Annotated in this window: 304 protein-coding genes, 6 tRNA genes, 5 rRNA genes, 1 other RNA gene and 15 pseudogenes (2 of these 331 only partly in view); 189 read left to right on the top strand and 142 right to left on the bottom strand. The window is 58.7% G+C overall.

What is annotated here, in order from left to right:
* The 8 genes from AB4O41_RS13265 to AB4O41_RS13230 form a co-directional block, all read left to right on the top strand.
* Window positions 1-491, top strand: a 23S ribosomal RNA gene (locus AB4O41_RS13265) (it extends 2,401 nt beyond the left edge of the window).
* 157 nt (window positions 492-648) lie between these two features.
* Window positions 649-764 (top strand): 5S ribosomal RNA (gene rrf, locus AB4O41_RS13260).
* 156 nt (window positions 765-920) lie between these two features.
* Window positions 921-4,373, top strand: a complete 3,453-nt coding sequence (gene recC / locus AB4O41_RS13255) for an exodeoxyribonuclease V subunit gamma (RefSeq protein WP_460148021.1) — start codon at window positions 921-923, stop codon at window positions 4,371-4,373.
* Window positions 4,370-8,059 (top strand): exodeoxyribonuclease V subunit beta, encoded by a 3,690-nt coding sequence (gene recB, locus AB4O41_RS13250; protein ID WP_460148020.1) that lies wholly within the window; start codon window positions 4,370-4,372, stop codon window positions 8,057-8,059. The genes recC and recB overlap by 4 nt, the downstream gene beginning before the upstream one ends.
* The gene (gene recD / locus AB4O41_RS13245; RefSeq protein ID WP_460148019.1) at window positions 8,056-10,164 is read left to right on the top strand and encodes an exodeoxyribonuclease V subunit alpha; all 2,109 of its coding nucleotides are present in this window, start codon (window positions 8,056-8,058) and stop codon (window positions 10,162-10,164) included. The genes recB and recD overlap by 4 nt, the downstream gene beginning before the upstream one ends.
* 116 nt (window positions 10,165-10,280) lie before the next feature.
* Window positions 10,281-10,856, top strand: a complete 576-nt coding sequence (locus AB4O41_RS13240; protein WP_460148018.1) for a YfiR family protein — start codon at window positions 10,281-10,283, stop codon at window positions 10,854-10,856.
* Window positions 10,853-12,121: a diguanylate cyclase domain-containing protein gene (locus AB4O41_RS13235; protein ID WP_460148017.1), complete on the top strand. Its 1,269-nt coding sequence runs from the start codon at window positions 10,853-10,855 to the stop codon at window positions 12,119-12,121. Before AB4O41_RS13240 ends, AB4O41_RS13235 begins: the two co-directional genes overlap by 4 nt.
* Window positions 12,122-12,126: 5 nt before the next feature.
* On the top strand, window positions 12,127-12,630 hold the full coding sequence (locus tag AB4O41_RS13230) for an OmpA family protein (RefSeq protein ID WP_460148016.1): 504 nt from the start codon (window positions 12,127-12,129) through the stop codon (window positions 12,628-12,630).
* Here AB4O41_RS13230 and AB4O41_RS13225 read toward each other — a convergent pair.
* Window positions 12,627-13,574 carry a LysR family transcriptional regulator gene (locus tag AB4O41_RS13225; protein WP_460148015.1) on the bottom strand — a complete coding sequence of 316 codons (948 nt, stop codon included), beginning with the start codon at window positions 13,572-13,574 and terminating at the stop codon, window positions 12,627-12,629. The two genes, AB4O41_RS13230 and AB4O41_RS13225, sit on opposite strands and share 4 nt — an antisense overlap.
* 161 nt (window positions 13,575-13,735) lie before the next feature.
* Here AB4O41_RS13225 and AB4O41_RS13220 point away from each other — a divergent pair, with 161 nt between their 5' ends.
* Together AB4O41_RS13220 and mmsB are read left to right on the top strand one after the other, a co-directional pair.
* A complete protein-coding gene (locus tag AB4O41_RS13220) occupies window positions 13,736-15,253 on the top strand; it encodes a CoA-acylating methylmalonate-semialdehyde dehydrogenase (protein WP_367374079.1) in 1,518 nt (505 codons plus the stop codon).
* Window positions 15,254-15,263: 10 nt separating this feature from the next.
* Window positions 15,264-16,151, top strand: a complete 888-nt coding sequence (gene mmsB, locus AB4O41_RS13215; RefSeq protein WP_460148014.1) for a 3-hydroxyisobutyrate dehydrogenase — start codon at window positions 15,264-15,266, stop codon at window positions 16,149-16,151.
* Between the two features lie 231 nt (window positions 16,152-16,382).
* On the opposite strand, the gene AB4O41_RS13210 is transcribed toward mmsB, so the two are convergent.
* From AB4O41_RS13210 to AB4O41_RS13195, 4 genes are all read right to left on the bottom strand, one after another.
* Window positions 16,383-16,727, bottom strand: a complete 345-nt coding sequence (locus AB4O41_RS13210; RefSeq protein ID WP_007900627.1) for a cupin domain-containing protein — start codon at window positions 16,725-16,727, stop codon at window positions 16,383-16,385.
* Window positions 16,728-16,834: 107 nt separating this feature from the next.
* Entirely contained in the window at window positions 16,835-17,206 is a 372-nt protein-coding gene (locus AB4O41_RS13205; protein WP_460148013.1) for a MerR family transcriptional regulator, read from the bottom strand.
* 48 nt (window positions 17,207-17,254) lie between these two features.
* Window positions 17,255-17,830, bottom strand: a complete 576-nt coding sequence (locus tag AB4O41_RS13200) for an NAD(P)H-dependent oxidoreductase (RefSeq protein ID WP_460148012.1) — start codon at window positions 17,828-17,830, stop codon at window positions 17,255-17,257.
* Window positions 17,831-17,875: 45 nt separating this feature from the next.
* A complete protein-coding gene (locus tag AB4O41_RS13195) occupies window positions 17,876-18,760 on the bottom strand; it encodes a LysR substrate-binding domain-containing protein (protein WP_460148011.1) in 885 nt (294 codons plus the stop codon).
* 201 nt (window positions 18,761-18,961) lie between these two features.
* Between AB4O41_RS13195 and AB4O41_RS13190 the strand changes: the two genes are divergently transcribed.
* The gene (locus tag AB4O41_RS13190; RefSeq protein WP_460148010.1) at window positions 18,962-19,726 is read left to right on the top strand and encodes a sulfite exporter TauE/SafE family protein; all 765 of its coding nucleotides are present in this window, start codon (window positions 18,962-18,964) and stop codon (window positions 19,724-19,726) included.
* On the opposite strand, the gene AB4O41_RS13185 is transcribed toward AB4O41_RS13190, so the two are convergent.
* Entirely contained in the window at window positions 19,716-20,030 is a 315-nt protein-coding gene (locus AB4O41_RS13185; protein WP_460148009.1) for a putative quinol monooxygenase, read from the bottom strand. The two genes, AB4O41_RS13190 and AB4O41_RS13185, sit on opposite strands and share 11 nt — an antisense overlap.
* Window positions 20,031-20,190: 160 nt before the next feature.
* Between AB4O41_RS13185 and AB4O41_RS13180 the strand changes: the two genes are divergently transcribed.
* The 9 genes and pseudogenes from AB4O41_RS13180 to AB4O41_RS13140 all read left to right on the top strand — a co-directional run bounded on the left by AB4O41_RS13180 (window position 20,191) and on the right by AB4O41_RS13140 (window position 28,874).
* Entirely contained in the window at window positions 20,191-20,781 is a 591-nt protein-coding gene (locus tag AB4O41_RS13180) for an NAD(P)H-dependent oxidoreductase (protein ID WP_460148008.1), read from the top strand.
* Window positions 20,782-21,024: 243 nt separating this feature from the next.
* Window positions 21,025-21,935, top strand: a pseudogene (locus AB4O41_RS13175) (LysR substrate-binding domain-containing protein).
* Between the two features lie 205 nt (window positions 21,936-22,140).
* Window positions 22,141-23,586, top strand: coding sequence for a SulP family inorganic anion transporter (locus AB4O41_RS13170; protein ID WP_460148007.1), 1,446 nt, complete (start codon window positions 22,141-22,143; stop codon window positions 23,584-23,586).
* A gap of 307 nt (window positions 23,587-23,893) precedes the next feature.
* Window positions 23,894-25,243 carry a GntT/GntP/DsdX family permease gene (locus AB4O41_RS13165; RefSeq protein ID WP_460148006.1) on the top strand — a complete coding sequence of 450 codons (1,350 nt, stop codon included), beginning with the start codon at window positions 23,894-23,896 and terminating at the stop codon, window positions 25,241-25,243.
* Between the two features lie 15 nt (window positions 25,244-25,258).
* Window positions 25,259-26,119: a MurR/RpiR family transcriptional regulator gene (locus tag AB4O41_RS13160; RefSeq protein WP_460148005.1), complete on the top strand. Its 861-nt coding sequence runs from the start codon at window positions 25,259-25,261 to the stop codon at window positions 26,117-26,119.
* Window position 26,120: 1 nt separating this feature from the next.
* Window positions 26,121-27,578, top strand: a complete 1,458-nt coding sequence (locus AB4O41_RS13155) for an N-acyl-D-amino-acid deacylase family protein (protein ID WP_460148004.1) — start codon at window positions 26,121-26,123, stop codon at window positions 27,576-27,578.
* Between the two features lie 182 nt (window positions 27,579-27,760).
* Window positions 27,761-28,129, top strand: a complete 369-nt coding sequence (locus AB4O41_RS13150) for a glyoxalase superfamily protein (protein WP_460148003.1) — start codon at window positions 27,761-27,763, stop codon at window positions 28,127-28,129.
* Window positions 28,130-28,211: 82 nt separating this feature from the next.
* Window positions 28,212-28,457 (top strand): FitA-like ribbon-helix-helix domain-containing protein, encoded by a 246-nt coding sequence (locus AB4O41_RS13145; protein WP_095055567.1) that lies wholly within the window; start codon window positions 28,212-28,214, stop codon window positions 28,455-28,457.
* Window positions 28,454-28,874, top strand: a pseudogene (locus AB4O41_RS13140) (PIN domain-containing protein). The gene AB4O41_RS13145 and the pseudogene AB4O41_RS13140 overlap by 4 nt, the downstream one beginning before the upstream one ends.
* 121 nt (window positions 28,875-28,995) lie before the next feature.
* On the opposite strand, the gene AB4O41_RS13135 reads toward AB4O41_RS13140, so the two are convergent.
* Both AB4O41_RS13135 and AB4O41_RS13130 read right to left on the bottom strand, forming a co-directional pair.
* Window positions 28,996-29,700: a methyl-accepting chemotaxis protein gene (locus AB4O41_RS13135; protein ID WP_460148340.1), complete on the bottom strand. Its 705-nt coding sequence runs from the start codon at window positions 29,698-29,700 to the stop codon at window positions 28,996-28,998.
* A 201-nt stretch (window positions 29,701-29,901) separates the two neighbouring features.
* Window positions 29,902-30,780: pseudogene (locus AB4O41_RS13130) on the bottom strand (methyl-accepting chemotaxis protein); the annotation flags it as partial.
* Between the two features lie 396 nt (window positions 30,781-31,176).
* Here AB4O41_RS13130 and pmrG point away from each other — a divergent pair.
* Entirely contained in the window at window positions 31,177-31,848 is a 672-nt protein-coding gene (gene pmrG, locus AB4O41_RS13125) for a lipopolysaccharide core heptose(II)-phosphate phosphatase PmrG (protein ID WP_460148002.1), read from the top strand.
* 34 nt (window positions 31,849-31,882) lie between these two features.
* On the top strand, window positions 31,883-32,746 hold the full coding sequence (locus AB4O41_RS13120) for a phosphatase PAP2 family protein (RefSeq protein WP_460148001.1): 864 nt from the start codon (window positions 31,883-31,885) through the stop codon (window positions 32,744-32,746).
* Here AB4O41_RS13120 and AB4O41_RS13115 read toward each other — a convergent pair.
* The 5 genes from AB4O41_RS13115 to AB4O41_RS13095 all read right to left on the bottom strand — a co-directional run bounded on the left by AB4O41_RS13115 (window position 32,697) and on the right by AB4O41_RS13095 (window position 36,976).
* Window positions 32,697-34,136 (bottom strand): ArnT family glycosyltransferase, encoded by a 1,440-nt coding sequence (locus AB4O41_RS13115; RefSeq protein WP_460148000.1) that lies wholly within the window; start codon window positions 34,134-34,136, stop codon window positions 32,697-32,699. The genes AB4O41_RS13120 and AB4O41_RS13115 overlap by 50 nt on opposite strands.
* 517 nt (window positions 34,137-34,653) lie before the next feature.
* Window positions 34,654-35,022, bottom strand: coding sequence for a DUF6124 family protein (locus AB4O41_RS13110; protein ID WP_460147999.1), 369 nt, complete (start codon window positions 35,020-35,022; stop codon window positions 34,654-34,656).
* Between the two features lie 249 nt (window positions 35,023-35,271).
* Window positions 35,272-35,835, bottom strand: a complete 564-nt coding sequence (locus AB4O41_RS13105) for a histidine phosphatase family protein (RefSeq protein WP_460147998.1) — start codon at window positions 35,833-35,835, stop codon at window positions 35,272-35,274.
* A gap of 137 nt (window positions 35,836-35,972) precedes the next feature.
* On the bottom strand, window positions 35,973-36,371 hold the full coding sequence (locus AB4O41_RS13100) for a DUF3224 domain-containing protein (protein WP_460147997.1): 399 nt from the start codon (window positions 36,369-36,371) through the stop codon (window positions 35,973-35,975).
* A 149-nt stretch (window positions 36,372-36,520) separates the two neighbouring features.
* Entirely contained in the window at window positions 36,521-36,976 is a 456-nt protein-coding gene (locus tag AB4O41_RS13095; protein WP_460148339.1) for a tautomerase family protein, read from the bottom strand.
* A 96-nt stretch (window positions 36,977-37,072) separates the two neighbouring features.
* Between AB4O41_RS13095 and AB4O41_RS13090 the strand changes: the two genes are divergently transcribed.
* Window positions 37,073-38,032 carry a GlxA family transcriptional regulator gene (locus AB4O41_RS13090; RefSeq protein WP_460147996.1) on the top strand — a complete coding sequence of 320 codons (960 nt, stop codon included), beginning with the start codon at window positions 37,073-37,075 and terminating at the stop codon, window positions 38,030-38,032.
* A 63-nt stretch (window positions 38,033-38,095) separates the two neighbouring features.
* Here AB4O41_RS13090 and AB4O41_RS13085 read toward each other — a convergent pair whose 3' ends face one another.
* The 13 genes from AB4O41_RS13085 to AB4O41_RS13025 all read right to left on the bottom strand — a co-directional run bounded on the left by AB4O41_RS13085 (window position 38,096) and on the right by AB4O41_RS13025 (window position 50,715).
* Window positions 38,096-39,136 (bottom strand): DMT family transporter, encoded by a 1,041-nt coding sequence (locus tag AB4O41_RS13085; RefSeq protein WP_460148338.1) that lies wholly within the window; start codon window positions 39,134-39,136, stop codon window positions 38,096-38,098.
* 239 nt (window positions 39,137-39,375) lie between these two features.
* Window positions 39,376-39,633, bottom strand: coding sequence for a hypothetical protein (locus AB4O41_RS13080; RefSeq protein ID WP_367374104.1), 258 nt, complete (start codon window positions 39,631-39,633; stop codon window positions 39,376-39,378).
* 35 nt (window positions 39,634-39,668) lie between these two features.
* On the bottom strand, window positions 39,669-40,037 hold the full coding sequence (locus tag AB4O41_RS13075; protein WP_460147995.1) for a DUF6124 family protein: 369 nt from the start codon (window positions 40,035-40,037) through the stop codon (window positions 39,669-39,671).
* 463 nt (window positions 40,038-40,500) lie between these two features.
* Complete coding sequence (locus AB4O41_RS13070) at window positions 40,501-40,668, bottom strand: hypothetical protein (RefSeq protein WP_181150620.1); 168 nt, start codon at window positions 40,666-40,668, stop codon at window positions 40,501-40,503.
* Window positions 40,665-41,390: a zeta toxin family protein gene (locus AB4O41_RS13065; protein WP_460148337.1), complete on the bottom strand. Its 726-nt coding sequence runs from the start codon at window positions 41,388-41,390 to the stop codon at window positions 40,665-40,667. The genes AB4O41_RS13070 and AB4O41_RS13065 overlap by 4 nt, the downstream gene beginning before the upstream one ends.
* Window positions 41,391-41,616: 226 nt before the next feature.
* Window positions 41,617-42,010: a transfer-messenger RNA gene (ssrA, locus tag AB4O41_RS13060) on the bottom strand.
* Window positions 42,011-42,126: 116 nt separating this feature from the next.
* Entirely contained in the window at window positions 42,127-42,402 is a 276-nt protein-coding gene (locus AB4O41_RS13055) for a hypothetical protein (protein ID WP_460147994.1), read from the bottom strand.
* 306 nt (window positions 42,403-42,708) lie between these two features.
* On the bottom strand, window positions 42,709-42,990 hold the full coding sequence (locus AB4O41_RS13050; protein WP_460147993.1) for a hypothetical protein: 282 nt from the start codon (window positions 42,988-42,990) through the stop codon (window positions 42,709-42,711).
* A gap of 128 nt (window positions 42,991-43,118) precedes the next feature.
* A complete protein-coding gene (locus tag AB4O41_RS13045; RefSeq protein ID WP_460147992.1) occupies window positions 43,119-45,929 on the bottom strand; it encodes an FAD-binding and (Fe-S)-binding domain-containing protein in 2,811 nt (936 codons plus the stop codon).
* Window positions 45,926-46,597 (bottom strand): LutC/YkgG family protein, encoded by a 672-nt coding sequence (locus AB4O41_RS13040; RefSeq protein WP_460147991.1) that lies wholly within the window; start codon window positions 46,595-46,597, stop codon window positions 45,926-45,928. Before AB4O41_RS13040 ends, AB4O41_RS13045 begins: the two co-directional genes overlap by 4 nt.
* Window positions 46,597-48,051 carry a LutB/LldF family L-lactate oxidation iron-sulfur protein gene (locus tag AB4O41_RS13035; protein ID WP_460147990.1) on the bottom strand — a complete coding sequence of 485 codons (1,455 nt, stop codon included), beginning with the start codon at window positions 48,049-48,051 and terminating at the stop codon, window positions 46,597-46,599. Before AB4O41_RS13035 ends, AB4O41_RS13040 begins: the two co-directional genes overlap by 1 nt.
* The gene (locus AB4O41_RS13030; RefSeq protein ID WP_460147989.1) at window positions 48,048-48,872 is read right to left on the bottom strand and encodes a (Fe-S)-binding protein; all 825 of its coding nucleotides are present in this window, start codon (window positions 48,870-48,872) and stop codon (window positions 48,048-48,050) included. The genes AB4O41_RS13035 and AB4O41_RS13030 overlap by 4 nt, the downstream gene beginning before the upstream one ends.
* 151 nt (window positions 48,873-49,023) lie before the next feature.
* Complete coding sequence (locus AB4O41_RS13025) at window positions 49,024-50,715, bottom strand: lactate permease LctP family transporter (RefSeq protein ID WP_367374121.1); 1,692 nt, start codon at window positions 50,713-50,715, stop codon at window positions 49,024-49,026.
* A gap of 262 nt (window positions 50,716-50,977) precedes the next feature.
* Here AB4O41_RS13025 and AB4O41_RS13020 point away from each other — a divergent pair, with 262 nt between their 5' ends.
* Complete coding sequence (locus AB4O41_RS13020; protein ID WP_460147988.1) at window positions 50,978-51,745, top strand: GntR family transcriptional regulator; 768 nt, start codon at window positions 50,978-50,980, stop codon at window positions 51,743-51,745.
* A 142-nt stretch (window positions 51,746-51,887) separates the two neighbouring features.
* On the opposite strand, the gene smpB is transcribed toward AB4O41_RS13020, so the two are convergent.
* Window positions 51,888-52,370 carry an SsrA-binding protein SmpB gene (smpB, locus tag AB4O41_RS13015; protein WP_007900551.1) on the bottom strand — a complete coding sequence of 161 codons (483 nt, stop codon included), beginning with the start codon at window positions 52,368-52,370 and terminating at the stop codon, window positions 51,888-51,890.
* Between the two features lie 118 nt (window positions 52,371-52,488).
* On the opposite strand from smpB, the gene AB4O41_RS13010 reads away from it, so the two are divergent.
* Genes AB4O41_RS13010 through AB4O41_RS13000 form a run of 3 tightly spaced genes read left to right on the top strand, consistent with a single transcriptional unit; the run spans window position 52,489 to window position 54,641 of the window.
* Window positions 52,489-53,892, top strand: a complete 1,404-nt coding sequence (locus tag AB4O41_RS13010; protein WP_460147987.1) for a sodium-dependent transporter — start codon at window positions 52,489-52,491, stop codon at window positions 53,890-53,892.
* Window positions 53,893-53,899: 7 nt separating this feature from the next.
* Entirely contained in the window at window positions 53,900-54,334 is a 435-nt protein-coding gene (locus AB4O41_RS13005; protein WP_052965683.1) for a type II toxin-antitoxin system RatA family toxin, read from the top strand.
* Window positions 54,327-54,641, top strand: coding sequence for an RnfH family protein (locus AB4O41_RS13000; RefSeq protein ID WP_460147986.1), 315 nt, complete (start codon window positions 54,327-54,329; stop codon window positions 54,639-54,641). The genes AB4O41_RS13005 and AB4O41_RS13000 overlap by 8 nt, the downstream gene beginning before the upstream one ends.
* A gap of 61 nt (window positions 54,642-54,702) precedes the next feature.
* On the opposite strand, the gene AB4O41_RS12995 is transcribed toward AB4O41_RS13000, so the two are convergent.
* Window positions 54,703-55,230, bottom strand: coding sequence for an outer membrane protein assembly factor BamE (locus tag AB4O41_RS12995; protein ID WP_305483410.1), 528 nt, complete (start codon window positions 55,228-55,230; stop codon window positions 54,703-54,705).
* Window positions 55,231-55,327: 97 nt separating this feature from the next.
* On the opposite strand from AB4O41_RS12995, the gene fur reads away from it, so the two are divergent.
* Window positions 55,328-55,732 (top strand): ferric iron uptake transcriptional regulator, encoded by a 405-nt coding sequence (gene fur / locus AB4O41_RS12990; protein ID WP_003197684.1) that lies wholly within the window; start codon window positions 55,328-55,330, stop codon window positions 55,730-55,732.
* Window positions 55,733-55,807: 75 nt separating this feature from the next.
* Here fur and recN read toward each other — a convergent pair whose 3' ends face one another.
* Window positions 55,808-57,481, bottom strand: coding sequence for a DNA repair protein RecN (recN, locus tag AB4O41_RS12985; protein WP_460147985.1), 1,674 nt, complete (start codon window positions 57,479-57,481; stop codon window positions 55,808-55,810).
* Window positions 57,482-57,722: 241 nt separating this feature from the next.
* On the opposite strand from recN, the gene grpE reads away from it, so the two are divergent.
* From grpE to AB4O41_RS12945, 8 genes are all read left to right on the top strand, one after another.
* Entirely contained in the window at window positions 57,723-58,289 is a 567-nt protein-coding gene (gene grpE / locus AB4O41_RS12980) for a nucleotide exchange factor GrpE (RefSeq protein ID WP_095631217.1), read from the top strand.
* 102 nt (window positions 58,290-58,391) lie between these two features.
* Window positions 58,392-60,308, top strand: a complete 1,917-nt coding sequence (gene dnaK / locus AB4O41_RS12975) for a molecular chaperone DnaK (RefSeq protein ID WP_030128089.1) — start codon at window positions 58,392-58,394, stop codon at window positions 60,306-60,308.
* A 297-nt stretch (window positions 60,309-60,605) separates the two neighbouring features.
* The gene (dnaJ, locus tag AB4O41_RS12970) at window positions 60,606-61,730 is read left to right on the top strand and encodes a molecular chaperone DnaJ (protein ID WP_367374125.1); all 1,125 of its coding nucleotides are present in this window, start codon (window positions 60,606-60,608) and stop codon (window positions 61,728-61,730) included.
* A 9-nt stretch (window positions 61,731-61,739) separates the two neighbouring features.
* Window positions 61,740-62,546, top strand: a complete 807-nt coding sequence (gene dapB / locus AB4O41_RS12965) for a 4-hydroxy-tetrahydrodipicolinate reductase (RefSeq protein ID WP_460147984.1) — start codon at window positions 61,740-61,742, stop codon at window positions 62,544-62,546.
* Between the two features lie 259 nt (window positions 62,547-62,805).
* Entirely contained in the window at window positions 62,806-63,942 is a 1,137-nt protein-coding gene (carA, locus tag AB4O41_RS12960; RefSeq protein ID WP_008005476.1) for a glutamine-hydrolyzing carbamoyl-phosphate synthase small subunit, read from the top strand.
* A 117-nt stretch (window positions 63,943-64,059) separates the two neighbouring features.
* On the top strand, window positions 64,060-67,281 hold the full coding sequence (carB, locus tag AB4O41_RS12955; RefSeq protein WP_038978902.1) for a carbamoyl-phosphate synthase large subunit: 3,222 nt from the start codon (window positions 64,060-64,062) through the stop codon (window positions 67,279-67,281).
* Window positions 67,278-67,754 carry a transcription elongation factor GreA gene (greA, locus tag AB4O41_RS12950; protein ID WP_007942892.1) on the top strand — a complete coding sequence of 159 codons (477 nt, stop codon included), beginning with the start codon at window positions 67,278-67,280 and terminating at the stop codon, window positions 67,752-67,754. Before carB ends, greA begins: the two co-directional genes overlap by 4 nt.
* 28 nt (window positions 67,755-67,782) lie before the next feature.
* On the top strand, window positions 67,783-68,187 hold the full coding sequence (locus tag AB4O41_RS12945) for an MFS transporter (protein ID WP_460147983.1): 405 nt from the start codon (window positions 67,783-67,785) through the stop codon (window positions 68,185-68,187).
* 9 nt (window positions 68,188-68,196) lie between these two features.
* Here AB4O41_RS12945 and AB4O41_RS12940 read toward each other — a convergent pair whose 3' ends face one another.
* Entirely contained in the window at window positions 68,197-68,505 is a 309-nt protein-coding gene (locus tag AB4O41_RS12940; RefSeq protein ID WP_008005472.1) for a YhbY family RNA-binding protein, read from the bottom strand.
* A 101-nt stretch (window positions 68,506-68,606) separates the two neighbouring features.
* Here AB4O41_RS12940 and rlmE point away from each other — a divergent pair, with 101 nt between their 5' ends.
* The 16 genes from rlmE (at window position 68,607) to AB4O41_RS12860 (ending at window position 84,193) form a co-directional block, all read left to right on the top strand.
* Window positions 68,607-69,236 (top strand): 23S rRNA (uridine(2552)-2'-O)-methyltransferase RlmE, encoded by a 630-nt coding sequence (rlmE, locus tag AB4O41_RS12935; RefSeq protein WP_007900501.1) that lies wholly within the window; start codon window positions 68,607-68,609, stop codon window positions 69,234-69,236.
* 202 nt (window positions 69,237-69,438) lie between these two features.
* On the top strand, window positions 69,439-71,349 hold the full coding sequence (ftsH, locus tag AB4O41_RS12930) for an ATP-dependent zinc metalloprotease FtsH (protein ID WP_030128083.1): 1,911 nt from the start codon (window positions 69,439-69,441) through the stop codon (window positions 71,347-71,349).
* 8 nt (window positions 71,350-71,357) lie between these two features.
* Window positions 71,358-72,209, top strand: coding sequence for a dihydropteroate synthase (gene folP, locus AB4O41_RS12925; RefSeq protein ID WP_460147982.1), 852 nt, complete (start codon window positions 71,358-71,360; stop codon window positions 72,207-72,209).
* Between the two features lie 16 nt (window positions 72,210-72,225).
* The gene (gene glmM / locus AB4O41_RS12920; protein ID WP_460147981.1) at window positions 72,226-73,563 is read left to right on the top strand and encodes a phosphoglucosamine mutase; all 1,338 of its coding nucleotides are present in this window, start codon (window positions 72,226-72,228) and stop codon (window positions 73,561-73,563) included.
* Between the two features lie 66 nt (window positions 73,564-73,629).
* A complete protein-coding gene (tpiA, locus tag AB4O41_RS12915) occupies window positions 73,630-74,385 on the top strand; it encodes a triose-phosphate isomerase (RefSeq protein WP_460147980.1) in 756 nt (251 codons plus the stop codon).
* Window positions 74,386-74,389: 4 nt separating this feature from the next.
* Window positions 74,390-74,773: a preprotein translocase subunit SecG gene (secG, locus tag AB4O41_RS12910; RefSeq protein WP_017336473.1), complete on the top strand. Its 384-nt coding sequence runs from the start codon at window positions 74,390-74,392 to the stop codon at window positions 74,771-74,773.
* A gap of 21 nt (window positions 74,774-74,794) precedes the next feature.
* A tRNA-Leu gene (locus AB4O41_RS12905) sits at window positions 74,795-74,880 on the top strand.
* 96 nt (window positions 74,881-74,976) lie between these two features.
* Window positions 74,977-75,053, top strand: a tRNA-Met gene (locus tag AB4O41_RS12900).
* Window positions 75,054-75,191: 138 nt separating this feature from the next.
* Window positions 75,192-75,650 (top strand): ribosome maturation factor RimP, encoded by a 459-nt coding sequence (gene rimP / locus AB4O41_RS12895; protein WP_010463487.1) that lies wholly within the window; start codon window positions 75,192-75,194, stop codon window positions 75,648-75,650.
* Window positions 75,651-75,697: 47 nt separating this feature from the next.
* The gene (gene nusA, locus AB4O41_RS12890) at window positions 75,698-77,179 is read left to right on the top strand and encodes a transcription termination factor NusA (protein ID WP_003212187.1); all 1,482 of its coding nucleotides are present in this window, start codon (window positions 75,698-75,700) and stop codon (window positions 77,177-77,179) included.
* A 27-nt stretch (window positions 77,180-77,206) separates the two neighbouring features.
* Window positions 77,207-79,735: a translation initiation factor IF-2 gene (gene infB / locus AB4O41_RS12885; RefSeq protein WP_460147979.1), complete on the top strand. Its 2,529-nt coding sequence runs from the start codon at window positions 77,207-77,209 to the stop codon at window positions 79,733-79,735.
* A gap of 159 nt (window positions 79,736-79,894) precedes the next feature.
* A complete protein-coding gene (gene rbfA, locus AB4O41_RS12880; protein WP_123355979.1) occupies window positions 79,895-80,296 on the top strand; it encodes a 30S ribosome-binding factor RbfA in 402 nt (133 codons plus the stop codon).
* Between the two features lie 3 nt (window positions 80,297-80,299).
* A complete protein-coding gene (truB, locus tag AB4O41_RS12875) occupies window positions 80,300-81,217 on the top strand; it encodes a tRNA pseudouridine(55) synthase TruB (protein ID WP_008067213.1) in 918 nt (305 codons plus the stop codon).
* Window positions 81,218-81,334: 117 nt separating this feature from the next.
* Complete coding sequence (gene rpsO / locus AB4O41_RS12870) at window positions 81,335-81,604, top strand: 30S ribosomal protein S15 (protein ID WP_003176135.1); 270 nt, start codon at window positions 81,335-81,337, stop codon at window positions 81,602-81,604.
* Window positions 81,605-81,799: 195 nt separating this feature from the next.
* A complete protein-coding gene (gene pnp, locus AB4O41_RS12865; RefSeq protein ID WP_460147978.1) occupies window positions 81,800-83,905 on the top strand; it encodes a polyribonucleotide nucleotidyltransferase in 2,106 nt (701 codons plus the stop codon).
* 212 nt (window positions 83,906-84,117) lie between these two features.
* Window positions 84,118-84,193, top strand: a tRNA-Thr gene (locus tag AB4O41_RS12860).
* Window positions 84,194-84,202: 9 nt separating this feature from the next.
* On the opposite strand, the gene AB4O41_RS12855 is transcribed toward AB4O41_RS12860, so the two are convergent.
* Window positions 84,203-84,748, bottom strand: a complete 546-nt coding sequence (locus AB4O41_RS12855; protein WP_460147977.1) for a hypothetical protein — start codon at window positions 84,746-84,748, stop codon at window positions 84,203-84,205.
* A 302-nt stretch (window positions 84,749-85,050) separates the two neighbouring features.
* Here AB4O41_RS12855 and AB4O41_RS12850 point away from each other — a divergent pair, with 302 nt between their 5' ends.
* Window positions 85,051-85,356 (top strand): DUF6388 family protein, encoded by a 306-nt coding sequence (locus tag AB4O41_RS12850; protein WP_460147976.1) that lies wholly within the window; start codon window positions 85,051-85,053, stop codon window positions 85,354-85,356.
* Window positions 85,357-85,405: 49 nt separating this feature from the next.
* On the opposite strand, the gene nadC is transcribed toward AB4O41_RS12850, so the two are convergent.
* A complete protein-coding gene (gene nadC, locus AB4O41_RS12845) occupies window positions 85,406-86,254 on the bottom strand; it encodes a carboxylating nicotinate-nucleotide diphosphorylase (RefSeq protein ID WP_460147975.1) in 849 nt (282 codons plus the stop codon).
* A gap of 361 nt (window positions 86,255-86,615) precedes the next feature.
* Between nadC and AB4O41_RS12840 the strand changes: the two genes are divergently transcribed.
* The 4 genes and pseudogenes from AB4O41_RS12840 (at window position 86,616) to AB4O41_RS12825 (ending at window position 92,612) form a co-directional block, all read left to right on the top strand.
* Complete coding sequence (locus AB4O41_RS12840; protein WP_460147974.1) at window positions 86,616-88,823, top strand: DUF1631 domain-containing protein; 2,208 nt, start codon at window positions 86,616-86,618, stop codon at window positions 88,821-88,823.
* 64 nt (window positions 88,824-88,887) lie between these two features.
* Window positions 88,888-89,433, top strand: a pseudogene (gene ampD, locus AB4O41_RS12835) (1,6-anhydro-N-acetylmuramyl-L-alanine amidase AmpD); the annotation flags it as partial.
* 25 nt (window positions 89,434-89,458) lie between these two features.
* Window positions 89,459-90,295, top strand: coding sequence for a regulatory signaling modulator protein AmpE (ampE, locus tag AB4O41_RS12830; RefSeq protein WP_460147973.1), 837 nt, complete (start codon window positions 89,459-89,461; stop codon window positions 90,293-90,295).
* 286 nt (window positions 90,296-90,581) lie between these two features.
* Window positions 90,582-92,612, top strand: coding sequence for a methyl-accepting chemotaxis protein (locus tag AB4O41_RS12825; protein WP_460147972.1), 2,031 nt, complete (start codon window positions 90,582-90,584; stop codon window positions 92,610-92,612).
* Between the two features lie 130 nt (window positions 92,613-92,742).
* Here AB4O41_RS12825 and AB4O41_RS12820 read toward each other — a convergent pair whose 3' ends face one another.
* Complete coding sequence (locus AB4O41_RS12820; RefSeq protein WP_460147971.1) at window positions 92,743-93,519, bottom strand: TatD family hydrolase; 777 nt, start codon at window positions 93,517-93,519, stop codon at window positions 92,743-92,745.
* Between the two features lie 3 nt (window positions 93,520-93,522).
* Complete coding sequence (cra, locus tag AB4O41_RS12815; RefSeq protein WP_460147970.1) at window positions 93,523-94,518, bottom strand: catabolite repressor/activator; 996 nt, start codon at window positions 94,516-94,518, stop codon at window positions 93,523-93,525.
* Window positions 94,519-94,818: 300 nt separating this feature from the next.
* Here cra and ptsP point away from each other — a divergent pair, with 300 nt between their 5' ends.
* The 4 genes from ptsP to AB4O41_RS12795 all read left to right on the top strand — a co-directional run bounded on the left by ptsP (window position 94,819) and on the right by AB4O41_RS12795 (window position 102,084).
* Complete coding sequence (ptsP, locus tag AB4O41_RS12810; RefSeq protein WP_460147969.1) at window positions 94,819-97,680, top strand: phosphoenolpyruvate--protein phosphotransferase; 2,862 nt, start codon at window positions 94,819-94,821, stop codon at window positions 97,678-97,680.
* Window positions 97,680-98,621, top strand: a complete 942-nt coding sequence (gene pfkB / locus AB4O41_RS12805) for a 1-phosphofructokinase (RefSeq protein ID WP_460147968.1) — start codon at window positions 97,680-97,682, stop codon at window positions 98,619-98,621. Before ptsP ends, pfkB begins: the two co-directional genes overlap by 1 nt.
* Before the next feature lie 11 nt (window positions 98,622-98,632).
* Window positions 98,633-100,372, top strand: coding sequence for a PTS fructose-like transporter subunit IIB (locus AB4O41_RS12800; protein WP_460147967.1), 1,740 nt, complete (start codon window positions 98,633-98,635; stop codon window positions 100,370-100,372).
* A 170-nt stretch (window positions 100,373-100,542) separates the two neighbouring features.
* Entirely contained in the window at window positions 100,543-102,084 is a 1,542-nt protein-coding gene (locus AB4O41_RS12795; RefSeq protein ID WP_460147966.1) for an alkaline phosphatase D family protein, read from the top strand.
* Window positions 102,085-102,249: 165 nt separating this feature from the next.
* On the opposite strand, the gene AB4O41_RS12790 is transcribed toward AB4O41_RS12795, so the two are convergent.
* Both AB4O41_RS12790 and AB4O41_RS12785 read right to left on the bottom strand, forming a co-directional pair.
* On the bottom strand, window positions 102,250-104,778 hold the full coding sequence (locus tag AB4O41_RS12790; RefSeq protein WP_460147965.1) for a PepSY domain-containing protein: 2,529 nt from the start codon (window positions 104,776-104,778) through the stop codon (window positions 102,250-102,252).
* Between the two features lie 229 nt (window positions 104,779-105,007).
* Entirely contained in the window at window positions 105,008-107,266 is a 2,259-nt protein-coding gene (locus AB4O41_RS12785) for a TonB-dependent receptor (protein ID WP_460147964.1), read from the bottom strand.
* A 206-nt stretch (window positions 107,267-107,472) separates the two neighbouring features.
* Here AB4O41_RS12785 and AB4O41_RS12780 point away from each other — a divergent pair, with 206 nt between their 5' ends.
* The 4 genes from AB4O41_RS12780 to AB4O41_RS12765 all read left to right on the top strand — a co-directional run bounded on the left by AB4O41_RS12780 (window position 107,473) and on the right by AB4O41_RS12765 (window position 112,443).
* Window positions 107,473-108,153, top strand: a complete 681-nt coding sequence (locus tag AB4O41_RS12780) for a Fe2+-dependent dioxygenase (protein WP_460147963.1) — start codon at window positions 107,473-107,475, stop codon at window positions 108,151-108,153.
* Window positions 108,154-108,912, top strand: a complete 759-nt coding sequence (locus AB4O41_RS12775) for a tetratricopeptide repeat protein (RefSeq protein ID WP_460147962.1) — start codon at window positions 108,154-108,156, stop codon at window positions 108,910-108,912.
* A gap of 384 nt (window positions 108,913-109,296) precedes the next feature.
* Window positions 109,297-111,513, top strand: a complete 2,217-nt coding sequence (locus AB4O41_RS12770; protein ID WP_460147961.1) for an alpha-xenorhabdolysin family binary toxin subunit A — start codon at window positions 109,297-109,299, stop codon at window positions 111,511-111,513.
* Between the two features lie 216 nt (window positions 111,514-111,729).
* Window positions 111,730-112,443, top strand: a complete 714-nt coding sequence (locus AB4O41_RS12765; protein ID WP_460147960.1) for a hypothetical protein — start codon at window positions 111,730-111,732, stop codon at window positions 112,441-112,443.
* A 43-nt stretch (window positions 112,444-112,486) separates the two neighbouring features.
* Here AB4O41_RS12765 and AB4O41_RS12760 read toward each other — a convergent pair whose 3' ends face one another.
* The 5 genes from AB4O41_RS12760 to AB4O41_RS12740 all read right to left on the bottom strand — a co-directional run bounded on the left by AB4O41_RS12760 (window position 112,487) and on the right by AB4O41_RS12740 (window position 117,841).
* Window positions 112,487-113,650, bottom strand: coding sequence for a type III PLP-dependent enzyme (locus AB4O41_RS12760; protein ID WP_123355945.1), 1,164 nt, complete (start codon window positions 113,648-113,650; stop codon window positions 112,487-112,489).
* A 740-nt stretch (window positions 113,651-114,390) separates the two neighbouring features.
* Window positions 114,391-115,548 (bottom strand): osmoprotectant ABC transporter ATP-binding protein OsmV, encoded by a 1,158-nt coding sequence (locus AB4O41_RS12755; protein WP_460147959.1) that lies wholly within the window; start codon window positions 115,546-115,548, stop codon window positions 114,391-114,393.
* Window positions 115,545-116,198, bottom strand: coding sequence for an ABC transporter permease (locus AB4O41_RS12750; RefSeq protein ID WP_007900392.1), 654 nt, complete (start codon window positions 116,196-116,198; stop codon window positions 115,545-115,547). The genes AB4O41_RS12755 and AB4O41_RS12750 overlap by 4 nt, the downstream gene beginning before the upstream one ends.
* A gap of 12 nt (window positions 116,199-116,210) precedes the next feature.
* Window positions 116,211-117,104, bottom strand: a complete 894-nt coding sequence (locus AB4O41_RS12745) for a glycine betaine ABC transporter substrate-binding protein (protein WP_460147958.1) — start codon at window positions 117,102-117,104, stop codon at window positions 116,211-116,213.
* A gap of 20 nt (window positions 117,105-117,124) precedes the next feature.
* Entirely contained in the window at window positions 117,125-117,841 is a 717-nt protein-coding gene (locus tag AB4O41_RS12740; protein ID WP_007900385.1) for an ABC transporter permease, read from the bottom strand.
* 486 nt (window positions 117,842-118,327) lie between these two features.
* On the opposite strand from AB4O41_RS12740, the gene AB4O41_RS12735 reads away from it, so the two are divergent.
* Together AB4O41_RS12735 and AB4O41_RS12730 are read left to right on the top strand one after the other, a co-directional pair.
* The gene (locus AB4O41_RS12735) at window positions 118,328-119,911 is read left to right on the top strand and encodes a peptide chain release factor 3 (RefSeq protein WP_007942808.1); all 1,584 of its coding nucleotides are present in this window, start codon (window positions 118,328-118,330) and stop codon (window positions 119,909-119,911) included.
* A gap of 229 nt (window positions 119,912-120,140) precedes the next feature.
* Window positions 120,141-120,356, top strand: coding sequence for a hypothetical protein (locus tag AB4O41_RS12730; protein WP_460147957.1), 216 nt, complete (start codon window positions 120,141-120,143; stop codon window positions 120,354-120,356).
* A 175-nt stretch (window positions 120,357-120,531) separates the two neighbouring features.
* Here AB4O41_RS12730 and AB4O41_RS12725 read toward each other — a convergent pair whose 3' ends face one another.
* The 9 genes from AB4O41_RS12725 to AB4O41_RS12685 form a co-directional block, all read right to left on the bottom strand.
* Entirely contained in the window at window positions 120,532-121,512 is a 981-nt protein-coding gene (locus AB4O41_RS12725) for a peptide ABC transporter ATP-binding protein (protein WP_427623390.1), read from the bottom strand.
* Window positions 121,512-122,480, bottom strand: coding sequence for an ABC transporter ATP-binding protein (locus tag AB4O41_RS12720; protein ID WP_460147956.1), 969 nt, complete (start codon window positions 122,478-122,480; stop codon window positions 121,512-121,514). Before AB4O41_RS12720 ends, AB4O41_RS12725 begins: the two co-directional genes overlap by 1 nt.
* Window positions 122,481-122,490: 10 nt before the next feature.
* On the bottom strand, window positions 122,491-123,402 hold the full coding sequence (locus tag AB4O41_RS12715; protein ID WP_460147955.1) for an ABC transporter permease subunit: 912 nt from the start codon (window positions 123,400-123,402) through the stop codon (window positions 122,491-122,493).
* Between the two features lie 10 nt (window positions 123,403-123,412).
* Window positions 123,413-124,423 carry an ABC transporter permease subunit gene (locus AB4O41_RS12710; RefSeq protein WP_054049982.1) on the bottom strand — a complete coding sequence of 337 codons (1,011 nt, stop codon included), beginning with the start codon at window positions 124,421-124,423 and terminating at the stop codon, window positions 123,413-123,415.
* Window positions 124,424-124,496: 73 nt separating this feature from the next.
* Complete coding sequence (locus tag AB4O41_RS12705; protein ID WP_460147954.1) at window positions 124,497-126,092, bottom strand: ABC transporter substrate-binding protein; 1,596 nt, start codon at window positions 126,090-126,092, stop codon at window positions 124,497-124,499.
* Window positions 126,093-126,167: 75 nt separating this feature from the next.
* Window positions 126,168-127,583, bottom strand: a complete 1,416-nt coding sequence (locus tag AB4O41_RS12700) for an OprD family porin (RefSeq protein WP_460147953.1) — start codon at window positions 127,581-127,583, stop codon at window positions 126,168-126,170.
* 170 nt (window positions 127,584-127,753) lie between these two features.
* Window positions 127,754-129,355 (bottom strand): ABC transporter substrate-binding protein, encoded by a 1,602-nt coding sequence (locus AB4O41_RS12695; protein ID WP_460147952.1) that lies wholly within the window; start codon window positions 129,353-129,355, stop codon window positions 127,754-127,756.
* 301 nt (window positions 129,356-129,656) lie between these two features.
* Window positions 129,657-131,282: an ABC transporter substrate-binding protein gene (locus AB4O41_RS12690; protein ID WP_460147951.1), complete on the bottom strand. Its 1,626-nt coding sequence runs from the start codon at window positions 131,280-131,282 to the stop codon at window positions 129,657-129,659.
* A gap of 258 nt (window positions 131,283-131,540) precedes the next feature.
* On the bottom strand, window positions 131,541-133,160 hold the full coding sequence (locus tag AB4O41_RS12685; RefSeq protein WP_460147950.1) for an ABC transporter substrate-binding protein: 1,620 nt from the start codon (window positions 133,158-133,160) through the stop codon (window positions 131,541-131,543).
* A gap of 562 nt (window positions 133,161-133,722) precedes the next feature.
* Between AB4O41_RS12685 and AB4O41_RS12680 the strand changes: the two genes are divergently transcribed.
* Entirely contained in the window at window positions 133,723-134,094 is a 372-nt protein-coding gene (locus AB4O41_RS12680) for a DUF6124 family protein (protein WP_367374158.1), read from the top strand.
* 210 nt (window positions 134,095-134,304) lie between these two features.
* On the opposite strand, the gene AB4O41_RS12675 is transcribed toward AB4O41_RS12680, so the two are convergent.
* Complete coding sequence (locus tag AB4O41_RS12675) at window positions 134,305-135,021, bottom strand: SIMPL domain-containing protein (protein WP_038978941.1); 717 nt, start codon at window positions 135,019-135,021, stop codon at window positions 134,305-134,307.
* Window positions 135,022-135,344: 323 nt separating this feature from the next.
* On the opposite strand from AB4O41_RS12675, the gene AB4O41_RS12670 reads away from it, so the two are divergent.
* The 4 genes and pseudogenes from AB4O41_RS12670 to AB4O41_RS12655 all read left to right on the top strand — a co-directional run bounded on the left by AB4O41_RS12670 (window position 135,345) and on the right by AB4O41_RS12655 (window position 139,908).
* Window positions 135,345-136,607 (top strand): ATP-binding protein, encoded by a 1,263-nt coding sequence (locus AB4O41_RS12670; protein ID WP_460147949.1) that lies wholly within the window; start codon window positions 135,345-135,347, stop codon window positions 136,605-136,607.
* Window positions 136,600-137,159 (top strand): annotated as a pseudogene (locus AB4O41_RS12665) (response regulator transcription factor). The gene AB4O41_RS12670 and the pseudogene AB4O41_RS12665 overlap by 8 nt, the downstream one beginning before the upstream one ends.
* Before the next feature lie 96 nt (window positions 137,160-137,255).
* On the top strand, window positions 137,256-138,983 hold the full coding sequence (locus AB4O41_RS12660; RefSeq protein ID WP_460147948.1) for an ABC transporter ATP-binding protein/permease: 1,728 nt from the start codon (window positions 137,256-137,258) through the stop codon (window positions 138,981-138,983).
* A 178-nt stretch (window positions 138,984-139,161) separates the two neighbouring features.
* On the top strand, window positions 139,162-139,908 hold the full coding sequence (locus AB4O41_RS12655) for a FadR/GntR family transcriptional regulator (RefSeq protein WP_460147947.1): 747 nt from the start codon (window positions 139,162-139,164) through the stop codon (window positions 139,906-139,908).
* A gap of 70 nt (window positions 139,909-139,978) precedes the next feature.
* Here the strand turns inward: AB4O41_RS12655 and AB4O41_RS12650 are convergent, their stop codons facing one another.
* Window positions 139,979-140,353 (bottom strand): hypothetical protein, encoded by a 375-nt coding sequence (locus AB4O41_RS12650; protein WP_460147946.1) that lies wholly within the window; start codon window positions 140,351-140,353, stop codon window positions 139,979-139,981.
* A gap of 314 nt (window positions 140,354-140,667) precedes the next feature.
* Between AB4O41_RS12650 and kdgD the strand changes: the two genes are divergently transcribed.
* The 5 genes from kdgD (at window position 140,668) to AB4O41_RS12625 (ending at window position 147,326) form a co-directional block, all read left to right on the top strand.
* Window positions 140,668-141,579 carry a 5-dehydro-4-deoxyglucarate dehydratase gene (kdgD, locus tag AB4O41_RS12645; RefSeq protein WP_460147945.1) on the top strand — a complete coding sequence of 304 codons (912 nt, stop codon included), beginning with the start codon at window positions 140,668-140,670 and terminating at the stop codon, window positions 141,577-141,579.
* A 73-nt stretch (window positions 141,580-141,652) separates the two neighbouring features.
* Window positions 141,653-143,098 carry an aldehyde dehydrogenase family protein gene (locus tag AB4O41_RS12640; protein WP_460147944.1) on the top strand — a complete coding sequence of 482 codons (1,446 nt, stop codon included), beginning with the start codon at window positions 141,653-141,655 and terminating at the stop codon, window positions 143,096-143,098.
* A gap of 168 nt (window positions 143,099-143,266) precedes the next feature.
* Window positions 143,267-144,634, top strand: a complete 1,368-nt coding sequence (locus tag AB4O41_RS12635; RefSeq protein ID WP_123355908.1) for an MFS transporter — start codon at window positions 143,267-143,269, stop codon at window positions 144,632-144,634.
* Between the two features lie 11 nt (window positions 144,635-144,645).
* A complete protein-coding gene (gene garD, locus AB4O41_RS12630) occupies window positions 144,646-146,199 on the top strand; it encodes a galactarate dehydratase (RefSeq protein WP_460147943.1) in 1,554 nt (517 codons plus the stop codon).
* 185 nt (window positions 146,200-146,384) lie between these two features.
* Window positions 146,385-147,326 (top strand): AEC family transporter, encoded by a 942-nt coding sequence (locus tag AB4O41_RS12625; RefSeq protein WP_460147942.1) that lies wholly within the window; start codon window positions 146,385-146,387, stop codon window positions 147,324-147,326.
* 129 nt (window positions 147,327-147,455) lie between these two features.
* Here AB4O41_RS12625 and AB4O41_RS12620 read toward each other — a convergent pair whose 3' ends face one another.
* The 6 genes from AB4O41_RS12620 to gatC all read right to left on the bottom strand — a co-directional run bounded on the left by AB4O41_RS12620 (window position 147,456) and on the right by gatC (window position 152,658).
* On the bottom strand, window positions 147,456-147,836 hold the full coding sequence (locus AB4O41_RS12620; protein WP_460147941.1) for a carboxymuconolactone decarboxylase family protein: 381 nt from the start codon (window positions 147,834-147,836) through the stop codon (window positions 147,456-147,458).
* On the bottom strand, window positions 147,833-148,894 hold the full coding sequence (locus tag AB4O41_RS12615) for a calcium/sodium antiporter (protein ID WP_460147940.1): 1,062 nt from the start codon (window positions 148,892-148,894) through the stop codon (window positions 147,833-147,835). Before AB4O41_RS12615 ends, AB4O41_RS12620 begins: the two co-directional genes overlap by 4 nt.
* A gap of 50 nt (window positions 148,895-148,944) precedes the next feature.
* Window positions 148,945-149,319 carry a septal ring lytic transglycosylase RlpA family protein gene (locus AB4O41_RS12610; RefSeq protein WP_123355900.1) on the bottom strand — a complete coding sequence of 125 codons (375 nt, stop codon included), beginning with the start codon at window positions 149,317-149,319 and terminating at the stop codon, window positions 148,945-148,947.
* 127 nt (window positions 149,320-149,446) lie between these two features.
* On the bottom strand, window positions 149,447-150,892 hold the full coding sequence (gatB, locus tag AB4O41_RS12605; protein WP_460147939.1) for an Asp-tRNA(Asn)/Glu-tRNA(Gln) amidotransferase subunit GatB: 1,446 nt from the start codon (window positions 150,890-150,892) through the stop codon (window positions 149,447-149,449).
* A 10-nt stretch (window positions 150,893-150,902) separates the two neighbouring features.
* Complete coding sequence (gene gatA / locus AB4O41_RS12600; protein ID WP_460147938.1) at window positions 150,903-152,354, bottom strand: Asp-tRNA(Asn)/Glu-tRNA(Gln) amidotransferase subunit GatA; 1,452 nt, start codon at window positions 152,352-152,354, stop codon at window positions 150,903-150,905.
* A 16-nt stretch (window positions 152,355-152,370) separates the two neighbouring features.
* The gene (gene gatC, locus AB4O41_RS12595) at window positions 152,371-152,658 is read right to left on the bottom strand and encodes an Asp-tRNA(Asn)/Glu-tRNA(Gln) amidotransferase subunit GatC (RefSeq protein WP_007901429.1); all 288 of its coding nucleotides are present in this window, start codon (window positions 152,656-152,658) and stop codon (window positions 152,371-152,373) included.
* A gap of 210 nt (window positions 152,659-152,868) precedes the next feature.
* On the opposite strand from gatC, the gene mreB reads away from it, so the two are divergent.
* The 8 genes from mreB to tldD all read left to right on the top strand — a co-directional run bounded on the left by mreB (window position 152,869) and on the right by tldD (window position 164,213).
* Entirely contained in the window at window positions 152,869-153,906 is a 1,038-nt protein-coding gene (gene mreB, locus AB4O41_RS12590; protein WP_002555108.1) for a rod shape-determining protein MreB, read from the top strand.
* A 178-nt stretch (window positions 153,907-154,084) separates the two neighbouring features.
* Window positions 154,085-155,194: a rod shape-determining protein MreC gene (mreC, locus tag AB4O41_RS12585; RefSeq protein ID WP_460147937.1), complete on the top strand. Its 1,110-nt coding sequence runs from the start codon at window positions 154,085-154,087 to the stop codon at window positions 155,192-155,194.
* Window positions 155,194-155,685 carry a rod shape-determining protein MreD gene (gene mreD, locus AB4O41_RS12580; RefSeq protein ID WP_460147936.1) on the top strand — a complete coding sequence of 164 codons (492 nt, stop codon included), beginning with the start codon at window positions 155,194-155,196 and terminating at the stop codon, window positions 155,683-155,685. Before mreC ends, mreD begins: the two co-directional genes overlap by 1 nt.
* Window positions 155,686-155,727: 42 nt before the next feature.
* The gene (locus AB4O41_RS12575; protein ID WP_460147935.1) at window positions 155,728-156,324 is read left to right on the top strand and encodes a Maf family protein; all 597 of its coding nucleotides are present in this window, start codon (window positions 155,728-155,730) and stop codon (window positions 156,322-156,324) included.
* Window positions 156,325-156,381: 57 nt separating this feature from the next.
* Window positions 156,382-157,839 (top strand): ribonuclease G, encoded by a 1,458-nt coding sequence (gene rng, locus AB4O41_RS12570; protein WP_460147934.1) that lies wholly within the window; start codon window positions 156,382-156,384, stop codon window positions 157,837-157,839.
* Between the two features lie 75 nt (window positions 157,840-157,914).
* Window positions 157,915-161,718, top strand: coding sequence for a YhdP family protein (locus tag AB4O41_RS12565; protein WP_460147933.1), 3,804 nt, complete (start codon window positions 157,915-157,917; stop codon window positions 161,716-161,718).
* A gap of 185 nt (window positions 161,719-161,903) precedes the next feature.
* Window positions 161,904-162,758, top strand: a complete 855-nt coding sequence (locus tag AB4O41_RS12560; protein ID WP_367374172.1) for a carbon-nitrogen hydrolase family protein — start codon at window positions 161,904-161,906, stop codon at window positions 162,756-162,758.
* Between the two features lie 12 nt (window positions 162,759-162,770).
* Window positions 162,771-164,213, top strand: a complete 1,443-nt coding sequence (gene tldD, locus AB4O41_RS12555; RefSeq protein WP_123498976.1) for a metalloprotease TldD — start codon at window positions 162,771-162,773, stop codon at window positions 164,211-164,213.
* A gap of 101 nt (window positions 164,214-164,314) precedes the next feature.
* Here tldD and yjgA read toward each other — a convergent pair.
* Window positions 164,315-164,838: pseudogene (gene yjgA, locus AB4O41_RS12550) on the bottom strand (ribosome biogenesis factor YjgA).
* Window positions 164,839-164,946: 108 nt separating this feature from the next.
* Here yjgA and pmbA point away from each other — a divergent pair.
* From pmbA to AB4O41_RS12520, 6 genes are all read left to right on the top strand, one after another.
* The gene (gene pmbA, locus AB4O41_RS12545) at window positions 164,947-166,293 is read left to right on the top strand and encodes a metalloprotease PmbA (protein ID WP_460147932.1); all 1,347 of its coding nucleotides are present in this window, start codon (window positions 164,947-164,949) and stop codon (window positions 166,291-166,293) included.
* Between the two features lie 247 nt (window positions 166,294-166,540).
* Window positions 166,541-166,936, top strand: coding sequence for a FagA protein (locus AB4O41_RS12540; RefSeq protein ID WP_460147931.1), 396 nt, complete (start codon window positions 166,541-166,543; stop codon window positions 166,934-166,936).
* Window positions 166,929-168,305, top strand: coding sequence for a class II fumarate hydratase (locus AB4O41_RS12535; protein ID WP_460147930.1), 1,377 nt, complete (start codon window positions 166,929-166,931; stop codon window positions 168,303-168,305). The genes AB4O41_RS12540 and AB4O41_RS12535 overlap by 8 nt, the downstream gene beginning before the upstream one ends.
* 27 nt (window positions 168,306-168,332) lie before the next feature.
* Window positions 168,333-168,773, top strand: coding sequence for a hypothetical protein (locus AB4O41_RS12530; protein WP_460147929.1), 441 nt, complete (start codon window positions 168,333-168,335; stop codon window positions 168,771-168,773).
* Window position 168,774: 1 nt separating this feature from the next.
* Window positions 168,775-169,386, top strand: coding sequence for a superoxide dismutase (locus tag AB4O41_RS12525; protein ID WP_460147928.1), 612 nt, complete (start codon window positions 168,775-168,777; stop codon window positions 169,384-169,386).
* A gap of 10 nt (window positions 169,387-169,396) precedes the next feature.
* Complete coding sequence (locus AB4O41_RS12520; protein ID WP_460147927.1) at window positions 169,397-170,290, top strand: ZIP family metal transporter; 894 nt, start codon at window positions 169,397-169,399, stop codon at window positions 170,288-170,290.
* 103 nt (window positions 170,291-170,393) lie between these two features.
* On the opposite strand, the gene AB4O41_RS12515 is transcribed toward AB4O41_RS12520, so the two are convergent.
* The 10 genes from AB4O41_RS12515 to AB4O41_RS12470 all read right to left on the bottom strand — a co-directional run bounded on the left by AB4O41_RS12515 (window position 170,394) and on the right by AB4O41_RS12470 (window position 177,423).
* Window positions 170,394-170,666, bottom strand: a complete 273-nt coding sequence (locus AB4O41_RS12515) for an HPr family phosphocarrier protein (protein ID WP_452624954.1) — start codon at window positions 170,664-170,666, stop codon at window positions 170,394-170,396.
* A gap of 15 nt (window positions 170,667-170,681) precedes the next feature.
* Window positions 170,682-171,539 (bottom strand): RNase adapter RapZ, encoded by an 858-nt coding sequence (rapZ, locus tag AB4O41_RS12510; RefSeq protein WP_223486249.1) that lies wholly within the window; start codon window positions 171,537-171,539, stop codon window positions 170,682-170,684.
* Window positions 171,540-171,541: 2 nt separating this feature from the next.
* On the bottom strand, window positions 171,542-172,006 hold the full coding sequence (gene ptsN, locus AB4O41_RS12505) for a PTS IIA-like nitrogen regulatory protein PtsN (protein WP_460147926.1): 465 nt from the start codon (window positions 172,004-172,006) through the stop codon (window positions 171,542-171,544).
* Between the two features lie 12 nt (window positions 172,007-172,018).
* The gene (hpf, locus tag AB4O41_RS12500; protein WP_003178005.1) at window positions 172,019-172,327 is read right to left on the bottom strand and encodes a ribosome hibernation-promoting factor, HPF/YfiA family; all 309 of its coding nucleotides are present in this window, start codon (window positions 172,325-172,327) and stop codon (window positions 172,019-172,021) included.
* A 79-nt stretch (window positions 172,328-172,406) separates the two neighbouring features.
* On the bottom strand, window positions 172,407-173,900 hold the full coding sequence (locus AB4O41_RS12495) for an RNA polymerase factor sigma-54 (protein WP_460147925.1): 1,494 nt from the start codon (window positions 173,898-173,900) through the stop codon (window positions 172,407-172,409).
* Between the two features lie 184 nt (window positions 173,901-174,084).
* On the bottom strand, window positions 174,085-174,810 hold the full coding sequence (gene lptB, locus AB4O41_RS12490; RefSeq protein ID WP_030128011.1) for an LPS export ABC transporter ATP-binding protein: 726 nt from the start codon (window positions 174,808-174,810) through the stop codon (window positions 174,085-174,087).
* On the bottom strand, window positions 174,810-175,358 hold the full coding sequence (gene lptA / locus AB4O41_RS12485; RefSeq protein WP_460147924.1) for a lipopolysaccharide transport periplasmic protein LptA: 549 nt from the start codon (window positions 175,356-175,358) through the stop codon (window positions 174,810-174,812). The genes lptB and lptA overlap by 1 nt, the downstream gene beginning before the upstream one ends.
* On the bottom strand, window positions 175,345-175,917 hold the full coding sequence (gene lptC / locus AB4O41_RS12480; RefSeq protein ID WP_460147923.1) for an LPS export ABC transporter periplasmic protein LptC: 573 nt from the start codon (window positions 175,915-175,917) through the stop codon (window positions 175,345-175,347). The genes lptA and lptC overlap by 14 nt, the downstream gene beginning before the upstream one ends.
* A 7-nt stretch (window positions 175,918-175,924) precedes the next feature.
* Window positions 175,925-176,449 carry a KdsC family phosphatase gene (locus AB4O41_RS12475; protein ID WP_008008625.1) on the bottom strand — a complete coding sequence of 175 codons (525 nt, stop codon included), beginning with the start codon at window positions 176,447-176,449 and terminating at the stop codon, window positions 175,925-175,927.
* Window positions 176,449-177,423, bottom strand: coding sequence for a KpsF/GutQ family sugar-phosphate isomerase (locus tag AB4O41_RS12470; protein ID WP_460147922.1), 975 nt, complete (start codon window positions 177,421-177,423; stop codon window positions 176,449-176,451). The genes AB4O41_RS12475 and AB4O41_RS12470 overlap by 1 nt, the downstream gene beginning before the upstream one ends.
* 276 nt (window positions 177,424-177,699) lie before the next feature.
* Here AB4O41_RS12470 and AB4O41_RS12465 point away from each other — a divergent pair.
* From AB4O41_RS12465 to hisC, 10 genes and pseudogenes are all read left to right on the top strand, one after another.
* Window positions 177,700-178,500: pseudogene (locus tag AB4O41_RS12465) on the top strand (ATP-binding cassette domain-containing protein); the annotation flags it as partial.
* Window positions 178,501-178,507: 7 nt separating this feature from the next.
* Window positions 178,508-179,305, top strand: coding sequence for a lipid asymmetry maintenance ABC transporter permease subunit MlaE (gene mlaE, locus AB4O41_RS12460; RefSeq protein ID WP_460147921.1), 798 nt, complete (start codon window positions 178,508-178,510; stop codon window positions 179,303-179,305).
* Window positions 179,305-179,772 carry an outer membrane lipid asymmetry maintenance protein MlaD gene (gene mlaD, locus AB4O41_RS12455; protein ID WP_460147920.1) on the top strand — a complete coding sequence of 156 codons (468 nt, stop codon included), beginning with the start codon at window positions 179,305-179,307 and terminating at the stop codon, window positions 179,770-179,772. Before mlaE ends, mlaD begins: the two co-directional genes overlap by 1 nt.
* Before the next feature lie 11 nt (window positions 179,773-179,783).
* Complete coding sequence (locus AB4O41_RS12450) at window positions 179,784-180,455, top strand: MlaC/ttg2D family ABC transporter substrate-binding protein (protein WP_460147919.1); 672 nt, start codon at window positions 179,784-179,786, stop codon at window positions 180,453-180,455.
* Window positions 180,452-180,757, top strand: a complete 306-nt coding sequence (locus AB4O41_RS12445; protein ID WP_460147918.1) for an STAS domain-containing protein — start codon at window positions 180,452-180,454, stop codon at window positions 180,755-180,757. Before AB4O41_RS12450 ends, AB4O41_RS12445 begins: the two co-directional genes overlap by 4 nt.
* A 114-nt stretch (window positions 180,758-180,871) precedes the next feature.
* Window positions 180,872-181,123, top strand: coding sequence for a BolA family protein (locus AB4O41_RS12440; RefSeq protein ID WP_038978976.1), 252 nt, complete (start codon window positions 180,872-180,874; stop codon window positions 181,121-181,123).
* A gap of 22 nt (window positions 181,124-181,145) precedes the next feature.
* Window positions 181,146-182,411, top strand: a complete 1,266-nt coding sequence (murA, locus tag AB4O41_RS12435; RefSeq protein WP_007901567.1) for a UDP-N-acetylglucosamine 1-carboxyvinyltransferase — start codon at window positions 181,146-181,148, stop codon at window positions 182,409-182,411.
* A gap of 129 nt (window positions 182,412-182,540) precedes the next feature.
* Entirely contained in the window at window positions 182,541-183,176 is a 636-nt protein-coding gene (gene hisG / locus AB4O41_RS12430; protein WP_007901570.1) for an ATP phosphoribosyltransferase, read from the top strand.
* A gap of 123 nt (window positions 183,177-183,299) precedes the next feature.
* Window positions 183,300-184,643, top strand: coding sequence for a histidinol dehydrogenase (gene hisD, locus AB4O41_RS12425; protein ID WP_460147917.1), 1,344 nt, complete (start codon window positions 183,300-183,302; stop codon window positions 184,641-184,643).
* Window positions 184,640-185,692, top strand: coding sequence for a histidinol-phosphate transaminase (gene hisC / locus AB4O41_RS12420; RefSeq protein WP_460147916.1), 1,053 nt, complete (start codon window positions 184,640-184,642; stop codon window positions 185,690-185,692). The genes hisD and hisC overlap by 4 nt, the downstream gene beginning before the upstream one ends.
* A gap of 123 nt (window positions 185,693-185,815) precedes the next feature.
* Here the strand turns inward: hisC and AB4O41_RS12415 are convergent, their stop codons facing one another.
* From AB4O41_RS12415 to algW, 3 genes and pseudogenes are all read right to left on the bottom strand, one after another.
* Window positions 185,816-186,535, bottom strand: a complete 720-nt coding sequence (locus AB4O41_RS12415) for a DUF4198 domain-containing protein (RefSeq protein ID WP_460147915.1) — start codon at window positions 186,533-186,535, stop codon at window positions 185,816-185,818.
* Window positions 186,536-186,648: 113 nt separating this feature from the next.
* Window positions 186,649-186,921, bottom strand: a pseudogene (locus AB4O41_RS12410) (TonB-dependent siderophore receptor); the annotation flags it as partial.
* 110 nt (window positions 186,922-187,031) lie between these two features.
* Complete coding sequence (algW, locus tag AB4O41_RS12405; RefSeq protein WP_192346210.1) at window positions 187,032-188,192, bottom strand: Do family serine endopeptidase AlgW; 1,161 nt, start codon at window positions 188,190-188,192, stop codon at window positions 187,032-187,034.
* A gap of 103 nt (window positions 188,193-188,295) precedes the next feature.
* Here algW and AB4O41_RS12400 point away from each other — a divergent pair, with 103 nt between their 5' ends.
* From AB4O41_RS12400 to cysN, 3 genes are all read left to right on the top strand, one after another.
* Window positions 188,296-189,054, top strand: a complete 759-nt coding sequence (locus tag AB4O41_RS12400; RefSeq protein WP_007901591.1) for a Nif3-like dinuclear metal center hexameric protein — start codon at window positions 188,296-188,298, stop codon at window positions 189,052-189,054.
* Between the two features lie 256 nt (window positions 189,055-189,310).
* On the top strand, window positions 189,311-190,228 hold the full coding sequence (gene cysD / locus AB4O41_RS12395) for a sulfate adenylyltransferase subunit CysD (protein WP_008008639.1): 918 nt from the start codon (window positions 189,311-189,313) through the stop codon (window positions 190,226-190,228).
* Window positions 190,229-190,237: 9 nt separating this feature from the next.
* A complete protein-coding gene (cysN, locus tag AB4O41_RS12390) occupies window positions 190,238-192,136 on the top strand; it encodes a sulfate adenylyltransferase subunit CysN (RefSeq protein WP_460147914.1) in 1,899 nt (632 codons plus the stop codon).
* A gap of 180 nt (window positions 192,137-192,316) precedes the next feature.
* On the opposite strand, the gene AB4O41_RS12385 is transcribed toward cysN, so the two are convergent.
* The 3 genes from AB4O41_RS12385 to AB4O41_RS12375 all read right to left on the bottom strand — a co-directional run bounded on the left by AB4O41_RS12385 (window position 192,317) and on the right by AB4O41_RS12375 (window position 195,738).
* Complete coding sequence (locus AB4O41_RS12385; RefSeq protein WP_460147913.1) at window positions 192,317-193,225, bottom strand: acyltransferase; 909 nt, start codon at window positions 193,223-193,225, stop codon at window positions 192,317-192,319.
* Entirely contained in the window at window positions 193,226-195,325 is a 2,100-nt protein-coding gene (pta, locus tag AB4O41_RS12380) for a phosphate acetyltransferase (RefSeq protein WP_460147912.1), read from the bottom strand.
* A 74-nt stretch (window positions 195,326-195,399) separates the two neighbouring features.
* Entirely contained in the window at window positions 195,400-195,738 is a 339-nt protein-coding gene (locus tag AB4O41_RS12375) for a DUF3565 domain-containing protein (RefSeq protein WP_367374194.1), read from the bottom strand.
* Here AB4O41_RS12375 and AB4O41_RS12370 point away from each other — a divergent pair.
* The 3 genes from AB4O41_RS12370 to AB4O41_RS12360 all read left to right on the top strand — a co-directional run bounded on the left by AB4O41_RS12370 (window position 195,707) and on the right by AB4O41_RS12360 (window position 198,111).
* Window positions 195,707-196,192, top strand: coding sequence for an FKBP-type peptidyl-prolyl cis-trans isomerase (locus AB4O41_RS12370; protein WP_007901600.1), 486 nt, complete (start codon window positions 195,707-195,709; stop codon window positions 196,190-196,192). The genes AB4O41_RS12375 and AB4O41_RS12370 overlap by 32 nt on opposite strands.
* A gap of 123 nt (window positions 196,193-196,315) precedes the next feature.
* On the top strand, window positions 196,316-196,798 hold the full coding sequence (locus AB4O41_RS12365; protein WP_052965554.1) for a glutathione peroxidase: 483 nt from the start codon (window positions 196,316-196,318) through the stop codon (window positions 196,796-196,798).
* Window positions 196,799-197,007: 209 nt separating this feature from the next.
* Window positions 197,008-198,111 (top strand): NADH:flavin oxidoreductase, encoded by a 1,104-nt coding sequence (locus tag AB4O41_RS12360; protein WP_460147911.1) that lies wholly within the window; start codon window positions 197,008-197,010, stop codon window positions 198,109-198,111.
* Window positions 198,112-198,227: 116 nt separating this feature from the next.
* Here AB4O41_RS12360 and AB4O41_RS12355 read toward each other — a convergent pair whose 3' ends face one another.
* Both AB4O41_RS12355 and cysZ read right to left on the bottom strand, forming a co-directional pair.
* Complete coding sequence (locus AB4O41_RS12355; RefSeq protein WP_460147910.1) at window positions 198,228-199,427, bottom strand: glycosyltransferase family 4 protein; 1,200 nt, start codon at window positions 199,425-199,427, stop codon at window positions 198,228-198,230.
* A gap of 40 nt (window positions 199,428-199,467) precedes the next feature.
* Window positions 199,468-200,223 (bottom strand): sulfate transporter CysZ, encoded by a 756-nt coding sequence (gene cysZ / locus AB4O41_RS12350; RefSeq protein ID WP_460147909.1) that lies wholly within the window; start codon window positions 200,221-200,223, stop codon window positions 199,468-199,470.
* 315 nt (window positions 200,224-200,538) lie between these two features.
* Between cysZ and trxB the strand changes: the two genes are divergently transcribed.
* Window positions 200,539-201,495, top strand: coding sequence for a thioredoxin-disulfide reductase (gene trxB / locus AB4O41_RS12345; protein ID WP_008008648.1), 957 nt, complete (start codon window positions 200,539-200,541; stop codon window positions 201,493-201,495).
* Between the two features lie 191 nt (window positions 201,496-201,686).
* Here trxB and AB4O41_RS12340 read toward each other — a convergent pair whose 3' ends face one another.
* The 7 genes from AB4O41_RS12340 to AB4O41_RS12310 form a co-directional block, all read right to left on the bottom strand.
* The gene (locus tag AB4O41_RS12340) at window positions 201,687-202,937 is read right to left on the bottom strand and encodes a 2-aminoadipate transaminase (RefSeq protein WP_460147908.1); all 1,251 of its coding nucleotides are present in this window, start codon (window positions 202,935-202,937) and stop codon (window positions 201,687-201,689) included.
* Between the two features lie 226 nt (window positions 202,938-203,163).
* Window positions 203,164-203,502, bottom strand: coding sequence for a HopJ type III effector protein (locus AB4O41_RS12335; RefSeq protein WP_460147907.1), 339 nt, complete (start codon window positions 203,500-203,502; stop codon window positions 203,164-203,166).
* Complete coding sequence (locus tag AB4O41_RS12330; protein WP_460147906.1) at window positions 203,495-203,791, bottom strand: DUF1244 domain-containing protein; 297 nt, start codon at window positions 203,789-203,791, stop codon at window positions 203,495-203,497. Before AB4O41_RS12330 ends, AB4O41_RS12335 begins: the two co-directional genes overlap by 8 nt.
* 69 nt (window positions 203,792-203,860) lie before the next feature.
* Entirely contained in the window at window positions 203,861-204,232 is a 372-nt protein-coding gene (folX, locus tag AB4O41_RS12325) for a dihydroneopterin triphosphate 2'-epimerase (protein ID WP_030128633.1), read from the bottom strand.
* A gap of 2 nt (window positions 204,233-204,234) precedes the next feature.
* Window positions 204,235-204,810: a GTP cyclohydrolase I FolE gene (gene folE / locus AB4O41_RS12320; protein ID WP_095055672.1), complete on the bottom strand. Its 576-nt coding sequence runs from the start codon at window positions 204,808-204,810 to the stop codon at window positions 204,235-204,237.
* A 22-nt stretch (window positions 204,811-204,832) separates the two neighbouring features.
* Window positions 204,833-205,543, bottom strand: a complete 711-nt coding sequence (folM, locus tag AB4O41_RS12315) for a dihydromonapterin reductase (RefSeq protein ID WP_460147905.1) — start codon at window positions 205,541-205,543, stop codon at window positions 204,833-204,835.
* A 92-nt stretch (window positions 205,544-205,635) separates the two neighbouring features.
* Entirely contained in the window at window positions 205,636-206,205 is a 570-nt protein-coding gene (locus AB4O41_RS12310; RefSeq protein WP_460147904.1) for an antibiotic biosynthesis monooxygenase, read from the bottom strand.
* 206 nt (window positions 206,206-206,411) lie between these two features.
* Here AB4O41_RS12310 and AB4O41_RS12305 point away from each other — a divergent pair, with 206 nt between their 5' ends.
* Complete coding sequence (locus tag AB4O41_RS12305; RefSeq protein ID WP_460147903.1) at window positions 206,412-207,371, top strand: MerR family transcriptional regulator; 960 nt, start codon at window positions 206,412-206,414, stop codon at window positions 207,369-207,371.
* A gap of 17 nt (window positions 207,372-207,388) precedes the next feature.
* Here the strand turns inward: AB4O41_RS12305 and AB4O41_RS12300 are convergent, their stop codons facing one another.
* Complete coding sequence (locus tag AB4O41_RS12300) at window positions 207,389-207,994, bottom strand: hypothetical protein (RefSeq protein ID WP_038978999.1); 606 nt, start codon at window positions 207,992-207,994, stop codon at window positions 207,389-207,391.
* Window positions 207,995-208,048: 54 nt separating this feature from the next.
* The gene (locus tag AB4O41_RS12295) at window positions 208,049-208,525 is read right to left on the bottom strand and encodes a PAS domain-containing protein (RefSeq protein ID WP_460147902.1); all 477 of its coding nucleotides are present in this window, start codon (window positions 208,523-208,525) and stop codon (window positions 208,049-208,051) included.
* 103 nt (window positions 208,526-208,628) lie between these two features.
* Here AB4O41_RS12295 and AB4O41_RS12290 point away from each other — a divergent pair, with 103 nt between their 5' ends.
* The 4 genes from AB4O41_RS12290 to AB4O41_RS12275 all read left to right on the top strand — a co-directional run bounded on the left by AB4O41_RS12290 (window position 208,629) and on the right by AB4O41_RS12275 (window position 212,071).
* Window positions 208,629-209,084 carry a flavodoxin gene (locus AB4O41_RS12290; RefSeq protein WP_460147901.1) on the top strand — a complete coding sequence of 152 codons (456 nt, stop codon included), beginning with the start codon at window positions 208,629-208,631 and terminating at the stop codon, window positions 209,082-209,084.
* 279 nt (window positions 209,085-209,363) lie between these two features.
* Entirely contained in the window at window positions 209,364-210,146 is a 783-nt protein-coding gene (locus AB4O41_RS12285) for a class II aldolase/adducin family protein (protein ID WP_460147900.1), read from the top strand.
* Window positions 210,147-211,049, top strand: coding sequence for an alpha/beta fold hydrolase (locus tag AB4O41_RS12280; RefSeq protein ID WP_460147899.1), 903 nt, complete (start codon window positions 210,147-210,149; stop codon window positions 211,047-211,049).
* Between the two features lie 110 nt (window positions 211,050-211,159).
* Entirely contained in the window at window positions 211,160-212,071 is a 912-nt protein-coding gene (locus AB4O41_RS12275; RefSeq protein WP_460147898.1) for an SDR family oxidoreductase, read from the top strand.
* 48 nt (window positions 212,072-212,119) lie between these two features.
* Here the strand turns inward: AB4O41_RS12275 and AB4O41_RS12270 are convergent, their stop codons facing one another.
* From AB4O41_RS12270 to AB4O41_RS12260, 3 genes are all read right to left on the bottom strand, one after another.
* Window positions 212,120-212,713 carry a hypothetical protein gene (locus tag AB4O41_RS12270; protein ID WP_460147897.1) on the bottom strand — a complete coding sequence of 198 codons (594 nt, stop codon included), beginning with the start codon at window positions 212,711-212,713 and terminating at the stop codon, window positions 212,120-212,122.
* Between the two features lie 348 nt (window positions 212,714-213,061).
* Window positions 213,062-213,319, bottom strand: coding sequence for a bacteriocin immunity protein (locus tag AB4O41_RS12265; RefSeq protein ID WP_460147896.1), 258 nt, complete (start codon window positions 213,317-213,319; stop codon window positions 213,062-213,064).
* Window positions 213,306-215,309, bottom strand: a complete 2,004-nt coding sequence (locus AB4O41_RS12260) for an S-type pyocin domain-containing protein (protein ID WP_460147895.1) — start codon at window positions 215,307-215,309, stop codon at window positions 213,306-213,308. Before AB4O41_RS12260 ends, AB4O41_RS12265 begins: the two co-directional genes overlap by 14 nt.
* 649 nt (window positions 215,310-215,958) lie before the next feature.
* On the opposite strand from AB4O41_RS12260, the gene AB4O41_RS12255 reads away from it, so the two are divergent.
* From AB4O41_RS12255 to AB4O41_RS12240, 4 genes are all read left to right on the top strand, one after another.
* On the top strand, window positions 215,959-217,752 hold the full coding sequence (locus AB4O41_RS12255) for a DUF1302 domain-containing protein (protein WP_460147894.1): 1,794 nt from the start codon (window positions 215,959-215,961) through the stop codon (window positions 217,750-217,752).
* 23 nt (window positions 217,753-217,775) lie between these two features.
* Complete coding sequence (locus AB4O41_RS12250; protein ID WP_460147893.1) at window positions 217,776-219,143, top strand: DUF1329 domain-containing protein; 1,368 nt, start codon at window positions 217,776-217,778, stop codon at window positions 219,141-219,143.
* A gap of 140 nt (window positions 219,144-219,283) precedes the next feature.
* Window positions 219,284-221,836, top strand: coding sequence for a LuxR C-terminal-related transcriptional regulator (locus AB4O41_RS12245; protein WP_460147892.1), 2,553 nt, complete (start codon window positions 219,284-219,286; stop codon window positions 221,834-221,836).
* Window positions 221,837-221,965: 129 nt separating this feature from the next.
* Complete coding sequence (locus AB4O41_RS12240) at window positions 221,966-222,289, top strand: hypothetical protein (protein WP_460147891.1); 324 nt, start codon at window positions 221,966-221,968, stop codon at window positions 222,287-222,289.
* Between the two features lie 45 nt (window positions 222,290-222,334).
* Here the strand turns inward: AB4O41_RS12240 and AB4O41_RS12235 are convergent, their stop codons facing one another.
* Entirely contained in the window at window positions 222,335-223,123 is a 789-nt protein-coding gene (locus AB4O41_RS12235) for an IclR family transcriptional regulator (RefSeq protein ID WP_460147890.1), read from the bottom strand.
* Window positions 223,124-223,286: 163 nt separating this feature from the next.
* On the opposite strand from AB4O41_RS12235, the gene hmgA reads away from it, so the two are divergent.
* Genes hmgA through maiA form a run of 3 tightly spaced genes read left to right on the top strand, consistent with a single transcriptional unit; the run spans window position 223,287 to window position 226,547 of the window.
* Window positions 223,287-224,591: a homogentisate 1,2-dioxygenase gene (hmgA, locus tag AB4O41_RS12230; RefSeq protein WP_460147889.1), complete on the top strand. Its 1,305-nt coding sequence runs from the start codon at window positions 223,287-223,289 to the stop codon at window positions 224,589-224,591.
* Between the two features lie 3 nt (window positions 224,592-224,594).
* Window positions 224,595-225,899 carry a fumarylacetoacetase gene (gene fahA, locus AB4O41_RS12225; RefSeq protein WP_460147888.1) on the top strand — a complete coding sequence of 435 codons (1,305 nt, stop codon included), beginning with the start codon at window positions 224,595-224,597 and terminating at the stop codon, window positions 225,897-225,899.
* A 12-nt stretch (window positions 225,900-225,911) separates the two neighbouring features.
* A complete protein-coding gene (gene maiA, locus AB4O41_RS12220; protein WP_460147887.1) occupies window positions 225,912-226,547 on the top strand; it encodes a maleylacetoacetate isomerase in 636 nt (211 codons plus the stop codon).
* Between the two features lie 48 nt (window positions 226,548-226,595).
* Here maiA and AB4O41_RS12215 read toward each other — a convergent pair.
* A pseudogene (locus AB4O41_RS12215) lies at window positions 226,596-227,395 on the bottom strand (SirB1 family protein).
* Between the two features lie 183 nt (window positions 227,396-227,578).
* Here AB4O41_RS12215 and AB4O41_RS12210 point away from each other — a divergent pair.
* From AB4O41_RS12210 to AB4O41_RS12195, 4 genes are all read left to right on the top strand, one after another.
* The gene (locus tag AB4O41_RS12210) at window positions 227,579-228,598 is read left to right on the top strand and encodes a Glu/Leu/Phe/Val dehydrogenase family protein (protein ID WP_460147886.1); all 1,020 of its coding nucleotides are present in this window, start codon (window positions 227,579-227,581) and stop codon (window positions 228,596-228,598) included.
* A gap of 124 nt (window positions 228,599-228,722) precedes the next feature.
* Window positions 228,723-229,817, top strand: a complete 1,095-nt coding sequence (gene pdhA, locus AB4O41_RS12205; protein WP_460147885.1) for a pyruvate dehydrogenase (acetyl-transferring) E1 component subunit alpha — start codon at window positions 228,723-228,725, stop codon at window positions 229,815-229,817.
* Window positions 229,810-230,796, top strand: coding sequence for an alpha-ketoacid dehydrogenase subunit beta (locus tag AB4O41_RS12200; protein WP_460147884.1), 987 nt, complete (start codon window positions 229,810-229,812; stop codon window positions 230,794-230,796). Before pdhA ends, AB4O41_RS12200 begins: the two co-directional genes overlap by 8 nt.
* Window positions 230,797-230,810: 14 nt before the next feature.
* Window positions 230,811-231,914 (top strand): dihydrolipoamide acetyltransferase family protein, encoded by a 1,104-nt coding sequence (locus tag AB4O41_RS12195; protein WP_460147883.1) that lies wholly within the window; start codon window positions 230,811-230,813, stop codon window positions 231,912-231,914.
* Window positions 231,915-232,088: 174 nt separating this feature from the next.
* Here AB4O41_RS12195 and AB4O41_RS12190 read toward each other — a convergent pair.
* Window positions 232,089-232,328 (bottom strand): annotated as a pseudogene (locus AB4O41_RS12190) (YebG family protein); the annotation flags it as partial.
* Window positions 232,329-232,695: 367 nt separating this feature from the next.
* Between AB4O41_RS12190 and AB4O41_RS12185 the strand changes: the two are divergent.
* Window positions 232,696-233,196, top strand: a complete 501-nt coding sequence (locus AB4O41_RS12185; RefSeq protein ID WP_460147882.1) for a phosphate-starvation-inducible protein PsiE — start codon at window positions 232,696-232,698, stop codon at window positions 233,194-233,196.
* On the opposite strand, the gene AB4O41_RS12180 is transcribed toward AB4O41_RS12185, so the two are convergent.
* The 3 genes from AB4O41_RS12180 to AB4O41_RS12170 form a co-directional block, all read right to left on the bottom strand.
* Window positions 233,193-233,510, bottom strand: coding sequence for a DUF3509 domain-containing protein (locus AB4O41_RS12180; protein WP_460147881.1), 318 nt, complete (start codon window positions 233,508-233,510; stop codon window positions 233,193-233,195). The genes AB4O41_RS12185 and AB4O41_RS12180 overlap by 4 nt on opposite strands.
* 213 nt (window positions 233,511-233,723) lie before the next feature.
* A complete protein-coding gene (locus AB4O41_RS12175; protein ID WP_460147880.1) occupies window positions 233,724-235,025 on the bottom strand; it encodes a serine/threonine transporter in 1,302 nt (433 codons plus the stop codon).
* Between the two features lie 63 nt (window positions 235,026-235,088).
* Entirely contained in the window at window positions 235,089-236,465 is a 1,377-nt protein-coding gene (locus AB4O41_RS12170; protein WP_367374230.1) for an L-serine ammonia-lyase, read from the bottom strand.
* A 135-nt stretch (window positions 236,466-236,600) separates the two neighbouring features.
* Here AB4O41_RS12170 and AB4O41_RS12165 point away from each other — a divergent pair, with 135 nt between their 5' ends.
* Window positions 236,601-237,548: a LysR substrate-binding domain-containing protein gene (locus AB4O41_RS12165; RefSeq protein ID WP_007903267.1), complete on the top strand. Its 948-nt coding sequence runs from the start codon at window positions 236,601-236,603 to the stop codon at window positions 237,546-237,548.
* Window positions 237,549-237,762: 214 nt separating this feature from the next.
* Window positions 237,763-238,170 (top strand): HPF/RaiA family ribosome-associated protein, encoded by a 408-nt coding sequence (locus tag AB4O41_RS12160; RefSeq protein WP_008070486.1) that lies wholly within the window; start codon window positions 237,763-237,765, stop codon window positions 238,168-238,170.
* 189 nt (window positions 238,171-238,359) lie between these two features.
* Here the strand turns inward: AB4O41_RS12160 and AB4O41_RS12155 are convergent, their stop codons facing one another.
* Window positions 238,360-239,244, bottom strand: coding sequence for a helix-turn-helix domain-containing protein (locus tag AB4O41_RS12155; RefSeq protein ID WP_460147879.1), 885 nt, complete (start codon window positions 239,242-239,244; stop codon window positions 238,360-238,362).
* Between the two features lie 138 nt (window positions 239,245-239,382).
* On the opposite strand from AB4O41_RS12155, the gene AB4O41_RS12150 reads away from it, so the two are divergent.
* Window positions 239,383-240,285 carry a DMT family transporter gene (locus AB4O41_RS12150; protein ID WP_460147878.1) on the top strand — a complete coding sequence of 301 codons (903 nt, stop codon included), beginning with the start codon at window positions 239,383-239,385 and terminating at the stop codon, window positions 240,283-240,285.
* A gap of 25 nt (window positions 240,286-240,310) precedes the next feature.
* On the opposite strand, the gene AB4O41_RS12145 is transcribed toward AB4O41_RS12150, so the two are convergent.
* From AB4O41_RS12145 to AB4O41_RS12135, 3 genes and pseudogenes are all read right to left on the bottom strand, one after another.
* Window positions 240,311-240,820, bottom strand: a complete 510-nt coding sequence (locus AB4O41_RS12145; protein ID WP_460147877.1) for a DUF2165 family protein — start codon at window positions 240,818-240,820, stop codon at window positions 240,311-240,313.
* Window positions 240,821-240,960: 140 nt separating this feature from the next.
* Entirely contained in the window at window positions 240,961-241,935 is a 975-nt protein-coding gene (locus AB4O41_RS12140; RefSeq protein ID WP_063341505.1) for a 2-hydroxyacid dehydrogenase, read from the bottom strand.
* A 196-nt stretch (window positions 241,936-242,131) separates the two neighbouring features.
* A pseudogene (locus AB4O41_RS12135) lies at window positions 242,132-242,507 on the bottom strand (DUF6124 family protein).
* A 475-nt stretch (window positions 242,508-242,982) separates the two neighbouring features.
* Between AB4O41_RS12135 and AB4O41_RS12130 the strand changes: the two are divergent.
* Both AB4O41_RS12130 and AB4O41_RS12125 read left to right on the top strand, forming a co-directional pair.
* A complete protein-coding gene (locus AB4O41_RS12130; RefSeq protein ID WP_460147876.1) occupies window positions 242,983-244,323 on the top strand; it encodes a hypothetical protein in 1,341 nt (446 codons plus the stop codon).
* A complete protein-coding gene (locus tag AB4O41_RS12125; RefSeq protein WP_460147875.1) occupies window positions 244,320-245,108 on the top strand; it encodes a hypothetical protein in 789 nt (262 codons plus the stop codon). The genes AB4O41_RS12130 and AB4O41_RS12125 overlap by 4 nt, the downstream gene beginning before the upstream one ends.
* 17 nt (window positions 245,109-245,125) lie before the next feature.
* On the opposite strand, the gene AB4O41_RS12120 is transcribed toward AB4O41_RS12125, so the two are convergent.
* Window positions 245,126-246,094, bottom strand: coding sequence for a LysR family transcriptional regulator (locus AB4O41_RS12120; protein WP_038979032.1), 969 nt, complete (start codon window positions 246,092-246,094; stop codon window positions 245,126-245,128).
* 286 nt (window positions 246,095-246,380) lie between these two features.
* Between AB4O41_RS12120 and AB4O41_RS12115 the strand changes: the two are divergent.
* The 4 genes and pseudogenes from AB4O41_RS12115 to AB4O41_RS12100 all read left to right on the top strand — a co-directional run.
* A pseudogene (locus AB4O41_RS12115) lies at window positions 246,381-247,865 on the top strand (efflux transporter outer membrane subunit); the annotation flags it as partial.
* Window positions 247,866-248,034: 169 nt separating this feature from the next.
* Window positions 248,035-250,239, top strand: a complete 2,205-nt coding sequence (locus AB4O41_RS12110; RefSeq protein WP_460147874.1) for an FUSC family protein — start codon at window positions 248,035-248,037, stop codon at window positions 250,237-250,239.
* The gene (locus AB4O41_RS12105) at window positions 250,229-250,429 is read left to right on the top strand and encodes a DUF1656 domain-containing protein (protein ID WP_347803141.1); all 201 of its coding nucleotides are present in this window, start codon (window positions 250,229-250,231) and stop codon (window positions 250,427-250,429) included. Before AB4O41_RS12110 ends, AB4O41_RS12105 begins: the two co-directional genes overlap by 11 nt.
* A gap of 10 nt (window positions 250,430-250,439) precedes the next feature.
* The gene (locus AB4O41_RS12100) at window positions 250,440-251,288 is read left to right on the top strand and encodes an efflux RND transporter periplasmic adaptor subunit (RefSeq protein ID WP_460147873.1); all 849 of its coding nucleotides are present in this window, start codon (window positions 250,440-250,442) and stop codon (window positions 251,286-251,288) included.
* A 128-nt stretch (window positions 251,289-251,416) separates the two neighbouring features.
* On the opposite strand, the gene AB4O41_RS12095 is transcribed toward AB4O41_RS12100, so the two are convergent.
* From AB4O41_RS12095 to AB4O41_RS12085, 3 genes are all read right to left on the bottom strand, one after another.
* Complete coding sequence (locus AB4O41_RS12095) at window positions 251,417-251,815, bottom strand: DUF4440 domain-containing protein (protein WP_460147872.1); 399 nt, start codon at window positions 251,813-251,815, stop codon at window positions 251,417-251,419.
* Window positions 251,816-251,975: 160 nt separating this feature from the next.
* Window positions 251,976-252,800: an SDR family oxidoreductase gene (locus AB4O41_RS12090; RefSeq protein ID WP_201061884.1), complete on the bottom strand. Its 825-nt coding sequence runs from the start codon at window positions 252,798-252,800 to the stop codon at window positions 251,976-251,978.
* A gap of 29 nt (window positions 252,801-252,829) precedes the next feature.
* On the bottom strand, window positions 252,830-253,294 hold the full coding sequence (locus AB4O41_RS12085; RefSeq protein ID WP_460147871.1) for a multidrug transporter: 465 nt from the start codon (window positions 253,292-253,294) through the stop codon (window positions 252,830-252,832).
* 178 nt (window positions 253,295-253,472) lie between these two features.
* Between AB4O41_RS12085 and AB4O41_RS12080 the strand changes: the two are divergent.
* Window positions 253,473-256,179: pseudogene (locus AB4O41_RS12080) on the top strand (RHS repeat domain-containing protein).
* 75 nt (window positions 256,180-256,254) lie between these two features.
* On the opposite strand, the gene AB4O41_RS12075 reads toward AB4O41_RS12080, so the two are convergent.
* The 14 genes from AB4O41_RS12075 to yaaA all read right to left on the bottom strand — a co-directional run bounded on the left by AB4O41_RS12075 (window position 256,255) and on the right by yaaA (window position 275,784).
* Window positions 256,255-257,706: a mannose-1-phosphate guanylyltransferase/mannose-6-phosphate isomerase gene (locus AB4O41_RS12075; RefSeq protein ID WP_460147870.1), complete on the bottom strand. Its 1,452-nt coding sequence runs from the start codon at window positions 257,704-257,706 to the stop codon at window positions 256,255-256,257.
* Between the two features lie 209 nt (window positions 257,707-257,915).
* A complete protein-coding gene (locus AB4O41_RS12070; protein ID WP_367374248.1) occupies window positions 257,916-258,569 on the bottom strand; it encodes an alginate O-acetyltransferase AlgF in 654 nt (217 codons plus the stop codon).
* A gap of 14 nt (window positions 258,570-258,583) precedes the next feature.
* Complete coding sequence (locus AB4O41_RS12065; protein WP_460147869.1) at window positions 258,584-259,759, bottom strand: alginate O-acetyltransferase; 1,176 nt, start codon at window positions 259,757-259,759, stop codon at window positions 258,584-258,586.
* A gap of 11 nt (window positions 259,760-259,770) precedes the next feature.
* A complete protein-coding gene (locus AB4O41_RS12060; RefSeq protein ID WP_460147868.1) occupies window positions 259,771-261,336 on the bottom strand; it encodes an MBOAT family O-acyltransferase in 1,566 nt (521 codons plus the stop codon).
* 192 nt (window positions 261,337-261,528) lie between these two features.
* Window positions 261,529-262,662: a mannuronate-specific alginate lyase gene (locus tag AB4O41_RS12055; RefSeq protein ID WP_460147867.1), complete on the bottom strand. Its 1,134-nt coding sequence runs from the start codon at window positions 262,660-262,662 to the stop codon at window positions 261,529-261,531.
* Between the two features lie 11 nt (window positions 262,663-262,673).
* Complete coding sequence (locus AB4O41_RS12050; RefSeq protein WP_460147866.1) at window positions 262,674-264,125, bottom strand: alginate O-acetyltransferase; 1,452 nt, start codon at window positions 264,123-264,125, stop codon at window positions 262,674-262,676.
* Window positions 264,126-264,135: 10 nt separating this feature from the next.
* The gene (gene algG, locus AB4O41_RS12045; RefSeq protein WP_460147865.1) at window positions 264,136-265,725 is read right to left on the bottom strand and encodes a mannuronan 5-epimerase AlgG; all 1,590 of its coding nucleotides are present in this window, start codon (window positions 265,723-265,725) and stop codon (window positions 264,136-264,138) included.
* 26 nt (window positions 265,726-265,751) lie between these two features.
* Entirely contained in the window at window positions 265,752-267,239 is a 1,488-nt protein-coding gene (locus tag AB4O41_RS12040; RefSeq protein WP_460147864.1) for an alginate export family protein, read from the bottom strand.
* On the bottom strand, window positions 267,236-268,744 hold the full coding sequence (algK, locus tag AB4O41_RS12035; RefSeq protein ID WP_460147863.1) for an alginate biosynthesis TPR repeat lipoprotein AlgK: 1,509 nt from the start codon (window positions 268,742-268,744) through the stop codon (window positions 267,236-267,238). The genes AB4O41_RS12040 and algK overlap by 4 nt, the downstream gene beginning before the upstream one ends.
* A gap of 9 nt (window positions 268,745-268,753) precedes the next feature.
* Window positions 268,754-269,923 carry a PilZ domain-containing protein gene (locus AB4O41_RS12030; protein ID WP_460147862.1) on the bottom strand — a complete coding sequence of 390 codons (1,170 nt, stop codon included), beginning with the start codon at window positions 269,921-269,923 and terminating at the stop codon, window positions 268,754-268,756.
* Window positions 269,924-269,958: 35 nt separating this feature from the next.
* A complete protein-coding gene (alg8, locus tag AB4O41_RS12025) occupies window positions 269,959-271,449 on the bottom strand; it encodes a mannuronan synthase (protein ID WP_460147861.1) in 1,491 nt (496 codons plus the stop codon).
* A 118-nt stretch (window positions 271,450-271,567) separates the two neighbouring features.
* On the bottom strand, window positions 271,568-272,539 hold the full coding sequence (locus AB4O41_RS12020; RefSeq protein WP_460144197.1) for an IS110 family RNA-guided transposase: 972 nt from the start codon (window positions 272,537-272,539) through the stop codon (window positions 271,568-271,570).
* A gap of 329 nt (window positions 272,540-272,868) precedes the next feature.
* Window positions 272,869-274,185 (bottom strand): nucleotide sugar dehydrogenase, encoded by a 1,317-nt coding sequence (locus tag AB4O41_RS12015; protein ID WP_123358540.1) that lies wholly within the window; start codon window positions 274,183-274,185, stop codon window positions 272,869-272,871.
* Between the two features lie 819 nt (window positions 274,186-275,004).
* Window positions 275,005-275,784: a peroxide stress protein YaaA gene (gene yaaA / locus AB4O41_RS12010; RefSeq protein ID WP_460147860.1), complete on the bottom strand. Its 780-nt coding sequence runs from the start codon at window positions 275,782-275,784 to the stop codon at window positions 275,005-275,007.
* 262 nt (window positions 275,785-276,046) lie between these two features.
* Between yaaA and AB4O41_RS12005 the strand changes: the two genes are divergently transcribed.
* The 12 genes and pseudogenes from AB4O41_RS12005 to cyoE all read left to right on the top strand — a co-directional run bounded on the left by AB4O41_RS12005 (window position 276,047) and on the right by cyoE (window position 286,785).
* Window positions 276,047-277,171 carry a polysaccharide deacetylase family protein gene (locus AB4O41_RS12005; protein ID WP_460147859.1) on the top strand — a complete coding sequence of 375 codons (1,125 nt, stop codon included), beginning with the start codon at window positions 276,047-276,049 and terminating at the stop codon, window positions 277,169-277,171.
* Between the two features lie 337 nt (window positions 277,172-277,508).
* Window positions 277,509-278,903 (top strand): PhoH family protein, encoded by a 1,395-nt coding sequence (locus AB4O41_RS12000; RefSeq protein ID WP_007896403.1) that lies wholly within the window; start codon window positions 277,509-277,511, stop codon window positions 278,901-278,903.
* 238 nt (window positions 278,904-279,141) lie between these two features.
* On the top strand, window positions 279,142-279,615 hold the full coding sequence (gene moaC, locus AB4O41_RS11995; RefSeq protein WP_460147858.1) for a cyclic pyranopterin monophosphate synthase MoaC: 474 nt from the start codon (window positions 279,142-279,144) through the stop codon (window positions 279,613-279,615).
* Window positions 279,612-279,854, top strand: coding sequence for a molybdopterin converting factor subunit 1 (gene moaD, locus AB4O41_RS11990; RefSeq protein WP_460147857.1), 243 nt, complete (start codon window positions 279,612-279,614; stop codon window positions 279,852-279,854). The genes moaC and moaD overlap by 4 nt, the downstream gene beginning before the upstream one ends.
* 3 nt (window positions 279,855-279,857) lie before the next feature.
* Window positions 279,858-280,310 (top strand): molybdopterin synthase catalytic subunit MoaE, encoded by a 453-nt coding sequence (gene moaE / locus AB4O41_RS11985; RefSeq protein ID WP_460147856.1) that lies wholly within the window; start codon window positions 279,858-279,860, stop codon window positions 280,308-280,310.
* 134 nt (window positions 280,311-280,444) lie between these two features.
* A pseudogene (locus tag AB4O41_RS11980) lies at window positions 280,445-280,581 on the top strand (ester cyclase); the annotation flags it as partial.
* A 24-nt stretch (window positions 280,582-280,605) separates the two neighbouring features.
* The gene (locus tag AB4O41_RS11975; RefSeq protein WP_460147855.1) at window positions 280,606-281,115 is read left to right on the top strand and encodes a disulfide bond formation protein B; all 510 of its coding nucleotides are present in this window, start codon (window positions 280,606-280,608) and stop codon (window positions 281,113-281,115) included.
* An 826-nt stretch (window positions 281,116-281,941) separates the two neighbouring features.
* A complete protein-coding gene (gene cyoA / locus AB4O41_RS11970; protein WP_367374262.1) occupies window positions 281,942-282,886 on the top strand; it encodes a ubiquinol oxidase subunit II in 945 nt (314 codons plus the stop codon).
* 3 nt (window positions 282,887-282,889) lie between these two features.
* Complete coding sequence (gene cyoB / locus AB4O41_RS11965; protein WP_460147854.1) at window positions 282,890-284,920, top strand: cytochrome o ubiquinol oxidase subunit I; 2,031 nt, start codon at window positions 282,890-282,892, stop codon at window positions 284,918-284,920.
* 3 nt (window positions 284,921-284,923) lie between these two features.
* A complete protein-coding gene (locus AB4O41_RS11960; RefSeq protein ID WP_192346092.1) occupies window positions 284,924-285,550 on the top strand; it encodes a cytochrome o ubiquinol oxidase subunit III in 627 nt (208 codons plus the stop codon).
* Window positions 285,551-285,886: a cytochrome o ubiquinol oxidase subunit IV gene (cyoD, locus tag AB4O41_RS11955; RefSeq protein ID WP_008025399.1), complete on the top strand. Its 336-nt coding sequence runs from the start codon at window positions 285,551-285,553 to the stop codon at window positions 285,884-285,886.
* An 11-nt stretch (window positions 285,887-285,897) separates the two neighbouring features.
* Complete coding sequence (cyoE, locus tag AB4O41_RS11950) at window positions 285,898-286,785, top strand: heme o synthase (RefSeq protein ID WP_095055612.1); 888 nt, start codon at window positions 285,898-285,900, stop codon at window positions 286,783-286,785.
* Between the two features lie 70 nt (window positions 286,786-286,855).
* On the opposite strand, the gene AB4O41_RS11945 is transcribed toward cyoE, so the two are convergent.
* From AB4O41_RS11945 to AB4O41_RS11935, 3 genes are all read right to left on the bottom strand, one after another.
* On the bottom strand, window positions 286,856-287,560 hold the full coding sequence (locus tag AB4O41_RS11945; RefSeq protein ID WP_460147853.1) for a hypothetical protein: 705 nt from the start codon (window positions 287,558-287,560) through the stop codon (window positions 286,856-286,858).
* 137 nt (window positions 287,561-287,697) lie between these two features.
* Window positions 287,698-289,224, bottom strand: coding sequence for a sensor histidine kinase (locus AB4O41_RS11940; protein ID WP_460147852.1), 1,527 nt, complete (start codon window positions 289,222-289,224; stop codon window positions 287,698-287,700).
* On the bottom strand, window positions 289,221-289,937 hold the full coding sequence (locus tag AB4O41_RS11935; protein ID WP_367374266.1) for a response regulator transcription factor: 717 nt from the start codon (window positions 289,935-289,937) through the stop codon (window positions 289,221-289,223). Before AB4O41_RS11935 ends, AB4O41_RS11940 begins: the two co-directional genes overlap by 4 nt.
* Window positions 289,938-290,090: 153 nt before the next feature.
* On the opposite strand from AB4O41_RS11935, the gene msrB reads away from it, so the two are divergent.
* Genes msrB through msrA form a run of 3 tightly spaced genes read left to right on the top strand, consistent with a single transcriptional unit; the run spans window position 290,091 to window position 293,172 of the window.
* A complete protein-coding gene (gene msrB, locus AB4O41_RS11930) occupies window positions 290,091-290,606 on the top strand; it encodes a peptide-methionine (R)-S-oxide reductase MsrB (protein ID WP_460147851.1) in 516 nt (171 codons plus the stop codon).
* A 43-nt stretch (window positions 290,607-290,649) separates the two neighbouring features.
* On the top strand, window positions 290,650-292,437 hold the full coding sequence (locus AB4O41_RS11925; protein WP_460147850.1) for a cytochrome c biogenesis protein DipZ: 1,788 nt from the start codon (window positions 290,650-290,652) through the stop codon (window positions 292,435-292,437).
* A 27-nt stretch (window positions 292,438-292,464) separates the two neighbouring features.
* Window positions 292,465-293,172 (top strand): peptide-methionine (S)-S-oxide reductase MsrA, encoded by a 708-nt coding sequence (gene msrA, locus AB4O41_RS11920; protein ID WP_460147849.1) that lies wholly within the window; start codon window positions 292,465-292,467, stop codon window positions 293,170-293,172.
* 8 nt (window positions 293,173-293,180) lie between these two features.
* Here msrA and AB4O41_RS11915 read toward each other — a convergent pair whose 3' ends face one another.
* The 3 genes from AB4O41_RS11915 to AB4O41_RS11905 all read right to left on the bottom strand — a co-directional run bounded on the left by AB4O41_RS11915 (window position 293,181) and on the right by AB4O41_RS11905 (window position 295,576).
* Window positions 293,181-293,585 (bottom strand): GNAT family N-acetyltransferase, encoded by a 405-nt coding sequence (locus AB4O41_RS11915; RefSeq protein ID WP_460148336.1) that lies wholly within the window; start codon window positions 293,583-293,585, stop codon window positions 293,181-293,183.
* Window positions 293,585-294,595, bottom strand: coding sequence for a sensor domain-containing diguanylate cyclase (locus AB4O41_RS11910; protein WP_367374271.1), 1,011 nt, complete (start codon window positions 294,593-294,595; stop codon window positions 293,585-293,587). The genes AB4O41_RS11915 and AB4O41_RS11910 overlap by 1 nt, the downstream gene beginning before the upstream one ends.
* Before the next feature lie 75 nt (window positions 294,596-294,670).
* On the bottom strand, window positions 294,671-295,576 hold the full coding sequence (locus tag AB4O41_RS11905; protein WP_460147848.1) for a LysR family transcriptional regulator: 906 nt from the start codon (window positions 295,574-295,576) through the stop codon (window positions 294,671-294,673).
* A 102-nt stretch (window positions 295,577-295,678) separates the two neighbouring features.
* On the opposite strand from AB4O41_RS11905, the gene AB4O41_RS11900 reads away from it, so the two are divergent.
* Both AB4O41_RS11900 and AB4O41_RS11895 read left to right on the top strand, forming a co-directional pair.
* Window positions 295,679-296,854, top strand: coding sequence for an acetylornithine/succinylornithine family transaminase (locus tag AB4O41_RS11900; RefSeq protein WP_460147847.1), 1,176 nt, complete (start codon window positions 295,679-295,681; stop codon window positions 296,852-296,854).
* 287 nt (window positions 296,855-297,141) lie between these two features.
* The gene (locus AB4O41_RS11895; protein WP_460144197.1) at window positions 297,142-298,113 is read left to right on the top strand and encodes an IS110 family RNA-guided transposase; all 972 of its coding nucleotides are present in this window, start codon (window positions 297,142-297,144) and stop codon (window positions 298,111-298,113) included.
* Between the two features lie 44 nt (window positions 298,114-298,157).
* Here the strand turns inward: AB4O41_RS11895 and AB4O41_RS11890 are convergent, their stop codons facing one another.
* Both AB4O41_RS11890 and AB4O41_RS11885 read right to left on the bottom strand, forming a co-directional pair.
* Window positions 298,158-298,694, bottom strand: coding sequence for a P-loop NTPase family protein (locus AB4O41_RS11890; protein WP_460147846.1), 537 nt, complete (start codon window positions 298,692-298,694; stop codon window positions 298,158-298,160).
* Between the two features lie 16 nt (window positions 298,695-298,710).
* On the bottom strand, window positions 298,711-300,648 hold the full coding sequence (locus AB4O41_RS11885) for an alkaline phosphatase D family protein (RefSeq protein ID WP_460147845.1): 1,938 nt from the start codon (window positions 300,646-300,648) through the stop codon (window positions 298,711-298,713).
* Between the two features lie 697 nt (window positions 300,649-301,345).
* On the opposite strand from AB4O41_RS11885, the gene AB4O41_RS11880 reads away from it, so the two are divergent.
* The 5 genes from AB4O41_RS11880 (at window position 301,346) to rrf (AB4O41_RS11860) (ending at window position 306,646) form a co-directional block, all read left to right on the top strand.
* Window positions 301,346-302,884 (top strand): 16S ribosomal RNA (locus AB4O41_RS11880).
* Between the two features lie 164 nt (window positions 302,885-303,048).
* Window positions 303,049-303,125 (top strand) — tRNA-Ile (locus tag AB4O41_RS11875).
* Window positions 303,126-303,155: 30 nt separating this feature from the next.
* Window positions 303,156-303,231 (top strand) — tRNA-Ala (locus AB4O41_RS11870).
* Between the two features lie 249 nt (window positions 303,232-303,480).
* Window positions 303,481-306,372 (top strand): 23S ribosomal RNA (locus AB4O41_RS11865).
* A 158-nt stretch (window positions 306,373-306,530) separates the two neighbouring features.
* Window positions 306,531-306,646: ribosomal RNA gene (gene rrf, locus AB4O41_RS11860) — 5S ribosomal RNA — on the top strand.
* The 16S, 23S and 5S rRNA genes sit together here with 2 tRNA genes alongside, the layout of an rRNA operon.
* Before the next feature lie 279 nt (window positions 306,647-306,925).
* Here the strand turns inward: rrf (AB4O41_RS11860) and AB4O41_RS11855 are convergent.
* On the bottom strand, window positions 306,926-307,195 hold the full coding sequence (locus AB4O41_RS11855; protein ID WP_460147844.1) for a hypothetical protein: 270 nt from the start codon (window positions 307,193-307,195) through the stop codon (window positions 306,926-306,928).
* Window positions 307,185-307,976 (bottom strand): MlaA family lipoprotein, encoded by a 792-nt coding sequence (locus AB4O41_RS11850; protein ID WP_460147843.1) that lies wholly within the window; start codon window positions 307,974-307,976, stop codon window positions 307,185-307,187. The genes AB4O41_RS11855 and AB4O41_RS11850 overlap by 11 nt, the downstream gene beginning before the upstream one ends.
* Window positions 307,977-308,142: 166 nt before the next feature.
* On the opposite strand from AB4O41_RS11850, the gene AB4O41_RS11845 reads away from it, so the two are divergent.
* Window positions 308,143-308,853 carry a response regulator gene (locus AB4O41_RS11845; RefSeq protein WP_460147842.1) on the top strand — a complete coding sequence of 237 codons (711 nt, stop codon included), beginning with the start codon at window positions 308,143-308,145 and terminating at the stop codon, window positions 308,851-308,853.
* Window positions 308,850-310,202 carry an ATP-binding protein gene (locus AB4O41_RS11840; protein WP_460147841.1) on the top strand — a complete coding sequence of 451 codons (1,353 nt, stop codon included), beginning with the start codon at window positions 308,850-308,852 and terminating at the stop codon, window positions 310,200-310,202. The genes AB4O41_RS11845 and AB4O41_RS11840 overlap by 4 nt, the downstream gene beginning before the upstream one ends.
* Before the next feature lie 178 nt (window positions 310,203-310,380).
* On the opposite strand, the gene AB4O41_RS11835 is transcribed toward AB4O41_RS11840, so the two are convergent.
* The 7 genes from AB4O41_RS11835 to AB4O41_RS11805 form a co-directional block, all read right to left on the bottom strand.
* Window positions 310,381-310,602 (bottom strand): formate dehydrogenase subunit delta, encoded by a 222-nt coding sequence (locus AB4O41_RS11835; RefSeq protein WP_063342580.1) that lies wholly within the window; start codon window positions 310,600-310,602, stop codon window positions 310,381-310,383.
* Window positions 310,599-313,487 carry a formate dehydrogenase subunit alpha gene (fdhF, locus tag AB4O41_RS11830; RefSeq protein ID WP_460147840.1) on the bottom strand — a complete coding sequence of 963 codons (2,889 nt, stop codon included), beginning with the start codon at window positions 313,485-313,487 and terminating at the stop codon, window positions 310,599-310,601. The genes AB4O41_RS11835 and fdhF overlap by 4 nt, the downstream gene beginning before the upstream one ends.
* Window positions 313,484-315,046 (bottom strand): formate dehydrogenase beta subunit, encoded by a 1,563-nt coding sequence (locus AB4O41_RS11825; protein WP_460147839.1) that lies wholly within the window; start codon window positions 315,044-315,046, stop codon window positions 313,484-313,486. Before AB4O41_RS11825 ends, fdhF begins: the two co-directional genes overlap by 4 nt.
* Complete coding sequence (locus AB4O41_RS11820) at window positions 315,043-315,519, bottom strand: formate dehydrogenase subunit gamma (protein ID WP_095634322.1); 477 nt, start codon at window positions 315,517-315,519, stop codon at window positions 315,043-315,045. The genes AB4O41_RS11825 and AB4O41_RS11820 overlap by 4 nt, the downstream gene beginning before the upstream one ends.
* A gap of 336 nt (window positions 315,520-315,855) precedes the next feature.
* Entirely contained in the window at window positions 315,856-316,155 is a 300-nt protein-coding gene (locus tag AB4O41_RS11815; protein ID WP_460147838.1) for a hypothetical protein, read from the bottom strand.
* Window positions 316,156-316,370: 215 nt separating this feature from the next.
* Entirely contained in the window at window positions 316,371-316,700 is a 330-nt protein-coding gene (locus tag AB4O41_RS11810) for a hypothetical protein (RefSeq protein ID WP_460147837.1), read from the bottom strand.
* 161 nt (window positions 316,701-316,861) lie between these two features.
* Window positions 316,862-316,946, bottom strand: a tRNA-Leu gene (locus AB4O41_RS11805).
* Between the two features lie 107 nt (window positions 316,947-317,053).
* On the opposite strand from AB4O41_RS11805, the gene queA reads away from it, so the two are divergent.
* The 12 genes from queA to AB4O41_RS11745 all read left to right on the top strand — a co-directional run bounded on the left by queA (window position 317,054) and on the right by AB4O41_RS11745 (window position 330,176).
* Window positions 317,054-318,118: a tRNA preQ1(34) S-adenosylmethionine ribosyltransferase-isomerase QueA gene (gene queA, locus AB4O41_RS11800; RefSeq protein ID WP_367374286.1), complete on the top strand. Its 1,065-nt coding sequence runs from the start codon at window positions 317,054-317,056 to the stop codon at window positions 318,116-318,118.
* 14 nt (window positions 318,119-318,132) lie between these two features.
* Complete coding sequence (gene tgt, locus AB4O41_RS11795; protein ID WP_460148335.1) at window positions 318,133-319,248, top strand: tRNA guanosine(34) transglycosylase Tgt; 1,116 nt, start codon at window positions 318,133-318,135, stop codon at window positions 319,246-319,248.
* Window positions 319,249-319,291: 43 nt separating this feature from the next.
* On the top strand, window positions 319,292-319,627 hold the full coding sequence (gene yajC, locus AB4O41_RS11790; protein WP_008014002.1) for a preprotein translocase subunit YajC: 336 nt from the start codon (window positions 319,292-319,294) through the stop codon (window positions 319,625-319,627).
* A 63-nt stretch (window positions 319,628-319,690) separates the two neighbouring features.
* The gene (secD, locus tag AB4O41_RS11785; protein WP_460147836.1) at window positions 319,691-321,559 is read left to right on the top strand and encodes a protein translocase subunit SecD; all 1,869 of its coding nucleotides are present in this window, start codon (window positions 319,691-319,693) and stop codon (window positions 321,557-321,559) included.
* A 9-nt stretch (window positions 321,560-321,568) separates the two neighbouring features.
* On the top strand, window positions 321,569-322,483 hold the full coding sequence (secF, locus tag AB4O41_RS11780) for a protein translocase subunit SecF (protein ID WP_460147835.1): 915 nt from the start codon (window positions 321,569-321,571) through the stop codon (window positions 322,481-322,483).
* A 121-nt stretch (window positions 322,484-322,604) separates the two neighbouring features.
* Entirely contained in the window at window positions 322,605-323,159 is a 555-nt protein-coding gene (locus AB4O41_RS11775) for a glycine zipper 2TM domain-containing protein (RefSeq protein ID WP_038979087.1), read from the top strand.
* Between the two features lie 135 nt (window positions 323,160-323,294).
* The gene (xerD, locus tag AB4O41_RS11770) at window positions 323,295-324,191 is read left to right on the top strand and encodes a site-specific tyrosine recombinase XerD (protein ID WP_019651849.1); all 897 of its coding nucleotides are present in this window, start codon (window positions 323,295-323,297) and stop codon (window positions 324,189-324,191) included.
* A gap of 283 nt (window positions 324,192-324,474) precedes the next feature.
* Window positions 324,475-325,206, top strand: a complete 732-nt coding sequence (gene dsbC / locus AB4O41_RS11765) for a bifunctional protein-disulfide isomerase/oxidoreductase DsbC (protein ID WP_123719896.1) — start codon at window positions 324,475-324,477, stop codon at window positions 325,204-325,206.
* Window positions 325,207-325,339: 133 nt separating this feature from the next.
* Window positions 325,340-326,644 (top strand): homoserine dehydrogenase, encoded by a 1,305-nt coding sequence (locus AB4O41_RS11760; protein ID WP_052964768.1) that lies wholly within the window; start codon window positions 325,340-325,342, stop codon window positions 326,642-326,644.
* A gap of 108 nt (window positions 326,645-326,752) precedes the next feature.
* Complete coding sequence (thrC, locus tag AB4O41_RS11755; RefSeq protein WP_367374289.1) at window positions 326,753-328,177, top strand: threonine synthase; 1,425 nt, start codon at window positions 326,753-326,755, stop codon at window positions 328,175-328,177.
* A gap of 133 nt (window positions 328,178-328,310) precedes the next feature.
* On the top strand, window positions 328,311-329,666 hold the full coding sequence (locus AB4O41_RS11750; RefSeq protein ID WP_460147834.1) for a transporter substrate-binding domain-containing protein: 1,356 nt from the start codon (window positions 328,311-328,313) through the stop codon (window positions 329,664-329,666).
* A gap of 222 nt (window positions 329,667-329,888) precedes the next feature.
* Window positions 329,889-330,176 carry a DUF3509 domain-containing protein gene (locus AB4O41_RS11745; protein ID WP_460147833.1) on the top strand — a complete coding sequence of 96 codons (288 nt, stop codon included), beginning with the start codon at window positions 329,889-329,891 and terminating at the stop codon, window positions 330,174-330,176.
* 170 nt (window positions 330,177-330,346) lie between these two features.
* On the opposite strand, the gene AB4O41_RS11740 is transcribed toward AB4O41_RS11745, so the two are convergent.
* Window positions 330,347-331,273, bottom strand: a complete 927-nt coding sequence (locus AB4O41_RS11740; RefSeq protein WP_460147832.1) for a TIGR02285 family protein — start codon at window positions 331,271-331,273, stop codon at window positions 330,347-330,349.
* On the bottom strand, window positions 331,254-332,453 hold the full coding sequence (locus AB4O41_RS11735; protein ID WP_460147831.1) for a CaiB/BaiF CoA transferase family protein: 1,200 nt from the start codon (window positions 332,451-332,453) through the stop codon (window positions 331,254-331,256). Before AB4O41_RS11735 ends, AB4O41_RS11740 begins: the two co-directional genes overlap by 20 nt.
* A gap of 147 nt (window positions 332,454-332,600) precedes the next feature.
* On the opposite strand from AB4O41_RS11735, the gene AB4O41_RS11730 reads away from it, so the two are divergent.
* From AB4O41_RS11730 to AB4O41_RS11720, 3 genes are all read left to right on the top strand, one after another.
* Window positions 332,601-333,143, top strand: coding sequence for a YaeQ family protein (locus AB4O41_RS11730; RefSeq protein WP_007897614.1), 543 nt, complete (start codon window positions 332,601-332,603; stop codon window positions 333,141-333,143).
* 66 nt (window positions 333,144-333,209) lie between these two features.
* Window positions 333,210-334,919: a single-stranded-DNA-specific exonuclease RecJ gene (recJ, locus tag AB4O41_RS11725; RefSeq protein ID WP_460147830.1), complete on the top strand. Its 1,710-nt coding sequence runs from the start codon at window positions 333,210-333,212 to the stop codon at window positions 334,917-334,919.
* Window positions 334,920-335,274: 355 nt separating this feature from the next.
* Window positions 335,275-336,381, top strand: a complete 1,107-nt coding sequence (locus AB4O41_RS11720) for an NADH:flavin oxidoreductase/NADH oxidase (protein ID WP_460147829.1) — start codon at window positions 335,275-335,277, stop codon at window positions 336,379-336,381.
* A 208-nt stretch (window positions 336,382-336,589) separates the two neighbouring features.
* On the opposite strand, the gene AB4O41_RS11715 is transcribed toward AB4O41_RS11720, so the two are convergent.
* A complete protein-coding gene (locus AB4O41_RS11715; protein ID WP_460147828.1) occupies window positions 336,590-338,215 on the bottom strand; it encodes a glucan biosynthesis protein D in 1,626 nt (541 codons plus the stop codon).
* A gap of 676 nt (window positions 338,216-338,891) precedes the next feature.
* Between AB4O41_RS11715 and AB4O41_RS11710 the strand changes: the two genes are divergently transcribed.
* The 3 genes from AB4O41_RS11710 (at window position 338,892) to AB4O41_RS11700 (ending at window position 339,866) form a co-directional block, all read left to right on the top strand.
* On the top strand, window positions 338,892-339,077 hold the full coding sequence (locus AB4O41_RS11710) for a hypothetical protein (RefSeq protein WP_123360676.1): 186 nt from the start codon (window positions 338,892-338,894) through the stop codon (window positions 339,075-339,077).
* 142 nt (window positions 339,078-339,219) lie between these two features.
* Entirely contained in the window at window positions 339,220-339,465 is a 246-nt protein-coding gene (locus AB4O41_RS11705; RefSeq protein ID WP_460147827.1) for an AbrB/MazE/SpoVT family DNA-binding domain-containing protein, read from the top strand.
* Entirely contained in the window at window positions 339,465-339,866 is a 402-nt protein-coding gene (locus AB4O41_RS11700; protein ID WP_460147826.1) for a type II toxin-antitoxin system VapC family toxin, read from the top strand. Before AB4O41_RS11705 ends, AB4O41_RS11700 begins: the two co-directional genes overlap by 1 nt.
* 119 nt (window positions 339,867-339,985) lie before the next feature.
* Here the strand turns inward: AB4O41_RS11700 and AB4O41_RS11695 are convergent, their stop codons facing one another.
* The 5 genes from AB4O41_RS11695 to ydcS all read right to left on the bottom strand — a co-directional run bounded on the left by AB4O41_RS11695 (window position 339,986) and on the right by ydcS (window position 345,781).
* Window positions 339,986-341,410 (bottom strand): gamma-aminobutyraldehyde dehydrogenase, encoded by a 1,425-nt coding sequence (locus AB4O41_RS11695; protein WP_460147825.1) that lies wholly within the window; start codon window positions 341,408-341,410, stop codon window positions 339,986-339,988.
* 180 nt (window positions 341,411-341,590) lie between these two features.
* Window positions 341,591-342,415 (bottom strand): ABC transporter permease, encoded by an 825-nt coding sequence (locus AB4O41_RS11690; protein WP_007897624.1) that lies wholly within the window; start codon window positions 342,413-342,415, stop codon window positions 341,591-341,593.
* Window positions 342,405-343,352 (bottom strand): ABC transporter permease, encoded by a 948-nt coding sequence (locus tag AB4O41_RS11685; RefSeq protein WP_460147824.1) that lies wholly within the window; start codon window positions 343,350-343,352, stop codon window positions 342,405-342,407. Before AB4O41_RS11685 ends, AB4O41_RS11690 begins: the two co-directional genes overlap by 11 nt.
* 1 nt (window position 343,353) lies before the next feature.
* Window positions 343,354-344,391, bottom strand: a complete 1,038-nt coding sequence (locus AB4O41_RS11680; RefSeq protein WP_460147823.1) for an ABC transporter ATP-binding protein — start codon at window positions 344,389-344,391, stop codon at window positions 343,354-343,356.
* Window positions 344,392-344,629: 238 nt separating this feature from the next.
* Window positions 344,630-345,781, bottom strand: coding sequence for a putative ABC transporter substrate-binding protein YdcS (ydcS, locus tag AB4O41_RS11675; protein WP_460147822.1), 1,152 nt, complete (start codon window positions 345,779-345,781; stop codon window positions 344,630-344,632).
* Window positions 345,782-346,106: 325 nt separating this feature from the next.
* Here ydcS and AB4O41_RS11670 point away from each other — a divergent pair, with 325 nt between their 5' ends.
* The 12 genes and pseudogenes from AB4O41_RS11670 to AB4O41_RS11615 form a co-directional block, all read left to right on the top strand.
* On the top strand, window positions 346,107-346,829 hold the full coding sequence (locus tag AB4O41_RS11670) for a tellurite resistance TerB family protein (RefSeq protein WP_460147821.1): 723 nt from the start codon (window positions 346,107-346,109) through the stop codon (window positions 346,827-346,829).
* Window positions 346,830-347,091: 262 nt separating this feature from the next.
* Window positions 347,092-348,714, top strand: coding sequence for a methyl-accepting chemotaxis protein (locus tag AB4O41_RS11665; protein ID WP_460147820.1), 1,623 nt, complete (start codon window positions 347,092-347,094; stop codon window positions 348,712-348,714).
* On the top strand, window positions 348,714-349,250 hold the full coding sequence (locus tag AB4O41_RS11660; protein ID WP_460147819.1) for a chemotaxis protein CheW: 537 nt from the start codon (window positions 348,714-348,716) through the stop codon (window positions 349,248-349,250). The genes AB4O41_RS11665 and AB4O41_RS11660 overlap by 1 nt, the downstream gene beginning before the upstream one ends.
* Window positions 349,247-350,524, top strand: a complete 1,278-nt coding sequence (locus AB4O41_RS11655) for a CheR family methyltransferase (protein WP_460147818.1) — start codon at window positions 349,247-349,249, stop codon at window positions 350,522-350,524. The genes AB4O41_RS11660 and AB4O41_RS11655 overlap by 4 nt, the downstream gene beginning before the upstream one ends.
* Window positions 350,521-351,204 (top strand): chemotaxis protein CheW, encoded by a 684-nt coding sequence (locus AB4O41_RS11650; protein ID WP_460147817.1) that lies wholly within the window; start codon window positions 350,521-350,523, stop codon window positions 351,202-351,204. The genes AB4O41_RS11655 and AB4O41_RS11650 overlap by 4 nt, the downstream gene beginning before the upstream one ends.
* Window positions 351,201-353,488 (top strand): annotated as a pseudogene (locus AB4O41_RS11645) (response regulator). Before AB4O41_RS11650 ends, AB4O41_RS11645 begins: the two are co-directional and overlap by 4 nt.
* Window positions 353,485-354,495 (top strand): chemotaxis-specific protein-glutamate methyltransferase CheB, encoded by a 1,011-nt coding sequence (gene cheB / locus AB4O41_RS11640; protein ID WP_460147816.1) that lies wholly within the window; start codon window positions 353,485-353,487, stop codon window positions 354,493-354,495. The pseudogene AB4O41_RS11645 and the gene cheB overlap by 4 nt, the downstream one beginning before the upstream one ends.
* A 48-nt stretch (window positions 354,496-354,543) precedes the next feature.
* On the top strand, window positions 354,544-355,545 hold the full coding sequence (locus AB4O41_RS11635) for a diguanylate cyclase domain-containing protein (RefSeq protein WP_460147815.1): 1,002 nt from the start codon (window positions 354,544-354,546) through the stop codon (window positions 355,543-355,545).
* A gap of 107 nt (window positions 355,546-355,652) precedes the next feature.
* Window positions 355,653-356,748 (top strand): peptide chain release factor 2 gene (gene prfB / locus AB4O41_RS11630; RefSeq protein WP_095920368.1). Its coding sequence is split into 2 segments (ribosomal slippage): window positions 355,653-355,724 and window positions 355,726-356,748, totalling 1,095 coding nucleotides; the frame shifts between segments, so codons are not numbered across the junction.
* Window positions 356,749-356,858: 110 nt separating this feature from the next.
* Window positions 356,859-358,361, top strand: a complete 1,503-nt coding sequence (gene lysS, locus AB4O41_RS11625; RefSeq protein ID WP_460147814.1) for a lysine--tRNA ligase — start codon at window positions 356,859-356,861, stop codon at window positions 358,359-358,361.
* A gap of 103 nt (window positions 358,362-358,464) precedes the next feature.
* Window positions 358,465-359,181, top strand: a complete 717-nt coding sequence (locus AB4O41_RS11620; RefSeq protein WP_367374312.1) for a TetR/AcrR family transcriptional regulator — start codon at window positions 358,465-358,467, stop codon at window positions 359,179-359,181.
* A gap of 160 nt (window positions 359,182-359,341) precedes the next feature.
* On the top strand, window positions 359,342-359,689 hold the 5' portion of the coding sequence (locus AB4O41_RS11615; RefSeq protein ID WP_460147813.1) for a hypothetical protein. Its footprint extends 207 nt past the window's final position; 348 of the gene's 555 nt are visible here — the first part of the coding sequence; it begins with the start codon at window positions 359,342-359,344; the stop codon falls past the right edge of the window.

Raw genomic sequence — 359,689 nt, 5'->3', positions numbered from 1 at the left:
GGCCATCGCTCAACGGATAAAAGGTACTCCGGGGATAACAGGCTGATACCGCCCAAGAGTTCATATCGACGGCGGTGTTTGGCACCTCGATGTCGGCTCATCACATCCTGGGGCTGAAGCCGGTCCCAAGGGTATGGCTGTTCGCCATTTAAAGTGGTACGCGAGCTGGGTTTAGAACGTCGTGAGACAGTTCGGTCCCTATCTGCCGTGGACGTTTGAGATTTGAGAGGGGCTGCTCCTAGTACGAGAGGACCGGAGTGGACGAACCTCTGGTGTTCCGGTTGTCACGCCAGTGGCATTGCCGGGTAGCTATGTTCGGAATAGATAACCGCTGAAAGCATCTAAGCGGGAAACTAGCCTCAAGATGAGATCTCACTGGGACCTTGAGTCCCCTGAAGGGCCGTCGAAGACTACGACGTTGATAGGTTGGGTGTGTAAGCGCTGTGAGGCGTTGAGCTAACCAATACTAATTGCCCGTGAGGCTTGACCATATAACACCCAAGCAATTTGACTACTCGAAAGAGCATCAGATTGCGGTGTGTGAAGACGAAATGAACCGAAAGTTCGAAATGCTCACAAAACACCAAGCTGTCACATACCCAATTTGCTGAAGCGAGGCCACCTGGTCACGACTCAGTACCCGAATTTCTTGACGACCATAGAGCATTGGAACCACCTGATCCCATCCCGAACTCAGCAGTGAAACGATGCATCGCCGATGGTAGTGTGGGGTTTCCCCATGTGAGAGTAGGTCATCGTCAAGATTAAATTCCGAAACCCCTATCTGCGTATGCAGGTAGGGGTTTTGTTTTGTCCGCAGGAAAGTTCGTACAGCATCATCGGACCGCTTTCGGCTGTCACAGTCTGACGACAGTGCTAAGGTTCGGCCCTAGCTTTTGTATTTTCCCAAGGAAGCCTTTATGCCGGACGCTACGTCCCTCAATGCTGGTTTTATGGTGGTTCACGGCAACCGCCTGGACGAGTTGCGCAGCTTGGTGGTCAGCTGGATGCGGCGCTACCCGTTGGCTCCCTTGGAAAATGAAATCGCTCTGGTACAGAGTAACGGCATCGCCCAATGGCTGAAGCTGGCACTGGCCGAAGACCCCGAAGATGACGACATGGGCGGCTGCGGAATCGCTGCCGCCATCGACGTGCAGTTACCGGGCAGCTTCATGTGGCAGCTCTATCGTATGGTGCTGGGACGTGATGAAATTCCGGCCAAATCCCTGCTCGATAAGGCCCCGCTGACCTGGCGTCTGATGCGTCTGCTACCACAGTTGATCAACCAACCGCACTTCGAACCCCTGCAACGCTTCCTTACCAATGACACCGACTTACGTAAACGCTATCAATTGGCGGAGCGACTGGCAGACCTGTTTGACCAATATCAGGTCTACCGTGCCGACTGGCTCGAAGACTGGGCAGAAGGTCGTCATCAGTTACGAAATGGCAGAGGCGAAGCCAAAGCCCTGACCCCGGCCAACTGCTGGCAAGCGGAGCTGTGGCGTGCATTGTTGCTGGATGTCGGTGAACAAGGCATGGCGCAAAGCCGTGCAGGCGTTCACCAACGCTTTATCGAGCGCATCAATAGCCTCGACGTAGCGCCCAATGGTTTGCCGTCACGGGTGATTGTTTTCGGGATTTCTTCACTGCCTGCTCAAGCCCTGGAAGCGCTTGCCGGGCTTGCTCGATTCAGCCAGGTCTTGCTGTGCGTACACAACCCATGTCGTCACCATTGGGCGGATATCGTCGCCGATAAAGATCTGTTGCGACATCAGTACAAGCGTCAGGCTCGCAAGAGCGGCATGCCAGTTGTGCTTGACTCGCAAACACTCCATCAGCATGCCCACCCGCTACTGGCCGCGTGGGGTAAGCAGGGGCGGGACTACATTAATCTGCTCGACAGCTACGACGATCCTAATAGCTATCGCTCGGCATTTCGTGACGGGCGTATCGACCTTTTCAGCGAAAACCAGCCACAGAAGATGCTCAATCAGTTGCAGGACGACATCCTGGAATTGCGTCCCCTGAACGAGACTCGCGAGCGTTGGCCTGCTGTCGATCTGAAAAAGGACGAATCGATCCGTTTTCACATCGCCCATAGCGCTCAGCGTGAAGTGGAGATACTCCACGATCAGTTGCTTGCACGATTCAGTGCTGACCCAGACCTGAAGCCTCGTGATGTCATCGTGATGGTCCCGGACATCGACAGTTATGCCCCGCACATCCGTGCTGTCTTTGGTCAGCTTGATCGCTTTGATCCGCGCTTCATTCCTTTCACGCTTGCGGATCAAGGTCAGCGCGGCCGGGATCCGCTATTGATCGCTGTCGAGCATCTGCTCAAACTGCCCGACAGTCGCTTCCCCGTCAGCGAAATCCTCGATCTGTTGGACGTTCCGGCATTACGCGCTCGGTTTGGCGTAGAGGAACGTGACCTGCCGACCTTGCATCGCTGGATTGAAGGCGCAGGTATCCGCTGGGGGATGAACGCCGAGCAGCGCGCGGGGCTGGGCCTGCCTGAAGAGCTGGAGCAAAACAGTTGGCGTTTCGGTCTGCGACGGATGCTGCTGGGTTATGCCGTGGGTAGTGGCAGTGCCTGCGAGGGGATCGAACCCTACGACGAGATTGGTGGTCTGGATGCTGCGCTCATAGGTCCTTTGGTCGCCCTGCTGGATGCGCTGGAAATTGCCCATCAGGAACTCACTCAACCGGCAGCGCCCAAACAATGGGGCTCGCGGTTGCAAGCTTTGGTGCAGTTATTCTTCCTGGCCAGTAACGAGCATGATGACTACTTGCTGGCCCAACTCGAAGAGCTTCGAGAGACCTGGCTTGAAACCTGCGAATCCGTAGGTTTGCAAGACGAGTTGCCTCTTACTGTAGTCCGGGAAGCTTGGCTGGCGGGTCTCGACCAAGGTCGTCTGTCTCAGCGTTTCCTCGCCGGGGCCGTCAACTTCTGTACCTTGATGCCCATGCGAGCGATCCCCTTCAAGCTGGTCTGCCTGCTTGGCATGAATGACGGCGATTACCCTCGTGCGCAACCGCCGCTGGATTTCGACCTGATGGGCAGTGACTACCGCCCCGGCGATCGGTCCCGACGCGAAGATGATCGCTATCTGTTGCTGGAAGCATTGTTGTCAGCACGCGACCAGCTCTATATCAGCTGGGTCGGCCGCAGTATTCGGGACAACAGCGAGCGCCCTGCTTCGGTGTTGATAGGGCAGTTGCGTGACCATCTCGGTAGCGGCTGGCGACTGTGCGATGACAATGATGACCTGCTTGAGTCCATGACCCAGGAACACCCGTTGCAACCTTTCAGCGCTCGCTACTTTCATGAGGGCGATGATCTATTCAGCTACGCCAGCGAGTGGCAGGTTCTTCATCAAGCCAGTGATCTGGCGAATGATATCGAAGTACTTGAACCCTACGTCCAGGACGAGCCGCTGAGTCTGGGTCAGTTGCAGGATTTTCTACGCAATCCTGTACGACATTTCTTCAGTCAGCGGCTCAAAGTGTTCTTCGAGGCTGCCGAAGTGCCTTTGGCAGATGAAGAGCCATTTGTACTCGACGCGCTGCAACGCTATAGCCTCAGCGACAGCTTGCTCGAAGCGGCGCTGGGGCAATTGGAGCAAACCGATCAGGTACTGGAGGCGCAGGCGAAACGCCTGCAAAACAGCGGGCTCTTGCCCATGGCCGGTTTTGGCGAATGTCTTCAGCGAGAGTTGATCGAGCCGTTGCCGGATTTGCTGCTGCGCTATCAGCAACTTCTGGCGTTATGGCCGACCCCGCTCACCAGCGCGTTGCCGGTGAGTCTGGAACTACAAGGATTGCGTCTGGAGGGTTGGCTCAGTGGCCTGCATCAACGCGCAGATGGCGGGTTGTTGTCGGTGACTACGATTCCCAACAGCATCGGTTCGATCAAGGCCCGCAAATGGCATCGCCTGACGCGACCTTGGGTCAATCACCTGGTTGCCTGTGCCAGCGGCATGCCGATGACCACCGCGTTGGTGGCCAGCGACGACAGTTTGCTGCTCGGTCCGATAGAGGAGGCGGCAGCATCCAGGGTTCTGGGCGATCTGTTGTTGGCCTGGCAATCGGGCATGCGCCAGCCGCTGCCGATTGCAGTAAAAACAGCGTTCGCCTGGCTCGCTCAAACCGACCCGGCCAAAGCTGACGCCGCTGCCCGCAAGGCCTATGAAGGCGATGGCCAGACCACTGACGGCGAGCGCCGCGAAAGCCCGGCACTCACTCGGCAATACGCCGATTACGATGCACTGATTGCCGACGAGACCTTCCCCGATTGGTGCAGCGCTTTGTATCGGCCGCTGTTTGAGGCCTCCTGGCGTTCATTGAGCAGCGAGGAGGCACGCTCATGAGCACGAAAACACCGCTGGCCCTGGCATTCCCTCTGCGTGGTAGCCAACTGATCGAAGCCAGCGCCGGCACCGGCAAGACCTTCACCATTTCTGCGCTGTACTTGCGCCTGGTCCTTGGCCACGGCGGTGAGTCGAGTGGTTTTGGCCGTGAGTTGCTGCCGCCGCAAATCCTCGTGGTGACCTTCACCGATGCCGCAACCAAAGAACTGCGCGAACGTATTCGCACACGGCTGGCTGAGGCCGCACGGTTTTTCCGCGATGAGACACCGGCACCGGATGGCCTTATTGCCGAATTGCGCGAGCAGTACCTCCCCGAACAGTGGTCCGGCTGTGCAAACCGCCTGGACATCGCCGCCCAGTGGATGGATGAAGCGGCGGTATCGACCATCCACAGTTGGTGCCAGCGCATGTTGCGCGAACATGCGTTCGACAGTGGCAGCCTGTTCACCCAGACCCTGGAAACTGATCACAGCGATTTGCTCGGCGAAGTCCTGCGCGACTACTGGCGACTGTTCTGCTATCCAATGCAAGGCGATGCACTGAACTGGGTTCGCGGCAATTGGGGCGGCCCGGCGGCGTTGTTGCCGCGAGTGCGTGGGTTGTTCGCCAGCGAGCGTGACAGCGTTGCAGGTAAAGAGCCTGCCGAGTTGATTGCCGAGTGCCTGCAGGAGCGACGGGCCGCTTTGCTCGAACTCAAGATGCCCTGGCGCCAATGGGCGGATGAGTTGCTTGCCATCTGTCACCAAGGCGTCGCGAGCAAAAGCGTCGATGGCCGCAAGATGCAGCCGCGCTACTTCGAACCCTGGTTCGAAAAGCTCCGGGCCTGGGCCGAAGACGAATCTCTCGAGCAGTTGGACATTGGCACCGGCTTCACTCGCCTGACCCCCGATGGTATGGCTGAGGCCTGGAAGGGTGAAGCTCCCCGTCATCCCGGTCTCGATGCAATGGCCGGTCTCAAGACCGGTCTCGATGGTTTGCCGACCCCCGATGCCGCTGTGCTGCAACACGCCGCTCACTGGGTCGGTGCACGGTTCGAGGAAGAAAAGCGTCGCCGCGCGGAAATGGGCTTCGATGACATGCTGCTGCGCCTCGATGCGGCTTTGCAGTCCGAAGGCGGTGAGCGCCTGGCGACACTGATCCGAGAGCAGTTCCCGGTCGCGTTGATCGACGAATTCCAGGACACCGACCCGGTGCAGTATCGAATCTTTGAGAGCATTTATCGCATCGAAGACAACAATCCTGAAACCGGTCTATTTCTGATCGGTGACCCGAAGCAGGCGATCTATGCCTTCCGCGGGGCCGACATTTATACTTACCTGCGTGCCCGGCAGGCCACCACTGGCCGCCTGCATACCCTTGGCACCAACTTCCGTTCCAGTCATGGCATGGTCAATGCGGTGAACCATGTGTTCGAGCGCGCCGAATCTCGTGAGCAGGGGCGCGGAGCATTCCTGTTTCGTGAGAAGAATGGCGAGAACCCGGTACCGTTCCTGCCCGTCGAATCCCAAGGGCGCAAAGAAGTCCTGCAGATTGATGGTCAGGTTGTGCCGGCCCTGAGCATCTGGCACTTGTCCGCCGATCAGCCACTGTCTGGCGCGGTGTATCGACAACAGTTGGCCGCCGCCTGCGCCAGTGAAATCACCGCGCTGCTCAATGGCGGTCAGCAAGGTCGTGCTGGCTTCATCCAGGACGCTAAGGACTTCAGAGGTTTGCTGCCGGCGGATATCGCGATTCTGGTGCGCGACGGCAAAGAGGCCCAGGTCGTGCGTGGCGAACTTTCGGCCCGCGGTGTGCGCAGTGTTTACCTGTCAGACAAGGATTCCGTGTTCGCTGCGCAGGAAGCTCATGACCTGCTGACCTGGCTCAAGGCGTGTGCCGAGCCGGATGTCGAGCGTCCCCTTCGCGCCGCGCTGGCGTGCATCACGCTGAACCTTTCGCTGGCTGAACTGGAGCGGCTGAATCAGGACGAACTGGCCTGGGAAGCGCGGGTCATGCAGTTTCGCGGTTATCGCGAGCTCTGGCGCAAGCAGGGTGTGCTGCCAATGCTGCGACGTTTGCTGCACGACTTCCAACTGCCCCAGGCGTTGATCGCGCGTAACGATGGCGAGCGAGTATTGACCAACCTGCTGCACCTGTCCGAGCTGCTACAGCAGGCCGCCGCCGAGCTTGATGGCGAGCAAGCCCTGATCCGTCATTTGTCCGAGCATCTTGCGTTGTCCGGTCAGGCTGGCGAAGAACAGATCCTGCGCCTGGAAAGTGACGAGCAACTGGTCAAGGTTGTGACCATCCACAAATCCAAAGGGCTTGAATATCCATTGGTGTTTCTGCCGTTCATTTGCTCGGCAAAACCAGTGGATGGCAGCCGTTTGCCGTTGTATTACCACGATGCGACGGGCAAGGCTCAGGTGAGCTTGAAGCCCACGCCGGAGTTGGTCGCCCAGTCCGATGATGAGCGCTTGGCCGAAGATCTTCGGCTGCTCTATGTCGCCCTGACCCGGGCACAACATGCCTGCTGGCTCGGTGTGACGGACCTCAAGCGCGGCAATAACAACGGCTCGACGTTGCACCTTTCAGCGTTGGGTTATCTGTTGGGCGGTGGTGCGCCATTGGCCGAGTCGGCAGGGTTGCGGCGTTGGCTGGAAGATTTGCAGCAGGACTGCCCGGCGCTGAACTACGGTGAAATGCCTGAAGCGAGCGCCGAGCTTTACCTTCCGCCGCGCAATGAAGCGACCTTGCTTGCGCCGCTGATACCCAAGCGCAAGGCTAGCGAAAACTGGTGGATCGCCTCCTACAGCGCCTTGCGCATTGGCGACAGTCTGAGTGTGGGCAGTGACGAAGCCCCGGAGAGCCCGCAAGCGCAAAAGCTTTTTGACGACGAACGTCTCGATCCGCAAGCGCCGCGAGAAGTGATTGCTGGCGGCGCGGATATCCATCGATTCCCTCGCGGGCCAAACCCCGGCACTTTTCTCCATGGATTGCTCGAGTGGGCCGGTGACGAAGGTTTTGCCGCTGCACCACAAACTGTGGAAGACGCCATCGCCCGCCGCTGCAATCGCCGTGGCTGGGAAGGCTGGATCACAACGTTGAGTGATTGGCTACAGCATTTTCTCAAATCCCCGCTGCACATCGGCGGCGGGCAGGCACCGGTGGTGTTCGAGCAACTGACCCAATACCGGGTCGAGATGGAGTTCTGGTTCGCCAGTCATAAAGTCGATGTGCTCAAACTTGATGAACTGGTGCGCCAATACACCCACAACGGCGTGGCCAGGGTGGCCGCCGAACCGGTGCTGCTCAATGGCATGTTCAAAGGCTTCATCGACCTGACGTTCGAGCACGACGGTCGTTATTACGTCGCTGACTACAAATCCAACTGGCTGGGCGTCGATGACGCGGCCTATACCGGGCAGGCCATGGAGCAGTCGATTCTCGATAACCGTTACGACCTGCAATATGTGTTGTACCTGCTCGCCTTGCATCGCCAGCTCAAGGCACGGCTGGTCGATTACGATTACGACCGGCATGTCGGTGGGGCGTTGTACCTGTTCCTTCGCGGTACTCGCGCGACCAGTCAGGGTGTGTATTTCGCCCGTCCGCCACGGGAGCTGATCGAGCGTCTGGACCGGTTGTTCCAGGGCAAGCCAGAGCCCAAGGCCGAACCCGCCTGGGAACAGGGAGTACTGCTATGAGTCGCACCTTCGCCGATTTGTTGCCCACGCCATTGGCGGCCGAAAGTCTGGCGGATCTGGCCCCCCTGAGTCGCGCAGATGACTTGTTGCTGCTGCTCACCCGCTGGGTCGAACGCGGTTGGCTGCGGGCGCTGGATAAGGCCTTCGTGGCCTTTCTCCACGAACTCGCCCCCGACGACGATCCATTGGTGTTGCTGGCTGCGGCGTTGACCAGTCACCAGTTGGGCCACGGCCATGTTTGCCTGGATCTGTTCGAAACGCTGAAAGAGCCGGACTTCGCCCTGTCGCTGCCGCCGGAAGGTGATCTGCAAAGTGGCGCGATGTTGCTGCCGTCGCAACTGCTTGAGGCGTTGGCGGGTGCTCATTGGTGCAAGGTCCTGGCGTCCAGCACCCTGGTGGCTCTGGCCGTCGACGGGCGTGAAGCCGCGCAGCACCGGCCGTTGGTGCTGTCGGGTAAACGCCTGTACCTGCGCCGCTACTGGGCTTACGAACGGCGGATCGATAACGCCCTGCGTCAGCGCCTGGCTGCACGCGAAACAACACCGAGTGATTTGCCCCAACGCCTGACCGGCCTGTTCGGCCCAGCCAGGCCTGATGAAGTGATCGACTGGCAGAAGCTCGCTTGCGCCCTGGCTACCCGTAGCGCATTCAGCATCGTCACCGGCGGCCCGGGAACCGGTAAAACCACCACGGTCGTGCGCTTGCTCGCATTGCTCCAGGCTCCCGCGATTGAGGCCGGAAAACCGCTGCGCATTCGTCTCGCGGCACCCACTGGCAAAGCTGCCGCACGATTGACCGAGTCCATCAGCCAACAGGTTCAAACCCTGGAAGTTGCTGAAACGGTGCGGGAGAAGATCCCGTCGGATGTGACCACCGTGCACCGTTTGCTCGGCAGTCGTCCAGGTACCCGGCATTTCCGGCACCACGCCGGCAATCGCTTGCCGCTGGATGTATTGGTGGTGGACGAAGCCTCGATGATCGACCTGGAAATGATGGCCAATCTGCTCGACGCATTGCCGGCCCATGCCCGTCTGGTGCTGCTCGGTGATAAGGATCAACTGGCGTCGGTAGAGGCCGGTGCCGTCCTGGGCGATCTGTGCCGCGATGCCGAAGCCGGTTGGTACAGCCCGCAGACACGCCAGTGGCTGGAGGCAGTCAGCGGTGAAAACCTCCGAAGCAGCGGTTTGCACGAAGATATCAACGGAGCGCATCCCCTGGCTCAGCAAGTCGTGATGCTGCGTCACTCACGGCGCTTCGGCGAGGGCAGCGGCATTGGCCAGTTGGCCCGTTGGGTCAACCAGCAGCAACCCGAGGAAGCCCGCAAGTTATTGGCGGCTGGAAGCCATGGCGACGTATTTTCGCTGCCTCTCAAGGGTGAGCAGGACCGGGCGCTGGAGCGGTTGTTGCTCGAAGGTCATGGCGTGGGGCCGCAAGGTTATCGGCATTACCTGAGTCTTTTGCGCGGTCAGCGGCCGCCGCTCGATAGCCCGCTCGACGATCCATGCTGGGTCGATTGGGCTCGACTGGTGCTGCAAGCTTTCGATGCCTTCCAGCTATTGTGCGCGGTACGCAAAGGGCCTTGGGGGGTGGAAGGTTTGAATCAGCGAGTGACCGACGCGCTGCTCAAGGCTCGGCTGATCGACAGCGACCACCAGTGGTACGAAGGTCGACCCGTGCTGATGACTCGCAACGACTATGGCCTGGGGTTGATGAACGGCGATATTGGCATTGCCCTCAAGCTGCCGGAACGTGAGGGTCCCGACGCTGGACGGCAAGTACTGCGTGTGGCCTTCCCGCGCAACGATGGGCAAGGCGGTGTGCGCTTCGTCCTGCCAAGTCGGCTCAACGATGTCGACACCGTGTACGCCATGACCGTACACAAATCCCAAGGCTCGGAATTTGCCCATACGGCGCTGATTCTGCCGGACGCCCTGAACCCTGTGCTCACCAAGGAACTGATCTATACCGGAATAACCCGGGCCAAACACTGGTTCACCCTGATTGAGCCTCGCGCCGGCGTATTCGAAGAGGCCGTGCGGCGTAAGGTCAAGCGTTTGAGCGGGTTGATGCTGGAGCTGGAAGAGGGGATCGAGCCGGGTCACTGAAAAGGGGCGCAGACGACGGAATCTGTCAGAAGTGCCGTGGTGCGTGGCCTCGCTGGTGTTTCGGTGCTGTGCTATCGTTGCGGCATCATTTCGTTGCGATCGAAGAGAATCCCTGCATGAAGGTGGCTGTCTGGGCGACAGAGCGCGTTGTTGGCTGCAAGCAAGTGCTGCTTGCCGGCCTTCTCTGTTTGTTGACGGGCGTTGCCTTCGCTCAGCCGGAAATCGCCCTGAGCAAGGCCGACCAGCGTGCCAGATCGGTCACTCAGGTGGTGCTCGGGATCCTCAGTTATGCCCGGTGGCCTGTTGAGCCTCAACAGTTGCGTCTGTGCATAGTCGGCCCTACCGAGTACACCGACGACCTGGTCAAGGGCACAACCCAGGCCACTGGTCGGCCTGTGACCGTGCGACGGCTTTTGGCCGACAACCCGGCGATTGCCGGTGAGTGTGACGCGGTATACATCGGCAAGCTGACCAGCGACGAACGCAGTCGATTATTCGCCTCGCTGACAGGACGCCCGGTGGTGAGCATCAGTGAAGACGGCGATCAATGCACCGTCGGCAGTCTGTTCTGTTTGCGGGTCGGCGATGAACAAGTGTCCTTCGAGGTGAACCTCGACTCGGTCGCCCGCAGCGGTGTGCGCATTCATCCCAGTGTGCTGCAACTGTCACGCCGCAAACCGGCGGCACCATGAGTCTATTCAAATCTCGTATACGTCCGACCTTAGGGTCGGTTATCGGCCGTGGGCATTTGATCGTCGCCCTGGTGGGCGTGGCCATGGCCAGTGTTTCGTTGACCCTGCTGGGTGTTCTGGCCTTGCGGGTTTATGCCGATAACAACCTGCACCTGATCGCCCGTTCGATCAATTACACCGTGGAAGCCGCGGTGGTGTTCAACGATAAGGTCGCCGCCACTGAGGCGCTGGCGTTGATCGCATCCACTGAAGAAGTGGCCGACGCACAGGTGATGGACGAGCAAGGCGAGTTGCTCGCACGTTGGCAACGAGCGGAAACGGGATTGTTGTCGGATCTTGAAATGCAGATCGCCCGGGTGATTCTGGAAAAGCCCATCAGCATGCCAATCGTCCATCAAGGTCAGGAAATCGGCAGTATCCTGCTGGTCGGGCACGGTGGCAGCCTGATGAGTTTTTTGCTCAGCGGACTGGTGGGAATCGTCTTGTGTACCGCCATCAGTGCCTGGGTTGCGCTCTATCTGGCGCGGCGGCAATTGCGGGGGATCACCGGCCCTTTGCGCAGCCTGGCTGCCGTGGCTCACGCTGCCCGCAGCGAGCGAGCCTTCGACCAGCGCGTGCCGCCCGCCGACATTGCCGAACTCGACAACCTGGGCAACGACTTCAATGCCTTGCTCGATGAGCTCGAGTCCTGGCAGACCCACCTGCAAAGCGAAAACGAAACCCTGGCCCACCAAGCCAGCCATGACAGTCTGACCGGACTGCCCAATCGAGCATTTTTCGAAGGCCGCCTGATGCGTGCCTTGCGCAATGCCGGCAAATTGGACGAGCAAGTGGCCGTGCTGTTTCTCGACAGCGACCGGTTCAAGGAAATCAACGATAACTTCGGCCACGCTGCCGGCGATGCGGTGCTGGTCGCCGTGGCAACCCGGGTTCGTGCACAACTGCGTGAAGAGGACCTGGTCGCGCGTCTGGGCGGCGACGAGTTTGCAATCCTGCTCACACCGCTGCACAAGGCCGAAGACGCCGAACGGATTGCCAACCAAATCATTGCCAGCATGGAAGCGCCAATCCCCTTGCCGGGCAGTATCCAGGTGTTCACTTCACTCAGTATCGGCATCGCCGTGTACCCCGATCATGGGGTCACCCCGGGTGAGTTGCTCCATGCTGCCGACGCCGCGATGTACCAGGCCAAACGCCTTTCCCGAGGCGCGCAGCAAACGGCAGGGGCGGAGCTCCCTGTCGTCCATGTTCAAACCAGGAGCTAATTTCTGTGTTCACCTTCAATCAGCGTTCTCTGCGACTTTTTACGATCACCCTGTTCCTGGCCTTGCTGGCATTGACCGGTTGCCAGATGGCACCGCAAAAAGGCCTGACCCCGGCGCAGATCGCCGTACTCAAGCAGCAAGGTTTCGAAATGACTGACGATGGTTGGGCCTACGGCCTGTCAGGCAAAGTTTTGTTCGGCAGCGATGTCGAGAGTCTCAATCCCGCCAGTACCGAGATCGTCGAGCGCATTGGCAAGGCGTTATTAAGTGTGGAAATCGAGCGCGTGAGAATCGACGGCCACACCGATGCTTCGGGCCAAGAGTCCTATAACGAACAGCTTTCCCTACGTCGCGCAAAAAGCGTCGGCAAGGTTTTGGCCGCAGTCGGCATAAAAGAACAAAACATCCAACTGCGCGGCCTGGGCAGTAGCAAGCCCGTCGCTTCCAACGACACCGTGGTCGGACGCACCGAGAACCGTCGGGTGTCGATCGTGGTGAGCGCGGATTAATCGGCGAACAACATCTCCCGACTTTCCCCCATCAACAGCCCTTGATTCTGCTCGGTGACGGCACGGATGTAATCCCACAACAACGTGATCCGCTTGAGCTTGCGCAGGTCTTCCCGGCAGTACATCCAGAACTGCCGGGTAATGGTGATCTCTTGCGGCAACACCGGCAGCAATCGCGGGTCCTGAGCCGCCAGGAAGCACGGCAGAATCGCCAGTGACCGTCCCTGCTGCGCCGCCACGAACTGTGCGATCACACTGGTGCTGCGCAGATTGGCACTGGCACCGGGCAACACATTCGCCAGGTACAGCAGCTCCGAGCTGAACGCCAAATCGTCCACATAACTGATGAATTGATGCTTGCCCAAGTCTACCGGGCGGCGGATCGGTGGATGCTTGTCCAGATAGTCCTGAGTCGCATACAGCTGCAATTTGTAATCGCAGAGTTTGCAGCACACATACGGGCCGTGTTCCGGCCGCTCCAGCGCGATGACGATGTCTGCCTCGCGCTTGGACAGGCTGATGAAGTGCGGCAGCGGCAGGATGTCCACTGAGATCGCCGGGTAGGCGTCGACGAAATGGCTCAGCTGCGGAGTGATGAAAAAGCTGCCGAACCCTTCGGTGCAGCCCATGCGCACATGGCCGGACAACGCCACGCCTGAGCCCGAAACCTGCTCGCAGGCCATGTGCAGTGTGCTTTCGATCGACTCGGCGTAACCCAGCAGCCGCTGGCCTTCGGCAGTCAGGACGAAACCGCTGGTCCGGGACTTTTCGAACAGCAACGTGCCCAACGAAGCTTCCAGCGAACTGATGCGTCGCGACACGGTGGTGTAATCCACCGCCAGGCGCTTGGCTGCGGTGCTGGCCTTGCGAGTGCGGGCAACCTCGAGGAAAAACTTGAGGTCATCCCAGTTCAAAGAACCTAAAGATGTGATGTTTTTTTGCATGATGGACCGGCTTTTATGTGCGTTCTTATTAGAAGTTTGCACATCTATACTCCAAAAACAGTCCGACAACCAATTCGCGACACACGCCTCATCTCAAGGCGACTTTCTCGCCTTGGCTCCAAAGATCGCTCTCTAAATAAGAACAACGTCCGGAGACCAAAATGAACGCATCGTTAGAAACCACCGTGCAAAAGGTCAAATTGTTGATCGATGGCGAGTGGATCGAATCCCAGACCACCGAATGGCACGACATCGTCAACCCGGCGACCCAACAAGTGTTGGCTAAAGTCCCATTCGCCACAGCCGCCGAAGTGGATGCCGCCATTAGCGCCGCCCATCGCGCCTTCCAGACCTGGAAGCTGACGCCGATCGGCGCGCGGATGCGCATCATGCTCAAGCTTCAGGCGCTGATTCGCGAACACTCCAAGCGTATTGCCGTGGTGCTGAGCAATGAGCAGGGCAAAACCATTGCCGATGCTGAAGGCGATATCTTCCGTGGCCTGGAAGTGGTCGAACACGCTTGCTCCATTGGCAGTCTGCAAATGGGCGAGTTCGCCGAGAACGTCGCTGGCGGTGTCGACACCTACACCCTGCGTCAGCCAATCGGCGTCTGTGCCGGCATTACCCCGTTCAACTTCCCGGCGATGATTCCGCTGTGGATGTTCCCGATGGCCATCGCCTGCGGCAACACCTTCGTGCTCAAGCCGTCCGAACAGGACCCGATGTCGACCATGCTGTTGGTGGAACTGGCTATCGAGGCCGGCATTCCGCCGGGTGTGCTCAACGTCGTTCATGGTGGCAAGGATGTGGTGGATGCACTTTGCACCCACAAGGACATCAAGGCTGTTTCGTTCGTCGGTTCGACCGCGGTCGGTACTCACGTCTACGACCTGGCCGGCAAACACGGCAAGCGCGTGCAATCGATGATGGGTGCCAAGAACCATGCGGTCGTACTGCCCGATGCCAATCGCGAGCAAGCTCTCAATGCTCTGGTCGGCGCCGGTTTTGGCGCGGCTGGGCAACGTTGCATGGCCACCTCGGTGGTGGTGCTGGTGGGCGCGGCCAAGCAATGGCTGCCAGACCTGAAAGCACTGGCGCAGAAACTCAAGGTCAATGCCGGCAGCGAGCCGGGCACTGATGTTGGCCCGGTGATTTCCAAACGAGCCAAGGCGCGGATTCTCGATCTGATCGAAAGCGGCATCAAGGAAGGCGCCAAGCTCGAACTGGACGGTCGCGACATCAGCGTTCCGGGCTACGAGAAGGGTAACTTTGTCGGCCCGACCCTGTTCTCTGGCGTCACTCCCGAGATGCAGATCTACACCCAGGAAATCTTCGGCCCGGTGCTGGTGGTATTGGAAGTCGATACTCTCGATCAGGCCATCGCACTGGTCAACGCTAACCCGTTCGGCAACGGCACTGGCTTGTTCACCCAGAGCGGTGCGGCGGCGCGTAAATTCCAGACGGAAATCGACGTTGGCCAAGTCGGCATCAACATCCCGATTCCGGTGCCGGTGCCGTTCTTCAGCTTCACTGGTTCCCGTGGTTCCAAACTCGGCGACCTCGGTCCTTATGGCAAGCAAGTGGTGCAGTTCTACACTCAAACCAAGACCGTTACCGCGCGCTGGTTCGACGACGACAGCGTCAACGACGGTGTGAACACCACCATTCACTTGCGTTAAGGAGCCGGACATGAAAATCGCTTTTATCGGTCTCGGCAACATGGGTGCGCCGATGGCGCGCAACCTGATCAAGGCCGGCCATTCGCTGCGCCTGGTCGACCTGAACAAAGCTGTGCTGGCAGAGCTCGAGCAACTGGGCGGCAGCATCAGCGCTTCGGCACGTGAAGCGGCTCAAGGTGCAGAGCTGGTGATCACCATGCTGCCAGCCGCTGTGCATGTGCGCAGCGTCTGGCTGGGCGAAGACGGTGTGCTGGCGGGGATCGCCAAGGGCGTGCCCGCAGTGGATTGCAGCACCATCGATCCGCAGACGGCGCGCGATGTTGCCGCAGCGGCTGCCAAACAAGGCGTGGCGATGGCCGATGCACCGGTCTCCGGCGGTACTGGCGGTGCAGCGGCCGGGACGCTGACTTTCATGGTCGGCGCCACGCCTGAACTGTTTGCGACCCTGCAACCGGTGCTGGCGCAGATGGGCCGTAACATCGTCCACTGTGGCGAAGTCGGCACCGGGCAAATCGCCAAGATTTGCAACAACCTGCTGCTGGCGATTTCCATGGTCGGCGTCAGCGAGGCCATGGCCTTGGGCGATGCGCTGGGGATCGACACGACGGTGCTGGCGGGGATCATCAACAGTTCCACCGGGCGTTGCTGGAGTTCGGAGATGTACAACCCGTGGCCCGGCATCGTCGAAACGGCGCCGGCCTCGCGCGGGTATACCGGCGGTTTCGGTGCCGAACTGATGCTCAAGGATCTGGGACTGGCGACTGAAGCGGCACGTCAGGCGCACCAACCGGTGGTGCTCGGCGCGGTGGCGCAACAGTTGTATCAGGCGATGAGCCAGCGTGGGGAAGGGGGTAAGGACTTCTCGGCGATCATCAATAGCTATCGCAAACCCCAATAACGGGGCGTCCCGGGACTGTGGTGAGGGGGCTTTTGTGGCGAGGGAGCTTGCTCCCGTCCGGCTGCGAAGCAGTCGTAAGTCCTGAGCATGCGGTGTATCTGAAACACCGCATCAGCTTGTTGGGTTCGCTTCGCGAACCAGCGGGAGCAAGCTCCCTCGCCACAAGGGATGTGCATTCCAATCAGTTTTTTTGCCGAGAGACCACGTCGGGTGGTCTCTCGGTTTTTTGCATCAGGCAAACACGAAATACTTACGCACGGTCTCAACCACTTCCCACGTGCCTTTCATGCCTGGCTCGATGACGAAAATGTCACCAGCGCGCAGATGGATTGGCGCCATGCCTTCCGGGGTGATGATGCAGTAGCCTTCCTGGAAATGGCAGTATTCCCACTTCACGTATTCCACGTACCACTTGCCCGGCGTGCAGATCCAGGTGCCCATGATCTTGCTGCCATCTTCGCTGGTGTACGCGTTGAGGTTGACGGTGTGCGGGTCGCCTTCGAGTTTTTCCCATTTGCAGGCGTCGAGTACTGGCAGCGGATGGGTGTCGCGAAGGACGGTAATCGGTGCGGTCATGATGACTCCGGGCAGTGGGTTCAAGAACTGAAGTCGCACCCTATAGCGCCCATACACCGTTCAGTTGTCTGTATTCGACATTGAGCTGTCCAGAAACGCGCAGACTCTCAAAGACTTTCCAACGGGCAATCGGCTCTGGCCTGTGTGAGGCTTGCTTCAAACTCGACCAATTGCTCGTGTTGATGCGTGAGTGCGGCAATCCTCTCGCTGATTTCGCACTTCTTGGCATCGATGGCTTGCTGCGCCAATGACCCTGGCGTCGCCAGGCCTTGATGCCCGGCAAAGATCGCCTGCAATTCCTTGAGCCTGAAACCTAAGTGTTGAGCGCACTTGATGAAGATCAGCAGGTCGACACTGTGCTGATCATAGACACGGTATTTTCCTTGTCGCCGAGCGGCAGGCAGCAAGCCGATCGACTCATAATGGCGAATACTCTTGATCGTGGTGCCCGAGCGATGCGCTGCTTGGCCGATGTACATGAAAAGTCCTTTTTTGCCGAGGGTAAGCCAGCCCCATTATCGGCAGACTCATCGGCTGGCGATAGCCTGGGCTTGCAACAGCCAGGTTTCGCGCTGACCGGCGCTGGACCCCAGAACCGGCCCGAAGGTGAGCGTGCGCTGAGGTTCGATGCCGCAAAACGCCAGGGTGGTTTTGCGCATTTGATGCAGGCCGGGCATGCGGTAGATCCAGCGGTAGTACCAGGGTGGCGTGTCCATGGTCACGAGTAGATGCGCGCTGCGGCCATGCAGCAATTTGTCGGGAAAGGCTTTGCCTTCGCGATATTTGAAGGCGAAGCCCGGAAGCAACACCCGATCAAGAAAACCCTTGAGCAAGGCCGGTACGCCACCCCACCAGATCGGATAGACCAGGGTCAGGTGTTCGGCCCACAGAATGTCCGCCTGAGCACGGCGCAAGTCGGCTTCCAGCGGCTGCACCTGCTGATAGCCTTCGCGCAGCACCGGGTCGAAATTCATTTTTCCTAGAAACAACTGGCGCACCTCATGCCCGGCACGCAACGACGATTGTGCGTAGCGTTCGGCAAGTGCGCCGCAGAAACTGTTGCTCGAAGGATGACCGAGGATCACCAGAATTCGTTTGCTCATCGTAGCTGTCCCTGAAGATGAAACTTCAAGGGTAAAGTCTGCCCCTCAGGGGAGAGTCAAGGCGTTCAGCAAGGCCTGGGCATAACCGGGCAGCACGGCGAAGTCCCGGGCGCACAGCAACAGTTTGCGTCGGGCCCACGGTTCTTTCAGTGCGATGCTTTTGAACGGTGTCTCTGCCGACCAGCGTTCGACCGCCGCCAAGGGCACGATCGCCAGCCCGGCACCTCGGGCGACCATGCGTATCACACCATCGAAACCATCGGCACGGATGCGGATTTGCATCCGTAAGCCGCTGTGCAGGGCTTGTTCTTCCAGGTACACGGCCAGGGCGCTGTTGGCGTTCAGGCCGACGTAATCATGATGCAAGGTGGTGCTGAAATTTAACGGTCCGGTGTCGGCCAAGGGGTGATCACACGGCAGGATCAACACCAGAGGGTCGTCACGGAAATAGCGGGTCTGAAGGCCCTCGGTATCCACGGCGTCGGACACAATGCCCAGGTCCGCCGCACCCTGACGCAAGGCGTGGGTGATGCGCGCGCTGGGCAGCTCTTGCAGGTCGATGTCGAGGTTCGGATGGTCGCGCAGAAAGTCTGCCAGCAACTCCGGCAGGTACTCGGTGATCGCTGTGGTGTTGCACAACAACCGCACCTGGCCTTTGACCCCTTTGGCGTATTCGGCCAGGTCCTGCTGCATGCGCTCGACCTGTTGTAGTAGGAGTCGAGCGTGTTGCGCCAACGCTTTGCCGGCCGGCGTCGGCGTTACGCCGCGACGGCCGCGTTGCAGAAAATCAGTGCCGAGTGAAGATTCCATCGCACGGATTCGTGCGCTCGCCGCTGCCAGGGACAAATGACTACGGGCGGCGCCGGCGGTGATGTTACCGGTGTCGAGAATGTTCAGGTAGAGGTGCAGGTCGGTCAGGTCGAAGTGCATACAGTATCCCGAAGATCGTTCCCATGCTCTGCGTGGGAATGCCTCACTGGACGTTCTGCGTCCGCTTCGGCATATGACGCGGAGCGTCACGGGCTGCATTCCCACGCAGAGCATGGGAACGATAGTGCCTCTTGCTGAGCAAGAGGCAGCCTCAGTATATGGCAGATTTTCAAGGCAACCTTCAGGGCTCACCATAGCCCCATGAATACACTCGCCGCGTTCTACCAAAATCTTGGTTTTTCCCTGTCCTTATTGGTTGTCGCCACCTTCCTGCTGGCCGGGATGATCAAAGGCGTGATCGGCCTCGGCCTGCCAACCATCGCCATGGGCTTGCTCGGTCTGGCTATGGCTCCATCGCAGGCTGCGGCGTTGTTGATCATTCCCGCGACCCTGACCAACGTCTGGCAACTGGCATTCGGCGGTCATTTGCGTGGGCTGCTAAACCGGTTGTGGCCGATGCTGCTGGCGATTTTCATCGGCACGGGCGCCGGCACGCTCTGGATCGGCATGGCCGGTGGACACTGGGTGGTGCGAGGGCTGGGGGCGGCGTTGTTGATTTACGCCTTGAGCGGGTTGTTCCTGCCGATCTTGCGTGTTGGCGGTCGCACCGAGCGTTGGCTCGGTCCGCTGTGCGGTGTGCTGACGGGCATCATCACCTCGGCCACCGGCGTCTTCGTGATTCCGGCGGTGCCTTATCTGCAAGCGTTGGGCTTGAGCAAGGATGAACTGGTGCAGGCGCTGGGCCTGTCATTCACCGTCTCGACCCTCGCGTTGGCCGCCGGCCTGTCATGGCGCGGCGCCCTCGGCGGTGGCGAGTTGAGTGCGTCACTGCTGGCGCTGATTCCGGCGGTGCTCGGCATGCTGCTGGGGCAATGGCTACGCCAGCGGATCAGCGCTGTGTTGTTCAAGCGTGTGTTCTTCATCGGCCTCGGCGTGCTCGGCGGCCACCTACTGATCAGCGGCTAGCGGACGAAGTGCTGAGCATCTCGATCGGGCGGATATCGAAATCCCGTTCCAGATATTCCATGCGCATGTCGAGGAACTGCTTCATGTGCGGCAGGTTCGAGTGCACGTCCAGATGGGCCTGGGACTGCCAGATCTCGTAGAAGATAAACAGCGTCGGGTCCTGTTTGTCTCGCAGCATGTGGTACTCGATGCAGCCGGGTTCGGCGCGACTCGGTTCGACATAGGCACGGAAGAACGCTTCGAAGGCCTGGGCTTTTTCCGGGCGGGTCTTGGCGTGCAGGATGAAGCCTTGCAGTTCGCTCATCAGGTTGTCCTTGAAAGTCAGAGTCGGTGCAAATTTACGGCAACAATCCACTATCGATTCGTGCGTATTGGTCAAATGATTTTTGCTGATTGAGCGCTTATTCCACGCGAGTCGACTCGCTACTCTGCCGCCATCGAATTTCAACCTTGCGAGACTTCTCATGAAAAAAGTCCTGTTGCTCAATGGCGGCAAAAAGTTTGCCCACTCCGATGGTCGCTACAACACGACGTTGCACGAAGCGGCGCTGAGCGTGCTGGATCGCGGCGGTGTGGACGTAAAAGCCACGTTCATCGACGAGGGATATGACGTCGCGGAGGAAGTCGCCAAGTTCCTCTGGGCCGATGTGATCATTTATCAGATGCCCGGCTGGTGGATGGGCGCGCCGTGGACAGTCAAGAAGTACGTCGATGAAGTCTTCACCGAAGGCCATGGCAGCCTCTACGCCAGCGATGGCCGCACGCGTTCCGATGCGTCGCAGAAGTACGGCAGCGGCGGTTTGCTGCACGGTAAAAAATACATGCTGTCGCTGACCTGGAACGCGCCGCAGCAAGCCTTCGACGACCCAACCGACTTCTTCGAAGCCAAAGGCGTGGACGCGGTGTACTTCCCGTTTCACAAAGCCAACACCTTCCTTGGTATGACCGGTTTGCCGACCTTCTTGTGCGTGGATGTGATGAAACGCCCGAACGTCGAGGCTGATGTGGAGCGTTATGAGCAGCACTTGAGCGAGGTGTTTGGCCTTAAGGCATAACGCTCAGCTACTATCGAAAGTCTGAGCCTGTGGCGAGTTGGCTTGCCCCAATGCCAGTTAGTCATGCGCAATCCATGTGGGAGCGGGCTTGCTCGCGAAGGCGATTTATCATTCAACATTAATATCGACTGATGCACCGCTTTCGCGAGCAAGCCCGCTCCCACAGGTTCCGCACTTTGGCTGGCATTAGGGTAAGCCCCTCGCCACAGTAGAACGGCGCAGGACAATCGATAAGGGACACCCGTGAAAGCCAGATCCGATGAGTTGCAGATTTTCGTCTGCGTAATTGAATGCGGGTCGATTTCAGCTGCCGCCGAACAGGTCGGGCAAACGCCGTCGGCGGTCAGTCGCACGTTGTCGCGACTGGAGGCCAAGCTCGACACCACGCTGATCAACCGCACCACGCGGCGCATGGACCTGACCGAAGAGGGCAAATACTTTTTCGAACACGCCAAGCTGATTCTCGATCAGATGGACGAGCTCGAAGAACGCCTGTCCTCACGCCAGCAAACCCCTCCGGGCGTCTGCGAATCAATGCCGCGTCGCCGTTCATGCTGCACGCCATCGTGCCCTACATCGATGAGTTCCGCCGTCTCTACCCGGACATCCAGCTCGAACTCAACAGCAATGACCTGATCATCGACCTGCTCGAACAGAGTACCGACATCGCCATCCGCATCGGCACGCTGGCCGACTCGACCCTGCACGCTCGCTCGCTGGGTTGCAGCCCGCTGCACATCGTCGCCAGCCCGGCGTATCTGGAGCAACACGGCGTTCCGGCCGAGGTTGCCGATCTGGCCGAACATACGCTGTTGGGTTTCACCCAGAACGAAGGCCTCAACCAATGGCCGTTGCGCTATGTCCATGGTGATCGCTGGCCAATCCAGGCGTCGATCAGTGCGTCCAGCGGCGAGACGATCAGGCACCTGGCGCTGGCAGGGCAGGGCATCGCCTGCCTGTCGCACTTCATGACCATCGACGACATCCGCGCCGGTCGCTTGCAGGTGCTGCTGGCGGAGTTCAACAGCGGATATCGCCAACCGATCAACGCGGTGTACTACCGCAACTCGCAACTTGCCTTACGGATTCAGTGCTTCCTGGACTTCATCCAGGGCAAATTGGCGGCTTATGCGATTGCGGATTTCAAGGGCTGATTCGTAGACCGCGTCATCGTTCTTCGCGAGCAAGCCCGCTCCCACACTGGACTTGCGTCGATTCACGATGATGGGGACGACACAGGACCAATGTGGGAGCGGGCTTGCTCGCGAAAGCGTTTTTGGCGGCCCATTCACTGGCCGGCTTGCCCTCAATTCCGTAACATCCGCCCTCTCTTCTCCCGCCTGTATTTTTAGGTAAGCCATGAAACCCAAACGTCTGCGTGCCGATGTCCTGGCCGGACTCACGACCTCTTTCGCCCTGTTGCCCGAATGCATCGCCTTCGCGCTGGTGGCCCACCTCAATCCGTTGATGGGGCTTTACGGCGCTTTCATCATCTGCACCCTGACTGCGCTGTTTGGTGGGCGGCCGGGGATGGTGTCTGGCGCCGCCGGATCGATGGCCGTGGTGATTGTCGCGCTGGTGGTGCAGCACGGCGTGCAGTACTTGCTGGCGACTGTGTTGCTGGGCGGGTTGATCATGCTGGCGTTCGGTCTGTTGAGGCTGGGCAAACTGGTGCGCATGGTGCCGCACCCGGTGATGCTCGGCTTTGTCAACGGCCTGGCGATCGTCATCGCCCTGTCCCAGCTCGAGCACTTCAAAAGTGGTGAAGCGTGGTTGAGTGGCTCGGCGCTGTACCTGATGATCGGGCTGGTGGCGCTGACGATGGCCATCGTCTACCTGATGCCGCGCCTGACACGTGCCGTGCCGCCAGCACTGGTGGCGATTCTGGGCGTTGGGCTGGCGGTGTATCTGCTCGGTCTGCCGACCCGAACCCTGGGCGACATGGCGCACATTGCCGGTGGCTTGCCGGTTCTTGCGCTGCCAGACATCCCCTGGAGCCTGGACACCCTGTCCATCATCGGCCCTTACGCGATATTGATGGCGATGGTCGGTTTGCTGGAAACCCTGTTGACCCTGAGCCTGACCGACGAAGTCACCGAGAGCCGTGGCTACCCGGATCGCGAGTGCGTGGCATTGGGTGCTGCCAATATAGTGTCTGGTGTATTCGGCGGGATGGGCGGCTGCGCCATGATCGGACAAACCGTGATCAACCTCAGCTCCGGTGGTCGTGGTCGACTATCCGGTGCAGTGGCCGGAATGATGATTCTGCTGTTCATCCTGTTTCTGTCGCCGCTGATCGAGCGTATCCCGCTGGCCGCACTGGTCGGGGTGATGTTCGTGGTGTCGCAGCAGACCTTCGCCTGGGCCTCGTTGCGGGTGCTGAACAAGGTGCCGTTCAACGATGTCCTGGTGATCATCGCGGTGACGGTCATTACGGTGTTCACCGATCTGGCCATCGCCGTGTTGTGCGGGATCATCATTGCGGCGCTCAACTTTGCCTGGCAACAGGCTCGCGAGCTGTATGCCGACATTCATCAGGAAAGCGACGGCAGCAAACTCTACCGCCTGCATGGCACCCTGTTTTTCGCTTCTACCACGCCATTTCTCAACCAGTTCGATCCCGCCAATGACCCGGCCCAGGTGACCCTTGATTGTCGCCATCTGAGCTTCGTCGATTACTCGGCCATCGCCGCGCTGAAGACCTTGCGCGAGCGCTACGCCAAGGCTGGCAAGCAGCTACGTGTTCTGCATTTGTCCGAACGCTGCAAGAAACTGCTCAAGCGCGCCAGCGAGCATCACGACTGAAATCGGGCTGCAAGTGATCGTTCCCTCGCTCTGCGTGGGAATGCCTCACCGGACGCTCTGCGTCCGCTTCGGCATGTGACGCAGAGCGTCACGGGCTGCATTCCCACGCAGAGCGTGGGAACGATCAACGATGGTAGGCGGATGAAAGTTCCACTATCGAATTTTCATAACTCACGACCTTCCATACCTCTGTACGACATCCCTTATCCCTCCACGAAAATTACTTTCACTTCGTTTGAAAGTAGCTCGTCGAAATGATTTATGAGTTTCACAACCCATTCGACGTGACCCTTTCGAGGAGTACCGCATGACACTTTCCTTCGGCTATTGGCTGCTGGTTTATGCCGCCATCGCCATCATTGCGCTGATCGTTCTGATCGCCCGTTACCGGCTTAATCCCTTCATCGTCATCACGCTGGTATCTATCGGTTTGGCACTGTTGGCCGGGATGCCGCCGTCGGGTGTGGTGGGGGCGTATGAGGCCGGGGTTGGCAAGACGCTGGGGCACATTGCGCTGGTGGTGGCGCTGGGCACGATGCTCGGCAAGATGATGGCCGAGTCTGGCGGCGCCGAGCAGGTGGCGCGCACGTTGATCGACCGTTTCGGTGAGAAAAACGCGCATTGGGCGATGGTGTGTATCGCCTTTCTTGTAGGACTGCCGTTGTTCTTCGAGGTCGGTTTTGTCTTGCTGGTGCCCATCGCGTTCACCGTGGCGCGGCGGGTAGGTGTGTCGATTCTGATGGTCGGCTTGCCGATGGTCGCGGGGCTCTCGGTGGTCCATGCGCTGGTACCGCCGCACCCGGCGGCGATGCTGGCGGTGCAGGTCTATCAGGCGTCGGTGGGGCAGACCTTGCTTTACGCGATTCTAATCGGCATTCCGACCGCGATCATCGCCGGTCCGCTCTATGCCAAACTCATCGTGCCGCGCATTCAACTGCCGGCGGATAACCCTTTGGAGCGCCAGTTCCTGGAGCGTGAACCGCGCGATAGCCTGCCCGGTTTCGGCATCACCATGGCAACCATTCTGTTGCCGGTGGTGCTGATGTTGATCGGTGGTTGGGCCAATCTGATTTCCACCCCAGGCAGCGGCTTCAACCAGTTTCTGTTGTTCATCGGCAACTCGGTGATTGCCTTGCTGTTGGCGACGTTGCTGAGTTTCTGGACCCTCGGCCTGGCCCAGGGCTTCAACCGCGAATCGATCCTCAAGTTCACCAATGAATGTCTGGCGCCGACCGCCAGCATCACCTTGCTGGTAGGCGCCGGCGGTGGCTTGAACCGGATTCTGGTGGACGCTGGTGTCACCAATCAGATCGTCAGCCTGGCCGCTGAATTCCAGCTGTCGCCGCTGTTGATGGGCTGGCTGTTCGCCGCGTTGATGCGCATCGCCACCGGTTCCGCCACGGTAGCCATGACCACCGCTTCAGGGATTGTTGCGCCGGTAGCCGTTGGTCTGGGTTATCCCCACCCGGAGTTGTTGGTGCTGGCGACGGGGGCGGGGTCGGTTATCTTTTCCCACGTCAACGACGGCGGCTTCTGGTTGATCAAGGAATACTTCAACATGACGGTCACCCAGACCTTCAAGACCTGGACGGTGCTCGAGACCATCATCTCGGTGGTCGCCTTTGGTTTGACCGTAGGTCTTTCTTACCTGCTTTAGTCGGAGTCATCCGCCATGGACATCCTCTATCAGATCCGCGCCCGTCAGGATTCCTTCAGCGCTGGTGAAGGACGCATCGCTCGGCTGATGCTCGACGACGTAGGATTTGCCGCCTCCGCCAGCCTCGACGAGCTGGCGCAGCGGGCGGAAGTCAGCACCGCCACGTTGTCGCGTTTTGCCCGTACCGTCGGCTGCCGCGACCTGCGGGATTTACGCCTGCAACTGGCCCAGGCCAGCGGTGTCGGCAGTCGCTTTCTCGACCCGGCGGGCACGCCTGAACAGTCGGCGTTCTACGGACAGATCGTCGGCGATATCGAGTCGATCTTGCGTCAGCACCTGTCGGCGTTCGATGAGTCGCGCTTCGCCGATGCGGTGAAACTGCTGGGCAAGCCGCGGATGATTCACGCCTTCGGCATGGGCGGCTGCTCGACCTTGTGCAGTGAAGAGCTGCAAGTGCGGCTGGTGCGCCTCGGCTACCCGATTGCGGTGTGCCACGATCCGGTGATGATGCGCATCACCGCCGCCAGCCTCGGTGCCGAACACGCAGTCATCGCCTGTTCGCTGACTGGCATTACCCCCGAGCTGCTCGAAACAGTGGAACTGGCTCGCAGCTACGGCGCCCGAATTCTCGCGATCACCCGGGCTGACTCGCCGCTGGCGCAACTGGCCGATGTGCTGTTACCGCTGCAAAGCGCCGAGACTTCTTTCATCTACAAACCCACGGCGGCGCGCTACGGCATGCTGCTGGCCATCGACGTGCTCGCTACCGAGCTGGCGCTGGCCAGTCCTGAAGACAATCAAGAACGTCTGCGGCGGATCAAACTGGCCCTGGACGACTACCGCGGCGGCGACGATCACTTGCCGCTGGGAGACTGACATGACGTACGACACGCTGATCCGCAACGCGCTGATTATCGATGGCAGCAACACCCCCGGTTACCTCGCTGATGTGGCGATTCTGAACGGTCGCATCGAGCGTATCGGCGACTTGCACGACGCTCGCGCCATCGAAGAAATCGACGCGGCCGGAAGGGTGTTGGCCCCAGGTTTCATCGACGTGCACACCCACGATGACACGGTGGTGATCCGTCAGCCGCAGATGCTGCCCAAGCTCAGCCAAGGCGTGACCACGGTGATCGTCGGCAACTGCGGGATCAGCGCATCGCCAGTGAGTTTGCGTGGCGAGCCGCCGGACCCGATGAACCTGCTCGGCACCGCAGCGGCGTTCGTTTATCCGCGCTTCAGCGACTATCGCGCGGCTGTTGAAGCGGCGAATACCACGCTGAACGTGGCCGCATTAGTGGGGCACACCGCATTGCGTAGCAATCACTTGGACGACCTGTTTCGCACCGCCACCGCCGATGAAATCAGCGCGATGCGCGGGCAATTGCGCGACAGTCTTGAGGCCGGTGCCTTGGGTTTATCCACAGGCCTGGCGTATGCCAACGCCTTCTGCGCTTCCACCGACGAAGTGATGCAATTGACCGAAGAGCTGACGGCATTCGGCGCGGTTTACACCACCCATTTGCGCAGTGAATTCGAACCGGTGCTGGAGGCCATGGACGAAGCGTTCCAGATCGGTCGCCACGCGAAAGCGCCGGTGATTATTTCCCACCTCAAATGTGCAGGCGCCGGTAACTGGGGGCGTAGCCCGCAACTGTTGGCGTCCCTCGAACACGCCGCGGAAACCCATCCGGTGGGCTGCGATTGTTATCCCTATGCGGCGAGCTCTTCGACCCTGGACCTAAAGCAAGTCACCGACGCCCATCGCATCACCATCACCTGGTCCACGCCACATCCACAAATGGGTGGCCGGGATTTGATCGACATCGCCGCCGAGTGGGACGTGCCGTTACTTGAGGCCGCGCGCCGACTGCAACCGGCTGGGGCGGTGTATTACGGCATGGACGAAACCGACGTACGAAGAATCCTTGCGCACCCGCTTTCGATGGTCGGCTCCGACGGCTTGCCGGAAGACCCGTTTCCTCATCCACGGTTGTGGGGCGCATTCCCACGAGTGCTCGGACATTTCAGTCGCGACGTCGGGCTTTTTCCGCTGCACACCGCTGTACACAAAATGACCGGGCTGTCGGCAGCGCGGTTTGGCTTGAAGGAACGCGGCGAGATTCGCGAAGGGTATTGGGCGGATCTGGTGCTGTTCGATCCAGCGACGATTCGCGATGTGGCGGACTTCAACGATCCGCAACGGGCGGCGGAAGGGATTGATGGGGTGTGGGTCAATGGTGTCTTGAGTTACAGCGAAGGTCAGGCGAACGGAAGAAGAGAAGGACGGTTTCTGGCGCGGGAAGGGGATTTGCGTGAAGGGTTTCGGTGATCGGTGAAGCCGAAAAAATCGCAGTCCCTGCAGGAGCTGGCGAAGGCTCGGACCGCGTTCGGACGATCTTTTGATTTACGTCCGGTGATGGCACTGCGGCATTAAAGAATCCCGCAACCAAGCCGAAGCGCTGACATCCAGCCCAGCTACACTCTGGGCCTTTTCAGTCTGGGAGCAACTTCATGAGCTTCGGCAAAACCACCCCGATCCTGCGGATTTTCGATGAAACCAAGGCATTGGAGTTCTACGTCGACTTCCTGGGGTTCAAGATCGACTGGCAGCATCGCTTCGAAACAAACTTTCCGCTGTACCTGCAAATCTCTCGCGGCGAATGTGTACTGCACCTGTCCGAACACCACGGCGACAGCACACCGGGCTCGGCGTTGCGCATCGAGACCGATGAACTGGAGGCGTTCCAACAGCAATTGCTGGCCAAGGAATATTCTTTCGCTCGCCCACAGATTCAGGCGATGCCGTGGGGCAGCCAGGATATGACGGTGACCGATCCGTTCGGGAATCGGTTGGTGTTTAGCAATGCGATTAGTGTCTGAGGCCGTTCGGTAGCTCTGCGGGTTTTGATTAGGCAAGGTGTGGTAGCCGCAATCAATGATTTCATTGATTGCAGGAGGCATCATGGCCAGCATCACGATTCGAAACCTGGACGATCAGATCAAGGAACAGCTGCGTATCGCCGCAGCTCACAATGGGCATTCGATGGAAGAGGAGGCTCGCCTGATTCTTGGTCGAGCTCTGGCTACCGTTGATCGCGCGGGAGGGTTGGGTAGCCGAATCCGCAACAGGTTCAAAGCCAGCGGTGGGGTTGAGCTCGATCTTCCCTCGCGTCACGAGAAAGCGACAGCGGTGGATTTCTCCGAATGATAGTGCTCGATACCAATGTTCTTTCAGAGTTCATGCGGGTCGAGCCTGACGCTCAACTGCTTGCCTGGGTTGATGCACAACCGGCGATGGAACTGGCAATCAGTGCTGTCACCGTGGCAGAAATTCTCCATGGCATTGCCCGACTTCCATTCGGTAAGCGCAAACAGAAACTTGAAGCTCATGCAATGGTGATGTTCGAAGAGGACTTTGCCGGAAGGATTTTGCCTTTTGATGCCCATGCCGCGGTGGAGTACGCGATGCTGGTAGCGGGCTCTGAAGCAAATTGTCGAGCGGCGTCGATGGCTGATGCGCAAATAGCGGCAATCTGCCGAAGTCACGGAGCACCCATTGCCACTCGCAATGTTCGGGACTTCGAATTTTCCCGGGATTGAGGTGATCAATCCGTGGGAAGCCTGAATAACTCTGGTGATCGGTAGATCGCCTTCGCGGGCAAGCCTCGCTCCTACAGGTTGAGTGAGTAACCTGTAGGAGCGAGGCTTGCCCGCGAATGGATCTGTCATTCAGCGTCGACTTAACGTCAAACCCGGAAGTGACTCACCATCATCTGCAACTGATTGCCCAACCGCGCCAGCTCAACGCTGGACGCAGCGGTTTCGTCGCTGGCGGCAGCGGTCTGTTCGGACACGTCGCGTACGTTGATGATGCTGCGGCTGATCTCTTCGGCCACGGCACTTTGTTGCTCGGCGGCGGCAGCGATCTGCTGGTTCATCGACTGGATGTTCGACACCGTGCGGGTGATGTTTTCCAGTGACACGCCGGCCTTGCGGGTCAGCGCGACACTGCTGTCGGTCAGGGCGCGGCTGTTGTTCATCACGGCCGACACTTGTTGGGTGCCGTTCTGCAGACCAGCTACCAGGCCTTCGATTTCTTCGGTGGATTTCTGCGTGCGCTGGGCCAGGCCGCGAACTTCGTCGGCCACCACGGCAAAACCACGACCGGCTTCACCGGCACGGGCTGCTTCGATGGCGGCGTTGAGGGCCAGCAAGTTGGTCTGCTCGGCCACGGCTTTGATCACATCCATGACGCTGCCGATCTTGTCGCTTTCCTTCTGCAACACGCTCATGGCCTCGGTGGAGCGCGCCACTTCGCTGGCCAGGCGCTCGATCTGGGCGATGGCTTCGTTGACCACTTTATCGCCTTCGCGTGCTTCGCCGTCAGCGGCGGCTGCGGCCTGGGACGCTTCTTCAGCGTTGCGCGCGACTTCCTGCACCGTGGCAGTCATCTCGTGCATGGCAGTGGCCACCTGATCGGTCTCGATCTTCTGGCTGTTGACCCCGGCGCTGGTTTGCTCGGTCACCGCCGACAGTTCTTCGGCGGCGCTGGCGATCTGGGTGACGCCATCACGGATACCGCTGATCAAATCGCGCAGGGTCACACCCATGCGCGCGATGCCTTGTTGCAACACGCCGAGTTCGTCGCGGCGGGTCACTTTGACGTCCTGGGACAAGTCGCCACTGGCGATGCGCTCGACCACGGCCAGGGTGTCGCGTAACGGGCCGGTGATCTGACGGGTGATAATCACGGCGGCGATGATGCCCACCAGCAACGCCAGCAACGTGCTGATCAGTTGCAGTGTGCGGGCCTGGGCGCTTTCGACGTCACGACGGTCAAGTTGGATCTGATACAGCTGATCGCTCAGGGTCACGATGGTCGCGCCTTGTTCGGTCATTTCCTTGCGCGCCTGCACCGCATCGGTATTGGCGGCTTTATACGCTTGCAAGGCGCTGCGGTAGTTGCTCAGCGCGGTTTCCAGCTGACGCAGAGCATCTTGCTGAGTTTCTGCAAAAAGCACGTTGAGCTGTTTCAGGCTGTCGATGGCCGTGTCCAGTTGGCCGACGGCTTTTTGCTCGGTCTCGGCGTTGGTGCTGGCGGTGTAGCCACGCACTTCGTAGCGAGCCAGGATGAACGCTTCCTTGGCCGCGGTGATGGCCTGGAACTGTTCGAAGCGTTGGTCGCTCAGGGGCATTTGCTGCACGCGGGTGCTGATCGCGTCGATCAACTTGCTGGCGGTTTCAGCATTGGCGCCCATGGCGTCGCGGGCGCTGTTACCGGTGCGGTAGGCGCTGCGCATTTTGTTCAGGGATATCTGGTAAGCGCTGATGGTTGCGCTCTGCTCTTTGAGCAGCTTGAGGTTTTCCGGGCTCTTGAAACTCGACAGCAACGCTTGTTGCTGAGCGACGAAACTGTCGAGGGTGGTCTGCACATTCTGTGCGGCAGTTTCATCGCCGTTGGTCAGCATGTATTGCAGGCGAACCACGCGCAGCTTGGTCAGGCCAGCGTTTAGCTGAGTGATATCGCTCATCCAGTTGCTGCGGTCAATCAACCCGCCCAGGCTTGTCCAGCCGGTCAGAGCGAGGACGCAGGTCAGTGCCAGGACCAGGCCGAATCCCAGGCCCAGTTTCAGGTTCACGCTGATATTACCGAACCAGTTATTCATCAATATTCCTCCAGGAACGTTGTGTTTCTTGATCGTCGGTTGGCTGGAAGATTGTTGTTTTAAGAGCCAGCAAGGGGTAGCAGGTCTGTATCGGCAGTAATGCCGAGAGCTGAAAGGATTTTGCTGGACGGATTCTGTAACAAGATTTTTTTGGCGGGTCTTAAGCTTTTTTTCACATGGGTTTCACCAGCTGCCGACGCGCGCCTCTTTACCCTCGCGGCATCGAATGACAATGGGTGCATGCCGGCGAGGAGGCTTGATGTGGAATTGAGACTGAGTCTGTTCGGGATAAAACGCTCGATTGATGTGAGCCGTTTGGCCCGGTATCGAAACGCCGCAGTCGTGCTAGTGTCTGCCTTGTTGGTTATTCCGTTGACGGTTTGGCTGTTGCGGCCCGCTGCTGTGCCGGACTTGGCCCATGGCAATGTAATGGGGGCCCGAGCGTTGACGGCCGGTTGGGCCAAGGGCGACATGATCGTGCTGGTCCGTCACGTCGAGCGCTGCGATCACTCCACCGCGGCCTGTCTGATCGGCAACGATGGCATTACGGATCGCTCGCGTAGCGTGGCAGTGCGTGTCGGCGCGCAGTTCGAGCATTTGGGCCTGGATCGGGCCGACATCTACAACAGCCCGGTGATGCGCACGGCGCAAACGGCCGGTTACATGTTCAACAAGGTCAGCGTCGGCGAAGACTGGTTGGTCCACTGCAGAGGCAGCATGCTGAGAGATGCCTTGGCGCACAAGGTGGCCGGACGCAACCTGATCCTGGTGACCCATAGCGAATGCATGTCGCAACTGGAACAAGACCTCAAGTTACCGACCGCCACCCTCGGCTACGGCGCCTCTCTGTTTATCTCCGCTGAAAAGCCTGGGGCACCGCGCATGCTCGGTTTCATCGAAGCCTCTGATTGGCACTCGGTGACTACCGAATGAGTTTCTTCATCACTCCTCTGGATCAGAACGTACGATGCTGACTGCTTCCCGTTACCGCTTTTATTGGGCGAACTTCGGTATTCCGCTGGCCTGCGCGGTCGTGGTTTTCCTACTGTTTGACATGACCCAAATCGACATCGCCTTCAGCGATCTTTTTTATGATCCGGCCGCCCGGGTATTTCCGTTGGACCATGTCCATCTGTTCGAGAAGATCACCCATAAATGGGCGCGGATTATCCCGGACTGGACCGGCGAGGTTGCCATGATCGGCGCTTTGCTGTCGTTTCTCTGGCCGCGACTGAAGGCTGAAAAACATTCGAAGATCATCGCGTTCCTGGAAAGAATCAAAATCGCGCCGGTACTTCGATTCGCCAGTAAACACCGTCGAGACTTCCTCTACGTGGTGTTCGCCTTTTCCATCAGCACTGGCGTTATCCACTACCTCAAGGGCCACACCAGTGTGTATTGCCCGGTCGAGACGACTCAGTACGCCGGGAAAATCGAACACAAGGAGTGGTACCAGAATTTCGATCTGCTGAAAGTTGCTGGCGACGGTCGCTGCTGGCCGGGTGGACATGCGTCGGGCGGCTTCACCATGCTCGCGCTGTACTTCGTGGCGCGCCGCTATCGCTGGCGGTATGCCAAAGCGCTGATGTATGGCTCGCTGCTGCTCGGTTTCGTCTATGGCACAACGCGGGTTCTACAGGGGTGGCACTACATGTCCCACACCTTCTGGGCCGGAATCTTCGTGTGGCTGGCATGTTTGCTGACGGCGTTGGCGTTCTATGGACGGGCGCGGCTGGAGCTACCCGTGCTGCAAAAGACCGCGCTACCAGTCGTTGAGCCGTTTACAGGTTTACAAAGTAGTAAGCCTGACGTCCCACCTTCATGGTCTTGAGCACCTTCAAGGGTGCGGCGGGCTCATGTGCCCCGGCCATGAGCGCGACATTGGAAGGTGAAGCACGCAGAAACTCATGGAGTTGCGCCTCGGTGTCCAGTCCTTTGAGCACGCGCCGGGTGTAGAACACGCTGGCGCCGCCCACCCGTTCGTTGGCCTGAAACAAGGCGACCTGTTGCCCGCGGGCCTGCAACATCTGAATCTGTTCCGTCAGTGGCAGGAAGGACAATTTGCGATCAGCCTTAGGCAATACCCATTGAGCTGCGGCGAGGTAACCGCAGATCACTACGAAAAGTACGCCTACGGCAACACCATGACGGTGTCGGGCAATGAGCCCCAGCCAAGTCGGGGCTTCGATATGGGCTTTGAATCGTTCGAACAGCACACTCGCATATTCAGCAGCCATCACCGCCGCAGCAGGCGTCATGGACATCAGGTACACCATGCGCTTGCTCGACGCCAGGGTCAGCATGACGAACTGCGCCAGCAGCCACACCGTGAAGAACAACACGTAACGATTGGCCATCAAACTTTTGCGAAAATGCCACAGCCCCAGATACACCAGAATATTCCAGGGCAGGAAGGCCTCCGGCAGCTTGGCCAGGTAGTAGTAGACCGGTTCGTAATGCCCGGCCTCGACGAAGGAACCGCTGAAGCGCCCGACGCTGTTGGTCAGCAACACTTCCTCCACGGCATTCGCCCCTCCGCGCTGATACAGCATCGCGAGCCAGATCATCAGCGGCACCAATCCCAACAGAGTCAACACGCCGGGGCGCAGCCAGTCCGAGGGCTTCAGGCGCTTGTCGATCAAGGTTTCAGCCAGTAAATACGCGAAGATCACCACTCCCGGCATCGCCAGCCCCAATATGCCTTTGCTCAAGGTCGCGATGGCGATTCCTGAAGCAAACAGTAACGCGTTGCCGTTGCTTGAATGTCGCTGACCCTGAAAAAAACCTAGCAACACCATGGTCACACCAAGCGCCAGCAACGCATCTTCACCAACGCCGCGCACGTTACTCCAGTAACTGGCCATGGTCGCCAGCAGCATTCCCGCCATCCAGGCAACTGCCTCGGGCCGGCCGAACCGCCGCAGCATCGCGTACAACAGCATCACGCTGACCAGCCCGGCAAACGCCGACGCCAGCCGCACCGCCCATGGCGTACCGCCAAATGCGCGAATCGCCCCGGTATCGAGCCACAAACTCAAGGGCGGCTTTTCAAGAAACGGTTCGCCGAACAAACGAGGTGTCACCCAGTCGTTATCCAGGTGCATCTGCATGGCAATCCCGGCAACCCGGGCCTCCGTGGAACCTTGTAACTGGTGATTGCCCAACGCGAAGAAAAACAACAGAGCGGCAAGCAGAAACAGTGAAGAGGCGGGACGTGACATGAGCTTCTGGCTACTGAGCAGGGACCGGGAAGCGTGAGCATATCGAGGGGATGCTTAACGAAGGGTGAACAGCCTCGCGTTGTTATCGGGCGTGGTGTTCGGAGCAGCGTGGGGGGCAGAATTCATATTTGTACCGCTGAAGTACCTGTGCCCGTGCGCCGGTCACTTGAAATGACCGCTAACAAAACGACAGACAAAAAAAAGCCCGCGGGAGGCGGGCAAACCGTAGTTTCTTGAATGAGCGAGAGGAATGTACAGGTTAGAGAGAGGCGGTGGGGTGAAGAAAAATTCATGTGGATGGAAGGCTTCTCCGTGTTGCTCACTGCCGAAGAGGCGCTGAAAAAATCATTGCTTTGCGAGGTAAGTGTGAAACCGAAGTACACGCGGTAGCAGTCGTAATAATGGGCAACCTCAATGAGGCCGCCCATTTTGCTTTTCTACGCCGAAACCTGTGTCTGTGACCGTCGCATGCATCGATCCGTGACAAAACCTCCCTTCGATCAACGAGCGCGATCACTTAGTGAAAGACGGGAGGTTTGGCTGTGGTCACCGACCCGTTCGGATCAAGGTTATCCTTCGCTCGGTTGACCAAAAGTTCGGTCAATACCGTCAACTGATGAAGAGCCAGCGCCACATTGTGCTGCGAGCCTTCGAGTTGATTGGCAAAGTCCAAAGTCATGACGTTGAGCGACGCCAGGGTTTCGCTGGCATGAGCGAGCAGGGTGGTCGTATCGACGTCGGGGCGGACGCTGAAGATGTTTCTGTTCAGGTTGCGCCGGCGGGCGCTGACGGCGCGTTCAGTGGCTTGGGGAAGTTGGGTTGGGTCGAGGGTTTCAGGCTCTGAAGTGGCCGGCTTTTCAACTAGATGCAGGATGATTTTTTTCATAAGGGCGTTCCATGGGGTTAGGGATCCTTACGCTGTTTCGGCTTGTGAAAACCGTCCGCAGGGTTTGCAGCGAAGCGTGAAGACTATCGTCCGGAAACCTTGTTCGCCAGTTCATGGGAGTCGCTACGGGTTGCGGGAAATTTCCCAGGATGACGTGGCTCTAATCTGTCAGAGAAACTCTTTTTAGCTACGTAAGCCCGCATGACCCGGAGCGACCATCACCCTTCGAGGCAGGGCTATCGCCGTGCCTTAACCCTGATTCATCCGATAGGCCGTCGCGCTCCAATACCGGTTGCCATTGCTTTTATGGCGAGTCCATCCGGCAGCCTCCAACCGCTTGGCGATCATTCGATTCATGAATCCATGACCGAGCAGGAGCACTGGCCCTTCGCTGGCAAGCGATTGAAGTTGTTGAGCGGCCGTATTGGCCCGCATTTTAGCCTTGCGGGCAGACTCGACCGTTCCTGAGAAGCCGCACAACCATAGGATTCGAAGAATAAATGCCCACGTAAACGGTGAAAGGCGCGGCCGTGTCCATCGCCCATAGGGCAACTGCGCCTCGCAGAAGATCTCGTCTACAAGGCTGGGCTGAAGGCCCAGCGCCCGAACGGATGTCAACGCCCGAGGCGCAGTACTCGACACGATCACTTTGGCGGTAGCGGCCACCTCCACACTCGCTTCAGGGGCGAGCTGGTTGATGATTTCGGACAGGTCGTATTGTTCGATCCAGTGTTTCATATCGAGTGATGAAATCTTGTCGATCATAGCCAGATTCGGCTGGCCATGACGCATTAAGATAATTTCCCTTTCCATTGTAATTACGTCCTTGTCTGCGGCCCCGCGAGTGCAAGGGATGCACGCTTGCGGGTATTTGAAGAGGCCTGAATAAAAAACCTTCGCACAATGAGGTCAACCAATACAGTAAGCGTTCGCCCAACACACCTTGGCTGTCAGTCAAACGAGTATTCAAATGACACTTGTGCCGGCTCGCCATGGCCAGCAACGTAACTACCATTCCCGCTAAGATTTACCAGCTCACCCGTGCCGGCACCCTCCACGACATTCCAGGTGCTGCGCGCCTTACCCTCCGAAAATGATCCCGAATGCTGGACAACAAATGTTCCGCTCTTACCTGCCACCACACCACAAATCCGCTCAAACCCAACAAAACAAGCTGTGCCGTCAGCGCAATAAGACATCAGGTATTCGACGCTACTTGTTCCCTCGATGGCGCCGGCATATGACTGCGTGACTTTGGCGTGTGAGAGTTTTGGAGCGTCTTCAAGTACTTGAGATGGCGTCTCGTCCCAGCCAGTTATCTGAAATGTGCAACTGACAGTCGTTTTCATAGGGTTTTAGCTCTTTTGTCGTAGTAATGGAATGTGGTGGTTTGATGCGGCGGGCATCTTGTCTTGCCTAACAATACCAGTTGCCACCTATGTGGCAGTAGCTCGCTAATATCAATCGCCCGCTGCGTCGCAGGCACGTCGACCTTTCCTTACTGCTCCGCCTGCCCTTGCAGGTGTCGGTACCCAGCCGCTTGAATGAAATCGGCCAAATGCCAAATCGCTCCGTTGGCTGCCCAGAAGCCGTCTTTGACTTCCTCAAGGATGATCGAAGTCATGATGATCCGCTGGTCGTCCGCTGCTCGCGACCGGCTTACCGCTTGATGCAAACGCTGTACATAGTCGCCTCGCATGGCCTCATTCAGCACACCGCCGGGAACCTTAACCTGCACGATGCAGGGGATGGCTTGAGCGCTGATATCCACTGCGCCGCATGTCCAGGAGCCAGGAGCCACTTCGTCAATGAGAGTCCAGCACACGCCCCGTTGACGTGGATCGTCGCCGATTTGCTCGACCTCAATGGCCACTTTCGTAATCTCTTCGCAAAGCAGTGCCTGTTGTTCGGAAGTAAAAGAACCTTGAGGCACCTTGATCAGGATATTTGGCATAAAGGTTAACGCTCGATGAAATGGAAGCGTTATTAAGCCAGCCCTGGAATACTGCGACCAGCGACCGATTCGACATCTTTCGTGCACAATCAGCCAATGAATGACTTCACGATTCTGGTAACTCATGACGCCTTTGCCTCCAGTGTCGCACTGACTCTGGATATCCTTTCGACGGCGGCCGTACTTGCCCGGCGACTGGGTACTGCTGTACCTCGCTGGCAAGTCTGCGGGGTGAACACGGATTGCGTGACGCTCGGCCACGGGATGCAAATTGCAGTTCAGCCCTTGGCTATCAGGCCCGATGATCGCTCTTGCTGGATCATCCCCGGCATGGGCGTGGCTGACGCCCTTATGATCGAGCACCGATTACAACAGGCGGATATTGCTCTGCTGGTTCCGGCATTACGCGCGCATGTGCTGGCCGGGGGTAACGTAGCCGCATCATGTTCTGCAGTATTCGTGCTGCAGGCTGCGAACCTGCTCGCTGGGCGCTGTGTAACCACTTCTTGGTGGTTGGCACCCTTACTCCAGAAGTGGGCGCCCGAGTGCCAGGTAGATGCCGACCGCATGGTAATCCTCGACCAGCCGTTGATTACCGCGGGTGCAGCGCTAGGTCATAGCGATCTGATGTTGCATCTTCTGCGAAGCCGTTTCTCCCCAGCTTTGGCTGATGCCGTTGCACGGGCGTTACTGATAGATGGTCGGCAAATGCAATCGCCCTTTATGGTTCCGGCAATGATGGCTCAGGGGAACGAATTGATCGCACAATTGACGGCTCATATTGAGGCCTCGCTACCGGCGACTATCAGCGTCAGCACACTCGCATCCGACTTTGGCCTGTCAGAGCGGACCTTGTCTCGACACATCCACAAGGCCATCGGTTATAGCCCGTTGGGGCTGATCCAGCGAGTCCAGGTCAATAAAGCCCGGGAGCTGCTGGCTAACAGTAAATACTCCATCGACACCATTGCCGAACACGTTGGATACAGAGATGCCACATCCCTGCGGCGACTGATGAAAAAAATGCTGAACACAACACCACGGCAATTACGTTAACTGCTGCGACGATGTTTTTTTCAATTCAATTATCCGCGGCACACTGCCGTCCATCTCAGTCGCTCAGTGTGAGTGCCTGTGATGGATATCGGGAAAGTGCGGATGACTGTGTTGGATGGGAGCGTGGTCGTGTAAATGGCTATGAGGTTGAGTGCCGTCCCACTCAAACGCATGTTCATGTTGATGGTGCTCATCGTGAATATGCGGATGATCATGTGTTTGCGGATCGTGTTTGTGTTCGTGAGAATGGCTCTCGGTAAGGTGTATCCAGACGCCAAGCCCCATCAGGCCTGCAGCAATCCAAAACACCCACGTCACTGCTTCGCCTAAAAACAGGATTGAAATGGCGGCCCCCAAGAACGGTGCAGTAGAGAAGTATGCACCTGTGCGTGCTGTTCCAAGCCCCCGCAAAGCCAAAACGAATAGCACCAGGCTAACGCCGTAGCCTAAAAAGCCTACGAGTAGCGTTGGCCCTAGCAGAGACAATTCAGGGAGATGCATTCCAAGAGCAATCCCTAAAACACAGTTGACGACCCCGGCGACCAATCCTTTGATGCCTGCGATGAACAATGCATCCGATGCGGAAACCTTCCGGGTCAGGTTGTTATCGATGGCCCAACAAAAACATGCAATCGCCACTGCGACCGGGCCAACCCAACCATGAATCTGTGCGGAAGTTTGAGGCCAACCCAAGAGCATGCCCCCCGCCACTATTGCGATCATTCCCACGACGATCCGCCGGTCGGCGTTCTCCTTGAAAACCATCCAGGCAAGCAGGGCAGTCAACACCGCTTCAAGATTTAGCAACAGCGAAGCAGTGGTACCCGATGTAAGGGTAAGGCCGAACATTAAAGACACCGGCCCCAGCACTCCGCCGAACGCGATAGCGCCGATGAGCCATGGCCATTCGGATATTGTTAAACCGACAGGCTGCCAACCGCGATCACGAATCAGCCTGGTGATTGTGAGACCCAAGCCGCTTCCCAGGTAAAGCAAACCGGCGAGCAAGACTGGGGAGACGTTCAGCCCCAGGACCTTGGCAAGCGGTGTGCTGGCACCAAAGAGGGCTGCAGCACCCAAGGCGTATAAAACGCTTTTGTTCATCATCTGTTCCGTAGCAAGGGCATTGTTGAGAAACACGATACCCGTCACGCATGGATAGTGCATCGAATCGTAGCGGGTGCGCTGAAAAACTGGCGGGGTCCCTGAAGAATACCTGAGCGCGCGGGGGGCATTCGCAGCCTCTCTACCCGCTCCGAATCCACAAAAAAGGCACCTGCGATAGGCTCGTCAGGTGCCTTTTTTGCGTTGAGGCGCGGCAACGATTTTCTATGCCGGATTCGTTAAGACGCTGAAACCTGCATCTGCAATCGCCGCCCAACTACATCCAGCAAATCGCAACCATCACGCAAAGAAGTCACCAGCACCCGCGCCAGCTCACTGTGAACACCTTCGCTTACGGCAAAGCTCTCCAGCAATTGAGTCGCGGTGCGGATGCGGTAAGCCGCCGTTTCATGCAGCACATCCAGCGGTGCTTCGGTGTCGATCAGCAGCGACGCAATGGTGCAGTCGATACCGGTGACCGGCATGTATCGATCCATGACAAAACCTCCATTCGATCAACGAGCGTGATCACTCAGTGGCAGACGGGCGTGACCATCGGTGTGGGCGAATCGAGGTTATCCAGCGCTCGATTGATCAACATCTCGGCCAGCACGGCCAGTTGCTGAATCGCCAATGCCACGTTGCGATGCGAGCCTTCGAGCTGGTCGGCCAGGTCGGTGGTCATGACGTTCATGGAGGCCAGGGTTTCACTGGCGTGAGCGAGCAGGGTGGGCGTGTCGACTTCGGGGAGGATGGTGAACACATGGCTCACGGGATCGGGCTGTTTCGGGTCGCGCAAGCGGGCGCTGACGGCGCGTTGGGTGGCTTGGGAGAGTTGGGTCAGGTCGAGGTCTTCCGACTCTGAAAGGGTTGGGTCTTCAGGTGGGTTGGTCTTTTTCATGGAGGAACTCCGAAAGGTTAGGGATTCCTACGCTTTTCGGTCTGTCAAAACCGTCCGCCGGGTTGCAGCGAAGATGGAAGGTTATCTTCTTGGATTGTTACTTGCCAGTTCATGGAGTTCGCCACAACTTGAGGGAAATTTCCTAGGACGTAAATCTGCATTAAGGTCTAGGTTGGGAAGGCAAATCGAGAGAGGCGGACGCAGGCGTTATTGAGCGATACCGAAGTGAGTACCGTGCTTTACCGTCCGGCCGTCCCTTCGCTATGCGGCCACCATGGTGAAGCCACCAACATGGGCCTTGAAGACCAAGCCGACGCTGGAGCTTGGGCACCCCCGTCTTTTTCAAGGATGTGCCGTGAGTCCCGCCGCAATGAAGATGGCCCTGAAAGGGGATGTCGAGCGTATACGGTAACTAAAAAGCCCGGCATCTGGCCGGGCTTCTCTTTGATTCTATACAGGTCTATCAGGCTTGCTTCGCCTCGGCCTGCATCATCACGAGGTTTTGTTGCTTGGTCGCCTCGGTCAGAACCTCACTGTAAACGCGCTTTTTTTGCTCCGACTTCGCGTTACGAATAAAGTCGGCAAATGGGCTTTTAGCGCCCTTGGTTAAGCCTAGCTTAATCGAAATCATGAATGCGCTCCTGATGGTAACCTGAGCTCGGCCTCTAGATCGGCCCGCGTGTGGCGCTCAGGTATATGGTAGTCAATTTTATCGACACCAGCTTTGTAAAGTCGTCCCGAGTTGTCGATATGCTTGAGCAGTAGATCCACGTGGACATCGCCGCCGTACTCTAGCTTAAGTGCATTCACAACGTCACGCGCCGCGAAATACTGATCGATGAAATGCTCCTTGCGAATCCTTCTACCCTCTGCCTCCTCTCGAGCTTTGACAAAGCCCCATGCAAGATGAGGGTTCTGATAGACGTACAAGATTTGTACAAATCTGCCTTTTTTCAAGGACCGTTCGACATTTCTTCTGGCTACATCGATGTTGGAGAATGTCCCGTCGAGAAGAAAAGACTGTCTCTGATCGATAGCAAAGTCGAGAATTTTTTCAACCAGGATCGAAACACCACCCTGAAAAAGCCAAGAGTTTCTACCCGAGTATTCAGAAAATTCGTTTCGAAGCTCGTCTGGATCAATCCTTAGATTCTTCGTGTCAGCGAAAAGGTTCACAAGCGCGATTGAGGCTTCAGTTTTACCTGCCCCTGGGGAGCCGGCCATAAACACTGACACGGGAGCTTCCTCTGGCGGATAAATGGTTTTGTCAGTCCGGCGCTTGGCGATTGCTTTCTTGTGTGCGCGAGCGAAGCTGACTGCTTTAGCCGAAGTCTCTAGCTCTTCGGGTGTCATTACTTGCCTTGCTGGGGTTACCTCATTCGCCACAAGTAAACTCCTTTGTCGGTTTCGTACCGGCCCCGGAGTCGACCCAGGGACCTACTGATTACAAAGCATCATTTCAAGAACCGTTCAGCACATTCAAAAGCAAAGGAGCCCGCAAAGGGGAATGTGTGAGCCATCGATTACCAAACCCCAGATGCAACAAAGCCCGCACTTGGCGGGCTTTGTTAGCTTCGATTGGTGGAGCCGGGGGGATTTGAACCCCCGTCCGCCAGTACTCCGCTGTCGGTACTACATGCGTAGCCGTGTCTATTAAGTTAACCCTCAGCGACCCGACGGGCAGGGTGCTTTGGGCGAGTTGTGTAAGTTTTAGCCGCTTCGTCCACAACGTACTGCACGGCGATTCTGTTCTATATGACAATCACTTTGGGTTTACAGACATCCCCTGATGATTGCTGGACCCGAAGGTACCAGGAGGGAAGGGCTAAGGCTGCTTACGCAGCGAGAGCGTATTCCCCGTAGGTTTCGTCATTGGCAACTATAGAAAGTTGCAACAGTGGATTTACGAGTTCTGTTACCAACTCGGCATGCACCTAAAGTTTCGCAACCGGCGTCGAATCCTAAACGGCCCCGAACCTACTGTGTGTAACCAGCAGGCAAGCGCAGTGTACGCCAATGCGCGCGGTGAGTCGACCTCCTGTCCGTGTCGGCGTATCAGAGCCAACGCCGGATGGGTTCTGGCCCCACCTTATTGGCCGTTCATATGGCTTTGAATGTCTTGAAGCGCCTGCTGCGTCAGGGAGACACACTCTTTGTCGTTGTTGGCAGCGTGGGCGGCCTTGGCTTGTTCGGCTTTGGTGATGACGACACCTTTGGTGGCGGCGTCCAGCGTAGCGGCGCTGGACAGCTTGCTGTTGACTTCATTGAGCTTCATTACGCATTGATCGCTATCGTTTGAGGCGTATGCGGAGGAGGCCAGCATTGTTGCAGCGATGAGCAGTCCAGCCAGGGCGGAACGCTTCATGGGTATCTCCTGGAACGGGGGGGATTGGGCCACGCTGATTGGGGCTTAACAAATGGACTGTGATGGCGTGCAAGGGTTCTGTTTTTACGGGCGTTAGGGTGAAAGATTTTTCCGGGAGGCGGGTGCGAAAAAGCGACAAGAAACGCCTGATACCAGTCAGTTAAGACGAAATGCAATCTATTGCAGCTGCCGAGCTCGCGAGGCTGCGTTCGGCCCGCGAAGCAGTCGTGAGTCTGCCTGATACTCCGCAAGCTTAGGTTTTACATGGCTCAGAAGGCCAACCCGAAGGTTGGCCTTCTGTAGTTATCAGGTTTTATCGCCTTTGCCCGCGTTCTGGATCTCCTGCAGGGTTTGAGTGGTTTCGGAGATGCATTTTTTGGTGCCTTCTTCGGTGTTTTGCGCCTGGTAGGCCTTGGCTTGCTGGACGCTGGCCTCGATGCGAGTTCTCATTTCCGGCGCCAGGGTCTGGGTCTTGGCATTGGCGATGGCTTGCAGGTTGGTTGCACAGAGATCATCGCCAGCGGCAAATGAGGGAGACGCCAGCATTGAGGCAGTAACGAACAGACCTAACAGCACAGAGCGGTTCATGGGTATCTCCTTGAACTGAGAGGCCAGCCATTGCTGGCCACCAGAACGGGCTGTCAACTTTGGGGAAGGTCCCGCGCTGCGGGACTTGATCAGTGGACTGCGGCAGTACATCAGGGTTCTATTTTTCTTTAGATCGCCCTGGCCTGGGTCACCCGATCCACCAGATAGACCAGCCCGTGGTAGTCAATTCCGCCATGTTGCGTCAGACCGATCTCACAGGTGCGGCTGGTGGAAATCCCCTCACTGCATTGCTGTACCGCGCCCTTGAGCGTGCGTAACGAGTGAGCATTCAATTCTGGGGTGGTGAAGCCCTTGTCACCGGCAAAACCGCAGCAGTGAATGCCTTCCGGAATGACCACGTTTTTGCTGCATTTGCGCGCCAGATCGATCAACGCCTGGCTCTCGCCGAGATGCTGAGTGCTGCACGTGACATGCACCGCGATCGGCGCTTCCTGAGGGGTGAAATCGAGACGATCCATCAAGTGAGTGCGGATGAAACGCACCGGGTCGTACAGGTCCAGTCGCACATCGCCCAAGTCCTGAACCAGCCGCAAGGTGCAGGGGCTGGTGTCACAGTAGATTGGATCGAGGCCGCCACGGCTGGCGTGCAGCAGCGCGCCGATCAGTTCCTGACGCTTGTGTTCGGCCTGTTCGGCGTAGCCTTTGGAGGCGAATGGCTGACCGCAGCAGAGGTTGTCCTGATTGTCGGGAAAGACTACCTGGTAACCGGCTTTTTCCAGCAGACCACGGGTTTTTTCGTACAGCGACATTTGCTCTTTATCACCCGCCGCCGGGCCCATCACCCGCGACACGCAGGCCGCCAGGTACACCACCCGAGGCCGCTCGTCCGACACGGTCGGGCTGAAGCGAATAGCCCTTTCCGGCTGTGGCATGGCGTTGGTCCATTGCGGAACCTGCCCCTTGGACAACCGCGTCAGCGATGCCGACAGCTTCGCCAGACGCGGCGCTCCCAACAGCATCCGCGCACCATTGGCGACATGCAGGGTGAGGCGCGCGCATTGCAACGCGGAGGCGAAATTTCCTTCAATCCAGTTGGCGGTTTTCGTATGCGTTGCTTGCCGGCCGCGGAGTTTTTTCACCAGCTCACCGGTGTTGATTCCTACAGGGCAACGTTGTGCACACAGGCCGGTGGCGGCGCACGTTTCGATGCCCTGGTACTCGTAGGCTTTTTCCAGTTCGGCGGTGTCTGTCCCAGCGCGTTTCTTCGCTTGAATGTCACGCCAGATCACGATGCGTTGGCGTGGGCTCAGCGTCAGGCCTTTCGATGGGCATACCGGTTCGCAGAAGCCGCACTCGATGCACTTATCCACAATCTCATCGGCGGCGGGCAACGGTTTCAGGTGCTTGAGGTGGATCTGCGGATCGTCGCTGAGTACCACGTCCGGGTTGAGAATGCCGTTAGGGTCGAGCAGGCGTTTGAGCTGCCACATCAACTGGTAGGCATCGCTGCCCCATTCCAGTTCGACGAAGGGCGCCATGTTGCGACCGGTGCCGTGTTCGGCCTTCAGCGAACCGCCGAATTCAACGGCCACCAACTGCGCCACGTCGTCCATGAACGCCTGGTAGCGTGCGACTTCTTCCGCACTGTTGAAGCCTTGGGTGAAGACGAAGTGCAGATTGCCTTCGAGGGCGTGTCCGAAAAGGATCGCTTCGTCGTAGTGATGTTTGTCGAACAGCTCGATCAAGCGGTTGACCCCGCTGGCCAGTTGTTCCACCGGGAAAGTTACGTCTTCAATGATCACCGTGGTGCCGGTTTTGCGCACCGCGCCGACAGCGGGGAAGGTGTCCTTGCGGATCGCCCAGAGCCGGGCGTTTTCCACCGGGTCCTCGGTGAAGTCGACTTGCTTCTCCACCGGGAACCCAGTCAGCGACGCCATGATTTGCGCCAGTTGTTCCTGCAGCAAAGTGGAAGAAGCTGCGCGGGATTCGATCAGCAGGGCGCAGGCATTGGTCGACAGTTGTTGTACGAAAGCCGGCATGCCGGGCTTGTCCTGCACCGAGCGCAGGCTGCGACGGTCCAGCAATTCCACCGCCGACACCGGTTGGCTTTTCAGCACGGTGACGGCGTTGCAGCAGGTTTCTACATCCGGGAACACGATCAGCGCCGACGCCTTGTTCGGGTGGTCGATCACCGTGTCGTAGGTCACCGCGCTGATGAACCCGAGCGTGCCTTCGGATCCCACCAGCAAGTGGCTCAAGATATCCACAGGCTCGTCGAAATCCACCAGCGCATTGAGTGACAGCCCGGTGGTATTTTTCAGACGATATTTGTGGCGAATTTTCGCAGCCAGTTCGGCATTGGCGCGGGTCTCGCGGCCCAATGTCGCCAGACGTTCCAGCAGCTCGGCGTGGCTCTCACGGAAGGTTGCGACACTGGCGGCGTCTTCGGTATCGAGACGGCTGCCATCGGCCAGCACCAGACGAATCCCTGCGAGTGTGTGATAGGTGTTCTGCGCCGTGCCGCAGCACATGCCGCTGGCGTTGTTGGCGACAATGCCGCCGATTTTGCAGGCGTTGATCGACGCTGGGTCTGGGCCGATCTTGCGTCCGAACGGTGCCAGCCAGGCGTTTGCCTGGGCGCCGATCACGCCCGGTTGCAGGCGGATCTGTGTTCCTTGCCCGCGAATCTCGCGACCGTTCCAGTTATCCCCCAGCACGATCAGCACTGAATCGCTGATGGCCTGGCCAGACAGGCTGGTGCCGGCGGCGCGGAAGGTCACCGGGACTTTATCCCGTTGTGCCAGTTTGAGCAGCGCCACCACTTCGTCTTCGGACTCGACGCGGATCACCAGTTTCGGAATCAATCGGTAGAAACTGGCGTCGGTGCCGAAGGCCAAGGTCGACAGCGGATCGTCGAAACGTCGTGCCTGAGGAATCAGTTGCTGCGCATCTCGCAGGAAAGCCGCCGGTAGACTCATTGGTCCTCCAGAATCAGAACAACCAGATCTTTGGGGCCATGGGCGCCGTAGGCCAGTACTTGCTCGATGTCGGCCGTCTTCGACGGGCCGGACACCAGCAAGGCGTTGGTCGGCATGCCTTGGGCCCATTCGAATTCCTGTTGCACCTGATAGAAGTTGTCGCGAATTTCGCTGGCTTTGAGCAGGGCGAAATGCACTGGCGGCACGAGGCTCATCAGGCGCGGTTCTTCCCGCGTCGGCCAGAGAATCAGGCTACCTGTCGCGGCGATTGCGCCGAGTGTGGTGGTCAGGCTGGCCGGGGTGTCATTGAACAGCTCGGCTTTCCATTCCTCAACCGGACGGTTGTAGGCTTTGAGCGCGGGCAGGCCAGGATTTTTCGCCCAATGCTGAGTGATGCGTAGACCGTGAGGTGTCGTCGGCGCGATCAACAGGCTCGGCAGCTGGCGATCCTGCAGCAGTTGCGCCAGCAATTCGGGCCAGCCATCTCCGGATGTCAGATGAATTTCGGTGTGCACTGCTTCCATCAATTTGCGCAGTTGCGGGATGCGTTGCTCTGGCGTGTAGGTGTAGGGCTCTGTCACCAATTCGACATCGAAGTTGTCAGGCACCGGCGTGGTACCCGTCAGACTGTTGCGCAATTTGGCGAGGATATTTTGCTTGGCGCTCATCAGCGGTCTCCCTGTTTGGCCAGATGCTCGCGGGCCATGTCATGCAGTGAGCGAGCCGCAGGTTTCGGTGCGCTGTGGTTCTGGGTCCACGGGCCGACGTTGCTCGGTGTCAGCGCGCGCAGGCGGGTGGCGAAGAAACCGAACAGGCGATAGAGCGTTGGCGAACTGTTGAGCTTCGCCCAGGCGTTCCAGATAAACCGTTCTTTGCGCGAGTATTTGCTGCCCTGACCGCGCATCACTTGATGCGGGCTGTCCGGGGCTTTGACGTTCTCTTCCCGTAGGCGACGCAGCAAGGCGGGGATCGGAATTTTTACCGGGCAGACTTCACCGCAAGCGCCGCATAACGAAGATGCGCTTGGGTGGTCGGGGACTTTCGCCAGGCCGACCATGTGCGGGGTGATGATTTTTCCGATAGGCCCAGGGTAAACCTCGCCATAGGCATGGCCGCCGATTCGGGTGTAGACCGGGCAATGATTCATGCAGGCGCCGCAGCGGATGCAGTTCAGAGTCTGGCGCAATTCGCTGTCGGCAAACGCCTGGCTGCGACCGTTATCGAGCAATACCAGGTGCACTTCCTGCGGGCCGTCGAGTTCATGTTCCTTGCGCGGCCCGGAGATCATGTTGACGTAGGTGGTGATCGGTTGGCCGAGGGCCGAACGGGTCAGCAGCGACAACAGCGGTACAACGTCCCGCAGGTTCTCGACGACTTTCTCGATGCCGGTGACGGCAATGTGTACGGGCGGCACGGTGGTCGACATGCGCCCGTTGCCTTCGTTTTCCACCAGCAGCAAGGTGCCGGTTTCGGCCACGGCGAAGTTGACGCCGGAGACGCCGATGTCTGCTTCGAAGAATTTCTGTCGCAAGACTTTGCGACCGATCTGAATGAGTTGGTCAACGTCCTTGGTGTACTCCACGCCAAGTTTGTCGTGGAACAAGGACGCGACCTGACCGGCATTCTTGTGGATCGCCGGCATAATGATGTGTGAAGGCTTCTCGTGGTCGAGCTGGACGATGAATTCGCCCATGTCCGACTCCAGGCATTCAATGCCTTGAGCCGCGAGGACATGGTTCATCTCCATCTCTTCGCTGACCATCGATTTGCCCTTGATCACTTGCCGCGCCTCGTGAGCGCGGATGATCGATAAGACGATGCCATTGGCCTCGTCCACCGTTTCCGCCCAGTGCACTGTCACACCGTTGCGGGTCAGGTTCTGTTCAAGCTGCTCGAGCAGGTCGGGCAACTTGGATAAAGCACGGGCGCGGACAGCATTGCCCAGTGCTCGCAAATGTTCTCTTTCGTGGGCATCGCTGAAGGACGCTGCCCGTTTGCTCATCAGTGAATCCATCGCGCTGCGAAAGTTGTTTCGCAGTTGCGTGTCAGCCAAAGCCTTGTGAGCCCTGGCGCGAAAATCTTCTTCTACGGCAACCGTAGGAATAAGCGTGGAAGTGCTCATCGGGCACCTCCGGTACGCTGCCACAGGAAACTGGCCAGATGCTGACCGCGTAACGCTTCCTGCTGTTTCTCCAATGAGCCATTGATGTTCATCAGGCAGCCGCAGTCGGCACTGAGTACTTTGTGCGCGCCGGATTCCTTCAACGCCCGGGTCTTGTCCGCTACCATCGCGCCGGAAATATCTGGCATACGGACGCTGAAAGTCCCACCAAAGCCACAGCATTCACTTTCGTGGCTGTGGTCGACTCGCTCCACATTGCTTAGCTGCGCCAACAACTCACGGCCGTGCAGGTGGGTGTTCATTTCTCGACGTGCCGAGCACGACGTGTGCAACGCCACTTTTACCGGTTCGCCACTGTCCTTGAGTTGCACCTTGCAGACAAACAGCAGAAATTCGGCCAACTCATAAGTCCGTGCCGCGAGGGCCTGGACCTGTTTCAGCGTTTGCGGCTCGTCCTTGAACAAGTCGGCGTAGTGTTCGCGCAACATGCCCGCGCAAGACCCCGACGGCACCACCACCGGATAATCACCGGCAAACAGCGTCAGTTGCGAGCGCGCCACGGTCCGGGCTTGTTCGGTGTAACCCGAGGTGTAGGCCGGTTGCCCGCAGCAGCTTTGTCCTTGCGGGTATTCGACACGAATGCCTTCGCGTTCCAGCAGATGAATCGCGTCCATCCCGGCTTCCGGGTAAAACAGATCCACCACGCAAGTCCCGAACAGATAGACCCGTGACGGTTTTTCGCTGGGGTATTGCCGAGGCTCGGGCAGTGGCGGGGCGACGCGGGTCGCGTTTGGCACAGCGTTGTAAAAAAGCTCGCTCATCAGGCGTGTCTCCGGGTGGTCCCGGTTATCCGTCCGCTGAGGCTGCTGAATATAGAGAGGGAAGCTTTCAGCAGCCTTGCAGACCCGGTTGTGAATAGCTGACGCCTGGGGCGTAACCCGGCGTCGGTTTTTTCCGTGTCGCGTGTAGTTCTTAGTGCACCAGCATGCCGGTGAACCAGTAGGCCTGAGCCAACGTGATCAGGCCGACGATCGTTGCAAAGAATAGGCTGTGCTTGAGGGTGAAGCGGAACAGATCCGATTCCTTGCCCACCAGCCCGGTCGCGGCGCAGGCCACGGCGATCGATTGCGGCGAAATCATCTTGCCGGTCACGCCGCCGCTGGTATTTGCCGCCACCAGCAAGGTGTCGTTGACGCCGATCTGGTGCGCAGTGGTTGCTTGCAGCGAACTGAACAGTGCGTTGGACGAAGTATCGGAACCGGTCAGGAACACGCCGAGCCAGCCGAGGAACGGCGAGAAGAACGGGAATGCCGCCCCCGTGCCTGCCAGGACCAGAGCCATGGTCGACGACATGCCCGAATAGTTAGTGACGAAGGCGAACGCCAGCACCATGCCGATGGACAAGATCGGCCAGCGCAGTTCGTAAAAGGTTTCTTTTAAAGTGGTCAGACCAGTTTTCAGGTTGATCTTCAGCACCAGCATCGAGATCAGCGCGGAGAAGAAAATCGCCGTGCCGGTCGCGGAAACCGGATCGAGTTTGAACACCGCCGGCATCGCCGTCGGTGCGGTCACGATCGGTGCGATCTTGATCACCATTTGATCCAGGTGCGGGATAGCGAAGTTGAACACCCAGCTATACATCGAGCCACCTGCAGCGAACATGGCCTTGAACGGTTTCAGTGTCCAGATCGTGACCAGCACGGTGAGGATTAGAAACGGCGACCAGGCTTTGAAAATTTCTCCCAGGCTGTAAGGCGAAGCCACGGTGGTGCGTTTCTGGCCGAAACCACCGGCGCTGGACACCACGGAAGCCGAGACGGCACCGACGATGTGTGCACCTGCAGCGCGTTTTGGCTGCCAGACTTTCAGGAACAGGGTTAGAGAAATCAGGCTGACCAGCGCCGAGGTGATGTCCGGCAGCTCCGGGCCAATGAAGTTCGAAGTGAAGTATTGGGTGACGGCAAAGCTCAAACCGGCCACCAGTGCGGCAGGCCAGGTTTCCCGAACGCCGCGCAGGCCATCCATCATGAACACCAGCCAGAACGGCACGAACACCGACAACAATGGCAGTTGCCGACCGGCCATGGCGCCAATCTTGAACGCGTCTATACCGGTGACTTGCCCGGCGACGATGATCGGAATCCCCAATGCGCCAAAGGCCACCGGCGCAGTGTTGGCGATCAAACACAGGCCAGCGGCATACAGCGGGTTGAAGCCCAGCCCTACCAGCAGCGCGGCGGTAATCGCTACCGGTGCGCCGAAACCGGCGGCACCTTCAAGGAAGGCGCCGAAGCAAAAACCGATCAGCAGCACTTGCAGGCGTTGGTCGTCGGTGATCGACAGCACCGAGCTGCGGATCACTTCGAACTGGCCGCTCTTGACCGTCAGTTTGTACAGGAACACCGCTGCCACGATGATCCACGCAATCGGCCATAGGCCGTAGGCGAAGCCATAGCCGGCTGCCGCGAAGGCCATATCGACCGGCATCTGGAACGCGAAGATTGCCACGGCAATCGACAGCGCGAGGGTAATGCTGCCGGCCACGTGGCCTTTGAGGCGGAACACGGCCAAAGCCAGGAAGAAAAATACGATGGGGATGACGGCCGCGAGTGCGGACACGCCGAGACTGCCGAGCGGGCTGTAGAGCTGTTGCCAGGTTTGCATATGGGGTGGCCCCTAATTGTTGTTGGTCAGGCACTGGTCAGCGTTCTTGGATAATTGGTAATACCAATTTACAATCGCTGTTGGCTAGGGTAAAAGCCTTGTATGCGGTGTGTCAATTTGCCGCCCTAAAACTTTTGTCGAATAAGCGGTGCAGAACGCATCTGATTCGTTCGATCAAGCGTCGTCTGGTAGGTGCTGGTGCAGCGCCGATAGGCCAGAATAGAGAGCCCGGCGAGCCGCCGGGATCGTGGAGAATTGAGTGATGGGGTTTGATCAGATTCGGCAGCGCCGTTTGTCTGACGATATTGTCGAGCAACTCGAAGGAATGATTCTCGAGGGTACGTTGAAGGCCGGCGAGCGCCTGCCGGCGGAGCGTGCGTTGGCCGAGCAGTTCGGCGTGTCACGCCCTTCGTTGCGCGAAGCGATTCAGAAACTGGCGGCCAAAGGTCTGCTGGTCAGCCGTCAGGGCGGTGGTAACTATGTGGTGGAATCCCTGGGCTCGACGTTCAGCGATCCGCTGCTGCATCTGCTGGAAAGCAACCCCGATGCCCAGCGCGATTTGCTGGAGTTTCGTCATACGCTGGAAGCATCTTGTGCTTACTACGCGGCATTGCGCGCCACGGACGTGGATCGCGAGCGGCTGACGGCGGCGTTCGACGAGTTGCAAGACTGCTATTCGCGCCATGACGAAGTGGGGCGGATGGAAGAGGGTGCGGCAGATGCAAAATTCCATTTGGCGATCGCCGAGGCCAGTCATAACGCGGTGTTGCTGCACACCATTCGTGGCCTGTTCGACCTGCTCAAACGCAACGTGGTGACCAACATCGGCGGCATGTACAAGCAGCGTGCTGAAACCCGCGACATGCTGATTGCGCAGCACAGAGAATTGTATCTGGCGATTATCGAAGGTCGGGCGGAGCAGGCGCGGGAAGTTTCCAGTCGACACATTTTGTATGTGCAGGAAGTACTGGAAGAAGTGCGTCAGGAAGTGCAGCGCGTGGCTCGGGCGGAGCGGCGCAAGGGGATGTAGTCAGTTAGTTCTGTGGTGATTGGACGATTGCATTCGCGAGCAAGCCCGCTCCCACAGGTTCCGGGTCTGCCACATAAATGTCGGCATCCACGGATAATGTGGGAGCGGGCTTGCTCGCGAAAGCGATCTGAAGGCGAAAGAACTAGTCTTCCTTACCCTTGTTTCGCACCGCGCGCTGCAACTCACGACCGGCGTCGCGTTCGCGTTCGGTATCGCGCTTGTCGTATTCCTTCTTGCCCTTGCCCAGAGCGATCTCGCACTTGACCATGTGCTTGCTCCAGTACCAGGAAAGGCATACGCAGGCGTAACCTTTTTGCTGCACGGCAGCGGCCAGCTTTTCCAGCTCGCGCCGGTTGAGCAGCAATTTTCGGGTGCGGGTCGGATCAGCGATGACGTGCGTACTGGCAGTCATCAGCGGCGTAATGTGACTGCCGAGCAGCCAAGCTTCGCCATCTTTGAGCAATACGTAACTGTCAACCAGTTGTAGCTTGCTTGCCCGCAAACTTTTTACTTCCCAGCCGGCCAGGACCAGACCAGCCTCGAACTTATGCTCGATGAAGTAATCGTGTCGCGCCTTTTTATTCTGCGCGATGGTCCCTGTTGGGTGTTTCTTCTGTTTAGCCATAGGGGCGGCATTATAGGGAGTTGCAAGCAAGTCGGCTACGGTGACGCTACGTGCTTGAGCAGGTTGATTGAATCCCGGACAATGCGGCCTCTTTTTTGATCGCTTGGGCGTGATAACGATGTCGACAGACAAGGTTTCTGTCCACGGCAGTTGGGCTAGCCGCTGGGTCTTCATACTCGCCGCGACCGGTTCGGCCGTGGGGTTGGGTAGTATCTGGAAATTCCCTTACATGGTCGGCGTCTACGGTGGCGGGGCCTTCGTGCTGATGTTCCTGGCCTGTATCGCGCTGATCGGTATGCCCGTGATGCTGGCCGAAACCCTGATCGGCCGCCGCGCACGGCAGAGCCCGGCCAATGCCTTGAAAGTCCTGGCGCTGGAAGCGGGGCATTCGGCGAAGTGGTCCTGGGGCGCATTTGCCGGGATGATCACGGCGTTGCTGATCCTGTCTTTCTATAGCGTGGTCGGCGGCTGGTCGCTGGACTACATCATCGACATGGGGCGTGGCGACTTCCAGGGTGTAACGCCTGATCAGGTCGGCGCGTACTTCGGCAATGTGATCGCTGACCCATGGCGTCTGACACTTTGGCATACGGTTTTTATGCTCCTCTCCGCCGTGGTGATCGCCAAAGGTGTGGTCGCCGGCCTGGAGCGCAGTCTGCGGATCATGATGCCGCTGCTGTTCGTAATGATCCTGGTGCTGCTGGGTTACAGCATGACCACCGGCCACTTCATGGAAGGCGTGCATTTCATGTTCGACTTTCATCCGGAAAAAGTGCTCGACGGTTTGCTGCCGGCGATGGGGCACGCTTTCTTCTCCCTGAGTGTGGGCGTCGGCTCGATCATGATCTACGGCGCTTACATGCCGAAGAGTTCGTCGATTTCCGGGACTGTGGTCGGCGTGGCGCTGCTCGATACCTTCGTTTCCCTGGTGGCCGGTCTGGCATTGTTTCCGATTGTGTTTGCTGCGGGCCTGAACCCGAGCGAAGGTCCAGGCCTGATGTTCGTCAGCCTGCCATTTGCATTTGGCAACGTAGCGTTCGGCCAGTTGATGGGCGTAGTGTTCTTCGTGCTGGTAGCGATTGCGGCCTGGAGTTCGGCGATTTCCCTGCTCGAACCGATGGTGGCTTACCTGGTTGAACGCACGAAGATCAGCCGCGCCTGGGTCACCTTCTGGCTGGCATTCACCTGCTGGTTTGTCGGTCTGGGCACTGTGTTCTCCTTCAATATCTGGAAGGAAGCCAAGTTTTTCGTGAACGAAGGCGGGTTGTTCCACCTCTATCAATGGGGAGCAGCCGGTGGTCTGGACTTCTTCGGTGTGATCGATTTCTTCACCTCGCGGATCATGTTGCCACTCGGTGGTTTGTGTTTCGTGATGTTTGCGGGCTGGGTGATGGGGCGTGAAGCGGTGCGCGATGAGTTGTCGATCCGCCGTCCGGTGCTGTTCGCCCTGTCCCTGTTCTTGATGCGCTATGTGGCGCCCATCGGCATTCTCGTAGTATTTGCCGCCCAGCTGTGGAAGTAACGCTGACATGACGACACACATTCAACGTTCGGCCCTGCTGCCGTATCCTGCACAAGCGCTTTATGACTTGGTCAACGACGTGGCCCGCTATCCCGAATTCCTGCCGTGGTGTTCGTCGGCGGAAGTCCTGGAAAGCACGCCTGAGCTTATGCGTGCCCGCGTCGGCGTGGCCAAGGGTGGCCTGAGTCAGCATTTCGTGACACGTAACACCCTGGTGCCAGGGCGTTCGATCGAGATGAACCTCGAGGAAGGTCCATTCAGCCAGTTGCACGGCGTCTGGGTGTTCAAGCCGTTAGGCGAGAAGGCCTGCAAGATCAGTCTGGACTTGTCGTTCGACTACTCGGGACCGCTGGTGCGTGCGACGTTGGGGCCTTTGTTCAATCAGGCGGCGAACACACTGATGGACGCGTTTTGCCAGCGTGCGAAACAGATGCATGGTTGAGGCAATGATCAAGGTCGAAGTGGTGTACGCCGCTGTTGATCGTCAGGTACTGCTGACCGTAACGGTGCCGGTGGGCGCAACGGTGCGAGATGCGTTGCTCGAATCCGGCCTGAATAGCGAATTCCCTGAGTTGGATCTGGCCGGTTGTCCGGTTGGGATCTTTGGCAAAGTGATTTCTGAGCCGGCCAACCGTCCGGTTCAGGCAGGGGATCGTCTCGAGATTTACCGGCCCTTACTTGCCGATCCAAAAGAAGTTCGCCGGTTACGCGCCGCCAAAGCGGCCGAGGCCAAAGCCCGGAATCAGTGATCCGATTAAACGCCAGACGATAAAAAACCCGGACATGCCGGGTTTTTTATTGCGTCGTAAATTATTGCGGCGAAGTTTCCAGCGGTTCTGGCGTCGGGACTGGAACGGTTTCTACGTTGTCCACGTCCTTCTGGATCTGGTCCAGCAACGAACCTGGCTTGACCGGTTTTTCTGGCTTCGGCTTCTCGGCGTTTTCTGCAGGGGTGGTCACGGTAGTGCCACTGTCCTTGCCGAGAATGGCTTCGTCGCGGCTCACGCCCGGCATGAAATCGCCAGAGAGGCTGACAAGTTGGTCATTTGGGTTGAAGATAACGCTAATGCGTTCCTGTTGGCGTTCACCGCCACCCGGTTGCAGGCTGTAGAGATAATCCCAGCGATCGGCATGGAACGTGTCGGTCAGCAGAGGGTTACCCATGATAAACCGTACTTGCCGGCGGGTCATTCCCGGGCGTAACTGGTCTATCATGTCCTGCGTGACGACATTGCCCTGCTGGATGTCGATTTTGTAAACCCCGGGGAATGAACAACCGGCGAGTGCGAGCAGTCCCACAAAGGTGAAACTGGTTAGCAAGAGCTTGGTGTTTTGCATCGGTGGGCGACTTCCACTATCTTGGCTGGGACAACGTAAACGCCGATCATACCCGCATTAAGAGAAGCTGCGAAGCAGCATCGCGAGAAAGCTGACCATGGTTGAAAATAGCGAACTACGCAAAGCCGGCCTCAAAGTGACCCTTCCACGGGTCAAAATTCTGCAAATGCTCGATTCCGCCGAGCAACGCCACATGAGTGCCGAGGATGTCTACAAGGCGCTGATGGAGGCTGGTGAGGACGTCGGTCTGGCCACGGTTTACCGTGTTCTGACCCAGTTCGAGGCAGCTGGCCTTGTGGTGCGGCACAACTTCGACGGAGGCCATGCGGTCTTCGAGCTGGACGACGGCAAGCATCACGACCATATGGTCAACGTCGAAACCAGTGAAGTGATCGAATTCTTCGACGAAGAAATCGAGCGGCTGCAGAAAGCAATCGTCGACAAGTATGGCTTCGAGATGGTTGATCACAATCTTGTACTGTACGTGCGCAAGAAAAAGTAAGCATGTCGCGCGAACTTCAGGTTCGCGAAACGAACGAAGGCGACCCCAGGGTCGCCTTCGTGCTTTCTGTCATTCTTAAATTTTCGCGGTAACGACCATCTTTTTCGCGTGAGCCAGTGATTCCTTGGTGAGGTCGATGCCGCCCAGCATTCGTGCCACTTCTTCGACACGATCGGTCTTGCTCAGTTTGGATACGGCCGTATGCGTGGCGTCTTCACCGCGCACCTTGTGTACAAATAGATGTTGATGCCCTTGCGCCGCTACTTGAGGCAAGTGAGTCACGGTCAGAACCTGCCCGCGCTCCCCGAGGCGCCGCAGCAACTGGCCGACAATCTCGGCGGTCGGGCCGCCGATACCCACGTCCACTTCGTCGAACACCAGGGTCGGTACGCGCGAGGTCTGTGCAGTGATCACCTGAATCGCCAGGCTGATACGCGACAGTTCGCCACCCGATGCCACTTTCGCCAGGGCTTTCAACGGTTGCCCCGGGTTGGCGCTCACCAGCAGTTCTACCTGTTCGAGCCCGTTAGGCAGCAGTTCGTCGCTGCTGTTGGGGCGAAGTTCGATGGTGAAGCGGCCGCCGGGCATGCCCAGGCGCTGGATTTCCTGTTCCACGGCACTGGCCAGGCTGCTTGAGGCTTGATGCCGCAAGTCGCTCAGCTCCCGAGCCTTCTCCTGATAATGGCGGGCGTAGGAGGCCAGTTCATCGCTCAATCGTTCGATGGATTCGTCGTTGGCGTTCAGCGTTTCGATTTCATCTAGTAGCCTCTGCTGCATCTCGGCGACTTCAGTCGGCTGGATGCGGTGTTTGCGCGCCAGGGTGTAGATGGCATCGAGGCGCTCTTCCAGGTATTGAAGGCGGGCCGGGTCGGCGTCGAAATTGTCGAGAAAGCGGTTCAGCTCGCCCACGGCTTCTTCAACCTGAATCTGTGCGCTGGTCAGCAGGCTGCTGGCTTCGCCCAGGGCGCCGATTGAATTGTTTACGCTCGATAGGCGGTTAAGGCTGGCAGTGAGTGCATTCAATACGTTGCCGGAATCACTTTCGCTGCATTGTTCGACCACTTGCCGGCAAATGCCCAGCAGGGTTTCGGCGTTGGTCAGGTTCTTGTGTTCCTGTTCCAGCTGCTCCAGCTCGTTTTCGCCGAGGCCGAGGTTTTCCAGTTCTTCGAGTTGGTAGCTGAGCAACTGATGACGAGCGCGCTGTTCGTCGCCGGAGTTGGAGAGGCGTTCCAGTTCCTGGCGGGTCTGGCGCCAGCGTTGGGCGGCCAGTTGCACCTGGCGAGCCAGGTCCGTGGCACCGGCGTATTCGTCGAGCAGGCGGCGGTGAGTATCGGTTTTGAGCAGGGATTGGTGTTCGTGCTGGCTGTGGATATCAATCAGCAACTCGCCCAAGGCCTTCAGGTCGCCGAGAGGGCAGGGGGTGCCATTGATGTAGCCGCGCGAGCGCCCTTCGGCGGTGATTACTCGACGCAGAATGCACGGGCCGTCGTTCTCGAGGTCGCGCTCGGCCAGCCAGGCGCTGGCTTCCGGGATGTCGATCAGGTCGAAGGTGGCCAGGATATCGGCCTTGTCGGCACCCGGGCGGACCACGCCGTTGTCGGCACGATCGCCCAGGGTCAGGCCCAGGGCGTCGAGCATGATCGACTTGCCGGCGCCGGTTTCCCCTGTGATCACGCTCATCCCGCGATCGAGTTCGAGATCGAGATGTTCAACGATGGCGTAGTTGTGTACGGACAGGTGCACCAGCATAAAGGCCGCTCCCAAGCTTTAGGTCTGGTTATTTATACAGTGTTTTGTTTCGGGCTGACAATGCCCTCTCTTAGGTCGATTTGCTTGATCGAAGGAAATCCTTAGTGCGGTGAGGAATGACAATGCAGCTGTTTTTTGTAGGGGTAATCATCAAATAGCCCTTGAAGCTGAATTTTGCGGCCCCATATACCGGGGCAGAAGCGCGAGTTGAGCTCGCGGACGATATTGGAAGGAGAAATCTATGGCTGACGAACAGACAGTGGATACGCAAAATCTAGACGCCAACCAGGGCCCCGAGGCTTCGGGTGAAGACCTGGCGGCTCGTGTACAAGTGCTCGAAGAGCAATTGGCTGGTGCGCAGGATCAGGCTTTGCGTGTAGCCGCCGATCTGCAGAACGTCCGCCGCCGTGCCGAGCAGGACGTTGAAAAGGCTCACAAATTCGCCCTGGAAAAGTTCGCTGGCGACCTGCTGCCGATCATCGACAGCCTGGAGCGCGGTCTGGAGCTATCCAACCCTGACGACGAAAACATTCGTCCGATGCGCGAAGGGATCGAGCTGACCCTGAAAATGTTCCAGGACACCCTGAAACGCTATCACCTGGAAGCGATCGATCCTGAAGGCGAACCCTTCAATGCCTTGCATCATCAGGCGATGGCCATGCAGGAAAGCGCCGATGTCGAGCCAAACAGCGTGCTCAAGGTGTTTCAGAAGGGCTACCAGCTTCACGGTCGCCTGCTGCGCCCGGCCATGGTCGTGGTCAGCAAGGCACCTGCACCGGTTTCGCCTTCGATTGACGAGCAGGCTTGAAATTAGCCGCAAGGCCCCCATTTAGAAGTCAAGCGTTTAAGTGCTACCGCAGTCAGCCACCACTACTGCGGCATCCAAATCCAAAGTTTCGGGAGAGTGAACATGGGCAAAATTATCGGTATCGACCTGGGGACTACCAACTCCTGCGTCTCCGTGCTGGAAAACGGCAAAGCCAAAGTTATTGAAAACGCTGAAGGCGCGCGTACCACGCCGTCGATCATCGCTTATGCCAACGACGGTGAAATCCTGGTTGGCCAGTCGGCCAAGCGTCAAGCCGTGACCAATCCGCATAACACCCTATACGCGGTGAAGCGTCTGATCGGTCGTCGTTTCGACGAAGAAGTCGTACAGAAAGACATCCAGATGGTCCCTTACAAGATCGTCAAGGCTGACAACAACGACGCCTGGGTTGAAGTGAACGGCCAGAAAATGGCACCGCCACAAATTTCGGCTGAAATTCTGAAGAAAATGAAGAAGACCGCCGAAGACTACCTCGGCGAGCCAGTGACCGAGGCGGTGATCACCGTTCCGGCCTACTTCAACGACAGCCAGCGTCAAGCCACCAAAGACGCCGGCCGCATCGCGGGTCTGGACGTTAAACGTATCATCAACGAACCAACCGCAGCCGCACTGGCCTACGGTATGGACAAGGCGAAAGGCGATCACACCGTGATCGTTTACGACTTGGGCGGCGGTACTTTCGACGTTTCCGTGATCGAAATCGCTGAAGTCGATGGCGAGCACCAGTTCGAAGTGTTGGCCACCAACGGTGACACTTTCCTGGGCGGTGAAGACTTTGACATTCGTCTGATCGACTACCTCGTCGACGAATTCAAGAAAGAAAGCGGCATGAACCTCAAGGGTGACCCGCTGGCGATGCAGCGCCTGAAAGAAGCCGCTGAGAAAGCCAAGATCGAACTGTCCTCGAGCCAGTCGACCGACGTGAACCTGCCGTACATCACTGCAGACGCTACCGGTCCTAAGCACTTGAACGTGAAAATCTCCCGCGCCAAGCTCGAAGCGCTGGTTGAAGACCTGGTTCAGCGCACCATCGAACCTTGCCGCATCGCCATGAAAGATGCCGGTATCGAGATTGGTGCGATCAACGACGTGATCCTGGTCGGCGGTCAGACCCGTATGCCACTGGTTCAGAAACTGGTGACCGATTTCTTCGGTAAAGAAGCACGTAAAGACGTCAACCCTGACGAAGCTGTTGCCATGGGTGCTGCTATCCAGGGCGCAGTATTGGCTGGTGACGTGAAAGACGTTTTGCTGCTCGACGTCAGCCCGCTGACCCTGGGTATCGAAACCATGGGCGGCGTGATGACTGCGCTGATCGAGAAAAACACCACGATTCCTACCAAGAAATCGCAAGTGTTCTCGACTGCCGACGACAACCAGGGCGCAGTGACCATTCACGTGCTGCAAGGTGAGCGTAAGCAAGCCGCACAGAACAAGTCCCTGGGCAAGTTCGACCTGGCCGAGATTCCACCAGCACCACGTGGCGTGCCGCAAATCGAAGTGACCTTCGACATCGACGCCAACGGCATCCTGCACGTCGGCGCGAAAGACAAGGCTACCGGCAAGACTCAGTCGATCGTGATCAAGGCCAACTCCGGTCTGTCCGAGGAAGAAATTCAGCAGATGGTTCGCGATGCTGAAGTGAACGCTGAAGAAGACCGCAAGTTCGAAGAGCTGGCCAGCGCCCGCAACCAAGGCGATGCCCTGGTTCACTCGACGCGCAAAATGGTCGCTGATGCTGGCGACAAAGTGAGCGCTGAAGAGAAGACTGCAATCGAAGCCGCTGTAGTTGCCCTGGAAACCGCCATCAAAGGCGACGACAAGGCCGCTATCGAAGCCAAGGTTGAAGAGCTGTCCAAGGTCTCCGCGCCAGTGGCTCAGAAAATGTACGCTGATCAGGCTCAGCCAGCTGAAGGCGCGGCGCCGAAAGACGAATCGGCTGAAAAGGCTGACGATGTTGTCGATGCCGAGTTCGAAGAAGTCAAAGACCACAAGTAAGTTGTTGGTCACCCGGTTGACTGCCTTCAGGCGGTGACTGGTAGGATGTCGCCGCGCGGGAGCTTGCTCCCGCGTTGGCGTGTCTGGAGTAAGCGAATTTTTACAGCATGCGACAACGTTCGGATGTTGGTGGTATGGCCGGAAATGCTCCTGCTTTTCGAGCTGAAAGTACCGCAATGAATCAAAGACCAGGATCGTTGAATTGACGTGAGTTGGGTCCGGGCCTGTATTGGGGCTCAACGAGTTTGGCGAGGCTCAGGAGAGGTTTGCCGAACGTCCTTAAGAGTGCAAAGACTTATGGCAAAGCGTGACTATTACGAAGTATTGGGTGTTGAGCGTGGTTCAAGCGAAGCGGACCTGAAAAAGGCCTACCGTCGCCTGGCGATGAAGCACCACCCGGACCGTAATCCCGATGACAAAGCGTCGGAAGATATGTTCAAGGAGGCCAACGAGGCCTACGAAGTGCTGTCCGATTCCAGCAAGCGCGCGGCCTATGACCAATACGGTCATGCCGGTGTCGATCCGAGCATGGGTGGCGGCGGTGCCGGGTTTGGCGGTCAGAACTTCTCCGATATCTTTGGCGATGTCTTCAGTGACTTCTTCGGTGGCGGTCGCGGCGGTGCTCGTGGCGGCGCTCAGCGCGGCAGCGATCTGCGTTACACCCTGGAGCTGAACCTGGAAGAAGCGGTGCGCGGCACGACCGTGAATATCCGCGTTCCGACACTGGTCAACTGCAAGCCGTGCGACGGCTCGGGCGCCAAGAAAGGCTCCTCTCCGGTCACTTGCCCGACGTGCGGCGGTATCGGTCAGGTACGCATGCAGCAGGGCTTCTTCTCGGTGCAGCAGACCTGCCCACGTTGCCATGGCCAGGGCAAGATCATTTCCGATCCGTGCGATTCTTGCCGCGGTGAAGGTCGTGTCGAAGAGTACAAGACCCTATCGGTGAAAGTGCCAGCCGGTGTCGATACGGGTGATCGTATTCGCCTGTCCGGTGAAGGCGAGGCAGGCGCCCAGGGTGGTCCGACCGGCGATCTGTACGTGGTGATCAATGTGCGCGAGCACGCGATTTTTCAGCGTGACGGCAAGCATTTGTTCTGCGAAGTGCCCATCAGCTTCGTCGACGCGGCGCTGGGTGGCGAGCTGGAGATTCCGACCCTTGATGGTCGGGTCAAGCTGAAGATCCCTGAAGGAACTCAGACCGGCAAGCAGTTCCGTGTTCGCGGCAAAGGCGTTGCGCCGGTTCGCGGTGGCGGTGCTGGCGACTTGATGTGCCGTGTAGCGGTCGAAACCCCGGTCAACCTGGGTCGTCGTCAGCGCGAATTGCTGGAAGAGTTCAGAAGCTCTCTGGCGGACGACAACAGTCATTCGCCGAAAACCACCGGTTGGTTCGAAGGCGTGAAGCGCTTCTTCGGCGATTTGTAAGGAGTCGGCATGCGACGTATAGCTGTGATGGGCGCTGCCGGGCGCATGGGCAAGATTCTGGTTGAGGCGGTGCAGCAGCGCGCGCCGCTGACTGGCCTGACGGCAGCCATTGTGCGCCCCGGCAGCACGCTGATTGGCGTGGATGCCGGTGAGTTGGCATCGTTGGGCCGAATCGGTGTGCCGCTGTCCGGTAAGCTGGATGCGGTGGCCGATGAGTTCGATGTGTTGATCGACTTCACGCTCCCGGAAGTCATGCTGAGCAATCTGGCGTTCTGTCGCAAGGCGGGCAAGGCCATGGTAATCGGCACCACGGGATTGGACGCCGCGCAGAAGCAGTTGCTGGTCGAGGCGAGCGAAGATATTGCGATTGTGTTCGCGGCCAATTTCAGTGTCGGTGTAAACCTGTCGCTGAAGCTGCTCGACATGGCGGCTCGTGTGCTGGGCGATGACGCTGATATCGAAATTATCGAAGCCCATCATCGGCACAAGATCGATGCGCCTTCAGGCACGGCTCTGCGCATGGGCGAAGTGATCGCCAATGCACTGGATCGTGATCTGCAGAAGGTTGCGGTTTATGGTCGTGAAGGTCACACCGGTGTGCGCGAGCGTGAAACGATCGGCTTCGCGACTGTTCGCGGTGGTGATGTTGTCGGTGATCATACGGTGCTGTTCGCCTGTGAGGGCGAGCGACTTGAGATTACTCACAAGGCATCCAGTCGCATGACCTTCGCCAAGGGCGCGGTACGTGCAGCTTTGTGGCTGGATGGTCGTGAGCCAGGCCTTTACGACATGCAAGACGTGCTCGACCTGCGGTAAGATATGCCCGAAATCGGGTTCAAACTCAGCGTTTGGACCCGGTTTTATTCCGCCCGGCGACGTCCTGTCGCATTCTCCGGCCTTTAAGGCTCATTGGCGGTAGACCAAAAATGCCTTTTTCTGTAAGCTACAGCTTTAGTGTGTCCACTAAAAGCGCGCAGAATAATTCGGTGAAGAAGCGGGGTGACGTGTCCATACGTCACTCCGCTTTTTTACAACCTGCGATCGCCCTTTCAGGCTTTATTTACGGGAGGTCTTCTTGACTAAGCCAGCCATACTCGCCCTTGCTGATGGCAGCATTTTTCGCGGCGAAGCCATTGGAGCCGACGGTCAAACCGTTGGTGAGGTGGTGTTCAACACCGCAATGACCGGCTATCAGGAAATCCTTACCGATCCTTCCTACGCCCAACAGATCGTTACCCTGACGTACCCGCACATCGGCAATACCGGCACTACGCCGGAAGACGCCGAGTCCGACCGCGTCTGGTCCGCTGGCCTGGTCATTCGTGACCTGCCACTGGTTGCGAGCAACTGGCGCAACACGATGTCACTGTCCGACTACCTGAAAGCCAACAATGTGGTGGCAATCGCCGGTATCGACACTCGCCGCCTGACACGCATCCTGCGTGAGAAAGGCGCGCAGAACGGCTGCATCATGGCCGGTGACAACATTTCCGAAGAAGCCGCCATCGCCGCCGCTCAGGGTTTCCCTGGCCTCAAAGGCATGGACCTGGCAAAAGTCGTCAGCACCAAAGAGAAGTACGAGTGGCGCTCGACGGTCTGGGATCTGAAAACCGACAGCCACGCGACTCTGGAAGCCTCCGAGCTGCCATACCACGTGGTGGCCTACGACTACGGCGTCAAGCTGAACATCCTGCGCATGCTGGTCGAGCGCGGTTGCCGCGTGACCGTGGTGCCTGCACAGACGCCGGCCGCCGAAGCGCTGGCACTGAAACCTGACGGCGTGTTCCTGTCCAACGGCCCGGGCGACCCTGAGCCATGCGACTACGCGATCCAGGCAATCAAGGATGTGCTTGAAACCGAAATTCCGGTGTTCGGCATCTGCCTCGGTCACCAGCTGTTGGCTCTGGCCTCCGGCGCCAAGACCCTGAAAATGGGTCACGGCCACCACGGTGCCAACCACCCGGTCCAGGATCTGGACAGCGGTGTGGTGATGATCACCAGCCAGAACCACGGTTTTGCGGTAGACGAAGCGACCCTGCCAGGTAACGTTCGGGCGATCCACAAATCGCTGTTCGACGGCACCCTGCAAGGCATCGAGCGTACCGACAAGAGCGCCTTCAGCTTCCAGGGTCACCCTGAAGCCAGCCCTGGCCCGAACGACGTAGCGCCACTGTTTGATCGCTTCATCAACGAAATGGCCAAGCGACGCTAATCGCTCGCCCTGATGTAGCGAAGCCTGAGGGCGGTCCCGAAACCGGTGGCCCCCTCAAGGCTTCAGAGATTGAACAAGACGGCTTGCCGACTGACCTGCGGATTTGAGTGACAACCCATGCCAAAACGTACAGACATTAAAAGCATCCTGATTCTCGGCGCTGGCCCGATCGTGATCGGCCAGGCCTGCGAATTCGACTACTCCGGCGCCCAGGCCTGTAAAGCCCTGCGCGAGGAGGGTTACCGCGTCATCCTGGTGAACTCCAACCCGGCGACGATCATGACCGATCCGGACATGGCCGACGCCACGTACATCGAGCCGATCAAATGGCAGACCGTTGCCAAGATCATCGAGAAAGAGCGTCCGGACGCACTGCTGCCGACCATGGGCGGCCAGACTGCTCTGAACTGCGCCCTGGACCTGGAGCGCGAAGGCGTTCTGGAGAAGTTCGGCGTAGAAATGATCGGCGCCAACGCTGACACCATCGACAAGGCCGAAGACCGTTCGCGCTTCGACAAGGCGATGAAATCCATCGGCCTGGACTGCCCGCGTTCGGGTATCGCCCACAGCATGGAAGAAGCCAACGCGGTTCTTGAGCGCCTGGGCTTCCCGTGTATCATTCGTCCGTCCTTCACCATGGGCGGCACCGGTGGCGGTATCGCTTACAACCGTGAAGAGTTCGAAGAAATCTGCGCCCGCGGTCTGGACCTGTCGCCGACCAAAGAGCTGCTGATCGACGAATCGCTGATCGGCTGGAAAGAGTACGAGATGGAGGTTGTTCGCGATAAGAAGGACAACTGCATCATCGTCTGCTCCATCGAAAACTTCGATCCGATGGGCGTGCACACCGGTGACTCGATCACTGTTGCTCCGGCACAAACCCTGACGGACAAGGAATACCAGATCATGCGTAACGCCTCGTTGGCGGTACTGCGTGAGATCGGTGTGGAAACCGGCGGCTCCAACGTTCAGTTTGGTATCTGCCCGGACACCGGCCGTATGGTCGTGATCGAGATGAACCCGCGTGTATCCCGCTCTTCGGCACTGGCCTCGAAAGCCACTGGTTTCCCGATTGCGCGTATCGCTGCCAAACTGGCGATCGGCTACACCCTGGACGAGCTGCAGAACGAAATCACCGGCGGCGCTACTCCTGCATCCTTCGAGCCGTCCATCGACTACGTCGTCACCAAGCTGCCACGCTTCGCCTTCGAGAAATTCCCGAAAGCCGACGCACGCCTGACCACTCAAATGAAGTCGGTCGGTGAAGTCATGGCCATCGGCCGGACCTTCCAGGAGTCCCTGCAGAAAGCCCTGCGCGGTCTGGAAGTGGGCGTTTGCGGCCTGGACGAGAAGCTCGACCTGAGCAACCCGGAAAGCATGAGCATCCTCAAGCGCGAGCTGACCGTGCCGGGCGCCGAGCGTATCTGGTACGTCGCTGACGCGTTCCGCGCCGGCCTGTCGGTCGAAGATATCTTCGGCATGAACATGATCGATCCGTGGTTCCTGGTGCAGATCGAAGATCTGATCAAGGAAGAAGAGAAGGTCAAGACCCTGGGTCTGGCCAGCATCGACCACGACTTGATGTTCCGCCTCAAGCGCAAAGGCTTCTCCGACATGCGTCTGGCCAAGCTGCTGGGCGTGACCGAGAAGGCTCTGCGTCGCCACCGTCACAAGCTGGAAATCTTCCCGGTCTACAAGCGCGTTGACACCTGCGCGGCCGAGTTCGCCACCGACACCGCTTACCTCTACTCGACGTACGAGGAAGAGTGCGAAGCCGCTCCGTCGGGCCGCGACAAGATCATGATCCTCGGCGGCGGTCCAAACCGTATCGGCCAGGGCATCGAGTTCGACTATTGCTGCGTACACGCGGCACTGGCCCTGCGCGAAGACGGTTACGAGACCATCATGGTCAACTGCAACCCGGAAACCGTTTCCACCGACTACGACACCTCCGATCGTCTGTACTTCGAACCAGTGACCCTGGAAGACGTACTGGAAATCGTCCGTGTCGAGAAGCCGAAAGGCGTCATCGTCCAGTACGGCGGCCAGACTCCGTTGAAACTGGCGCGTGCCCTGGAAGAAGCCGGCGTGCCAATCATTGGCACCAGCCCTGACGCCATCGACCGTGCCGAAGACCGTGAGCGCTTCCAGCAAATGGTTGAGCGTCTGAACCTGCGTCAGCCGCCAAACGCCACCGTGCGCAGCGAAGACGAAGCAATTCGTGCCGCCGCCAAGATCGGTTACCCGCTGGTGGTTCGCCCGTCCTATGTGCTGGGCGGCCGCGCGATGGAAATCGTCTACGAAGAAGAAGAACTCAAGCGCTATCTGCGTGATGCAGTGAAAGTGTCCAACGACAGCCCGGTGCTGCTGGACCACTTCCTCAATTGCGCGATCGAAATGGACGTGGATGCGGTCTGCGACGGCACCGACGTGGTGATCGGCGCGATCATGCAGCACATCGAGCAGGCCGGCGTTCACTCCGGTGACTCCGCGTGCTCCCTGCCGCCGTACTCGCTGCCTGCTCACATCCAGGACGAGATGCGCGAACAGGTCAAGAAAATGGCCCTGGAACTGGGCGTTGTCGGCCTGATGAACGTTCAGTTGGCGCTGCAAGGCGAAGACATCTACGTCATCGAAGTCAACCCGCGCGCTTCCCGTACTGTTCCGTTCGTGTCCAAGTGCATCGGTGTTTCCCTGGCAATGATCGCGGCTCGCGTGATGGCCGGTAAAACCCTGAAGGAAATCGGCTTCACCAAAGAAATCATTCCGAACTTCTACAGCGTGAAAGAGGCGGTGTTCCCATTCGCCAAATTCCCTGGCGTGGACCCGATCCTGGGCCCAGAGATGAAGTCCACCGGTGAAGTGATGGGCGTGGGCGACACCTTCGGCGAAGCCTTTGCCAAAGCCCAGATGGGCGCCAGCGAAGTGCTGCCGACTGGCGGTACCGCGTTCATCAGCGTGCGCGACGATGACAAGCCACTGGTTGCAGGCGTGGCCCGTGATCTGATCAACTTGGGCTTCGAAGTGGTCGCCACTGCCGGTACTGCCAAGCTGATCGAAGCCGCAGGCCTGAAAGTGCGTCGTGTGAACAAGGTGACCGAGGGTCGTCCGCACGTGGTCGACATGATCAAGAACGACGAAGTCACCCTGATCATCAACACCACCGAAGGTCGCCAGTCGATCGCCGATTCCTACTCCATTCGTCGTAATGCCTTGCAGCACAAGATCTACTGCACCACTACCATTGCTGCTGGCGAAGCTATCTGCGAAGCACTGAAGTTCGGTCCCGAGAAGACCGTGCGCCGCTTGCAGGATCTACACGCAGGATTGAAGGCATGATCAAATACCCAATGACCGTCCAGGGCGCGAAAGCCCTGGAAGAAGAGCACGCTCACCTGACCAAGGTCGTCCGTCCGAAGCTCAGCCAGGACATCGGTACGGCCCGCGAGTTGGGTGATTTGAAGGAAAACGCCGAATACCACGCTGCTCGCGAGCAGCAGGGTATGGTCGAGGCGCGGATTCGTGACATTGAAGGCCGGATTCAGAATCAGGTCATCATCGATGTCACGACCATTCCTCATACCGGCAAAGTGATTTTCGGCACCACCGTTGAAATTGCCAACGTCGAGACTGATGAACGCGTCACTTACCACATCGTGGGTGAGGATGAGGCTGACTTCAAACTCGGCAAGATTTCGGTGGGTTCGCCACTGGCCCGCGCCTTGATTGCAAAGGAAGAGGGTGATGTGGTCGCCGTGAAAACGCCGGGTGGCGTTATCGAGTATGAGATTGTCGAAGTTCGCCACCTCTGAAAGAAGGCGCCCGCTACGTGCGGGCGCCATGCTTTGGCAGCTGACCCAAATGTTGTGGGTTGGCGGTCTGTGGCTGTTGCACATCGGTCTGCTGCCGGTGCTGGGTCGAATAGGCCTGGCGCCGCTGCTGATTGACGAAATTGCAGGCATGCTGAATACGCTGATGGTGGGATTTGCCACGGCGTGTGTGGGTTTTCAGGCTTTGGTGCTGGTTCAGGCCAAGGGCCTTGCCAGTCTATGGCGCGATATTCGTGGGCAACTGCTGATGATGGCGCTGTATGGGGGTGCGATGTATTTCGCGGTCCACGTCGGCTGGCCGCACGCGGCGCATTGGCAGTTGTTCAGTTATCTTGTTCTGGGATTTTCCGGGCTGGTGCTGGTGATGCAGCCGGTGCCTGGGTGGAGTGGCGGGGTGCGCGAAGCACACCCTTGACCCTTGTCATCACTTGAAGCGATGGACGTTCGACAGCTGCTTGTTGACGCTGAAGTTCTTGCGGTAAATCAATGCCATCTTGCCGATGACCTGAACCAGGTCCGCTTTGCCTACCTTGCACAGTTCTGCAATGTTCGCCAGGCGCGACTCGCGATCGAGGATGTTGAGCTTGATTTTAATCAGCTCGTGATCCGCCAAAGCGCGTTCAAGTTCGGCTAACACACCTTCAGTCAAACCGTTGTCAGCCACAGTCAAAACTGGTTTCAGATGGTGGCCAATGGATTTGTACTGTTTCTTCTGCTCTTGAGTGAGCGGCATAATCTGACCCTTTAGTCTGGATTCTGTAAAATGGCGGCCATTTTACCCGAGGGTTCGTGGATCCGCCCAATTAATCACGACCCTTATCATCGAGGTGCCCAATGGCGCGTTCCAAGACAAGCCTTGGTTGGCTGAAAAGACATGTCAATGATCCATATGTGAAGCAGGCGCAGAAGGATGGTTACCGCTCGCGTGCGAGTTACAAGCTTCTGGAGGTCCAGGAGAAATACAAGCTGATCCGTCCGGGTATGAGCGTTGTCGACCTGGGTGCGGCGCCCGGCGGCTGGTCGCAGGTCACTAGTCGGCTGATCGGTGGTCAGGGGCGTCTGATCGCCTCGGACATCCTGGAAATGGACAGCATTCCGGACGTGACTTTCATCCAGGGTGACTTCACCCAGGACGAAGTGCTCGCTCAGATCCTTGAAGCCGTGGGTAATTCGCAGGTGGACCTTGTGATTTCCGATATGGCCCCCAATATGAGTGGTACGCCTGAGGTGGACATGCCAAAAGCCATGTTTCTATGTGAGCTGGCTCTTGATCTGGCGGCTCGAATACTCAAGCCGGGTGGTAATTTCGTGATCAAGGTGTTTCAGGGCGAAGGGTTTGATGCTTACGTGAAGGACGCTCGTCAGAAATTCGACAAGGTCCAGATGATCAAGCCGGACTCTTCCCGTGGCAGTTCCCGCGAGCAATACATGCTGGCTTGGGGCTACCGCGGCCGTAGTGAGTAAATCGAGGTTTTTTTGCGGGTCGATAGGATTTTCGTATTTCGCCCCGTGAGCATTAGCGAATATTGTGTAGAAAGTGTTTCACAAAGGGTTACAGACGGCGCCTGCCAGAGCCGTAGGTAATGTAGTAAGTTAGGCCGGTGAATATCATGCGAAGCACGCGCCATTAGCGGAGCTTGCTTCAGAGGGTAGTTAATTGAACGATATGGCAAAGAATCTGATCCTGTGGTTGATCATCGCGGCTGTCTTGGTGACGGTGATGAACAACTTCTCCAGCCCTAACGAGCCGCAGACCCTCAACTATTCCGACTTCATCCAGCAGGTCAAGGATGGCAAGGTCGAGCGCGTAGCGGTTGATGGCTACGTGATTACCGGCAAGCGCAACGATGGCGACAGCTTCAAGACCATTCGTCCGGCAATCCAGGACAATGGCCTGATCGGCGACCTCGTGGATAACCACGTGGTAGTTGAAGGCAAACAGCCTGAGCAGCAAAGCATCTGGACTCAACTCCTGGTCGCAAGCTTCCCGATCCTGGTAATCATCGCTGTCTTCATGTTCTTCATGCGGCAGATGCAGGGCGGTGCCGGCGGCAAGGGCGGGCCGATGAGCTTTGGCAAGAGCAAGGCGCGCCTGCTCTCCGAAGATCAGGTAAAAACCACTTTGGCTGACGTTGCCGGTTGCGACGAAGCCAAGGAAGAAGTTGGCGAGCTGGTCGAATTCCTGCGTGATCCGGGCAAGTTCCAGCGTTTGGGCGGTCGCATTCCTCGTGGCGTGCTGATGGTCGGTCCTCCTGGTACTGGTAAAACCTTGATCGCCAAGGCGATTGCCGGCGAAGCCAAAGTGCCGTTCTTCACTATTTCCGGTTCCGATTTCGTCGAAATGTTCGTCGGTGTCGGTGCCAGTCGTGTTCGTGACATGTTTGAGCAGGCGAAGAAACACGCGCCATGCATCATCTTCATCGATGAAATCGACGCCGTCGGTCGCCACCGTGGTGCCGGCATGGGCGGCGGTCATGACGAGCGCGAACAGACTCTCAACCAGTTGCTGGTAGAGATGGACGGCTTCGAAATGAATGACGGCATCATCGTCATTGCAGCGACCAACCGTCCCGACGTGCTCGACCCTGCATTGCTGCGTCCGGGCCGTTTCGACCGTCAGGTCGTGGTCGGTCTGCCGGATATCCGTGGTCGCGAGCAGATTCTCAAAGTCCACATGCGCAAAGTGCCAATGGGTGACGACGTCGCTCCGGCCGTGATCGCGCGTGGTACTCCTGGTTTCTCCGGTGCCGACCTGGCTAACCTGGTGAACGAGGCGTCGTTGTTCGCAGCCCGTGCCGGCAAGCGCATCGTCGAGATGAAAGAGTTCGAACTGGCCAAAGACAAGATCATGATGGGTGCCGAGCGCAAATCCATGGTCATGTCCGAGAAAGAGAAGCAGAACACTGCTTATCACGAAGCTGGCCACGCTATCGTCGGTCGCGTCGTCCCTGAGCATGATCCGGTCTACAAGGTGTCGATCATCCCGCGCGGTCGTGCGCTCGGTGTGACCATGTTCCTGCCGGAAGAAGATCGCTACAGCCTGTCCAAGCGTGCGCTGATCAGTCAGATCTGCTCGCTGTACGGCGGTCGTATCGCTGAAGAAATGACCCTGGGTTTCGACGGCGTCACCACCGGAGCATCCAACGACATCATGCGTGCCAGCCAGATCGCACGGAACATGGTGACCAAGTGGGGTTTGTCGGAAAAACTCGGCCCATTGATGTACGCCGAAGAAGAGGGCGAAGTGTTCCTCGGTCGTGGCGGCGGTGGTCAACATGCCAGCTTCTCCGGCGAGACAGCCAAGCTGATCGACTCCGAAGTACGCAGCATCATTGACCAGTGCTACGGCACGGCCAAACAGATCCTTACGGATAACCGTGACAAGCTTGATGCCATGGCGGATGCCTTGATGAAGTACGAGACGATCGATGCTGATCAGATCGATGACATCATGGCGGGTCGTGCGCCTCGCGAGCCTCGCGACTGGTCTGGCGGCAGTGATACTTCCGGCACGCCTCCGGCGGTGCAGGATGGGCGTCCGGAAACACCAATCGGTGGCCCGGCTGCTGACGTATAAGGTTTGAAATGACTTCTGTTCAGTCCTCAATCCGGTTGCCTTGCGGCAACCGGGTTCTTGATTTGACCCAGACGCATGTCATGGGCATTCTCAATGTCACTCCCGACTCCTTTTCCGATGGCGGCCAATACAGCCAGCTGGATGCGGCGCTGCGCCACGCCGAGGCGATGGTGGCGGCTGGCGCGACGCTGATCGACGTTGGTGGCGAATCGACCCGACCGGGTGCCAGGGCGGTTTCACCGCTTGAAGAGCTCGAGCGTGTAGCGCCTATCGTTGAGCGTATCAGTCGTGAACTCGATGTGATTATCTCGGTCGATACATCCACGCCAGCGGTCATGCGTGAAACCGCAAGGCTGGGGGCGGGCTTGATCAATGACGTGCGTTCGTTGCGCCGAGACGGAGCCCTGGATGCAGCAGCGGCCACCGGTTTGCCGGTGTGTCTGATGCATATGCTCGGTGAGCCGGGCGACATGCAGGACAATCCGCAGTACCAGGATGTAACGAAAGAGGTCGGCGAGTTTCTCGCAGAACGCATGGTTCAGTGTACATCGGTAGGCATCCCTGTCGAGCGGATCATCCTCGATCCGGGGTTCGGCTTCGCGAAAACTTTGCAGCACAACTTGAGCTTGTTTAAGCACATGGAGGCCTTGCATGCCTTGGGGCGGCCCCTGTTGGTCGGGGTTTCGCGAAAGAGCATGATTGGGCAAGCGTTGAATCGGCCGGTGGGAGAGCGCCTGCATGGCGGTTTGGCGCTCGCGGCACTGGCTTCAATCAAGGGGGCGCGTATATTGCGCGTCCATGATGTGGCTGAAACGGTCGACGTAGTGCGAATGATTGCTGCAGTAGAATCAGCCGAATAAGAATGATGGAGTACTTATGAGCAAAAAATATTTTGGCACCGACGGCATTCGTGGTCGGGTCGGTCAATACCCGATAACTCCTGATTTCATGCTCAAGCTTGGCTGGGCGGCAGGCATGGCATTTCGCAGCATGGGTGCCTGCAAGGTGCTCGTGGGCAAGGACACCCGGATATCCGGTTACATGTTCGAATCGGCGCTTGAGGCCGGGCTGACCTCGGCAGGTGCTGATGTGATGCTCCTGGGGCCGATGCCGACGCCGGCCATCGCCTATCTGACACGTACTTTTCATGCCGAAGCCGGCATCGTGATCAGCGCTTCGCACAATCCTCATGACGATAACGGCATCAAATTTTTCTCCGGGAAGGGCACCAAGCTTCCGGATGAAGTCGAGTTGATGATTGAAGAGTTGCTCGATACCCCGATGACCGTGGTTGAGTCGAGCAAAATCGGCAAAGTGTCGCGAATCAACGATGCCTCGGGTCGTTATATCGAATTCTGCAAGAGCAGCGTTCCGACCGGCACCAGTTTCGCTGGGTTGAAGATCGTGATCGACTGTGCCCACGGTGCGACCTATAAAGTAGCGCCTAGCGTGTTCCGTGAGCTGGGAGCTGATGTCGTTGTGCTTTCTGCTCATCCTAATGGCCTGAACATCAATGAAAATTGCGGTTCGACCCATATGGAACCGCTGCAAGCTGCCGTATTGGCCGAGCACGCCGATTTGGGTATTGCCTTTGACGGTGACGGTGACCGGGTCCAGATGGTCGATCACACCGGCACTGTCGTCGACGGCGACGAGTTGTTGTTTATCATTGCTCGCGATCTGCAAGAGCGCGGCAAGTTGCAGGGCGGTGTGGTCGGTACGCTAATGAGTAACCTGGGGCTGGAGTTGGCCCTGGCGGATCTGGCGATTCCTTTTGTGCGCGCCAACGTTGGCGACCGTTACGTGATCTCCGAGTTGCTGGAGCGCGATTGGCTGGTGGGTGGGGAAAACTCGGGGCACATTGTGTGCTTCAGTCACACCACCACTGGTGATGCGATCATTGCTGCGCTGCAGGTGTTGATGGCCCTGAAGAGGCGCGTAGAAAGCCTGGCTCAGTCCCGTCAGGCGCTGCGTAAATGCCCTCAGGTGCTGATCAATGTCCGGTTTGGTGGTGGTGCGAATCCGATCGAACATCCGACAGTCAAAGAGGCCAGTGATCGTGTGACCCAGGCGATGGCCGGTCGTGGGCGTGTACTCTTACGCAAGTCCGGGACAGAGCCGCTGGTGCGGGTCATGGTCGAAGGCGAGGACGAAACGCAGGTTCGCGGTTACGCCGAAGAGCTGGCAAAACTGGTAACTGAAGTTTCTGTCTGATTTCGGCTTGCCAGCCATGATTGTGTTGGGTAACATCTGCGCCCACTTTGACCGACGAGGTACAGCATGCGTCGCCCTATGGTAGCTGGTAACTGGAAGATGCACGGTACCCGCGCCAGCGTCGCTGAGCTGATCAATGGCCTTAGTCATCTGGCCTTGCCGAGCGGTGTTGATGTTGCGGTATTCCCGCCTTGCTTGCATATCAATCAAGTGATTGATGGCTTGAAAGGCAAGTCGATTTCGGTCGGCGCGCAGAACTCTGCAGTGGAATCCATGCAAGGTGCATTGACCGGTGAAATTGCGCCGAGTCAGTTGGTGGATGCAGGTTGTTCCCTGGTGCTTGTCGGGCACTCCGAACGCCGCCAGGTAATGGGCGAGCAGGATGGAATGCTGATTCGCAAGTTCGCAGCGGCGCAGGCATGTGGCTTGATCCCGGTGTTGTGCGTAGGGGAGACCCTCGAAGAGCGCGAAGCCGGGAAAACTCTTGAGGTTGTCGGGCGTCAGCTGGGCAGTATCATTGAGGGGCTGGGTGTTGGTGTCTTTGCAAAGGCAGTAATCGCTTACGAGCCGGTCTGGGCCATTGGCACCGGGCTGACTGCTTCGCCGCAACAAGCGCAGGATGTGCACGCAGCCATTCGCGCTCAGTTGGCGGCAGAGAATTCTGAGGTCGCGCAAGGTGTGCGGCTTCTATACGGCGGCAGCGTGAAGGCGGCCAATGCGGTCGAACTGTTCGGCATGCCGGATATCGATGGGGGGCTCATTGGTGGAGCTTCCCTGAATGCAGATGAGTTCGGTGCGATTTGTCGCGCCGCGGGAAACTGAAAAAATGCTGGAAACAGTCGTAGTCGTTTTTCATCTGCTGGGTGCATTGGGCGTAGTTGCTCTGGTTTTGCTGCAGCAGGGTAAAGGTGCGGATGCTGGCGCGTCTTTCGGAGCAGGTGCTTCAAATACTGTGTTCGGAAGCCAAGGTTCCTCTACCTTTCTTAGTAAGTTTACTGCTATACTTGCCGCCGGTTTCTTCATAACCAGCTTAGGGTTAGGTTACTTTGCTAAAGAGAAGGCTCATCAGCTGACTCAAGTAGGTTTGCCAAATCCAGCAGTGTTGGAAGTTCCAAAGCAACAACCGGCTTCTGATGATGTCCCGGTGCTTCAAGAGCAAAAGTCGGCTACTCCAGCGACTGACGTGCCTCCAGCTCAAGAGCAGAAGTAAGAAGGTTTCAAACGTAGTATTGCCGAGGTGGTGGAATTGGTAGACACGCAACCTTGAGGTGGTTGTGCCCATAGGGTGTAGGGGTTCGAGTCCCCTTCTCGGTACCAATTATCAGGAGAGCCCGCTGTTGCGGGCTTTCTTGTAGGTGGAAGGTTACATTGACCCTGTTAGGGATCGGTCGTATACTTCCGCCCCAGCTTTGTCGCGGGGTGGAGCAGTCTGGTAGCTCGTCGGGCTCATAACCCGAAGGTCGTCGGTTCAAATCCGGCCCCCGCAACCAGTTTAAGGAGCCCCTTTTCAGGGGCTTTTTGTTAGCTGGACACTTTCAACGCCGCTGTTCAACGGCGTTTCAAGGATGGGCGTTTCGCCCATTTTTTTATTTTGCACAGCATGCACATACATGCACGAGGGGGTTCAGGTGTCGAGCAAGCTAGAAGAGTTGCAGGCCTTGCTGGCCCCGGTGGTCGTGGCCCTAGGCTATGAATGCTGGGGTATTGAGTTTTCGGCTCAAGGTCGCCACTCAATGTTGCGCGTTTATATTGATAAAGAGGGCGGCGTGCTGGTGGACGATTGTGCCATCGTCAGTCGTCAGATCAGCGGTGTACTGGATGTTGAAGATCCGATCGCCGTTGAATACACCCTTGAAGTTTCCTCGCCTGGCATGGAACGCCCACTGTTCACTATTGAGCAGTTTGCAAAATTTGCCGGTGAACAAGTGAAGATCAAGCTGCGCTCGCCTTTTGAAGGTCGGCGCAACTTTCAGGGCCTTCTGCGCGGTGTAGAAGAACAGGATGTCGTGGTGCAGGTTGAAGACCATGAGTTCCTGTTGCCGATCGATATGATCGACAAGGCCAACATTATTCCCAGTTTTGACTGAGACGCGGATCCCGCGGATCCAATGGCTTGCGAAAGGCGAGGCGTACGATGAGCAAAGAAGTACTGCTGGTTGTTGAGTCGGTATCCAATGAAAAGGGCGTACCGGCAAACGTAATTTTTGAAGCGCTGGAGCTGGCTCTGGCCACTGCTACCAAAAAGCGTTTCGAGGACGAAGTCGATCTGCGTGTGGAAATCAATCGCCACACCGGCGCTTACGAGACATTCCGTCGCTGGACGGTTGTCGAAGAAGCAGACCTGGACGATCCGGCCATCGAAACCTGGCCGAGCAAGGTTGCAGAAACGCATCCTGGTGCTCAGGTTGGCGATGTAGTCGAAGAAAAGATCGAATCCATCGAGTTCGGCCGCATCGCTGCACAGACTGCCAAGCAAGTCATCGTGCAGAAAGTTCGCGAAGCCGAGCGTGCTCAAGTCGTTGACGCCTATCGCGAGCGCCTGGGAGAAATCATCTCCGGCACCGTGAAGAAAGTCACCCGCGACAACGTGATCGTCGATCTGGGCAACAACGCTGAAGCGTTGCTGGCCCGTGAAGACATCATTTCTCGCGAAACCTTCCGGGTTGGCGTGCGTCTGCGTGCGCTGCTCAAGGAAATCCGCACCGAGAACCGCGGCCCTCAGTTGATCCTGTCGCGTACCGCGCCGGAAATGCTGATCGAGTTGTTCCGCATCGAAGTGCCGGAAATCGCTGAAGGCCTGATCGAAGTAATGGCTGCGTCCCGCGACCCGGGTTCGCGCGCCAAGATCGCGGTCCGCTCCAAGGACAAACGCATTGATCCGCAAGGCGCTTGCATCGGTATGCGCGGTTCGCGCGTCCAGGCAGTGTCGGGCGAATTGGGCGGTGAGCGTGTGGACATCGTCCTGTGGGACGATAACCCTGCGCAGTTCGTGATCAATGCAATGTCGCCGGCTGAAGTGGCGGCAATTATCGTTGACGAGGATGCCCATGCAATGGACATCGCCGTTGGCGCAGACAATCTTGCTCAGGCCATCGGTCGCGGTGGTCAGAACGTGCGTCTGGCTAGCCAGTTGACTGGCTGGACCCTGAACGTGATGACCGAATCGGACATCCAGGCTAAGCAGCAAGCAGAAACCGGCGACATCCTGCGCAACTTCATCGACGAGCTGGAAGTCGACGAAGACCTGGCACAGGTGCTGGTAGATGAAGGCTTCACCAGCCTGGAAGAGATTGCCTACGTACCGTTGGAAGAAATGCTCAACATCGATGGCTTTGACGAAGACACCGTCAACGAGCTTCGCGCTCGGGCCAAGGATCGTTTGTTGACTAAAGCCATCGCTACTGAGGAAAAGCTGGCAGACGCCCATCCGGCCGAAGACCTGCTCTCGCTTGAGGGTATGGACAAGGATTTGGCGATGGAACTGGCGGTGCGCGGCGTAATTACCCGCGAAGACCTGGCCGAGCAGTCTATTGACGACCTGCTCGACATCGACGGCATTGACGATGATCGTGCCGGCAAGTTGATCATGGCCGCCCGAGCCCATTGGTTCGAGTAATTAGGCGCGGCCTGAGGAGAGAAGTGCATGACGCAAGTCACGGTGAAACAACTGGCCGATGAGGTCAAAACACCGGTAGAGCGCCTGTTGCAGCAGATGCGTGAGGCAGGTCTGCCGCACACCGCCGCCGATGAAGGTGTGAGCGATAGTGAGAAGCAGTCTTTGCTGACTCACTTGAAGAGCAGCCACAAGGCGAAAGTGGAAGAACCGCGCAAGATTACATTGCAGCGCAAAACCACCAGCACCCTGCGTGTTGCTGGTAGCAAGAGCATCAGCGTTGAAGTACGCAAGAAGAAAGTCTTCGTACAGCGCAGCCCGGAAGAAATCGAAGCCGAGCGCAAACGCGAACTGGAAGAACGCCGCGCAGTAGAAAATGCTGCACGTCAAAAGGCTGAAGAAGAAGCCAAGCGTCGCGCCGAAGAAGAAGCGCGTCGCCAGCCTGCTGCTGCGCAAAACGCTACTAACGACGCCGTTGCAGCGCCTGCTGCCGTTGCCGAGCCAGTGCGTGAAAGCGCGCCGGTTGTTGCAGCTGCACCAGCACCGTCTGCTGACGTTCGCAACAAGCAGAACGAACAGCGCCGTCCGGACAAACCACGTGCCGACGATAGCAATCGTCGTGGCAGTGGCGATGGCGAGCGCAAAAACGCTCCGCATCGTGCTTCGGTCAAGGAAAAAGCGCCTGCTCCACGTGTTGCGCCACGTACTACCGACGAAGAAAGCGATGGCTTCCGTCGTGGTGGTCGCGGCAAGGCCAAGCTGAAGAAACGCAACGCCCACGGTTTCCAGAGCCCAACCGGCCCTGTTGTGCGCGAAGTGAAGATCGGCGAGACCATCACTGTTGGCGATCTCGCCCAGCAGATGTCGGTCAAGGCTGCTGAAATCATCAAGTTCATGTTCAAACTGGGTACTCCAGCGACCATCAACCAGGTACTGGATCAGGAAACTGCCCAACTGGTTGCCGAAGAGCTGGGCCACAAAGTGACCCTGGTCAGCGACACCGCCCTGGAAGATTCCCTGGCCGAGTCCCTGAAGTTTGAAGGTGAAGCGTTCTCCCGTGCACCGGTTGTGACCGTAATGGGCCACGTTGACCACGGTAAGACCTCGCTGCTCGACTATATCCGTCGTGCCAAGGTAGCTGCTGGCGAAGCCGGCGGTATCACCCAGCACATCGGTGCGTACCACGTTGAAACTGATCGCGGTATGGTCACTTTCCTCGATACCCCGGGTCACGCCGCGTTTACCGCAATGCGTGCTCGTGGTGCCAAGGCTACCGACATCGTGATCCTGGTGGTTGCAGCGGACGACGGCGTAATGCCGCAGACCGTTGAAGCCGTTCAGCACGCCAAGGCTGCCGGTGTTCCGCTGGTTGTTGCAGTGAACAAGATCGACAAGCCGGGCGCTGATCTCGATCGCATCCGTAGCGAACTGTCGGTTCACGGCGTGACTTCGGAAGAGTGGGGCGGCGACACCCCGTTCGTATCGGTTTCGGCGAAAGTCGGTACTGGCGTGGACGAGTTGCTCGAAGCTGTTCTGCTGCAAGCTGAAGTTCTTGAACTGAAAGCGACCCCTTCGGCTCCTGGCCGTGGCGTCGTGGTTGAATCGCGTCTCGACAAAGGTCGTGGCCCGGTTGCAACCGTTCTGGTTCAAGACGGTACCCTGCGCCAAGGCGACATGGTGCTGGTCGGTTCGAACTATGGCCGCGTTCGCGCCATGCTCGACGAGAACGGCAAGCCAATCAAGGAAGCCGGTCCTTCCATCCCTGTCGAGATTCTCGGCCTGGACGGTACCCCGGACGCTGGCGACGAGATGAGCGTTGTTGCCGACGAGAAGAAAGCCCGTGAAGTGGCTCTGTTCCGTCAAGGCAAGTTCCGCGAAGTCAAACTGGCCCGTGCTCACGCCGGCAAGCTTGAAAACATCTTCGAGAACATGGGTCAGGAAGAGAAGAAGACGCTCAACATCGTCCTCAAATCCGACGTCCGTGGTTCGCTGGAAGCGTTGAACGGTGCCTTGAACGGCCTGGGTAACGACGAAGTGCAAGTGCGTGTGGTCGGTGGCGGTGTTGGTGGTATCACCGAGTCCGACGCCAACCTGGCACTGGCCTCCAATGCTGTACTGTTCGGCTTCAACGTGCGTGCCGATGCCGGCGCTCGCAAGATCGTCGAGCAGGAAGGTCTGGATATGCGTTACTACAACGTGATCTACGACATCATCGAAGACGTCAAGAAAGCCCTCACCGGTATGCTGGGCAGCGATGTTCGCGAGAACATCCTGGGTACCGCTGAAGTGCGTGACGTGTTCCGTTCGCCGAAGTTTGGCGCGATCGCCGGTTGCATGGTTATCGAAGGTGTTGTTCACCGTAACCGTCCAATCCGTGTACTGCGTGAAGACATCGTTATCTTCGAAGGCGAGCTGGAATCCCTGCGCCGCTTCAAGGATGACGCTTCCGAAGTACGTGCCGGCATGGAATGCGGTATCGGCGTGAAGAGCTACAACGACGTCAAAGTCGGTGACAAGATCGAAGTCTTCGAGAAGGTTCAGGTTGCTCGCAGCCTCTAACTCGCGCACTTCAAGGGCCACGATGAGCCGCCGCATGCAGATGCGCGGCGCAACGTCCGGACTCTAAACGCAACGCCCGGTCTGGCTTTTGTCAGGCCGGGCGTTTGCCGCTTTCAGACCCCTCGGGTTTCACCGTGGGGCAGTAACAGGTAACAAGACATGGCAAAAGAATACAGCCGTACCCAACGTATCGGCGATCAGATGCAGCGTGAGCTGGCACAGCTGATCCGTCGTGAAGTCAAAGACCCGCGCGTCGGCCTGGTCACCATTACCGCTGTTGAAGTCAGCCGTGACGTCGGTCACGCCAAGATCTTCATCACCGTGATGGGCCAGGACAGCGCCGAAGACATCGCGCAAAGCATCAAGGTGCTCAACGCAGCCGCCGGTTTCCTGCGTATGCAGTTGGCTCGCGAAATGAAGTTGCGCAGCGTTCCGCAGTTGCACTTCCATTACGACGAAAGCGTCGTGCGTGGCGCGCACCTGTCGGCCCTGATCGAGCGTGCGGTGGCTGAAGACAATCAGCACCCGGTAGCGGCTGAACCCGAAGACGCCAAGGAGTAGTCGGTGGCTCAGGTCAAACGTATCCGTCGTAACGTCAGCGGCATCATCCTGCTCGACAAGCCGTTGGGGTTCACTTCCAACGCGGCGTTGCAGAAGGTCCGCTGGTTGCTCAATGCCGAGAAGGCCGGGCACACCGGCAGTCTTGATCCGCTGGCCACCGGCGTGCTGCCGTTGTGCTTCGGCGAGGCCACCAAGTTCTCGCAATACCTGCTTGATTCCGACAAGGCTTATGAAACCCTGGCGCAACTGGGCAAGACCACCACCACGGCCGATGCCGAAGGTGAAGTTTTGCTGGAGCGCCCGGTGACCGTTGGTCGCGCCGATATCGAAGCTGTGCTGCCGAAATTTCGTGGGCAAATCAGTCAGATACCGCCGATGTACTCGGCGCTCAAGCGTGATGGCCAGCCGCTGTACAAGCTGGCCCGTGCAGGCGAAGTAGTGGAGCGCGAACCGCGTTCTGTTACTATTGCGCGCTTGGAATTACTGGCCTTTGAGGGTGATACTGCGCGGCTTGCGGTGGATTGCAGCAAAGGCACCTATATCCGCACCCTGGTGGAGGATATCGGTGAGCAACTCGGTTGTGGCGCTTACGTGGCTGAATTGCGACGTACCCAAGCCGGGCCTTTCACGCTTGCACAGACCGTCACTCTGGAAGAGCTTGAAGCGGTACATGCCGAAGGCGGCAACGAGGCAGTCGACCGCTTCCTGATGCCATCGGACAGCGGCCTGCTGGACTGGCCACTATTGCATTTCTCGGAGCACAGCGCGTTCTACTGGCTTAACGGCCAACCGGTACGCGCCCCGGATGCACCGAAGTTCGGCATGGTACGGGTACAGGATCACAACGGTCGCTTCATCGGTATCGGTGAAGTGAGCGAAGACGGGCGCATCGCGCCGCGTCGACTGATTCGGTCAGAATGACCGGACGAGTGTGGCTGTTAACAGGCACGGTCACTACTCATTTATAGATACAGGGATTTGTCCCTGGCCTGTTGAAGCTGTTTCTTTGAAACAGTTTCCTGATAAAAGGATTGCCTCATGGCTCTCGACGTTCAAGAAAAAGCTCAAATCGTAGCTGACTACCAGCAAGCTGTTGGTGACACTGGTTCGCCAGAAGTGCAAGTTGCACTGCTGACCCACAACATCAACAAACTGCAGGGTCACTTCAAGGCCAACGGTAAAGATCACCACTCCCGTCGTGGTCTGATCCGCATGGTAAACCAGCGTCGTAAGCTGCTGGACTACCTGAAAGGCAAGGATCTGGGTCGTTATCAGGCTCTGATCGGTCGCCTGGGTCTGCGTCGCTAATAAGCGATTGCGCTAGAGGTTGGTTGTCTGTCGTGCGTCAGTGGGTTTCCCGCTGGCGCATGGCAGGCTCCCAGCCTCAAGTTTTATCTGGATATACGTTTTACCCTGGACAGGCGTTGGGCCGATTCCCGACATTGCCCAAGAATTTCGCAAGAAGACAAGTTCCCCAAGAGCCACAAAAGAAGGTAGGACACCGTGAACCCGGTAATCAAAAAATTCCAGTTCGGTCAGTCGACCGTTACCCTCGAGACTGGCCGTATCGCCCGTCAGGCCTCCGGCGCAGTATTGGTCACCGTTGACGACGATGTCAGCGTATTGGTGACTGTTGTCGGTGCCAAACAAGCCGATCCAGGCAAGGGCTTCTTCCCTCTGTCCGTTCACTACCAGGAAAAAACTTACGCTGCCGGTAAGATCCCTGGCGGTTTCTTCAAGCGTGAAGGCCGTCCTTCCGAGAAAGAAACCCTGACTTCCCGACTGATCGACCGTCCGATCCGTCCGCTGTTCCCAGAAGGCTTCATGAACGAAGTGCAGGTTGTCTGCACCGTCGTCTCCACCAGCAAAAAAACCGATCCGGACATCGCTGCGATGATCGGTACCTCGGCTGCCCTGGCCATCTCCGGTATTCCTTTCGATGGTCCGATCGGCGCTGCCCGCGTTGCGTTCCATGAAAGCACCGGCTACCTGCTGAACCCGACTTACGAACAACTGAAAGCTTCGAGCCTGGACATGGTCGTTGCCGGTACTTCGGAAGCCGTGTTGATGGTTGAATCGGAAGCCAAAGAGCTGACCGAAGACCAGATGCTGGGCGCTGTACTGTTTGCTCACGACGAGTTCCAGGTGGTGATCAACGCCGTCAAGGAACTGGCCGCTGAAGCTGCCAAGCCAACCTGGACCTGGGCTCCTCAGCCAGAAGCCACCGCTCTGTTGGCTGCTATCCGCGCCGAGTTCGGCGAAGCGATCTCCCAGGCTTACACCATCACCGTCAAAGCCGACCGTTATGCACGTCTGGGCGAGCTGAAAGACCAGGTTGTTGCCAACCTGTCCGGTGAAGAAGGTCAGCCGACTTCCGCTGAAGTCAAAGCGGCTTTCGGTGAAATCGAATACCGCACCGTTCGCGAAAACATCGTTAACGGTAAGCCACGTATCGACGGTCGCGACACCAAGACCGTACGTCCGCTGAACATCGAAGTCGGCGTTCTGCCAAAGACCCACGGTTCGGCACTGTTCACCCGTGGCGAAACTCAGGCCCTGGTAGTCGCGACTCTGGGTACTGCCCGTGACGCACAGCTGCTGGATACCCTGGAAGGCGAGAAAAAAGACCCGTTCATGCTGCACTACAACTTCCCTCCGTTCTCGGTAGGTGAGTGTGGTCGCATGGGTGGCGCTGGTCGTCGCGAAATCGGTCACGGCCGTCTGGCCCGTCGTTCGGTTCAGGCCATGCTGCCTGCTGCCGACGTGTTCCCGTACACCATTCGTGTGGTGTCGGAAATCACCGAGTCCAACGGTTCGAGCTCCATGGCTTCGGTATGCGGTGCTTCCCTGGCTCTGATGGATGCCGGCGTTCCGATGAAGGCACCGGTTGCCGGTATCGCCATGGGTCTGGTTAAAGAAGGCGAGAAGTTCGCCGTCCTGACCGACATCCTGGGCGACGAAGATCACCTCGGCGACATGGACTTCAAAGTAGCGGGTACCGCCAAAGGTGTTACCGCGCTGCAGATGGACATCAAGATCAAGGGCATCACCGAAGAAATCATGGAAATCGCTCTGGGCCAAGCCCTGGAAGCGCGCCTGAATATCCTCGGTCAGATGAACCAGATCATTGGCCAGTCGCGTACCGAGCTGTCGGAAAACGCTCCGACCATGATCGCGATGAAAATCGACACCGACAAAATCCGTGATGTCATCGGTAAAGGCGGCGCGACCATTCGTGCGATCTGTGAAGAAACCAAGGCTTCGATCGATATCGAAGACGACGGTTCGATCAAGATCTTCGGCGAAACCAAGGAAGCAGCTGAAGCGGCACGTCAGCGCGTTCTGGGCATCACCGCAGAAGCCGAGATCGGCAAGATCTACGTCGGTAAGGTTGAGCGCATCGTCGACTTCGGCGCATTCGTCAACATCCTGCCGGGCAAGGACGGTCTGGTTCACATCTCGATGCTGAGCGATGCTCGCGTTGAAAAAGTGACCGATATCCTGAAAGAAGGCCAGGAAGTGGAAGTATTGGTACTGGACGTGGACAACCGCGGCCGTATCAAACTGTCCATCAAAGACGTAGCAGCAGCCAAGGCTTCGGGCGTTTAATCACCCCCTTCGCCTGACCGCTTCAACGTTATAAAAATGCCCCGCCGTGAAAACGGCGGGGCATTTTTTTTGTGTACAGGATGATCAAAAGATCGCAGCCTTCGGCAGCTCCTACAGAAGCCCAATGTAGGAGCTGCCGAAGGCTGCGATCTTTTGATTTTACGGTGCGCCAAGTTGCCGGACCCCGAAGCCAGTGCTAGGTTTAGCCCACAGCCCGTGTAGCTCAGCCGGTAGAGCAGCGCACTCGTAACGCGAAGGTCGCAGGTTCGATTCCTGTCTCGGGCACCATTCTCTTCTTCACTTCACCTTTCTGCTCAGGTCCTCGACGGTGCGTTTAAGCTGATCCATCGCGCGATCCTGATCGCTGATCTCCCGTTTGAGACTGGAGATTTCGCTGTTGTTCGAGCTTGAGCTAGAGCCGCTGTTGCGCTTTAGCTCTTCCACTTGCTTGCCAAGGTTGTTCAGGTCGCGTTCCTGTTCATTGACTGTGCGCTTGAGATCGTCAATCTCCTTGCTGCTGGAGTTTGAGCTGGAACCGCTGTTGCGTTTGAGTTCTTCGATTTGACGGGCCTGCTCACTGAGGGTGCGCTTCTGGCTTTCCAGTTCGGTGGCATTGGCCTTCATGGTTTTTTGCAGGCTTTCCAGATCATCGATGCTGACGCTGGTTCTGACGAGCGTGTCCTTACCGAATGAATTATGGAGGGCGGAGATTTTGTCGGAGTACAGCGAAGGGTCAGAGGTGACTTCGACTGCCGCTTGAGCGGCACTGGCCAATGTCAGGCTTCCGAGCAGCAGGGTAGCGGTGGCAAGCTGGGCAGACAAAAGCTTCGAAAAACTGCGCATCACTGGAGTTCCTTGTGAAGTGCTGATATGGCACATCGCTATGACTTGGGATTTCGACTTATGTTCCCAAGGCCTCCTGCACCTTATGCTCGTGGCTTTTTGTGGAATAGATGTAAAGACCCGTGTGAATCCTCGACAAAACGTCCTATATTCGTTGTCTGCATGAGCATCGCCCAGCAGTTTTCAGATGATCCCGAATGGTTCTGAAGGCCAGACAAACCGGGCTTCTAACGGTTTTTTGCGTCAGAGAGATCCTTGATGATCCAGATCCATCTTCCATTCCCCAGATCAGCGAGAACGCCATGACCGTTAAAGAATTGAGCCAAGAAGCCAGAAACGAAGAAGCGCTTAAAAAGTACCTGCTTGAGTCGCCCCAGCTAGCCGAAGAGATCAAGGACTTGCCAGCCGACGATCAGAAAGACCAGATCCAGTGGGCGTTCGAGGATGAGGCAGAGGCTCAGGGCTTGCAGCCGTGGGAGCTGACGCTCAAATACACCACAACCCCGGAAGAGTTCGAGGCCGCGCGCCTGGCGCTGCACAAGGAGGCGGCCGAGGTATTGGGCGTCGAGTGGGAAGAGTACTGCGAGATGAATAATCTGGTGGTCTAAAAAAATGCCAGCCTTCATCAGGCTGGCATTTTTTATATCAAAGGCGTGATCAGAGACTCAGTCGCATCGACAGGTCCACAGCCTTCACATCCTTGGTCATCGCACCAATCGAAATATAATCCACCCCGGTTTCGGCGATTGGCAGCAACGTGCTTTCGTTGATGCCGCCGCTGGCTTCCAGTTTTGCCTTGCCGGCGTTCAAGCGCACGGCTTCGCGCATGTCATCCAGGCTCAGTTCATCGAGCATGATGATGTCGGCACCCGCCGCCAGTGCTTCCTTCAGTTCCGCCAGGCTTTCCACTTCGATCTCCACCGGTTTGCCCGGGGCGATCTTGTGCGCGGCTGCGATAGCCTCAGGAATGCCACCGCAGGCGGCGATATGGTTTTCCTTGATCAGGAAGGCGTCATACAGGCCGATGCGGTGATTGTGGCAACCGCCGCAGGTCACGGCGTATTTCTGGGCCAGGCGCAGCCCCGGCAGGGTTTTGCGGGTGTCGAGCAGCTTCACCTGGGTCTCGGCGACGAAATCGGCAAGGTACTGTGCGCGAGTGGCCACGCCGGAAAGCATTTGCAGAAAATTCAGTGCACTGCGTTCACCCGTCAGCAGCGAGCGCGCCGGGCCTTCGAGATGGAATAGCACCTGATTGGGTTTCACCCGTTCGCCGTCGCGCACCTGCCAATGAACGGCAACCCGCGGGTCCAATTGCCGGAAAACCGCGTCGACCCACGCGGTGCCAGCAATGACAGCCTCATCGCGGGTGATGATGGTGGCTTTGGCCAGGCGTTCGGCCGGGATCAGTTGCGCGGTGATGTCGCCGCTGCCGATGTCCTCGAGCAACGCACGGCGCACGTTGGCTTCGATTTCGGCGGTCAAATCGGCGAGACGTAGATTCGGCATAACGGGCTCCACAAACAAAGTGGCCCGATTATAGGGCCATGGTGCGAGGCAACCCAAGGCATCAACGGCCATTCAATTGTTCGCAAACCTGCATTTGGTCGATTCGCGCAAGCAATCGGTGTTAAGCAAGGGGGCTCTCTCATAACGTCTATTTCTTGGGGAAGCGCAGAGTCTGCTGGCACAAGGGGAGTCTTTTGCAGATAATTCGCCTTGCATTTGACGTCATAGCTTTGACGTAGCTCTGGATTCCTGATGATTGAATGACAGCGGGTGGTGACTGTCCCCGTTGAGCGTCGGCTGTATGGTCTGCGTACTCGATCTTTCTTACCGAACCGAAGAATCACCGTTTCAGGAGGCTTGGATGCACAACGACGGGAATGTAGTGCCTTTGCACAAGGCCGCTACCGACCAGGCGACTCACTCGCCGCTCGCCCGCCTGCCCGTGATTCTGCTTCAGGTTCGCGACAAGGCCGCTCAACAGCTCAAGCGAGGTTTGCAGGAGCTGTTCGATAACGCCGACGACACCCTGTTCGAAATGGCCGATCGGGCCCGAAATAATGTCGAGCAAAACATCTTCTTCGAAGCCATGCGCGATTTGCGCCTCAAGCGCAAAAGCATCGAACGCGGATTTCTCGAGCAATTCTTCGAGGCCTTCGTCAGCCTTGCGCAGTACGACATTTCTCACGCTGTCTTGCCTCGGGCATTGGCTTTCGATGCCTCGGTGTCGATGCCCAATGACGACATGGAGCGCAACGTGGCGATGGAGGCCATGGTCGGCAAAGTGCTGAATCGCGACGGTTTCGCCCTCGACCAGCTCACCGCCCGACTCAGCACACTGTTGAGCAAGACGCTGATCGAACAGCACAACCCCTTGGGGCCGACGCTGCTCTGCGAGTATTTCTTGCAGGCCGGGCGCAACCTGGGCATGGAGATCAAGGTCAAGCTGATCATCCTCAAGTTGTTCGAACGCTATGTGCTCAGCAATGCTGATCAGCTTTACGCCGAAGCCAACCAACTGCTGATCGCCACCGGCGTGCTGCCGGACCTCAAGCCCGCCCCAGCGCGGCGTGCCACTGATCGGGCGGCTGCAAGTGTTCGTGCTGACCCCGCCGAGACAGGCGTGCGGACTGGCAATACACAGATCGACGAGGGCGTGCAGGAAGTCTTCGCCGCATTGCAGGAATTGCTGTTCCATGTGCGTGGCAGCGTTGCGCCGACCCTGGAAGTCAGTGCCCAGACCCAGCCTATTTCCACCCGCGACCTGCTACGCCTGCTCTCGCATTTGCAGCAATACGTGCCGCCGCTGGCGGCTCAGGACGACTTCGATCTGCGTAACCAGCTCGAACAACTGCTGACCCGGGGCAGCGTCAAAAGTGGCAAGTCGCGCGTGGTCGGGGTGGCCGACGAAGACGTGATCAACCTGATCGCCATGCTCTTCGAATGCATCCTCGATGACCGCAACCTGCCGGACTCTCTCAAGGCGCTGATCGGCCGTTTGCAGATTCCGATGCTGAAAGTCGCGGTGCTCGACAAGAGCTTTTTCAGCCGCAGCAGCCATCCCGCCCGGCGTTTGCTCAACGAAATCGCCGCTGCGGCCATGGGCTGGGGCGAGTGCGATGACCATGAGCGCGACAGCCTGTACCTGCGCATCGAGCAAGTGGTGCAGCGCTTGTTGAATGACTTTGTCGATGACCCGGCGATCTTTTCCGAGTTGCTGGCGGATTTTCTCGCCTTCACCAGTGACGAACGCCGTCGCAGCGAATTACTCGAGCAGCGCACCCGTGACGCCGAAGAAGGCCGAGCCAGGACCGAACTGGCGCGTCAGCGCGTCGAGCAGGCGCTGAACCAGGCGTTGGTGGGCAAGGTGCTACCGCACAGCGTGGTTGCGTTTGTCCAGGAGGCCTGGAGCAAAGTGCTGTTGCTGACCTGCCTCAAGCAGGGTGATCAGTCCGCCGAATGGCATGCCGATGTGCAGACCATGGCGCAATTGATCTGGAGTGTGCAACGCCATGACGAATCCGACGCGAGCCTGCGCTTGTTGTCGCTAGTGCCAGGGTTGCTCAAGTCGTTGCGCGATGGCTTGAACCGCTCGGCATTCGACTCGTTCGCCACTGGCGAGTTTTTCAGCGAGCTGGAAGTTTTGCACCTTCAGTTGTTCGAACGCCCAGACCCGAAAAGCACGGCTGTTGACGCACCGATGATGGTCGAAGTGCAGCAGGAAATCGTGCTTCGCACCGCTGACGAAGGCCCGGTCGAAATGGCATCGATGCGTTTGCCGGAGGACGATGTCGCTCTGCATCAGGTCGATCAGCTGCATTTGGGTTGCTGGGTCGAGTTTCAGGAGGACGAGGAAAACACGCTGCGCTGCAAGCTGGTGGCGATCATTGAAGCCACCGGCAAGTACATCTTCGTCAACCGTACAGGGATGAAAGTGCTGGAGCACAGCCGTACCGGCCTGGCCCTGGAATTCCGGCGTGGCGCGGTGCGAACGCTGGACGACACCTTGCTGTTCGATCGGGCGCTGGAGTCGGTGCTGGGCAGCCTGCGGCGTCTCAATCGCGGCAAGTGATCGCGCGCCGAGGGTCTATCGCGGCATACTGGGCACCAACACAGTCGTCGTTGAAGGAACCTGTATGCAGTTGGACCCCGCGAGCGGTTGGTGTCAGGGCGTGCGCATATGCCCCTCGCCCAACTTCAATGCACGCCCCGAGGGCGAAATTTCCCTGCTGGTGATCCACAACATCAGTCTGCCGCCCGCGCAGTTTCTGACCGGCAAGGTGCAGGAATTTTTCCAGAATCGCCTGGATGTCACGGAACATCCCTACTTTGCAGGGATCGCCGACCTGCGGGTGTCTGCGCACTTTCTGATTGAACGTGACGGCACCGTCACTCAGTTTGTCTCTTGTCTTGAGCGCGCCTGGCACGCCGGCGTCTCGTGTTTCGAAGGACGGGAAACCTGTAACGATTTTTCCGTGGGCATCGAGCTCGAAGGCACGGATGATCTGCCGTTCACCGACGCCCAATATCAAGCGTTGACCGCCCTGACGCAACAGCTGCAAAGCGCCTTTACGGGTATCACCGCACAACGCATCTGCGGGCATAGCGATATTGCACCCGGGCGCAAGACTGACCCGGGACCGGCGTTTGACTGGGCACGCTATCGCGCGGCTCTGGCAAAAGCCGCTCTGGAAAAAAGGAGCAACAATGAGTTTTCTGGTGCTGTTGTTGGCGGTGTGGATCGAGAAGTTCTCGGCCTTGCGCCATCGGGTTCAACGTGATGGCGGTTGGGTGCGCGAGCTGCACAAGCTTGAAGCCAACCCACGCATGACAAACCGTCCGTGGCTGATACTGGTGGTGCTGGTGTTGTTGCCGGTGGCGCTGTTGGGCTTGCTGTTGGTGGTGCTGGAGCCGGTAGCCTACGGCTTGCTGGCGTTACCGGTGCACCTGCTGGTGGTGATTTACAGTCTGGGCCGAGGTGATCTGCTGGCCGGCCTCGGGCCGTTCCGCGATGCCTGGCGCCGGGAAGACCTGCAAGCCGCCGCGCATGTGGCCAAACGCGATTTGAACATTTGCGCTGACAGCGGCGAGCAACTGCTGGAGCGAGTTGAAGGACATCTGCTGTGGCAGGCCTATCAGAGCTTTTTTGCGGTGATCTTCTGGTACTTCCTGCTGGGCCCGGTTGCTGCGTTGAGCTATCGATTGCTGGCGCTGGCCGAGGAGCACGGGCAGAACCCGGCCGTGGTCGAGCGAGCGGCACAGCTGCGTCACGCGTTCGATTGGGTACCGGTGCGACTGCTGGCGGTGAGTTTTGCGCTGGTCGGCAACTTTGTCGCGGTTGGCCGGGTGATGCTGCACGAGCTGCTGAACTGGAACATCAGCGCCGCCCAACTGATCGAGAAGGTCGGCTTGGTGGCCGGTGAAATTCCGGCGCCGATGGTCGGGCCGGACGGCATCAACAGCCTCGACCGGATCTGGGAATTGCTGCTGCGCGCGGCAGTGCTTTGGTATGCCGGGTTTGCGTTGTGGACTGTTTTGTCCTAATCCACAACACATGTGGCGAGGGAGCTTGCTCCCGTTGGGTCGCGAAGCGGCCCCGGCACCCGTCCAGACAGACTAAATTATCCGGAATTACGACTGCTTCGCAGCCGAGCGGGAGCAAGCTCCCTCGCCACAGGGGCTCATCCGCTCCAATAACGGCACCCTGTCGTTAACCTTAAGTTACAAAACCTCCCGCCAATTTAGGCTATACAGAGACAGCGCCAATAGTGGCTATCTGCTGTCTCTGCGCGCCTGCCATAAAAATAAGAATTCAAAGGGAGACTTCACAGTGAAGAGCTTGCTCTATCCCGCCGTCGCGCTGATGAATCGCCTGAGCTTCGGCATGAAGTTCAGCCTGATCAGCGTGCTATTCCTCGTGCCGATGCTGGTGACCAACTTCTATCTGGTGCGCGATTCCTATCGCGAATTCCAGGGCACACGGGTCGAGCTGCAGAGCCTCGACCTGCTGGGCAGCGGCCTGAGCCTGCGCCGGGATCTGGAAACCCTGAACAACCTGGTGCAGATCAACGTCATCCTTGGCCAGTCCGGCAAGGCCGGTCATGTCGAATCGACTATCAGTGCTCTGGAACAAAGTGTTCTGACCCGCTTGCAAGGGTTGGCGGCGATGACCACTGACCCGGAGCAAATCACCTTTTTCGATGGCAAGCGCGATGAAATGATCGCCGCGTTCAAGGCCCAGCAAACGGAAACCTCCCTGCAAAGCAAAAGTGCGCTGATCGGCAAGTTGCTCGGCAATGCGCAGATTTTCAGCCAGATCATTGCCAGTCAGGCCGGCCTGAGCCGCGACAGCCAGAGCGACATGCGTCAGCTGAGCGAGCTGATTACCAACGTCACGCCAGCCGTCACCCAGACACTCGGCGAAGGCCGGGCGATGGGTTCTTACTCGTTGGGGCAGGGCTTTCTCAATTCGGCGTCGAGCACCCGTTTTGATGAGTTGCTGGCGCAGATCGAAAAGCTTCAGGCCGAATACAGTCTGAAATTGCAGGATGCTCTGGGCTCCAGCAAAGTGGCGCACGAAACCCTGGCCGCTCAAGCTGAAAGCAGCAAGGCCTCTCTGAAAAAGGCCAGTGAACTGTTCGAAGAACAGGTGGTGATGGCTGACACCCTCGATGCACCGTGGCAGGGCTTTTACGATCAGGTTACGGGCCTGATCGACCAGACCTACCAACTCAATGAAGCCACCCTGAAGTTTCTCGGTACCCAGTTGCAGCAGCGGCTGGAGCAGCACCGCACTCACATGATTTTGCAGGCGGTGGCGCTGGCGGTGGTGTTTGTGTTGATTTTTTACCTCTATGGCGGTTTCTACGCCTCGACCCGCACCACCCTCAAGCGTCTTGGCGCGGTGATGGACAAGGTAGCGGCCGGCGACATGACCGTGACCTTCAGCGCCAACAGCCGCGATGAGTTGGGCGAGTTGGGCGAGGTATTCACCAGCACCGTGAAGAAGATCCATGACCTGATCGAGCGCGTGGGCCAGACTGTCAGTGAGGTCGAGCGCCAGGCCGGCCAGGTTGAAAACGTGTCCGCGCAGAGCAATCAGGCGGTAGCGGGGCAGCGTACGCAGATCGAACAGGTCGCCACCGCAATGAACCAGATGTCAGCCACGTCTCTGGAGGTGGCGCGCAGTGCTGCGGCGGCCGTCAGCAGCGCCCACAGCGTCAACGATGAGACCATTAGCGGGCGCGGGCTGGTGGAGTCCCAGCAGGGCAGCATCGCTGCACTGGCCAGTGAAATCGATCAGTCGGTGCGGGTGATCAACCAACTGGCCAGCGACAGCCAATCCATCAGTCGTGTGCTGGAGGTGATCAAAAGCATTGCCGAACAGACCAACCTGCTGGCCCTCAACGCGGCCATCGAAGCCGCGCGCGCTGGTGAGCAGGGCCGTGGTTTTGCGGTGGTGGCGGACGAGGTCCGGACCCTGGCCAAACGCACCCAGCAATCGACCGAAGAAATCGAGCAGATGATTACCAAGCTGCACAGCGGTGTCGGGGCGGCGGTCAAGGCGATGGGCACCAGCCATCAGATGGCCAGCGGCACGGTCGGGCAGTCGGAAAAGGTCCAGCAGGCGCTGGAAAACATCCTCGGCGCCGTCGGCATGATCGTCGACCAGAACCAGCAGATCGCCGCCGCCGTAGAGCAGCAAACTGCCGTGGCTCACGACATCGACCTGAACATTGTCGAGATCAACCGTGCCGGTGAGCGCACCGCCGACGGCGCGCACCAGACTGAAAATGCCAGCCGAGCGTTGTCGGCGCAGGTGGTTGAACTCAAACAATTGATCAGCGCGTTCCGGGTTTGATGCCACGCAGCAGATCCAATGTGGGAGCGGGCTTGCTCGCGAAAGCGGTATGTCAGTCGACATCACCGTTGGCTGACACGCCGCCTTCGCGAGCAAGCCCGCTCCCACAGATATTGCGTGAATCAGCGGGCTACCAGTTAAACAACTCACACGCATTGGCCGTGCTGGCGGTAGCCAGTTGTTCGGGGCTGATCGCCATGAGGGCGGCCAGTGCCTCGCAGATCGCCGGCAAATGGGCCGGGCTGTTGCGTTGACCGGGGAACATGGCGGGGGCCATGTCCGGTGAGTCGGTTTCCAGCACCACCGATTCAACGGGCAAACCGGCGAGTACGCGGTGCATGCGCAGGGCCTGCGGCCAGGTCGCGGCGCCGCCGAGGCCGAGTTTGAAACCCAGCTTGATATATTCGCGGGCCTCTTCCTGACTACCGGCGAAGGCATGAATAATCCCCGCGCGTTTCAAGCGAAACCGTTTGAGCGTGGCAATCACCGCCGCATGGCTGCGTCGTACATGAATCAGCGCCGGCAGATTGAAGTCCGCCGCCAGTTGCAGTTGGGCGTCGAACAACGCTTGCTGGCGTTCACGATCCAGGGTCTCGATGAAGTAATCCAGACCGATCTCGCCCACCGCGCATAGCTGCCGATGGCCCGCCAGACGTGTCAGCCAGTCACCGAGTTCGGTCAAATCCTCAGGGCGATGGTCATCCAGATACACGGGATGCAAACCGAACGCCGCGTGCAGATCGGGATCGCTTTGCACCAGATCCCAGACCCGCTGCCAATTGGCCTGATAAACCCCCAGCACCACCATCCGCCGCACGCCGAGGGCGCGACTCTCGGCCAGCAGCGCCTGACGATCCACGTCGAACTCCGGGAAATCCAGATGAGTGTGGGTGTCGATCAGTTCCACGGCTCAGTCCTGATGAATACGCTGCTTGAAGGTCCGCGCGATGGCCTGCACGCCGGGTTGGTAATCGGCCTGTTCGATGGCCGCCAACGCCAGTTGCAAAGCTTTGTCGGCGATCAGTTGATGCTGCTGGGACATGGCGTTGACCGGTAGTGGCAGGAAGTCCAGCAACTGCGTATCACCGAAGGTGCCCAGGCGTAGCGGGCGGGTTTTCAGCGGGAAGTCGTGCAAGGCATCGAACACGCCCTGAAGCAGCACGTAGGAGGTGGTCACCAGCGCATCCGGCAAATGGCCCAGGCGCTGAAGCAATTCTTCCATCAATTGTTTACCGCACTCACGACTGAACGACTCGCCGTGTTCGATCAGCGCCTCGCCTTTGAAGCCGTTCAGCGCTTCCTTGAAACCTGCCGCACGTTCCTGGCTGATACTCAGTTCAGGACGGGCACCGATCAGCGCGATCTGCTTGGGCAACGGGTTCAGCAGGCTGCGGGTAAGCTGCAGGCTGGCTTCGCGGTCGTCGCTGATCACCGAGCAAAAGTGCTCAGGCTCCATCACCCGGTCGATGGCGATGATCGGAATGCCTTTGGCCTGCAACTGCCGATAACTGTCATCACCGGCCGGCAGGCAACTGGCGACGATCAGCGCATCGCAGCGCCGGGCGCGGAACAGTTGCAGCAATTGCCGTTCACTGTCCGGCGCATCGTCGGAACTGGCGATCAACAACTGATAGCCGCGAGCCCGGGCACCTTGTTCCAGCAGTTTGGCGATGCGTGCGTAACTGGGGTTTTCCAGGTCCGGCAGAATAAACCCCAGGGTGCGGGTGTGCCGACTGCGCAACCCGGCGGCCTGAGGATTGGGTGTGAAGCCATGTTGTTCGACCACCGCGCGCACGCGCTCGACGGTAGCGCTGCTGATACGTTGCTGTTCAGCCTTGCCATTGATGACATAACTGGCGGTGGTCACGGAGACGCCGGCCAACTGTGCAATATCACTGAGTTTCAACCCGGGTTTTCCTTTTTGTTCGAGCTCGCCCGACGTTTTCGCCAATCCTACCCGATTCAGGCAGGCGACCATTGTCGCAGCAGATCCGACAATTGGACTTCAAGGATGAGACATTATCGAGTAACGTGCCTAACATTCTAGATTAAACGTTTCAGCAGGCGTATTTTCTACGCTAAAGGTCGCTTTGGTCGGTTCTGCCGCGAAACCGCCAAAACTGCCCCTGAAAAGGCGCTCCCAAAGGCTTAAGCTGAATCAATCAAAACAATACCTGGCGTCACACGGCGCCAAAAAGGAGAAAGCATGCTCGAGCTCACCATAGAGCAGATATCCATGGGCCAGTCGGCTATGGATAAAGCCACCGCCCTGCAATTACTCGCTGACCGACTCGTGACCGATGGCCTGGTGGCGGATGGTTACCTTGCGGGCTTGCAGGCCCGGGAAGTCCAGGGCTCGACCTTTCTCGGCCAAGGTATTGCCATCCCCCACGGCACCCCGGAGACCCGTGATCAGGTGTTCGCCACTGGCGTGCGACTGATGCAGTTTCCTGACGGCGTGGACTGGGGCGATGGCCAGATCGTTTATCTGGCGATTGGTATCGCCGCCAAATCCGATGAACACCTGCGCCTGCTGCAACTGCTGACCCGCGCCCTCGGTGAAACCGATCTGGGCCAGGCCCTGCGTCGCGCCAGTTCCGCTGAAGCCTTGCTGAAACTGCTGCAAGGCGCGCCACAGGAGTTGGCGCTGGACGCACAGATGATCGGCCTCAGTGTTTCTGCCGATGACTTTGAAGAATTGGTCTGGCGCGGCGCCCGTTTGCTGCGTCAGGCCGATTGCGTGAGCAACGGTTTTGCCGGCATCTTGCAACAGGTCGACGCGCTGCCGCTGGGCGATGGCCTGTGGTGGCTGCACAGTGAACAAACGGTGAAGCGTCCAGGCCTGGCGTTCGTTACCCCGGACAAACCCATGCGCTACCTCGGTCAGCCGTTGAGCGGGTTGTTCTGTCTGGCCAGCCTCGGTGAAGCCCATCAGGCGCTGCTCGAACGCCTTTGCGCGTTGCTGATCGAAGGCCGTGGGCATGAATTGGGCCGTGCCACCAGCAGCCGCGCGGTGCTGGAAGTCCTCGGCGGTGAAGTGCCGGCGGATTGGCCGAGCGCACGCATTGCCTTGGCCAACGCCCACGGTTTGCATGCGCGCCCGGCGAAGATTCTCGCGCAACTGGCGAAAAGTTTTGAAGGCGAAATCCGCGTGCGCATCGTCGATGGCCATGACAGCGCGGTGTTGGTGAAGAGTTTGAGCAAACTGCTCAGCCTCGGCGCCCGTCGCGGCCAGGTGCTGGAATTCATCGCCGAGCCAACCATCGCCGCCGATGCCTTGCCTGCCTTGCTGGCGGCCATCGAAGAAGGCCTCGGTGAAGAAGTCGAGCCGCTGCCGGTCGTGAGCCAACAGCGCGAAGTGATTGCCGACGTCGCCGAAGTGCTACTTGCACCCGCGTCCGGCAGCCTGATTCAGGCGATTGCCGCCGCGCCGGGGATCGCCATCGGCCCGGCGCATATTCAAGTGCTGCAAGTCATCGATTACCCGCTGCGCGGTGAGTCCGCCGCCATCGAGCGCGAACGTCTCAAGCAAGCGTTGGCGGATGTGCGTCGCGACATCGAAGGCCTGATCGAGCGCAGCAAGGCCAAAGCGATTCGCGAGATTTTCATCACCCATCAGGAAATGCTCGACGACCCGGAACTGACCGACGAAGTCGACACCCGCCTCAAGCAGGGCGAAAGCGCCGAAGCGGCGTGGATGACAGTGATTGAAGGCGCCGCCAAACAGCAGGAATCATTGCAGGACGCCTTGCTCGCCGAACGTGCCGCCGACTTGCGCGACATTGGCCGTCGGGTGCTGGGGCAATTGAGTGGCGTCGAAACGCCAGCCGAGCCAGAGCAGCCATACATTCTGGTGATGGACGAAGTCGGCCCGTCCGACGTGGCACGTCTCGATCCGACGCGCGTCGCTGGCATTCTCACCGCTCGCGGTGGCGCTACGGCCCACAGCGCCATTGTCGCGCGTGCTCTCGGTATTCCAGCGCTGGTGGGCGCCGGTGCCGCCGTGTTATTGCTGAAGCCGGGCACGCCGCTGTTGATCGATGGCCAACGCGGGCGCCTGCACGTGGACGCCGATGCCGCGACCTTGCAGCGCGCCACCGAAGAACGCGACACCCGCGAACTGCGCTTGAAAGCCGCCGCCGAACAACGCCATCAACCGGCGTTGACCACCGATGGCCACGCAGTGGAAGTGTTCGCCAATATCGGCGAAAGCGCCGGCGTCACCAGTGCGGTGGAGCAGGGCGCCGAAGGCATTGGCCTGCTGCGCACCGAACTGATTTTCATGGCCCACTCGCAAGCGCCGGACGAGGCGACTCAGGAAGTCGAGTACCGTCGCGTGCTCGATGGCCTGGCCGGTCGACCGCTGGTGGTGCGCACCCTTGACGTCGGTGGTGACAAACCGCTGCCGTACTGGCCGATCGCGAAAGAAGAAAACCCGTTCCTCGGCGTGCGTGGCATTCGCCTGACCCTGCAACGTCCGCAAGTCATGGAAGCGCAGTTGCGTGCCTTGCTGCGTGCGGCTGATAACCGTCCATTGCGAATCATGTTCCCGATGGTCGGCAGCGTCGATGAGTGGCGTCAGGCCCGGGACATGACCGAACGTCTGCGCCTGGAAATCCCGGTTGCGGACCTGCAACTGGGGATCATGATCGAAGTGCCGTCGGCCGCTTTACTGGCGCCGGTGCTGGCCAAGGAAGTGGATTTCTTCAGCGTCGGCACCAACGACCTGACGCAATACACCTTGGCCATCGACCGTGGTCATCCGACCTTGTCGGCCCAGGCAGACGGTTTGCATCCTGCGGTGCTGCAACTGATCGACATCACCGTGCGTGCGGCTCATGCTCATGGCAAGTGGGTCGGCGTGTGCGGTGAACTGGCGGCCGATCCGCTGGCGGTACCGGTGCTGGTGGGCCTGGGTGTGGATGAGTTGAGCGTGTCGGGCCGCAGCATTGCCGAGGTCAAGGCGCGCATTCGTGAACTCAGCCTGACCCAGACTCAAACCCTTGCCCAACAGGCCCTGGCCGTGGGCAGTGCGAACGAAGTTCGTGCATTAGTGGAGGCCCTGTAATGGCCAAGATCTTAACCCTGACTCTTAACCCGGCGCTGGACCTCACCGTCCAATTGCCGCTACTTACCCCCGGTCAGGTCAATCGCAGCGACGAAATGCACACCCACGCCGCCGGCAAAGGCGTGAACGTGGCGCAGGTGTTGGCCGACCTTGGGCATCAGCTGACTGTCAGCGGTTTTCTCGGGGAAGACAACCTTCAAGCGTTCGAAACCCTGTTTGCCAAGCGCGGTTTTACCGACGCGTTTGTCCGTGTCCCCGGCGAGACCCGCAGCAACATCAAACTGGCGGAAAGCGATGGGCGCATCACCGACATCAATGGCCCAGGGCCGAGGGTCAGTGAAGCGGCGCAGCAGGCTTTGCTCGATCGTCTCGACCAGATTGCTCCAGGGCATGACGCGGTGGTGGTGGCCGGCAGTTTGCCCCGTGGCGTGAATCCTCAGTGGTTGCGGGAGTTGATCCAGCGCTTGAAAAAACGCGGTTTGAAAGTGGCGCTCGACACCAGCGGTGAAGCCTTGCGCGCAGGTCTGGCGGCCGGTCCATGGCTGATCAAACCCAACACCGAAGAACTGGCGCAAGCGCTGGGTTGCGAAGTGGTTTCCGTGGGCGCCCAAGCCGAGGCAGCGAGCCGCTTGCATGCGCATGGCATCGAACACGTGGTGATTTCCGACGGTGCCGACGGGGTGAACTGGTTCAGTGTCGGCTCGGCCATGCACGCCACGCCGCCCAAGGTCAGTGTGGTCAGCACCGTCGGTGCGGGGGATTCGTTGCTGGCGGGCATGCTGCACGGTTTGCTCAGTGCCGATACACCCGAACAAACCTTGCGCACCGCCACCGCGATTGCCGCCATGGCCGTTACCCAGATCGGTTTTGGTATCGGCGACACCGCGCAACTGGCGCACCTCGAACAGGGCGTGCGCCTGCGCCCCCTGACAGAACAATAAGAGGGTTTGCAATGAAGTTAGCCATTGTTACGGCCTGCCCGAACGGCATGGTCACCAGTGTGCTGTGCGCTCGTCTGCTCGATGCAGCGGCCCAGCGTCAGGGCTGGAGCACCAGTGTCGAAGTCGTTGATGCGGCCCATCCGGAACGCCAGCTGTCGGCCGCGACCATCGAAGCCGCCGAGTGGGTGTTGCTGGTCACCAGCGCGCCGGTGGATATGTCGCGGTTCGTCGGTAAACGTGTGTTCCAGAGCACTCCGGCCCAAGCCCTGCAAGATGTCGAAGCGGTGCTGCGTCGCGGGGTGGAGGAGGCCGAGGTTTACGTCGCGCCCGAAGCCGCCGCCGAGCCTGCTGCCATCGTTAAAAATGCACCGCGCCTGGTGGCCGTCACCGCGTGCCCGACCGGCGTCGCCCATACCTTCATGGCCGCCGAAGCCTTGCAGCAAGCGGCCAAGCGCTTGGGCTACGACCTGCAAGTGGAAACCCAGGGCTCGGTCGGCGCGCGTAATCCACTCAGCGCAGCGGCGATTGCCGATGCCGACGTGGTACTGCTGGCGGCAGACATCGACGTCGCCACCGAGCGTTTCGCTGGCAAGAAAATCTACCGTTGCGGCACCGGTATTGCGCTGAAACAGGCCGAAGCGACGCTGAACAAAGCCCTGGCCGAAGGCAAGCAGGAAAGCGCTTCGACCGGCGCCAAAGGCCCGGCCAAGCAAGAAAAGACCGGCATCTACAAACACCTGCTGACCGGTGTGTCGTACATGTTACCGATGGTGGTGGCGGGCGGTCTGATGATCGCCTTGTCCTTCGTGTTCGGTATTACCGCGTTCAAGGAGGAAGGCACGCTCGCGGCGGCGCTGATGCAGATCGGCGGCGAAACTGCGTTCAAACTGATGGTGCCGCTGCTGGCGGGGTACATCGCCTACTCGATCGCTGACCGCCCGGGCCTGGCGCCGGGGATGATCGGTGGTTTGCTGGCGAGCACCCTGGGCGCCGGTTTCATCGGCGGGATTATTGCTGGTTTCATCGCCGGCTATGCGGCCCAGGCGATCAATCGCTATGCGCGCTTGCCGCAAAGTCTTGAGGCGCTGAAACCGATCCTGATCATCCCGTTGCTGGCGAGCCTATTCACCGGTCTGGTGATGATCTACGTAGTCGGCAAACCGGTGGCCGGGATGCTCGCGGGGCTCACGCACTTCCTCGACAGCATGGGCACCACCAACGCCATTCTGCTCGGTGTGCTGCTGGGCGGCATGATGTGCGTCGACCTCGGCGGGCCGATCAACAAAGCGGCTTACGCGTTTTCGGTGGGGCTGCTGGCGTCGCAAAGTTATGCACCGATGGCCGCGACCATGGCCGCCGGCATGGTGCCACCGATAGGCCTGGGCATCGCCACGTTCATTGCCCGACGCAAGTTCGCCCAGACTGAACGCGAGGCCGGTAAAGCGGCGCTGGTGTTGGGGTTGTGCTTCATCTCCGAGGGCGCGATTCCGTTTGCGGCGAAAGACCCGTTGCGGGTGATTCCGGCAAGCATTGCCGGCGGTGCGCTGACCGGTGCGTTGTCGATGTACTTCGGCTGCAAGCTGATGGCGCCGCACGGGGGGTTGTTCGTGATGCTGATTCCGAATGCGATCAACCACGCGCTGTTGTATCTGCTGGCGATCGTGGCCGGGAGTTTGCTGACGGCGGTGACGTATTCGGTGCTCAAACGGCCTGAGACGGTGGAGCTGGCGCTGGAGCCGGCCAAGGCCTGACACACCACAAAACCTGTGGGAGCGGGCTTGCCCGCGATGACGGCTTAACATTCAACCCATTCGGTGACTGTTGCACCGCTATCGCGGGCAAGCCCGCTCCCACAGGGATCGCGTTTTCACACGGGCGTCATTTGCACGTGCTTAAGTTTTCCTTTTTCAGGGAGAACACCATGAGCGAATTCGACCTCAGCCGTCGTCGTGTCATACAGGTCGTTGGCGCTGGTCTGTTGATGCCCGGCCTGGCGCCGGCGGTGATTGCTTCGGTCAAGGATCGGCCTCAACTCACCGATGGCGTGCAGTCTGGTGACCTGTTGGGCGACCGGGCGATGATCTGGAGCCGTAGCGACCGTGCGGCGCGGATGGTGGTGGAATGGGACACCCGCAGCCTGTTCAGTAACCCTCGTCGATTCGTCTCGCCCTTGGCCGATGCCCGCACCGACTTCACCGCCCGGGTCGAACTCACTGGCCTGCCCGCCGATCAGGCGATTTTCTACCGCGTTACGTTCGAAGACGCCCAGAGCGGTGTTGCCAGTGAACCCTGGTTCGGTCATCTGCGCAGTGTGCCAACCGCCAGGCGGGATATTCGGTTCGTCTGGAGTGGCGACACGGTCGGCCAGGGCTTCGGCATCAACCCGGACATCGGTGGCATGCGCATCTACGAAGCCATGCGTCTGCGCCTGCCGGATTTTTTTATCCACAGCGGCGACACCATCTACGCCGACGGCCCGGTGCCAGCGCAACTGACCACCGAAAGTGGTCGGGTGTGGCGCAACCTCACCAACGAAGCCAAGAGCAAAGTCGCCGAAACCCTCGACGACTATCGTGGCAATTACCGCTACAACCTGATGGACGAAAACATCCGCCGCTTCAACGCCGAGGTCCCGCAAGTCTGGCAGTGGGACGACCACGAAGTGGTGAACAACTGGTCGCCGGGCAAGCAACTGGATGAGCGTTACAAGAGCAAAGATATCCACAGCCTGGTGGGCCGTGCGCGCCAAGCCTGGCTGGAATACGCGCCGATGCGCTTGCAGAGTGCCGATGACGGCGGGCGGATTTATCGCAAGCTGAGTTATGGGCCGATGCTTGATGTGTTCGTGCTCGACATGCGCAGTTATCGCGAAGCCAATGACGACAACCTTGGTGCCGCCAAACCGTTTCTCGGCAGAGAACAATTGGACTGGCTCAAACGTGAATTGAAAGGCTCCCGGGCCCAATGGAAAGTCATCGCCGCCGACATGCCCATCGGCCTCGGCGTACCCGACGGTGAAGTCAGCCCCGGTGTGGCGCGTTGGGAAGCGGTGGCCAATGGTGATCCAGGCCCGGCTCAGGGTCGTGAAGTGGAAATTGCTGAGTTGCTCGGTTTTCTGCGGGCGCAGCAGGTGCGCAATTTCGTATTCCTCACGGCGGATGTGCATTACTGCGCGGCGCACCATTACCACCCGGACCGTGCGGCGTTCCAGGACTTCGAACCGTTCTGGGAGTTTGTCGCCGGGCCGCTGAATGCGGGGAGCTTCGGGCCGAATGCGCTGGATAAAACCTTCGGCCCCGAAGTAGTGTTCCAGAAGGCACCGGCGGCGCAGAACACCTCGCCGTTTGCCGGATTTCAGTTTTTTGGCGAAGTGAACATCGATGGGCAGACGGGGGAGATGAGTGTGGTATTGCGGGATCTGGATGGGGTGGGGGTGTTTGAGCGCAAGTTGCAGCCGGTGTGAAGGCAGCATGATCGTTCCCACGCTCTGCGTGGGAATGCCTCAACGGACGCTCCGCGTTCGGCTTGAAAGGGACGCGGAGCGTCCCGGGCTGCATTCCTTTGCTGCGCGTGGGAACGATCAAACCGTCATCGCGGGCAAGCCCACTCCCACAGGGGATCAAGGGTGTCAGTAGACGTCGCGGCGGTAGCGGCCTTGTTCGATCAGGCGGTCGACCTCTTCAATACCCAGCAATTCGTTGAGCGCGTGATCCACCCCTGACGCCATCCCCTGCAAACTGCCGCAGATGTAAATCACGGCGCCATCGGCCAGCCATTTCTTCAACTCATCGGCCGACTCGCGCAGGCGATCCTGCACATAGATTTTCTCGGCCTGATCCCTGGAGAACGCCAGATCCAGCTGTGCCAGATCACCGTTGATCAACCATTCCTCCAGCTCTGCGCGGCACAGGTAGTCATGCTCGCGATTACGCTCGCCGAACAGGAGCCAGTGACGCTGCTGCCCGTCGGCAATCCGTGCCTTGAGCAAACTGCGCAACCCGGCCAGCCCGGTGCCGTTGCCCAGCAGGATCATCGGCACCGGTTCGTTCGGTAGATGAAAACCGCTGTTGCGGCGTACTCGCAGGCTGATGCTGCTACCCACGGGAGCGTGTTCGGTCAACCAGCCGGAACCGACGCCCAGGCTGCCGTCGGCATGCGACTCCTGACGCACGATCAACTCCAGCACGCCGTCGGCGGCGATCGAGGCGATGGAGTATTCGCGCATGGCCAACGGCACCAGGGCATCCGCCAGCGCTTGTGCGTGCAGGCCGACCAGATGGGCGCGGTTCTCGGGCAGTTGGCGGCTGGCGAGGGCTTGTTCCAGCGTTTGCGACAGGCCATCGAATTCAACCGTGGCCCGACCGTCAATCCCCAGGCCGTCGAGGAAATGCTCGATGGCCCACGGACAATTGCGCGGCAGCACTTCCACCAGATCTCCGGCCAGCCAGCTGCTGGTGGTGGGGGCGCTGAGGCCCAGCAAATACACAGGCGAACCGCTGCTGTCCGGGTTCATCAATTCGCGGTGGGTCAGGGTCCAGTTGTCGTAGCTTGGCGCTTGCCAGGTGTCCACCGGCGCCTGTCCGGTCAGCAGGCCGAGTTGCTGTTGCCAGTGGCGCAGGGCGTAGGGGTCACCGCTGTCGACTTCCACCGGGGCGAACAGGGTCTTGCCGCCGTGCTCGCCCAGCCAGGTGTGCAAGCGGCGGGCGAAGCCGCAGAAGTGTTGATACTGGCGGTCACCGAGGCCGAGCACGGCATAGTTAAGGCTGTCGAAGCTCAGCGCCCGGCCCAACACTTTGCGTTCGAATCCTCGGGCGCTGTCCGGCGCTTCGCCATCGCCGAAGGTGCTGACCACAAACAGCGCGTTGCTGGAATCCTGCAGGTCCTGTTCGCTGACATTGGCCAACGGTTGAACCTTCACCGGCAACCCGGCGGCCTGCAATTGCCCGGCGGTCTGCCAGGCCAGTTGTTCGGCGAATCCGCTCTGACTGGCGAAGCCGATCAGCCATGCCGGCGCGTCGCTGCCCGGTTGCGCGAGGCCTTTGCGGGCGTCCTTGATCTGACGTTTCTTGCGTCGACGGTCCAGGTACAGCAACCAGCCAGTGATGAAAAACAGTGGCATGGCCAGCGCGGCGATCGTCAGGATAATCCGCCCGATAATCCCGAAATAGCTGCCGACGTGCAGCGCGTAGATACTGGTCAGCAGCTGCGCCTTGAGGCTCTTGTCGCTGTAGCGGTCATGACGGCTGACGATGCCGGTCGCCGGATCGAGGGTGATCTGGTTCCGCGCCTGGTCGTGGGGTGAATTCTTCAGCAGATAGAACACCGTTGCCGGTTGCCCGGCCACGGGCGGCATCCGCACGTTGTAGGACGAAAGCCCAGGACCGGCGGCGCTGTAAATGCTGCTCCATATGGCGGCGTAATCGGCAGTGGGCGCCGGACCGCTTGGCGCAGGGCCGCGACCACTGCGCACTCGTTCGTTCTGCGGCGAATCGGAAAGCAGTCGGGTCAAGCCTTTGTTGTACCACTCGTACGACCAGGACAACCCGGTCAGCGCCGCCAGAAGGTAAAACACCAGGCACCAGGTACCGGCCACCGAATGCAGGTCCCAGTTGAAGCTGCGACCCTTTTTGTTCCAGTCCAGGGTCAGCCACGCGCGCCAGTTTTTCCACTGGCGCGGCCAGCGCAGGTACAGGCCTGACAGGCAGAAGAACAGCAGAATCAGCGTACAGGCGCCGGTGATCTGCCGGCCGGTATCGCCCATGGCCAGGACCCGGTGCAATTGCAGCATCAAGCCAAAGAAATCCTGGCCCGTGACGTCACCCATGAACTCGCCGGTGTACGGGTCGAAGTAGCGCATCGGCCCACGACGTTCACCGGGTGGCGCGGTGAAGATCACCCGCGCGGCGTTGCCGCTGTCGGTCTCGACCCAGAGCATCGAGACTGTTTTGCCCGAAGCACCTTCGATTTTCTCTACCAGCTCGGCAGGCGGCAGTACGCCTGCAACCTGCTTCTCGACGTGCAGTACAGAGGGGTTCAACGCTCGCAGGATTTCATCCTGGAACGATACCGTCGCCCCGGTGATGCCCATCAGGGCCAGGACCAGTCCGGCGCTGATGCCGAAAAACCAGTGCAACTGGAACAGGGATTTCTTCAACACGTCGCTCGCCTTGTTCGTTCAAAGTCATCATCACGGCGCGCATTATGCCGTGAGTTGTCGAGAAGGATTCTTTTTTACACACAAAAGCCCCGTTCACTTCGATGAACGGGGCCAGGGCGTTTCGCCCACCACTCTAGTGTGGGAGCGAGCCTGCTCGCGAAGGCTATGTCAGCCACAACAAATAAAGTGCGACAGACACCGTTTCGCGAGCAGGCTCGCTCCCACAGGATCAGAAGTGGAAGTTGGCACTCAGCAGGGCGGTACGGCCCGCCGCCACGTGTGCGTAGTGGTTCTGGAGTATCTGATCGAAGTAACGCTTGTCGGTCAGGTTCTGCACGTTGAGTTGCAGGTCGACGTTCTTGGTCAGGCGGTAGCTGGCCATCGCGTCGTAACGCCAGTAGGACGGGATCTCCACCGAATTGGCGACGTTGCCGAACTGGGAATCGACGTAGGTCGCACCGGCACCGACGGTCAACTTGTCCGGCACCAGATCGTAAGTCGACCAGAACGTGAAGTTGTTCTGGGGGGTGCTTGGCATGTGGTTGCCTTCATCGGCGGCGAGGGTGGTTTTGACCACTTCGCTGTCCATGTAGGTGTAACCGCCGAAGACTCTCCAGTTGCGGGTCAGCTTGCCGGCGTAGCTCAGTTCCAGGCCATTGACCTGCTGTTCGCCGTCCAGCACTTGCGTGGTGCCGCCGTCCGGATCGTTGATCCGCGCGTTGGTTTTCTCGGTGCGGAACAGCGCGGCGGTCAGCGACAGATCGTCACCGAAGAAGTCCCACTTGGTGCCGATTTCGTAGTTGCGGTTCTTTTCCGGATCCAGACTGGCGTTGTTCGCTGCCAGTTCCAGGCCACCGTTGCCGCTGGTTTCGCCGGCCGGGTTGCTGGAGGTCGAATAGGCCGCGTAGATGCTGCCGTTAGGCAACGGGTTGTAGACCACGCCGATCTGATAGTTCACCAGGTCACTGGTGTTCGCCCGGGAGAAATCGTTCGCTGGCGCTGTGCTGCTGGCGTTGGCGTGGCCGCTGGATTCAACCTGGTAGTTGTCATAACGCAGGCCCAGGTTCAGGGACCATTGCTCGTTGAACTTCAGGGTATCGAACACGTAGGCCGCGGCGGTTTTGGTGTCGGTGTCTGTGAACGCGGTGCTGTCGGTGATCGTGCCGTTCCAGTTATCCCCAGGTGTCGGGTTGTACAGGCTGGTGCAGTCGCCGGAGGTAAACAGGGCGCGGTTGCATCGGGTGCCGCTGGCAGTGGAAGTCAGGGTGTACGGACGGTTGTGGGTGTCCTGATAGGAAAACTCCAGACCGGTCACCAGGCTGTGCTCGATGGAGCCGGTGTTGAACTTGGCGCTCAGGTCGGTCTGGTTGATCCAGCCGCTGGACGTCGAGTTACGGCTCTTCGCGCCACGATAAACGCTGCCATTGACGACGTTGCCCTTGCTGTCGTCCGGGTTGCTGACGATGTAGTCCAGGGTCGAACGGGACATACGGAAGCTGTTCGATACGGTCAGGTCTTCATTCAGATCGTGTTCGATCTTGAGGGTGCCGCTGTCATTGGTGGTCTGGCGAAAGTCGCGACTGGTGAGGCCGTAGAAGTTGTCGCGGTCAACGTTGGCCGGCTTGTCGACGTTGTACTTGCTGCGGTTGGGGCTCAAGGTCAACGGAATGCCGTAGTCGGGCATGTCGTCCGTCTCGACGTGGTAGTAGCCGACGGTCAAGCGGGTGTCGGTGCCCAGGCCAAAGGCGAAGGACGGCGCCACACCCCAGCGACTGACGTCCACGGTATCCCGGCCGGCGACGTTGGCTTCGTGCTTCATCAGGTTCAGACGCAAGGCTGAGGTGTCGGTCATCTGCTGGTTCAGATCAAGGGTGGTGCGCTTGGTCTGGTCCGAGCCCCAAGTGAAGCCGCCGTTGTAGGCATTGCCCAGCTTGGGAGTCTTGCTCACCAGGTTCAGGCTGCCACCGGTGGAACCGGCGCCGGTGAAGGCCGAACCTGGGCCTTTGCTGACTTCGATCGATTCAACGTTGAAGATCTCGCGGCTCTGGGACGCAGGGTCGCGCATGCCATCGACGAACGTGTCGCTTTCGGCGTTGAAGCCGCGAATGATCGGACGATCGCCCGCCGGGTTGCCGCCCTCGCCGGCACCGAAGGTGATGCCCGGGGTAGTGCGCAGGGCGTCGACCAGGCTGGTGGCGCCGGTGTCGCGAATCACTTGTTGCGGGATCACAGTGACGCTTTTCGGCGTCTCGCGCAGTGGCGCGGTGTACTTTTTGGAGGCCGAAGTATCGGTCTTGTAGGAGGTGTCATTCTGCTCGGCCACAACGCTGGTCGCGTCCAGGGAAATGGCATTGTTCGGTGTTTTTTCGTCGGTCTTCTCGGCCGCGAAAACCATGTGGCCCGCAGAGCCGGCAGTGATCGCCACGCCAATTGCAGACGCGAGCAAACGCGGTGAACTGACCGTTAATTGTAGTTGTTGGCGTGACATGTGAATTCCCCTCCCCAAGGATTTGAGGCCGCGGAATATAGGGTAAACACGTATCTGTATCAATTGCGAAACGTTATTATTCGCGGCAAATTTACATTCTTTACAATTTACCTTTACGGTTTTTGTCGTTTCATTCGTCGCACGGGTTTTACACGGGCAATAAGAATCAATACCATTGGCGCCCCTTTGCCTTCAGGTGCCTTTCCATGTTGCTGCACATTCCCGGCGTGTTCGCGAAAGAAGAAGTGCAGCGCATTCGCGAGGCCCTGACGCAGGCGGATTGGGCCGATGGAAAAATCACTGCCGGTTATCAGTCGGCCAAGGCCAAGCACAATCTGCAACTGCCTGAAGGGCATCCGCTGGCCAAGGAAATCGGTGCGGCGATGCTCGAACGGTTGTGGAAAAATCCGCAGTTCATGTCAGCGGCATTACCGCACAAGGTCTTCCCTCCGTTACTGAACTGCTACACGGCTGGCGGCAGTTTCGACTTTCACATCGACAACGCCGTGCGTCAGCCCAAGGGTAGCATCGAACGGGTGCGCACCGACCTGTCGGCGACGTTGTTCTTCAGTGAACCGGAGGACTACGACGGCGGCGAACTGGAAATCCAGGACACCTTCGGCACCCAGCGCGTGAAATTACCGGCCGGCGACATGGTCCTGTATCCGGGCACCAGCCTGCACAAGGTCAACGCCGTCACTCGCGGCACCCGTTACGCCTCGTTTTTCTGGACGCAAAGCCTGGTGCGTGAAGACAGCCAGCGCGCTCTACTGTTCGAGATGGACGGGGCGATTCAACAGTTGACTCAGGACATGCCCGACCATCCTTCATTGATCCGCCTGACCGGCGCCTATCACAACCTGTTGCGTCGCTGGGTCGAGGTGTAAGTGACGGATTTTCGGTTACGCCGCGAGGAAATTCTCGACGGCGACCGCCTCAAATCGATGCTCGAAGAAAGCCCGGCGCGAGCGGCTCAGGCGATTCTGATCGCTGCCGGTGAAGGCATTCTTGATGCTCAGGCGTTGCTCGGGCAGATTCTGCTGGACGGGCGAGGGATTGGGCAGGATCAATCGCTGGCCGTGCGCTGGTTCGAGATTGCCGCTCAGGGTGGACACTTGATGGCGCGCAACATGCTCGGCCGTTGTCATGAGCATGGCTGGGGTTGCAACACCGACGCCTCGATTGCCGCGCGGCATTATCGAATCGCGGCAGACGCCGGCCTGGATTGGGCGATGTACAACTACGCCAATCTGCTGGCCACCGGGCGCGGGATAGCAGAAAGTCAGGCGCAAGCCCTGGCTTTGTATCGCCGCGCCGCCGAGTTGGGCCACGCCAAATCCATGAACCTGTTGGGCCGCTATCTGGAAGACGGACGCCGCTGCCCGCAGGATTTGTTTGCGGCTCGGGAATGGTATCGACGCTCGGCCGAAGGCGGGGATTTTCGCGGGCAGTTCAGTTATGCGGCGATATTGGCCGATGAGGGGCGTGTTGATGATGCGCTGGGCTGGTTGCGCAAGGCGCTGGCCGGTGGGAACGTGAACTTCTTGAGGGTCGGCAGTGAGTCATTGTTGAGCGCACGTAATCCACACATCCGCGGAATGGCTGAGGCTTATCGGTTGCGACTAGCTCAGTTGGCCTCGTTGTAACGGATTGTTGTTTCCGTTAACTTCTCGATAATGAAGTTTCATTCAGATTGTTGCGCGATAAAATGCATTGCCTGAACAGGTTTGATGCGTTAGTTGGTGTGCGCATTATGGGTAGATAAAGCCGTCGCTTGGGTAGCCAGTTTAAATTCAGGATAAATCGATTCACTCTCTGAGTGGCTCGTACTTTGTTTTAAAAGCTGCACCCGTCAGGTGTGCAGTGGCCATTGTCTGGGTTGTCGCGATTCTTAACACTTAATGGTTTGCGCGTGGTGTCCATGGTGTTCTAAGTTTTGTTTGCACGATATCTGTAGTGGGCTTGGGTAAGACGGCTCGTCAATATCGGCGAGAACTTAACGTGTACTAATGTCCGCAAAGGACAGGGAAATGGAATTCAAAATGGATAATAAAGTACTTGAGGCTGCTGTAAAAGCGCCCAAACTATTTGTGGATGCCTCGCTCGGCGAGGGGGATGAGTATAATCGGGGAGCCGGCATACAACTGACTAAAGAGCAGATTATCAGTCTGAGTAAGTATGAAACATTAGGGCTGTCTCTTCCCAAACTGTTTGACGATGTGGTCGCGTATTTAAATTATGGCGCGGGTGATAAAGGCGGCGTGGGGCTTACTGCCAAGGATTTTCTACGCACATTTACCTGCACGTATGACCATGCCAAGCGCTGGAGGCCATTACGTCAGAACATTATGCTGACAGGTACTCACCTTAAGATTTTTGGTGGCGATATCATCCGGATTGGCAAGGGAATTGTAGAAGTCTATGACAATCTCAAAGCGTCGGAATACCTGGAAAAACACAATATCAATACGCCAGAGGAGTATCTGAAACTGAAACTCCAGATTCCGAACCTTCCTGATCTTGGCTTGCCTGCGGGAGATGTTCCTGATATCAAGGGCTACCTCAATGACATGCTTAATAAGGTTAGAGGCTGTCATGCGAAGGCCGAGGAGGTAAGATCGGAGCTGGATAGCTTTGGCACCGATATGCGCGAGCAAGTGCTGCCGGAAATAAAGTTGCGATTGGAATTTGTTTCGAGAAATACTTATCAGGCAGATATTCAGGTTCTGCAAAATGAAATTGACCAGCGCTCGAAAAATATTGATGACCTCAATACGCAGTACGGTCAGCTGGTCCAGGACGCGATCAAGTCGGCGGCGACCCTAAATATTGGCGGTTTGATTCTCGGCATTTATCAGGGTGTCAAAGCTGAAAATATACGAAAAGAGCGAAACAGGCTGAAAGAAGAGCAACAAGTAGCCAATAAAAAAATGGCCAGTAAAAGCCAGACGCTGAGTTCCTTGAATAAAATCCGTGATGATCTTCAGAACCTTAGCTACGTTGCGATTGAAGCAGAGGTCGCGACTCAGAATCTTATGCTGGTGTGGAATGCACTGAGTACCTATATCACTGCCTCTGTAAAAGATGTCGATGCAATGGAGGAGGTAACTTCTTTGAGGCGATTTAAAAATCAAATACTCAGTATTATCGAGCCTTGGGAGCAAATAAAAGGAAGTTCGGATCAATTGCTGGGTGTGTTCGAAGAAGCTGATAAGGAATATGCAAATAGTAGCTTGGTTTTTCAGGGTGGGATAGTTATGCATTCGCTGTTTAATGATTTGGCTTCTCCAGGTTTCAGTATGATTAATTTGCGTGGCCATGACGCCGCGGTGCAACGAAAGAATACCACTGCTCAAATGCTTGTCGCGCAATACGATTACATGCCTGGCACCGTTGGAACAATGAACAATCTGGCGTTTGCTATCAACAAGATAACGTACGATCTGCGTGAGCAGGCCCAGTCAAACATTATCAATTTGGGCCGAGCGGAGAAAAAACTGAAAGGCTATCAGGACGAGATGGTGAAGAATCCGGGCGATGCGGACGAGATTCGAGAGGACATGGAGGTAGAGCTCAAAAAAGTATTTGATCAAATCTCCACACACGCTGAAGATCTAAAAAGTATTCAGAAGAGTATTAAGGCCCCGTATGACAGGAATGCTTCGGAAGAATGGGTTGTTACGCTGCAGCAGGATCGGGCATCCACAGAAGCATTAAAAATTAAATCCGAAGAGAAACTGGCTGAATTGCAAGAGCAGATGAAGTCCGTATCGTCAACCATTGACGCGATCGGTAAAGCCGGCATCGAAAAAATCGGTGATGAGGCAAAGTTATCGCTGGATAATTTGAACGCGTTGGGTTTGGCGCCGCCGCAGATTCAAATCGCCTTGTTAGCTATTGATACGCTGAAAAAGTTGATCTCAGGTATTGGGGAGGCCATTTCTTATCTCAACATGCTGGCGGCGTATAACAGTCTCAAGGAAAAAGCGGGTGATCTGCGTGGCCAGTTGCAAAAACACACCAAAGAAATCGCCCGGATTGATGGGAAGATTGAACTGGTAAACACGTTGGACGAGTTGGACGATGGGCGCTGGGAATATGTGACTGAATTTTCCAACCTGATTGCGGTCTTTGAAATTTTGTCCCGCGATTTTGCGCAGGATAAGTCGCTGCCTGTCGAGGAACGAGTTGATACCGCGATTACCCGGATCGCAGACGTTATTAAATACTTGACGCCTATCCAGTAATATTGAGGAGACGAGGAGGTGGGTTGCACACCCACCTCCTCAAAAATGGAATATGAATGCACTTGCCTATGAATTTACGCCTGCGCAGCGGCACGTATTAGATCGCTATACATATTTTCTCGGCTCCCTGCACCCGACATTCAACAATATACCGGTTGTGTTTGAGCGTCGAAAAAAAGCGGTCATCAACTTGCGGTTCTGGCCCGGGATTCGCGCTTGAACAATGCCTCGTTTAATGAGCGATATCTGCAAGCGTTTTGGGGGGTGACTGAAGACGTCAGACGTCTATGCAATGCTTATGCTGAAGACCTTGAAATATTTACCCGTGAATCTCTGGATATAACCAGGCAGACCTCCAGGAACGAACTCATTAGTCAAGTGGATTTCAGACTGTACAGTTTGTCCAGATCCCTGACCTGGGAGTTATTTCCGCCAGAGAAGGTACTGGATCTGGTTCACGAACTGGCGCTTCGTTTTTTTAATCTAAGGTCTGCGTTGAGGCAACTCAAATATACCGTTGTGGAAGTGTATAACGAGTCGTTTGGACTGAAATCGGTATTCATGCGGGCTATGGATCATCGATCCTGCTATTGCCATCCACAACCGAGTGTCGCGGAAGAGTTGTTTCGCGAGACGGGAACGACCCCTGTCTGGGACATTACTTACTCTTCCCGGGATGCTTCGGTCAGGGCAACAGAATATAAAGCCGATATTGCAGCGTTGTTTAATGGGTTCGCAGCTGTGAACTCCCGGATAAGCTTGTTTGTCGAGGAAATATATCAGCGTATCGATAACGCTATCAACGAACTCTTGAGAGCAAAAAGTGTGTCAAAGCTTGGAGAGTTGAATTTCGCGTTGGGCGCGGCTGTGGCGGGGGTCAGGGAGTTTTTATTAATGATGAATCACATTGAGGCATGGCTGCGCAAATAAAAAAGGTCCATGTTTTCATGGACCTTTTATTTCATGAGATCGCTTACACGTAGAACGATTTCAACGGCGGAAAGCCATTGAACTCAACCGCGCTGTAACTGGTGGTGTAAGCACCCGTCGACAACCAGTACAAACGATCACCAATCGCCAGGTTCAACGGCAAACCGTACTTGTAGTTCTCATACATGATGTCGGCGCTGTCGCAGGTTGGGCCGGCGATGACCACTTCTTCCATCTCGCCTTTCTTCTCGGTCCAGATCGGGAACTTGATGGCTTCGTCCATGGTTTCGATCAGGCCGGAGAACTTGCCCACATCCGTGTACACCCATCGCTCTACGGCGGTACGGGATTTACGCGCGACCAGCACCACTTCACTGACCAGAATGCCGGCGTTGGCGATCAGCGAACGGCCTGGTTCCAGGATGATTTCCGGCAGGTCGTCGCCGAAGTCTTCCTTGAGGAAGCGGATGATTTCTTCAGCGTAGGTTTCCAGGCTGTTGGTGCGGGTGATGTAGTTGGCCGGGAAGCCGCCGCCCATGTTGATCAGCTTCAGGTGAATGCCGTCTTCTTCTTTCAGGCGTTCGAAGATCACTTTGACCTTGGCGATCGCCGCGTCCCAGACGCTGATGTCGCGCTGCTGCGAACCGACGTGGAACGAGATGCCGTAAGGCACCAGACCCAGGTCGCGGGCGAGGATCAGCAGGTCCATGGCCATATCGGTCTGGCAGCCGAATTTACGCGACAGTGGCCAGTCGGCGGTGGTCGAGCCTTCGGTCAGGATGCGTACGTAGACTTTCGAGCCCGGAGCTGCCTTGGCGATGTTGCGCAGGTCGGCTTCGGAGTCGGTGGCGTACAGGCGCACGCCCTTGTCGTAGAAGTAGCGGATGTCTTTGGATTTCTTGATGGTGTTGCCGTAGCTGATGCGATCCGGGCCGACGCCCTGGTTCATCACTTTGTCGAGCTCGTAGATCGAGGCGATGTCGAAGTTCGAGCCTTTTTCTTTGAGCAGGTCGATGATTTCAACGGCCGGGTTGGCCTTGACTGCGTAGTAGACCTTGGCGAATTCGAAACCGGCGCGCAGGTCGTCGTAGGCCTGGCTGATCATCGCGGTGTCGATCACCACGAACGGGGTTTCTTGTTTGTCGGCGAAGGCCTTCATTTTCTGGAAGGTATCGCGCGCGAAATAGTCTTCGACGTTGATCGACATGCTGGGAACTCCTACTGGCAAACTGAAATTAACAATGGGTGCGAGGGTGTGTCATCAATGAGTTCGCGAGTGCGTTGTCGCCTGAGCGCGTGCCAGGCAAGGCGCAGGCCGCCGCTAATGGTCATTCCCTTCGCAAGGCCTGCAACGCAGCATGGCGCGCGCTCAGGCACAACCCGAAGGGCCGGGCCTGCTTTTGCGCAGGGCTGCGTTACTCGTCCCTTATTTGGAACAACCAAACTTCGGTCCTCGCGCCTTGCCCTGCGCAAAAGCAGGCCCGGGCGCACTCGTGAACTCATTGATGACACACCCTCCTGAACGTCCTCCGTATCCCCACTTTGGTTCGCCTACTTCCCAAGGCATGTCGCCGAAAGCAAAAAGGCCATGGGAAGCGGTGCTTTCCCTTGGCCTTGCTGTCTCGTCGTCAGTACTTGAGCCGGATGGATCGTTTCCAGCATGGACGTTCGGCGCGAACTTTAGGGCGTGAGGAGCTCGAGATCAACAAAAAATGTCGCGTTTTTGCACGCTTCCGTCGTGCGGTCCCGGACAGCTACTGATGTAACCGACCTGCATGACAGTGTGATGTTCCCCGAATGAGGGATTTTGGAGGGATTTGCAAGGCTGATCGTTCCCACGCTCTGCGTGGGAATGCCGCCCAGGACGCTCCGCGTCCAGCCGTTGAGACGCAGAGCGTCTCTGGATGCATTCCCACGCGGAGCGTGGGAACGATCAATAGAAAGGGATCAGGCCAACGCGGCTTCCGCTGGCGAAACAATACTGGTCTTGCCCCCACGAGACTTACCAGAGCTCAAATACTCGGCAATCGACTCCTGTGTCACTTCCCCCAGGAACACGCGCTCGGCATCCATCACCGGCAGCCACGAACGGTTGAACTCGTACATGCGCGAGAGCAGGATGCGCAAATGCTCGTCGTAGGCCGCGGTGGCGTTGAACTCGCGCAGGTATTGCGTGCAGGTGCCGGTCTGGCGGTGCAGGTCACGACGGCGCACATAGCCCAAGGCCTTGTTCTCGGCGCAGGTAACCACCACGTAGCGACGGTCGTGTTCGTCCATCAATTCCAGCGCATCGGCCACCGGCGTTTCCGGGCTCACCGACGGAGCGTTGTCCGCCGCGTCTTCGGCTTTCACCAGCAACAGACGCTTGAGGGTGCTGTCCTGGCCGACGAAGTTGCTGACAAAATCGTCCGCCGGGTGCGCGAGCAGGGTGTCCGGGTGGTCGATCTGCAGCAGTTTGCCCGCGCGGAAAATCGCGATCTTGTCGCCCAACTTGATCGCTTCGTCGATGTCGTGGCTGACCATGATCACGGTCTTGTTCAGTGCCCGTTGCATCTCGAAGAATTCGTTCTGAATCATCTCGCGGTTGATCGGGTCGACCGCGCCGAACGGTTCGTCCATCAACAACAGCGGTGCATCCGCCGCCAGCGCGCGAATCACGCCGATCCGTTGCTGTTGGCCACCGGACAATTCACGCGGATAGCGAGTCAGGTACTGCTTGGGTTCGAGCTTGATCATGCTCATCAACTCGCGGGCACGGTCGTGGCATTTCTGTTTGTCCCAGCCGAGCAGGCGCGGAACGATGGTGATGTTTTCTTCGATGGTTATGTTCGGGAACAGACCGATCTGCTGGATCACATAACCAATGTTGCGACGCAGGGTCACGGCGTCGAGGTCAGTGGTGTCTTCGCCGTTGATCAGGATCTTGCCCGAGGTTGGCTTGATCAGGCGGTTGATCATCTTCAGCGTGGTGCTTTTGCCGCAGCCCGATGGCCCCAGGAACACGCAGATCTCGCCTTCATTGACGGTCAGGCTTACCGAGTCCACGGCTTTCACATCTTTGCCGTTGCTTTGGAAGGTCTTACTGAGGTTTTGAAGTTCGATCATTTGAGCAATCCTTTTGGAGTCAGCGTGCGTTGCAGCCATTGCAGAAGCAGGTCGGCGAAGATGGCCAGGAGACTGACCAGCACGGCGCCGACGATCAGCATCGACATGTCGCTGCGGCTGATGGAAGCGAGAATGAGTACACCGAGGCCACCGGCGCCGATGGTTGCGGCGATGGTCATCACGCCGATATTCATCACCACGGCGGTGCGCACACCGGCGAGGATCACCGGCACGGCAATCGGCAGTTCGACCATGCGCAGGCGCTGGCCGAAGGTCATGCCAATACCGCGCGCTGCTTCGCGAATGCCCGGTTCGACGCCGGTCAGCGCCAAATAGGTGTTACGCATGATCGGCAGCAATGAGTACAGAAACACTGCGGTGATCGCCGGCATCGGGCCGAGGCCCTGGCCGAATTTCGAGTAGAACGGCAGCAGCAGGCCGAACAGCGCAATCGATGGCACAGTCAGCAACACCGTGGCGCTGGCTTGCAACGGGCCGGCCAGTGTCGGGAAACGGGTCATCAGGATACCCAGCGGCACGCCGACCAGAATCGCCAGGGTCACGGCGATGCCGACCAGGGTGATGTGCTGCCAGGTCAGGTGCAAAACCTGCGGCCAATCGAGATGGGAAAAGGCGTTCAAAAATTCCATGGCTTTTCCTCCTCAGTTGATGGGGTGCTGGCGCAGGAAATCTGCAGCAACGGATGAAGGGCTTTCATGATCGACATCGACCCGTGCGTTGAGCTGACGCATGGTGGCGTCGTCGAACAGTTCGGCCAGCGGCTTGAGCTCTTCGGCGAGTTTCGGATGGGCGTCGAGGTAAACCTGACGCACCACCGGCGCGGCGGTGTAGTCCGGGAAGTAATGTTTGTCGTCTTCGAGCAACTTGAGCTTGAAGGCGTTCAAACGACCGTCGGTGGTGTAGACCAGACCGGCAAACACCTGGCCATTGCGCAGGGCGGTGTAGACCAGCCCGGCGTCCATCTGACGGATGTTTTTACGCGTCAGGTTCATGCCGTAGAGATCAACCATGCCATCGAGACCGTCGGAACGGTTGGCAAACTCAGTGTCCAACGCGACGAGGTGATTGGTCTTCGCCTCAGCCTGCAGCACTGTGTTCAGCTCGCTCATGGTATTGATCTGCGGATAAGCCTTCGCGGTGTTTTCCGGCAGGGCCAGGGCGTAGGTATTGCTGAACTTCGACGGGGTGAGCCAGGCCAGGCCTTTTTTTGCGTCGAGTTCTTTCACTCGGGCGTAGGACTGAGCGCTGTCGAGCTTGTCGGTGACGTGGTTGTAAGCCACCAGCGACACGCCGGTGTATTCCCACATCAAATCCAGCTGGCCACTTTCGTGGGCGCTACGAGCCAGATTGCTGCCCAAACCGCCGGTCACTTGGGTGTCGTAACCCTTGGTTCGCAGGTATTGGGAAGTGATTTCTGCCAGCAGGGTTTGTTCGGTGAACACCCGGGCGCCGATGCGGATCACGGGTTTTTCAGCGGCTTGGGCAAATCCTGCGAACAACAGAACGCAGCCCAGTAATAGGCTTAGCTTTTTCATAAATATTCCTTTGCCGAGGCTTAAGACGGGCGCAAGCCGCGTTCGAGCCAGAGGCGGCTGGCGAGTGTCACCAGTCCGTCGAGCAGCAAGGCCAGCAGGGCGGTGCAGGCCGCGCCGAGCAGCAGTTGCGGCTGATTGTTCAGGGCGATGCCGGGGAAAATCAGGCTGCCCAGACTGTTGGCGCCGATCAGGAACGCCAGCGGTGCGGTACCGACGTTGATCGCCAGCGCCACGCGCACACCACCGATGATGATCGGCACGGCGTTCGGCAGTTCGACCCGCCATAGCACCTGAGTCGGTGTCATGCCGATGCCGACGGCTGCTTCCTTGAGTGAGCCCTGGACGTTTTTCAGCCCTTCATAGGTGTTGCGCACAATCGGCAACAGTGAGGCGAGGAACAAGGCGAAGATCGCAGGGCCGCTGCCGATGCCGAGGATACCCAGGGCGATGGCCAGTACGGCGAGTGGCGGCACGGTGTTGCCGATATTGAAGATCTGCATGAAACGTTCGGCACGTCCAACCATGGTCGGGCGGCTGAGGAAGATACCGGCGGGTATGCCCACTACAAGGGCGGCCAGCATGGAAACGAGGACGAGAATCAGATGAGCTTGCAGGTAAAACAACAAATCGTCGCGGTACTGTTCGATCGTGTTGATGCCAATCCAGTGGACCAGCAGGGCCAGAAGGGCGACGACAACCGCACCTCCTATCAGCCCTTTGCCATAGCGAATAGCCACAGGCGGACTCCTTTTTTCAGTCGGCGGACACCGCTTCGTGTTACGTGGCCGGGGTGGTCAGTTCTGTTTGCCCAACTTCGGCGCCAGAAGCTCATATCCTGCGTTGCTGTTCCTCGCCATAGCGAGCTATGACTCGTCACAGCGCCTGGGCTATGAACTTCCGGCATCCGAATTTGAGCAACAGAACTGACCACCCCGGCCACCAGCCATTCCTGGCTGCCGAAGACAGTGTTCGCGAAAAGCAGCTCTATCAGTGCCGGTAAAACGGCATGAAATCGAGCCATAAGCGCAGCCTCGTCAGGCTAACTTGCTGATTTTTCAACCCTGACGAATGGCCGTAACAGGGGAGTGGACGCCTCCACGCTCCGAAAGGTTCCCATCTGAAGCACCATTTGGCCACCCCTAATGTGCTCAACGGTTCGGTTCTTCGATGAAGTTGGGCTATAATCGCGGCCCTTTTTTGAATCACCTGCCAGGCGATTTCCCATGACCAAACAGGCCGCCGAAGTCGCGAAACGCCGCACTTTCGCCATTATTTCCCACCCCGATGCCGGTAAAACCACCATCACCGAGAAGCTCTTGCTGATGGGCAAGGCGATTGCGATTGCGGGCACGGTGAAATCTCGAAAATCCGACCGCCATGCCACCTCCGACTGGATGGAAATGGAAAAACAACGGGGTATTTCCATTACCACGTCGGTCATGCAGTTCCCGTATCGCGATCACATGATCAACCTGCTCGACACCCCGGGCCACGAAGACTTCTCCGAAGATACCTACCGCACCCTGACAGCGGTGGACTCGGCATTGATGGTCCTCGACGGCGGTAAGGGTGTAGAGCCGCGGACCATCGCGCTGATGGATGTCTGCCGTCTGCGTGACACGCCGATCGTCAGCTTCATCAACAAACTCGACCGTGACATTCGCGACCCGATCGAACTGCTCGACGAAATCGAAGCGGTCCTGAAGATCAAGGCTGCGCCGATCACCTGGCCGATCGGTTGCTACCGCGATTTCAAGGGTGTTTATCACCTCGCCGACGACTACATCATTGTCTACACCGCTGGCCACGGCCACGAGCGCACCGATGTGAAAATCATCGAGAAACTCGACTCCGATGAAGCCCGCGCGCACTTGGGCGACGAGTACGATCGCTTTGTCGATCAGTTGGAACTGGTGCAGGGCGCCTGCCACGAATTCAACCAGCAGGAATTCCTCGACGGCCAACTGACGCCGGTATTCTTCGGTACCGCTCTGGGCAACTTCGGTGTCGATCACGTGCTCGACGCCGTGGTCAACTGGGCGCCAAAACCGCTGGCCCGTGTCGCCAACGAACGTACCGTGGAACCGGTTGAAGAGAAATTCGCCGGCTTCGTGTTCAAGATTCAAGCGAACATGGACCCGAAACACCGCGACCGCATCGCCTTCATGCGGATCTGCTCCGGCAAGTACGAAAAAGGCATGAAGATGCGCCACGTGCGCACCGGCAAAGATGTACGGATCGGCGATGCGCTGACGTTCTTCTCCTCCGAGCGTGAGCAACTGGAAGAAGCGTTTGCCGGCGACATTATCGGCTTGCACAACCACGGCACTATCCAGATCGGCGACACCTTCACCGAAGGCGAAGTCCTGGGCTTCACCGGCATTCCGCACTTCGCCCCGGAACTGTTCCGTCGCGTGCGTCTGCGTGATCCGCTGAAATCCAAGCAACTGCGTCAGGGCCTGCAGCAATTGGCCGAAGAAGGCGCCACTCAGGTGTTCTTCCCCGAGCGCAGCAACGACATCATCCTCGGTGCCGTCGGTGTGCTGCAGTTCGATGTGGTCGCCAGCCGTTTGAAAGAGGAATACAAGGTCGAGTGCTCGTATGAGCCGATCACTGTTTATTCCGCGCGCTGGATTGATTGCGACGATAAGAAGAAGCTCGAGGAATTCCGGGTCAAGGCTGTGGAAAACCTTGCGGTCGATGGTGGTGGTCACCTGACCTACCTGGCTCCGACTCGGGTCAACCTGGCGCTGATGGAAGAGCGCTGGCCGGACGTGAAGTTCCGCGCGACGCGTGAGCATCATTAATCGGTAAAGATGCTTTAGGGGACATAAAAGGCGAAGCTTTCGAGCTTCGCCTTTTTATTTGGTGTTTGATCTTTTCGGCATAACACCTATTCCAAACCAATCTCTTCTCCAACGACATTTTCTGCTACCCGGTAGCGTGCTGTCTGGAGAACCCGGTCAATCGGAACTAAATTTCATTCAGTACCCTTTCAGGCATCCACGCGTCACCCAAGAAAGGATGGAATCGGCTATGAGTATTTTTCAACGCATTGTGTTGTTGCTTAAGGTTTTGGTGATGCTGTCCCTCGGCACGTCGGCGCTGGCGTGGGCAGAATGTCAGGACCATGAAAAACAGGCTTTTAATGGGCAAGGTGTGCACAGCGAGCTGATGATCGCTGCGACCGAATCAGACGAAGACGACCCAGACGCCGATGAGGATGAGGATGAGGAAGACAAGCAAACGTAGATGACGGACCAAAGAAAACCCCTTTTCCCCCGATTGATGCGCAATCGGAATAAAAGGGGTTGGTGAACAGGTCAAGTATCACTGTGGGAGCGGGCTTGCTCGCGAAGGCGTCATACCAGTCAATATCAATGTCGACTGACAGACCGCTTTCGCGAGCAAGCTCGCTCCCACATTTTTATGCCGCGCCGTCGAGGAATTGCTCGGCGTAGTGGCAAGCCACCTGGCGGGTGTCGACCAGGCGCAGCAGCGGTTCTTCGGTGGTGCAGCGCTCGGTCGCGTACGGGCAGCGCTTGTGGAAGGCGCAGCCGGATGGCGGGTTCAGCGGGTTGGGCAGTTCGCCGACGATCTTGATTTTCGGCTTGTCCGGATCCGGGTGGATGGTCGGAGTGGCCGACAACAGCGCCTGGGTGTACGGGTGCAGAGGGCGAGTGTAAATGTCCTCTTTCGGACCCATTTCCACCGGGCGACCGAGGTACATCACCATCACGTGATCGGCGACGTGACGCACCACGGCCAGGTTGTGGGAGATGAACACGTAGGCGGTGTTGAACTCTTGCTGCAAATCCATGAACAGGTTGAGTACCTGCGCCTGAATCGATACGTCCAGCGCCGAGGTCGGTTCGTCCGCGACCAGGACTTTCGGTTGCAGCATCATCGCGCGGGCCAGGGCAATCCGCTGGCGCTGACCGCCGGAGAACATGTGCGGATAGCGCTGGTAGTGCTCAGGCCGCAAGCCCACCTGTTTCATCATCGCCTGGACTTTCTCGCGACGTTCCGAGGCGCTCAGGTTGGTGTTGATCAGCAGCGGCTCGGCGAGTTGGTCGCCGACTTTCTGCCGTGGGTTCAGCGACGCGTACGGGCTCTGGAAAACCATCTGCACGTCTTTACGCAGCTGCTTGCGCTGAGCCTTGTCGGCGCCGGCGACTTCCTGCCCGGCGATTTTCAAGGAACCGGAGGACGGCTCTTCGATCAGCGTCAGGGCACGGGCCAGGGTGGATTTGCCGCAACCCGATTCGCCCACAACGGCGAGGGTTTTGCCGGCTTCCAGTTCGAACGACACACCGTTGAGGGCGCGCACGGTCGCATGACCCTTGAACAGGCCACGGGACACTTCGTAGTGACGGGTCAGGTTGCGGGCGGTAAGTACGACGGCCATTACGCCACCTCCTGATTCAACGGGTAGAAGCAGCGGGCGAGGCTGTTGCTTTTCGGGTCAAGGGCCGGACGCTGGGTGCGGCAGTTGTCCTGCACGTAGGGGCAGCGCGGTGACAACAGGCAGCCTTGCGGGCGGTCGTAGCGACCGGGAACGATGCCCGGCAGCGTCGACAGGCGCGCGGCACCCAGGCTGTGTTCCGGAATCGCCTTGAGCAACGCTTCGCTGTACGGGTGCGCCGGAATGTCGAACAGTTGTGGCACCTGACCGACTTCAACCGCTTGGCCGGCGTACATCACGCACACGCGCTGGGCGGTTTCGGCCACGACCGCGAGGTCGTGGGTGATCAGCACCAGGCCCATGTCGTGCTCTTTTTGCAGAGCCAGCAGCAGGTCCATGATCTGCGCCTGAATCGTTACGTCCAGCGCGGTGGTCGGTTCGTCGGCGATCAGCAGTTTCGGTTCGCCGGCAATCGCCATGGCGATTGCAACACGCTGGCTCATACCGCCGGAGAGTTGATGCGGGTAGGCGTCCATACGGCTGGCGGCACCCGGGATTTCCACTTTTTCCAGCAGTTCGATGGCGCGCTTGCGGGCGTCCTTTCTGGACATTTTCAGGTGCAGGCGCAGCACTTCTTCGATCTGGAAACCGACGGTGTAGCTCGGGTTCAGCGCGGTCATCGGGTCCTGAAACACCATGGCCAGGTCTTTGCCGACGATTTGCCGACGCTGACGGTTGCTGAGCTTGAGCATGTTCTTGCCGTCGAAATTCAGGGCGTCGGCAGTGACGATCCCCGGATGCTCGATCAGGCCCATCAGCGCCATCATGGTCACGGATTTACCCGAACCCGATTCGCCAACGATCGCCAGCACTTCGCCCTTGTCCACGGTAATGTCGAGACCGTCGACCACCGGAACGGCGTTGGCGTCGCCGAAGCGAACGTTGAGATTCTTGATTTCTAACAGGGACATTTGAATCTCCTCAGGCGGCGTTCTTGAGTTTCGGGTCCAGCGCATCGCGCAGGCCGTCGCCCATCAAGTTGATTGCCAGCACGCTGAGCAAAATGGTCAAACCAGGCAAGCTCACCACCCACCAGGCGCGTTCGATGTAGTCGCGAGCCGAAGCCAGCATGGTGCCCCATTCAGGCGTTGGCGGTTGTACGCCAAGGCCGAGGAAGCCCAGTGCCGCGGCATCGAGAATCGCTGAGGAGAAGCTCAAAGTGGCCTGGACGATCAGCGGCGCCATGCAGTTGGGCAGCACGGTGACGAACATCAGGCGTGGCAGACCGGCACCGGCCAGGCGCGCGGCGGTCACGTAGTCGCGGTTCAGCTCGCCCATCACCGCGGCGCGGGTCAGACGAACATAGGACGGCAACGAAACCACGGCGATGGCAATAATGGTGTTGATCAGGCCAGGGCCGAGGATGGCGACAATCGCCACGGCCAGCAGCAGGGACGGCAGGGCCAGCATGATGTCCATCAGACGCATGATGGTCGGGCCGAGCACGCGCGGAAAGAACCCGGCGAACAGACCCAAAAGGATGCCCGGAATCAGCGACATCACCACCGACGACAAGCCGATCAGCAGGGACAGGCGCGAACCGTTGATCAGCCGCGACAGCAGGTCGCGACCCAGTTCATCGGTGCCGAGCAGGAACTGGATTTGCCCACCTTCCAGCCAGGATGGCGGGGTCAGCAGAAAGTCGCGGAATTGCTCGCTTGGGTTATGTGGTGCGACCCATGGGGCGAAGATCGCGCAGAAGATTACCAGCAGCATGAACATCAGGCCGGCGACGGCGCCTTTGTTCCTGGAGAACGCGTGCCAGAATTCTTTATACGGGGACGGATATAGCAGGCTTTGATCGACTGCTACCGGTGTAGTGAGAGTGGTCATGGTCTTGATCTCAGCGCTGATGACGGATGCGTGGGTTGGCAAAGCCGTAGAGGATGTCCACCACGAAGTTGACCAGAATCACCAGGCAGGCGATTAACAGGATGCCGTTCTGCACCACGGGATAATCCCGTGCGCCAATGGCTTCGATCAGCCATTTGCCGATGCCGGGCCAGGAGAAAATGGTTTCGGTCAGGACTGCACCGGCCAGCAACGTGCCGACTTGCAGGCCGACCACGGTCAGGACCGGAATCAATGCGTTACGCAGGCCGTGAACGAACACCACGCGCGCCGGCGACAGGCCTTTGGCGCGGGCGGTACGGATGTAGTCTTCACGCAGCACTTCGAGCATCGACGAACGGGTCATCCGCGCGATCACCGCCAGCGGGATGGTGCCGAGCACGATGGCCGGCAGGATCAGGTGATGCAGGGCATCGAAGAACGCCCCGACGTCATCGGCCAGCAGCGTATCGATCAGCATGAAACCGGTGCGCGGCTCGATGTCGTAGAGCAGGTCGATCCGCCCGGACACCGGGGTCCAGCCCAGGCTCACCGAGAAGAACATGATCAGGATCAGGCCCCACCAGAAGATCGGCATCGAGTATCCCGCCAGGGAGATGCCCATCACCCCATGATCGAACAGGGATCCTCGCTTCAGTGCCGCAATCACCCCGGCCAGAAGGCCCAGGATGCCGGCGAACAACAGGGCGGCCATGGACAGCTCCAGGGTCGCGGGGAATAGAGAGCTGAACTCGGTCCAGACGCTTTCACGGGTACGCAGGGATTCGCCGAGATCGCCGTGGGCCAACTTGCCGATGTAATCCAGGTATTGGGCATACAGGGGTTTGTTCAGACCTAGGCGTTCCATTGCCTGAGCATGCATTTCGGGGTCGACTCTGCGTTCGCCCATCATTACTTCCACGGGGTCGCCTGGAATCATGCGAATCAACGCGAAAGTCAGCAAGGTGATGCCGAAGAACGTGGGGATCAGTAACCCCAATCGGCGGGCAATAAAACTAAACATCTTGTGTGGTACCTCATCAGCCGGTTAGGCGTGCCCGGCAGCGCTGGGATCAGCGATGCCGGGCGTTTCTTATCTACTTCACCTGGGTGGTGGCGAAGTTATTAGTGGTGAGGGGGCTAATGTGATAGCCCTCTACGTTGGTGCGCATTGCAGTGAACATACGGGTGTGCGCCATGCTGATCCACGGCTGGTCCTGATTGAAAATGGCCTGGGCCTGTTCGTAGAGCGCTGTGCGTTCGTCCGGGTTCACTTTCGCCCGTGCTTCGTCGATCAACGCCTGGAACTTTTCATTGCACCAGCGTGCATAGTTTTCGCCGTTTTTGGCGGCCTCACAACTGAGCATAGGCGTCAGGAAGTTATCCGGGTCGCCGTTATCGCCGGCCCATCCAGCAGACACCATATCGTGCTCGCCGTTTTTCGCGCGCTTGAGCATTTCGCCCCATTCCATGACACGAATATCGACCTTGATCCCGACTTTGGCCAGGTCGGCCTGCATCATCTGCGCGCCGAGCATCGGGTTCGGGTTGGTCGGGCCACCACCGTTACGGGTGAACAGGGTAAACGTGGTGCCTTCCGGTACGCCGGCTTCCTTGAGCAGGGCGCGAGCCTTGTCCAGATCCCGCGGCGGGTTGGTCAGTTTGTGGTTGTAGCCCAACAGGGTGTCCGGGTACGGGTTGACCGCCACGGTCGCATTGCCTTTGCCGAACAGCGCGTTGACGTACGCAGCCTTGTCGAAGGCGATGTCGATGGCTTTACGCACGCGCACGTCGCTCATGTACTTGTGAGTGGTGTTCATGGCGATATAGGAGACGGTCATTGCGTTCAGTTCATCGACCTTCAGCTTGTCGTCTTTCTTGATGCTCGGGATGTCATCCGGTTTCGGATACAGCGCGATCTGGCACTCGTTGGCCTTGAGCTTTTGCAGACGCACGTTGTTGTCGGTGGCAATCGCCAGAATCAGCGAATCAGCCGGTGGTTTGCCGCGGAAGTAGTCCGGGTTGGCCTTGAAGCGGACCTGAGCGTCCTTGGCGTAACGCTGGAAGACGAACGGGCCGGTGCCGATTGGCTTGTTGTTCAGGTCGCCGGCCTTATTGGCCTTGAGCAGCTGATCGGCGTATTCGGCGGAGTAGATCGAGGAGAAGGCCATGGCGATGTCGGCCAGGAACGGCGCTTCACGGCGGGTCAGAGTGAATTTGACCGTGTTGTCGTCGACTCTCTCGACGCTTTTGAGCAGCTCTTTGAAGCCCATGCTTTCAAAGTACGGGAAGCCCACGCTCGACAGTTTATGCCATGGGTGTTTCGGGTCCAGTTGACGCTGGAAGCTCCAGACCACGTCGTCGGCGTTCATGTCGCGGGTCGGCTTGAAGTAATCGGTGGTGTGAAACTTGACGCCTTTGCGCAGGTAGAAAGTGTAGGTCAGACCGTCGTCGCTGATGTCCCACGATTCGGCGAGTGCCGGAATCACTTCAGTGGTGCCGGGCTTGAAGTCCGCCAGACGATTGAAGATGGTTTCGGCCACCGCATCGGCTGTGACTGCAGTCGTGTACTGGACCATATCGAAGCCTTCCGGACTGGCTTCGGTACAGACCACCAAGGGTTTGGCCGAGACGCCGACGGCGACACTCAGCAACGCGGCAGCAATGGCCGCTCGTAGGGGAAGCATTTTCATCTAGAGCCCTCTGCAATCGGTTGAACAAAAAAACCAGGCGGCCGACTCGTCATGAGTCAGCCGCAGGCATGCGTTTTACAAAATGTTGAACGGAATGGTGGTCACGAGACGGAACTCGTTGAGGCTGCCATCCGCCTGGTTTTCGCTGGCGCGGTGAGCGGTGTAAGTCGCGCGGATTGCGGTGGCTTTGAGCGGGCCACTTTGTACGGCGTACGAAGCGCCGATGCCGTATTCATAGTGGGTTTCGCCGTCCATCGCCTTCACATCGGTGTAGCCGGTGCTGTTGTAGTGAGTACCGTCGATACCCCAGCCGCGAGCCTGGTAGATGTTGAACTTCAGGCCCGGCACGCCGTATTCGGCCATGTTCAGACCATAGGCGATCTGGAAGGACTTCTCGTTCGGACCGTTGAAGTCCGACAGCAGGGAGTTAGCCAGGTAGATGCCGTTGGTTTCGTGCAGGTAGTCGAAGTACTCGTTACCGTTCACTTCCTGGTACGAGAAGGTCAGGCTGTGAGCCAGGTGGGTCAGGCCGAACGACAGGGAGTAGGTGTCGTTGTCGATCTGGCCGAGCTTGGCTTTGCCTTCGTCCACGGTTTTGTAGTAGTTCAGGCCAGTGGTCAGGCTCAGGACGGAGCTATCACCCAGAACGTGGGTGGCGCCGAAGTAGTACTGGTTCCACAGGTCTTCAGCCTGGGTGCCCCAGAGGCTGGTGGTCAGGCTGGCGAATGGCTGGTACGTGATACCAGCGGTGTTCACGTGATCCGCTTCGGCATTGGTGTCACCGTATTCGGAACGGAACTTGCGCTGGCTCTCTTCGGTGCGCGGAGAGTTGCGGTCGAAGGTGGCCAGGTCGAAGGACAGATTTTCCAGTTCATCGCTGTGGATGGCCACACCTTCGAAGCTCGAAGGCAGCGCACGGTTGCCGATCACGTCGACTTGCGGGCTGCTGAAGTTCATGCGACCGGCCGTCAGGGTGGTGTTGGAGACACGAGCCTTGACGTTGGCCAGGCCCAGTTTGCTCCACTGCCCTTGAGCGTCGCCGCCTTCTTTGGTCAGGGTGCGGTTGTTACCGGCGCCAGGACGGGTGGTCGGTGCGCCACCGTTGTTGGACGCCAGGTCCTTGCGATCACGATCCAGAGCGATGGCATTGTAGGCCGCCACTTCGGTACTGAAGCCTACGGTGCCTTCAGTGAAGCCGGAGTTGTACTTGAGGATGGTGCCCTGAACCCAGTTGATACGACGGTCAGTCTGGCGAGTTTCACCACCCTGGCGGTAGTTGAGTTTGGCGCCCCGCTTGAACTGTTCGTTGGCATACCAGTTACGCGTGGTGCCGGTGATCGATTGCCCTTCGACAAAGCCTGTGGCTTCACTCTGAGCACTTTTCTCTTTTACGGTAACCGGGGTGAAAGCCTGACTCTGGGATTCAGCGTAAGCCGTGGCTGTCACGCTGCTGATGGCCAAGGCCAATAACACGGTGCTGCTCAGTTTCATGGGTGAAGCTCCTTACTTTCTTTTTTTAATGCCGGTCTTTTTTGGTGATCCGGCTATTTGGTTTAGAACTCACGCAGGCATCGCAAACGTTTGCTACAGGCCGGATTGGCGAATTACGGCAATACGCTTGCGTGAGGGCGGAATCCACCCCCAGCGTTCTGGCTAATTGGTTATTGGTCGATACTGACGCCCGAGAACACGTTACGACCGAAAGGACTCACCTTGAATCCTTCGACTTTGGCGCTCAACGGCTGGTTGACCGTCGAGTGGGCGACCGGCGTGATCGGTACCTGCTGCTTGAGGTACTGCTGCGCCTGTTTGTAGAGCACGGTGCGCTGGTCGCGATCGGTCACGACCTTGGCCTGCTTGATCAGCTTGTCGTAAGCCGGATCACACCACATGGAGTAGTTGTTGCCGCCAATGGCATCGCAGCTGTAAAGCGTGCCGAGCCAGTTGTCCGGATCACCATTGTCACCGGTCCAGCCGATCAGGCTGATGTCGTGCTCGCCGTTCTTGGTGCGCTTGATGTACTCGCCCCATTCGTAGCTGACGATCTTGACCTTGAGGCCGATCTTCGCCCAATCCGCCTGGAGCATTTCGGCCATCAGCTTGGCGTTGGGGTTATACGGACGCTGAACCGGCATGGCCCAGAGAGTGATTTCAGTGCCTTCCTTCACGCCGGCAGCCTTGAGTAGTTCCTTGGCTTTTTCCGGGTTATAGGCGGCGTCTTTAATCGTTTCGTCGTAGGACCATTGGGTCGGTGGCATGGCGTTGACCGCCAGTTGGCCGGCGCCTTGATAGACGGCGTTGAGAATGCCTCGCTTGTTCACCGCCATGTCCAGCGCCTGGCGCACTTCGAGCTGATCGAATGGTTTGTGCCGCACGTTATAGGCGATGTAACCGAGGTTGAAGCCGGGCTTCTCGATCAGTTGCAGTTTCGGATCGTTTTTCAACGCGGTTACGTCGGCCGGGCGCGGGTGCAGGGTGATCTGGCATTCGTTGGCCTTGAGTTTCTGCACGCGCACCGAAGCATCGGTGTTGATGGCGAAAATCAGGTTGTCGAGCTTGACCCGGCTCGGGTCCCAGTACTGTTTGTTGCCGCTGTAACGGATGTTGGAATCTTTCTGGTAGCTCTTGAACACGAACGGGCCAGTGCCGATCGGCTTCTGGTTGATGTCGCTCGGCTTGCCGGAGGTCAGCAACTGGTCGGCGTATTCGGCGGAAAGGATCGCGGCAAAGCTCATGGCGATGTTCTGGATGAACGCGGCGTCGACGCTGTTGAGCGTCATCACCACGGTCAGTGGCCCGGTCTTCTCGACCTTGGCGATGTTCTTGTTCAGGCTCATCCCGTTGAAATACGGGAACTCGGTCGGATAAGCCTTACGGAAGGGTTGCTGCGGATCGAGCATGCGATTGAAGGTGAACAGCACATCATCGGCGTTGAAATCGCGGGTCGGTGTGAAGTATTTGGTCGTGTGAAACTTCACCCCTTCGCGCAGGTGAAAGGTGTACTTGAGGCCGTCCTCGGAAATATCCCAGCTCGTTGCCAGACCTGGTACGACGTTGGTGGCGCCTTTTTCAAACTCTGCCAATCGGTTGTACAGCGGCTCGGCGGCGTCGTTATCGGTCGCAGTGGTGTACTGCGCCGTGTCGAAACCGGCGGGGCTGCCTTCGGAGCAGAACACCAGGCTGTTATTGGCGGCCTGGCTCATGGAAGTGACGGCCAGCAGGCCGGTGCTCAGCAATGCGGATAAAACCAAGGTATGGCGCATGACGCTCCCTCTTTTTGTAGTGTTATTCAATGCGCCGCGATCCCGTCCGGGGACGTTGTGGCTGCATTGAGTTCAAACCAATACGGGCAGCAAACCGATAGCCCACACAGTCACTGGTCAGAGCCCGACGGTAGGGGCCGTGGGTCTGGCAGTAAATGCGCTGAGTCCTAAAGACTCGTAGGAAAAGGCAACGCGTCCTAAGTCCTGCTGTACGAGACAGCGGATTTGGATGTAGGCAAATTCCTAGATTCTCGGCAGAAAAAAGCAGCGGCGACGCTGAAAACGTCGCCGCTGCCTTTTCTTATTTGCTGACGCTGACGCCGTAGAAGGAGTTCAAGCCAAACGGGCTGATCTTGAAGTCCTGCACGTTGTCGCGCATGGGTTGGAACACCGTCGAGTGAGCGATAGGTGTCATTGGAACGGCGTCTTTGAGGACGTGTTGCGCCTGCTTGTACAGTTCGGTGCGCTTGGCCTGATCGGTAGTGCGCTTGGCTTCCTTGACGATGCCGTCGAATTTCTTGTCGCACCACTTGGAGAAGTTGTTGCCGCTCAGCGAGTCGCAACCGAACAGCACGTTCAGCCAGTTGTCCGGGTCACCATTGTCGCCGCTCCAGCCGATGATCATCGCCTGGTTCTCGCCGCCTTTGGAGCGTTTGATGTACTCGCCCCATTCGTAGCTGGTGATCTTGACGTTCAGGCCGATCTTCTTCCAGTCGGACTGCAGCATTTCAGCCATCAGCTTGGCGTTCGGGTTGTACGGACGCTGTACCGGCATCGCCCACAGAACGATTTCGGTGCCTTCCTTGACGCCAGCTTCCTTGAGCAGCGCTTTGGCTTTCTCAGGGTTGTATGGCGCATCCTTGATGGTGGTGTCGTAGGACCATTGGGTCGGCGGCATGGCGTTGACGGCCAGTTGGCCTGCACCCTGATAAACCGAGTCGATGATCTGCGGCTTGTTGACTGCCATGTCCAGCGCCTGACGAACTCGCAGGTCGGCCAGCGGGTTCGGCTCGTTGCTGCCCTTGACCTTGTCCATCACGTTGTAGGCGATGTAACCCAGGTTGAAACCAGCCTGGTTAGGCACCTTCAACGTCTTGTCTTCTTGCAGCGCCTTCAGGTCGGCCGGACGTGGGAACAGCGTGATCTGGCACTCGTTCTTCTTCAGCTTCTGAATACGCACCGACGGGTCGGTGGTGATGGCGAAGATCAAGTTGTCGATCTTCACGTCGTCAGGCTTCCAGTAGTCCTTGTTCCCGGTGTAGCGGATGTTGGAGTCTTTCTGGTAGCTCTTGAATACGAACGGGCCAGTACCGACCGGCTTCTGGTTGATGTCGGCGGCTTTGCCTTCCTTGAGCAGCTGGGCAGCGTACTCGGCGGACTGGACTGAGGCGAAACTCATGGCCATGTTCTGAATGAACGCGGCATCAACTTCTTTGAGGGTGAACTTGACGGTTTTGTCGTCGACTTTATCGATCTTGGTGATGTTGGTATCCATCCCCATGTCGGTGAAGTACGGGAATTCAGTCGGGTACGCTTTGCGGAACGGGTCATCCTTGTTAATCATGCGATTAAAGGTGAACAGCACGTCGTCGGCGTTGAACTCACGAGTTGGCTTGAAGTACGGGGTGGTGTGGAACTTGACGCCTTCACGCAGGTGGAAGGTGTAAGTCAGGCCGTCATCGGAAATGTCCCACTTGGTTGCCAGGCCAGGAATAACGGCGGTACCGCCGCGCTCGAACTGAGTCAGGCGGTTGAACATGGTTTCTGCAGAGGCGTCGAAGTCGGTTCCGGTGGTGTACTGACCAGGATCAAAACCGGCCGGGCTCCCTTCGGAGCAAAACACCAGGTTAGTCGCAGCGACGGCGAAAGGTGCGCTGGCTAATAAGCTTGCGCCGACTAAAAACGGAATGACCGCGTGTTTAAGCATGGTGGCCTCATGATTGTTGTCATTTTTGGAATTAGAGGACGACCTCGTGAGTCGACCTGCGGATACTTATGCAGGGGCCATACCCAATGCAAGATCCTGAATGGCCACAAACCTTAAACAGTGGAACGAACGTACCTTAATGTCGCATATGTATAAATACTGAAGTATTTGACCATTTGCGCAGGTTTTTTACGGTGCAAATCGCGCACCGATAAGGGGCAACCGGGGGCGTCTCGCGCACCCGGTTGGAGCCTGGTGTTACTTATTTATACCCACTCCATAGAAGGGTGTGAGGCCGAACGGGCTGATCTTGAAGTCGGTCACTTCCTTGCGCAGTGGCTGGAACACCGTCGAATTCGCAATCGGTGTAATTGGCACCTGTTGCTTAAGGATTTGCTGTGCCTGTTGGTACAGATTGACCCGCTGCTGTTTGTCCGTGGACACCTTGGCTTGCTGCACCAGTTTGTCGTAGACCGGGTCGCACCACTTGGCGTAGTTGCTGCCTTTCACGGCGGCGCAGCTATAGAGCACGCCGAGCCAGTTGTCCGGGTCACCGTTGTCGCCGGTCCAACCGTAGATCATGGCGTCGTGTTCGCCATTCTTGGCGCGCTTGATGTACTCGCCCCATTCATAGCTGACGATGTTGGCCTTGATGCCGACTTTCTCCCAATCCTGCTGGATCATCTGCGCCGACATTCGCGCGTTGGGGTTGGAGGCGCGCTGCACGGTCATGGCCCACAAATCGATGGTGGTACCGGGCGCAACCCCTGCTTCTTTCAGCAGCGCGCGGGCTTTGGTCGGGTCGTGCGGTGCGTCTTTGATACTCGGGTCATAGGACCATTGCGCTGGCGGCAAAGCGTTCTGCGCCAGTTGCCCGGCACTCTGGTAGACGGCCTTGATGATCGCCGGTTTGTCGATTGCCATGTCCAGGGCCTGACGGACCTTGAGTTGATCCAGCGGTGGATGGGTTACGTTGTAGGCGAGGAAGCCAAGGTTGAAACCGGCCTGCTTGAGCACGATCAGATTCGGGTCTTTCTCCATCACTTCAATGTCTGCCGGGCGCGGGTAGCCGCTGACCTGGCACTCGCCGGCCTTGAGCTTCTGTAAGCGCACTGCGGCGTCCGGGGTGATCGAGAAAATCAGGTTATCGAGTTTCACGTCCTCGGGTTTCCAGTAGGCCTTGTTGGCCGCGTAGCGGATCTGCGAGTCCTTTTGATAGCGCTTGAACACGAAGGGGCCGGTGCCGACCGGTTTCTGGTTGAGGTCGGCGGCTTTGCCTTCTTTCAACAATTGCGCGGCGTATTCGGCGGATTGCACCGAGGCGAAACTCATGGCGAGGTTTTGCACGAACGCGGCGTCGATGTTGTTCAGGCTGAAGCGCACGGTGTGGTCGTCGAGTTTGTCGATGCTTTTGATCGTGGTGTTCAGGCCCATGTCGGTGAAGTACGGCGACTCGGCGGGGTAGGCTTTACGGAACGCATTCTGCGGGTCGAGCAGGCGCTGGAAGGTGAACAACACGTCATCGGCGTTGAAGTCGCGGGTCGGGGTGAAGTAATCGGTGGTGTGGAACTTCACGCCGTCGCGCAGGTGGAAGGTGTAGGTGAGACCGTCCTTGCTCACATCCCAACTTGTCGCTAATCCGGGCTCGACTTCGGTGCCGCCGCGTGTGAATTGAGTGAGGCGGTTGAAGACGGTTTCGGCGGAGGCGTCGAAGTCGGTGCCGCTGGTGTATTGGCTGGGGTCGAAGCCGGCGGGGCTGGCTTCGGAGCAGTAGACCAGGGTGGTGGCGGCTTGGGCGGCTTGGGCGGCTTGTGCAAGTGGTGCGGTTGTGGCTAGGGCGAGAGCGAGCAGAAGTGGTTTGACGGTGGTTCTTTCCATGGAGTCCCCGAGGGCTTGGCGGCGGTGTTTTCCTGAGGGTAGCGTTGTTGGTGGGGAGGGCGGAAATATCGTTTTTTGAGGGGGGACCCCTCTGTTGTGGCATACACCCTGGATCATTCGGAATCTCGGCGATCTTTTGATCTTGGCGGCCTGACAGCCGACCAATTCATTGCAGACATACACCGCTCCACTGTGGGAGCGGGCTTGCCCGCGATGGCGGCCTTACAGGCAACGATGTTTATTGGTTGGTAAAAACATCAGAACCTTCCCACATGTTTTTCAGGTTGTGCGTCGGAAGCGGGCTCCCTAGTCTTTGACTGTCGCTGCAAAACCAGCGAGCAGGTGTGGAAACCTGAACCTTAAGTAGTTGCATTGCATCACCACCGTAATCGTTGCCGATGTCTTCTTTCGTCTGCAAACTGCGTTATGGCGGCTGTGCGTGGGCAGACTTCGGTCTGGCCGGGTGCCTACTTACCGGTTTTCCACCCCGCGTACAGCTGCCACCTCTTTGTCGTGTGGAAACGACAAGCGGATGGCTCCCACTCAATAAGTAGGAGTTTTTATGGATAAGTTAATCCCCGACCCACCCTTCAACACCACCACACCCAACGCCGAAGCTTCGCGCACCGAAGAACTACTCAAAGACCGCGAAGCCATAAAACGTGCGCTCGACTACTACCTCGATCCGCCCAAACCTTACGCCGCAAAACCACGTCGCCCCAGCACGATGTTCCTGGTTTCCCCGGACAGCGACACTGAAAGTCTTCTGGTTCAAGCTTGCGAGTCATTGGCCTCGGCCAGTGTCCTGGCCAGTGATTTCGCCACAAACCTGATCGGCCCGCAGCGCAATACAGTATTGGCGATTCAACAGATCATCATGCTGGCGGAATTGGCGGTGAATCGGGCGCTGGATAATGTCGACCCGCAGTCTTAATCCTGAATCACCGCGTCATCGTTCATCGCAGGCAAGCCAGCTCCCACAGGCTCTGCATAGATCTTGAAATGTCGCATGACCTTGTGGGAGCTGGCTTGCCTGCGATGGCGGTCGTGTTTTCACCACAGGACTGACTAACCAGATTCTTCCGGCACAAAAAAACGGCGATCACTTCGGTGATCGCCGTTTTTTCATGTCCGGCTTATCGAATCACTGCATCAACACTTCAATCGCCCCATCCGCCGTCATGCTGACCTGGCTGGTACCGGCTTCAACTTCCGGAGTCACCGGCGCGGAATCCATGCCGGCAGCTTTCATCATCATCGGCCCGCGCATGTACGGTTGTGGATAACCGTTGCTGTTGAGGTTCAGGTTGACGATTTTGTAGCTCTTGCCGCCCAGGGCGTCGGTGGCCAGTTGGGCGCGGGACTTGAAGGCGGTCACGGCTTCTTTGAGCAGGGCGTCTTCGCTGGCCTTGCGGGTTGGGGTGGCGATGGCGAAGTCCATGCCGCCCATTTTCAGGTCGGTGAGCAGTTCGCCGGTGAGTTTGGACAGGGCGGCGAAGTCCGAGCTTTCCAGGCGCAGTTCGGCGCGTTCACGCCAGCCGGTGATTTTCTGGCCTTTGGTGTCGTAGATCGGGTAGCTGTTGCGGCTGCCCTGACGCAGGGTGATGTCTTTGACTTCTTTAGCCTGGGCCAGTGCTTTGTTCATGGTGGTGCTGACGTCGGCGGCGAGTTTGGCCGGGTCGGTGTTTTGCTCTTCGGTGTAGAGGGTCACGATCATCAGGTCGCGGGCCACTTCCTGGCTGACTTCGGCGCGCAGGGAGATCTGGTTGTAATGCAGTTCGTCGACGGCCAGGGCCGGGAGGCTGACGACGGTGCCAACGCTTAAGGCAAGAAGGGCGGCGCTGCGGCGCAATGTGTGCATGAAAAGCTCCTTGGACGATGCGCAGGGGTTAAGGTCCGAACCTGCATGAAACCATCAGACTCTAGCTTCAATGGTCCGGTTCGCACAGTTACAACTTCTATACAGATAGATCGTAGGTGACCGCTGCGCGGTCAATCGCGGGCAAGCCACGCTCCCACAGGGGAATGCATTCCATTGTGGGAGCGTGGCTTGCCCGCGATGGCGGCGTCATAGACGCCGCAATTCGTTCCTGCCATGTGGCCGTTTGCCGCACTTTTGCCTGCCAGACCCCGTGCTTGGTTATACTCCGTGCGATCCGCCTGGAGCGCTCATCAGGAGAGCTCATGCTCGCCCCCGTTCAAATCACTTCCGCCACTCGCCAGAACCTCTGGCGACTCACGTTCATCCGCACGTTGGTGTTGGCCGCTCAGGCCGGTTCCGTAGGCCTGGCCTACTGGTTCGACCTGCTGCCGTTACCCTGGCTGCAATTGGCGATCACCCTCGGTTTTTCCATGGTGCTCTGCGCGCTGACCGCGATTCGTCTACGCACGTCGTGGCCGGTGACCGAACTCGAATACGCCGTGCAGCTGGCCTGCGACCTGTTTATCCACAGTGCCTTGCTGTACTTCTCCGGCGGTTCGACCAATCCGTTCGTCTCTTATTACCTGGTGCCGCTGACCATTGCCGCCGTGACGCTGCCGTGGCGATATTCGGTGATTCTGTCGGGTATCGCGTTGGCGCTTTATACGTTGCTGTTGGCGCGGTTCTATCCGCTGGAAACGTTCCCGATCGCCCGGGAGAACTTGCAGATTTACGGCATGTGGCTGAGCTTCGCCCTGGCCGCAGCGGTCATCACGTTCTTCGCCGCCCGGATGGCCGAAGAGCTGCGTCGTCAGGAGGAACTGCGCGCCATTCGTCGCGAAGAAGGCCTGCGCGATCAGCAATTGCTGGCCGTCGCGACCCAGGCTGCCGGCGCCGCCCATGAATTGGGCACACCGCTGGCGACCATGAGCGTGTTGCTCAAGGAAATGCGTCAGGACCATCCCGACCCGCTGTTACAGGACGATTTGAGCGTGCTGCAGGATCAGGTCAAACTCTGCAAAGAAACCTTGCAGCAGTTGGTTCGGGCGGCGGAAGCCAATCGTCGTCTGGCGGTGGAGATGCAGGACGTCACTGACTGGCTCGACGAAGCCCTGAACCGCTGGCACCTGATGCGCCCGGAAGCCAGTTATCGCTTCCAGCGCCTGGGCCAGGGGGCCGTGCCGCGCATGGCGCCGCCGCCGGACCTGACCCAAGCCCTGCTGAATTTGCTGAACAACGCCGCCGATGCGTGCCCCGAAGGCTTACAAGTGACCCTGGACTGGAATGCCGAGGATTTGACCATCAGCATTCGCGACCATGGCGCCGGCGTGCCATTGGCCATTGCCGAGCAGATTGGCAAACCGTTTTTTACCACCAAGGGCAAAGGTTTCGGCCTGGGCCTGTTTTTGAGCAAGGCCAGCGTGACACGCGCCGGCGGCTCAGTGAAACTCTACAGTCATGAGGAAGGTGGCACGCTTACCGAGCTGCGCCTGCCCCGTGTCGCCCGAGGAGACGAACATGAGTGACGAGATCCAAGTCGAAGGCGAAGAACTGCCGCATTTGCTGCTGGTAGACGACGACGCAACCTTTACCCGCGTGATGGCCCGCGCCATGGCCCGCCGTGGTTTTCGCGTCAGCACAGCAGGTTCCGCCGAAGAAGGCCTGACTATCGCCCAGGCCGACATCCCGGATTACGCCGCCCTTGATCTGAAAATGGACGGCGACTCGGGTCTGGTGTTGCTGCCCAAACTGCTCGAACTCGACCCGGAAATGCGCGTGGTGATCCTAACCGGTTACTCGAGCATTGCCACCGCCGTCGAGGCGATCAAGCGCGGTGCCTGCAATTACCTGTGCAAACCGGCGGACGCCGATGACGTGCTGGCCGCGTTGCTCTCCGAGCACGCCGACCTCGACACGCTGGTGCCGGAAAACCCGATGTCCGTGGACCGTCTCCAGTGGGAGCACATCCAGCGCGTACTGACCGAGCACGAAGGCAACATCTCCGCGACTGCCCGCGCCTTGGGCATGCACCGCCGCACGCTGCAGCGCAAACTGCAAAGCGTCCGGTCCGTCGCTGAACCGGCGCTGAACAATTGTTGTCACACCTCGTTACAAGCCGGGTCGATCATTTATGATCGGCCCGTGTGTGTTCTTTTCTTTATCGAGCCTTATCCATGAATCAGAACGCTGAATATTCCGCGGTCAACGATGCTGTGCGCGGGCAGTTTTTTCGCAAAGTCTGGGCGATGACCACGCCTTACTGGCGCAGCGAAGAGAAGGGCAAGGCCTGGACGTTGCTGATCGCAGTGATCGCGCTGTCATTGTTCAGCGTGGCGATTTCAGTGTGGCTCAACAGTTGGTACAAGGACTTTTACAACGCCTTGCAGAAGAAGGACGAAGCGGCGTTCTGGCAGTTGATTCTGTACTTCTGCGGCATCGCGGCGGTGGCGATCCTTGGCGCAGTGTATCGTCTGTACCTGACCCAGATGCTGACCATCCGCTGGCGGGCGTGGCTTACCGAAAAACACTTCGCCCGTTGGCTCGGCAACAAGAACTACTACCAGCTGGAGCAGGGCGGTTACACCGATAACCCGGACCAGCGGATTTCCGAAGACCTCAACACGTTTACCACTACGACCCTGAGCCTCAGTATCGGGCTGATCCGCACCGTGGTGAGCCTGGTGTCGTTCTCGATCATTTTGTGGGGCGTCTCGGGCAGCATCGAGGTGCTTGGTTTCACCATTCCCGGTTACATGTTCTGGTGCGCGCTGGTGTATGCGATGGTCGGCAGTTGGCTGACGCACTTGATCGGCAAACGGTTGATCGGCCTGAACAATAACCAGCAGCGCTTTGAGGCCGACCTGCGTTTCTCCATGGTGCGGGTGCGCGAAAACGCCGAAAGCATCGCCTTGTACAACGGCGAGCCGAACGAAAACCGGCGCTTGAGCAACCGCTTCGGGCTGGTCTGGCACAACTTCTGGGACATCATGCGCGTGTCCAAACGCCTGACTTTCTTCACCTCGGGGTATGGCCAGATCGCGATCATTTTCCCGTTCATCGTTGCGGCGCCGCGTTACTTCACCGGCAAGATCGAACTCGGTGAGCTGATGCAAATCAACTCGGCCTTTGGCAACGTGCAGGAGAACTTCAGCTGGTTCATCAACGCGTATACGGATCTGGCGGCATGGCGCGCCACGAGTGATCGTCTGCTGAGTTTCCGCCAGGCCATGACCGACAATGAAGAACGCGCACCGGCCATCGACGTGCAGAATCAGGGCTCGGCATTGAGGGTGCATAACCTCGGCCTCGATCTCGCTGATGGTCGTCACTTGCTGACCAACGCCGACATGACCGTGGAGGAGGGCGAGCGCGTCATGCTCAGCGGTCGTTCCGGCAGCGGCAAATCGACGTTGCTGCGGGCGATGGGGCACCTTTGGCCGGCCGGCCACGGCAGCATCCGTCTGCCGATGGGGCGTTATCTGTTCCTGCCGCAAAAACCCTATCTGCCGATTGGCACCCTGCGCGAGGTCCTGAGTTATCCACAGCCGGGCGACACCTACCCGCACGAGCGTTACGTCCATGTGCTGGAAACCTGTCGCTTGCCGCATCTGGTATCGCGTCTGGATGAAGCCAATCACTGGCAGCGCATGCTCTCGCCGGGCGAGCAGCAACGTCTGGCCTTTGCCCGTGCGCTGCTGTATGCGCCGCAATGGCTGTACATGGACGAAGCCACCTCGGCGATGGACGAAGAGGATGAAGCGTCGCTGTATCAGGCATTGATCGATGAATTGCCGGGGCTGAGCATCGTCAGCGTCGGGCATCGCAGCAGCCTGAAGCGTTTCCATCCACGGCATGTGCGCATCGAAAATGGGCATCTGGTGGACCAAACCGTGACCGCATAAACACCACTTGACCTGTGGGAGCGTGGCTTGCCCGCGATGGCCTCGACGCGGTTCACCTGCAGAACCGCGTTATCGTTCATCGCGGGCAAGCCACGCTCCCACAGGGAGTGGTGGTGATCGTACAACCGCGTTGAGCTATGATGCGGATTCAGCCGAATTTTCGAGACAGACGTTCACCATGGAAAACCCGATCGACGCACCTCGCCTCCCTCGCAAGCGCCGCAGCCTCGCTCAGGAGCTGGTGACGGTGCTGTCTGAGCAGATCCGCGACGGTCATCTCAAACGTGGCGACAAGTTGCCCACCGAGTCGGCGATCATGGATGCCCATGGCGTCAGCCGCACTGTGGTGCGCGAAGCGATTTCCCGTTTGCAGGCCGCCGGGCAGGTTGAAACCCGTCACGGCATCGGCACCTTCGTGCTCGACACGCCAAGCCCGAGCGGTTTCCGTATCGATCCGGCCACCGTGGTGACCTTGCGCGACGTGTTGGCGATTCTGGAATTGCGCATCAGCCTGGAAGTGGAATCCGCCGGCCTTGCCGCGCAACGCCGCAGTCCTGAGCAGTTGGCGTTGATGCGAGCGTCGCTGGACGCGCTGAATGAAAGCGCCTCCCACGCCAGCGATGCGGTGGCTTCGGACTTCCAGTTCCACCTGCAAATTGCCCTTGCCACCGGCAACCGCTACTTCACCGACATCATGACCCACCTGGGTACCAGCATCATTCCGCGCACGCGCCTGAATTCTGCGCGTCTGGCCCATGATGATCAGCAGCACTATATGAGTCGACTGAGTCGCGAGCATGAAGAGATTTATGACGCAATTGCCCGCCAGGATTCCGATGCGGCGCGGGCGGCGATGCGGTTGCATTTGACGAATAGCCGCGAGCGGTTGCGCCAGGCGCATGAAGAAGCGCAGGCGCAGCGCTGATTACGTCTTATCGATGAACGATCAACACTAAAATGCGCCTGACCGGTAAACGGTCAGACGCGAAAAGGGGTCAGGCTTCGACGTACAGTCTCAGGGACTCCGAACACGGCTCCAGACTAGACTCATCCGCAAATTTGTAACGCAATTCAATTTCTGTGTTCCGGTACTTTTCCAGTTCCGCTTTCGGAATTCGCAGCTCAATTCCCTTCCGTTTTACCACATCGTCACTGGCCTCATCCCAGACGCCGGTAGGCTCTGCGAGGCCCTCCCAATCTGGTGCTTCCGTATCTGCCCCGAGGATTGGATAGACATCCCAGTTCGGCGGAATATCGTTCGGATCCGGGACGCGGACGATCAAGGAATCATTCAAGTTTGACAGTTTGACGGTTGCTTTGTCGGGGGCATGAGACGGGAACCGGGGAAGAACCGGGATGGCAAAAGTCATGAAATCGCTCTCCTTGCGAAATCTGCCACGATCCATTCATGGCAGTGGTCACACTGTACGTGGCGCATTCGCAGCGTGCCGAGAACGATTTTGACCAGGCATGTCAGCGCAAGGCTCCAGGCCCGCCCCGCGTTTATCCACAACTGTCCGGGCATCTATCGTTGGCCGGTTTCCAGTCCCTTTTCCGACGTAAATTTCGCGGCTCGCGATGAAATGCAGTTGACGGTTGTATTTTAAGTTGTACGATGACCTACAACTTCGGCGAAGGCTGAACGGTTTTCTCACACAACGTTGCTACCCAGGGTGTTCGAATAATGAATCCACAAGAACTGAAGTCCATCCTCTCCTCCGGCCTGCTGTCATTCCCGGTCACCGACTTCAATGCTCAGGGCGATTTCCATCGCGCGGGCTATATCAAACGTCTCGAATGGCTGGCCCCATACGGCGCCTCGGCATTGTTCGCCGCGGGCGGCACCGGTGAGTTCTTCTCTCTGGCGGCCAGCGAATATTCGGAAATCATCAAGACTGCCGTCGACACTTGCGCCACCAGCGTGCCGATTCTTGCAGGTGTCGGTGGCGCAACTCGTCAAGCCATCGAATACGCTCAAGAAGCCGAGCGCTTGGGCGCCAAAGGCCTGTTGCTGCTGCCGCACTACCTGACCGAAGCCAGCCAGGACGGTGTTGCCGACCACGTTGAAGCGGTATGCAAATCGGTAAAAATCGGCGTGGTGGTTTACAACCGTAATGTCTGCCGCTTGACCGCTCCTTTGCTGGAACGTCTGGCCGAGCGCTGCCCGAACCTGATCGGTTACAAGGATGGCCTGGGCGATATCGAGCTGATGGTGTCGATCCGTCGCCGCCTCGGTGATCGCTTCAGCTACCTGGGTGGTTTGCCGACCGCTGAAGTCTACGCCGCGGCTTACAAGGCGCTGGGCGTGCCGGTTTACTCCTCGGCGGTGTTCAACTTCATCCCGAAAACCGCGATGGATTTCTACCACGCCATCGCCCGCGACGATCACGCCACCGTCGGCAAGATCATCGACGACTTCTTCCTGCCGTACCTGGACATCCGTAACCGCAAGGCCGGTTACGCTGTGAGCATCGTCAAGGCCGGGGCGAAAATCGCCGGTTATGACGCAGGTCCTGTGCGTGCGCCGCTGACCGATCTGACGGGCGAAGAGTACGAAATGCTCGCCGCGCTGATCGACAAGCAAGGTGCGCAATAACACCCCACAAAACCAGGGCCGCTGAGCAATCAGCGGCTTTTTGCGTGAGGACTTCTTTTTAAAGGAGCAGCCCGTGGCTGATTCAATGCGTTTCGATAACTACATCAACGGCGAATGGGTGGCGGGCAGTGATTACTGCGCCAACATCAACCCGTCCGAGCTGACCGATACCATCGGCGATTACGCCAAGGCTGATCTGGCTCAGGTCCACGCCGCCATCGACGCCGCTCGCGCCGCGTTCCCGGCCTGGTCCACTTCGGGCATTCAGGCACGTCACGATTCACTGGATAAAGTCGGTACTGAAATCCTCGCCCGTCGCGAAGAGCTGGGCACTTTGCTGGCCCGGGAAGAGGGAAAGACTCTGCCCGAAGCCATCGGCGAGGTGACTCGCGCCGGCAACATCTTCAAGTTCTTCGCCGGTGAATGCCTGCGCCTGTCCGGCGACTATTTGCCGTCGGTGCGTCCGGGTGTCAACGTTGAAGTGACCCGTGAAGCGTTGGGTGTGGTCGGCCTGATCACCCCGTGGAACTTCCCGATCGCGATCCCTGCATGGAAAATCGCTCCGGCCCTGGCTTACGGCAACTGCGTCGTGCTGAAACCTGCTGATCTGGTTCCGGGCTGTGCCTGGGCGCTGGCGGAAATCATCTCCCGCGCAGGCTTCCCGGCCGGCGTGTTCAACCTGGTGATGGGCAGCGGTCGCGTGGTTGGCGATGCGCTGGTGCAGAGCCCGAAAGTCGATGGCATCAGCTTCACCGGTTCCGTGGGCGTGGGTCGCCAGATCGCTGTCAGCTGCGTGTCGCGTCAGGCCAAGGTTCAGCTGGAAATGGGCGGCAAGAACCCGCAGATCATTCTCGATGACGCCGACCTCAAGCAAGCGGTCGAGCTGTCGGTACAGAGCGCGTTCTATTCCACCGGCCAGCGTTGCACCGCGTCGAGCCGCTTCATCGTCACCGCCGGGATTCACGACAAATTCGTCGAAGCCATGGCCGAGCGCATGAAGTCGATCAAGGTTGGCCACGCGCTGAAAACCGGCACTGATATCGGTCCGGTCGTCTCGCAGGCTCAGCTTGAACAAGACATGAAGTACATCGACATCGGCCAGTCCGAAGGTGCGCGTCTGGTCAGTGGCGGTGGTCTGGTGACGTGCGACACCGAAGGCTACTTCCTCGCGCCGACGCTGTTTGCCGACAGCACAGCGGCGATGCGTATTAGCCGCGAAGAGATCTTCGGCCCGGTGGCCAATATCGTTCGCGTCGTCGATTACGAGGCGGCGCTGGCCATGGCCAATGACACCGAGTTCGGCCTGTCGGCGGGCATCGCTACCACGTCGCTGAAGTATGCCAACCACTTCAAGCGCCACTCCCAGGCCGGGATGGTGATGGTCAACCTGCCGACCGCCGGCGTGGATTACCACGTTCCGTTCGGTGGGCGTAAAGGTTCATCCTATGGATCACGTGAGCAAGGTCGCTATGCGCAAGAGTTCTACACGGTCGTGAAGACTGCCTACATCGGTTCCTGATACACCGCAGTACCTGTGGGAGCTGGCTTGCCTGCGATAGCATCACCGCGTTGAGACTGACTCTGCGCGGTGCCTGCATCGCGGGCAAGCCCGGCTCCCACAAAAGCCAGATACGACAAAGAAATTGTTATTACCCGCATAAAAATAATCAGTGGGAGTACATCTACAATGCAATCGACCAAGCCGACTCACGTCCGCTATTTGATCCTGCTCATGCTGTTTCTGGTGACTACGATCAACTACGCCGACCGGGCCACCATCGCAATCGCCGGCTCCAGCCTGCAAAAAGACCTCGGTATCGACGCGGTCACCCTCGGTTATATCTTCTCCGCATTCGGTTGGGCCTATGTGGCCGGGCAAATTCCCGGTGGCTGGCTGCTGGACCGTTTCGGTTCGAAAAAAGTCTATGCGCTAAGTATCTTCACCTGGTCGCTGTTCACCGTGCTGCAGGGCTATGTCGGTGAGTTCGGCATGTCCACGGCGGTGGTTGCGCTGTTCATGCTGCGCTTTTTGGTGGGCTTGGCCGAAGCGCCATCCTTCCCCGGCAACGCACGCATCGTGGCGGCCTGGTTCCCGACCGCTGAACGCGGGACAGCGTCTGCAATCTTCAACTCGGCGCAATATTTCGCCACCGTGTTGTTCGCTCCGCTGATGGGCTGGATCGTGTATTCCTTCGGCTGGCAGCATGTGTTCATCGTCATGGGCGTAATCGGCATCATCTTCTCGGGGATCTGGCTGAAGGTTATCCACAGCCCGCGCCAACACCCGATGATCAACGACGCCGAGTTCAAGCACATCGCCGACAACGGCGGCATGGTCGACATGGACTCGGACAAAGGCAAAGGCAAAAAGGGCGACGGTCCGAAGTGGGATTACATCCGCCAACTGCTGACCAACCGCATGATGCTCGGCGTGTATCTGGGCCAGTATTGCATCAACGGCATCACTTATTTCTTCCTGACCTGGTTCCCGGTGTACCTGGTGCAGGAGCGCGGCATGACCATCCTCAAGGCCGGTTTCATTGCCTCGCTGCCGGCGATCTGCGGGTTTATCGGTGGTGTGCTCGGCGGGGTGATTTCCGATTACCTGCTGCGTAAAGGCCATTCGCTGACCTTCGCCCGCAAGGCGCCGATCATCGCTGGCCTGCTGGTTTCCAGCAGCATCGTGGCTTGCAACTATGTGGACGTTGAATGGATGGTCGTCGGCTTCATGGCCCTGGCGTTTTTCGGCAAAGGCGTGGGTGCGTTGGGCTGGGCGGTGGTGTCCGATACTTCGCCGAAACAGATCGCCGGTCTCAGCGGTGGCCTGTTCAACACCTTCGGCAACATCGCGTCGATCACCACGCCGATCGTTATCGGTTACATCATCAGCTCCACCGGCTCGTTCAAGTGGGCGCTAGTGTTCGTCGGTTGCAACGCGCTGGTAGCCGTTTTCAGCTATCTGGTGATCGTTGGCCCGATCAAACGTGTGGTGCTCAAAGAGCCGCCAGTCAGCGGTCCTGAAACCAACAATAAGTTATCTGAAGCGCATTCCTGAGGAGCGGCGTCATGCAGTTGATTGAACATTCCGACTCGCCGCGCTACATCCGCCTGCACGAGCGGGACAATGTGGTGATCGTGGTCAACGATCAGGGCGTGCCGGCCGGCACTGAATTCCCCGATGGCCTGGTCACCGTGGATTTCGTGCCGCAGAGCCACAAGGTCACGCTCGAGGACATTCCCGAGGGTGGCCAGGTGATTCGTTACGGCCAGACCATTGGCTACGCGTTGCAGCCGATTCCTCGCGGCAGCTGGGTCAAGGAAGATCAACTGCGCATGCCGACCGCGCCGCCGCTGGACAGCCTGCCGCTGTCCACCGAAGTGCCGGTCGCGCAGGCACCGCTGGAAGGCTTCACCTTCGAGGGTTATCGCAACGCCGACGGCACCGTCGGCACGCGCAACATTCTCGGCATCACCACCACCGTGCAATGCGTCACCGGCGTGCTGGATCACGCGGTGAAGCGCATCAAGGACGAGTTGCTGCCCAAGTACCCGAACGTCGATGACGTGGTGGCGCTGACCCACAGTTACGGCTGTGGTGTGGCGATCACCGCCACCGATGCGTACATCCCGATTCGTACCGTGCGCAACCTGGCGCGCAACCCGAACCTGGGTGGCGAAGCGCTGGTGATCAGCCTGGGCTGCGAGAAATTGCAGGCCGGGCAGGTGATGCACGAGAACGACAGTTCGGTGGATTTAAGCGAGCCGTGGTTATACCGCTTGCAGGATTCCAGCCACGGTTTTACCGAGATGATCGAGCAGATCATGGCGCTGGCCGAGACTCGTTTGAAGAAGCTCGATCTGCGTCGCCGGGAAACCGTGCCAGCGTCCGAGCTGATCCTCGGCATGCAGTGCGGCGGCAGCGATGCGTTCTCTGGTATCACTGCCAACCCGGCACTCGGTTATGCCTCGGACCTGTTGTTGCGGGCGGGGGCGACGGTGATGTTTTCCGAAGTCACCGAAGTCCGGGACGCGATTTACCTGCTGACGTCCCGGGCAGAAACCGAGGAAGTGGCTCAGGAACTGGTGCGGGAAATGGACTGGTACGACCGTTACCTGGCCAAGGGCGAAGCGGATCGCAGCGCCAATACCACGCCGGGAAACAAGAAGGGCGGTTTGTCGAACATTGTCGAGAAGTCCCTGGGCTCGATCGTCAAATCCGGTAGCAGCGCGATCAACGGGGTGCTTGGCCCTGGCGAGCGCTTCAAACGCAAAGGGCTGATTTTCTGCGCGACCCCGGCCAGTGATTTTGTCTGCGGGACGTTGCAGTTGGCGGCGGGGATGAACCTGCATGTGTTCACCACCGGGCGGGGTACGCCTTATGGGTTGGCGATGGCACCGGTGGTGAAGGTGTCGACCCGCACAGAACTGGCGCAACGCTGGCCGGACCTGATCGACATCGATGCCGGGCGGATTGCCACCGGGCGGGCGTCGATTGAAGACCTTGGCTGGGAGTTGTTCCACTACTACCTGGACGTGGCCAGCGGCAAGAAACAGACGTGGGCGGAGCAGCATAAGCTGCATAACGACATTACCTTGTTCAACCCGGCGCCGATTACCTGAGACCGAGTGATCGTTCATCGCGGGCAAGCCCGCTCCCACAGGGATCTTCGGTGTTCACTAAATTTGATTAACAACACTGAAACCTGTGGGAGCGGGCTTGCCCGCGATGGCGATCTACCAGACGGCAGGGGACTTGGTGGCTTATCATTAGCCCCCTAACGACGCCCACCCAAGGTTCTCCCGGCATGCTGGCTATTTTCCTCGAAACCCTGAACATCACAGCGCCGGTGTTTGCCATGCTGTTTCTGGGGGCGCTGCTCAAGCGCATCGACTGGATCAACGACAATTTCATTCATACCGCGTCGGCCCTGGTGTTCAACGTCACCATGCCGGCGTTGCTGTTTCTGGGCATCTTGCATGCCGACCTGCACGCGGCGCTGCAACCGGTGCTGCTGATCTACTTCTCGGTCGCTACGCTGCTGTGCTTTGCGATTGCCTGGGGCTGGGCGATCTGGAAATGCCCGCGGGAAGACCGGGGCATCTACACCCAAGGCGCGTTTCGCGGCAACAACGGCGTTATCGGTCTGGCCCTGGCGGCGAGCATGTACGGCGACTACGGGATTTCCCTCGGGGCCATTCTCGCGGCGTTGGTGATCCTGTTCTACAACACGCTTTCGACCATCGTACTGGCGGTCTACAGCCCGGTGATCAAGTCTGATCCGTGGAGCATCTGCAAAAGTGTGATGGTCAATCCGTTAATTATCAGTGTGTTTGCGGCGGCGCCATTTGCCTATTTCGAAATCGGTTTGCCAGGGTGGCTGGAAAAGTCCGGCCAGTACCTGGCACAAACTACTTTGCCGTTGGCGTTGATCTGTATCGGCGGCACGTTGTCGCTGGCGGCGATGCGCAAAAGCGGCACGCTGGCGCTGAGTTCAAGCCTGGTGAAGATGATCGGCCTGCCGGTGCTGGCGACACTCGGTGCCTGGCTCTGGGGTTTTCGCGGGGCGGAGTTGGGGATTCTGTTTCTGTACTTCGGCAGCCCGACCGCCGCGGCCAGTTTCGTCATGGCTCGGCAGGCCAATGGCAATCATGAACTGGCGGCGGCGATCATCGTGATTACCACGCTGATGGCGGCGGTCACCACCAACGTCGGAATCTTTTTGTTGCAGTGGGGTGGGTGGATTTAGCTTCAAGATGTGCGCTGTTTTTAGGGCCTCATCGCGAGCAGGCTCGCTCCCACAGGGGAAATGCATTCCAAATGTGGGAGCGAGCCTGCTCGCGATAGCAATCTATCTAACATTTCAAACGCCAGGCTGTTACTCCGGTTTCTGGTAGCTATCAATCACTTCCTGCGCCGCCCGGAACGCATCGATCGCCGCCGGCACGCCGGCATACACCGCGCAATGCAGCAGCGCCTCGCGAATTTCGTCCACGGTGCAGCCGTTGTTCAGCGCACCGCGCACGTGACCTTTCAATTCTTGCGGGCACTTCAACGCAGTCAGCGCGGCGAGGGTGATCAGGCTGCGGGTTTTCAGCGGCAAACCTTCGCGATTCCACACACCGCCCCAGGCGTGTTCGTTGACGAAATCCTGCAACGGCTGGGTGAATTCGGTGGCATTGCCCAAGGCGCGGTCGACGAAAGCGTCGCCCATCACTTGGCGACGGACTTCAACCCCAGGCTTTTTATCAGTGCTCATGGCAATTCCCTCTTGTGGTGTTGGCGACGCCAGGCGCGCAGCGACGTGAACAGCAAAAACGCCCCCAGCGCCGGCAGGACGAAAAACAGCATCAGGTGTTCAAGCTTGCCGGCCAGCGGCATGCCCGTGGTGAACGACACCACGTGCAGCCCATAGGCCAGGTACAAACCCAGAAACAGCAGGCCTTCGGCGCGAGTCACCCGGTAGCCGGAATAGAACACCGGCAGGCACAGCACCGCGACACCGAGCATCACCGGTAGGTCGAAATCCAGGGCGTTGGGCGAGACCGACAACGGCGATGGCGCGATCAATGCGGTAAGCCCGAGCACGCCCAAGAGGTTGAACAGGTTGCTGCCGATCACGTTGCCCACCGCGATGTCCCGCTGACCGCGCAACGCGGCGATCAACGAAGTGGCCAGCTCCGGCAGGGAGGTGCTGACGGCGACGATGGTCAGACCGATAATCCGCTCCGACAACCCCAGGTCGGTCGCGACCGCCACCGCGGCACCGAGCAGCAAGTGCCCGGCGAACACCAGCATCACCAGTCCGGCGACGATCATCAGCAGGCTGCTGAACCACGGTGCCTGTGGCGCTTCATGCGCCCCCGATGGCGGACGGGTCGAGTGCCGCGACTGGCGCAGCAGCAAGCCCAGGTACAGCACCAACGCACCCAGCAGAATAATGCCGTCTGTGCGGTTTAGTTCTTCGTTCCATGCCAGTACGAATACCAGCAGGCTGGCGCCGATCATCAGCGGGATGTCCAGGCGCACCAATTGCCGCGAAACCCGCAGCGGAATAATCAGCGCCGAGAGCCCGAGGGTGACGAGGATGTTGAAGATGCTGCTGCCGATCACACTGCCGACGGCGATGTCGGCGTTTTGCGCCAGGGTGGCTTGCAAACTGACCGCCATCTGCGGTGCGCTGCTGCCGAGGGCCACGATGGTCAGGCCGATGATCAGCGGCCGCACATGCAGTCGCGCGGCCAGGCGCACGGCGGCACGCACCATCAGTTCGGCGCCGGCGATCAGTAAAAACAGACCGCTGAACAATTCAATCACGCTGATCAGGGGTAAATCGGCCAGTCCGAAAATAGTCAGCGCTCCGTCTTTCAGTCGTCGAGGGCTTGCACGCGAACTTTCGCGGTGCCACTGCGCAGCATGCCCAACTGTTCGGCCGCTTCACGTGACACGTCGATCAGGCGCCCACGAGAGTATGGCCCGCGGTCGTTGACGCGCACCACGCAGGACCTGTCGTTATTCAGGTTGGTAATCTTCACTCGGGTGCCGAACGGCAACTGGCGATGGGCGGCGGTCAGGCCGTGCTGATTGAAACGCTCGCCGCTGGCGGTGCGTTTGCCATGGTGTTTGGCGCCGTAATACGAAGCTACGCCGGTCTTGTCGTAGCCGTGTGGATCGATGGTATCCGTACTGGCACAACCGGCCAGCAGAGAGAGCAGGGCGCAGGCACTGAGCAGACGCTTCATTAGGTGACCCCATGATCGTTCCCACGCTCTGCGTGGGAATGCAGCCCGTGACGCTCTGCGTCACAAAAGCGGACGCAGGGCGTCCAGTGATCGTTCCCACGCGGGAGCGTGGGAACGATCACTGTGGTTAGCCTTCGAGCTTGCTTTTAAGCAGTTCGTTGACCTGTTGCGGGTTGGCCTTGCCTTTGGAGGCTTTCATGGCCTGGCCGACGAAGAAGCCGAACATTTTGCCGCGTTTGGCTTCGTCTGCCGCGCGGTATTGTTCGACCTGCTCGGCGTTGGCCGCGAGCATTTCGTCCAGCACCGCCGAGATTGCGCCGGTGTCGGTGACTTGCTTGAGGCCGCGCTTGTCGATGATCTCGTCCGCGCTGCCTTCGCCGTTGGCCATCGCTTCAAACACCACTTTGGCGATCTTGCCGGAGATGGTGTTGTCCTTGATGCGCAGCAGCATGCCGCCCAGCTGCTCGGCCGAAACCGGCGACTGGTCGATGTCCAGGCCTTGTTTGTTCAACAGGCTGCCCAGTTCAACCATCACCCAGTTGGCCGCCAACTTGGCGTCGCCGCCGATGCTCACGACTTTCTCGAAGTAATCGGCTTGCTCGCGGCTGGTGGCCAGGACGCTGGCGTCGTAGACCGACAGACCGAACTGTTCCTGGAAGCGCTCGCGTTTCTGCGGTGGCAGTTCCGGCAGGGTGGCGCGCACCTCGTCGAGGAACGAGTCCTCGATGACCACCGGCAGCAGGTCCGGATCGGGGAAGTAACGGTAGTCGTTGGCTTCCTCTTTGCTGCGCATCGGACGGGTTTCGTCCTTGTTCGGATCGTACAGACGGGTCTGCTGGATCACCTTGCCGCCGTCTTCGATCAGCTCGATCTGACGTTGCACTTCGCTGTTGATCGCCTTCTCGATGAAGCGGAACGAGTTGACGTTCTTGATCTCGCAGCGTGTACCGAATTCAACCTGGCCCTTTGGACGGATCGAGACGTTGCAGTCGCAACGCAGCGAGCCTTCGGCCATGTTGCCGTCGCAGATGCCGAGGTAACGCACCAGCGCGTGGACAGTCTTGACGTAGGCCACGGCTTCCTTGGCGCTGCGCATGTCCGGCTCGGAAACGATTTCCAGCAGCGGCGTACCGGCACGGTTCAGGTCGATGCCGGTGGCACCGTTGAACTCTTCGTGCAGGCTTTTGCCGGCGTCTTCTTCCAGGTGCGCACGGGTCACACCGACACGTTTGATCGTGCCGTCTTCCATGGCGATGTCCAGGTGGCCCTTGCCGACGATCGGCAATTCCATCTGACTGATCTGGTAGCCCTTGGGCAGGTCCGGATAGAAATAGTTTTTACGGGCAAACACGTTGTGCTGACCGATCTCGGCATCAATGGCCAGACCGAACATCACCGCCATGCGCACCGCTTCCTGGTTCAGCACCGGCAATACGCCGGGCATGCCGAGGTCAACCAGGCTGGCCTGGGTGTTCGGCTCGGAACCGAAGGTGGTGGAACTACCGGAAAAGATTTTCGACCGGGTGGTGAGCTGGGTGTGTATCTCCAGCCCGATCACGACTTCCCATTGCATGTGCGTCTCCTCAGAAGCCGGTTGGGGTGCGGGTGTGCCAGTCAGTGTTCAGCTGGTACTGATGGGCAACATTTAGCAAGCGGCCTTCCTGGAAATACGGGGCGAGCAATTGCACGCCAACCGGCAGACCATCGACAAAACCTGCTGGCATGGACAACCCAGGCAGACCTGCGAGGTTGGCGGTGACGGTGTAGACGTCTTCCAGGTACGCGGCGATCGGGTCGCTGTTCTTGGCGCCGAGCTTCCAGGCCGGGTTCGGCGTGGTTGGGCCGAGGATGATGTCGACCTCATTGAAGGCCGCCATGAAGTCGTTCTTGATCAAGCGACGGATCTTCTGCGCCTTCAGGTAGTAGGCATCGTAGTAACCGGCCGACAGTGCATAAGCACCGACCATGATTCGGCGCTGCACTTCCGCACCGAAACCTTCGCCACGGGAACGCTTGTACAGGTCTTCCAGGTTTTTCGGGGCTTCGCAGCGATAGCCGAAACGCACGCCGTCGAAACGCGACAGGTTAGAGGACGCTTCCGCCGGAGCGATCACGTAGTACGCAGGGATTGCGTGCTGCATGTTTGGCAGGCTGATTTCCTTGACCACGGCGCCGAGCTTTTTCAGCTCTTCGACGCTGGCCATGACCAAGTCGGCGATACGCGGGTCGAGACCGGCGCTGAAGTATTCCTTCGGCACGCCAATGCGCAGGCCTTGCAGCGAACCATTGAGGCTGGCGCTGTAATCAGGCACGGGCTCGTCGATGCAGGTGGAGTCCTGCGGGTCGAAACCGGCCATGCCTTGCAGCAGGATCGCGCAGTCTTCGGCGGTGCGGGCCAATGGGCCGCCCTGATCGAGGCTAGACGCGAAGGCGATCATGCCCCAGCGCGAAACACGACCGTACGTCGGTTTCAGGCCGGTGAGGTTGGTGAACGCTGCCGGTTGGCGGATCGAGCCGCCGGTATCGGTGGCGGTCGCGGCCGGCAACAGACGAGCGGCAACCGCGGCAGCCGAACCGCCAGACGAGCCGCCTGGAACGTGTTCCAGGTTCCATGGGTTTTTCACCGCGCCGTAGTAACTCGACTCGTTGGCCGACCCCATGGCGAATTCGTCCATGTTGGTCTTGCCCAGGGTCACGGCCCCGGCCGCAGCCAGCTTGGCGACGACAGTGGCGTCGTACGGTGCTTTAAAGTTGTCGAGCATCTTCGAGCCGCAGCTGGTGCGGATGCCCTGGGTGCAGAACAGGTCTTTGTGGGCGATCGGCGCGCCGAGCAGGGCGCCGCTCTCACCATTGGCCCGACGAGCGTCAGCGGCTTTCGCCTGCTGCAGCGCCAGGTCTTCGGTGAGGCTGATGAAACTGTTGAGCTGCGGGTCGAGCTGGGCGATGCGCGCCAGCAGGACTTTGGTCAGCTCTTCGGAAGAAAACTTTTTATCGGCGAGTCCGCGGGCGATCTCGGCCAGAGTCAATTGATGCATTGCAGGCTCTTTCCCTTTAGTCGATGACTTTCGGAACCAGATACAGGCCGTTTTCGACCGCTGGTGCGATGGACTGATAGGCCTCGCGATGATTGGTTTCGGTCACGACGTCTGCACGCAGGCGCTGGCTGGCTTCCAGTGGGTGGGCCAGCGGCTCGATACCGTCGGTATTGACCGCTTGCATTTCGTCGACCAGCCCGAGAATGCTGTTCAGGGCCGAAGTGATGTGTGGAAGATCGGCATCATTGAGGCCAAGGCAGGCCAAATGAGCGATTTTTTCCACGTCGGAGCGTTCAAGCGCCATGGGATTCTCCAGTGGAAAACAAAACGGACCGCGTCCGTGTGTTAGATTGTCGGAACACTACCGCATATCTACGGTCTCAGGGCCGCGATTGTGGTGCTTGGTGCACAGAAAAGCGGCCAATTTAACATATTGGCGCCTTGCCCAAAATCCCTGTCGTTGTTAGAGTTTGCCGCACTTTTTTACCCACGCGTTGCCTAGGGTCCCTTTCCCATGTTCAAGAAACTGCGTGGCATGTTTTCCAGCGATCTTTCCATTGACCTGGGCACTGCCAACACCCTTATTTACGTGCGCGAGCGCGGTATCGTCCTGAATGAGCCCTCCGTTGTGGCTATTCGGACACACGGTAACCAGAAAAGTGTCGTTGCTGTCGGCACCGAGGCCAAGCGCATGCTCGGCCGTACGCCGGGCAACATTGCTGCCATTCGTCCGATGAAGGACGGTGTGATCGCCGACTTCAGCGTCTGCGAAAAAATGCTGCAGTACTTTATCAACAAGGTTCACGAAAACAGCTTTCTGCAGCCTAGCCCTCGTGTGCTGATCTGCGTTCCATGCAAATCCACCCAGGTTGAGCGTCGTGCCATCCGTGAATCGGCCCTTGGTGCCGGTGCCCGTGAAGTATTCCTGATCGAAGAGCCAATGGCTGCTGCAATCGGTGCTGGTCTGCCGGTTGAAGAAGCTCGCGGTTCGATGGTTGTCGATATCGGTGGTGGTACCACTGAAATCGCGCTGATCTCCCTGAACGGTGTGGTTTACGCCGAATCCGTACGGGTTGGCGGCGACCGCTTCGACGAAGCGATCATCACCTACGTGCGTCGCAACTACGGCAGCCTGATCGGCGAATCCACCGCCGAGCGCATCAAACAGGAAATCGGTACGGCCTACCCGGGCGGCGAAGTTCGTGAAGTCGACGTTCGTGGCCGTAACCTGGCTGAAGGCGTTCCACGCGCATTCACCCTGAACTCGAACGAAGTGCTGGAAGCTCTGCAAGAGTCCCTGGCCACCATCGTTCAGGCAGTGAAAAGCGCGCTGGAGCAGTCGCCTCCGGAGCTGGCGTCGGATATCGCCGAACGTGGTCTGGTACTGACCGGTGGTGGCGCCTTGCTGCGCGACCTCGACAAGTTGCTGGCCCAGGAAACCGGTCTGCCGGTGATCGTTGCCGAAGACCCGCTGACCTGCGTGGCTCGTGGCGGTGGCCGTGCATTGGAAATGATGGATAAACACACCATGGACCTGCTTTCCAGCGAATAAGTCGCCGGATCGCCTCTATGCTGTTGAGCGCGCGGGCAGCACTTTGCAGTGCTGCCTGTTGCGTTTATCTTCTGTCAGTCTGCATCCAGGCCGGTTTGATGCCGTATGAATAAAGAGAACATTTGCCTGGGAGGAGCGGCTTATTAAACCGCTTTTCACCAAAGGCCCCTCACTGGGCGTGCGCTTGTTGGTGCTGGCCGTGCTATCGGTCGCGCTGATGGTGGTCGATGCCCGCTTCACACTGCTCAAGCCAGTGCGTAGCCAAATGTCGCTGGTGCTGATGCAGTCTTACTGGATCACCGACCTGCCGCAGCGGCTATGGCAAGGTGTGGCCAGCCAATTTGGCAGCCGGACCGAACTGGTCGCCGAAAACGAAAAACTCAAGACCGAAAACCTGCTGCTGCAGGGGCGCATGCAAAAGCTGGCCGCCCTCACCGAGCAGAACGTTCGGCTGCGCGAGTTGCTCAACTCTTCCGCATTGGTCAACGAAAAGGTCGAAGTGGCCGAGTTGATCGGCATGGACCCCAACCCCTTTACCCATCGCATCATCATCAATAAAGGTGAGCGCGACGGTGTGATCCTCGGTCAGCCGGTGCTCGATGCCCGCGGTCTGATGGGTCAGGTGGTGGAGTTGATGCCGTACACCTCCCGCGTACTGTTGCTGACTGACACCACCCACAGCATTCCGGTGCAGGTGAATCGTAACGGTCTGCGGGCGATTGCCAGCGGCACCGGCAACCCGGAACGCCTTGAGCTGCGTCATGTGGCCGATACCGCCGACATTAAGGAAGGCGATCTGCTGGTCAGCTCCGGCCTCGGCCAGCGTTTCCCGGCGGGTTACCCGGTGGCAACGGTCAAGGAAGTGATTCACGATTCCGGTCAGCCGTTCGCCATCGTCCGTGCGGTGCCGACCGCTGCGTTGAATCGCAGCCGTTATCTGCTGTTGGTGTTCAGTGACGGTCGCACAGCCGAGGAGCGCGCCAACGAAGCCGCCCAGGCTCAGGAAGCTCTGGACCAGCACGGCGGTGGGCCGATCATTCCAGCGACCGTGCCGAAACCGGCCGTGTCGGTGATACCGGCTACTGTCGCTGCTCCGGCCGTTCCGGCAGCTGCACCTGTTGTCGCACCTGCTGCCGCGACCCCGGCAAAACCTGCCGCTGCCCATGCTGCCAGCAAGCCACCCGCATCGGCCCCAGCCGCCAAACCACCGGCAGCCCAACCCGCAGCCGTGAAGCCTGCTGCCAAACCGCCTGTCTCCGCGCCGGCCACCACTGGGGGAAGAGAATAATGGGCGGTGCAACTTCCTCCCGAAACGGCTGGATGGTCTGGCTGACCTTTGCCATTGGCATGCTGCTCAGCGTTTCGCCGTTGCCGCAGTTCATGGAAATCCTGCGTCCTCTGTGGCTGGCCTTGCTGCTGGCGTTCTGGGCGTTGGCCATGCCGCAGAAAGTCGGCATGGTGACCGCCTGGTGCCTCGGGCTGGCCGAAGATGTGCTGTATGGCACGTTGCTGGGCCAGAACGCGTTGATCCTCACGCTCATTACCTTCCTGGTGCTATCGCTGCAACAGCGCCTGCGCATGTTCCCGATGTGGCAACAGAGCCTGGTGATCCTGGTGATCTTCGGCCTCGCCCAACTGGTTCAGTTGTGGCTGAGCGCCCTGACCGGCAATCGTCAGCCGACCCTGGCGCTGGTGTTGCCGGCACTGGTCAGCGCGTTGCTCTGGCCATGGATCAGCTACGGTTTGCGCGGTTTGCGTCGACGCTACAAAATCAATTAATTCGGTCAGGCATGTGCCCACCCTAGACAGGGAGATGTCTCGATGAAGCAGCTGTACCTCGCCTCAGGCTCGCCGCGTCGACGTGAACTGCTCACGCAGATCGGCGTGTCGTTCTCCGTCATCAGCGCGGACATTGATGAAACCCCTTTACCTGAAGAATCCCCATCGGCCTATGTCGAGCGTCTGGCGCGCGGCAAGGCTGAGGCCGGACACGGGACGGTCGTGTCTGACGCGGATTTTTGTGTGCTGGGCGCTGACACAGCGGTGGTACTGGACGGGAAAATTCTCGGCAAGCCGGTGGGCGAAGCCGATGCATGCGCCATGCTTATGCTGTTGTCCGGGCGCGAACATGAAGTGCTGACAGCGATTGCTGTGCGCGATGGCGAGCGCTGCGAGTCTTTGGTGGTGCGCAGCCTGGTGCGTTTTCGCAACATCGACCACGACGAAGCGGCGGCCTACTGGGCCAGCGGCGAACCAGGTGACAAGGCTGGCGGTTATGGGATTCAAGGGCTGGGTGCGGTGTTCGTCGCCGGGCTCAATGGCAGTTATTCGGCAGTGGTCGGATTGCCGCTGTGCGAAACCTGCGAGCTACTCGGCCATTTCAGCATACCCTGTTGGCAAACCTTTAACGCGCGTTGAGCGTCGTACTGACAAGATGCGGCCATTATCGTGAACATGCCTGAACGAGACCCTGCCATGAGTGAAGAGATCCTGATCAACATCACGCCGATGGAATCGCGCGTGGCGGTGGTCGAAAACGGTGTCCTGCAAGAGGTCCACGTCGAGCGCACGCAAAAGCGCGGGATCGTCGGCAACATCTATAAAGGCAAGGTCGTGCGGGTATTGCCGGGCATGCAAGCCGCCTTCGTCGATATCGGTCTGGACCGCGCCGCATTTATTCATGCCTCGGAAATTTCCCTTCGCGAAGGCCCGGCGGTGGAGAGCATCAGCGCGCTGGTTCATGAGGGTCAGAGCCTGGTGGTGCAAGTCACCAAGGACCCGATCGGCTCCAAAGGTGCACGCTTGACGACGCAACTGTCGATTCCGTCGCGCTATCTGGTGTATATGCCGCGCACCGCCCACGTTGGCATTTCCCTGAAGATCGAGGACGAAGCCGAGCGCGAACGTCTCAAGCAAGTGGTCACCGACTGCGTGGCCAAAGAAGGCATCAAGGAAGCCGGCGGTTTTATTTTGCGTACTGCAGCCGAAGGGGCCGGGGCCGATGAAATCCTCATGGACATCCGCTACCTGCGCAGGCTCTGGGACCAGATCAACGCCCAGATCAAGACCATCAATGCGCCGAGTGTGATCTACGAAGATCTCGGCCTGGCGCTGCGCACCTTGCGTGACCTGGTGAGCCCGAAGATCGAGAAGATCCGCATCGACTCCCGGGAGACCTTCCAGAAAACCACGCAATTCGTCGCCGAACTGATGCCGGAAATCGCCGACCGACTGGAGCATTACCCTGGCGAACGGCCGATCTTCGACCTGTATGGCGTCGAAGACGAAATCCAGAAAGCCCTGGAACGCAAGGTGCCGCTCAAGTCCGGCGGCTATCTGGTGGTCGATCCGGCGGAAGCCATGAGCACCATCGACGTCAATACCGGCGCTTTTGTCGGTCATCGCAACCTTGAAGAAACCATCTTCAAGACCAACCTCGAAGCCGCCACCGCCATTGCCCGTCAGTTGCGCCTGCGTAATCTGGGCGGGATCATCATCATCGACTTCATCGACATGGAAGATGAAGAGCATCAGCGTCAGGTGCTGCGCACGCTCGAGAAGCAACTGGAACGCGATCACGCCAAGACCAACATCATCGGCATCACCGAGTTGGGCCTGGTGCAGATGACCCGCAAGCGCACCCGCGAAAGTCTCGAGCAAGTGCTGTGCGAACCGTGCAGCAGCTGTCAGGGTCGCGGCAAACTCAAGACTCCGGAAACCGTGTGCTACGAAATCTTCCGCGAAATCCTGCGTGAGGCCCGGGCCTATCAGGCTGAAGGCTATCGGGTGCTGGCGAATCAGAAAGTGGTCGACCGTTTGCTCGACGAAGAGTCGGGCAACGTCGCCGAGCTCGAAGGCTTTATCGGGCGCACTATTCGGTTCCAGGTGGAAACCATGTATTCCCAGGAACAATACGACGTGGTGTTGCTCTGAATCGCTGTGTTTCACCTCCACTAGAACGGCTGGCCTCAGCTTTTTGCAGTATTTTTGCCACGGGAGCCAACTGACATGGACCGTCTGACACGCATTTTGGCCGCACTGACCCGCTGGGGTCTGGGCCTGTGTGCGTTGGTTTTAGTGCTGATGGCGCTGTTCGTCAGCCTCGGACGGGAACTGACGCCGCTGGTGGCCGAGTACCGTGCCGACGTCGAAGACAAAGCTAGCAATGCCTTGGGCATGCCCCTGCAGATCGGCAAGCTGGAAGGTAACTGGAGTGGCCTCGCCCCGGTTCTGCTGGCCCATGACGTGATGGTCGGCGAGGGCTCCAATGCCCTGCGCCTGGATCAGGTGCGCGCGGTACCGGATCTTTGGGCCAGCTTGCTGGCGCGCGAAGTGCGCATCGCACACCTGGAACTCAACGGCCTGAAGATCAGCCTCAAGGAAGGTGAGGACGGTCACTGGGCGCTGGAAGGTTTGCCGGTGCAGCAGGACCAGCCGCTGAACCCGGAGCAACTGCTCAATCGCATGCAGATCGTCCAGCAGCTGTCAGTACTCGACAGCCAGATCACCTTGCAGCCGTTGGGGGAGTCGCCGCTGACCCTGACATACGTCGGCCTGAATCTGAAAACCGGTCCATCCCACCAACGGCTCGATGCCCGTTTGACCCTGCCCGACGGTCAGCCGGTTGCGATGAGCCTGCGCACCCGTTTGCGCGCTGCCCAATGGAAGGACGGCGAAGCGGACGCTTACCTGAGCCTGCCGCAGAGTGATTGGTCGAAATGGTTACCTGAGCGCCTGACCCAGCAATGGAACTTCTCCGAGATCAAGGCCGGTGGCGAGCTCTGGGTGAACTGGAGCAAGGGCACCCTGCAACGCGCCGCGATTCGTTTGAACGCGCCGCAACTCAAGGGCGCCTATGCCGAGCGCAAGCCGATCCAGATCAACAATCTGGCGCTTAACGGGTATTTCCAGCGCAGTTCCACAGGCGTTCTGGTGACCCTGGATTCTCTGGCGATGAGCCTGGGTGACACCCGCTGGGAATCGAAACTGCAATTTCAACAAACTGCCGCGACCGATACGGTGCCAGAGCTCTTGCGCCTGCAAGCCGACCGTTTCGATCTCACACCGCTCACTCCGCTGCTGAACGCACTGGGCCCACTGCCCGAAGGTGTCGCCACGGCGGTCGAGCGGCTCAAGGTCACCGGAGTTTTGCGCAACGTGCTGATTGACTTCCGTCCAGCCGCTACCGATGACAGTAAATTCAGCTTTGCCGCCAATCTGGAAAAGGTCGGCTTCGACGCTTATCACGGCGCACCAGCGGTGCGGAATGTCAGCGGCAACATCAGTGGCGACCTCGGGCAGGGCGAGCTGCGCATGGACAGCAAGGATTTCTCCCTGCACCTGGACCCGATTTTCGCCAAGCCATGGCAGTACATTCAGGCCAACGCCCGGTTGACCTGGAAACTCGACAAAGAAGGTTTCACCCTGATCGCACCGTACCTGAAGGTACTGGGCGAGGAGGGCAAGATTGCCGGCGACTTCCTGATCCGCCTGCATTTCGATCACACCCAGGAAGACTACATGGACCTGCGTGTAGGCCTGGTCGACGGCGACGGTCGCTACACCGCCAAATACCTGCCCACGGTTCTCAGCCCGGGGCTGGACGAATGGCTGCGCACTGCGATTCTCAAAGGCGCGGTGGATGAAGGCTTCTTCCAGTACCAGGGTTCGCTGAACCACGGCGCCGCCGAAACGGCTCGCAGCATCAGCCTGTTTTTCAAGGTCCATGATGCCGAGCTGGCGTTTCAGCCGGGCTGGCCGCATGTCAGCAAGGTCAGCGGCGATGTGTTCATCGAAGACAGCGGTGTGCGGATCCTCGCCAGCAAGGGTCAGTTGCTCGACACCGAGGTCAGCGGCGTCTACGTCAATATTCCCCGTGTACCTGCCGGGCAGAGCACTCATCTGTTCCTCGACGGCGCGTTCGCTGGCGGGTTGGGCGATGGCCTGAAGATTCTGCAGGAAGCGCCAATCGGCACCGCCGACACCTTCGCCGGTTGGGAAGGCGAGGGCGATCTGCAAGGCAAGCTCAAACTCGATATCCCGCTGGTCCAAGGCGAGAAGCCGAAAATCCTCGTCGACTTCAAGACCGACAAAGCCCGTTTGAAGCTCCGCGAGCCCACCCTGGAACTGACGCAACTCAAGGGCGATTTCCGTTTCGACAGCACCAAGGGTTTAAGCGGGCAAAAGATCACGGCGCGAGCGTTCGACAAACCGGTGACCGCACAGATCTTCGCTGAAGGCAGCCCGGGCAAGCTCAACACTCGGGTTGCCGCATCGGGTGAGGTCGAGGTCAAGAAACTCACCGATTGGCTGAATGTCACTCAGCCATTGCCGGTGACGGGGATGATCCCTTATCAGTTGCAGCTGAACCTTGATGGCGCCGACAGTCAATTGATGGTCAGCTCCAACCTTAAAGGCGTGGCGGTGGATTTGCCGGCGCCGTTCGGTATGGCGGCCGATGTCGGGCGCGATACCGTGTTCCGCATGACCCTGCAAGGACCGGAGCGGCGTTACTGGGTCAACTACGGTGAGCTGGCAAACTTCACGTTTGCGGCACCGACCGGCAATTTCGCCGACGGTCGCGGCGAGTTGCTTCTCGGTGGCGGCAATGCCGTGTTACCCGGTGCCAAAGGCTTGCGCGTGCGTGGTGTACTGTCCGAGCTGGATGTCGCTCCCTGGCAGGATCTGGTGAGCAAGTATGCCGGTCAGGATCCAGGTGGCAGCGCCAAACAGCTGCTCAGCGGCGTGGATTTGAAGGTTGGAAAGCTCACTGGTTTCGGCACCACCCTCGATCAGGCGGCGGTGCAGTTGGCGCGTAAACCGGCCGCGTGGGCCTTGCAACTCGACAGTCAGCAGGCCAAGGGCAGCATCGGTATTCCCGACGCGAAAGCCGCACCGATTGCGGTCAATCTGCAATACGTACGTTTACCAGCACCAGACCCTACGGTGCTGGCTGACGAGAATTCGCCGGATCCGCTGGCCACCGTGGACCCGACGAAGATTCCGGCGCTGGATGTCACTATCAATCAGCTGTTCCAGGGCCCGGATCTGGTGGGCGCGTGGCATCTGAAAGTCCGGCCGACCGCCAAGGGCATTGCTTTCAATACCCTGGATCTGGGCCTTAAGGGCATCCTTTTGCAGGGCAGCGGTGGTTGGGAAGGCACACCGGGTAATTCCAGCAGTTGGTACAAGGGCCGGGTCAGTGGCAAGAACCTTGCCGACGTGCTCAAGGGCTGGGGCTTTGCGCCGAGCGTCACCAGTGAAGAATTTCATATGAATGTAGACGGTCGCTGGCCTGGGTCACCGGCGTGGCTGGCGACCAAGCGTTTCTCCGGCAGCCTTGATGCGTCACTGAATAAAGGTCAATTCGTTGAAGTCGAGGGCAGCGCTCAGGCGCTGCGGGTATTCGGCCTGCTCAACTTCAACTCCATTGGCCGCCGCTTGCGCCTGGACTTTTCCGACCTGTTCGGCAAAGGCTTGAGCTATGACCGGGTCAAAGGCCTGCTGGTCGCCAGTAACGGGGTCTACGTGACCCGTGAGCCGATCTTGCTGACCGGGCCGTCGAGCAACGTGGAGCTCAACGGCACACTGGACCTGGTGGGTGATCAGGTCGATGCCAAGTTGCTGGTGACTTTACCGGTGACCAACAATCTGCCGATTGCTGCGCTAATCGTTGGTGCACCAGCTGTCGGCGGGGCGCTGTTCCTGATCGATAAGCTGATCGGTGACCGCGTGGCGCGCTTTGCCAGCGTTAAATACACCGTCAAAGGCCCATGGAAAGAACCGAAAATCACCTTCGACAAGCCTTTTTGAATTCTTTTGAAAAAGCACTCTTTGGGCCTATGGAGTAGCATGTTTTCATGCGACGCCGCTTACCCCTGCAGGAGCTGCCGCAGGCTGCGATCTTTTGACTTTAAAGATCAAGGTCAAAAGATCGCCGCCTCGTTTCACTCCGCAGTTCCTACAGGTCTGCGTAGATTTCACATAGGGAATAGGCCATGTCTGTAGCGGTGATTCAAATGGTCAGCCAGAGCGACGTGCTGGCCAATCTGGCCCAGGCCCGTCGTCTGCTTGAGCAGGCGGCGACCGGTGGCGCGCGGCTTGCCGTGCTGCCGGAAAACTTCGCTGCCATGGGCCGTCGCGACATTGCCGACATCGGCCGCGCCGAAGCCTTGGGCGAAGGCCCGATCCTGCCGTGGTTGAAACAGACCGCCCGCGACCTCAAGTTATGGATAGTGGCCGGCACATTGCCGTTGCCGCCGGTGGATCAACCGACAGCCAAAGTGCATGCATGCTCGTTGCTGGTTGATGATCAGGGCGAAACCGTTGCACGGTATGACAAGCTGCACTTGTTCGACGTAGACGTGGCGGACAATCGCGGGCGTTATCGCGAATCCGATGACTATGCTTATGGCAGTGGCGTGGTGGTTGCCGACACGCCCGTCGGTCGAGTCGGCCTGACGGTTTGTTACGATTTACGATTTCCAGAGCTTTACAGTGAATTGCGTGCAGCCGGCGCGGAGTTGATTACCGCGCCGTCAGCCTTTACCGCGGTGACGGGCGCGGCTCATTGGGACGTGCTGATTCGCGCGCGGGCCATCGAGACTCAGTGTTACATGCTTGCGGCCGCCCAGGGTGGGACGCATCCGGGGCCACGAGAAACCTTTGGTCATGCCGCCATCGTCGACCCATGGGGACGTGTGCTGGCACAACAGGACCAAGGCGAGGCCGTGCTGCTGGCCGAACGCGACAGCAGCGAACAGGCGTCCATCAGGGCGCGGATGCCGGTGTCTACTCACCGGCGCTTTTTCTCGCAGGGCGCCCAGCGACCTGCATCAGAACGACGAATTTAAGGCGTAAAGCATATGAGCGAGTTGTTGTCCTCCGTCAGTGAACACCTCCTGGCACCCGGCGGCGTAACGATCGAGAGCCTGCAAGGTGTGCTCGGCGATCTGGCCGGCCCGGGCATCGATGCCGCCGACCTGTATTTCCAGGGGCAGATTTCCGAGTCCTGGGCGCTGGAAGACGGGATCGTCAAAGAAGGCAGCTTCAACCTCGACCAGGGTGTCGGCGTGCGAGCGCAATCGGGCGAAAAAACCGGTTTCGCCTACAGCAATGCAATTACCCTCGAAGCGCTGGGCGCGGCTGCCCGTGCGGCGCGTTCGATCTCCCGGGCCGGGCAGAACGGCACTGTGCAAGCGTTCACCACCCAGGATGTCGCCCAATTGTACGGGCCGGATAACCCGCTGGAAGTGATGACCCGTGCCGAGAAAGTCGAACTGCTCAAGCGTATCGATGTGGCGACTCGTGCCCTCGATCCGCGTATCCAGCAAGTCACCGTGAGCATGGCCGGCGTCTGGGAACGGATTTTGATTGCTTCCACCGACGGCGGGCTGGCGGCGGATGTGCGGCCGCTGGTGCGTTTCAACGTCAGCGTGATCGTCGAGCAGAATGGCCGTCGTGAGCGCGGTGGTCATGGCGGTGGCGGTCGTACCGATTACCGCTATTTCCTCAGCGACGACCGCGCCATGGGCTATGCCCGCGAAGCGTTGCGTCAGGCATTGGTGAATCTGGAAGCGATCCCGGCCCCGGCCGGTACGTTGCCGGTGGTGTTGGGTTCGGGTTGGTCCGGCGTGTTGCTGCACGAAGCTGTCGGCCATGGCCTGGAAGGCGATTTCAACCGCAAGGGCAGTTCGGCCTACAGCGGGCGCATGGGCGAGATGGTTGCCTCGAAACTCTGCACCATCGTCGATGATGGCACCCTTGCCGGGCGCCGTGGTTCGCTGAGCGTCGACGACGAAGGCACCCCGACCGAGTGCACCACACTGATCGAAAACGGCGTGCTCAAAGGTTATATGCAGGACAAGCTCAATGCGCGCCTGATGGGTGTGGCCCGCACCGGCAACGGTCGTCGCGAATCCTACGCGCACTTGCCGATGCCGCGCATGACCAACACCTACATGCTGGCTGGCGAAAGCGACCCGGCGGAAATCATCGCCTCGGTGAAAAAGGGCATCTACTGCGCCAACCTCGGCGGCGGTCAGGTGGACATCACCAGCGGCAAGTTCGTGTTCTCCACCAGCGAGGCGTACCTGATCGAAGACGGCAAGATTACTGCCCCGGTCAAAGGCGCGACGTTGATCGGCAACGGGCCGGAAGCCATGAGCAAGGTGTCGATGGTCGGTAACGATCTGGCCCTGGACAGCGGTGTGGGAACGTGTGGCAAGGATGGGCAGTCGGTGCCGGTGGGTGTCGGCCAGCCAACCTTGAAGATCGACGCGATTACCGTGGGGGGCACGGGGTCGTAAGGAAATACAACTCCTGTAGGAGCTGCCGCAGGCTGCGATCTTTGCTTTTTAAAGATCAAAAGATCGCAACCTGCGGCAGCTCCTACAAGGGCTGCGGTGACTCAGCGCAGACCGCGTTGAGTCTCGTCCAGCTCACGGATGTACTTGAAGATTTTACGGCTCGAGGCCGGTGGCTTGTTGGTCGCCAGTTCGTGCTGGGCCTGACGGATCAGGGAGCGCAATTGCTGACGATCAGCCTCCGGGTAGTCGAGCACGAACTTCTCCAGGACTGCATCGTCGCCCGCGATCAAGCGATCGCGCCAGCGTTCCAGACCATGGAAACGTTCGTTGTACTGCCGAGTGGAGGCATCCAGTTGATCGAGCAGAGTCAGAATGGCGTCAGTGTCCTGATCGCGCATCAGTTTGCCGATGAACATAAGGTGCCGTTTACGCGCGATATTCGCGGTGTGCTTGGGAGCATCGGCCAGGGCCCGGCGCATAGCGTCGGTCAACGGCAGTTTTGCCAGCAAGTCAGGCTTGAGTGTTGTAAGGCGCTCGCCAAGGTCAACCAGAGCATGAAGCTCGCGTTTAACCTGGGATTTGCTTTTTCTCCCGTATCGAGGGAGTCGTCGTAAGAATCAACCATGGTGGCCGTCCGCAAAGAAACGCCGCCATGATAACCAGTCGGGGGCCGCTTGTCCGGCCCGGTCGCTCGAAGGCCCTAGCCGAAAGCAGAATTTGAGTGGAGAACAGCATGAGTGCAGTTGAAAGCGTCGGCCCACAAGCGTTGTCGGCACTGCAAGAACAAGTCGAGCAGATCATCGCTGAAGCCAAGCGCCAGGGCGCGAGTGCCTGTGAAGTGGCCGTGTCGCTGGAGCAGGGCTTGTCGACCACGGTGCGTCAGCGGGAAGTCGAAACCGTTGAGTTCAATCGCGATCAGGGCTTTGGCATCACCTTGTATGTGGGGCAGCGCAAAGGCTCGGCCAGCACCTCGGCCAGTGGTTCGGAAGCAATTCGCGAAACCGTCGCCGCTGCGCTGGCCATTGCCAAGCACACCTCTGAAGACGAAGCCTCGGGCCTGGCGGATGCCGCGTTGATGGCCAAGGATCTGCAGGATTTCGACCTGTTCCATCAATGGGACATTACCCCGGAGCAAGCCATCGAGCAGGCTCTGTCCTGTGAAGCGGCGGCGTTTGCCACCGACAGCCGGATCAAGAACGCCGACGGCACCACCCTCAGCACTCACCAGGGCTGCCGGGTTTACGGCAACAGCCACGGTTTTATCGGTGGTTACGCGTCGACTCGTCACAGCCTCAGCTGCGTGATGATCGCCGAAGCCGATGGCCAGATGCAGCGCGATTACTGGTATGACGTGAACCGTCAGGGCAATTTGCTGGCCTCTCCGGAGAGCATAGGTCAACGTGCCGCGCAACGGGCGGCGAGCCGTCTGGGCGCGCGTCCGGTGCCGACCTGCGAAGTGCCGGTGCTGTTTTCCGCGGAACTGGCCGGTGGCTTGTTCGGCAGCTTCCTGTCGGCGATCTCTGGCGGCAGTCTGTATCGCAAATCATCATTCCTCGAAGGCACACTGGGGCAGAAGCTGTTCCCGGAATGGCTGACCATCGATGAACGTCCGCACCTGATGCGCGCCCTGGGCAGTTCGGCCTTCGACGGCGATGGCTTGGCGACCTACGCCAAGCCGTTCGTGGAGAAGGGCGAGTTGGTGTCCTACATACTCGGCACTTACTCCGGCCGTAAGCTCGGGATGCCGAGCACCGCCAATGCCGGCGGCGTGCATAACTTGTTCGTCACCCATGGCGACGAAGACCAGGCTGCCTTGCTGCGGCGCATGGGTCGTGGCCTGCTGGTGACCGAGTTGATGGGCCAGGGCCTGAACATGGTCACTGGTGATTACTCCCGTGGCGCGGCGGGTTTCTGGGTCGAGAACGGGGAAATCCAGTTCGCGGTGCAGGAAGTGACCATTGCCGGCAACATGCGCGACATGTTCAAGCAGATCATTGCGGTCGGTAATGACCTGGAATTGCGCAGCAACATTCGCACCGGCTCGGTGTTGATCGAGCGGATGACAGTGGCGGGTAGCTAACCTCCGACCGCTGCACAAAAAGGCGCGCCACCCCATTGGGTGGCGCGCCTTTTTTATTGGGCATGTCGCAAATCCCTGTGGGAGCGAGCCTGCTCGCGATAGCGGAGTTTCAGGCGACATCAATGTTGAATGTTATGACGCCATCGCGAGCAGGCTCGCTCCCACAATGATCGGTGTGTGTTGGAAGTCTTGTTTTGCTTCTCATTATCATCTAATAATAAATCTCATTACCGAATGAGCCCGGATCATGAGTTCTGCCTTGCACGAGCAGCCTTACCTCGATAGCTGGCGCTGGATGAGTCGCCAGATCCGCTGCGCCATGGACCCTGACGAGCCGCGCCTGATTGAACATTACCTGGCCGAAGGCCGGTATCTGGCGTGTTGCACGGCCACTTCTCCCTGGACCATCGCCGAAACCTCTTTCCGTTTGCTGCTCGACACCGCCGTCGATGTCGCGCTGCCCTGGCACTGGCGCAGCCTGTGTCTCGACCAGGCTTGGCGGCCATTGCGCGATCTCGAACGGCAATCACTCTGCGGCTGCCGCCTCAAGCGCTGGCAAAGCTACGCCTGGCAACTGGCGACCTGCGAGTTGCAACCCTCCATCCCTCTCTTAGAACTGGTGCAAGGATCTCCCGATGAGTAAGACACGTATCGAACGCGACAGCATGGGCGAGCTGCAAGTCCCGATAGATGCCCTCTATGGCGCGCAAACCCAGCGCGCGGTGGATAACTTCCCGATCAGCGGCAAACCGATGCCCGTGCAGTTCATCCGGGCGCTGATTCTGGCCAAGGCTGCGGCCGCCCGAGCCAACGTCGAGCTCAAACAGATCAGCGAATCTCAGGGCAAGGCGATCGTTGACGCAGCTCAAGGCCTGCTCGAAGGCGACTTCATGCAGCACTTCCCGGTGGATATCTTCCAGACCGGTTCCGGCACCAGCTCCAACATGAACGCCAATGAAGTGATCGCCACGCTGGCCAGCCGCTTGTTGGGCGAGCCGGTCAATCCCAACGATCACGTCAATTGCGGTCAGAGCAGCAATGACATCATCCCGACCACCATCCATGTCAGCGCCGCATTGAGCTTGCATGAGCAGTTGCTGCCGGCGCTGGTGCATCTGGTGCAGGTGATCGAGCACAAGGCCGAGCAGGTTCATCCGTTCGTCAAAACCGGGCGTACCCATTTGATGGACGCCATGCCCGTGCGCATGAGTCAGGTGCTCAATGGTTGGGCGCAACAGCTCAAGGCCAATATCGGTCATCTGCAAGATCTGCTGCCAAGCCTGCAATCCCTGGCACAGGGCGGCACGGCGGTGGGCACCGGGATCAATGCCCATCCAGAGTTTGCGGCGCGTTTCAGCCAGCAACTCAGCCAACTGACCCAGGTGCAGTTCACGCCGGGTAAGGACCTGTTTGCGCTGATCGGTTCGCAGGACACGGCGGTCAGCGTTTCAGGGCAACTCAAGGCCACAGCGGTTTCCTTGATGAAAATTGCCAATGACCTGCGCTGGATGAATTCCGGCCCGTTGGCCGGGCTCGGTGAAATAGAACTCGAAGCCTTGCAGCCCGGTTCGTCGATCATGCCCGGCAAGGTCAATCCGGTGATCCCGGAAGCCACCGCGATGGTCGCTGCTCAAGTGATCGGCAATGACACGGTGATCACCGTCGCCGGTCAGTCGGGCAATTTCGAGCTGAACGTCATGCTGCCGATCATCGCCCAGAACCTGCTGAGCAGTATCGAGTTGCTGGCCAACGCCAGCCGTCTGCTGGGCGACAAGGCTATCGCCACCTTCAAGGTCAACGAGGCCCGGCTCAAGGAAGCGCTGTCGCGCAATCCGATTCTGGTCACTGCACTCAACCCGATCATTGGTTACCAAAAAGCCGCTGAAATTGCCAAGAAGGCTTATCAGCAGGGCCGGCCGGTGATCGATGTCGCCCTGGAACACACCGACCTGACGCGCAGCCAACTGGAAGAATTGCTCAACCCAGAGAAGCTCACCGCAGGCGGCGTGTAATCACTGCTACCGCTTTGGAGGCTCACCATGGAGCACTGGAAACGCACGATCGAAAGGGCTAACCGCCATTTCATGCTGGGCGAACTCGTTGATGCCCGCGAGGCTTACTTGCAGGCACTGGCGCTGGCCCAAGTGTTGTTCGAGCGCTGGGCGGATGCCGACGAAGCGGTGGCCGCTTGCGTGATTTCCCACCACAACCTGGCGGATTTGCATTTGCGCCTGAACCAGCCGGAGGAGAGCGCCGAGTACCTGTGCGCGATCCATCAACGCTTGTTGCAGACCATGCAGAACCCGCGACTGGCGCGAGCTTTGCGTGAAGCCGCGCTGCGCCAGAGCAGCAAAACCTATGTCGAGCTGCTGAATTTCATCAGCGATCACGGCGAGTATCCGCGTACCCGCCGTTTGCTGCACACCGACACCGCTTCGCCCTCGCATCAGCCTGCGCCCTTACAACATGGAGTTCATTGAAATGGCTTTTACCCTGCCTGCCTTGCCGTATGCCTACGATGCCCTGGAACCGCACATCGATGCGCAGACCATGGAAATCCACTACACCAAACACCACCAGACCTACATCAACAACCTCAACGCAGCAGTCGAAGGCACTGAGTTTGCTGAATGGCCGGTGGAAAAACTGGTGGCGGCTGTCCAGCAAATGCCGGAAAAACTTCGTGCGGTGGTGATCAATCAGGGCGGTGGGCATGCCAACCATTCGTTGTTCTGGGAAGTCATGGCACCCAACGGCGGAGGCCAACCTGAAGGCGCGCTGGCCAAGGCAATCGATGAACAGCTGGGTGGTCTCGACAACTTCAAGGAGGCCTTCACCAAAGCTGCGCTGACCCGTTTTGGCAGCGGCTGGGCCTGGTTGAGCGTGACGCCGCAAAAGATCTTGATCGTTGAAAGCAGTGGCAATCAGGACAGCCCATTGATGAACGGCAATACGCCGATTCTCGGCCTGGACGTTTGGGAACACGCTTATTACCTGCGCTATCAGAACCGCCGTCCTGAATACATCAATGCGTTCTACAACGTGATCAATTGGCCCGAAGTCGCCGCGCGTTATCAGGCTGCGCTGGTTTGAAGGGCTGACTATGGGCACTGAAACATTGGCGGTCGGAAGTGGACGGATGTTTCGTTACGCGCTGGGATCGCTGTTACTGCTAGCGGGCATGACGTTATTGGCTGCTCAAGGGTTGAGCTGGCTGGACCTCGAACCGAAACTGCAGCGTGCCCTGCAAGGCGGGGCGATTTGTGCCTTGGGCACGGCTTTGGGCGCGGTGCCGGTGCTGGTGATTCGGCAGATGCCTCAGGTAGTCAGCGACATATTGCTCGGTTTCGGAGCCGGGGTGATGCTCGCGGCGACGGCGTTTTCGCTGATCGTGCCGGGCATCGCCGCGGCCGAAAATCTCGGGCTGACGCCTTGGACGGCCAGCGGCTTGATCAGCTTCGGCATCATGCTGGGTGCATTCGGGTTGTTTCTGGTGGATCGCAAGGTGTCCGGCGCTACGCCTGAAATGCTCGTGGGGACACTGGAGCGATCGGTGATTCCACCGCGGATCTGGTTGTTTGTGTTTGCCATCATCGCCCACAACATCCCCGAAGGCATGGCGGTCGGCGTCTCGGCCGGCGGTGGCATGCCTGACGCCGACAGCCTGGCCATGGGCATCGCCTTGCAGGATGTGCCGGAAGGGCTGGTGATTGCGTTGGTGTTGGCCGGAGCAGGGATGTCGCGGGTCAAGGCGTTCCTGATCGGCGCTGCGTCAGGTTTGGTCGAGCCGGTCTTCGCATTGTTGTGCGCTTGGTTGGTGAGCCTGGCCGAACTGCTGTTGCCTTTGGGTCTGGCACTGGCGGCCGGTGCGATGTTGCTGGTGGTGACTCACGAAGTCATCCCCGAATCGCGCCGCCATGGTCACGATAAACTGGCCAGCCTTGGGCTGCTGATTGGATTTTGTTTGATGATGGTGATGGATACCGCGTTGGCCTGAAAAAAGATCAAAAGATCGCAGCCTCGTTTCACTCGACAGCTCCTACTGTATGCCGATCCTTGTAGGAGCTGTCGAGTGAAACGAGGCTGCGATCTTTTGACTTTTATTCGCCTTCGTCGAAGAAGTTGTTGATCAACGCCACCAGTGCATCCAGCGCTTCCTGTTCCTGCTCGCCTTCAGTGCTCAAGTGGATTGTGGTGCCCTTGCCAGCGGCCAGCATCATCATGGCCATGATGCTTTTGCCGTCGACCATCGATTCCGGAGTGCGACCGGCCCTGATCTGGCAGGGATACTGACCCGCCACCCCAACGAATTTTGCAGACGCGCGGGCATGCAGGCCCAGCTTGTTGATGATTTCGATTTCCAGAGCAGGCATCGCGATGTGAATCCTTTAGCTGAGGTCGCGGTGGCGGACCTGGACGTTCTTCAGGGTTTTTTGCAGGACCTGACCCAGACGTTCGGTCAGGTAGACAGAGCGGTGATGCCCGCCGGTGCAGCCAATGGCAATGGTGACATAGGCGCGGTTGCTGGCGGCAAAGCGGGGCAGCCACTTGAGCAAGTATGAGGAAATGTCCTGGAACATCTCTTCGACGTCCGGTTGTGCCGCCAGGTACTCAGCCACCGGTTGATCGAGCCCGGACTGTGCCCGTAGCTCCGGCTTCCAGTAAGGGTTGGGCAGGCAACGCACGTCGAACACCAGGTCGGCGTCCACCGGCATGCCTCGCTTGAAGCCGAAAGACTCCACCAGGAACGCAGTGCCCGGTTCTGGCTGATTCAGCAGGCGCAGCTTGATGGTATCGCGTAGCTGGTACAGGTTCAGATTGGTGGTATTGACCTTGAGGTCGGCCAGATCGGCAATAGGCCCCAGCAGATTGGTTTCGTCCTGTATCGCCTCCGCCAATGAGCGATTGGCGCTGCTCAGCGGGTGGCGACGGCGAGTTTCGGAAAATCGTTTGAGCAAGGTCTCTTCGTCGGCGTCCAGGTACAGCACATCGCACTGGATATGCCGGCTGCGGACTTCTTCCAGAAGTTCGGGAAACCGTGTCAGGTGACTTGGCAAATTGCGCGCATCGATGGACACGGCCACCAATGGTTGTGCCAGTTCGGTGTGAATCAGCGCGCGTTCGGCCAGTTCCGGCAGCAGGCCGGCAGGCAGGTTGTCGATGCAGTAGTAGCCGTTGTCCTCGAGCACATCGAGGGCGGTACTTTTACCTGAGCCGGAGCGGCCACTGACGATGATCAGGCGCATGATTAGTGACCGTTCTGCTCGTCCAGGACAACCTGAAACAAGGCTTCGTTGCTCGGGGCGCTGCGCAGTTTTTCACGCACTTCCTTGCGATCCAGCATGCTGGCGATCTGGCGCAGCAGTTCCAGGTGTGCATCGGTGGCGGCTTCCGGGACCAGCAGCACAAACAGAAGGTCAACCGGGGCGCCGTCAATGGCGTCGAAATCGATAGGGGCTTCCAGGTGCAACAGCGCACTGATTGGCGAGGTGCAGCCTTTAAGCCGGCAGTGGGGAATGGCGATGCCGTTGCCGAAACCGGTAGAACCGAGCTTCTCACGGGCAATCAGGGCCTCGAAGACGTCCTGCATTTCCAGATCCGGTACTTCGCGGTGGATAAGGTTGGCAATTTGCTCGAGGGCTTTCTTTTTACTGCCACCCGGCGCGTTCACTTGGGAACGGCCGGGGGTCAGGATGGTTTCTAGTCGGATCATGGATTGGGAGTGTTAACGACCGGTCGCGCCCTGGAGGAGGCTCTGGGTCTTTTCCTTATGCTTTTTAAGTTGGCGATCCAGCTTGTCGGTCAGCAGGTCGATGGCGGCATACATGTCCGTATGCTCGGCATTGGCGACCACTTCTCCGCCGGGAATATGCAGCGTGGCTTCGATCTTCTGCAGCAGTTTTTCGACGTTCATCGTGACTTGCACATTGGTGATCTTGTCGAAATGCCTCTCTAATCGGTCGAGTTTTTCGCCGATGTAGGTGCGCAGGGGTTCGGTCACTTCCAGTTGGTGTCCACTGATGTTGACTTGCATACAGCTTCTCCTTCGTTGCCAGTGCATAAAGCGGCAGGCAGAAATGCCTGCCACTGGAACGCTGTGGCGAGCCCGGCGGTTACATCAACCGCTTCCGTTCGCTGGAAGGCGCGATCCCCAGGGATTCGCGGTACTTGGCGACGGTGCGACGGGCTACCTGAATGCCTTGTGCCTCCAGTAAACCAGCGATCTTGCTGTCACTCAACGGCTTTTTCTGATTTTCCGCGGCAACCAGTTTTTTGATGATCGCGCGGATCGCCGTGGACGAGCATTCACCGCCCTCGGAGGTACTGACGTGGCTGGAAAAAAAGTATTTCAGTTCATAGATGCCCCGTGGGGTATGCATGAATTTTTGCGTGGTCACCCGTGAAATCGTTGATTCGTGCATGCCTACCGCTTCGGCGATGTCGTGCAGCACCAACGGCTTCATGGCTTCGTCACCGTATTCAAGAAAGCCGCGTTGATGCTCGACGATCTGGGTGGCGACTTTCATCAGGGTTTCATTGCGGCTTTGCAGGCTCTTGATGAACCAGCGAGCTTCCTGTAACTGATTACGCATGAAGGTGTTATCAGCGCTGGTATCGGCGCGACGCACGAAACCGGCGTATTGGGCGTTGACCCGCAGGCGTGGCACCGATTCCTGATTCAGCTCCACCAGCCAGCGCTCGTTGTCCTTGCGCACGATCACGTCGGGAACGACGTATTCGGCTTCGGTGGATTCGATCTGTGAGCCCGGGCGCGGGTTGAGGCTCTGGACCAGTTCGATGACCTGACGCAGTTCATCTTCCTTGAGCTTCATGCGGCGCATCAGCTGGCTGTAGTCGCGGCTGCCGAGCAGGTCGATGTAATCGGTGACCAGACGCTTGGCCTCGGTCAGCCAAGGGGTCTTGGCGGGCAGCTGACGCAGTTGCAGCAGCAGGCATTCACCGAGGTTGCGAGCGCCAATGCCAGCGGGTTCGAATTGCTGGATGCGGTGCAGGACGGCTTCGATTTCGTCCAGTTCGATGTCCAGTTCCGGGTCGAAGGCTTCGAGGATTTCCTCGAGGGTTTCGTCCAGGTACCCCTGATTGTTGATGCAGTCGATCAGGGTCACGGCGATCAGGCGATCGGTGTCGGACATCGGTGCCAGGTTCAGTTGCCAGAGCAAATGGCTTTGCAGGCTTTCACCAACCGATGTGCGGGTGGTGAAATCCCACTCGTCGTCATCGTTGCTCGGCAGGCTGCTGGCGCTGGTCTGGTAGACGTCTTCCCAGACCGTGTCGACGGGCAATTCGTTGGGGATGCGCTCGTTCCAGTCGCCTTCCTCAAGGTTATCCACCGTTGGGGCGGTTTCCTGGTAGGAGGGTTCCTGAATATCGGCGTTGGGTTTCTGTTCGGTGCTATCGGCCAAGGGGTCGGCGTTGTCGAAGTCGTCGCCTTCTTCCTGGCGTTCGAGCATTGGATTGGACTCCAGGGCCTCCTGGATTTCCTGTTGCAGGTCCAGGGTCGACAATTGGAGCAGGCGGATGGCCTGTTGCAGCTGCGGTGTCATCGTCAGCTGCTGGCCCATTCTCAAGACTAGCGATGGTTTCATGGCAGGGGCTTAACACCTTATTCGCCGGCGCACATGCGCCATCCACTACAGAGCGCCGAAGCGCCAAACATAAGCAAATTATATGCCCGAAACTGAAGTGTTTGCCTAGAGCGCTGTAACAATAAAAAGTTATTGATTTTTTATTGAAGCGAGCGCTCTCTCGGCGACCGGGGCACCTCAGTGCTTACAGGCGGAACTCATGGCCCAGATACACTTCCTTGACCAATTCATTGGCCAGGATGGTGGCGGAGTCACCTTCAGCGATCAGTTGGCCGTCGTTGACGATGTAGGCGGTTTCGCAGATATCCAGGGTTTCGCGGACGTTGTGGTCCGTAATCAGTACGCCAATGCCTTTGGCTTTGAGGTGATGGATGATCTGCTTGATGTCGCCCACCGAAATCGGGTCCACGCCGGCGAAAGGTTCGTCGAGGAGGATGAATTTCGGATTGGTGGCCAGTGCCCGGGCGATTTCCACGCGGCGGCGTTCACCACCGGACAGGCTCATGCCGAGGTTGTCGCGGATGTGGTGGATGTGAAATTCCTGCAGCAGGCTTTCCAGCTCCTGGCGACGACCGGCCTTGTCGAGTTCCTTGCGGGTCTCGAGGATGGCCATGATGTTGTCGGCCACCGATAGTTTGCGGAAGATCGATGCTTCTTGCGGAAGATAGCCGATGCCCGCCTTCGCACGACCGTGCATTGGCTGGTGGCTGACGTCCAGGTCATCGATCAGGACGCGGCCCTGATCGGCTTGCACCAAGCCGACAATCATGTAGAAACAAGTGGTTTTGCCGGCACCGTTAGGACCAAGCAGGCCGACGATCTGACCGCTGTCGATGGACAGGCTGACGTCGCGCACGACCTGACGGCTCTTGTAGCTCTTGGCCAGATGCTGAGCTTTCAGAGTTGCCATTACTGGGCCTTTTGCTCGTCGGTTTTCTTCTTCGGCTGGATCACCATGTCAATGCGAGGACGTGCCTCAGTGACCTTGTTACCCGTGGCGCGACCGGCGCTCGCAAGCTTTTTGACCGTGTCGTAGACGATTTTCTCGCCTTGGGTGACGTTGTTGTCCTTGTCGATGACTTTGGCGCGATCGATCAGCACGACGCGGTTTTGCGAGGCGTGATACTGGATAGTTACGCCGTAGCCCTGAACCGGCTTGGTATCGCCCGCCGTTTGCAGTTGTTCGAAATAGGCGAGGTTGCCCACCGAAGTCACCACGTCGATGTCGCCGGTCGGGGTGCGAGTGATGGTTACGGTGTTGCCCTTAACGATCATCGAGCCCTGAGTGATGATCACATCGCCTTTATAGGTGGCAACGCCATTCTTGTCGTCCAGTTGGGCATCGTCGGCCTGAATGCGGATAGGCTGCTCTTGATCGTTCGGCAGAGCCCAGGCGCTCACGCTTCCCAGTGCTGCGCCCAGACTGAGCAAAATAGGGAGAGTTTTAACGAGCCTCATACTGTCCTCTTACGTTCGATAGCAGGTGTATCCTGCTTTCTTTCAAGTACGCTTTCATTCCGTTGCCTGTCGATACACCGCCAGCGCCGTCGATTCTAACGGGTTGATCGGTCTGCGCATATTGCTGCTGCGGGAACACTGTCATACGGGTGGTGGTAATCAGGGTTTTGCGGTTTTTTTCGTCGAAACGGGTGATACGTACCGAATCAATCAGCTCGACCTGAGTGCCGTCCGGATTGACTTCACCCTTCTCGCTCTGGACATGCCACGGGAACTCGGTGCCGCGGAACATGTTCAGGTCAGGATTGGTCAGCAATGTCACTTCTGTCGCTTTCAGGTGTTCGACCTTGTCCGACGTCATCTCGTATTGCAGTTTTCCGTCGGGCAGGTACTGCACGCTGTGGGCGTTGACGGCGTAATAGTCGATCGCGCTTTCATCGATCTTCGCCACCGGCTTGTCGAGGAAGCGTTCCGGGCTGATGTTCCAGTAGCCGACCGCCGCAAAAATCGCTGCGATGCAACCGAACACCAGGATGTTGCGAATTTTTTTGCTCAGCATGATGGGCTCACAGGTACGCGGCGTTGGCCGCATCGAGGCGGCCCTGGGCGCGCAGGATCAATTCACAGAATTCGCGAGCAGCACCCTCGCCACCGCGAGCCTGGGTGATGCCGTGGGCATGTTCGCGCACGAAACTGGCAGCGCTGGCCACCGCCATGCCCAGGCCTACGCGGCGAATCACTGGCAGGTCCGGCAGGTCGTCGCCAAGGTAGGCCACTTGTTCATAGCTCAGATTGAGCTGGGCAAGAAGTTCGTCGAGCACCACCAGTTTGTCTTCGCGCCCCTGATAAAGGTGTGGAATACCGAGGTTCTTCGCGCGCCGTTCAACCACCGGGGTCTTGCGGCCGCTGATGATAGCGGTCTGCACGCCGGCGGCCATCAGCATCTTGATGCCCTGGCCGTCGAGGGTGTTGAACGTCTTGAATTCGCTACCGTCCTCGAGGAAGTACAGGCGCCCGTCGGTCAGCACGCCATCAACGTCGAACACCGCCAGTTTGATCTGTTTGCCGCGTTGCAGCAGGTCCGTGCTCATTACATTACTCCCGCACGCAGCAAATCGTGCATGTTCAAGGCGCCGACCGGACGGTCTTCGCTGTCGACCACTACCAGCGCGTTGATCTTGTGGTCTTCCATGATTTTCAGCGCCTCGGCGGCGAGCATCTCGGCACGAGCGGTCTTGCCGTGGGCGGTCATCACTTCATCAATGGTCGTGCTGTGGATATCAATGGTGCGGTCCAGAGTGCGGCGCAGGTCGCCGTCGGTGAAGATCCCGGCAAGTTTACCGTCCGCTTCCAGTATCACGGTCATGCCCAGGCCCTTGCGGGTCATTTCCATCAGCGCGTCCTTGAGCAGGGTACCGCGCTGAACCTGCGGCAGCTCTTGCCCGGCGTGCATGACGTTTTCCACTTTCAGCAGCAGGCGGCGGCCCAGCGCACCGCCGGGATGGGAAAAGGCGAAGTCTTCAGCGGTAAAACCACGGGCTTCCAGCAGTGCCACCGCCAGGGCGTCGCCCATGACCAGGGCGGCGGTGGTCGACGAGGTCGGCGCCAGGTTCAGCGGGCAGGCTTCGTGCTCGACGTGAACGTTGAGATTGACCTCGGCAGCCTTGGCCAGCGCTGAATCGGGATTGCCGGTGATGCTGATCAATTTAATGCCCAGACGCTTGATCAGTGGCAGCAGGGTGACGATTTCATTGGTGGAGCCGGAGTTCGACAGCGCCAGGATGATGTCGTCGCGAGTGATCATGCCCATGTCGCCATGGCTGGCCTCGGCCGGATGCACGAAGAACGCCGTGGTGCCGGTGCTGGCCAGGGTGGCGGCAATCTTGTTGCCGACGTGCCCCGATTTGCCCATGCCGACCACGACCACGCGGCCTTTGCTGGCCAGAATCATCTCGCAAGCGCGTACGAAATCTGCGTCGATATGGGGCAACAAGCCTTGTACGGCTTCCAGTTCGAGGCGGATGGTGCGTTGTGCAGATTGAATCAGGTCGCTGGATTGGCTCATGTCAGAAATCGTATAGCCTGATGAAAAGGCGGCGATTATAACGGTAATGATCAAAACCCTCACGCAAGTTCGTCGCGGTTTGTCATTACTTGTTACCGAATCTCTCTAAATAGATGATTTCAGGGGGGCATGATGCTGAACGTGCCCGGCTTGGGCCTTGGGCGCTTGGCCTTTGCAGTGATATAGTTCGCCGCCAGTTCGGCCTGCCCGGGGAGGTATGTGCTTTCGCCAGAAAGCCAGGCGTCCGAGTGAGAGGCTGCATCGCAAGGAGTTTAGATGAGTGCCGATAACGCCTACGCGGTCGAGCTGAAGGGACTGACCTTCAAGCGCGGTGCGCGCAGCATTTTCAATAACGTCGATATCCGCATACCACGCGGCAAGGTCACCGGCATCATGGGGCCTTCCGGGTGTGGCAAGACCACGCTGTTGCGGCTGATAGGCGCACAATTGCGCCCTACCAGCGGCGAAGTCTGGGTCAATGGCCAGAACCTGCCGACGTTGTCGCGCAGCGATCTGTTCGATGCGCGCAAGCAAATGGGTGTGCTGTTTCAGAGCGGCGCTCTGTTTACCGACCTTGATGTGTTCGAGAACGTCGCTTTTCCGCTGCGTGTTCATACCGAGCTGCCGGAAGAAATGATCCGCGACATTGTCCTGCTCAAATTGCAGGCCGTGGGCTTGCGTGGTGCCATTGACCTGATGCCTGACGAATTGTCCGGCGGCATGAAGCGTCGCGTTGCGCTGGCCCGGGCCATTGCTCTCGATCCGCAAATCCTCATGTATGACGAGCCCTTTGTTGGCCAGGATCCGATCGCCATGGGCGTGCTGGTACGCCTGATCCGCCTGCTCAATGATGCGCTGGGCATCACCAGCATCGTGGTCTCCCACGATCTGGCCGAGACCGCGAGCATTGCCGACCACCTTATCGTGGTGGGCGACGGGCAAGTGTTGGGCCAGGGCGCACCCAAGGATTTGATGAAATCGGATGAGCCACGTATTCGTCAATTCTTGACAGGCGAACCCGATGGTCCGGTCGCATACCACTTTCCAGCGCCGGATTACCGCGCAGATCTTCTGGGAAGCGCTGATGCGCAAGATTTCACTGATAGAAAGAGTGCGCCGGTTCGGCCGCGCCGGCATCGATGTGCTGGAGGTGTTCGGCCGTTCGGCGTTGTTCCTGTTCCATGCCTTGCTCGGTCGTGGCGGCATCGGTGGCGGTTTTGGCCTGCTGGTCAAGCAGCTGCATTCGGTGGGCGTGATGTCCCTGGTGATCATTGTGGTCTCCGGGGTATTCATCGGCATGGTGCTGGCGTTGCAGGGCTTTAACATTCTATCCAGCTACGGTTCGGAGCAGGCAGTCGGGCAGATGGTTGCGCTGACGCTGTTGCGTGAACTGGGGCCGGTGGTTACGGCCTTGCTGTTCGCCGGGCGCGCGGGTTCGGCACTGACCGCCGAAATCGGCAACATGAAATCCACCGAGCAGCTGTCCAGTCTGGAAATGATCGGGGTTGACCCGCTCAAGTACATCATTGCCCCGCGCCTGTGGGCCGGCTTCATTTCCCTGCCGGTGCTGGCAATGATTTTCAGCGTGGTGGGCATCTGGGGCGGTTCGTGGGTGGCCGTCGACTGGCTGGGTGTCTATGACGGCTCCTACTGGTCGAACATGCAAAACAGCGTGACGTTTGTCGACGATGTGCTCAACGGCATTATCAAAAGCATTGTTTTTGCCTTTGTCGTGACCTGGATCGCCGTATTCCAAGGCTATGACTGCGAGCCCACTTCCGAGGGGATCAGTCGTGCCACTACCAAGACCGTGGTGTATGCCTCTTTGGCTGTACTCGGCCTGGACTTTATTCTGACCGCTTTGATGTTTGGAGATTTCTGATGCAAAACCGCACCCTGGAAATCGGTGTCGGCCTTTTCTTGCTGGCTGGCATCCTGGCTTTGCTGTTGCTTGCGTTGCGGGTCAGTGGTTTGTCCCCGAGCGCAGCCACCGATACTTATAAACTTTATGCATATTTCGATAATATCGCCGGTTTGACGGTCAGAGCTAAAGTGACCATGGCCGGTGTGACCATCGGCAAGGTCACGGCGATCGATCTGGACCGCGACAGCTTCACCGGTCGGGTGACCATGCAACTGGAAAAGCGCGTAGATAACCTGCCGACTGACTCCACTGCATCTATCCTGACCGCTGGCCTGTTGGGTGAGAAATACATCGGTATCAGCGTGGGCGGGGAAGAAACCCCACTCAAGGATGGTGGAACTATCCACGATACGCAGTCGTCGCTGGTGCTCGAGGACCTGATCGGTAAATTCCTGCTCAATACCGTTAGCAAAGAAGCTAAATGAGGAGCTTTTGAATGATCTCTATCTTTCGACGTGGCCTGTTGGTATTGCTCGCGGCGCTGCCGTTGATCGCTAATGCCGTGGCGGCACAGTCGGCGCACGATCTGGTTCAGGACACCACGAGCCGGATGCTGGCGGATCTCGCCGCCAACAAAGAAAAGTACAAGCAGGACCCACAAGACTTCTACACGGCGCTGAACACCATCGTCGGGCCTGTGGTGGATGCCGAGGGCATTTCCAAAAGCATCATGACGGTCAAGTACTCGCGCAAAGCTACGCCCGAGCAAATGCAGACCTTTCAGGAAAACTTCAAGAAAGGCCTGTTTCAGTTCTACGGTAACGCCTTGCTCGAGTACAACAACCAGGGCATCACCGTTGAACCTGCCAAGGATGAGTCGGGAGACCGCACAAGCGTTGGCATGACGGTCAAAGGCAGTAGCGGCGCGATCTATCCTGTGTCCTACACACTGGAGAAGATCAACGGCGAGTGGAAACTGCGCAACGTGATCATCAACGGCATCAACATTGGCAAGCTGTTCCGCGATCAGTTCGCTGACGCGATGCAGCGCAATGGCAATGATCTGCAAAAGACCATCGATGGTTGGGCCGGTGAAGTCGCCAAGGCCAAGGAAGTTGCAAAAACCCAGGAAACCACTGGGCAATCTACCGAGAAGCAAACCCAATGAGTGAGTCGGCCATTCGCATGAGCGAATCCGGCGAGCTGCTGCTCAGTGGCGTGCTGGATTACCGGACAGGCCCGAACCTGCGCAAGCAGGGGCAGGCGCTGATCAAGTCCAGTAACGCGGGTGCGCTGGTGGTTGATTGCTCCGCGGTGGAGAAATCCAGCAGTGTCGGCTTGTCGCTGCTGCTGTGCTTCATGCGCGATGCCCAGGCGGCCGGCAAGGCCCTGAGCATTCGTGCGATACCCGAAGACATGCGTGAAATCGCTCAGGTCAGCGAATTGACCGAGCTGTTGGCGCATCCCTGAACCACATCTATAAAGAAGCCCCCCGTCAGAGTCCTGCTTCGCGGGGTTCGCAGGCGCGGGGCTTTTTTGTATGATGTCCGACCCGCGCGCACAGGGCGCCGATTGAGGTTGAGCATGCAGGCCAACGAAGTAAAGAGCTTCCTTGAAGGAAAGCTGTCCGATTCTCTGTCACAAGTGCAGGTAGAAGTTGAGGGCGAAGGCTGCAACTTTCAGCTGAACGTGATTAGCGATGAACTGGCGGCGTTGAGCCCGGTGAAGCGTCAGCAGCAGATCTATGCCCATTTGAACCCATGGATCACCGATGGCAGCATCCATGCGGTCACTATGAAATTTTTCAGCAGCGCGGCCTGGGCCGAGCGCACCTGAGCCCAAGGGCGTCGAGATTCTTATGGATAAATTGATTATTACCGGTGGCGTTCGTCTTGATGGCGAAATCCGCATCTCCGGGGCAAAGAACTCTGCCCTGCCGATCCTGGCTGCAACCCTGCTGTGCGATGGCCCGGTTACCGTTGCCAACCTGCCGCACCTGCACGACATCACCACCATGATCGAGCTGTTCGGTCGCATGGGCATTGAGCCGGTGATCGACGAGAAGCTCAGCGTCGAAATCGACCCTCGCACCATCAAGACCCTGATCGCACCGTACGAACTGGTGAAAACCATGCGTGCCTCGATCTTGGTGCTGGGCCCGATGGTTGCCCGTTTCGGTGAAGCCGAAGTCGCACTGCCTGGCGGTTGCGCCATCGGTTCGCGTCCGGTTGACCTGCACATCCGTGGCCTCGAAGCCATGGGCGCAGTCATCGACGTCGAAGGCGGCTACATCAAGGCCAAGGCCCCTGAGGGTGGCCTGCGCGGCGCGCACTTCTTCTTCGACACCGTCAGCGTGACCGGTACCGAGAACATCATGATGGCCGCCGCTCTGGCCAAGGGCCGTAGCGTGCTGGCGAATGCCGCTCGCGAGCCTGAGGTCATCGACCTGGCGAACTTCCTGAACGCCATGGGCGCCAAGATCACTGGCGCCGGCACCGACACCATCACCATCGATGGCGTCGAGCGTCTGCACCCGACTACTTACAAGGTGATGCCTGACCGTATCGAGACCGGCACCTACCTGGTGGCGGCGGCGGTGACCGGCGGTCGCGTGAAGGTCAAGGACACTGATCCGACCATCCTCGAAGCCGTTCTGGAAAAGCTCCGCGAGTCCGGTGCTGAAATTACCTGCGGCGAAGACTGGATCGAGCTGAATATGCACGGCAAGCGGCCGAAAGCCGTCAACGTGCGGACCGCTCCATACCCGGCGTTCCCGACCGACATGCAGGCGCAGTTCATCTCCCTCAACGCCATTGCCGAAGGCACGGGTGCGGTGATCGAGACGATCTTCGAAAACCGCTTCATGCACGTATACGAACTGCACCGCATGGGCGCTCATATCCAGGTCGAAGGCAACACCGCCATCGTCACCGGCATCGAAAAGCTCAAGGGCGCGCCAGTAATGGCCACCGACCTGCGTGCTTCGGCCAGCCTGGTGATCTCGGCGCTGATCGCCGAAGGCGATACCCTGATCGACCGCATCTACCACATCGACCGTGGTTACGAGTGCATCGAAGAGAAACTGCAGATGCTGGGCGCCAAGATCCGTCGCGTTCCGGGCTAGTAGTTGCCGTATGGGCGCAAGGACGCGCCTACTGAGTTTGTTATGAATCGAGGGTGGTGACACCCTCGATGTGTGTCCGGCGCCATTTGCGACCGGGCATGAGTACCTTGATAAGGACTGACGTTTCCCATGTTGACCATCGCACTGTCCAAGGGCCGCATCCTTGACGACACCCTGCCGCTTCTGGCTGAAGCGGGCATCGTGCCCACCGAGAATCCGGACAAGAGCCGCAAGCTGATCATCCCCACGACCCAGGCCGATGTGCGCCTGCTGATCGTGCGCGCCACCGATGTGCCGACTTATGTCGAGCATGGTGCCGCGGACCTGGGCGTCGCCGGTAAAGATGTGCTGATGGAGTATGGCGGCCAGGGTCTGTACGAGCCTCTGGATCTGCGAATTGCCCTCTGCAAGCTGATGACCGCCGGCCGTGTCGGCGATGTCGAGCCCAAGGGCCGTCTGCGGGTGGCGACCAAATTCGTCAACGTCGCCAAGCGTTATTACGCCGAGCAGGGCCGTCAGGTCGATATCATCAAGCTCTACGGCTCGATGGAGCTGGCGCCGCTGATCGGTCTGGCGGACAAGATCATTGACGTGGTCGACACCGGTAACACCCTGCGTGCCAATGGCCTGGAACCCCAGGATTTCATTGCCGACATCAGCTCGCGGCTGATCGTCAACAAAGCTTCGATGAAAATGCAACACGCCCGTATCCAGGCGTTGATCGACACCCTGCGCAAGGCAGTGGAGTCTCGACACCGCGGCTGATCTACCTGCGCGACCTTGAGTCGCGCCGTCTATCCGCCTCATAGCCAGAATTCTCAGGTGCCCAAGCGGATCGATGGTAGTTTCGGGTACCTGAGTTTTCGCCATTCCTATGAGGCTCTCGCTATGACCGCACCGACTGCAATTCGCCGACTCAACGCTGCTGACCCGGATTTCGCACATCATCTGGATCATCTGCTGAGCTGGGAAAGTGTGTCTGACGACTCGGTCAATCAGCGGGTACTGGACATCATCAAGGCTGTGCGCGAACGCGGCGACGCGGCGCTGGTGGAATTCACCCAGAAGTTCGACGGCCTGCAAGTCGCCTCGATGGCAGACCTTATCCTGCCGCGCGAACGCCTGGAACTGGCCTTGACCCGCATCACCGTGCCTCAGCGCGAAGCCCTGGAAAAAGCCGCGGCCCGGGTGCGCAGCTACCACGAAAAACAGAAACAGGATTCCTGGAGCTACACCGAAGCCGACGGCACGGTGCTGGGCCAGAAAGTCACGCCGCTGGATCGCGCCGGTTTGTATGTGCCGGGCGGCAAGGCGTCGTACCCGTCCTCGGTGCTGATGAACGCAATTCCGGCCAAGGTTGCCGGCGTGACCGAAGTGGTCATGGTCGTGCCGACTCCACGCGGTGAAATCAACGAACTGGTGCTGGCCGCAGCCTGCATTGCCGGGGTTGACCGGGTGTTCACCATCGGCGGCGCCCAGGCCGTTGCGGCGCTGGCTTACGGCACCGAAAGCGTGCCGAAGGTCGATAAGGTTGTTGGCCCTGGCAACATCTATGTCGCCACCGCCAAGCGCCACGTGTTCGGTCAGGTCGGCATCGACATGATCGCCGGCCCCTCCGAGATCCTCGTGGTGTGCGATGGTCAGACCGATCCGGACTGGATTGCCATGGACCTGTTCTCCCAGGCCGAGCACGACGAAGACGCCCAGGCGATTCTGGTCAGCCCGGACGCCGAGTTCCTCGACAAGGTCGCCGCCAGCATCGCCAAACTGCTGCCGACCATGGAACGCGCCGAAATCATCGAAACCTCAATCAATGGTCGCGGTGCGCTGATCAAGGTTCGCGACATGGAACAAGCCATCGAAGTCGCCAACCGTATCGCGCCAGAACACCTGGAGTTGTCGGTTGCCGATCCGCAGTCCTGGTTGCCGCAGATCCGTCACGCCGGCGCGATCTTCATGGGCCGTCACACGTCCGAAGCCCTGGGCGACTATTGCGCAGGTCCAAACCATGTGTTGCCGACGTCCGGCACCGCGCGCTTCTCTTCGCCACTGGGTGTTTATGACTTCCAGAAACGTTCGTCGATCATCTTCTGCTCCGAGCAGGGTGCCTCCGAACTGGGCAAAACCGCTTCCGTGCTGGCCCGTGGCGAGTCGCTGACCGCTCACGCCCGTAGCGCTGAATACCGCATCGTTGACGAGCTCTTTAATAAGGGTCGGGGCAACCAAGCATGAGTAAATTCTGGAGTCCCTTCGTCAAGAGTCTGGTGCCTTACGTGCCGGGCGAGCAGCCGAAGCTGGCGAAACTGGTGAAGCTCAACACCAACGAAAACCCGTACGGTCCGTCGCCCAAAGCGTTGGCCGCGATGAAGACCGAACTGAACGACAACCTGCGTCTGTACCCGGACCCGAACAGCGACCTGCTCAAGCAGGCTGTTGCTAGGTATTACGGCGTGCAGGGCAATCAGGTGTTCCTCGGCAACGGTTCCGATGAAGTCCTGGCGCACATTTTTCACGGTTTGCTGCAACACGATCAGCCGCTGCTATTCCCGGATATCAGCTACAGCTTCTACCCGGTTTACTGCGGCTTGTACGGAATCGCATTCGACGCGGTGCCGCTAGATGAACAGTTCCAGATCAACCCGGCGGACTACGCCAAGCCGAACGGCGGGATCGTTTTCCCTAACCCGAACGCGCCGACCGGTTGCCTGTTGGCGCTGGACGCGGTTGAGCAAATCCTCAAGGCCAGCCCGGATTCGGTGGTCGTGGTGGATGAGGCTTACATTGATTTCGGCGGCGAAACGGCGATCACGCTGGTGGACCGTTATCCGAACCTGTTGGTGACTCAGACCCTGTCCAAGTCCCGCTCGCTGGCGGGCCTGCGGGTTGGCCTCGCGGTCGGGCATCCAGACCTGATCGAGGCGCTGGAGCGGATCAAGAACAGCTTCAACTCCTATCCGCTGGATCGTCTGGCGATTGTCGGGGCTGCGGCGGCGTTCGAGGATCGCGACTATTTCGACAAGACCTGTCGGTTGGTCATCGAGAGTCGCGAGAAGGTGGTCGCGCAGCTGGAAGCGAAGGGGTTTGAGGTGTTGCCGTCGGCAGCAAACTTCATTTTCGCCCGTCACCCGAAGCACGATGCGGCAGGGCTGGCGGCGAAGTTGCGCGAACAGGGCGTGATCGTTCGGCACTTCAAGCAAGAGCGGATTGCCCAGTTCCTGCGGATTTCCATCGGCGCGCCGGAGCAGAATCAGGCACTGATCGATGGCTTGGGTGATCTCTAATCCATCCTCGATCCTGTGGGAGCGAGCCTGCTCGCGATAGCGGTTCGGCATTCAACATCAATGCTGAATGCAATGGCCTCATCGCGAGCAGGCTCGCTCCCACAGGTTTTGTGTGATGCTGGGTTACTCGTGATGCGGTTCGCCAAGGAAGGTCAGCGACGTGAACAGCCCGCGTGTCGCCACATCCGGGTTGTCCTTCAGCGGAATCTCCATCTGCGCCGCAATCACGTTCAACCCTTCATTGCGCACCAGAACCTGTGCCCGGCCGTCCGCATCGGTTTCGGTGCTCAAGGTATTCGGCGCGCTGCGATAGTCGCCCACCAGCTTCACGCCCGCCGCCGGCTTACCGTCCAATAGCACCCGAACCGGCAACGATTTACCCGGCCCAACGGTCAGCGGATCAACCTCCGGCAGAATCAGCAATTTCATCTGATCGAGCTTCGGCAACTTCACCCCCGGCTGGTATATCGCCAGGCTGTACTTGAAGGTCTGGGTCGACTCAATGGCCCCCGGTACTTTGCTGCGTCCTTCGTTGATCCATTTCTTATCCGCCGTCTGCGACCACATGCCATTGTTCAGCGCTACGGCCATCACTGCCGGTGGTTTCAACGGCTGCAGGCGGGCGTGGTCGGCCAGCCGTTGCACGTTCACCGGGATCATTTTTCCGGCTACGTCATAGGCCCACGCGCCGCTGATTTTCTGCGCCTTGAAGGCGTTGTCTTCGGCGCCATGGCCGTAGATGACTTCGATGTTGCCGCGACGTTGTTCGGTCCAGAGACCGTGAGCCGAGACTTGGCTGGCGCACAGCAGGCCGAGTAGCGCCAGGGATTTGAGATGTTGCATGGTGACGTCCTTTTACAGGTTGAGTGTCAGGCTGACGGTGAAATTGCGCGGCTCGCCGGGGTTGACCCAGTAGTTGCTGTAAGAGCGCTCGAAGTATTTCTCGTCCAAAATCCAGCGCGCTCGACGCTGGTGCTGCCCAAGTCCTTGAGCACACTGACGGGAATCACACTGATCGATTGCGGGATATCGCGAATGGCCGTGTCGGTTTTGGTCGCGCTGGAGGAGTGGGGTGCGCGATAACCCTTGACCGGGCCGGTGGGGGATTCGTAGTCGGAGGTGACGCTGATGGCGTCCAGTTCAACGGTTTTCGACTCTTCGGCGAAGACCGGGTGCCCCAGTAAACCGAGGGTCAGGCCCGCGAGGGAAGCCATTGTTCGAGACGACATGTTATGTTGTTCCAATAGTAATATCGAAACAATATAACATGCCTAATGAGAATGTATGCTGTTAACGGCTTCGGAGTTATGAAGCTGCTGAGGGCGCAGCTCCTACCGGCTTACTCTTCTTCCTTTTCCTTGATCGGCGCGGGTGGCGGACGCAGACCGATTTCTGCCGTGAGCTTGAGCTCTTTACCGTTGCGCATCACCTGAATGGTGACCTTGTCGGTCGGTTTGATCCGCGCCACCTGGTTCATCGAGCGGCGACCGTCGCCGGCCGGTTCACCGTCGATGCTGAGGATCACGTCGCCCAGTTGCAGGCCGGCCTTCTGCGCCGGACCGTCACGGAAAATCCCCGCGACCACAATCCCCGGACGTCCCGACAGACCAAACGACTCCGCCAGCTCCTGGCTCAACGGTTGCACTTCGATGCCGAGCCAGCCGCGAATCACCTGGCCGTGTTCGATGATCGACTTCATCACTTCCATCGCCAATTTGACCGGGATTGCGAAGCCGATGCCCTGAGAACCGCCGGACTTGGAGAAGATCGCCGTGTTGATGCCGGTCAGGTTGCCGTTGGCGTCCACCAGCGCACCGCCGGAGTTGCCGGGGTTGATCGCGGCATCGGTCTGGATGAAGTCTTCGTAGTTGTTCAGCCCGAGCTGATTGCGCCCGGTGGCGCTGATGATGCCCATGGTCACGGTCTGGCCGACGCCGAACGGGTTGCCGATGGCCAGGGCCACGTCGCCGATACGGATATTGTCGGAACGGCCGACGGTGATCGACGGCAGGTTTTTCAGGTCAATCTTCAACACCGCGAGGTCGGTTTCCGGGTCGCTGCCGATGACCCGCGCCAGGGTTTCACGACCATCCTTGAGCGCCACCACGATCTGGTCGGCACCGCTGGTCACGTGGTTGTTGGTCAGCAGGTAACCTTCCGGGCTCATGATCACGCCCGAACCGAGGCTCGACTCCATGCGCTTCTGCTTGGGCGAGTTGTCGCCGAAGAAACGGCGGAACTGCGGATCTTCGAACAACGGATGGCTGGGCTTGTTGACCACTTTGGTGGTGTATAGGTTGACCACCGACGGCGCGGCCGTGGTCACCGCGTCGGCATAGGACACCGGGCCCTGCTGCAGACCGAGAGTTTGCGGGGCTTGCTGCAGATTCACGTCCAGGCTCGGTAGCCCGACCCATTGCGGGTAACGCTGCATAATCAATAGAGCGATAAGCACGCCGGCCAACAGCGGCCAGCCGGAAAAACGCAGCGCCTTGAGCATTAAGCACGTCCTACAGAGGTTGCAGGCGGTGTGAGACCGCCCATAATGTCGCGCATTATACGAGGCCGCGCGCGCCTCTGAACGGGATATTTAGGAGTCTTTTATGGCCGTCGCCCTGAGCACCCTGGTCGAAGAAGCCGATCGCTACCTGGCAAGTGCGAAGATCGCCGATTACTGCCCCAACGGTTTGCAGGTCGAAGGCCGGCCGCAAGTGATGCGCATCGTCAGCGGCGTTACTGCAAGCCAGGCGTTGCTGGATGCCGCGGTAGAGGCCCAGGCCGATCTGGTGCTGGTGCATCACGGCTATTTCTGGAAAGGCGAGAACCCGTGCATTACCGGCATGAAGCAGCGCCGGTTGAAAACCTTGCTCAAGCACGATATCAGCCTGCTGTCCTATCACTTGCCGCTGGATCTGCACCCGGAAGTCGGCAACAACGTGCAGCTTGCCCGCCAACTGGACATCACCGTCGAAGGCCCGCTGGATCCGGACAATCTGAAAGTCGTTGGCCTGGTCGGCTCGTTGAGCGAACCAATGACCCCTCGCGATTTCGCCCGTCGCGTGCAAGAAGTCATGGGGCGTGAGCCATTGCTGATCGAAGGCAGCGAGATGATTCGTCGGGTCGGCTGGTGCACCGGTGGCGGCCAGGGTTACATTGATCAGGCGGTGTTGGCTGGCGTCGATCTGTACCTCAGCGGCGAAGCCTCCGAACAGACGTTCCACAGCGCCCGGGAAAACGACATCAGCTTCATCGCCGCCGGCCACCATGCCACCGAGCGTTATGGCGTGCAGGCCTTGGGTGATTACCTGGCGCGACGTTTCGCCCTCGAGCACATCTTCATCGATTGCCCGAATCCTATTTGATTTCAAAACTGAATGGGATTGCCCTGTAGGAGCGAGGCTTGCCCGCGAAGAACGATAACGCGGTATGCCTGATGCACCGCGTAATCGTCTTCGCGGGCAAGCCTCGCTCCTACAGGGGGAGAGCCCCAAACGAGGGGGTATATTCATATACCCTTTCGATCTAGCCAGCGTCCTGATTAGAAGGGGGCGCTGTGCTAGGATTCCCCGCTCGAACACGGCCCGCAGGCCGTCCATAAGATCGTTTTCGTGAGTAGCCATGGTCGACAAACTGACGCATCTGAAACAGCTGGAGGCCGAAAGCATCCACATCATCCGCGAGGTCGCCGCCGAGTTCGATAACCCGGTGATGCTGTACTCCGTCGGTAAAGACTCCGCCGTGATGCTGCACCTCGCGCGCAAGGCATTCTTCCCGGGCAAACTTCCGTTTCCGGTGATGCACGTCGACACCCAGTGGAAGTTCAAGGAAATGTACGCGTTCCGCGACCGCATGGTCGAAGAGCTCGGCCTGGACCTGCTGGTGCACGTGAATCCCGAGGGTGTTGCGCAGGGTATCAACCCGCTCACCCACGGCAGTGCCAAGCATACCGACATCATGAAGACCGAAGGCCTCAAACAGGCTCTCGACAAGTACGGCTTCGATGCGGCATTCGGCGGCGCTCGTCGCGACGAAGAGAAATCCCGGGCCAAAGAGCGCGTGTATTCCTTCCGTGACACCAAGCACCGTTGGGACCCGAAAAACCAGCGTCCCGAGTTGTGGAACGTCTACAACGGCAAGGTCAACAAGGGCGAATCGATCCGCGTATTCCCGTTGTCGAACTGGACCGAGCTGGACATCTGGCAGTACATCTACCTCGAAGGCATCCCGATCGTGCCGCTGTATTTCGCCGCTGAGCGCGACGTTATCGAGATGAATGGCACCTGGATCATGATCGACGACGAGCGCCTGCTCAATCACTTGAGCGACGAAGACAAGGCGCGCATCGTCAAGAAGAAGGTCCGTTTCCGTACGCTGGGCGACTACCCGTTGACCGGTGCGGTCGAGTCCGAGGCCACCAGCCTGACCGACATCATTCAGGAAATGCTCCTGACGCGAACTTCCGAACGCCAGGGCCGAGTCATCGATCACGATGGCGCAGGTTCGATGGAAGAAAAGAAACGTCAGGGTTATTTCTAAGGGGTTGTCATGTCGCACGCATCTGATTTGATCAGCGAGGACATCCTCGCCTATCTGGGCCAGCACGAACGCAAGGAAATGCTGCGCTTTCTTACCTGTGGCAACGTCGACGACGGCAAGAGCACCCTGATCGGGCGCCTGCTGCACGACTCCAAAATGATCTACGAAGATCATCTGGAAGCCATCACCCGCGACTCGAAAAAAGTCGGCACCACCGGTGAAGACATCGACCTGGCGTTGCTGGTCGACGGCTTGCAGGCGGAGCGTGAGCAGGGCATCACCATCGATGTCGCCTACCGCTATTTCTCCACCGCCAAGCGCAAATTCATCATCGCCGATACCCCCGGCCATGAGCAGTACACCCGCAACATGGCCACCGGAGCATCCACCTGTGACCTGGCGATCATTCTGGTCGACGCCCGTTACGGCGTGCAGACGCAGACCCGTCGCCACAGCTTTATCGCCTCGTTGCTGGGCATCAAGCACATCGTTGTCGCCATCAACAAGATGGACCTCAACGGCTTCGACGAAAGCGTGTTCGAGTCGATCAAGGCCGATTACCTGAAGTTCGCCGAAGGCATCGCGTTCAAGCCGACCACCATGGCGTTCGTGCCGATGTCCGCTCTCAAGGGCGACAACGTGGTGAACAAGTCCGAGCGCTCGCCGTGGTACACCGGCCAGTCGCTGATGGAAATCCTTGAAACCGTCGAAATCGCCAGCGACCGCAACTACACCGACCTGCGTTTCCCGGTGCAGTACGTCAACCGTCCGAACCTGAACTTCCGTGGTTTCGCCGGCACCCTGGCCAGCGGCGTCGTGCACAAGGGCGACGAAGTCGTTGTGTTGCCGTCGGGCAAGAGCAGCCGCGTGAAATCCATTGTCACCTTCGAAGGTGAGCTGGAGCATGCAGGTCCTGGTCAAGCCGTGACGCTGACCATGGAAGACGAAATCGACATCTCCCGCGGTGACTTGCTGGTGCATGCCGACAACCAGCCGCAAGTGACTGACGCCTTCGACGCCATGTTGGTGTGGATGGCCGAAGAGCCGATGCTGCCGGGCAAAAAATACGACATCAAGCGCGCCACCACTTACGTGCCGGGTTCGATCACCAGCATCGTCAATCGCGTGGACGTGAACACGTTGGCCGAAGGGCCGGCGAGCTCGCTGCAGCTGAACGAGATCGGTCGGGTCAAGATCAGCCTCGACGCGGCTATCGCGCTGGACGGTTATGACAGCAACCGCACCACCGGTTCGTTCATCGTCATCGATCGACTGACCAACGGCACGGTCGCGGCCGGCATGATCATCGCCCAGCCATTGAGCCATGGCACCAGCACCCACCACGGCAAACTGGCTCACGTGGCTACCGAAGAACGCGCCCAGCGCTTTGGTCAGCAACCGGCCACCGTGTTGTTCAGCGGCCTGTCGGGCGCTGGCAAAAGCACCCTGGCCTACGCTGTTGAGCGCAAGCTGTTCGACTTGGGTCGTGCGGTGTTTGTACTCGATGGCCAGAACCTGCGTCACGACCTCAATAAAGGTCTGCCAAATGATCGCGCCGGGCGTACCGAAAACTGGCGTCGTGCGGCGCACGTTGCGCGTCAGTTCAACGAAGCGGGTCTGTTGACCTTGGCAGCCTTCGTTGCGCCGAGTGCTGAAGGTCGTGAGCAGGCCAGGGAGCTGATCGGCAAGGAGCGTCTGCTGACGGTCTACGTCCAGGCCTCTCCGACGGTCTGTGCCGAGCGTGATCCGCAAGGTCTGTACGCGGCGGGTGGCGACAACATCCCGGGCGAATCCTTCCCGTACGACGTGCCGCTGAATGCCGATCTGGTGATCGACACCCAGTCGCTGTCGCTGGAAGAAAGCGTCAAGCAAGTGCTGGATCTGCTGCGCAAGCGTGGCGCGATCTAAGCGTTAGCTGTAAATAAAAAACCCGCAGACGAGTGATCGTCTGCGGGTTTTTTTGTGTCCTTGAGATCGCCATCGCGGGCAAGCCCGCTCCCACAGGGATCTCTAGTGAACACAAAATTTGCATTCCACAGAGACCACTGTGGGAGCGGGCTTGCCCGCGATGGCGCCGGTACAAACACCTCAAACCTTGGCGGTGTACTCACGGTGCATCTGCCCCAGCAGCGCATCCTTGTCATTCCACAGCTGATTGATCCAACCCTGAAACTCGAGCCGATACACACCGTCCTGGTCGTAGTTTTTGCCGACGAACTGCGGTGGAATCTTCAGCTCCTGAAAGTGCACCACCACGTCCGCAACGTTCCCACAGAGCAAATCCCAATAACCCGGGCGCCCGGCCGGATAGTGGATGGTCACGTTGACGATGGCTTCCAGCTGGTCGCCCATGGCATCCAGCACGAAGGCAATGCCGCCCGCTTTCGGCTTGAGCAGGTAGCGGAACGGTGAGCTCTGCTGTACGTGTTTACCCTCGGTAAAGCGCGTGCCTTCGACGAAGTTGAAAATCCCCACCGGGTTATTGCGGAACTTGTCGCAGGTCTTCCGAGTGGTCTCCAGGTCTTTGCCTTTCTTCTCTGGATGCTTTTCCAGATAGGCCTTGGAGTATCGCTTCATGAACGGAAAACCGAGTGCCCACCACGCCAGACCAATCACCGGCACCCAGATCAGTTGCTGTTTGAGGAAAAACTTCAGCGGGCGGATGCGACGGTTGAGCACGTACTGCAACACCATGATGTCGACCCAGCTCTGATGGTTGCTGGTGATCAGGTACGAGTGCTGATAGTCCAGTCCTTCCAGCCCGCTGAGCTGCCAGCGCGTATGCCCGAGCAGGTCCATCCAGGCCTTGTTGTTGCTGACCCAGGTTTCGTGGATATGGCCCATCAGCCATCCGGTGAAACGCTGGGCGACGGGGAAGGGCAGCAGCAGTTTGAAGATCGCCACCACGAACAGCGGCGTGCAGCAGACAATCGTGTTCAGCGCCAACAACAGCGAGGCGATCACGCCGCGCAGGGGTGCAGGTAGAAAATCCAGCATTTAAACATCCATAGGTCGGTTGGCAGCCTGGATCGCGGTCAACGCGATGGTGTAGACGATGTCGTCGACCTGCGCGCCGCGCGGCAGGTCATTCACCGGTTTGCGCAGGCCTTGCAACATCGGCCCGAGGCTGACGCAGTCGGCGCTGCGCTGCACGGCTTTGTGGGTGGTGTTGCCGGTGTTCAGGTCGGGGAACACGAACACCGTGGCACGACCGGCCACCTGACTGTTCGGCGCCAGTTGCCTGGCCACGGTTTCGTTGGCGGCGGCGTCGTACTGCAATGGGCCGTCGATCAACAATGAGTTCTGTTGTTCGTGGGCGAGCAACGTCGCTTCGCGGACCTTCTCGACTTCTTCACCGCTGGCTGATTCACCGCTGGAGTAGCTGATCATCGCCACGCGCGGAATGATGCCGAACGCCGCAGCCGAGTCGGCGCTTTGCAACGCAATCTCGGCCAGTTCGCTGGCACTCGGGTGCGGGTTCATCACGCAGTCGCCGTAAACCAGCACTTCTTCCGGAAACAGCATGAAGAACACTGATGACACCAGCGTGCAGCCCGGTGCGGTCTTGATCAGCTGCAGGGCCGGGCGGATGGTGTTGGCGGTGGAGTGAATGACCCCGGACACCAGCCCGTCGACTTCATCCAGCGCCAGCATCATGGTGCCGATCACCACGGTGTCTTCCAGTTGTTGCTCGGCCATCGGCGCGTTGAGGCTTTTGCTTTTACGCAGGGCGACCATTGGCTCGACGTAACGTTCGCGGATCAGGTCCGGATCGAGGATTTCCAGCCCTGGCGGCAACTCGATGCCTTGGGCGCGGGCGACCGCTTCGACGTCCGCCGGTTTGGCCAGCAACACGCAACGGGCAATGCCGCGCGCCTGGCAGATCGCCGCGGCCTGCACCGTCAGCGGTTCGCTGCCTTCGGGCAACACGATGCGCTTGTTGGCGGCCTGGGCACGCTGGATCAGTTGGTAGCGGAACACCGCGGGCGACAGGCGCATTTCCCGTGGCGTGCCACAACGCTGGTGCAGCCAGTTGGCGTCGAGGTGACCGGCGACGAAATCGGTGATGATCTCCGCACGTTCGCGGTCGTCGATCGGGATTTCCTTGTTCAAACCGTTCAATTGGTTGGCGGTGTCGTAAGAACCAGTGCTCACCGACAACACTGGCAGGCCAGCCTGCAAGGCGCCACGGCACAGATCCATGATGCGCGGATCGGGCAGGGTGTCGCTGGTCAGCAACAGGCCGGCCAAGGGCACGCCGTTCATTGCCGCGAGGCTGACCGCGAGAATGATGTCGTCGCGATCGCCGGGGGTCACCACCAGCACGCCGGGCTTGAGCAGCTCCACGGTGTTGCGCACGGTGCGGGCGCAGATGATGATGTTGGTCATGCGCCGCGCTTCATAATCGCCGGCGTTGAGCACCTGAGCGCCCATCAGATCGGCTACGTCACGGGTGCGCGGGGCGTTCAATTCGGGTTGGAACGGGATGCAGCCGAGCAGACGGAAATCACCACTGCGCAACAACGGCGAGTGTTCCTTCAGGCGCGAGGCGAAGGCCTCCATGCTTTCGTCGGTCTTGACCTTGTTGAGGATCACGCCCAGGACTTTCGGGTCTTTCGGCCCTCCGAACAATTGCGCCTGCAACTCCACCCGGCCGGACAGTTCGGTCAGCACTTCGTTTTCCGGTGCCGAGACCAGAATCACATCGGCGTCCAGGCTCTTGGCCAAATGCAGGTTGACCCGCGCTGCGTAACTGGCGCTGCGGGTCGGGACCATGCCTTCGACGATCAGCACGTCTTTGCCGACAGCGGCTTGCTGATAAAGGGTGATGATTTCTTCGAGCAGTTCGTCCAGCTGGCCGTCGCCGAGCATCCGCTCGACGTGGGCCAGGCCCAGTGGCTGAGGCGGTTTCAAGCCGTGGGTGCGGGCCACCAGTTCGGTGGAGCGTTCTGGGCCCGTGTCGCCCGGGTGCGGCTGGGCAATCGGTTTGAAAAAGCCGACTTTGAGACCGGCCCGCTCAAGCGTACGCACCAGCCCGAGGCTGATGGAGGTCAGACCCACACCAAAATCGGTGGGTGCGATAAAAAAAGTTTGCATGCGGATTCTCTGGAAGTGCATGTGGGCAGCCGTGGCCGCCAGGTGATCATCTATATCTGACGATCTACCAAAATTCAGTCGTCAAGGTTATCGCTAACCGAGCCTTGTGCGCACCATCCGCAATCAAAGGGCTGGCCTATTTTTTCATTGCGCAGCGAAGGGTCCAGCACCCAGGCCCGGGATTGCCACGGAGGCTGGTGCCGCAAGTGCTGTGTATGACCGCAGGAAAGCTCGGCTACCCAGTGCCCTTCCTCGTCCTGATGAAAGCCTGTGACGGTCGAGGCTTTCGTCGCACCCCGTCTGTCCGGGTTGTGTTCGCTTTCGGGCGATTGCTTCGCTAAACTTGGTCTTTCTATATTCTTATGCAAAAGGTCTCGCCCCATGCTGATCGCCGCCAATAAGGCTGTCTCCATCGACTATACCCTGACCAACGACGCTGGTGAGGTCATCGACAGTTCCGCCGGCGGCGCGCCGCTGGTCTACCTGCAAGGCGCAGGTAACATCATCCCGGGCCTGGAAAAGGCACTGGAAGGTAAAGCAGTCGGTGACGAACTGACTGTCGCCGTAGAACCTGAAGATGCCTACGGCGAATACGCTGCCGAACTGGTCAGCACCCTGAGCCGCAGCATGTTCGAAGGCGTTGACGAGCTGGAAGTGGGCATGCAGTTCCACGCTTCCGCTCCGGACGGCCAGATGCAGATCGTCACCATTCGCGATCTGGACGGCGACGATGTCACTGTCGACGGCAACCATCCGTTGGCCGGTCAGCGCCTGAATTTCCAGGTCAAGATCATCGATATCCGTGACGCCAGCCAGGAAGAAATCGCTCATGGTCACGTCCATGGCGAAGGTGGCCATCACCACTGATTTTCTGCGCTAAGCTTTCGAGATCTGGAGAGGCGCCCGAGGGCGCCTTTTTAGTCCGCGGCTGTCCTTGATGGCACCGCCAAGTGGCTGTTTCGAGAAGAACACGGGAATTTGGAGTTCGTCATGAGTGCTTTTCACGACCTTAAACTGACAGCCCTGGATGGTCAGGAGCTACCTCTGGCGCCTTTCAAGGGGCGTGTCGTGCTGGTGGTCAACGTCGCCTCCAAATGTGGTTTGACCCCACAGTACGCGGCGCTGGAAAACCTCTACCAGCAATACAAGGACAAGGGTTTCAGTGTGCTGGGCTTGCCATGCAACCAGTTTGCCGGGCAGGAACCGGGCACCGAGCAGGAGATCCAGGCGTTCTGCAGCCTCAACTATGGTGTGACCTTTCCGTTGTCCAGCAAGCTGGAAGTCAACGGTCATGAGCGTCATCAGTTGTACCGTCTATTGGCGGGCGAGGGCGCGGAATTCCCGGGCGACATTACCTGGAACTTCGAAAAATTCCTGCTGGGCAAGGATGGTCGCGTGCTGGCGCGGTTCTCGCCTCGAACGGCACCGGATGATCATGCTGTCATCCAGGCGATCGAAAAAGCGCTGAGCTGACATCTCCCCTGTAGGAGCGAGGCTTGCCCGCGATGGCGTCATGTCATTCAACATTGATATCGACTGACATGACGCCTTCGCGGGCAAGCCTCGCTCCTACAATAATTCCTATCTTCTAGACCTTAATCACCGCAATCAATAGTGCTGTTCAATGCTTGGCGCTCTCCATATTATCGCCGTCATAAAGTCTATATCCCGTGGAGCGTCCCATGCCTGTCAAAGCCCTGTTCAAGCCTTTTCACCTAGGCGCCCTCGAGTTGCCGACCCGCGTTGTCATGGCGCCGATGACCCGCTCGTTTTCGCCGGGCGGCGTGCCCAATTCCAAAGTGATCGAGTACTACCGTCGTCGCGCCGCCGCCGGGGTTGGGCTGATCATCACCGAAGGCACCACCGTCGGCCACAAGGCCTCCAACGGCTATCCGAACGTGCCGCACTTCTACGGTGAAGCGGCATTGGCCGGCTGGAAGAAAGTCGTCGACGCAGTGCATGCCGAAGGCGGCAAGATCGTTCCGCAGCTGTGGCATGTGGGCAGCGTGCGCCGTATCGGCACCGAGCCGGACGCCAGCGTGCCGGGTTACGGTCCGTCGGAAAAGCTGAAGGACGGTCAGGTCGTGGTTCACGGCATGAGCAAGGAAGATATCCAGGACGTGATTGCCGCGTTCGCCCAAGCCGCCAAGGATGCTCAGAGCATCGGCATGGACGGCGTGGAAATCCACGGTGCCCACGGTTATCTGGTGGACCAGTTCTTCTGGGAAGGCAGCAACCAGCGAACCGACGAATACGGTGGCAGCCTGGCCAATCGCTCTCGCTTCGCCATCGAACTGATTCAGGCGGTGCGTGCCGCGGTCGGTGAGGGTTTCCCGATCATCTTCCGTTTCTCCCAATGGAAGCAGCAGGACTACACCGCACGCTTGGTACAAACCCCGGAAGCCTTGGGCGAATTCCTCAAGCCGTTGTCCGACGCCGGCGTAGACATTTTCCACTGCTCGACGCGACGTTTCTGGGAGCCGGAGTTCGACGGTTCCGAGCTGAACCTGGCCGGCTGGACTCGCAAGCTCACCGGCAAGCCAACCATCACCGTCGGCAGCGTCGGCCTGGACGGCGAGTTCCTGCAATTCATGGTCAACACCGACAAGATCGCGCAACCGGCCAGCCTGGAAAAACTGCTGGAGCGTTTGAACAACGATGAGTTCGATCTGGTGGCAGTGGGGCGTGCATTGCTGGTGGACCCGGACTGGGCGCAGAAAGTGCGGGACGGTCGCGAGGAAGACATCCTGCCGTTTAGCCGTGAGGCGTTGATGACGTTGGTTTAAGTAGCGTCTGGAAGGGCCCCATCGCGGGCAAGCCCGCTCCCACAGTGTTCTGCGTCACACACAAATCCTGTGGGAGCGGGCTCGCCCGCGATGATGGCCTCAAGGTCAGCAAAGATTCAGGGTAATGTCTGAGCATTAGGAACCACCTGCTCCCCAACACAAGCCCCGCGCAACTGCCCCTCGAACTGCTCGATAATCGCCGCCCAACCCTGACGACTCGCATGCTGGCGCGCATTAAGCCGCACGCAACGCAAGGTTTCGCGCTCCTCCAGCAGCCAACGTGCCGCATCGCAGAATGCCTCTTCATCCCCGGGCATAGCCAGTACGCCGTTGTAGCCATGGCGAATATGCTGGGCCGCCGCAGCCTGATCGTACGCCACTACCCCCAGTCCCGAGGCCAATGCCTCAAGCACCACATTGCCGAAGGTTTCGGTCAGGCTCGGAAACAGAAACACATCCCCCGACGCATAGTGACTGGCCAAGGCTTCGCCGCGTTGTGAACCGCAGAAAATCGCCTCGGGCAATTCCTTCTCCAGCATCGATCGTTGCGGCCCGTCGCCGACCACAATCAATTTCATTTTCCGCTGTGGATAAGTCATTTTCAGCGTGTCGAAGCACCGCTTGAGCAAGCCAAGATTCTTCTCCTGGGCCAAACGTCCTACGTGGATGAAGGCAATATCATCCTCGGCCAGTCCCCATTGCTCGCGCAGCGATTTCAGCCGTTTGGCCGGATGAAACAACTGGCTGTCGACGCCTCGAGAGAGCAACGCCAGGCGCTCGAAACTACGGCGTTCCAGTTCCAGTCGCTGGCTGGCGCTGGGCACCAGGGTCAGGGTCGAGCGATTGTGAAACCAGCGCAGGTAGTGAGTCAGCAAGCGTGTCAGCAGCCCGAGGCCGTATTGGCTGGAGTACTGCTGGAAATTGGTATGAAAGCCGCTGACCACCGAAATCCCCAAGCGCCGTGCCGCGCGCAATGCCGACAAACCCAGCGGTCCTTCGGTGGCGATGTACAACACGTCCGGGCGATGCCGTTTCCAGCGCCGCAGCAACTTGTGCATCGACGACTGACCCCATTGCAGGCCGGGATAACCCGGCAGCGGCCAGCCTCGACACAACAGCAACTCATCGTTGTTGCCCATAAGCGGGTCGCCACCCTGGCGTGGTCGCACCAACTCGACCTGATGCCCGCGCGCGCGCAAACCATCGAACAAGCGGCCAAGGGTATTGGCCACGCCGTTGATTTCCGGAGGGAAGGTTTCGGTGATCAGGGTGATATGCAGAGTTGTCGTCATGACCTCAGTGTCGGCTGAGGCCATGTCGTCATTGTGACGGTGGGATGATGGATTTGTGACGCGATCAGCGGCGTTCCGGCACCAGATTTTCCGCGCCACGCTCACGCACCCAGAACAGCGTTGCACCGGCCACGGCCGCCGGCATCATCAGAATGTTGACCACTGGAATCAGCAACACCAGATAAACAATCCCGCCAAAGCTCATGCTCTGCCAGCGTTTCTGCCGCAGCCAGGCGAGCATTTCGTTCCAGCCGAGTTTGTGGTTATCCGCCGGGTAGTCGATGTACTGGATCGCCATCATCCACACCCCGAACAACAGCCACAGCGGCGCGGCGATGATGTTGACCACCGGGATGAACGACAGGATGAACAGACCGATGGCCCTGGGCAGGAAGTAGCCGAGTTTGCGCATTTCCCGGGACAGGGTACGCGGGATCATGGCGATCAGTTCGCCCCAGCTGAAGGCCGGGAAGTCGTCGGTGCCGCGCACCACCACTTCGACTTTCTCCGCCAGGAAGCCATTGAATGGCGCGGCGATAACGTTGGCCAGCATGGTGAAGGTGAAGAACACCATCAACACCACCAACACGACGAATATCGGCCAGAGGATGTAGCTGAGAAAGCTCAGCCAATCGGGCAGGGACGGCATCAGCGTATCGACCCACATACTGAACTGATGGCCGGCCAGATAGATCAATCCGACGAACAGCACCAGGTTGATTGCCAGCGGCAACAACACGAACAAGCGCAGGCTGGGGCTCAGGACCAGCTTGAGGCCCTCGCGCAGGTATTGCGGGCCAGACAGAACAGGGGCGGGCATAACGTGCTCCGAGCAAAGGGTAAACGCGCCGACCTTACCGGCTTTGCCTGACAGGCGAAAGCGCGGTAGCGGCATCGACATTAACTGTAACAAAGGCGTCTATATATTCGCGGCAACGACATAGAGACCGCCTATGAGCTGGATTGTTAAACCGTATTTCCTTAATCTTCGCTCCCTCGATACGCTGCACCCATTCTTTTACAGGACTGTCGAGCCCAAGCCTTCCCCAAGTGCTTTCAACGGTCCTTTTTTATTCCCGCCGGCAATCCGGCGTTCCGCGCCCAGTGTTTCGGGCCCGGTCAACAGGAGCAGGTCATGTCTGAAGTTCGTCATTCGCGAGTGATTATTCTCGGTTCCGGCCCTGCCGGTTACAGCGCCGCGGTCTATGCGGCTCGTGCCAACCTCAAGCCACTGCTGATCACTGGCATGCAGGCTGGCGGTCAACTGACCACCACCACCGAAGTCGACAACTGGCCGGGCGACGTCCATGGCCTGACCGGCCCGGCGCTGATGGAGCGGATGAAAGAGCACGCCGAGCGCTTTGAAACCGAGATCGTATTCGATCACATCAATGCCGTGGACTTCGCCGCCAAGCCGTACACCCTGATTGGCGACAGCGCGACTTACACCTGCGACGCACTGATCATCGCCACCGGCGCCAGCGCTCGCTACCTGGGCCTGCCATCGGAAGAAACGTTCATGGGCAAAGGCGTTTCGGCCTGCGCGACCTGCGACGGTTTCTTCTATCGCAACAAGCCGGTGGCTGTGGTCGGTGGCGGTAATACGGCTGTGGAAGAAGCCCTGTACCTGGCCAACATCGCCAGCACCGTAACCTTGATCCACCGTCGCGAAACGTTCCGCGCCGAGAAGATCCTGATCGACAAGCTGAATGCCCGGGTTGCCGAAGGCAAGATCATCCTGAAGCTGAACTCAACCCTGGACGAAGTGCTGGGCGACAACATGGGCGTGACCGGTGCTCGCTTGAAGAACAACGACGGCAGCTTCGACGAGCTGAAAGTCGACGGCGTGTTCATCGCCATCGGCCATACACCGAACACTTCGTTGTTCGAAGGCCAGCTGACGTTGAAAGACGGCTACCTGGTTGTGCAGGGCGGCCGTGACGGCAACGCCACTGCGACCAACCTCGAAGGCATCTTCGCCGCCGGTGACGTGGCTGACCACGTTTACCGCCAAGCCATCACCTCGGCCGGCGCCGGCTGCATGGCGGCACTGGATGCCGAGCGCTACCTCGACGATCTGCAGAACGCTTGATTCTGATTCTGTAGAAAGCAAAAAACCGGCCTTGGCCGGTTTTTTTGTGCCCACGATTTAATGCCTGATCACATTTCCAGTGTGGGAGCGGGCTTGCTCGCGAATGCGATGTGTCAGGCAATATGAATGTCGACTGATATAGCGCATTCGCGAGCAAGCCCGCTCCCACATGGACTGCATAGAATTTATGCTCAGGCCAATTTCTTCAGGCACGCCTCAAGGATATCCAGCCCTTCCTCCAGCACGGCAGCCTCAGTGGTCAATGGCGCCAGCAGCCGAATGATGTGGCGCGACTTGCCGCTGGGCATCAGCAACAAGCCCGAATCGCGCGCGAGAGCCAGCAGCTGCGTCAACTGCGCCGAGGCCGGTGTGCCATCGGCATTGATCAACTCGATGCCGCGCATTGCACCGACGCCGGTCAAGCGGCCCAGATACGGTGACAGTTCGCGGGCTCGCCAGGATTCGTAGCGGCTGACAATCGCTTCTTCCTGTTGCGCGCCCCAGGCGTGCAGGTGCGTGTCAGTCATTTCGTCCAAAGTCGCCAACGCGGCGGCGCAGGCGATGGGGTTGCCCGAGTAGGTGCCGCCCAATCCGCCCTTGGGCAAGTTATCGAGTAGCGACTTACGCCCGACAACCGCCCCCAGCGGCACGCCGCCGGCAATGCTTTTGCCCAGCAGGATCAGGTCCGGCTCAATGCCCAGTCGCGAGAACGCAAACCGCTGGCCGGTACGACCGAAGCCGGACTGGATTTCATCGGCGATCAGCAGGATGCCTTTGTCATCACAGAAACGTCGCAGCACTTGGGCGAACTCCACGTCCATCGCCAGGAAGCCCGCTTCGCCCTGCACCGGTTCGACGATAAAACAGGCCACGTCATCAACGTCGATCTCAACGCTGAACAGCCGCTCCATCGCCTTCAGGGCATCAAAGCCCGTCACATCGTTGTCTTTGCTGGGGAAGGGCAGGTGGAACACCGGCCCCGGTAGCACACCGACTTTCTGCTTGTACGGCGCGACTTTGCCGTTGAGGTTGAGAGTGGCGAGTGTGCGACCGTGGAAGGCGCCGTCGAAGGCGATGACTGCCGTGCGACCGGTGGCGCCACGGACGATTTTCAGGGCGTTTTCCGCCGCTTCCGCACCGCTGTTGGTGAGCATGCCGCTGACCGGGTAACCCACCGGAATAAACGCCGTCAGGCGATCCATCAGTTCGAGATAAGGCACATGCGGGGCGGCGTTGAACGCGTAGTGGGTCAGCCGGGTAGCCTGTTCGCAAATGGCCTCGACGATGCGCGGGTGGCAATGACCGAGGTTCAGCACGCCGATACCACCGACAAAATCGATGTAGCGTTTGCCGTCGGTGTCCCAGACCTCGGCGTTTTTACCGTGGCTGAGCGTGACAGGATGAACGATGTTGATTGACCGACTGATGTTTTCGCTGCTCATGGATACCGGACTCAGAAGAAGGGATGCTTCTTTTTATCTAAGCCGCGAGCAGAGGTGCCCGGCAAACGAAATAAAGTTGCCGGGTCAATATTAAAAGTCGGGATGTGGTGTCGGGATTGAAATATCAAAGATCAAAAAATCGCAGGCTTCGCCAGTTCCTACAGAAGCATGCGATCAGCGTAGGAGCTGCCGCAGGCTGCGATCTTTTGATATTGATCTTCGCTAATCAGCGGCGAGTCAGCGGCTGCTGAGTGAACTTCACACCCGCCAGGCCATGGGCAATCAGCGCGCGGATATTGCCATGGTCACTGCCTTCAGGCGTGGCCACTACCGAACGGTAATGTTCGCCAAACGCCAACAGCGCTTCTTCATCACTCAAGCCTTCCAGCAATGCCAGACCCAGGGTCTTGCACGAGCCTTCGTTCTGCCCGGCGGCATTTTCCACACCGCCGTTATTGAACGCCTGGGGCTGATAGTCGTAACCGGCGGCGATGAACGCCAAGGTATCGACGAAAGCATGTTCGCCGCTCTTGAGGCTGGCGCGCAGGGTGTTCAGATCACTCATTGGGTTTTCCTTTGGCGAACGCCGCTTGCTGATCGGCGCTGGCTTCTTTCTGGTATTGGGCTTTCCACTCGGCGTACGGCATGCCGTAAACCACTTCGCGGGCTTCATCGATGCTGACGTCGATCTGGCGTTCGTCGGCAGCGGCCTTGTACCACTTGGACAGGCAGTTGCGGCAGAAGCCCGAGAGGTTCATCAGGTCGATGTTCTGCACGTCCTTGCGGCTGTCCAGGTGGGCAACCAGCCGGCGAAAGGCGGCGGCTTCAAGTTCCAGGCGTTGTTGATCGTTCATGATGGGCTCTGTGCATATCAAATCGTGGCGCGGATGATAAAAGCCTGGCGACCGATGCGCCAGACGCGGTCAGCGGCTTGCGGCCAGGGTAATCGATACCGACTCGGCGAAGCGCAAGGCGTGGGGCTTGTCGACTTCGACTTCGGCGTACAGCACCGACTGGTTGACCATGATCAGATCCAGCAATTCCTGAGTCAGGCGCTCGAGCAGGGCAAAGCGATTGCCCTCCACGTGGGCGATGATCGCCTTGGTGATGGTGCGGTAATTCAACGCGTGATCGATATCGTTGTCACGCACTGCATCCTGGGCGGCGTACAGGATGGTCAGGTTGATCAGCACATCCTGCTTGTTGAGGATTTCGTCCTCGTTGATCCCGATAAAAGTTCGCAAACACAGGTCCTTGACCCGGATGCGTGCCATTCCTGGTTGAAGTTGTGGCATTGCTACTTGCTCCGTCCAATCAATTGCAGGAACTCCTGGCGGGTGTTGCTCGACTCGCGAAAAGCACCGAGCATCACCGAGGTGTTCATGGTCGAATTCTGTTTTTCGACGCCGCGCATCATCATGCACATGTGCTGGGCTTCGATGACCACCGCGACACCGGCGGCGTCGGTCACTTGCTGCACGGCGTCGGCGATTTGCCGGGTGAGGTTTTCCTGGATTTGCAGGCGGCGGGCGAACATATCCACAAGCCGCGCAATCTTCGACAGGCCCAGCACCTTGCCCGTTGGAATATAAGCCACATGAGCCTTGCCGATGAAGGGCAGCATGTGATGTTCACAGAGCGAGTACAGCTCGATATTGTCGACGATGATCATTTCATCGTTGTCTGAGGCAAACAGCGCGCCGTTGACGATTTCTTCGACACTTTGTTCGTAACCATGACACAGGTATTGCATCGCCTTGGCGGCGCGAACCGGAGTGTCTTGCAGTCCTTCGCGATCGGGGTTTTCACCGAGGCCGATGAGGATCTCGCGATAGCTTTGGGACAGGGTGTTCTGAGGCAGGAATAACGTCATGGGACATCCTCGCGGGAGCGGCTTATTTGACGTGCCGTCCGCCATTGACGGTCAGGGTCGTGCCGGTGACATAAGGGTTGTCGAGCAAATAGCGCAGGCTCTGGTAGATCACTTCGCTGCCGGGCTCGATGCCCAGTGCCGATTTGGCCAGAACCCTGGCGCGGTACGCCGCGTCGTCGTCGGGATTGAACAGTAGCAGGGCTGGGGCGATACCGTTGACCTTGATGCTGGGCGCGTATTTCGCGGCAAAGGACAGGGTCAGGCTGTCGAGCCCGGCTTTGCTGGCGCAGTAGCCGATGTGCTTGCTGCTGCCCCTGCGGGTCACATCATCGCTGATGTGCACGATGTCGGCGGGGCTCGAGCGTTTGAGCAAATCGGCACAGTGCAGGTTGATCAGGTAAGGCGCCAGCATATGCACGCTGAACATTTGGGTGAAGGCTGCGGCTTCGGTTCCCGGGGTTTCGGTCAGCCATTCTGAGGCGTTATGGACAATCGCCCGCAAACTGTCGGTGTGGTTTTTCAGTTCGCCGATGAACGCAAGGATACCGGCCTCGCTGGAAAAATCCGCAAACACCGCGATCGCTCCCAGATCGCGCAGGGTTTGCACACCTGGCCGTTCGCTGCGGTAGCTGAAAATGACTGGATGGCCGTCTTCGAGCAAACGCTGCGCACAGTGCAGGCCGACACGCTGGCCGGCACCGGTGATGAGGATTGGGGCTGCGGTAGAGGTCATGAACGGCTCGCGTCGCGGTAAGAGCAAAACTATACCAGCGACGGGAGTTGTTCACCTACGTCCTGCGATGGCGTCGCTCCTACATGATGGGGTTATTGATTTTGGGGGGTGGGTGCTGCGGGCAACGGACGCGCAGATGGAGTGTGCAGCCACCTGGCCAGCAGATGTGTCGACAGCGGAATGAAGAAATACACCATCAATGGCGTCAGGCACAGGGTGCTGACAAACACGCGGGTCAGCAAACCCGTCTCAGCCAGTAGCGGTCCCAATACAAAGTTGAACAGCAGGGACACCGGAAAGAATGCCAGCCAGATAGCCACGGCCTGTTTCCAGCGTGGCGGGCGTTGACCGACCGCACCGAACCAGCCATCGATGCCACTGACCCGATGTTCCGAAGGGTTGGCAAACAGATCACTGCCGCGTACCAGCCAGGCAGTGCGCGACGCGGAATGCTCCCAGGCATGCATTGTCTGCTCGTCGGTGAAGCGAAAGATAATCTGGAATTCGTCATCGTCGGGCGGTGGAGCGAGCACACCAGAGCCGAGGTAACCGGGGAAGTCGGTGGCCAGTTGTTCGCCTTCGCGCAACCAGGCCATCAGGTCCTGATAACGCCCATCGGCAACGCGGCGCGCAACCATCAGCGTGACGGGTGAGGTAGACATTATGTATCTCCATAGGGCAAACGCGTCGCTCCGGATAAGAGCTTCGCCAGACACAGCGCCGGGGTGGTGGGCTGCATCTCAAGACATGCAAGGATTATTCCTGATTATTTCTGGGACGTCTGTTCCAATTAGTTCAACAACGTGTTGATCACCACTGGGGCAGGAGCGTTAGAATGTGTCCAAATATTACATGGACGTAGATCCTGATGGCTGTGCTGACAGACCTTGCACCTGACTTGCCTCCCATCACCTCCCTGATTCGAGAAGAATTGTTTCCGATTCGTGAGGTAGCGCGCCTGACAGGGGTCAACCCGGTCACGCTACGCGCATGGGAGCGGCGGTACGGTTTGATACAACCCATGCGCACCGAAAGCGGTCACCGTTTGTATTCGATGACCGATATCGAGCGTGTTCGCAGCATCCTTGGCTGGATGGAGCGCGGTGTCGCGGTCAGCAAGGTCGGCAAGATACTGGCCAAGACCGAACCGCTCAAGGTGTTGGCGCAAGTCATTCCCAACGAACTCGTTCAAGCCGACTACGGCCAATGGCAGCAGCGGGTCAAAGCAGCGGTGAGTGCTTTTGACGAAGTTCAACTGGAGCAAGTCTACGGTCAGATTTTTTCCAGTTATCCGCTGACGGTGGTGTTTCAGGACATTCTGATTCCGGTCTGGAAGCTATTGGTCCAACGCCATGAAGCATTCGGTCAGACCAGCGAGTGGCTTTTCCTGGATGGTTTTCTGCGTTCTCGAGTGTTGCAACGCCTGCTGCTGGTGCGTGTCATGCAACCGCGACGAGTGATTGTCTGCGCCTTGGCTGATCAATGTCGTGAAGTCGAAGTGCTGGTCACTGCGCTGTATCTGAGCAGTGTCGATTCGGCTATTCAGTTGTTGGCGATTGGCCAGCCCTTCGACGAATTGATCCTGGTTTGCGAGAAGATCAAGCCCCAGGCATTGGTGCTGGTGTCCAATCACGCGCCGGCCGGCGAATTGCCTCGACGTTTGAAACGCTTGGCCATGAGCCTGGATTGCCAGGTGTTGCTGGCCGGGGAAGCATCGGACCTGGCACAGGAGAGCCTGGCCGGATCATCGATCGGTTGCCTGGGAAACGAGGGAGTGTTAATGCGCCAGCGTCTGAAGCAGTTTCTGGCGGGAAACCTGGATACCTGAGGCAGGTAGACGCAGAGTCAGATATGCAGGGCAGGATGTGTCAGACGATGCTGCTGAAGGATGTACTGACGCAGACGTTCGGTTTCGTCCGTGTCGCTCTGGCTCAACTCATAGGCGTAGAAACCCTGTTCGGTTTCACGCTCGAAGGTGCCGCGCAACGCAATCCGCTCATAACCTGACGGGCTGAACCACAATGCGAAGTGCTTTGGCGCCTTGGTCTTGTTGCGAACCTCCAGCAGAACCCCTTTGAACGATATTTCGTGCACCCACATCGTGCCGGGTTGCCCCTTGGCATTTTCCAGCGCCACTGGCTCTTCGAGCGCCAGGCGCCATGGCCGAATCATCGGCCCGTCTTCATAGATGCTGGGGACGCCGAGGCGTAGATGCATTGCGTGAAATTCATCTTCCACCAAGTGCAGGGGGAAGGTCATTTGCTGATTTTCGAAATTGGCCTGGATGGTGACTTGCTCATGAGCGGCCAGGCGTGTGAGCAAATCACGAATCTGCGAACCACCGTTGACGAGCAAGCTCGACGTCGCATCCCGCACATTGAGTTGCGGGTTGTGTTGCATGTTCTGGATAAAATCCAGCTCATCCTGGGTCAAGAGTGCGTCGCGCTGCATGATTTGCTCGAAAGAAATAATTACAAAGTCATCGGTGATTGTAGTAAATGACCACTAATTCGCAGATTGGTTTGAGCCGTTCGTCGTTTTGAGTGCGAGAATTTCTGCCTGTGCCTCGGCCAATTGCGTTTCCAGGTGCGCGACTCGCTGCTGCGCCTTGACCTGAACCGTAACGTCTTTCTGCACCCCAACGAAATAGGTCTGTCCGTCATGGGGGTTCTTTACCGTGGAAAGCGACAGTTCGTTCCAGAACGGAGTGCCGTCCTTGCGGTAATTTCTGAGGATTTCCCGGCAAGAACCGCCACTGCCCAACGCTTGGCGAATCAATGCGAGGGCTGCTTGATCCCGGTCTCCTGCCTGCAAAAAACGGCAATCCTGGTAGAGGATTTCTTCGCTGGTGTAGCCCGTCAGGCGTTCGAACGCCGGATTGACGTAAATCAGGATGTTGTCCTGTTCGCCTTCCTTTTCGGCAATCACGATGCCGTCGTTGGAGGCGTCGACCACCATTTGCAGCAGTGAGGCATTGATCATCGCAGCGTCCTTTGCGTATTGATTGATGCGCTGCATTCTAAAAGATCGATGAGGGCCGTGCTGTTAATATCTCGTACTTTTATTTAGATTCAGGATCAGATTGATGAAAATCGCCATCCTTTCCGGCTCGGTGTACGGCACGGCTGAAGAAGTCGCCCGCCACGCTGCAAGCATTTTGAACGCCGCTGGTTTTGAAACCTGGCACAACCCGCGCGCGACACTCGCCGATGTTCAGGCGTTTGGCCCCGAAGCATTTCTGGCAGTGACCTCGACCACCGGCATGGGCGAGTTGCCGGACAATCTGCAGCCGCTGTATTTCGCGATTCGCGATCAATTGCCCGCCGCCTGGCGTGGTTTGCCGGGCGCGGTGATCGGTTTGGGCGACGCCAGTTATGGCGATACGTTCTGCGGCGGCGGTGAGCAAATGCGTGAATTGTTTGGCGAACTGGGTGTGCGCGAAGTCCTGCCGATGCTGCGCCTGGATGCCAGCGAAACCGTGACACCGGAAACCGACGCCGAGCCTTGGTTGGCGGAACTGGTCAGCGCTTTGCGGGGCTGACTTGTGGGAGCGAGCCTGCTCGCGATGACGGCGGCCCCTTCAGCATCAATGTTGCCTGACCCGCCGCTATCGCGAGCAGGCTCGCTCCACAAGTTTGCGTGGTTTAGCCTTTATTGGCGGCAGTGCTTTGACATGGATCCAGACTCACCCGCGCACTGACTCGTTCGGCCATCAAGCTGGCTGCCAATGCAACTACACGAAGTCCGGGGGCTGACTAGACTGCTGTAACGCAGCAAAAAACAATAAAAACCCAGAAAAATAAAAAAGGGAATTCTTGCCGTGAGCGTAGCCCCCGTCCAATCGCCACACAGCATCAAAGGCAAAGTCAGTGCCGCCGAATGGCAGACCCGCGTCGATCTGGCTGCCTGTTATCGTCTGGTCGCCCTGCATGGCTGGGATGACCTGATTTTCACGCATATCTCCGCCAAGGTGCCGGGCACTGAAGACTTCCTGATCAACCCGTTCGGCCTGATGTTCCATGAAATGACCGCGTCGAGCCTGGTCAAGGTCGATCAGGCCGGCAACAAGTTGATGGACAGCCCTTACGAGATCAACCCGGCGGGATACACCATCCACAGCGCCGTGCATGAAGTCCGTCATGACGTCGCGTGTGTACTGCACACCCATACTGCGGCGGGGGTGGCGGTATCGGCGCAGAAGCAGGGCATCTTGCCGATCAGTCAGCAATCCTTGTTCGTCCTTTCCAGCCTGGCTTATCACGCCTATGAAGGTGTTGCGCTGAACCATGAAGAAAAGGCGCGACTGCAAGACGACCTTGGCGAAAACAATTTCCTGATGCTGCACAACCACGGTCTGCTGACTTGTGGCGGCACCATCGCCGACACGTTCCTGATGATGTTTACCTTTCAGCGCGCCTGCGAGATTCAAGTGCTGGCGCAGAACGGTGGTGCGGAGCTGATCGCCATCGAACCGCAGATTCTGGCGGGTGCCAAGGCGATGATCGCCGGTGTCACCAAAAGTGCTCAAGGGATGGGCGGCGCGCTGGCCTGGCCGGCGCTGCTGCGCAAACTCGATAAACAAGACCCGGGTTATAAACTCTAAATGGCCCTCGCCGAGATTCCACTGTGTGTCTGGCGAAAACGTAGCCAGACGTTCGTGTTCCGCGGTCAGCCCCTGCGCTATTGGACTGCTGGGCAGGGCGAGCCGCTGTTGCTGATCCATGGCTTTCCGACCGCCAGCTGGGACTGGCATTACCTGTGGCAGCCGCTGGTGCAGCGCTATCGGGTGATTGCCTGCGACATGCTCGGCTTCGGCGATTCGGCCAAACCGGTGAACCACGACTACAGCCTGCTGGAACAGGCCGATCTGCAACAGGCCTTATTGGCGCATCTGAACGTGGAACAACCCGTTCACGTGTTGGCACACGATTATGGCGACAGCGTGGCCCAGGAACTGCTGGCCCGGCACTATGAAACGCGCGCTGATATCGCCAGTTGCGTGTTTCTCAATGGCGGGCTGTTTCCCGAAACCCATCGCCCGGTGTTGATGCAAAAACTCCTGCTCAGCCCCTTGGGCTGGATGATCGGGCGAGCCTTTTCCCGTGACGCGCTGGTGAAGAGTTTCCAGCAGGTTTTCGGTCCGCAGACCCGGCCCACCGAAAGTGAACTGGATGATTTCTGGAGTCTGGTCGATAGCAATCACGGGCAACGGATCATGCACAAATTGATCAGTTACATCCCGCAGCGCCGTGTCCAGCGTGAGCGTTGGGTCAGCGCCATGCAGCGTGGCGAGGTGCCGCTACGGGTCATAGATGGCGAGGTCGATCCGGTTTCCGGCGCACACATGGTGGCGCGCTATCGGCAACTGATTCCCGACCCAGACACGGTCCTGCTGCCTGAGATCGGCCATTACCCGCAGATTGAAGCGCCGGCGCAGGTGCTCGAGCACTATCTGGAGTTTCGCGACCGGCTGGTTTCACCGCCGCGCAAGGTGGCGTGTTCCTGACTATCCCGCTGCCTTATTGCGCACCATTCAGCCGCCCCCGTGTTCATTGTGACCGGCAGCCTCGTGGCTGACACTCGCACTCATTGTCCCCTGGCCTGCTGGAATTCCCTATGAATGAGTCTGTGCGCTTCGAAGATAAAGTCGTGATCGTCACCGGTGCGGGCGGCGGCTTGGGCCGGGCGCACGCGCTGCTGTTCGCAAAACAGGGCGCCAAAGTGCTGGTCAATGATCTCGGCGGTTCGGCTCAGGGCGAAGGCGCCAATGCATCGGCTGCCGATCGTGTGGTCGCGCAAATTCGCGATGCGGGCGGCACCGCCGAGGCCAACCACGATTCCGTCACCGACGGTGACAAAATCGTGCAACACGCCCTCGATACGTTCGGCCGTGTCGATGTGGTGGTGAACAACGCCGGCATCCTGCGAGACAAGTCCTTTCACAAAATGGACGACAGCGACTGGGACCTGGTTTACCGCGTCCACGTCGAAGGCGCCTACAAGCTCACCCGCGCCGCCTGGCCACACATGCGCGAGCAAAACTATGGCCGCGTGATCTTCACTGCATCGACTTCGGGTATCTACGGCAACTTCGGACAGTCCAACTACGGCATGGCCAAGCTCGGCCTCTATGGCCTGACCCGCACACTGGCCATCGAAGGCCGCAAGAACAACATCCTGGTCAACGCCATCGCCCCGACCGGCGGCACCCGCATGACCGAAGGCCTGATCCCGCCACAAGTGTTCGAACAACTCAAACCGGAGTTGGTGAGCCCGCTGGTGGTGTACCTGGCCAGTGAGCATTGCCAGGAAACTTCGGGGTTATTCGAAGTGGGTGGCGGCTGGATGGGCAAGGTGCGGTGGGAGCGTAGCCTGGGCGCCGGGTTTGATCCGCGGGTGGGGTTTTCGCCGGAAGATGTGGCGGCGCATTGGGAGCAGATTTGTGATTTTGAGGGGGCAGCGCATCCGAAGGACAATATTGAAGCGCTGAAGGAAATGATGGGGAATTTGCAGAGGTATTCGTTATAAGGCTTGAGGCCACCCAATCGGCGGAAGGTGATTGGGTGGCCTGTGTGGCTATCGCTCGTATCGTTTTTCAGCCACGAATTTTGGCGCTTCCCAGTGTGGGCCTTTGATAGCAATAGCGAAATCGCCCTCAGCCAATATGCCTTCCTCGAATAGCTCCTCGTAAGTCTTACACAGCTCACCACGGGCGATCACTTCGAACCGATAACGCCCAAACAGCATGTCAATCGAGGGGAATGCCAAACCGATAGCCAACACGGATACCAGATCTCTTACAGATTCGTTTCGGACAGCTTGTTCAAGTTTCGCTAATGATGTTTTCGATCCACAACCTCCTCCAAAAGCCAGAATCTCCTGCCGTTTGGCGGCCTCAATGGCTTCGTCCGTATAACGAAGTGTTTCGTCGTTGCCGAGTTTGAAATCCTCAAGCGCTGCAGTATGAACATTGTTCCAGAGGGAAGCATTTTTCTTCGGTATGAAATCATCAGAAATGCCCATGGCTCTAAGTCTTTCCACCACACGAAGAGTATGTGCATAGAACCGCCGGTCAGTATCGGTCATCTCAAGTTTGCCCTCCAGAATGTCCTTCAGACGCTGAACCATGATGCTGTCGGCACCCGAACCACTTTTTTGAATGGCATGCATTTCCTCCGATCCAGCTTTGTCTCTGTCCGTCATTCGTTGTGCTCGCTGCAAAGAATATTTAGTTTTTTCCGGGTGATTAACGTACACCAGCTTGCGAAGAGACGTGTCTGGCAGGTGAGTAAGCGTATGCCTGCTTTATTGTGTGAATAATTGCAGGAGTAGATTTTAGTCAGAATATTGCTGGCTAAATAAAGGATGTTTCGTACAAAACGTTAGGACGTAACTTTCACGACTTTTGTCGACTAAACACGGCAGCAAAAAACATCGCCCATAAAAAAGGCAGCTGCAAGAGCAGCTGCCTTACGCGAGGCTTTCGGTGTGACTTGACGCGTTATCTACCCTTTTTGGTCACTCGGGTTTGAAGCCTGGTTTGCCGTTGGCGGCTCGCCAGGATTTTACTTTTTCAATGATTGCTTCGGGGGTGGATTCTTCGTCTGAATCTGCGTAGTAAATCAAGTCGGATCCGTCTGGATGTTCTGTCAGCGCCTCAAATAAGACTACGGCGTTTATTTGATCTTTTTCATTAGGGTACTCAGACCAGCAAATAATATTCAGAAATTCGAGAAATTCTGATTCGGTATAGTCTGAAATATTAGTTTTGCTCATTTTTGTTTTCTCCTTTGTGAAGTTCTGAGTGTCGTTTAGGAGTAATAACCCGAATGTTGTCAATGTCGTATACACCACCTCCTTCAGAAATTTGGTTCACATGGTGGAGTTCAAATTTTACTTTGCCTCCCAGCCGGTCGTTTTTACGCGTGAAAGGAGCTCTTCCGTTTTTCATTTCGTTAAAATTGTTGGTGTTAAACTGGGGAGCCCATTCGGGGTCGTCAATTGCCACTCGCCAGAACTCCTCTCTAAAAGATCTGAAATTCGAAAAATGCTGTCCTCGGAGTTTATCCGCAATCCGATTAGAGATTACCGCTCCATTGCCTTTCGAGGCGGTTTCTAGCCAAATCCCCGATACCGTTTCTCCATAACCACTGGCTACACCCGGCTCATTCCGCCGATCCCTGAACATCGTGTAAACAGGCGGCATACCCGAATCAGCCGGAAACACCGTGATGAAGCCACCAAAACTGTAAAGATCCAGCTCCGGGAACGTATCAATCCTTCCTTCAAGAGCGGTCACGGTAGTGCCGTCATAAACGACGACGTTCTGCTCGCTCGCCGGGAGGGAGGTTGATGCGTTGTTCGGCTTGACTATCGGCGTCCAGGTCATGCCGATGGACGGGGCATCCGGGTTGTAGGACCTGTAGACGTTCAGTGTCGGGTCGAGAGTGGCGAGTCTCACCGGCACTTTGGAAGGCACTGTCGTTCCGTGGGTGGCCGCAACATAGAATTCAGTGGTGTTGCCCACCGTCCTCGAACCCATCGCGACCGGTAGTTCGATGTCTCCATTGGCTTCGGCAATGGCGTACAAGTCTCGGGGATCGTCGGCCATGAGATCCGAGAGCGGGATACTTAAGGCGTGGAGATCGTCAGGCTCGAATGTCGAGAGCGTGAGGCTCCAGTGATGGAGGTTGTCGGGCGTCAGATCCGAAATCGGCGGGATGCTCATTTCGTACCGATCGCTGTTACCTAATGACGAGGGAAACAGCAGTGCGGCGAACCCGACCATCACCGCGCCTGCCGACGCGGTACCCGCCGCAATCACGGCGGCTACTGCGCTTTGCAGCGCACCCCTGAGTGCCTGGGTAGTGGCTGGATGGGTGGCGAGACGACCCATTGCCAAGGTGAACACCGGGCCAGCTGCCACAGCCGATCCCGATACGGGAAATGGTCGATTGGCTCTGACTGCGTCCATGGCCGCGATAGATGCATACAGTTCTTTCAGCTGGGCATCCGCTTCTGCACGCTCTTTTGCAGCAATCTCCTCTCGTTCTTTTGCCTTTTTGGCTTTGCGTGCCTCCTCCGCGGCAACGCGTTTGGCTTCGGCCGCCTTGTGAGCCTGTTCCTCGGCCACACGTTTGGCTTCAGCCTGGGCTCTTGCCTGAGCCGCTGCCGCCGCTTTTGCGTTGGCATCGGCAATGGCTTTGTTTTGTGTGGCTAAGCGAGCATCCAACAGCTTTATCTGCTCAGCCAGAAACTTTGCCTCGTAAGCTGCGGCATAAGAGACATTCCATTTGGTAATTGCGTTGGAATAAGCCCTTTGCCCTCCGCGACGATCAATGAGCTCGAAACCTTTATGATTAGCATCTGGAGCTTTGTGGGTCAGTGGGTCATGGCCATAGTAAAGATTGGCTATTCCTATGTGTTCTTGATGATCTGTCCTGGCTTTGGAAAGTTGTAGCTTAAGCGTCCGTAATTCAATCTCGATAGCATCGGTTCCAGGGGGTACCACTGCAGCAACGGCCGCTCTTGTTTTTGCGAGTTCGGCTTCGGTTATATAAATTATGTTCTTGATGTTTTCGTTGAAGAGCTCTTCGGTAGAAGTGTTGCTTTCATTCAGCCATTCAAAGGCATAATCAATTGCGTCGTATGCACGGTCGGAGTGGTCGGGGTTTGATACGCCCCCGGCGCCAAATCCGAAGCCAGAAGACGATGAAGGCTTGCGAGGTATACCTCTATTAACAAGGATGTTTTTTTCTTGCGGCATATCGAATTCCTTTCGATTCCAATACTGGAATTGCCATGCCGGCATCCAATGATGACGGCCGTTCATGGTTCTGTGTGTCAGCGCCATCCAGGGCGCCGAGAAAGACTATAAATTCCAACGTAAAAGCCGAGCAGGTGAGCGTTTCCGACAGTGATGTAGGAAACAAGAAGTTTTATCTCGGAAATAAACCCACATAAAAAAAGGCCGCTGCAAAAAGCAGCGGCCAAAGTAAGACGTTTGATCAAGGAGCAATAAATCAACGTCAGTGAACACGGGGGCGATGAGTCGAAAACTTCAATTCATCTGGAATCTGTCGCTAATGACGTGGGTTAATCACGCGCCATCGCTTCGTGCTATGCAGCGGTCTCCCGTGAAAGCCCGGCAAGAATAAGGGCTTGAACACAAAGGAAAAATAGCGATTCCAGACATGCACTGTTACGGAGCGCGTAACAGTCCTGCTGCACATCGAAACGTCCCCATCCATTCCCCTGATAACCCTCCATCCAGCCCATCCATACCCCGCGCAAACCCCCGCCCCATGCGGGCATTCATCCTTTAGAGGTACAGCGCGAATACCTCCTTGGTGCGCTTATCGCTCCCGGCGTGCGGCAGTAGGGTGGGGCCTTCTGTCACTCACCGGGGAAGACGCATGACAAAAACAACAATGCGCGCCATCTTCAAACCGCAAGCGCTGGCCGCTGCGGTGGCCTTGGGTTGCTGTGCCCAGGCGCAGGCTGTTTCATTCAACATCGGCGAAATCGAGGGACAGTTCGATTCCTCGTTGTCGGTCGGCGCGAGCTGGGGCATGCGCGATGCCGACAAGTCACTGGTGGGCACCGTCAACGGCGGTACCGGCCAGTCTTCGACCGGTGATGACGGACGCCTGAACTTCAAGAAAGGCGAGACCTTCTCCAAGATCTTCAAAGGTATCCACGACCTCGAATTGAAGTACGGCGACACGGGTGTGTTCGTCCGTGGCAAGTACTGGTACGACTTCGAGCTGAAGGACGAAGACCGCGAGTTCAAGCAGATCAGTGACAACGGTCGCAAAGAGGGCGCCAAGTCTTCGGGCGCGCAGATCCTCGATGCATTCGTCTATCACAACTATTCCATTGCCGATCTGCCAGGCACCGTGCGCGCCGGCAAGCAGGTGGTCAGCTGGGGTGAAAGTACCTTCATTGGCAACTCGATCAACAGCATCAACCCGGTCGACGTTTCCGCATTCCGGCGTCCTGGCGCGGAGATCAAGGAAGGCCTGATTCCGGTGAACATGCTGTTCGCCTCCCAGGGCCTGACCGATCAGCTCACGGTGGAAGGCTTCTACCAACTGGAGTGGGATCAGACGGTTCTCGACAACTGCGGCACCTTCTTTGGCGTCGACGTGGCGGCGGACGGCTGCAACAACGGTTACACCGTCGGCAGCCCGGCGATTGCGCCGCTGGCGCCGCTCGCGGCAGCCTTTGGCCAACCTATCCAGGTCACCCGTGAGGGCGTAATCGTGCCCCGTGGCGGTGACCGCGATGCCCGGGATTCGGGACAGTGGGGCACCGCCTTGCGCTGGCTCGGTGACGACACCGAATACGGCCTCTACTTCATGAATTACCACAGTCGCACACCGACCGTCGGCACCACCACCGCCGGACTGTCGACACTCGCCAGTCTGCCGGGCATGGTCACTACCGCCAACCGTCTGGCACCGGGCAGCGGTTCGGGCCTGGCCCAAAGCGTGATGCTCGGGCGCGGCCAGTATTACCTCGAATACCCGGAAGACATTCGTCTGTACGGTGCGAGCTTCTCCACCACTTTGCCCACCGGCACTGCCTGGACCGGCGAAATCAGCTACCGACCCAACGCGCCGGTGCAGGTCAACACCAACGACCTCACCCTGGCGTTGCTTAACCCGATCGCCGGCGGCGCCGCATCGCCTGTCGCGACCCGGCCAGGTGCCGACAACACTGGTTATCGCCGCAAGGAAGTGACCCAGGTCCAAAGCACCCTGACGCACTTCTTCGACCAGGTATTGGGCGCCCAACGGCTAACTCTGGTTGGCGAAGCTGCGGTGGTGCATGTCGGTGGCCTGGAGTCGCGATCCGAATTGCGTTACGGCCGTGACTCGGTCTACGGCCAGTACGGTTTCGGCGGCGATACCGACGGCTTCGTCACCTCCACTTCCTGGGGCTACCGCGCCCGGGCGATTCTCGATTACGCCAACGTGATCGGCGGGATCAACCTCAAGCCCAACCTGTCCTGGTCCCATGACGTCGCCGGTTACGGCCCCAACGGGCTGTTCAATGAAGGCGCCAAGGCAGTCAGCGTCGGTGTCGATGCCGATTACCGCAACACCTATACCGCGAGCCTCAGTTACACCGACTTCTTCGGCGGTGACTACAACGTCCTGGAAGACCGTGACTTCCTGGCGCTGAGCTTCGGTGTGAACTTCTGATCTGGCTGAGAAGGATGATTTAAATGCACAAGATGATTCTGCAATGCGGCGCCCTGGCCCTGAGCCTGTTGGCCGCCAACGTGATGGCGGCGGTCTCGCCGGAAGAAGCCAACAAGCTCGGCACCACGCTCACGCCGCTGGGCGCCGAGAAGGCTGGCAACGCCGACGGCTCGATCCCGGCCTGGACCGGTGGCATCCCGAAAAACGCTGGCGCTGTCGACAGCAAAGGCTTCCTGGCTGACCCGTTCGCCAGTGAAAAGCCGCTGTTCACCATCACCGCTGCAACCGTTGATAAGTACAAGGACAAGCTATCGGATGGCCAGGTGGCGATGTTCAAACGCTACCCGGAAACCTACAAAATCCCGGTCTACCCGAGCCATCGCACGGTGGGCCTGCCGGCGGAAATCTACGAGTCGGCCAAGCGCAGTGCGCTGAACGTAAACAGCATCAACGACGGTAACGGCCTGGCCAATTTCACCGGCAATCGCTATTACGCGTTCCCGATTCCGAAGAACGGCGTCGAGGTGCTGTGGAACCACATCACCCGTTATCACGGCGGCAACCTGCGACGCATCATCACCCAGGTGACCCCACAGACCAACGGCAGCTACACGCCAATCCGCTTTGAGGAAGAGATCGCCGTACCGCAATTGATGAAGGACCTGGACCCGGAAAAAGGCGCCAACGTACTGACCTTCTTCAAACAATCGGTGACTGCGCCGGCGCGCTTGGCGGGCAACGTATTGTTGGTGCATGAAACCCTCGACCAGGTGAAAGAGCCGCGTCTGGCGTGGATCTACAACGCCGGTCAACGTCGAGTACGACGCGCACCGCAAGTGGCCTACGACGGGCCGGGCACCGCCGCCGATGGTCTGCGCACGTCGGATAACTTCGACATGTTCTCCGGCGCGCCGGATCGCTACGACTGGAAACTGATCGGCAAAAAGGAAATGTACATCCCCTACAACAGCTACAAACTCGACTCGCCGAGCCTCAAGTACGATGACGTGGTAAAGGCCGGGCACATCAACCAGGACCTGACCCGTTACGAATTGCACCGGGTCTGGGAAGTGGTCGGCACGGTCAAGCCGAGCGAGCGGCACATCTACGCCAAGCGCCACATGTACCTCGACGAAGACAGCTGGCAAGTGGCGCTGGTGGATCACTATGACGGTCGTGGTCAACTGTGGCGAGTGGCCGAAGGTCACGCCCAGTATTACTACGATCACCAGACGCCGGCCTACACCCTGGAGGCGCTCTACGACATCATTGCCGGCCGATACATTGCCTTGGGAATGAAGAACGAAGAGAAGCACAGCTTCGAATTCGGCTTCAACGCCAAGGCTGCCGACTACACCCCGTCGGCTCTGCGCGCCGAGGGCGTTCGGTAAGGGGCTTGATACATTGGCATCACCAAAGGCGACCTGCGGGTCGCCTTTTTTATGGGCGCCAATCAGCGTCCTGAATACTTCTCAACAAGCGGGTTGGAGAGGGCTAGGGTTGCCGGACAATTATAAAAAGGCACGCCGCAATGACCGCCATGACTCCGTGTCTGGACCGTTCTGGATTCCTTCCCCGCCTGTCTTCTCATCACCTGTCGCGGGCCCGCTTGAGCGAGCCGTTACTGGCCTCGACGGCACGGGTGAAATTGCTCTGCGCACCCGCCGGCAGTGGCAAGAGCGCGCTGCTCGCCGAATGCCTGTTGCAAGCGCCAACCCAGTGCCGGGTGCATTGGTTGCCACTGTCTGGCGTGGCGTCGAGCGCGGCAGATTTTCGTCATCGTCTGGCAGAGACGTTGGGGCTGGCCTCATCGGATGAAAACGGGTTGCTGGGCGATCTGGCGCGATTGCAGACACCGGCCTGGTTGTTTCTCGATGACTACTGTCGTCTGCCGAACCCGGAGCTGGACCAGTTACTGGATCGTATGCTGGCGATCAGCAGTCCGATGCTGACGTGGTGGCTGGGCGCCCGTCGGCGGCCGCCCTGCAACTGGCCAAGATTGCTGCTCGACGATGAATTGTACGAATGCGAGAGCGCTTCGCTGGCTTTTACCTCGGGTGAAGTCGAGCAGATATTGCAGCCCTGGGTACCTGAGCAGGCCAGCAAGGTGGCCAGTCGAATCGTCCAGCGCACTGGCGGCTGGTGTGCCGGTGTGCGGATTGCGTTGCTGCAGAAGTGCGATTGGTCGCGTCAGGACAAACCCTTGGGCCGGGCGGACACCTTGCTCGATTACCTGGAACACGAGTTGTTCAGCTCGCTGACGCCAGAGTTAAGCGAGGTCTGGCGCGTATTGGCCCATTTGCCGCGCTTCAATGCCCGACTGTGCGATCACCTGTTTGGGGCCGGGGAGGGCGCTCAGTACTTGCGGACCTTGCAAACGCTGGGCTGTTTTATCGAGCCTTGGCGGGATTCCACCGACTGGCTGCAGATTTTCACTCCCTTCACCCAGTTGTTGCGTGATGAGCAATGGCCGGCGGGACGCTCCTGGCATCGACGTGCCTGCCAGTGGTTCTGTGCCGAGCAGGACTGGAAGTCGGCCTTCGAACAGGCATTGCTCGCCGAGGAATACGAAGTGGCGGTCAGCCTGTTGCAGCACTTCAGTTTCGAGCATTTGTTCGAGGAGCAGACGGTGGTGCTGTTGTTGCGTTTGCATGAGCAGCAAGGCGAGGAGTTGACGCTTGGCAGCCCGCAGCTGGTCGGACTGATTACAGCTGCGCTGTTGTTCGCCGGACGTTTTGAACAAGCGACTCTCTGCATCGCTCATTTGGCGAATTTCACACCTCAACCCTCGGCGGTGCTTCAGCGTCAATTGATTGCGCGCTGGCAGTCCCTGCAGGGTTGGTTACTGCATTTGCAAGGGCGAATGGAAACTTCGTGCGCACACTTTCTTGAAGCGTTGAGCGCGCTCGATCCCGAATGCTGGACGGCTCGCCTGATGTGTTTGTCCGGTCTGACGCAACAGGCATTGCTAAGAGACGAACTCGACGTGGCCCAAGCCCATAACCGCGAGGCGCTGTGCCTGGCGCGGGCGCAAGGTTCGCTGGTGTCCGAAGGCTTGATGGAACTCGATCACGCGCAACTGCTGGAGCAACGGGGCGCAGCGGTGCGGGCCGAAAGTCTACTTTGCGACATCGATGAATTGCTCCGCCAGCGTTCGGATCGACCTGCACCGTTGTTGGGACGAATTGCATTGCGTCGTGGGCGGTTGGCCCTGTGCGTGGGCGCAGACAAGCGCGCTGCCGAGTTCTTTCAGGCGGGCCTGGACGATTGCTCGCGCAATCACGACAAGCGCGTGTTGTATGGGTTTCTGGGTCAGGCTCAATTAGCTGCGAACAAAGGCGATTACGCCCAGGCGTTTGTCTGCTTGCGCGACGCTGAGCGGCTGATGCAACAGCGGCATATTCCAGACACCGTCTACCGCGGTGTTCTGCTGCAAGTCAGCAGTCAGCTCTGGCTGCAACAAGGTCGCCCGGAACTGGCACACGAGGCCCTGAGCCGCGTGCTGCGTCACTATCGCGGGCCGAATGCTCGTCAGGCGCCGCCGGCGACCCTGGAGTTGATTGTGCGGGTCGAATATCAGTTAGTGCTGGCAGAGACCTGTCTGAAACAGGCGAAAAAACCGCTGGATCAGCTCAAGGCCTTGCTCGATCACGCGCAACGCCATGCCATGCTGGCGCTGGAAACCGAACTGCACTTTGCGATTGCCGAAGTGGCGGATCTTATCGGCGAAGCCACGCTTGCCAGGTCAGCACTGGAGGCAGGCCTGGAACTGGTGAACCGCTGCAACTTGCAGCAGGCCTTGCGCGAATTGCGCCTTCGCCAGCCGAGCCTGCTGTGTCGCCTGGGTGAAGATGAACAATTGAACTCGACGGCGATGGAGGCCAACCCGCTGAGTGGGCGAGAGCTTGAGGTGCTGGGGTTGATCGCCCAAGGCAACTCGAATCAGCAGATTGCCGAGCAGTTGTTTATTTCATTGCATACGGTGAAAACCCACGCGCGACGAATACATGGCAAGTTGGGCGTTGAGCGTCGAACCCAAGCCGTGGCCACAGCGAAGAAGTTGGGGCTTATATCGCAAGCTTGATAGTCGGGCAGCAAGTAACTGTAACTAATGCAAACAGACTGTCGCGTGCATTGGTTACGGTTGTCGTTAAGATGTCGATCAGCGCCCGAAATCAGTCGCTATCAACTGTTAGTTATGGAGTTTTAAATCATGGAAGATCTGAATATTGAACGCGTGCGTGCCATTTTGCATGCGAAGGTCAGTGGTCGTGGAATTGATGTAAACAAAGTCTATGTCAACGGTGTTAATGCCCTTGAGAATCCGTTGGTCACGTATTCTCAAACACTGGTATGGGCATTTTTCCTGAAGTTACAGGAGGGTGAAGTACCGTATTTTGAAGGAGAGCATTTGGGGCTTTTTTCCGAGGCTTATACGTTCGATTCGCAGTATCGTTTTAAAGGTCTGGAGTTTGACGAAGTCAATGGGCTGGGCGCAGACATGGCGCAGATTTTTCTGGCTGAATCGGTGATTTAATGAAAAGCGGTTGTGCGAATTTATGTTGATGCACAACCGTTTTTTTTATGATGTCGGCGCAGTGGGCTCAAACCCCATCCGCCAACTCACGGCCCGGGTCGCCGCCAGCAAACGCTGCGCCGCCGGGCCGTTTTCATCGGCGTGAAACAACGAGGTCGGGCCGACGATGGTCATCACCGCCGCCACCTGCCCGACCGCATTGAACACCGGCGCCGACAACGCATCCACGCCGGGCATCAGCAAGCCGTGAACATGGTGCAGGCCGCGTTCGCGGATCTGTTCGCATAAGCTCGCATAAACCTTTTCGTCCGCCAGCGGATGGGCATCGACGGCGATTTCCTGCTCGCGCAATTCATCTGTTTCCCGGTGTGGCAAATAGGCACTGAACACCAGCCCTGTCGACGAACTGAGCAACGGTAAAACCGAGCCCAATTGCGTGACCACTGTCACCGCGCGCACCGCCGGTTCGATGTGCACCACCGTCGCGCCCTGATTGCCCCACACCGCTATAAAGCAGGTCTCATTCAGCTCATCACGCAACTCGGCCAAGGGCAGGGCGGCGACTTTCAGCACGTCCATACTATTCAAAGCAGCCAGGCCGACGCGAAGCGCTTCACGGCCGAGGCCGTAATGGTTGGTGGCGGGGTTCTGCTCGGCAAAGCCGCTGGCGATCAGCGCCTGCAAATAGCGATGCACCTTGCTCGCTGGCATCTGCACGTGTTCGGCCAGGCGCGACAGTGAGGTCGACGGCGACAGCTCGGCAAGCGCCTTGAGGATGTCGGTACCGACTTCGGCCGAACGGACTTTCTGTTTACCGTTGCTTTCGCTGGTCATGAGGCGGTGTGATCCCGGGACGAATGGGCGTCTTTATAGCTTGACGGTCAATACCAATCAAATTACGTTATGCGTAATCGAATTACGATAAAAATAACCCAGGCGTGCCAAGACCTCTTCAACAGAGTGACAGGCCATTGCCTACTCCCGTTCAGGAGGCTCCATGAACCTCGATTCAACGGCGCCAGCGCTGGCTTATCAGTCAGGCTTTGGCAACGAATTCAGCAGCGAAGCGTTGCCCGGCGCACTGCCCGTCGGCCAGAACTCTCCGCAAAAAGCCCCTTACGGCCTGTACACCGAACTGTTCTCCGGTACGGCCTTTACCATGGCTCGCAGCGAAGCACGACGGACCTGGATGTACCGCATTCAGCCGTCGGCCAACCACCCGGCATTCGTCAAACTGGATCGGCAACTGGCCGGTGGCCCATTGGGTGAAGTAACCCCCAATCGCCTGCGCTGGAATCCGTTGGACATTCCGACCGAACCGACCGATTTCATCGACGGGCTGGTGAGCATGGCCGCCAACTCGGGCGCGGAAAAACCGGCCGGGATCAGCATTTATAACTACAGCGCCAACCGTTCCATGGAGCGCGTGTTCTTTAACGCCGATGGCGAACTGTTGCTGGTGCCGCAACTGGGCCGCTTGCGTATCGCCACCGAACTGGGCGTGCTGGAGTTGGAACCGCTGGAAATCGCCGTTCTGCCGCGCGGGCTGAAATTCCGCGTCGAACTGCTCGATCCGCAAGCCCGCGGCTACATCGCGGAAAACCATGGTGCCCCTTTGCGCCTGCCGGATCTGGGGCCGATCGGCAGTAACGGTCTGGCTAACCCTCGAGATTTCCTGGCTCCGGTGGCCCATTACGAAAACCTCAAGCAACCGACCACCCTGGTGCAGAAATTCCTCGGCCAGTTATGGGGGTGCGAGCTCGATCATTCGCCGCTGAACGTGGTCGCCTGGCACGGCAATAACGTACCGTACAAATATGACCTGCGCCGTTTCAACACCATTGGCACGGTCAGTTTCGATCACCCGGATCCGTCGATTTTCACCGTCCTGACCTCGCCGACCAGCGTGCATGGTTTGGCCAACCTCGACTTCGTAATCTTCCCGCCACGCTGGATGGTCGCCGAGAAAACGTTCCGTCCACCATGGTTCCACCGCAACCTGATGAACGAATTCATGGGCCTGATCCAGGGCGAATACGATGCCAAGGCCGAGGGTTTCGTGCCTGGCGGCGCCTCGTTGCATAGCTGCATGAGCGCCCACGGTCCCGATGGCGAGACCTGTACCAAGGCGATCAACGCTGAGCTGGCGCCGGCTAAAATCGATAACACCATGGCCTTCATGTTCGAGACCAGCCAGGTGTTGCGCCCGAGCCGATTCGCCCTGGAGTGCCCGCAACTGCAAAACAATTACGACGCTTGCTGGGCCACGCTGCCCGCCACTTTCGACCCGACCCGGAGATAACCCATGACTCAGACTTCCATCACTCGTAGCTGGGTTGCCTCCGCCAACGGCCACGCGGATTTTCCGCTGCAAAACCTGCCGTTGGGCGTGTTCAGCGTGAAGGACTCCGCGCCGCGCAGTGGCGTGGCGATCGGCGACCATATCTTTGATCTGGAAGCGGCACTGGATGCCGGCTTGTTCGATGGCATTGCGAAGAAAGCAGTCGAAACCACCCGTGGCGGCCAGTTGAATGCGTTCTTCGAATTGGGCCGCGAGGCTCGTGTCGCTTTGCGCGAACGTCTGCTGGAACTGTTTGCTGAAGGCAGCACCCTGCACGGCAAGATCGAAGCCCAAGGCGCCAAACTGCTGCCGCTGGCGGCGGATTGCGAAATGCACCTGCCGGCGAAGATCAACGACTACACCGATTTCTACGTCGGCATCGAGCATGCGCAGAATGTCGGCAAACTGTTCCGCCCGGACAACCCGTTGCTGCCGAACTACAAGTACGTGCCGATTGGTTACCACGGCCGTGCTTCGACTATTCGCCCGTCCGGCGCTGACGTTCGCCGTCCGAAAGGCCAGACCCTGCCGGCCGGCCAGACCGAGCCGACGTTTGGTCCGTGCGCACGACTGGACTACGAATTGGAACTGGGTATCTGGATCGGTCAGGGCAACGAAATGGGCGACTCGATCGCCATCGGTGATGCCGCCAATCACATCGCCGGTTTCTGCCTGCTCAACGACTGGTCGGCACGGGACATCCAGGCCTGGGAATACCAGCCGCTGGGTCCGTTCCTCTCCAAGAGTTTCATCACCAGTATTTCGCCGTGGGTGGTGACGGCCGAAGCGCTGGAGCCGTTCCGTCGTGCCCAGCCTGTGCGCCCGGAAGGCGATCCGCAGCCGTTGCCGTACCTGTTCGATAAACGTGATCAGGCTGCCGGTGCCTTCGACATCGAACTAGAAGTGCTGCTACTGACTGAATCGATGCGCGAGCAAAATCTGCCAGCCCATCGCCTGACCCTCAGCAACACCCAACACATGTACTGGACCGTTGCCCAACTGGTTGCGCACCACAGCGTCAATGGTTGCCAGTTGCAGGCGGGTGATCTGTTCGGTTCGGGCACGTTGTCCGGTCCTGAAAACGGTCAGTTCGGCAGCCTGCTGGAAATCACCGAGGGCGGTAAAAAACCGATCGAACTGGCGTCGGGCGAGGTGCGTAAATTTCTTGAGGATGGTGACGAAATCATTCTGCGCGCGCGTTGCAGCCGCGAGGGTTTTGCTTCCATCGGTTTCGGCGAATGCCGCGGCAAAGTGCTGCCAGCGCGCTAAGAGGATCGGGTCATGGAACTCTATACCTACTACCGTTCGACCTCGTCTTACCGGGTGCGTATCGCGCTGGCGTTGAAGGGGCTGGATTACCAGGCGCTGCCAATCAACCTGATCGCGCCGCAAGGTGGCGAACATCGGCAGCCGACGTATCTGGGCATCAACCCGCAAGGCCGGGTGCCGGCTTTGCGCACTGATGAGGGCGAGTTGCTGATCCAGTCACCGGCGATCATCGAATACCTGGAGGAACGTTATCCACAGGTGCCATTGCTGTCCAAAGACCTCGCCGCCCGCGCCCATGAGCGTGGCGTGGCGGCGGTGATCGGGTGCGATGTGCATCCGCTGCACAACGTCAGCGTGCTCAACAAGCTTCGGCAGTTGGGGCACGATGAGCCGCAGGTGGTGGAGTGGATCGGTCACTGGATCAGCCAAGGGTTGGCGACGGTGGAGCAAATGATCGGTGACACCGGTTACTGCTTTGGCGATCAACCGGGGCTGGCGGACGTCTATTTGATCCCGCAGCTGTATGCGGCCGAGCGCTTCAATATTTCACTGGAAGCCTACCCGCGAATTCGTCGGGTGGCGGCGCTAGCGGCGACACATCCAGCCTTCTTCCTGGCCCATCCGGCGAATCAGCCCGATACCCCGTAACAAGGTTGTCAGAAACAAGGTCCTGCCGAAGGCTGCGATCTTTTGCTTTTAATGCACGACCGAGTTAGGCGGTAGGTGCCCTAATCGTTCAGTCAGGCGAATCCGCTGGATCGGATCGTCACTGAGCAGCAGCGCATGCTCCAGGTCAAAGCGCTCGGCATTCGGGCAGTCCAGTCGTTGGTAGAGGCTGGCCCGGGCCAGATAGTCGGAGGCGTTGGCGTTGCCCAACTCAAGCACGCGCTCGGCGTCGATCAAGGCGTCGATGTAATCATCGTTGGTGAGGTACAGCTGGCGCAGGTTGCGCGACAGCCGTTGCAGCATCTGCGCCGGTTCGGCGGTCAGCAAATGCTCGGCGCCAAGCTTCATGTTCGGGCCGTACTGACGTTGCAGCAGTTCTCGACAATCATTGGGGTACAGCCGTCGCCCGCCACACGGGTCGAGCAGATGATCGGCGCCTTGTACCCGCAGCAGGAAATGCCCGGGAAAATTGACCCCATGGGTATCTCCAGCCTTCTGGCCAGTTCCAGCGCAATCAGGCCCAGCACCAGCGGTTGCCCCCGCCGACGTTCCAGTACTTTATTGAGTAACGCCACTTGCGGGCGCAAGGGCGTGGAGTCGTCCTGAGCGAACCCCAGGTCATTCATTCGCCGCAACAACGGTTGGGCCAATTCACTCACCGGCAGCATCGGCAACCCATAGCTGACCCGTTGTTGCAGGTCCTTGAAGTCCGCCAGCACGGCCTCGGGATTCAGCTCCTTATCGTGCTCGACGGCCATCCACAGCGCTGCCTCGAACAGCGCGGGCGGTGATCGTTGTAGACAGTCAAAAAAACGTTGGCGCGGGGTCATCAAAATCTCCGGCGAATGCCTCGTTTTAGCCCCGTCACAGGTTTTCGTCCAGTGCTGCACACAGGCAGTAACAGGTTATGTCCGAAAGCGTTCAAAGCGACGCCGCTTATTCCGGTGCGCTTCTGCAATTTTTGTGCGCAAGCCTATACTGGCGACTACAAGAAGTGATTCGGGAGCCCTACGATGTTCGCTCTCATGCAAAGCACTCGCCTTGAATCGCTGCACCTGAGCGTCGATCCGGTCACCGGATTGAAGGCGGTGATTGCCATCCACAACAGCCGTCTGGGGCCTGCCCTGGGCGGGTGTCGTTACCTTGCTTACCCCAGCGATGAATCCGCGATCGAGGATGCCGTGCGCCTTGCCCAAGGCATGAGTTACAAGGCGGCCCTGGCCGGCCTGGCTCAGGGCGGTGGCGTTGCGGTGATTGTTCGCCCGGCCCATGTGGAAAACCGCGCCGCGCTATTTGAAGCTTTCGGGCGCTGCATCAACGAACTCGACGGTCGCTACATCACCGCCATCGACGCCGGTACCTCGGTGGCGGACATGGATTGCATCGCCCAACAGACGCAATTCGTCACCAGCACCACTGCCGCAGGCGACCCGGCGCCGCACGCCGCCATGGGCGTATTCGCCGGTATTCGCAGCACCGCCATGGCCCGCCTGGGCAGCGATAATCTCGAAGGATTGCGCGTCGCCATTCAAGGCTTGGGCAACGTCGGTTATGCCTTGGCCGAACAGCTACACGCAGCCGGTGCCGAGCTGCTGGTCAGCGACATCGATCACGGAAAAGTGCAGCTGGCCATGGAGCAATTGGGCGCTCATCCAATCGCCAACGATGCGCTGCTCAGCACACCGTGCGACATACTCGCGCCCTGCGGCCTGGGCGGTGTGCTTAACAGCAACAGTGTGTCGCAACTGCGCTGCGCGGCGGTCGCCGGTTCGGCAAACAACCAACTGATCCATCTGGAAATCGCCGATCAACTGGAACGCCGGGGCATTTTGTATGCGCCCGATTACGTGATCAATGCCGGCGGGCTGATCTACGTGTCGCTCAAACACCGAGGGGAAGAGCTGACGACCATCACCGCGCACCTGTCGAAAATCAGTTCACGGCTGACCGAAGTCTTCGCCCATGCCCAGGCGGAAAAGCGTTCTCCGGCCCGGGTGGCGGATGAGTTGGCGGAGAAAGTGTTGTACCGGTAATGCTTGTACTGGTGAAAAGTTTGAAAGGAGTGAGAGCCTATCCGGCCCATTGCTCCCCAAGCCCTGCGCCACAAACGTAGGGCCTGACAATTGCACGCCGACTCCGCGTGCCAGGAGCCCTGTGATGCTTCACAAGGTTGAGTTGCCTTACACCCGATTTCTATCCCCTGACGGCCGGTTACTCGGCAATCTTCCCACCTGGGCCGACGACTTCAATCTGCTGACGCGCCTGTATCGGCAGATGGTCCTGACCCGCCTTTTCGATCAGAAAGCTGTCGCCCTGCAACGCACCGGACGCATCGGCACCTACGCGCCGACCTTGGGTCAGGAAGCCATTGGCGTCGCGGTCGGCAGCCTGATGCACACTGAAGATGTATTGATCCCGTACTACCGCGACACCGCCGTGCAGTTGATGCGCGGTGTGCGCATGGAAGAAATCCTTTTGTACTGGGGCGGCGATGAGCGTGGCAGCGACTTTGCCGACCCGGCCGTCGCTGAGGATTTCCCGATCTGTGTGCCGATCGCCACCCAGGCCCTGCATGCCTGCGGCGTTGCCAGCGCCTTCAAAATCCGCGGCGAGCATCGGGTCGCGGTCACCACTTGCGGCGACGGCGGAACCAGCAAAGGTGATTTCCTCGAAGCCCTCAATGTTGCTGGCGCCTGGCAGTTGCCGGTGGTGTTTGTGATCAACAACAACCAATGGGCGATCTCGGTACCGCGACGAATTCAGTGCGGCGCTCCGACCTTGGCGCAAAAAGCCATTGGCGCCGGGTTCCACGGCGAGCAAGTTGACGGCAATGACATGCTCGCCGTTTACGACCGCATGCAAGCGGCCCTCGAACGGGCGCGCCACGGGAAAGGCCCGGTGTTACTCGAATGCCTGAGCTATCGCCTCGGCGATCACACCACCGCCGACGATGCCACGCGCTACCGATCTGCGGATGAGGTCAAGCAGGCCTGGCTCGAAGAGCCGATCAAACGGCTGCAACGTTTCATGGCCGGACAGGGCGTATGGGACGAGGGTCGCGAACAGGCACTGATCAGCGAATGCCAAGGCTTGGTGCAGGGGGCTGTGGATAACTTCGAAGCTGCGGGCCTGCAGGCACCGGAATCGGTGATCGATCATGTCTACGCCCAGTGGCCGCAAGCTTTGGCCGAGCAGCGCGAAGACTTCCTCGAACGGGTGGCGCGCCGGACGGGAGGTTCGGGCCATGAGTAACGGTAAGGTGACGCTGCTGGAAGCGGTGAATCTGGCGTTGCATCGGGCCATGAGTGAAGACGAAAACGTCATCGTCCTCGGTGAAGACGTCGGGGTGAATGGTGGCGTGTTCCGCGCCACGTTGGGCCTGCGCGACAGTTTTGGTTTCAAACGGGTGATCGACTCGCCGCTGGCCGAAACCATGCTCGGTGGACTGGTGGTGGGCATGGCCGCCCAAGGCCTGAAACCGGTGGTGGAAATCCAGTTCATGGGCTTCATCTACGCCACCATGGAGCATCTGGTATCTCACGCCAGCCGCATGCGCAATCGCACGCGCGGGCGGCTCACCTGCCCGATGGTGATGCGCTCGCCGATGGGCGCAGGAATTCGTGCGCCGGAACATCACAGCGAAAGCACCGAAGCCCTGTTCGCGCATATTCCGGGGCTGCGGGTGGTGATCCCGTCCTCGCCAGCCCGGGCCTATGGCTTATTGCTCGCGGCCATCGATGATCCGGATCCGGTGATATTTCTCGAACCAACCCGGCTCTATCGAATGAACCCGCAACCGCTGCTGGATGACGGTAAACGCTTGCCGCTGGATTGCTGTTTCACCCTGCGTGAAGGCAGCGACCTTACCTTGATCAGTTGGGGTGCCAGCGTGATGGAAACCCTGCAAGCCGCCACGCAACTGGCCGAGCAGGGGGTCTCGGCGGAAGTGATCGATGTCGCCAGTATCAAACCTCTGGACCTCGACACGATGGAAGCCTCGGTGCGCAAGACCGGTCGCTGCGTGATCGTGCATGAAGCGCCGCGCTCCTGCGGGGTTGGCGCGGAAATCGCTGCGAGCCTCTACGAACGGGTATTTCTGCAATTGCAGGCACCGATCCAGCGAGTCACCGCGCCCGACATCCCACCGCCGCTGTATCGACTGGAATCGCTGTACATGCCCGGCGTCGAAGACATTCTTCACGCTTGCGACATCGTGCTGCACCACGCCTGACAGAGGAGGTTGCGATGAAATATTTCAAACTGCCGGATCTGGGCGAAGGCTTGCAGGAGGCGGAAATCGTTCGCTGGCACGTCAAGGTCGGCGACACCGTCAAGGCCGATCAACTATTGGTGTCGGTGGAAACCGCCAAGGCGCTGGTGGACATTCCCGCGCCCTACGACGGAGTGGTGGCGAAAACATTCGGTGGCGAGGGCGACATTCTTCACGTTGGCGAACCTCTGCTCGGTTACGAAGGCGAAGCGGATGCGGGTACGGTGGTCGGGCGGCTTGAGGGCGGCGGTACGAATCAGGAGGATGCATTTTTCATCGGCGCTGCACCTTCGACTCGTGAGCATCTGGCGAACCGTGCCACGCCGGCGGTGCGTCAACTGGCTCGGCAGCTCGGTGTTGAACTGAGCGCCTTGGTCGGCTCCGGTCAGGATGGTCAGATCACCCGCAGCGACGTGGAAAACGCGGCCCAAACGGAACGCGAACGCTTCGGCGGCGAGAAGCTGCGCGGAGTGCGACGCAGCATGGCACTGAACATGGCCAGATCCCATGCCGAAGTGGTGCCGGTGACGATTTTCGGTGATGCCGACCTGCATCGCTGGGGTCAGGCACGAGAACCGCTGATTCGTCTGGCCAAGGCCATGGCGGCAGCCTGCGCCGTAGAACCGGTGCTCAACAGCGCCTTCGATGGCAAAACCCTGGCGCTCAAGCAACACGAACGACTCGATCTGGGCATTGCCGTGGATACGCCTGACGGTTTGTTCGTACCGGTGCTGCGCGATGTCGGTCAGCGTACGGCAGCGGATTTGAAAGAAGGTGTGATGCGTCTGCGGGCCGACGTGCAGGCACGCTCGATCCCGCCCCAGGAAATGATGGGCGCCACCCTGACCCTGTCGAACTTCGGCACCTTGTTCGGCCGTTACGCCAACCCGGTGGTGGTGCCGCCGCAAGTGGCGATTCTCGCTGCCGGGGCGATCCGCGATGAACCGGTGGCGGTCGACGGAGCAGTGATGGTGCATCCAATCCTGCCGCTGTCCCTGACCTTCGATCATCGCGTGGTTACCGGTGGCGAGGCGGCGCGGTTCTTCAAGGCGTTGGTCGAGGCGCTGGAACAACCCTAGATCCAGGTTTCCCGCAGGCATGAAAAAGGCCCTGAGCCATTTGACTCAGGGCCTATTCAATTCGGGCATTGCTTACTTTGGTGTCTTGGCGGCTTTGGCTGGCTTGGTCGGCTCAGCTGTCTCAATCGCTTCAACGGGTGCAGCCTTTTCAACGATTTCAGCCGGCACGTTCAGCAACTCGGACAGTGCGTCCGGCTGGCTCTTGAATGCCTTGGCGAATACATCACGGTTCTTCGCCATGTAGATCCCGGCTTCTTCCACTTGCTGTTCGGTCAGGGACGGAACGGCTTTCTGCAACACTTCAGCCAGCAATTCGGCCAGTTCGAGCATTTTGTCATGACGGTCAGCTTCGGCTTTATCCATGAACAAGCGCTCCAGATCTCGGCTGCTGCGGTATACCACTTCGACGGCCATTCACCACCTCACATGCCTTCACATTAGTTGTCTGTTTCGACTACTGTATTTATATACAGCGAAAAGGATAAGCGAATCCCCGCGCTTTGGGTAGTGGCTTTTTAATGTAGACCGAATTCAGGGTTTGTCAGGTGGACCGTGTTGCTCCCATCGCGAGCAGGCTCGCTCCCACAATGGTTTTGTGAACGCTGCAGATCTCTTGTGGGAGCGAGCCTGCTCGCGATGGGGGCCGTCCAGACACCACAAAAGTGTCCAGTAGCAGCCCATCGCCATCTCACCCAACAGCATCTGGCCTTTTTCTGCATGCAGAATAACCGTCACGTCCAACCCGCATCATCCGCTCGAACCGAGCTAAGGAACCATCAAAGTGAAAATCAACTGGGCCGAGAACCTGCGGCAGAACGTGCACCAACTGGCCGAGTCCCTGGGCAACCTGTTCGTCGAGACCTTCCACTACCTGGCACTTTTCGCCATCGGCGCGGTGACCGCGTGGGCGGCGGTGATGGAATTCCTCGGGATGCTCGAACAGGGACATATCAAGATCGATGACATCTTGCTGCTGTTCATCTACCTGGAACTGGGGGCAATGGTCGGGATTTACTTCAAGACTAACCACATGCCGGTGCGCTTCCTGATTTACGTGGCGATCACTGCGCTGACGCGGCTGCTGATCTCCAACGTCTCGCATCACAATCCGCCAGACCTGGGGATCATCTATCTGTGCGGCGGGATTCTGCTGCTGGCGTTTTCGATTCTGGTGGTGCGTTACGCCTCGTCGCAATTTCCTTCGGTGAAGATTGAACACCCGCAACGCAAGATCGGTGCGGGTTCCGGTGAGCATCCGGAAGTGGAGAAGGGCGAGCTTTAAAGCCCCATTGAAGGTCGGTGCCGGGATTTGACCAAGGGCGGTGGCGGGTTGCGACTGTCGCCGTCGGTCATGGCTTCGAGGATGGCCACGGCGCTGTGGCCCTGTTCGATGGCGATGCCGAATTGAATGCTTTGCACCAGGCGTTTGAGGCGCTTGGGATCGTTGCGCTGTTCGGCGCTGATCATCCGTTTGGCCACTACACGGCCGCTTTTAGAGAGGGTCAGCATGATGCTGCCGTCCAGCCCCTGAATGCTCAGGTTGACTTGATAATCCGGTGCAAAGGCATCGGTAATGAGTTGAAAGGGGTTGTCCATGATGCGTCACCGCCTGATTGAACGTGCAGTTGTTGACCGGCCATGATCGGGATTAGTTCGCAACACCAGACCATCGGCCATTCCATAGCCATATCGCCATCATCGCGTTTGCTACAGGGATATAGCAAAGGGCATGCCGGGAAAACGATGGAACAATGAACACGGCAAAAAAATGGCGGGCACTCTGGCCCGCCTTCTTTTTGCCTGCCCGTTTCAGGGCATGAACGAGTAGATGATCGCAGACAGTGCAATCAAACCGATCAATACCACAAACACGTTCGAGGCCTGATTCGAGTACTGGCGCAAGGCCGGCACACGGCGGATGGCGTACATCGGCATCAGGAACAGCAGGCACGCGATGATCGGCCCGCCAAGGGTTTCGATCATGCCCAAGATGCTCGGGTTGAAGGTCGCGACGGCCCAGCAACTGAGGATCATGAACAGCGCAGTGACGCGGTTCAGCCAACTGCTGGACATGACGCGGCCACGGCCACGCAGGCTTTTCACGATCAGGCCCTGAAAGCCTTCGCTGGCGCCGATGTAATGGCCGAGGAAGGATTTGGTGATCGCCACCAGCGCAATCAACGGCGCGGCATAAGCGATGACCGGTGTCTGGAAGTGGTTGGCGAGGTACGACAGGATCGAAATGTTCTGTGCCTTCGCAGCGGCTAAATCAGCCGGGGACAACGCCAGCACGCAGCTGAAGCAGAAGAACATCACCGTGACGACCATCATGACGTGAGCGATCGCGAGAATGCCACTGCTCTTGCGTTCGGCTTGCTCGCCGTAACGCTGTTTCTGATCGACGGCGAAGGCCGAGATGATCGGCGAATGGTTGAACGAGAACACCATCACCGGAATCGCCAGCCACAAGGTCTTGAAGAACAGCGGCAGTGGCATGCCTTCGCTGGCAGTGGCGAAGAACGCGCCGTTCCAGTTCGGGATCAGGCTGACGCCGAGCAGCAGCAATGCCGCGACGAACGGGTAAACCAGCACGCTCATGCATTTGACGATGACGCTCTGACCGCAACGGACGATCGCCATCAAGCCGAGAATCAGCCCCAGCGACAGGATCGCCCGAGGTGGCGGTGTCATGTGTAACTGGTGCTCCATGAGGCTGCTCAGGGTGTTGGTCAGTGCCACGCTGTACACCAGCAAAATCGGGAAGATCGCGAAGAAATACAGCAGCGTGATCAGCTTGCCGGCGCCGACGCCGAAGTGTTCTTCCACCACTTCGGTAATGTCTCCGGAACGCCCGGACAGCACGAAGCGCGTCAGGCCGCGGTGGGCGAAGAAGGTCATTGGAAAGGCCAGTACCGCCAGCAGCAGCAGCGGCCAGAAACCACCGACACCGGCGTTGATCGGCAGGAACAACGTGCCGGCGCCAATCGCCGTGCCATAGAGGCCAAGCATCCAGGTGGTGTCGTGTTTACTCCAGCCTTTGTGGGTTATTTCGCTATTGCGTGTCAGGTCTACAGCGGGATTATCGGCAACAGGTGTACGTACATCGGTCATCGTTTTTGCCTCGTTATTATTCTTGCTCGGGCTCACGTATTGCGGACGGTCAGGGAGTGCTCCTCAGCACTCCACCCAGCTGACAGCCAAGCCGCCCCGTGAAGTTTCTTTGTATTTGTCGTGCATGTCGGCACCGGTATCGCGCATGGTGCGGATTACCCGGTCCAGGGAAATAAAGTGTTTGCCGTCGCCGCGCAGAGCCATTTGCGTGGCGTTGATCGCCTTCACGGCAGCGATTGCGTTGCGCTCGATGCACGGCACCTGGACCAGACCGCCAACGGGGTCGCAGGTCAGGCCGAGGTTGTGTTCCAGGCCGATTTCGGCGGCGTTTTCCAGTTGCTCGGGAGTCGCTCCGAGTATGTCGGCCAGACCGGCGGCGGCCATGGCGCACGCCGAACCGACTTCACCCTGGCAGCCGACTTCGGCGCCGGAAATCGAGGCGTTTTTCTTGCAGAGAATGCCTACGGCCGCAGCGCCCAAAAAGAACGCCACGACGTCATCGTCTGACGCGTCCGGGTTGAATTTCATGTAGTAGTGCAGCACGGCGGGAATGATCCCGGCCGCCCCGTTTGTAGGCGCGGTAACCATGCGTCCGCCGGCCGCATTTTCTTCGTTCACGGCGAGGGCGAACAGGTTGACCCACTCCATGGCTGACAGGGTGGAGCTGATGACATTCGGTTTGCCGATTTCCAACAGACTGCGGTGCAATTTCGCGGCGCGACGCGGAACATTCAAACCGCCGGGCAGGATGCCTTCGTGACGCAAACCTTGCTCGACGCATTCACGCATCACCGACCAGATATGCAGCAAGCCCTGGCGGATTTCGGCGTCGCTGCGCCAGGCTCGTTCGTTGGCCATCATCAGCTCGGAAACCCGCAGACCGTGCTGGTTGCAGAGCTTGAGCAATTCGGCGGCGCTGGAGAAATCGTATGGCAGGACTACATCGCTGGTCGGCGCAATGCCGGATTCGGCTTCGGCTGCTTCGATGATGAAACCACCGCCCACCGAGTAGTACGTTTGCTCGAACAGTTCACCGGTTTCGCCAAAGGCTGTCAGAGACATGGCGTTGGGGTGGTAGGGCAGGCTCTCGTCGAGCAGCAGCAGATCGCGCTGCCAGTTGAAGGCAATGGTCGATTTACCGGCCAGACTCAGTTCGCCGGTTTCATGCAAAGTTTGGATTCGGCTGTCGATGGAGTTCGGCTCAATGCTGTCTGGCCATTCGCCCATCAGGCCCATGACGCAGGCACGGTCGGTGGCGTGACCGACGCCAGTGGCCGAAAGGGAACCGTAGAGGCGGATTTCTACCCGCCGTACGTCGGCCAGTAAATCCTGGTCAATCAGTGCTTGGGCGAAGGTCGCGGCGGCGCGCATCGGGCCGACGGTGTGGGAACTGGACGGACCGATGCCGACTTTGAAGAGATCGAAAACACTGATAGCCATGCTAAAGCCTATACAAGCAATGGAAGAGAAATCGCCGCCATTTCTGTAGGACAAGCGCAATGTCGGCGATACTGCCAAGCTCGGTCCTACGTGACCAACGAAACTTCCTAAGACAGCCTTTAGCAGGACTAAACAATGAGTCGCCAATTGCACGCCCAGACCTACGTCTGGCTGCACGTGTTTTCGTGTGCCGCACGGCACTTGTCCTTCACCCGTTGTGCCGAAGAACTGCACATCACGCCGGGGGCGGTCAGTCAGCAAATTCGCCAACTGGAAGAGCGGCTGGGCTTTCGCCTGTTTCATCGTCGCGCCCGGGGCGTGGAATTGAGCGCCGAAGGCCAGCGATTGGCTATCACCGTCAACGAAGCCTACGGCAGCATCGATGCGGAATTGCGACGACTGGATGCGGGAATGATCAGCGGGATTTTGCGATTACGCTCGATTCCATCGTTCCTGAGCAAATGGCTGACCCCGCGCCTGCCGCGTTTGCAACAGCGCTTTCCGGATATTCAGCTGCGTCTGGTGGCCGAGGACAGCAGTGTTCCGTTGCACGAAGGCGATTTCGATCTGGCGATTGACCTGAACGACGGCAGTTATCCCGGATTGTTATCCACAGCCTTGTTGGATGAGCAGATCTTTCCGGTGTGTGCCCCGAGCCTGCTTCGCGGCCGGCCGCCACTGCACGGCCCGGCAGACCTGGTGCATTTTCCGTTGCTGCACGACATCACCGCCTGGCGCGGCAGTTACGAGTACGCGGAATGGGAGTTTTATCTCAACGCCATCGGCTTCGAGGGCGCGGATGTGCGGCGTGGGCATACCTTCAATCGCAATCATCTGACCATCGAAGCGGCCATTGCCGGGATGGGCGTGGCGATTGCACGGCGAACGCTACTCAACGATGAACTGGAGCGCGGGACGTTGATCGTGCCTTTTGGCCTGGCGGTGCCTAATCACAAGCGTTACGTGCTGCTCTATGCGCCGGGCGCGCTGAGTCATCCGGGCGTACGCGCGGTGCATGACTGGCTGGTGGAGGAGGCGGGGATATTTCGTAGTCTGCATCCGCTGGCGGAGCGGCAGATGTGAGCAGCTAATACATCAAGCAGGGGCGACCGAACTCCCGACATTAACAGCGCTTTTACCCGTTGTCCGGCTTTTTTTGCGTATGAATATTTATCTTTTTTTAGGGGTTGAATTATCCAGCGTACACACCGATTGTGTAACCAAGAGGTCACGGTGATGACGCCCAAGGGGCTAGCTGACCGGCCTCTCGCGAGCTAGCTGAAATAAGGGAAGAACTATGCAAATCCAAGTCAATAGCGATAACCATATTCAAAGCAGCATCCGACTGGAGGAGTGGGTACGTACGACCATTGAGAGCACGCTCGAACGTTATGAAGAGGACCTGACCCGCGTCGAGGTCCACCTGCGGGACGAGAACGGCGACAAGCCCGGTCCCCACGATATGCGCTGCCAGTTGGAAGCGCGGCCAAAGGGCCACCAACCGATTTCTGTCACTCATAAAGCCGCTAACCTGGAACTGGCGATCGACGGTGCGGCCGAAAAACTCGAACATGCGCTTGAACATCTGTTCGGCAAACTGCGGGGCAAACCACGTGCCGCTGTGGTGCCGTTCGAAAGGCCTACGGCCGATGCGCTGCTGGAAGACGAGTTTCTCGAGAACGAACAGGCTGCACAAAACGGCTGAGGCCTGATTCACTTTTTACCTTCCCACGTTCTCTCCACCTAAAAAACGGGCCTGCTTATGCAGGCCCGTTCTTGTTTCAGCATCCACCGATCCCCATGCTAGTCAGCCTGCAAAATATCGCAGGCTTCGTCAGCTCCTACGCCGAACGCATGCTCCTGTGAGCTGCCGAAGGCTACGATCTTTTGACCTTTACCGCATGAACGCCTGCCGATATTCCCCGGGCGTGCCACCCAACGCCTGGTGAAACCGGTTGGTGAAATGGCTCGCACTGGCAAACCCACAAGCCAACGCAATATCCCCCAGCGGCTGCAACGTCCCGCGTAACAACTCCCGCGCGCGGCTCAGTCGCCGCGCCAACACATACTGATGCGGTGGCAGGCCGAAGCTCACACGAAACATCCGCGCAAAATGATATTCAGACAACGCACACAATGCCGCCAACTGCCCGAGGCTGATCGCTTCGGCCAATTGATGGTCGATGAACTCCACCAACTGCCGTCGTTGATGCGCCGCCAACCCACCCTTTAGGCGCAAGCCCTGGCGCACACCGACTTGGCTGAGCAGGGCATGGTTGAGCATTTCATGGGCCAGGCTGCTGGTGAGCAGGCGTTCGCCCGGTTCATCCCAGTTGAGGGTGATCAACTGTCGAAAGCGCCGGGCTTGCTGCGGGTCTTCGAGGAACGTGCGCTCGCGCAACTGCAATTCCCGCGGTTCGCGATCCAGCAGCGTGACGCAGCCAAGGGCAAATTGTTCGGGGCTGAAATACAGGTGGGCCAGGCGAATATCGCCGTTGATCACCCAGCCTGACTGATGGGCGGCCGGCAAAATGCACAGTTTGTCCGGGCCGCCCTTGGTGCCGGGCTGGTCGCGACGAAAGGTGCCGGTGCCACCGTCGATATAGCACGACAGGGTGTGGTGGCTCGGCGCTTCGTAGTCCTGGGCGTCATGGTGGTTGTTCCACAAAGCTGCAGCCATGCCGTCACCGAGCTCGGCGCTTTGCTCCAGGCGAGCATTGGGCGAGCGGTTAAGCGCTTGAAAGACTTGCAGGGTCTCGAGTGACACTGGTGCGGCCATGATCGGTTCTCTCCAACGCTTTGCATCCTACTCCGTAGACGTTGACCTGCCAGCCCGCCGGCCGACAAAAGCGCAAGTTTATGCAAGTGCAAAAGGGTTTCGCGCCGGACACTGAAGGCCTATTCAGGAGTCTTCACCATGAACCTTTCGTTGTATCTGCTGACCGTGCTGATCTGGGGCACCACCTGGATCGCCTTGAAATGGCAACTGGGCGTGGTGGCGATTCCGGTGTCGATCGTCTATCGCTTCGGCCTCGCCGCGTTGGTACTGTTTGCGCTGTTGCTGCTCAGCCGGCGCCTGCAACCAATGAACCGTCGCGGGCATCTGATTTGCCTGGCGCAGGGTCTGTGCCTGTTCTGCATCAACTTCATGTGCTTCCTCACCGCCAGCCAGTGGATCCCCAGCGGTCTGGTCGCCGTGGTTTTTTCCACCGCCACCTTGTGGAACGCCTTCAATGCGCGGGTGTTCTTCGGCCAGAAAATTGCCCGTAACGTGTTGATGGGCGGCGCGTTGGGCTTGCTCGGGCTTGGCCTGCTGTTCTGGCCGGAGCTGGCTGGTCATACCGCCAGCCCGGAAACCTTGCTCGGGTTGGGTCTGGCGTTGCTCGGCACCTTGTGTTTCTCGGCCGGCAACATGCTGTCGAGTTTGCAACAGAAGGCGGGCCTGAAACCCCTGACCACCAATGCCTGGGGCATGGCTTATGGTGCGGCGATGTTGTCGGCGTGGTGCTTGGTCAAGGGCATTCCTTTCGACATGGAATGGAATGCCCGCTACATCGGGTCGTTGCTGTACTTGGTGATTCCCGGCTCGGTGATCGGCTTTACCGCTTACCTGACGCTGGTCGGGCGCATGGGGCCGGAGCGGGCGGCGTATTGCACCGTACTGTTTCCGGTGGTGGCGCTGAATGTGTCGGCGTTTGTCGAAGGCTATCAATGGACGGCGCCGGCACTGGTGGGGCTGGTGCTGGTGATGCTGGGGAATGTGCTGGTGTTCCGTAAGCCCAAGGCGTCGATGGTGCAGGGGAATGGCAAATTGGCCTGAGGTTTTTAAAGAATGAGCGTGTTACTTAGCGCTCAATCCTCAATGCCACATACATTAATAGCGGCAGCATAAAATCAACAATATGCCGAGCCCAGTCCTTGGCATTCCATGCCTGTGATTTATCCATGTTGAACCATTCGACGCCGATAACCTGCAGGCAGACGTAATAGATGAAAAGGCCGATCATTAAACCGATAATCGAGAATTTTTTTGCTTCGTGAAACTCTTTGGCTGAAGCATTCAGTTTTCGATAGAGGTGGTAAGTGCCCATCAGGCAATAAACGGTATAAGTTACTTCCAGGGTGATGATAAGCCAGTAAATCCGGTGGTGAAGCATGGGCGAGGTGATGGCCCGATAGTCGGTTTTTTCGCTATTATTGGCCGTGTCCATGCTCAGGACGTGGCCGACATATTCGTAGTTGGTAGCGTAATCTGTAAAGTTGCTATACATCACTAGCAAGCCGAAAAAGCTTATGTAGGCCATCAGTAGTATTTTGCTGATTCTGATGGTTTTAGCGGTTGTAAGGCTGTTCAAATTAAGCGCGCTCCATAAAATTATTCGTAGGGTCGAATCAGTAATGGAGAGTCTATAGCGCTTAATTTTTTTCGTCAGTGGACTGAATTGCAAGTTGTGTAGCGAGCGGGCAGCCGTTTAAAAACGCCTGCCCGTTTTAGTTAGCCTTTCCACACTTGTGGGTTCACCAGATCTTGCGGCCGCTCACCCAACAAGGCGCTGCGCAAGTTGGCCAAGGCACGGTTGGCCATGGCTTCACGGGTTTCGTGAGTCGCGGAGCCAATGTGCGGCAAAGTCACAGCGTTTTTCAGTTGGAACAATGGCGACTCGGCCAACGGTTCTTTCTCGTAGACGTCCAGCCCGGCGCCGCGAATGCGGTTGTTTTGCAGCGCCTCGATCAACGCCGGTTCGTCCACGACCGGGCCGCGGGCGATGTTCACCAGAATGGCGCTCGGTTTCATCAGTGCCAGTTCACGGTGGCTGATCAGGTGCCTGGTTTTTTCGCTGAGCGGCACCACCAGGCAGACGAAATCGGCTTCGGCCAGCAGTTGGTCGAGACTGCGGAATTGCGCACCGAGCTCCTGTTCCAGTTCGGTCTTGCGGCTGTTGCCGCTGTAGATAATCGGCATGTTGAAGCCCAGTCGACCGCGACGGGCGATGGCCGCGCCGATGTTGCCCATACCGACGATGCCCAACGTTTTGCCATGCACATCGCTGCCAAACAACGGCGCGCCGACGGTGGCTTGCCATTGGCCGGCCTTGGTCCAGGCGTCCAGCTCGGCGACGCGACGGGCGCTGCTCATGAGCAAGGCGAAGGCCAGGTCGGCGGTGCTTTCGGTGAGGACGTCGGGAGTGTTGGTGAGCATGATCCCGCGTTCGTTGAAGTAGGCGAGGTCGTAGTTGTCGTAGCCGACCGAGACGCTGGAGACCACTTCCAGTTTGCTGGCGTTTTCCAGTTGCGCGCGACCGAGTTTGCGGCCGACGCCGATCAGGCCGTGGGCGTGGGGCAGGGCTTCGTTGAACTGGGCGTTGATGTCGCCGTTTTTCGGGTTCGGCACGATCACGTCGAAGTCTTGTTGCAGACGTTCGATCATCGGTGGGGTGATACGGCTGAAGGCGAGGACGGTTTTTTTCATTGGAGGCGGCTCGTCGGGCGGTGGTGAATGCCAAGCACGCTAACATTCTTCCCGGACATTTTGCGAGTCTCGGACCGCCGGATGTACGCCATCCAAACCTGTAGGAGCGAGGCTTGCCCGCGAAGGCGGTGTGTCAGGCGACCTCAATGTTAAATGTGAGAAAGCCTTCGCGGGCAAGCCTCGCTCCTACAGGGGATCAGCTGTGTGGCGCGGGTTTTGGTACGTTGAGGTTATCCAGCATCCGGTTCACCGCCAGCGGCCAGCATGACGATCTGCTGAATTGCCATCGCCGTATTCCGATGCGGGCCTTCCAGATAAGTCGCAAAATTGCTGGCCATCACACTGGCCTGGGCCAACGATTCACAGGTATGGGCCAACAGGTCTTCGTCTTTGATCTCCGGTGCGAGCATATACATTGTGCTGGGTTTGCGGATGGTCGGTGATTTGAGGGCCGCGGGATTGAGGTAGTGATTCAACGCGCGTTCAGCGGCTTCGTTGAGTTTTTTGGAATTGGGGGATTCGTAGGGGGAAACGTCGTCGGTTTCCGGAGGGTTCGGTGTTTCTTTGATCATGGGAATTACTCTATGACAGGATAAATAGAGCTGCCATTTTCGTTTCCAAGCGAAAGGGTGGCAGCCATGCGCGGTCTGGAAAACCGGAAATCCCATCAAACCCGGCAGACCCGAAGGTCTCCCGCGCACAGCCGCCATAACAAGTAATTGCGTGCAGAAAAAAACGCCGCAGTATGCCATGTGCTGTGATGGGAATATCAGGTTTCCAAGCCTGGTCACTGATTTGGCAGCGACCCCCAAAGCCTACCCATTTCCCTTCCGACGCAACAACCGTTAAAACTTGTCGGAAACGCCCTCAAAAATCACCCCGTCTGTAGGATCTGCCGAGGGCTGCGATCTTTTGATCTTCCGGCGCTATCAATGACGTCGCCATCAAAAAACTCGGACTTCCCCTACACGCAAAAACGATTCGCCCGGCATCCCTCTTTGAGCCCACTCGCCAAAGTCTCCCATTTCCAAGAAGCGGGACACGAGCGTGACCAGACTCATCCCCCCAAACCAACTCGCCGGCCAACACGGCCAGGTGCTAGACAGCGACCAAGCCGTCGCCGACCTATGCCAGGCTCTGAGCTATCCCTACGACCTGCAAGGCTTCGACGACCTGCTGAGCGCGGTCGGCGCTAATAGCTCCAACTACATGCAGGCCGCCCACCAGCAAAAACTCATCAATGCTGTTAGCAACGGTGATTGGGTCATGGTGAAGCCCCGAGTCGATCCCGATAACGGCGGCGCGTCATGGAATGCCTTCAAACCCAAGCCCGAACCACCGGCGCAACATCTGGTCGAAGAGCACGCCTTCGCCCTGCCCAAACCTGTGGAGTCGGGCTTCCACATCATTCAGCAGCCCATGACCCTCGAAGCTCTGGAGCGCTCGCTGTACGAAAACCCGCCAAGCGATGCACTGCGCCGGGAATTCCGCTCGCTCAATCGGCATCTCAGCGAGCGAGTGAAGCCGGGACAAATGGTGATCTTCAGCGATTCACGGCATTACATGTGCCGCCGTGAAGAGGCGCAAATGATGATCGCGGCGCAGAAGGTCAACGAAGCGCTTAAGGACCTGAGCGAAGAAGAGGCTTCGTTCATGGTCGAAAATCATGAAGTGATTGAGCCGTTTTTGGAGGTGTCGGCGGGGTCGTTGGGTGTGGCGTCCTTCATGGTCGGCCAACACCTGGAAAACCTCAAAGGCACGCTCATCGAGTTAGAGAAACTGCATCAGCAACAATACCGTCAGCACGGCCACTTGCGATCGAGGGATTTCTTTACCCATCGCAAACGGATGATGGCAAAGATCAATGCCAGCCTTGGCCCGCTGGTACGTAAAGGCACAGGCATTCCTGATCATCCCAGGCTTAAACGAGCATTGGGTCTTTCTACTCGCAGAACAATTCACCATTGGAACAAGGCTGGTGCCCCTACCCAACTACCGGGCTATGCGACAAATATTCAAGGCGTATCCAGAGCCGTGAAGTACTTGAAGGCAGGCGGTTATGTTGGCATTGGATTGGCAATGGGCGCGGCGGCGATGAGAGTTGATGAAGCATGCCGCAGTGGAAGCAAGGATGAATGCTCTCAAACAAGATTTGTGGAAGGAGGCAAGTTGGCAGGAAGTATTGGCGGAGGTGTTGCCGCCGGATACGTGGCGAGTAGCGTACTGAAATATGGAATTTGCGCGGCAATAGGTGTGGAGACATTGGGTGTTGGTGGAATCGTTTGTGCGCTGCTGGTGTCGGGTGCTGTCGCCAGTGCGACAGGAACCAAAGGCTCAGAAATTGGCGGGGAAATAGGTGAAAAAATTTATGAGTTCACGCAACCATGAGTGGCGCTGAGAATGTGTATTTGATTGGTTGGGTACTTATTTTCCTGATGATTTTACTCAGTCAGACCCTCTTGTTATTTGGCGCCTATTTCAAACTCGACCAAATTGAAGATCACTTCAACGCGTCTCATCTGGTGAGTATCAATCGAAGCACGGCGGGTAACGGCCCGTTTGGACGGATGAACAGACTTAGGTTGATTGGCGCTTTAACGGGCAGTTTCTATCAACATCAGATGTTGGATTCGTATGCGTTTATGGAGGCTGAAATCTTGCCGGAGCGCCTGAAAAAATGGGCTGAAACTCCAAAAAAACTGATGCGGATTGCGGTCGTCAGCGCTGGACTACTGTTGCTTTGGAGTGGTTTTGTATCTTTGCGTGCAACAATTTCAAATCCGATGAGTGACCTGAAACTACTCTACACAGCCATCCTGATCGGCTTTCTTGCCCTAGCTTTTATCGTTTCACTGCTGCGTGTGTACATCAGTTTTTTTAAACTCGAAGAACTCGAATCTCACCTCAACGACTCTTACTTCGTCGGCCGCAACCGTCGGGTTATGGGTAATGGTCTGTACGGGCGTCATTACCGCTTGGCTCATCTCTCGACCATGCTTCGTGAGGATGATGCATTCCTGCTGAGAAGCGACCCGCATTGTATTGATGGGATAAAACACTTCCCTTTACACCTACGACGCTGGGTCGTTATTCCCAACCTGATGTTTGCCTATTCAATCGTTGGTCTTTGTGCGTATTGGCTCTGCGGAAAGTACGCTGGACTGCTGGGCTAACCCGCAGTCCACACACCTCAGTTCGCCACCCGAACCCCACCCAAACTCCCACTCAATTCATACGCCGCCAATTCCGCCTGATGCGCCGCCAATATCTCCGGCAATGACCCACGCAAGTACTCGACCCACGTCTTGATCTTCGCATCCAGGTACTGCCGCGAAGGATAAATCGCATACAGATTCAGTTCCTGCGAACGGTAGTTCGGCATCACCCGCACCAGGGTGCCGTTGCGCAGCCCTTCAATCGCCGCATACACCGGCAAAACGCCAACCCCCATGCCACTGGTGATCGCAGTCTTCATCGCATCAGCGGAGTTCACCAAAAACGGTGAACTGTTGATGGTGACCATTTCCTGGCCTTCAGGGCCGTCGAAGGTCCATTTTTCCAGCGGGATGACCGGGCTCACCAGACGCAGGCAGGCGTGGTTGAGCAGATCGCTGGGTTTGTGCGCGCAGCCGTTGGCTTTTACATAGGCGGGCGATGCACAAACGATGCTGTAGGTGATGCCCAAACGTTGGGAGACGAAGCCCGAGTCTGGCAGTTCGCTGGCGAGCACGATGGACACGTCGTAGCCCTCGTCCAGCAGATCCGGCACGCGGTTGGCCATGGTCAGGTCGAAGGTCACGTCCGGGTGGGTTTTGCGGTAGCGGGCGATGGCGTCGATCACGAAGTGCTGACCGATGCCGGTCATGGTATGCACTTTGAGTTGCCCGGCCGGGCGGGCGTGGGCGTCGCTGGCCTCGGCTTCAGCTTCTTCGACGTAGGCCAGGATCTGCTCGCAACGCAACAGGTAGCGCTTGCCGGCCTCGGTCAGGGCGATGCGGCGGGTGGTGCGGTTGAGCAGGCGGGTTTGCAGGTGGGCTTCCAGGTTGGAGACCGCGCGCGAGACGTTGGCCGTGGTGGTGTCGAGTTGCACGGCGGCGGCGGTGAAGCTGCCGGCCTCGGCCACGTAACTGAAGGCGCGCATGTTTTGCAAAGTGTCCATGGGGTGCTCTCGAGTGCGATGGCAAATTGTGACACGAAGTTGCTGATTCTTTACAGGCGACTAAAGACGTGACCAAGGGATTATCGCGTTAACGGTAACAAAGATTCACAAGAATCCCGGCTTATCGCCAACAAGGCCCACCCCTAGAATTGCGCCGGTCCCATGTAGGAGCGAGGCTTGCCCGCGAAGGCGTCCTCACAGGCACCATAGCTGTCGCTTGATAAGACGCCTTCGCGGGCAAGCCTAGCTCCTACAGGATCTCCCCCTATTTCAGGAATTTGCAGCAGTGCCGCGTCGCATCAACAGAGCGCTCAAGACGCTCAGTGTTTTGGCTTTAACCCTGGCAATCGGCGGCTGCATCGGCACCGCAGGTATTGCCCCGCAAGGCAAGGCACTGGAGGCCAATTCACTGGCCACCGATGAAGCCATTCAGAGCGCCACACAAGACGCTCATTGGCCCACCATCCAATGGTGGCAAGCCTACGGCGACCCGCAGCTGAACCGCTGGATCGACCTCGCCCTGCAAGGCAGCCCGAGCATGGCCATGGCCGCCGCGCGAGTGCGTCAGGCGCGGTCCATGGCTGGCATTGCCGAGTCCGCCGAGTCGTTGCAGATCAATGGCCAATCCACCCTCAAGCGCCACAACTGGCCCACCGATCAGTTCTACGGCCCCGGCGAGTTGGCCAACACCACCACTTGGGACAACAACGCCGCGCTGGGCTTCAGCTATGCCCTCGATCTCTGGGGCCGCGAAAGCAACGCCACCGAACGGGCCGTGGACATAGCCCACATGAGCGCCGCCGAAGCACGGCAGGCGCAGCTTGAATTGCAGAACAACATCGTGCGCGCCTACATCGAGCTCTCGTTGCATTACGCGCAACGGGACATCGTCGCCGCGACCTTGAAGCAGCAACAGCAAATTCTCGACCTGGCGCAGAAACGTCTGGATGGCGGCATCGGCACCCATTTCGAAGTCAGCCAGGCCGAAACACCATTGCCGGAAACCCGTCGGCAAATCGATGCGCTGGACGAGGAGATTGCTTTAAGCCGCAACCAACTCGCCGCTCTGGCCGGTAAGGGGCCGGGGGAGGGCGCGCAGTTGCAACGGCCGACGCTGTCGTTGGGCGCGGCACTGAAGTTGCCGTCGTCTTTGCCGGCGCAACTGCTTGGCCAACGCCCGGACGTGGTTGCCAGTCGCTGGCAAGTGGCGGCGCAGGCGCGGGGTATCGATGTTGCCCACGCTGGCTTCTACCCCAACGTCGATCTGGTCGGCAGCCTCGGCTACATGGCCACCGGCGGTGGGGCGCTGGAGTTTTTGACCGGCAAGAAGCTCAACTACAGCGTCGGCCCGGCGATTTCGTTGCCGATCTTCGACGGTGGCCGCTTGCGTGCGGAACTGGGTGAAGCCTCGGCGGGTTATGACATCGCGGTGGCGAAGTACAACCAGACGCTGGTCAACGCGCTGAAGAACATCTCTGACCAGTTGATCCGCCGCGAGTCGATGGACAAGCAACAAACCTTCGCCGCCGAGTCGGTGGCCACGGCGCAGAAGACCTACGACATCGCGATGATCGCCTATCAGCGCGGGCTCACCGATTACCTCAACGTGCTCAATGCGCAGACGTTGCTGTTCAAGCAGCAACAAGTGCAGCAGCAGGTTCAGGCCGCGCGCTTGAGTGCTCATGCAGGATTGGTGACTGCTTTGGGCGGAGGCCTCGGCGCTGGCAATGACGTGCCTAATGCCGAGAAAACCCACCCCCCCGAAAACCCCGGTTCTTTTGCGTTGAACACAAAACCTGTGGGAGCGAGCCTGCTCGCGATAGCGGTGTGTCAGTCGACATCAATGTTGAATGTGAAATCGCCATCGTCGGAACGCCGCCCGGAGCAGGCTCGCTCCCACAGGTTCCGCGACCTGACCGAATCTCAATGAGCAAAATTTCATGACTCCCTTGCCCGCACCTTTGCGCTGGCTGTATTCCCTTGAATGGCGCCGGGGGTTCTTCGACTGGGCACGCAGCGATGGCGTGACCTGGGTGTACATTCTCAAGGTGTTGTTCGCGGCGTTCCTGACCCTGTGGCTGGCCATGCGCCTGGAGTTGCCACAACCGCGCACCGCGATGATCACCGTGTTCATCGTCATGCAACCGCAAAGCGGCCAAGTGTTCGCCAAGAGTTTCTATCGCTTCCTCGGCACATTGGCCGGGTCGGCGGTGATGGTCGCGTTGATTGCCTTGTTTGCGCAGAACACCGAACTGTTCCTCGGCGCGCTGGCGATCTGGGTCGGCCTCTGCTCGGCCGGCGCGGCGCGTTATCGCAACTTCCGCGCTTATGGATTTGTGCTCGCCGGTTATACGGCGGCGATGGTCGGGCTGCCTGCCTTGGCTCATCCCGACGGCGCATTCATGGCGGCAGTCTGGCGTGTATTGGAAATCTCTTTGGGAATTCTCTGCTCGACGCTGGTGAGCGCCGCGATCCTGCCGCAAACCGCCAGCGCCGCGATGCGCAATGCCTTGTACCAGCGCTTCGGCGTGTTTGCCTTGTTCGTCACCGATGGCTTGCGCGGTCGCAGTCAGCGCGCGGCGTTTGAAGCGAGCAATGTACGGTTTATTGCCGAGGCGGTGGGCTTGGAAGGGCTGCGCAGCGTGACGGTGTTCGAAGACCCGCACATGCGTCGGCGCAACGGGCGGCTTAGTCGTTTGAACAGCGAGTTCATGGGCATTACCACGCGTTTCAATGCCCTGCATCAGTTGCTTGAACGCCTGCGCACCGGCGGCACCGATCACGTTGTCGCGGCGATCAAACCGGGGTTACAGGAGCTGGCCGAAGTGCTCGACGGTTTTAGCGGTCGCGCCTTGACCAGCCCCGACGCTGCACGCCTGGCCACTGCTTTGGCGACCTATAAGCAACACTTGCCGGCGCGAGTCCGCAGCCTGCGGGCGACCTTTCAGGAGAGTGATCCGAGCGACGCCGAGCAGCTGGATTTTCACACCGCCTACGAGCTGCTTTATCGCTTCGTCGACGACCTGCACAGTTATGCACAGACCCACGCGTCGCTGGCCGATCACAGCCACGAACGTGAACGTTGGGACGAGCCCTTCACCCCGCAAACCAACTGGCTGGCCTCGGCGGCGTCGGGCATTCGTGCAGCATTCATCCTCGTGGTGCTGGGCAGTTATTGGGTGGCCACGGCGTGGCCGAGCGGGGCGACGATGACTTTGATCGCTGCCGCCACCGTGGGCCTTTCAGCGGCGACACCGAACCCCAAGCGCATGGCATTTCAGATGGCCTGCGGGACGTTGCTCGGGGCGCTGATCGGCTTCGTCGAGATGTTTTTCATCTTCCCCTTGATCGACGGTTTTCCGTTGCTGTGCGTGATGCTGGCGCCGGTGATCGTGCTCGGTTCGTTCCTGACGTCACGGCCGCAATACGCCGGGGTTGGCCTTGGGTTGCTGATCTTCTTCAGCACCGGTTCGGTGCCGGACAACCTCACGGTTTACAACCCTTACGCTTTCATCAACGACTACATCGCGATGATCATGGGCATGCTGGTGTGCGCGGCGGCCGGGGCGATCATTTTGCCACCCAACAGCCGCTGGTTATGGCGGCGCCTGGAGCAGGATTTGCGCGGGCAAGTGGTGTACGCCATCAGCGGCAAACTCAAGGGCCTGGCATCGAGTTTCGAAAGCCGCACCCGCGATCTTTTGCATCAGGCCTACGGTCTCGCAGCGGGACAGCCGCAGGTGCAACGGGACTTATTGCGCTGGATGTTCGTGGTGCTGGAAGTCGGCCACGCGATTATCGAATTGCGCAAGGAACAGGCGATTCTGCCGGTGCATCCGGCCTACGCTGAATCTCAATCGTGGCGTCAGTCAATCCGGGTGATGGGGCGTTCGCTGGTGCGGCTGTTTCTGCAACCGAGCCACAGCAATCTGGAACGTGCGCTGGTCGCGGTCGACCATGCGATCGGCCGCGTGCAGACCACCGACGAACCTTTTGCGCCGCACTTCGATACCTCTGCGTTGCGCCGGGTGAAAAGCTACCTGCACTTCATCCGCACTTCGCTGTTGGACCCGCAATCACCGCTCGCCAGCTACACAAATGCCATCGCCATCACCAAGCCCCAAGGACTTGAGCATGCCTCGTGAAATCGCCTTCCACGGCGTGTACATGCCGACCATGACCCTGATGTTTTTCGTTGCCGCGGCGCTGGCTTGGGCGCTGGACCGATTCCTCTCCGGGTTCGATCTGTACCGCTTCTTCTGGCACCCGGCGCTGCTGCGCCTGAGTCTGTTTACCTGTCTGTTCGGCGCCCTGGCGCTGACTGTTTACCGTTGAGAACACCGTGATGAAAAAGCTTTTCAGCCTGCTCGCTACCCTGTTGGTGTTGGCCCTTGCCCTGTGGATCGGCCGTACCCTGTGGGTGCATTACATGAACACGCCCTGGACCCGCGACGGCCGGGTGCGCGCCGACATCATCAACGTCGCCGCCGACGTTACCGGTGAAGTGGTGGACGTGCCGGTGCGCGACAACCAGCTAGTGAAGAAGGGCGATTTGCTGATGCGCATCGACCCCGAGCATTACCGCATCGCGGTGAAACAGGCGCAGTCGCTGGTGGCTTCGCGCAAAGCCACGTGGGAGATGCGCAAGGTCAATGCCCATCGCCGCGCCGACCTCGACAACCTGGTGATCTCCAGGGAAAACCGCGACGACGCCACCAACATCGCCGACTCGGCCCAGGCCGATTACCAGCACGCCCAAGCGCAATTGGACGCCGCCGAGCTGAACCTCAAACGCACCGAAGTGCGCGCGGCGGTGGACGGCTATGTCACTAACCTCAACGTCCATCGTGGTGACTACGCGCGCGTCGGCGAAGCGAAAATGGCGGTGGTCGACATGAACTCGTTCTGGGTTTATGGCTTCTTCGAAGAAACCAAATTGCCCCATGTGCGCGTGGGCGATAAAGCCGACATGCAACTGATGAGCGGCGAAGTGCTCAAGGGCCATGTGGAAAGCATTTCTCGTGGCATCTATGACCGCGACAACCCGCAAAGCCGCGAGCTGATCGCCGACGTGAACCCGACCTTCAACTGGGTGCGCCTGGCGCAGCGGGTACCGGTGCGGATTCACATTGATGAAGTGCCAGAGGGCGTGCTGTTGGCGGCGGGGATTACGTGCACGGTGGTTGTTAACTAACCGTTAGGCCGAGTCGCGCCCATCGCGAGCAGGCTCGCTCCCACATTGATCGAATTCGGACGCTGACTCGGTGAACGACGAAAATCCCCTGTGGGAGCGAGCCTGCTCGCGATGGGCACAACTCAGGTTCACTCCTTGCAAAACGTCTCATGCAAATGCCGCCAAACCAACTTGCCATCGGCCTGTTTCTCAAACACCACCGTGGATCGTCGATCGGAATGCAGCCCGGCCGCATCAGTCTGCTGCTCGCGGTAACTCACCACTGCGCCACCGTCGTATAGCGCGACACCTCGCAACTCGCTGAGCTCAATCCTGAACCCGAGTTTTTTCCCGCCCGCCAGCAGAAACAATTCATTCAACGCCTCGAAATCCAGCACCCGGCCTAACGGCGAGATCATGGAGAACTGTGGCGAAAAACGCGTCAGCAATTGCTCAAGCTCGGACTCGTCTCGCTCCTCGGCCAACCATTGTTCGATGGCTATGTGGGCCTGGATCACTTCGTCAAAGTATTCGGTGTAGTCAGTCATGTTGTTTCCTGAAATTTTGCAGCGTTTGTCCTGACGTCTTCGCGGGCAAGCCCGCTCCCACAGAGATCTTTGGTGTGAATGCTATCTATGCTACCCAGTAGAACCTTGTGGGAGCGGCGGTGCGACGATTCGACTTGCCCGCGATGATGTCGACTCAGTCTTAGAGTTGCCCCTTCAACCCGAACCGCTTCATCAACCCCGACTCCAACAACCCCTTGGGCAACAACCCCGCCATCAACGGCAACGCCCGGCTGCCATTACCCAAACGCACCAGACGCGGCGGTTTATTCTGCTGCACGGCCTTCAATAAACCAGCGGCAAATTCACTGGCCGGCGTCGGCTTGTCCTGAGACGCCTTGGCCCGCGCACGAATACCTTCGCGCAGCGGCCACCACGGCGATTGTTCGGTGATCAGTTGCTCAGCTTCGTTGCCCGCATTTTTCGCGAAGCTGGACGCGATAGCCCCCGGCTGAACTTCCATGACCCGCACACCGAAGGGTGCCAATTCCATGCGCAACGCATCGCTCAAGGCATGCACCGCAGCTTTCGAGGCGCAGTAGGCGCCGGCAAACGGCGTGACCAAAACCCCGGAAACGCTGCCGATGTTCACTACCAGGCCCCTGGCGCGACGCAGCACCGGGAACATCGCGCGAGTGACGCCGACGATCGCAAACACGTTGGTTTCGAATTGCCGCTGCATGGCCGGCACACCGCCATCGAGCAGGGGGCCCATCGCACCATAACCGGCATTGTTGATCAGCACATCGAGGCCGCCGCGCTGCTGATTGATCCGCTCACTCAGCTGTTCGAGGGCCGGGCCATCGTTCACGTCCAGTTGCACGGCGGTGAAACCGGCAGCGGTTAGAGCGGCTACGTCTTCAGCCTTGCGTGCGCTGGCCCAGACTTCGTAACCGGCACTTTTGAAAGCGTCGGCGAGGGCGCGGCCAATGCCGCTGGAGCAACCGGTAATCAACGCAACGGGCATAGCGCGGTCCTTGTGCAAAAAAAGGAGGATCAGTCGGAGAAACTACCCTGCAAACGCTCGGCGCGAAACTCCAGGGTTTGCGGGCGATAACCGGGGCGCAGGGGCGGCATTGGCAAGCAGTCTTCCCAATTGCCGCCGGCCTGCAATTCACCGGGGCCGCGATAACGCGGCGCGGCGTATTGATTGTCAGCCAGATTGACCGTATCGCCCGGTGCATAAGCGGCGACGCGCCAGCGCAGTTCGGTCAACGGCACGTCATTGCCGTTGTTCATCGTCAGTTTCAAGGGGCGATCCGCCGGGCAGTGCTCCGGGGCATAGACGATGCGCAGCTCAAGGCGCGCCAGTTGCTTGACCTCGCGGTTGTCCAGCCAGAACACCCACGTCGCCACCAGACCCAATCCGACAGCGGCGGCCATGGAAACCGGTACGGCCTTGGTTGGGTAGCGCAGCAGCAGGATCAGCCAGGTGATGACCAGCAGGACGCCGATGAACATGTGTGAACGCTCCTTGAACTCATGAGCACCATCCTACCGAAGGGGCGCGGGAATGGACATTCGGTGATCAAGGCAATTTACCGCTGGTCGGTACTGTAATTTCTGACAGTAGTCCGTAGTGCGCTCGATACGTTAGAAGACATTGGTCAACAGGGCTGTATTTCGGCGGGCGATGGCAATGGAAATGCACCACAAAACACCAAAACTGACGATCGTCGATCCGCGCGGCTTGACGATCCGTTCGGTCGATTATGGGCGCACCGTCGAAAACGTCCCTGCTGAGGCACGCATCAACCGCATCGCTTACGATGCCGCAGGGCGTGCGGTTCAACAGTGGGATCCGAGGCTTTGGGCGCTGTCACAAGAAGAGCCGCTGACACCCGCCAATCTCGCGACAGCGTTTTCGTTGTCGGGCAACACGCTGTTCACAGACAGTGTCGATGCCGGTTGGCAGCTCAACCTGCCAGGTCTGGGTCATGAAATTTTATCGGGATGGGACAGCCGCGGCACGCGACGTGAGGTTGAATATGACGACCTGCTTCGTCCCGTAGCGGTGTTCGAGCAGGGCACAACTGAGCCGCGAAGGTCCGTTGAACGCATGACCTATGGCGGTCCCGATCAGGGTGACCAGAATCAATGCGGGCAGTTGACCCGTCATGACGATCCCGCCGGGACGGTGTTGTTCGAGGCATTTTCGATCACCGGCCAATGCGTGAAGCAAGTTCGTCACTTCACGCTGGACCCTGTAGCCCCTGACTGGCCGGAGTTGGAAGCCGATCGCCAGCGGCTGCTTGAGCCGGGGGAGGGGGGCTGTCTCGACATGGAGTTTCGGCCCGCTGGGTGATGTGCTGGAACAGGTCGATGCCAAGGGAAATAGTCAGGCCTTCAGCCTTACCCTTGACGGTCGCTTGCGTGAGGCGCGTTTGCAACTTCAGGGACTGACTACCTGGCAGGCGCTGGTCAGCGATATCCAGTACAACGCCGAGGGACAAATTGCACACGAAACCGCCGGTAATGCTGCGAAAACAACCCTCCGTTACCGCCCTGAAGACGGCTTATTGATGGAGCGTCGGTCACAGGATGCCTGTGCGCGGATGTTGCGGCATCTGATCTACGACTATGACCGCATGGGCAACGTTCTCAGCATCGAGGACAAGGCGCTGCCGGTGCGTTACTTCGCCAACCAGCGTGTCGATCCGGTCAGTCGCTTTAGCTACGACAGCCTCTATCAGTTGATCGAGGCTTCTGGCTGGGAGGCGGGCGGTCCCAATCAAGGGCCGGAGTCGGTCGGCCGCACTGATCCGTCGGCGGTCAGCAACTACCGGCAGACCTACCGCTATGACGCGGGCGGCAATCTGTTGAAGCTGACCCACGTTGGTGCACAAAGCCCGGGGCATGACCTGAAGGCCGCCCGGTACAGCAATCGCTGTCTGCCCTGGCGCAACGGCGTGCCACCCACCGAAGAAGAAATCGCCGCCGCATTCGACGCCAGGGGTAATTTGCTGGAGCTGGATCAGGGCCGCTTTCTGACGTGGGATCTGCGTAATCAGTTGCAGTCGGTCAGCCCGGTGGAGCGCGTCTCCGGGCTCAATGATCGGGAGTCCTACATCTACGATGGCGGTGGCCAGCGAGTGCGTAAAATTCGCTCGCTGAATACCAATGCCCGCACCGTGGTGGCTGAAGTGCGTTACTTGCCGGGGCTGGAACTGCACACCGATAACGGCACTGGGGAAGTACTGCAGGTGATCACCGCTCAGGCGGGCCTCAACATCGTTCGGGTGTTGCGTTGGGAGAGCGATCCGCCACCGGGGGTGCCCAAGGATCAATACCGTTACAACCTCGTCGATCATCTCAACTCCTGCACCGTGGAACTGACCGCCGATGCGCAAATCATCAGCCGGGAAATCTACTATCCCTTCGGCGAGACAGCCTGGTTTGCCACGGACGTGATTGACGTCGACTATAAAACCATTCGTTACTCGGGCAAGGAGCGGGATGCAACAGGGTTTTATTACTACGGTTTTCGGTACTACATACCGTGGTTGCAGCGTTGGACCAACCCGGACCCGGCGGGACTTGTGGACGGACTGAATTACTACGCGATGGTAGAGAACAACCCTGTTACTTTTGTCGATGTTGACGGGTATGCCAAAGGGGAAAGTGGCGCTGCACCTGCGGAAAACGAAGCAAATAAAAGCTCGGTAAAAAAAATGGCTTCTATTTTCGGAGCACATAGCATTGCTCCCGAAATCGTAGCAAAGCCGAAAGTTAACGCCTTGGCTCCTATCAACAGACCTGCCCCGCCTTTGGTGGTTGGCAAGCGTTTGCCCGAAGCGGTGAGAGGAGCAGAAAGTACAAATGGAATTAATGCGGAAAAAAGAAACGAGAACGTAATGTCGGGGGGGAATGACCTATCCACCAGCGACGTTTCTATAGGCTTCAAAAGCGCGACCGTAACGAAAAATAGAAGGGATGTTGTTGTGCAACGAATGGTGGTGACTTTTCACAGAAAATTTGATTTGGTCGAAGGAAAGGACCTGCCTAAATGGCCAGACGGTCATGAGATAGTTCCCAGTCAAGACTGGATTAACAAAGACGGCATTGAAGAGTATGAAAAATTTAATGCCTTGGAAGGTGCCGAACGTGAGCAAGCTATTGCTGCAATTAAAGCCAAAGATCCAGCAGCGCTCAAAATCGGCTTGGGCGTTCCGATTTTTGCACAAAACAGTGAGACAAAAATAATCACCCTTCAGGATGGGCACCATCGCTTCATCGCCGCAGCAAGAAGCGGTAAAACAGTCGAGTTGGATAGTTCACGGGGACCCACTTCAATTCTGAAGTGGAAGGATCTGAAGTTTAGTGGCAAAAAGCCGCTGAAGGTTTGACACATAAAAAACGCCCAACCCACTGCGGATAGGGACGCAGCGGGCTGGACGGGGGCTTCTTGTTTTACCGGTCAATCACTGCGCGATGGTTTTCACCGACACGCCGCGTTCGATCGGGGTAGAGCGACCGTAGATATCTTCGAACCGCTCGATATCGTCTTCACCCAGATAGCTGCCCGATTGCACTTCGATGATCTCGAGTGGAATCTTGCCCGGGTTGCGCAGACGGTGAACCGAGGCGATCGGGATGTAGGTCGACTGGTTTTCAGTCAGCAGGAACACGTTTTCGTCGCAGGTCACTTCAGCGGTGCCGCTGACCACGATCCAGTGTTCGGCGCGGTGGTGGTGCATTTGCAGCGACAGGCACGCGCCCGGCTTGACCGAGATGCGCTTGACCTGGAAGCGGCCGCCCATGTCCACCGAGTCGTAGGAGCCCCACGGACGATAGACTTCGCAGTGGGTCTGGGTTTCGCTGCGGCCCTGTTCGTTGAGGGTGTTGACCATCTGTTTGACGCCTTGGACCTTGTCCTTGTGGGCGATCATCATGGCGTCCTTGGTTTCGACCACCACGATGTTTTCCAGGCCAATCACCGACACCAGTTTGCCGTTGCCGTGGATCATGCAGTTTTTGCTGTCCTGGATGACCACGTCGCCTTTGGTGACGTTACCGTTGGCGTCTTTTGCATTGACTTCCCACAGTGACGACCAGCAACCGACATCGCTCCAACCGGCAGTCAGCGGCACGACGCAGGCGCGCTGGGTTTTTTCCATCACCGAGTAATCGATGGAATTGTCCGGGCAGCAAGCGAAGGTGGCGGCGTCGATGTCGACGGTGTCGGCATCCTGCGCGCTACGTTCCAGCGTCAGTACGCAGGTGTCGTAGATGTCCGGATCGTGTTTTTTCAGCTCTTCGAGGAAGCGGCTGGCACGGAACAGGAACATACCGCTGTTCCAGAAGTAACCACCGGACTGGACGAATTCGGTGGCGCGTTTCACATCGGGTTTTTCGACGAAGTGCGAGACACGGCTGACGCCTTCCGGCAACAACGCATCGTTGGTGGATTTGATGTAGCCGTAACCGGTTTCCGGTTTGGTCGCCGGCACGCCGAACAGCACCATCTCGCCACGCTCGGCCGCCACGGTGGCCAGGGCCAGGGCGCGTTGCAGGGCTTTCTGGTCTTCCAGCACGTGGTCGGCCGGCAGCACCAGCATCAACTCGTCGCGACCTTCATTGACCAGCATCATCGCGGTCAGGGCCACTGCTGGCGAGGTGTTGCGACCGAAGGGTTCCATCAGCACGCGCTGCACGTCCAGGTTACGGGCGCTCAACTGCTCGTTGACGATGAAACGGTGTTCCTTGTTGCAGACCACGATCGGAGTGTCCATGCCTTCGAACACCAGGCGTTCCAGGGTTTGCTGGAACAGCGTTTGTTCGCCGGTCAGGGCGAGGAATTGCTTGGGGAATTGCTTACGCGAAAGCGGCCAAAGACGTGAGCCGCTACCACCTGACAAGATCACCGGAATCATGTTGTTACTCCTTTAAAATCGAATGGGTCAGAGCTACTGCGTTCTGTCGTTTCACTCTTGTTTTTGTTCCGTGTCCGAATCGACGCCTCGGTCCTCTGTGGGAGCTGGCTTGCCTGCGATGGCATCACCTCGGTGTATCTGTTGCACCGAGTCGTCTGCATCGCGGGCAAGCCCGCTCCCACAGGGGGAGCGTCAATTCAGAGAATTAATCAGCGCGTCGAAACCGGGCGCTTGACCCACACTGGCGACAGGCTGCTGCCGCTGCCGGTGACGTACAGCACCGCCGCTTCGCCTCGTTCCAGGGCAACCGGCTTCACGTCGCCGACTTTGGTGGCGCCGTCGTACAGTGCCAGGCTGACTTTCACCGGGTTGATTTCACGCTCGCCACGGCCCTTGGCCGCCACGGATGGGACCACTTCGGTCTTGCCGTCGGCGGTTTTCAGGGTCAGGGCCTTGTCGCTGAGGTTCTGTACGCGAACCAGGGATTTCTGCTTGTTCTTGAACGGCGGCTCTTCGATCAGTTGTGGCGCGCCGCTGGCGTTGTTGACCAGGGTGTAATAGTGGTCGCCGGCCAATTTCACCGGCAGGCTCTGGCTACCGACCTTGGCGCTGTAATCGCCGCCCGGCATGAAGCTGAAGTCGGTGCTGGACAGCGGCGCGACTTCGCTCAGGTTGGTGGTGCCAACGGTGGCGCTGACTTCAGCGTTACCGGCGTTGTAGACACGCACGAAGCTGGAGCCTTTCGGTGCGGTCGGGCCGTAGAGTGCGGCGTCGCCAGCGAAGGCGGACATCGACAACACGCTCATGCCAGCGACGAGAGCAAAGGTCTTGGCGAGACGGCGAGGAGTAGTAGTGAAAGTCATGGTGTACCTCTCTTTCAGTTTTGCGCCCGGTCGGGCGTCTCGGATTTAGTGTTTGCAGCTACGTTTTGTTGGCGTGCGCCGGCTTGTTTAAGCTCTGCGACCCACTGCGGGTCGGCGTCACCGATTTCGTTGTTCACAGGCAGATATCGTTCAGGGAACTCCCAGATCAGCACTTGTGGCGGGCTGTTCTTGAAAGCATCGCTTTTCAGGTAGCTGAGCATCGGCAGAATCGGGCCGTGGCCGTCTTCGGCGTAATTGACCACGTCGCTGTGCAGCGCTTCTTTCAGCGCACCGACGAAGTTCCAGTTCGGGTTGGCGCTGTAGCTGGTGCCGATCAGGGCCACTGGCACTTCAGTGTTGGCGAACAGGGCGTCATCACCGGCAGGCTGATCTTGTGCAGCCACGGTGTTGCGCTTCTGCAAAGGCTCTTGCGCGGGCATCAGGTTTTCGAACAGCGGGTCCAGCGGCAGGAACAACCGCAGATCACCCTTGTGCGTCACCTTCTCCGCAGGTTCGGTGACGAAGTTTTGCGGTTCGCCGCTGAGCGGAGCCTTGTCGGCAATGGTTTTGGCCAGAGTCTCGGCGGCGATTTGCGCGCCTTCCGGGGTCCAGTGGGTGTCGGTGCGCAGGAACACTTGTTGACCGTCTTGCTTGGCCTTTTGCAGCGGGCCGAGCAGGTCAGGGGCGAGGATCTTGTCGGCCGCCACACGAGCGTGGAAGTCCTTGTACAGATTGGCGTGGATACTCGCCGGCTTCACTTCACCCAGATGTTCCGGGTACAGACGGGTCTTGGCCGGGACAATTGCCATCACCAGTTGCACGCCTTGTTTTTTCAGGGTCTGGCGCACGCCTTCGACCAGCGCGTAGTTGCCTTGCAGGTTCAACTCTTCGTTGACGATCGGGTGGAACTCTTCATCGCTGTAGAGCCACTGATCGCGACCGAGCACTACGCCCGGACGACCTTCGTTGAACAGTTTGAAATCCAGCGCGGCCCAAAGATTGGTGCCCAGGCGCTTGATCGGGAACTCGTCGTCGTAGTGCGTCTCGACGGCTTTGGTCCAGCGACCGTTGAGCACGGTCGCCTCGGCGTTGGTACTGAAGCCGAAGAAGCTGCGTACCGACCACACGCCCAGAACCAGCAAGGTCACCAGGAACAGGGCGATGTAGAAGATGCGTAATGAGCGGGTCATAGTCAGATCCCTCAGAACTGGAAGTAAAGGAACGGCGAGAAGCTTTGCGCCGAGAGTTTGAGAATCGAGGCGATGAACAGCAGCAGTACCAGGGCGCGCATCACGTAACGGGACCAATCAGCGGTCCAGTAGGCCGGTTGCACAGTCGCTTCAACGCCGACGGTGTAACCCGGTTCGTGGATGCTGGCCGGGTTTTCACCCGGTACGGCTTTGATCATTCCAGGCGTAGCCGCGGCAGGGCCATCGGCCTCGACGTTGACGGCAGGCTTGGTCTTGACCGGCGGCCGGTTGGCGTAGAAATCACGGATGCCGAAGAACGCCAGAGTGATGTACGCCACCACCAGGGTTGCCACTTGCAGACCGGTGAGGCTGGCCTGGTTGAGTTCCGACAGCGACCATTCGCCGAAGCTGAACATCGCGCCATACATGCGACCGGCAACGTGCAGGTTTTCCGAGCGGAAGATCACCCAACCCATGACAACAAGCAGGAAGGTCAGCGCCCAACGGATCGGGTTGATGCTGCGCGGCGAGGTGTTCAGGCCGAGGGCTTTTTCGATCGCCAGCCACATGCCATGCCAGGCACCCCAGACGATGTAGGTGATGTTCGCGCCGTGCCACAGACCACCGAGCAGCATGGTCAGGAACAGGTTGCGATAAGTCATCAGCGTGCCTTTACGGTTACCGCCGAGGGTGATGTACAGATAGTCACGCAACCAAGTCGACAGGCTGATGTGCCAGCGACGCCAGAACTCGGTGATCGACTGGCTGATGTACGGCTGTTTGAAGTTTTCCATGAAACGGAAACCCATCATCAAGCCCAGACCAATCGCCATATCGCTGTAGCCGGAGAAGTCGAAGTACAGCTGCGCGGTGTAGGCCAGGGCGCCGAGCCAGGCGTCGCCCGTGGTCGGGTTCTGCAAGGCGAAGCAATGATCGGCCACGACCGCCAGGGTGTCGGCGATGAAGACCTTCTTGATGAAGCCCTGCATGAACCGCGTGGCACCTTCGGAGAACTTGTCGAGGGTGTGGGTGCGGTTGTTGAACTGGTCGGCCAGGTCACGGAAACGCAACACGGGGCCCGCGATCAGGTGCGGGAAGATCGCCACGAATGCGGCAAAGTCGATCAGGTTGCGGGTCGCCGGGGTATCACCGCGGTAGACGTCGATGATGTAGCTGATGGACTCGAAGATGTAGAACGAGATCCCGATCGGCAACAGCACATGGGTCAGGATGAACGGCGACAGACCGACCGAGGTCATCATCGCGTTGATGCTGTCCACGCCGAAGTTGGCGTACTTGAAGTAGCCGAGGATGCACAGATCCACCGCGACGCCGAGGAGCAGCCAGCGTTGGGCCGGTTTGGTCCGAACGCCTGCGGCGCCAACTTTCAGGCCGATCCAGTAGTTCCACAGCGTGACGGCTGCGAACAGTGCAAGGAAGTCCACACGCCACCAGGCGTAGAACACGTAGCTGGCGATCAGCAGCAGCAAGTTGCGATAGCGTATTCCGCTCAAGTAGTACATGCCGAGGAAGATCGGCAAGAACAGAAACAGGAACACGTTGGATGAAAATACCATCCCGATCTCTCCATGTTTAACCAACAGTCAAGGGCCAACGGCCCCCCCAAACCCCCCACGAAAATCTGGAGAGTTACGATCGTTCCCACGCTCTGCGTGGGAATGCCTCACTGGACGCTCTGCGTCCGCTTCGGCATGTGACGCGGAGCGTCACGGGCTGCATTCCCACGCGGAGCGTGGGAACGATCAACCCTAAGAGCCTTTGTTGCCTTTCTCGCTGGCCGGGTCGTAGACCTTGGTCAAATCCCCGCCGAGGCGGAAGGTCTTGAACGGCTGCATTTTGTGTTTCTGCGCCAGCACATCCGGCGTGCAGGTGTAGAGCGAGCAGAACGGTTCGAGCCAGGCGAATTTCGAGTCGACCTTGAGATCGGTCATGTCCTGATCCTTGCCGTTCTTCTCCTCGAATTCATCCGGGTCTTTCACCCCCGCGAGCACGCGATCGCCCAGGCGTTTCAAGGCGCCGTTGTTTTCCTGGCGCAAATCGACACCGTTGACCTGAGCGAAACTGGCGATCATCGCCAGTGGCGGCAGGGCATAGTTGTGATAGGCGAGGGCGCGTTGCTGGCGCTTGAGTTCGTTGGGCAGGAAGCCTTGGGCGTCGACTTGATTGACGCCGACCTTGTATTCCTTGACGGCCCAATCGAACAGGTCGCGACGGTTGGTGGCGACCGACGTGGCCATTACCGACCAGGCTGCCCAGTACGAGTGGTTGTTGGTTTGTTCGAGCGGCAGGTTGTCCCAATCGCTGACCACCTGATCAGCCATTTTGCTGAACCAGGCTTCAATCACTTGCGCTTCTTCCTGGTGGGTAGCCAGCGGATGCGAGTCAGAGAATTTCAAGCGAACATAGGACGAAGCCATGCTGCCCAATGCCCATTTGCGCATGGACTTGCCGGTGTGGTTGAAGTCCTTGGACATCAACGCGTCGGCCTTGGCCCAGGCAGTCAACCAGTTGAGGGTGCATTCCAGTTGTTCCGGGCGACCGTCACGCATGAACTGCATCACCCGCTTGCTGGTGCCGCGCTCGATCTTGGTGATGTCGGCGGTGGTCTCGCGGAAAGCTTTTTCCGAAGCCTCGTTCAGGGTCGAACGGGCCTTGTCGGAACCTTCGTATTTGCTGCGAAATTGCAGGGCACCGGTGTAGGGCGTCGGCATCGCGTCGCAGCCTTCGCTCTTGTCGCCGGTTTTGACTTTTTCAATTGGCGCGAAGTAACCCTGGGGCGGGCGCAGTGGCGCGGCGGCCTGGGTGGCGCCGGCGAACATCGCCAGCGTCAGCAGGGAGGGCGCGAGTAACTTTTTCAGCGTTCGGGTTTGCATGCAGTTCATAAGAGGTAGCCTCATTGCCCGGCTTGAGCGGTACGCTGCTCGGCGCCGGAGAACACGTTGCGTTTGCAGATTTTCGCTTCGACTTTCTGAGGCGTGGTACCTGCTTGTTCAGGTCCCTGGACTTCGACGGCCAGCAGATTCTGCGAGGCCCAGTCTTCGTCCGTGCGCAACTCGAAGGCGAAACGCCCGTCGGTATCGGAGGTTTCCGGTTTGTCGATCTTGATGTCCTCGTGGCGCCCATTCATGTACCAGAGGGTGGCTTGCAAGGTTTTCACCGAGGTGTCGGCGAAGCGGATATCGACCTGGTGACTGCTGTTGCGCAGGTCCAGGTTCTTGCTGTTGACCATCAATTCGTTTTTGCCAGGTTTCAGCGTGGCGCTGGCGCTCATCTGTGCATCTTTGCCTTCGCAACCGTTGTCCAGCAGCGCCATCATCTGGCGGTAGATGGTTTCCTGATCGAGGCGATAAAGCGGCGAGAATTCCCAGATGAGGATTTTCGGCGGTTTGGTCTGGAACTCTTCGCTGCCCAGGTACTGCAGCATCGAACCTTCCAGGCCACCACCGGGGAATGCCACGTTGAGGATGTCGGCGCCGATGGCCTCTTCGAGGAAACCGGCGAAGTTGTAGTTCTTGCCACTGTGGCTGGTGCCGACCAGGGTGATTTCCGGATTGCCGGAATCACTGAACAGATCGCCATCGCCCGCTTCGCCTTTTGGCTCGGTGGTGAACTGATCCATGTACTGGATCGCGTAGCTGGTGCCACAGAGTTGACCAGCCATGTTGTGTAACGTTCCGGTCTTGCCCATGCGACCCGACTTATGGGTCTCGAATTCACGCTTGGGAACATCGGCGAAGGCCGGCAATTGCTTGACCTTCTCGGCGACAATTTTCGCCGTGCGTTGGGCGCCATACGGCGTCCAGTGTTGGTCGCCGCGGAAGTAGAAATCGTGAGCCGGCAGGGTGTCGGGCAGCGATTCGTTGGTCAGTGGCGACAGGTCCGGAACCACGTAGCCCATCTGCGCGAAACGCCCGAGCATGGTTTTGTAATTCTTCAGCGCCTTGTCGAAATCGTAGCTCGCCTTCTCTGCCGGGTTCAGCTTGTTGCGGTTCACCAGGCCACGGGTCGGCTGGTAAACGATGACCAGTTCCACGCCTTTGCTCTTGAACGCATCGTGCAGTTGCTTCATGCGTTTGTAGCCAGCGGGTGTGGTGTCGAACTCGGTGCGCAAGTCTTCTTGCGTACGGAATAGCCAATCGCCCTGCGCCTGCACCAGCGTGGTGAAGTTCTGCTGGTAGCGGGTGGTGTAGTTTTTCGCGTCATGGGCGGCGGGGCACAGGCTGCAGCAATCCTCGGCCTTGAAGCTGGGTGCTTTGGCGTCTTCGGCACGTACGCCAGTGCTGGCCGCGAGAATACCCGCGGTCAGGGCCGACAGGCTGAGTAATTTGATCAAGTGTGGGTGCATAAAATTATCCTCAGTCCTGCATTTTGGTCTGGCGTTCGACTGGATCGATCAGCACGGCTTTCTGCTGGCGCACCAGCAGGTCGAGAATTTCATCCTGGCGTTCGCCGAGGATCCCCGAGAAGCTGATGCCGCTGGATTTGGTCGGCGCGAGCATCGACACGCGATACAGCTCCACGCTCAGCGGCGAGTCGATCGACAGCGGTCCGCTGCCATTGGCGGCCAGTTCACCACCGACCACGATCAGCGACACCTCGGCGTCGAACGGGTCGAGTTTGATGTCCCGGTCGGTGTCGGTCAGGTCTTTGATGTGGCCGTAGACACCGGTCAGGCCGTTGGCCATCGAAACGTTTTCATACAGGCGAATGTTCACGCTGTTACGAATACGGATGCCGTGGCGTCGGTTGCTGATTACCTTGTTGCCCCACAACAGGTTGTCGGCACTCTCGTAGAGGGTGATGCCGTCGGTGTGGTTCTTGTAGATCTCGTTGTAGGCGATCAGGTTGTTCACACTGTTACGGTCGATCACCAGGCCCGACAACTTGTTGTCGTAGCTGCGGTTGTTGAAGATGAAGCTGTCGTTGACCTCACGGGAAATAATGATCCCGTGCTTCTTCTTGGTCCCGAACACCGTGTTGTCGGCGATGATCAGACCATGCGACCGGTCATGCGGGTCGATGCCGTAGACGATGTTGTCTTTGTAGGTGTTGCCCTTGACCACGAAGTCGCGGGTTTCGTAGCAGTAGAAGCCGTACCACATGTCCGAGAACTCGGAGCCGACGATCCAGCCGGTCGGTTCAGGGCGCTTGAGCACCTTGGCCATGTTCGGCGTGTATTGGGAAATACTCACGCCGTAGGACTTACTGTTGGCGTAACCGAAACTGGCGATCTTGCTGTTGGCAATGTAGGTCTCGGTGCCACCCCAGGACAGCAGGAACGGGCGGAATTCCTTGGGCGACTTGAAGGCCGCCGGGCCGTTTGCCTTCTCGCTCCAGCCAGTGATTCTGGTATCACGCACGAACAGCTGGCCGTCGTTGACCAGGAACGAACCGGCCTCTTGGGACAGACGCAATTCCTGGGTCTGCTTGTCGATTTCCAGAATGCCCTTGTTACCCACCACGATCGGCAACTTCGCCAGGAATACGCCCGGCGAAGTTTCGCTGAAGTACTGCTTGGGCAGCTTTTTCGCCAGGTCCTTGAGGTTCATGTAGCCATCGTCGACGAAGATCGCCTGCGGGATGCCATGCTGACGCACCACCCACTCGGCCATCTTGTTGTCGCCACCGATGAAGTCCTTCAGGGCGTCTTCCTGCATCATCCGGCGCACGCTGATCTTGCCGGGCTTGCTGCGCACGATTTTCGCGGCGATGGCTTCGGCGGTGTAGCCAGAGGTGTCCGGCAGTTTCGGCTTGGCCAGGTCCAGCGGCGCGGTTGGCGCGCTGCTGACGGTGTAGGTCTTGGCCTGTTGCAGCCCTTTGGCTATGGTCGCCGATTTGCCCTGTTGCACAGGCTTGGCCGGTTCGACGGTGGCGAAGGCGGCTGCGCTGGCGAGCAGCAGCGCGCCGGCCAGCAGGCTGATCGAGCCTTTCTTGGCACTGTTCATGTCGGGCACTCCCTTCGCGGTTTGCATCAGAAGCGCCAGACCACGTCGACAAACGCGCGGTGCATGTAGGAGTCGACTTCTTTGCCATACGCATCGCCAGGCTTGAACACACCGCCACGGAACCGCACCAGAGCCGAAGGCTCATCGATCGACTGGCTCAACGAAGCCGGCAGCAGGCCTTGCTTGAAGTACTTGGTGACGACTACGTCCATTTCCTGACCGAGGTCTTTGTTGCCATCTTCCAGCGGCAGGGAGGTGCTGGAGAGGATCGCGCCGGTCACGTCGTCGGTGTTGTTTTCGACGGCGTTGATGCCATTGCTGCCTACCGGCTTGTTGCCGTCCACGCGCCAGAATTTGTGGTAGATCACACTGGCATCGTATTCGTCGTTGAGCATCCACGAGCCGAACAGGGTAGCGGTTTGCATGTTGTTCATTTCGCCACGGAAGGCTTCGCCGAAACGGTGAACCCGCGAGCGTGTACCGGTGTAGTTCGAGCGGTTGCTTTCCAGGCCGGTCTGTTCGTACTCGGCGCTGGCACGGGCATACGCTGCACCGACTTGCCACTGCGGATCGAGGCGCAGACGCACGCCAATGTCGGTGGCCCAGCCATTGAGGTCTTCACCGCGTTTGGCTTCGGTCGGGCGCGTGCCATCGGCGTTCAACGGGTTGACCGTGTCGGTGTCGCCGCTCATACCGGTGATGCTGCCCCAGTAATTGACGGTGTTGGTGTTGCGCCAGTTGTAGGCATCGCTGTCGGCGGTGAGGCCGAGCCAGCTGATGTCGCCGTTCTGTTTTTTATCCAGCGAATCGCCGGCCACGCCCGGCTCCGGGTAGTCGAGCTTGCCGTCATCGTGGGTGTGATGACCGCGAATGCCGACCCAGTTACCCGGCGACCATTGAGTGGCAACGTCGCCGAAAACGTGCAGGCGATCCTTGTCCTTGGGCGCCAGCTCTTTCAAGTCGGTGCGGTATTCGCTGAAGCGTTCGGCGACACCGACGTTGGCGCGCAACAGGGTGGTGTCGAAGGTCCAGTTCAGGGCTTCGATGTTGGTGTCGCGCCATTGGCCGTCGTCGTTGCGCAGGCGTTGGCGACCGAGCTTGAGGATTTCGCCAGGGTAGGGCGTGAGGCCGCTGTAGCCGACCCAGAACTCGCGCATCGCCAAGTAGTTCTTCTTGGTTTTGCGATCACCGTTGTCGGTGGTCTGGGTACCGTCGTTGTCGGACTGCTGCAGGGTGTCCGTTTCGATAATGTCGGTGGACGTCACGGCCTGGCCCATGGCGTAGGCGCTCCACGCGCCGCTTTCGCCGTATACCCATGGACGCAGGTCGAGGCCAACGCCGTTAACGTCGCCGCCACTGGCAGTGCCCAGGTCACGGTCGTCTTCGGACTGGCCGGTAACTTTGACTTCGAGGCCGAAATTCTTGTCTTCGGTCAGGGCCGCCAGGGTCGGGCACGACCACAGCAGGGCGAATGTCAGGCCAATACCGGCCTTCACGAATGGATTAAGCTTCATAGGGATTCCTCGCCGTCTTCTTCTTGCAGGGCGTGCAGTTCCAGCGTGTCCGAACTCACGGCGCTACGAATGGCCTGCTCTTGTTTCAGCAGGCGTTGGGCCTCGGCCAGCCGGTCAGGCGGCAGTTGCGTTTCGATTGTTTGCGCAAGCTCATTGGCTTGTGGGGTGTTTTGAGCCTTCGCCAATTGGCTGAAGACATAAGCGTTTACCGGGTCGGGCCGGGTGCCCTTGCCTTGGGAGAACAGTTGGGCAATGGCGAAATCGGCGCTGTTCTGGCCGTTACGCGCAGCGGTCAACAGGTGATCCAGGGCTTTCTGCGGATAGACCTTGCCCAGGTAACCACGACGGTAAATCTGGCCGAGGTAGTAATCGGCGGCGACTTCACGGCCGATGGCTTTCTTGAAGTGTTCTTCGGCGACCTTGGCGTCGGCCGGCACCATTTTTCCTTCGAAGTAGAGCTTGCCCAGCAACAGTTCGGCACGCGGCTGGTCGGCGGCGCGGCCGTTGTCCAGGTACTTCATCATGGTGTCGACGTCGCCCAGTTCAGGGAAGTCGTAGAGCAATTGCGCGAGGCTGACCCAGGACGCCGGGTAGCCAGGTGCGATGCCTTCGAGCAGCGACTGAGCGGTTTTCTCGTCGGTCTTGCCCAGGCTTGCATCGCCCAGTACGCGAGCCACGCTGTCCACACGTTGCGCAGAAACGACGCCACGGCTGTGACCCGCCTGCATCTGCTTGATCAGCTCGGCCTGTTGCTCGGGTTGGGCGCGTTTCTGATAGACCGTGGCCAATTCGACGTAGCAGATGTCGGTGGTGTTCAGCGCCGCTTTGCAGATCTTTTCCACGTCATCCAGGTGTTGGTCGTAAGTGCCCTGGGTGCGATAGAGCAGCACTTGCGCCAGACCGGCTTCCGGTTTGCCTTCGGTGCGCCATTGGCTGATCTGCTGCTGTGCGTTGACGTTCGGGAAACTGTGCGGGTATTGCAGGTACAGCATCGCCAGCGGGATCAGGGTATTGCCTTCGCCATTGGCCGAGGCTTTCTTCAACAGCGCTTCGGCTTCGTGATGTTCGGCTTCGGTGGCGCCGGGTTTGGCCACCAACAGACGACCCAAGCGAGCCTGAGCTCGCGGCGAGACGCTGGCCGCGGCGCGGTAAGTCGCCTCGGCCTTTTTGATTTGCGCCGGGTCACGGCTGTCGACCTGCAGATCGGCCAGGCCAACCTGAGCTTCGCTGTAACCCAGGTCTGCCAGTTGCTGGTAGTTCTGCGCCGCCAGCGTGGTGTCGCCACGCTTGAGGGCTTCATTGGCCAGACGCTGGTCGGGCAGGCCGGCGCAACCGGCCAGGCTCACGGCCAATGCAACGGCACACAGTGATCCTATGTGGGAGCGAGCCTGCTCGCGATTCGGGCGGCTCGGTGCATCAGACAGACCGCGCTGATCCCATCGCGAGCAGGCTCGCTCCCACAGGGTGTGCGGTGTTCTGAGGAAATATGGAGTCGTCACGGGCATGTCCTCTGTTTAAAGACCGGCGGCCATGGCTTTGTTGATCAGCCAGCTCAGGTTCGGGCCACGAGTGCTGTTCACTTCCACTGGGCGACCGGCGAAGGCGCTGTCCAGTGGCTCGTCAGGTTTGATCTGCACGCGGATGTCGGATGACAGGTCGGCGCTTTTCAGGCTGGTGCTGCTGACAATCTTGCCGGTACGGGTTTGGTCTTCACCGGCGATCTGGAAGCTGACCGTGGTGCCTGGACGCACATCGCCGAACTGGCGATAAGAGAAGCGTGCTTCAACGTTGGCTTCGGTGTTACGCGGCACCAGTTGGAAGATCACGTCGCCTTTGCTGGCGTACTGACCGTTAGCCACCAGTTGCTGAGACACGGTGCAATCGCACGGCGAAGTCAGGGTGCCGGTCATTTGCTTGCCGAACAGCTCTTCAACCTTGGACGGTTGCAACTGGTCTTCGTCCAGATGGCCCTTGAGTACGTCGAGCATGCTGGTGCTGAAAGTCGCCAACGGAGCGCCTTTGGCGGCAACGCCATCAGCCTTGATCAGGCTCTGCACGGTACCGTCGCGCGGCATGGTGATGTTCATGCCCTGCACGCTGACCAGGCCGGCCTGGGCGTGGCTGACGAAGTACATGCCGTACACCGATTTGAAAATGAAACCGAACGCCACCAGGCCGACCACGAAGATACCGGCGCTGAAGGTCACCGCTTTCAGACGGCCGAGCGGCGTCATGCCGTGACCGCCATCCTTGACCTTGCGCGCCTTGGTGAAGTTGTCGCGCTGCAGGGTCGCCAGCATTTCACCCACGCTGACGATGTCGCCGGCCAGGTGGGAAGTGATCAGGTGGCGCAGGGTGGAAATGTCACGGGGCTCCAGGTTCTGGAACTGGCAACCGATACGACCGGTCTGGCGATCGACGGAGCGGATTTGCAATTCCACGTCCATGGCCAGGCCGAGGTTATCGATCACGAATTGCAGGCGGGCCTTGTGCACATCGCCGACCTTCAGCGGCAGCTGACCGGCGTTGAACGCCAGGCCGCCAGCGGAAAGGTCGATGAGTCGGGCTTCAACCGGAGTCCGGTCTGGACCGAAGAAACGCAGCTTGGCCGGGATTTTCACGCGGGCATGTTGGCGCTGGGCTTCGGATTCGTGCACTACGTTGGAGTTGACGGCGGTATTCATATGGGCGATTTCCTAGTTAATTCAGGCGAGTTCGGTCAGACCATCAGCAGCAGCACGGCGACAAAAATGCTGCCGGCGGAGAAGGTCATGGTCCGAGACGACCAAGTGTTGAACCAACGTTGAAAGCTGGCGAGATCACGGGTCAGAGAAGTGGGCTGGCGAGTCCAGGACTGTTGATCGAGGCGGAAGAACACGTAGATCTTCACCAGCGCGCCGACGATCTGGTTGTAATAGAGAATCGCCGGGTAGGCCGGGCCGATCCGGTGACCGGAACAGGACAGCAGCACTGTAAGGATCAGGCGGGTGATGCCGATCCACAGCAGGTAAACCAGGATGAACGCGCTGCCGTACTTGAAGGTGGCGAGGATTGCCACGGTCAGGCCCAGCAAGGACGTCCACATCGACACGCGTTGATCGAACAGCACCACCGAAGTGAACAGGCCGAGACGTTTCATCCCCAAACCCAGGGCGCGAGAGTTCTGCCGCAGGTTGTTGCCGTACCAGCGGAACATCAGTTTGCGACTGGCCTTGATGAAGCTCTTTTCCGGCGGGTGTTCCACGGTATGGATCGCGGCATCCGGCACGTAGAACGTGTCATAGCCCAGGCGCATCAGGCTGAACCAGCTCGACTTGTCGTCACCGGTCAGGAACTTGAAGCGGCCCAGGCGCCAGTGTTGCAGCGAGTCGCTTTCCACATCGGCGATGAAGTCCGGGTTGGTGACCACGGTGGCGCGGAATACCGACATCCGACCGGTCATGGTCAACACGCGCTTGGACAGGGCCATGGAGCACATGTTGATGTGGCGCTGGGCAAATCGCAGTTTGTGCCATTCGCTCATGATGTAGCCGCCGCGCACTTCGCAGAACTCGTTGGTGGTCAGGCCGCCGACATTGCCGAACAGCTGGAACCACGGCACGGTCTTGAGCACGACGCCTTCGGCCAGCACGGTGTCGCCATCGATCACGGCAACCACGGCGCGATCGTCCGGCAGGTGGCGCGAGATGGCGCGGAAACCGTAGGCCAGGCCATCGCGTTTGCCGGTGCCGGGAATGCGCACGAAGTCGAGCTTGACCCGTGGCGGTGGGTTCATGCGTTTCCAGAGGCTCTTGACCAGCAGCTCATCGGACATTTCCACAATGGAGCACACCACGGTGGTTGGCAGGCCGCAGTCGATGGCCTCGCGGATTACCGAGCTGTAGACCTGAGCGGTGGTCAGCGCGTCGATACGAAAGCTGGTGACCATCAGAAATACATGGGACGGGTCTGCCGCTTTGCCCAGCTTGCGCACTTTGCGCCGCAGGTGCGGGTAGACCACGTACAGAAACAGCATGCCGCGCAGAAAGTGCGTGGCACCCATCGAGTAACGCCAGATACCGACGATACCGATCAGGAAGATGAAGTCCTTCGACTCGGAGTCGAACGTGGACGTAGGCAGTGCCGTGGCGATGCCCATCAGTAAACTTAGGTAAAACAGCCAACCGGCGGCCTGAAGTAGGCCGTTCTTTAGCCTGTGCATAATCTGCATCCGTCTCGATCTCGGGCGAGCCTGTGGGGTGGCCCGATGGGGTTAAGGCAGGCCTGTGAAAACTGGCGACACCCGCTCTGGATGACGCCAGAAATCCCGGTAGATACCGTCTTAAACCTCACCGAGCAAGCGCAAGTTTCGGGTCATAAGGCTGGCCCGATTTGAGCACGCCATAAACGAAGTGCAGCAGCTTGCGCATCGCGGCACAAATGATCTGCTTGGGGGCCTTGCCGTTGGCCTTCAAGCGATCCTTCATGGCCATGATCGCCTTGTTGTGCTGCAGCGCCACCAGGCCGGGCATGTAAAGGCCTGCCCGCACGCGCGCTGAGCCGATTTTTGAGATCACAGTACGGCCTTTGAGCAGTCCCGAATCCTGCAGCTTGGGGTTCAACCCAGCAGCAGCAACCAGCTTGCGAGGATCGTCATATTTACGCAGGTCGCCCAGCTCGGCCAGCAGCCGCTCAAGCGTTTTCTGCCCGATACCGTCGATGGTCACGATCAAGTCGCGCATTTGACGCATATCCGGGTCGTCATCGATGTGTTTTTTGATCGCTTTGTGCGTTTCAGCGATCTCTTTTTCGATATGGTGCAGCACGGAGTTAATTGAGGCTTTGACCTTTTCGTCAGATACCCCCAGACGATTGAGCTCCATTTGCTGCATTTCCTGAAGGTCATCCAGGCGGCGAACCAAGGCTTTCAACTGGCGATACTTCAGAGGCTCCGGCGCCCATGGCTGAAGCTTTTCATCCTTTTCCCGGGCGAAGTCCGCGATCAGCTTGGCGTCGCTTTTATCGGTTTTGATCCGGCGTAACTCACTGCCGGCGTAGGCATGGGTCGTGGCCGGATTCACCACGCAAACCCGGTAACCCTTGTTGTAGACGAACTCGGCGAGCGCCAGGTGATAGACACTGGTGGCCTCCATCACGATCAGTGCCGAAGGTTCGACCTGCTTGTGCAGCCAGGCTTCAAACTCTTTGAATCCTTTGGCGTCGTTCGCCAGTTTGGCTTTGGTTTTATGCTTGCCATTCGGCAGGTGTGTAGCGATATCAAAGGTGTTTTTAGCGACATCGACGCCGACGAAACTGGACATGTCTTCTCCCAATCAGATCAGTTGCGATCATCACTACACTCTGTCCAACCTTGTGAATGCGGGCTCTCGCCAGAGACGGGCCCAAGATACCGTTCGAACTGTACGAGTGAGTGTGGAGGGTTGGAGCACGATCTACGTCACAGGCAAAAAGCCTAAGGAGCTGCACGGCTTCCAGGTCCCTCCCTCGATGATCAGTCGAGAACTATCGCTCCTGATGGAGCAATAGTCGAGATACAAGGAGCTGCCGCAGGCTGCGATCTTTTGGCGTCAGTGAGATCGCTGAACATCAAGAGATCGCAGGCTTCGCCAGCTCCTACACGGATGCAGCGTTACCAGCAGATGCCTTCAGTCCGGCCACTCACGCTGGTGGCTTTGGACATGAAGCCAACCAGGTCGACCACTTGCTTGCCGTGTGGAGCTTCCTGCGCCAGGGCGCGGAATTTCTCGTCACGGTTGCCGAGGATGATCACGTCGGAGTTTGCGATCACGTCGTCGAAGTCGGAGTTGAGCAAGGACGAGACGTGAGGGATCTTCGACTCGATGTAATCCTTGTTCGCACCGTGAACGCGGGCGTATTCGACGTTGCTGTCGTAGATGCTCAAGTCGTAGCCCTTGCCGATCAGCATTTCCGCCAGATCAACCAGCGGGCTTTCGCGCAGGTCGTCGGTGCCGGCCTTGAAGCTCAGACCCAGCAGGGCGACTTTGCGTTTGTCGTGGCTGGAGACGATGTCGAACGCGTTCTGCACCTGGGACACGTTACTGCGCATCAGCGAGTTGAGCAGTGGTGCTTCCACGTCCAGGGAACCGGCGCGGTAGGTCAGGGCGCGGACATCTTTAGGCAGGCAAGAGCCGCCGAACGCAAAGCCTGGGCGCATGTAGTACTGGGACAGGTTCAGTGTCTTGTCCTGGCAGACCACTTCCATCACTTCACGACCGTCGACACCGACGGCTTTGGCGATGTTGCCGATCTCGTTGGCAAAGGTCACCTTGGTGGCGTGCCACACGTTGCAGGTGTACTTGATCATCTCGGCAACGGCGATGTCCTTGCGGATGATCGGCGCGTCGAGCTCTTCGTACAGCGATTGCAGAACGTCACCCGAAGCCTTGTCGAACTCACCGATAACGGTCATTGGCGGCAGGTCGTAATCGGCGATCGCGGTGCTTTCACGCAGGAACTCAGGGTTGACCGCCACGCCGAAGTCGACGCCGGCCTTTTTGCCGGAGCAGTCTTCGAGGATCGGGATCACTACGTTTGCCACGGTGCCCGGGAGGACGGTGCTGCGAACCACGATGGTGTGGCGGGTGGTCTTGTCACGCAGGACAAAACCGATCTCGCGGCACACGGCTTCGATGTAGTTCAGTTCCAGGTCGCCGTTCTTCTTGCTCGGCGTGCCGACGCAGATCATCGACAGGTCGGTGTCGCGAATCGCCTCGGCGAAGTTGGTCGTGCCGCGCAATTTGCCCGTCTCGATACCCTTCTGCAGAAGCTCGCCCAGACCCGGTTCAACGATCGGCGATTTACCGGCGTTGATCATATCGATTTTGTCTTTGGCAACATCGACGCCAACGACGTCATGGCCCCGTGCAGACAGGCAACCGGCACATACTGCGCCGACGTAACCCAAACCAAATATGCTGATGCGCATCGCAATTACCTCTGTATTTATCAAGCCATTACATGGCCGGAGTTAATGGTGTTCAGCGGTCATAGTGCACTCGCAAGTGCGACTTAAAGGCGCCACAGTGCCGTGTACAGGCATACTAAGTTGCGAGTGTCTAAATAAGTGCACTCAAGATGTGCGCAGCCAGGCCTTATTCTTATGACGTGCCCTGTTATGCAGCCGATCCTCTTTTCTGAAGACTTCTGTGCAAAGGTCTTGCGCGCTCAATGCCAGGCCCGAAAGCCCGTAAATCAAGCGGTTGGGTGCTCAGGTGAGCACGTTTATAGGGGCGCAGCCGTGGCCTTGTAGGGGATAGTAATGGTGCGTTATCTCCTGTCCTTCATGTGTTGCCCAAATAAGTGATCAGTAAGCCCAAGTAAGTGTGACAACTTCGCTACATGGATCTCTTGTCTGTGTAAGTTATCTCGCACAATCACGGAGAGAATCGTTACCGGTGGTATGAGCGACGCATTTGGACATAGTTCCTGTCCGCCCATCGCGAATGCTGAAATTTCTTGAAATACTGAAAAAGATGGCACTGCTTTCATATTGATAGCACTTGCCGTTTGGCCCTTTATATATGGGGGGATTATTGCGGTGGATACTTTTTTGCCACTACGAGTAAAATTTTTCAGTGCCACTACTGAAAAAAATGACCAATGTCGAGTGAAACTAAAGTTAGAAAATGAAGTGCTTGAATCTTGGCGCCAATAAAGCGGCGAAAAGGAGGGGGTTGTTCGACGATCAAGGAGGGTGCGCACGACGAAGTAATGGGTGTCGTGCGCTGACTTAGTGCAGGCTCTATTACTCCGGTGCGTGATCGCGCAGGAACACCAGATTGTCCGGTTTAGACTGTTCGCTGCTGTAGCGATAACCCTGAACGTCGAACTGCTTGAGGGCGGCCGGGTCATTGATGCGTTCTTCAATGACGAAGCGACTCATCATCCCGCGGGCCTTTTTCGCGTAGAAGCTGATGATTTTGTACTGGCCGTTCTTCAGATCCTTGAACTCGGTATTGATGATGCGCGCGTTCAAGGCACTGCGTTTGACCGCCGAGAAGTACTCGTTGGAAGCCAGGTTCAGCAGCACGTCGTCGCCCTGATCGGCTAACGCTTCGTTCAGCCATTCGCTGATCCGCGTGCCCCAGAAAGCGTACAGGTCCTTGCCCCGGGCATTGGCCAGTTTGGTGCCCATTTCCAGCCGATAGGGCTGCATCAGGTCCAGAGGGCGCAGCAGGCCATACAGCCCGGAGAGCATGCGCAGGTGCTGCTGGGCGTAATCGAAGTCGGCTTCGCTGAAGGTTTGTGCATTCAGGCCGGTGTACACATCGCCCTTGAATGCCAGCAGGGCCTGCTTGGCGTTGGCTGGAGTGAAGGCCGGGGTCCAACTGCCGAAACGCGCGGCATTGAGACCGCCGATCTTGTCGGAGACGTGCATCAATTCACTGATCTGCGCCGGCGTCAGGTCGCGCAGTTGCAGGATCAGCTCCTGGGAATGGTCAAGGTATTGCGGCTGAGTGAAACGCTCGGTCGCCGGCGGTGTTTCGTAATCGAGGGTCTTGGCGGGGGAAATCACCATCAGCATGAAGTCGTCTCCTTTAATCGTGGCGGCGATTCTAGGGGGTTGTCTTGGTTGACTCCAGCTATCAAGTCCATAGGTGATCGGTGGTGGGCACACCCTGATCATTCCCACGCTCTGCGTGGGAATGCCTCAACGGACGCTCCGCGTTCGGCTTTGGAAGGGACGCGGAGCGTCCCGGGCTGCATTCCCACGCAGAGCGTGGGAACGATCATGGGGCCGGCGATCGGCTATAGTGCCGCGCGGGTTTTGTTATGGAGACATCCCATTGCGTATCGTTTTTCTATTCTCGGCCTGGCTCTTGAGCTTCGGCGCCATGGCGGCGCCGGGCGATGTGGCGACGCTTGATCGCAGCACCTGGCCTGAGCAGCTCAGCAGCCCGACGTTGTTCGACGTTGCCTCGCGGGCCGAAATCCTCATGTTTGCCCGCGTTCTGCTGGCCAGTGAATCGCTGGATGAAGCGAGCCTGGCTCAACGCCTGGGCCTGCGCACCCTCAATCTGGAGTCGGTCAACCAGTTGCGCCAACGCATGTGGCAGCGTTTGCTGACCAATTACAACTTCGCCCAGCAGAGTTGCGATCAGGATGCCTCCTTCTGTTTCCTGGTCGAGGACATGGCCACCTTGCGCGAGCAAGCGGCCAAGTTTCAGGTGAGCGACGACAGCTATTACATCAAGTGGGCCGAGCCGAGCCGGTTGTTCCACGCGCAATACCTGGACGAGCAGTTGCGCAAGGCCGCGCTGTTTCCGCAGGCCAGCAGCGAAGTCGATCGTTTTGGCGACTATGAGCGCAATGGCGATGCCATGCATGACCGGCTGTTCCTGCTGACCTTCGACAGCGCCGCCAATGCCACGCCAGATAACACGGCCTGGGTCACCGAATACCTGCGCAAATCGAACATGAGCGCTACGTTCTTCGTCCTCGGCAAGGACATTCAGGCCCGTCTGGCCGAGCGTTCGGTGGCCAGCCTGCAAGGGACTTATTCGCAGCAATGCGTGGGCGTGCAAGGCTGGGAGTTCCGCTCCCACAGCCATTGGCAAGACTGGCAGGACTCAGTGCGACGCAGCACCGAGCTGGTCAAAAGCAAGCTGCCGGAGAATTACGTGCCGCTGTTTCGCCCGCCCGATGGTCAACGTCGATCCGATGCCGAGGGCTTCTTCACGTCTCAAGGCTTGCAGGTGGCGTTGTGGGACATCGATGCCCAGGACGGCGCCGGCAAGCTCAAGGGCAGCCAGAGCGCACACCGGGTGTTAACCCTGATGCTGCTGTGGCGGCACGGAGTGATCAATTTCAATGTAAAGCAGGATGCGCTGAAAACGGCGATGCCCTGGCTCATCACGCAAACGGCGCCAAGCGGGATCGGTTGGGCAGACTGTCAGGACGCCTTTCGCTGAAAACTGCAAAAGGCCGTAAACATTGGGGGAAGGGCGATTTCTGGAGAGAAATCGGTGCAGGCGGACTTCCGACTTTAACGGCACATTGCCTGCACGCCAAGGGCTATTCGTCACTCTGAAAAATAAACTTCAAAAAAACGTCAAAGTGCTTTTTTCTGTCACATGTTTTGGAGTATTACGAAGACAGACCGCCGAAACCTGCAACACAGGTGGCGTCTCCCAAGACCCCAGTTTGTGTGCAGTTCACTTGACTCCTCGCAGGTGAATTCGGTGGCCACTTCGAGGCGCAGCACTGTCATGGTACTGCGTCGACTGGCTCCCACAAAGGTGACCGAGTATGGATGATCACGGACGTAGCCCTTCCTCCAACCAGCCAATCCTTTATGTACTCGATACCAACGTATTGATTCACGATCCAAACGCCCTGCTTAATTTCGAAGAACACCACGTCGCCATCCCGATGACCGTGCTTGAAGAGCTGGACAAGCTCAAGAGCGGGCATCACAGCGTTGCCGCGGAATGCCGTCAGGCGATTCGCCTGATCGACAAGACTTTGGGCGATGCCAGCCCCGAAGACGTCGAACTCGGCGTACCGATCCAGCGCGGCAAGAGTGGGCCCAAGGGTTTGCTGTCAATTCTGATGAGCAAGCGCACTGAGCCGAACATCATTCTGCCCGAGCATCTGAACGACAACATCATCATCAACCAGTTGATCGACCTGCGCGCGCGCGATGCAAAACTGCCCGTGGTGCTGGTCACCAAAGATATCAACATGCGCCTCAAGGCCCGGGCTTGCGGGATTGCGGCCGAGGACTACAGCACCGACCAGTTGGTCGATGACGTTTCGTTGCTGCCCAACGGTTATCACAACATGACCGGTTCGTTCTGGGATCGAGTGAGCAAAGTCGAAACCCGGCAGGATCATGGCCGCACCTGGCACCAGGTGCAGTTGATCGACAACCTGCCCGCGGTACACGTCAACGAGTTCATCATCGACGAGCAGGGCTTTGTCGGCTGGATCAAGGAAATCCAGGTCGACAAGTTGCTGATCCTCGATCTGCATCAGGAGCCTCTGTTGCACCAGGAAGCCTGGGGCCTGAAACCGCGTGACATCTATCAAAGCCTGGCGCTATACGCCTTGCTCGACCCGGATATTCACCTGGTCAATCTGTCCGGCGCGGCCGGTTCGGGTAAAACCATCCTGGCCCTGGCGGCGGCCATCGAGCAGACCATGGTCAGCAAACGCTACCGGCGCATCATCGCCACCCGCAGCGTGCAGGGGCTGGACCAGGAAATTGGTTTCCTGCCCGGCACCGAAGCGGAAAAAATGGAGCCTTGGCTCGGCGCCATCACCGACAACCTCGAAGCCCTGCACATGGATGATGAAAACACCCATGGCAGCGTCGACTACATCCTCAGCAAAGTGCCGTTGCAGTTCAAATCCCTCAACTACATTCGAGGCCGCAGCTTCCAGCAGAGTCTGATCCTGATCGATGAATGCCAGAACCTCACGCCGCACCAGATGAAAACCATCATCACCCGTGCTGGCGCCGGTTCCAAAGTAGTGTGCCTGGGCAACCTGGCGCAGATCGATACCCCTTACCTGTCCGCGACCAGCTCCGGGCTGACGTACTTGACCGAGCGCTTCAAGGATTTCCCCAACGGTGTGCACATCACCCTGCAAGGGGTGCCACGCTCGATTCTGGCCGAATACGCCGAATCGCATCTGTAACCCTCACCAGAACCGGGCGGCCCTCACAGGTCGCCCGGTTTTTTATGGGCAACTCTTTTACCCCTGTGGGAGCGAGCCTGCTCGCGATGGCGGTCTGGCATTCGGCATTGATGTCGACTGTCACGCCGCCATCGCGAGCAGGCTCGCTCCCACAGGGATATGTAGTGACCCGATAATCAAACGTGCGGACAATTGACCCACAGGTTTACAATCGATGCTCCTGATCAGGAGTATCCCTGTGCTGACTCATCTCGATTCCCAAGGTCGCGCCCATATGGTCGACGTCACTGAAAAAACCGTGACGTTCCGTGAAGCGACGGCCCAAGCGCTGGTGCGCATGCTGCCCGAAACCCTGCAAATGATCGTTGCTGGCGGCCATCCCAAGGGTGACGTGTTCGCCGTGGCGCGGATCGCCGGCATCCAGGCGGCGAAGAAAACCAGCGATCTGATTCCTCTGTGCCACCCGTTGATGCTTACCGGCGTCAAGGTCGAACTCAGTGCCGAAGGCGACGACACCGTGCGCATCGTGGCGTGCTGCAAGTTGTCCGGGCAGACCGGCGTCGAAATGGAAGCGCTGACTGCCGCCAGCGTCGCGGCGCTGACCATCTATGACATGTGCAAGGCCGTGGATCGTGGCATGACCATCGAGAGCGTGCGGCTGCTGGAGAAACTCGGCGGCAAGAGCGGCCATTTCCAGGCGGATCAGCCATGAATATTACTGTGAAATTTTTCGCCCGTTACCGTGAAGCGCTCGGCGTGGACTCGGTGAAGGTCGAAGGTGAATTTTCCACGGTCGACGATGTGCGCGCGCTGCTGGCTCAACGCGACGGCGCCGAGGTGCTGAGCGAACAGAACCTGATGTGCGCCCGCAACGAAGACCTCTGCCAGCTCGACGAACCGGTGAGCGATGGCGATGAAGTGGCGTTTTTTCCGACCGTGACCGGGGGCTGAACCATGGCGATTCGTGTGCAGCCCACGCCGTTCGACCCGGGCGCTGAAGTCAACGCCATGCACGCGGCTAATGTGGGCGTCGGTGCGGTGGTGAGTTTTGTCGGCTACGTGCGCGACTTCAATGACGGCCTCGACGTCGCCGGAATGTTCCTTGAGCACTACCCGGGCATGACCGAAAAAGCCCTGGGCAAGATTGCCGTGGAGGCCGAGCAGCGCTGGCCTCTGTTGAAACTGGAAGTGTTGCACCGCATCGGCGCGCTGGAGCCGGGCGAGCCGATCGTCTTCGTCGGCGCCGCCAGCGCTCACCGTCAGGCGGCGTTCGATGCCTGTGCCTTTGTCATGGACTACCTGAAAACCCGCGCGCCGTTCTGGAAGAAAGAAAACACCGGTGATGGGTCGCGTTGGGTGGAAGGGCGTGACAGCGATCATGCGGCGGCAGATCGGTGGAAGCAGTAGCAACCGATCCGTCTTCACGGGTTCGATTCTTGAAAAACACTAGAAAGTTAATCCGTTCTTAACCGGTTTATCGTTTCTTCCCGACGTTGGCCAAGGCGGTCTTGTCGAAGAGGTTCATCGGCAAGACCCCGCCCGAAGGCCAGTGCTGCCGTGTAGACTTCCGGGCAACCGATATCAGATCGACAACGGTCGCATTGCCGCCAGTTGGCATATCGAAGAAGACAACATCAGCTTGATGCAGCAGCTGCAAGCGCAGCCGCCGACGAGCTGATCCACGGACACAAAGGGAAACGCGATGAGCGAGGAAACGATGCGGTTGGGACGTGAACGGCGCTATCTGGTGTTGCTGGGCATAATTTGCCTGGCGCTGATCGGTGGCGCGCTGTACATGCAAGTGGCTCTGGGCGAGGCGCCATGCCCGCTGTGCATCCTGCAACGCTACGCGCTGTTGCTGATTGCGCTGTTCGCCTTTATCGGCGCAGCAACGCGCTCCCGCCGCAGCATCACGCTGTTCGAAGCGTTGGTGGTGATCTGCGCCATTGCGGGTGCAGGAGTGGCCGGGCATCACGTCTATACCCAGTTTTATCCTGCGGTCAGTTGCGGTATCGATGTGTTGCAGCCGATTGTCGATGGTCTGCCGCTGGCGAAGATCTTCCCGCTGGGCTTCCAGGTCGACGGTTTTTGCTCCACGCCGTACCCGCCGATCCTCGGCTTGTCCCTGGCACAGTGGGCGCTACTGTCGTTCGTGCTGATCGTGGTGCTGGTGCCGCTGCTCACTTCGCGTAACCGCAAAGCGTTGCGCTGAGGCTTTACGCCGTACCGTTGCAGGAAACAAAAAACGCCCCGGTTCTCGTTGAGAGGCCGGGGCGTTTTGCATATTCGCAGGTCAGGTAAAAAGACCTTGATGCTCGACAAGAAAGGGTGCGACACGTGTGCGACATGTTGTCACAGCTTGAGTGTCGCAAGGCATTTCAAATCGCTGATTCAGGGCATCACCTCGCACTAGAAACCAGCTCTTCCAGGCGCTGCCGGTTTCAGCGCTCGTCAGTCGAAACAGGCAGTTTTAACAGGGCTTGGCGAATTGCCAAAGTCCTTGTCACATAGGGGGTAGAGCTGGGTCGAAGGCGAGTGCAGAGCCTTGGAAACTGTCTGAACTTCGTGTGGTAGACCTACATTTTTTGGTGTTTTTGTTGAGAATGAATTTCGATACCATGGCGCACTTTTGCAAAAGCCGTTAAGGATTGTTGCTGGATCGGATAAAAATTATTTCGGGATGAGACATGGTTTATGAATCGTTACATATCTACAATCGCCCGCACTGAATTCCCGGCACTGCTCACCCTTACTCAGGTGCATGAGCAGAACTAGGGTGTCGAGAGGCCTGATGGCTTCATGACTCCCAGGTGTCGGTGCCTTCCGACTATCCGCACCAAATGGAATTGGTCTGTAACAAGGCCCTTGACCACGAATTCGAATAAGAACTCACCGCAGGCCCAGCAATTGTCGAACAGCGTCTGACGCGCGACGGGCAGGCCCTTATTCAATCCAAGAAAAATGCCAACCCTTGGCAGGGTGAAGTGTTGGCGATCAAAACCCAACTGCATTGCGCAAGCTGCTTTAGAGGTCGTGAGATGAGTAAAAACAGGTACCCCAGACTACTAGGCTTATTGCCGCTGCTCGGCACGTTGTTGCTGGGAGGCTGCAACATGACCTTGCTCGATCCCAAGGGCCAGGTCGGCCTGGATGAGCGAAACCTGATCATCACCGCAACGCTGCTGATGCTGTTGGTCGTCGTGCCGGTCATCTTCATGACCTTCGCGTTCGCCTGGAAATACCGCGCTTCCAACAAGGACGCCGTTTATACGCCAAAATGGTCTCACTCCACCAAGATCGAAATCGCGGTGTGGACTATTCCGGTACTGATCATCATTGCCCTGGGTTACGTCACCTACAAGTCGACCCACGCGCTTGACCCTTACAAGCCGCTGGAATCCGACGTCAAGCCGATCACCATTGAAGTGGTCGCGCTGGACTGGAAGTGGCTGTTCATCTACCCGGAACAAGGCATCGCCACGGTCAACAAGATCGTGTTCCCGGCGCACACACCGATCAACTTCAAGATCACTTCCGACGCCGTGATGAACTCGTTCTTCATCCCTGCCCTGGGCGGCCAGATCTACGCGATGGCGGGCATGCAGACCAAACTGCACCTGATCGCCAACCAGAACGCTGAAATGGACGGTATCTCCGCCAACTACAGCGGCGCGGGTTTCACCGGTATGAAGTTCAAAGCTATCGCCACCTCTCAGGAAGATTTCGATGCCTGGGTAAGCGAAGTCAAAAAGGCACCTAAACAGCTTGAAAAAGCTGAATACGAAGCCCTTGCCAAGCAAAGCCAGAACAACCCAGTCGAGCTCTACTCCTCGTTCACGCCGAACCTGTTCCAGACCATCGTCGACAAGTACGAAGGCATGAAACCAGGCAAGCCGATGCATCACGAGAAGAAAGACAAAGAAGTGGCCCATATGGAAGGGATGGACATGAGTTCGCATTCAGCTGCCGGGGCAGAGGAGTAAACGATGTTTGGTAAATTAAGTTGGGAAGCGGTCCCGTTCCACGAACCGATCGTGATGATAACCATCGCCATGATCGCGCTCGGTGGTCTGGCGCTGTTCGCTGCAATCACCTACTTCAAGAAGTGGACTTATTTGTGGACCGAGTGGCTGACCTCGGTCGACCACAAGAAAATCGGCGTGATGTACATCATCGTCGCCATGGTCATGCTGCTGCGCGGCTTTGCCGACGCCATCATGATGCGTACCCAGTTGGCCATGGCCACCGAGGGTTCGCCTGGCTACCTGCCACCTGAACACTATGACCAGATCTTCACCGCTCACGGTGTGATCATGATCATCTTCATGGCGATGCCATTCTTCACCGGCCTGATGAACCTTGCAGTGCCGCTGCAGATCGGCGCGCGTGACGTTGCCTACCCGTTCCTGAACTCCCTGAGCTTCTGGCTGCTGGTTTCCGGCGTAGTGCTGATCAACCTGTCCCTGGGCGTTGGCGAATTCGCCAAGACCGGCTGGGTTGCCTATCCGCCGCTGTCGGGCCTGCAATACAGTCCTGGCGTGGGGATGGATTACTACATCTGGGCGCTCCAGCTATCCGGGCTAGGTACAACGCTGACGGGGGTCAACTTCCTGGCCACCGTGCTGAAAATGCGTACCCCTGGCATGAAACTGATGGACATGCCGATCTTCACCTGGACCTGCACCTGGGCCAACGTCCTGATCGTGGCTTCGTTCCCGATCCTGACCGCTACCCTGGCACTGCTGACGCTTGACCGTTACATGGATTTCCACATTTTCACCAATGAACTTGGTGGCAATCCGATGATGTACGTCAACCTGTTCTGGGCCTGGGGTCACCCCGAGGTTTACATCCTGATTCTGCCGGCGTTCGGGATCTTCTCCGAAGTCATCTCGACCTTCACCGGCAAGCGACTGTTCGGCCACCACTCGATGGTTTACGCATCGGGCGCGATCTCGATTCTCGGCTTCATGGTTTGGCTGCACCACTTCTTCACCATGGGTTCGGGTGCCAGCGTCAACGCCTTCTTCGGTCTGGCGACGATGCTGATTTCGATCCCGACGGGTGTGAAGCTATTCAACTGGCTGTTCACCATCTACCAGGGCCGTCTGCGTTTCACCAGCCAAGTGCTGTGGACCCTGGGCTTCATGGTGACCTTCGCCATCGGCGGCATGACCGGCGTACTGCTGGCCATCCCGGGTGCTGACTTCGTTCTGCATAACAGCCTGTTCGTGATCGCGCACTTCCATAACGTGATCATCGGCGGCGCGGTATTCGGTTACATCGCAGGCTTCGCCTTCTACTTCCCTAAAGCGTTCGGCTTCAAGCTGCACGAAGGTTGGGGCAAGGCAGCGTTCTGGTTCTGGATCACTGGCTTCTTCGTCGCGTTCATGCCGCTCTACGTACTGGGCTTCATGGGTATGACCCGTCGTCTGAACGCCACCACCAACCCTGAGTGGGTGCCGTACCTGTACGTCGCCATGTTCGGTGCGGTGATGATTGCCTTCGGTATCGCCTGCCAGCTGATCCAGCTGTACGTCAGCGTGCGTGATCGCAACAAGCCAGAAAACATGTGCGAACACGGTGACCCGTGGAATGCCCACACGCTGGAATGGTCGACCTCGTCGCCACCACCGTTCTACAACTTTGCCGTGCTGCCAAAAGCGGAAACCATCGACCCGTTCACCGAAGCCAAGGAAAACGGTACCGCGTACCAGGCTCCGGCCCGTTACGAGCCGATCCACATGCCAAACAACACCGCGACCGGTGTGGTCATGGGTGCTCTGTTGACCGTGTTCGGTTTCGCGATGATCTGGCACATCTGGTGGTTGGCCATCGTTGGCCTGGTCGGCACCGTTGGGTACTTCGTGATCCATGCCGCACGTGATGATCAGGGCTATATGGTGCCGGTCGACGTGATCGAGCGCATCGAAGCCGAGCAGCACAAGCGTCTGGTAGCGGCCGGGAAAGTTCCAGCCACCGCCACCCGTGTTGAAACCTCGTTGGAACAGGCTTAAACCATGTCGAACTTAGTGACCAATGCTGGACACACCCATGTCGATGGACATGGGCATGATGACCATCACCACGACTCGGGCGAGATGACCGTATTCGGTTTCTGGCTCTACCTGATGACCGACTGCATCCTGTTTGCGTCGATCTTCGCGGCGTACGCGGTACTGGTTAACAACGTAGCGGGTGGCCCATCGGGCCACGACATCTTCGAACTGCCATACGTACTGGGCGAAACCGCTCTGCTGCTGTTCAGTTCGATCACCTACGGCTTCGCCATGCTGGCGTTGTTCAAGGGCAAGAAGAACCAGGTCCTGGGCTGGCTGGCCCTGACCTTCATGTTCGGCGCCGGCTTCATCGGCATGGAGATCAACGAGTTCCACATGCTGATCTCCGAGGGCTTCGGTCCTAGCCGCAGCGGCTTCCTGTCCGGGTTCTTCACCCTGGTCGGCACCCACGGTCTGCACGTGACCAGCGGTCTGATCTGGATGGCGATCATGATGTACCAGGTGCAGAAAAACGGCCTGACGGCGACCAATAAGACCCGTCTTAGCTGCCTGAGCCTGTTCTGGCACTTCCTGGACGTGGTGTGGATCTGCGTATTCACCGTTGTTTATCTGATGGGGACTATGTAAATGGCTAACGCTCATTCCCACGATAGCCACGACGCCGGCCACGGCAGCGTCAAGTCCTATGCTATCGGTTTCATCCTGTCGGTGATCCTGACCGTCATTCCTTTCGGCCTGGTGATGTACCCATCGCTGCCGAAAGCCCTGACCCTGTGGATCGTACTGGCCTTCGCAGTCATCCAGGTGCTGGTGCATCTGGTGTACTTCCTCCACCTGGACCGTTCGGCGGCGCAGCGTAACAACGTCATTGCGTTTGTTTTCGCCGCGATCGTAATCGTCCTGTTGGTAGGCCTGTCGCTGTGGATCATGTTCAGCATCCACACCAACATGATGGCGCACTGAGGTAAGTCCGGATGTCCTTGAAGCACTTTATCCAAATCACCAAACCGGGGATCATTTTCGGTAACGTGCTTTCAGTGGCAGGCGGATTTTTCCTGGCCTCCAAAGGGCATGTCGATCTGGCCATCTTCCTGGCTGCCATGATCGGCACGTCCCTGGTGGTGGCTTCCGGTTGCGTGTTCAACAATTGCATCGACCGCGACATCGACCTGAAGATGGAACGCACCAAGAACCGGGTGCTGGTCCAGGGTTTGATCTCCCTGAAACTGGCCCTGGCTTTTGCGACCATCCTTGGTGTTTTCGGCGTTGCACTGTTGTACAAGGTGGCCAACCCGTTGGCTGCACTGTTCGCAGTGATCGGTTTTGTCATCTACGTCGGTTTCTACAGCCTGTACCTCAAGCGCAAGTCGGTTCACGGCACGCTAGTGGGCAGCCTGTCGGGGGCGATGCCGCCGGTGATTGGCTACGTGGCTGTGACTAACAGCTTCGACATGGCCGCACTGACGCTGCTGGTGATGTTCAGTCTGTGGCAGATGCCGCATTCCTACGCCATCGCAATCTTCCGCTTCAACGATTACCTGGCCGCATCGATTCCGGTGTTGCCGGTGAAGCGCGGGATTCAAGTGGCCAAGAAGCACATCCTGCTTTACATCCTGGCGTTCCTCGTAGCGACCTTGATGCTGACCTTCAGCGGCTACGCCGGCATGAGCTACCTCGCCGTCGCCGCGGCCATGGGCATGTACTGGTTGTACATGGCCTGGACCGGTTACAAGGCAGTGGATGACACGGTCTGGGCACGCAAGCTGTTCGTGTTCTCGATCTTCACCATTACTGCGTTGAGCGTGATGATGTCGCTGGATTTTAAAGTGCCGAGTGAGTTGTTGCTGACTTACGCGCCTTAAGCTTCGGATGCTGTAAAGAAAAGCCCCGCCTTCGAGAGAAGAGCGGGGCTTTTTTGTTTAGCGTTTAGCGTTACTGCGCGGCGATGCTGTAGCCGTCGAACGCGGTTTGCTGCTGAAGCGCGGTGATAATGTTCTTGCGGTTGACCGCTTGTTCGGCCCCGTCATTGTCCAGGAACGTTTCGCTTTCCAGTTCCGCTTCATCACCTTCGCCGACGAAAGTGAAGCCCAGGAATTCCAGGGCTTCACGGTCAACGTTCAGGCGCGAACGTGGGGTGCGCAGGGGCAGGGTGACGCTGATTCCGTCCTTGCTGATGGTGAACACTTCGACTTCTTTCTTGGCGCGAGCCGCTTTGCTCTTGCCGCTGCTCGGGTTGCTGATTGCCTGGTGAGTCTGGTTCAGTACCTTTAGCGCCAGACCATAAACGATTTCCTGGAACGCCGGGTCGTCCTTGAAGCTGGACAGAATGCGGCTGATCGAGAATTTGCTGCTCAGGTCTTCCAGGGCGGCGATGTCGGCTGCTTCGGCATCTTTCAGTTGCTTGAGTTCGCCCATCAAATCGTAGGCTTTGTCGTCGTCGAAGCTGTCATGAGCCTGGCGAATCGCGGCGCGCAGCTCACGGATCTGGTCGCTTTCCCGGGTGGATTGAAAAGCGTCCAGAACCATCTCGCTGATGGTCTTGGCCTGAGGCACATGCTGTGAAAGATTGATGGAGTTTTCGTATTCCGCTTTGGACGACAAGGTGACTACGGATTCAGCGGTATTGGAATCGGACATTGAAATTTCACTACTTCTTTAACTTGGATTGAGGCGAGAAAGCACGAGGCTTTTTCAGGCCGCCTAATCTATTGGACCGAGGCTGCGTTGTCACGGATGAACAGGCGGCTGGTCAGCATTTTTGCCAGCGCTGTCGACTATTTCCCCATCGAATTTATATTCATCGAGCGAACCACACATTGTTCTGCCGTTTGCTCATCCACCGGCAAGGAGAAGCGAAAGGTCGCGCCGCGTCCGGGCACATCGATCAGCTCGATCTCGCGACCGTGCAATTGCAGGATCCGATGCACGATCCTCAGCCCCAGTCCGCCATCGCGTCGTGCGCCGCCAATGTTGAACGGACGCAGGAACAGACCTTCGCGCAACTCGGGGGCGATGCCGGGGCCGGTGTCGCTGACGGTCACTTCGATAAAAGCCCCCTGAGGGCGGAGGCTGAGTTCGATTTCTCCGCCTGGGGGAGTATGGCGCAGGGCGTTGTCGAACAGGTTGGTCAGCACCCGCTCGATCAGCCCCAGGTCGGCGCAGGCCACCGCGACATTGGGGGCGAAGCTGGCCTTGAGTTCAATCTGGCGCGCTTCGGCGCTGAGCTCGAATTTCTGAAAAATGTCCTGCACCAGATCGGTCAGGGAAAAGCGCTCCGGCACCGGTTGCACGAAACCGTGCTCCAGTCGCACCAGTTCCAACAATGATTGCGCCAGGCCGCCGACCTTGCGGCTTTGATCCAGGGCGATCCCCAGATAGCGGCGGCGGTCGGCGGGGGACAACGTGGCGTCCTTGAGCGACAGGGTTTCCAGGTAACCGTGCAGCGAGGCCAGCGGTGTGCGCAGGTCGTGGGAGATGTTCGCCACCAGTTCGCGACGCTCCTGATCCTGGCGGGTCAGCGAGCGCCATTGTTCGCCGAGGCGCGCTTGCATCTGTCGGAAGGCGGCGCCGAGTACGGCAATTTCATCGTGGCTGGCGGCTTTTTCTACCGGCTCTGGCTCGGGCGAGACGGGCTGCTCCGACGGAACGCCATTGATATCGAACTGACTGACTTTCTCGGTCAAGCGGCGCAATGGCCGGGTGATCAGGCCAAATGCCGTGAGGCCGGCAATCAGGCACAGCAACGCCACCAGCCCAATGGACAACAACGCGGTATTGAGCGCTGCGCTGGTGGCGCCGCGTTCGGCGAAGCGGTCATGCTCTTCGCTCAGCAACACCACATAGAGATAACCAGCCGGTTGACCGTTGACCCGCAATGGCGCGGCGCTGAACACCTTGCTGCCATCGACGCTGCGCGGATCGTCGCCGAGAATCGGCAGGGCCTCACCTTTGAGCAAACGCTGGATCGGCGCCAGATCGACCTGTTCCCGGCGAATCCGGCCTTCGGGCGCGGCGCTGCCGACAATTCGCCCCCCGGTGTCGAGCAGATAGACCTCGACACTGGGGTTGACCAGCATCAGCTGGCTGAACAATTCGCGCACGGCATTGGGCATCGGGCCATTGCGGTCCATCAGCACGGTGTCGTGGGCGATGTGTTGCGCCAGATCCCGCGACAATCCTTGCACCACTTCCAGTTCATGCATGTGGTTGGAGCGCACCTGCATCCATGCCGAGGTGCCGCAGCACACCAGCAACAATACGGCGAACACCAGGGACAGGCGTTGTGTCAGGGTCAATCTCATGGCTGCTCTCCGCTCGTGGCGAATTTGTAACCACGACCCCACACCGTGAGGATGCGCGCCGGTTGCGCCGGATCGGTCTCGATCTTGGCCCGCAGGCGGTTGATGTGGGTGTTGACCGTGTGCTCGTAGCCTTCATGGCTATAGCCCCACACAGCGTTGAGCAGGTCCATGCGCGAGAAGACCTTGCCGGGCTGGCGGACGAAGAAGTACAGCAGATCGAACTCCCTCGGCGTGAGGTCAAGACGACGGCCATCGAGGGATACTTCACGTGTGATCGGGTCGATGGACAGGCCATCGCTGATCAGGCTGCCAGCGTCCATTTTCAGGTTACGGGCCATGGCGTCGACCCGTCGCAGTAATGCCTTGACCCGTGCCACCAGTTCTAGAATGGAGAAGGGTTTGGCCAGGTAGTCGTCGGCACCGAGTTCCAGCCCCAGAATTCGATGGACTTCGCTGGAGCGCGCACTGGTGATGATGATCGGTGTGTAGCGGGCCATGGCCCGCGCGCGGCGGCAGATTTCCAGGCCGTCGACGCCGGGCAACATCAGGTCGAGGATCAGAGCATCCCAGCTTCCTTGCTGCAGCAGTCGCATGCCCTCATCGCCGTCGGCGCAGTGCACCACCTCGAACTGCTCATCGCGAAGATGCAGGCAGATAAGGTCGGCGATATGCAGGTCGTCCTCGACCACCAGGACGCGTTTGGTCTGTTCCATGGAGCTCAATCCTTTGTGACGCAATGAACACATTGTGCGGGTTTTCCTGAGGCTGAGTTATCACGAATTGTTTAACTCCTCGTGAGGATTTGGCGATCAACTCAAGCCTAGGCTGTGTTCCATGCAAGGCACCTGGAATTTTGGAGAAGGCCCATGTTTTCACGGCGACAGTTTCTTGTAGCAAGCGGCGGGCTGGGGGCTGCAGCCCTGGTGATCGGTGTATTGCCAAAATTTTCCGCAAGCGTTGCGTTGGTCGACGAGGCCCGCGCGGTGGAGGTTTTTGAAGTGACTCACAGCGATAGCGAATGGCGCGCGCTGCTTAGCTCCGAGCAGTACGAGATCCTGCGCGAAGAGGGCACCGAACGGGCCTACAGCAGCCCGCTGAACAACGAGCATCGGGAGGGCGTTTTTGCCTGCGCCGGTTGTGATCTGCCGTTGTTTTCTTCCGACACCAAGTTCGACAGCCGCACTGGATGGCCGAGCTTCTGGGCGCCACTGGACAACGCGGTGGCTACCCGTCAGGACCGCTCCTTCGGCGTGCTGCGCGAAGAGGTCCACTGCCGTCGTTGCGGCGGTCACTTGGGGCATGTTTTCGAGGACGGGCCAAAGCCCACCGGTCTGCGCTATTGCATGAATGGCCTGGCGCTGACTTTCAAGCCACAGGCGTAATCCATGGGCACTTCCTTTCACTCACTTCACGCAGGTCGACGTTATGTGGCTTCTGGTCCTCGCTTATCTCGGTGGTGTGCTGACGATCGTCAGCCCGTGCATTCTGCCGGTATTGCCCTTTGTCTTCGCTCGCACCGGGCAGCCATTTATGAAGAGTGGCTTGCCGCTGCTGGCGGGGATGGCGCTGACCTTCGCGCTCGTCGCCTCGTTGGCGGCGGTGGGCGGCGGCTGGGTGGTGCAAGTCAATCAGTACGGTCGCTGGCTCGCGTTGCTGTTCGTTGCACTGTTCGGGCTGACGCTGTTGCTGCCTCGGTTGGCAGAGCGCCTGACACGTCCACTGGTGGCGGTCGGCGGTCGGCTGTCGGAAGCCGCGGCTGCCGATACCCGGCCGCGTCCCGGCGCTTCGTTGCTGATCGGTGTCGCCACGGGCCTGCTCTGGGCGCCCTGCGCCGGGCCGATTCTGGGCCTGCTGTTGACTGGCGCGGCGCTGCAAGGGGCAAACATCGCCACCACACTGTTGCTACTGGCTTACGCGGCCGGTGCCGCCACCTCTCTCGCCGCGGCACTGCTGCTGGGCGGTAAAGTCTTCGCCGCGATGAAGCGCTCGATAGGCGCAGGCGAGTGGCTGCGTCGAGGTTTGGGAGTCGCGATGCTGGCCGGTGTGGCGGCGATCGCTTTGGGGCTGGATACGGGGATTCTGGCGCGGGTCTCGACAGCCTCCACCGGCGGCATCGAGCAGGCGTTGGTCAGCCGGTTGGCCGATAAGTTGCCGACCGACAGTGGGGCGATGATGTCGCAGATTCCACGGGGCGGCGATCAACCCGCCGGCAGCATGAAAATGACCGCCAAGATACCGGGCGAACTGCCGATTGAAGGCAACCTTCCATCGCTGGACGGCGCTGTGCAATGGCTCAATTCACCCCCTCTCACTGTCCAGGCCTTGAAGGGCAAGGTTGTGCTGGTGGATTTCTGGACTTACTCCTGCATCAACTGCCTGCGCACCCTGCCGTATGTGAAGGCCTGGGCCGAGAAGTATCGCGATCAGGGCTTGGTGGTAATCGGTGTCCATACGCCCGAGTTTGCCTTCGAACGTGATGTAGGCAACGTCACCAAAGCCATGAAAGACCTGGGCATCACTTATCCGGTGGCAATCGATAACGACTATAGGGTCTGGCGTGCTTTCAACAACCAATACTGGCCAGCCCACTATTTTGCCGATGCTCAGGGACGCATTCGTTATCACCACTTTGGTGAAGGCAAATACGCCGAATCGGAGCGAGTGATTCAGCAACTGCTGCGTGAGGCGGGCGCTGCGAAAGTCGAGGACGGACTAATCAATGCTCGTGCCGAGGGTGTCCAGCTCGCCCCGAACATGAATGAAGTGCGATCGCCGGAAACCTATGTCGGCTACCGACGGGCGGAGCATTTCGTCGCTGAAACCGATCTGGTGCCGGACAAGGTGGAGGCCTACAGCCCACCGTCGCAACTGGCCCTCAATGATTGGAGCCTGGAGGGTCAATGGACTGTCGGTCCGGAGCGAGCCGTTTCAAACGCACCGGCCAGTCGTATCGTCTACCGCTTCCACGCTCGCGATCTGCATCTGGTATTGGGCCCCGGTGCTGACGGCAAACCGGTGCGTTTCAAAGTGTTGATTGACGGCAAGCCCCCAGGAGATGCCCACGGTGTCGACGTGGCGCCCGATGGCAGCGGCAGCGTCACCGAGCAGCGGTTGTATCAACTGGTACGCCAGACCGCAGGCGTAACGGACCGGACGTTCAGCATTGAGTTTCTCGATCCCGGTGTGTCGGCGTACGCATTTACGTTTGGTTGATAGCCCCATTCGCTCAGGAGACAGCTCATGAAAACTCTATTTAACTGGCGTCGGACCCTGCTGGGATTGGTCGCCGCCAGTGTTATCGGTCAGTGTGCAGCGTTCTCCTTCGGAGTCGCTGAAGAGGCGGTCATCATTCCACCACCAACGCTCGACGAAAAAACTCAAGCGCACAGCGAGACGGCGGTTTTTGCCGGCGGTTGCTTCTGGGGCGTCCAAGGGGTATTTCAACACGTCAAAGGGGTGAAGAACGCTGTCTCCGGTTACGCGGGCGGCTCAGCCGACACCGCTCAGTATGAGCGGGTCAGCAATGGCGATACCGGTCATGCGGAGGCCGTCGAAGTCACCTTCGATCCCGCTCAAGTCAGCTATGGCAATCTGTTGCAGATCTATTTCTCGGTGGCTCACAATCCCACCGAACTCAACCGCCAGGGGCCGGATCGCGGCACCCAGTATCGATCGGCGCTTTTCCTGAAAAGCGCTGAACAGCAACGCGTCGCCCAGGCATATATCGCACAACTCGACACCGCCCATTCGTTCAACAAACCCGTCGTTACCCAACTGGAAACCTACAACGGCTTTTACCCTGCGGAGGACGAGCATCAGGACTTCCTGGCCGAGCACCCGACGTATCCCTACATCGTGATCAATGACCTGCCGAAGGTGGCGCAGTTGAAGCAGCTGTATCCGGATAGGTATCAGGCGAAGCCGGTGTTGGTGAAGACTGGTCAATAGTGCATTGGCTACTTCAAGCGTGAGCGTTCCATCGCTATGGTTGACGTTTCAAAGCCCAGCTTTGAAAAGAAATCCGAAGCGCCTTCACGGCCTGCTCGCAGAACCCAGGTAATGGCGGTGTTGTCGCCCATGACATGCTCAACCAGCGCGCGACCGATGCCTTCACGTCGAGTTTGCCTGCACACGACAACCATCGACAGATAACCATTAGATAAACCGTCGGTGACACCTCGGGCAAACCCGACGATGTGGGAGTTCTTTATCGCAAGAGCTGTACATTGAGAGTTAGCGATCAACTGAGCGAAATACTCAGATGAACCGGTGCGGTGAGCCCACCCATTCTCGCCAAGAAAAAGTCGCACGGACTCCACGTCCGACGGCTGCACATTACGGATAAGCACGGGAGTATTCATCATGAAATCACATTCTTGCCCGCAATCTTCGACCGATACAGCGCCTGATCAGCTCTTGCCAGCAGCCCGGTCTGTTGTTCTTCTTCAAAGCGTTGTACCACGCCAAAACTCATGGTCACTTGATAGTCCCCGACTGGCAGCAGGCTCGAAAGGCCATGGCGGATTCTTTCAGCGAGCGCCCTGGCGTCGGCCAACAAGGTATTAGGCAGGATCATGATGAATTCGTCGCCTCCCCAACGGGCCAACAAATCACCTTCACGCACGTAGTGCTTAACGCTCTCGATCACCTGCACCAACGCCGCATCACCCAGGGCATGGCCGTAGTGATCGTTGATGTTCTTGAAATCATCTATGTCCATGGCGATCAGCGACAGGGGCTGACGAAAGCGTTGGGCGCGGTCGCATTCCTGGGGCAGGGCTTTTTCCAGCCGATAGCGGTTAGCGATGGAGGTGAGCACATCGGTTTCCGCCAGTTTACGATTCTCTTCGAGTTGGATCTGCAACTGCTGATTGACCCGAGACAACTCCCGGGTGCGTTCTTCGACGATGGCTTCGAGGGATTGATTGCGCCGTTCCATTTCTTCGAACAAGCGTTTCTTGTCTTCGATACTGCGGTGCGCGCCGACCATTCGTGCCACTGAGCCGTCGGCATTACGTGCCAGCACATAACCGCGATCTTCGATCCAGGTGTAAGTGCCATCCCGCATGCGGCAGCGATACTCGGCTTGATAGCCGGGTGCACGCTGCTTCAGGTAGTCATCAAACAGCGCCATGACTCGTGAATAATCGTCGGGATGGATAACGTTTTCCCAGGTCAGCACGTTGTTATCCAGGGAATGAGGCGGATAACCGAGCATCTCGTACCACCCGGGGTTGCGGTAGACGAACCCGGTGTTGGCATTCCAGTCCCAGATGCCATCGCTGACCAGTTCCAGAATGGTGTGCAACATGCCTTCGTTAAAATCTGACAGATTGAACTTCAACGGCTCGATATTCGATGCCTCACCCATCATCGGTCTCCCTGCCGAACTGATATCAACGTGACTCGCCAGTCGAGGAGATTAGTTCATGGGGTATTGCCCCGGCTAGTGCTTGCCCCACCTCTGCAGCGCAAAGTCGACGAAGCTGCGCAATTTCGGCAAACGGTAGCGGTCCTGGGCGTACACCAGGTTCATTGGCCGACTCGGCAATTGGTAGTCCTGCATCAAGGCCACCAATTTTCCGTCCTGAAGGTCCTGCTCCACCAAGGCATCGGGCACCATCACGATGCCCATCCCGGTTCGCGCCGCTTGATGCAGCCCCGCCGAGCTGTTGATCAGCATCGGTCCGCTGACCTCCACCATGACTTCGCCTTCGGGTCCCCTCAAGCGCCATTGTTTGGCTACCGAGTGCCAGTCATCTCCGGCCGGATAGGCGAAGGCCAGGCAGTCATGGTGTTGCAGGTCGGCAGGTTTTTCCGGAGTGCCTCGGCGCGCCAGATAGTCCTTCGAAGCACACAGAGTCATTGTGTAGTCGATGAGCGGGCGGGCGATCATGTTGGACATCTCGGTAGTGCCCAAGCGAATCGCTACATCGAAACCGTTGTCGAGCAGATCCAGGCGCTGGTTGGTCAACACAACGTCGAGTTTGACCTGCGGACAGCGCAGCGCGAATTCGCTCAAGGCCGGTGCCAGCCGTTCGGTGCCGAAGGTCAGCGGGGCAGTGATGCGCAGAGTGCCGCTCGGTTCGTCCAAGGTCTGTTCGGCCAGGCGTTCGGAATCGGCCACCAGCCCCAACACTTCAAGGCAACGCTGATAGTACACCGTGCCAAATTCCGTCAGCCGCTGACGCCGTGTCGTACGGTTGAGCAGGCGCACACCCAGACGTTGCTCCAGGGCCCGAAGATGATTGCCGACCATGGTCGTCGACATTTCGCACTGCAAAGCGGCGGCGGTCATGCTGCCGGCTTCCACCACTCTTACGTAAACGGTCATTGCCTGGAACAAATCCATTATCAAACTCAGCTTTAAAATGATTGAAGTGTTGCAGTGTTTATCCAGCTCAGGTGGCTAACCATACTGCAAAAACACCGACTATTAATGGAGTTTGATGTCATGACCGCCGCCTGCCTGATGAGCACTTACCAACCCTTGGCCCTGAGTTTCAGCAAAGGCTTGGGCACGCGCTTGTGGGATCAGGCCGGTCGCGAATATCTGGACGCGGTGGCGGGCGTGGCGGTGACCAACGTCGGCCATTCCCATCCACGAATTGTGGCGGCCATCAGTGAGCAGGCCGGGCTGCTGTTGCATACATCCAACCTGTACAGCATCGACTGGCAACAGCGGCTGGCACAGAAACTGGTTCGGTTGTCTGGCATGGACCGGGCGTTCTTCAACAACTCTGGCGCCGAAGCCAATGAAACCGCGCTGAAACTCGCGCGGCTTTACGGCTGGCATAAAGGCATCGAGCAGCCGCTGGTGGTGGTCATGGAAAACGCCTTTCACGGTCGTACTCTCGGTACCTTGTCCGCCAGTGACGGCCCGGCGGTGCGCCTGGGCTTTAACGAGTTGCCTGGGGATTTCATTAAAGTGCCGTTCGGCGACCTCGCGGCGTTGGAGGTGGTGCAACAAGCCCACGGCCGGCGCATCGTGGCGATCCTGATGGAGCCGATCCAGGGCGAAAGCGGTGTGCAAATGGCGCCGCCCGGTTATCTCAAAGCGGTGCGCGAACTTTGCAACCGGCACGCCTGGCTGCTTATGCTCGATGAAATCCAGACTGGCATCGGCCGCACCGGCCAGTGGTTTGCGTTCCAGCATGAAGGCATCATCCCGGACGTCATGACCCTGGCCAAAGGCCTGGGCAACGGCATCCCTATTGGTGCCTGTCTGGCTCGGGGCAAAGCAGCCGACCTGTTTACCCCCGGCAGCCACGGCAGCACGTTCGGCGGAAATCCGCTGGCGTGCCGCGTCGGTTGCACCGTGCTGGAGATCATTGAAGAACAAGGGCTGCTGGAGAATGCCAAACTGCGGGGAGAACACTTGCTCGCCAGATTGCGCATCGAATTGGCCGATGACCCCAACGTTCTGGCAATTCGCGGCCAGGGTTTGATGATTGGCATTGAACTCAAACAACCGATTCGCGACCTGACCCTGATAGCCGCCCGCGATCACGGCTTGCTGATCAACGTGACACGGGGCAAAACCATTCGACTTTTGCCGCCGCTGACGATTGATGAGCGGGAAGTGGAGATGATTGTCAGAGGAGTTGGTCGGGCAGTGAGCGCAGCCTGACTTCTCCTGGGTGAATGCATTCCCCTGTAGGAGCAGCCTTCGGCAGCTCCTTGTATCTCGACTATTGCTCCATCAGGAGCGATAGTTCTCGACTGATCATCGAGGGAGGGACCTGGAAGCCGTGCAGCTCCTTAGGCTTTTTGCCTGTGACGTAGATCGTGCTCCAACCCTCCACACTCACTCGTACAGTTCGAACGGTATCTTGGGCCCGTCTCTGGCGAGAGCCCGCATTCACAAGGTTGGACAGAGTGTAGTGATGATCGCAACTGATCTGATTGGGAGAAGACATGTCCAGTTTCGTCGGCGTCGATGTCGCTAAAAACACCTTTGATATCGCTACACACCTGCCGAATGGCAAGCATAAAACCAAAGCCAAACTGGCGAACGACGCCAAAGGATTCAAAGAGTTTGAAGCCTGGCTGCACAAGCAGGTCGAACCTTCGGCACTGATCGTGATGGAGGCCACCAGTGTCTATCACCTGGCGCTCGCCGAGTTCGTCTACAACAAGGGTTACCGGGTTTGCGTGGTGAATCCGGCCACGACCCATGCCTACGCCGGCAGTGAGTTACGCCGGATCAAAACCGATAAAAGCGACGCCAAGCTGATCGCGGACTTCGCCCGGGAAAAGGATGAAAAGCTTCAGCCATGGGCGCCGGAGCCTCTGAAGTATCGCCAGTTGAAAGCCTTGGTTCGCCGCCTGGATGACCTTCAGGAAATGCAGCAAATGGAGCTCAATCGTCTGGGGGTATCTGACGAAAAGGTCAAAGCCTCAATTAACTCCGTGCTGCACCATATCGAAAAAGAGATCGCTGAAACGCACAAAGCGATCAAAAAACACATCGATGACGACCCGGATATGCGTCAAATGCGCGACTTGATCGTGACCATCGACGGTATCGGGCAGAAAACGCTTGAGCGGCTGCTGGCCGAGCTGGGCGACCTGCGTAAATATGACGATCCTCGCAAGCTGGTTGCTGCTGCTGGGTTGAACCCCAAGCTGCAGGATTCGGGACTGCTCAAAGGCCGTACTGTGATCTCAAAAATCGGCTCAGCGCGCGTGCGGGCAGGCCTTTACATGCCCGGCCTGGTGGCGCTGCAGCACAACAAGGCGATCATGGCCATGAAGGATCGCTTGAAGGCCAACGGCAAGGCCCCCAAGCAGATCATTTGTGCCGCGATGCGCAAGCTGCTGCACTTCGTTTATGGCGTGCTCAAATCGGGCCAGCCTTATGACCCGAAACTTGCGCTTGCTCGGTGAGGTTTAAGACGGTATCTACAGGATCGGTATCTGCGTCAGTGGAATCAGGAGCGATCAGTCGGTTTGTATATTGTGTTGATGAAAGCCGAGACTTCAGCCCGGCTCATCAGTTGAAGTTTCGAAGCATTGAACCCTTCAAACAAACGCTGGTGAGCGGCAAATCCACTGGACCCTTCGCGAGTACGGTAACTACCCGCCCAGTCCTGTAACGCTATCAGCAACTCATCACTATCGTCCCGGTTCGCTTCTCGCTGGCGAATATGACTGACGCAGTCTTCGTCCAACAGACACAGCCAGATCAACGCCGTCGCCTGTTCCACAAGTTCGCTGACCATCCAGCCATACACACCCTCGATAACCCAACGATTTTTGCTCGCCGCCACACGCGCCATTCCCAATGCCTCGGCGCGGGGACGAGCGATGCTGTGTTCATCGGATATCCAGTGAATCAGGTCGAGATCGATCCAGGGCACTTGCAGGTGCTCGGCCAGTCGTTTGGCCAGCCAACTCTTGCCCGAGCCGGAGTTGCCGATGATCAGGGTTCGAGTGAGGTTCATGCTGTGCAGGTAATAATTGCTCATGGCAACTCGGGCAAAGTCATTCAACCGCTTCGGAAATTTCAGGCGCGATCATCCGCGTCTTCGGCGATCCATCCGCATTGAATTGATAAATATCCCGCGGCTGGCCCTTTTCATTGAAGAACACTTGGCCGATCCCTGCCGAGTTCCACAGCCGTTCCCCGGCTTCGGCGTGTTCGGGAATGTGCGGGACAATGCGCATGCGCCGGCGCTTGGTCAGCCAATTGAGGGGCGAGCGGGGCGAGTAGAGCCAGCGGTTGAGGCGGTCGAACCATTCGAGCAGGGCGGGCGGGAATTCGTTTTTGATCCCGCTGCTGGTGATCTGCCAGATGCGCGGGCCGGCCTTGCGGTATCGGATCAATACTTCGTAGACGAAGGAATAATGCACATCACCGGACAGCACTACGTAGTTCCCGGGTGTGCGGGAGTGTCGGAAAATGTTCAGGATCACTTGGGCCGCGCCGCGATGGGCCATCCAGTTTTCGGCGTCCACCATCAATGGATAACCGCACCAGCTGAACACACGTTGCACGGTTTCGATCAGTTTGACCCCGAAGATCGGCGCGGGCGAAACGATGATTGCCGAGGGATGATCGAGCAATTCCTGTTGCAGCTCGCTGAGTGCTTCCCAGTCCAGCAGACCCGACGGTTGCTTGAGGTTCATCTCGCTGCGCCAGCGCCGGGTGCGGGTGTCGAGTACCACCAGCGCCGGGCGGGTGGGCAGTACGTAATGCCACTTCTGAAAACTCAGCAGCTCATCGATCAAATCGTCCTGGACGTTGCTGTCGAGGTAATGGTCTTGCCCCGTGGCACTCAATAGACGGGTTTTTTCCAGCATGCTGCCAAATGCATCCGGGTTGTTGCCCCAACCCTGACACAGCATATAAGCGAGCAGTGCGTTGCCGATGATGCGCTTGGAGAAAGGATGGCCGTAGGCCGTTTCCTCCCATTGCGCGGAAAGATTCCAGTCATCGGTAATATCGTGGTCATCGAAAATCATCAGGCACGGCAGATGCGCCATCGCTCGCCCCACACCACTCAGTCCTTTCTTGAACGCATCGATGCGCATCTGCTCCAGGGCATAGCGCTTGCGTCGTTCGGGTGTGAGCGCCGGTGGTTCTGGCGCGATCAGTGTCCAGGACGTTGGCGACCATACTAATAGGTACATGGCTATGACCTCGGCGAAGGTCACCAGATGGTTGTCGGCGCTGCTACTGGTAAAAATCGGCTTACGCGCTCCACCGAAAAATCGTTCGCGCAGGGTTTCGTTGCTTTCAAGCGCCGGTAACAAATCCGCACGATGGTAGTAGCTGGCTGGGTGTTCGTAGAGTTTGGCGCTGTCGCTGACCACCGCACCGTCGAGGTGTTCGTCGAACAGCCCCAGGCGCTCGATCAAGGCATGAATTGCCAGCAACATCGGCCCCGCGACATCATCCGCATACACCTGGTCGCCGCTCATCATTAATAGCGCGGGGCGCTTGCAGGCGTCCGGCTCGGACTCCAGCAACCGATCGACGCACAGCAAACCATCGGCCGCCGGATGGTGAGGCTTACGGCAGGAGCCATGCAGCAACTGATCGATGCGCGAGCGCAGCACGAAATTCGGGTAATGCGCTTCGCCGTACAGCAGATGCGGCGCCCACTCGGCGATGCCCGACGGCGTGCCATCCGCTTCGGTGATCAGCAGGTCGTACTCGATCAACGTGTCGCAGGGCAGGGCGGCATCCAGTGGCACATCTATCAAATGAATGAAGGCATGAGTTCCGACCGGGATGATCGTGCATTGATCCGCATCGAGCCGGATGTCGACTCCTTGCAAGCGTAGCGTCAGCGACAGCGCACGCGACCCCACCAGCCACAGCACCAGCCTCGTGGGTTCCAGGCGCCGTAATAGCGGGCCGACGAGGACCGGTGGCAAAGGAGAGTGATCGGCGGGCAATGGCAAAGATACGGGCATCCGGGTTCAAGACTCTTGGTGCAGAGAGGCGGGCGATGATAGCGCAGTGGGAGGGCAAGCCAAGGCGGCGGTATATTCTGGTGAGTTCTCCTATATAGAAGGGGAATGCGCTGTTTTCCGGCTTGCGCAAAGTTATTGATAGAAAAGCATAATTAGGAGTTGACGGCAGATTCTGGAAGTCTATAATTCGCCCCACTTCCGGCGCAGTCGAAACGGAAAACTCCTTGGTAAACAAAGAGTTATGCAGTTTTCGACAGCGGTTACGCTTCAGTTCATCGAAGCCAGAAGGAGTTGGTAAGGCCGTGTGTTTTCGCCTTATTGACGGTTCGATCTTCTCGGTCGAAAGCGGAGAAAAAGAGGTGTTGACAGCAGCGATTAACGCTGTAGAATTCGCCTCCCGCTAACGAGAGATCGGAAGCGCAAGTGGTTGAAGTTGTTAAGGAAAACCTTGAAAACTTCTGAAAATAACCGCTTGACAGCAACAGAGGCTGCTGTAGAATGCGCGCCTCGGTTGAGACGAAAGATCTTAACCAACCGCTCTTTAACAACTGAATCAAGCAATTCGTGTGGGTGCTTGTGGAGTCAGACTGATAGTCAACAAGATTATCAGCATCACAAGTTACTCCGCGAGAAATCAAAGATGTAACCAACGATTGCTGAGCCAAGTTTAGGGTTTCTTAAAAACCCAAAGATGTTTGAACTGAAGAGTTTGATCATGGCTCAGATTGAACGCTGGCGGCAGGCCTAACACATGCAAGTCGAGCGGCAGCACGGGTACTTGTACCTGGTGGCGAGCGGCGGACGGGTGAGTAATGCCTAGGAATCTGCCTGGTAGTGGGGGATAACGCTCGGAAACGGACGCTAATACCGCATACGTCCTACGGGAGAAAGCAGGGGACCTTCGGGCCTTGCGCTATCAGATGAGCCTAGGTCGGATTAGCTAGTTGGTGAGGTAATGGCTCACCAAGGCGACGATCCGTAACTGGTCTGAGAGGATGATCAGTCACACTGGAACTGAGACACGGTCCAGACTCCTACGGGAGGCAGCAGTGGGGAATATTGGACAATGGGCGAAAGCCTGATCCAGCCATGCCGCGTGTGTGAAGAAGGTCTTCGGATTGTAAAGCACTTTAAGTTGGGAGGAAGGGCAGTTACCTAATACGTAATTGTTTTGACGTTACCGACAGAATAAGCACCGGCTAACTCTGTGCCAGCAGCCGCGGTAATACAGAGGGTGCAAGCGTTAATCGGAATTACTGGGCGTAAAGCGCGCGTAGGTGGTTCGTTAAGTTGGATGTGAAATCCCCGGGCTCAACCTGGGAACTGCATTCAAAACTGACGAGCTAGAGTATGGTAGAGGGTGGTGGAATTTCCTGTGTAGCGGTGAAATGCGTAGATATAGGAAGGAACACCAGTGGCGAAGGCGACCACCTGGACTGATACTGACACTGAGGTGCGAAAGCGTGGGGAGCAAACAGGATTAGATACCCTGGTAGTCCACGCCGTAAACGATGTCAACTAGCCGTTGGGAGCCTTGAGCTCTTAGTGGCGCAGCTAACGCATTAAGTTGACCGCCTGGGGAGTACGGCCGCAAGGTTAAAACTCAAATGAATTGACGGGGGCCCGCACAAGCGGTGGAGCATGTGGTTTAATTCGAAGCAACGCGAAGAACCTTACCAGGCCTTGACATCCAATGAACTTTCCAGAGATGGATTGGTGCCTTCGGGAGCATTGAGACAGGTGCTGCATGGCTGTCGTCAGCTCGTGTCGTGAGATGTTGGGTTAAGTCCCGTAACGAGCGCAACCCTTGTCCTTAGTTACCAGCACGTAATGGTGGGCACTCTAAGGAGACTGCCGGTGACAAACCGGAGGAAGGTGGGGATGACGTCAAGTCATCATGGCCCTTACGGCCTGGGCTACACACGTGCTACAATGGTCGGTACAGAGGGTTGCCAAGCCGCGAGGTGGAGCTAATCCCAGAAAACCGATCGTAGTCCGGATCGCAGTCTGCAACTCGACTGCGTGAAGTCGGAATCGCTAGTAATCGCGAATCAGAATGTCGCGGTGAATACGTTCCCGGGCCTTGTACACACCGCCCGTCACACCATGGGAGTGGGTTGCACCAGAAGTAGCTAGTCTAACCTTCGGGAGGACGGTTACCACGGTGTGATTCATGACTGGGGTGAAGTCGTAACAAGGTAGCCGTAGGGGAACCTGCGGCTGGATCACCTCCTTAATCGACGACATCAGCTGCTCCATAAGTTCCCACACGAATTGCTTGATTCATTGAAGAAGACGATAAAGAAGCAGCCTGTGTCAGGTTGTAGCTGAGTTGGTTAGAGCGCACCCCATGCTTCGTGGTTAAGAGCAGGGTGAGGTCGGCCTTAGTAGCTCGAAATTGGGTCTGTAGCTCAGTTGGTTAGAGCGCACCCCTGATAAGGGTGAGGTCGGCAGTTCGAATCTGCCCAGACCCACCAATTTTGTGTGGGAAACGCCTGTAGAAATACGGGGCCATAGCTCAGCTGGGAGAGCGCCTGCCTTGCACGCAGGAGGTCAACGGTTCGATCCCGTTTGGCTCCACCACTACTGCTTCTGTTTGTTGAAAGCTTAGAAATGAGCATTCCACCGAGCCGGTGATGAATGTTGATTTCTAGTCTTTGATTAGATCGTTCTTTAAAAATTTGGGTATGTGATAGAAAGATAGACTGAACGTTACTTTCACTGGTAACGGATCAGGCTAAGGTAAAATTTGTGAGTTGCTCTTTATGAGCAAGAATCGAATTTTCGGCGAATGTCGTCTTCACAGTATAACCAGATTGCTTGGGGTTATATGGTCAAGTGAAGAAGCGCATACGGTGGATGCCTTGGCAGTCAGAGGCGATGAAAGACGTGGTAGCCTGCGAAAAGCTTCGGGGAGTCGGCAAACAGACTTTGATCCGGAGATGTCTGAATGGGGGAACCCACCTAACATAAGTTAGGTATCTTAAGCTGAATACATAGGCTTAAGAAGCGAACCAGGGGAACTGAAACATCTAAGTACCCTGAGGAAAAGAAATCAACCGAGATTCCCTTAGTAGTGGCGAGCGAACGGGGACTAGCCCTTAAGTGGCTTTGAGATTAGCGGAACGCTCTGGAAAGTGCGGCCATAGTGGGTGATAGCCCTGTACGCGAAAATCTCTTAGTCATGAAATCGAGTAGGACGGAGCACGAGAAACTTTGTCTGAATATGGGGGGACCATCCTCCAAGGCTAAATACTACTGACTGACCGATAGTGAACTAGTACCGTGAGGGAAAGGCGAAAAGAACCCCGGAGAGGGGAGTGAAATAGATCCTGAAACCGTATGCGTACAAGCAGTGGGAGCCCACTTTGTTGGGTGACTGCGTACCTTTTGTATAATGGGTCAGCGACTTATTTTCAGTGGCGAGCTTAACCGAATAGGGGAGGCGTAGCGAAAGCGAGTCTTAATAGGGCGTCTAGTCGCTGGGAATAGACCCGAAACCGGGCGATCTATCCATGGGCAGGTTGAAGGTTGGGTAACACTAACTGGAGGACCGAACCGACTACCGTTGAAAAGTTAGCGGATGACCTGTGGATCGGAGTGAAAGGCTAATCAAGCTCGGAGATAGCTGGTTCTCCTCGAAAGCTATTTAGGTAGCGCCTCATGTATCACTGTAGGGGGTAGAGCACTGTTTCGGCTAGGGGGTCATCCCGACTTACCAAACCGATGCAAACTCCGAATACCTACAAGTGCCGAGCATGGGAGACACACGGCGGGTGCTAACGTCCGTCGTGAAAAGGGAAACAACCCAGACCGTCAGCTAAGGTCCCAAAGTTATGGTTAAGTGGGAAACGATGTGGGAAGGCTTAGACAGCTAGGAGGTTGGCTTAGAAGCAGCCACCCTTTAAAGAAAGCGTAATAGCTCACTAGTCGAGTCGGCCTGCGCGGAAGATGTAACGGGGCTCAAACCATACACCGAAGCTACGGGTATCACTTAGGTGATGCGGTAGAGGAGCGTTCTGTAAGCCTGTGAAGGTGAGTTGAGAAGCTTGCTGGAGGTATCAGAAGTGCGAATGCTGACATGAGTAACGACAATGGGTGTGAAAAACACCCACGCCGAAAGACCAAGGTTTCCTGCGCAACGTTAATCGACGCAGGGTTAGTCGGTCCCTAAGGCGAGGCTGAAAAGCGTAGTCGATGGAAAACAGGTTAATATTCCTGTACTTCTGGTTATTGCGATGGAGGGACGGAGAAGGCTAGGCCAGCTTGGCGTTGGTTGTCCAAGTTTAAGGTGGTAGGCTGGAATCTTAGGTAAATCCGGGATTCTAAGGCCGAGAGCTGATGACGAGTGTACTTTTAGTACACGAAGTGGTTGATGCCATGCTTCCAAGAAAAGCTTCTAAGCTTCAGGTAACCAGGAACCGTACCCCAAACCGACACAGGTGGTTGGGTAGAGAATACCAAGGCGCTTGAGAGAACTCGGGTGAAGGAACTAGGCAAAATGGCACCGTAACTTCGGGAGAAGGTGCGCCGGTGAGGGTGAAGCATTTACTGCGTAAGCCCACGCCGGTCGAAGATACCAGGCCGCTGCGACTGTTTATTAAAAACACAGCACTCTGCAAACACGAAAGTGGACGTATAGGGTGTGACGCCTGCCCGGTGCCGGAAGGTTAATTGATGGGGTTAGCTAACGCGAAGCTCTTGATCGAAGCCCCGGTAAACGGCGGCCGTAACTATAACGGTCCTAAGGTAGCGAAATTCCTTGTCGGGTAAGTTCCGACCTGCACGAATGGCGTAACGATGGCGGCGCTGTCTCCACCCGAGACTCAGTGAAATTGAAATCGCTGTGAAGATGCAGTGTATCCGCGGCTAGACGGAAAGACCCCGTGAACCTTTACTATAGCTTTGCACTGGACTTTGAATTTGCTTGTGTAGGATAGGTGGGAGGCTTTGAAGCGTGGACGCCAGTTCGCGTGGAGCCAACCTTGAAATACCACCCTGGCAACTTTGAGGTTCTAACTCAGGTCCGTTATCCGGATCGAGGACAGTGTATGGTGGGTAGTTTGACTGGGGCGGTCTCCTCCTAAAGAGTAACGGAGGAGTACGAAGGTGCGCTCAGACCGGTCGGAAATCGGTCGTAGAGTATAAAGGCAAAAGCGCGCTTGACTGCGAGACAGACACGTCGAGCAGGTACGAAAGTAGGTCTTAGTGATCCGGTGGTTCTGTATGGAAGGGCCATCGCTCAACGGATAAAAGGTACTCCGGGGATAACAGGCTGATACCGCCCAAGAGTTCATATCGACGGCGGTGTTTGGCACCTCGATGTCGGCTCATCACATCCTGGGGCTGAAGCCGGTCCCAAGGGTATGGCTGTTCGCCATTTAAAGTGGTACGCGAGCTGGGTTTAGAACGTCGTGAGACAGTTCGGTCCCTATCTGCCGTGGACGTTTGAGATTTGAGAGGGGCTGCTCCTAGTACGAGAGGACCGGAGTGGACGAACCTCTGGTGTTCCGGTTGTCACGCCAGTGGCATTGCCGGGTAGCTATGTTCGGAATAGATAACCGCTGAAAGCATCTAAGCGGGAAACTAGCCTCAAGATGAGATCTCACTGGGACCTTGAGTCCCCTGAAGGGCCGTCGAAGACTACGACGTTGATAGGTTGGGTGTGTAAGCGCTGTGAGGCGTTGAGCTAACCAATACTAATTGCCCGTGAGGCTTGACCATATAACACCCAAGCAATTTGACTACTCGAAAGAGCATCAGATTGCGGTGTGTGAAGACGAAATGAACCGAAAGTTCGAGATACTCACAAAACACCGATCTATCACCTACCCATTCGCTGGAGCGTAAGCCGCAAGGCAAACGACCTGGCTACCGAATTTCTTGACGACCATAGAGCATTGGAACCACCTGATCCCATCCCGAACTCAGCAGTGAAACGATGCATCGCCGATGGTAGTGTGGGGTTTCCCCATGTGAGAGTAGGTCATCGTCAAGATTAAATTCCGAAACCCCTATCTGCGTATGCAGGTAGGGGTTTTGTTTTGTCCGCAGGAAAGTTCGTACAGCATCATCGGACCGCTCCCAGCGGTCACGTTTCGCTCAGGCGTCATATCGACCCTCAAGTCCGGCATCAGCGCCTGGGTCTATGTGCGAGCGTGATTGCTGGTAAGGGCTGCAGCAACTGTGCGAGAGGAAACCGATTTGTTTCGGTTCCGCTGTAGGCTTCGGGCGGGATGATACGGAGGACTTCCATCCTCCGTATCATCACCCTATATCAAGGCTGCGACTGGCTACCCTCTCTCATGACCCCCATCTCACCATTGGCCACGAGCCAGCGAAACAACTCGGTCACCGACACTGTATGGCTGCGCTCTATCCAGCGTACCAGCGCCGGGCCGTAGTGTTCGGTGTAACGGGTGAGCACCAATTGGCGACAGTCCGGTGACAGGCGCAGGGTGATTTCCCGACAGTGCAGATGCAGATTGGCCGTGTCGTCCCGGATCACCCGTTGCTGCAGAGTCAGGCTATTGCTTTCAGAACCCATCGGCCGGTGCTCCTGTGCATTTAGGAGTGCTGTTCTCAGGCGAGCCTTGTTTGCCATCGGCCACGTAAGCAGCGCGATGTTCGGCTACCACATTACGCAACGCGCTGTAATAGTCCGGCAGTTTTTGCAGGCTGTCGGTCAGCGGTAAGACTTCTGCCCGACCATCGACGAAGCCACCGACAGTGCTGATGGTGGACAGCGTATCCACGGTATCGCTATTGCTGCCGAACGGATCGACCACAAAGCCGAGTACGCGGCCGGCGGCGTCGCGACTGTTGGAGGTTCCGAGCAATGGCAGCTCGACGATCGGACCGTTGCCGATGCCCCATACGCCGAAGGTCTGGCCAAAGTCCGAGTCGTGGCGCGGGATACCGGCCATGCCGGAGACGTCGATCAAGCCCACTACCCCTACCGTGGTGTTGAGCGCGAAACGCCCCAGGGTATTGACCGAGCGCATCGGGTTGCCTTGCAGCAGGTCATTGATAAAGACCTTGGGCTCACCGAAGTTCGCCACGAAGTTATGCACACCGGTCTGGAAAAAATCCGGCGTGTAGCGGTAGCCGCGCGCGACCGGCGCCAAGGCGTAATCATCAACCACCCGGTTAAACGCGAAGACGCCGCGATTGAACGGTTCCGCCGGGTCGTACACCGAATAGGTGACGTCGGCGCAAGCCACGTTGGTGGTGGACGGCGGCTGGCTGCTGCAACCCGTCAGCCCTGCGGCCAACACGGCAATTGAGGTGTTGCGGGCCAGCCAGGGAGCACACTTGAAAGGCAACATGGACGCAAGTCTCAGGAGGAATTCGCCGTGATGCTGACCTCCAATCCTTGCGCCAAGATGTCTGGTTTATTGCTGTGCTGACGCTTTATTGCAGAGTTGAAATATATGACGCGCGGCCGTGAATAGTTTTAGATGGCGGTTCCATTCGCCCCTCAAGTGACCTTCGGTGAACAGCCTTTTAATTGTGGACGACGACCTTGAAGTCCTTGATCTACTGAAAAAATTCTTCGTGCAGCACGGCTACAACGTCGAGGTCGCCACAGACGGTGCGTCGCTGTGGTCGGCCATAGAGCGCCAGGCGCCGGACCTGATCATTCTGGACGTGATGTTGCCCGGCGACAGCGGACTGATCCTGTGTCAGCAACTGCGGATTCGACACGCAATACCGGTAATCATGCTGACAGCCATGGGCGAACTCAGTGATCGGGTGGTCGGCCTGGAGCTGGGCGCCGATGATTATCTGACCAAACCCTTCGACGCCCGTGAACTGCTGGCCCGAGTGCGTGCTGTGCTGCGTCGCGTGGACGAGCGCCGTCCGGTGTCGCAGGAACGGCCACGGCCGCTGATTGATTTCGCTGACTGGCACCTGGACGTCACTCGCCGTGAGTTGCGCTCGCCGGACAACGTGATGATCCCGCTGTCGGCCGGTGAGTTTGACCTGCTGCTGGTCTTCGTCGAACACCCCCAATGCATTCTCACCCGCGAGCAATTGCTGGACCTGGCGCGCGGGCATTGCCATGAGGCGTTCGATCGCAGCATCGACGTTCAGGTCAGCCGTCTGCGACGCAAACTCGAGTCCGACACCAAGCGCCCGGCGATGATTCGTACCGTGCGCAACGGCGGTTACCTGTTCACACCCAGCGTAACGCGGCGATGAGGTGGCTGAAGCGAATTCGCGCCCGAGACTGGCCACAAGATACGGTGGCGCGCTGGATCGCGTTGACGATCATCCTGGCCATGCTCATTTCATTGGCGCTCAACGGGCTGTTTATCCAATTGGCCGGCGTATGGGCGCGCCCGCCACTGACCGAAATCGGCTTGCTGGAAAAAGCCGCCGTCATCGCCCGCATCATCGAGGCCGCCCCGGCGCCACTGCGCAACCCATTGGCGCAAGCAGCCAACGAGAACGGCTTCACTGTCACTTGGCACCCTGATCGGCACGATCTCAATCTGCCGACAGTGGACGATCCGAAGTCTGACATTGGCTCGACCATCCTGCAGCCGATGCTCAGAGCCCCTGACCGGCGCATCGAAGCCTATGAACCCGCCGACTGGACGGAGCACACGGCGGACGCGCATTACGCGCTGCTGATCGAACTATCGGATTCAACATGGCTGATGTTCTCCGCACCCTCGCGCAGTTGGGGCCTCGACGAAGCGCCACGTTACCTGATCGTCATCCTGCTGGTGTTGATCTCCACCGCACTGGTCGCGCTGATCGCCACCCGACGTCTCGCCACACCTTTGCAGCGCTTCGCCGAAGGCGCCCGGCGCTTTGGTACGGACTTCCGCGCACCGCCCATCGAACCACTAGGTCCGCAAGAAATCCGTCAGGCGATTCTCGCGTTCAACGCCATGCAGGCGCAGTTGCAACACTTCATCCGTGACCGCACGCAAATGCTCGCCGCCATCTCCCACGACCTGCGTGCTCCTCTGACGCGGATGCGCTTGCGTGGCGAATTCATCGAAGACAGCGAGCAACAGCAGCGCCTGTTTCGTGACGTGGATGAAATGCAGGCAATGATCAACTCGGCGCTGGAGTTCTTTCGTGATGATGCGCGGCTTGAACCGGCGACACAGTTTGATCTGGCGGAACTGCTGCAAACGTTGCTTGATGATTATCGAGATCAGGGAGTCGACATTACGTTCAGCGGGCCGCTGCGGTTGGTGTATTTCGGGCGCCCGTTGGGGCTTAAACGGGTGATCACCAACTTGCTCGACAACGCTATCAAGTACGGCAGTGAGCCGGGGATTGAACTGGTCCCGAGCGCTGGCGAGGTGCAGATCAAAATACTGGATCGTGGACCGGGCATTCCAGATGCCTGCCTTGAGCAAGTGTTTGTGCCGTTCTTCCGGATGGAAGGCTCGCGCAACAAAAGCACTGGAGGTGTTGGTTTGGGGTTATCGGCTGCGCGGGCGATTGTGCTGGAGCACGGAGGCGAGCTGACATTGCGTAATCGGTCGACGGGCGGGTTGGAGGCGTTGGTGGTGTTGCCGGTGCATTAGTCCCGAAAGACTCGCCTCGAAATGATCAAAAACTTGTGGCGAGGGAGCTTGCTCCCGCTGGGTCGCGAAGCGGCCCCAAAGAATGGGGACTACTACGCAGTCCAACGGGAGCAAGCTCCCTCGCCACAGTTTTCAGTCAACAGGCCAAGGGGCAATCTTCCCCAAGGATCGTGTAAACCTAAGCCTCCCAGCCCGCCCCACTGACCGCCGCCTGCGCCAGCGGGTGCAAGTCTGCCCCCTGATGCGCTGTCTGCCAGGCCAGCAATTCCTTGCGCATGCCTGGCGTCCAATACATCTGCAGGTGATTTCGCACGCCGAGCACGGCCTGTTGCTGATCCGGTTCGGTGGCGAAGTATTGGGCGATCTGGTTGACCATTTTGATCAGATTGTCAGTGCTCATCGGCGCACCTCGGCTTTTGTTCCGGCGGTGCGTGCCTGGCGGCGTTCGTCGAGCAGACGTTGTTGTTCGTCGCTGAATTCCTGATAGCGTTTTTGCCACTCGGAAGGGTGGTAGACGCGGCTGACTTCCACGGCGGTGACCTTGTACTCCGGACAGTTGGTGGCCCAGTCGGAGTTATCGGTGGTAATGACGTTGGCCCCCGATTCAGGGAAGTGGAAGGTGGTGTACACCACGCCTGGGGCTACCCGTTCGGTGATCCGCGCACGCAGTACAGTCTGTCCTGCGCGACTGCCAATGCCGACCCAATCATCTTCGTTGATGCCACGGCTCTCGGCATCGGTCGGGTGGATTTCCAGGCGGTCTTCTTGATGCCAGGCGACGTTGTCGGTACGCCGGGTCTGGGCGCCGACGTTGTACTGGCTGAGGATGCGCCCGGTGGTCAGCAGCAGGGGATAACGACTGTTGACCTTTTCCTCGGTGGGCACGTAACCGGTGAGCATGAAACGCCCCTTGCCGCGCACGAATTCCTCGATGTGCATGGTCGGCGTGCCGTCCGGTGCCGCGGCGTTGCACGGCCATTGCAGGCTGCCGTGGCGATCCAGTTCGGTGTAGCTGACGTTGGTGAAGGTCGGCGTCAGGCTGGCGATTTCATCCATGATTTCTGACGGGTGCTGGTAACTCATCGGGTAACCCAGCGCATTGGCCAGCGCCACTGTGCCTTCCCAGTCGGCCTTGCCGCCCAGCGGTTCCATGACCTTGCGTACCCGGGAGATGCGTCGCTCGGCATTGGTGAAGGTGCCGTCCTTTTCCAGGAACGAGGCGCCCGGCAGGAACACGTGGGCGAACTTGGCGGTTTCGTTGAGGAAAATGTCCTGCACCACGATGCACTCCATCGCCGATAGAGCCGCAGTGACGTGCTGAGTATTGGGGTCGCTCTGGGCGATGTCTTCGCCCTGGCAATACAAACCCTTGAAACTGCCGCCCAGGGCTGCCTCGAACATATTGGGGATGCGCAAACCCGGGTCGGGTTGCAAGGTGACATTCCAGGCTTGTTCGAATTGCGCCCGTACCGTTTCGTTGGAGACATGCCGGTAGCCGGGCAGCTCGTGGGGGAAGGAGCCCATGTCACAGGACCCTTGAACGTTGTTCTGCCCACGCAGCGGATTCACCCCAACGCCTTCGCGGCCGATGTTGCCGGTGGCCATGGCCAGGTTGGCGATGCCCATGACGGCAGTGCTGCCCTGGCTGTGCTCAGTGACGCCCAGGCCATAGTAGATCGCTGCATTGCCGCCGGTGGCATATAGACGGGCGGCGGCACGGATGTCGGCAGCGGCGACGCCGCAGACGGCGCCAAGGATTTCCGGCGAGTTTTCCGCGCGGCTGACGAACTCGCTCCAGCGAGCGAAATCGCTGTCCTCGCAACGGGCGTCGATAAAGGCCTGGTTGAGCAAGCCTTCGGTGACGATGACGTGGGCCAGGGCGTTGAGCATGGCGACGTTGGTGCCCGGGCGCAGGGCCAGGTGCAGTTCGGCGCGGGCATGCACCGAATCCACTAGATCAATGCGTCGTGGGTCGATGACGATCAGTCGCGCGCCTTCACGCAGACGGCGTTTGAGCTGGGAGGCGAACACTGGGTGAGCGTCGCTTGGGTTGGCGCCCATCACAAGGATCACATCGGCCTGCATCACCGAGTCGAAACTCTGGGTGCCGGCGGACTCGCCCAGGGTTTGTTTCAGGCCATAGCCGGTCGGCGAGTGGCAGACCCGTGCACAGGTGTCGACGTTGTTGTTGCCGAAAGCGGCGCGCACCAGTTTTTGCACCAGATAGGTTTCTTCGTTGGTGCAGCGGCTGGAGGTGATGCCACCAATGGAGTCGCGGCCGTATTTTTGCTGCAACCGACGGAATTCGCTGGCGGCATAGGTCACCGCTTCATCCCAGCTGACTTCCTGCCAAGGGTCGTTGATGTGCTTGCGGATCATCGGCTTGGTGATGCGATCCGGGTGGGTGGCGTAGCCCCAGGCAAAGCGCCCTTTGACGCAAGAGTGGCCATGGTTGGCCTGGCCGTTCTTGTCTGGAACCATGCGCACCAGTTGGTCGCCTTTCATCTCGGCGCGGAACGAGCAGCCCACGCCGCAATAGGCACACGTGGTAATCACACTACGTTCAGGTTGACCCAGTTCGACCACGCTTTTTTCCATCAGGGTCGCGGTGGGGCAGGCTTGCACACAGGCGCCGCAGGACACGCATTCCGAGTCGAGGAAGTTATCGCCACCAGCGGCCGCGACCCGGGATTCGAAACCGCGTCCGGTAATGGTCAGAGCAAAGGTGCCCTGGGTTTCTTCGCAGGCACGCACGCAGCGGTTGCAGACGATGCACTTGCTCGGGTCGTAATCGAAGTAGGGGTTGGAAGTGTCCTTCACGTCGGCCAGATGGTTGTCGCCTTCATAGCCATAACGCACTTCCCGCAGGCCGACCTGGCCGGCGACGGTTTGCAGCTCGCAGTTGCCGTTGGCCGAGCAGGTCAGGCAGTCCAGCGGGTGATCGGAGATGTACAACTCCATGACGTTGCGGCGCAGGGTGGCGAGCTTCGGCGTCTGGGTGTGCACGCTCATGCCTTCGCTGACCGGCGTGGTGCAGGAGGCGGGATAGCCGCGCATGCCATCGATCTCCACCAGGCACATGCGGCAGGAGCCGAAGGCTTCCAGGCTGTCGGTGGCACACAGTTTCGGAATGGTGGTGCCCAGCAGCGCGGCGGCGCGCATCACCGAGGTACCTTCGGGCACGCTGATGCTGCGGCCGTCGATGTTCACGGTGACCTGCACCTGGCTTTCGCGGGCAGGGGTGCCCAAATCGATATCTGTATTCGGGTCGAAGAGAGTGATCATTGGTCGGCCTCCGAGGACTGCAGACCGAAGTCGGCGGGGAAGTACTTGAGGGCGCTGGTCACCGGATAGGAGGTCATGCCGCCCAAGGCGCACAGCGAACCGTATTGCAGGGTGTCGCACAGGTCCTTGAGGATGATCACCTGCTCATCACGACTGTTTTGGTCAGGTGCTGCCAGCAGACGGTCGATCACCTCTACGCCCCGGGTCGAGCCGATGCGGCAAGGGGTGCATTTGCCACAGGATTCCTCGGCGCAGAACTGCATCGCGAAGCGTGCCATGCGGGCCATGTCCAAGGTGTCGTCAGCCACCACCACGCCACCGTGACCGAGCATGGCCCCAATGGCGACAAAGGCTTCGTAATCTAACGGAGTGTCGAATTGCGCGGGTGGCACCCAGGCGCCGAGAGGACCGCCCACTTGGGCAGCTTTCAGCGGCCGGCCACTGGCGGTCCCGCCGCCGTAGTCTTCCACCAGTTCGCGCAGAGTCAGGCCAAAGGCCCGTTCCACCAGACCGCCGTGACGAATATTGCCCGCCAGCTGGAAGGGCATGGTGCCCAGGGAGCGGCCCATGCCGTAATCGCGATAGAACTGCGCACCCTTGGCCAGAATCAGCGGCACCGAGGCCAGGGTCAGCACGTTGTGCACCAGGGTCGGCAGGCCGAACAAACCCTGCAAGGCGGGGATCGGTGGCTTGGCGCGGACGATCCCGCGCTTGCCTTCGAGCGAGTCCAGCAGCGCGGTTTCTTCACCGCAGATGTAAGCGCCGGCACCGACTCGCACTTCCATATCGAAGGCCAGACCGCTGCCGCCGACATTAGCGCCGAGGTAACCGGCATCTCGGGCGATGTCCAACGCTGCACGCAGCGTGGCCACGGCATCGGGATATTCCGAGCGCACATAGATGTAACCGTAGCTGGCCCCAACGGTAATACCGGCAATGGCCATGCCTTCGATCAGCAGGAAGGGATCACCTTCCATCAACATGCGATCGGCGAAAGTGCCGGAGTCGCCTTCGTCGGCGTTGCACACAACGTATTTCTGCGCAGCCTGGGTGGTACGCACCGTGCGCCATTTGATCCCGGCCGGGAACGCCGCGCCGCCACGGCCACGCAGGCCTGAATCGAATACCTCAGTCGCGGTCTGCTCTCCGCCCAAGGCGATGGCCTGGGTCAAGCCCTCGAAACCGCCGTGGGCCCGGTAATCCTCCAGGGACAGCGGCTGGGTAATGCCGGCGCGGGCAAACAGCAGGCGTTGTTGAGTCTTTAGATAAGGCAATTCTTCCACCAGCCCCAAGGCCAGCGGATGGGCGGATGGCTCGCCTTGCAGCGCATCGAGCACGGACGGCACATCGGCAGCAGTCAGCGGGCCGAAGCCGATACGGCCTTGCGGGCTGTCCACTTCCAGCAGTGGTTCCAGCCAGTACAGACCGCGAGAGCTGGTGCGTTGCAGGTCCAGTGGCAGATTGCGTTCCTGGGCCTGAGTGGCAAGGGTCACGGCCACCTCATCGGCGCCCACGGCGCGGGCGAGGGAATCACAAGGTAAATAGAGGCGCGGCATCATGCGTCCTCCCGGCAAGCATCAAGCAGGGCATCCAGACGCTCGGCGCTGAGCCGCGCATGCACCTGACCATCCAGTTCCAGGGCTGGCGAACAGGCACAGGCACCGAGGCAATACACCGGACGCAAACTGATACTGCCATCGGCGCTACTGCCGTGATCGTCCAGTTGCAGGCGTTCGCGCAATTGCGCCGCGAGCTGCTCGGCGCCGCGGCTCTGGCAGGACTCAGCCCGGCACAGACGCAGAATATGCCGGGCCGGCGGCGCGGTGCGGAAGTCATGGTAGAAGCTGATCACCCCGCGAACCTCGGCCTGACTCAGGTTGAGGGCGTGGGCAATCTCGGGGATGGCGGCATCGGGGATGTAACCGATGCCCTCCTGAATCTCATGAAGGATGGGCAACAGTGCGCCGGGGGAGCGTTTGTGGCGCTCCAGCAGGCTGTTGACCATAGGCAGGTGCAACATCTCATCAGGCATACAGCATTCCTCACGATCACGGGCAAACCAGGCGGTTGTCGGTTGTCCGAAAGTGTCGGCTGCGGCAGTCACACCACGTCACGGTATCGTGGCATTTTCAGGCCGTTGGCCAGGCACCCTGAGCGGGCATCTTGTTGGGCCCGGTGCGGTCTTTGCCACACCTCTTCAGGGCATAACAGGCAGCTTGCCACGCTGCCTTTGATTCATCTGCACCAAAGCGACGTGCTCGATTCTGTCTACGACTATCTGTTAAGTCTAGAAGAACGCAGGCCGAGGCGTTCGCTCACTGAATATCTTTCAAGTAATCCTGGAGCTCGATGAGAGGGGGCAAAACACTTACTTCGCGGGAAGGATCAGCACCCACAACATCACCGTGGTCAGTGCCGCCAACACACTGCATGCTCCGGCGATGACATGACGGACGACGGGGTATCCAGACTGCTTTAGCCTGGCGATCACCAGAAGCCAAGTTCCGACAAAGGCACCTAAAATCGCCATCAACGTATAGAGCATGAATAAAACGCCCTGTGCCGTGTTTCCTCCGGGGACAAGCCATCTGTTGAACAGAATCAGCACCGCCACCCCGACAATTAAACTACCCACGGCACCCGCCAGGTTAGCGAGCCACAGATTCACGTTGCCACGGTTCCTCACCACCCAAATCCACATCCCCACTGTCGCAGCGAAGAACGCCAACATGCCGATTAGCTGTATTCAGTCCTTTTCCTTGTTAACAATGCCCCTGAAACCGCCTTTGGTTTCTTTGATGAGATGAGGCGATGGAGGCACGATATCAAACTGCTGGCTCTGTGCTGAAGGGCGTTGTTGTCCGGCGTGGGTTTGGGCTCCACTCACTGAATGTCTTTCAAGTAGTCCTTGAGTGCGATCAGCGGTGCATCAAGTTGCTCCAAGGTCTGAGCACCGCGCAAATCAGCCGACAATCTATGTAGTTCGCGCCCTAGCGGCGTATTTACGCCGCCTATAGCGTCCAGCGCTAAACTCACACAATGCGCCACCCTAAACTGGATACCCTCGACATCCCCCCTACGCACCAGTAACCCAAACACCTCCCGCTCATAATCACTCATGATCGGATCATCCCGCAGAATCGGACTTTCACCTTCCGTCTCATAAGCCAGCTTGAAGGCGAAAAGGGCAACGGTTTCCAGTGGCAATTCCATTGTGTGAATCCTTGATTCGTTAGCCGAGCGTTTCGGGTTGTGGCGTTGAAAAGCGAGATCAAAAGATCGCAGCCTTCGGCAACACCTATGGGGCAGCGGGGCGAGATCACTTTTCTACAGACGAAAAAAAAGGCCTTGCAAAGCAAGACCTTTCTTAATTTTGGTGCCCCGAGGGAGACTCGAACTCCCACTCCTTTCGAAAACGGATTTTGAATCCGCCGCGTCTACCAATTCCGCCATCAGGGCTCAATGGCGGCGAAGTATAGAGATGAGATAACCGTTGGTCAATCAGGTACATGGAGAATTTTTGATATTTCCGCTAGACTTCCCGGCCCTGCTAGACGAACCCCATCATGCGCGTTGCTGACTTTACCTTTGAGCTCCCTGATTCGCTGATTGCTCGCCATCCTTTGGCTGAGCGTCGCGGTAGTCGCCTGTTGACCCTGGACGGGGTCAGTGGCGCCCTGGCACACCGTCAATTCACTGATTTGCTTGAGCATTTGCGCCCGGGCGATTTGATGGTGTTCAACAATACCCGGGTGATTCCGGCGCGGCTGTTTGGTCAGAAGGCTTCCGGCGGCAAGCTGGAAATTCTGGTGGAGCGGGTGCTCGACAGTCATCGCGTGCTGGCGCATGTGCGTTCCAGCAAGTCGCCGAAACCGGGTTCGAAGATCCTGATCGACGGCGGTGGTGAAGCCGAGATGCTGGCGCGTCACGATGCGTTGTTCGAACTGGGGTTTGCCGAAGAGGTGTTGCCGCTGCTCGATCGCGTCGGGCACATGCCGTTGCCTCCTTATATAGACCGCCCGGATGAAGGCTCGGACCGCGAGCGTTATCAGACGGTGTACGCCGAGCGCCTGGGCGCGGTGGCGGCGCCGACGGCGGGGCTGCATTTCGATCAGCCGCTGATGGAAGCGATTGCCGCCAAGGGCATCGAGACCGCGTTCGTGACCTTGCACGTTGGCGCCGGTACCTTTCAGCCGGTGCGGGTCGAGAAGCTTGAAGATCACCATATGCACAGTGAGTGGCTGGAAGTTGGTCAGGACGTGGTCGATGCCGTCGAAGCCTGCCGCGCTCGCGGTGGTCGCGTGGTAGCCGTGGGGACCACCAGCGTGCGTTCCCTGGAAAGTGCCGCGCGCGATGGCGTGCTCAAGCCGTTCAGTGGCGACACCGACATCTTTATCTACCCGGGTCGGCCGTTTCATGTGGTCGATGCCCTGGTCACCAACTTCCATTTGCCCGAATCCACGCTGTTGATGCTGGTTTCGGCATTCGCCGGTTATCCCGAGACCATGGCCGCCTATAAAGCCGCCGTCGACAACGAATACCGCTTTTTCAGCTACGGTGATGCGATGTTTATCACCCGTAATCCCGCGCCTACCGCCCCTAAAGAAACAGGCCCAGAGGAAACAGAATGAGTCGCACCAGTCGCATGTCTTTTGAGCTACTTGCCACAGACGGCAAGGCTCGTCGCGGTCGTTTGACCTTCCCGCGAGGTACCGTCGAGACCCCGGCCTTCATGCCGGTGGGTACCTACGGCACGGTCAAGGGCATGTTGCCGCGGGATATCGTCGCCACCGGCGCGGAAATCATTCTGGGTAACACCTTTCACTTATGGCTGCGTCCTGGCACTGAAGTGATCAAGAAGCACGGCGACCTGCACGATTTCATGCAGTGGAAAGGCCCGATTCTTACAGACTCCGGCGGTTTTCAGGTGTTCAGCCTGGGCGCGATGCGCAAGATCAAGGAGGAGGGCGTGACCTTCGCCTCTCCTGTCGACGGCGCCAAAGTGTTCATGGGCCCGGAAGAGTCGATGCAGGTCCAGCGCGATCTGGGCTCGGACATCGTGATGATTTTCGACGAATGCACCCCGTACCCGGCCGATGAAGACGTCGCTCGCGTCTCGATGGAGCTGTCGTTGCGTTGGGCCCAGCGTTCGAAAAACGCCCATGGCGATAACACGGCGGCGCTGTTCGGCATCGTTCAGGGCGGTATGCACCAGGATTTGCGCATGCGCTCCCTGGAAGGCCTCGACAAGATCGGCTTTGACGGCCTGGCCATCGGCGGTCTGTCGGTGGGCGAGCCCAAGCACGAGATGATCAAGGTGCTGGATTATCTGCCGGGCCAGATGCCGGCTGACAAACCTCGTTACCTTATGGGCGTTGGCAAACCGGAAGATCTGGTTGAGGGTGTGCGCCGCGGTGTGGACATGTTCGATTGCGTGATGCCAACCCGTAATGCCCGCAATGGGCATCTGTTCATTGATACAGGCGTGCTGAAGATCCGTAACGCGTTCCATCGCCATGATGATTCGCCGCTCGATCCAACCTGCGATTGCTACACCTGCCAGAACTTCTCCCGTGCTTATCTGCACCATCTGGACAAGTGCGGCGAAATGCTGGGTAGCATGTTGAATACCATCCACAATTTGCGCCATTATCAGGTGCTTATGGCTGGTTTGCGCGAGGCTATTCAACAGGGTACATTGGCCGCCTTTGTCGATGCCTTCTACGCCAAACGCGGGTTATCTGTTCCGCCTTTGGACTGAGTTTTCTGACCCCAAGATTCAACATTTGCAACTGGAGTGCTAAATGAGCTTTTTTATCTCTAATGCCATGGCTGACGCTGCTGCACCTGCGGCAGGCCCGATGGGCGGCGGCTTTGAGTGGATTTTCCTGGTCGGTTTCCTGGTCATCTTCTACCTGATGATCTGGCGTCCACAGGCCAAGCGCGCCAAAGAGCAGAAAAACCTGCTGGGCAGCCTGCAAAAAGGTGACGAAGTTGTGACCACCGGCGGTATCGCCGGCAAGATCACCAAAGTGTCCGACGACTTCGTTGTTCTGGAAGTCTCCGACACCGTCGAAATGAAATTCCAGAAAGGCGCCATCGCCGCCACGCTGCCAAAAGGCACGCTCAAAGCGATCTAAGTTTCAACTTCTACTCAATCGACGGGGCGCGCAAGGCGCCCCGCGTCATAAGCGGGCGGCGTGATGCTGAACAAATACCCTCTGTGGAAATACATTCTGATCCTGGCGGTGCTGGCGGTCGGTCTGATTTATTCCGCTCCCAATCTATACCCTGATGACCCGGCCATTCAGGTCAGCGGTGCAAGCACTGCACTGCAGGTTACTCAGGCTGATCTGGATCGTGTGAGCACCGCGCTCAAGGAATCCGGGATCAACGTCAAGGCGGCCACTTTGGCTGCGGGCGGCAAGGGCGGTCTGATCCGTCTGATCAAGGCTGAAGATCAGCTGCCAGCCAAAGACGTTGTGCGCAAGGCATTGGGTGATGACTACGTCGTTGCACTGAACCTGGCACAAACCACCCCGCAATGGCTGCGCAGCTTTGGCGCGCACCCGATGAAGCTGGGTCTGGACTTGTCCGGTGGTGTGCACTTCCTGTTGGAAGTGGACATGGACAAAGCCCTCGACGCACGCCTGAAAGTCTACGAAGGCGACGTCAAGAGCCTGTTGCGCAAAGAGCGTCTGCGCTATCGCAGCCTGCCGCAACTGGGTGGTGCCATTCAGCTGGGCTTCACTGATGAAGCAGCCCGTGAAGAAGCGCGTGCGCTGATTCGCAAGAACTTCAACGATTTCGACATTGTTCCGGCCGACCTCAATGGCCAACCGGTACTGCGTCTGGCGATGACCCCGGCCAAGCTGGCGGAAATCCGCGAATACTCCATCAAGCAGAACTTGACCACGGTACGTAACCGCGTCAACGAGCTGGGTGTTGCCGAACCTATCGTTCAGCGCCAAGGCGCCAACCGCATCGTGGTTGAGCTGCCGGGCGTGCAAGACACTGCAGAAGCCAAGCGTATCCTCGGCAAAACGGCCAACCTTGAGTTCCGTCTGGCGGCTGAGCCAGGCGCTTCGAAAGCCACTTCCGAGGAATTCGAGTTCCGTGAAGGCAAGCGTCCTCCGGCGCTGATCGAACGTGGCCTGATCATCACCGGTGACCAGGTGACAGACGCCAAGGCTGGCTTCGGCGAGCACGGCACGCCAGAAGTGAACATCCGTCTGGATGGCCACGGCGGCGAGCTGATGAGTCGGGCGACTCGCAGCAACGTCGGTCGCAGCATGGCCGTGATCTTCATCGAACAACGTCCGGTCACCACTTACACCAAGCAAGTGATCAACGGCGTCGAGAAAGACGTGCCGGTTCAGACGTTTAAAGAAGAGAAGAAGATCATCAGCCTGGCGACCATCCAGTCGCCGCTGGGTGCCCAGTTCCGCATCACTGGCCTGAATGGCCAGGGCGAATCGTCCGAACTGGCGCTGCTGCTGCGTGCCGGTGGTCTGGCGGCACCGATGTACTTCGCTGAAGAGCGCACCATCGGCCCAAGCCTGGGTGCCGACAACATCACCAAAGGTATCGATGCATCGCTGTGGGGCATGCTGTTTGTCTCGCTGTTCATCATGGCCATCTACCGCTTCTTCGGCCTCATCGCCACCGTCGCGCTGACGGTGAACATGGTGATGCTGCTGGCCTTGATGTCGCTGCTGGGTGCAACACTGACCCTGCCGGGTATCGCCGGTATCGTGTTGACCATGGGTATGGCGGTCGACGCCAACGTACTGATCTTCTCGCGGATACGTGAAGAGATCGCGGCTGGCATGACTGTGCAGCGGGCAATCAACGAAGGCTTCGGCCGGGCATTCACCGCGATTCTCGACGCCAACCTGACTACCTTGTTGGTCGGCGGGATTCTCTTTGCCATGGGCACCGGCCCGGTCAAAGGCTTCGCAGTGACCATGTCCCTCGGGATCTTTACCTCGATGTTCACGGCCATCATGGTGACCCGCGCGATGGTCAACCTGATCTTCGGCGGTCGTGACTTCAAGAAGTTGTGGATTTAAGGGGCTGCCATGTTACGTACAATCAACTTCATGGGCGTTCGCAACTTCGCGTTCGGCGTCACATTGTTCCTCACGGCATTGGCATTGTTCAGTGTTGCCACCAAGGGCATGAACTGGGGCCTGGACTTCACCGGCGGTACGCTCATCGAGCTGACCTACGAGCGTCCGGCCGATGTCACCAAGGTGCGTGAGCAACTGGTTACAGCGGGTTATCACGAAGCGATCGTACAGAGCTTCGGTGCGACTACCGATTTGCTGGTGCGTATGCCAGGTGAAGACCCGCAGCTGGGTCATCAGGTGGCCGAGGCCTTGCAGAAGGTCGGTGGCGAGAACCCTGCGGTGGTCAAGCGCGTCGAATTCGTCGGCCCTCAGGTCGGTGAAGAGCTGCGCGACCAGGGCGGCCTCGGCATGCTGATGGCGCTGGGCGGCATTTTGATCTACCTGGCTTTCCGCTTTCAGTGGAAATTCGCGGTCGGTGCGATCGTATCCTTGATCCACGACGTGATCGTGACCATCGGTATCCTGTCGTTCTTCCAGATCACCTTCGACCTGACGGTACTGGCGGCGGTTCTGGCGATCATCGGTTACTCGCTCAACGACACCATCGTGGTATTCGACCGGGTTCGTGAGAACTTCCGGGTCCTGCGCAAGGCCAGCCTGATCGAGAACATCAACATCTCGACCACGCAAACCCTGCTGCGGACCATGGCGACGTCGATTTCCACCTTGCTGGCGATCGCGGCCCTGTTGTTCTTTGGTGGCGACAACCTGTTCGGCTTCTCCATTGCCCTGTTCATCGGTGTTCTGGCGGGTACTTACTCGTCGATCTACATCGCGAACGTGGTGCTGATCTGGCTGAACCTGAACAGCGAGGACCTGATTCCTGCTGCGGCGGTCGAGACGGAGGTCGACGACCGTCCATAACGGTTATCACTTTTCCAGCTGTAAGCCGAGAAGGCGCGAGTATTGAACTCGCGCCTTTTTTTATGCTCCAAGGCTGGGAGAAGCGCGGGCATGTCCCGCATGTGATGGTCAGGAGGTTCATGTGAACAAGTCGATGCTGGTTGGTGCAGTATTGGGTGCTGTTGGTGTGACGGCCGGGGGTGCTGTTGCCACCTACAGCCTGGTCAAAAAAAGCGGCCCTGAGTATGCGCAAGTTCTAGCCGTTGAACCGGTCAAGACACAAATCAAGACTCCACGTGAAGTATGCAAGGACGTTGCAGTAACCCGGCAAGCGCCGGTAAAAGATCAACACCAGATCGCCGGTACGGTGGTCGGCGCGCTGGCGGGTGGCCTGTTGGGCAACCAGATCGGCGGCGGTACAGGCAAGAAAATCGCCACAGTGGCCGGTGCGGTCGGCGGCGGTTATGCGGGTAACAAGGTGCAGGAGGGCATGCAGGAGCGTGATACCTACACCACCACTCAAACCCGCTGTAACACCGTGAATGACATCAGCGACAAGGTTGTAGGCTACGACGTTCGTTATTCGCTGGATGGCAAGGAAGGCAAAGTGCGGATGGATCGCGATCCGGGCAACCAGATTCCGGTCGACAAGGAAGGCAAGTTGATCCTGGGGCAAAACGAACCGGCTCAACAATAAGCTGAGCGCCTCACGCAAAAAAGAAGCATCCCGCAGGGGATGCTTTTTTTGTGCCTGAATTTTATGTGTCAGTGCCAACGTGCTATGAAAGACTCTTCATTTTTCGCGGCCTTACGCCTGCCTGTCTGAGACCCCATGCCTGCCATCGATCATCCCCTGATAGACCAGTTCCTCGACGCCCTGTGGCTGGAAAAAGGCCTTTCCGATAACACCCGCGATGCCTATCGCAGTGACCTGGCCTTGTTCAACGGCTGGTTGCAGGAAAAAGGCCTGGAACTGATCAACGCCGGACGCGAGTTGATCCTCGATCACTTGGCCTGGCGTCTGGAGCAAAACTACAAACCCCGTTCTACTGCGCGATTTCTCTCTGGTGTGCGTGGCTTCTATCGCTATTTGCTGCGGGAAAAGCTGATCGCTGTCGATCCGACCTTGCGCGTCGATATGCCGCAACTGGGTAGGCCGTTGCCTAAATCCTTGTCGGAGGCCGATGTGGAGGCGCTGTTGGCAGCGCCAGACCTGAGCGAAGCCATCGGCCAGCGGGACCGCGCCATGCTTGAGGTGCTTTATGCCTGTGGCTTGCGGGTGACGGAGCTGATCAGCCTGACGCTGGAACAGGTCAACCTGCGTCAGGGCGTGCTGCGGGTGATGGGCAAGGGCAGCAAGGAGCGGCTGGTGCCGATGGGCGAGGAGGCGATTGTCTGGGTCGAGCGCTACATGCGCGACGCCCGTGGCGAGTTGCTGGGCGGACGTCCCAGCGATGTGCTGTTCCCCAGCCTTCGCGGCGAACAGATGACCCGCCAGACCTTCTGGCATCGCATCAAGCACCAGGCCAAGGTCGCCGGGATCGGCAAGTCGCTGTCGCCGCACACCCTGCGCCATGCCTTTGCCACGCACTTGCTCAACCACGGTGCCGACCTTCGAGTGGTGCAAATGCTGCTCGGCCACAGCGATCTTTCGACCACCCAGATCTATACTCACGTCGCCCGCGCACGCTTGCAGGACCTGCACGCCAAACATCACCCGCGCGGCTAACACCGCTCCTGTAATGGAAATGCTGACCTGTGGTGAGGGGGGCTTGTCGGAACGCCGCACCGCCCCGTTCGGTTGCGAAGCAGCCCCTCTTTGGCGATCTTTATCCGATATATGGACCGAGGCGTGAGGATTGACGACTGCTGCGCAGCCGAACGGGGGCAAGCCCCCTCGCCACAGGGGCCTTATGTGGTAGGCTTTGCCGGTTTGTACGATGGGCGGTTATGACCCGGTGTTTCGCCATGGGTGTTCTGATCGTCCCATTTGTCCGCCTTCAGGAGTTCTCATGCGTCTGACCCAGATTTTCGCCGCCGCCGCCATTGCGTTGGTCAGCACCTTTGCCGTCGCCGATGACGCGGCCGACAAAGCCATTCGTAAAAGCCTGGAAAACCTCAATCTCGACGTGCCGGTCGAAACCATCACCGCCAGCCCGCTGCCAGGTCTGTACGAAGTCAAACTCAAGGGCAGCCGCGTGCTTTACGCCAGCGCCGACGGCCAGTACGTTGTTCAGGGCTACATGTTCCAGCTCAAGGACGGCAAACCGGTCAACCTGACCGAGAAGACCGAGCGCCTGGGCATTTCCAAACTGATCAACAACATTCCCGTGGCTGAAACCGTGGTCTACCCGGCTATCGGCGAAACCAAGTCGCACATCACCGTCTTTACCGACACTACTTGCCCGTACTGCCATAAGCTGCACGCCGAAGTGCCGGAGCTGAACAAACTGGGTATCGAAGTGCGTTATGTTGCATTCCCGCGCCAGGGCCTTGGCTCGCCGGGTGACGAACAACTGCAAGCCGTGTGGTGCTCCAAGGACAAGAAAGCGGCCATGGACAAAATGGTCGATGGCAAGGAAATCAAGGCCGCCAAGTGCGAGAACCCGGTTTCCAAACAGTTCGCCCTCGGTCAGTCGATTGGCGTGAACGGTACACCGGCCATCGTTTTGGCCGACGGACAGGTCATTCCGGGCTACCAGCCTGCGCCACAAGTCGCCAAACTGGCACTGGGCGCGAAATAATTTCGCATCGTCATGGTCAGCCTTTGACGATCATGGTTCGACGGCAATATTGTCGGGCCATTAATAGAGAGCCGCGAGTATGCGGCTGTTTTCACGGCCGGCCTTGAGTCGGCCGTTTTATGGGGAGTTCACAGTGAAACCGGTCAAAGTAGGCATCTGTGGGTTAGGGACCGTCGGTGGCGGTACCTTCAACGTACTTCAGCGCAACGCCGAGGAAATTGCTCGTCGTGCCGGGCGTGGAATCGAAGTGGCACAAATTGCCATGCGCACGCCAAAGCCTCAGTTCCAGACGACCGGTATTGCGATTACCAACGATGTGTTCGAAGTGGCCACGAACCCTGAGATCGACATCGTTATAGAGCTGATGGGCGGCTACACCGTTGCCCGCGAGCTGGTACTCAAGGCCATCGAGAATGGCAAGCATGTGGTCACCGCGAACAAGGCACTGATTGCCGTTCACGGTAATGAAATTTTCGCCAAGGCCCGCGAGAAGGGCGTCATCGTGGCGTTCGAAGCGGCCGTGGCCGGTGGCATCCCGGTGATCAAGGCGATCCGTGAAGGTTTGTCCGCCAACCGCATCAACTGGGTGGCCGGGATCATCAACGGCACCGGCAACTTCATCCTCACCGAAATGCGTGAGAAGGGTCGCACCTTCGAAGACGTACTCGCCGAGGCGCAAGCCCTGGGTTACGCCGAAGCCGATCCGACTTTCGACGTCGAAGGCATCGACGCAGCCCACAAGCTGACGATCCTGGCGTCCATCGCGTTCGGCATTCCGCTGCAATTCGATAAGGCTTACACCGAAGGCATCACCAAGCTGACTACCGCTGACGTGAATTACGCCGAAGCGCTGGGCTATCGCATCAAGCACCTGGGCGTGGCGCGCAGCACCGCGGCCGGCATCGAGCTGCGTGTGCACCCGACGCTGATCCCGGCCGACCGCTTGATCGCCAACGTCAACGGCGTGATGAACGCGGTGATGGTCAACGGCGATGCTGCCGGTTCGACCCTGTTCTACGGCGCCGGCGCCGGCATGGAGCCGACGGCTTCGTCGGTGATCGCTGACCTGGTGGACGTGGTTCGCGCCATGACCTCCGACCCGGAAAACCGCGTACCGCACCTGGCCTTCCAGCCGGATTCGCTGTCGGCTCATCCGATCCTGCCGATCGAAGCCTGCGAAAGCGCTTACTACCTGCGCATTCAGGCCAAGGACCATCCGGGCGTACTGGCTCAGGTGGCGAGCATCCTGTCGGAGCGCGGCATCAACATCGAATCGATCATGCAGAAAGAAGTCGAAGAGCATGACGGTCTGGTGCCAATGATCCTGCTGACGCACCGTGTGCTGGAACAGCACATGAACGACGCGATCACCGCCCTGGAAGCCTTGGAAGGCGTGGTCGGCCCGGTCGTACGGATCCGCGTCGAGCACCTGAACTAAACAAAGCAGCGGCAAGCTGCAAGCTTCAAGCGGCAAGTTAAGGGCAGTTTGTATTTAACTTGTAGCTTGTAGCTTGTAGCTTGTAGCCCAAACCGAAGGTTTGCCCTTATGCGTTATATCAGTACCCGCGGCCAGGCACCGGCCCTGAATTTCGAAGATGTCCTGCTGGCCGGTCTCGCCACCGACGGCGGTCTGTACGTCCCGGAAAACCTGCCACGCTTCACCCAGGAAGAGATCGCTTCCTGGGCCGGCCTGCCGTATCACGAACTGGCCTTCCGGGTGATGCGCCCGTTCGTTGGCGGCAGCATCCCCGATGCCGATTTCAAAAAGATTCTTGAAGAAACCTATTCTTCGTCAGAGCAGGGCGTCTTTTCCCACAACGCCGTGGCACCGTTGCGTCAGCTGAATGGCAACGAATGGGTACTGGAGCTGTTCCACGGCCCGACCCTGGCGTTCAAGGACTTCGCCCTGCAACTGCTGGGTCGTCTGCTCGACTACGTGCTGGAAAAGCGCGGCGAGCGCGTGGTGATTGTTGGCGCTACCTCCGGCGACACCGGTTCGGCGGCGATCGAAGGTTGCAAGCACTGCGAAAACGTCGACATCTTCATCCTGCACCCGCACAACCGTGTGTCCGAAGTGCAGCGTCGCCAGATGACCACCATTTTCGGCGAGAACATCCATAACATCGCCATCGAAGGCAACTTCGATGACTGCCAGGAAATGGTCAAGGCCAGCTTCGCCGACCAGAGCTTCCTCAAGGGCACGCGCCTGGTGGCGGTGAACTCGATCAACTGGGCGCGGATCATGGCCCAGATCGTTTACTACTTCCACGCAGCCCTGCAACTGGGCGGCCCGGCGCGTTCGGTGTCGTTCTCGGTGCCGACCGGCAACTTCGGCGATATCTTCGCCGGTTACCTGGCGCGCAACATGGGCCTGCCGATCAACCAGTTGATCGTCGCCACCAACCGCAACGACATCCTGCACCGCTTCATGAGCGGCAATCAGTACGTCAAGGAAACCCTGCACGCCACACTGTCGCCGTCCATGGACATCATGGTCTCGTCGAACTTCGAACGCCTGCTGTTCGACCTGCACGGTCGCAACGGCGCGGCGATTGCCGGTTTGATGGACACCTTCAAGCAGGGCGGCGGTTTCAGCGTCGAAGAGGAACGCTGGACCGAGGCACGCAAACTGTTCGATTCGCTGGCCGTGGACGACGCCCAAACGTGCGAAACCATTGCCGAAGTCTTTGAGCAAACCGGCGAGCTGCTGGACCCTCACACTGCCATCGGCGTGAAGGCCGCGCGCGAATGCCGTCGTAGCCTGGATATCCCGATGGTGATCCTTGGCACGGCCCATCCGGTCAAATTCCCGGACGCAGTGGAAAAAGCTGGCGTAGGAAAAGCGCTCGAACTACCTGCACATCTTTCTGATTTGTTTGAGCGAGATGAGCGTTGCACCGTATTGCCGAACGACCTGAAAGCCGTGCAGGCCTTTGTCAGTCAGCATGGCAACCGCGGCAAGCCGCTGTAACCGGCAAAAGCTGTCACATTTTGAAGCCCGTCTCCTGACGGGCTTTCTCATTTCTGCATGCCACACTTGTCGGGTTTCGTAAAAGAAGAGCCGCCCATGAAGGACGGGCGAGACGATCACCAAGGAAGTGGCAATGCTGTTTTTTAGAGGGTTTAAACCAGCCGTGTGCTGGATGTTTTTGCTGGGCGCCCTGGGCTTGGGGCAATGGGTAACGGCCGCTCAATTGGCGACGCATGAATCCCGGGAGTCAGTCACCGTCGCGCGCATTGAGCTGGACGCTCAGGAACGGCAATGGATTGCTGAACATCCAATGGTTATCGTCGCATCGACGCAGTACCCGCTGTATCTGTTCAAGGATGAGCACGGTCACTGGAGCGGTTTGAACAATGATGTGCTCAACCGCATCAGCGCCATGACCGGCTTGCGGTTCGTCCATGAAGAGTCGTTTTCCACCGACCAACTGCTGGAGCGACTGGAACGTGGCGCGGCGGACATGAGCACGACGCTGGCCATGAATGACGAGCGCAAGGTGTTTCTGGATTTCAGCCATGCGTTCGGCGGGGCGGGCTGGGTACTCGTGGGACTGGCCGGCTCGCCTGCGTTACAGTCCCTGGAACAGCTTTCGAAAAGAGTCCTGGTGCTGCCGACCCGGCACGCCCTGGAAGGGGTGATTCGTCGTGACTACCCGGCGATCGAGCTGCGCTCGGTCAAAACCTACGGCGAAGCCCGGGCACTGGTGGAAAGTGGCGAGGCCTACGCCACCATCGAAAACGAAATCGGAGCGCAGCTCTATCCCTCGGGTCGGCTCAAGGTAGGGCATGCGGTGGAGGGCAAATGGGAGGCAGATCATTTGGCAGTCCGCAAAGGACAGCCGCAGTTATTGAGCGTCCTCAACAAGGCGCTCGAAGCGTTTCCGCCCGCCGAATTACGCGCCATGCGGCTGAAATGGCTGAACGGAATTGCGCCGGTACACGCGCCTTCGGCCTGGCAGCGTATAACCCAGTGGGGCTGTTGGGGCCTATTCATCGTTAGCCTGTTCGGTGTGCTCTCATTGCTTTGGAATCGCCGGCTCGCTGCACTGATCAAGCAACGTCTGGACGCGGAAAAAGACCGCAATGACCAGCTCGCCTTCCAGCACGCATTGATAGACGCCATGCCCGATCCGATGTTCGTGCGCGATCTGGAAGGGCGTTTGATCATGTGCAACAAAAGTTATGAGGAACGCTTGTCGACCCGTTTCGACCAGGTGCAGGGGCGACAACTGATCGAACTAGATGTCTTGCCCAAAGAGACCGCCGAGCAGTTGCACGCCGAGTTCATGATTCAGCTCGGTACTCGCAAGACCCGCTTCAGCGAACGTCAGTTGATGTTCAAGGATGGCGTCAGGGACATCTACCAGTGGACAGTGCCGTTCTACAGTGCGGACGGTCAATTGCGAGGCCTGCTGGGCGGATGGAGCGATATCGGCAAGCGTACGAGGCAGGTATGAAGCGGCAATGCCAGTCAGTCAGGCGCAATCCCTGTGGGAGCGGGCTGGCATCAAGCGTGAATCAGCTGTTTTTTTACTGTCATCTTTACCGTGCATGCTCCAACTACCAGAGGCGCCGGTGCGCCTGCCGTTGGAATCCAGAACTTTCTTCTCGGGCCTGTGGTCATTTACTGTGGACACGCCCCAGGCACTTTGTTTTCGGACTATTGAGTGGTGATCGAGATGGAAAGTATCAGTCTATTGCTCGGTGAGGCTCTGAGCCCGTATCAGGTCAAGTTGACCCCATCGGGTGCCCATGGCGAATGCCTGGTGACACTGAAGAGTACGAGCGGCGCTATCGTGGTCGAGCGGATGTTCAATCAGGCCCAGTTAACCGATAAACGTCTGCTGACGGATGTCGTCGACGGGCTGCACCGCGACGTGCTGATCGCTGAAGGACGCCTGGAGCCCTGTGTCATCGCGGCGTTGCGTAATGCTGCTCAGGACAAGATCCTGGCCAGCCGAAATTGAATTGTTTTTTGTGGGAACCTTCCTGCGCCAAGGTCAGTCAGACCATGTAACAGCAGGATCAAGCATTGTGCTCCGGTGCTTGTAGCTTGTTGCTACTGGTCTTTATGTAGGCCACGTTTAACCCCGAGTCGTCTCCCCACTTCTCGGGGTTTCTTTTTGCCTGCGATTTGTCACTGCGCGGCCTGACGCTCGAAAAAGGCCCTGGTTTCTTCCAGGTAGTCCTTGCGTCTTTGCGGATCGAGCCAGTCGGCGTACAGCGGGTCCAGGCGCTCGCGGGGCAGGGCGCGCAGTAGCTGATTGATTTCATTGATTGCCTGTCGTCCCTGGGGCGTATTCGAGCAACCGATGTACCCGGACAGGTATTTGCCCATGCCTTTGACCGGATAAAACTCCAACTGATCATCGGTAATATGTTCCTGATGAGCCTGATAGCGGATTTCCGGCCAGTAGCCCAAGACCACCTGTAAACGACCCAGGCGCTGCATCTGCAACAGACTGCCAAGAGCATTATTGCCGTAGTGGGGCGTCAGCACGCCAGGCGGCGCCTGTTGTAGCAGCGTGTCGAGGAACTGACCGTAACGGCGCTCGGCGATCACCCCGACTTTCTCTTGACCGCTGGCCAACAGTGCTGCCAGGTCGACTTCATCGCCAAAGAGAAAGGGTTCCAGCACCGATCGATCTTCACGTCGGATTACCAACCCGTTGCTGACCATCCGGAAAGCCGGGATGGAAAAGGCGATCCATTGCTCGCGCTCCGTGCTCCAAATCAGCGAGGGGTCGCAGGTCAAGGATTCTTCATGGAGCATTTGCATGCCACGGGCGCGATTGATCCGCATCAGGGTATGTTCGTATTGCGGCATGCCGGCGATCAACAGCGGCATCAGTTGATCAATAACCCCCTGGTCTTTTTTCGGGCCTTCGAAGACCGTCAGTGGCGGCAGATCGCGCAGCAGCCAGAGCAAATGCTCTTTAGGTTGCGCCAGGGCCGGGGATATCAGCCCCGCCAACAGCCCGAGCGCGGTCAGCGCGCGACCTATGCCGGCGTAACCGATGACTGATGAAAGCAGGCGCTTCAGCTTAGATGGCCCCGTCTTCACGCAACTGTGTGATCTGTGCCGAGTCGTAGCCAAGATCGTGGAGTACCTGCGCATTGTGTTCACCCAGCTGCGGCCCGACCCATTCGGAGCTGCCTGGTGTCTCAGAGAGTTTCGGCACAATGCCGGGCATCTTGAAGTCCTTGCCATCGGGCAGCTTGGCTTGCAAGAACATTTCCCGGGCCAGGTACTGCGGATCACTGAACATGTCTTCGGCACTGAAGATTCGGCTGGCGGGAACGTCGGCCTGGTTCAATTGCTCGATCACCGCGTCCAGTGGCAGTGAGTTGACCCAGCGATCGATCACCCCGTAAATCTCGTCGCGACGGCTATCGCGTCCGTCGTTGCTGGCCAGCACAGGGTCGTTGGCCAGGTCTTCGCGACCGATGATCAGCATGAAACGCTTGAAGATCGCATCGCCGTTGGCGCCGATCTGCACGTGTTTGCCGTCGGCGCTGGTGTGAATGGAGGAGGGCGTGATGCCCGGCATGATGTTGCCGGTGCGTTCACGGATAAAGCCGAACACGTCGAACTCCGGGACCATGCTTTCCATCATGGCGAAGATCGCTTCGTACAGCGCCACATCCACCACTTGGCCCAAGCAGCCGTTGACCTCGCGATGACGCAAGGCCATCAGTGCGCCGATCACGCCCCAGAGCGCGGCAATCGAATCACCGATGGAAATCCCGGTGCGCACCGGCGGTCGGTCCTCGAAGCCGGTGATGTAGCGCAGGCCGCCCATCGATTCACCGACCGCACCGAAGCCGGGCTGATCTTTCATCGGCCCGGTCTGGCCAAAGCCCGAGAGCCGCACCATCACCAGTTTCGGGTTCAGTGCGTGCAAGACTTCCCAGCCCAGGCCGAGCTTTTCCAGTACGCCGGGGCGAAAATTCTCGATCAGGATGTCGGCTTCGCTGAGCAGCTGTTTCAGAATCGCCAGGCCGTCCGGGTGTTTCAGGTTCAGGGTCAAAGACTTCTTGTTCCGCGCCTGAACGAACCACCACAGCGAAGTGCCTTCATATAGCTTGCGCCATTTGCGCAACGGGTCACCGCCGTCCGGTGATTCGATCTTGATCACTTCGGCGCCGAATTCGCCGCAAATACGCGAGGCAAACGGCCCGGCAATCAACGTACCCAATTCGATGACTTTCAGACCGGAGAGCGGTTTGTTGGAGAACGGCATGCTGAATCCTGTAGGACAAAGGCTGAGCGGATGCAGAGTTTTAACATAGGCCGACGTTCATAGCCCAAAGTTGATCGCCTTCAATTCGTTGATTGCCTGTTGCATCGGTTAGACTTGCCGCCTTTCCTCGTATCAAGAAGCCCGTTCATGGCCCAGCCGTCCACGACCTACAAGTTTGAACTGAACCTCACCGACCTCGACCGCAGCGTCTACGAGAGCGTGAAGCAGACCATCGCCCGTCACCCTTCGGAAACCGAAGAGCGCATGACCGTGCGGCTGCTGGCCTACGCTTTCTGGTACAACGAGCAGTTGTCCTTCGGTCGCGGTCTGTCAGACGTGGATGAGCCAGCGCTGTGGGAAAAAAGCCTGGATGACCGTGTCCTGCACTGGATCGAAGTCGGCCAGCCAGACGCCGATCGCCTGACCTGGTGCTCGCGTCGCACCGAGCGCACCAGCCTGCTGGCTTACGGCAGCCTGCGTGTCTGGGAAACCAAAGTCATCCCGGCGATCAAAAACCTGAAAAACGTTCACATCGCCGCTGTGCCCCAGGAAGTGCTGGAAACCCTGGCCAAGGACATGCCGCGCGTTATCAAGTGGGATGTGATGATCAGCGAAGGAACGATTTTCGTCACCGACGACCGTGGTCAGCACGAAGTCCAGTTGCAATGGCTGAGCGGTGAACGCGGCTGATTATTCGCCGCTGAACCGCGTTACCCGGTTTTATCCTACGTATTCAAGAGAAGCACCTGTCACCCCATGCGCATCGAACCTCGCCTGTTGCCCGACACCCTGCCATTCCTCGGTGATATTCCACCGCTGCTGACCCGCCTTTACGCGGCGCGGGGCGTGCAATCCGAGGCTGAACTGGACAAGAGCCTGGCGCGGCTGATTCCGTATCAGCAGCTCAAAGGCATCAATGCGGCGGTGGATTTGCTGGTGACGGCCCTCGAACAACGTCAGCGGATTCTGATCGTCGGCGACTTCGACGCCGATGGTGCGACGGCCAGTACCGTGGGCATGCTGGGGTTGAGCCTGTTGGGCGCGGCGCATGTCGATTATCTGGTGCCGAACCGGTTCGAGTACGGCTATGGCCTGACGCCGGAGATCGTCGAAGTGGCGCTGACCCGCGAGCCACAACTGCTGATCACCGTGGACAACGGCATCTCCAGCGTCGAAGGCGTGGCGGCGGCGAAAAAGGCCGGGCTCAAGGTGCTGGTCACCGATCACCACTTGCCCGGCGATGAGCTGCCGTTGGCCGATGCCATCGTCAATCCGAACCAGCCGGGTTGCGAGTTTCCGAGCAAAGCCCTGGCCGGTGTCGGGGTGATCTTCTATGTGCTGATGGCCCTGCGCGCGCGCTTGCGCAGCCTGGGTTGGTACGAGAGCAAGCCGCAGCCGAACATTGGCGAACTGCTGGACCTGGTGGCGCTGGGCAGCGTCGCCGACGTAGTGCCGCTGGATGCCAACAACCGGATTCTGGTGCATCAGGGCCTGGAGCGGATTCGCGCCGGGCGCGCGCGGCCGGGGATCAAGGCGATCCTTGAAGTGGCCAAACGTGACCATTCGCGCATCACCTCCACCGACCTGGGCTTCATCCTCGGCCCGCGTCTGAACGCGGCGGGGCGTCTGGACGACATGAGCCTGGGCATCGAATGCCTGCTCACTGAAGACGCGGGCGCTGCCCGTGAAATGGCCGCTCAGCTGGATGGCATGAACCAGGACCGCAAATCCATCGAGCAGGGCATGCAGCGTGAGGCGCTGGCCCAGCTCAAGGATTTGCCAGTGGAATCGATGCCGTTCGGCCTGTGCCTGTTCGATCCCGAGTGGCACCAGGGCGTCATCGGAATCCTCGCGTCGCGTATGAAAGAGCGCTATTTCCGTCCGACTATTGCCTTTGCCGATGCAGGTGATGGGATGCTCAAGGGCTCGGGGCGTTCGGTCCAGGGTTTTCATATTCGCGACGCCTTGAGCGTGGTCGCGGCGCAGCATCCGAACCTGATCAGCAAATACGGCGGCCACGCCATGGCGGCCGGCCTGACGTTGCCGGAAGCGAATTTTCCGTTGTTTGCCGAGGCCTTTGACGCTGAAGTGCGTAGGCAAATGCGTGAAGAAGACCTGACCGGGCGCCTGTTGTCGGACGGCACTTTGGCGGTCGAAGAGTTTCACCTGGAACTGGCCCGCGCCCTGCGCCACGCCGGTCCTTGGGGGCAACACTTCCCGGAGCCGCTGTTTCACGGGGTGTTCCAGTTGGTTGAGCAACGCGTCGTGGGTGAGCGACACCTCAAAGTGGTGCTGAAGAGTGAATGTGGTTCGGTGAAGCTCGACGGCATAGCCTTCGGTATCGACCGTGATATCTGGCCGAATCCGACCATCAAGTGGGTCGAATTGGCTTACAAACTCGACCTCAATGAGTTCCGTGGGAACGAGACCGTGCAATTGATGATTGCCCACATCGAACCGCGATAACTGCATGATGCTTTTGTGGCGAGGGAGTTTGCTCCCGCTGGGCTGCGAAGCGGCCCTAAAACCCTTGAACTCTTTTCCTGTATTAACGCGTCGGTTGGTTGACGACTGCTGCGCAGCCGAGCAGGAGCAAGCTCCCTCGCCACAGGTATCGCCCGGACCTCAAATTTGGGTGTTTCATTTCTTGAACCCTCCCTCATCCCCCGATGTCGACTAGGCTCTAAGCACTGCTTGATTATCCTTGTGACGTTTTGTCGAATTTTTTGCCCGCGGGGGCGGGTGCTGCACTTTTTTCCTGTCACTCGTCGACTATTCAAACAGAACCCTGGAGCCTGCCCACTGATTCGAGAGGTGCCCCATGAGTCTGCTGCTTGAACCCTATACCCTTCGTCAATTGACCTTGCTTAACCGCATTGCGGTATCACCGATGTGCCAGTATTCCAGCGTGGATGGGCTGGCCAATGACTGGCATCTGGTCCACCTCGGTAGCCGTGCCATCGGCGGGGCGGGGCTGGTATTTACCGAAGCCACGGCGGTCACCGCCGACGGGCGCATCACCGCCCAGGATCTCGGTCTGTGGAACGATGAACAGATCGAGCCCTTACAACGTATTACCCGCTTTATCGCTGCTCAGGGTGCTGTTGCCGGCATTCAATTGGCCCATGCCGGGCGCAAGGCCAGCACGCATCGGCCGTGGCTCGGCAAGCATGGCAGCGTCAAGCCGGAAGACGGTGGCTGGACCCCGGTCGGTCCTTCGCCCATCGCTTTCGACCCCCAGCACACACCACCCAAGCAGCTCGATGAAGGTGAAATTGCCGAGGTCATTCAGGCGTTCGTCGAATCGGCCAAACGGGCGCTGACCGCCGGTTTCAAAGTGGTCGAAGTACACGCCGCCCACGGTTACCTGTTGCACCAATTTCTTTCGCCCCTGAGCAATCAGCGGCGCGATCTGTACGGCGGTTCGTTCGAGAATCGAATTCGGCTGGTACTGCAAGTCACCGAAGCGGTGCGGGCCGTGTGGCCTGAAGAATTACCGGTGTTTGTGCGGGTGTCGGCCACCGATTGGGTGGAAGACGGCTGGAACCCTGATGAAACCGTGGAGCTGGCGCGACGCCTCAAAGATCTGGGTGTTGACCTGATCGACGTCTCGTCGGGTGGTACGGCGGTAAACGCCGAGATTCCTACAGGCCCCGGTTACCAGACCCGTTTCGCCGAAAGGGTACGCAAGGAGTCAGGCATTGCCACCGGCACCGTAGGAATGATCACCGAACCGGCTCAGGCAGAGCACATTCTGCGTACCTGTCAGGCTGACATCATCTTCCTCGCCCGGGAACTGTTGCGTGATCCGTATTGGCCGCTGCATGCCGATGATGATCTGGGCGGGAACAAGGCTATCTGGCCAGCGCAATACCAGCGGGCCACCCATCGTGACCAGCCGATTCATGAATCGGATTTGCGTGATTGAATGCCGCTGTAAAACCAAAAAGCCCCGGTCGTGTTGATCGGGGCTTTCGTTTATCTGGCGGGAGTATTTTGCTGGGCTTTACGGCCTCATCGCGAGCAGGCTCGCTCCCACATTGGATCGATGTCGATCACATTATTGTGAAACAACACGGACCTCCTGTGGGAGCGAGCCTGCTCGCGAAGGGGCCATTTCAGACCCCGACTAACTCTCAGGTGTACTTGCGCTTATCAGGCGCCGGCGGGAAATACTGGTACAACCAGGTTTCACTCAACGTCCGGTCATTGGTGCGAATGAACAACCGCAGCTCCACCGGCGCCACGCTGTCATTGGTCGGGTACCAGTCGAAAGTAATTCGGTAACCCTTGATGTCATCCAGCACCAACACATTGAAGTCCTTCACTTCGCCGTTCGAGCAGGTCACCACCGGCTCGATCGCCGCGCCTTCGGGCAAGCGGTCCAGACCGCCGCCGGTGAAGTCCACGGCAAAGCGTCGCGCCCAGACCTCCGGATAATGCTCGCCCGGCGCCCAGCCTTCAATGAAACCGCCCATGCCCGAACGGGTCGCGTGGACCCGTGCCAGCGGCGTGCTCACCGGTGGCAGGGAGCTCCAATAGAGCTTGTAGCCGTAATTGAGGGAGTCCCCGGCCGCGACCGGTTTTTTCGGCGTCCAGAACGCGACGATGTTATCCAGGGTTTCGCCGGTTGTAGGAATTTCCAGCAAGTCGATAGAGCCTTCGCCCCACGCGGTTGTAGGTTCTACCCACAGACTCGGGCGCTTGCTGTACCAGTCGACGGTGTCCTGATAATTGGCGAACTCGTGATCGGTCTGCACCAGACCAAAGCCTTTCGGATCGGTGTCGGCGAAGGCATTGAATTGCAGGGTGCCCGGGTTATTCAGCGGGCGGCAGATCCACTCGCCATTGCCGCGCCACATGGCCAGGCGATCAGAGTCGTGGATTTGCGGGTGAATGGTGTCGCACATGCGCCGCTCATGGGTGCCGCAGCTGAACATGCTGGTCATCGGCGCGATGCCCAGTTGCTCGATGGCGGTGCGGGCATTGACGTGGGCGTCGACTTCCATCACCACACGCTCGGCCTGGCAATCGATGTCAAAGCGGTAGGCGCCAGTGGCGCTCGGCGAATCGAGCAAGGCATAAACCACGAAGCGGGTGCTGTCCTTGTCCGGTGTTTCGAACCAGAACTTGGTGAAATCCGGGAACTCTTCGCGCTTCTTGGCGTAGGTATCGATCGCCAGGCCACGGGCCGACAGACCGTACTGGCCGGTGGCATCTACCGCGCGGAAATAGCTGGCGCCGAGGAAGGACAATACATCGTGCTGATCCAGCTCCGGGGCCTTGAACAGCTTGAACCCGGAAAAGCCCAGATCGGCCTTGAGCTGTTTAGTGTCGACGGTGGTTTTTTCATAGTTGAACAGCGACGGGCGGAAATGCACCTCGCGCGCCAGTCGAGTCTTGGGATCGACGCTGTACATGCGCACTGGCTGCTTGAAACCCATGCCGACGTGGAAAAACTGCACGTCCAGTTGACCTTTCAAGTCCTTCCACAGCGAATGATTGCCATCGTAGCGGATCGCGTTGAAGTTCTGCGGCGTCATGGTCGCCAGCGTCGGCGGCAGCACCTGCTTGGTGTCCTGATAAGGCTTGCCGGCGAGCTGTTTGGCCTGGCTCTTCAGCGCTTCGAAGTCGAACGCCACAGCGTCGCCATCAGCCGTACTGCTGCCAGCCCAGGCGCGTGCAGCCAATAGGCCGGTGGCAGAAAGACCAGTGTAAGCCGCGATGGCCATGGAGGCTTTGAGCAAATTCCTGCGGTGCATAAGTACAACCTGTCGTGAACAATCCCGCGCCGTTCCTGGCACGTGCTGGATCAGAAATAACGGTTCGGACATGCCTTGGCCAAACGCAACGGACTAGGGGGCGTTCTCAATTAGTTTCCCCGCCGCGCCGGGTCTGCTGTTGTGCAGGGCAAGGCGCGAGAAGCGTGGTTTGGTCATTCCAAATAAGCTTCGAGCAACGCAGCCCTGCACAACAGCAGGCCCGGCCCTTCGGGTTGTGCCTTAAAGCGGGCCAGGCTGCGTTGCAGGCCTTGGGAAGGGAACAACCATTCCCGGCGGCCTGCGCCTTGCCTGGCCCGCTTTAAGGCGACAACGCGGCGGGGAAACTAATTGAGAACGCCCCCTAAAGAGATGCCAAATAGCTTAAACCGTTCGGTTGCAGAGCAAAAATGATTGATGGCACAGCGACAGTGCGGCAATGAAACAAGACATTTCAGGTAACGTTTCTCACAGCACTTTCTGATTTATAGGGCATATCTGCTTTTTTCGACTAATTACTCTAAAAACGCTTTTCAGCGCCGATTTAATTTCTATTCTATGAGGCATGACCGGTTTCGGCCCTTCAGGCCGGTGGGTTCAGCGGGCATAAGGTGACCGCTGAAAGTGATAGGGCGATGCGGTTTTGAAGTTTTCTCTGACGTATAGAAGGACATCGTCCATGTCGAAAGTACAAGGCATCACTGAAATATTAGGAATCTTCCCCTGCCTGGCCATCGGTCGGCGAAGGCGTCGGCTCAGTTCGGAGGAGTTGAAGTTGGTGGAGCGGTATCGCGAGCTGTCGGAGAGTGACCGGATTGCGATGCGGTATCTGGTGGATGCGATGAGGAGCGTTTCGCGGTTTTGAGAAGGTGAAGGATTCGGCCATGACAGCGTTGTCGCGGTCGGATCCTTCAAAACGAAGGGAGTTTGCTTACGATGAGCGGCGGTTGCAGGCTCGCATGCTAAGTATTACGTTTGTTCATTGAGTAATACTTCAGGAGGTCATCATGACGACAACCATGACCAGTAAAGGGCAAGTCACCATTCCCAAGCCGATTCGTGACGCATTGCATCTGAAGCCAGGTGCGGCAATTGAATTCAGTGTCAACGCGCAAGGTGAAGTGGTACTGCATAGTGGTAAACCCAAAATGGGTAAGGCAGTCAGTATCGACCGCTTCGAAGCCGTGCGTGGAAAGGCGGATATAAAATGGCGAACCGACGATTTGATGGCGCTACTACGGGGTGACGACTGATGATATTGGTCGACACGAATGTGTTGATTGATGTCTTGGAAGACGACCCTGTCTGGGCTGATTGGTCCATACAACAGCTTCGCGCCCAATCCCAGATTCATGAATTGGCCATCAACCCGATTATTTACGCTGAACTGTCACAGACATTTTCCAATTTCGAAGCGTTGGATGATGTCGTCACTCAGCTTGGTCTTGCGATGCAGGAAGTCCCGCGCCCCGCTTTGTTTTTGGCAGGAAAGGCTTTCGTTCGTTACCGTAAAGTGGGTGGTGGGAAAAATAATGTTTTGGCGGATTTTTTCATCGGGGCTCATGCTGCTGTGAAAAAGTTGCCGTTATTGACGCGGGATGCCAAGCGCTACCGTAGCTATTTTCCATCGGTTGAGTTGATAGTGCCGGCCTGAGAACTCTGTGTTTCCACGGATAAACGTGCGGTGACGCCATGGCGGGCAAGCCACGCTCCCACAGGTTGCAGTTCCTGTGGCAGCGAGCGGTGCGGCGATCTAACTTGCCCGCGAAGCTTTCAATGCTTGAACATCACATGCCGCACAACGGTGTAGTCCTCCAACCCATACATCGACATGTCCTTCCCATAACCGGACAGTTTCTGACCGCCATGCGGCATTTCGCTGACCAGCATGAAGTGGGTGTTCACCCACGTGCAGCCGTACTGCAGGCGTGCAGACAGGCGATGCGCGCGGCCGACGTCCGTGGTCCAGACCGACGACGCCAGGCCGTAGTCTGAATCGTTGGCCCAGGCCAGTGCTTGCGCTTCATCGGTGAACTTGGTGACCGACACTACCGGCCCGAACACTTCGCGGCGCACGATCTCGTCGTCCTGTTGCACGTCGGCCAGCACCGTCGGCTCAAAGAAGAAACCATTGCCTTCCACCGCTTTGCCGCCAGTGATCAGACGAATGTGCGGTTGCGCCATGGCACGCTCGACCAATCCGGTCACGCGGTCGCGATGTTGTGCGCTGATCAGCGGGCCAAGCTCTGTCGAGGGATCGTCCTGCAAGCCGTACTTGATACTGCTGACGGCCGCACCGAGCTTTTCGACGAACTGGTCGTAGATGCCTGCTTGCGCGTAAATACGGCAAGCGGCGGTGCAATCCTGGCCGGCGTTGTAGAAACCGAAGGTGCGAATGCCTTCAACGGCGGCGTCGATGTCGGCATCGTCGAAGATGATCACCGGCGCCTTTCCGCCCAGTTCCATGTGCATGCGTTTGACGTTGCCGGCGGTGCTGGAAATGATGTTCGATCCAGTGGCAATCGAGCCGGTCAGCGAAACCATGCGCACTTTCGGGTGAGTGACCAGTGGGCTGCCGACCGTAGGACCACGACCGAACACCAGGTTAAGCACGCCAGCCGGGAAGATTTCCGACGCCAGTTCTGCCAGGCGCAGGGCGGTCAGTGGGGTTTGCTCCGACGGCTTGAGCACCACGGTATTACCGGCGGCCAGGGCCGGGGCGATTTTCCAGGCGACCATCATCAGCGGGTAGTTCCACGGCGCGATGGAGGCAATCACGCCCACCGGGTCGCGGCGGATCATTGAGGTGTGGCCGGGCAGGTATTCCCCTCCCAGCGCGCCGCTCATGCAGCGGTTGGCGCCGGCGAAGAAACGGAACACGTCGGCAATCGCCGGGATCTCGTCGTTCAGTGCGGCGCTGTAGGGTTTGCCGCAGTTGTCCGACTCCAGTTTGGCCAGCTCTTCGCCATGGGCTTCGATGATGTCGGCAAGTTTGAGCAGCAGCAACGAGCGCTCTTTCGGCGTGGTTTGCGACCAGGCTTCGAAGGCGGTATCGGCAGCTCGCACGGCGGCATCGACCTGGGCTTCGCTGGCTTCGTTGATTTCCACCAGTACACGGCCGAGGGCTGGGTTGAACACGGCTTGGGCGGGGCCGTCACCATTGACGAGTTGACCGTTGATCAAGAGTTTGGTTTGCATGGCTATGTCCTCATCGAAGCTGTTGTTTTTCCTCTATGGGAACCGGATTTAATGTGGGAGCGGGCTTGCTCGCGAAGGCGGTGGGTCAGTCAACATCAATGTTGGATGTGATGGCCTCTTCGCAAGCAAGCCCGCTCCCACATTAGATCTCCGTTCCAACAGAGGGTTAGTGGTTGCCAGTTATTTCCCGCCACTGCCCGCAACGCTTTCGCCACCCCGGGTCAGGTAATAGGCGCCGAGGATCGGCAGCATGGTCACCATCATCACCAGCATCGCGACGACGTTGGTCACCGGAACGTCCCGTGGGCGGCTGAGCTGGTTGAGCAGCCACAGCGGCAAGGTGCGTTCATGGCCGGCGGTGAACGTGGTGACGATGATTTCGTCGAACGACAGGGCGAACGCCAGCATGCCCCCGGCGAGCAACGCCGAGCCGAGGTTTGGCAGGACGATGTAGCGGAAGGTCTGCCAACCGTCGGCGCCGAGGTCCATCGAGGCTTCGATCAAACTGTATGACGTGCGGCGCAAGCGGGCGATGACGTTGTTGTAGACGATCACCACGCAGAAGGTCGCGTGACCGACGATGATGGTGAACATTCCCGGTTCGATCCCCAGCGTTTTGAAAGTCGCCAACAGCGCGATCCCGGTGATGATCCCGGGCAGGGCAATCGGCAGGATCAGCATCAGCGAGATGCCTTGCTTGCCGAAGAAATCCCGTCGGTACAACGCCGCCGACGCGAGGGTGCCGAGGACCATCGCAATCAGCGTCGCGACGGCCGCAATTTGCAACGACAACTTGATCGCTTCCAGCACGTCCGGCCGGGAGAACGCCACACCGATCCACTTCAGGGTGAAGCCCTTGGGCGGAAAGCTGAACGCCGCGTCTTCGGTGTTGAAGGCGTAGAGGAAGATGATCAGGATCGGGAAGTGCAGAAACACCAACCCGCCCCAGGCGGCGATGCGCAGGCCCAGGGACGCCCGATCTTGAGATGAAGCATCAGAGCGCATCGAAAGCCCCCAGACGTTTGACAATGGACAGGTAAATGGCGATCAGCACGATCGGCACCAGTGTGAAGGCCGCCGCCATCGGCATATTGCCGATCGCTCCTTGCTGGGCGTAGACCATGCTGCCGATGAAGTAGCCCGGCGGGCCCACCAGTTGCGGCACGATGAAGTCGCCCAGGGTCAACGAAAACGTGAAGATCGAACCGGCCGCGATCCCCGGAATCGACAGCGGCAGAATCACTTGCATGAAGGTCTGACGCGGCTTGGCGCCGAGGTCCGCCGAGGCTTGCAGCAAGGACGGCGGCAGGCGCTCCAGTGACGCCTGAATCGGCAGGATCATGAACGGCAGCCAGATGTAGACGAACACCATGAACCGTCCCAGATGCGAGGTCGACAAGGTGCTGCCGCCAACGCCCGGAATCCCGAGCACGAATTGCAACACCGGCTCCAGCCCCAGGTGCTGAACGAACCACTGGGCCACGCCGCCCTTGGCCAACAGCAAGGTCCAGGCATAGGCCTTGACGATGTAACTGGCCCACATTGGCATCATCACCGCGATGTAGAAAAACGCCTTGGTCTTGCCGCTGGTGTAGCGCGCCATGTAGTAGGCGATCGGGAACGCCACGATTGCACTGGCGATCGACACGACGATGGCCATGCTCAGCGTGCGCAGGATGATGTCGAAGTTCGACGGCTGGAACAGTGCGGTGAAGTTCGCCAGGGTCAGGTCGGGCGTGACCGCCATGGTGAAGTCATCGAAGGTGTAGAAGCCTTGCCACAACAACGTCAACAGCGAGCCGAGGTAGATCGCGCCGAACCAGAGCAATGGCGGCACCAGCAGCAGCGACAGATACAGGTTCGGCCGGCGGTATAGCAGGTTGGAAAATCGGCGCAATGGAGAGCCGCTGGCGGGGGATTGAGGCGCGGCCACGCTGTTCATCTCACACCCCGCCCACAACATTGTCGTGCAGCGGGATCATCGCCTCACGCGCCCAACGAGCGCTGATGCGTTGTCCGGTCTGATGTTGCGTGCTGACGTCCAGCCACTGGACGTTGGCCTGGCTGATGTTCAGCGTCTGGCCGTTTTCCAGTTTCAGTTCATAGCGGGTGGCGCTGCCCTGGTACTGGATGTCGTGCAGCAGGCCGCTGACTTCGATTTCATGGCTGGCCAGCGGGCCTTCGGCGAAACGCACGTGTTCCGGGCGGATCGAAAACGGCTGTGGATTGCCGCTCAACTGCCGGGCCAGATCGCCGCGAATCACGTTGGACGTGCCGACGAATTCGGCGACGAATGTGGTCGCCGGTTTCATGTACAGGTTACGCGGTGTGTCGACCTGTTCGATGCGGCCCTTATTGAACACCGCCACACGGTCGGACATCGACAGCGCTTCAGTCTGATCGTGGGTGACGAAGATAAAGGTAATGCCAAGCTGGCGTTGCAGCTTCTTCAGCTCGCCTTGCATTTGCTCGCGCAGTTTCAGATCGAGAGCGCCCAAGGGTTCGTCGAGCAACAACACGCGAGGGCGATTGACCAATGCGCGGGCCAGGGCTACACGCTGACGCTGGCCGCCGGAGAGTTGCACCGGTTTGCGCTCGCCGTAACCTCCGAGGGCGACCATGTCGAGGGCTTCTTCGGCGCGTTTTTGGCGTTCGGACTTGCCGACGCCTTTGACTTTCAAACCGTAGGCGATGTTGTCGAGTACATTCATGTGCGGGAACAGCGCGTAATCCTGGAACACAGTGTTCACGTCGCGCTGATACGGCGGCAGCCCGGCGGCTTCGGCGCCATGGATGCGGATGGAGCCGGCGCTCGGTTGTTCGAACCCGGCAATCAGGCGCAGGCAGGTGGTTTTGCCCGAGCCGGAAGGGCCCAGCAGGGAAAAGAACTCGCCGTCCTGTATATCGATGGAAACCCGGTCAACGGCCTTCACTTCGCCGAACTGACGGGAAACGTTGGTGAACTGGACTGCAAGCGTCATGGTGCGGAGCTCCAAAAAGGCGAGGGTCGTCACACTGGGCCCTGCCTGGACTTCTGAAAAATCTGAAACGGTGTGCTGTTGTGGCGAGGGAGCTTGCTCCCGCTGGAGTGCGTAGCACTCCCAAAAAGGGTCAATGCGGTTTACCTGAAGGACCGCAGTGACTGCTATGGGGCGGCTTCGCCACCCAGCGGGAGCAAGCTCCCTCGCCACAACAGCTCATCTGCCAGGGGCCGGTGTGTTACCTGCCGCCCATGATCGCAATGTAATCCTGGGTCCAGCGGCTATAAGGCACAAACTTGCCGCCCTCAGCCTGCGGGGTTTTCCAGAAGGCGATCTTCTCGAACTGGTCGAAACCGTTGGTCTTGCAACCCTCGGCCCCCAGCAGTTCGCTTGCCTTACACGCCGCCGGGACCGCCGGCAGCGAGCCGAACCAGGCAGACACATCACCCTGGACTTTCGGTTGCAGCGACCAGTCCATCCACTTGTAAGCGCAGTTCGGGTGCTTGGCCTCGGCGTGCAACATCGTGGTGTCGGCCCACCCGGTGGCGCCTTCTTTCGGGATGGTCGAGGCGATCGGCTGTTTCTCGTTCATCAGGCCGTTGACCTGATAGGGCCAGGAGCTGGAAGCCACCACGCCTTCGTTCTTGAAATCACTCATTTGCACGGTGGTGTCGTGCCAGTAGCGGTGGATCAACTTTTGCTGGGCGCGCAGCAAGTCGAGAACGGCCTTGTATTGTTTTTCGTCGAGCAGGTATGGATCCGTGATGCCCAGTTCCGGCTTGGCGGTTTTCAGGTACAGCGCCGCGTCCGCGATATAGATCGGGCCGTCATACGCTTGCACGCGGCCCTTGTTGGATTTGCCGTCGGACAGCTTCTGCTCTTCGAACAGCACGCCCCAACTGGTCGGCGGTTGCGTGAACACCTTGGTGTTGTACATCAGCACGTTCGGGCCCCATTGATACGGGGTGCCGTAAGTCTGCTTGTTGACCACGTACCACGGTGCATCCTTCAGGCGCGGGTCGAGATTCTTCCAGTTAGGAATCAGTGCGGTGTTGATCGGCTGCACACGTTTGCCGGCGATCAGCCGCAGGGAGGCGTCGCCGGACGCCGTCACCAGGTCGTAACCGCCCTTGGCCATCAGGCTGACCATTTCATCGGACGTGCCGGCCGTCTTGACGTTGACCTTACAGCCGGTTTCCTTCTCGAAACCGGTCACCCAGTCGTAGGCCTTGTCGGTTTCGCCCCGTTCGATATAGCCAGGCCAGGCGACGATATCCAGCTGACCTTCGCCGGCGCCGACAGCTTTCAGCGGTTCGGCGGCCTGCAGGCTGGTGCTGGCCAGTAGCGCCGTGGTGATTGCACTGAGCAGTGCGGTCTTGTGCACAAGCATGGTGAACCCTCTTCTTTGAATTATGGTCGGGGCAGTGAACGGGGTGATGCGCCGTGAGTGGCTTGTTATTAGCTTAGTGCGCTTTGTGAGAGGCAGATTGAGGCCGGGCTGTCTTATGGATTTATCCAGCCTAGTGCGCGGTTTCACGGTCGACAAATCTCAAAGGCTGCATTGGGTGAAATAGTTTGCGTGAGGGCGCGTTCCCGGCTGTTTGCCTAAACGTGAGCAACATCTGGAAGCACTCTCATCGAAAGATGTCGGGCACTTTCGATCTAGGCTGGGGGCCTTAAAGATCCGGTTAACCCGAATTCGTGGAGGCAGCAAAATGAACACTCGTGGATTGCTCGATCAACTACTCAAGTCCGGTCAGGATCTATTGCAGAACAAGGCTGGTGGCACCCAGAACAAGGCGTCCAGCGGTGGTTTGGGCGGTTTGCTCGGCGGCAGCGGTAGTTCCGGCCGCCTCGGCAGTTTGCTCTCAGGTGCCGGCGGCGGTGCGTTGGCGGCGGGCGCCATGGGCCTGTTGCTGGGCAGCAAAAAAGCTCGCAGTGTTGGCGGCAAGGCCCTGACCTACGGCGGCCTCGCCGCATTGGGCGTGATTGCCTACAAGGCATACGGCAACTGGCAGACCCAGCAGGGCACCGCAGCCGCAACCGAGCCGCAAACTATCGACCGCTTGCCGGCGGCCCAGGTCGAGCAACACAGCCAGGCGATCCTCAAGGCGTTGGTGGCCGCGGCCAAGGCTGACGGTCATGTCGATGAGCGCGAGCGCCAATTGATCGAAGGCGAGTTCAGCAAGCTCGACAATGATCAGGAGCTGCAACACTGGCTGCACGCCGAACTCAACAAACCGCTGGACCCGACCGACGTCGCCCGCGCCGCCAGCACCCCGGAAATGGCGGCTGAAATGTACATCGCCAGTGTGATGCTGGTGGATGAGGAGAACTTCATGGAGAAGTCCTACCTTGATGAACTGGCGCGGCAGTTGAAGCTGGCGCCGGGGTTGAAGGCGGAGTTGGAGAAGCAGGTGCGTCAGGCTTCGGTGTAGGTCTTTAGATCGCTTTCGCGGGCAAGTCTCGCTCCTACAGTGAATTGTCGAACACACATTTGTCGTCGACGCTGACCCGTAGGAGCGAGGCTTGCCCTAATGCCAGTCAGTTAAGCGCAATCCATGTGGGAGCGGGCTTGCTCGCGAAGACGGCGGCACAGTAAACATGGATGCTGCCTGACCCACCGCTTTCGCGAGCAAGCCCGCTCCCACAGCCCTCGGCTATACTCCCCCGCAATTTGACCCGCACCGAGGACTGACTGTGAAGAACTGGACGTTGCGCCAACGCATTTTGGCGAGCTTTGCGGTGATTATCGCGATCATGCTGTTGATGGTCGTGGTGTCTTTTTCCCGGCTGATGAAGATTGACGCTGGCGCGGACAGGGTTCGCACCGATGCGGTTCCCGGGGTGTATTTCAGTTCGATGATCCGCGGTGCCTGGGTCGACAGTTTTAACCTCACCCAGCAGATTGTCGGCCTTTCCGGCCATCGCGAAATGACCGCCGCCGACCAGGCCATGTACAAGAGCTTCGAAGAGCGCTTGGACGAGCAGATGGCCCACTACCGCAAGACCATTTTCACACCGGACGATCAGGCCCTCTTCGAGGAGTTCGAAGTGCGTCATCGGCTCTACAATCAAGAAATGAGCAATGTCCTCGACCTCTATCAGCGCAAAGAGTACGAGGCAGCGCGTCTTGCTCTGGAGCAAAAACTCGCGCCGGCCTGGGCCAATGGGCGCAAGCAGTTGAGCAGCCTTCTTGAAAATAATCACGCCCTGGCTGAACAATCCACGCTGGCCATCAGTGATGCGGTGACGGCCGCAAAAATCAGCATGGGCGTCTCTTTGCTGGTGGCGATTATCGTCGCCGGCCTCTGTGGCCTGCTGTTGATGCGCGCGATCATGGCGCCGATGAATCGCATCGTGGATATCCTCGAAGTCATGCGCACCGGCGATCTCAGCAGTCGCCTGGATCTGGATCGCAAGGATGAGTTCGGCGCGGTGGAAACCGGCTTCAACGATATGATGACCGAGCTCACCTCGCTGGTGTCCCAGGCCCAGCGCTCCTCGGTGCAGGTCACCACGTCGGTCACGGAAATCGCCGCGACATCCAAGCAGCAGCAGGCCACGGCCACCGAAACTGCCGCCACCACCACCGAAATCGGTGCGACATCGCGGGAAATCGCCGCCACCTCGCGGGATCTGGTGCGCACCATGACCGAAGTCTCCACCGCCGCCGATCAGGCATCGGTGCTTGCCGGCTCCGGTCAACAAGGCCTGGCGCGCATGGAAGACACCATGCACTCGGTGATGGGCGCGGCGGATCTGGTGAACGCCAAACTGGCGATCCTCAACGAGAAGGCCGGCAACATCAATCAGGTGGTGGTGACCATCGTCAAAGTCGCCGACCAGACCAACCTGCTGTCCCTGAACGCCGCGATCGAAGCCGAGAAGGCCGGTGAATACGGTCGCGGGTTTGCCGTGGTCGCCACCGAAGTGCGGCGTCTGGCGGACCAGACCGCTGTGGCCACCTACGACATCGAGCAGATGGTGCGCGAGATCCAGTCGGCGGTGTCGGCCGGGGTCATGGGCATGGACAAGTTCTCCGAAGAAGTGCGTCGTGGCATGTCCGAGGTGCAGTCGGTGGGCGAGCAGTTGTCGCAGATCATCCATCAGGTTCAGGCGCTGGCACCACGGGTGTTGATGGTCAATGAAGGCATGCAGGCCCAGGCTACTGGCGCCGAGCAGATCAACCACGCGTTGGTGCAGTTGGGCGATGCCAGCAGCCAAACCGTCGAGTCCCTGCGTCAGGCCAGTTTCGCCATCGATGAACTGAGCCAGGTGGCCGTGGGGCTGCGTGGCGGCGTTTCGCGATTCAAAGTCTGATGAGTGAACTCGCGGTCAAACGCGGCGCGGTGATGCCGGTGAAACAATCGTTGTTTCTGGTGTTCCGCATCGGCAACGAGCGTTACGCCCTGCAGGCCATCGAGGTGGCCGAAGTGCTGCCGCAACTGCCGTTGAAACCGATTCCCCGGGCGCCGGACTGGGTGGCCGGAGTATTCGCCTATCGCGGAGCGGTGGTGCCGGTGATCGACCTCAGCGCCCTGACGTTCGGCCAACCGGCCCAGGCTCGCAACAGCACGCGGCTGGTGCTGGTGCACTATCGGCCGGATGAGGCGACGCCTGCGCAATTGCTCGGGCTGATTCTGGAACAGGCCACCGACACGTTGCGCTGCAACCCGGCGGATTTTCAGCCTTATGGCCTGGACAATCGCCAGGCGCCATATCTGGGCCCGGTGCGCGAAGATGCCCAGGGTTTACTGCAATGGGTGCGGGTTGCCGATTTGCTGGACGAACAGGTCCGCGCCTTGTTGTTTCCCTCGCCGCCGCTGGACTTGGCGCAGTTTGAGGAGCAGGGATGAGCAGCGATCAAAGGTTTTTCGATTTCCTCAAAGAACGCATCGGCCTCGATGTGGGCTCGGTCGGCCCCGCGATCATCGAACGCGCGGTGCGTCAGCGCTGCACGGCGGCTCGGGCGCTGACGGCCGATGAGTACTGGCATACCCTGCTGGGCTCGCGCGACGAACAACAGGCGCTGATCGAAGCGGTGATCGTCCCCGAGACCTGGTTTTTCCGTTACCCGGAATCCTTCGCCACGCTGGCGAAACTGGCGGCCAAGCGGCTGGCGGCGATCAATAACATGCGCGCCCTGCGGATTCTCAGCCTGCCGTGTTCCACCGGCGAAGAGCCGTATTCCATCGCCATGGCCCTGCTCGATAGCGGGCTGGCACCGCACCAGTTCAAGGTCGACGGTATGGATGTCAGCCCGCTGTCGGTGGAAAAAGCCAGGCTGGCGCTGTACGGCAAAAATTCGTTTCGCGGCCAGGACATCGACTTTCGCGAGCGGCATTTCACGGCTGAAAACGACCACTATCGTCTCAGCGGGCGCGTGCTTGAGCAGGTGCGTTTGCAGGTCGGCAATCTGCTCGATCCTGCCTTGCTGGCCAGTGAGCCACCTTATGACTTCGTGTTCTGTCGCAATTTGCTGATCTATTTCGATCAGCCGACCCAGCAGCAAGTGTTCGAAGTGCTCAAACGCCTGACCCACGTCGACGGCGTGCTGTTTATCGGCCCGGCAGAGGGCAGTCTGCTGGGGCGTTTCGGCATGCGCTCGATCGGTATCCCGCAGTCGTTTGCCTTCAGTCGTCAAAGTGCGCCGGAACCGGTGGCAACCTTCGTGCCGACGCCGCTTCCGGTGCAACAACCGGTGCGCAGCGTGATACCGCCGTCAGTGCGCAGTCGGCCTTTCGCGACAGTCGTGCCAATGCCTCAGGTCGCCGCCAACCCTTCGAAATCCATTCCTTCGGACGCCGCTACGCTGCTGGCGAACATCGCCGCGCTGGCCAATGAAGGCAAAAGCGCTGAGGCCCGCGCCGCGTGCGACAGTTATTTGCGCAGTCACGAGCCGGTAGCACAGGTGTTCTATTGGCTGGGGCTGCTCAGCGATGTCGCCGGCAGCGCGCTCGAGGCCCAGGGTTTTTATCGCAAGGCGTTGTACCTCGAGCCTCAACACCCCGACGCGTTGATGCACCTGGCCGCGTTGCTCCAGTCCCAGGGCGACACGGCCGGTGCCAGACGATTACAGGCCCGCGCCGCCCGCAGCGAGCGCGCCGCTGACAGTGAGCGTAAACGATGAACGCCGCCGACACCTTGAGCGTCACCCATGAAGATGCCCAGGCCATCGACGACTGCTGGAACCGCATCGGTATCCACGGCGACAAGTCCTGCCCATTGCTGAGCGAGCACATTCATTGCCGCAACTGTGCGGTGTATTCGGCTGCCGCCACGCGCTTGCTCGACCGCTATGCCTTACAACAGGACGACCGCGAACAAATCTCCACAGTGGCTGGGAGCGATGTGAAAACCCGCTCGCTGCTGATGTTTCGCCTCGGCGAAGAATGGTTGGGCCTGGCCACTCGCAGCCTGGTCGAAGTGGCGCCGCTGCAGGCGATTCACTCCTTGCCGCATCAGCGCTCCCGAGCGTTGCTCGGCGTGGCGAATGTGCGCGGTGCCTTAGTGGCGTGCCTGTCACTGGTGGAACTGCTGGGACTCGACGCCACCAGTGGCGTGGCGTCCGGCGCGCGGGTGATGCCGCGGATGTTGATCATTGCCGCCCACGGCGGGCCGGTGGTGGTGCCAGTGGACGAAGTGGACGGGATTCACGCCATTGACGAGTGCATTCTCGATGCGGCGTCTCAGTCCGGCACCCAGGCCAGCGCCAAATACACCCGTGGCGTTTTGCAATTCAAAGGTCGCAGCCTGCGTTGGCTGGATGAAGAACAGCTGCTGTCCGCCGTGACCCGGAGCCTCACATGACCCCCGAGCAAATGCGTGACGCCTCTTTGCTGGAACTGTTCAGCCTCGAAGCCGAGGCCCAGACTCTGGTGCTGAGCGCAGGCCTGTTGGCGCTTGAGCGCGATCCGACCCAGGCCGATTACCTTGAGTCGTGCATGCGCGCAGCCCATTCGCTCAAGGGCGCGGCGCGGATTGTCGGTGTCGATGCCGGGGTCAGCGTCGCCCATGTGATGGAAGATTACCTGGTCAGCGCCCAGGAAGGGCGCCTGTACCTGCGGCCCGAACACATTGATGCATTGTTGCAAGGCACCGATCTGCTGATGCGGATTGCGACGCCGGGCAACGCTCCGGCGCCTGCGGATATCGACGCTTACGTCGTCTTGATGGGACGGTTGCTTGATCACATGGCGGCCACGGCCCCCATGACGCCGCCGATGGCAGAACTTCAGCTGGAACCGCCGAAGCCCAAGGTTGAGCCGCCTATGCCGGCCACCAGCGAAGCCCCCCGGCAGCGCCCGCCGAGCCAGCGCCCACGACTAAACGTACCACCGAAAATGGCGAGCGCGTATTACGCGTCACGGCCGAGCGCTTGAACAGCTTGCTCGATCTGTCGAGTAAATCCCTGGTGGAAACCCAGCGGCTCAAGCCGCACCTGGCCACCATGCAGCGCCTTAAACGCATGCAGAGCAACGGCTTGCGGGCGCTGGAAAACCTCAACGTCCATCTCAAGGACCATGCCTTGAGTCTCGAAGCCCAGGAAGCCTTGGGCGATGCCCGTCGGTTACTGGCGGAGTCCCAGCAATTGCTGGCGGAAAAGAACGCCGAGCTCGATGAGTTCGCCTGGCACGCCAGCCAGCGGGCACAGGTGTTGTATGACACGGCGCTGGCCTGTCGCATGCGGCCATTCGCCGACGTGCTGAGCGGGCAAGTGCGCATGGTCCGCGATCTCGGCCGCAGCCTCGGTAAGCAGGTGCGGCTGGAGATCGAGGGCGACAAGACTCAAGTCGATCGCGACGTTCTGGAAAAACTCGAAGCGCCGCTGACGCACCTGCTGCGCAATGCGGTGGATCACGGCATCGAAACCCGGGAACAACGGCTATTGGCCGGTAAACCGGAGGAAGGCCTGATCCGTCTGCGCGCGTCCCATCAAGCCGGTCTGCTGGTGTTGGAGCTCAGCGATGATGGCAATGGCGTCGACCTGGAAAAGCTGCGCCGCAACATCGTCGAGCGGCAGTTATCCCCAGCCGAGACCGCCGCTCAGTTGAGCGAAGAGGAGCTGCTGACGTTCCTGTTTCTGCCGGGTTTCAGCCTGCGCGACTCCGTTACTGAAGTTTCCGGGCGCGGCGTTGGCCTGGATGCGGTTCAGCATATGGTTCGTCAATTGCGCGGCGCCGTGGTGCTGGAGCAGACGGCGGGCGCGGGCAGCCGCTTTCATCTCGAAGTGCCGCTGACCCTGTCGGTGGTGCGCAGCCTGGTGGTGGAAGTCGGTGACGAGGCGTATGCCTTCCCGCTGGCGCACATCGAGCGCATGTGCGACCTGGAGCCTGCGGACATCGTGCAGGTCGAAGGCCGGCAGCACTTCTGGTACGAAGGCCGGCATGTCGGGTTGGTCGCCGCCAGTCAGCTGTTGCATCGCCCGGCGAGCCAGAACAGCGCGCAAACCCTCAAAGTCGTGGTCATCCGTGAGCGTGAGGCGATTTACGGGGTAGCGGTCGAGCGGTTTATCGGCGAGCGGACGTTGGTGGTGCTGCCGCTGGACGAGCGCCTGGGCAAAGTGCAGGACATTTCCGCCGGAGCCTTGCTCGACGACGGCTCGGTGGTGCTGATCGTCGACGTCGAAGACATGCTGCGTTCGGTGGACAAACTGCTCAATACCGGGCGTCTGGAGCGCATTGCCCGGCATGCCAATCAGGCCGTCGAAGCGGCGCGTAAACGGATTCTGGTGGTGGACGACTCGCTGACTGTTCGTGAGTTGCAGCGCAAACTGCTGCTCAATCGCGGTTACGACGTCGCCGTGGCGGTGGACGGTATGGATGGCTGGAACGCCCTGCGTTCGGAGGATTTCGATCTGCTGATCACCGACATCGACATGCCGCGCATGGATGGCATCGAGCTGGTGTCTTTATTGCGTCGCGACAGTCGCCTGCAATCCCTGCCGGTGATGGTGGTGTCCTATAAAGACCGCGAAGAAGATCGTCGCCGTGGACTGGACGCCGGTGCCGACTATTATCTAGCCAAAGCGAGTTTTCATGATGACGCTTTGCTGGATGCAGTGGTTGAGCTCATTGGAGGCGCGCGGACATGAAAATCGCTATCGTCAATGATATGCCCATGGCGGTAGAGGCTTTGCGCCGCGCTTTGGCGTTCGACCCGGCACACGAGGTGGTCTGGGTCGCCGGCAACGGGGCCGAGGCGGTGCAACGTTGCACCGAATACACCCCGGATCTGATCCTGATGGATTTGATCATGCCGTTGATGGACGGCGTGGAAGCGACCCGGCGGATCATGGCCGAGACCCCGTGCGCAATTGTCATTGTCACCGTCGACCGCGAGCAGAACGTGCATCGGGTGTTCGAAGCCATGGGCTACGGCGCACTGGATGTGGTTGATACCCCGGCTATCGGGGGTGGCAATCCTCAGGAAGCCGCCGCACCGCTGCTGCGCAAGATCATGAACATTGGCTGGCTGATCGGCGACAAGAGCAATCGGGTGCGATCGGCACCGAGCTCACACCGCCACTCGTCCTCGCGCCAGCATTTGGTGGCCATCGGTTCATCCGCTGGTGGCCCGGCTGCGCTGGAAGTGCTGCTCAAAGGCCTGCCTCGAGATTTTTCGGCGGCCATCGTGCTGGTCCAGCATGTGGATCAGGTGTTCGCCGCCGGCATGGCCGAATGGCTGGCCAGCGCCAGTGGCCTGAACGTGCGCCTGGCCCAGGAAGGCGAACCGCCGCAAAGCGGCACGGTCCTGCTGGCCGGGACCAACCATCATATTCGCTTGCTGAAAAACGGCACGCTGGCCTACACCGCCGAACCAGTCAACGAGATCTATCGGCCTTCGATCGATGTGTTTTTCGAGAGTGTGGCCAGTTACTGGAGCGGTGATGCCGTGGGCGTGCTGCTGACCGGGATGGGGCGCGACGGCGCGCAGGGGCTTAAACTCATGCGCCAACAGGGCTACCTGACCATCGCTCAAGACCAGAACAGCAGTGCCGTGTACGGAATGCCCAAAGCGGCCGCAGCCATCAACGCGGCTGTGGAAGTTCGCCCACTGGACAAGATAGCGCCACGATTGCTGGAGATTTTCCAAAAATGACTATCATTAGCAGCAATCGTGGCCCAAGCAGTATTCAGGTGACCGCACATGAATGATTTACAGCTCGACGACTTCAAAACCGACGAAAACGCCGCCATGGTGTTGTTGGTGGACGATCAGGCGATGATCGGCGAGGCAGTGCGGCGTGGTTTGTCGAACGAAGAAAACATCGACTTCCATTTCTGCGCCGACCCGCACCAGGCCATCGCCCAGGCGATCCGCATCAAGCCGACCGTAATCCTTCAGGATCTGGTCATGCCCGGCCTCGACGGCCTGAGCCTGGTGCGCGAATACCGTAATCACCCGGCGACCAAGGACATTCCGATCATTGTCCTGTCGACCAAGGAAGACCCAATGATCAAGAGCGCGGCGTTTGCCGCCGGCGCCAATGATTACCTGGTCAAGCTGCCGGACAACATCGAACTGGTGGCGCGCATCCGCTATCACTCGCGCTCCTACATGACCCTGCTGCAGCGTGACGCGGCGTATCGCGCGCTGCGGGTCAGTCAGCAGCAGTTGCTCGATACCAACCTGGTGCTGCAACGCTTGATGAACTCCGACGGCCTGACCGGGCTGTCGAACCGCCGGCATTTCGACGAATACCTGGAGCTGGAGTGGCGGCGTTCGCTGCGGGACCAGACCCAACTGTCGTTGCTGATGATCGATGTCGATTACTTCAAGTCCTACAACGACAGCTTTGGTCACCTCGAAGGCGATGAGGCGCTGCGCAAAGTCGCTACGGCGATTCGCGACGCCAGCTCCAGACCGTCGGACTTGCCGGCCCGTTACGGCGGCGAAGAGTTCGTCCTGGTCCTGCCCAACACCTCACCGGGTGGTGCGCGGCTGGTGGCGGAAAAACTTCGCCAGACCGTGGCCGGGTTGAAGATCCCGCACATTTTCCCGACCGAAGGTTCGAGCCTGACCATCAGCATCGGCCTGTCGACCATGACCCCGCAGCCGGGCAGCGATTGCCGGCAATTGATCCTGGCGGCGGACAAGGGGCTGTATCTGGCGAAGAACAATGGGCGTAATCAGGTGGGGATTGAATGAACCATCCAGGTTCATTCGCCGCTAAAGCCGCCAGGCGGGCTGCCTTGACAGCCTGATTACGGTATACTCGCCGGCTTTCAAAAGTTCGCCAACGAGTGCTGCCCGCCATGGAAATCAACCCGATCCTTAACAGTATCAAGGACCTGTCCGAGCGCTCCGAAACTATTCGGGGGTATCTTTGACTACGATCAAAAGCATGAGCGTCTGACTGAAGTCAATCGCGAGCTTGAAGATCCGTCTGTCTGGAACAACCCGTCGTACGCTCAGGAGCTGGGCCGCGAGCGGTCGCTACTGGCTCAGATCGTCGAAACCCTCGACGAAATGCACAGCGGCCTGGCCGATGCCAAAGACCTGCTGCTGATGTCTGCCGAAGAAGAAGACCAGGCCGCCGTCGATGACGTCGCTGCCGAAGTCGAGCGTCTGCGCGAATCCCTGGAAAAACTCGAATTCCGTCGCATGTTCAGCGGTGAGATGGACGCCAACAACGCCTACCTGGACATCCAGGCCGGCTCCGGCGGTACCGAGGCCCAGGACTGGGCCAACATCCTGCTGCGCATGTACCTTCGCTGGGCCGACAAACGCGGTTTCGACGCGACCATCATGGAGCTGTCGGCCGGTGAAGTGGCCGGTATCAAAGGCGCTACCGTGCACATCAAGGGCGAATATGCCTTTGGCTGGCTGCGTACCGAAATCGGCGTGCACCGTCTGGTGCGCAAGAGCCCGTTCGACTCCGGCAACCGTCGTCACACCTCGTTCTCGGCCGTGTTCGTGTCGCCGGAAATCGATGACAACATCGAAATCGACATCAACCCGTCGGACCTGCGCATCGACACCTACCGCTCCTCAGGGGCCGGTGGTCAGCACGTTAACACCACCGACTCGGCCGTACGGATTACTCACGTACCGACCAACACCGTGGTCAGCTGCCAGAACGAACGTTCCCAGCATGCGAACAAAGACACCGCGATGAAAATGTTGCGGGCGCGTTTGTATGAGCAGGAAGTGCAGAAGCGCAACGCCGCTTCCCAGGCCCTGGAAGACACCAAGTCGGACATCGGCTGGGGTCATCAGATCCGTTCGTACGTGCTCGATGCCTCGCGGATCAAGGATCTGCGTACCAACATCGAACGCAGCGACTGCGACAAGGTGCTCGACGGCGACATCGACGAATACCTGGTGGCGAGCCTGAAACAAGGCCTGTAAGCCATGTAATACCGGATCGCCTGACAACGCGCGATCCCTGTGGGAGCGGGCTTGCCCGCGATCCCCAGCCGCAGGCTGGGGACAACGAACCTGATGGAATATTTAAAGACATGAGCGACCTACAACTCGACCCGCAAGCCCTGCAACAGGAAGAAAACTCCCTGATCGCCCTGCGCAAGGAAAAGCTTGCTGCCGAGCGCGCCAAGGGCAATGCCTTCCCCAACGACTTCCGCCGCGACAATTACTGCGAAGATTTGCAGAAACAGTACGCGGACAAGACCAAGGAAGAGCTGGCAGAGGCTGCGATCCCGGTCAAGGTGGCGGGTCGCATCATGCTCAACCGTGGCTCGTTCATGGTGATTCAGGACATGACCGGGCGGATTCAGGTTTACGTCAACCGTAAAACCTTGTCCGAAGACACCCTGGCCGCGGTGAAAACCTGGGACATGGGCGACATCATCGCAGCCGTTGGCACCCTGGCACGTTCCGGCAAGGGCGACCTGTACGTTGAAATGACCAGCGTGCGTCTGCTGACCAAATCCCTGCGCCCGCTGCCGGACAAGCACCACGGCCTGACCGACACCGAACAGCGTTACCGTCAGCGTTACGTTGACCTGATCGTCAACGAAGATGTGCGCCAGACCTTCCGCGTTCGCTCGCAAGTCATCGCGCACATCCGCAGCTTCCTGATGAAGCGCGACTTCCTGGAAGTGGAAACGCCGATGCTGCAAACCATTCCAGGCGGCGCGGCGGCCAAGCCGTTCGAGACTCACCACAACGCGCTGGACATGGAAATGTTCCTGCGTATCGCGCCTGAGTTGTACCTCAAGCGCTTGGTAGTCGGCGGTTTCGAGAAAGTGTTCGAGATCAACCGCAACTTCCGTAACGAAGGCGTTTCGACGCGTCACAACCCTGAATTCACCATGTTGGAGTTCTACCAGGCTTACGCCGACTACGAAGACAACATGGACCTGACCGAAGAGCTGTTCCGCGAACTGGCTCAGCTGGTTCTGGGCAGCACCGACGTGCCGTACGGCGATAAGGTGTTCCACTTCGGCGAGCCGTTCGTGCGTCTGTCGGTGTTTGATTCGATCCTCAAGTACAACCCTGAGCTGACCGCTGACGACCTGACTGACATCGACAAGGCCCGCACCATCGCCAAGAAGGCCGGCGCCAAGGTGCTGGGCTTTGAAGGTCTGGGCAAACTGCAGGTGATGATTTTCGAAGAGCTGGTCGAGCACAAGCTGGAGCAGCCGCACTTCATCACCCAGTACCCGTTCGAAGTGTCGCCGCTGGCCCGTCGTAACGACGAGAACCCGAACGTCACTGATCGTTTCGAACTGTTCATTGGTGGTCGTGAAATCGCCAACGCCTACTCCGAGTTGAACGACGCGGAAGACCAGGCTGAGCGCTTCATGGCGCAGGTGGCCGACAAGGACGCTGGCGACGACGAAGCCATGCACTACGACGCCGACTTCGTTCGCGCGCTGGAGTACGGCATGCCGCCGACTGCCGGTGAAGGGATCGGCATCGACCGTCTGGTGATGTTGCTGACCAACTCACCGTCGATCCGGGACGTGATCCTGTTCCCGCACATGCGCCCGCAAGCGTAAGTGTTTCAATTAAAAAGCCGCCGATAACAGGCGGCTTTTTATTGCCTGTCTGGTACAAACGTATCAATTGGTTACTTTTGACGTTTAGAGAGGAATACCTGTCGTGAATCGTGCAATTGCTCAAGAAGGTGCAGCGGGTATCGCCACTGCGGTCGCTGAAAGTGTTCAGTACCAGGGCCGCAAGGCCAGCCGACAGGGCAGCGAACAGCGTCGACAGGACATTCTCGACGCAGCGATGCGCATTGTCGTGCGCGATGGCGTGCGGGCGGTACGGCACCGTGCAGTGGCCGCCGAGGCTTGTGTGCCGCTGTCGGCCACCACTTACTATTTCAAGGACATCGATGACCTGCTCACCGATACCTTCGCTCAATACGTGGAACGCAGCGCCGCGTTCATGGCCCGGTTGTGGGCCAGCAACGAAGGCCTGTTGCGCGAGATGGTTGTCAGCGGCGATGGCACCCCCGAGTCCCGCTCACAGCTGGCGGACGATATCGCACGGCTGATGGCTGACTATGTTCATCGGCAATTGATCAATCGCCGCGAGCACTTGATGGCCGAGCAAGCCTTCCGCCAGGAAGCCTTGCTCAACCCGCGTCTGGCGTTGTTGGTGCGCTCTCATCAGCAAATTCTCCTGCAGGGCACCTGCCAACTTTTCGAAGTATTGGGTTCCCGTGAGCCACAACAGGATGCCAAAGTGTTGACTGCGATTATCGGACGGATGGAATATCAGGGCCTGCTCAACGACGCCGAGCCTGTTGCCGAAGAGGAAATGCTCGGCATCCTCAACCGCTACATGCATTTGGTGCTGGCGTCGGTGTAACCCGGTACTCCGATCGTTCCCACGCTCTGCGTGGGAATGCCGCCCGGGACGCTCCGCGTCCCTTACCGACGTGACGCAGAGCGTCACCGGATGCATTCCCACGCAGAGCGTGGGAACGATCAATGCGCAAAAGTCGTCGTGTATCGATAGGGAGTGTTGAATGAAAGCCTGGCGCGTCATTGTGATCGCCTTGTCGATCCTGCTGCTCAGTGGCTGTCTGGTGACCTTCAAGGAGCCGCTGCCCGCCAGCGAGCCCGCGCCCAAAGGGCTGCTCGGCAAATGGACCAGCACCAATGCCTGGGGCGAGCCGATGAACCTGGAACTGACACGCATCGGCGACAATCGCTATCAGGCGATCAGCTACTTCAAGGCCAAGCCCCATGAGCGTGAAGCCTATCCCTTCACCGTGTCGCGCCATGGCAATCGCTGGTACCTGTCGGCGAAAGTGCCGGCGCAGTTCGGCGGGAATTTCACCATCACCGGTTTCGAACTCAACGATAAGCACGAA

It is taken from the genome of Pseudomonas sp. S2_A02, assembly GCF_054668495.1.
The sequence above is the reverse complement of the archived record's forward strand: the minus strand, read 5'-3'. Positions and strand labels throughout refer to the sequence as shown.

What these genes read in the sequence shown, in the direction of transcription:
- recC (WP_460148021.1), top strand. Translation starts at nt 921, where the DNA reads ATGCCGGACGCTACGTCCCTCAATGCTGGTTTTATGGTGGTTCACGGC.
- recB (WP_460148020.1), top strand. Translation starts at nt 4,370, where the DNA reads ATGAGCACGAAAACACCGCTGGCCCTGGCATTCCCTCTGCGTGGTAGC.
- recD (WP_460148019.1), top strand. Translation starts at nt 8,056, where the DNA reads ATGAGTCGCACCTTCGCCGATTTGTTGCCCACGCCATTGGCGGCCGAA.
- AB4O41_RS13240 (WP_460148018.1), top strand. Translation starts at nt 10,281, where the DNA reads ATGAAGGTGGCTGTCTGGGCGACAGAGCGCGTTGTTGGCTGCAAGCAA.
- AB4O41_RS13235 (WP_460148017.1), top strand. Translation starts at nt 10,853, where the DNA reads ATGAGTCTATTCAAATCTCGTATACGTCCGACCTTAGGGTCGGTTATC.
- AB4O41_RS13225 (WP_460148015.1), bottom strand. Translation starts at nt 13,574, where the DNA reads ATGCAAAAAAACATCACATCTTTAGGTTCTTTGAACTGGGATGACCTC.
- AB4O41_RS13220 (WP_367374079.1), top strand. Translation starts at nt 13,736, where the DNA reads ATGAACGCATCGTTAGAAACCACCGTGCAAAAGGTCAAATTGTTGATC.
- mmsB (WP_460148014.1), top strand. Translation starts at nt 15,264, where the DNA reads ATGAAAATCGCTTTTATCGGTCTCGGCAACATGGGTGCGCCGATGGCG.
- AB4O41_RS13210 (WP_007900627.1), bottom strand. Translation starts at nt 16,727, where the DNA reads ATGACCGCACCGATTACCGTCCTTCGCGACACCCATCCGCTGCCAGTA.
- AB4O41_RS13205 (WP_460148013.1), bottom strand. Translation starts at nt 17,206, where the DNA reads ATGTACATCGGCCAAGCAGCGCATCGCTCGGGCACCACGATCAAGAGT.
- AB4O41_RS13200 (WP_460148012.1), bottom strand. Translation starts at nt 17,830, where the DNA reads ATGAGCAAACGAATTCTGGTGATCCTCGGTCATCCTTCGAGCAACAGT.
- AB4O41_RS13195 (WP_460148011.1), bottom strand. Translation starts at nt 18,760, where the DNA reads ATGCACTTCGACCTGACCGACCTGCACCTCTACCTGAACATTCTCGAC.
- AB4O41_RS13190 (WP_460148010.1), top strand. Translation starts at nt 18,962, where the DNA reads ATGAATACACTCGCCGCGTTCTACCAAAATCTTGGTTTTTCCCTGTCC.
- AB4O41_RS13185 (WP_460148009.1), bottom strand. Translation starts at nt 20,030, where the DNA reads ATGAGCGAACTGCAAGGCTTCATCCTGCACGCCAAGACCCGCCCGGAA.
- AB4O41_RS13180 (WP_460148008.1), top strand. Translation starts at nt 20,191, where the DNA reads ATGAAAAAAGTCCTGTTGCTCAATGGCGGCAAAAAGTTTGCCCACTCC.
- AB4O41_RS13170 (WP_460148007.1), top strand. Translation starts at nt 22,141, where the DNA reads ATGAAACCCAAACGTCTGCGTGCCGATGTCCTGGCCGGACTCACGACC.
- AB4O41_RS13165 (WP_460148006.1), top strand. Translation starts at nt 23,894, where the DNA reads ATGACACTTTCCTTCGGCTATTGGCTGCTGGTTTATGCCGCCATCGCC.
- AB4O41_RS13160 (WP_460148005.1), top strand. Translation starts at nt 25,259, where the DNA reads ATGGACATCCTCTATCAGATCCGCGCCCGTCAGGATTCCTTCAGCGCT.
- AB4O41_RS13155 (WP_460148004.1), top strand. Translation starts at nt 26,121, where the DNA reads ATGACGTACGACACGCTGATCCGCAACGCGCTGATTATCGATGGCAGC.
- AB4O41_RS13150 (WP_460148003.1), top strand. Translation starts at nt 27,761, where the DNA reads ATGAGCTTCGGCAAAACCACCCCGATCCTGCGGATTTTCGATGAAACC.
- AB4O41_RS13145 (WP_095055567.1), top strand. Translation starts at nt 28,212, where the DNA reads ATGGCCAGCATCACGATTCGAAACCTGGACGATCAGATCAAGGAACAG.
- AB4O41_RS13135 (WP_460148340.1), bottom strand. Translation starts at nt 29,700, where the DNA reads ATGACTGCCACGGTGCAGGAAGTCGCGCGCAACGCTGAAGAAGCGTCC.
- AB4O41_RS13120 (WP_460148001.1), top strand. Translation starts at nt 31,883, where the DNA reads ATGCTGACTGCTTCCCGTTACCGCTTTTATTGGGCGAACTTCGGTATT.
- AB4O41_RS13115 (WP_460148000.1), bottom strand. Translation starts at nt 34,136, where the DNA reads ATGTCACGTCCCGCCTCTTCACTGTTTCTGCTTGCCGCTCTGTTGTTT.
- AB4O41_RS13110 (WP_460147999.1), bottom strand. Translation starts at nt 35,022, where the DNA reads ATGAAAAAAATCATCCTGCATCTAGTTGAAAAGCCGGCCACTTCAGAG.
- AB4O41_RS13105 (WP_460147998.1), bottom strand. Translation starts at nt 35,835, where the DNA reads ATGGAAAGGGAAATTATCTTAATGCGTCATGGCCAGCCGAATCTGGCT.
- AB4O41_RS13100 (WP_460147997.1), bottom strand. Translation starts at nt 36,371, where the DNA reads ATGAAAACGACTGTCAGTTGCACATTTCAGATAACTGGCTGGGACGAG.
- AB4O41_RS13095 (WP_460148339.1), bottom strand. Translation starts at nt 36,976, where the DNA reads ATGCCAAATATCCTGATCAAGGTGCCTCAAGGTTCTTTTACTTCCGAA.
- AB4O41_RS13090 (WP_460147996.1), top strand. Translation starts at nt 37,073, where the DNA reads ATGAATGACTTCACGATTCTGGTAACTCATGACGCCTTTGCCTCCAGT.
- AB4O41_RS13085 (WP_460148338.1), bottom strand. Translation starts at nt 39,136, where the DNA reads ATGAACAAAAGCGTTTTATACGCCTTGGGTGCTGCAGCCCTCTTTGGT.
- AB4O41_RS13080 (WP_367374104.1), bottom strand. Translation starts at nt 39,633, where the DNA reads ATGGATCGATACATGCCGGTCACCGGTATCGACTGCACCATTGCGTCG.
- AB4O41_RS13075 (WP_460147995.1), bottom strand. Translation starts at nt 40,037, where the DNA reads ATGAAAAAGACCAACCCACCTGAAGACCCAACCCTTTCAGAGTCGGAA.
- AB4O41_RS13070 (WP_181150620.1), bottom strand. Translation starts at nt 40,668, where the DNA reads ATGATTTCGATTAAGCTAGGCTTAACCAAGGGCGCTAAAAGCCCATTT.
- AB4O41_RS13065 (WP_460148337.1), bottom strand. Translation starts at nt 41,390, where the DNA reads ATGACACCCGAAGAGCTAGAGACTTCGGCTAAAGCAGTCAGCTTCGCT.
- AB4O41_RS13055 (WP_460147994.1), bottom strand. Translation starts at nt 42,402, where the DNA reads ATGAAGCGTTCCGCCCTGGCTGGACTGCTCATCGCTGCAACAATGCTG.
- AB4O41_RS13050 (WP_460147993.1), bottom strand. Translation starts at nt 42,990, where the DNA reads ATGAACCGCTCTGTGCTGTTAGGTCTGTTCGTTACTGCCTCAATGCTG.
- AB4O41_RS13045 (WP_460147992.1), bottom strand. Translation starts at nt 45,929, where the DNA reads ATGAGTCTACCGGCGGCTTTCCTGCGAGATGCGCAGCAACTGATTCCT.
- AB4O41_RS13040 (WP_460147991.1), bottom strand. Translation starts at nt 46,597, where the DNA reads ATGAGCGCCAAGCAAAATATCCTCGCCAAATTGCGCAACAGTCTGACG.
- AB4O41_RS13035 (WP_460147990.1), bottom strand. Translation starts at nt 48,051, where the DNA reads ATGAGCACTTCCACGCTTATTCCTACGGTTGCCGTAGAAGAAGATTTT.
- AB4O41_RS13030 (WP_460147989.1), bottom strand. Translation starts at nt 48,872, where the DNA reads ATGAGCGAGCTTTTTTACAACGCTGTGCCAAACGCGACCCGCGTCGCC.
- AB4O41_RS13025 (WP_367374121.1), bottom strand. Translation starts at nt 50,715, where the DNA reads ATGCAAACCTGGCAACAGCTCTACAGCCCGCTCGGCAGTCTCGGCGTG.
- AB4O41_RS13020 (WP_460147988.1), top strand. Translation starts at nt 50,978, where the DNA reads ATGGGGTTTGATCAGATTCGGCAGCGCCGTTTGTCTGACGATATTGTC.
- smpB (WP_007900551.1), bottom strand. Translation starts at nt 52,370, where the DNA reads ATGGCTAAACAGAAGAAACACCCAACAGGGACCATCGCGCAGAATAAA.
- AB4O41_RS13010 (WP_460147987.1), top strand. Translation starts at nt 52,489, where the DNA reads ATGTCGACAGACAAGGTTTCTGTCCACGGCAGTTGGGCTAGCCGCTGG.
- AB4O41_RS13005 (WP_052965683.1), top strand. Translation starts at nt 53,900, where the DNA reads ATGACGACACACATTCAACGTTCGGCCCTGCTGCCGTATCCTGCACAA.
- AB4O41_RS13000 (WP_460147986.1), top strand. Translation starts at nt 54,327, where the DNA reads ATGGTTGAGGCAATGATCAAGGTCGAAGTGGTGTACGCCGCTGTTGAT.
- AB4O41_RS12995 (WP_305483410.1), bottom strand. Translation starts at nt 55,230, where the DNA reads ATGCAAAACACCAAGCTCTTGCTAACCAGTTTCACCTTTGTGGGACTG.
- fur (WP_003197684.1), top strand. Translation starts at nt 55,328, where the DNA reads ATGGTTGAAAATAGCGAACTACGCAAAGCCGGCCTCAAAGTGACCCTT.
- recN (WP_460147985.1), bottom strand. Translation starts at nt 57,481, where the DNA reads ATGCTGGTGCACCTGTCCGTACACAACTACGCCATCGTTGAACATCTC.
- grpE (WP_095631217.1), top strand. Translation starts at nt 57,723, where the DNA reads ATGGCTGACGAACAGACAGTGGATACGCAAAATCTAGACGCCAACCAG.
- dnaK (WP_030128089.1), top strand. Translation starts at nt 58,392, where the DNA reads ATGGGCAAAATTATCGGTATCGACCTGGGGACTACCAACTCCTGCGTC.
- dnaJ (WP_367374125.1), top strand. Translation starts at nt 60,606, where the DNA reads ATGGCAAAGCGTGACTATTACGAAGTATTGGGTGTTGAGCGTGGTTCA.
- dapB (WP_460147984.1), top strand. Translation starts at nt 61,740, where the DNA reads ATGCGACGTATAGCTGTGATGGGCGCTGCCGGGCGCATGGGCAAGATT.
- carB (WP_038978902.1), top strand. Translation starts at nt 64,060, where the DNA reads ATGCCAAAACGTACAGACATTAAAAGCATCCTGATTCTCGGCGCTGGC.
- greA (WP_007942892.1), top strand. Translation starts at nt 67,278, where the DNA reads ATGATCAAATACCCAATGACCGTCCAGGGCGCGAAAGCCCTGGAAGAA.
- AB4O41_RS12945 (WP_460147983.1), top strand. Translation starts at nt 67,783, where the DNA reads ATGCTTTGGCAGCTGACCCAAATGTTGTGGGTTGGCGGTCTGTGGCTG.
- AB4O41_RS12940 (WP_008005472.1), bottom strand. Translation starts at nt 68,505, where the DNA reads ATGCCGCTCACTCAAGAGCAGAAGAAACAGTACAAATCCATTGGCCAC.
- rlmE (WP_007900501.1), top strand. Translation starts at nt 68,607, where the DNA reads ATGGCGCGTTCCAAGACAAGCCTTGGTTGGCTGAAAAGACATGTCAAT.
- ftsH (WP_030128083.1), top strand. Translation starts at nt 69,439, where the DNA reads ATGGCAAAGAATCTGATCCTGTGGTTGATCATCGCGGCTGTCTTGGTG.
- folP (WP_460147982.1), top strand. Translation starts at nt 71,358, where the DNA reads ATGACTTCTGTTCAGTCCTCAATCCGGTTGCCTTGCGGCAACCGGGTT.
- glmM (WP_460147981.1), top strand. Translation starts at nt 72,226, where the DNA reads ATGAGCAAAAAATATTTTGGCACCGACGGCATTCGTGGTCGGGTCGGT.
- tpiA (WP_460147980.1), top strand. Translation starts at nt 73,630, where the DNA reads ATGCGTCGCCCTATGGTAGCTGGTAACTGGAAGATGCACGGTACCCGC.
- secG (WP_017336473.1), top strand. Translation starts at nt 74,390, where the DNA reads ATGCTGGAAACAGTCGTAGTCGTTTTTCATCTGCTGGGTGCATTGGGC.
- nusA (WP_003212187.1), top strand. Translation starts at nt 75,698, where the DNA reads ATGAGCAAAGAAGTACTGCTGGTTGTTGAGTCGGTATCCAATGAAAAG.
- infB (WP_460147979.1), top strand. Translation starts at nt 77,207, where the DNA reads ATGACGCAAGTCACGGTGAAACAACTGGCCGATGAGGTCAAAACACCG.
- rbfA (WP_123355979.1), top strand. Translation starts at nt 79,895, where the DNA reads ATGGCAAAAGAATACAGCCGTACCCAACGTATCGGCGATCAGATGCAG.
- rpsO (WP_003176135.1), top strand. Translation starts at nt 81,335, where the DNA reads ATGGCTCTCGACGTTCAAGAAAAAGCTCAAATCGTAGCTGACTACCAG.
- AB4O41_RS12855 (WP_460147977.1), bottom strand. Translation starts at nt 84,748, where the DNA reads ATGCGCAGTTTTTCGAAGCTTTTGTCTGCCCAGCTTGCCACCGCTACC.
- AB4O41_RS12850 (WP_460147976.1), top strand. Translation starts at nt 85,051, where the DNA reads ATGACCGTTAAAGAATTGAGCCAAGAAGCCAGAAACGAAGAAGCGCTT.
- nadC (WP_460147975.1), bottom strand. Translation starts at nt 86,254, where the DNA reads ATGCCGAATCTACGTCTCGCCGATTTGACCGCCGAAATCGAAGCCAAC.
- AB4O41_RS12840 (WP_460147974.1), top strand. Translation starts at nt 86,616, where the DNA reads ATGCACAACGACGGGAATGTAGTGCCTTTGCACAAGGCCGCTACCGAC.
- ampE (WP_460147973.1), top strand. Translation starts at nt 89,459, where the DNA reads ATGAGTTTTCTGGTGCTGTTGTTGGCGGTGTGGATCGAGAAGTTCTCG.
- ptsP (WP_460147969.1), top strand. Translation starts at nt 94,819, where the DNA reads ATGCTCGAGCTCACCATAGAGCAGATATCCATGGGCCAGTCGGCTATG.
- pfkB (WP_460147968.1), top strand. Translation starts at nt 97,680, where the DNA reads ATGGCCAAGATCTTAACCCTGACTCTTAACCCGGCGCTGGACCTCACC.
- AB4O41_RS12800 (WP_460147967.1), top strand. Translation starts at nt 98,633, where the DNA reads ATGAAGTTAGCCATTGTTACGGCCTGCCCGAACGGCATGGTCACCAGT.
- AB4O41_RS12795 (WP_460147966.1), top strand. Translation starts at nt 100,543, where the DNA reads ATGAGCGAATTCGACCTCAGCCGTCGTCGTGTCATACAGGTCGTTGGC.
- AB4O41_RS12785 (WP_460147964.1), bottom strand. Translation starts at nt 107,266, where the DNA reads ATGTCACGCCAACAACTACAATTAACGGTCAGTTCACCGCGTTTGCTC.
- AB4O41_RS12780 (WP_460147963.1), top strand. Translation starts at nt 107,473, where the DNA reads ATGTTGCTGCACATTCCCGGCGTGTTCGCGAAAGAAGAAGTGCAGCGC.
- AB4O41_RS12770 (WP_460147961.1), top strand. Translation starts at nt 109,297, where the DNA reads ATGGAATTCAAAATGGATAATAAAGTACTTGAGGCTGCTGTAAAAGCG.
- AB4O41_RS12760 (WP_123355945.1), bottom strand. Translation starts at nt 113,650, where the DNA reads ATGTCGATCAACGTCGAAGACTATTTCGCGCGCGATACCTTCCAGAAA.
- AB4O41_RS12755 (WP_460147959.1), bottom strand. Translation starts at nt 115,548, where the DNA reads ATGATCGAACTTCAAAACCTCAGTAAGACCTTCCAAAGCAACGGCAAA.
- AB4O41_RS12750 (WP_007900392.1), bottom strand. Translation starts at nt 116,198, where the DNA reads ATGGAATTTTTGAACGCCTTTTCCCATCTCGATTGGCCGCAGGTTTTG.
- AB4O41_RS12745 (WP_460147958.1), bottom strand. Translation starts at nt 117,104, where the DNA reads ATGAAAAAGCTAAGCCTATTACTGGGCTGCGTTCTGTTGTTCGCAGGA.
- AB4O41_RS12735 (WP_007942808.1), top strand. Translation starts at nt 118,328, where the DNA reads ATGACCAAACAGGCCGCCGAAGTCGCGAAACGCCGCACTTTCGCCATT.
- AB4O41_RS12730 (WP_460147957.1), top strand. Translation starts at nt 120,141, where the DNA reads ATGAGTATTTTTCAACGCATTGTGTTGTTGCTTAAGGTTTTGGTGATG.
- AB4O41_RS12725 (WP_427623390.1), bottom strand. Translation starts at nt 121,512, where the DNA reads ATGGCCGTCGTACTTACCGCCCGCAACCTGACCCGTCACTACGAAGTG.
- AB4O41_RS12720 (WP_460147956.1), bottom strand. Translation starts at nt 122,480, where the DNA reads ATGTCCCTGTTAGAAATCAAGAATCTCAACGTTCGCTTCGGCGACGCC.
- AB4O41_RS12715 (WP_460147955.1), bottom strand. Translation starts at nt 123,402, where the DNA reads ATGACCACTCTCACTACACCGGTAGCAGTCGATCAAAGCCTGCTATAT.
- AB4O41_RS12710 (WP_054049982.1), bottom strand. Translation starts at nt 124,423, where the DNA reads ATGTTTAGTTTTATTGCCCGCCGATTGGGGTTACTGATCCCCACGTTC.
- AB4O41_RS12705 (WP_460147954.1), bottom strand. Translation starts at nt 126,092, where the DNA reads ATGAAAATGCTTCCCCTACGAGCGGCCATTGCTGCCGCGTTGCTGAGT.
- AB4O41_RS12700 (WP_460147953.1), bottom strand. Translation starts at nt 127,583, where the DNA reads ATGAAACTGAGCAGCACCGTGTTATTGGCCTTGGCCATCAGCAGCGTG.
- AB4O41_RS12695 (WP_460147952.1), bottom strand. Translation starts at nt 129,355, where the DNA reads ATGCGCCATACCTTGGTTTTATCCGCATTGCTGAGCACCGGCCTGCTG.
- AB4O41_RS12690 (WP_460147951.1), bottom strand. Translation starts at nt 131,282, where the DNA reads ATGCTTAAACACGCGGTCATTCCGTTTTTAGTCGGCGCAAGCTTATTA.
- AB4O41_RS12685 (WP_460147950.1), bottom strand. Translation starts at nt 133,160, where the DNA reads ATGGAAAGAACCACCGTCAAACCACTTCTGCTCGCTCTCGCCCTAGCC.
- AB4O41_RS12680 (WP_367374158.1), top strand. Translation starts at nt 133,723, where the DNA reads ATGGATAAGTTAATCCCCGACCCACCCTTCAACACCACCACACCCAAC.
- AB4O41_RS12675 (WP_038978941.1), bottom strand. Translation starts at nt 135,021, where the DNA reads ATGCACACATTGCGCCGCAGCGCCGCCCTTCTTGCCTTAAGCGTTGGC.
- AB4O41_RS12670 (WP_460147949.1), top strand. Translation starts at nt 135,345, where the DNA reads ATGCTCGCCCCCGTTCAAATCACTTCCGCCACTCGCCAGAACCTCTGG.
- AB4O41_RS12660 (WP_460147948.1), top strand. Translation starts at nt 137,256, where the DNA reads ATGAATCAGAACGCTGAATATTCCGCGGTCAACGATGCTGTGCGCGGG.
- AB4O41_RS12655 (WP_460147947.1), top strand. Translation starts at nt 139,162, where the DNA reads ATGGAAAACCCGATCGACGCACCTCGCCTCCCTCGCAAGCGCCGCAGC.
- AB4O41_RS12650 (WP_460147946.1), bottom strand. Translation starts at nt 140,353, where the DNA reads ATGACTTTTGCCATCCCGGTTCTTCCCCGGTTCCCGTCTCATGCCCCC.
- kdgD (WP_460147945.1), top strand. Translation starts at nt 140,668, where the DNA reads ATGAATCCACAAGAACTGAAGTCCATCCTCTCCTCCGGCCTGCTGTCA.
- AB4O41_RS12635 (WP_123355908.1), top strand. Translation starts at nt 143,267, where the DNA reads ATGCAATCGACCAAGCCGACTCACGTCCGCTATTTGATCCTGCTCATG.
- garD (WP_460147943.1), top strand. Translation starts at nt 144,646, where the DNA reads ATGCAGTTGATTGAACATTCCGACTCGCCGCGCTACATCCGCCTGCAC.
- AB4O41_RS12625 (WP_460147942.1), top strand. Translation starts at nt 146,385, where the DNA reads ATGCTGGCTATTTTCCTCGAAACCCTGAACATCACAGCGCCGGTGTTT.
- AB4O41_RS12620 (WP_460147941.1), bottom strand. Translation starts at nt 147,836, where the DNA reads ATGAGCACTGATAAAAAGCCTGGGGTTGAAGTCCGTCGCCAAGTGATG.
- AB4O41_RS12610 (WP_123355900.1), bottom strand. Translation starts at nt 149,319, where the DNA reads ATGAAGCGTCTGCTCAGTGCCTGCGCCCTGCTCTCTCTGCTGGCCGGT.
- gatB (WP_460147939.1), bottom strand. Translation starts at nt 150,892, where the DNA reads ATGCAATGGGAAGTCGTGATCGGGCTGGAGATACACACCCAGCTCACC.
- gatA (WP_460147938.1), bottom strand. Translation starts at nt 152,354, where the DNA reads ATGCATCAATTGACTCTGGCCGAGATCGCCCGCGGACTCGCCGATAAA.
- gatC (WP_007901429.1), bottom strand. Translation starts at nt 152,658, where the DNA reads ATGGCGCTTGAACGCTCCGACGTGGAAAAAATCGCTCATTTGGCCTGC.
- mreB (WP_002555108.1), top strand. Translation starts at nt 152,869, where the DNA reads ATGTTCAAGAAACTGCGTGGCATGTTTTCCAGCGATCTTTCCATTGAC.
- mreD (WP_460147936.1), top strand. Translation starts at nt 155,194, where the DNA reads ATGGGCGGTGCAACTTCCTCCCGAAACGGCTGGATGGTCTGGCTGACC.
- AB4O41_RS12575 (WP_460147935.1), top strand. Translation starts at nt 155,728, where the DNA reads ATGAAGCAGCTGTACCTCGCCTCAGGCTCGCCGCGTCGACGTGAACTG.
- rng (WP_460147934.1), top strand. Translation starts at nt 156,382, where the DNA reads ATGAGTGAAGAGATCCTGATCAACATCACGCCGATGGAATCGCGCGTG.
- AB4O41_RS12565 (WP_460147933.1), top strand. Translation starts at nt 157,915, where the DNA reads ATGGACCGTCTGACACGCATTTTGGCCGCACTGACCCGCTGGGGTCTG.
- AB4O41_RS12560 (WP_367374172.1), top strand. Translation starts at nt 161,904, where the DNA reads ATGTCTGTAGCGGTGATTCAAATGGTCAGCCAGAGCGACGTGCTGGCC.
- tldD (WP_123498976.1), top strand. Translation starts at nt 162,771, where the DNA reads ATGAGCGAGTTGTTGTCCTCCGTCAGTGAACACCTCCTGGCACCCGGC.
- pmbA (WP_460147932.1), top strand. Translation starts at nt 164,947, where the DNA reads ATGAGTGCAGTTGAAAGCGTCGGCCCACAAGCGTTGTCGGCACTGCAA.
- AB4O41_RS12540 (WP_460147931.1), top strand. Translation starts at nt 166,541, where the DNA reads ATGAGTTCTGCCTTGCACGAGCAGCCTTACCTCGATAGCTGGCGCTGG.
- AB4O41_RS12535 (WP_460147930.1), top strand. Translation starts at nt 166,929, where the DNA reads ATGAGTAAGACACGTATCGAACGCGACAGCATGGGCGAGCTGCAAGTC.
- AB4O41_RS12530 (WP_460147929.1), top strand. Translation starts at nt 168,333, where the DNA reads ATGGAGCACTGGAAACGCACGATCGAAAGGGCTAACCGCCATTTCATG.
- AB4O41_RS12525 (WP_460147928.1), top strand. Translation starts at nt 168,775, where the DNA reads ATGGCTTTTACCCTGCCTGCCTTGCCGTATGCCTACGATGCCCTGGAA.
- AB4O41_RS12520 (WP_460147927.1), top strand. Translation starts at nt 169,397, where the DNA reads ATGGGCACTGAAACATTGGCGGTCGGAAGTGGACGGATGTTTCGTTAC.
- AB4O41_RS12515 (WP_452624954.1), bottom strand. Translation starts at nt 170,666, where the DNA reads ATGCCTGCTCTGGAAATCGAAATCATCAACAAGCTGGGCCTGCATGCC.
- rapZ (WP_223486249.1), bottom strand. Translation starts at nt 171,539, where the DNA reads ATGCGCCTGATCATCGTCAGTGGCCGCTCCGGCTCAGGTAAAAGTACC.
- ptsN (WP_460147926.1), bottom strand. Translation starts at nt 172,006, where the DNA reads ATGATCCGACTAGAAACCATCCTGACCCCCGGCCGTTCCCAAGTGAAC.
- hpf (WP_003178005.1), bottom strand. Translation starts at nt 172,327, where the DNA reads ATGCAAGTCAACATCAGTGGACACCAACTGGAAGTGACCGAACCCCTG.
- AB4O41_RS12495 (WP_460147925.1), bottom strand. Translation starts at nt 173,900, where the DNA reads ATGAAACCATCGCTAGTCTTGAGAATGGGCCAGCAGCTGACGATGACA.
- lptB (WP_030128011.1), bottom strand. Translation starts at nt 174,810, where the DNA reads ATGGCAACTCTGAAAGCTCAGCATCTGGCCAAGAGCTACAAGAGCCGT.
- lptA (WP_460147924.1), bottom strand. Translation starts at nt 175,358, where the DNA reads ATGAGGCTCGTTAAAACTCTCCCTATTTTGCTCAGTCTGGGCGCAGCA.
- lptC (WP_460147923.1), bottom strand. Translation starts at nt 175,917, where the DNA reads ATGCTGAGCAAAAAAATTCGCAACATCCTGGTGTTCGGTTGCATCGCA.
- AB4O41_RS12475 (WP_008008625.1), bottom strand. Translation starts at nt 176,449, where the DNA reads ATGAGCACGGACCTGCTGCAACGCGGCAAACAGATCAAACTGGCGGTG.
- AB4O41_RS12470 (WP_460147922.1), bottom strand. Translation starts at nt 177,423, where the DNA reads ATGAGCCAATCCAGCGACCTGATTCAATCTGCACAACGCACCATCCGC.
- mlaE (WP_460147921.1), top strand. Translation starts at nt 178,508, where the DNA reads ATGCGCAAGATTTCACTGATAGAAAGAGTGCGCCGGTTCGGCCGCGCC.
- mlaD (WP_460147920.1), top strand. Translation starts at nt 179,305, where the DNA reads ATGCAAAACCGCACCCTGGAAATCGGTGTCGGCCTTTTCTTGCTGGCT.
- AB4O41_RS12450 (WP_460147919.1), top strand. Translation starts at nt 179,784, where the DNA reads ATGATCTCTATCTTTCGACGTGGCCTGTTGGTATTGCTCGCGGCGCTG.
- AB4O41_RS12445 (WP_460147918.1), top strand. Translation starts at nt 180,452, where the DNA reads ATGAGTGAGTCGGCCATTCGCATGAGCGAATCCGGCGAGCTGCTGCTC.
- AB4O41_RS12440 (WP_038978976.1), top strand. Translation starts at nt 180,872, where the DNA reads ATGCAGGCCAACGAAGTAAAGAGCTTCCTTGAAGGAAAGCTGTCCGAT.
- murA (WP_007901567.1), top strand. Translation starts at nt 181,146, where the DNA reads ATGGATAAATTGATTATTACCGGTGGCGTTCGTCTTGATGGCGAAATC.
- hisG (WP_007901570.1), top strand. Translation starts at nt 182,541, where the DNA reads ATGTTGACCATCGCACTGTCCAAGGGCCGCATCCTTGACGACACCCTG.
- hisD (WP_460147917.1), top strand. Translation starts at nt 183,300, where the DNA reads ATGACCGCACCGACTGCAATTCGCCGACTCAACGCTGCTGACCCGGAT.
- hisC (WP_460147916.1), top strand. Translation starts at nt 184,640, where the DNA reads ATGAGTAAATTCTGGAGTCCCTTCGTCAAGAGTCTGGTGCCTTACGTG.
- AB4O41_RS12415 (WP_460147915.1), bottom strand. Translation starts at nt 186,535, where the DNA reads ATGCAACATCTCAAATCCCTGGCGCTACTCGGCCTGCTGTGCGCCAGC.
- algW (WP_192346210.1), bottom strand. Translation starts at nt 188,192, where the DNA reads ATGCTCAAGGCGCTGCGTTTTTCCGGCTGGCCGCTGTTGGCCGGCGTG.
- AB4O41_RS12400 (WP_007901591.1), top strand. Translation starts at nt 188,296, where the DNA reads ATGGCCGTCGCCCTGAGCACCCTGGTCGAAGAAGCCGATCGCTACCTG.
- cysD (WP_008008639.1), top strand. Translation starts at nt 189,311, where the DNA reads ATGGTCGACAAACTGACGCATCTGAAACAGCTGGAGGCCGAAAGCATC.
- cysN (WP_460147914.1), top strand. Translation starts at nt 190,238, where the DNA reads ATGTCGCACGCATCTGATTTGATCAGCGAGGACATCCTCGCCTATCTG.
- AB4O41_RS12385 (WP_460147913.1), bottom strand. Translation starts at nt 193,225, where the DNA reads ATGCTGGATTTTCTACCTGCACCCCTGCGCGGCGTGATCGCCTCGCTG.
- pta (WP_460147912.1), bottom strand. Translation starts at nt 195,325, where the DNA reads ATGCAAACTTTTTTTATCGCACCCACCGATTTTGGTGTGGGTCTGACC.
- AB4O41_RS12370 (WP_007901600.1), top strand. Translation starts at nt 195,707, where the DNA reads ATGCTGATCGCCGCCAATAAGGCTGTCTCCATCGACTATACCCTGACC.
- AB4O41_RS12375 (WP_367374194.1), bottom strand. Translation starts at nt 195,738, where the DNA reads ATGGAGACAGCCTTATTGGCGGCGATCAGCATGGGGCGAGACCTTTTG.
- AB4O41_RS12365 (WP_052965554.1), top strand. Translation starts at nt 196,316, where the DNA reads ATGAGTGCTTTTCACGACCTTAAACTGACAGCCCTGGATGGTCAGGAG.
- AB4O41_RS12360 (WP_460147911.1), top strand. Translation starts at nt 197,008, where the DNA reads ATGCCTGTCAAAGCCCTGTTCAAGCCTTTTCACCTAGGCGCCCTCGAG.
- AB4O41_RS12355 (WP_460147910.1), bottom strand. Translation starts at nt 199,427, where the DNA reads ATGGCCTCAGCCGACACTGAGGTCATGACGACAACTCTGCATATCACC.
- cysZ (WP_460147909.1), bottom strand. Translation starts at nt 200,223, where the DNA reads ATGCCCGCCCCTGTTCTGTCTGGCCCGCAATACCTGCGCGAGGGCCTC.
- trxB (WP_008008648.1), top strand. Translation starts at nt 200,539, where the DNA reads ATGTCTGAAGTTCGTCATTCGCGAGTGATTATTCTCGGTTCCGGCCCT.
- AB4O41_RS12340 (WP_460147908.1), bottom strand. Translation starts at nt 202,937, where the DNA reads ATGAGCAGCGAAAACATCAGTCGGTCAATCAACATCGTTCATCCTGTC.
- AB4O41_RS12335 (WP_460147907.1), bottom strand. Translation starts at nt 203,502, where the DNA reads ATGAGTGATCTGAACACCCTGCGCGCCAGCCTCAAGAGCGGCGAACAT.
- AB4O41_RS12330 (WP_460147906.1), bottom strand. Translation starts at nt 203,791, where the DNA reads ATGAACGATCAACAACGCCTGGAACTTGAAGCCGCCGCCTTTCGCCGG.
- folX (WP_030128633.1), bottom strand. Translation starts at nt 204,232, where the DNA reads ATGCCACAACTTCAACCAGGAATGGCACGCATCCGGGTCAAGGACCTG.
- folE (WP_095055672.1), bottom strand. Translation starts at nt 204,810, where the DNA reads ATGACGTTATTCCTGCCTCAGAACACCCTGTCCCAAAGCTATCGCGAG.
- folM (WP_460147905.1), bottom strand. Translation starts at nt 205,543, where the DNA reads ATGACCTCTACCGCAGCCCCAATCCTCATCACCGGTGCCGGCCAGCGT.
- AB4O41_RS12310 (WP_460147904.1), bottom strand. Translation starts at nt 206,205, where the DNA reads ATGTCTACCTCACCCGTCACGCTGATGGTTGCGCGCCGCGTTGCCGAT.
- AB4O41_RS12305 (WP_460147903.1), top strand. Translation starts at nt 206,412, where the DNA reads ATGGCTGTGCTGACAGACCTTGCACCTGACTTGCCTCCCATCACCTCC.
- AB4O41_RS12300 (WP_038978999.1), bottom strand. Translation starts at nt 207,994, where the DNA reads ATGCAGCGCGACGCACTCTTGACCCAGGATGAGCTGGATTTTATCCAG.
- AB4O41_RS12295 (WP_460147902.1), bottom strand. Translation starts at nt 208,525, where the DNA reads ATGATCAATGCCTCACTGCTGCAAATGGTGGTCGACGCCTCCAACGAC.
- AB4O41_RS12290 (WP_460147901.1), top strand. Translation starts at nt 208,629, where the DNA reads ATGAAAATCGCCATCCTTTCCGGCTCGGTGTACGGCACGGCTGAAGAA.
- AB4O41_RS12280 (WP_460147899.1), top strand. Translation starts at nt 210,147, where the DNA reads ATGGCCCTCGCCGAGATTCCACTGTGTGTCTGGCGAAAACGTAGCCAG.
- AB4O41_RS12275 (WP_460147898.1), top strand. Translation starts at nt 211,160, where the DNA reads ATGAATGAGTCTGTGCGCTTCGAAGATAAAGTCGTGATCGTCACCGGT.
- AB4O41_RS12270 (WP_460147897.1), bottom strand. Translation starts at nt 212,713, where the DNA reads ATGCATGCCATTCAAAAAAGTGGTTCGGGTGCCGACAGCATCATGGTT.
- AB4O41_RS12265 (WP_460147896.1), bottom strand. Translation starts at nt 213,319, where the DNA reads ATGAGCAAAACTAATATTTCAGACTATACCGAATCAGAATTTCTCGAA.
- AB4O41_RS12260 (WP_460147895.1), bottom strand. Translation starts at nt 215,309, where the DNA reads ATGCCGCAAGAAAAAAACATCCTTGTTAATAGAGGTATACCTCGCAAG.
- AB4O41_RS12255 (WP_460147894.1), top strand. Translation starts at nt 215,959, where the DNA reads ATGACAAAAACAACAATGCGCGCCATCTTCAAACCGCAAGCGCTGGCC.
- AB4O41_RS12250 (WP_460147893.1), top strand. Translation starts at nt 217,776, where the DNA reads ATGCACAAGATGATTCTGCAATGCGGCGCCCTGGCCCTGAGCCTGTTG.
- AB4O41_RS12245 (WP_460147892.1), top strand. Translation starts at nt 219,284, where the DNA reads ATGACCGCCATGACTCCGTGTCTGGACCGTTCTGGATTCCTTCCCCGC.
- AB4O41_RS12240 (WP_460147891.1), top strand. Translation starts at nt 221,966, where the DNA reads ATGGAAGATCTGAATATTGAACGCGTGCGTGCCATTTTGCATGCGAAG.
- AB4O41_RS12235 (WP_460147890.1), bottom strand. Translation starts at nt 223,123, where the DNA reads ATGACCAGCGAAAGCAACGGTAAACAGAAAGTCCGTTCGGCCGAAGTC.
- hmgA (WP_460147889.1), top strand. Translation starts at nt 223,287, where the DNA reads ATGAACCTCGATTCAACGGCGCCAGCGCTGGCTTATCAGTCAGGCTTT.
- fahA (WP_460147888.1), top strand. Translation starts at nt 224,595, where the DNA reads ATGACTCAGACTTCCATCACTCGTAGCTGGGTTGCCTCCGCCAACGGC.
- maiA (WP_460147887.1), top strand. Translation starts at nt 225,912, where the DNA reads ATGGAACTCTATACCTACTACCGTTCGACCTCGTCTTACCGGGTGCGT.
- AB4O41_RS12210 (WP_460147886.1), top strand. Translation starts at nt 227,579, where the DNA reads ATGTTCGCTCTCATGCAAAGCACTCGCCTTGAATCGCTGCACCTGAGC.
- pdhA (WP_460147885.1), top strand. Translation starts at nt 228,723, where the DNA reads ATGCTTCACAAGGTTGAGTTGCCTTACACCCGATTTCTATCCCCTGAC.
- AB4O41_RS12200 (WP_460147884.1), top strand. Translation starts at nt 229,810, where the DNA reads ATGAGTAACGGTAAGGTGACGCTGCTGGAAGCGGTGAATCTGGCGTTG.
- AB4O41_RS12195 (WP_460147883.1), top strand. Translation starts at nt 230,811, where the DNA reads ATGAAATATTTCAAACTGCCGGATCTGGGCGAAGGCTTGCAGGAGGCG.
- AB4O41_RS12180 (WP_460147881.1), bottom strand. Translation starts at nt 233,510, where the DNA reads ATGGACAACCCCTTTCAACTCATTACCGATGCCTTTGCACCGGATTAT.
- AB4O41_RS12175 (WP_460147880.1), bottom strand. Translation starts at nt 235,025, where the DNA reads ATGACCGATGTACGTACACCTGTTGCCGATAATCCCGCTGTAGACCTG.
- AB4O41_RS12170 (WP_367374230.1), bottom strand. Translation starts at nt 236,465, where the DNA reads ATGGCTATCAGTGTTTTCGATCTCTTCAAAGTCGGCATCGGTCCGTCC.
- AB4O41_RS12165 (WP_007903267.1), top strand. Translation starts at nt 236,601, where the DNA reads ATGAGTCGCCAATTGCACGCCCAGACCTACGTCTGGCTGCACGTGTTT.
- AB4O41_RS12160 (WP_008070486.1), top strand. Translation starts at nt 237,763, where the DNA reads ATGCAAATCCAAGTCAATAGCGATAACCATATTCAAAGCAGCATCCGA.
- AB4O41_RS12155 (WP_460147879.1), bottom strand. Translation starts at nt 239,244, where the DNA reads ATGGCCGCACCAGTGTCACTCGAGACCCTGCAAGTCTTTCAAGCGCTT.
- AB4O41_RS12150 (WP_460147878.1), top strand. Translation starts at nt 239,383, where the DNA reads ATGAACCTTTCGTTGTATCTGCTGACCGTGCTGATCTGGGGCACCACC.
- AB4O41_RS12140 (WP_063341505.1), bottom strand. Translation starts at nt 241,935, where the DNA reads ATGAAAAAAACCGTCCTCGCCTTCAGCCGTATCACCCCACCGATGATC.
- AB4O41_RS12125 (WP_460147875.1), top strand. Translation starts at nt 244,320, where the DNA reads ATGAGTGGCGCTGAGAATGTGTATTTGATTGGTTGGGTACTTATTTTC.
- AB4O41_RS12120 (WP_038979032.1), bottom strand. Translation starts at nt 246,094, where the DNA reads ATGGACACTTTGCAAAACATGCGCGCCTTCAGTTACGTGGCCGAGGCC.
- AB4O41_RS12110 (WP_460147874.1), top strand. Translation starts at nt 248,035, where the DNA reads ATGACTCCCTTGCCCGCACCTTTGCGCTGGCTGTATTCCCTTGAATGG.
- AB4O41_RS12105 (WP_347803141.1), top strand. Translation starts at nt 250,229, where the DNA reads ATGCCTCGTGAAATCGCCTTCCACGGCGTGTACATGCCGACCATGACC.
- AB4O41_RS12100 (WP_460147873.1), top strand. Translation starts at nt 250,440, where the DNA reads ATGAAAAAGCTTTTCAGCCTGCTCGCTACCCTGTTGGTGTTGGCCCTT.
- AB4O41_RS12095 (WP_460147872.1), bottom strand. Translation starts at nt 251,815, where the DNA reads ATGACTGACTACACCGAATACTTTGACGAAGTGATCCAGGCCCACATA.
- AB4O41_RS12090 (WP_201061884.1), bottom strand. Translation starts at nt 252,800, where the DNA reads ATGCCCGTTGCGTTGATTACCGGTTGCTCCAGCGGCATTGGCCGCGCC.
- AB4O41_RS12085 (WP_460147871.1), bottom strand. Translation starts at nt 253,294, where the DNA reads ATGTTCATCGGCGTCCTGCTGGTCATCACCTGGCTGATCCTGCTGCTG.
- AB4O41_RS12075 (WP_460147870.1), bottom strand. Translation starts at nt 257,706, where the DNA reads ATGATTCCGGTGATCTTGTCAGGTGGTAGCGGCTCACGTCTTTGGCCG.
- AB4O41_RS12070 (WP_367374248.1), bottom strand. Translation starts at nt 258,569, where the DNA reads ATGACTTTCACTACTACTCCTCGCCGTCTCGCCAAGACCTTTGCTCTC.
- AB4O41_RS12065 (WP_460147869.1), bottom strand. Translation starts at nt 259,759, where the DNA reads ATGACCCGCTCATTACGCATCTTCTACATCGCCCTGTTCCTGGTGACC.
- AB4O41_RS12060 (WP_460147868.1), bottom strand. Translation starts at nt 261,336, where the DNA reads ATGGTATTTTCATCCAACGTGTTCCTGTTTCTGTTCTTGCCGATCTTC.
- AB4O41_RS12055 (WP_460147867.1), bottom strand. Translation starts at nt 262,662, where the DNA reads ATGAACTGCATGCAAACCCGAACGCTGAAAAAGTTACTCGCGCCCTCC.
- AB4O41_RS12050 (WP_460147866.1), bottom strand. Translation starts at nt 264,125, where the DNA reads ATGCACCCACACTTGATCAAATTACTCAGCCTGTCGGCCCTGACCGCG.
- algG (WP_460147865.1), bottom strand. Translation starts at nt 265,725, where the DNA reads ATGAACAGTGCCAAGAAAGGCTCGATCAGCCTGCTGGCCGGCGCGCTG.
- AB4O41_RS12040 (WP_460147864.1), bottom strand. Translation starts at nt 267,239, where the DNA reads ATGAAGCTTAATCCATTCGTGAAGGCCGGTATTGGCCTGACATTCGCC.
- algK (WP_460147863.1), bottom strand. Translation starts at nt 268,744, where the DNA reads ATGCCCGTGACGACTCCATATTTCCTCAGAACACCGCACACCCTGTGG.
- AB4O41_RS12030 (WP_460147862.1), bottom strand. Translation starts at nt 269,923, where the DNA reads ATGAATACCGCCGTCAACTCCAACGTAGTGCACGAATCCGAAGCCCAG.
- alg8 (WP_460147861.1), bottom strand. Translation starts at nt 271,449, where the DNA reads ATGCAGATTATGCACAGGCTAAAGAACGGCCTACTTCAGGCCGCCGGT.
- AB4O41_RS12020 (WP_460144197.1), bottom strand. Translation starts at nt 272,539, where the DNA reads ATGTCCAGTTTCGTCGGCGTCGATGTCGCTAAAAACACCTTTGATATC.
- AB4O41_RS12015 (WP_123358540.1), bottom strand. Translation starts at nt 274,185, where the DNA reads ATGCGCATCAGCATATTTGGTTTGGGTTACGTCGGCGCAGTATGTGCC.
- yaaA (WP_460147860.1), bottom strand. Translation starts at nt 275,784, where the DNA reads ATGCTGATGGTGATTTCCCCCGCCAAGACCCTCGATTACGAAACACCG.
- AB4O41_RS12000 (WP_007896403.1), top strand. Translation starts at nt 277,509, where the DNA reads ATGGATGATCACGGACGTAGCCCTTCCTCCAACCAGCCAATCCTTTAT.
- moaD (WP_460147857.1), top strand. Translation starts at nt 279,612, where the DNA reads ATGAATATTACTGTGAAATTTTTCGCCCGTTACCGTGAAGCGCTCGGC.
- moaE (WP_460147856.1), top strand. Translation starts at nt 279,858, where the DNA reads ATGGCGATTCGTGTGCAGCCCACGCCGTTCGACCCGGGCGCTGAAGTC.
- AB4O41_RS11975 (WP_460147855.1), top strand. Translation starts at nt 280,606, where the DNA reads ATGAGCGAGGAAACGATGCGGTTGGGACGTGAACGGCGCTATCTGGTG.
- cyoA (WP_367374262.1), top strand. Translation starts at nt 281,942, where the DNA reads ATGAGTAAAAACAGGTACCCCAGACTACTAGGCTTATTGCCGCTGCTC.
- cyoB (WP_460147854.1), top strand. Translation starts at nt 282,890, where the DNA reads ATGTTTGGTAAATTAAGTTGGGAAGCGGTCCCGTTCCACGAACCGATC.
- AB4O41_RS11960 (WP_192346092.1), top strand. Translation starts at nt 284,924, where the DNA reads ATGTCGAACTTAGTGACCAATGCTGGACACACCCATGTCGATGGACAT.
- cyoD (WP_008025399.1), top strand. Translation starts at nt 285,551, where the DNA reads ATGGCTAACGCTCATTCCCACGATAGCCACGACGCCGGCCACGGCAGC.
- cyoE (WP_095055612.1), top strand. Translation starts at nt 285,898, where the DNA reads ATGTCCTTGAAGCACTTTATCCAAATCACCAAACCGGGGATCATTTTC.
- AB4O41_RS11945 (WP_460147853.1), bottom strand. Translation starts at nt 287,560, where the DNA reads ATGTCCGATTCCAATACCGCTGAATCCGTAGTCACCTTGTCGTCCAAA.
- AB4O41_RS11940 (WP_460147852.1), bottom strand. Translation starts at nt 289,224, where the DNA reads ATGAGATTGACCCTGACACAACGCCTGTCCCTGGTGTTCGCCGTATTG.
- AB4O41_RS11935 (WP_367374266.1), bottom strand. Translation starts at nt 289,937, where the DNA reads ATGGAACAGACCAAACGCGTCCTGGTGGTCGAGGACGACCTGCATATC.
- msrB (WP_460147851.1), top strand. Translation starts at nt 290,091, where the DNA reads ATGTTTTCACGGCGACAGTTTCTTGTAGCAAGCGGCGGGCTGGGGGCT.
- AB4O41_RS11925 (WP_460147850.1), top strand. Translation starts at nt 290,650, where the DNA reads ATGTGGCTTCTGGTCCTCGCTTATCTCGGTGGTGTGCTGACGATCGTC.
- msrA (WP_460147849.1), top strand. Translation starts at nt 292,465, where the DNA reads ATGAAAACTCTATTTAACTGGCGTCGGACCCTGCTGGGATTGGTCGCC.
- AB4O41_RS11915 (WP_460148336.1), bottom strand. Translation starts at nt 293,585, where the DNA reads ATGAATACTCCCGTGCTTATCCGTAATGTGCAGCCGTCGGACGTGGAG.
- AB4O41_RS11910 (WP_367374271.1), bottom strand. Translation starts at nt 294,595, where the DNA reads ATGGGTGAGGCATCGAATATCGAGCCGTTGAAGTTCAATCTGTCAGAT.
- AB4O41_RS11905 (WP_460147848.1), bottom strand. Translation starts at nt 295,576, where the DNA reads ATGGATTTGTTCCAGGCAATGACCGTTTACGTAAGAGTGGTGGAAGCC.
- AB4O41_RS11900 (WP_460147847.1), top strand. Translation starts at nt 295,679, where the DNA reads ATGACCGCCGCCTGCCTGATGAGCACTTACCAACCCTTGGCCCTGAGT.
- AB4O41_RS11895 (WP_460144197.1), top strand. Translation starts at nt 297,142, where the DNA reads ATGTCCAGTTTCGTCGGCGTCGATGTCGCTAAAAACACCTTTGATATC.
- AB4O41_RS11890 (WP_460147846.1), bottom strand. Translation starts at nt 298,694, where the DNA reads ATGAGCAATTATTACCTGCACAGCATGAACCTCACTCGAACCCTGATC.
- AB4O41_RS11885 (WP_460147845.1), bottom strand. Translation starts at nt 300,648, where the DNA reads ATGCCCGTATCTTTGCCATTGCCCGCCGATCACTCTCCTTTGCCACCG.
- AB4O41_RS11855 (WP_460147844.1), bottom strand. Translation starts at nt 307,195, where the DNA reads ATGGGTTCTGAAAGCAATAGCCTGACTCTGCAGCAACGGGTGATCCGG.
- AB4O41_RS11850 (WP_460147843.1), bottom strand. Translation starts at nt 307,976, where the DNA reads ATGTTGCCTTTCAAGTGTGCTCCCTGGCTGGCCCGCAACACCTCAATT.
- AB4O41_RS11840 (WP_460147841.1), top strand. Translation starts at nt 308,850, where the DNA reads ATGAGGTGGCTGAAGCGAATTCGCGCCCGAGACTGGCCACAAGATACG.
- AB4O41_RS11835 (WP_063342580.1), bottom strand. Translation starts at nt 310,602, where the DNA reads ATGAGCACTGACAATCTGATCAAAATGGTCAACCAGATCGCCCAATAC.
- fdhF (WP_460147840.1), bottom strand. Translation starts at nt 313,487, where the DNA reads ATGATCACTCTCTTCGACCCGAATACAGATATCGATTTGGGCACCCCT.
- AB4O41_RS11825 (WP_460147839.1), bottom strand. Translation starts at nt 315,046, where the DNA reads ATGATGCCGCGCCTCTATTTACCTTGTGATTCCCTCGCCCGCGCCGTG.
- AB4O41_RS11820 (WP_095634322.1), bottom strand. Translation starts at nt 315,519, where the DNA reads ATGCCTGATGAGATGTTGCACCTGCCTATGGTCAACAGCCTGCTGGAG.
- AB4O41_RS11810 (WP_460147837.1), bottom strand. Translation starts at nt 316,700, where the DNA reads ATGGAATTGCCACTGGAAACCGTTGCCCTTTTCGCCTTCAAGCTGGCT.
- queA (WP_367374286.1), top strand. Translation starts at nt 317,054, where the DNA reads ATGCGCGTTGCTGACTTTACCTTTGAGCTCCCTGATTCGCTGATTGCT.
- tgt (WP_460148335.1), top strand. Translation starts at nt 318,133, where the DNA reads ATGTCTTTTGAGCTACTTGCCACAGACGGCAAGGCTCGTCGCGGTCGT.
- yajC (WP_008014002.1), top strand. Translation starts at nt 319,292, where the DNA reads ATGAGCTTTTTTATCTCTAATGCCATGGCTGACGCTGCTGCACCTGCG.
- secD (WP_460147836.1), top strand. Translation starts at nt 319,691, where the DNA reads ATGCTGAACAAATACCCTCTGTGGAAATACATTCTGATCCTGGCGGTG.
- secF (WP_460147835.1), top strand. Translation starts at nt 321,569, where the DNA reads ATGTTACGTACAATCAACTTCATGGGCGTTCGCAACTTCGCGTTCGGC.
- xerD (WP_019651849.1), top strand. Translation starts at nt 323,295, where the DNA reads ATGCCTGCCATCGATCATCCCCTGATAGACCAGTTCCTCGACGCCCTG.
- dsbC (WP_123719896.1), top strand. Translation starts at nt 324,475, where the DNA reads ATGCGTCTGACCCAGATTTTCGCCGCCGCCGCCATTGCGTTGGTCAGC.
- thrC (WP_367374289.1), top strand. Translation starts at nt 326,753, where the DNA reads ATGCGTTATATCAGTACCCGCGGCCAGGCACCGGCCCTGAATTTCGAA.
- AB4O41_RS11750 (WP_460147834.1), top strand. Translation starts at nt 328,311, where the DNA reads ATGCTGTTTTTTAGAGGGTTTAAACCAGCCGTGTGCTGGATGTTTTTG.
- AB4O41_RS11745 (WP_460147833.1), top strand. Translation starts at nt 329,889, where the DNA reads ATGGAAAGTATCAGTCTATTGCTCGGTGAGGCTCTGAGCCCGTATCAG.
- AB4O41_RS11735 (WP_460147831.1), bottom strand. Translation starts at nt 332,453, where the DNA reads ATGCCGTTCTCCAACAAACCGCTCTCCGGTCTGAAAGTCATCGAATTG.
- AB4O41_RS11730 (WP_007897614.1), top strand. Translation starts at nt 332,601, where the DNA reads ATGGCCCAGCCGTCCACGACCTACAAGTTTGAACTGAACCTCACCGAC.
- recJ (WP_460147830.1), top strand. Translation starts at nt 333,210, where the DNA reads ATGCGCATCGAACCTCGCCTGTTGCCCGACACCCTGCCATTCCTCGGT.
- AB4O41_RS11720 (WP_460147829.1), top strand. Translation starts at nt 335,275, where the DNA reads ATGAGTCTGCTGCTTGAACCCTATACCCTTCGTCAATTGACCTTGCTT.
- AB4O41_RS11715 (WP_460147828.1), bottom strand. Translation starts at nt 338,215, where the DNA reads ATGCACCGCAGGAATTTGCTCAAAGCCTCCATGGCCATCGCGGCTTAC.
- AB4O41_RS11710 (WP_123360676.1), top strand. Translation starts at nt 338,892, where the DNA reads ATGTCGAAAGTACAAGGCATCACTGAAATATTAGGAATCTTCCCCTGC.
- AB4O41_RS11705 (WP_460147827.1), top strand. Translation starts at nt 339,220, where the DNA reads ATGACGACAACCATGACCAGTAAAGGGCAAGTCACCATTCCCAAGCCG.
- AB4O41_RS11700 (WP_460147826.1), top strand. Translation starts at nt 339,465, where the DNA reads ATGATATTGGTCGACACGAATGTGTTGATTGATGTCTTGGAAGACGAC.
- AB4O41_RS11695 (WP_460147825.1), bottom strand. Translation starts at nt 341,410, where the DNA reads ATGCAAACCAAACTCTTGATCAACGGTCAACTCGTCAATGGTGACGGC.
- AB4O41_RS11690 (WP_007897624.1), bottom strand. Translation starts at nt 342,415, where the DNA reads ATGCGCTCTGATGCTTCATCTCAAGATCGGGCGTCCCTGGGCCTGCGC.
- AB4O41_RS11685 (WP_460147824.1), bottom strand. Translation starts at nt 343,352, where the DNA reads ATGAACAGCGTGGCCGCGCCTCAATCCCCCGCCAGCGGCTCTCCATTG.
- AB4O41_RS11680 (WP_460147823.1), bottom strand. Translation starts at nt 344,391, where the DNA reads ATGACGCTTGCAGTCCAGTTCACCAACGTTTCCCGTCAGTTCGGCGAA.
- ydcS (WP_460147822.1), bottom strand. Translation starts at nt 345,781, where the DNA reads ATGCTTGTGCACAAGACCGCACTGCTCAGTGCAATCACCACGGCGCTA.
- AB4O41_RS11670 (WP_460147821.1), top strand. Translation starts at nt 346,107, where the DNA reads ATGAACACTCGTGGATTGCTCGATCAACTACTCAAGTCCGGTCAGGAT.
- AB4O41_RS11660 (WP_460147819.1), top strand. Translation starts at nt 348,714, where the DNA reads ATGAGTGAACTCGCGGTCAAACGCGGCGCGGTGATGCCGGTGAAACAA.
- AB4O41_RS11655 (WP_460147818.1), top strand. Translation starts at nt 349,247, where the DNA reads ATGAGCAGCGATCAAAGGTTTTTCGATTTCCTCAAAGAACGCATCGGC.
- AB4O41_RS11650 (WP_460147817.1), top strand. Translation starts at nt 350,521, where the DNA reads ATGAACGCCGCCGACACCTTGAGCGTCACCCATGAAGATGCCCAGGCC.
- cheB (WP_460147816.1), top strand. Translation starts at nt 353,485, where the DNA reads ATGAAAATCGCTATCGTCAATGATATGCCCATGGCGGTAGAGGCTTTG.
- AB4O41_RS11635 (WP_460147815.1), top strand. Translation starts at nt 354,544, where the DNA reads ATGAATGATTTACAGCTCGACGACTTCAAAACCGACGAAAACGCCGCC.
- lysS (WP_460147814.1), top strand. Translation starts at nt 356,859, where the DNA reads ATGAGCGACCTACAACTCGACCCGCAAGCCCTGCAACAGGAAGAAAAC.